Below are 359,506 nucleotides of genomic sequence, written 5' to 3' on the forward strand. Positions count from 1 at the left end.
AGCTGGTGGTCTGGGCTGTTTCCCTTTCGAACACGGACCTTATCACCCGCGTTCTGACTCCCAAGTTAAATTGATTGGCATTCGGAGTTTGTCTGAATTCGGTAACCCGAGAAGGGCCCCTCGTCCAAACAGTGCTCTACCTCCAATAATCATCACTTGAGGCTAGCCCTAAAGCTATTTCGGAGAGAACCAGCTATCTCCAGGTTCGATTGGAATTTCTCCGCTACCCACAACTCATCCGCTCACTTTTCAACGTAAGTCGGTTCGGCCCTCCATTCAGTGTTACCTGAACTTCAGCCTGGTCATGGGTAGATCACCTGGTTTCGGGTCTACGACCAAATACTCAACGCCCTATTCAGACTCGCTTTCGCTACGGCTCCACATTCACTGCTTAACCTTGCATCAAATCGTAACTCGCCGGTTCATTCTACAAAAGGCACGCCATCACCCATTAACGGGCTCTGACTACTTGTAAGCACACGGTTTCAAGTTCTATTTCACTCCCCTTCCGGGGTACTTTTCACCTTTCCCTCACGGTACTGGTTCACTATCGGTCACTAGAGAGTATTTAGCCTTAGGAGATGGTCCTCCCAGATTCCGACGGAATTTCACGTGCTCCGTCGTACTCAGGATCCACTCAAGAGAGAATAAACTTTCGACTACAGGATTATTACCTTCTATGATTCATCTTTCCAAATGATTCGTCTAATTTATTCCTTTGTAACTCCGTATAGAGTGTCCTACAACCCCAACAAGCAAGCTCGTTGGTTTGGGCTGTTCCCGTTTCGCTCGCCGCTACTCAGGGAATCGATTTTTCTTTCTCTTCCTGCGGGTACTAAGATGTTTCAGTTCTCCGCGTCTGCCTTCAGATATGCTATGTATTCACATATCGATAACACGACATAACTCGTGCTGGGTTTCCCCATTCGGAAATCTCTGGATCAAAGCTTACTTACAGCTCCCCAAAGCATATCGTCGTTAGTAACGTCCTTCATCGGCTTCTAGTGCCAAGGCATCCACCGTGCGCCCTTAATAACTTAATCTTTTTGTTTTCCAATACAACGTCGTTGTTTGAAAACCCAAAATGTTATTAATCTGTGAGTGTTCTTTCGAACACTAGCGCTTATTTCTTTTTGAATTCAAGCTTTTTTAAAACTCTAATTCACTCGGTTTTGCTTGGTAAAATCTATATATTTTACTTACTTATCTAGTTTTCAATGTACAATCAAAAAAATGGTGGGCCTAAGTGGACTCGAACCACCGACCTCACGCTTATCAGGCGTGCGCTCTAACCAGCTGAGCTATAGGCCCATTTTTTGTTGAATACTCTAATGAGCATTCAAAACTGAATACAATATGTCAATGTTATTCCTCTTATCATCTTCTAAAGAAGATGTTCCGAATATATCCTTAGAAAGGAGGTGATCCAGCCGCACCTTCCGATACGGCTACCTTGTTACGACTTCACCCCAATCATTTGTCCCACCTTCGACGGCTAGCTCCATAAATGGTTACTCCACCGGCTTCGGGTGTTACAAACTCTCGTGGTGTGACGGGCGGTGTGTACAAGACCCGGGAACGTATTCACCGTAGCATGCTGATCTACGATTACTAGCGATTCCAGCTTCATGTAGTCGAGTTGCAGACTACAATCCGAACTGAGAACAACTTTATGGGATTTGCATGACCTCGCGGTTTAGCTGCCCTTTGTATTGTCCATTGTAGCACGTGTGTAGCCCAAATCATAAGGGGCATGATGATTTGACGTCATCCCCACCTTCCTCCGGTTTGTCACCGGCAGTCAACCTAGAGTGCCCAACTTAATGATGGCAACTAAGCTTAAGGGTTGCGCTCGTTGCGGGACTTAACCCAACATCTCACGACACGAGCTGACGACAACCATGCACCACCTGTCACTTTGTCCCCCGAAGGGGAAAGCTCTATCTCTAGAGTGGTCAAAGGATGTCAAGATTTGGTAAGGTTCTTCGCGTTGCTTCGAATTAAACCACATGCTCCACCGCTTGTGCGGGTCCCCGTCAATTCCTTTGAGTTTCAACCTTGCGGTCGTACTCCCCAGGCGGAGTGCTTAATGCGTTAGCTGCAGCACTAAGGGGCGGAAACCCCCTAACACTTAGCACTCATCGTTTACGGCGTGGACTACCAGGGTATCTAATCCTGTTTGATCCCCACGCTTTCGCACATCAGCGTCAGTTACAGACCAGAAAGTCGCCTTCGCCACTGGTGTTCCTCCATATCTCTGCGCATTTCACCGCTACACATGGAATTCCACTTTCCTCTTCTGCACTCAAGTTTCCCAGTTTCCAATGACCCTCCACGGTTGAGCCGTGGGCTTTCACATCAGACTTAAGAAACCGCCTACGCGCGCTTTACGCCCAATAATTCCGGATAACGCTTGCCACCTACGTATTACCGCGGCTGCTGGCACGTAGTTAGCCGTGGCTTTCTGATTAGGTACCGTCAAGATGTGCACAGTTACTTACACATATGTTCTTCCCTAATAACAGAGTTTTACGAGCCGAAACCCTTCATCACTCACGCGGCGTTGCTCCGTCAGGCTTTCGCCCATTGCGGAAGATTCCCTACTGCTGCCTCCCGTAGGAGTCTGGACCGTGTCTCAGTTCCAGTGTGGCCGATCACCCTCTCAGGTCGGCTACGTATCGTCGCCTTGGTAAGCCATTACCTTACCAACTAGCTAATACGGCGCGGGTCCATCTATAAGTGATAGCAAAACCATCTTTCACTATAGAACCATGCGGTTCTATATGTTATCCGGCATTAGCCCCGGTTTCCCGGAGTTATTCCAGTCTTATAGGTAGGTTACCCACGTGTTACTCACCCGTCCGCCGCTAACGTCAAAGGAGCAAGCTCCTTATCTGTTCGCTCGACTTGCATGTATTAGGCACGCCGCCAGCGTTCATCCTGAGCCAGGATCAAACTCTCCATAAAAAATTATGATGTTTGATTAGCTCATAAAATACTAATTTGTGTTATCATTAACACGTTTTTTAAACCAACGATTATCGTTGTGTTCGGAATTAACGTTGACATATTGCGATTCAGTTTTCAATGTTCATTTGAATAATTAAAAAATATGGTGGAGACTAGCGGGATCGAACCGCTGACCTCCTGCGTGCAAAGCAGGCGCTCTCCCATCTGAGCTAAGCCCCCATTTTTTAAAAGAGTCGGGAAGACAGGATTCGAACCTGCGACCCCTTGGTCCCAAACCAAGTGCTCTACCAAGCTGAGCTACTTCCCGTATATTTAAGTGGTGATTAATTTTAAAATGGCGCGCCCGATAGGAGTCGAACCCATAACCTCTTGATCCGTAGTCAAGCACTCTATCCAGTTGAGCTACGGGCGCTATTTTAAAAAGATGGTGCCGAGGACCGGAATCGAACCGGTACGGTGATCTCTCACCGCAGGATTTTAAGTCCTGTGCGTCTGCCAGTTCCGCCACCCCGGCAAAAAATAATGGAGCAGAAGACGGGATTCGAACCCGCGACCCCAACCTTGGCAAGGTTGTATTCTACCGCTGAACTACTTCTGCAAAGTGAAACTGGATGAGCCATAGAGGATTCGAACCTCTGACCCTCTGATTAAAAGTCAGATGCTCTACCAACTGAGCTAATGGCTCATGAAATGGTGCCGGCCAGAGGACTTGAACCCCCAACCTACTGATTACAAGTCAGTTGCTCTACCAATTGAGCTAGGCCGGCTATTCATTTGAATGGTGGAGGATGACGGGTTCGAACCGCCGACCCTCTGCTTGTAAGGCAGATGCTCTCCCAGCTGAGCTAATCCTCCATTATGTTATAAAGCCTGGCAACGTCCTACTCTTGCGGAACGTAAGTCCGACTACCATCGGCGCTAAAGAGCTTAACTTCTGTGTTCGGCATGGGAACAGGTGTGACCTCTTTGCTATTGCCACCAGACAATTAACTTACTTAATCAATAATACATTGTTTATTTAATAAATGCAACGGTCAATTTTACACTGTGTTGATATTTTATTTACAAACGCTTTACAAAGCTTTCAATATCAACCAGTCGTTTTTGACGACTTTTTTATATTACTTCATTTCTGATTACAAGTCAATACTTTTTCGAAAAAAATTATTATAAAGAAAAAACATTGTATTTGCAACCGGTCATTACTATCTTCGTCATCTCAACTCGACTTGAATAAGTTTATCACAGGAATACACTATATGCCATACCTTTTTTGGTATAGTTTTCTATTTTATTAGTCTTATATTACCTATTTGTATCTTATTACGCAAATTATTACTGGATCAACTTGGAAATTTTCAAATGTAATGTTCTTATTTATCATATTTCTTAATTACTTTTTAAATAGTAAAAGGTTGACCGTGGTAAATATACTCCGGCCAACCTCTTTTAATTGTTTCTATAATTTTATTGTACTTTCTATTTCTGTCTCATATAAGGGAATAATAATACATCTCTGATAGATGCTGAGTCAGTTAATAGCATTACTAATCTATCAATACCAATACCTAGTCCACCTGTTGGAGGCATACCGTATTCTAATGCTTCGATGAAATCTTCATCCATTTCATGTGCTTCATCATTACCTTGTTCTTTCTCTACTAATTGAGCTTCAAAACGCGCTCTTTGATCTATTGGGTCATTCAATTCAGTGAATGCATTACCATGTTCTCTACCAACGATGAATAATTCAAATCTATCAGTAAATCTTGGATCTTCTGGATTTTTCTTCGCTAATGGCGAAATCTCGATTGGATGACCGTAGATGAATGTTGGTTGTATTAATGTTTCTTCTACTTTTTGTTCAAAGAATTCATTAAGAATGTGACCATATTTCATATTATCTGTGATTTCAACACCATGCTCTTTAGCTAAGTTTTTAGCCTCTTCGTCTGTTTTCACTGCGAAGAAATCTACGCCTGTTGCATCTTTAACTGCATCAGCCATATGCACGCGTCTCCATTTAGATTCTAAATCAATTGTTTCTTCTCCGTATTGAACTTTAGCAGTTCCCAACACTTTTTCAGAGATATGTCTAATCATATTTTCTGTTAAATCCATAATATCATGGTAATCAGCATATGCTTCATATAACTCAATCATTGTAAATTCTGGATTATGTCGAGTTGATACACCTTCATTACGGAACACACGTCCAATTTCATATACTTTTTCAAGGCCACCAACAATTAAACGTTTAAGATGCAATTCAATCGCAATTCGCATATATAATGTTGCATCTAGGGCGTTATGATGTGTTACGAATGGACGTGCAGCAGCACCACCAGCAATTTGATGCATCATTGGTGTTTCAACTTCTAAGAATCCTTCTTTATTTAAATAGTTACGCATTTCTTGCAAAATTTTACTACGATTAATAAAAGTTTGTGTACTATCTTGATTTGTAATTAAATCTAAATAGCGTTGACGATAACGTTGTTCTATGTCTTGTAAGCCATGGAATTTATCTGGCAATGGGCGTAGAGATTTAGTTAAAAGCGTAAATGATTTCGCTTTAACTGATAATTCCCCAGTGTTTGTTTTAAACATAACACCTTCAACACCGACGATATCTCCAAGGTCAGCAGCGTTCCATAATTCGAACTGTTCTTCTCCAACTTGGTCTTTTCTTACATAAATTTGAATTTGACCTGATAAATCTTGCACATGCGCAAATCCAGCTTTACCTTTACCACGTTTTGTCATTAAACGGCCTGCAATCGTAACATGACTATCGTCTTCTTTTTCTTGTAATTCTTCTTTAGAAAATTGATCCCAATCTGTATGCAATGGTTCTGCCATAGCAGTACGTTCAAATTTTTGGCCAAAGGGATCAATACCTAAATCGAATAATTCTTGTAATTTTTGGCGGCGGACCTGCATTTGGTCATTCATTTCTTCTGACATAACTGTCTCTCCTTTATGCTTCTTGTTCTACTTTTTATTGTTTTGCTTTCAATTTAAAATCCATGAAATGTATCAATTATCATTCACTTGTAGCTTGGTTGGGCATTTTACTTAATTTACCAAAAACGTAATCACTATTAAAATGCTATTAGATATTTTTGCGCATTTTATAACGCAACCTTTTCACCATTCAATTCTACTAGACGATGCGAATGTAATAAAGTAATTTCAACTTATTCCTCAATTGAAAACTGCTCAATTTTTATACAACTTAACCGAATCGTCTGTATGCACTAAATTCCCTATCTTCTCATTAGAATTTGGTTCGACAACATCTGACGCAATATCATTTAAAGGAATTAATACGAAAGCACGTTCGAGCATACGTGGGTGTGGGACGATTAAATCTGCTTCATCTATTATATGATTTCCGTATAATAAAATATCAACATCTAATGTTCTAGGTCCCCAATGGATTTCTCTAACCCGATGTAGTTGTTGTTCTGTTTCCATACATACTTGCAATAATGCTTGTGCAGTTAATGAAGTTTGAATCTCTAAACAAAGGTTTAAAAATTGCGGTTGCTCAACATAACCAACTGGCTCTGTTTCATATATTGGCGAGACTTTAGTAACGGTAATACCATTAGTCGCATTCAAAATACGAATTGCCTCATCTAATTGCGCTGCTCTGTCTCCTACATTACTACCTAAACCTAAATACGCGTTAATCATTAGTGATTCTCCCTCACTATTTCAATCCCGACACCATCATAATGACCAGGGATAGGTGGATTCTCTTTAGTGATTCTAACTTTCGTTTCCATTACACGATTATAGTGTGAATTTATACGTTTTGCAATACGTTCAGCTAGATGCTCTAATAAATTTACAGGCTCCCCTTCCATGATAGCCTTTACATCTTCAAATACTTCACCATAGTGCACTGTATCCGTTACTTGATCTGATTCACCAGCTGGTTTCAAGTCTACCTTTAGAGTAATATCTACAATAAAAATTTGTCCGATTTCATTTTCAGCAGGTAATGCACCATGATAACCATAAAATTTAAGACCGTTCAGAAATATTGTATCGCTCATCGTCATTCTCCTTTAAGTAATCCATACTGTGACTAATACGTGCATTCAACTGAACATTGTGCACTCTAACTGCTTTTACGCCTTTCATTATACCATAGGCTGTAGTTGCTGCTGTCGCCTCATCTCGTTCAGTTGGCGTCGTTTCTGTACCTATCATTTCCTTAATAAACCTTTTTCTACTTGTAGCAAGCAATACCGGATAATCTGTTGCTACCAGTTCATCTAAGCGCGACATTACTTCACGTTCTTCTATACGTGTTTTAGCAAAACCAATGCCCGGGTCAATCCATATTTTATGTTGAGGAATGCCTTTCAATTCTGCTTTATTAGCTTGTTTTAACAAATATAACAACATTTCTTCCATTACAGGTTCAGTTCGATTACCATCTCCATTATGCATCAACACAATCTCACCATGATACTTTGCCACAACATCAAATATACGCTCATCATAAATACCAGCCCATTGATCATTGATCATCTCAACGCCTAAATCCATTACTGCTTCCGCTACTTCACTACGGTATGTATCAACAGAGAGCTTCACATCAAGTTTAGTTAATGCTTTCACTACAGGAATTACGCGTTGCATTTCTTCATCAACAGTGATTTCTTCATAACCCGGACGTGTGGATATACCACCTATATCTATGATATCAACACCTTCTGCTATCATTTCTTCTGCTCTTTGTACCGCACTTTCTACAGTATTATATTTACCACCATCCGAGAAAGAGTCTGGAGTTACATTTAATATACCCATTATTTTTGTCCGTGTCATAGTTGATTACTTCCTTTCACTACTATTTGTTAAAAGTCGATATTTATCTTGTACGTTTCTATAATAACGTTTATTGTCTATTTTTTCAGTGTCGAATACTTAAGTATGGTGTCTTAAATATAATTTATATTCATTTTCTATTCTCTTATGCGCATTAACACACAAAAAAACCGGCACACACATCTCAATGTGGCCGGTAATTACACCTAAATTAATTCTAGTCTTCGAAAGAATATAAAGGTGTTGAAAGGTAACGTTCACCGTTACTAGGTAATACAGTAACAACTGTCTTACCTTTTCCTAATTCTTTGGCTTTTTGAATTGCTGCGTAAATCGCTGCCCCTGAAGAAATACCACCTAAAATACCTTCTTCTTTAGCAACTTTACGTGAAGTTTCCATAGCAATTTCATTACCTACTTTAATAATTTCGTCATAGATATTTGTGTTTAATGTGTCAGGTACGAAACCAGCGCCTAAACCTTGTAATTTATGTGGTCCAGGTTCTCCACCACTTAATACTGGTGAATCTTCTGGTTCAATAGCTACTAAATTGATATCTGGATATTTTTCTTTTAAGACTTTACCAGCACCACTTAATGTTCCGCCAGTACCTACACCCGCTAAGAATGCATCGATTGTTTTACCTTCAAATTGCTCAACTAATTCAGGACCAGTTGTTAATTCATGGACACGAGGATTTGCTGGGTTCTCGAATTGTTGTGGTTCAAAGTAACCAAACTCTTCTTTAAGTTCTTTGGCTTTCTTGATTGCACCTTTCATTGCTTCTGAACCTGGCGTTAACACTAATTCAGCGCCATATGCTTTTAATAAGTTGCGGCGTTCTTGACTCATTGTCTCAGGCATTGTAAAGACTGCTTTATAACCTTTTGCTGCACATACAAATGCTAAACCGATTCCTGTGTTACCACTTGTTGGTTCAACGATAGTGTCACCCGGTTTAATTTTGCCAGCTTTTTCAGCTTCTTCAATCATTGCTAATGCGATACGATCTTTTACTGATCCACCTGGATTTTGATATTCAAGTTTTACATAAACGTCTGCTGAATTCTCATCTACAACGTTGTTTAATTTAACTACCGGTGTATTACCGATAACTTCTACAATATTATTTACTGGTTTGTTGTTTGTCATTAGTAAAGCTCCTTTTCGTTAAAAAGTTCAAATGCATACTTTTTTTATCGGATATAGTATATATTTTATCAGATTTTTCTGTAAATACAACTATGAAACCTTAATTTTATTATTTCACTTTACTTTAAAAACCTACCAAGCCCTATATGACAGTAATTAATTTTTATTTTCTAGCAATGCTTCTAATTCATTTTCTGTAAAATTATACTTCGTTCTACAAAAATGACATTCTGCTTCTGCACCATGGTCTTCATTAATCATACTAATAATTTCTGCTTCACCTAAACCTTTAATTGCAGTTAAAAATTTATCATGACCGCAATTACATTCGAATTGAGCTGGTACATTCTCTAATATTTGTACATTTTCTTCACCTAAAATTTCAAAAAGTAATTCTTCAGGTGTGAGTCCTTGATCAATAAGTTTCGACACTGGTGTCATATTATTAATCGCGTCTTCTAATTTAGTTATAGTCGCATCTTCTGCACCAGGCATTACTTGTAATATAAAGCCGCCAGCAGCTTTAATTGAATTATCAGGATTAACGAGTACACCTAGACCAACAGAGGAAGGTGTTTGTTCACTCTTAGCAAAATAATAAGTGAAGTCCTCACCTAATTCTCCAGATACAATTGGACTAGATCCAGAAAAGTAATCTTTCATGCCGACATCTTTAACTACAGTTAACGCTCCTTCTGTCCCTACTGCTCTGCGTACATCTAGTTTACCGATATCATTTAGCGGAAAGTGAGTCTGTGGGTTTGTTACATAACCTCTTACATTTCCTTTGGCATCTGCATCAGCAATAATTTTACCAATTGGCCCTTGGCCATCTACTGTTACAGTAAGTTTTTGGTTCCCTTTTAACATTGCTCCCATCATTAATGTAGCTGTCATTGTTCTACCAAGTGCAGCTGAAGCTGTCGGCCAGGTATAATGTCGCGTTTGAGCTTCTTGCACACTTTCTGTTGTCAGCGCACTATACGCACGTATTTGTCCTCCAAAAGCTAATGCTTTCACAATATAATCTTTCGTCATTACATCATTTCTCCTTTTATTTGCTCATGTGTCATTGCGATATTGCACACATTGTGTTCATTTCATATTTTAGTTCAATTTATTTTACTGGTTCACCTTAAAAAATGCTAAATATTTGTTTACGCAAAATATTTTCTATTTCAAGTAATAATAAAACGCCTCTTTCTACTATCCACTATGATAGCAAAAAGAGACGTCTTTGTTCAGTCATTAATTTCTGTTACTTGGATCGTTAGGATCACTTGGATTGCTAGGTTTGTCGATATTTGGTGATTGTTCGTGTCCAGTTGTATCACGATCACCTTCATTATCGTCTTCTTCATCTTCTTGACGGTTATCTTTACTTACATCATTTAATGATTGCTCTTTACGAACATCCTCATATGATTTACCGTATTTTCCGTCTTTGAATTCAGAGTCTTCTTTATTAACTACCTCAGCACTGTCATAATCTACTTCAGGTAATACACCATCGTAGAATAATGAATGAATTTGTTCAGCGACTAAAGTTTCTTCAGTTAATAATGATTCAGCAATCAACTTCAATTGTGATTTGTGTTCTAGCAAGATATCTTTACAACGATCATATTGTTCTTTGATGATACGTTGTACCTCTTTATCAATTTCATAAGCAATTTGTCCAGAATATTCTGGTTCACCTTGCATATCTTTACCAAGGAATACTTGACCATTACTGCTACTAGAGAACTGAATTGGACCAAGTTTCTTACTCATACCATATTCAGTAACCATTTGACGTGCGATTTGCGTTGCACGTTCAAAGTCATTTGATGCACCTGTTGATACTTCATTAAAGTTAATATCCTCAGATACACGACCACCTAGCAGACCACAAATCTTATCTAATAATTCTGGTTCAGTCATCAAGAATCTATCTTGCTTAGGTAACATCATTGCATAACCACCAGCTTGACCACGTGGTACGATTGTAACTTTATGCACGACTTCTGCTTCGTCTAATACCATACCAATAATTGTGTGACCAGCTTCATGATGAGCTACAATATTACGTTCTTTCTTAGAAATAACACGTGATTTCTTAGCAGGACCAGCGATTACACGGTCTGTTGCTTCTTCAATATCACGCATGTCAATTTTCTTCTTACCTTCACGCACTGCAATTAATGACGCTTCATTAAGTAAGTTTTCTAAATCTGCACCAGAGAACCCTGGCGTTCTTTGAGAAATGGCTTTCAAGTCTACTGTCTCATCTAATGGTTTATTCTTAGAATGTACATGAAGAATTGCTTCACGACCTTTAACATCTGGACGTCCAACTTGAATTTGTCTGTCAAAACGACCTGGACGTAATAATGCAGGGTCAAGAATATCTGGTCGGTTAGTTGCAGCAATCATTATGATACCTTCATTCTCACCGAAACCATCCATTTCAACAAGTAATTGGTTAAGTGTTTGTTCACGTTCATCGTGACCCCCACCAACACCAGCACCACGTTGACGACCTACTGCATCAATCTCATCAATGAAAATGATACATGGTGCATTTTTCTTAGCATTTTCAAATAAATCACGTACACGGCTCGCACCGACACCGACAAACATCTCAACAAAGTCAGAACCACTAATTGAGAAGAACGGTGTGCCAGCTTCACCAGCTACTGCTCGCGCAAGTAATGTTTTACCTGTACCAGGAGGGCCAACTAATAACACACCTTTAGGTATGCGTGATCCCATTTGCTTAAATTGCTTATTATCTTTTAAGAAGTCTACAATTTCAACTAACTCTTGTTTTTCTTCATCTGCACCTGCTACATCAGAGAAGCGTACACGTTTTTTCTGACTGTCGTACATTTTAGCTTTGGATTTACCAAAGTTCATCATACGACCGCCACCGCCGCCGCCACCTTGAGCTTGGCTAAGGAAGAAAATAAATAAAAGAGCAATTATTAATACTGGAATGAGCGTTGTTAAAATACTAACAAACACGCTTTGTTTTTCTTCTTCTTTAACTGTAAATTTCAATCCATCTTGACTTTGTGCTTTATCAGTTATTTTTTCAAGTTCTTTATCATTGTTATATAAAATAGTTGAAGAATAATCTTCACCTTTTTTCGTTTTACCGCTTACCATATAGACATTTTGTTCTGGTTGGATTTCAAGTGTCTTAAGATCACCTTTATCTAACTGCTTTACAAATTGGTTATATGTAAGTTGCTTTGGCATATTTCCATTGCCGTTGAGCCACGAAAACAAGCCGAATATAATAACGCCAATGATTGCAATAACTAGCACATTACGAAAGGCCTTCTGCATGCGTCGTTTCCTCCTACTTCAATAATAAAACTAACAAAAATTGTAACATAACGCGTCTGCCAAAGGCTAGTATTTCAACTTTTGCGCGTCGTTTACAATCCATGCTGTTTTAGTTTAATTTTTAAATTATTTCCCCATAAACACCAACTAAAACTACTAACTTAAAATACTTATATTATATCGTATCAATTGTCGTAATATATTAACCAAAATCCGTTTTATATTAATAAATTTTCAATTGATTAATATTAGACAATTTTATTAGGTTAGAAATTATAGTATACAATAACTTTGTAATTGAATAAATTTAGTTGCTTATGCTTATGAGTAAACTTCAGGCTTTAGTGTACCAATATATGGCAAGTTTCTATAATGCTCAGCATAATCCAAACCATAACCAACAACAAATTCATCAGGAATTTTTTTACCGACATATTTAGCTTCGATATTTGCTTTACGGCGGTTAGGCTTATCTAACAGCGTCACGATTTCTAATGAATTTACGCGTCGTGACTGCAATAATTCTGTGATTGACTTTAATGTAGTACCTGTTTCTAAGATATCTTCGATAATTAATACATCTTTATTTTCTATTGAAGAACCTAAATCTTTTAAAATTTGAACTTCACCTGTCGATTCTGTACCACCGTGATAACTTGAAACATCCATAAAATCAATTGCCAAGTGTGTATCAATTCGTTTGATCAAGTCTGCCATAAACATGACTGACCCTTTCAATATTCCGATACAAACTAATGGCTTTCCTTGATAATCCTTTGTAATTTGTTCGCCCAAATCTTTACAAATTTGGTTAATATCTTCTTCACTTAATAATATTTCTTTCAAATCATCACGCATTGTTATTCCTCTCCCATATTACTTATTGATATTAATTCATTATATTTTTGCTTTAAAAACAAAGTCCCAACTGCAATTATTTCTTCATCGGCAGTAACTATTACAGGCATTTCTTCACGTTGTCGTTGTATTATTTTCTCATCAATAAATAACCTGCTCACCTTTTTATGCCCAGTGCTACCATTCAATTCATATTTATCGCCAACTTGTCTTGTTCTTATAGTTAATGGAAATTCATCTTGTGGTAAGTCAGCTTGAATTTCAATATTATAGCGACTAAAAGTATATGTGCCTGGTTGATTGACCTTTATCTGAGAAAGCGCTTGTTCATAATTAGCCATTAAGATAAATTTATCATAAGCGATATGAATTATCCATTTATCTGTAGTGTATAATGTGCATTGTGCATGGTTACTTGCTATTTGTGTTAGCCATGATTCATACATCTTTTCAGATATCGGTTGTTCTAACGCTAATTTATCAATTAATTTATCTAATACAACTATTTTAACAGTATGTCGCAATTTTAAAAATTCACTTCTAGAAAAATGGATTTCATGATTGTTTGTCTCTGCTTTAACCTTATTTAATATAAAGTGATCTGCTTCTTGATGTATTACATTCAATTGTTCATCATGCCAAGCTTTTAATTTCAGCAATTGTTGTGTCGACAATTGTCTGTTTTCATCTATTGCTGGCAATAAACGATTACGGATGTCGTTTCTGACATATTGATTATCTTGATTTGTTTCATCTTCAAAAAATGGTACGTGTTGTTCATGCTGATAAGTTCGGATTTCTGATTTAGATACCGCTAACAAGGGTTTAGCAAGTACATAATTCTTTCTAAGAATACATTCATCCATACCCAACTTACTTCTCGTAGAACGACCGGTCATAACCCGATAAAATATCGTTTCAATCTGATCATCTAAGTGATGTGCAGTAAGTAACACATCCGCTTCAAGTTCTTCCATCATTTGATCAAACCATGCATACCGCAATGTACGTGCCTCATTTTCTATACTATTACCTGCTGCAATGACATGGGATAAATCTAATTCATGCACAAATAAGTCAACGCCATGTTGCTTACAATAACGTTGCATAAATGCCTGTTCTGTTTTAGCAGCTGTTCTTATTCCGTGATTAACATGTAAACATGTAATTTGGCGATAGGTTTGACGATAGTTGGTCAACAGTTGATGTAATAACACCATACTATCCACGCCTGTGGAAATCGCTAGCACAATATGGCTATCACTATGCCATGCATTTGTATTCACTTCCACATTTTCCACCTCACTCACATAAATAATAAACTACGCCTACAGTACAATTAACTATACAATAAAAAAGAGACTGTTTCCTCAAATAAGAAAACAGTCTTTGATTGATAGCGACAAACTTATTTATATCTTACAAGCTTATTTCCAACAACCTTCTATATTTCCTTGAAACAGCCTTTATATTCTATAACGATTAGCGCTTAGCGCCTTTTCCACCACGTCTAGATTCTGTTTGACGTTTAATAGAAGTTAACTTATCTTCACTGTCTTTCAAAAAGTTAGTTAATTTCTTCTCAAAATCTTCTGCTTTTTGTTGTGGTTGTTTATAACTTGGTTTACTTTGAGGTTTACGAGGACGATCTTTTGCTTTTTTAATTGAAAGACTAATCTTTCCATCATCAGCGATTGACAATACTTTAACTTCAACTTCATCTCCGACAGTTAAATGATCTTCTACGTTTTCTACGTAATTATCCGCAACCTCACTTATGTGAACTAAGCCACTTTTCCCTTCAGGAAGTTCGACAAACGCGCCAAACTTTTTAATTCCAGTGACTTTACCTTTAAGCTTGTTTCCTACTTCGATTGACATAGTGTAAATAAATCCTCCCGATTCGTTTCGATTTTAACTTTATTATATGCCTGTTTACACAATTTAACAATGGTATTATGATTCAAAAAAATAAATTTTCTTATTTATCTTCTTTAGACGATTTTTCTTGGCCTGTGCTTTTATCCCCAGGCAACTTAAATACAACTTCGCCATCATTACTTAAATAATAATCATCGCGTGCAATTTTTTCTATATAACTTTTATCATTTAGATTATTTAATTTCTCTTTTAACGCTAATTCTTCATCTTGTTGCTTTTGGTATTTTTGTTCCTTTTGTTGACGTTCTACTGCATCGTCATTGTTACTCTGAATTTGAGTGACAAGCATTATGGACAAAATGATGATAATAGCTAACAATATGCCACCAAAGAATGTCACACGTTTACGCACAACGCGATTTCTCATTCTTTGTTGTTGTTTTTTTCTATTTTCTGCAGAGGTATACGTATTACCTATTTGTTCAACCTTTTTACTCATTCGCTTGTCACCACCTTTTTTAATTTTCACTGACTTTTTCTTCTTTAATAATTTCATACATGCCCTTTGCATTTTCTTTTGTAGCATGTTCACTAAGTCCTGTTACTTTGACAGTAACTATTTTTTGACCAAAACGAATCACTAATTCATCTGTTTCCTTTACGTCAGTACCTGCTTTGGCAACTGAACCGTTTACAGTTATGCGTCCTTGGTCACTGATTTCTTTCGCCAGTGTTCTACGTTTAACTAGTCTAGATACTTTGAGATATTTGTCTAATCTCATATTTCGTCTCCTCCTTGCTCTAAAATATTTTTTAAAGCTGCCTCATCAAGTGTCTTATTTTTGGTTTTATCATACATCTTCAAGAAATGCTCTGCAAATACTTTTTCAAACTTCACTCTATCAACTTTACCCTCTTTTGATTTCGCTGTTGACCAAATTTGCTTTAAATCTTCTATGTTATTGGCCTCTTCATCAGCAAAAATATGTGGGTGTCTGCGAATCATTTTAGCCGATAAACTCTCAACGATTTCGTTAATATCAAAATATCCATACTTCTTACCAATACTTGCATGTAGTAGTACTTGCAACAGAATGTCGCCCAATTCTTCGATCATATGCCAATCATCTTCATTATCGATTGCTTCAAACAACTCAAATGTTTCTTCCAATAAGTAACGCTTTAATGATTGATGCGTTTGTTCTTTATCCCAAGGACAACCGTGTTCATCATCTACTAATTGTTCAATAATTTCAGTAGCAAAGTAGAAGTCACTATAGTATTCGCTATCTTGCGTTAATCTAGGAAGAAAGACACTTGTAAGGTTTGTAAATCGTGCCTCTTCATGATCCAATTCGTAAAGCGGCACTGCAGTAACTTGCGCTTCATTCCCCTTTGCACCATCTACTATATATACGATATGTTCATCTTTATAACGTTCCATTAATGTCACTTTCAAATCGCCAGCAACCATTGCGCTATATACTTGCGTAATGAGTGTATGATTACGGCCATTTAATTGATTAGCCTTGATTGAAGTAGCATCAAGCATAGTAAAACCGTCGTTTGGATCTATTTTTACCGCTTCAAATATATCATCGATAAAACTTTTCCCACCTAAAATTTCTACTTCAATATTATCATGTGTTGCTGCATAGGCTTCTAATTTAGAAGTTGTCGTTTCCGCAACTCTAGGATGCCCTGGCACAGTATAAACAATCGTTTCATTTTTACTCGCTTCTAACAATTGATTCACAATTGTATCGTAAACATCATCGAAAGTTGTATTATTTTCATAAACAGCATCAAAACCTTGAAATTCGATACCTTCATCTTGTAAAGATGCAATAACTGGGTGTTCTAATGTTCTAGTAAATACTCGAGGCTGATTTTTCAAAAATTTATAAATACCTAAAGGCAAGTCATCTAAACCATAGTTTCCTAGACCTACAATCGTAATATGTTGTGTCATTAACGTTTCCCTCTCTTCATATGATAAAGCTTATCTCCAAATGGCAAATGTTTTAACTCTCTATAGCTCAACAATTGCATTTGCACAATTGCCAATATAATGACACCAATTCCTACCATCGCTGCAATTAGCAATTCGATGAGACCACCGATACGTGAATCAGTAGAAATGACAAATAATGTACATTGTACAGCTACAGTTAACAAGACCATTGTTGCAATTAACTTTAGTACAAATTGAGTCATTGATTGAAATTTATAATGCTTTAATACTTGGTAATGTAATAATATTACAAATACAATGAGTGAGAGTACAGTACTTACACTACCGCCTAACATCAATAATTGTGGAATTAATAGGATATTTAACAACACTTTGCATATAATCCCAATTATAAATGCGATAAACACTGGTTTCACCTTTTGTCTAACTTGTAATAACGCAATATCTATCATGATCAAAGATACACAGATTACCGTCAACATATATATAGCCAATGTTCCGGTTAAGCTGTCATATTTAAAAAACACACTATTCATTAATGGCAATAAATTTATCAAACCGATACCTGCAGCAACACTAATAAGGACTGTTATTTTTATCGATGCATTTGCATAGCGATTGATTAACACATGCTGTTGTTCCTTTATCGCTTCTGTCAATAATGGAATGAGTACAAAGCTAAACGTCGTAGTCACAATCAATCCCATTTGAATAAACGAGGCACCGCGATCATAGATTCCTTTTTGAGTAGCAGCATCCTGAAAGTCTAAACCAGTATGCATAAGTGCATGCAGCACAGTAAAACTATCCACCACTTGCCAAACAATAACGATTAACTGACTGACAGCAAAAACGACAATCGCAATAGTCAACTGTTTCCACGCTATATCAGCTTTGCGTTTCACAACTTTGAAAGGTCTTTTCTGCATTAAAAATAAACTCGATGCTAGAAAGCCAGCTGCCGAACCTGCGATTGCTAACATGCCTGACTGATAGATTGACCAATGTTGCAACAAGTATAGCAATACGGCAATCATAATAATACCGACCCGGACAACTTGCTCAATCACTTGTGACATCGCTGGTATATTCATCTCATGTTGCGCTTGATAATAACCTCTCAGCACGCCTAACACACCGACAAACAGATAACTAAAGCTTGCTGCTCTCAACATAGGTGCTAAATTTACATCTCCCATCAATATCGCTATCCATTTGGCACTGATTAATAACATAATAAAAAATATACCGCTGAAAATTTGCAAGACAAACAATACATTCGTGTATTGCTTATCCTTGCCTGATGAGCCAAACGTCTGAGTCACAGCACTAGGAATGGCATTCATTGTCAATATAACGCCTAATGCAACAATTGGATATATTTGTTGATATGCATATAAACCTTCATCACCTAATATATTTTGATAAGGTATGCGATAAATTGCACTCAACACTTTGACTATAATGAGTGCTACTGTTAGAACTACAACACCATTAAATGCAGAACGTTGCGTTTCATGTTGCTTATTCTGCTTCATCAGCAAATTCCATACTTTCTTCAATACATTTAGCTAAGAATTTTAAATTTTCGAGCCAAGTCTTAGTTTTATTTAGTGTCACCTTCATTTTACCATCTTGGACACCTACTTTCATCGCTCGTCCAAGTGGTTGTGTATGTTTAAATAGGCTCTCACCATTGATTTCAGTCGTTCCCTTTTCAGACATATACACTTCGACTTGCTTGCCAGTATCCTTGATCAATGTAACACCAGCATGTAGGGCATGAACCTTAATTTCCATCATATCTAATAAACGTTCCACTTCAACCGGATATTCATTAAAGCGATCTATTAATTCGTCTTTAACGTCCATTAATTGTGCTTCGGTCTCAATTTTACGTAATTTCTTATATATTTCTATCTTAGCTTGTTCATTTTGAATATATTCTGCCGGTAAATACGCATCGATATTCAATTCTATTTCAACTTCTGGTGCATCTGCTTGTTCTTCAGTAATTCCTCGTTTTTCATTTACTGCTTCTTCTAACATTTGTGAGTATAAGTCAAAGCCGACAGAATCAATAAAGCCGTGCTGTTGTTTACCTAGAAGATTACCCGCGCCTCGAATATTTAAATCGCGCATTGCAATTTTGAAACCAGAACCTAGTTCTGTAAACTCTTTAATTGCTTGCAAACGCTCTTCTGCTGACTCTGTCAAAACTTTATTCGTAGGATGTAAAAAGTACGCATAACCTATACGACTAGAACGTCCAACTCTACCTCTCAATTGATATAACTGGCTCAATCCAAAGCGATCAGCATCTTCTATGATTAATGTATTAGCATTTGGTACATCTACGCCTGTTTCAATAATCGTCGTCGTCACAAGAATGTCGTATTCATGATTAATGAATCCTAACATTGTTTCTTCTAAATCACGTTCACTCATCTGACCATGGGCCACTCCAATATTAGCGTCCGGCATAAGCATCTGTAATTGTTCGCGTTTCTCATATATAGACTGCACTTTATTGTATAAATAGAATACTTGTCCTTCTCTAGAAACCTCTCGTTCTAAAGCTTCTTTAATAAAGTTAGCATTTTGTTCTAAGACATATGTTTGCACAGGGAAGCGATTTTCAGGTGGTGTCTCAATTACCGATAAGTCTCTAACACCTAACATACTCATGTGTAAGGTTCTTGGAATTGGCGTTGCCGTTAAAGTTAAAACATCTACATTAGTCTTTAATGTCTTGATACGTTCTTTATGTCTAACGCCAAAGCGCTGTTCCTCATCGACAATTAACAAGCCTAAGTCTTTATAATGGATATCCTTACCTAGCAGTTTATGTGTACCTACTACGATATCTACAAAGCCAGACTTCAATCCCTCTTTCGTTTCTTTAATTTCCTTTGTAGTTCTAAATCTACTGATTAATTGAATTTCGACTGGAAAATCTTGCATACGCTCTATCAATGTTTCATAGTGTTGCTGCGCCAAAATAGTCGTAGGTACTAAAAATGCAACTTGCTTACCTTCCATTACTGCTTTAAACGCTGCACGAACTGCTACTTCTGTCTTACCATAACCTACGTCACCACAAAGTAATCTATCCATTGGCTTTTCAACTTCCATGTCACCTTTAATTTCATCGATTGATTTACTTTGATCGGGTGTTAACTCATAAGGGAAATCTAATTCAAAATCATTTTGTTCTGCTGTGTCTGGTCCGTATTTATAACCAACAGACATTTCACGTTCTTTATATAATTCGATAAGCTCATCAGCTATATCTTCAACACTTTGTTGTACTTTGGCTTTTGTTTTTTTCCATTCTGTTCCACCTAATTTATTTAACTTAGGTGATTTATCTTCTGAGGCAACATATTTCTGAACTTGATCCATTTGGTCTACAGGTACAAAGAGTTGATCCGTACCCTTATATTGCAATTTGATATAGTCCTTATGAACACCTGCAACTTCAAGTGTTTCTACACCCAAATAACGACCAACACCATGGTGTACATGGACAATATAGTCACCGACCTTTAGGTCTTGATATGATTTGATTTTTTCTGCATTCGTTAACGTTTTCTGTTGCTTCGGTTTCTTTTTTTGCTTGGATTTAAACAATTCTCGCTCTGTTACAACGACAAGTTGCATATATGGTAATTCAAAGCCTTCAGACAAGCTGCCTTCTGTAATGATTGCGCTTCCCGTTTGATGGTTATCACTCACAGTATCTACAAAAGTCGGAATATGCATTTCATTTAGCATTGACTGAATTCGCTCTTTTTTCACTTCTGTTTCTGCTAAAACCACTACAGTATAGTCATTTTTGATATAACGCTGGAATTCTGAACGCATAATATCGTACTGACCATAAAATTGTTGCACTGGTTTACACGAGAACTTAATAATACTTTGAATTGGCACTGACATCGTTGCAGTAAATAACGTAAAGTAAGTTACTGGATGACGCTTCAACAATGTTTCAAAACCATCATAAGCTAAGAAAGTTTGACCGATAAATCCTTTACCACTTTCAATTAAATTTTGAATAAATTCATCTACTTCTGTCGTTAATGTCGTCTCTGTTTCTTTGACTCTATTAAATTCATCAACTGCTATAATTGCATCAGATTTGAAGTAATCCATAATCGTAGCAGGAGACTCATACATAAACGCAACCAATCGTCGTAAGACTTGATGATCAAATAATGAGTCTTCAAATAATTTGAAACTTTCATATGTTTCTTTCAAATCATTACGTACTGCTTTGTCTATTTTAGGCCTTGTCATTTCATAGGCTTCTTTTAACTTTTGCTTTGTGTGACTAATCACTTCATCAGTAATGATATAGTCACTCGCAGTTGTGATTTCTACACTTTCTAAATTAGACTCTGAACGTTGTGTCTCAACGTCAAAATCACGAATTGAATCGATTTCAGTATCAAAGAGTTCTATTCTTACTGGGTCACCTATCAGTGGATAAATATCGATAATACCACCGCGTAATGAGAATTCTCCTATATGCGACACGACACTTTCCCTACGATAGCCCATGTTTACTAGTTTATTTAATAACGCATCAATATCAATGTCATCTCCTACAGAGAGCGACATTTGATGTGCTTGCCACATATCTACAGGCGTCAACCATTTTTTCAATCCGTTTAATGGTACGATAAATAAGCCTCTCTTTTCTTGAGCAAGTGCCGTTAATGTACGTACACGTTCACTCATAAATTGAGGGCTTTGTGTTGAGAATTCTTCGGTCATGATATCTTGCAATGGATATTTATAAATATGCTCTGCATCAACAAATTGTAACAAGTCATTTTCCAACTTATCTGCTTGATACAAGTTATTTGTAACAACTAATAACTGCTTAGAGCTATTCAAATATTTCTCAGATATAATTGTTGCTTTAGCAGCCGAAGATAAGCCGGTAACGAGGACATTTTCCTTACCGAACACTTCATTAAGTTCTTGATAACGTTTGTCTTCATTTATATATTCTGTAATTATCGATTTCAATTTACTTCACCATTATATTCATTCATCACGTTATCAAAGCGAGATGTTTCAATAAATGCTTCAACTGCACGTGCAGAATGTTCTATTACTTTATTCATTGTTTTCATTTCTTGGTCTGAAAATCTTTGTAATACATAATCAACAATTGCCATACCATTTGAAGGGCGATCCACACCGATACGAATACGTTTAAATTGATCAGTGCCTAAGGCTTGTATAATTGACTTCATGCCATTATGTCCACCTGCACTACCCTTTTGTCGTAAGCGTATCTCACCTTGTGGTAAATCCAGATCATCATATAACACAAGTAAGTCATCTATGTCGATATCATAATATTTCATTAATGGTCCTACCGCTTCACCAGATAAATTCATTAATGTTAAGGGTTCAATAAACATTACCTTTTCACCAGCGATGCGCTCAATTGTATACGCGCCTTTAAACTTTTGTTTATCTAGCGTAAATTGATTACGTTCTAAAAGATAATCTATAACTTCAAAGCCAATATTGTGTCTTGTTAATTCAAAACGTTTCCCAATATTACCTAAGCCTACAATACACTTCATCAAGTTACCTCCATTTTTACTATACCTTTGAAATACAAACAATTAAGTAGTCATTTGTAAAGCAAAGACTCTACATTTTTCTAGTATCAATCACTATAATAACATAAAAAAGCACCTGCTTAACGTATTAAGCATGGTGCTTTTCCATATTCAATATGATGTCTAGACGACAACGATTATTCAGAATATAAAAGTTCGAATTATTCTTCTTCTTTTTCTTCTGTTTCTTCGTCTTCTTCACCAACAACAGCTGGCTCTTCAGTTTCTGATTCGCCTTCCATTGCTTCGATTTCTTCTTCTGTTGGTTCTTCAGTTGGAGGAACAACAGTAACTACTGAATCAGTAGCTTCGTTTTCAATTGTGAAGTCACCAGAAACTTTGATATCTTCAACAGCTAAGCTGTCGTTGATTTCTAATTCTGTAATATCTACTTCGATAGCTTCAGGAATGTTATCTGGAGTAGCTGTTACTTCAAGGTTGAATAATGGTTGTTCAACAACGCCGCCTTCTTTAGCGCCAGCTGCTTCACCAACTAAGTGTACTGGTACTTCAACAGTACGTTCTTCGCTCATGTTGATAGCTAAGAAATCGATGTGAGTGATTTGGTTTTTAAGTGGGTCGAATTGGTAGTCTGAAACCATAACTTTGATAGTTTTAGAACCTACGCCTAATTCGATAACACCGTTACGACCAACTTCACGGATAACTTTGATGAATTCAACTTCATCAACTTTAACTGAAGTGTTTTTAGTACCGAAACCGTAAACAACAGCTGGTACTTTACCGATATTTCTTAATGCTTTAAGGTCTGCACGTGTTTGCTTACCTTGACGAATAATTGACTTTAATGAAGCCATATTCATTTTCCACCTTTCATCATCTGCTCTATCAAATAGAGCCCCTCACTTGCCCATCAACGCCATGTTGCTTGCAAGTGTTTATTTTGTTCGTCTAATCACGAACGGAACTATTATACCGTTATTGTAATATTTAGTCAAATAGCACACTAACTGATTCGCGTTCGTAAACTCTAATAATTGCTTGTGCTAATAAACCAGCTACAGATAATTCTTTTGTGTTACTTGGTTTGCGGCTATCTTCTAATTGAATAGAATTTGTAACAACTAATTCTTTAATTGCTGAATTTTCAATACGCTCTTTGGCAGGACCAGAAAGTACAGGGTGCGTACAACAAGCATAAACTTCCTTCGCACCTTTGTCTTTTAACGCTTGTGCAGCTAATGTAATTGTACCAGCAGTATCGATAATATCATCAATAATAATAGCTGTTCTGCCTTGAATATCACCAACTATATTCATCACTTCTGCTACGTTTGGCTTCGGTCTACGTTTATCGATAATAGCAATTGGTGTTTTCAAGATGTCTGCAAGTTTACGTGCTCTTGTTACACCACCATGGTCTGGAGATACAACAACACATTCCTCTAAATCAATATTTGTTTCATTCTTAAAGTGTTCTGCCAAAATTGGAACACCCATTAAGTGGTCGATTGGCATATCGAAGAAACCTTGAATTTGAGGTGCATGTAAATCAAGTGCGATCATTCTATCTGCACCAGCTGTTTCAATTAAGTTTGCAACTAACTTAGCAGTAATTGGCTCACGACTTCTTGCTTTTCTATCTTGTCTAGCGTAGCCATAGTATGGTACCACAATATTGATATTTGCAGCAGAAGCACGTTTACATGCATCTATCATAATAAGTAATTCCATTAAATGTAGGTTAACAGGATATGATGTTGGTTGAATGATAAACACATCGCAACCACGGATACTTTCTTCGATATTAATTTGAATTTCACCATCACTAAAGCGTTTCACTGAACATTTTCCTAGTTCGATTCCAACTTTATCTGCTACTTCTTGGGCTAACGGTTCATTACCTTTCAAAGAAAATATTTTCAAAGCAGAATTCTTATACTCATTGTTTAACATTTATAGTCCTCCAATTAATTCGTTCAATTAGTTTTATTTACGTATATGGCAAAATTTAAATTTTCTCTCAACATGAGTCTGCAAGTTTTGGTATTTTTACATTACGTTATCTTAAACTTAACAGATTACATCATTTTTTCTAAACAATGCACATTTATTTTTTTAGATAGCCTTCTTTTGTCGTTTGTTTAGATCTTGCAAGAGCCAAACTATCTTCCGGAACATTGTCCGTAATTGTGGAACCCGCCGCAATAAACGAGCGATCTCCTAATGTAACTGGTGCCACTAAGTTTGTATTACAGCCGATGAACGAATCATTGCCTATAATTGTTTTAAACTTGTTGACGCCGTCATAGTTCACAGTAATAGAACCACAACCGACATTGGTACGCGCACCAATTTCTGCGTCTCCGATATAGCTCAAGTGTGGCAGTTTTGCACCTTCTTTTACTACAGATTTCTTAACTTCTACAAAGTTGCCGACTTTAACTTTGTGCCCTAGGTCAGCACCTGGACGCAATTGCGCAAACGGACCGATCGTCACTTCGTCCGCAATCGTTGCTTCGTTAATTACTGATTGTTTAATAGTTACATTTGCTCCAACTTGACTATTCGTTATTTCAGAATATTGACCAATGCTTACATCGGAACCGATTACAGTCTTGCCAGCTAATTTTACACCTGGTTCAATAATTGTATCTTCTCCTATAATTACATCCGCGCCAATATAAGTCGTTGCAGGGTCGATGATTGTTACCCCATTACGCATGTGAAATGTATTGATACGTTTACGAAAAGCTTGCTCCGCTTCACTTAACATAACGCGATCATTCACACCCATAATTTCATCAAAGTCATTCGTATGATGGACTTCAACTACACCTTGATCATCTAAAATAAGCGACAATACATCAGGTAAATAGTATTCACCTTGTGCATTATCATTTTTTACTTTTGCTAGCTTGTCAAATAAAGTTTGATTATCAAAAGCAAAGATACCAGAACTAATCTCATTTATTTGCTGTTCTTCTATGGTAGCATCCTTTTGTTCTACGATTTTAACCAAATGATTATTTGCATCTCTAACTATACGCCCATAACCAAATGGATTTGATGCTGTAGCAGATAGAACTGTAGCTTGTGCTTGATTTGTCTCATGATGAGTTATGAGTGCTTCCAATGTTTGTTGTGTGATTAATGGCGTATCACCACAAACGACTAATGTTGTCCCTTGTTTATCTTCCAAATGCTCACTTGCCATTTTAACTGCATGTGCAGTACCTAATTGTTCTTCTTGAAAGCTATAAAGTGAATCATTACCTAACGTTGCTTTGACACTTTCTGCGCCATGACCAACGATTGTTACAAGTTGTTCGACTCCTGATTGTCTTACATTGTCAACAACATGTTCAATCATAGATTTACCTGCAACTTCATGTAATACTTTGTATTTCTTTGATTTCATACGTGTACCCTTACCGGCTGCGAGTACGATTGCATGTCTTTGCATGTATGTTAACCCTCCATTAAAATATACACTTCCTTATTATTATAATTTAACGCTAGTACCACTTTCAAGGCTCAAAGCATCGATATTAAATAATAGACACTTTTTCTTGCACTAAATTAAAAATATTTCACAGTTAAATTGTCATCTTTTATGATTTGGGAAAACGTTTTATCCAATTTATGAAAGCATGTTCATTTTCATGTTGATATGCATTCATTTATTTCTCAAAATTTCTACTACTAGCTATTTATGTCGCCTAATTATTCAAATTAGCTAAGTAAATACAGTAAAAATACATTCATTAATATATTTCTTGTTAATTTTTTATTTTTTGTCACCTTTACATTTTATAATTTATTTCAAAAATAATATTTATCTGTTGTAACAAAAAAGAAGGTGGAATTGTTCAATTAAGAACAATTCCACCTTCTTTTTTTATGATATTAATCACTATACCACATCTCAAATTGTTTTAAATATTAAGCTTCCTCATTTGAATCTTCAGACGAAGCTTGTGCATTCCTATCTGGAATGACTTCATCCGTTTCATCATATACTTTCATCACTGCATCTTGAATTTCTTGTCTCATTTCTGAGTTGATTGGATGCGCGATATCTCGGAATTCACCATCTGGTGTACGCTTACTTGGCATTGCGACGAAAAGACCTGTGTTGCCTTCAATTACACGTAAATCATGCACGACAAATGATTCATCTAAAGTAATTGATACAAGTGCTTTCATTCTTCCATCTGTTTGTATTTTTCTAAGTCTTACATCTGTCACTTTCATGTAGTGAGCCCCCCTAGTATCTCTTTGTTAGAAGCTTAACAATTGCATTAAAAATTATATTCCCTTATTTTACTTTTGCTATTAATTCAATTTCTACTTTAACATCTTTAGGTAATCTCGCTACCTCAACACAGCTTCTCGCTGGTTGATGTGTGTCAAAGTACTTGCCATAAACTTCATTTATATTTTGAAATTCATTCATATCAGCAATAAAAATTGTAGCTTTAATGACTGAATCTAAATCAGATCCAGCTTCATCTAATACAACTTTTAAATTTTCTAATACTTGTGTAGTCTGTTCTTTAACATCGTCACTGACAATTTCACCATTTAAATTTAATGGGATTTGTCCTGATGTAAATACCAAACCATTAATTTCAGTTGCATGTGAGTATGGCCCCAATGCTTCAGGCGCCTTTTGTGTATTAATTGTGTTCATGATGCCGTAACCGCTCCTTTAAGAAAATTTAGTTAAACTGTTGCCTGTTTCTACCTTAAATTCTTGATTGTATTCGTCTACATCAGATAGTCTAACTAAGGAAGTATAATCTTCAATCAATCTTTGTTTAACTTCTTTTGATTCTACTAGTACCGATACCCCTTTAACATGTGCTTTAAACTCATTCATTAAATTCATCACGCCATTAATAGAGCCACCCGCTCTCATGAAATCATCAACGACGAGTACATTAGAATTTTCAGGCAATGTGCGTTTCGACAATACCATTGTTTCAATTTTACGTGAAGATCCTGATACGTAATTAATCGATACCGTTGAGCCTTCTGTCACTTTATTATCTTTACGAATAACAACAACAGGTAGATTTAGTACATTGGCCACAGCGTTGGCTAACGATATACCTTTTGTCGCAATCGTAACAATAGCGTCCAATTCTTCATCCATATATAGCGTTGCAATTAATTTACCTACACGGTTTAATAATGACGGATTCCCCATGAGGTCAGATAAGAACAAGTATCCACCTGGTAATAAACGATCCTTCTCTTGAAGTCTTTCTATAATATCGTCAATGACTTCATTTGCTTCAGCTTTACTCATTTTAGGCTTATACGTTACTCCACCACTGGCACCTGCTGTTGTAATAACTGTTCCTAACTTTTCCTTTTGAAAAGTAGTCTTGATAATTTGCACGTCTTCACTGATTGAAGATTTTGCTTGTTTAAATTTTTGTACGAAATATGTTAATGGTATCAATTTATTGGGGTTGTTCATTAAATATTGAGTCATATAAACGATACGTTCACTTCTTTTATAACGCATTTAGCTCATCCCTTCTCCTATCCTAATAATCTTACTAAATACACTTCATTACAACAGCCATTCACTGCATTATACACATGTCTTGCTTGTCGTTCCTTTTGTGTCAGTCCATAAACTGTTGGTCCACTACCACTCATCACTGCACCATCTGCACCACTTTTCAGCATGTTGCGTTTTATTTTTAAAATTTCAGGACACACCTTGCTCGAAACAGGTTCCAGTTGATTTGAAAGGCTACTGCATAACAATTCATAATTCCCTGTGTTTAAAGCCGTTTTGCAGTCTTCCGTATTGATAGTTTGCAAATGACTTAAATCTAATTTCTTAAATATATCTGGTGACGATATTCCAATATTAGGTTTAGCAACAACGACCCATGCAGAAGGCGGCTTGTTTAGAAAGTTGATTTTCTCTCCTTTACCTTTGCATAGAGCGGTTTTACCATAAATACAAAATGGGATATCTGTTCCTATCGAAATACCAAGCTCACATAGTTCTTCTAATGGCCTATTTAATTTATAGAGGCGATTCATCCCTCTCATTGTTGCCGCAGCATCAGTTGATCCACCTGCTAATCCTGCCGAAACCGGTATATTTTTATCAATAGTTATTGTAATACCTTGTTGTAAATTATAGGTTTTCTTCATTAATTCTGCAGCTTTATATGCCAAATTTTTACTATTAGAGGGAACATAAGTTTGTTCAACATCGACAACAATCTTATTGTCTTGTCGCAGCTCAAATGACAAGCGATCATTTAAATCTATAGTCGTCATTATCATTTCAACTTCATGAAAACCATCATCTCGTTTAAAGAGTGTGTCTAGCGTCAAGTTTATCTTAGCTGGCGCTGTTTCATAGATCATATGTCCACCCTCTTTCAAATACGATATGGTAATACAACGATTTTAACATATTGTACGAATTGATTTGTCGGTTTTATTAAAACTTAGTGAAATATGTTGTACATCTCATAAAATCAGTATCATTTTTATGCTAAACATAGTCGCTAGTCAGCTCATTGAAAACCAATATCGCAATATCTGAAATTCATTCATAAAATTAGTTCTATTTTAGCATATTCAACGACAAACAAAAAAGGTATGCTAACGTCGATAACGTCAACATACCCTCTTCTATATCTCATTAAATTTAAAGTATAAATTAAAAAGTCCGACTATATAGTCAAACTCAACCTCATTATTACTTTTTAATTAGTGCGCAACTGCTTCTTGATGGTTATCTTCTTCAAATGAAACTTGTACGTTTTCTGTTAAAACGTCAGTGTATGTATAAGACACACGCTCAAAGTTATGTTTATCTTGATCAAGCTCAACGATAAAAACTGATGGGTATGTTTCTTTCAATACACCACTTCGTTCAATCGTCTTCTTACGACCACCATTCGCTTTTAGTACAATACGGTTTCCTAATTGACAATCAAGAGTATTTTTGATGTCTCCAATAGATTTTGACATATTGCTCCACCTCGCTACAAGTTGTATAATAACACAAAATGCGCTATTTTGTCAAATAAAATATCAATTTTAGCAAGGTGCAAGCTACTTGTCAATAATTTAAAATTCTAATTCTGAGAAATTTTTCAATTCATTATATAAATCTGCATATTCTTTAATTGAAAGTGTTTCTCCACGTCTTCTTGGATCTATTCCACCCGCTTCTAACCATTCAGCAATAAGCTGTTTGTGTTCTTTTCCATTTTTAAATAAACTTTGGTAGTTGTTATTTATTGTTTTTCGTCTTTGTCCAAACGCAGCCTTTGTCATTTGGAAGAATTTTTCTTCATTATCAATGGTAACAAGTGGTGCATCTCGTTTCATTAGCTTGACGACAATCGAATCGACATTAGGTGGCGGTAAAAATACTGACTTCGGCACTGTCAATACATTACTCGTCTCGGTGTAGTATTGAGCAACAATAGATAATGAGCCATAAGCTTTTGTACCAACCTTAGCATTTAAGCGTTCTCCGACTTCCTTTTGCATCATAACGACATAACCATCAATCGGTAATGATTGTTGCATCAAATTTAACAAGATTGGCGTGGTAATATAATATGGCAAGTTAGCTACTACCATGATTTTCTTGCAATCTGCCAAATGTGTCTCAACATAGCGCGCAATATCCGCTTTCAATATATCTTCATTTATAACAGTTACGTTGTCATATGGGGATAATGTATCTGCCAATACAGGTATCAATCGTTGATCAATTTCAAATGCCATTACACGCTTAGCATGCTTGGCTAGTTGCTCAGTTAATGAACCCATACCCGGTCCAATTTCAATAACCCCTGTTTCTTCGTCAATATCACTGGCATCAATGATATTGTGAATAATGTTGACATCGATTAAAAAGTTTTGTCCTAAGCTTTTCTTAAAGCTAAAACCATAATAATTCAATAATTCCTTTGTACGTGAAGGTGTTGCAATATCTTTATGATTCACCCATTACTCACTTCCTTTCTCATTGTTTAAAGCGTCTCGAACATCTTGTTCTGTATAACCAAATGCATTCAATTTATTGAGCAATTGCTTCCCATTTGAATGACCAATATGCAACCTTCTACCTAATATTTCACGCTTTCGCCTAGCGTCTGGTCCGATAATTAAACCTAAATCAATCAACACATGCTTATCAATCGATTCGTGACCTTCTTCAAAAGGCGTACTTACGTTCAATAAAGCCTCTTTAATATCTTCAATACGTGCATGCTCTACACCAATTTTGCCACGTTTGCTTTTAGCCTTTTCTCTATCTATATATGCATGTTTAACACCTGGAATATGCTTTTGAATCGTCGTTCTTATTTTATCTCCTGGGAAATCTGGATCAGTTAATACGATGACACCCCGTGTCTCATATGCTTGTGCTATAACATCTAATGTTTGCTGATTTATTGCACTGCCATTAGTTTCTATCGTATCACAATCAACCGCTCTTTTTACTCTTTCGGTATCATCTCTACCTTCTACTACGATAAATTCATTAATCTTCAATTATAGCTTCACCTTTCATCACTTTACTTGTCCATTTGCAAATAAAAAAGACGTCGGCAGAATTTATGGTAATTACTTAGTATTCTCAATCATAACTAAGCCCTAACTCAGACCGACATCTTTTGTAATATCTTTATGCTTTTAAGTTGAATAATCTTTCAGCATTTTCAGTTGTTTGACGGCAAACTTCATCATAACTCACACCACGTAATTCAGCAATTTGCTCAGCGACTAACGTTACACGTTCTGGCTCATTTCTTTTCCCTCTGTATGGATGTGGGGATAGGAAGGGCGCATCTGTTTCTACGAGTAATTTATCAAATGGTACATGCTTTGCAACTTCTTTAGGTTGTTTAGCATTCTTAAATGTCACCGGACCTCCGAGTGATACATAGAAATTCAACTTGTTAATCACTTCATCAGCAATTTCTGGAGAACCACTGAAACTGTGCATGATGCCACCTACTTCTTCGGCATGCTCTTCCTTTAAAATGTCTACACAGTCTTGTGTTGCTTCTCTATTGTGAATAATTATTGGTAACTGTACTCGTTTTGCCAAAGCGATTTGCTTTCTAAACAAATCCTGTTGTACATCTTTAGGAGATTTATCCCAATGATAATCTAATCCCATTTCTCCTATACCTATAATCTTCGGATGTTCTGACAATTTTTCTATCCATTCTAAACGTTCTTCTGTACAATCTATTGCGTCAACAGGATGCCAACCAATAATACCGTAAATAAAGTCATATTGATCAATTAATTCCATCGTACGTTCAATCGTTGGTGTATCAAAACCAACGACAAACATACGATCGACGCCATTATCTCTTGCGCGTTGAATAACTTCTTCTAAATCTTCATCGTATTGTTCTGCATTTAAATGAACATGTGTATCGATTAACATGATTTAACGACGCTCCTTAATTCATGATTACTTAATGACTGCACCATTAGGAATAGCGTTTGGCAAACTTACTAATGTTAATACGCCATCCTTTTCAGCTGATAATATCATACCTTCAGATGTTCTACCCATTAATTTTGCTGGCTTTAAGTTTGTAACAACCGCAACTTTTTTACCGATAATATCTTCTGGTTGGTAATATTGTGCAATTCCAGACACAATTTGACGTTGTTCGGTATCTAAATCCACTTGAATTTTCAAGAGTTTATCTGATTTTTTAACATTTTCAGCATCTATAATCGTTGCCGCTTTAATTTCAACTTTGTCGAAATCTTTAATATCTATTTGCGCTTTACTTGGTGCTGCTTCCACTTCTTCTGGTTCTTCTGATTTTGGTGGTTGCATAGATTGTTTAATATAATCTATTTCAACATCGCTCTCTAAACGTGGGAATATTGGTTGTGGTTTATCGATAACCACGATTGGTTGCTGTAGAGCACCATATTGTTCCACACTGCTAAGTTCATGTAATTCTGGAGAATTAATGTTTAATTGTTCAAAAATCTGTTTTGGCGCATGTGTTAAGAATGGTCTCAACAACACAGCTGCGATTCGAATGTTTTCCACTAAGTGTGCCATCACGTTGCCTAACATATCTTTTTGACTTTCGTCTTTAGCTAGTACCCATGGCGTTGTTTCATCAATATATTTATTCGTACGGCTAATTAATTTCCATACCGTTGAAAGTGCAACTGAGAATTGTAAATCATCCATATTATCATGGAATGTTTTAACTGTGTCTAAAGCCATTTGTTCCATTTCTTCATCTAATTCATGTTTGGCACCTTGATATGCAGGTAATTCACCATCAAAGTATTTATTAATCATTGATATAGTACGATTTACTAAATTACCTAAATCATTAGCTAAATCATAATTCGTACGTTCAACAAAACCTTCAGGTGTAAATACGCCATCAGAACCAAATGGTAATTCACGCATTAAATAATAACGTGTTGCATCTAAACCATATCTATCAATCAATACGTTTGGATCAACTACATTACCTTTAGACTTACTCATTTTACCGTCTTTCATTAAGATCCAACCATGTGCAAATACTTTTTTCGGTAATGGAATATCTAAAGCCATTAATAAAATAGGCCATATAATAGAATGGAAACGTACAATTTCCTTTGCCATAATATGAATATCAGCTGGCCAATATTTGTTAAATAGGCTATCGTCATCAGATAAATAACCTAAAGATGAGATATAGTTTACTAAGGCATCAATCCAAACATAAACGACATGTTTTGGGTTTGACTTAACTCGGATACCCCAATCAAATGACGTTCTAGAAACAGCTAAGTCTTCTAGACCTGGTTTGATAAAGTTATTAATCATTTCATTTTTTCGTGATGGTGGTTGAATGAAATCAGGGTTCTCGTCATAGAACGCTAATAAGCGATCTGTATATTTTGATAAATTAAAGAAGTAACTTTCTTCTTTGACTAATTCAACTTCATGACCTGAATCTGGGCTCTTACCGCCTACGATTTCTCCATTTTCGTATACAGGATCAACCAATTGTGTTTCCGTATAGTATGTTTCATCAGGAACTGAATACCAACCTTCATATTCACCTAAATAGATATCGCCTTGAGCTAATAATCGTTCGAAAATTTGTTGTACAACTTCCTTATGACGCGTTTCTGTTGTACGAATGAAATCATCGTTCGAAATTTCTAATTTATTCCATAAATCTTTAATTCCCGCTATCATTTCATCTAAATATTCTAATTCTGTTTTCCCAGCCTTTTGGGCTTTTTCTTGAATCTTTTGCCCATGTTCATCCGTACCTGTTAAATAACGAACATCATAGCCTTGCATTCTTTTATAACGTGCGATTACATCACCAGCAGTAGTAGTATATGCATGGCCGATATGCAAATTCCCACTTGGATAATATATTGGTGTAGTGATATAAAATGTTTCTTTCGCCATCAATGTTCCTCCTAGATTCTTATACTTTTAAATTATCTAAATTCATTTCTAATTTCAATGAAATTGACGTTAATTTTCAATACATTTATCATATCAGTTTCTTAAATTTCATCGGATAGAATACTCTTCATATCGTAGTTGTTTTCGTAGCTAATATTAGTGTTTCATTAAATATGATAAATAAACTCTATCTAATCTACATTACCATAAATCGTGCTATTTATGGGGATTTTCAACATATTTTTTCATGTTTTAATATGAAATTAAATCAACAATTTAACTTAAATTCTCATCATCTCAAGCTTTGTGTATTTTAATTTCTCAACGCTCCCTATGTCACACGCCATGATACGTATTATAGACATCACCTGTTTTCATATTTCTCGTTTCTGCCACTTGCTTGATCGCAGCTTTAGGCTTCATTCCTTGATTAACATAATAATCGACATGCTCAGTTATAGTCATTGTTTCATACCACGTATCATCATCTTTTGCCGTTTCACCTTCAATTAATAATACAAACTCACCTTTCACAGTGATTTCCTCTGCATTAAATTGCCTAATTAACTCATCTACACTTGCCGTAACAATTTGTTCGAATTTCTTAGTCAGTTCTCTCCCAATTGATACGCGTCGTTGCGCGTCAATTTTAGCTACTGCCTTTAACGTATCTTTAATTCTATGGGGCGATTCGTATATTATTAAGGTGCTATCTTCATACATACGTTGCTCTAAAATTTCAATTTTCTGTTTCTCTTTGCGTGGTAAAAATCCTAAAAATGTATAAGTAAAAGACGGCAATCCGCTAGCCATTAGAGCCGTTAAACCTGCATTGGGGCCCGGAACCGTTTCTACTCTCAATTGTTGTTGTCGCGCTTCTACTACTAATTCATAACCAGGATCACTGATTAATGGTAACCCCGCATCCGATACAAGTGCAATACTTAAACCTTGTTGTAATTGTTCAATTAAATAAGCTGTCTGTTGCTCTTTGTTATGATCATGATAAGATTTCAATGGGGTTTGAATATCATAATGTGCACACAATTTTTTAGTAACTCTTGTATCTTCACAAGCAATTAAATCTACATTTTTCAATGTATCAACGGCTCTATACGTAATATCTGCTAAATTCCCAATCGGAGTACCTACTAAATATAATGTCGCCATTTGTTATTCCTCACTTATTAGTTTTAATTTTTTAGCTCTGCTATAAGTTTTAATTTCATATTCTCGCTTTAAGGCATCGGATTTATTATCAAAGGTTTCTTGATAAACTAATTTTACTGGTCGCCTTATTTTTGTATATTTCGCGCCTTGTCCATTATTATGTTTCGCAACTCGTTGTTCAACATTTTTGGCATATCCTGTATATAAACTACCATCATTGCATTTAACAATATAAATATAATGTCTATCCATAATATATTTCTCTCATTTCTTCACTATATGTACCATTTTGTTGATAAATATAAAATGGGGGCTGTATTTCTAAACCTTGATTCCCACCTTTTCTGCCTTCTATTACTATCGTATGTGCAGACTTTCCTTCTTTACTATATATAAAATATAATTTCTTAGGTTCAATTTGAAATGCTCGCATCTGACTTAGTACATCCATCAACCTTTCAGCACGATGCACCATTACTAATCTACCACCTTGTTTCAATAAATGCCTCGCTGCAAAACAACAATCTTCAAGCGTACACATAATTTCATGCCTTGCTATTTTATGTGCATCCTTTTGATGTTGATGTTGTTGATTTACTTTAAAATAAGGCGGATTACACGTTACCAGACTATATTGTGCAGGTTTAAAAACTTTATGTGCATCCTTTAAATCCATATGATGCATGGTAATACGCTCATCAAGTTGATTCAACGCAATACTTCTATTCGCCATATCAACCAATTGTTCTTGAATTTCTATACCTGCTATTTGCTGATTGCCTTTATCAGATAGTAATAAAGGTATCACACCATTACCTGTGCAAATATCTAATATTTGATCATTTTTCTTAACCTTTGTAAAGTGTGCAAGTAACAAGGCATCTGTAGAAAATGAAAAAACATCATCATTTTGTATAATTTTTAAATTTTCTTTTATTAAACAATCTAACCGCTCTCCATCGTTCAACATCAAATTCTACCTCCCAAAAAAGAGGATAAGATGGCGATGCTCATTAAGCCTATCGCTACACCTCATCCTCAACACCATTTATGATTTACTCATAAGTACACTATAATTCACTATTCACTTAATACTTCTAAACAAAATAGACAATCGTCACCTTTTCTATGCTTTCCAAATAGTTCTCCATTACAAATGTGGAAACCTTCTTTATATAACATAGCTAAATTATCTTTACTTCTAAGCGGCTTTTTTAGTTGTCCTTTTTTATTATTTTCAACCTTTTTAGGCGCCTCTTCTTTATCAATTAATGTCTTTAAATTTTCATTTTCAACTTGCAGTGCCACATTTTCCTCAATTAATTCTACAGTCAAATGTTTCAAGTTAACCATATCATTATTAATTTGATTAATGTTCGACTCTAAATGCGCAAGTTTTTCAAATATTTCACTTCGGTTCAACTTGGTTAAAGCCTCCTAATTTAACGCTTCTAATTCTTCCATTTTATATTCTAAGGGTTGTTCCAAACCTTCTACTTTAATTTGCATTGAAATATCTAGAATATTTAGGCCTACAACCTTTCCATTCCCTTCAGGCGTTTCAATATGATCTCCTACATCAGGTAATTGCGCACGCGCTTCTTCATAATAATCATTTTCATATTTCAAACAACACATAAGACGACCACAAGCGCCAGAAATTTTTGTAGGATTTAAAGATAAATTTTGATCTTTAGCCATTTTAATAGAAACTGGTTCAAAATCACCTAAAAATGTAGAACAGCATAATGAACGCCCACATGGTCCTATGCCACCTAACAATTTCGCTTCATCTCTCACACCTATTTGTCTTAATTCAATACGTGTCTTTAATTTTTGAGCTAAAACTTTTACTAACTTTCTAAAATCTACTCTATCATCCGACGTAAAATTAAATATTACTTTCGATTTATCTAATGTATATTCACAGTTAACAAGCCTCATATCTAACGCTTGTTGCTGAATTGTATCTTTACATAATTCAAATGCTACTTCAGCATCACGCTCATTTTTTTCATATTTTTCAATATCTTCATCTGTAGCAAGACGGATGATTTCTTTTAATGGTAATGTTACATCCTCATCGGCAACATCAAGTGGCTCATATTTTACTCTGCCCATTTCTACGCCACGTTTTGATTCAACAACAACCCAATTACCTACTCGCAAATCGAATTGTTGAGGTGAATAATACTCCATTTTCCCTGACTTTTGAAATTCAATTCCCACTACATTTTGCATTATTTATTTCACCCCTTTTATTACTATCTGTTCAAAGACTAACGTTGGATTCACGTTTTGATTTAACTTCTTATGTGCTTCTGTAATTTGATCATACATTAAAATAATTTGATTATAAGTTAATTTACGCGCATAATTTTGAATGTCATCTTGTAAATCACGAAATATCAAATCATCAGTAATGCCCACTTTAGCATGCATGACGTCCTCAAAGAAACCATTAACAGCTGCTAATGTTACCAGCTGTAAACGTCTGGTCTTAGCTTGTTTCAACAAATCTACAATTGCAATAAGCGCCATTGGACGATTTGTTAACAACAGTTGACACCACTTCACTATACTTTTGCGCAGTGAAGCTAAATCTGACTCTTCATTCAATAAAACTGCCGTCTCAATTTGTGTCGTATATGTACTGATCAGTTCCGCAATAGGTCTAGAAATCTCTCGCTCAACTAATCTATCTATAAATTTCACCTTATCAATTGGTTTAAAATAAACATGCTGACACCTTGAATGGATGGTATCTAATATTTGTTCAGGCTTCGTAGATAATAAAATTGCGATGGTATTGTCAGGAGGCTCTTCTAAAAATTTTAATATACTGTTTTCACCTTGAACAGTTAACTTCTCAAAGGCTTCAATAATGTATACTTTGTAATTACCTTCAATAGGTAATTGATTCATATGATGTATTAATTGTTCGACTTGTTCTTTTTTTATCGTATTTTCCTCAGTGGAAATATACATAAAATCAGGATGATTAAACGTAGATACCTTTAACTGACATTGTTCATCTTGATCACATAAAATAAGTTTCGCAAAATCAATCGCCACTTGTTTCATCGTTTGGCCATCATCGCCCTCAAATAAATATGCATGTGACAACTTATTTGAATGATATGCCTTCGTCAGTTTTGCTTTTTCATCCATCTTTAAGTTACTCCTTTATATAAAAAGGCTGCTTATACACAGTGCCACTCAAAGTAAATGATTAATATAAAAAGGTTCTTTGATAGCAACACCTTTTCATTTCCACTCACTTAGAATGGTTACTATATATAGCAACCATATTGTTAAAATTGATGGAAAGATTCAACAGGCATTACAAATACTGTTGCTCCTCCAACTTCTACTTCTACTGGATACGGAATATAAGAATCCGCACTGCCACCCATAGGCGTAATTGGTGAAACGAGTTGTTCTCTGTTACCACAAGTGTCATCGATTACCTTTAACATTTCGTCTACACGGTCGTCCTCTACACCTGATAAGAATGTTGTATTACCAGCACGTAAAAATCCACCTGTCGTTGCTAATTTTGTTGCTCTAAAGTTATGTTTAACAAGCTTATCTGACAGCTCTTGACTATCTTGATCTTGTACGATTGCAATTATCATTTTCATAGTAAACACCTCTTCCCAATATTATATCATAATTTTTCTAAGTATTTGATGATAGAATTATAAGTATCGGTCACAACCTCATCAATACTTTTCTCGGCATCTATTATGATAAAACGTTCAGACTCATTATGAATAATTTTTTTATAACCTTCAACCACTTTTTCGTGAAAATTTACACTTTCTAAATCAAGTCTATTTTGAACACGCTGGTTTTCAACAATGCGCTGTCTCCCTACTTCCACGCTGACATCAAGGTAAATCGTTACATCAGGGTACATATTGTCGATAGCAAATTCATTAATGGATTTAACTTCTGATATACCTATACCCCTTGCATAACCTTGATATGCTAAAGAACTATCAATGTAGCGGTCACATAATACAATATTTCCATTTTCTAAAGCTGGCATAACCTTTCCAACGAGGTGTTCACGTCTTGAAGCAGCAAATAGCAATGCCTCTGTTCTTTCATCCATCGCATCACCATCCAACAATAATTCACGAATTTTCTCTCCTGTTTTTACACCACCGGGTTCGCGTGTCATCACAATTTTATAATCTTGTTGTAATTTATCTGCGACTGCTTGCATAATTGTGGTTTTCCCTGATCCTTCTGGACCTTCAAAAGTAATAAATGCTGACATCTTATTCATCCTTAACTTCAATTTTATGTTTTTTAATACCTTCAACCCTAACATGTTGAGCGTACCAATAATTCATTAATTTTATCATATTTTGTGTTACTGTTTCTCCCTTAAACATCACTGGTATACCAGGTGGATAAGGAACAATATCATTTCCTAGAATTTCATTTTCTGCTTTATCAATATCTATCCAGCGTGTCTTCTCAATAATTCCAGAATAATATTTACCACTTTGTAAACGAATATCTACCTTAGTTGTTTCAATAGGTTCACGTCGTTCTATCTTGATTTCATTTATTCTATTTAACAATGTATCAAATGGATATCTATCTTCACTATGCCATAGAGGTAATACTAATAATGTTTGAAACGCATCTGCTAATTCAACATAGATGCCTTTTTCCTCAAATAACTGTTGTAATTCATATCCTGTATAACCAGGACATCTGATTATTAATTTTAGGTTATCCTCTACTTCTAATACTTCAATATCTTTTGCTTTAATTTTTTTCACAAGTTGGGCTCTCTTACTGTAGAACTGATCACTATCATAATTTTCATAGAAACGCTGCGCTAATTCTAAACTAGACATTATTAAATATGAAGGACTTGATGTTTGAAAGTACGTCATATATTTAAGTACCATTTCCTTTAATGGTGCATTTTTATGTATAAAAATAACAGACCCCATAGTCAGTGACGGTAATGTCTTATGATAAGATTGTACGACATAATCTGCTCCCATATTTAAAGAAGAAGTTGGAAATCCGTTCAAATCAAAATGTGCACCATGTGCTTCATCAATTAATACTGGTATCTCCTTCTCTTTAAAGCGATTAATCATTGTTTGAACATCAAAACATTCACCATAATAATTAGGATATGTGAAAATACCTAGTTTGCCATCTTCAAAATCTTTAATTTCCGCTTTTACATTAGGACCTACATATTGATTCGTCATTTCACTTAACTTCATTTCTAATAAAGTTGCAGTTGCATTCGCCAAATCAAGACCATGAAATACAGATTTGTGCGCATCTCTTGCAACAATGTATTTCCCAGGCAATGTTGAAAACGCCTGAATTACCGATAATATACCAGATGTAGTACCATTAACTAAAAAATAAGCTGTATAATCCTTATGCTTATTTATCGTTTCCATACTTTTCAAAATGATTTCTTCTGGATGATGTAAGTCATCTAAACCAGTAATTTCAGTCATATCCTTTTTAAATGACAATTGTTGGTCCAAATTACCAATTGTCATATTTTTATGACCAGGAACATGTAATGAAATTGCTTCTTCATCCAAAAACGCATCTAATTTATCGCTCAATGGTTTAGACATAATATCTCCTTTCATAATCATATATATAACATGATTATTTCTTCGACAGTATCAACATGTATTTTAACATAAAAAAGAGATGCTATTAGGCACCTCTTTAAATATAGTCAGATTTAACACCTGTAAGTTCAAATCGTCGTTCGCTCAACTCGTCAGCTTCAAACGCTTTCTACTTGTCAAAGTATTCAGAAGTTAAGCTCCTTGGATATAAAAAAAAGAGACCTTACGGTCTCTACTTGCCTGTAAAGTACCACTTATTACAGTTGTTTTTATGACATCATATCTATTAATCTATGTATTAAAGATTTCTATTTTCTACCTTTTTAGTTTAGTGGTACTTATATAAGCGCTTTGGCTCTTATATTCCACTTACCCTACTCTTGCGGAACGTAAGTCTGCTACCATCGGCGCTATGGAGCTTTTCTGACATGTAGTCAAGCGCTCGCATCTTTCCTCATTTTCTCTTTCTCCTCTTTCACTTACCACGCGTAAGTTCAAGTCGTCGTTCGTTCAATTCGTCAGCTTCAAACGCTTTCTACTTGTCAGAATGATTCAGAAGTTAAGCTCTTTTAAAGCAAAAAAAAGAGACCTTACGGTCTCGGCTCATCGCATCTCTGCTTGCCTAGCAACGTCCTACTCTTGCGGAACGTAAGTCCGACTACCATCGGCGCTAAGGAGCTTAACTTCTGTGTTCGGCATGGGAACAGGTGTGACCTCCTTGCCATTGTCACCAGACAATGAAATGTATTAAATTATACATTCAAAACTAGATAGTAAGTAAAATATAATTACCAATCAAAACGGTTTATAAAATTGATTAAGTCTTCGATCGATTAGTATTCGTCAGCTCCACGTATCGCTACGCTTCCACCTCGAACCTATTAACCTCATCATCTTTGAGGGATCTTATAACCGAAGTTGGGAAATCTCATCTTGAGGGGGGCTTCATGCTTAGATGCTTTCAGCACTTATCCCGTCCATACATAGCTACCCAGCGATGCCGTTGGCACGACAACTGGTACACCAGAGGTATGTCCATCCCGGTCCTCTCGTACTAAGGACAGCTCCTCTCAAATTTCCTACGCCCACGACGGATAGGGACCGAACTGTCTCACGACGTTCTGAACCCAGCTCGCGTACCGCTTTAATGGGCGAACAGCCCAACCCTTGGGACCGACTACAGCCCCAGGATGCGATGAGCCGACATCGAGGTGCCAAACCTCCCCGTCGATGTGAACTCTTGGGGGAGATAAGCCTGTTATCCCCGGGGTAGCTTTTATCCGTTGAGCGATGGCCCTTCCATGCGGAACCACCGGATCACTAAGTCCGTCTTTCGACCCTGCTCGACTTGTAGGTCTCGCAGTCAAGCTTCCTTATGCCTTTACACTCTATGAATGATTTCCAACCATTCTGAGGAAACCTTTGAGCGCCTCCGTTACTCTTTAGGAGGCGACCGCCCCAGTCAAACTGCCCATCTGACACTGTCTCCCACCATGATAAATGGTGCGGGTTAGAAATCCAACACAGCGAGGGTAGTATCCCACCAACGCCTCCACGTAAGCTAGCGCTCACGTATCAACGGCTCCTACCTATCCTGTACAAGCTGTGACGAATTTCAATATCAGACTACAGTAAAGCTCCACGGGGTCTTTCCGTCCTGTCGCGGGTAACCTGCATCTTCACAGGTACTATGATTTCACCGAGTCTCTCGTTGAGACAGTGCCCAAATCGTTACGCCTTTCGTGCGGGTCGGAACTTACCCGACAAGGAATTTCGCTACCTTAGGACCGTTATAGTTACGGCCGCCGTTTACTGGGGCTTCGATTCGTAGCTTCGCAGAAGCTAACCACTCCTCTTAACCTTCCAGCACCGGGCAGGCGTCAGCCCCTATACATCACCTTACGGTTTAGCAGAGACCTGTGTTTTTGATAAACAGTCGCTTGGGCCTATTCACTGCGGCTCTCCTGGGCGTTAACCCTAAAGAGCACCCCTTCTCCCGAAGTTACGGGGTCATTTTGCCGAGTTCCTTAACGAGAGTTCGCTCGCTCACCTTAGAATTCTCATCTTGACTACCTGTGTCGGTTTGCGGTACGGGCACCACACTTCTAGCTAGAGGCTTTTCTTGGCAGTGTGAAATCAACGACTCGAGGAAACAATTTCCTCTCCCCATCACAACTTGACCTTAAGAGTACCGGATTTGCCTAATACTCAGTCTCATTGCTTGGACGTGCACTCCAACAGCACGCTTCGCCTATCCTACTGCGTCCCCCCATCGCTTAAAACGAATTATGGTGGTACAGGAATATCAACCTGTTATCCATCGCCTACGCCTGTCGGCCTCAGCTTAGGACCCGACTAACCCAGAGCGGACGAGCCTTCCTCTGGAAACCTTAGTCAATCGGTGGACGGGATTCTCACCCGTCTTTCGCTACTCACACCGGCATTCTCACTTCTAAGCGCTCCACATGTCCTTGCGATCATGCTTCAACGCCCTTAGAACGCTCTCCTACCATTGTCCTACGGACAATCCACAGCTTCGGTAATATGTTTAGCCCCGGTACATTTTCGGCGCAGTGTCACTCGACTAGTGAGCTATTACGCACTCTTTAAATGATGGCTGCTTCTAAGCCAACATCCTAGTTGTCTGGGCAACGCCACATCCTTTTCCACTTAACATATATTTTGGGACCTTAGCTGGTGGTCTGGGCTGTTTCCCTTTCGAACACGGACCTTATCACCCGCGTTCTGACTCCCAAGTTAAATTGATTGGCATTCGGAGTTTGTCTGAATTCGGTAACCCGAGAAGGGCCCCTCGTCCAAACAGTGCTCTACCTCCAATAATCATCACTTGAGGCTAGCCCTAAAGCTATTTCGGAGAGAACCAGCTATCTCCAGGTTCGATTGGAATTTCTCCGCTACCCACAACTCATCCGCTCACTTTTCAACGTAAGTCGGTTCGGCCCTCCATTCAGTGTTACCTGAACTTCAGCCTGGTCATGGGTAGATCACCTGGTTTCGGGTCTACGACCAAATACTCAACGCCCTATTCAGACTCGCTTTCGCTACGGCTCCACATTCACTGCTTAACCTTGCATCAAATCGTAACTCGCCGGTTCATTCTACAAAAGGCACGCCATCACCCATTAACGGGCTCTGACTACTTGTAAGCACACGGTTTCAAGTTCTATTTCACTCCCCTTCCGGGGTACTTTTCACCTTTCCCTCACGGTACTGGTTCACTATCGGTCACTAGAGAGTATTTAGCCTTAGGAGATGGTCCTCCCAGATTCCGACGGAATTTCACGTGCTCCGTCGTACTCAGGATCCACTCAAGAGAGAATAAACTTTCGACTACAGGATTATTACCTTCTATGATTCATCTTTCCAAATGATTCGTCTAATTTATTCCTTTGTAACTCCGTATAGAGTGTCCTACAACCCCAACAAGCAAGCTCGTTGGTTTGGGCTGTTCCCGTTTCGCTCGCCGCTACTCAGGGAATCGATTTTTCTTTCTCTTCCTGCGGGTACTAAGATGTTTCAGTTCTCCGCGTCTGCCTTCAGATATGCTATGTATTCACATATCGATAACACGACATAACTCGTGCTGGGTTTCCCCATTCGGAAATCTCTGGATCAAAGCTTACTTACAGCTCCCCAAAGCATATCGTCGTTAGTAACGTCCTTCATCGGCTTCTAGTGCCAAGGCATCCACCGTGCGCCCTTAATAACTTAATCTTTTTGTTTTCCAATACAACGTCGTTGTTTGAAAACCCAAAATGTTATTAATCTGTGAGTGTTCTTTCGAACACTAGCGATTATTTCTTTTTGAATTCAAGCTTTTTTAAAACTCTAATTCACTCGGTTTTGCTTGGTAAAATCTATATATTTTACTTACTTATCTAGTTTTCAATGTACAATCTTTGAATCCTCTAAATGAGCATTCAAAACTGAATACAATATGTCAATGTTATTCCTCTTATCATCTTCTAAAGAAGATGTTCCGAATATATCCTTAGAAAGGAGGTGATCCAGCCGCACCTTCCGATACGGCTACCTTGTTACGACTTCACCCCAATCATTTGTCCCACCTTCGACGGCTAGCTCCATAAATGGTTACTCCACCGGCTTCGGGTGTTACAAACTCTCGTGGTGTGACGGGCGGTGTGTACAAGACCCGGGAACGTATTCACCGTAGCATGCTGATCTACGATTACTAGCGATTCCAGCTTCATGTAGTCGAGTTGCAGACTACAATCCGAACTGAGAACAACTTTATGGGATTTGCATGACCTCGCGGTTTAGCTGCCCTTTGTATTGTCCATTGTAGCACGTGTGTAGCCCAAATCATAAGGGGCATGATGATTTGACGTCATCCCCACCTTCCTCCGGTTTGTCACCGGCAGTCAACCTAGAGTGCCCAACTTAATGATGGCAACTAAGCTTAAGGGTTGCGCTCGTTGCGGGACTTAACCCAACATCTCACGACACGAGCTGACGACAACCATGCACCACCTGTCACTTTGTCCCCCGAAGGGGAAAGCTCTATCTCTAGAGTGGTCAAAGGATGTCAAGATTTGGTAAGGTTCTTCGCGTTGCTTCGAATTAAACCACATGCTCCACCGCTTGTGCGGGTCCCCGTCAATTCCTTTGAGTTTCAACCTTGCGGTCGTACTCCCCAGGCGGAGTGCTTAATGCGTTAGCTGCAGCACTAAGGGGCGGAAACCCCCTAACACTTAGCACTCATCGTTTACGGCGTGGACTACCAGGGTATCTAATCCTGTTTGATCCCCACGCTTTCGCACATCAGCGTCAGTTACAGACCAGAAAGTCGCCTTCGCCACTGGTGTTCCTCCATATCTCTGCGCATTTCACCGCTACACATGGAATTCCACTTTCCTCTTCTGCACTCAAGTTTCCCAGTTTCCAATGACCCTCCACGGTTGAGCCGTGGGCTTTCACATCAGACTTAAGAAACCGCCTACGCGCGCTTTACGCCCAATAATTCCGGATAACGCTTGCCACCTACGTATTACCGCGGCTGCTGGCACGTAGTTAGCCGTGGCTTTCTGATTAGGTACCGTCAAGATGTGCACAGTTACTTACACATATGTTCTTCCCTAATAACAGAGTTTTACGAGCCGAAACCCTTCATCACTCACGCGGCGTTGCTCCGTCAGGCTTTCGCCCATTGCGGAAGATTCCCTACTGCTGCCTCCCGTAGGAGTCTGGACCGTGTCTCAGTTCCAGTGTGGCCGATCACCCTCTCAGGTCGGCTACGTATCGTCGCCTTGGTAAGCCATTACCTTACCAACTAGCTAATACGGCGCGGGTCCATCTATAAGTGATAGCAAAACCATCTTTCACTATAGAACCATGCGGTTCTATATGTTATCCGGCATTAGCCCCGGTTTCCCGGAGTTATTCCAGTCTTATAGGTAGGTTACCCACGTGTTACTCACCCGTCCGCCGCTAACGTCAAAGGAGCAAGCTCCTTATCTGTTCGCTCGACTTGCATGTATTAGGCACGCCGCCAGCGTTCATCCTGAGCCAGGATCAAACTCTCCATAAAAATTTATGATGTTTGATTAGCTCATAAAATACTAATTTGTGTTATCATTAACACGTTTTTTTGAACCAACGATTATCGTTGTGTTCGGAATTAACGTTGACATATTGCGATTCAGTTTTCAATGTTCATTTCTTCAACACAAGAATTAATTTTACAGGTTTTGACTTAGAAAGTCAATAACTTTTTGAAATTTAATTTTTGTTTTAGTTAAAACTTCCATAAAAAAACGACCCTAAGGTCAAAATGGAATTGCCTGGCAACGTCCTACTCTTGCGGAACGTAAGTCCGACTACCATCGGCGCTAAGGAGCTTAACTTCTGTGTTCGGCATGGGAACAGGTGTGACCTCCTTGCCATTGTCACCAGACAATGAAATGTATTAAATTATACATTCAAAACTAGATAGTAAGTAAAATATAATTACCAATCAAAACGGTTTATAAAATTGATTAAGTCTTCGATCGATTAGTATTCGTCAGCTCCACGTATCGCTACGCTTCCACCTCGAACCTATTAACCTCATCATCTTTGAGGGATCTTATAACCGAAGTTGGGAAATCTCATCTTGAGGGGGGCTTCATGCTTAGATGCTTTCAGCACTTATCCCGTCCATACATAGCTACCCAGCGATGCCGTTGGCACGACAACTGGTACACCAGAGGTATGTCCATCCCGGTCCTCTCGTACTAAGGACAGCTCCTCTCAAATTTCCTACGCCCACGACGGATAGGGACCGAACTGTCTCACGACGTTCTGAACCCAGCTCGCGTACCGCTTTAATGGGCGAACAGCCCAACCCTTGGGACCGACTACAGCCCCAGGATGCGATGAGCCGACATCGAGGTGCCAAACCTCCCCGTCGATGTGAACTCTTGGGGGAGATAAGCCTGTTATCCCCGGGGTAGCTTTTATCCGTTGAGCGATGGCCCTTCCATGCGGAACCACCGGATCACTAAGTCCGTCTTTCGACCCTGCTCGACTTGTAGGTCTCGCAGTCAAGCTTCCTTATGCCTTTACACTCTATGAATGATTTCCAACCATTCTGAGGAAACCTTTGAGCGCCTCCGTTACTCTTTAGGAGGCGACCGCCCCAGTCAAACTGCCCATCTGACACTGTCTCCCACCATGATAAATGGTGCGGGTTAGAAATCCAACACAGCGAGGGTAGTATCCCACCAACGCCTCCACGTAAGCTAGCGCTCACGTATCAACGGCTCCTACCTATCCTGTACAAGCTGTGACGAATTTCAATATCAGACTACAGTAAAGCTCCACGGGGTCTTTCCGTCCTGTCGCGGGTAACCTGCATCTTCACAGGTACTATGATTTCACCGAGTCTCTCGTTGAGACAGTGCCCAAATCGTTACGCCTTTCGTGCGGGTCGGAACTTACCCGACAAGGAATTTCGCTACCTTAGGACCGTTATAGTTACGGCCGCCGTTTACTGGGGCTTCGATTCGTAGCTTCGCAGAAGCTAACCACTCCTCTTAACCTTCCAGCACCGGGCAGGCGTCAGCCCCTATACATCACCTTACGGTTTAGCAGAGACCTGTGTTTTTGATAAACAGTCGCTTGGGCCTATTCACTGCGGCTCTCCTGGGCGTTAACCCTAAAGAGCACCCCTTCTCCCGAAGTTACGGGGTCATTTTGCCGAGTTCCTTAACGAGAGTTCGCTCGCTCACCTTAGAATTCTCATCTTGACTACCTGTGTCGGTTTGCGGTACGGGCACCACACTTCTAGCTAGAGGCTTTTCTTGGCAGTGTGAAATCAACGACTCGAGGAAACAATTTCCTCTCCCCATCACAACTTGACCTTAAGAGTACCGGATTTGCCTAATACTCAGTCTCATTGCTTGGACGTGCACTCCAACAGCACGCTTCGCCTATCCTACTGCGTCCCCCCATCGCTTAAAACGAATTATGGTGGTACAGGAATATCAACCTGTTATCCATCGCCTACGCCTGTCGGCCTCAGCTTAGGACCCGACTAACCCAGAGCGGACGAGCCTTCCTCTGGAAACCTTAGTCAATCGGTGGACGGGATTCTCACCCGTCTTTCGCTACTCACACCGGCATTCTCACTTCTAAGCGCTCCACATGTCCTTGCGATCATGCTTCAACGCCCTTAGAACGCTCTCCTACCATTGTCCTACGGACAATCCACAGCTTCGGTAATATGTTTAGCCCCGGTACATTTTCGGCGCAGTGTCACTCGACTAGTGAGCTATTACGCACTCTTTAAATGATGGCTGCTTCTAAGCCAACATCCTAGTTGTCTGGGCAACGCCACATCCTTTTCCACTTAACATATATTTTGGGACCTTAGCTGGTGGTCTGGGCTGTTTCCCTTTCGAACACGGACCTTATCACCCGCGTTCTGACTCCCAAGTTAAATTGATTGGCATTCGGAGTTTGTCTGAATTCGGTAACCCGAGAAGGGCCCCTCGTCCAAACAGTGCTCTACCTCCAATAATCATCACTTGAGGCTAGCCCTAAAGCTATTTCGGAGAGAACCAGCTATCTCCAGGTTCGATTGGAATTTCTCCGCTACCCACAACTCATCCGCTCACTTTTCAACGTAAGTCGGTTCGGCCCTCCATTCAGTGTTACCTGAACTTCAGCCTGGTCATGGGTAGATCACCTGGTTTCGGGTCTACGACCAAATACTCAACGCCCTATTCAGACTCGCTTTCGCTACGGCTCCACATTCACTGCTTAACCTTGCATCAAATCGTAACTCGCCGGTTCATTCTACAAAAGGCACGCCATCACCCATTAACGGGCTCTGACTACTTGTAAGCACACGGTTTCAAGTTCTATTTCACTCCCCTTCCGGGGTACTTTTCACCTTTCCCTCACGGTACTGGTTCACTATCGGTCACTAGAGAGTATTTAGCCTTAGGAGATGGTCCTCCCAGATTCCGACGGAATTTCACGTGCTCCGTCGTACTCAGGATCCACTCAAGAGAGAATAAACTTTCGACTACAGGATTATTACCTTCTATGATTCATCTTTCCAAATGATTCGTCTAATTTATTCCTTTGTAACTCCGTATAGAGTGTCCTACAACCCCAACAAGCAAGCTCGTTGGTTTGGGCTGTTCCCGTTTCGCTCGCCGCTACTCAGGGAATCGATTTTTCTTTCTCTTCCTGCGGGTACTAAGATGTTTCAGTTCTCCGCGTCTGCCTTCAGATATGCTATGTATTCACATATCGATAACACGACATAACTCGTGCTGGGTTTCCCCATTCGGAAATCTCTGGATCAAAGCTTACTTACAGCTCCCCAAAGCATATCGTCGTTAGTAACGTCCTTCATCGGCTTCTAGTGCCAAGGCATCCACCGTGCGCCCTTAATAACTTAATCTTTTTGTTTTCCAATACAACGTCGTTGTTTGAAAACCCAAAATGTTATTAATCTGTGAGTGTTCTTTCGAACACTAGCGATTATTTCTTTTTGAATTCAAGCTTTTTTAAAACTCTAATTCACTCGGTTTTGCTTGGTAAAATCTATATATTTTACTTACTTATCTAGTTTTCAATGTACAATCTTTGAATCCTCTAAATGAGCATTCAAAACTGAATACAATATGTCAATGTTATTCCTCTTATCATCTTCTAAAGAAGATGTTCCGAATATATCCTTAGAAAGGAGGTGATCCAGCCGCACCTTCCGATACGGCTACCTTGTTACGACTTCACCCCAATCATTTGTCCCACCTTCGACGGCTAGCTCCATAAATGGTTACTCCACCGGCTTCGGGTGTTACAAACTCTCGTGGTGTGACGGGCGGTGTGTACAAGACCCGGGAACGTATTCACCGTAGCATGCTGATCTACGATTACTAGCGATTCCAGCTTCATGTAGTCGAGTTGCAGACTACAATCCGAACTGAGAACAACTTTATGGGATTTGCATGACCTCGCGGTTTAGCTGCCCTTTGTATTGTCCATTGTAGCACGTGTGTAGCCCAAATCATAAGGGGCATGATGATTTGACGTCATCCCCACCTTCCTCCGGTTTGTCACCGGCAGTCAACCTAGAGTGCCCAACTTAATGATGGCAACTAAGCTTAAGGGTTGCGCTCGTTGCGGGACTTAACCCAACATCTCACGACACGAGCTGACGACAACCATGCACCACCTGTCACTTTGTCCCCCGAAGGGGAAAGCTCTATCTCTAGAGTGGTCAAAGGATGTCAAGATTTGGTAAGGTTCTTCGCGTTGCTTCGAATTAAACCACATGCTCCACCGCTTGTGCGGGTCCCCGTCAATTCCTTTGAGTTTCAACCTTGCGGTCGTACTCCCCAGGCGGAGTGCTTAATGCGTTAGCTGCAGCACTAAGGGGCGGAAACCCCCTAACACTTAGCACTCATCGTTTACGGCGTGGACTACCAGGGTATCTAATCCTGTTTGATCCCCACGCTTTCGCACATCAGCGTCAGTTACAGACCAGAAAGTCGCCTTCGCCACTGGTGTTCCTCCATATCTCTGCGCATTTCACCGCTACACATGGAATTCCACTTTCCTCTTCTGCACTCAAGTTTCCCAGTTTCCAATGACCCTCCACGGTTGAGCCGTGGGCTTTCACATCAGACTTAAGAAACCGCCTACGCGCGCTTTACGCCCAATAATTCCGGATAACGCTTGCCACCTACGTATTACCGCGGCTGCTGGCACGTAGTTAGCCGTGGCTTTCTGATTAGGTACCGTCAAGATGTGCACAGTTACTTACACATATGTTCTTCCCTAATAACAGAGTTTTACGAGCCGAAACCCTTCATCACTCACGCGGCGTTGCTCCGTCAGGCTTTCGCCCATTGCGGAAGATTCCCTACTGCTGCCTCCCGTAGGAGTCTGGACCGTGTCTCAGTTCCAGTGTGGCCGATCACCCTCTCAGGTCGGCTACGTATCGTCGCCTTGGTAAGCCATTACCTTACCAACTAGCTAATACGGCGCGGGTCCATCTATAAGTGATAGCAAAACCATCTTTCACTATAGAACCATGCGGTTCTATATGTTATCCGGCATTAGCCCCGGTTTCCCGGAGTTATTCCAGTCTTATAGGTAGGTTACCCACGTGTTACTCACCCGTCCGCCGCTAACGTCAAAGGAGCAAGCTCCTTATCTGTTCGCTCGACTTGCATGTATTAGGCACGCCGCCAGCGTTCATCCTGAGCCAGGATCAAACTCTCCATAAAAAATTATGATGTTTGATTAGCTCATAAAATACTAATTTGTGTTATCATTAACACGTTTTTTGAACCAACGATTATCGTTGTGTTCGGAATTAACGTTGACATATTGCGATTCAGTTTTCAATGTTCATTTCTTTAACACAAGAATTAATTTTACAGGTTTCAACTCGAAAAGTCAACAACTTTTTAAAATTAATTTTTTTGTTTGTTTAAAGCATTTTGTTTGTTTATGTCGTTTGCTTCGTCCGACAAGTAAATACTATACACGCTTATCAACACTTTAACAACGCTAAAAATTACACTATTTCTATTGTTAACAAATCTTTCCAACTCAATACACGAACTTTATAACCTTTTTGCACACCCAAGTTCTTATTATGATACATTAATCCCTCTAAATCTCACTACAATTATAGAAAACGCACTATAAAACAAACTTTAATTTATTTTACATTTTTTTAACTTTCTTAATAAAAAAATAGAACTACCTATAAAGGTAGTTCTATTTTAGTTTAGTAACCTTGTCTTAACACTATTACTTACATTTCAGTTCTTCCCATTATTGCTTTGGATAGTGTTACCTCATCTGCATATTCTAAATCTCCCCCAACTGAAAGACCTTGCGCCAATCTAGTAACAGTAATGCCAATCGGTTTAACTAGACGAGAGATATACATTGCTGTCGATTCACCTTCCAAGTTAGGATTCATTGCTAGAATCAATTCTTTTACTTCATCATTTTTTAAACGTTCTATTAATGATGGAATGTTAATATCTTCTGGACCAATGCCATCCATAGGTGATATCGAACCATGCAATACATGATATAGTCCTTTATACTCTCGCATTTTCTCCATTGCAATAACATCTTTATCATCTTCTACCACACAAATAACCGAACGATCTCTATGTTTATCTTCACATATATAACATGGATCATTTTCTGTAATGTGACCACAAACACTACAATAAGTAAGCTCTCGCTTTACATCAACTAAGGCTTTAGCAAATTGTACTACGTCATCTTCTTTCATATCTAATACATGAAACGCCAGACGTTGAGCCGTCTTCGGTCCAATGCCTGGCAGTTTCATGAAACTATCAATGAGTTTAGAAATTGGTTCTGGATAATGCATATTATCACATACCTGGAATGTTTAAGCCTTGCGTATGCTTACCTAAACGTTCTTGTGTAAGTTCATCAGCTTTATTCATCGCTTCATTAGTTGCAGCAATTACAAGATCTTGTAACATTTCGATATCATCTGGATCTACAGCTTCTTCTTTGATTTCTACATCTAATACTTCTTTATGACCAGAAACAGTTACTGTTACCATTCCGCCACCAGCTGTACCTTGTACTTTTTCTTCTTTTAATTTTTCTTGTTCTTCGCCCATTTTCTTTTGCATTTTTTGCATTTGTTTCATCATTTGTTGCATATTTCCGCCACCGCGCATAATATATCCTCCTTAAATCTTCTATATAAAGTCATTAATTATTTGCTTTTATTTTATTATACATACCTTTTTAATCATTGTCATGTATCACTCTTCATCTAATACATTCACTGTACTTTCACCGAAAAGGTCTTTCGCTTTTTGAACGACGTCTACAGTTTCACTTTCCTTCTGCTGCGATGTATTGTGTTCTTCGCTTCCTTCTTGAGTATTACCAACACTTGTACCTTTTCTATTTTGAATGTATTCCGTTCTCACTCTCATCCATTGATCGGCAGGTACGCCTACGACTTTTACCGTCTTATCTATTATCTTACATACTACATTTTCTATATTTGTACGTTTTTCATCATCTTTATTTACAATTTCACAATGAATTTCCTCTTCTAACTTAATTAGCACATGCGTTTCACTCGCAGCAACAGGTTCTGAGTTTTGCAATAAGCTAACTAATGATTTCATATCATTTGTTTTAGCGTGATCCACTACTTCATTCCAGTGATCTTTCAACAATTTAATATCGTCTTTATTAGCTTTGTCTAACACTTTGGCTATCTGTTGCATTGAAAAAGCATTCTTATTTTGGTTATTCCTGCTATTCGCTGATCTTTTAGTTTGCTGTTGTGGTGCTCCACTTACGGATACACCTTGCGCCTTTATTGCTTTAAGTTCATTTTCAAGTTGTTCCATTCTTTGCAGTAACACATCATTGTTGGGTTCTGCTGCCACACTTGTTGTAGCAATTGTTTGTACATGCTCTGGTTGTGCTTTTATCATTTCAGCAATTTTTACCAATAGTACTTCAAAGTGCACATTCTGGTTTACACTGAATCGAATTGATACAAGCGTGTCATTTATAACATCTATCATTTTATACAATGTATCTAAATCATAATGTAAAAGTGCGTCATGTGCGCCTTCTTGATTCGAAGTCTTATTCATAATTGTATCTCTCACAAAGTAAACCATATCATTAATCAACCTATTGACTTCTTTACCTTCTGAAACAAATTGATGGTATGTCGCAAATGCAGACTTCACATCTCCACTTGCTATTTCTTTAAACAAATCATTAAGTGCACTCGCATCTACGCTCCCAGTCACATTCAGTGCATCTTGCAATGTAAGGTGGTCGTCTCCGAATGCAATCGCTTGATCCATGATACTCAACGCATCCCTCATACCACCTTCAGAGGCTTTTGCAATAAATTCCAGCGCTGCATCATCATATTCTATAGATTGTGATTGTGCCACAAATCTTAGTCGTTCAACAATTTCATCATGCCCAATCGCTTTAAAATCAAATCGCTGTGCCCTAGAAATAATTGTTGGAGGTATCTTATGTGGTTCTGTTGTCGCTAAGATAAATATTGCATGTGCTGGTGGCTCTTCTAATGTTTTTAATAATGCATTAAATGCACCTGTAGTTAACATATGCACTTCATCAATAATATAAACTTTGAATTTTGATTCACTAGGGGCATATTTAACTTTATCTCTTATATTTCTTATTTCATCTACACCATTATTACTCGCAGCATCAATTTCAATAACATCTGAATTTGTACCTCGCGTAATACCTTTACAAATCGCACATTCATTGCAAGGCTCTCCATCAGAACGTTCTAAACAATTAATCGCTTTCGCAAATACTTTAGCGATACTCGTCTTTCCTGTTCCTCTCGGCCCACTAAAAATATAGGCATGCGATTGTTTGTTTTTTGATATCGCATTGCGCAACGTCTTTGTTACGTGTTCCTGTCCGACAACATCTTCAAAGCTTTGCGGACGAAACATTCTATATAATGCTTGATAATTCACTTTCGCACCTCCAATAGCGTTCAACAGTTATTATACATTTTATTTCGGCATTGTGAATATCAATTAAATGATTCAGGATAGACCACGGTACCTACAGGTCTATCTATAAGTTGATCCCACAAAAATTTCACCATAAAGTATTCGGATGGTACGTCAAAAGGACTATCAATGTCGTAATCTTTTGCTTCCTCATACCCAAATTTACCATAGTAATTTGGGTCGCCCAGCACAACAATCGTTGTATAGTCTAATGCTTTTACACGTTCCTCTACTGCTTGAATCAACGCTTTTCCCAAACCTTTGTTACGATATTCTGGCAATACAGACAATGGTGCAAGGGCTAAGGCAGTATATGTTGTATCATCACTTACAATCTTCACTTCTGACAACATTATATGTCCTACAACGTCTCCATTTTCATTTTTCGCGACAACTTCTAATTCATAATTATATTCTGGAGCTTCTCTTAATCTCACTACTAATTCTTGTTCGTCATGATTCGATTCAACCACATCTTCAAACGCTGCCTTTATCGCCTGTAAACTCGTGTCATAATCATTTTCTGTTAAAGAACTCAAATAAATTTGCATTGGCGCCTCCTCTTAGCTATACCATAAATAAATTGCTTCAATAACACCTTTAATCTTCATTCACAAACTATTCCTTATAATAACAAACTATTTATTATATTTTAATATAAAAAAAGAGCGACTGCTATCAAAAGACAAGTCACTCACTCTATATGTAAATCATTATATTAATAATTAAAGCCGTGCACCTTCGCTTCGAGTGTGTATCATAAACGTTACCGAAGTCGACAGCTAAATCTCGGCAACCCTACGGCACATATGATGATCCACTTAATGCTGCTTCCGTCAGGACCTGACATGATTCATGGGTTCATATTGCATAGGACCGAAATCTTCAAACACTACGTGCTTCGGGCTGCTTCACAAAAACACAGCCTCAGCAAAGGAATTAAGTCTCGCATAAAGCGGATTTCGAGTACAGGGAACCGCTACCTCCCCACCTAGCACGGCAAAATATATCATACTATAATCAGACACTGAAATGCAAGTATAAGCTTTCATTCATTATATTATTTTTATTTCAACTATTTTCTTATTTAATATGAAGTGCATTAAACACATCCATTACATCTTAATGCCTTCTCGAAAAGTCATTGAATTTAAAGTCAGTAGCTAAATGTCTAGAGATATTATACTGGAATTTAGTTGTATCCTCTAAATGAACTATCCCTCTCACTGTTGCAGTATAAGGTGCAACATCATCCCCGAATATATCGTATTCTAATGTTCCAAACGGCTCAAAAGTGATAGATTTATTCGAATAACTTATAACTAAATTCAACTCATTTTCAATATAAGCATATAATGATTGTTGTGCAATCGACTCAGTAATGCCCGGAATAATATCTTTAACAAAGTAATCTTCATCAATAATTTTCACTTGATTATTTATACTTCTTGTACGAATTAAATGCCACAACCTCGTCGTACCACTAATTTCTAAAGCTGACTTAACATAAGGAACCTCATTCGCTGTTATACTTTCCAGCACTTCAACAGTCGTTTCATGTTGTAAACCTAAACCCTGTTGCACTTCACTAAAACTAATAAGGTCAGAAAAAGGAAATTCAGTTAATCCTTGATATATCACTACAGATCCTTTGCCGCGAATTTTTTGTATCATCCCATCACGTACTAATAGATTCAGTGCTTTACGTACGGTTTCTCGTGATGATTGATACTGTTCTACCAATTCATTCTCTGACGGTAATTGAGCACCGTACACTAAATTTGATTCCAAGATGTCTTTACGAAGCGTTTCATATATCGTAATAAATTTTTTCTGTACCATTGTCGTCCACTCTCTTACCTTTTTTAATATTACTGTTGTATCACAATAGAACCAAACCCGGTAATCTGATTACCAGTTATTGTACCGTTAGTAATCATCACTTCTCCTTCTAAATTGATATCTGCAGGTATTTCACATGATTCTTTAGAAAAATTAGCAATAATTAACCACGTTTCTTCATTATAGTGACGTTTATAAATAAATAGTTTATCGTGCTCCATATGCAAAGGCTCAATACTGCCATAAGTCACAATGTCGTGTTCATGTCTTAATTGTATTAACTTTCTATACGTATGCAACACTGAATTCTCATCATTTATGGCAGTTTCTACATTAATGCTACGATAATTTTCAGGGATATCAATCCACGGTTGTCCAGTTGTAAATCCTGCATTTTCTAAATTTGACCATTGTACTGGCGTTCTAGAGTTATCTCGTGATTTTTGACCTAATATTTCAAGTATTTCACTTTCTTCAAATCCACGTTCTTTCATATTATCATATGCGTTTAGCGACTCAACATCTCTATATTGATTAATATCATTAAAATGAGGATCGGTCATACCAATTTCTTCACCTTGATAAATATATGGTGTTCCTTGTAACATATGCAAGACCGTTGCTAGCATCTTGGCACTTTTTTGATGATTGTGCGGTGTCGAGTCGTCACCAAATCTAGAAACAACTCTAGGTTGATCATGATTGCACCAGAATATAGCATTCCAACCATTCCCATCATATATACCAAGTTGCCACTCCATTAAAATTTCTTTCAATTTATGAAAGTTTAACTTTGCATTCGTCCATTTTTCACCATTTACATAATCTACTTTCAAGTGATGGAAGTTAAATACACTGCTCAATTCTTGACGTTCAGGGTTAGAGTACTTAATACAATCTTCAATAGTTGTAGAAGACATTTCCCCGACAGTCATCATCTCTCGATTACCGAAAGTATGCTGGTTCATTTCATGTAAATATTCATGTACACGCGGTCCATCAGTATAAAATTCCTTACCAATATATTGCGAATCTTTAAATTCACCTTTAGAAATTAAGTTTATGACATCAAATCTAAAGCCATCAACACCAAAGTCTATCCAATAATTTATAATGTCATATAGTGCCTTTCTTACTTCCGGATTATCCCAATTTAAATCTGCTTGCGTCACATCGAACAGATGTAAATAGTATGATTCTGTTTTAGGATCATATTTCCAGGCATTTCCCCCAAATTTAGATTCCCAGTTTGTCGGCGGTCTATTGTCTGCAGAGCGTCTAAAGAAATAATAATCTCTATATGGACTTTCTTGATCTTCATAGGCTTTTTTAAACCATTCGTGATCTGTAGAAGTATGATTGATTACAATATCCATCATGATTTTCAAGTTACGTTGATGCGCTTTTGCAATGAGTGACTTTAAATCTTCAATTGTCCCAAATCGCTCATTGATCTTATAGTAATTACTTATATCGTATCCGTTATCATTCATCGGAGACTCATACACTGGCGTTAGCCATAAATAATCGACCCCTAAATATTGTAAGTAGTCTAACTTTTCTATAATGCCTTGAATATCTCCTTCACCACTACCCGTTGTATCATTAAAAGACTTCGGATAAATTTGATAGACGACTGATTTTCTCCAATCATTTTGTTCCATATTTAAAACCACCTTAAGTTATTATTTGAAAAAAACTCGCTAATATCATTTAGCGAGTTTAATTGTTGGCTGTCACGCCCTATTCATCGACAAGTTCTTTCGTTTCTTCTTTACTAAATCTTGATAAAAAGACTGTAAGTATAAATGGTACACATATCGCTATAATGATACAAATACCATATACTAACCAATATTCTTTTTGTATAGAAATAATTGCCGGTACACCTCCGACACCTACATTACCTAGCACTCTATTAGCGCCTATAAACGCACCCAATACACCTGATGTAATGATAGATGCAATAAATGGATATTTTAATGGCAAGTTCACACCAAACATCGCTGGTTCTGTCACTCCTAAGAAACCAGATATACCTGAAGTCATTGCTAAACCTTGTTCCTTGCCCATTTTTCTTTTTTTATAAATATACCATGCACCAAATGCCGCAGAACCTTGACAGATATTCGAAATAGCAAGGATTGGCCATAAATACGTTCCTCCAAGTTCGCTTCCCATCAATTGGAAATCAACAGCCAAGAACATATGATGTAAACCAGTGATTACTAGCGGCGCGTAAAACAGACCATAAATCGCTCCGCCTAACCAACCTGCATGTTCAAAAACAAATGTCACACCGTTTGTGATTCCAGTTCCTAACCATAATGCAAGCGGCCCAATAATGATAAATGACAAGAACCCTGTTATTAATAATGCAACAGGCCCAACGACTAGCATTTTAATAGAATCATGCACTACTTTATTTAAGCCCTTTTCAATCTGCGCTAATACATAAGAAGCCAACAGTATCGGCAATACTTGTCCTTGATAATTCAATTGTTTAATTTCTAAACCGAAGATATGCCAAGTTGGTATATGACCTTTAGCGATATCATACTGTGACACAAGTTGCGGGTTCATCAATACTAATCCGAGTACCAAACCTAGAATTTGACTACCACCAAACACTCTCATACTACTCCACCCAATAAGTGCCGGTAGGAAGATAAATGCTGTGCTTGCAATCACATTTATAATATTAGAAAAGTCGCCAAGTTGCGGAAATTGTTCAACTAATGGTTTTGGACCAAACAAACCCTTCATCGTCAATAAGTTGTTTATTCCCATTAACAAACCTGCAGTAACGATTGCCGGCAAGATTGGTATAAAGATATCTCCCAACAATTTAATCAATCTTTGAACCGGGTTACCTTTTTTAGCTGCTGCTGACTTTGCGTCTTCCTTCGAAGCTTCAGTCGTACCTGTTACTTCAACAAACTGTTTATATACTTCATCAACAGTTCCCGGACCAATAACAATTTGGTATTGATTGTCCGCCTTAAACTGCCCTTTAACTAAATCGTTGTTACTCAATCTATCTTTATCCACTTTATCATCATCTTTTAAGACTAATCTTAAGCGTGTGACACAATGCGTTGCTGTGTCCAAATTTTCTTTGCCCCCAACCGCTTCGACTATATCTTCTACATCTTTCTTTTTCACAGCCATGATGATCCACTCCCTTACATTTTGTAATTAACCAAAGTATAACTTGTCTATACAAGTTTTGTAAAGGCTTTCATTTGAAAATGTTTTACTTCTTAAAGTAACCTATTGTAAAACGATAACAATTTATAATGTATAAGCACTTTTTAAGCGCAACTGGAACCATCAAGCTTACGACACTTAATAAAAAACTCAAATGTAAATAATATGATTAACGATATCTTCGACTATAGAATGTAATGGCTTTAACATGGATAGTTCGTTTCATAGCCACGTTCAACCTGTTATACATCTTTCACTGCAGACAAAAAAGACCACCACTTAATACATATTAAGTGGTGGTCAAATCTATTTATTAGTCTTGGTTTTAAAAAACAATGGCGGAGGAAGAGGGATTCGAACCCCCGCGAGCCGTTAAGCCCCTGTCGGTTTTCAAGACCGATCCCTTCAGCCGGACTTGGGTATTCCTCCAAACGAACACAATAATTATAATATTATAGCCCGTCATAAAAGTCAAACATTTTTTTGTGTTACACCAGTGTTTTTTCTTTCAAATATTCATCAACTGAATTCGCTACAGCTCTACCCTCTTGAATCGCCCATACGACAAGGCTTTGACCTCTTCTTGCGTCACCAGCAGCAAAGATATGAGGTTGATTCGTTCTAAAATCTTTATTATCAGCAACGATTTTATTACGTTCAGTTTGAATATCAAACGCATGAGGAACTGTTGTTTCTGTACCAATAAAGCCAATAGATAATAATACTAAGTCAGCAGGCCAATGGCGTTCTGTCCCATCAACAACGACCATGCCTTCATCCGTTTCTTCTAAAATTTGAGTATATACACCTTTAATATTTCCAATGTGATCCACATCATAACGCATTGTTTGTACACCGTATGCACGTGGTTCAAAACCAAAGCGTGATTGATATTCTTTATGTGCATAATCCATTTTAAATACCGGCATTGCCAATGGCCAATACGTATTTTCATCAAATTCTATTTCTTCTGGTTGTTTTGTGTATTTGTTAAATTGAACAATTGACTTGCAATTTTCACGTAATGCAGTTGCAACACAGTCTGCCCCTGTATCACCGGCACCGATAACAATAACATTTTTGCCTTCAGCTGTGATTGTAGGTTCACTCAATTCACCATTCAATACTTGCATTTGTTCAGTCAAATAATCCATAGCAAAGTGAATACCTTGACCCATACGTCCTTCTAATGGTAAATCTCTTGCATTTTGCGATCCTGTACAAAGAATAATAGCATCGTGACGTTCATTTAATTCCTCTCTACTGATGTCGACACCAATTTCCGTATCAGTTACAAACTCAATACCTGAATCTTGCATAATTTTAATTCTACGACGAATCACATCTTTATCCAATTTCATATTTGGTATACCATACATCAATAGACCACCTGCTTCATGCGCACGTTCATAAACAGTTACATTGTAACCTAATTTATTCAACTCATCTGCAGCAGTCAAACCAGCTGGACCACTCCCAACAATTGCGACCGTTTCATTTTTTCGTTCAGTCGGAATTGTCGGTTGTACCCATCCATTTTCATAAGCTTCATCAATAATTGTTCTCTCAATACCTTTAATAGCTACAGATTCACGATTAATCTTCATGACACATGACTGCTCGCATGGAGCTGGACAAACACGCCCTGTAAATTCCGGAAAATTATTTGTTTCGCTCAAACGTTCATATGCCGTTTTAAAATCGTGTCTATACACGAGATCATTCCATTCAGGAATATAGTTACCAATAGGACAACCTATCGTCTCTCTACCAAACGGTTCACCTGTCTGACAAAATGGTGTGCCACAATCCATACAGCGCGCCCCTTGTTCAGCCGCTTCCTCATTGGTAAATCTTTGTTGAAAAGCTTCGTGATTATTTAAACGATCAACTAGTGACAATTCATGTAGTTGTTGTTTTTCATAATTCATAAATCCTTTGAATTCACCCATGATAAATCCCCCCTCTACGATTAATAAACGGCACTCAATTGTTGTTCTGATTCAATATGTGTGCGTTTGTCATTAAATGCTTTTAATAAAGCTTCATCTAATTGACTTGAATTACGTTTTTGTAAATCTATTTTTTGCATCATTAATTTGTAATCTTTAGGTATCACTTTTACAACTTTATCAGCAATATTATCAAAATCTGCTAATATCTCTTTCGCTTTGGTACTATCGGTATATTTAACATGTGCTTCTAGCATCTCTTTTAATACTGAGCGTTCTTCCTTTACCGTAATAGCATCGAAATCAAGCGTATCTAACTTATGTTCTTTCTTAAACTGTTTAACGTCTGATGGGAAGATATAACTTACGCCTCCACTCATACCTTGGCCAAAGTTCTTACCAACATCACCAAGGATCACAATACGTCCACCAGTCATATACTCTAAACCATGATCTCCTATGCCTTCGACAACTGCTTGGACACCACTATTACGAATACAGAAACGTTCTCCTGCTTTACCATTGATAAATGCTTTACCTTCAGAAGCACCATAGAAACAAACATTTCCGGCTATAATTTCTTGTTCGCGTTGTTTATTAGGTGCATTGATAATAATTTTACCGCCAGATAAGCCTTTACCTACATAGTCATTGGCATCACCAGTATGATGCACTGTAAAGCCTTTTGGTGTATATGCCGCTAAACTTTGACCAGCATGGCCAGTTGTTTTAGCATAAATAGAATCCTCAGGTAATCCTGCTGTACCATGCACTCTTGTTATTGCACTGCCCGTAATTACACCAACGTCACGCTGTTCATTATTTAATACATATTCACCTGTAAATGTGCCACCTTGCTCAATTGCCTCTTGCGCTTCAGGATATAGTCTCGTCATGTCTAGACTGACATCAAGATGATGATCTTGTTCAATTTTCTTAAAGCGATCACCTTCATGCTGATACAATAATGCTTCAACATCCATCGCCGCAGCTTTAGGTCGACGCGAAGCCAAGTTGCCTGTACGTTGTAACAAATCTGTTCTACCAATTAATTCTTCTACTGATTTCAAACCTAATTCTGCTAATATTTCTCTTAGCTCTTCAGCGATAAAGTGCATAAAGTTAACGACATGATCTGCACGACCATTATACAAAGCACGCAAGTCTTGGTTTTGTGTTGCTATACCTACTGGACATGTATCCTTATGGCACACGCGCATCATAATACAACCTAACACCACAAGTGGTGCTGTTGCGAAACCAAATTCTTCTGCACCAAGCGCACAAGCATAAGCAACATCTTTACCAGTCAGTAATTTACCGTCTGTTTCCACTTTCACTCTAGATCTTAAATCATTCATCATTAAAGTCTGATGCGTTTCAGCAAGACCAATTTCCCATGGCACCCCAGCATGTTGAATACTTGTTTTAGGTGAAGCACCTGTACCACCGTCATAGCCACTGATAACAATTTTATCGGCGTAGGCTTTTGCAACACCTGCAGCTATTGTGCCGACACCCGTTTTAGAAACAAGTTTCACTGTGATATTCGCTTCTTTATTCGCATTTTTCAAATCATGAATCAACTGAGCCAAATCTTCTATTGAATAAATATCATGGTGTGGTGGTGGTGAAATCAAACCAATACCAGGTGTTGACCCTCTGACTTCAGCAATCCAAGGATATACCTTTGTACCTGGCAACTGTCCACCTTCACCTGGCTTCGCACCTTGAGCTACTTTGATTTGTATTTCTTTTGCATGTTGTAAATAATCACTTGTAACACCGAATCTACCTGATGCAACTTGCTTGATGGCACTTGAATGATCGCGACCTTCTTCATCTATAGTATAGCGTTCTGGGTTTTCCCCACCTTCACCACTATTACTCTTACCACCCATACGATTCATAGCTTCTGCTAATGTTTGGTGTGCTTCTTCCGAAATAGAACCATAACTCATCGCTCCAGTGTTGAAACGCTTAACAATCTCACTTGCCGGTTCTACTTGACTAATATCAATTGGTTCTTGTGTCTTAAATTCCATTAAATGTCGGATATGGTCTGTACGTTTATGATTTACTTCAGTTGAAAATTGCTTGAATTTTGCATAGTCATTCGAGCGACAAGCATGTTGTAATAAATGAATTGAAGTCGGATTAAACGCGTGATGTTGACCTTGCTGACGCCATTGGAATGTACTGCCTGATTCAATATATTCACTTTTCGGCGTTTGTCTCGCTTTATTCTCACGGTCTATCATATCTATTGAAATACCAGATAATTTAGATTGTGTTCCCGTAAAGTATTTATCGATTACTTCATCAGATAAACCAATAGCCTCAAAAATTTGAGCACCTTGGTAACTTTGCACTGTTGATATACCCATCTTAGCCATCACTTTAATGACACCTTCAGATAATGTATCGGTATAAGCTTGCACATTTTCAGCAACTTCACCATCGATACGTTTATTTAGCACTAATTGTTCTATCGTTCTTTGTGCTAAATAAGGTACGACTGCATTTGCCCCATAACCTAATAAGCAAGCAACATGATGCACTTCTCTTGTTTCACCTGATAAAGCAACCAAACTCGTACGCATACGTAAGCCTTCTCTTATTAACAACTGATGAATATGGCTAAGAGCTAACAGCATAGGCATTGCGTAGCCATCTTCAGATGCAAGTACTCTATCGTCTAGCACCAAGATTTCATTACCTTCTTGGACAGCATGAATTGCTTGTTCACCTAATTTTTCCAATGCTGTTTCAAGATCTTCACTATATATAGTAGATAAATGTTTCACATTAAATCTACTATTTTCAATCGTTGCTAATTGACTTTCAGTAATGACAGGTTTTTTCAGTTGAATTCTGTTCAAGACATCTTCATTTGGCTCTAATAAATTACCTTCACTACCAAGATAGCTCAACTCACTTGTTACTATTTTTTCACGATAAGCATCAATTGGCGGATTGGTAACCTGTGCAAAGAGTTGTTTAAAATAGTTAAACAACGTTTCGTCTTTTTCATTTAACACAGCTATCGGCACATCGTAGCCCATCGCACCGATTGGATCTTTCTTACTTTCTACCAATTCGGTCATGTATTTGTCCATTTCTTCCTTAGTGTAAACAAATTGCTTTTGTAATTTAGTTAATGTCTCTTCCGTCCAATCAGACGCTTCATATTTCACTTGATCTAATTTTAAATCAACTGAAAATTGCTCCAACCAACTTTCATACGGCAATTCATCTGCAATACGTGCCTTAAGTTCATTATTTTCAACGACTTTATTTTCTTTGAAGTCTACGAGTAATAACTTACCTGGATTTAATTGACCTTTAAAAGCAACATCTTCCTCCGGTACATCAATTACACCAACCTCTGATGAAAAGACGATATAGTTATCATTCGTAATTGTATAACGTCCTGGACGCAAACCATTTCGGTCAGTTAATGCACCAATTTTATCCCCGTTACAGAAAGAAATCATCGTCGGTCCATCCCAAGGCTCCATTAAATAACTATAGAACTCATAAAATGCACGTACATTCGCATCATTTGCCTTATTATATAACCATGGTTCTGGAATCATCAGCATAGCAGCACGTTCAGGTTCCATAGCTAATGATAAGAATTCTAATGCATTATCTACAATAGCAGAGTCACTACCATCTTCATCAACTATTTCTTTAACTTTATCTTTTTCAGCACCAAATACAGTTTCGATTAATTCGTTTTGTCTTGCTCTCATCCAATTGACGTTACCCTTAATCGTATTGATTTCACCATTGTGCATTAATAATCTATTTGGATGCGCACGTTTCCAACTTGGAAATGTATTAGTACTAAATCTAGAATGCACCAAACCTAACTTAGAAACATAAGCTTCATGATTTAAATCCAAGTATAATGCTTTAATTTGGTCTGAACGTAACCAACCTTTATAAACAATTGTTCTATTAGACAAACTAGTAAAATATAAATCCAAATCTTGTTGATTTGCATAATTTTCGATTTGTTTACGAGCTAAAAAAAGCATGCGTTCTACATGTGAAACATCATTTAAAGCAACGAATACTTGTTGAATATGCGGCATTGTTGCTGCAACGTGTGGTGCAATCGCCGTCACATCTACAGGCACATCTCTATAGCCAATTACTGATAAACCTTCCGCTTCAAAATGCGCATTAAATTGTGCTTCATGATTAGAACCGGCTATTTTTTCTTTAGCAAAAAACATACCTACTGCGTAATGACCTTCTGCTGGTAATTCTAAATCTGTATATTTTGAAAAGTAGTCATAAGGCACTTCAGTCATAATACCTGCCCCATCACCTGTAACGCCGTCAGCTCCAACACCGCCACGATGATCTAGTCTACGTAACATTTCTAATGATTTTTCAACGATATCATGATTTCTGTTATTATCCATATTGGCATAAAATCCTATACCACATGCATCATGTTCTTCACGACTATCATATAAGCCCAATTTTTTATTATATTCGAGCATGATGTTCACCTCTTTTACGAAAATTCTGAATATTAAATAAGTAAGTAAACTATATAGCAGTAAATTAATCTGTTCAATATATAAATTAGATGATATCATTCTAATTAATAGAACAATAGTTGATTAATGGGGGATTAAATATTGGAGATAAAGCAATTAAAGTACTTTATAGAAGTTGCCAAACGTGAACATTTATCTGAGGCAGCACTTGAATTAGATATCGCGCAATCAGCAATTAGTAGACAAATTACTCAGTTAGAAGAAGAATTGCAAGTTACATTATTTAAAAGAGAAGGTCGTAACATTTATCTCACAGATTCTGGCAAACAATTATTTTCAGAAGCCACGAAAATTATTGAACAATTAGATGAAACAAAACGCCTATTTCACGAACAGTCACGCTCAAACCACTATATAATTCGTATTGGCTATGTCGAAAGTTATATCTCTCAAGTATTAACTTTATTAATTCAATCATTTGAGAATAAAAGTGAATCCATTATCGAACCAATCTTAATGGAAGAAGGTGAAATCATTAGCTCCTTATTAACAGATCAAATCGATATTGGCTTTACGGATTTAACTAACGACGTCAAACAGAATCAACGCCTAAAGACTAATCCATTGTTCGAAGAGAACTATCATATCTACGCACCTAAAGATGACCCCATCACAATGGCAACCAATCCACCGTTAGTTCAATTCTCAACTAAATCAATTTACGAATTTTATCCATTACCAAACAATATTAGACAAACATTAAGCAATATAGTAGAAAAGCCAATCCGAACTGTAACACATCCGCAACTCGCTCAATATTTATTAAATCACGAACGTGGTTATATTATCACTGCGACGTATCATTTTTTAGAGCGTAACCCTAGCAAATGGGTTGATATACCATTGAATCACACCGAACTTAAACGTACAATTTGTAGCGTGATGCGTAAAGATAATCGAAAGAATGATATACAACTGATGCAATCGACGATCGAGCAATTGTTGAGTAGAAGTGCAACCTATCATTAAATTATTATAACGATTAATCAAACATATAAATCTTTGAATTCATTTTTTTACGGGCGTATAATCACATTGTCTATAGAGAGAGGATTGGAATACAACTATGAAGATGAATTCATTTTTTAAACACCCCTTCAACTGGGTTATCTTAGTGTTTTGTGTCATTTTCATCGGCTTATTTCTATTTACTTTTGTAAATGATAAATTCTACCACAATACAATTGGAGAAATTACGAAAGTGGAAAACAAATCAACTTCCAAAGTAACCGATGAACATCACAATCGTGATATCAAACACAAGCAATTATTGACGATTAAAATTTTAAACGGACAGTTCGAAGGTAAAACAGCAACCATTGAAAATACTTACATAGCTTCTCAAGCCGATAGCGAAGCATTTTCAAAACATAATAAAGTACTATTGCACATTGATAAACATCCAAACGATGCCTATATCACTGAGAAGAAACGCGACAGTCTCACAGTTGCAGTTACTGGCATCTTCTTGTTAACCGTATTGCTTGTTGGTAGAAAGATTGGTTTACAATCTTTAGTATCCTTAGTAATCAACTCTGGCGTAGTCATCTTAGCTATTATGATTCACAATCATTCACCTAATGTCAGTTTATTCTTATTAGTAAGCATCGGCATTATTATATCTACAACTTTGACATTACTACTGGTTACCGGATGGCAATGGCGAACCTTAATCACCATAGTCAGCACCTTGCTCGGTACTTTCATCTGTATTGGCATTACTCAGTTAGTTATCGAACTGACAGATGGCAAGGGCTTAAAATTTGAAACAATGAGCTTTTTAACCTTACCACCTAAAGAAGTATTTCTTTCTTCAGTTCTGATAGGTTCTCTAGGAGCAGTAATGGATGTCGCCATTACTATTGCAAGTGGCATGCATGAAATCTTGCGTCGAACACCTGATATCAGCATGACTAGATGGGCATTGGCTGGCCGAAATATAGGGCAAGATATTATGGGCACCATGACAAACATTCTATTATTTTCATATTTGTCAGGCAGCTTAGCAATGCTCCTCATTTATTTAAAAAATGGTAATACGATTACCTATACAATTTCTATGAACTGGTCATTAGAAATTTCGAGAGCGATCACAGGCGGAATTGGAATTGTCTTGACCATCCCAATAACCATTGTATTGATGCAATTATGGTTTAAACTGCGAGGTGCGAAGTAATGAGTGTCACTACAATTTTAGGTATTATATTATTGATTTTGATGTTGGTTTTCGGCGGTAAAAAAGGACTCGTATCTTATCTGACATTATTTTTAAATTTTGTCATTTTATTATTATCGATTATTATCATTATGTTTGGCGCACCCATTTATATCGTTACATTGGTTTTCTGTATCGTTATCGCTTGTTGTAATTTATTTGTACTCAATAGTTACAATACAAAAACAAAGGCTGCATTCTATGCCACGATCCTAACTACAGTGATATTAATCATCGGTATTTATCTTTCAGTTGCTATTGGCCATTTGCAAGGTTTCGCAACCGAACAACAAGATGAAACTTATATCTTTTCCATGAATATCGGTATTGATATGGTGAAATTTATGGTATTTACCATTGTGCTTGCCGTAATCGCAGTTGTTATCGACTTAGCCATAACTATTAGTTCTCCAATGTATGAGTTGAATAGAGCGAACCCTACACTCAGTCAAAGCGATTTATTCCATTCTGGTATGCGTGTAGGACGTGAAATATTAGCCACATCAGCAAATACAATTTATCTAGCATACTTTGGCGGACAACTGACATTGTTCTTTTGGTTCTTCAAACTAAATTATTCATTTGGACATATCATCAACTCAAAAATCTTTGTTCAAGAATTTATTTCAATCTTACTTGGTGGTATCGCTGTTGCAATCAGCATTCCTATCACTGCATGGTTATCTGCAATATTAATCAAGCAGCAACAACGCCATGAACAAGAAAGTGAATCTTAATTATAATAAAAAAATCGTCTCTCTAGCTTATTCCTTATGCTCGAGAGACGATTTTGTTCATGTTGTATTATTTTGTATTGTTCCGTCACCATACTCCCGTTATGATTCCCGTATTTATTTGAATGCGCTCGTTGTAATACTGTCCATTAGGTAGAATATTCCCTTTTTACATTTCATATATTTATGGTCGTCTATTAAACTTATTCAACTCTCCACTGAAATAATCCCGTTCTCCAAATTCACCACTAAAATATGCACGCTCTCCATGAACTACATAATCCAAGCCTTGAGCTTCTTCCACTTCATCTGTTCCTAAAGCACTAAATAGCCCGATTACTTTTGCAATAACAAATGTGAGTACACCACTAAATATAATCGTTACGACAACTGCAACAATTTGTACCCACACCGTTTCAATTCCCCCACCAAATGCCAAACCATTAGTCACACTTTCATTCACTTTATGTGATTGGAATACGCCCGTTAATATAGCGCCTACCACTCCGCCTATACCATGAATGCCAAATGCATCTAAAGCGTCATTATATTTCAATTTAACCTTTATATAATTAATTGCAAAGTAGCAACAAATTCCTCCAATAAGTGCGATAATAATTGCGCTCATATAGCCAACGAAGCCTGCAGCTGGCGTAATTGCTACCAAACCAGCTAACATTCCTGATAACATTCCAATTAAACTTGTTGTCTTTTTCATGATATGCTCCATTACAGACCAGCCAAGTGCACCTGCACTAGCAGCAATGACCGTATTCACAAACGATGTCATCGCAATACTATCAAATGTCAAAGCACTTCCTACATTAAATCCATACCAACCGACCCAAACAAGAATGGCACCTATCAGTGTAATGATTAGGTTATGTGGCGGACGTTTATCAAAGTTTTTCCCTGCACCTATCATAATCGCCAATACCAACCCAGATACACCTGATGTAATATGAACCACTGTACCACCTGCATAATCTATAGCACCTAATTCATCAATCCAACCGCCGCCCCAGACCCAATGAGCAACTGGACTATAAACTAAGATAACCCATAAAAATACAAATATTAAGTACGGAATAAACTTCATCTTTTCAGCAATAGACCCAGACAATATGGATACCGCAATCGTACAAAACATTAATTGAAATAACATAAATAATGCCAATGGTATATGCGGTGAAATATCTGCTTGTGTGTTAAAGCCAACATGTTGTAATCCTAAATATGTAACATCCCCTAGGATTCGATTTCCTGAACCAAACCCTAAACTAAAGCCAAGTATAATCCAAGCAAAAGTCACCACAACAATCGCCGACATACTTTGCATTACAGTATTCAAGACATTTTTCGATTGGACTAATCCACCATAAAACAAACTCAACCCAGGCGTCATCAACCAAACCAATAAAGTACATAAGAATAAAAACAGCGTATCATTTAGATTCAATTTACATCACTCCTTTGCAATGCATCATACCCCCAAATTAAAGCAATAGCAAAAATGCGTCATGTAAAATAACACTATGTGTTAGATTTCATGACGCACTTTAACGAATTATACTATTTTTTTCATCATATTATAGACTGGTCGCCCTTCTAATAAACTGTCACCTTCGTGTTCATAATTACAAGCAGCATATAATTTTCGAGCGATTTCATTATCATTATTAACAGTTAAATAAATAGATTTAACATGTGGGAAATAGCTACGTACATACCTTTCAAGTTCTTCTATTATGCATTTGGCATACCCCATACCTCGATATCTTACATCAATACTAAACGATCTAAAGAAGATGCTTTCAGCAACATTGCTTGAATACGGACGTACACCATCACCTTCGTGCAACGTAAAGAACCCCACACATTGCTGTTGCGCATTAAAAACCAAGGTTGGATGTCGCTCTGAATCTATTTGTGCAAGTCTAATATTTTCTATAGGCGTTTTTGTAAATTGATTGTCTTCAGCTTTTAATGTTATACCTTCAACCGCTTCATATAAATCTTCATTATACGGTATTAAAGCAATGCCACTTGGTGCCGCTGCAACATTGTTGCTTCCTCTAGAATAATCAATCCATTTCAATACTGCAGGTGCAATTTGATCTCGTGCCGAAACATCAATCCATTGCATATCAGTAATTTCTTGAGCAGGATTTAATTTCTCCCAATCTACATCTGCTATAAGTCTAAATAAGTTCAACTCTGTTTGCGTATTCGGCTGAGGATATGCATCACCTATAATCGTAGTCATATACTCTATATCAGTTTCTGCAAGCGTCATTTGTAATTCCTCTTGTATTTCTCTTTGCAATGCCTGAATATGTAATTCTCCAGGGTCGATCTTACCTCCCGGAAAATAATATTTTTCACGATGCCTAGCTTGCACTAGTAATAGTTGGTCATCCTGTTCTATGACTAAGCACACACATCTAATCATCACTTTACACTCCTTCATACATCCTAGGTTTATTAGACAAAGTATTTTTAAACAATTCTAGCTTATGTTATCATACTTCAATATTCACACGTAGCAAGTTTTTTAAAATAACCTTAATTATCAAACTTATTTTATAGCAAAAATGCTATAATATTGAGCGATACTTATTAATACAAACAATGGAGGCTTCTAGAATGGCTAAAAAAACTAAACTTAATCGTATTTCTAATACTGTCAATTTTGTTGGCGTAGCTGTCGAAGGATTTAATTGGTATGCATATCAATCTAAAAATAAAAAATTAATTTATGCGAGCATGGCAATTTCGAGCGTCAGTGCTGTACTTGATTTTTATACTGCCTTAAAATCACCGAAGAAATTCGCTAAACTATTTTCAGCATTTACTTTAACTAGCACATTATTCACAACTGCTAGACGTATTAAATCTCTACGTAAGCAAACATCTTAACTCTAAACAACTAAGTATTCGAGTGAGCATAACAATAAATAAGACTCCTAGCACTAAGTGAATACATCATTCACCTAGTAGTTAGGAGTCTTTCTTTAATATATAGTAATTAATGAATATACTTATAAGCGCTCACTTGTGAAGCAGGAATCGTTCTATACGTTTTAATACCTGGAGAAGCACTGTAATTCATTTCTGAAACTGTAATGCTGCCATCAGAATTTTTAGATTCTACAAAAGCAACATGACCATAATATCCAGCATCTGATTGTAATATTGAACCAACTGTCGCTTTATGATCTACTGTGTAACCATCAGCAGCAGAAGCAGTATCCCAATTATTTGCATTCCACCAATAAGTACTAATACCTTTACCAATTTCTGCTCTTCTGTTAAATACGTGCCAAGTACATTGACCCCAATCATACAAATTAGAATGGTTGAATATAGGGGTATTATAGCTAGTTGAACCTGATGTCGAACCTGAACTTGATGAACCGCTTGTAGCTGTACCCGAAACTTTCAATCTTTGTCCTGGATAAATATTATAATTCGATAAGTTATTTAAGCTCATTATTTTTTGATATGTTGTGCCATATTTTGCAGCAATTGCAGATAATGAGTCTCCTGATTTTACTGTATAATACGTTGTTGAACCACTTGTACTCGTTCCACCAGTGCTTCCTGTAGATGTTGACGTACTACCTGAAATCTTTAATGTCTGACCTGGGTATATGTTATAGTTTGATAAGTTGTTTAAACTCATTATTTTTTGATATGTTGTACCATACTTTGCAGCAATTGCAGATAATGAATCCCCTGATTTCACTGTATATGTAGTTCCTGATGAAGTACTTGTTGATGATGTACTTGAGCTTGTAGTCCCCGAAACTTTTAATGTTTGGTTAGGGAATATAACATTTGAAGATAAATTATTTAATGATTTCAATTTAGATACTGAAATATTAAACTTATTCGCTATTGACCAAAGTGAATCTCCGCTCTTCACCTTATAAGTTGTAGCAGCTTCTGCGTTTGACGTTGTAGCAACCGCAGCTAGCGCACTACTCCCAATTACCGTTGCAAGAATTTTTTTACGCACTAATTGTAAACCTCCCAATATATCTCTTTCATCTTGTGTACAATTTTTCACTACTTAATTATACAACTAGAAATTGTATTTTAGTATAAATTTTATATGACATTATTATTACAAAGATGAATTATTCTAAATTCACACTAAACATACACCACGATTAACTTTGTCTAAGTTTCATTTCAAAATATTACACTAATTTCATAGCATTTTGTAATATAATTCCGAATATCTTTATCACAATTTAATTTTTATCTTTAAATTCAATCATAAAAACCAATAATTTTACTATCGATTCTTTCATTTTCCTTTAATAAAAACAGATACGGGTAAAGAAATGTATAACATCAATAGAAAGAATAACAACTTGCATTATGTTTTTACTTATCTTAAAAATAATTAAACTTTTGCAGATATAACTCGAATCATTACTGGGGGGTAATTATTTGACTGAACAAAGTGCAAATAAAGATTTACGTATTAGAAGTAAAGCTATAAGTGAAGGTGTTAGTAGAACGCCAAATCGTTCATATTTACGGGCATTAGGCTTCGAAGATGAAGATTTCAATAAACCGATGATAGGTATTGCGAGTACATGGAGTGAAGTAACACCATGTAACATGCATATCGATAAGTTAGCACGCGCATCAAAGCAAGGTGTCAATGAATCGGATGCATCCGCACTTATTTTCAACACAATTACAGTGTCCGACGGTATCTCGATGGGTACAGATGGCATGCGTTTTTCATTACCAAGTCGTGAAATAATTGCAGATTCTATCGAAACGGTAATTAGCGCTGAAAACTTAGATGCTTTAGTTGCGATTGGTGGTTGCGATAAAAATATGCCTGGTTGTATGATAGGCATTGCGCGTTTGAATTTACCAGCCGTATTTGTTTACGGAGGCACCACTTTACCTGGAAAATTAGATGGCAAAGATGTAGATGCAGTATCCGCATTTGAAGGTGTGGGACAATATAATAACGGAGAAATTGACGACGCAGCACTGCATAAAGTAGAATGTGCAGCTTGTCCTGGTGCTGGATCTTGCGGCGGTATGTTCACTGCTAATACAATGGCATCTGCGATTGAAGCGATGGGTATGAGCTTACCTGGAAGTGCCTCGCATCCTGCTGTTTCTGCAAATAAAGCAAAGGACAGTCGCGCTGCAGGTAAAGCAGTTTACCGATTGTTAGAGCAAGGAATCTATCCAAAAGATATCATGACTAAAGAAGCATTCGAAAATGCTATAACAATTGTAATGGCGTTAGGAGGCTCAACCAACGCAATTCTACACTTACTTGCAATCGCACAATCAGCAGATGTTGATTTAACACTCGATGATTTCGAAAAGGTTCGTAAACGTGTGCCACATATTGCCGACTTACGTCCTAGCGGAAAGTATGTAATGGCGCATTTAGATGAAGTTGGCGGTATCCCAGCTGTAATGAAGTTACTTTACGACAAAGGCTTGATTCACGGTGATTGTATGACTGTTACAGGTAAAACAGTAGCAGAAAATTTAGCTGACCAAGAGCCATTAACGGACAATAAATCAATTATTGATTTCGACAATCCAAAATATCCAACCGGTCCACTTGTTATTTTAAAGGGTAACCTTGCTCCTGAAGGCGCTGTAGCAAAAATTTCTGGTTTAAGTGTCACATATATTAAAGGTCCTGCTCGTGTATTCGATTCTGAACCAGCTGCGACGAAAGCAATCTTAAATAATCAAATTAATGAAGGAGATGTTATCGTCATTCGTTATGCTGGTCCAAAAGGAGCACCTGGTATGCCTGAAATGTTATCTGCTTCATCAATATTAGTAGGAAAAGGATTAGGCGAATCTGTAGCATTGGTTACAGATGGTAGATTTTCTGGTGGTTCCCACGGCTTAGTTATCGGCCATGCCGCACCTGAGTCTCAAGTAGGTGGACCTATGGCATTACTTGAAGAAAATGACATCGTTACAATTGATGCCGAACGATTAGAAATCAGCTTTGATGTTAGCGAAGATGAACTCAAGCGCCGTCGCGAAAAATGGCAAGCACCACCACTGAAAGCAACTAAGGGCGCACTAGCAAAATATGCTAAACTTGTCTCTTCTGCATCCAAAGGTGCAACAACAGAATAATTACCTTTATAATCAATATACTTTCAACATCACACATTAACTATCGCCTTCCAACGGTTGTAGTTAATGTGTTTTTTTATTAAATAAATTTAGAACAATACAGTTTCGAATTCAAAACTGTAAAAAAATGTAAATTTTATTCAATTTCGCATAAAATATCACAACTTAAGAAGTATACAACACAATAAAACTCAATTATATTAGACTTAAGTTAACAAAGATAAAGAGGGGTGAAACAATAATGGAATTCATCATCGATATCATCAAAAAATTAATCGAAACTTTCTCTAAATAATTTATAGTTAATCATACTTAAATAGCTGAAACATTTTGTTTTTCGACTATGCAAGCGTCTGAGACATAAAGTTTTCGGACAAGTATAAGCAGGCAATTTCTATTGAAATAATATAGAAATTGCCTTTTTCAATATTTTTTTGAAATAATACGGATTAATACCACGAGTATGTTGGCGAGACTCCTGAGGCTCCTGATGGAACAAGACAAGCTGAAGACTACAGCCTGAAGCTCTCCCCTATGAAAGTGAGCCAACAATACTAGATATTGAATAAAATTGGTAGTAGATAATATTTCAAATATTTAATAATTGGTATGGCAACACTATAAAGTTAAATTTAGTAAGAAAATTTAAGCAGATGGTAATTAAACATCACAAATCATTTTAAAGTATGTTGGCGAGACTCCTGTGGGAACAGGACAAGCTGCTGCCCCCTAGGAAAGCGAGCCAACAATACGAAGATACCCAATAAAAATAGGGTAGCTGTGATTAGCTACCCTATTGATTATAATTATGAAAATAATGTCTTAAGTACATTAAATAATGAACCTAATAATTCGAAAATATCTCCAGTCATGTTAATCCCTCTTTCTTAATTTATACTTGTTATTTTAGGCGTCTAATTGTTCACTTCTTACTAATTCATCGGCGATACCGTGCCAGAATTGTTGTAATTCCACGCTATCGTGAGTTGGGTCAGTAGCATCTTGTCCAACAAAGTCAACGTGATCCCAACCATGTCTTACTGGTGTTACTTGCCAAACACCTTTTTGAATTTCATCAGTAGCATCAACATATGCTTGATTATTTGGATGTTGAGATGAAACAACAGATACAAGTCCATCATTTTCTCTCCATGACGTATTAGCTGTTTTACCAATGATATTACCAGTAAGCGTAAATGGTAAGAACATATTTAAATCAGATTTCTGACGGCCAAATAATGTCGGTCTTGTAGATTCACCTGTATATGTTTTATAGACAATATTTGGATTGAGAGAAGTATTAGCATTTAATTTTGCAGCACCTTCTGTACTTAAATCATATAAACCATTGTCTTGCGTTTTCCATAACTTACTATTTTGTACACGTTTAACGTAATCTAAATAAGATTCGCCCTCTTTTTGTTTTAATCCCCATTGGTTTAGACCAAAATCAGAATGTGAATCTGTGTTACCTTTAAATTTCACATAATCATAAACAACCTGTCTAATAAATGCTTCATTACCTAATTCATCTGACGCAACTGTTCCATTATGTGGTGTACCAAGCGTAGTAATCGAAGTAATCATATTATCATTGCCACCTTGATAAAGTGGTGAAATTTCACCACCGTGTTCTTTCTGGTAAGCAATTTCCTCTGGATTACCATTGCGCAGTAATTCTTCTAATTGTCTAACTGTTTGACCACCCATACTATGCGCTACCAAATGTACTTTTTGTCCTGGTTGCCAATCTTTGTAGACACCCTCATATGTTTTTCCGTAACGTTCGTGTCCATATTTTTCAGCGTGAGCAGCACCGTAATCTACTGTTCCACCTTTAATGTAATAATACAATTCAACAGCTCTGTCATAGTTACTACTCAACGCCCCAATACTTGCTTCATACGTTTCATAACCATTGTCTTGTAAATCTTGTCTAATGTTTAGTTTATCTCCACCCCAATAATGTGAAAGGATTGGTGGATTTATATCATCTGTGAAACCGTTGAAACCATGCACTAAAATAATTGGATCATCATTCTTATATTGACCTTGTTTTGCTGTTTTAGTAGGTTGTTCATTTGTTTGTTCACTTGTTTGTTGTGTTTGTTTTGGTACAGTAGCTACTGCACTGTCTTTGAGTGCTTTTAGTGTTGAAGTAGAATCTTCATCTTTACTATTATCCTGTGAGCTATCTGTAGATTGTAATTCACTTTGAAGTTGTTCAAGTGATACAGTATCATTTTGTTGACTGCTATCAACCTTTTCTGACACAACTTGTTGGTTATCTGCTTCCACGCCAGTATTATCTTGGGTCGCAACTATATCTTCATTAGCTACATTTGCATTATTTGTTTGAGTTAATTTATTATCTTGAATTACATTTTGTGGACGTTCTACTTTACTCTGTTGGTTAGTTGAAGTTTGCTCTTGTGTATCTTTCGTTGTTCCTTCTGCCTGTTGATCTTTTGTTGCTGTATCTACCTTATCTTGTTCGTTATATTCTGGATCCACTGGTGATTCTGTTGATTTTGTTTGATCCTCTTTCGTTGTTTCTTCTGCCTGTTGATCTTTTGTTGCTGTATCTACTTTATCTTGTTCGTTATATTCTGGATCCACTGGTGATTCTGTTGATTTTGTTTGGTCCTCTTTCGTTGTTCCTTCTGCCTGTTGATCTTTTGTTGCTGTATCTACTTTATCTTGTTCGTTGTATTCTGGATCTACTGGTGATTCTGTTGATTTTGTTTGATTCTCTTTTGATGTTCCTTCTGTCTGTTGATCTTTTGTTGCTGTATCTGCTTTATCTTGTTCGTTGTATTTTGGATTTACATCGTTAGTGGTTAAATCACTTTCTGCAGCCACATCTTGTGCATTATGTACATCCTTTTGTGACGATGACTCAGTAGTTGCATCTTTACTGTTTTCTTGGTTTATATCTTGCGTATTATTTTGATTCGATTCGTCTGATAAAGAAGTATTAGTATTCACTTCTTGCTTAGATTGTGTAGCGTCAACTTGTTGTTGCTCTTCTTCAGCAGCTTGTGCAGTTCCTGCCCCTAAAAATAATAAAGCTCCAATGAGGATTGACGATGCACCAACACTAAATTTTCTGATACTGTATTTATTTTGTTTTTTCTCCATCTTAGACACCTCTTAAAAATATTCAAAATTACACTCTTAAAACCCAACGCATTTTAAATAAATAAATTAACGATGAAGCGTGGTAATAATTCAAAAAACTTTCCGATGAGAGCTTCCATAATTTTACCTCCTTTAGAAAACGCTTACATTTACAAAGAAAAATTTTATTTATTAAAAGTATTAATCTATAATTTATATATTCGTATACTATAATTAACAATTAATTGCTTCTAATAAATAATTTATTAAAATTGTACTAAACTGATAGTTAAATGTCAATGAAATGACACAATTTAATTTTATACAACTATTACCAGTTTATTGCTGATTTAAACAACATATTTAGCTAATTTAATTTGCAACGATTGATTCAATATACTTCATACTCATTTTACTGAAGTAAATTCTTTATTAATAAACTACTACAAAGTTTTAGTCGAATTTAACCGTCATCAACTGCATATAAAAAAGTGCCAACAAAGCGCAATACTTTGTCGGCACCTACCTATAACTATTAATAAAATAGAGTGTTATCTTTAAATAAATTGAACAACAAATATCAAAATGATTACAATCGGCAATACAAATTTTATTAAGTAATACCACGGTGCAAACAATTTAAATTTATCTTTACCAAAGTGTTCAACTAAATCTTCTTTGCTAAGCACATGACCTACAACGAGCGTTGTCCCTAATGCACCTAATGGCATTAAAATATTTGATACTAAGAAATCCATATTATCGAAAATTGTACCCGCTGCAAAATGAATACCACTCAAACTACTGAAGGATAGTGTTGCTGGAATACTGATAATAAATACTAATAAACTAGCATAAAATGATACCGATTTTCTTTTACTGTTATCATTTTTAGTGAAGTTAGATACGTTCAACTCTAATAATGAAATAGAAGACGTTAACGCAGCAAACAAGAATAATATCAAGAAGATAAAATAGAATGTAGAACCAAGAGCCATTTGATCAAATACTTTTGGCAATACTTTAAACAATAAACCTGGGCCATCCGTTGGCTTGTAACCAAATGCTGCAATTGCTGGGAAAATAGCTAGCCCTGCAAGTACTGACACCAATATATTCATCGCTACAATAGATACTGCAGATGTTTTAATCGGCATCTCTTTTGAAGCATAGCTCGCATACGTAATCATACCTGTAGTTCCAAGTGAAAGTGTAAAGAATGATTGACCTAAAGCAAACAAGATACCTTCCATAGTGATATCTTCAACACGAGGTTGTAATATAAATTTCAACCCTTCCATTGAACCACCTAACGTCAATGATTTTATAACTATGACAATTAAGAAGATAAATAGTAAAGGCATCATAAATTTCGAAGCTTTTTCTAGTCCTTTTTCAACGCCCATCATGACTATAATCATAGTTAACAAGATAAACACACCTTGTCCTATTATCGTCAATAACGGACTTCCAATAATGGATTCAAATTGAATATCTCCAAGTTTACCACCTTGGAATGATAATAATTGCAGTGCTACATTAAATATATAAATGATAATCCATCCACCAATAACACTGTAAAAACCAAACAATACAAAAACAGCTAAATTACCGTTCCAACCAATGATATTCAACCATCTTTTTTGTGTTAATTTCTCATAAATTTTAGTGGTATATGTTTGTCCCATTTTACCAACAGTAAATTCCATAACTAATAATGGTAAACCTACAAAAATTGTAAATACTAAAAACATTAATAAAAAGGCGCCACCGCCATATATACCTGCCATATATGGGAATTTCCACATTGCGCCTAGTCCTATTGCAGAGCCTGCACTAGCTAATATAAAGCCAGTTGAAGACTTCCATTGTGATTGTTTACTCATAACCCTACATCCTTTATATTTTACAAAACTTTATTGCGTTAAAGCGTTTTAGCGATATAGATTATACTATATCATTTTTCTACTTTCGGCTCAATAGCGTTTTTATTAACACAAAAATGACATACCTTCATTTACTCTTTTATAGCCCTAATTCTCGCTGAAAATGTACAATTTGTGACTATATGTAGTTGTAATACTTTAAATATTAGAAATTGTCTGAAACTTCATTGAATTAAATGGTATTCTGTGTTAAAGTATTTTGTGTTTTGCGCAAGTAAATATCCTTGAAATTGAGGTAATCATAATGAATAAACTAATATTAATGTCTGGTCTCATGTTATTTTCATTTTTCTTTGGGGCTGGAAATTTAATTTTCCCACCGATGCTTGGCTATACTGCCCAAGATAATATGTGGATTGCGATGGGCGGCTTTGCAATAACTGGTATTTTATTACCTTATTTAACCGTCATTGTTGTCGCATATATGAATGGTGGCGTGGAGAGTATTGGTAATAAAGTACATCCAATATTCGGCACTATTTTTGCAGTATGTATATATTTATCAATAGGTGCACTTTACGGCATCCCAAGAGCTGCCAATGTAGCATATGAAATAGGTACGAACCATGTTTTACCTGTACATAACCATGCAACTTTAATCATATTCTCTGTTATATTTTTCTTTGTTGTATACTTTATCGCATTATATCCTAGCCGAATTATAGATAATTTAGGAAAATATCTAACACCTATATTAATTATTATAATTGCGATCCTGTGCATACTCGTTATTTTTAATCCAGAAGGATCAATCGGACAAGCAACTGGTGACTATGCGAAAACACCAGTCGTATCAGGAATCTTACAAGGTTATTTCACAATGGATCTCGTAGCCGCATTGGCATTTTCAGTTGTGATTGTACAAATGTTTAAAATGCATGGCATCGAAGATCATCGTACATTAGTAAAAAATGTAATTAAAGCAGGTCTTATTTCTGCTATCTTATTATTATTAATCTATTTTGCACTTGCTTATGTTGGAGCAACAACGAGTCACGCTGGTTTCAAAGATGGCACAGGCATTTTAACTTTTAACTCATTACGTGTATTTGGCTCACTAGGTAATTTAATTTTCGGTATCATTGTTATACTCGCATGTTTAACAACTTGCGTCGGTCTAGTCAATGCATGTGCGGCTTTCGCCATGAAAAAACTGCCTAAAATTTCATATAAAATGTTTGTACTTATCTTTTCATTATTAGGTTTCTTAGTTTCTACACTAGGTTTAGACTTAATTTTACAAATTGCAGTACCACTATTGACGTTCATCTACCCAACTTCTATCGTATTGGTAATTATTTCATTAGTGAGTATTTTCATACCATTTGATTTAAAATTTGCGTATATTTTACCAACTATAGTCACTTTAATTATTTCAGTATTACAAATTGTTAGTGACTTTAAGTTAAGTTCAGCCATCTCAAATTTATATCATGCATTACCATTAGCCGATATCCAACTCGCATGGTTATTGCCATTTATCCTATTACTTATTATCGGCTTAATTATTGATGCATTATTTCAACATAAAAAACGAAAAGTAACGGTGTAACCACCACAACAACACAATAACTTATCTAACTGTCTATTTCGGTAACAAGCTCAAACTAGTGCGCAAAACAAAGCACTTAACCGTGGCATTTAGAGCAACTCTTAAAGGTATCAAGATCCTTGAATTACTCATTTAACATATTCAAGACTTGATACCTTTTGTCTATCTATTATGAATTAATTTAAACAACATGATTACTATATATTATTTGAAATCACGCTATTTACCATAAGCGGTGTTACTAGCCCATTCTGTTATGCTATAATCAAAGAAATATTACACATTTACATGTAAAGATATAATTATTTCACTTTAAAAGGAGCTGACATTTACTTGGACTTATTTAAATCATTTCTCAATACTTTAGAAACAGATTCTCAAAAAGACACCATGATCCAAGTATTTCAATGGATGAATGACACATTTCCAAAACTAGAGACAACTGTGAAGTGGAACCAACCTATGTATACTGATCATGGCACATTTATCATAGCGTTTAGTAAGGCTAAACAACATTTCTCAATCGCACCTGAAGCGAAAACTATGTCCCATTTTTCTGAACGCATTACAAATGCAGGGTATTCACAAACCAATAATTTATTCAAAATAAAATGGACACAGGATATTGATTTTAATTTATTACAAGATATTATCCAATTTAATATTGATGATAAACAGAACTGTGATTCATTTTGGAGAAAGTAAAGCAGTATAGCGTCTTAAATGCTAAGTAATGCATAGTTCGCACTTAACATGCTAAAGACAAAAATATGCTACTAATTAATAAAAGACAATTACTACTTTATCTTCACCGATAATAGTAATTGTCTTTTTTGTTGAGCTTAGATTCAAACCAATAAGATCCATGATATTTACACTCATTTGTATTTTTTATTCATAATCTTCTAAGAAAGCAATAATATCCCGTTCTACATCTGGGCGCCCCTCTCCATGCGTCATAAGATGTTTCGAATGTGGATATCCAGAAATTTCCTTGTCATTATGTTTAATATGTTCATAAATGTAATTTGCACTCTTTGCATAGGACTGTTCGTCTTGTTCTCCATATTTAATTGCAATCGGTGCAGTAATATCTTCTAAATTTGCCATCACTTCATCTACGAGCAATTTAAATTTCTGTAACTGTGCATGATAACTTTCAATCATCGTCAATTGTCTGGTTACCTCTTCCTCAGATAACCCTACTAAATCACCCATGCGTTGGCAATAATATGTTAAGCGCGCTTCTAATCCTGCATCATCTTTACTAAATGGTGTCGACATGACAACTACTGAGTGCACATCAGTCGTTTCCGCTAATTTCAACGATAAGATACCACCTAATGACACACCACAAACACTGATTTGTTGATACCCTTGCTCTTGTAAAAAGCGATAGCCAGCTTGTGCCGTTTTCAACCAATCATCCGTATTGTACTCTAGTAAATCTTCTAATAACAAACCATGACCTTCATATGCTGGTACATAGCACGTATAGCCTACTTTATGTAATTTATTCGCTAATAACTTCACATCTCTTATCGTACCGGTAAAAGAATGTAACAGCAATATCGCGTGACTTGCCTCCTGCTGTTCTAAAAATAAAGAATTTGGTGCTTTTACATTTATCATCTTTTGTCACTCCAAATATTAATTTCATATACAAGTTTAAGCTAAAAAATTCAATCGCACAAAACAATTCACCTCATTTATTGATATGACAATAAATAAACGTTGCTTCAATTTGAATGTTCATACTAAATTAAAGCAACGCTATATTGAAATGTTTTAATACAAATTATTTTAAAGACTTAACAACTAGAAAAATTGTAGTTCATAAACAGATTTATCATTATACGTATTAAAGCTATCAATCTTCCCGTTCAAGTGTAAATATTGTTCCTTTCTACTCACATTATGTTTATATGTTATCTTGATATTTAAATTCGAATCATAGCCTTCATTTTTTATTGTATTTTCTATTTCAGAATATACATCCTTATTAATTGGCAATAAATATCCCTCTTTACTAGGTAATATATTAATATATTTACGTTGCAATACATCATCATCACCTAGGTAAATTTCAACTTTTATATTTTTAGCAGCCCCACCACCAAGATTATATAATTTCATATAATCTTGTTCAGACTCACTATCAATACCTGTATTGGTAAGTTGTAATTGACCCTTCTCACGTGTAACAAGAATCTGATTGAAGCTTAACGCCGGTATAAAACTAATCTTCATTTGATAAAGTTGTATACTTACTGATACAAAGTAAAACAAAGCCATGACAAAAGTTCCAATCGAGCCAATAGCCGATATAATATTAATCATTTATTATTACCTCCATGACATAAATTTTCTAATATTCATTATAAAATCAAGCGTTCCCCACTTTTTAGAACTTACTTTTTTAAAAACATGGTTAATTTGTACGTTACCATGCTACATACCATATATCATTATCAATTGTAGAAAAAACCAATATATCCCTTTAAAAATAAAAATAATTTATTAATTTAATAATAATATGTTAACATATTTAATGTGTAATTAAATTTTAAAATACAGGAGAATTCAATGGCAGAAAATACATATTTTTTCAAATGGTTTTTTAAAAAAGAATTATATATCATAACCTTCACTTGTATGTTTATTTACCTTTTATCAGTCTTTTCTAAACCTGTATATGCTGACAGTTATGCTTCAATGACCGAACTGATGAATGATACAGAACAGGGGATTGACTGGAATTTATCGTATGACAAGCGTTTTGGCAATACGATAATTGCAGCTGTACATGGTGGCAATATTGAACCTGGTACAACAGAGGTTTCTAAATTAATCGCCAACAATGGATTTTATAATTATTATAGTTTTGAAGGTATTAGAACGACAAATAATGGGGAATTGCACGTAACATCTACAAATTATGACGAACCAACTATTTTAGATATGCAACAACAAATGACTAAATCCGTTATGATACATGGCGCTAGTGGTTCAGACTCAGTTGTTTACATAGGAGGAAAGGACGAGCCGTTAAAGAGCTCAATCAAGAAGCAATTAGAACTCAGAGGATTTAATGTTCAACCTACCCCTCGATATTTAGAAGGAGATTCCGATGCCAATATTGCGAATCGTAATGCTAAAAATGCAGGCGTACAGTTAGAACTATCATTAGGTTTACGTGCTTCATTTTTTAATAATGGGGATTTAACACGCTTTTCAAGAGAAGATGAAACAAATTGGAGCCCTATCATGCATGAATTTGCTGACGCGATAACTGTAGCTATTTTGCAAAATTAATAATATTTATCATTCACTTCGTCATATATGTGTGTATATCATTTTTGTAATATTCAAACAAATAAACCTTATTAATTCATCAATTTTGACGAATAATGCTTGTTACCATTCATGTATAATATAAAATGACGGAATTTAAAGAAAATGAGGTTATAAATATGGATGATTTGAAGATTAATAAACGATTAATTATGACACCAGGTCCTGTAAGTGTAGACCCTCGTGTTTCTCAAGCAATGTCTAATTCTATATTAGGTCAGTTCGACTATGAGTTTGTTGGTATAATGAATGAAACAATGGAATTGATACGCCAATCTTTTTTGACTAACAATCAATGGTCATTCCCAATTGATGGTACAAGTCGTGCTGGACTAGAAGCTGTCATTTCTAGTGTTGTTAAACCTGGTGATGATGTACTCATCCCGATTATCGGACGTTTCGGTTATTTATTCACTGAACTTGTCACTAGAGCAGGTGGTATTGTACATAATATTCAAAAACCTATGGGCGAAGTATTTGAACAATCCGAAATAATAGCTGCATTAGATGAAATCAAACCAAAAGTATTGGCTATTGTACACGGCGAAACATCTACGGGACGTCTTCAACCTATTGATAAAATTGGTCGTGCATGTAAAGAACGTGGCATTTTATCGGTAGTAGACGCAGTAGCAACATATCAAGGTATGGTTATCCCTGTTGATGAATGGGAACTTGATGCAGTTGTTGGAGGCGCTCAAAAGTGTTTATCTATCCCTTCAGGCATAACACCAATTACCTTTAATGAGCGCTTTAGCGAAGCAATTAATCGTCGTAAACGTGTCGAACTTGGTATACGTTCTGATGAAGTAGTCGAACAAGAACCTTTCATCCGCAGTAACTATTTAGATTTAACCCAATTACAAGACTACTGGAGCCCTAAACGCTTAAATCATCACACAGAATCTACAACTTCAATTTATGCATTGAACACAGGATTGAAGCTTGCACTTAAAGAAGGCATCGAAGCTCGTGCACAACGTCACGCTTTCCATCAAACAGGCTTGAAAGCTGCACTTAAAGCACTCGGACTTGAGATTTATGGTGATGAGGAAAATGAAATGAAAATGGTAATCTGTATAAAGATACCAAATGGTGTAGATGATGCTACCTTTAGAGAAGGTTTATTAAAGCACTATGGTATTGAAATCGCTGGTTCATTCGGAGATCTACAAGGTAAGATTTGGCGAATTGGCATAATGGGTTATGCTGTAGAAAAGCAAAATATATTAACTTTCTTATCAGTATTTTCACTTTACTTAGCACAACAAGGTGTACCTAATTTAGAACCTGAAAAAGCACTTACTACATTATTACAACATTACGCAACACAAGATTAATCCTTTTTGATTTACATCACACATGTATGTCTCGTAGATTAATTGTATGAATTACACATTTTAAATTTAAAATAATACGCGCCCTTAAATGAAATTAATCGTTCATTTAAGGGCGCTTTTAGAGCTATAATACACATATCAACTGAACAATACTCAACAATGTCTAACCAAAAGCTAAACCAAACATGATTTTAATACTGATCATACTATTACCATTCACGGTAAAAAATCCTCACCAATAGCTACTGTAGTATTGTATAGTGATGCTTCTTGTGAATTAACATAATAAATAAGCCACCCACTTCCAAATATCCTTAGAAAGTGGGTGGCTTAATAAGTTGTACAGTAACTCTATCGAATCACAACAACCTTACTTCGACGTAATATCGCTATTACATTACAAACTAATTAATTTTTCAACTTGACTCTTTTGTTATAATGATTCATCTTCTATGACACGTCTCTTAGAAGCAGGATAACCAAATGCAAAGAATAGCACTGACATTACAAGCAAGGCAATGATTCCAGAAATCCAACTACCTGTTGCATCATGAAGATAGCCGATTAAAAATGGACCTACGGCAGCTATCAAGTAACCTACTGATTGACCAAAACCAGATAAAGAGATGCTGCCCTCACTTGTTTTCGCTCTAATTGAAAAGAATGTCATACATAAACTGAAACAAGCGCCCATCGCAAGACCAGCAATAACAATCCCTATAATAAGTAGTACTAAAGATTGTGTGAAGAATAAGCTAAATCCTACTATGAATAGTAACGTAATAATAATTACTAATATGCGTTGATCCTTTAACTTAGAAGCAATAATCGGAAAAGTAAAGGTCATTGGTACTTGTGCGAACTGATTTAACATGAGTAAATAACCCGCAGTTGATGGATCTAAACCTCTATCTACTAAAATTGATGGTACCCATGCAACAACGGTATAAAACACCATTGATTGGAAGCCCATAGTTAATGCCACCATCCACGCTAATTTAGAGCGAGTGATTTTAACTTTTTTTGGTTTAACCGTCTCATTAGAATCCATAGCTGCACGTTCTAATGTTGCCCCTTTTCGAGCTTTTGGCAACCATAATATAATGGCCATAATTGCCAAAACAATCCAAAATGCTAAAGACAATCTAAATCCTAAAGGTGATATTTGTGATAATGGAAAGCTCAATCCTCCGCCTAAACCTGCAGTAAAATTCATCGTCCCACTATAAATTCCCGTCGCCACACCAATTTGCAATGGAAAATACCATTTTACATAACTAGGCAACATCACATTCCCAAATGCTATGGCAATACCCAATACAACTGTACCAATAATAAACAGTGTAAAATCACCTGCAACACGAAGATAAAGGGCAAATATGAGTAAAATTGTTGAGTACAATATCGTTCGCGACATCGTCAGACGTGCTGTTACTTTAGAGACAACCGGTGATACAATAGCAAAAATAACAAGCGGTATCGTTGTGAGTATACCTGCAACACTATTATTTATCTCCATCACATGTTTTATCTCATCTACTACTGGACCTACGGAAGTAAGTGGTGCACGAAGCGTCGAAGCGATAAATACTATCGCTATAATCACGCCCCAATTCTTATTTATCTTATTCACATGAGAAGGATCAGTCATTTTATATCACCTTTCTTTGTAATCTTGTCATATAATAAGTTAACGAATCGACCAAATACATAAGCTTTGACCGATTCGTATCCAAATTAACTTTACTTAAGTTTAATTTACAACTTCAGTACTCGCTTCTAGCACGATGCGTGTACCTGCTTTTCCTTCTAATGCTTCAATTGCATCATCTAATGAACAAATGATGGCCTCTTTACCCATTTCTGCAAATTGAATCGCTGCTTCAACTTTAGGTAACATACTACCTGCTGGGAATTGCCCCTCACTTACATATTGTTTAGCCTGTTCTACTGAAATTGTCTCTAGCTTTTCTTCATTCGGTTTACCGTAATTCACATAGACGTTAGATACATCAGTCAGCATTACAAAGGTATCAGCATCAACTTGTTGTGCTAACTTTAAACCAGAGCGATCTTTATCAATGACAGCTTCGACACCATGTATCTTACCTTGGATATCACGATACACCGGTATACCTCCACCACCAGATGAAATAACAATCGCTTGATCAATAAGCGCCTTGATTTGATTCACACCATGAATCACTAGTGGCTCTGGTGATGGAACAACACGGCGATATCCTCTTCCTGCATCTTCTGCCATAACAAAGCCGTGCTTTTCTTCTAAACGTTTCGCTTCGGCCTCATCAAAGAATACTCCAATTGGTTTTGTTGGATTTTTAAATGCTGGATCATCTTTGTCAACTTCTACCATTGTCAATAACGTTACTACATTACTTTCTATATTTAAAGTCTCAAGATGATTCTTTAACGCTTCTTCCATCATATATCCAATAAACCCTTGTGATTCTGCGTTACAAGCATTGATCGGTAAAGGTTCTACAATATCTTTAGCCGCTTCATTTTGAGCGATGATATTACCTACTTGCGGTCCATTACCGTGAGTAACGACTACATTATGTCCTTGTTGCTTTAATTCTGCCATCTTTTTAGTAGCAGCACTGATATTATTATATTGATTTTCGTATGTCGCTTCTTGCTTTGGTTGTAAGATTGCATTTCCACCTAAAGCAAGTACTACTCGCTTACCCATACGTTCCACTCCTTAACGTTAATGCTACAAACACACCATACAATGTATCTTTCCCTGATGATGACCCTACTTGTATTAAGCGATCAATATTGTCTGGTGTTGGTTCTGTTTGTAACACTGATATTTTCGAACTAAATAGACCTTTTTGTGCACATTTTAAGAAAGTTTCACTGACAAGTGTCGTTAATGTTTCTCTCAGTAGTTGCTTTAAAATAATTAAATTATGATTTCTAATATACGGATTGATAAAATGAATGAACAACATACCTGTTAAAATATCGTCACCTGTTGGTGTTAACCCTTGTCCTCTACCGATAATAAAGCGATAGTAACGTTCCACTTCTTCAGAACTACCATGTGCTAAAGCGTAAATAAAGCGTCTTAAATATGAACTATTAAAATCACCTTGCTCATATTCAGAGAAATCATATTTAGCAACACATGAGCGTAGTTGTGTCACCTGATCGCTCATATGTGCTTCAAATGAAGCGAGTTGCTTCACTTTCCAAACAAGTTGACATTCAGCATCGATATAAATCGTATTCGCACTCACTTTAATCGTTTGCTGTTGATGTACTTTACCTAGTAATTGATCACGTGTTTGCGCGTCAATTTGAATACCAAATGGGAATGTGCCATTGTCATCTGTTCCAATAAATATAAGTTCCTGTCTATGATTAACGATATTAAATCCTTTTTTAAAAATACTATGCACATAAAATGTCTCACGTTCTTCTAGTATTTCCTGGGCAATACCCCCAATTGCAAGCGCTCTATAAATCACGCCTTAAAGCCTAATTTTTCTGCATAAGCAGTGATTGCTTTTTCAAAACATTCAATTGGTGGGTGTACTGTACCTGCTCCAATTTGACCGTATCCAGCAATTTTATGTGCGATACCTGTGTTGATAACAGGTGTGATGCCTGTTTCAACAACTTTACGAGCATCAATTCCAAGACAAGCGCCTTTAAAGTTCCATGTTGGAATAACGAAATTCGGATTTTCACCAATACAAATTTCAGTCATATCATTACTGATTTCTAAAGCATCTTCAAATCCACCAGTACCAACAAATCTTGTTACAGCAGGAGCTGCAATCATTGCCATACCACCTACACCAATAGTTTCAGTGATAGCTGAATCACCAATATCTGTATTAGCATCATCTGCAGAATAACCTGTAAAGTATAATCCTTGTGGTGTATTAACAGGTGCTGTAAACCATTCATCGCCCATTCCAGCAATACGAACACCAAAGTTTTCACCATTACGACACATTGCCGTAACAACCGTACCATGTTCAATTTGACGTGCTGCGTCCATCATAGCTTTACCTGTTGCCATTGCAATATTTAGGAAGAACTGATCCGTATCTGCTAAAAATTGCAGCACTTCAGTACGTTGTGCTGGCTCTACATCTTCCAACGAACTGATGATTGGTGTAACTTCCTTCAAGAATGCTAAAGAGGCAGCAATGTTTCGTTGATGGAATTCATCTCCCATTGCAATTGCTTTGGCAATTAACACATTTACGTTTAAACCTTCATCCATTTGTCTTAAAGCTTTACTCAATACTGGACCTAATACATCTTTCATCCAGTGCAAACGATTCACGACTGTTTCGTTATAAGCACCAAAACGTAAAACCGCACCAATACCTTCATTCATTTGGCAATATGCTTCATTTCCACTTTCTCTATTCTCAACGACTAGAACTGGCATATTCGCAGAAGTGATACCACCCATAGGCCCAACGGCATTTACATGGTGACATGGAATTAATGTAATCTTTCCACCTTCTAATAATTGTCTCGCTTCTTGCTCATTGTTAGCCCAACCTTCGAACAAAATAGCGCCTACACACGAACCTTGCATTGGATCCGTCATGTTTTCATATTTGATTGGCGGTCCAGCATGTAATAATACGTGATCAGTCAATTCTGGAATTTTTGATTTTGCAGGCACAACATCCACTAAGAAAGGTGCTGCTGAAATCATTTTATCTATTACAGCTTGGTTTGCTTCATCTATTGTTTTGTAACCCATCTTATACCGTCTCTCCTTCGAAGTTATTTAAGTATTGGAGTACTTTCATTAATTTTTCATTTCCACCAGCAATAGGTCTCCAATTAAATTGGACAACTTGTGCATCGCTTGATTGAATTGCTTCAGTAAAACTCTTCAATCCAATGTTAATCACACTAGGTTTAACATTGATTAAATTCATAATTTTATCGTCTACAGATAAATCAACTGGATCTGCATCAATTTGTTTCACTTCTAATTGTGGTTGCTCAACTGTACTACCAATTAAATTTAATGCTGTACGTACCATTTGATCATTTGTATCACAAACGATAGCGCCTGCAGCTTTTAATGTTTCAATTTGAGCTTGATATCCTTGATAATCATGTTCTGTACCCACTACAGTCGCTAATACTACAAGAGAACGACCGTCTGCTTTAACTTTGTTTAAGATCTTTTGAATTGTAGGTGCAAGTTCACTCGCCATATCATCATGACTACCATAACCAATCACGTTGTCTAACATAATAACTGCAGTAGCAGGATCATCTGAAGATGTTTCCAACATTTCAATACGTTTTGAAGGATCAATCATTGGATGTGGTTTGCCTTGAGTGTAGATGTCATCACCCAAGTCAATAATCTCGTGGTTACCGCCTTTATATGCGAATCCTTCCGGTGTTTCGCCACTAGACAAATCACCTAATGTATCTTTAACGAGCATTGCAGCTTCAGATGCTAATGTTCCACCAGAATAGAAACCTTTGATACCATCTTGCTTGGCTGTTAGATTAGCTGATATATTTTCAAATAATCTTGATTTAAAGTTTGGTGTCTCTCCATTTGAAAGTTGCACTGATACACGTGCTGCTTCTTCTAATGTATAAGCATGGTAAATATTTGTTTCCGTATAAGTTGGTTTTGCTCCAAGGAATAAAGTAACTACTGGTTTTTCTATATTTCGTAACACACTAAGTACTTGTTCCTCTACTTCTTTAGCTGGTGGTTTAGAAATTACTGTTATAACCTTTACAGTAGGATCTTGATTCAATGCTTTTATACTGTCTAACATAGTAATTGCCCCGACTTCAGATGATAAATCTCTTCCACCTGTACCGATAGCATTTGTAACACCTTTACCTTCGCGGTCAATGATTGTTGTCACTTCTTGAATACCAGTTCCAGAAGCACCGACAATACCAATATCACCTTCGTTAACAATATTCGTAAATGCGAGTGGTAAGCCATGGATAATACCTGTACCACAATCAGGACCCATAACGAGTAATCCTTTGTCATGTGCTAAATTTTTTAAACGTGTTTCATCTTCTTTTGCTACATTGTCACTAAACATAAAGACATTTAAATTATGATTTAACGCATTTTCAGCTTCCATAGCTGCATATTGACCTGGAATCGAAATCAACGCTAAGTTCGGATTATTAGCTAACTCTAATGCACGAGACCAATTCGAAGCTTCATTGTGCTTTTGCTCTTGATCATTACTTTCTGCCTTACCTTTTAGTTCTGCCTCAACTTCTTGATCGACTTCTTCAACTTTTGCAGCATCTTCAGTGTCAATGACGATTACAATATCGTTCGGCTTAGCATTTTCTAATTCTGCTGTTCCTAAACCTGATGATTTGAAAATATCTTTATTAGCAGGCGTTCCCATCATTATTGAAACTTTATTTACGCCTTCTATCGCAGATAATTTATTCGATAACAACATAAGCACAATCGAATCTTGGTACGTGTTTTCTTTAATAATTGTGTGTAACATTTTATTCCTCCATTATTATTCTGCAAATCTATTTTTGCCGTGATATCTATCGTAATGTACATCTTCTGAGACTAAATAATCATAAATGTCATCGACAATTTCGATGCCATCCTTATCATACTTGTCACTGCGCAATCTTCCTCTTTCGCCTGGATAGAAAATTTCTCCATATCCTTCAGCTGCAGGTTGCGCTTTAAGTTCATCTAACATTGTAGATATATTCTTTTTAAATTCATTTAAATCTGTGAAGAATGCTGGATTAATAACGATATGTAATTGCCCTAAGTCACGCCCTTTAGTCAAGTCCTTATACATGGATGACACGTGGACGCCATGTGGCACACCTAATAAACTACCTGACAAAATATCGACCATCATCATCAATCCATAACCCTTTGGTCCTGCTACAGGTAATAACGCGTGAACATCTCTCGAATCAGTAGTTGGTTCACCTTTAGCATTTACAGCCCATGTATCTGGTATAGATTGATGTTTCGCTCTCGCATCTAACACTTTGCCCCATGCTTGTACAGTCGTTGCCATATCGAACGTAATGATACGTTCGTCATTTGAAGGTGAACTAAACGCAATTGGATTCGTACCAAAATATGGCTCTGTTCCACCAAACGGCACTACCATAGGATCTGATTGACACATACTAATACCAACCATATCTTGCTTGGCAGCCATTTCGACAAAGTAACCTAATGCGCCACTATGAGAAATATGCTTAACACCAACCACCGCAACGCCATTTTCCTTGGCCATCTCAATGGCATGTTCCATCGCTTGCTTGGCAGCTTGATGTCCCGAACCATTATCGCCTTCAAATACTGCTGATGACGGTCCCGTCTGTTCAAATTGATAGTTTGGATTTGTCGTGATACCACCTTTTGCGATACGTTCGGCGTAGTATTCTACTCTGACTGCACCATGCGAATGAATGCCTCGATGATCTGCAAATGTTAGAACATCAGCAACATCACTAGCTGCATCCTCGTTTAAACCTGCCTTTTGCAATTTTTGTTTCATTAAATCAAATAAAGTTTCTTTAGTTAAACGCACATCTTTACCTCCTTCAATCATTTGGTTAATCATTAATCGTCATAAATTTCATTTTATGCAATACTAAACAAGTTCAGTTATTGCCACTTAACTTGCAATACTGATCGCTAATCTACATATGCTATAACGTTAATAGCTATCTCTAACACGCATGCAATAAAAAAGAAGTTACTCAGGATGTTCAATCATTTACTATCAAAAGATAAAATTCATTAAATCATCCTGGTCACTTCTATATGCTTTAAGTTAATAAATTTCATCCGAAATCAAGTATTCATAAATACTTTGTGCAATCGGTATGCCACTTTCAGCGTAACGCTGCTTTACTGTTTCTTGTATTTCACCTGGGTAATATACTTGATCGAACCCTTGCGCCGGATCGATAGCATGTAATTCATTTACCATTTCAGTAATTTGGTTCAAGAACTGTTGTTCATCACCAAAGAAAGCTGGATTAATCACAATGTGAAATTGTCCTAACCGTCTATATTGACTCAAATCTTCATACATTGAACTGACATGTTTGCCGAATGGTAAACCTAAGAGACTGCCTGCAAGGATATCAATCATCATCATTAAGCCGTAACCTTTCGGCCCTGCTACTGGCAGTAACGCGGATACTTTATATGGATCGGTCGTCGGCTGACCTTGCTCATCTACTGCCCATGTCTCAGGTATAGATTTATGTTTAGAACGCGCATCCAATATTTTCCCCCACGCTTGTACTGTTGTCGCCATATCAAATAGTAATGGTTCACCCGACTGACGTGGTGCCGCAAAGGCAATTGGATTGGTACCGAAGTATGGCTTGGTGCCACCAAAAGGCACAACCATTGGATCTGATTGACACACAGTCAACGCTACCATTCCCTCGTATGCAGCCTGTTGAGCATAGTAGCCTATTGCGCCACTATGACCAATTTCTCGAACACCTACGACACCAATACCATTTGATTTCGCAAGTGAAATTGCTTCTTTCATTGCTTCATACGCTACATAATGACCAACTGTATTATCACCGAAATACGTACCTGTTGAAGGTCCAGTTTGCGTGAATTTGAGCTCAGGTGACAAATTAATTCCTTGCTTCATAATACGCTCAGCATAATATTGCATTCTGACAGAGCCGTGAGAATGTATGCCCCGCTCATCTGCAAACAACATTAAATCTGCTGTCTTATTTGCATAAATCGCTGGCAAACCAGCTTTGGTCAATTTCTCTATAAATAACTGACGTAATTGCTCACGCTCAACGTATACTAATGACTCTTCATCCATCCTTAACAACCTTTCTTAAATTTCCATATCTCTATTAGCATCTTTTGAATAGATGTAAGCAAAAGGTTCATCTAACCCTACTGCGTATGTTGCTTGTGGTGAATAAGCCCCCATGAAAATATAATCACCTTTATCGACTGGCATCCATTCATTATCTAAGTTGTACATGCCACGTCCACTTAAAATATATGCGCCATGCTCTTGAACATGCGTTTCGATATAACCATGAGAAGCACCAGGTTCAAATGATAAAATATGAATATTCATGTCATAAGCAAGTTCTTTAGGAAGTAAATCTATAACTTTCACTTCAGCCATACCTTCATAAGGTTCTTGTTTCATTTCATTCACATTACCTGTCACGATTTCAGGCTCGAAACCTGCTAATGGCTGATAACGTTTTTTGTATAAAAATACACGACTATCATTATTTTGATTACTATTTTCAAATGTCATTACTAAATGTGGTGGAACATATAAATAGCCACCTGCACTTAATTCATACTTTTTATCTCCAGCATATGCTTTGATATTTCCGTATTCAACATAGATAAATGTTTGTACGCCATCGCCACCAAAACCTTGTTTATTACCGCCTTGATTTTTAAGTGTGACAATATAATCTACAAAACGCGCACCTAATCTTGGTGAACCCATAATTGTTACGTCACAATCTTCAAATCCGGGAACGACATTATTTACTAGCCCATCCGGTGTAATTACTGCATAATTATCTTTCTTAATTACTGAGCGCGTTTCTAATAAACCTTCTCTATATCCTTGATTATGATTGATATAACCCATAAATATTCATGCTCCTTTGTCTTTTTGATAAAACCTAGTTATTATTGTTGCGTGTTATTTACATTCTATTTCTTATATATCTTTTGAATTTCAATATATAAAGCGCTTATAAATTGAACTATAAACGCTTCATATATCGTTAAAATATTGAAAAGTGTGACTATTAATTATTCTTCATAAGCCAACTGATACAATACTTGCTTTAATACTTCTATACCTTTAACTAAATCGTCTAACTTTGTCTCTTCTTCTACGTTATGACTTACACCATTGATTGAAGGAACGAACATCATTGCAGTAGGGACATATTTTGCAAATATTTGAGAGTCGTGACCTGCACCTGACGGCATTACTTTACAGTCCGCTTGACCAACAACTTGTTCTGCTGCCTTAGTAATTTCTCCTACTAAACGTTCATCCATCAATGTCGGCGCTTCGTCCATCCATAAGTCTATGTCACACGCCACGCCTTGCTCTTTAGAAATCTGCTTAATACATGTATCAATTTCCGCTGCAAATTGATCAAGCTCAGCTTGATTAATATGTCTACAGTCAATAGAGAACGTTACTTCTCCTGGTACTACATTAACTGTATTAGGGACAGGATCAACACGACCAAAGGTAATCACCAACGGATCGCCTATCTCTTCGGCACGTTCTGTTAACGCAACGGCTATCTTGCTGAATGCAACTACAGCATCTCTTCTTAATCCCATAGGTGTAGTTCCTGCGTGGTTTGCTTCACCTTTTAAATTAATTGTGTAGCGCTTTTGACCTACAATGCCTTCTACGATACCAATCGTTTTCTGTTCAGTTTCAAGCACTTTCCCTTGTTCAATATGTACTTCTACGAATGACTTCACGTCACTATAATTATTGTCAGCCGTTCGATAATCGAACCCTGCTTGATGCATTGCGTCTTCGAATTTGACACCTTCTGCATCTGCAATAGATTCTACTTCTGACTTTTCTGCTAAATTGAAAAAGTTTTTACTTCCCCAAAATGCAAACGGGAAACGACTGCCTTCCTCTTCTGCTAATGCTAATATTTCTAATGAACGTAATGGTTGACCATGTGTTGCCTTCAATGATTCCATCGCAACTGTTGCTGCGAGGACACCGAATTGTCCATCGAGATGGCCACCTTCAACAACTGTATCGATGTGTGATCCAGACATAATTATTTCCTCTGGATATTTACTACCTTCGATACGACCAATTAAATTTCCAACACTATCAAAACGTGTGTCGAAACCTTTTTCATTTAGTGATTCTCTTAAACCATGTACAGCATTTGACCACTCTTTCGTATAGAGTAAGCGTGTGATGCCACCGCCTGCCAATCCACCATAACTAGTGATTTTTTTGTCTAAAGCTTCAAAAGAAGATCGGATGTCCATGTATTTCAACTCCTTTGCTATGTCATATTTAATTATAAGCGTTTACATTTTTGTTATCATTCACAATTCTTACAATAATAAGCACTACTTTTATTCGATTTATACAAATACTTCTACAATTTTCTTTGAGATACTATAATTAGCTAAATATATCTAAAATAGGGGGCTCATCACTTTGACTCAACAAACATCAAGCTGTCTAACGACAGATGGTTTTTCATTACCATACACTACTATTACTGCTAAGCAAGATGATGTTAAAGGGGTTATCGTTTATTATCATGGAGGTGGTCTGATTTTTGGACAACCAAATGATTTAGAACAGGCATATATTGATATACTCACTGAAAATTATCACTTAATACTTGTTTCTTATCGCTTAGCTCCGGAAAGTAATTTAGAAACCATTATCAGCGACGCGTTGCTCAACTTTGATCATATACAAGCAACTTATCCAGAACTACCGCTGTTCACTTTCGGTCGTTCAGCCGGAGCATACTTGGCGATGCTCGTCGCCTTAAACAAATCAGTCGCAGGTGTAATTGATTTTTATGGATATGCACGCATACATACACCTGCTTTTTTAACAGCTAATAAACAATTCCAAGCACTATCATCACAATTATCACCTAATATCATCAATCAGCTCATTCAAAAGGAGCCGTTAGTCACTGGACCAATTCAAGCGAGATATACAATTTATTTATATGCTAGAGGACAAGCTGAATGGATTAATTATTTGGGTATTCAATCTTCTTCACAACAGCAATTTAATATTTCACCACAACAATTAGAATCTTTTCCACCTACCTTTATCGTTCATTGTACTGGAGATCCAGATGTGCCGTATAGTGAAAGTGAACATATTCATCGCTTTATAGAAGAAAGTCATTTCGAATCCCTATCCTTAAATGAGCATGATTTTGATAGAACATTTAATGAAAAAGGCATCGCAATTTACCACAAAGTAGTTCAATTCCTTAATCAAGTTGTCCAACATTATGGAGGAGATAACCAATGAATATAGATAACGTAATTGATAATTTCCAAACATTTAATAACTTTGCACGTAATACGTCGAATGGTGGTATCAACCGGATTGCTTTTAGTCATCCTGAACGGTTAGCAGCACTTAAATTTTCAATGCTCTGTCAAAAGGCTGGATTAGATGTATATTTTGACTTTTTTGGAAATGTAATTGCTCGCAGAGAGGGTAAATATCCTCATTTAAAACCCATTGTATTAGGTTCGCATATCGATACGGTGAAAGATGGCGGACAATATGATGGATTATTGGGGGTTTTAGGTGCCCTTGAAGTAGTTGAACATTTAAATGAACATCAAATTGAAACAGACCACCCATTGATTATTATCGCTTTCGCTTGTGAAGAATCGACACGTTTCAATGAAGCTACTTTAGGTAGTAAATATTTAACTGGCAAAATGACTAAAGAAGACATGAAAGATATACATGATAATGATGGCAATATTTTGTACGATATTGTGGCACCCTTGGCACAAGATATGAATGGAAAAACAGCACTATTTGAACGCAATAAAATCAAAGCCTTTTTAGAATTACACATTGAACAAGGTCCTATTTTAGAAAATAATAACAAAGATATTGGTATTGTTACTGACATTGCCGCTCCGCACCGTTTCAAATTACAAATTCAAGGCGTGACAAGTCATTCAGGTTCCACACCAATGCCCATGCGACGTGATGCATTGACCACTGCTGCAGAAATCATTCTAACAATCGAATCCATTGGTAGGACTTATCATGCGCAAGGTATCGTTACAACGGTAGGATACACCCAAGTATATCCTAATACGATGAATGCCATTCCTGGTGAAGTTACATTACTTATAGATATTCGTGGTAAAAAGCAAGCTATCAGAGAACAAGTTGTAAATGAGGTTAAGCAAGCAATAGCAGAAATTACTGAACGTCGTTTACAAAGCTATCAATTAGACGATTTAGGGCAGGATCAGCCACGTAGCTTCAATCAACAAATCGCCCAAATTACTGAACACAGTTGTATAAATCAAGATTATAGTTATCGTTATATGTATAGTGGTGCTGGTCATGATGCAATGAATTTCGCTCCAATCTGTCCAACCAGTATGATTTTCATACCTTGTAAAGACGGAATCAGTCATTCTCCAAAGGAATCCGTGACATCTGAGCAAATAGCAAAAGGCATACAAGTACTTATCGATACAACGATTGAATTATCAAAGTTAGACATTACATTAGCCACAAATGAATCCTAATATAAAAAACCGAGTTCCATTATTGAGACTCGGTTTTTTATTTTTGAAAATATTACAAACTAGTGAGACACTATGAATCATAGAGTAACAGTTAGATAATCATATTACGAGGTTGATGATAATGACATATATTAGCTTTATAAGACATGGAGAAACTGCATGGAACACTGCAGGAAGACTACAAGGGCGCACAGATATCCCCTTAAACCAAAACGGCGAACTACAAGCAAAAGCATGCGGAACATTTCTAAATCCAAATGATTGGGATATCATTATTACAAGTCCTTTAAAAAGAGCACGTAAGACTGCTGAGATTATTCAAGACCATCTCAACATCCCTCTTATTGAAATGGAAGAATTTATAGAAGTTGGTTTCGGAGAAGCAGAAGGTTTAACATTTGCAGAGCGAGATCAATTATACCCTGAACGCAACTACCCTAAAAAAGAACACTCTAACATGGTAACTGCTCGCTTTTTAAAAGGATTAGATAGAGTAACTCAACAATACAAAGACCAACATATTTTGATTGTTTCACATGGTGCCTTTATCAATGCAATTGTTTACCACTATACGAACGGACAAATGGGGACTGGAGTGTCACGTTTAAATAATGGTGGTATCACAACATTACATCTAAGTGAGCGTTCAGGTGAAATTGTTAGCTATAATGAAATCAGTCATTTAAACCCTCAAACATTAACAAATAATAGCAAAATATAATAATTAAGAATCCGCTACGTATAAGCCAATTGCGTATTGTTAACCACAATGTAATAGACTAGCCTGTGATATCAAAAGATATGCTCTAGTTACATCATATCAACAGCAATGTAATGTATACAAAAAATCCTTTAATACCCACACATATTGTGTGTCATTAAAGGATTTTTCACTACATATTAATAATTAATGAAACGACCGCTTCTGATATCTGCGACACCTGTTTCTTGATTATAAATCTCTTGACCTCTTAATATTGTTCGAGTCACTTGTGCTCCAATTTCTCTACCAAGATATGGGCTCATTTTATTACGATATTCTAAATCTGCTTCTGTCAAAGTATAAGGTGAATCAGGTTTGATAAATACAAAGTCTGCATCTTTACCAATTTCGATACTACCCTTATCATACATTCCAAAGCGTTTTGCTGGTTCAGTGGCAATAATTTCTGCGAAACGTTTCAAAGTCATATTACGTTTTTGTACACCTTCATCATAGAGTACATCGACATTATTTTGTAAGCCTGCAATGCCACCCCATGCTTCAAAGGCATTATCAGTTGCTTTCAAGTCTGGTGTACACGGTGAATGATCTGATGTAACAAATCCGATATCACCATTTAATACACGATTCCACATACCTTCAAGACGTGATTTTTCACGGATTGGTGGAGAGCATTTTACTACAGGACCAATATCATCTAACTCCTCTTTATAGAAGTAAAGGTAATGTGTACATGTTTCACAGGTAATATCAACACCTTCTTGCTGTGCTTTAACAACCTCATCTACACCTTCTTCACATGCAACGTGAACAATATGCACACGACAACCTGTTTCTTTCGCAAATAAGATAATTTTACGGATTGGTTCAACTTCAGTAAATACTGGTCTTGTGTCTACATAAGCACTCAATGTTGTTTCGCCATTTTCTTTAGCAATTTGTCCTAAACGATCTGTAATGGCCGCATTCTCAGAATGAATTGATAAGATTTTTCCTGTCTTAGCAATTTGTTTCATTCCTTCATACAATGAATAATCATCTACATCTTGGAAGTCTCCTTCAATAGAACGGTCTCCACAAGTAGCAATAAACGCTTTATAACCAATGACACCTGCTTCGTCCAACTCTTGAATACCACCATTTAAATTGTATGGCACTAACCCACCATAACTTGCCACGTCTACTGCAAGTTCATCCTTACCTGCCTCAAATTTCACTTCAATAGAAGCTTTATCTGTTGTCGCTGGTACTTGGTTTAACGGCATTTCGATAAATGAAGTTACCCCACCTTTAGCAGCGGCTTTAGTTCCAGTTTCATAACCTTCCCAACCATCACGATATCCACCACCTGGTTCAGTAATATGCACATGTGCATCGACCATACCTGGAGATACTATTTGATTTTCGGCATCGATGACTTTCGTAGCCTCGCCTAAGTCATGTCCAATTGCAGCTATTTTTCCATCTTTAACTCCTACCTCGACATTTTGCTCTCCATTTTCTAAAATTACTAAACCATTTTTGATAATTAAATCAAACTTCATTATACTTCACTCCTTCTTTTTCTTTAGAAAATACCTTTAATAAATAGTGCAAAATAATATAAATCACACTAGAAATTATGAAACCGATAAACCATGAAAAATCAGAAATAACCTTAAATGCTGGTAAAAATCCTAATAATGAAATTACGACACCAACAATAGTTGCTATATATGCTGAAATGTTAATACGTTGAATATTGATTTCTTTATCAAACATATCAAAATACAATTCTTCTAAATTAATTTGACATCGTGTCACAAGGTAGAAGTGCACAATCATCACACCTGCTACCGGACCTAAAAATGCCCCGATTGCATTTAGAAATACTACAATACTGCCTTCATTTTCCATCATCTTCCAAGGCATAATAAGTACACTTGCTACACAAGCAATAATGACGCCTCTACGGTAATTCACAATCTTAGGCATCAATGCACTCAATTGATACGCTGCCGGAATAATATTACTTGTCGCATTAGTTGAAATCGTAGTCATCAACAATACACCCGTAGCAATAAGTATTGCCCAGAAATTGCTCCATTCATTGATGATAGTTAAAATATTCCATTCTTGATGTCCAAGATAAATAGAACCACCAATGATAATAAAGACACTCGCAAACGCAAAGAGAACATGCGCTACAACAATACCTGATATTTGACCGATCACTTGCGCTTTAGTAGATTTTGCATTTTGTGTAAAATCTGCAACGCTGGAACCAGGACCAGCCCATACACCTAACAACGAGTTAAATATCAAGAAGAATGATAAGATTGCTGGATAAAGTATGCCATCTGTCTTAGTCGAAATATCATAATTTAGGATATTGCTGACGCCACCCGAAACAGTGATGCCCCATATCGCCATGCCTCCAAACACGATGTATATTAATGGGTTTAAAATGGCTGTGAATTTATTAAGAATCTCACCACCACCAAAGCCAATTGCAAAGCTAATTGCCCAGAATATAAGGAAAGCGATCAATGCTGGAATTGTAATTCCTAAAATTGTCATCCCATGTCCAATATCATTAAAACCTGGAAAGATCTTATTTAATAAAATATGTAACGCTTGCGAACCAGCAAATGTTTGTAAGCCAAACCATGCAATACCAGCAATCACACCACGTAATACGCCTGGCAGTTTCGCACCGACATCACCATATGTAGAACGTAATTGCATAGAAAAAGGTATGCCATATTTAGAACCGGCATATCCATTTGCGACTAATAGTAATGCGATAAAGAAAGAACTAAAGATTAATGCAATGATGACTTGCAATGGCGATAAACCAATTAATAAAAACCCTCCAACCGCTGTATAATTCGGTATATTATGCACGGCACCCATCCACAAAGTAAAAAAGTTGAATGCGGAATTGTTTCTTTGTGCCGGCGTCTTCGGTATGATGTCTTTGTTGTAACCGCGCTTTTCGAAAAAGCTTTGGTCATGCGACGTAGCCTTCCCCACTGTTCCCATTATTTAAAACTCCTTTGCTATAATAAACTTATAACTTTTTTGTATAATGCTTTATTAATAGTTTATATCTAGTGTAAGCGTTTTTCTTTGTTGACTATGACATATCTTCTAACAAAAATTATATATTTCGAACAAAAAAGTGTATAATTCATAATATATAGAGTTATTTTTATCTCATTTACTAATGTTATTAATATGTGATATTTTCTTATAAATATACTATATTATTACTTTTTTCACAGAGAAACGCAATTATTTTTGCAAATTTTCTAAAAATTTTAACTACTATGGAGACGGAGGTAAGCACATTGACTACACTTAAAGAAATTCTATCCGTTCCTCAATTTAAAGGCTTAGAACTTATAAATAAAAATGGGGACTTGTCGTCTGAGGTTACCAATTTAGATATAACTGAGAACAACGATATTAAAAATTTCACGTCAGAAAATTCATTTATATTAACAACTGGCGTTTTATTCCAAGAGAGTCAAGCAGGCTTAAAGAGATTAATCAAAGATTTAAATGACATACACACGGCAGGACTGGGAATTAAAGTTTCTAGGTTTCTACACGAAATAGATCCAGAAGTTATTGCATATGCGGATGAACTCGGATTCCCATTAATTGAAATACCAGAGGGATGGAATTTAGGAGAAATTACACATGAAATTTCCTCATTTATTTCTGATTCAGAAACAGGAAAATTAAATTATGCTTTGCACATTCAACAAGAACTAAATCAATTGTTGATTAAAGGATTCAGTATCAAATCGATGATAGAACGTATGAGTAAATTATTAGGTGTTCCAATCATTTTATTTGATCCCTTCAAAGTACCAGAAGCGGTCAGTCATCATTACCAACAAAACAAAAAATTGACTCGCGCGCATATTAACTATTTTCATAATCATTATCACGAATACCTAGAACAAGATAAAAATAAGCAAGTATTCGAAAATAAAGATCATATTATCTTTAAAGTATTAGGCTATACTTATTTCCCTTATTACCTTATGGTCTCTCAAGTCGACAAATTGTCCTATCCGTTTAGTCTATTGACGATCGAACAGGTTGTAAGCGTGTTAAGTTTTGCTTTATATAAAAATACTAAAATTGAAGAAGCTGAACAAAATGACATTAATCGCTTTTTCGAGTCACTTGTCAATAATCGGTCGGATCAAGCATTATCTATCAAAAAACATGCGGACTTATTACAGCAATATCACATATATCGCTCTAATTATTATCAAATTATTATTTGTGCCATTGATTCGGAGAATACATTAGAGAATAGTTACTATATAAATGAGCGTCAACAACTCACACTGCATTGGCTTAAGCATAAACTGACAGACATCGATTCCTATACAAGTATTTATAGATTACCGAGTAACGATCGATTCGCAATATTATTACAAAGCAAGCATCAATATTATTATGATTATTTACAACAAATACAACAAGAATATCCTAAGCATTTTGACGGTAATATCTCCTTTGGTATCGGTAATGAGGTCACTGAATTCACCCAACTGGCATCTTCATTTTTCGAAGCAAATGAAGCTTACGAAAATGCCTTATTAAATAATCAACGCGAATTTATATCTGACTATCATTCAAAGGATATCAAAGAGTTACTTCAACTGATTCCTAAAGAGAAACTACAACCCTTTGTAAAACACACGCTTGGACCACTAAGTCATCCTTCAACTAAGAAGGATTCAGAACTTAAACAAACATTACAAGTCTACATGGATAGCCAATGCGACATTACAAAGACAGCAGAAAAAATTTATATCCATCGTAATACAGTGAAATACAGGATTAATAAATGTAGTAATATGATTGGTACCAATATCGAGGATCCAATTCATTCCTTAAATATCAGAATTGCATTATATGTTTCTGAAATCATGGACTTTGAATAGTGTAGCTAACACGGCGTTACTCTCAAAACTCGAAGTATGTAACTCGTTTAAATGTGCCTATGTTGCAATATTTAGACATCTCCCTACTTCAAATAACTTCATAATTAATATCCTGAAATCAATTAAAGCACCAGTAGTCGACCTGTAAATCTCGCTTTTACAAGTAGCTACTGGTGCTTGTTGTTATACCACTGTAACGCCATAGATTCTAAGCGTTTCATATACGCATCTTTACTTTGACAATAACCTTCGCTATCAAATCTGAATGACTTCGCCAATTTTCGCTTTAATTCACCATAATGTTCAGCCATATTGTCATGCGCCAATAAATAGTCTCTTACAGCCAAATGTCGTTCAATTTGCGCCCGTTCGGATTTAGGAAATACATGGACATGATGCGTTCTTTGGTCTCCACCCTTTATAAAGAATCTACGGTTTTTAATACCATTTTCACCTTTTGCAGCGTATCCCAATTCAAACATCCCTTGGTTATAATGATCTACCGCTTTAATATTATTAACTACAACCAATATATCAATGATGGGTTTTGCGTATAAATTGGGTACGGATGTACTACCAATATGATATATATCAACGACTTCATTGTTAAACAACTTTGCTAATTGCACCTGCTCCCTACTAAATGCTTCTTTCCAAGCAACATCATAAGGCATCACTTCTATTGTTCTCATGTTCCTTACTCCTTATCTACGCTCTATACAATATAACTACTGTACTTCGATTACTATATCCCCTGTTTTCATCACTATTACGCTTAATTTGTTTATATTTTTAAAAAGAATATATTCAAATGAATTTAGATTTTATAAACAAATGGTTTGCTTTGCTAACTTAAATTCGTTACTATTTATTGTTGGGATGTTATAAAAGGAGATGTATTTGTAATGTCGGAGATTGCTTTATCGAGTAAAAAGAGAAATACGATTATTTTAGTTATGCTGAGTAGTGCATTTGTAGCAATGCTTAACCAAACACTACTGAACACAGCTTTACCTGCAATTATTACAGGTTTAAAAATAACTGAAACAACTGCTCAATGGCTTATTACGGGATTTATGTTAGTTAATGGGATTATGATTCCGTTAACAGCATTTCTAATGGACCGATTCCATACTAGACCACTCTATATATTCTCTATGAGTGCTTTCTTGATTGGATCTATTATTGCTGCATTATCACCATCGTTTGGGTTACTCATGTTTGCACGTGTTATCCAAGCTATAGGTGCAGGTATACTATTACCACTGATGCAGTTTACCGTCTTCACGTTATTCCCAGCTGAAAAACGTGGATTCGCAATGGGGCTCACTGGTATCGTAGCCCAATCCGCACCAGCAATCGGACCAACTTTAACAGGATTTTTAATTGATTCATTTAGTTGGAGAGCGCCATTCCTTGTAGTCGCTACAATCGCTTTGATTGCATTTATCATTGGTGCTATTTTTGTCGAAAGTAATAATGAAACTAAATTAACGAAATTAGATAAAACTTCAGTTGTTTATTCAACATTTGGGTTTGGTTTAATGCTCTATGCATTTAGTAGTGCCGGTAACCTTGGATTTTCTTCTCCGATTGTCATCATTTCGTTAATTCTCGGTATAATTATTGTCGGTGTATTTGTATCTAGACAAATTCGTATCGACAATCCTTTATTGAATATGCGCGTGTTTGCTAATCGAACATTTTCATTATCTGCATTCTCGTCAATGGTATTATTTATCGGAATTGTGGGACCCGCTTTATTAATACCAATGTATATTCAAACTGGTTTAGGCTTATCAGCTATATTATCTGGACTAGTTATCTTACCTGGTGCTGTCGTAAATGCATTTATGTCAGTATACACCGGCAAGATATTTGATAAATATGGTTTGAAAGTACTTGCTATACCTGGTTTTATTTTATTAATTATTATGACTATCTTACATTGTTTCTTAACTGTAGATACACCATATTGGTATGTGGTAGTCATTTATGCCGTAAGAATGTTCGCAGTAGCATTGATTATTATGCCTTTAAATACAATCGGCATTAATGCTTTAGATACTAAAAATATTTCACACGGTACTGCTATCATGAATTCATTAAGAATTATCGCTGGCGCTATTGGTACTGCGATAATGATTACAATTATGGCTATCGTTAGAACAAATTATGCCAACCATGCTACACAACAATCCAAGACTGAAATCATGCAACATGCAACAGTACTCGGTGTAGATGCAGCCTTTGCATTCACTACAGTATTGTTGATTATTGGTTTTGTTTTAACTTTAATGATTCGTACTCAAAAAAGATAACATTGCGTCATAATACTAGCACCCTTACGCTATTACGGGCACGTAAGGGTGTTTTTTATATTAATATTTAATTATCTTTACAAACAGCAGTCGCTCTATCTAAGAACAATTGCGCCGCTTTGGAAAAGGTATGATCCTTACGCCATACAATATTATGTTTAGCCTCTAACACTGGATATAATGGAATAAAGCAAAGATCATTCTCCTCGGATGTATCGATTAAATTTTCCAATGAAATTGCATGACCAATGTTTGCCTTGACCATCAAACCAGCATTGAATGCCAAGTTGAACGTTGCTACAACATTCGCTTCATCGTAACTGTCACCAAGCCAATCTAAAAACTCATTATTAGGTATCGTTTGGTCAATCGCCTGTCTCGAACAAATAAGTGGTTCATTACTAAGTACTTTTCTTTCAATTTGTTTATAGTGCGCAAATTTACTATTCCTTTGCGTAATTAGTCCCCACCTATCCGAAGAAGGTAAATTCAATGCCTCATACTTATTTAAATTCGCAGGTTGAATTAAGATACCAAAGTCTAACAATCCCCTATCTAAACGATACTCAATGTCTTCTGCATTCCCACTATAAATATGAAAATACACATTAGGGTATTCCTGTTGAATCTCTTTAAATATCTCAGCAATAATTTGTATTCCAATCGTTTCACCACACCCAACATAAACATTACCTTCAATTTGTTTATCGATATATTTAAACTCGTCTTGCAACTTTTGCGACATATCCAACAACTCTTGAGCACGTTGCTTCAATAACACACCTGCTTCAGTTATATGAATATGATGGTTACTTCTGGTAAATAACTTAACGCCCAATTCTTCCTCTAAATCTTTAATCTGTCTAGAGAGTGTAGGTTGCGTTATATGCAATGAGTTTGCAGCTCTAGTAATACTTTCTTCCTTTGCTACTGTAACGAAATAGAATAAAGTTCTTAAATCCATTTTGAACCTCCTGTTATGTTAATTAAGCATATCTAGACATAGTTATTAAGTAATTGTTATAACTCATTATACACATTACACTACTGATAACAATTATTTTAGGAGTGACAATATTGAACAATAATAGACTAATTATCTTCATTCTGACTTTAGGTGTCTTTGGTATTTTAAATACTGAAATGGGTTTTATTGGACTGATCCCCAATATTGGAACACAATTTAATGTATCAACCTCTACTGCGGGATGGCTTGTATCAGCATTCGCAATTGGCATCGCTATTTCCGGTCCTATCATGCCATTAGTAATGTCAAAATTAGAACGTAAAAGTATTATGCTACTTGTCCTAGCTATTTTTGTTGTCAGTAATGTGATCTCTATATTTACTACAAGTTTCACCATACTACTGATTGCCAGAATTATTCCGGCCATATTCCATCCGGTTTATATAGCCTTAGCATTTTCTGTAGCTGCCGATTCTGTTGAAAGGAAAGATGCTCCAAAAGCTGTGTCACGTGTATTTATAGGCGTCTCTGCTGGTATGGTAATCGGCGTACCTATCGTCAATTTCTTGGCATCTCAATTTTCATTAGCAATCGCAATGTCCTTCTTTGCAGTCATCAACATTATAGTCTTGATTATGACTTTAAACTTTATTCCAAAAATGGCCAACAACAAAACTGCATCTTACGGTAGTCAATTACAAATGTTAAGGCGACCGTTAACTTGGATTTCCATCATCGTTTCATTGTTATTTAATGCTGGGATATTTGGTGTTTATAGCTATCTCACAGATTTCTTAAATAACGTAACAGGCGCAACACATTACATCGCATCTATCGCACTCTTTATATATGGTGCAGCAAATATAATTGGTAATATATTAAGTGGAAAATTATTAACTACCATTCCACAGAAAGCTATATTTGGCCTACCCTTTACCTTAATTATTATTTATAGCGCAATGTTTGTATTTGGTTCTCTACTCATTCCAATGTTCATATTGACATTAATATGGGGGATTGTTGCAGGCATATCCTCTAACATAACACAATATATTGTCACTAGCGCAGCACCTGACGCACCAGATTTATCAAATGGCATTTTCCTATCCGCAGTTAACCTTGGCACAACAGTTGGTACATTTATTGGAGGTGTGTTTATCAGTACGTTAGGTTCAAATTATGTATTACTTGTTGGAATTCTAGCAAGCATACTAAGTATTTACTTAGTTACCGTGAGAAACCAAAAATATACAGCCAGTGCTGATTCATTTACTGAACTTCAAACTTAAAAAAGTACAAAAAAAAGACGAGCAATGCTCGTCTTTTTTATCCGTTATTATAATTTAACAACGTTAGCTGCTTGAGGACCGCGGTCGCCATCAACGATTTCGAATTCAACAGCTTGTCCTTCTTCTAATGATTTGTAGCCTTCTTGAGCGATAGCTGAGAAGTGTACGAATACGTCGTTTCCACCTTCAACTTCGATAAAACCAAAACCTTTTTCTGCGTTAAACCATTTAACTGTACCGTTATTCATATTAAATTCCTCCATGTGCTTTTGCACGAATATTCGTAATCTGTCTTAAAAAATCAAAAGGAGTAAATTCAAAAGAATAAAACTACAAATCAATTTCACGAACTAAATTACTTAATTACTATTATAAAGATAGTAGTTCCATTTGTACACCTTTTTCGGATAATAAATTTTAAATTTTAATCAGTAGGTTTATTATATTGCATTAAACGATATAATTTTTAAAGTGACACTTATCGTTAGAAATTAATAATTCAATGCATAAAGCCTTGTTATATACAGTTTATTATTATTTGAAAGACTTAATTATCTGTTTCGTTTTGTAATACTTTACCATTTTTAGCATCTACTGTAATTTCATGTGTTTCTTGATCTTTACTTAAATCCATATCATAAACGAGCTGTCCATCATCTTTAGCGAGAGACCATTCTCTAATCTCACCATCAAATTCCTTTTGTCCTTTTTTAATAGCTTTTTTATAATCTATTACATCATCATAATGAAATGCTTCTCGTTTATCAATATCATTCTCTTTTTCGCTTTCTTTATGAAGCACTTTACCATTACTATCGGCGATCACCACTTCAGATTCTTCATTTTGCCCTTGTTGTTCCACCTTATAACTCCACTTGCCATTACTTTTTTCAAATGATATACCTTTTAAGTCTTGATTAGTATAAGTTTGCTGCGCCTTTTTAATGGCATCTGTAGGGTTGGTCTTTACCTTGTTAATAGTAATAACTTTGTCACTCGTTCCTTTATTGCCCCCTGTTGCTTCGTCCTTATCCTCTTTGCTTTCATCACTGTTACCACAAGCTACTAATAATACACTCGTTAAAACAATTCCAGATATATACTTCAACTTCATATCAAAACCTCCTTGAATTCATTAATTATTAAATTCCCGAAATATAAATTAGAAAACAATGCAAAAATATATTTTTCTTATTCAACCACAAAAACATATAAAACATACTTTTCAACAAAATAATTAAGTATAAGAATAAGTTATCAATATTCATCTAATAATAACTTAAATCAGTTATTATATTTTGCGCAATTTAGATATTATTATTTAAGTAGACAAAATACATAGATATTATCAAAAAATTGAATAGCGGAGGATATTTCATGGACGAAAAAAAGGCAGGAATCTTTGGCTGTCTTGGATGTTTAGGTTGCTTTGGGTTAATCATTTTAATCATCGTATTGTTTAGCGGTTGTGCAATGATTATTGATAAAACCCAAAATAATGATTCAGATACCGAAGATAAGAAAACACACAAAGTTGATAAAGATAAAAAGCACAAAGATAAGAAAAATGACGATGATCAGCAAGATGCAAATACGATGGAAAGCGAAAGTACAGAAAATACAGAAGCAAGTGATGAAAGTACCAACGAAAATGATAATGATACAGACAAAACGTCATCATCTCATAATAATGCTTCAAACCAATCTAATACACAAAAAGCTAACTCACAATCATCATCAACCAATGAATCTAATGCTGCATACGCTGATCCAGATGCAGATGTTGATGTCGATGCTCCAGAAAAAAATGATATACCTAGCACACCAAATGTTAATTCATCGAATAACAATTCAAACAATAATTCAAATAATAATTCTGGTGTCGATACGCCTAAACCAGGTGAGATTACTTCAGGAATGCCTGGTTACGATGCAAGTCGTGATCGAGACAAAGACGGTATTATTAATGAAAAATAATTTACACTTTTCAGAGACTACAACAAATGTGGTCTCTTTTTTATTACAATACAATAGAAAAATTAATAGTATTTTTAAAATTCAAATTGATAATGATTCCCAATTAATTCATAATTGATGTTAAGAAAAATATAGAATAAAAGGAATGATTATATGAAGAAGTACATCTTCTTATTTATAGCTGTATTACTCGTACTCACTGGATGCAGCCAAGACAAGTCAACATCCTCAAAGGACACAAAAACCTTTGAAACAAAATCGGGAGAAAAGGTTAAGATTCCTAAAAATCCAAAGCGTGTCGTCGTATTAACTTCAAATGGCGGAAACTTCAAAGATCTAGGTGTAACACCCGTTGGCATCGATGCAGATTTTCCCAAATCAAAGTATGTTAATGAAAAAGGGTCTAAACGTGTTGGTTCAGAAGATGTAGAAAGTGTCGCAAAACTCAAACCGGATTTAATTTTAACTTATGACGTTAATACTAAAATCAAGAAATATAAAAAGATAGCTCCGACCATTCCTATCAAATACACCGATTACTCTTATAAAGAAATGCACTTAGCAATTGGTAAGATTTTAAACAAAGAACAAAAAGCGAAAGATCAAATTAAAGATTTAGAAAATCAGTTACAGCAAGATGGACAAGATATCAAACAAAAAATTGGTAAAAACAAAACATTTACAGTTATGGAAATTCAGCCAAAACAACTATCCATTTTCGGTGAAAATTTCGGTAGAGGTACACCGATTATCTACCAAGAATATAAGTTTCCTTTCCCGAAAGGTGCCAAAGATGGCTTAGCTAAAAATGGCTTTAAAAAAATTCCTTATGAACAATACAATAAATATGCAGCTGATTACGTCTTGATTCCAACTGATTCTGGCAAAGCTGAAAGCAATGATTTCACAAAATCTGAACTATGGAAAAATCAAGAAGCATATAAAAACAAACATGTTTATTATTATTCAAAGGATGAAGCAACATATTCAAACCCAACTTCATTAGAAAAACTATCTAGTCACTTTAAAGATATGTTGACACACTAGCCTAAATATCTATCTTCAATTATATATAACTATATACTTTCGCAAAAAACGTCAATTTCTATTACAACAGAAATTGACGTTTTTTAGTTAGCGATATTTAATATGATTATTTTTCAATAAAAGCCTTATTTTTATAAACAAAATATCTTCTCACAAATTCAATAACCATCATCCAAACGATATGGCCGAATAACTCAGATAAGTGTTCATGCAAAGGCTGTTGTAATGCATTAGGCACCACACCCATCAAAGGCATAATAATCAAATGAAATGCAATCCAAACTATGATACCAAATACAGCACCATAACCCATTGCCACCTTTGTAGAATAATTCACGAGTATCGCATAAATGAGCGCAAATGCAATAGCAAAACTAAAATGTATAATAAAACTCACCCAAGGCATTGATTGCTCAGAGAATTGATATGTTGAATGTGTAAAATCAGAACTGAAACCAAAATGTTGCAACAATTCCTGTGGTGGATTTGTAGCATTACGTTCTGGTGTTCTTGGTGGAAACATAACTTCCCAACCAAACTTAACGATGCCAGATAATACCCCACCCACAAGTGCAACATACACAATTTGAATAAGGGATAATTTATTTTTTCCTTTCATAAATACATCCTCCTTATATTATTTCTACAACAAAATTTTACCAAAGCAAATTTATTCAATTCAATATGATTTAGATTGTGAATATTAATATTTTGTGAACATTTTCACATTAAAAGAGTAGATGTTTTTTTTTCGTGATACTTTCGCTAAAATTAAAAGTTCATATAATTACTGACATAGGAGACTGACCCAATTGCAGATGATTTAAATACTTTAATTTTAACCCCAACTTATAAAGTGAAATTGTACATTACTAAACTTAACTTAACTCATTTATTGATTACATCAATTTTTAGACTGAACGTATTCAAAACGTATTCAAGGCAAAATAAAAAGAGCTAGAAAGTGCATAACAGCAACATTTCTAACTCTTTTTAAATGCTTATCTATTATTCCCACTCGATTGTGCTTGGTGGCTTAGAAGTAATATCATAGACTACTCGGTTTACGTGGTCTACTTCGTTTACGATTCTGCTTGAAATCTTTTGTAAGACTTCCCAATCGATACGCGCAAAATCACTTGTCATACCATCAATAGAAGTTACGGCACGAATACCCACTGTGTGGTCATACGTACGGTAGTCTCCCATTACACCTACTGATTGGATACCCGGTAATACTGTAAAGTATTGCCAAATGTCACGTTCAAGACCTTCCTCACGAATGACTTGTCGTAAAATCGCATCTGATTCACGGACGATTTCTAGTTTATCCTCAGTAATTTCTCCAAGTACACGGATACCTAAACCTGGACCTGGGAACGGTTGTCTCCAAACTAAATGTTCTGGAATACCTAATTCAATACCTAATTCACGCACTTCGTCTTTAAACAATGTGTTGATTGGCTCGATTAATTGGAATTCCATATCTTCTGGTAATCCACCAACATTGTGGTGAGATTTAATTGTTTGTGCAGTCTTAGTTCCTGATTCAATTACATCTGTGTATAATGTACCTTGCGCTAAGAAATCAACACCTTGTAATTTAGATGCTTCATCATCAAAGACGTAGACAAATTCATTACCGATGATTTTACGTTTTTGTTCTGGATCAGAAACACCTTGCAATTTGCTCATGAAACGATCTTGTGCATTTACACGAATAATATTCATGTTGAAACCTTCACCGAATTGTTCCATAACCATGTCGCCTTCGCCCTTACGTAATAAACCGTGGTCAACGAAGATACATGTCAATTGATCACCAATTGCTTTGTGTAATAATACTGCAACTACTGATGAATCCACGCCACCGCTCATTGCACAAAGTACTTTACGGTCTCCTACTTGGGCACGAATCTTTTCAATTTCAATTTCAATAAAGTTTTCCATTGACCATTCACCAGTACAATCACAAACGCGACGCACAAAGTTACGTAATAAATCATTACCGTATTCTGTATGACGTACTTCAGGGTGGAATTGTACGCCGTAAATGCGACGTGATTTATCTTCGATAGCAGCATAATTTGTGCTAGGGCTATCAGCGATCACTTCGAATCCTTCAGGAATTTCGATTACTTTATCCGAATGACTCATCCAAACGTTTTGCTCTTCAGGTAAACCAAAGAATAACTCGTCTGTCTTAGCATTAATTACAGCTTTACCATATTCACGTTCATTGGCACGCTCAACTTTACCACCTAGTAATTTAGTAGTTAGCTGCATACCATAACAAATACCTAAAATAGGTACACCTAAATTATAAATTTCAGGATCGATTGTAAATGAATTTTCTTCATATACTGAATTTGGTCCACCAGAAAGGATAATACCTTTAGGATTTAAACGTTTTATTTCTTCAATACTAATTTCATGATCGTGTAACTCACTGTATACACCCATTTCACGAATACGTCGTGTAATCAATTGGTTGTATTGGCTACCAAAGTCTAAAACAAGTATCAATTCTTGCTCTTTCGCCATTTCCATAACTTTAAATCTCCTTTAACTTAGAATGAATAATTTGGTGATTCTTTTGTAATTTGAACGTCATGTGGATGACTTTCTGCTAAACCAGCAGGTCCCATGCGTGTAAATTGAGCTTCTTCTCTTAATGATTCTAAGTTTGCTGAACCAGTATAGCCCATACCAGATCTTACGCCACCCATTAATTGATAAACTGTATCTTGTAAAGGTCCTTTATATGCAATACGGCCTTCGATGCCTTCTGGAACGAATTTTTTAGGTGTTTTGTCTTCTTGGAAGTAACGGTCATTTGAACCACTTTCCATGGCACCTAATGAGCCCATGCCACGATATACTTTATATTGTCTACCTTGGAAAATTTCTGTTTCTCCTGGGCTTTCTTCTGTACCAGCCAATAAGCTTCCTAGCATAACAGCGTGTCCACCTGCAGCTAATGCTTTAATAATATCACCTGAGAATTTAATTCCACCATCTGCGATAATCGCTTTACCATGTTTACGTGCTTCTGTAGCACAATCATAGATTGCTGTAATTTGAGGTACACCAACACCAGCAACAACACGTGTTGTACAGATTGATCCAGGACCAATACCAACTTTAACCACGTCTGCACCAGCTTCGTATAACGCTTTAGTTCCTGCTGCAGTCGCTACGTTACCTGCTATTAATGTAACTTGTGGGAATTTTTCTTTAATGTGTTTTACTTGGTTTAATACGCCTTTAGAGTGACCATGTGCAGTATCGATAACAAGTGCGTCAACGCCTGCCTCTACTAATTTCTGTGCACGGATATCTGTATCTTTCGCAATACCAATTGCTGCTGCAACTAAGAGTCTACCGTGAGCATCTTTAGCTGAGTTAGGGAACTCGAGTACTTTCTCGATATCTTTAATTGTAATTAAACCTTCTAGGCGTCCATTTTCAACTAATGGTAACTTTTCAATTTTGTGTTGTTGTAGTAACTCTTCTGCTTCGTCCAATGTCGTACCAACTGGCGCAGTTACTAAATCTTCTTTAGTCATTACGTCAGAAATTTTAATTGAAAAATCTTCGATAAAGCGTAAGTCACGATTTGTGATAATACCTACGAATTGTCTATCCGTTGTATTATTAACGATAGGTACACCAGAGATGCGATATTTACCCATCAATGCCTCCGCTTCATAAACACTTTCCTCAGGAGTTAAATAAAATGGATTAGTGATGACACCATTTTCAGAACGCTTAACTTTTTGTACTTCGTCTGCTTGATCTTCGATATTCATATTTTTATGAATAACGCCTAAACCACCTTGACGCGCCATTGCTATAGCCATTTTTGATTCAGTTACCGTATCCATACCTGCAGATAATACGGGTATATTTAATTTTACACCTTCTGATAATTGCACACTTAAATCTACCTCTTTTGGTAACACATCAGATTCCGCTGGTAACAATAACACATCATCAAATGTTAGTGATTCTTTTTCAAATTTATTTTCCCACATACTCGTACAGCCTCCTAATATTTGTTTTATAGTTACATTATTCCATAACTTCTGACTTTTGTTGATACTTTATGCCATTAAAAAAGAAATTCAAAACAATCGCCGAAACTGCTCCAAGTACAATACCATTCTGGGTTAACCAAGCGAAGTTATCACCTAGTGCTTTAAATGCTTGTGGTACTGCACTTATACCCGTTCCTAGTCCAACTGATACAGCAATAATCAATAAATTATTTTGATTCTTAAAATTAATATTACCTAATATACTAACACCATATGCCATGACCATGCCAAACATAGCTATCATCGCACCGCCTAATACTGGAAGTGGAATCATATTAGCCATTGCGCCTATTTTGGGAATACATCCACAAACAAGCAACATAATGACCATGCCATAAATCACATTATTCTTCTTCGCCCCTGATAAAGATACGAGTCCGACGTTTTGTGAATAAGCCGTATAAGGAAATGCATTGAAGATAGAGCCTAAAATAATTGCAATACCTTCTGCTGTATAACCCTTTCTAAAATCTTTACGTTCTAACTGCTTACCAGTGATTTCACTCAAAGCGTGATATACACCAGTAGATTCAATTAAACTGACTAGTGCGACGATAAAGAATACTAATGTCGCACCAAAATCAAAACTAAATGTCGAAAATCTAAAGGGTTGTGGCAATGCAAACCAATGCGCATCACCCACTTGTTTCACATCTACGACACCAAAGAATGATGCGAGTACTGTCCCAACAATCAAACCAATTAATATGGCGATGGATTTCATAAATCCTGTCGTCAATCTTTGTACGACAAGTATAACGATTAATGTCGTCACTCCTAAGATGATGTTTTTAGCATCTCCATAATTTTTAGCACCTTCTCCACCTGCTAAATAGTTCATAGCAACTGGCATTAAATTAATACCAATAATCGTTACTACACTGCCCGTTACTACTGGTGGGAAGAATTTAACTAAATAAGAGAAAAACGGAGCAATAATGACTACTAATATCCCTGACAGGAATAATGAGCCATATAAATCGCCAATACCTTTCGTTTGTCCGATTAGGATCATTGGTGCCACTGCGGTGAAAGTACAACCTAATACAATCGGTAAGCCTGTCCCTGTACCTTTCCACACTTGTAAGAATGTTGCTAATCCACACATAAAGATGTCTACTGTGACTAGAAATGCGATTTGTTCTGGTGTAAAATCCAAACTCGTACCCACGATAATCGGAACTAATATCGCACCAGCATACATCGCTAATAAATGTTGAAGACTTAAGATAAATGTCTTCATGCCTCGTCACCTACGAATGTCACTTCGTTACCCTTTAATGACGCAACTTTACATAATGACGATACCGTTAATCCTGCTTGTTCTAAACGTTCTCTACCTGGTTGGAAACTCTTTTCAATGACAATACCAACACCAACTGTCTTAGCTTGCGCTTGTTCAACAATCTCATTTAGCCCTAGTGATGCATCACCATTTGCTAAGAAATCATCAATGATTAGCACTCGATCATCTTCATTTAAAAACTCATTAGACACAATGACCGTGCTTGTAGTGTTTTTAGTAAATGAATGAATTGAAGCTTGGTAAACATCTTGAGTCAATGTACTTGGCTTTGCTTTTTTAGCAAATAGACAAGGTACATCAAAATGTAAAGCTGCCATAATTGCTGGTGCTATACCAGATGCTTCAATCGTTAAAATTTTTGTGATACCTTCTTCTTTGAATTGTTCGTAAAAGGTCTGCCCCACACTATGCATTAACTTAGCGTCAATTTGATGATTTAAAAACCCATCTACTTTAAGGATTTTTTCATCAATGACTACGCCGTCATCTGCAACCTTCTGTTTTAACAAATCCACTCAAAAAACCTCCTCATTTTGTATACAAAAAAAATCCTAAACTAACTTAGTTTCAGGATCTATGAGTGAACGTGCAATACCAAAAGAAGCCATTCTCCATCTTATAACGATTACGCGCTAACTTGGTTCCTTACATCCATTTCCCTTTTCATAAAAATGTAAGGTCGTATTAATCGTAATGTCATTATTATTTTAGCTTTAGCAACCGCAAAGGCATAAAACAATATGAATTTTAGTCTCGTGTATTGTATAGGTTACTCATAGTCACATCGTTCATGGCGACATGGTAGAAACTTCTAAAGCCGTATCCTTTAGATTATATGAGTTAGATAAATTATTAACTGATAATAGCAAATTTCACGATTATTTTCAATATGTCATTTTATGTAATCGTTTTTATATAATTATCCTATTAAAACTACAACAGTATGTGAAAGCGTTTCATAATTCACCTAAATAGTAATTGTCAGTACTATCACGTAGTTATATAATAATAGTATATTCGTTTTATTAATTTTGTATGTGGGTAAATATTACTAATCACACAACATCGGATGGAGGGACTTTAAATGTCAGATTTCACAGTTGTACAAAGCAAGGAAGAAATTTTAAACGCAATTGAACAAAAGCTAAGTGAAGGATATAAAGCTTCAGAACTTTCTGTATTAAGCAAATCCAAACTTCACATTGATGAGTTACACGATTCAGAGGTGAATCTAACATCAACGAGCGGTACGTTCAGTGATAAGATGGCTAAGCTGTTAACTGGTGAAGACGGTGAAGAAATTGTCTTATCTTATTATCATATTTCAGATGAAGAAAAGACACGCTATAAAGACGCAATCCTAGATGGTAAGTATGTAGTAGTAGCGAAGAAAGATACTTCTACACACGAAGAGGTGGAGGATTATAATGCCGCTTACGACCCAAAGCCTAAACCAGGCGTAACACATTACGCCGAAGAAACGCATGGCCCTAAGTCGTAATTACTTACGCACACCTTAACAAATTAATATTTCAATGAAAGCACCAACCCTTGTGATATGTACTGTGGGTTGGTGCTTTCATTTCCGCAATAATTATGGCACCTAAAATGTTCTTTCATTTATATTGGCTATTTATCTACAATTTATTACAAACTCATCATCTATGTTATAATAAACGCAATAATTTTGGAGGTGTACCCATGGAGTTTAAGACTGTTACATCTATTGATGACCCTTTATTTGAAGCCGCATTGAAAATATATGATGAAAGGTTTGATATTGGTTTATCAGAAGACAAACAAATCTTCAAGCAATCATTAGAGAATGTCCATACTAAAGATGATTATTTATTCATCGTAGGTTTAGAAGACGGTCAACCAGTCAGTCTCGCTACCGCCCATTATGAAGCGACAACTAACTCAGCATTTTTAATCTATCTTATAGCCGTCAATCAGTCTAACCATAGTGAACTCATTACACAAACTTTGGATCAAGTCGAACTTGAAATCAATAAACTATCAAATCAATTACACGCACATGATGTTAATTTCATTATGCTTGAAGTAGAAAGGGAACCTGCTGAAGTCGAAGAAAAGGATATTCAAATTTTAGAAAACAGACGAGAATTCTTATTTGAACATGGTTTTGAGAAACAAACTGACATCGATTATTTAGCTCCAAGTATATATGGTTATGCCGATGGTGTACCAATGGATTTATTTATTAAATCAAACATCGAACTTACCAAAGATATCTATGGACCCAGTATCAAATCCAACTATATTCTTAAATATGTATTTGCCAATAAAATCTCTAGAAGTATAATTTACCCGTTATTAGAAGAGATGGATCTGCGCAAGCGATTGTGATAGGCACTTGAAATCACTGGTTAAACAGGTTAAAATGACGTAGAGGTAAGACTGACGTTTCACTAACCGGAGACAAACGTCAGTATACATATACTAATAATTAATTATGAAAGGACTTATTTCTATGTTAACCAAAGAATTTGCACAACGTGTGGAACTAAGTGAAAAACAAGTCCGCAAGATCGTTCAACATTTAGAAGAACGCGGTTACCAACTTAGTAAAACTGAATACCGAGGCCGTGAAGCAACTGATTTCCAAGAAGAAGATATCGAACTTTTCCAAGATATTGCAGATAAAGTTAAACAAACAAATAGTTATGATTTAGCATTTGATGAGTTAGAAAAAGAGAAAGACTTCTTACAAGTACTTGTAAAGGACGAAGGTAGCAATCTACCAACCGATCAAAATGTTTCACATTTAGTCGAAGATTTGCGTAATGAAATTCAAAAAATGCGTGACGAACGACAAATGTTAGGTCAAATGATCAATCAAGTACACCAACAACAACGTGAATTACATGAAATGCAAAATCAAATCACTACTCAATTAAACAATAATACCGAATCATTAAAGGCAATCCAAACATCTACGGATGAAATCAAGACAACACAAAGTGCGATTCAAGAAGCTCAAATCGAACAACAAACGATTGCTCAGTCTAACGTTGAATCAAAGCAAATACCCGCTAATCAAAGTACAACTACAAGCGATTCAGAAAGTAACTATACTGAAAGTTCGACTGAACAACGTACTGAACCTAGTAAACAAACAACAGAGACTAGCGCACAACAAGATGATAAAGCTGTCGATAAATTGATTGCTAATTCGAACAACTCAGCACAAGCAAAGACTGAGAAAGATGAGATCACTCAAGTTAGCAAACCTGCTGACACAACAACAACTAAATCTGATGATAAAGATGACGCTAACAAAGCAGCGACTACAACTACTTCCGACAGTACTAACGATACTAGCAAACAAGTAACAACTAACGATTCTACTGCTACACGCGATGAAAAAGTAGAACATTCTGTGGAAACTGACAAAGAAGCAACTATCTCAGATGATAATAAAGAGACAACTCAAACATATACTTCACAAGCAACGCATAGCGAACCTAAAGAAGAACGAAAAGGTTTCTTCGCTAGACTATTCAATTTATAAGATTCAAAGATTAGATTATAACGGAGCGACTCTAACAATTAGAGTCGCTATTTTTTTGTTAACTCCCTTTGATTTATACCCCATTCATTCCTCGTCCTATGCTACATTTTAAACTCTTGCATTGTACATTTATCATTAAGTAACACTCACCTTCCTTACTCACTCTGCCTCATATCATTATTTATCATTTATACAATTCAATTATTGTCAGAAAATAAAATCATTTCAATTTTATAAATTATTTTGAGTAATAGACTTGAATAATATTTCATTAGCTACTATCCTTAGTATGCGTATCGGATTATAAAACAAAATTTTTTATAGAAAGTGCAGGTCCTTTTATATGTTATTAACTATACTTAACATTATTATCTTTGTGGCCTTTCTCATTCTTTTATATGCAATGACAAGACGACATGTATCATTTCCTAAACGCGTATTCACTGCTTTAGGCATTGGGATTGTATATGGCGTTGTTTTACATTTAATTTATGGGATAGACTCAAGCGTTACGAAGCAAACAACAGATTGGTTTAGCATCGTAGGAGACGGCTACATTGCATTATTACAAATGATTGTTATGCCACTTATTTTCATTTCAATCGTTTCAGCATTCACTAAAATTAAGATTGGTGAAAAATTCGCGAAAATTGGGATGTATATTTTCATCTTCTTAATTGGTACAGTAGCAATTGCATCTATTATTGGTATCATTTCAGCATTGGTATTCAACTTGGATGCTTCTTCTATCGATTTAGGTCATGCAGAAAGTTCACGTGGTAGTGAAATTGCTAAAGAAGCTAAGGATATGACAGCAAATACGTTACCACAACAAATATTACAATTAATTCCAAGTAATCCATTCTTAGATTTCACAGGTCAACGTACTACTTCTACGATTGCAGTTGTTATATTTGCTGCATTTGTTGGTTTTGCATTTTTACGTGTAATGCGCAAGCAACCAGAAAGTGGTAGCGTCCTTAAACGTGGTATTGACGCACTTTACAACTTAGTTATGGCTATTGTAACTTTCGTATTACGTTTAACACCTTATGGTATTCTTGCAATTATGACTTCAACTATTGCTACAAGTGACTTTGGAGCTATTTGGACATTAGGAAAATTCGTTATTGCTTCTTATGTAGCATTAATCGCAATGTATATCATACATTTAATTATTATTTCATTATTAGGATTAAACCCAATTACCTTCATTAAAAAAACGGGCGAAGTATTACTATTCGCATTTACTTCTCGTTCAAGTGCAGGTACTTTGCCAATTAATGTTCAGACACAGAAAAATAGATTAGGCGTACCTGATGGTATTGCGAATTTCGCTGCATCATTTGGTTTATCTATCGGACAAAATGGTTGTGCTGGTATTTACCCAGCGATGTTAGCAATTATGGTCGCACCTGTAGCACATGTTGAAATCAATCTACAATTTATCTTAACTGTTATCGGAGTTGTAGTTATTAGTTCATTTGGTGTAGCTGGTGTAGGCGGTGGCGCAACATTCGCATCAATCTTAGTGCTTTCTACATTGAACTTGCCAGTCGCATTAGCAGGTGTACTCATCTCAGTAGAACCATTAATCGATATGGGAAGAACTGCATTAAACGTTAATGATTCTATGTTAGCAGGTACAGGTACAGCTAAATTAACAAATCATTTAGACAAAGATGTCTATGATTCAAACGAATATGCAGAAGTAACTGCAAGCAACTAAATGATTAAACATCTTATTTCAATGCAATAAATAAAGTTTATTTATAATACATGTCACATTTTCTCTACCATGCAGTATGATTGGTGGATGAGAATGTGGCATATTTTTTATATTTAATAAGTATTCTTTCGTGATAACGTGATAATGATTAAACCTCAACATTGATACAGTAAATATAGAGAGGCAGTAACGACATCATTCACAAAAAAAGCACACCTCCAATCTATATAAGGAGATGTGCGCTATATTATTTTTATGGTTCTCCATCAAAATTTGATTGCTGAGACAATATCCTCAACAGTCTAAATTTTTATAGAGCACATTATTTACTTTAAAATGATTAAACTACGTCATATTCACGTTAGTATTCTTCTGGCTTAAACGGCCCCCACGTCACCTTTGCCTTACTGTCTAATGGCAATGACTCTACAGATCTAGCCACATCATCGAACCACTTTAAAAATGCTGGTTCTTTATCTAACTGTGCTTCAACGCTATCCTCAGTAATATCATGTAAATACCAAGTCTTACTTTCAAATTCAAATTGAATCTGTGAATACGCGATTCGTGACATATTTACACTGTCATATAAACAGTTAACTTGCTTAACTAAATTGGGTGCCTGTGTAATTAAATTTTGTGAAATCGTACGTTTGTAATCTTCGTTATCTAAATCATTCCACATTCTTAACTGTCCATTCATTTGAAAGAAAATATCTATCGTTGATGCTTTATCATCAAAAGAGATTAGAATAAAGACCCTTTCAGCAGTATGTTCGACTGACTTAATTGTTCCAACAACTATTTTTTGTGCCATCTTGACCCAATACGCTTGAGCCTCGTTCGGAGTCAGTTTACTAGAAGAAGAGTAAATGTATCTATCGCTTGAATCTTTCTGCTTATCATCATCATTAGATTTCTTGTGAAATAGCTTTTCAAACATACTCATCTTCTTCAACTCCTTTTTTCCACTCAAGATAATTATTGAGCAAATTTAATACTTCTCTCAATTCACACTAAAATAGTTTGAGTTAGTATTACTTGCGTATAAAGCCTGAACTATTTAAATGATCCAACATATCTAGTCGTTGTTTCGAACTCATAAATTGTGCAATTTGTTCTGACCATGTTTCACTACGTTCACCATTCGTACGTGATTTATAGTAATCACTTACTTCTTGATCATATTTATCAAGAGCTTCTTGTTGCGTTTCTTTGTCTTGGTTATAACGATCTTTATGGAAGACATTTTCAAATGGTAAACGTGGTTTCGGGCTACCATTTTCCCCATCTTCAGGAATGCCTAATGCCATACCAAATAATGGGAAAGTGTGATCAGGTAAATTCAATATTTCTCTCACTCGTTCAATATCATTTCTTAATGATCCTAAGTATACGATGCCATAACCCATATCTTCAGCAGTTACTGCAATATTTTGTGCTACTAATGTCGCGTCTACAGTACCAACTAGGAGCCCTTCAGCTGATTCAAATGAAGTAGCCATATCAACCTTTGTATGTTCATCTATAATAGAATGTCTATAATAATCAATTACAAAGACAAACAAATAACCGTTTTCTACCACGTATGGTTGACCAGAAACTTCTTTTAATTCTTCTTTAATTTCAGGATCTTCTACACCAATAATTGAATATGTTTGTAAGTAACTTGACGTTGAAGCGCTTTGCCCTGCTTCAACAAGTTGTTTAATATGTTCTTCTGAAATACGTTCTTTCTTAAAGTTTCTTACTGAATGGTGCTGTTTCACTAAATTATAAACATGTTCAGACATGTCATCCGCTCCTCTTTTGTGTTTTTGTACACATAGCTTAACAGACATAAATATGGATTGCTTATATTCTGTTTACCCCATTTTCCTATGATTTAAAAGATAATAAATCAATTAATGAAATAATAAGTGATTTATTACCATTAAACGGAACGCTATATATTCGCTTTTCATAACATTTAACGTCTATCTCATTCTATAATGCACTTCCTCCTTTATTTTATATAGGTAATTTATAATACGAATACTTATATAAATTTTCATTTTTTGTTCACATTTTCAGTGACTTTCTTTCAACTATGCTGATGCTCTTAATTGAACATTATATAATCAGTAAATAAGTGCCTTTCTTTTAATAATCACTTTGGCAACTCATCATTACTCAAGAATAACAACTCAAATGACACAATAGCTTTAAAATGATAATAATCATTACCTTTAGTTCTCAATTTTATATGTTTAGTTGAGAATAACTTGGTTATTTATGAACTATAAGTCTAGTATTAGTAGTGTGAAACACACTGTAAAACGATCTAATCTGACTTAGCCATTTTATATTAAATTGTATTTATATGGCGTTATTTTACTCTTTTCACTTACGAGCTTACATTGTTGACGAAACATATAATAAATGCAATAATGTAAAACATAGAGATTAGAATTATTATAATTAAGTAATCATAACAATCTACTTTTCAGTAATTCTAATCAAATTTTAAGAAAATAATCAGGAGGATGTTTTTATGTCTTTAATCAATAAAGAAATTTTACCATTTACAGCAAATGCTTATGATCCAAAGAAAGATGAGTTCTTCGAAATCTCAGATGAAAACTTAAAAGGTTCATGGAGTGTTGTTTGCTTCTACCCAGCAGACTTCTCATTTGTATGTCCAACTGAATTAGAAGATTTACAAGGACAATATGATAAATTACAAGAATTAGGCGTTAATGTTTATTCAGTATCAACTGATACGCATTTCGTACACAAAGCATGGCATGACCATTCAGATGCAATCAGCAAAATCCAATATGCTATGATTGGTGACCCTTCTCAAACTATCACTCGTAACTTTGATGTATTAGATGAAGAAGCTGGTCTTGCTCAACGTGGTACATTCATCGTTGACCCTGATGGTGTCGTTCAAGCAGCAGAAATCAATGCTGACGGTATCGGTCGTGACGCTAGCACATTAGTACACAAAATTAAAGCAGCACAATACGTGCGTCAACATCCAGGTGAAGTTTGCCCAGCTAAATGGGAAGAAGGTTCAGAAACATTACAACCTGGTCTTGACTTAGTAGGTAAAATCTAAGGAGGCATTGATTTAAATGCTTGATGATCAACTTAAATCACAATTACAACAATTACTTCAATTAATGGAGGGTGACGTTGTACTCAATGCAAGCATTGGATCAGATGACAAATCTAAGGAATTAAAGCAATTATTAGAAGAAGTCGCTGAAATGTCACCCCGCATTTCAATACAAGAATCAACACTGAAACGTACACCTAGTTTCTCAGTAAATAAACCAACTGAAGAAACTGGCATTACGTTTGCAGGTCTTCCAATGGGACATGAATTTAATTCACTCGTATTAGCATTGTTACAAGTGAGTGGTCGTGCTCCTAAAGAAGAACAAGCAGTTATTGATCAAATCAAAGCATTAGACCGTCCACTACATTTTGAAACTTATATTAGTTTAACTTGTCAAAAATGTCCTGACGTTGTCCAAGCTTTAAACTTGATGAGTTTATTAAATCCTAATATTTCTCATACAATGATTGATGGTGCTATTTTCAGAGAAGAATCTGAAAATATCATGGCTGTACCAGCTATTTTCCTAGATGGTGAAGAATTCGGTAATGGTCGTATGACGATTCAAGATATCTTATCTAGTTTAGGTAGTAAGGCTGACCCAGCAGAGTTTAACGATAAAGATCCATACGATGTCTTAATCATCGGTGGTGGCCCTGCGAGTGGTAGTGCAGCGATTTATACTGCAAGAAAAGGATTGCGTACGGGCATCGTAGCTGACCGCATTGGTGGTCAAGTTAATGATACTGCCGCAATTGAAAACTTCATCACTGTTAAAGAAACAGATGGACCGAAGTTCTCATCTGCGCTACAAGACCATATCAATCAATATAATGTTGATGTGATGACTGGTATACGCGCAAGTGCAATAGAAAAGACAGACCACGGTATCGATGTTACGTTAGATAATGGCGCACAATTACAAAGTAAAACTGTAATTATTTCAACGGGTGCGCGTTGGCGTAAATTAGAGGTACCAGGTGAAGAAGCATTAATTAATAAAGGCGTTGCATTCTGCCCGCACTGTGATGGTCCTTTATTTGAAAACAAAGACGTAGCCGTTGTCGGCGGTGGTAACTCAGGCGTTGAAGCAGCAATCGATTTAGCAGGTATTGTTAAACACGTTACCTTACTAGAAAGAAATGCAAACTTAAAAGCCGATAAAGTCTTACAAGAACGTCTGACTTCTTTACCAAATGTAACAGTAATCAAGAACGCCCAAACAACAGAAGTTCTTGGAGATGGTGCTGTTACAGGTCTTAAGTACCAAGATAAGAATAGTGGCGAAGAACAAACACTTGAATTAGAAGGTATTTTTGTACAAATTGGCTTATTGCCTAACACTGAATGGCTCGACAATTACGTTGAGTTAAACCAAGCTAACGAAATTATGATTGATCGTAAAAATGCGACGAGCATCCCAGGTATCTTTGCCGCTGGTGATGTTACCGATGATCGAAATAAACAAATTATTATTTCAATGGGTGCCGGTGCCAATGCAGCATTAAACGCATTTGATTATATCATTCGACATTAATCATCACCCTATCAATTTTAAATATAAATAAATATAGGAACTAAATCCTATCACAAAAGAGTCGATGGAAATTATAAATTTAATTTTCACCGACTCTTCTTGTTATATACATAAATTATTTTATAAGACTACGCGTATACGTAATGAGTTATGCAGTTGTTGCACTTTAATATACCACTTTATTCATACTATTTCTTTAATGATAAATTCATTCTAGAATCTTCACTTTGTTATAAAAATGGCACATCTTCTTATTTGTTCAAGAGATTGTGCATTTATTATTTCATAGCATATTCAAATAAATAGCACTACATGATACGCTTAAGTTATAATTTTATAAAATGCGTTTAAACATTGAACTTCGTTGTTTATATACGTACCATTATTTTCAAAGGAGCAGTATTAATTTATGAAGAAAAGCATACTATTATCGTTAGTTTTAGTCTTAACTATGATGCTTGCGGCATGTTCAAATAGTGATTCAGAAGATAACGACCACCAACATAGCGAAAGACACGCGCCAAAAAATGTTAAAACACTAACTGAAAAAGATATTTTCCAAACAGATAAAAAGGGCCAAAAAATTAGCGAACAAGAAATGAATGCAGCAATCAAAAAGTATTTAGCTGTCAATTCAGATATTTTGGATAATAAATACTTAATTCAGTATAAATTAGATAAACAATCAAACTCAGATAAGAAAATTACAGATGCACAAGCAAAACGTTTGTCAAACTTATCACATTTAGCAGTTAAAAATGATGTACGTTTCGAGAAATTTATCAAGAACAACACACTACCTAAAGGTTATCAAGAAAATGTAGAGCGTATTCACAAATATTTCACTGCCTTAAACAGTACAATTAAAGATGCCGATGAAGCTATCGAAGAATTAGATTATCAACCTCAAAATGAACTCAATGTCGTCGATGTTTCAACAAAATTTGCTGGTGATGTAAACGGGAAACAACAAGATAAAATCAAAAAATTCCTAAAATCAAAAGATTTACCTACAAAAGCAATCGACAAATAATGGCTAAATAGTGACAATCAACTAAATAACATTGTAAGTTATTACTTAAAAAGTAACGATTAACAACGTTGTGTTGGCTAAAAAATGTTTATTGACAGATTAATTACAAAATGATGACAACGATGATTCCTAGATATACATTGCTTCAAGCCTAAAATATGTATATTTTAACAATCTTCGTTGTCTTATATTCGTAAAAAACCTTACATGATTGTAAGGTTTTTTAATACAATATCCCTTTTTTTCTCAAATAGTAATTTGTTATGATAATGGCAAGTTAGGCAATTAATTATTTAATGAGAAGCACAGCCGATCGTATTAAAAATTGGGAGGTTCCATAATTATGATTTTAACTATCTTATTTGGAGCAATGGCTGCTGTCTTCATAGCTTATTATCTCTTTGAGAAACAAGAAAAATATGGTGTTATATCATTTAAATCAATTGCACTAAGCATTACTTATGTCATACTTGCGGTAATAGTTGGTAGTTTTTTAGACAATATAAACACGATATTCCAAGGATTTCATGAAAGCTTAACAGCAGCTAAAAAATATTAAACACTCTGGCACATAAATTCCAGAAAAATAGCACTCAGATAATTCAATTTATCTGAGTGCTTCTTTTTATTCATATTACGAATTATTGGCTCGCTTTCCTATGGGACAACTCAGCTTATAATTGTCAGCCCATCCTATCCCCTAAGGAAACAGCTCATCAGAACAACCCCTTCCCTCATTTGGAAAATTAGAAAGGGATAATACCCATACTTTCTGTATAACATTATTTAATATCTAAGACATAAGGCACACAGTTCTCTACTTTTGTATCAACGGCACTCTCTTTAGATTCATAATCAAAATAAACAAGGATACAACGAATAACGACTTGATGTGCCACAATAGCAATATTATCATCTTGCGCTTGTACCTCATTTTTGAAAAACTGTTCCACTCTATATAAGACATCAGCATAACTTTCACCTTCTGGCGCCTTTTGACTAAAGCTATGGCGGAAATATTTATATGCTTCATCATTAAAATATTGCGCAAATTCTGTCGATTGTTCTAATTCATCAACCATTTCTCCTTCAAATTTTCCTAATGAACGCTCTCTCAATAAAGGCGTTTCCGTTTTAGGCACTTTATCACTAGGAAATATACCTTGAGCCGTTTGTTTAGTTCTCGTCAAATCAGAAAGGTATACATGATCAATCTCTTTATCTGCAAAATACGTTTGTAAATCAACAGCAGATTGTTCACCCTTTTCCGTTAATGGCACATCCATTTGACCACAAAAGTAATGATTACCGTTCTTCTTATCATAATTAGATTGTGATTCTCCATGTCTTATTAAATATATTTTCATATTTCTACTCCTCCATTTTCAATATATTATTCTATTGTCACATTTAACCGATTTAAAACTAACAGAATTGTAATATTACTTCCAAACACTATATTTAGTCTTATATTCTTGATAATCTTTAACACGAGGTGAAATTAAATGGAAAAAATTAACAGTAATCACTATAAATCTGCACCCCAAGGAAATCATGTCTTAGCATCTATCAGTTATTTTAGTTTATTTTTTGCTCCTATCATAGTTCCTATTATTGTTTGGATTTTTGCAGATAAGCCAACTTCACAACATGCATCTAAGTCTCTTGTTTATCATATCATTACGTATTTAGGCCCAATCATTGCATTATTAACTGGTTCATTTGGGATATCATTAATGCAAAATGCAACTAATAATTGGATCACTATTATTGTGATAATCATTGCGTGCCTACTGGCATTTGCGACAGTGTGGTATACCATTAAAAATGTATATAGAGGTGTAAGTGTACTAACTTCTGAATCAAGCTTTTTTAATCCTTAAATTGAAAATCATTTCAAATAAACTTTGTAATTAACTAAATTTGACAATATTTAAAACTTTAAAAATCTTTATATACGAATCCTTTAATATCTATTATGATGAACAAAAGGAGACAGATTATAATGAAAAATAAACTTACTTTAGCTTTAATAAGTGTACTCGTTATCATCGGAATTGTCGTGACGATTACTATGGTCGTTTCAAGTCAGAAAAGCACATACTACGGTTATATGAAAAATAGTAACACAGCTGAAAAGGTTGTAAGTGAAAAAGATGGCCTTGTAACACATAATGTAAAGCTAAAAACGAATAGCGATTTCAAACCTAAGAAAGGCGATTTTGTTAAACTCGTTTCAAAAGATGATGGCAAGACATTTTACAAAATGCAAGTCGTAAAGCACGATGATATTCCTCATGGTCTAATGATGAAGATTCACGAGATGGATATGAAAATGTAAATATTAAAAAGAACCAATAGCTCATAATACGTCTACAACACACTGTTGGAATCCCAACAATGTTCAGTTACGTTATGCTTAGATATTGGTTCTTTTTTTATTTAACTTATTAGTTTGTTGATTGCTTTTTCTTATCTTTCAAATACAATAACAATTCAATAATAAAGACAATAATAAGTGAAAAGCCAAATAATGGCATTAAAATGCCTAAAATAATTAATAATACAATTACTGGTAATGACATTGGCTTTTTAACTCTATGAGGTACTTTAACCGTCTTTCCTTTCAAACGCTTAATCCATGAAGTAAATCCAAAGCCAATAGCTACTAGTAATGCAAGACAAACCAATAGATTAATCACTTTATTAGCAACACCAAATAAGTGTCCTTCATGCAAAGGAATTCCCCAAGTAAACCATTTACCAATAATGCCATATTCTTGATATTTCACTTGTCCTAAGTCTTTGCCATTATATTGATCCATATATAATGTTTTTTCATCATATGGAGAAACATCTAGACCTGTAACACCTGTATTACTACCCTTAGAAATAGTGAATGTACCTTCTACGCTTGATGGATAAACGATTGAAAATGGTTTGTTAAAACCATCTTTTTCAGCATTTTTGATTACTTTATCTAAAGAAATTTGATGCTTCAAATCTGTTTGTGGCATAGCACCTCCACCATGATGTGCTGCATGCTCACCAGATGCTGGTTGTTTGTTACTTCTTGTCGCCCAAGGAATTTCGTTGACATCTGACTTAGGTGGATTAATTGCCAATTCAGATTGACCTAAACTACCCGAATTATTCATAACATCTGCAATTTTAGCTCCCATAAAGCCTGACCATGGCAAACCAGTCAGGACAAGTACAAATATAGGTATTGCAATGATTACGCCAATAAAGCCGTGCCATTTTTGAAACTTTAATTGTTTACTTTTATTGCTAATGAGTTTTTTCTTAATTAGTAAATAAGTCCCCGAAATAATCATAAAGATCGTCCAACATGCCGTTAATTCAACTAAATAATTAATAACAGTATTCTCTGTAAATAAAGAACTATGTATATTTCTAAGGACATTCGCGTATGTATGTTTGGCATTCTGATCAGCAACAATTTGATTATTATGATCTAGAAAGACATACCTTTGGTTACCTGCCATATCATCTAATGTAATTCTCTTATTATAAGGTTCGTCTAGTATACTAACCTTACTAACATAAAAACCATCGAATTTTTTCTCCACATCATCAATAGCTTGATTCATAGATTGATGTGTCTTATTCGAACTATCTCCGAAAAATTCAGTTTTATAAATATTATTTTCAACTTCTTGATAAAATAAATAACCAATGCCTGATATCGTCAAGGTAATCAGCAATGGTGTTATAAATAATGCCGCGTAAAAGTGCAATCTTTGTAGTGGATTAAATGTATTCTTCAACCTATTACCCCCTCTCTTTCAACATTATAAATAACTATGAAAATTAATATGTAGATAAATTGTGACTTTTTAATAATATAGTGTTTTATTTTTTATAATTAAATTATTTCATTTTCAGTTTACCACTAGCAAATATAAAAATAGACTAAGCGGTCCATACTTTGACTTACAAAGATCGACTACTTAGTCACATAATTAATAATATATAACAATGATTAACTACTTTTACTAAATAATAAATTGATTGATAACGTGATTAATATAGCACCTACCGCATAATCAAATATAGCTTTTACTTTTCTGTTGTTAAATAATAATTTAATATATTGAAAAATATATACACAGAAAATAAACCACACCAATATAACTGTAGTCACTATTGCTGATAAAATGGCAATTTGTGTAGAAACACCATCACCAGCCGTAATAAACTGCGGCAAAATACTTATGTAATATAATAAAGCTTTCGGATTTAATAATGTACTTAAAAATCCTTGTCGATAAGAGTTTAAATAGCTAATTTGTTTAGCTTGCATATGATCCTGGGAGAAGTCCATCCCTTGCCTTGCAGTAATAATACTTTTAATACCTAAATAAATTAAATAACATGCACCAAGTACCTTAATAACTAAAAATACATAATACATATTCGCTAAGATAAAAATAATTCCAAACACTGCTAATAAAGAATAACATACATGTGCACTCGTTATACCTAATGCTGCCATTGCGCCATTTCCTTTACCTGATGTAATAGAATTCTTCATTACTACAAAGAAATCAGGACCAGGAACAATAATGATCATTAGTGTGATGGTTATAAATGCTGCGAGTCCTTCCATCATATACACCTCCTATTCATTTATCCTATCAATCAACCCATACTGGTGCAATAGTATCTGAAAAATCATGCTGAAATCAATTACATTTTCAAAAAGTTGAATAAAATTAATTAAAAAAATTGTAGCGTTTACATTGTGTATTTGTTTAAAACTTGATATATTATAAGTGTAGTTGGGAACCGACTACTAGTCTTTTATATTCATGAACATATTACTCTAAAAGCGATGCCTTAAGGCGTCGCTTTTTCCTATTTTGACAGACTTTTTATATCTTATTAACTATCTTAACTTAATAATTTTAATCCTACAGTACTTGCAAGAATTACCACAATACATAATATTCGCTTTATATCCTTAGACTCTTTATAAAATATCATCCCCAACAAAGTTCCACCTACAGCACCTATTCCAGTCCATACAGCATATGCTGTACTCATAGGTAACTCACTCATCGCTACTGAAAGTAGAATAAAACTCAATATAAATGTTACACACATCATTAATAAGTTAACTTTCTTACGATAACTGACATAAGCATTCAAAAAATTAATACCTAACATTTCAAATATCCCAGCAAAAACTAAAATAATCCACATCATTATACTTCCTCTCCTTTATTTGTTGTAACCAACTTCAATCCAATTACACCAAGTAATAAAGTGAAAATTAGAATCACTTTTCCAATATTCAAACCATGTGCAAACACTAAAACGTCAAATATCGTAACACCTGTTGTTCCTAATCCCACAAATACTGCATATGCTGTACCAACAGGCAAACTTTTAGACGCATTGATTAATAGATAAAAACTCAGCACGATAGCAATTGCAGTCAATAACCACTCAATTGCTGACGATGCATGCGTCAAACCAACTACCCAACCTACCTCAAACATAGCTGCAATAACAATCTTAATCCAATTCATCTCAATTCCTCCTTAAATAAATAAAAAAGCCTGGGAAACAGTAAAAATTACTATCTCCCAGGCTTTTATCCTTCCGTGTCACATTTAAAATGTGGCTTTCTCTCGGACCAGACCAATTGTAATTACATTGCGGAACCCTAGAAAGCTATTATTAAATTTCATTATATCTTAGCAAATAGTTAATTATAATTCAACCTAGCATCATTCAATTTCATACATTATAATTATTTTAATTTAATGAAAGCGTTTCACCCGTTCTATATACTCTAGATTAAAATTATTTTAATTTATTTAAGCAAAACTCTCTACATTTTGTACTTTTTCATGTATAATAAGAGTTACATTATAATAATTCTAATTTAAGTAATGTTTGTATTAGTTTTCTACTTCAAATTCAATTTATCAATTAGAATTATAAAATTTAGAGAAAGAGGGAATTAATATGCAACTATTAAATTATAAAATGCACAATGACGAACTTGTCGCTACGGTATTATCAGATAAAAAACAACTTTTTAAATATAGTTTCGATGTGACTACACCTGAATATGAAATTTTGGATGTTTTAGAAGAAATAAATGAGCATGTAGATAACGGTCAACATCCATTAGGTTGCTCTTTATTGAAAACATTCACATATGAGGACGTGAGTCGTCACCATGCCTTATCATAATCATAAAGTTATTTATCCAAGATGAGTATTGCTGTAAATCTTACACAGTATACTCATCTTTTAATTTTTGATTTTGATAAATCGCCATGCCAGTTTTCAATTTTCTGAAGCCTATTTTCTCATATAAAGCTTCATTACCTGTAGTAGAAATTAAATGCACACATGATAATTCCCCTAGATGTTCAAGCATCAGATTAATCATTGCTTTACCTATCCCTTGCTGTTGATAATCTATATGAACCACTAAATCATATATCGCTGCATTGAACACACCATCTGACAATGCACGTATAAATCCAACTACTTTAGCATCTTTTTTTGCGATAATTACATGTGTACTAATATTAAATATTTTGATAATATCTTCTTGCGAATGCCCTTCCCAACCATTAGAATGGTATACCTCCATCATATCTTCCACATCATTTATATTAAATTGATATTCGTATTGCAATACCATATCAAACAACCACCTTATCCTTACATTTGAATCAAATACACATTTCACATTATTTAAAATTGACATTATAAATTTATTATTTAATGACTATGCATTGATTAATAACAGTTTAACATGGTTAATAAAAAATTCCTGTTAAAATCACTACAGTAAAACTGATTTAGAAACACTTTTTTATATGTAAACCTTTAATAAGTTATCTATATATTTTAACGGGTACATGTATAATAAATAGCCTTGCTCTCACCTATGCAGTAAGGAGGGATATCAATGTTATATTTTGCTATTCTATTGATCATTATTGGTGTCGTATTATTAATCATTAATAAATTAACACCTAAACGCAAAGATGTGAGTAAGAAACAAAGTTATATTAGTTTTGGCGTTATTTGTTTGATCGTCGGCGTATTCTGGCTTATTGGTGCTATCATCAAAATGAACCTCTAATAGGGTTAATTATTTACATTTAAAAAATCAGGAGTTTCTGTAGAATTATCTTTCGTATTTTCATACATTGATTAATTCCGCTCAACTCCTGATTCATATTTAACTATAACAGTGCCGCTCTAATTTTCACATTATACTCTAGATATGCCTTCAAACAACTTAACATATAGACCCAGCCCTCTTTTTGTCCTAACAGCTGTTCTACTTCATTTTTGTCAAAATCTTGTTCAATTGTAGTCACAATAACGCCATTGTCATTTTCCTCAAAATGTATGTCGACAGGATGATTTCCCCATGTAAACTGAATTAAGCGATTTTCTTCCATATGAACAATCTCAATATCTAATTCTGCATTATATTCAGCATATTTTAGTGTAATAGTTTTTCCTGTTTCCCATCTTTCAGAACTATGAGAAAACCAAAATCCTGAAATTTCCTCTGGATTAACAAATGCTTCATAAGCTTTATTGGCTGGAACATTGATTTGCATCTGAGTTTGAATATCCATATATCCACTATCCCTTCTTTATTTCTAACTATATTTAAGTTAAACTATTTTGCTTCTTTATAAAAGTGACAATATATTAATAAATCTACCCTCATAATATTTTGTAAAACTGAACTAATTTTATATACTAATTTGTAATTACAACTATACATTTTAGGAGATGATTTATATGTTAAAAAGATTAGATGAAGTAATGATTTATGTTTACGATCATGATAAAGTGATGCAGTTTTGGACTGAACACTTGAATTTCACCGTTTCAGAAGACACAGCAGAGATGGGCATACGTGTAGTTAAATTATTACCACAAGATCAAGCAGAAACTGCTATTGTCCTCCAAGACAAGAAAAAGGTTGATGAAATGGATATGGGCGTAAGTACTGCAACCCCATCACTGATATTTGCAACCACACAATTTGATGAACTGTATCAACACTTAAATGATAATGATATTACAGTCGGCGATATTATGACTTTACCAATGGGTAGAGTGTTTAACTTTGCCGATCCAGAAGATAATTATTTTGCGGTAAAAGAAGTTAAATAATACACTTTAGGATATCTATAAACTGTATTATTCTTAAACACATACTTCTCAATATAATAATCGATTTAACCTAACTGTAAACAAATAACAATATCTTATTATAATTGTATTTGTTATAATCTTGTAATCAATCATTCTAAATCGTTTGGAGCTTTAAATGAGAAGTATTATAAAGGATTACCTATATTATGTAATCATGTTAACTATTGTAATAATCATTTGTTTAGTATTATATATACTCTATATCTGGAAACAAGACCAACCAGCAAATAACGACTATTACAAAGATTTTGCAGCACTCAAAGCAGACACGAAAGCACATAAAGACTGGGAAATTAATACTAAAACAACGAATAATAAAGACATTCTTATCACCGCAATTCACGGTGGAGGGATTGAACCAGGCACATCAGAATTAGCCAAAATCATTTCTAAAAAAGGTGATTATAATTTATATAGTTTCGAAGGTTTATTACCATCAAACAATAAGAAACTCCACATCACCTCAACAAATTTTGATGACCCTAAGTTAACGGAAATGGTGTATAAATCAAACGAAGCCATTTCTATTCATGGTATTGAAGAAGACAACAAAGCCGTTTATATTGGTGGAAAAGATAAGAAAATGGCAAAATCTATTACTAAGCACCTTGAAAAGGAAGGCTTTAATGTTAAAAAAAGTCCACGCTACGTTAATGGCGATTCAGAACATAACATTATAAATAAAAATGATAGTGGTTCTGGTGTACAAATAGAAATATCGACTAAATACAGAAAGCAATTTTTTGAAGATGGTAAGTTAAATCGTTCAACACGTGAAAACACAAGTCACTACAGACACAATATTTATGATTTTGCCGAAGCTGTAACTAAAGGTATCAAGGAACAGACAAATAAAAAATAACAACTTTATAACATGAAACATTCATTACACAAAGCACGCTTTCGCGTAAAAAGACAATTTCTATTGTAATTATATAGAAATTGTCTTTTTCATTAATAACAATACGCAGTATATTAATTACATTTTTGTAAGGTATATTGTCACATTAAATTGTAGATATCATATATACAAATCTCTAGAATATAATTATAAATCTCTCTAAGGAGGAATTATTTTTGAGATTACTCTACAAGCTCATATTACCTATCTTATTATTGTTCGTTTTCATCTTTTTAGCATTATTTGGGTGGAAACTGTATGCAGAAAATCATCAAGATAATAATAAAGTACGCGATTACGCCAAGTTTAACCCTTTAATTCACAACGAATATTATTACGTCAAAATACAACAACCAATCAAAAAAAACGTTAATTATGCAGATAATGGGCAAAAATTTATTAGCTATACTTATAAACAAATTTCAGCCAATCATCAAGGTAACACAAAAGAAATTAAGTTCAACTCATTTAATGAGCATAAATTAAAACCAAATCATTACTTAAAACTTGAAATACGTTTAGGTGATACCCAAAGTTATAAAGAAGTACAGAAACAACAAGTACCAGAGGCTGCATTAGACAAGATAGACAACTAATTGAATCAATACACGAACATAGCAGATCCGCTCTAAAAACGAGTGAGCGAATCTGCTATGTATATTTCATTTATTAACGCGAATACAACTGGTTTCTACAAAAATGATTTATCCTTAAAGATGGTCTCTTGCTTTCAAAACATACTCTTAAAATCTTTCTACTATCAAAAATCCATTTCATTAAGACAAGACAACATGATACCCTTTAAATACATTACTTAAAATGAGATAATAATTATAAAGATTTTATAAATTAGTAACGAAAATAAAGTTTCTGATTTTAATAAAAAAGACTACGAAGCAGACCCACCTCTAATTTGGGGGTTTTAACTTCAGCAAAGCACTAACTACTCAATCTAATGAATAGTTAGTGCTTTTTGTTGAAACTAGTAATTTATATTTCACAGCTAGTTCAACATCATGATCATAAGTCAATTAGCAATTTTTTATTTAATCAACCCAGAAATTCAATAGATCTAATGTTAACTTCCCAGCATAACTCTAATTTCACAAACTCTAGAAACACAAAACAACCCCGTAAGCCTATGCCTACGGGGTTTTTTCAGATACAATAACTATTATTGTTCTTCTTTAACATATGGTAATAATGCCATATGACGAGCACGTTTAATAGCTAAAGTTAACATACGTTGATATTTAGCTGAAGTGCCTGTTACACGACGTGGTAAAATTTTACCGCGTTCTGAGATAAAACGTTTTAATAATTCTGTGTCTTTATAGTCGATGTGTGTAATTCCGTTTGCTGTGAAGTAACAAACTTTTTTACGACGACGTCCGCCTCTTCTTGGTCCACCTGCCATGGTTAACTGCCTCCCTTGTTGATTATTTTTTTATAACGTTCATATGCGTTCTTTATCAATCACTCTATGGCGATTCATGTTTATACGTTTCTATTATTAAAAGATTTATAATATGTGTGAAATATTGTATTAAATCTTTACGTGTGTGTATATGTGCACCACTAATAGTATAAAATTATATGACATTTGTCAATATGTTCTAAACTATAAATACACATTTCATAGTAATATTTTCATCTTTCAACAATTCAACGCATAAAATATCACATATCACTCAATCATCACAATTAGTGATTTAAGACGAGTTTGATTTTTTCACTGAATCCATCGTATTGGTTATTGATAAAGAAATGTCCGCCATCGAAAAATTGATAATCAACTTGGCCTCTCGTTAAATCTGACCACTTGTAGATATCTTGATCACAAATCTTATCTTGTTTTCCAACAAAGACAGAAATATTTGCTTTTACTTTTTCAGCTTTAGGCTTATTATCGTAGTAATCTATTGCTAAGAAGTCATTCTTTAGAGAAGGTTTTACAAGTTCCCATAGTTCTTCGTGAGCTAATACCTCTTCTGGTGTACCGCCTTTATCTTTAATAAATTGCTTAAATTCTTCGTCAGTCATATTGGCAATATTATTGTTGCGGTCTATGCAACCTATAGGTTCACTTGCGCAGAGAATCATATGCTCAGGTCTATAACCTAGTTCATCTAATTTGTAATATAATTCATAAGCTAAAATAGTTCCTAAACTATAACCAAGTAGGATAAATGTTTCTGGCTCTTCTTTAACAATTTGATTTGCTAAATCATCAACCATGTCTTCGATGCTATCTAGTGCATCTTCAATCAGTCTTTCACCACGACCAGGTAACTCTAATGGTTTAAATTGGATGTGGCTCGGTAATTTGTCTTTCAACGGATAATATAAGGTTTTGCTTCCCCCTGCAAACGGAATACAAAATAATGTTGTCTTTGCCATATTCTCGCCCCTTAACATATACATTCTGCATTAAATGTATGTGTGATGTCTGTGAAATTTACTTTTATATCTTGATTAGCAGTTTCTAAAATTATTGATAATGCATATTGATTAAATAATAATTTATGAAAACTGGATAAACGTTGTTCTTGATTATTTACTAATTCAATCATCTTATAAGTGTGTCCTTCTGGCGTAATTGAAAAGCTATCTAACGCTTTATATATTCCAGTTCCAAGCATCTTGATATAACATTCTTTCAATGTCCACACTTCAAAAAAACGGTTCAACTGTGCTTGTTCATTGTTATCTTTCATGATGTATTGATGTTCAGCCTGCGCAAAATAATTTTTGGCAATCGTTAAGTCGATAGGTTCTACTTTTTCTATATCAATACCTACATTCATGTCACTAACGATACAAACCGAAAAACCATCCGTATGCGAAATATTTAAGTGTTTGTTATATGGCCTATACAACAAAGGTTTCCCATAATCGCCTGTTTTAAACGCAATATCGTCAATTTCATGACCAGTTGCCGCTTTAACACAAAAACACTTGAACAATTCTGAGTATTTAGCATTACGTCGTTTATTTTGATAAATTGAATCACTGGTATCTAATAAATATACAGTAACTTCCACTGTATCACTTCCACATTTTGTATTAGCAAAGCAATTGAAGCAGCAAATAAGTATTTGCTGCCTCAGTTGTTGCTTAGAAATTATTTTTTGGATGACTGATCATTTTTGAAAGTATTTCATTATCTGTCGGTTTCCACTCGAAGTTTAGTTTTTCTAAGATGTAATTTGTCTTAAAGTCTAATACTTCAAAGTGAGATTTGTTAAACATATTGTTATCTAGGATGCCTGTGTGTAATAAGAAATCATTTATTTCATCACTCTTAATACCTTGTTCAATACATTCCATTAAGAAGTCCATAAAGTCATTCCATTGAATATTTTCGATGTGATAATCATGTTGATTATAAACATTCATCAATTGCGTTAATGTAAGATGATGTGTGTTGTAAATGTGATGAATCTCATTCGTCAACTGGTTGTTTTTAATCAATGTACTACAAGCTTCAGCGGCTTGGTCTACTGGTGTGAACTCTAAGCTATCATCTGGTAAGTCTGGGAATTTTTCCAGTTTCTTGAATGATTTAATAACGCTATAGAAGGCGTTATTTTCTTCATTTTTCTGGAATAAACCAGTTCGAGAATCACACTGTAAGTTACCCAGTCTGTAAATATTTGTTTCTACGCCTTGTTTACGGCTATCGATTAATATTTTTTCAGCTTCAATTTTACCATCTAAGTACACGTTGTTTGGTTTTTGACCAATATCTACATCGTATTCAGAGAATGTTAATTGTGCCTTGTCTTCAACTTTACCTGAAGCAATTGAAATGGTAGACATATGGTGAATTTCTTTTGCTTTACCATCTTGTGCAAATTGGATAATTTGTTCAATGCCACCAACGTTGGCACCATATGATGCATCTTTTGTTGCAAAGTGATTTACATTGGCTGCAGCATTAACAATTAAATCAATTTCTTCTGACAATGCTGCATATGTTGATTCACCCATACCTAATTGAGGTGATTCGATATTACCTTCAACAATGTGAATTCTATTTGCAAATGACTCATCAATTTGAGATTCAAAATAGTAAACCCAGTTGTTATGCAATTTCGTTTCTCCAGTAATCTCTTTATTACTTCGAACCATCACATAGATATCAAAGTCAGTATCTTCTAATAAGTTGTTTAGTAAATAAATACCAAAGAACCCAGTCGCACCTGTGAGTAATACATTTTTATTAGACTTAACCGCTTCAACATCAATAACCTCATAATTTGCTGCACTATTTTCTTTATAGCTTTCAATTTCTTGAATGAAATCATTGCTGAATTGATGTGGCTGTTCTAAGTTAAACTCTTTTAACGATGCTAACTTAGTCAATAAGTTCGTGTCAGCACTATCATCTAACGCTTCGCTGATGCGCTCTATCGTCTGTAGCTCAAACAAGTCTTTAATAGAAATATTATATGTCTTAGATAACTCTGAAGTTAACTTGATTGCTTTAATTGAATCGCCACCAATTTCAAAGAAGTTATCGTACACGCCAACTTGCTCTACATTCAAGACATGCTTAACCGCTTCAACTATTGTTGCTTCAGTTGCATTTCTAGGCTCAACATAAGTCTTGCTTTCTACCTCAATTTCAGGTAATGCGCGTTTATTCAATTTACCATTTGCAGTCAACGGTAATTGCTCGATTTGCATCATATATGCAGGAACCATGTAGTCAGGTACTTTCTTCCCTAATTCAGCTTTGATATCACTGAATGAGATTTCTTGATCTGAAACTAAGTAAGCGCAAATAGATAAATCATCTCCAACCATTTGTCTAACGATTACACCTACATCTGATATACCATCAATTCTACGTAAATGACTCGCAATTTCTCCAAGCTCAATACGGTAACCACGGATCTTAACTTGTTCATCGATACGTCCAATATATTCAAGTTCACCATCTGCTCTCCATTTTGCTAAGTCACCAGAACGATATAATTTACCTTCACCAAATGGATTGTCGATAAATTGTTGTTCTGTTAAGCCTGGACGGTTTAAATAACCATGTGTAACTGCAATGCCACCGATACAAAGCTCGCCAGGAACACCAATACCCATTAGATTATTCTTCTCATTTAAAATATAAATTTGAACATTTGAGATTGGTCTACCAATCGGAATAATATCGTATGTTTCACTTGGATATAGTGGATTACACACCACTTCAATCGATGCTTCTGTTGGTCCATATAAATCTATAAGTAGAGAATTATTTGGTCTACCCAGCAAGTCATTAAATCGATTAACTTGTTCTGGTTTCAACGCTTCACCACTTGATGGAATATAGTTTATTGACGCAATATCATCCATTCTATTTGTGGACTTAATGTAATCAATAAATACCCCTAGCATTGACGGTACAAAGTGAACCATTGTAATTTCATGTTCTTGAATCATTGTTGCTAGTTTATCTGGGTTACCTTCTTCTCCAGATGGTAGCAGTACTAATTGTGCACCTACCATAGCAAATCCAAAGATTTCCCAAACAGACACATCAAATGTATAAAGTGTCTTGAATAGTACCTTGTCTTCACTATTAATGTCGAATTCTTTAATCATCCAATTAATTCGGTTCATAACACCTTCGTATGATACGATTACGCCTTTTGGATTACCTGTAGTACCAGATGTGTAAATGATATACATTAAATCATCGGCAGTGACAACACTTGGTAAATTCTCAGTTGGCAGATGTTCTAATTCAGACTTGTCAGCTAAGTTAATGATGTGACCTTCATACTCAATCTGCTCATCTAGTGTCGCATCCGTCAATAATATCTTAGGTTGGCTGTCGTTTAGCATATAGTTAATACGATCCGTTGGATTGTGAGGATCAATTGGTACATATGCGCCGCCTGCTTTTAAGATACCGTAAATACCAATCATCATCTCTAAACTACGTTGAGTCAGCATTCCAACTACCATGTTTGGTTTTACGCCTTCAGCACGTAATTTATATGCAAGTTGATTTGCTTTATCGTTCAACTCTTGGTACGTCAAACTTTCTCCTTCATAAACGATGGCAGTACGATTCGGTGTTTGTTCAACTTGTGCTTCGAAATGATCCATAAATATACGTCTATTATCTAAAGTTTCACGCGTATTATTGAACTCACCAAGGATTAACGTTCGCTCATCGGCTGTTGCCATATTAATATCGCCAATATTATGTTCTGGTTGTTGTACGACATTAGCTAATAGTTCAATGTAATGTGCCAACATACGTTCAACTGTTTGATGTTCGAAAAGTTCCGCACCGTATTCAATAGAAACCTTATAATCGCCATCATCTTCAATCATCATGTTTAAGTCGAACTTAGCGTTGATATTTGTTGCTTCTTTCGGTTCAACAATCCAATCTTCGATATCTAGACTTTCTTTTTCATTATTTTGCAGTGTGAATAACACATCAAATAATGGATTTCTTGTTAGATCACGTTTTTCTACGATTTCGTCGACTAATTCTTCCAATGGATATTCTTGATGGTCATATGCCTTCAATGAAACATCTTTCACTTCATTTAACAATTGTTTAAATGATTTATTACTTTCAGGATATGCTCGCATTGGTAATGTATTTACAAACATGCCGACGATATTTTCAGTATCTTGGTGTGTACGACCAGCAATTGAACTGCCGACAACAACATCTTCTTGTCTGCTGTATTTATGCAATAACACCATAAATGAAGACAATAGAATCATGAAGTCTGTACAACCTGTTTTTTGTGTTAGACGATTGATTGCATGTCTAGTTTCTGCTGGTATTTGTGCACTTACTGTCTTACCAGTAAAGCTTTGTGATTTCGGTCTTGTGAAATCATACGGTAAGTCTAATACAGGTGCCTCTTCTTTAAATTGTGATAACCAGAACTCACGTTGTTCACTTAAATCACGTGTACTCATCCATTCGCTATAGTCTTTATATTGTACTTTCAACTCTTCTAATGTTTGATCGTGATATAAAGCCGTAAATTCTTTAATGATTAAATTAATTGAAAAACCATCTGAAATAACATGGTGAATATCAAATAATAATACATAACGTGACTCTGCTACTTTGACAATTTTAACTTTTAGCAATGGCGCTTGGCTTAAATCAAATGGTTGTACGAAATCATCTAATAATGTTTCGTAATGATCTGTACTAATTTCAGCATATTCTACATTGATTTCAGCTGAATCGTTAATCACTTGAACAGGTTCACCATCGATTGTTTCGAAGTGAGTACGCAATGTTTCATGACGTTCTATTAATGTTTGGAATACATTTTGCACACGTTCAGGATCAACTTCACCTTGAATTTCTAACATACTTGGCATATTATATGCGGTTTGACCTTTCACCATTTCATTAAGGACATAAAGTCGTTTTTGTGGTGATGAAGTTGTATAGTATGGCTGTTCTGCTGCTACTGGAATATGTTGTGCCGTTGTTTCATTCGCATGTTCATCAACAACTTTAGCTAGTTGAGCTATTGTTGGATTTTCAAACATAGCCTTCAATGGTAAACGCACACCGTTTGTAGCTTCAATCTTATTAATAATACCAATCGCTTTTAATGAATGACCACCAATTTCAAAGAAATTATCGTGAATACTTACTTGATCGATATTAAGATTAGCTTCATATATAGCTGCTAGCATTGCTTCTGTATCATTCGTAGGTGCTACGTATGCTTTACTTTCCACTTTGATTTCAGGTAATTTTTTCTTATCTAATTTACCGTTTGAAGTCACAGGTAACTGATCAATCTGCATCATATATGACGGTACCATATAGTCTGGTAATTTTTGACTTAATATAGCTTTTACATCATCATTATCGACTGCTTTATCAGATACGAGATATGCACAAATTGCTAACTCTTCTCCTGCCATTGGTTTAGCAACGACTGCTACATCTGAAATGTAATCAATTTGTCCTAGTAAGCTTTCAATTTCACCTAACTCAATACGGTAACCTCTAATCTTAACTTGCTCATCAATACGACCAAGATATTCTACGTTACCATTCGCACTCCATTTAGCTAAGTCGCCTGTACGGTATAACTTTCCTTCGCCGAATGGATTGTCGATAAATTTCTCTGCTGTTAAATCTGGTCTGTTGAGGTAACCTTTTGTCACACCAACACCGCCGATACAGAGTTCTCCAGGAACGCCAATACCCATTAGATTATTATCTTCATTCATGATATAAGCTTGAATATTAGCAATTGGTTTACCAATAGGAATCGTGTCATATGTTTGATCTGCAGTACATGGATAATAGATTACTTCAATAGAAGCTTCTGTTGGTCCATATAAGTCAATCAACAATGAATCATTTTGCTTACCAATGATTGCATTAAATTGATTTACTTGTTCTGGTTTCAATGCTTCTCCACTTGCCAATACATAATTAACTGTCGCAATGTTCTCTACTTTGTTAGTTGATTTTATAAAATCAATAAACACACCTAACATAGATGGCACAAAGTGTACCATTGAGATTTGATGTTGTTCTAATAGATCAGTAATTTTTTCTGGATTACTCTCTTCTCCAGATGGTAATAGCACGGCTTGACCGCCTATCATAGCGAATCCAAAGATTTCCCATACCGACACATCAAATGTAAATGGTGTCTTGAACAGAATCGTATCTTCACTACTAATATGATATTTATCAATCATCCAGTTCAGACGATTCATGACACCTTTATAAGGTACCATTACACCTTTAGGCTTACCTGTTGTACCTGATGTATAGATAATGTACATCAAGTTATCAACTGTAGTTACAGGTTCTAAATTGTCTGTTGCTTGTGTTGCAATCATCGTGTCTTCAGTCAAATCAACAACTTTATTATCAAATTCAATTGATTCATCTAATGCTTGATCTGTCAGCAGTACACTTGGTTGACTATCACCTAAGATATAGTTAATACGATCACTTGGATAATTAGGGTCAATCGGTACATAGGCACCACCCGCTTTTAAGATACCGTATATACCAATCATCATTTCTAAACTACGATTTGTCAGTAAACCGACTGGCGCATCAGGCACAATGCCTTCCACACGTAAATAATTAGCTAATTGATTTGCCTTCGCATTGAGTGCTTGATAAGTCAAGCTAACCCCTTCATATGTGATGGCTGTCTGTTTTGGTGTTTTAGCGACTTGTGCCTCAAATCTTTCTAAAAACGTTTTTGTATTATTTAATGGGACATCGGTATTATTGAATTCATTAAATATAATATCTTGTTCTTGTTGTGTAATCATTTCTAGATGACTGATGTTTTGTTCAGGTTGTTGTACGCTGTGCTCTAAGATTTCAACATAATGTGCCAACATACGTTCAACCGTGTCACGATCGAAGAGTTCTTGCGCGAATTCAAGAGCAATGCTATAACCATTATCATCAAATATTGTCATGCTCAAATCAAATTTAGCATTAGTCGTTGATGGTTCTTTGTGTTCTACTGACCAGTCATCAATTTGCAAGCTTTCTTTTTCATTATTTTGTAACGTGAATAGCACATCGAACAATGGATTACGTGTTAAATCACGTGTCTCAACAATTTCATCTACAAGTTCTTCTAATGGATATTCTTGATTATCAAATGCTTGTAATGATGTTGCTTTCACTTCTTCAAGCAATTGTTTAAATGATTTGTCACGCTCTGGGTAGGCACGCATTGCTAACGTGTTAACAAACATACCTAACATTTGCTCTGTTTCTTTATGTGTACGACCAGAGATCGGACTACCTACAACGATATCTTCTTGTCTACTATATTTATGCAATAGCACCATAAATGATGATAACAAGATCATATAATCCGTTGCACCGGTATCTTGCGCTAATTGTTGAATTGCATTTCTTGTTGCTTCAGAAATAGATACATTAACTGATTCACCTGTGTAACTTTGATGGTTTGTACGTGAATAATCATAAGGTAAATCAAGTACTGGTGCTTCATCTTTAAACTGAGACAACCAGAATTCACGTTGTTCATTTAAGTCACGTGTATGCATCCATTCACTGTAATCTTTATATTGTACATTTAATGGTTCTAAAGTTTGATTATGATACAACTCTGTAAATTCTTTAATAATAAGATTAATAGAGAATCCATCAGAGATAATATGATGCATATCAAATAAAAGTACATAACGTTGTTCTGCACATTTAACCACTTTCACTCTTAATAAAGGTGCTTGTTCTAAGTTAAATGGTCTGATGAACGCATTTAATAATGGTTCATAATCTTCTGTATAAGCAACCTCATATTCTACATTTATTTGAACTTTATCTTCGACAATTTGTACCGGTTCACCTTCAACTGTATCAAAGTGTGTACGTAATGCTTCATGACGGTTCACTAATTTTTGGAATGCATTTTGAACACGTTCAACATCAACAGTCCCTCTAATTTCTAACATACTTGGCATATTATAAGATGTTTGACCGTCCATCATTTCATTCAATACGTATAGACGTTTTTGTGGTGATGATGCTAGATAATGTGTCTTAGTTTCAGCCAATGGTATCTCTTGAGTTGATGATGCAGTCGCTTCATTTTCGATAGCTCTAGCTAATTGTGCCACTGTCGAATTTTCAAAAATCGTCTTCAACGGTACACGTACAGATAATTGGCTTTCTAGTTCGTTAATAACACTAATTGCTCTTAGTGAATGTCCGCCTATTTCAAAGAAGTTATCTGTTGCACCTACGCGTTCAATATTTAACACGTTGCCAAAGATTGTCGCAATTGTCTCTTCCATTTCATCACGTGGTTCAACATAGGCTTTTGCCTCTAATTCAATATCTGGAAGTCCTTTTTTATCTAATTTACCGTTAGCTGTAACTGGCAATTGTTCAATTTGCGTCATATATGTTGGAATCATATACTCAGGTAATTTCTTAGATAGGACCGCTCTTACTACGTCAAAATCTATCGTACGATCTGAAACAAGATATGCAGCGATCATTGCTTCGTCACTACCTTGTGGTGCTTTAGTGACTACAGCAGCTTCAGATACTGCATCGATTTGAGCAATCAAACTTTCAATTTCACCTAATTCAATACGGTAACCGCGTATCTTGACTTGTTCGTCAATTCTACCAAGATATTCTAATTGTCCATCTTTTCTCCATTTTACTAAATCGCCTGTGCGATACATTTTGCCAGAACCAAATGGATTATCAACGTACTTCTCAGCAGTTAAATCTGGTCTATTCAAGTAACCTTGTGTGACATTTGCACCACCGATACACAATTCACCAGGTACACCAATACCTAACAAGTTATTATCTTCATTTAAGACATAACCTTGTGAGTTGGCAATAGGTCTACCGATAGGAACCTCTGTATAAGTTTGACCTGCAAAGACAGGATAATATGTTACCTCAACAGTTGTTTCAGTAGGTCCATATAAGTTGTATAGCAATGTTTGATTTGGTCCACCTAACAAATGATTAAATTGATTTACATAGTCTACTTTTAGTGTTTCACCACTTGTAAATACATGATTTAACGAAACAATATCATCTTGACGGTGTGTTGTCTTAATGAAATCTATAAAGACGCTTAACATTGATGGTACAAAGTGTGCCATCGTAATATTATACGCATCGATTACGGAAGCTATCTTCTCTGGGTTACTTTCTTCTCCTGAGCGTAGCATGATAATTTCGCCACCCATAACTGCCCAACCAAAGACTTCCCAAATAGATACATCAAAGGTAAATGGTGTTTTGAATAATATTTTATCTGTAGAACCTAATTCGAAATAATCAACCATCCAATTAAGACGATTCATTACACTACTGTATGGAACCATAACACCTTTAGGTTTACCTGTTGTACCTGATGTATAGATAATATACATTAAGTTTGTTTCATCTGTAACATGTGCCAAATTATCTGTTGGTAAGCTATCAAGGAAGGAATTATTTGTTAACTTGATAATTTCCTTTTCGTATTTTATACCATAGCTTATATTTTCATCCGTGAGCAATACACGTGGATTACTATCTTCTAAAATGAAATTCGTACGCTCATGTGGATGATTTGGATCCAACGGTACATATGCGCCACCTGCTTTTAAAATGCCATAAATACCAATCATCATTTCTAAACGACGTTGTGACATTATACCTACTAGGTCATTAGGTTTAACGCCCTCATTACGTAATTGATACGCCACTTGGTTTGCACGTTCGTTCAGTGCTTTATACGTTAATGTTTCACCTTCAAATGTAATTGCTACTTTGTCTGGTGATTGTGCCGCATGTTGTTCGAAACGTTCAACAAGTGTCACAGTGTTATCCAATGGCTGATCCGTATCATTGAATTGGTTCAAGATAAGTTCAGTTTCTGCTGTTGTTATAATGTCGATATCACTAATAAGTTGTTCTGGTTGCTGCGTTGCATTCGCAATCACTTCGATAAAGTGGTTTAACATACGTTCAACCGTATCTTTATCAAATAATTCTTCCGCATATTCTAACGAAACTTTATAGCCATCATTCTCATGAATTGTCATACTTAAATCAAATTTAGCATTAGTATAAGAGGCTTCCTTTTCTTCAACTGACCAATCTGATATTTCCAGACTATTTTTCTCATTATTTTGTAATGTGAATAGCACATCGAATAATGGATTACGTGTTAAATCACGTGTTTCAACAATTTCATCGACAAGTGCTTCTAACGGATATTCTTGATTATCAAAGGCATTTAACGATTGGTCCTTCACTTCTGATAAGAATTGTGCAAATGATTTTTCACTTTCAGGGTAAGCACGCATTGGTAAAGTATTAACAAACATACCAATCATATTTTCTGTATCTCTATGTGTACGCCCAGATATTGGACTACCTACAACGATATCTTCCTGACGGCTATATTTATGCAACAGTACCATAAATGATGATAATAACACCATGTAATCCGTACTGCCTGTTGCTTGAGTCAATTGTTGAATATGATGCTGAACAGATGTAGGCATATCTACAGTTACCGTTTTACCTGTGAAACTTTGTTGGTTGGGTCTTGAATGATCATACGGTAAATCAAGTACTGGCGCTTCATGCTCAAATTGACTTAACCAGAACTGACGCTGACTATCCAAGTCTCTTGAGCGCATCCATTCACTATAATCTTTATATTGTACATCTAATGGCTCTACCGCTTGACCATGATATAGCGCTGTAAATTCTTTGATAATCAAATTAATAGAGAAGCCATCAGAAACGATATGGTGCATATCAAACAATAAGATAAAACGTTGTTCTGATACTTTAACTATACTAACTCTAATTAACGGTGCCTTACTTAAGTCAAAAGGTTGTACAAAGTCACTTAATATACGCTCATAATCATCTGTCGTTACCTCATCGTAATCAACGACTACCGATGCAGAATCATTTATCACCTGTACAGGCTCTCCATCTTTAGTTTCAAAATGCGTTCTTAATGCTTCATGACGATCTACGATTGTTTGAAAAGCATCTTGCACACGCGCAACATCTACATTACCTTTGATTTCTAACATACTTGGCATATTGTAAGCCGTTTGACCATCTACCATTTCATTTAACACATATAAACGTTTTTGAGGTGATGAAGTCAGATAATATGGCTGCTGTTCTGCTTGCGGAATACTTTGAGTGCTCGCATCTACCGCATATTGTTCAACCGTTTTAGCTAATTGTAGAATCGTTGGACTTTCAAAAATAATTTTTAGTGGCAAACGTGTGCCAATTCGACTTTCTATTTGGTTAATAATGCCAATTGCTCTTAATGAGTGTCCACCGATTTCAAAGAAATTGTCAGTGATACTAACTTGTTTTAAATTTAAGACATCTTCATAAATTGCGACTAGCATTGTTTCCATTTCTGTCGTTGGTGCAACGTACGCCTTGCTTTCTACTTTGATTTCAGGTAATGCCTTACGATTCAACTTACCACTTTGTGTTACTGGTATATCTTCAATTTGCATCATATAGCTTGGCACCATGTAGTCTGGCAATTTATGACTCAGCTCTAATTTGATTGCCTCTAAATCAACGTTTTGTTCAGATACTACATAAGCGCAAATCGATAACTCTCCATCTAACATAGGTTTAGTAACCACTGCTACATCTAATAAATCTGTATTTTGGCGTAATACACTATCAATTTCGCCTAATTCAATACGATAACCACGTATCTTCACCTGTTCATCAATACGTCCTAAATAAGCGATGTTTCCATCAGCATTCCAACGCGTTAAATCCCCTGTGCGGTACATTTTACCTTCACCAAATGGATTGTCGACAAACTTTTCTGCTGTCAATTCAGGTCGATTCAAATAACCATTCGTTACATTAGTACCAGCAATACATAATTCACCTGCAACACCGATACCCATTAAGTGATTGTCAGCATCTAAGATATACGCTTGTGTATTAGCAATCGGTTTACCAATTGGTATAGCATCATATTGTACATCCGCTACACAATCAAAGCTTGTTACATCAATAGTAGTTTCAGTAGGACCATAGAAATTCAATAACAATGTATTATTCTTAGTCCCAATATGTTCATTAAACTGGTTAACTAGTTCTGGTTTTAATGCTTCACCACTAGCCAACACATATCTCAAGCTTGAAATTAAATGCGCTTGATCTGTCGCTTTGATAAAGTTAATAAACACACTAAACATAGACGGCACGAAATGTACCATAGTCGCTTTATTATTATGAATAAGTGACATTATTTTTTCAGGATTACCTTCTTCACCAGATGGCAATAGTGCTGCTTGTGCACCAATCATCGCGAAACCAAACACTTCCCAAACAGACACATCAAACGTAAATGGTGTCTTAAAGGAAATTGTATCTTCGCTCGTAATACCATAGGTTTCAATAATCCAATTCAAGCGGTTCATAACACTTTCTCCAGGTACAAGTACACCTTTTGGTCTACCTGTCGTACCAGATGTATAAATAACATACATTAAGTTAGAAACATCTGTATTATGTTGCAAGTTGTCTGTTGACAATGACCAAATTGATTTATCCGCTGTTAAATCAATCACCTTATGATTAAACACAATATTTTCATCTAATGGTTTGTCTGTCAGCAATACTGGCGCTGCGCTATCTTCTAAAATGTAATTAATACGATCGACAGGATAATTTGGATCAACAGGTACGTATGCACCGCCTGCTTTTAAGATACCGAATATACCAACAATCATTTCGATACGTCGATTCGTCATGACTGCTACTAATGTGTCTGCACCGACACCTTCATCACGTAATTTATACGCAACTTGGTTTACACGTTCGTTCAATGCTTGATAAGTCAAACTTTCCCCTTCAAAGGTAAGTGCCACTTTATCAGGTGCTTTGGCCACTTGCTGTTCAAAACGCTCAACAAATGTTTGCGTGTTATTATAAGGCATCTCAGTATCGTTAAAGTCATTAAGAATTAACTGCTGCTCTTGTTCGGTAATTAATTCTAATTCACTAATTTTATACTCAGGATGCATAGTAATTTCAGCTACAAGTTCCATAAAGTGTTCCAACATACGTTCAATTGTTTCAGGTTCAAATAACTCTTCAGCATATTCTAACGCTACACTATAACCATCATTGTCATAAATTGTCATACTTAAATCGAATTTAGCATTTGTAACTGACGACTCTACTTGTCTTGTAGACCAGTCATCAATTTGGAAGCTTTCGTTTTCAGTGTTTTGTAATGTAAATAACACATCAAACAATGGATTACGTGTTAAATCACGCTTTTCTACGATTTCTTCAACTAGTGATTCTAATGGATATTCTTGATTATCAAAGGCTTCTAATGATGTTGTCTTTACTTCATCTAATAACTGCGTAAATGATTTATTTCGTTCAGGGTTTGAACGCATCGCCAATGTATTAACAAACATTCCGAGCATATTTTCAGTATCTTTATGCGTACGGCCAGAAATTGGGCTACCTACAACGATGTCTTCTTGACGACTATATTTATGCAATAGCACCATAAATGAAGAAAGTAAGATCATATAATCCGTACTACCAGTCTGTTGAGATAATGACTGAATAGCACGTTTAGTTTGTTCCGGCATTTCGAGACTTATCGTCTTACCAGTAAAACTTTGTTGGTTAGGTCGCCCGTGATCGTATGGTAAATCAAGTACTGGCGCTTCTTCTTCAAATTGTGATAACCAGAACTGACGCTGATCATCCAAGTCTCTTGAACGCATCCATTCACTGTAATCTTTATATTGAATAGCTAATTCATCTAATTCACGACCTTTATATAGCGCCGTAAATTCTTTAATAATGATATTGATAGATAAGCCATCCGAAATTATGTGATGCATATCAAATAGTAATACATAACGTTTTTCATCACATTTCACTACTTTAACTCTTAGTAATGGCGCGTTAGCTAAATCAAATGGTCTAACAAAATCACTTAATAATTGATCATAATCAGACGTTGCTATTTCTTCATAACCTACTGTAATCTCACCTTGTTTATCTATGATTTGAACCGGCTCACCATCAACAGTATCAAAGTGCGTTCTCAACGCTTCGTGACGTTCAACAAGTGCTTGGAATGCGCTTTGTACACGATTAACATCTACATCACCAATAATTTCTAACATACTTGCCATATTATAAGCAGTCTGACCTTCAACCATTTCATTCAACACATATAAGCGTTTTTGAGGAGAAGATGTTAGATAATATGGTTTAGTTTCTACTTGTGGAATCGTTTGACCTGCAATTTGTGTTTCACCATTCTCAAGTAAACTAGATAATTGTGATGCCGTTGGATTGTCGAAAATAGCTTTCAAAGGTAAACGTGTAGCTGTCTTACTTTCAATTTCATTGATAACACTAATTGCTTTTAAAGAGTGACCACCAATTTGGAAGAAATTGTCAAAAACACTGACACGTTCAACATTTAGCACACTACTAAAAATGTCCACAATCGTTTGTTCCATATCATTACGTGGCGCAACATAATCTTTACTGTCCACTTTAATGTCTGGCAATGCGCGTTTGTTTAACTTTCCGCTTTGAGATACTGGTAATGATTCAACTTGCATAATATATGCAGGAACCATATATTCAGGTAACTGTTTATTCAATTGTGCTTTGATAGCTTCTATATCAATAGACTCGTCGGATACAATATAAGCGCAAATTGACAATTCTTCATCAACTACTGGCTTTGCTACAACAGCTACATCTGCAACAATATTTTGTTGACGTAGCACATTTTCAACTTCTCCGAGCTCAATACGATATCCACGGATTTTAACTTGTTCATCAATACGACCTAAATAAGTAATATTACCATCATTTTCCCATTTGGCTAAATCACCTGTACGATACATCTTACCTTTGCCAAAAGGATTGTCGACAAATTTTTCTGCTGTTAAATCAGGACGATTCAAATAACCATTTGTCACATTGGTACCAGCAATACATAATTCACCAGCGACACCTATAGCCATCAAGTTGTTACTGTCATTTAAAATGTATGCCTGCGTATTTGCTACCGGTTTACCAATTGGAATCATGTCATATTGTGTACCAACCTCACAATCAAAGCTTGTCACATCAATGGTTGCTTCAGTTGGACCATATAAATTAATAAGTAGCGTATCATTTTTCTCAGCAATCAATTCATTAAATTGATTTACCAATTCTGGTTTTAATGCTTCGCCACTTGCTAAGACATATCTCAAACTTGAAACCGACGCAGCTTGATTCGATGCTTTAATATAATTAATAAATACACTAAACATTGATGGTACAAAGTGAACCATGGTAGGTTGTGACGATGCAATAACAGATACAATTTTTTCAGGATTACCTTCTTCTCCTGATGGTAAAAGTACCGCTTGTGCACCAATCATACCAAAACCGAAGACTTCCCAAACAGACACATCAAACGTAAACGGTGTCTTAAAGAACACTTTGTCTTCATCTGTAATGTCATATTTATCAATTAACCAGTTCAATCGGTTCATGACACTTTCTCCGGGTACAAGCACACCTTTAGGTTTACCTGTCGTACCAGATGTGTAAATGACATACATTAGGTTAGAAACATCTGTATTATGCTCTAAATTTTCTGCAGACAACGCTTCAAATGTTTGTGTTTGAGTAATATCAATTACATTATTGTTATAGACTATTTCAGAACTTAACGGTTGATCAGTTAGCAACACCTTAGCTGCACTATCTTCCAAAATATAGTTAATACGTTCTGTAGGATAATTAGGATCAATTGGTACATAGGCGCCACCAGCCTTCAGAATGGCATATATCCCTATAATCATTTCAATTCTTCTATTTGACATAACTGCCACAAGAGAATCGGGCGTTACACCCTCAGCACGTAATTGGCGAGCCATTTGGTTAACTTTGCCATTCAATGCTTCATACGTTAAACTTTCTCCTTCAAATGTAACTGCAGTCTTGTTAGGATGTTGAGCAACCTGTTGCTCAAATCGTTGAACAAACGTCGTATCATTATTTAATGCTAATGATGAATCATTAAAGTCATTTAAAATCGTCTCTCTTTCTTCACCATTAACCACTTCAATATCTTTAATTTGTGACTCTGGTTGTTCGATCATATGATTTAATACGTGGAAGATTGTTTCATGTAAATGATAGATACCTTCTTCATCTAAAGCATCTATTTGGAAATCATAATCGATATCCATACCTTCACCATTACTTCTGTTACTCAAGTTAACACTAAGTGGCGAATTGTTTGTTCCATTATCTAACCATTCATCCGTATAACCCTCTTCGATAAACTCAGCGTCATATTGTGTGTTTTGGAAAGAAACAAAACAGTCTACTAGACCTTTTTTATTACCACTGTTTTCTACAATATAGTCATATGGATATTTTCTATGCTTTAATAGATTCAAGCTTTCTCTACGAATTTTTTCAAGGTAATCTTGAACGGTTTGTTCTGGATCTGTATCAACAATCATTGGTAATACACGTGAGAATATTCCAGTTGATGATTTTTCCTTCTTCGTATTCCTGTTATGTATAAGTAGTCCGACAGAATTGGTTGTAGAAAGTGTGTTCTTGTGTTTGATGATTTGCATAATTGCAGAGAACAAATTACTAATACTAACTCCATGCGCCTCACAGTATTGGAAGATACGCTTAGTTTCAGCTTCAGATAATTTCACACTTATTCTCTTACCTATAGCGCTATCTAACGTGGATTTATCAAATAAAATGTTGTCTTCGAAATTTTCTAACTTTTCTAACCAGAAGGCCTTGTCTTTATTAAAACGGTTTGTCGTTTCGTATTTATCTTCTGATTCTATTGCCTCAAAATAAGTAGCCCCAATATCTTCTTCAGATACAGATTTACCTAATAACTTTTTAATTAAATTATTTACAACAATCGTTACACCCCATGCGTCACTGATTAAATGATGTTGCAATAGGAAGATACCATAATATCCTTCAGGATACTTAAATACTACTGTCTTATATAATTTATCATCAAGATTAAAGATATTAGTGCTAGCTGTTTCTTTAATCCACTTTTCGTAACCTTCTTGATCTTGATAAAAATCAACAAATTCAAAATCTTCGTGTTCATAGTCTACTACATATTGTTTGTAAACACCGTCTTCTTTCGTAATTCTAATACGCAACGTATCATGTTGCTTCACTATCTCGTTGAAGGCTTCATTAATCTCATCATATGATACGTCATTTTTCATATGTACTACACCAGCGATGTTACTAATACTTGTATTCTCATAATATTGTTCAATCTGTAATATTTCTTTTTGTGCATAAGATAATAATTTTGTTTCAGTCAATGCAGCGAACCTCCTATCAATCTACAGTAAAAAAATATAATAATATTATTCTATTTTATAACCAATCGTATAATATTTATTATAAGTTACAGTTACATAAATTAATTCCCATTTATACTCTTTCTAAACATTTTAAAGTTTATTTTTGTAATATTTTTATAGAGCAATTTTGTGCTTAAAATTTAAATACAAAAATATTTTATTAATATTTTACTTTTAATGTATCAAGGGCTTTTGTATAAGGTGAAACTTTATATAATTTTTATAGGAGTTCTATCAAATGATAATGACCGATTTATGATAGTGGTTAGAGTGCGTAAGGCATCGCAGTCCACTTGGCGATATAAAATTGCATAAAAAAATACACCCTCATCTCTGAAGGTGTACTTCTTTATTGCATTATTATTCACACATTTCACACACACATATTTAATGCAATTCACACATATTATGATTAATCTTTAAATCTACATTTCGTATTCACACAATACTTGTAGATTAGAACGGTAAATCATCATCACTAATGTCAATCGGACCATTTGCATTTGCAAATGGATTATCTGATTGTCCATTGTTATTTGATGGGTTGTTGTTATTTTGATAAGACGTGTTTTGTCCAGATTGTTGTCCACCAAAACCTTGGCCATAGTCTTGGAAATTGTTATTTCCATCCTGTTGTTGACGTTGGTTTTGTCCTTTAGGTTCAAGGAATTGAACGCTATCACAAACAACTTCTGTTACAAAAATACGACGTCCTTCTTGGTTTTCATAGCTACGTGATTGAATGCGACCGTCAACGCCAGCTAAACTACCTTTTGAAAGATAATTATTTACATTCTCTGCTTGCTTTCTGAAAACAACACAGTTAATGAAATCAGCTTCGCGTTCCCCTTGCGCATTTGTAAACGTACGATTTACCGCTAGGGTAAAAGTCGCAACACTCACGCCTGAGGGTGTTGTTCTATATTCTGGATCTTTAGTTAAACGACCGACTAAAACAACTCTATTTATCATTTAAGCGACCCCCATTAATTATTTTCTTGTTTTATCTTCGTCTTCACGAATAACGATAAAACGGATGATGTCATCATTGATTTTAGCTAAACGTTGGAATTCGTCAGTAGCTTCGTTATTTTCAGTTTGGATACGTACGATATTGTAGTAACCTTCTGTGAAATCATTGATTTCATAAGCTAAACGACGTTTGCCCCAATCTTTAGTTTCTAAAACCTCTGATCCGTTAGTTGCTAAAATTCCGTTGAAACGTTCAACGACAGCTTTCTTAGCATCTTCTTCAATGTTTGGACGAACGATATACATAACTTCATATGTTCTCATTTTATAATTGCACCTCCTTGTGGTCTATACGGCTCATCATACTATATGATAAGCAAGGAATAATTTTCATTACTCACAGTCAAGAATTATAGCACACGGTATTACTTTTTACAATGATAATCAGTACGTCAAATATATATTTCAAATTTCGATGTTTCATATGAAACAATTTATCGAAAATAACATAAATCCACGTTCTAGAACCACAATATTATGTTGCAACACAATAATAACAATAACAAATTATACAATTGGAATTTGTTTTTTATAAAGTTTTAATGTTTTTCGACATAAGGTTGCTAAATAAAACTAATTCTATTAGCATATCAACTACGCTACATAATTTGTTGTTTACCCCTATGCACTTAGATTATTTTTAGGTAATTTTAAGCACATTAAAGGAGAAGACTATGGTTTCTACAATCAAAAAAGGTTTAATCACAACCACTGTTATTTTGGCATCTACTTTAACTATCCATTCTACTAATGCTGCCGAAGCAAATACGAGTGAGCAAGGTACGATGGGGTATGGTTATCAAAAATATGTTTCGAAACATCCAGATGCACAATCCAAAGAGCAACAAACTAAACAAGTGCAACCTGAAGCTGCTACAAATGGTGAAAGAGTACTTGATATTTCAGAATGGCAAGGTGATTTAACAGAGCAACAAGTCAAATCACTGAAAGAAAACTATGATTTCATAATCATTCGTGCCCAATACGGTTCTGAAAAAATCGATGCTTCTCTAAGCCATAATTCAGCTATATTAGATAAATACAATTTGGACTTCGGGGTCTATTCTTACAGCATGTATGAAAATCCTGACGACGCCCGTTATGAAGCCCAAACACTATACAATCGCGCACCAAAAGCTAAATTTTACATCAATGATTTTGAACAAAATTCTGTAACATCTGGCACAACGGATCAAAGTACTAATGCATGGTATGACGAAATGAAGAGTCTTGCCGGAAACAAGAAAGTCTTATTTTATTCATATGAAAACTTTATGAAACAACATGCTACACAATCTGCTAATAATTATGATGGCGTATGGATTGCCAATTATAATGAGGCACAGCCTACTTCACCACACGTACTGTGGCAATATACAGACGGTTATAATTCACAAGAACTTAACCAAAAAGTAGATGCGAATTATTTAGGTCCAAATGTTAGCAGCAACTGGTTTACATCTTAAATGAATATAGTATTTACAAATACACCTAGATTGTTAAAGCATTAAAATAAACGTCAATTTCTATCATTTTTACAATTAAGGTAGGAATTGACGTTTTCTTGTTTTATGAAATTACAGTTTTACACTATGCTGAAGTTCATATTAAGACAACTATGTACTTTCAAAAGCATAAGCTAAATTAAAGTAAAAAGGAATAATCCATATATTGATAATACTCTGGATTATTCCTGTTATTTTGAGTATGGCCGCTATAACTCAAATTGATTTATATTTAAATATTCACTACGCTAGTTTAAACATTAAATCTAAAGTGCACGACGTCTCCGTCTTTCATGATATATTCTTTACCTTCAAGGCGTTGCTTACCAGCTTCTTTAGCGCCACTTTCTCCATTGTATTCAACGTAGTCATCGTAACCTGTAACTTCAGCACGAATAAATCCACGCTCAAAGTCAGTATGGATGATGCCTGCACATTGTGGTGCTGTCATACCTTTAATAAATGTCCATGCTCTAACTTCTTGCACACCTGCCGTAAAATATGTCGCTAAACCTAGTAAATCATAAGTTGTGCGAATCAAGCGATCTAGACCCGGTTCTTCAATGCCTAAATCTTCTAAGAACATCTCTCTATCCTCATCGTCCAATGTTGCAATTTCTTCTTCAATTTTAGCACTGATAACGATAACTTCAGAATCTTCTTGTTGTGCATATTCACGAATTGTTTTCACTTTTTCATTATCTTCATCACCAATTTCATCTTCTCCAACGTTGGCAATGTATAACATTTCTTTAGATGTTAACAATTGTGCATGTTTAACATATCTTTGATCTTCTTCTGTAAACTCTAAACTTCTAACTGGCTTACCATCTGCTAAAGCTTCTTTAATTCTTGATAAAATACGCACTTCATTTTCAGCATCTTTATCCTTTTGTCTTGCCATCTTTTCAATTTTTGGCAAACGCTTCTCAACAGATTCTAAGTCTGCAAGAACTAATTCCATGTTAATAACTTCAATGTCATCAATTGGATTTACTTTACCAGAAACATGCGTCACGTTGTCATCATCAAAAGCACGTACAACCTGACATATCGCATCAACTTCACGGATATGTGACAAGAATTTATTACCTAAACCTTCACCCTTTGAAGCGCCCTTAACGATTCCAGCAATATCTGTAAATTCAAATGTTGTCGGGATTGTCTTCTTCGGTTGAACCATTTCTTCTAAGACATTAAGTCGACTATCTGGCACTTCTACGATTCCTACATTGGGATCGATTGTCGCGAAAGGATAATTCGCTGCAAGCGCACCTGCTTTTGTTATTGCGTTAAATAGCGTTGATTTACCTACGTTGGGTAGCCCAACAATACCTGCTGTTAAAGCCATTTATTCATTCTCCTTATTTTCAGTATCTTGATTGGATACTAGTATTTTCTTCATTTTTTTATTAAACGTTTGTCTAGGAATCAAAATACTTCGCTGACAATTTTCACATTTTATTCGGATGTCTGCACCAACACGAATAATCTTGAAACGATTCGTCCCACATGCATGTTGCTTCTTCATCTCTACAATATCATTCAAACCGTAATCTGATGTCATGATGTCACACCTCCGAACTTTCTATGCTTTATTTTGTTGATTCGAATCATATTGTACCATAACTGGTTGAGGCACTTTAATACCATTGTCTTTAAATAATTTATGAATTTCTTTTCTTAATATTCGCGCCCCGGAAAATCCTTCTCCCGGAACTGTTTCTGCAGAAATACTTAAGACAATTTCATCTCGAGTTATTGAGTTAATACCTACTACCTTAGGATTTGATACAAATAAATAGTATTTAGATCTCATTGCTTCAAAATGCTTCGTCAATACTTCCTCGACTCTGTCGATATCTTCTTCAACAGAAACCGGAATTTCAACTATAGATTCTCCGTTTGTCACTGAGTAATTTGTTATTTCTCCCATACTACCATTTGGCAATGTAGTAAGCTCGCCACTAATTGTATTGATACGTGTAGATCTGAGACCTATCGCTTTAACTGTGCCTTCTGCAACGGTAGTTCCTGCGCTATTAATTTTAACATAGTCCCCTACATCAAATTGATTTTCAAAAATAATAAAGAAACCTGTAATAATATCTTTAACTACTGTTTGTGCACCAAAGCCCACTGCAAGACCAACTACACCAGCACTTGCAATAATGCCTTCAACACTAATCCCAAACTTACTTAAAATTGTCGTCAATACGATAAACCATACCACATAGGAAACCACATTTTGAATCAGTGAAATTAATGTATTGGAACGTTTTTTATTCGCTTTTTTACCTTTATTTTGAATTTTAAAGAATTGCTCAATACCCTTATTAATAAAACGTAAGACAATCCATGCCACTACAACATACACAACAATCATAATTAAATTAGACAGTAAACTTTGGTACGTTTCTGGCTTAGTTAGAGGTTCTATTAATGAATACAGAATATTTTTGAGTTGAGTCATACGTCCGTCCTCCTTATTACCTCACTATATACTTTTAATTATTATACTGAATATTATTATAAAACAAATCCTACTTCGGATTTAATTTCAACTTTAATAGTCAGCATTTTTCAATATCTTCACTTAATATATTAAAGCTAGACATAAGAAAAAGAACCATAATAAAAATTATGATTCTTTAACACCCAAGCAGTAATTTTACTACAAATCAAAGCGCTAAAACAAGTTATTCATATTATGTTATTAAGATAAAATACGGATTTTTGAATGACATCCATTATATAGCGATGATAAAAAATTATATACAATTAAAGTTAAATAACATATAAATAATAACGATTCGGCATTGAATTGGTACAACTAGGAAAATTTTACCAAAAGATATACAAATTATTATAATATTCTGATAAAGGAGGTGACACTTTACTTAAATAGCCGGTTCAAATTTCTCCCGAGCTAATTACTAAGCTTTCACATATTTCCTCGTGTGATAACTTTTCAAAATACAGTAGTATGACCTTGTAAATTTCATCTTAAAGTTACTGTCACCATTAGATAAAATTATAATTCTTTAACACCCAAACATTATTTATATGATGATAAAATTAATTAAACTAAAAAATCTTCCAAATTTCTAAAAGTATATCGCACTTACTGACCCTTACATCGGTAAGTGCATTTCTTATGTGTCCTTCCACCATGCAAGCATAATTCCAATCGTTAAATCGCCACAGTTCCAAATCTAAATGCTCTTAACGACTTTTATATAATGCGCAATGAACACACTCAATGAAATAATTAAAAAGACCAACCGAAGTGTTACCTCAGATTGACCTTTTTAATCTGTTCTATATTATCTACAAAACAGCTACAACAACCTTAAATAGTTATTTATGTTGTTCAATTAACTGCTTTTCCAAATCATTATACAATTTAAATATCATAACGCGTTCGCCGGTACGGGAACTTAAATCTGTGTGAAATCCTTTTACTGATTCACCAGTTATAGACAACACAATTTCATTTAAAGCGTCTATGCCGGACTCTACTAATTTAGAGCGCGTCTTCTTAATCGTTAGCAAGCCTTCATTGGTCTCACACACTTTGTATTCCGCTTGGGTAAGTACGCCTTGTAAACTCACGATGATCATATCTCGCAAAATATCTGTCTTTACTGAAAGTGAGCCACGTCCAAGAAAATCCTTCTCCCATTGTGTGATGGCTTTACTAATTTCAGACTCGTATGTGCCCTTCTTCGTCTTCATTACCTATACATCTCCTGTAGAACAAGTTTAAGAGGTTAAACTAGAATCGAACTTACCAAAATAACAGTATCATTTTTGATCTATTTTTTCTATAATAGCATAATTTACATTCAAAAATCATACCTATATTGTCACGGGAAAGTAGTCGACCTTACATGTTAATCTGTTGCCTATTATATCTATTACTTATTTCATTATATTTAATTAGACCATTCTTTCCAGTCACCAAAGTGATCTATACTAGCTAATCTTACCCAACCATTATTTACTTTTTGACGGAAATCAGGTAACGCATCTAGAAGGTTCACAATCACGTGTTGTGGTGCTTGAACGACGATTAACAACCGAATAGGAGAATGATACATCTTATTATCAGCTGACATTACTGATTGCCAAGGCAAACCTGTAAGCAAATCACTCGCGTTACCTTGCATTACACCGATTCCAGCAGTAACTGTTTGAGTGATTTTATTTCCACTACCATAATAATGTGGCGCTACAGTGGAAGCATAATACTGTAAATTTATCCATTGAGTGACCGTTGCAGGTCCCGAAATGATATTTGCAAGTATACTACCGTCCTCATCATCTTTCCAATTATAATTATGCAGAAATGCACGACCCTCTAAGTTTATATCCTTAGTTAAACTTCTCTCACCAATAATAAATGACGCATTTTTAGCTAGACCCCATTCTGGTCTAATTTCACTCCAGTCATTTGCTAATCGGTGTACTTCTTTAATTGGATCCTTTTTAGTTATGTGATTGTTTGGCAACTGTGACAAACGTTGTTGGTTAGCACGACGACTAATCTCAGGCATACTAGCTGTTAATGCTTCATATGCATCTTGAGCCGCTTCTGGTAATTCCGGAAGATATACCCATGCTAACTCATCAACAGATGTATGGTGTTCCGCTGAGGCAAACACTGTTGTCGAAGGAATAACTATGTCTGCATTAGCTAATCCAGCTCGTACTTCTGGCAAATTGCATAACTGTGCTAACACCTTGGCATTAAATCCACTGGCAGCTCCACCACAAGCACCACAATCTAACGAAGCTGCATACGGATTGTTTGCACTGTGACTACCATGACCACAGAATACGACCAATGGTGCAAAGCGCTTAGTTAAATTCATCAATGTTAATGCTTGCTTAGCATATGCAATCTTTTCTTCATCTGTAAAACCAATTGGCAAATGATCTTCATGCTCATGTTGATAATCTAAGGTTAATGTTGTATCTTGAGGTTTTTGCAACCATCTTCCGTAAAACTTTCTAATCAAATTTCCAGTTCGTCGTGGAATAAAACTACGCGTAATTGTTTGTAATGTAAGCCATGGACCACTTAATTCCGGCAGCAATAAACTTGGCAATGCGTTTTGTTTCATTTTCTTAAAAGTATAAGTCACAGACTGAAGGACATGCTTACGTTGTTGAAAAGCAGTAGGCTCACGTTCAGCTGTATATTCTTTAATCTTATGTTGTGGTTGATTCATAACAGGCAATGATGGGTGGCTATGCTTTTTGCCTAATTCACTTTTAGCAATCGGCAAGCCAAAGAATCCTGCAATCCCAATCGTTTCAAAGTGACCTGCCTTTTCAATCTGACGACGAAATGGTTCAGAACGCACATCTATACAGAAGGCCAACTGTGCTGTTGGCGTTATTGTTTCATCTTGTACTTTCGTAGCGGTCTGCTCTAAATGATCTTTCATCTGTTGCTGATACGTCTCTTCCCACGCTTCTAACCAAATCTTCCTACTCACTTGATGGTTAAAATGTAAGGCAAAATGAACATGTGCTAATTGACTTTCTGAAGTTAACTGACTCCATGCTTCAACACTATACCCTCCCCATTCTAACCATTGTAAAATAGCTTCCGTCCACTGTGATATATCAACACGTGGTTCAGCTTTAATAGGTAAATAAGGGTCTACTAAACACCATTCTAGCGCTAATCGAATAGCTAGATACGTACGTATTAAATGATCTTCGTGTTCGTCATTTTCTTCTTGCCAAAGCATCATACCTGCCCAACCAGGCAAGGCTAATAAGTGTTGTTCCAGATAAGATTGGATCTCTCCCTCATCAATACCTAAACGCTGAAGTGCAGTATTTAAGAGTAGTTCCGAATCATTCGGCAATGTTTTAATACGTTGTCGCTCTTGCTTAGTCAATGCCGGATCATGTTGAACCAATCGATACCATGATGCAAAGAAACCGCGTTCTCTGTCAGGCATTGTCCATCCAGCTTGTGCATCATCAACATACAACTTACACCATTTCATAACATAATAATCAACATAGTCACTTATTTTTGTGCCTTGGTCATCTATTATTGCGGCACTGATTAAGCGAGCATGTTTTGATTTATGACCACTTGTTGACCGCGCTAATGATGTTGCAAATTGCTTTGCTTGTGCATATTGTGCTTTGTCATTAGTCTTCTGCAAGGATTTCAACGTCATCACTTGCTTTACAAAGTGGGCTAAAGTTTCAGATGCACATGGAGCTGTAGTTTGTTGTAACCATTGTTCTAAGCCTTCATCTACTTTATCTTGAGCAATTTCACCGTTGTCCTTTGCCTCTAATATCGTTGAAACTGCTGGATACATATCGACTTCTCGCACTTCCCTTAACCATTGCGCCACATCATCGAAATTTTTATCTTCTAGGTTGGCCCAAGGACTACGGGCAGCAAACACTGAAATGGGTGACAAAGGTACAATGACTTTTTGCGCGTTTGCTATGAGTTGATTTAAGTCGTTATTGTCTATATTATGATACATCGTTGTTTTATCCATTTCCCCCATTTGAGTGTCCTCCTTTCGATAAATACTGTTTCAAATAATTCGGATGTCGTTCAACCGTAGTTATTTTAGCGTCTCCAATTCTCACTAGCCACATATACAGCATTGCAAAGGCAGTAGAATTACGGTGACGAGCCACCCAAGTACTCATCGCACTACCAAATAATAAGATTAGCGCTACAATAACAACAATAAACATTGGTGGTTGCGAACTTTGGAAGGCAATTGTATGTAATGCTTCATTTAAGTAATGATGTACTAAATAATAAACAATACCAACAGTAAGTAAGACTAATAGACCCATTATACGTCCGAATTTACCTTCACCAAATGCAACTAACTGTGCCCACGAAACAGATAACGACCATGCTAAAATTAGACCACTCACTAATCTATAACCTTGCCCAGGCTCACTCAACCAAAAACTCAATCCAATTAACAACGCCAGCAAACGCCCTACTAGAATCCACAAGTAAGACATACGTTCATTCGCTCGACTTGGAACATTAAAATGTCTGACTGCTGAGCCAGATCTCAAGAACAATGTTGCTTTAAACAAACCATGAAGCATTAAATGAATAATCGCTGGAATATATGCACCAAGTGCACATTGAATCAACATAAAGCCCATCTGACCAATTGTCGAACCAACTAATAATCGTTTGTAATCAACATGTACTAAACTAATACCGGCACCAATCAATACAGATGTACTCGCAAAGCATAACAATACGACAGTTGCTAAATCACCGTTAAATAGTGGAGAAAAGCGCGTTAACATAATACCACCCGCATTCACTATTCCAGCATGCATAATTGCTGAAACAGGTGTAGGTGCCGCCACAGATTCAATTAACCATCTTTGGAAAGGCCATTGAGCAGCAGGAATGATGACCGCAATAACGATTAAAATATTAATAATAAATCTTTGCCACACTGCGATTTGACTCACATGCTCTTGCGTAAAGATATTAATATAATGCCATTCACCAGTTAAAGTACCCATCCACAATACTGCTATTGCTAATGCAATCCAGCTCACTAAAAATAATTTGCCAGATACTTTAGCCGCCTCACGTGTAACACCCCATGCTTTCGTCAAACTTATTAATAACGTTAAACATATCAGTGTAAGTCCCCAACAAACAACCATAATACGTAAGTCTGCCGTCAACCAGGCACTCGCAGCAAAACTAGTCATTAATGTAAATAGAGTAAAATACTTTCTATAATTCAAATCTCCTGAGAGATAACGAATACAATAACGTTGTATTATCAATCCAATACCTAATACAAAGAAGGTCATCAACCATGCCAAGACATCTGAGTACCAAACACCTAGTTCAATATTCTTCTCAGCACCTAACAACCCTACAAATGCAACAATAACGGGTAGTGCGACGAGCCAAATATGGATACGCACATAGGCTAGCGGCAATTTATTCGATAAAAAGAACAAGCCACTTACTATAGCAACAGCTAAAGCTACAAAAAATACAATAAAATATACAGAAACATCTATCGATGCCAGCATGGCGATTCCTCCTTTACATTTTTTTAACTTGCTATATACGCTTGTTTCAAAAATATTTAAGTATAAATAAAAGCCGACAATATATAATAAATCATCATTGATTCATTAACATTGTCGGCTTCAATACGACTCATTACATGTGGATAAATGTAATGCTTCGCTTTGCTACCTCATATATAGTTAAAGTTTATAATTTAAAAGTTCATTAATAAGTCGCACAATCTCTGCCTAAACTAGCTTATTGTTCACCTTTTCACCAAACCAATTTAAGTTATTAGCATAATGCTAAGGTGTCAATCTTCTACGTCACACAGTTCTCAACAACTTGTTATTTTTAATTCAATAATATCACGATATACTGATTATTCGTGATTGTCAAGAATTTGCATTTATAATTAATATATAGAATGTTCAAATCAAACTATATTATAAATTTATTTAATTCCTATTTCGTCATCACTTTTACCTGAATAAAATATAAAGCACAACAGGAGAATGCCAATAATTTCTACGATAGTAACTAAATAAATATTAGTAATAATTAATCCAATTATCGTGGCGATTAAGATAATAGTTATAAATAAAGCACGTTGATCAATGACTGAGTTGTGTAACTGTGTATCTATATAAATTGCTAGTAGGAAAATACCAAAAGCCAGTGTATAAATATATAATTCCACTGTACTAATTTCGTGATTTGCTAGTACCTTGTTCATAATTAAAAAGATAAAGTCTAACGTAAAGATTAACGCTAAATGTAAATAGGCACTAGCAAAGCCTGTTGCATCATCTCTCTCATAATTCAAACTCTTCTTATAATGTAAGGTATAAACCATAAACAGACTTACAACTAACACAAAGTAAACCACGTCTAATACATTAATATGTGCAATCTCGACATTATTCACTATTTGTACGATACCTTCCCCAAATAATAAAATCATAAATAAACTTAAACGTTCTGAGAAATGTGAGAAAAATAGCGGATTCTCTTTGGAAACCTTTAAGAATAGTACTGGGAAAATAGCCATAATCACTATACCGATAAAGTAAATCCAAAAGTTAATTCCTGCTGGTAACGCTAACGAAACCAACGATACAATTATCATTAATAACAAGCCTGAAACATACACCTTAACGAGTTGTAACGTGACTACTTGCTTATTCAACTTATAATTAAGGATGTATTGTATAGCTATACTCAAGAATATCAAAATTGACATCGTTACAAACGGCTTAAACGTTTGTTGAAAGTCCGCATTCGTAGCTTTCGACAACAATAACACCAAGAACATATCAATAAATACAAATAAATATTGATACCATTTTTGCTCAAAGAACCTATTTACTAGCAATGTACGATATACCCATATCGCAAAGAAGATTAAAAACATTGTAAAGTTCTTGCCTAGGCTTTCTAATGAAGCCAAGTCTTCTGAAATGTGTTCGATTGTTTGATTAATCGTAGATAATACAAACACAAACACTAAGTCGAAAAATAATTCCGACATACTCACTTCTTTCTTTTTCACCAATACTCCCCCCAAACTTCATACGCAATCTTTCATTTGTTCTTATAATTTATCGCTATACCTTTCATATAATAGGTAAATAACATTGCTACTGATCAATTTAATTTAAACGCTGTGTTTTAAAAGGATGATCAATAGAAAAGTACGTAATTTCTTCTTTATTGAGTAAAGCTTCTGTTAACTTCACCTCAAAGACCTCACTACTATGATACGGTTTAATAAAATACGTCGGTTCATGGCATTGTAATACACATTGATATTGTGTGTAATGTGCCATCTCACCGTCTATCACTGCACCCCTAGGTATACTCACATTGTTCAATACCTTAAAGCAACTATTCACATTTTGTAATGTATCTTCAGAGTCCATTTCTAAATGGTGTCGTAAATATGCAGCACGAACAAAACGCTCTGCAGACGTAAAGCCCCCCGGTAAACCATATGTTCCACCCTCGACACCTAATGTAGCAAATTGCAATTCACCAAACTGCTTTTCTCTGCCATGTTCAGGCGTTAAATGAACATAATTTCTTAAATTTTCTAAGTGCCATTCTAATTTAGGATTATTCGTTAATACATGTACTGGATTATCCTTCATAATCAACAATCCATCATGAGGTTCAACAGAAACCGTAACACCTGATTGATCCGTAATTATAAAATGCAATGGTGGAATGTTATTGAGCGCTTTATTCTCAACTGCTACGATATTAATCTTATGTAGATTATGTTGCAAGTCAGTTAACGATTGATTGTTACCTAATGCCCATACGATAAATTCTTCTGGTCCTATATTAAAATAACCTTCACGTGGTTCAGTTGCATAACTTGCTTCGCCTGTAAAATAATGAGTCGAAATCGCTAAACCATGTTCATTTACACCGTCACCAAAACTATAACGACCTACCATGACACCTGTACCAATGAAACCATAGTTCATTTGTTTCGTCCCAGCAATATCAAACGTCCAAGTATATTGAGAAGGTACCGCTATCGGGATACCATTAAATTCAAAATCAAAATCCATAGTTCTTGCTAAATAATTAATATTTTGAGGTGATAATATTGAAAAACCTGTACACATCCTCAACCCTCCAATTCAAAATAAACTGCATATTCACTACAGTTACCACGCATTTTATCACATATTCAAAGGGAAAGAATCACAATTCATTTATTTAAAATAATAATATTTTATCAACCCTTATTTTCTAAAATTTTAATATCGCTTACATATATCAATACTATTTCGTTATAAAACAATGATAGAATAAAAATCAAATGAATGGAGGTAGTATTTAATTTGGAAAAAGAAATTAAACACAACTCATATGGATTCAGATTTAAAGGTGATTTTCAAAGTAAAGTTGCCGGGCTAAATGCGACAGGTTATGAACTCAGACAAACTCATGATTATCGTTGGCATGGTTTACATAGAGGGGAAGAAGATATTTACATATTTCAATACACGATAAATGGCGAAGGTGCTATAACTTTGGACAATGAAACTAGATACCTAGAGACTGGTGATGCTTTCTTTGTACATGTCCCGAGTGATCACTGTTATTTTCTACCTACACACTCTAAGCAGTGGGAATTTCTTTATTTTACAATTTATGGTGAAGAAATTGGGCGTTTATTCCAACAAATTATCAGTAGCTATGGTCATATATTCAAATTACCCATACACTCAGAACCAATCTGCCATATTATTGAAACGTTAGAACGTATAGAAACATTAGGTATTAAGCATGGTTATGATGCATCAGCTTGTGCCTATACATTTATGATGAAGTGTCTTGAATACTTTGAATATGGCCAACAACAAGTCAATCAATACCCGTTAGCCATTGCTAAAGCCATACATTTTATCGAAAATAATTATAAGCAAGATATTACATTAGACGATATTGTGTCAGTATCTCAATTATCAAAGTACCATTTCACACGCCAATTTAAAAAATCAGTCAAAGACACACCCATCAACTATCTATCTAAGACGCGTATTAAACAAGCTTTAGTGTTATTGTCTGCCAATGACTTTAATATTGAAACAATAGCTCTAGAAGTCGGCTATACATCAAGTAATTATTTTAGTAAAGTATTCAAAAAAATCGTTGGTGTATCACCGAATCGTTATAGACGTGACACATCCATTATGTCCGTCGACAAAATATTCATCGACTAATAACAGCAATATATTACCCTTTTCAAATTTATTTACGATTGTATATTACCTCTAAAGTAACTAAGCTATAACTAAGCTATAGCAAACTTAAAATATTTTATCGACTTATTTATCAGAATTTTCGAATAATATTTACAAAAATTATTGTGTTACTTTAGGAGGAAAATATATGAATAAAATAACGTTTTTAGGCGCTGGAAGTACTGTTTTCGCAAAGAATGTCTTAGGAGATTGTATGACAGTAGATGCTTTACAAGACTTTGAATTTGCACTATTTGATATTGATGAAGAGCGTTTACGTGATTCTGAACTCATGTTGAACAATTTAAAAAAGAATTTAAACTCAACAGTAAAAGTGACTGCTTACCATGATAGAAAAGCCGCTTTATCAGGAGCAAAATATGTCATAAATGCAATTCAAGTTGGTGGATATGACCCAGCAACAATCACCGATTTTGAAATACCTAAAAAATATGGCTTACGTCAAACAATTGCAGATACATTAGGTATTGGAGGTATTTTCCGAAACTTAAGAACTATTCCAGTAATGCAAGATTTCGCACGTGATATGAAAGAAGTTTGTCCGGATGCCTGGTTCTTAAACTATACAAATCCAATGGCAGTACTCACAAACGTGATGTTACAAGAAGGTATCAAAACAGTTGGCCTATGTCATAGTGTCCAAGTATGTGCAAGTCATTTACTCGAATCATTAGAAATGTCTCAGGATAATATCCAGTGGAAGATTGCTGGCATAAATCATATGGCTTGGTTACTTGAAATTACTCAAGATGGCAAAGATATTTACCCTGAAATTAAAAAAAGAGCTAAAGCGAAGCAACAAACAACACATGATGATATGGTCCGCTTCGAATTGCTAGATAAATTTGGTTATTATGTTACTGAATCTTCAGAACATAATGCGGAGTATCACCCCTACTTTATTAAAGATCAATATCCTGAGCTCATCGAGAAATATAATATCCCATTAGACGAATATCCACGTCGATGTGTAAATCAAATCGAAGAATGGAAACAAATGCGCGATGATATTGTAAACGATCAGAATTTAACTCACGAACGCTCACATGAATATGGTTCTTATATTATTGAAGCAATGGAGACAGATCAGCCATTTAAGATTGGTGGTAATGTATTAAACACTGGTGGTTTGATTAGCAATCTCCCTGAAAATGCCGTAGTAGAAGTTCCATGTTTAGTTGATGCAAGTGGTATTGCTCCAACATATGTCGGAGCACTGCCGGAACAATTGGCGGCGTTGAATCGTACCAATATTAATACACAATTATTAACCATCGAAGCAGCTTTAACTCAAAGTAAAGATAAGATTTATCAAGCTGCACTATTAGATCCACATACAGCTTCAGAACTTTCAATCGACGATATTATTGCACTGTGTGATGATTTAATTGAAGCCCATGGCGATTGGCTACCTGAATTTAAATAAATTTTTTTCAATTTTATTTCAAACCAGATACCAACTCTCAATAAAACTTGAGGGTGGACTGGTTTTTATTAAACAGGATTAACATACCATTGCACATTAGTAATGGTAAATGTAGTATACATTTTTTAAGTTGTAGTCAATAGCAAAGCATTGAAATAAGCTAAGCGTATTTTTTTATATCATGTTGTAAAAGCGCTTACATTTATTGCTTTATCAAGGGGTGGTATTATTGCAAAAGCAATTAACACGTAAAGAAAAATATTCATTTGGTTTCGGGGCATTTGGTAAAGATTTAGTCGTCAATCTTATCGGTATATATCTCATGTATTACCTCACCGATATCTTAGGCGTTGCAGCAAGTTTCGTCGGTACATTATATTTTGTAGCACGGATATGGGATGCTATCAATGACCCAATCATGGGAATGATCGTAGATAAAACTAAAACTAAATGGGGAAAGTTCAGGCCATGGTTAGTTATCGGGACGCTGGTCAATTCTGTGATTACAGTATTAATATTCACTAACTTTCACTTAGAAGGTACGGCGCTCTATGTATTTGTTTCAATCATGTATATTGTATGGGGGATGACTTATACTATGATGGATGTACCTTATTGGTCATGGTTACCCAACCTTACAAATAACCCTACTGAACGAGAAGAAGTTTCTGTTCTACCACGTATTTTTGCAAGTTTAGCTAATTTAATTTTAGGAGCATTAGGTTTAACTATTGTTATATTCTTAGATAATTTGTTTGGAAACGGGGATCAGTCAACAGGCTTTCTAATTGTTGCAGTAATCACTATTATCATCTTTAACATTACAATTGGTATTACAGTTAAGAACGTTCACGAAGCTCCAACAAATATCGACACTGGTATTACATTAAGATTTAAGGATATATGGCGCATTCTCTTTACTAACAAAGAATTATTGGCATATATTGGCATGATATTAACCTTTTTCCTATGTGGACAATTAATTGGTAATGTAATGATTTATTACTTTAGTTATGTCACTGAATCTAAGTTCTTATTCTCACTTTACAACGGGATGGGCTTTATGGAAATTATTGCTTTATTCTTATTCCCTAAAATTGCCAAATGGCTCTCTCGAGAGCGTGTATATCCAATCGCAACAATTAGTATTATCTTAGGTTTACTGGTAATATTAGTCGCTGGTTACGTAGCACCAAAGGCCTTTATTCCTGTTATTTTAGGTACTTCACTTATTAAAATTGGCTCTGGCCTTATCATGGGTATCATCACTGTTTCTATAGCAGATGTTATCGACTATAGTGAAATGAAATTTGGTCAAAGAAATGAAAGTGTAATCACTTCTACCCAAACCTTTTTAATGAAGACTGCAATGGCCTTCTCTGGTCTAGCAACAGGATGGAGTCTTACATTATTAGGATATCAACCTGGCCAAGAGCAAAGTGAATTAACTAAAAATGGCCTACGCGTCATCATGGTGGTACTACCAATCATCTGTGTAACCGCAAGCTTTGCTATCTATAAATGGAGTTATCATTTAAAAGGTACGTATATTAAAGATATTGTTAACGTACTCAACAATCGAAAAAGTCAAAAAGGATAATATACGAATTCACATCCTTAGCTCAATTTAAGTATTAGCAATATATACTGACACGACATTACGTTAGGATATATTGCTTTTTATATTTCTATAAATATGATGTTTATTGATTCATGTATACTTCTCTCACGTTACAATACAGTTATATCCACTTAACCACAATTATTGCCTATCCTATTATTATCACAGAGCAACACGATAAATTAATAAAATTAACTTGCCGTTTTCCATTTAACATATAATACATTTACATTTTTTGTGTTATTATTTCATTAACAGAATATTCAGTCACATTTACTATTTAAATGATATAGGGGGAATAATGCTTATGCCAAAGAAATTATTCAATATTGATTTAAGTAAGAAAATGGACCAACAAGATCATCCAGGTCACAACAGATGGCATCCAGACATACCTGCAGCATTTTCTGTTGATCCAGGTGAATCATTTAGAATGGAATGTTTAGATTGGACAGATGGACAAATTTCAAACAATGACGATGCGAGTGATATTAAGCAAGTTAATTTAAATCGTGTTCATGTACTGAGCGGGCCTGTCCATGTCAACGGTGTAAAGCCAGGAGACTTACTTGTTGTTGATATTTTAGATATCGGTATATTCGAAGAACATGCATGGGGATTCAATGGTATTTTCGATAAAACAAATGGCGGTAGCTTCCTTGTTGATCATTACCCAAATGCTCAAAAATCTATTTGGGATTTTAATGGTATTTATGCAACAAGTCGTCATGTACCAGGTGTTGAATTCGCAGGTATCATACATCCAGGATTAATTGGGGTTGCCCCTTCTCAAGAAATGTTAAACGAATGGAACCGCCGTGAACGTGAATTAGTTAATACAGATCCAAATAGAGAACCCGTATTAGCCAACTTACCTGAAACAGATGCGGCAGTGTTAGGCACGCTAAAAGGGAAAGACTTTGACCGTGTAGCTCAAGAAGGCGCACGTACAGTACCTCCTAGAGAAAATGGAGGAAACTGTGATATTAAAAATTTATCTAAAGGCTCACGTATATATTTTCCAGTCTTTGTAGATGGTGCTAAATTATCTGTTGGTGACTTACACTTCTCACAAGGCGATGGCGAAATTACCTTTTGTGGTGGTATCGAAATGCCTGGATGGATAGAGTTGCGTGTAAACGTAATTAAAAATGGTATGGAAACATATAATATTAAGAAAAATCCAGCATTTAAACCTGGTCCAGTTATGCCTAATTATACAGATTACATTGTGTTTGAAGGTATCTCAGTAAATGAATTTAGCGGAAAGCAGACTTACCTAGATGCAAACACTGCATATCGTAACGCTTGTTTAAATGCAATTGAATTCTTAAAAACACGTGGGTTCACAGGCGAACAAGCCTACATGCTACTTGGTTCTGCTCCAGTCCAAGGAACTGTTGCTGGTATTGTTGATGTGCCAAATGCTTGCTGTACGATAGCTATTCCTCGGGAAATATTTAAAGGGGATATCTTACCTTCATTGGAGCCAGATGAATAATGCCAAATTACACTTATAACTGTTTACAGTGCCATGAATTCACAATTAAACAATCAATTCATGATAATCACGACATTGCCACTTGCCCTACTTGTGGCAATACAGCCAAACGTGTATTCACTTCATTTCAAACTTATAATATGAACCCAAAGGTAAAAAAGAGAATCGAAGCAGGGCAACAACCTAGGCTCATTTCTGGAGATAAACTTAAAGTTAATACCTCATCAACACCACGATCACAAACAAATGCCCGACCATGGATGGCCGGACATTAACAAACGCGCTAACAATGACATTTGACTATCGCTTTGTCATTGTTAGCGCGAATTTTTTATTGATATCTAATTATTCACTACTTTGTAAATTATGCTTGTATACTTTCATTTTCTCTTCTTTATCAGTAACGTCTGGTATAAAGTACCAAATCCCATCACTTTCTATGAGGTTTTGACCTGAAATCGATAATTTATCGATAGCATTACCTGCACCTTTATATTTGGAATATAATGTCTTCAAGGATTTAAGATCAAAGCTTGTCTTAACATTTTGTTCACTCACTTGCAGTATCTTATTAAGTTTAAATAGATTATGTGTCTCAGACATTTTTTCAGATAATGCGGCTATGACTTGTCTTTGACGTTCTGTTCGACCTTCATCACCACCTGCGCCATCTTCTTTTCTACTTCGCACATAATCCAGTGCCTTTTTACTATTTAAGTGCATCGACTCACCTTGTTTAAACTGCGAGCCATTATACTCAAATGTCGCATTACTTTTAACGTCAACACCACCAAAGATATCAATAAGCTTTTCAAATCCATCCATATCTACGGTAACATAACCATCAATAGGAATATTGAAGTTATCCTCAATCGTCTTGATTGCTGTTTTTGGTCCACCGTAAGCATATGCATGCGCAATCTTTTCAGTTCTATCAAAACCAGAAATCTCAGCACGTGTATCCCTTGGAATTGAAATGAGTTTCGTCTTACCTTTCTCTGGATTAATCGATGCAATTAAAATGGTATCTGTTCGTTGTCCTAAATTGGCTTTAGCTCTTTTTGCATCTGAATCCACACCAAATATAGCAACAGAAATCGGCTGCTTATTTGCAACTTTCTTTTGACCATTTGTCAATGACTGCGTATGGTCCTTGGAATCATGAATCGCATGATTTAAGTGCACTACTTTAAATATTAAAAATGCAACAATCAATATGAAAATGACAAGTAATACGCCAACAATTTTACCTTTTTTAGAGAGTTTCATCTCCTACCTCCTTTTCACTACTACTTGGTGATTTGTTCTTGTTTAATTTTACGTATAACTGCAATCATTGCACCTAATGCCAAACTGACACTCATAATAGATGAACCTCCATAACTCAACATGGGCAATGTTACCCCTGTTAATGGAATTAGTCCTGATATACCAGCTAAATTAATGAACACTTGCATAAACAGATAACTAACGACGCCAACACATATCAGTTTATAGAAATGATTTTCCGTTCTATTCGCGTAAACCAGTCCTTTAAATAAAATAAATCCATAAATAGCCAAGACAAATAGTACACCTATCAAACCTGTTTCCTCGGAAATAACTGTAAAAATAAAATCAGTATGCGGTTCTGGTAAATAACCTCGCTTTAAAATACCATTACCTAACCCCTTACCAAACAGTCCACCATTGGCAATTGAAGTCAATGCACTTGTTAATTGATAACCGTCGCCATTTTCATATTTAAAAGGATCTAAGACTACTTGAATTCTTTTTAATCTATAAAGATTTTTAGAGTCAAAAATCAATGTGTAGCATATGTATAACAACATAGGTATTGCTGTAAAACTCAAGATTTGCAACTTTATTTTATTTTTTATCTCTGAATACAGTAATATGGAACCAATAATAGCTACTGTCAATAACGTACCGCCTAAATCCCCCTGCATAAGTACCAGTAATAAACCTAGCCCTAATACGCCCAGTGGTGGTATTAAATGTCTTAATTTGTAGTCTTTCTTTAATGCAAGAAATTTATCAATAATATAAGAAAGATAGAAAATAGAAGCGAGTTTTAAAAATTCTGAAGATTGAATACTAAAAATCCCTAAACTTATCCAGTTCTTTGAACCATTAACCTCTTTACCAACTAAAATTGTCAGTAGCAATAACGCCAATGTACTTAATACGATAAATTTTTGTATTTCTACATTTTTAATAGCATTGATATTTATAAACATACTAATCAATAGGATGACTAAAAATCCCATAATAAAAAATAAAAACTGCCTTTTCATAAAGTAATTTGCAGCTACTGGAACTCCATTTGTTAATGAACCTTTAGAAGCTGAAACCATACTGGCACTGTAGACCATGATGACACCAATAACTCCTAGCAACACATAACAAATAATTAAACTAACATCTAAATGTTTCATCCTCCTTTTTAGCGATTCAAAAATATTTTTTCATCGTTATACACCCCCATAAACTTAAGAACTCTAGTTAACCACACATAGTATTCACACACAATCATACTTTAGGCTTACCTAATTATTTTTTTGACTATTAAAAATTATTATTTTAGACACATTTAATTAATATAAAGGCAACTAGCTCATAATACTACGCTACAAGACATCATAATTGCTTACCTTGAGGCACCCAAAAGCAAAATCATTGATAAAATTAGCACTAACATTCATAAAATCTTTATTTCATCATCGAGGAACTTGCTATTTATATTTTATTAAAAATGATATTGATGTTATTGTTTTTATATAAAATGGAAATTTTATTGTATAAGGTTTAAAATAACCTATAGATAGATAAAAAATTGAGCTGTGGAGGTGAGTTAATTGAAAGGACTATTAGAATTATTATCACTCAATGAAGTAAGTTTAGGTATTTTCAGATTTGGTTATCATGGTAAAAAATGGCGATGGTAACATTAAATTGGTTGAATCAATACGATTCAACCAATTTATTATTCTAATGAAATGAGATCTATACTATGAATTTATTAAAACACCATTCCTATTCAAAAAGCGAATTGTTAATTTTAAGCCTTGGTTTAACAATTTTAGCAGGTATACTACTTAACCTCGGACAGTTTTTAATATTACTTTTACCATTCAAACAAATTTCAATCTTACATATGGTGTTCCTCGGTGCACTTATGATTGTTAGTTTTATTATTATTCCTTATTGTCTCATAAAAATTTTTATAGGATTTACTATTAATCCATTAAGTAGAATGAATTTTACTAAATTAATAATATATTTTTTTCTAATAATTATAATCGGTTCAATATTTTCATTTTCTCTAACAGATATTTTTCAATCTATTATTGTTTCTTTCTCAGAAGAAACTTTATTTCGACTTTTTATCTTTGCGGTACTAATGAGTAAATTTTCAAAGTGGCAAAGTATTATATTAGGCTCATTAATTTTTTCCTTACTTTTACATCTAAACGGCAGTTTTATCGAAAATTTATTAATAAAATTCCCATGTAGTATCTTGTTGTACTTAATTGCTCATTACAAAGGGTTAGAAAACTCAATTTTATTGCATTGTGTTTATAACATTTTAATTATAAAAATAACTATTTAAAGGAGGATTTATGTCTAAACTGCTCATTTTTTTAACATTAACAAATGTCATCATTTACGGAGTAGCGACATTTTTCAATACTCATTTGACTTTATTTTGGTTTGTATTGCTCGTTTATCTATTACCTTTGATACTAAACAGCCTGCTGGTCATTTTTACACATCAAAAATATAAATTAGGATCTAGTTGTCTCGCTGCTTTAACTACTACTGTTTGTTATTTAATGTTTAGCCTTTATTTTACAACTAGAGACACATTTCCTGATTTTTTAAAAAATAACACTAAATACTATGGCGAAATGCAACTTGATATTAATCCCAATTTAGCAAGTTTAAGTCAGCTCATTTTTATTTTTTTACTCAATTTCATCATCATTTGTTCGATTAACATCATAGTTAGAAAGAAGGTAAAGCATCGTGTTACGCGTTGAAAAATTATCAAAAAAATTTAAAAACAACGATTATTATTCATTAAAAGACGTATCGTTTGAAATATCTCAAGGAGAAATTGTTGGACTTATTGGCAAGAACGGTGCAGGTAAGACAACTTTAATGAAATTAATAGCTAAGGCCATTAGACCAACTTCAGGACAGGTCTACTTAAATGATATTAATATCTATAAGAAGCACAATTCTTTAAAGGATTTCGGTTTTATGATTGAAGGAACTCTATTTAATCATTTAACTGCTATTGAGCATTTAAAGTATTTTATCAAACTTAACGGTGAAAAAAAGCATGAAGCAAATATCGAGGAAATATTAAAATTTGTCGGTTTATGGGATAAGCGTAATAAAAATCCTCGTAATTATTCCTTTGGAATGAAACAACGTTTGTCTTTGGCACTTTGTCTTATTACAGACCCTAAGATATTAATCCTTGATGAACCATTTGTCGGTTTAGATCCAAATGGTGTAGCTAATTTGATTCATACTTTAAAAACGTGGGCTGAGAAAAAGGATTCGGCAATCATCATTTCAAGTCATCAATTAAGTGAATTAGAAGCCATTTGTCATCGATACTTATTTATAGATAATGGACAATTAAAGGAAGACTTTAATAGCGATCATGAAGTTGTGACTGTCATTGAAATAGATAAACCACTTAATCTTGATTCCGCTATTGCTATAAAATATGATTCAATAATCCATAAAACCAAACAGGCTAATATAATTGAAATCCCTGCAGAATCACCTGAATTTAATGAACTCATATCGGATTTAACAAAGGATTATAGAATAATTAGTATTAAAGAGAAAAAAGACTCCATCCAAGATAGATTTAAAGTGGGAAGTGATAAAAATGATTAAATTCACCGCAATATTCCAAAACTTACTAAAAATAAAAGCGACATGGTTATACCTAGCTTTCGGTTTATTACCTTTAGCGTTATTTCTTATTATGTATTTAAATCCAAATTTTATGAATATCTCAGGGGAAAAACATACCTTAGGTTGTCTTGAATTCTTCTCGATGGTCTTCTCCCTTCAAGATAGTACAATTATTTCGATGATTATTTTAATTTACGTGGTTAGTTTGAATTTTTATACTGAAAAAGAAAAAGGACAACTATATTTCTACAAAGATTTACCTAAAGGACGTTTGTTAAATAGTAAATTATGTGCCTTACTTTTACTTTATTTAATGTTTGTTTTAATTTTATTTTTAAGTTCAGTCACGATTTACTATACACAAATCACACATACGGATCTTGCTTCACATCATTTCTTGCCATTGTCTGACGATTCATGGAACTACATTGTCGTTGAGTTCCTAGGCACGTTATATGTCCAAATAATATGCATATTTCTAAGTGTAATATTATCTATTCATTTTCCTAATGGTTACACAATCTTTGGCGCTATTGGATTCATTATTATCACTTCCATAACACCATTATTTAAAGGAGTTAAGTATATTTTCCCTAATGGTTATTTAAAGTCATTAACGAACTCAAACTTTGCAGAAATCTTAACAGAGATATCACTCTTATTTATTTTATATATTGCAATTTTCTATATCATTTCAGTCATTAGTTATAAAAAATTAGAATACTAATTAGAATCTATAATCAAAAAAGCTGCGTGCCGATATTTATTTAATCGACACGCAGTTTTTTATTATAAATATTTTTCCTTTTCCGCTTCACGTAATTCTACACGACGTATTTTACCTGAATTTGTTTTTGGTAAATCTTCAACAAACTCAATCGCTCTCGGATATTTATATGGGGCTACATCTTGTTTAACAAAGTTTTGTAATGCTTTTACTGTATCTTCATCACCTGTTACACCATCTTGGAGTATTACAAATGCTTTTACAATATTACCTCTTATTTCATGCGGACTAGCGACAACAGCACATTCTTTGACTGATGGATGTTTAGTCAATGAATCTTCTACTTCGAATGGTCCGATTGTATAACCTGAACTTATAATTATGTCGTCTCTTCTACCTTCGAACCAGAAATAACCATCTTCATCTATTTTAGCTAAATCTCCTGTAATAAAGTAATCACCTACTACCGGTTCTTGCGTACGTTCGGGATCCTTATAATAACCTTTGAAAAGTGCCGGTAAGTCTACGGGCACAGCAATATTACCAATTTCTCCAACTGCCGCTAAGTTACCGTCATCATCTACGACAGTAGCATGACTACCAGGAATCGCTTTACCCATTGAACCCGGTCTAGCTTCTGTATCCTTTAAGAAACCAATTAGTAAGGTACTCTCTGTCTGTCCATAACCGTCTCGAACTTTAAGTTTAAAGTTTTCTTGGAACTTATCGACGACTTCTTTATTTAGTGGTTCACCAGCAGATACTGCACTGTGCAAGTGTTCTAAATTATAGTCTGTAAGGTTTGGTAATTTAGCCATTAATCTATATTCTGTTGGTGTACAGCATAATACATTGATTTGATAATCTTGTAATAATTGTAAGTATTTCTCCGCGTTAAATTTACCATTATAAACAAATGCTGTAGCGCCAGAACCCATAATAGATAAAAATGGACTCCAAACCCACTTTTGCCAACCTGGTGCAGCAGTCGCCCAAACAACATCATCTTCCGAAATACTTAACCAATGTTTTGGTGCCATCTGCATGTGTGCGTAACCCCAACCATGTGAGTGGACTACTGCTTTAGGGTTACCTGTAGTACCAGACGTATAAGATAGCAATGCGACATCATCACGTGTTGTTTCTGCCATCTCTAATTTAGTACTTGCACTTTCTTTCTCATTATCTAGTGAAGTCCAATCCGTTTCCTGACCGCCAACAATGAACTTAGTAAGTTGCTCATATATATCGATATCTTTAAATTCACCTATACGTTCTGCCATTACGACTACTGCTTTAACTTCACCATGCGTTATACGGTATTGTAAGTCTTTCGTACGTAACATTTCAGAACTAGGGATAATTATAATTCCTAATTTAAGTGCTGCTAAATAAATTTCGTAAGTTTCTATACAACGCGGCATCATTACAAGTACCTTGTCACCTTTTTCTAATCCATAACTTGAAAGTACATTACCTACCTGATTCGCATTATTGATTAGTTCATGATACGTAATCTCTTGCTTTTCTCCGGATGCATCTTCAAAAATAATCGCTCTCTTCGACTGATCTACTGCATATTTCTCTATCTCACTTACGATATTGTACCGCTCTGGTGCGATTAAATCATTTTTATTCATTGCCTACTCTCCTTAAATCTAACGCAAAATCATTCATGAAGTTCAACATAAATTTCACTATGCGTTATTAACAACATTAAAATATTTAAATCTATTCCTCATAATTTTAATTTTAAATCACCCATAAGTAAAAGGATACGATTTAATTTCAGAATTTTAACATAATATTTTTCATTAACATTATTTATAAATTTATAAACTACTGACAATTTTATTACACTCATACCGAAACAGATAACTTTGTTATTCAATATAACAGTGATATAATATTATAATGTTAATTTTTAAAAGAAAGAAGTGATCTTAGTGACAGAAGCAGGAACGTTTCATGTCGAAAAGCGAATTCCGTTGTTCATCGTACTGCTATCAGGTGCATTCATCACGATACTTAACCAAACTTTACTTGGTACCGCGTTACCTCCAATAATGAAAGACTTACAAGTATCTGAAAGCACGGTGCAATGGTTACAATCCATATTTATGTTAGTAAATGGTATTATGATACCTATTACAGCATTTTTAATTGAAAGATTCACCTCGCGACAATTATTTTTAACCGCTATGATTATATTTGCTGCCGGTACACTACTTTGTGCCGTGGGGCCTGAATTTACAACACTACTTATTGGCCGTGTATTACAAGCTGCTGGCGCAGGTATTATGATGCCATTAATGCAGACTATTTTATTTTTACTCTTCCCAGTTGAAAAGCGCGGTACTGCCATGGGATTATTTGGTTTAGTTATCGCATTCGCACCAGCGATTGGACCTACATTATCGGGTGTATTAGTAGAACATCTATCTTGGAGAAGTGTCTTCTATGTGGTACTTCCAATAGCCATTATTATTATCATCACATCTTATTTCCTATTAAAGAATGTAACAGAAACTACACATCCAAAATTAGATATCGCTTCAGTAATATTGTCGACCTTAGGCTTTGGCGGATTGCTTTATAGTTTCAGTTCTGTCGGAGAAGCAGGTTGGGCAAGTATCCAATTTTTATTACCACTCATCATCGGAATTATTGCATTAGTCATCTTTATTCGTAGACAACTAAAACTCAAAGAACCAATGCTCGAATTTAGAGTGTTTAATTATGGCATCTATACATTAGGTACTGTATTAAGTATGTTTGTATTTGGTGTATTAATTGCTACTAATATTATTTTGCCGTTATACATGCAAAACATGTTACAATTTTCAGCTTTAGAATCAGGTTTAGTACTATTACCTGGTGCGATTTTAATGGGAATTATGAACCCAGTAACAGGTTACCTGTTTGATAGATTTGGTGGAAAATGGCTCGCACGTCTAGGCTTAATTGTCTTAGTTGGTTCAACTATTCCATTCACACTATTAACAGCACATACAAGCTTTACTTATTTAGCAATTGGTAACGCCTTAAGAATGTTATCCATTTCTATGGTTATGATGCCAATGACTACATTAGCAATCAATCAATTACCTAATAACTTAATTGCTCATGGTACGGCAATGAATAATACCTTTAGACAGATGGCTGGTGCTATTGGTACAGCTGTATTTGTTACATTAATGTCTGTCACAGCTATACCTAAATCGGGCATCACAGGCATTATTCATGGTGTTAATGTAACATTCACTGTTGCTGCTGCAATTTCAGTAGTGGCATTGCTATTATCATTCAAACTTACAGATAAGACAAAGCCAACACGCAGAACGATTTAAGTTATGAATATATATGACTGATCTTCTGAATATAGTTTGTTACATTAAATAAATAATGGTAAAGCATTATTCTTTTTCAGAGTTGATTCACATTTTAACCCTACATCGTGAATCACACATATTAAAAACACAGGTTGAACCACGATGAGTGGCTCAACCTGTGTTTTTTTACTTCATTAATAACTGCTTTTCACTCCAGCACATGTAAATATGAGCTAATATAATCCTTTCAATGCATCACTCGTATCAATATAAATATTTTTAACTTGTTGATAATTTTTAATTGCCTCTTTATAAGTTTCTCTACCGATACCTGATTTTTTATATCCTCCAAATGGTGCGCCTTCTGGTACTTGGTTGTAGGTATTTATCCATACTCGGCCAGTTCTAACCGCTTTCGCTATATTAAGCGCACGAGTAATATCTTGTGAAAATACCCCACCTGCTAAACCATATTCAGAGTCATTTGCAACTTTGATAGCTTCTTCATCATCTTTCACTTTAATAACTGTTAATACCGGACCAAAAATTTCTTCTTGTGCTAACTTATTATTATTATCAGGAACCGAAATCAACGTTGGTTCGAAGAAATAACCTTTATCTAGACCATTGTTTACAATGCGCTGTCCTCCTACAAGTATTTCAGCGTCTGATTGCTTAGCATAATCGATATAGGATTGAATTTTTTCTATTTGTTCTTCACCAGTTTGACTACCCATTTGTGTGTTTTCATCTAATGGATCTCCAACCTTAATATTGCTAAACGCAGTTTTCAACTTATCAATTAATTGATCATAAATTTTTTCATGAACTAATAAGCGAGAGCCTGCACTACATACTTCACCTTGGTTAAACAGTATGCCTAATTGAATACCTTCTAATGCCAAATCTAAATTTGCATCATCTAAAATAATATTGGCACTTTTACCTCCTAATTCTAACGTTGCTGGAACGATGCGTTTTGCTCCTGCTTCCGCAACAGTGTAACCAACATCCGTTGATCCAGTAAACGATAGTTTATCTACACCTTCATGATTAAAAATGGCATTTCCAGATTCTGACCCTTTACCTGTAATAATATTAACCACGCCTTTAGGTAAGACTTCTTGGAATATTTTCGCTAATTCAATCAAACTTAATGGTGTTGAAGAAGACGGTTGAATAACAATAGTATTACCGGCAGCTATGGCTGGCGCTATCTTCCAAGCTTCTAATAAGATAGGAAAGTTCCATGCTACAACAGCACCTACCACACCTATTGGTTCGTGTCGTATTAAGCTCATCGTATCTTTATCTATATCATTTAATGACCCTTCATCTGTTTCAATCACACTACCGAAATATTTGTAATGTCTCGCGGCAAATGGTACGTCAATATTTAGTGTTTCTCTAATTGGCTTACCGTTATTGAGTGATTCTATAGTTGCTAGCTTCTCTTTATTTGCCTCAATTTTATTTCCTATTTCTCTCAAGTATTCTGCACGTTCAGTATTTGAGGTTTGACTCCAGCTGACAAATGCTTCTTGGGCGGCTTTAACCGCTTTATCAACATCACTGTCGCTCGCTTTGGCAACAGTAGCCAAGAATTCACCATTCGCTGGATTGTTAACCTCTAATGTTTCACCTCGTTCACTTGCGACAAATGTTCCATTGATAAATAACCCATAATTCTCGTCAATATAATCTCTTACATTTATACTCACAATCAATCTCTCCTTCACTTAAATGTGTTTATACAATTAAAATTTAGAAGTTCTTGCTGCTTAATATTTTTAAAGTAAGTTATATGTTGAAATAATTATTTATCCACTCTTGGTAATGGATAAAATTGTGCATTTAATTGTTCCCATAATTTAGGTGGCAAATGATGTTTATCAGTTCTATTAGGATCAAATTCAGATATTATTTCATCTTCATTACCACTTTTAATTTTATTGATAAAGTTATAGTCGAGTAATATACCTCTACCAATGGCAATTAAATCAACATTAGGTGAGTTTATTGCTTCTAAAGCTTCACCAGCTGTAAACACTGAACCAATACCAATTAGTGGCATACGTCCGCCAATCCATTCATGCAATAAAGCTACTTTTTCTTGCCCTTTATATTTTCCTTCTTTCGTATCTGCAAAAACATGCATCAACGACACATGTAGATAATCTAAAGGTTTTTCAATTATTGTTTTAACTAACGTTTCTGTTAATTCCATTTTCAATCCATCTTCTTCTGGGTCTTCAGGTGATAGACGGTAACCAACAATAAAGTCATCATTTCCATACGCTTTAACAACTTTTAATACTTCATCAATAACTGCTAATGGGAATTTCAATCTGTCTTTACCCCATTCATCCGTACGTTTATTATAATGTGGTGATACGAATTGATGAATTAAGTAGTGATTGGCACCATGTATTTCTACGCCATCGAAACCAGCATCAATTGCTCTTTTCGTTGCTTCACCAAAGGCAGTTATTGTTTCTGCTATTTCTGTTTGTGTTATTTCGCGTGCATCATGAGGTTCTGATTCATCAAAACTTTGCATAGTAATTGGACTCGGTCCTGCTACATCTCCTCCAGGTGTTAAATATGGAAGCGATTGTGCACCACCATGATGTATTTGAACTACAGCTTTCGCACCGTTCTGCTTCATTGTTGTTGCTAACTGTTTCAATCCATCTAGGTCCGAATCATGGGCAATTGATGGTTGTCCTGGAAACGCCTTTCCAAGATCAGTAACATTACTCGCCGCAGTTAGTGCTAAACCAACATCTTTAGATCTCTTGTCAAAATGTTCTAACTCTGCTGTTGAGGTCGTCCCATCGTCATTTGATGATGAATGTGTCAATGGTGCTAAGACAAATCTATTTTTCAACTTTACACCATTAGGTAATTCTAATGGTTCAAACAGTGGTTCAAATTGTTTTTTCATCATAAAAACCTCCCGAAATTTATATGCATGCTGCATACATATAAATTAACGCTATAATAAAAAAATGTCAAGACGAGACTATTTAAATCTCATCATGACATTATAATGATTTAACCAATTGTTGCATCAATGCATTTGCGTCGGTGTCACCTAAGTATTTAGACATGACTTCATGAATGATATCCAAACTACCTTGTAGTTTTTCTTCTCCCCATTCAGTAATTTGTGTGTAGGTTCCTCTTCTATCCACCGCACACACACATTTCTCCAATGCACCGCATTTTTCAGATTCCATATTAGAAACAATTCTAGACAGTGCACTTTGACTCAAGTCTAATAGATTTTGTAATTCTTGTAGTCTTAGCTTTTTCTCAGGAGAAACCGAAATATAATATAATACATAAAATTCTTTTAATGATAATTGATATCTCGCTCTAATAATTGCTTCAACTTCTTTACGGATTTTATTTTGTAAGCGATCAAGCTCTAGCCAAGGGCTCATAAAATCATATTTTTTATCCATTATTTTCCCACCTATTATTGTGATAGATAAGTCCTTTAAAGTTTCTATATGCTTTAAATCTAACTTAATCTTATTGGAGAGCATCCCTTAAATCTCTCCAAACAAAATATTATAACCATGTTATAACTGATTAATACTAAACTACATCCCTACTATAATGTCCACCTTATAGCGAATCCCATTAAAAATTTTAATATAAATATTATAACACTACGATTTATTGAAATACACCGTTCAAGCTTGCTTCTACAACCGTTTATTTTGAAATTATTAATAATAGCGCAATATAAATCAATAATACTGTGATTTAATTCACAAAATATACAAAATGCATAACACCTAAACACCGAATTACATTTTATAATATATAAATAAAATATAATATGCGGAGGTTTAAATGTGGACATTGTAAATATTGTTGTAAATACATTTACCGACAAAGGATTTTTAAGTGCAATAGCCTCAACTGTTTTAATCATTTTACTAGGTTATTTTTGTAGAAAGAAAAATATCTTCAATAATCAAGCAGCTAAAATTTTATCTAAAGTAGTGTTGACTGTTGCATTGCCAGCATTAGCATTTTCTGCCTTTATGACTGACTTGAACCAAAAACATTTAGCTCAAGGAATTAATGTTTTAATTTGGGGCATCTTAATGTATATTGTTTTGATTATTTTAATCAAGCCTTTTTATGCTAAATATAAAGGAGATAAGAAGACTACTTTAGAAATACTTTCTATATTTAGCTCTACGACATTTTTTGGTATCCCTATTATAAGTGCAATGTTAGGTCCAATTGGTGTTATCTATGCAAATATATTTAATATTGGTTATCGTATTTTCTTATATTCCTATGCATATATCAAGATGAGCGGACTAAAAATGGAAATAAAAAACCTCAAGACTATGTTTTTAAATCCAATTGTTATTGCTACATTTTTAGGTTTATTTATTTGGCTCATTCAAGATTTAACACCACACATTACAGTCTTACATAGTCAAAAGGGAAACGAGATTTCAGTTTCAATATTGCGTATTGATCAGACTTTACCTTGGCTTTATGCACCAATCATGTTTTTATCTAAACTTGCTTCACCATTAGCATGGTTATCTATTGGTGCAACTTTAGCAGAAATCAATTTTAAAGATGCTGCTAAAAATACTACGACTTGGTATTATGCCGGTGTGAAAACAGTGATGGTGCCATTAATCAACTTAGTAATTTTTATTATAACTACATTAACTGGCATTTTGATATTTGATATGAATGCTGTCACTACAATGATTGTAATGATGGCAACACCATCTGCAACTGTGGCAGTAGCTTATGCAATTAACTTTGATAAAGAAGCTGTCTTAGCATCCAATGCATCATTACTCTCGACCATCGTAGCCGTATTTATTATCCCAAGTTGGCTAGTCATATTAAAAATTATTGGTAATCTAGGCATTTTTTAACACAACATCTTAGAAAGTAGGTTATCTTATGTTTAAAATTATTTGTTTTGGAGTAAGACCTCATGAGGTCGAAATTTTCCACCAATTTAATACTTATGCTTTCGAATTAACGCTCGTAGAATCATTGCTTACCGCAGATAATATCACGTTAGTTGATGGACATCATGCCGTATTATTACGCGCAAATTGTCATGCAACAATGACCAATTTAAAATATATGAAGGCACAAGGTATTGAGTATGTGTTCACTAGAACTGTCGGCACTTCACATATCGACTTGGAAGCCGCAGCATCGCTTGGCATCAAAGTGGCAAATGTGCCTAGCTATTCACCAAATGCTATTGCCGAACTCTCTTTAACATTAGCACTCAACTTATTACGTAATATTCCTTTTACAACAAATAGAACACAACAGTTTGACTTTAGAGTAGATAGTAAGATGTTTAGTAAGGAAGTACGAAACTGTACAGTGGGTATTATAGGTACAGGTAAGATTGGTTATACTGAAGCCCAATTATTCAAAGGATTAGGTGCAAAGGTAATTGGTTATGATTTATATCCTAATGATTTATGTACTGACACTTTAGATTATGTCTCTTTGGACGAATTACTTAGCCAAAGCGATATCGTTAGTATTCATGTACCACATATCCCAGGTGAAAATGATGGCATGATTGATCGGGCATTTTTAACTAAAATGAAAAACGACGCCATCTTAATTAATACGGCACGAGGCGAATTACAAAATAATCACGACATCGTTACCGCTTTAGAGCATAATGTCATCGCCGGTTTCGCTACAGACGTGTTACCGCATGAACAAGATGTATTCTTCAAACAGTTTGATGCATGGGGCCCATTACCTGACACCGATATTCAATCCTTAATTAACATGTATCCAAGAGTATTAATCACACCACATATTGGCTCAAATACAGATGAAGCTGTTGCAAATATGGTAGAAACAAGCTTTAAAAACTTTAATGAAATACTCACAACAGGTACATCATCCAACTTATTAAAGACACCCAATTAAATAATAATATTCAAAAAACCCTCACTATTCTTGTCTTAAACAGATATTGTGAGGGTTTTACTATCTTTATGATATAGCTTTGTCTATGGTCTTATATATTATTTTTCTGATAAACGTTGAATCGCTATTTCTCCTAATGATTTTGCAGCTACAATCAATGCATCTTCATTCACTTCAAATTTAGGATGATGATTCATATAAGGTGTTTCCACTGCTTCAGGTTTACATCCTACAATATAGAACGTACCTGGAATTTCCTTCAGATAATAAGCAAAATCTTCTGAACCGGTAACAGGTGGAATTTCAACTAAATGTTCATAATAGTCACCTTTACTCTTTTCTAAAATATCAGCCACACTTTGTGTATGCTCCGGATGATTGTAAAGTACAGGATAACCAAATTGATAATCTAAGTCATAAGTGACATCGAATCCTACCGCTACACTTTGGGCCACTTTATCAATTTCTTCGTACATAAATTGTTCTAATTCATCATTTAGATAACGTGCAGTCCCTTTAATCGTCACAGTATCTTGAATGATATTCGCTCCACCTGGTGCTTCAAATGCACCAATAGTTATAACACCCATTTCTAATGGATCAATTCTTCTTGATACAATCGTTTGAATTGTATTTACAAAGTTTGTTCCAGCAACTAAAGCATCATGTGTTTTATGCGGGCTTGCAGCATGACCACCAAGCCCTTTAATTTTTAATGTAAATGTGGAACTACCAGAGAAAGCATTGCCTTTATTGTATGCTATTACATTTGGACCAATAATTGGCGCTACATGGATACCGTAAATTTCATCAACATCTTTTAAAGCACCAGATGCTACAATTTGTTGCGCTCCACCCGGCGGCTTTTCCTCAGCATGTTGATGAATAATTTTTATTGTTCCAGAAAGCTCATCTTTGATTTCAAGTAATGCATCTGCTAAGCCTAGTAAATATGCAGTGTGCGCATCATGACCACATGCATGCATCACACCTTCATTTAATGACTTAAATTCAACTTCTGCTTCTTCCTTGATTGGTAATGCATCAAAGTCAGCACGTAGACCAATCGTTTTTCCAGGTTTACTCCCCTTGATTTCAACGATGACCGCATGACTTTCTGTTACGGGTTGCGTTACTGTAACGTCCTTCCCTTTATAAAAATCTTTAATATATTGAGCTGTTTGCTCTTCTTGGAAAGACAACTCTGGATGTTGATGTAAATGACGTCTATGCTTTATCATTTCACTTTCTTTTTTCTCTAACTTCTCAAACAGTGTATCTTTTAAATTCATAAACATTCACTTCTCTCAATTATTTTTAAAATTATATGTCCGAATACAATTTTAAGATGTTTTCAACACTAATTCAAAGAATATAAATTTATTGATGTGAATTGACTTTTTTAAAATAAAATTACTGTCTCTATAATGTGCATTTCTTATAAAAAATAAACATATAACACTTTATTCAGTACAAGCTTGTGCAAGTGTTGATTGTGTAGCTGTTTCTTTCTTATAAGTAACATACATCATTACGCTAGCAAGTATGACCATAATAAATCCAAAATACGGCGTCATAGTTAATGAGAAATGATTTAATACAAATCCACCAATTACCGAACCTAAGGTAATACCAATATTAAATGATGCGATATTTAAACTTGATGCAAAATTAACCGTCGCTTTGTGCTTTCTTTCTGCAAATAATACGACAATAAGTTGTAATCCAGGTACATTCATAAAGGCAAACAATCCCATCAATAACACTGCAATTGTACCGATGAATTGATGCGTTACTGTAATACCGACAAACAATAATACCATTGCTTGAATAGTAAATATAGCAACCAATACCTTTGTAGGTTGATGGTTGGTTAACTTTCCACCTAATGTGTTACCAATAGCTACCATTACACCATAAATAATTAATAGAATGACTACCGCATTATCACTATAGTGCATGACATCCGTCAAGATTGTTGTAAGGTAAGTATAAACAACAAATGTACCACCATAACCTAATGCTGTAATTAAATAAATCATCATTAACGATTTATTCTTAAATACTTTCAACTGCTCTACCATTGGCGCTTGATCATATTCATTTAAATCATTTGGTACTACTAACCAGTTACCAATGAAGCTAATTAATCCTATTATCGCAATAGCCACAAAAGACATTTCCCAACCAAATTGTTGACCTATCCAAGTCCCTAATGGTACTCCTGTAATCGTAGCAACTGTCAATCCAGTAAACATCATTGCAATTGCACTTGAACGTTTATCCGGTGTTACTAAATCACTGGCGATTGCAGTCGCAATAGACATAAATACACCATGCATTAATGCTGAAAGTATACGCATTGCTAACAGCATACTAAATGTTACAGATACTGCAGCTAAAGCATTGGCTACAATAAATATCAACATAATACCCAGTAATAAGTGCTTACGTTTCATTTTATTCGTTAATGGCGTAAGTACTGGTGCCCCTACTGTAACTCCTATCGCATATAATGAAACTGTTAATCCTGCCATAGATATACTTGTGTTAAATGAATCTTTAATTAGTGGTAATAATCCCACACTAATAAACTCTGTCATGCCAATCGCAAATGCTGACATTGCTAATGCAAAAATAGCAAATTTATTGTTTTTCATGATATATTTGACTCCTTCTTTTTTATTATATGTGTTAATATAAACTAAACAATATAAAAGAGGAAGTACGCACTTTAAAGTGCTATAGGTACTTTTAAGTACCTATAAGGAGGTCAAATTATGAGTAAAAATTACAATATCGGTGTAGAAGCTACAATCGATGTCATCGGTGGTAAATGGAAACCTGTCATTTTATGTCACTTGCAAAATAATGGTCTCATGCGTACGTCTGCATTAAAGCGTGCCATTCCTTCAATCACTCAAAAAATGTTAACACAACAGCTACGTGAATTAGAAAACGATGGTATTATCAATCGTATTGTATATGATCAAGTACCACCAAAGGTTGAATATGAACTTTCTGAATACGGCGAAACACTTGGCAAGATATTATCATCACTTTGCTATTGGGGAGAACTACATGCAGAAAAAATGTACAATCGTGGAGAATCGGTAAAATTAGAGCGTCAAGATTTCGTCAACATCCCTAGCTAACCTTTGTTATTGTTTACACCTCAATAATAAAAAGCAGTAATTTCCTCAACGAAAATTGCTGCTTTTTCTATTACAATTAAACTTCTGATATGAATCATTTAATCAATATATAATTCACTGATTGCAAACAATGTTGCTTTGCCTGCTAATGTCAATGCCCCATCTTTATATGTAGCATAAATACTCCCACCACGTGCCGATGCTTGATAAGCGTTAATCGTTTCTTTATTTAATTTTTCAGACCAATAAGGAATAATATGACAATGACCTGAACCACAAACTGGGTCTTCGTCCACATTTAACTTAGGTGCAAAGCTTCTAGATACACAATCATAATCAGTACCTTCAGCTGTTACTTGTAGTAACAATCCATCTAATTCAGCTACTTTCTTTAAATCTGGTTTTAAGTCAATAACAGACTTTTCATCATCTAGTACACATAGCAGGTCTCTGCCCTTAAACACTTCACGAGGTCTCACACCTATTGACGCTTCAATTTCGTCTAATTGATTTACGCTTTTTAAATCATACGGAGGAAAGCTCATCTCATATAGTTCATCATTTCTATTTACTATCAAATCACCACTCATCGTTGTAAACGTTACTGTAGATAATGAATCATCATAATAATTCATTAATACATAGGCTGTAGCTAAGGTAGCATGTCCACATAAATCAATTTCTCCACCGGGTGTGAACCATCTCAAATGATATTTATCGCCCTTTCTAACTGCAAATGCCGTTTCTGATAAATTATTCTCTTTAGTAATTGCTAACATAAGTTCGTCATTTAAACTTTTCTCTACTATACATACGGCAGCAGGATTTCCACCAAATATACTATCACTAAATGCATCTACTATATATTGTCTCATACACACCCTCCTTTGAATTATCCACTATTTTAGAACAACTCATTTAAAAAATAAAGCATCACTTAGATTCACCGTAAACTGAACGGTTTATCAAGTTTCAACATTTTTAAATGTAAACTAATTTTATTTTTAAGTTTACAATTAGGTTGGAATCGTTTTATGATACCCATAAGACACAAATTAAAAAGAGGTACAACATGAATATTTTTATTACAGGAACAAATACAGATATAGGTAAAACTTATATCACAACGCAACTATTTAATTTATTACAAAATGCAGGCAAGTCAGTAGTAATTTTCAAACCCTTTCAGACTGAAGAAATTGGATTAGGATGTTATCCAGATTTAGAGGTCTATAAAAATATATGCGGCCTTGAATATGAAGAGACATCGCTTTATACATTCAGAGATCCAGTATCTCCACACCTTGCCTTCAAGCTAGAGCCAAATCAACGATTCAGTCGAGATAGTATAGTCACTAAATTAGCCTATTTAGAACAGCGGTATGACTATATTTTGATTGAGGGGGCTGGAGGAATCGCTGTGCCCATTTACGAAAATAATGATTACTGTTATATGACCAGTGATTTAATACGCGACACCGCAGATTTCATCGTTAGCGTAGTACCTTCAAAACTTGGTGCCATTAGTGATGTAATTGTCCATCAATCTTATTTGGAACAGTGTTCACTACCCACTAACGTAATAATCATGAACCATTTTAGTAATACAGCAATTGAACAAGACAATAAACATACACTTGAAAAATTACTTTCTAAAGCTGTATTCACTTGTGAAAGTCATAAGCAGAATCTGGAATCTTCAAAACAATTATTAGCAATATTAGAAGGAGCGATTAATGATGAACAATGAACAACTTGTAGCTAAAGATTTGAATTATGTATGGCATCCCTTTACTCAGATGGGTGTTTACAGAGAATCAAAGCCTATTATTATAAAGAAAGGTCGTGGAAGTTATCTATACGATACAAATGGTAATAAATATTTAGATGGTTATGCCTCACTGTGGGTAAATGTTCATGGACACAATAATAAGCAACTCAACCGTGCCCTACAACGACAACTAAAACAAATTGCACATTCTACTTTATTGGGTTCCTCAAACATTCCATCAATTGAATTGGCCGAGCAACTCGTTGACATTACCCCCCAATCTTTACAGAAAGTGTTCTATTCAGATACGGGTAGCGCTGCTGTTGAAATCGCAATTAAAATGGCATACCAATATTGGAAAAATTTAGATACCATACAATATGCCAAAAAGCGAAAGTTCTTAACATTACATAATGGCTACCATGGCGATACATTGGGAGCAGTTAGTGTTGGCGGTATCGATACTTTCCACCAAATATTTGAGGATTTAATTTTTGAAAATATTCAAATAAGCAGTCCATCATTGTATCAAAGTACTTACGAAACGGAAGAAACAATGACCAAAGCTATTCTCGAAGAAATAGAAGCTATACTGCAACAACAAGCTGATGAAATTGTTGGTTTTGTTATCGAACCACTTATTCAAGGTGCTACTGGCCTTTTCGTGCATCCTCATGGATTTCTCAAAGCCGTAGAACAGTTATGTAAACAATATAATGTATTACTAATTTGTGATGAAGTCGCAGTTGGCTTTGGTAGAACCGGAACAATGTTTGCTTGTGAGCATGAACAAGTTGAACCAGATATTATGTGTTTAGGTAAAGCTATTACTGGCGGTTATTTACCATTAGCAGCAACACTTACCTCTCAACGAATATATGATGCGTTCTTAAGTGATGCACACGGTGTTAATACCTTTTTCCATGGTCATACATACACGGGGAATCAACTTGTTTGTGCAGTCGCTTTAGAAAGCCTCAAATTGTATAAACAGAATCATGTTATACAGCACGTTCAAAAGACTTCAAAAATATTGCATAATTACTTGCATAAACTTGCAAACCATCCACACGTGGGAGACATTCGTGGCAGAGGATTAATGTATGGCGTTGAATTAGTAGCTGACAAAGCAACAAGACAACCTTTATCTATAGAGAAAGTAGAAAGCATAATTGCTGAATGTAAGGCATGTGGTCTGATGATTCGTAACTTAGAACATGTCATTACTTTTGTTCCTATTCTCACTATGTCTAAAAAGGAAATTAAAAAAATGGTACGCATCTTTACCAAAGCATTAACCACAATACTTGATTAAATGATGATCATTACACAATTGTTTACAAAGAAGGTGAGTAGAATTTATTTTGAATCACAACTAAACACACTAAAGCAATACAAAACCTTTAGACACTTAAACAATGTCGAGTACGTATCCAAAAAACACATCACAATCAATGCAAAAACCTATATCAATTTCACCTCAAACGACTATCTAGGATTGGCACAATTACCAATCAACGTCAATCAACTCAATTATTATTTGTCGTACTATGGCATTAACTATGCAAGTTCTAGATTAGTAAGTGGTAATTCACAACTTTACCACAATATTGAACGATTATTCTGTTCACATTATCCGTTTGAAGATGCTTTGATTACAAATAGTGGTTATGAGGCAAATTTAGCTATATTCAATATATTCAAAGATCAGGATGTCATAGTATTTTCGGATGCTAGAAATCATGCCAGCATTATCGATGGCATTAAATTAAGTGGCTTATCCAAGCGCATTTATCCTCATTTGGACTATAATGGGTTAGATCAACAGCTCAGTCTGCATCCGACCACTACAAAGCTCATTGTTACTGATAGCATCTTTTCGACGCACGGAACTATGGCTGACTTGCAACAAATCATAACACTAAAAAAACGTCACCCTAACACATATATTGTGGTAGATCATGCACACGGTCTAGGCTTAAATCTTTACGATACATTAGAGGGTATTGATATTTTAACAGCCAGTTTATCTAAAGCACTAGGTACACAAGGTGGCATTATTCTGTGTTCTAACACAGTTAAACAACTCCTTGTAAATTTAGCAAGACCCCTCATTTATTCAAGTGCACTTCCGATATTTAACCTATACCAAATTGAGCGTAACTTACATTACTTATGCGCCCAATCATACAGAGCAACTAAATTAGTTCACTTGAGTAAATATTTCAATCGTTTAGCCAAAGATAAAATGAATACGCAGAATTGTCATACACTTTCACCTATAAAGCACATTGAATTTGACAGTTATAAAGACGCAGAAACCATTTATGAACTGTTACTAACAGAGGGTATATTGGTCAGTTATTTCCGTTATCCAACCGTTGATAGGCCCATGCTACGGATTTCATTATCTTATTTTCATAATGAAGATGACATCAAGCTATTATTACAACTATGCCATAATCTAACCAAAGGAGACTAAATCATGTACAGCATTAAGATGCGTTCAAGCCAACAAAGTAAACATATTAGTGGTGCCGAAACGATTTGTGATGAACCTGCGATTGCCGATGTACTCCTTCGTTTTTTTAACAAGGGCTTTTATCACGAAAATGGCGCTATTGATTTCCTTAATTTAAAAATTGAAAAAGTAACACGTCCTTTAACAACTATTCAAAGTTTACCTATATACGACAACAATGACACTATTACAAATCTAGCTTCACAAGTTCATATTAACGCAGAAATTTTGCAAAAGGCATGGTCTTATATTGAAGACGCTAACAATTACAGTGGTGCAATCATCTTATCAGTTCATAATGGGCAACGTCTTGATGATACTGGCCTACGTGGCATCCGTGTAACGCGTTTTATGTTTGAAACACAACATAATTATAACGATCGAATACAAGATGCTATCACAATTGCATCTTGTATTAATCAATTTCCAGGTGTTATTGCAGAACTTTGTGTCTCCGACGATTTAACATATACGACAGGTTACTTTGCTAGCACATCAACTGGCTACCAGCGTATTAAAAATATAAAGCAAAAAGGTTCTAGAAATGGTGGTAGAATCATCTTCGTCGACAATACAATCAACTTAGAAGCATACCGTAATTATTTAGAGATTTTACCTAAAAAAGTAATTGATACCAAAGCTTAATAATCTAACTTTTATCACTTTATCTGATACAGAACTTACATTGTGTTTGAATAGACAAAGCCGTTTGGGAGATTAGTCTTTCAGACTAAAATAAAGTCACTAATTTTTACTGATAAATGATTTGTAATTTTACTTAAATCTTCATTACTTAACTCATTTTTCATTTCTTGTTTTATCTCAAGGATGATTTCTGTCTCAATTAATTCATTATAAAGCGTCTTAGTTTTTGTAGTAATAACATATAAGAGCTGTGTATTATATGCGCGACACTTGAGGGAGTACGATGCGTGTCGAGACCGAGACTCGACCCAGACCCTTGGTAAGCGAGTGATAATAATACGCAGTATTGATATCAATAACAAGCCCATCAAAGAATTTTGATCTTTGATGGGCTCAATGCTGGGTATTTATGTCCCAGACGCCTTTTGTGCTTTTATTCAATCTTAGAAATCATTCGACTTTAATTTGGGATCTTCTTGTTTCTTTGTGCAGGATGTGAATATTTAATATGTTGCTGTCCTTTGCCATATAAATTTTCACGCAATGTAGTCCCTTCATATTCCGTTCTATATAGTCCCCGCTCCTGTAAAATGGGAATAACTTCATCGATTAACTCTTCAAACGTACCAGGATTATATGCTTGAGTAATATTAAATCCCGCTGCACTACCTTCTATGGCCCATGTCTCAAATTGATCAGCCACTTGTTCCTTCGTTCCTATAAATATAGCTGCACCATTACCAATACAATGATGTTTCAATGCTTCTTTAAACGTCCATTTTCGTGTGGTGTCCTTAGCATAATAATCTAAGTCAACTTGAATCGCGTCTGTTTGAATATCTTCTACATAATCATCAGGATCAATATGTGAGAGATCGATACCTGTATGCCCGCTTAATAACGTAGCGACACCTTCATGACTCACATACGACTCTAACATCTTAAGCTTTTCATAGGCCTCCGCTTCCGTCTTACCCACAATTGGTAACACCATCGGAAAGACTCTAATATCACCTCGCTCTCTACCATATATTTCAGCTTTTTCTTCCATTTCAGCTACAAATCGTTTCAAATCTTCCAATGAGTTGTGCTTCGAAAATACAGCTTCTGCATGTTTTGCAGCAAAATGCTTCCCCTTTGTTGAGGCACCAGCTTGAAATAACACCGGTGTACGTTGAACAGAAGGCTCAACAAGATGAGGGCCATCAATATCAAAGTATTGACCATGAAACTTTACTGTATGCACTTTTTGCGGATTAGCATACGTATCTGTTGCAGCATCTTGAACCACTGCTCCATCTTCCCAACTCTCTTCCCACAATTTATATGCTACCTCTAAAAATTCATCTGCACGATTGTATCGTTCATCCTTTGATAAACGCTCAGGCAAACCCAAGTTCACCGCTTCACTTTTCAAATAAGATGTCACAACATTCCATCCTATCCGCCCCTGTGTTAGATGATCTAAAGTAGATAGCTGACGCGTCAAACTATAAGGTTGACTATATGTGGTAGAAATTGTGGGTACGAAACCAATATGCTTAGTGGCCGCTGCCATTGCAGATACCAATACTGTCGGCTCATGAGATGGTAATTGTACAGCGTATTTCGCTGACGTATCAAATGAATTATTATAAGTATTATACGTTCCTAATACATCTGCAATAAAGACAGAATCAAATTTACCTTTCTCTAATGTTTGAGCCAAATTAATCCAAAAATCCAAGCGATTGTGCTTTGTGCCATGATCTTTTTCATGCTTCCATAAACCAGATGAATATGGCGATGGTGAATTTTGTACAAAAGCATTAAAATGTATTTTTTTGTTAGCCATCATGTACCGCCCCTTTTATACTTTAATTTTTAAATAACATTTTATTATTTGAATATTCAGTCTTTTGATGTCGTACTTCGTCTCTCCTAGCCCCAATCATTCAGTTTCAACTTCTTGTGTAATATCCAGCTTCTGCTCAGAATGGTGTGTTTCAATCGTGGTACTGCGTTGAGCAGAATGATCTGTCCTAAGTACTTTAAAAAATGAAATAATCATAAGTATTATAATGAGTGAAAATGGCAATGCTGTAATAATCATGAGATTTTGTATCGATTGCATCCCACCAGTATAGAACATAATAATTGCAAAAAATGCCAATATGACACCCCAACTCACCTTTATGAATCCCGTTGGATTAAGCGAACCTCTTGATGTCAACATACCTAATACATATGTGGCTGAATCTGCTGAAGTAATAAAAAAGATTGCTACCACAATAATCGTTAAAATACTTAACGTAAATCCAAATGGAAAGTGCTCTAACACTGCAAATGTTGCTGTTTCAGTATTAAATGATGATATTTTAGCAATATGATTGGATTGTAAGTATAGTGAGGCACCTCCAAATACTGCAAAAAATACAAAGCATATCAATGCAGGCACAAACAACACACCTAATATAAATTCTTTAATCGTACGCCCTCTTGAAATACGTGCGATAAATATACCAACAAATGGCGACCAGGCAATCCACCACGCCCAATAAAACAACGTCCAATTTTTCATCCAAGAAAATCGTTTATCCTGTGAATCTAGTGGTAAAGTTAAACTCATTTTCAAGAAATCCGCCATATAATTTCCTAATGTATTGGTAAACATATTAAGTATGTATAAGGTAGGTCCAACGATAAATACAGCAATCAAGATAACAACAGCAAGAATCATATTGATATTGCTCAAATGTTTTATACCTTTACTAATGCCAGACCAAGCCGAAATAGTGAAAATCACTGTAGCCATAATGATAATAAAGGTCTGGACAAAGAGGTTAGACGGTACATCAAAGAGAAAATTTAGCCCATCATTGATTTGTGCAGTACCAAAACCTAATGTTGCTGCCACACCTGTAACCGTTGCAATGACTGCCAATATATCACTCACGTTACCGACATAACGTTGTATACGCCCCTCACCTAACAACGGTCTTAACATCGTACTAACTAATCCAGGGTAACCTTTATAGAAACTAAAGTACGCAAATACGAGCGCCACGATGCAATAAACTGCCCAGGCATGTATACCCCAATGAAAAAATGAGTATTGTAATGCAGATGCTATAGCCCCTTTCGAACCTTCTTTGTGTTCTGGAGAAAGAATAAACGCATCACTGATTGGTTCAGACGTCGTCCAAAATACTAACCCCATGCCCATACCTGCACAAAATAACATTGAAAACCAAGATACTAACGAAAATTCTGGTTGTTCATCTGCCTTGCCCAATTTAATATCCCTATATTTTGAAAATAATAAATATAAACACAACGCTAGAAAAATAACGATCAAAATAAGATAATACCAACTAAATTGAACCGCAATATATTGAGTCAAAGCAGTGGTAAACGTTTCAAATTGTTTCGTAAAAATTGCTCCATATAAAATAAATGCCGCACATATCGTAATAGAGCTAAGAAAAACAATGTTATATTTTACTTTCATAATACCTCCTTCGGCCTTTTAAACCTAAATCTAAATTATTAAGTTCAGCTATATAACAACATAATAAATCCACCCTTTTATTCCGATTGGTTTACTATGTTTTAATGTACGATACACTACTCCCAATAGGCTGTCAATCGAATTTATGCTTTTTATATAATTAATAAGATATGATTCCCCATTGATAATTAGCGGCACACACCCACATTTCAAGCTTTCTCAGCACCTATCTCTACATAATAATAATCTTTATTAGCTTTTAATTATTATTAATTGATAATAAATTAAAATTATATTATTTAATTAGTTAAAATTTGCAATAAAGTTATTTTTGAAATATTATAGATGATAATTACTTACGTCTTTGAACACAAAGGAGTCATGTTAATGTCAGATCACCTTCAAAGGGGTTTAAGTAATAGACACATTCAGTTAATTGCAATTGGTGGTGCAATCGGCACCGGTCTATTCTTAGGATCAGGTCAGACTATATCATTAACTGGATCATCTATTATTTTTACATATTTAATAATCGGTGTAGTTCTATTCATGTTTATGCGGGGACTGGGAGAATTATTACTGAGCAATTCAAGATATAAATCATTCGTAGATATTGCCAATGATCAGTTAGGTCCATACGCTGGTTTCCTAATTGGTTGGACTTACTGGATGAGTTGGATTACTTCAAGTATGTCAGATTTAACTGCTATGGGTTCCTATGTCAGTTATTGGTCTTCTAATATACCAAACTGGCTTACTATTTTATTTATTGTGCTGTTATTAATGGCTTTCAACTCTTTAGGCTCTAATTTATTTGGAGAAATCGAATTTTGGTTCTCTATGATTAAAATAATTACGATTATTGTATTAATCGTCGTCGGATTATCTTTTATTATCTTAGGATTTAAAACAAACCATTCAACTGCAAGCTTTACGAACTTATATGACAACGGTGTCTTTACACATGGCGCATACGGTTTCTTGATGTCATTCCAAATGGCGGTTTATTCATTCATTGGTATTGAATTAATTGGGGTTACAGCTGGAGAAACGAAGAATCCTAACGTCTCTATACCACGTGCCGTCAATAGCGTGCCTATTAGAATCTTATTATTTTATATTGGATCTCTGATTGTTATCATGTCTATTACACCTTGGGACCATATTTCAGCTGATAAAAGTCCATTCGTACAAGTATTTGCACTCATCGGTATACCATTTGCAGCAAGTGCGATTAACTTTGTAGTATTAACTGCTGCTGCATCTGCTACAAACAGTGGTATCTTTTCTGATAGTAGAATGTTATTCGGTTTAGCCCAAGATAAACAAGCACCTGCAATTATGGGTAAGACAAATAAACACGGCGTACCTCATATTGCAATGTTTATTTCAACATCAATATTGCTTGTTGCAGTGATGTTAAACTATATTTTCCCAAATACGATACAACTGTTCATTTATATTACAACGATTTCGACAGTGTTGTATTTACTCGTATGGATTCTCATTATTGTTTCTTATATAAAGTACGCTTATACGCATAAAGAAGAACATAAACAGAATGTTTTTAAATTAAAAGGCGGCTTTTTATCGGGTTATGCCGTACTTGCATTTTTCTTTTTTGTATTCGTATTATTATTCTTTTCTGATGATACTAGACGCGCTGTATACTTCTTGCCTATATGGCTACTCGCAACAGCACTAATGTACCTGAAAATTAAACGTAAAAAAGAACAAAGCAACCAAGAAAACTTAAATAAAGAAACAGCTTTAACAGATAAATAGTATTTAAAAATAACATCTACACTCAATATAAACAGAGTCATGTTATAACCTTTATACATAAGGCACCTCGTTCATTTACTAAACTAAAAGAACGAGGTGCCTTATTTTTTGGTATTTCAATACAATTATCATTACTTTTGCACAGTATTTTGGCGAGACTCCTGAGAGAACAGGACGAGCTGAAGCTGTCCCCTAGGAAAGCGAGCCAACAATACCATATATTTGAATACAAAGAATAGATAAGTTATCTGTCCATTTGATGATTTATGTCTCAACACAAACACTATACATTTAATATGTGCGTCCTAAAGTATTTCAATATGAAATCATAATTTCTTACAACGTATTTTGGCGAGACTCCTGAGGGAACAGGACGAGCGGAAGACTACAGGCTGAAGCTGGCCCCTAGGAAAGCGAGCCAACAATACCATATATTTGAATACAAAGAAGCACTCAGATCAATTGAATTCAATCAGTCTGAGTGCTATTTTTCTAGAGTTTAGCCAATAGGCTCTCTAAAACTATAAAAAATAACTATGGAACAAATACCTTATTTATCAAATTTCTGAAGGATTAGCTCCTGAAGTCTTTTTACGTAAATCATATTCAATTTCTTCTAAACTACGTCCACGTGTTTCCGGTAAGTATTTAATTACAAAGATCATTGCTAACACACCAATAATTGCAAAAATCAAGAATACCCATTCTGTACTTAATGCTCCATTTAATACTGGGAAAAGTTGTGCAACTAATAATGTACCAAAGTTAAGCACTAAAGCAGCCATACCTGTCGCTGCACCTCGCGCTCGCATTGGGAACATTTCTGGTAACATAACCCAAAGAATAGGTCCCCAAGTTAATCCAAAGAATACGATAAACAGTGATAAACAAATAATAATGATAATTGCAGACGATTCAATCCCAATCGTCCATATTAAGATGGCCATTATTAATAATGAAGCAATCATTCCTATATTACCTGTAACTAATAATTTCTTACGGTCAATTTTATCAGCGATAAATACAGCTATAATCGTCACAATCACATTGACTGTACCAATACCGACAGTTCCTAGAATAGACGTTGCTTCACCTAATCCTGCCTTACTAAATATTGTAGGTGCATAGAAGATAATCGCATTGATACCGACAATTTGTTGAAATAGTGCAAATACACAACCAATAATTAACGTCGGTCTAAGCCATGGCGATTTTAAAATTGCCCATGTTGACTCAGATACTGCTGAAATTTCTCTCATCTCTTTAATTTCTGTATTGATTTCTTCTTCATCATTAAACGTAATCTTCATCACATCACGCGCTGCTTGTTCGCTACGATGTTCCAATAACCATCTCGGACTCTCTGGCATAAATGCAATTCCTACCAATAAGATGACAGAAGGTACTACAGCTAAACCAAGCATCCATCTCCACCCTTCCATATCTGAAAAAGCAAAATTAACGAGATAAGCTGCTAATATACCAATCGTAATCATTAACTGGTTTAATGATCCTAATGAACCACGGTATTCCGTTGGCGCCATCTCCGATAGATATACAGGTACTGTTGCCATTGAACCACCAACAGCCAAACCAATAATTAATCTACCCAATACTAAGATAGGCATATTAGGCGTAAATGCCATAATTAAAGAACCAACAATATAAACGATAGCAATCATTAACACCAGTCGTCGTCTACCAATTTTATCTGATAGCGGTCCACTGCTCCCTGCACCAATAATTGCACCTACTAACATAGATGCTACAACGAGCCCCTCAGTAAAGCTATTCAATGGAATATCATCATGTATAAATAATAACGCCCCAGATATGACACCGTTATCATAACCGTATAACAAGCCACCTAGCGCTCCCAAAATAAATATTAAACTTTTATTTACTTTCACTTTATTACAACCCCTTCAAATTTATTATTTTATTATAATCTTATTTTGAAAGCGTTTCAAATAGAAATTTACTTTTCTTTCATTTTAATTCGATTTTTAACTATATATACATTAGTAACTAATATGATTTAATGTAATTGTTCCTATTTGCATTAGTTACTATTAAAAAATATCTAACAATTAAATTTAGATTAGCCTTCTGAAGAATTTGAAGAAACATTGACAGCCAAAGACTGCGTTAAAGATGTATCACGAAAACACACTCAAATAATATGAATCCTTGTAAAAATAAAGAATCTGAGCCATAAATACCCAGCATTAAGCCCATCAAAGATTTTTAATCTTTGATGGGCTTGTTATTGATATCAATACTGCGTATTGTTATTACTCGTTTACCTAGGCGGCTGAGGCGAGACTCGGTATCGACACTCATCCTACCCTCTCAAGTGTCTCAGAAACAACACGCAGTTCTTATATGTTATTACTACGAACTAATAAATGTTATGTGTTTGTGCTGATTTATTTAGAAATGACTGGTTAAAACGTTCATCGCTCTGACGCGCAATTTGTAAAGCTTGGATCATCGCCCATAATACAAACAAACTGCCAATCGTATCCGTAAAATAATGCGCTTGTAAATAAATTCTAGAAATCATGATTGAGATAATAAGAACTATGCCGATGACATATAAAATGCTATTACGTTTCAACAATAGAACCAATGTCACTAACAAGCAAACACTTAACACATGCATACTTGGAAAGCTATAGCCATCTATCGAAACGCTCGGTCTCGGACGTTGGATGATATTTTTTAAGAATGTGCCAATTAACAAGACACAGAAGCACCAAAATCCATACCACCAAAATTTAAATTTATTTACAAAAAACAACACAGCTAAAATCAATAATATGAGTATCAAACAATTTAATGGTGAAAAAACATCCGAAATAATGTGTAAGTAACGTTCCACAACATCATTAGTGAATGTGTGATGTAACGAACGATACACAAATCCATCTAAATTATTCGTTAAATTGAGATGAATACAAATCATTAATACTAATAAACATAAGCTAGGCGGTAGTATCTTCCAATAATTTTGCATGTATTTCTAATTCCTTTCCTACTCTTAAGTTGTCATTTTAGAGATACGCTACACCTTTGCATAGCAAACGTTAAAATGAAACAGTACACTGCTTATCCTTAGATAACATGAATATGATTCATAAGATAAAACAGCTTATATAATATTGCACTTAAATTCTAGTAAAACAGAATATTACTACAACCTCAATCGTACTTTAGGACTACCTAAATAAATAGTGCATATCTATGCATAGAACGCATATACATACAAAATTTATACACTGTCAAATCGTTGTCTTTTTGTATTATTATTCTGTCTACTGTATATAAAACGCCCCCTTCTTTACGCTACAACAGCGAAACAAGGGGGCATTTATATCAGATTAACTTACGTACGATTAGCTCATTAATTTACTTTTTATATGTTGACGTTCATTTTCAGGTAAAAAGGCAAAATTAATTGCGTTTTGATTAATTGTTTCGATTTGATCTAACGTAATCAAATGATGCTCCAACAATAATTGGTATTCTTCATTTAAACTCGTCTGCGTCACGGTACGATTATCTGTATTGATCAAGAATGGGATTTCCTCTTGTAATAAGTAAGGCAAATTCAAGTCACTTAAGTCTTGTATCGCTTTGGTTTGAATATTACTTTTGGGACACATTTCTAAAAGAATATTTTGCGCTTTTACTTCTTGTAATGCTACCTCATCTTGATTTATTGCTACACCATGGCCAATACGTTTTGCGCCTAATCTAATCGATTCCATCACATTATGCATACAACCACATTCACCTGCATGTAAAGTTAAATTAAAGCCTTTATTCACACCGTATTCAATCTGTGTTTCAATTGTATTTGGTGGAAATGGTGCTTCTGGCCCTGCAAAGTCAATCCCACAGACAAATTGACTATTTCGTTGTTGTAAATAATCAAATAGCACTGTATTTACTGTTGCGTCTTGCTGGCGCATCGCACAAACCAGCAGATTCACTTTGATACCCGTCGAGGCAACAGCCGTCTCTACACCTGCTTCTACCGCTTCAAATATCTCTGGCAATCCAAGTCCTTTTTCCATATGTAACATTGGTGCAAAGCGAATCTCTATATATTTTACATTGTCACGATCAGCTTGGTTTACAACATCAACTACTGCTCGTTTCAAGCTATCTGTCGTTTGCAATACTTTTAATATTTCATCAAAACATTGCAGATACTCATCTAGACTTTCACATGCTTCACTAACTATCAAATTGTCCTCGATTAGTGGTATTTGCTGTTCAGCAGCTAATTGTTTAATCAAGCCACTACTTACCGACCCATCTAAATGGCAATGCAATTCTACTTTAGAAATGTCTTGAATGCACTTTTTCATCGTCATAACCTTCCTTACTTGAAAGTCATCATCTATAATCATTTATCACAAATGGTATAACTTATTCAAAATTTATTGATATACTATAACATTTTGAATAAATTATTTCTATACAAATGATAATTCATTATAATTTTGTGCAAATTTAACCTCATCCTAAAGCTTGCGTAGTCGCAATTAGCACACAAAGTGCTACCAATGCGCTTATGCATAATACGACGCTTATCTTTAACTCTTTTAAAAAGTGTTTACGGTGTTGTCCTTTATTCACAAGGACTATACCCACTGTCGCACTGACAACCAAAATCACAAGAAAAATAACTGCGACAAGATTTAACATTGCCATATCAGTCAACGCTCCATTCACGATTCAAATCATTTTTTATGTCATACATTGATTTCTTATTATCATCACATTTATTTATTTTTAATATAAGCATGTGATTTTAAGTAAGAAATGATATAACGTACAGATTCCTCAACACTATTTTGTTCCGTATCAATAACAATTTCAGGATCAATCGGTTCTTCATACGGTGCATTGATACCAGTAAAGCCTTGAATTTCACCATTTCGTGCTTTTTGATAAAGGCCTTTCGGGTCTCTCGCTTCACACTCATCTAAACTACATTTTGTGTAAACTTCAATAAATTCATCATCTTCTAGCAAGTCACGTACAGCATCTCTATCTTCTCTGTATGGAGAAATAAATGCCGTCACTGTAACTAATCCTGCATCTACCATAAGTTTGCCAACTTCACCAATACGGCGAATATTTTCCTTACGATCTTCTGGACTAAAGCCAAGATTATTATTTAAACCATGACGAATATTGTCACCGTCTAAACGATAAGTTTGTACTTGTTGTTTAAACAGTTCTTGTTCAAGTGCCACAGAAACTGTAGATTTACCAGACCCGGATAAACCTGTAAACCAAATCACTACGCTTTTGTGTTTGTTTCTATGTTGTCTTTCTACTTTTTTCACTTCTGAATCGTGCCATGTAATATTTTTAGATGTACTCATCATTAAACTCCTTTGACTGTTATTTCTCTTGTAAACCTCTAATTAATACTTCAGCTACTTCCGGTCTTGAGAATTCTTTAGGTAATGATTCGCCATTTCTCAATTTTTCTCTTACTTTTGTTCCACTTAAATGTAAGTGATCAGATGCATCGTGTGGGCATGTTTTTGCAGTTGCCATGTTTTCACATTTTTTACAGTAAAAAGCATGTTCAAATTTTAAGATGTGAATCCCTAATTCAGCTTCATATTGCGAGATAAGTTCTTGCGCTTCATATGTGCCATAGTAATCACCGACTCCAGCATGATCACGACCGACAATAAAGTGTGTACAGCCATAGTTTTTACGTACTGTCGCATGTAAAATTGCTTCTCGTGGTCCTGCATATCTCATTGCAGCTGGATAGATAACTAAACGCGTGCGGTCAGCAGGATAATAATGTTTTAATATCGCCTGATAACTTTCCATTCTAACTGCCGCAGGTATATCGTCAGATTTAGTCTCTCCCACTAAAGGATTTAATAGTAAACCATCAACTGATTCTAGCGCTGCTTTTTGAATATATTCATGTGCTCTATGCACTGGATTTCTAGTCTGAAAACCAACAACCGTCTTCCATCCTAAGTCACTAAATAATTGTCTTGTTTCAACAGGATCTAGATGAAAATCTACAAATTCGTCATGCTTTGGTCTATCCACTAAATGAACTGGACCGGCTAAGTATACGCTGCCTTTTTCGTAGACTTTTTTCACACCTGGGTGGTCAACATCTGTTGTACCATATACTAATTTCGCTTCTTTTTCTTTATCATAAGTGTATTTTTCTTCTAAATCTAATACACCATAAAGATGATTATCCTCACCATATAAAGCAACTCTATCTCCAATATTTAATTCGTTTGCTTGAGCTTCATCCACTGGTAATGTAATAGGAATACTCCATACCAATCCATTACTTAAATGCACATTCTCGACTACTTCTGTATAATCTGCCTCGCCCATAAAGCCTTCTAACGGACTGAAACCACCAATCGAAATAAGTTCTAAATCAGATAAACTCCACGGATTTAGTGTTATAGCAGGAAAATTTTGCGCTTCTTGAATTAATTGCTCTCTTTCTACACCTTCTACTTGTCTATTAATTAATGTGCCACCATGTGGTTGTATTGTATTATTTACAGGTTTATTTGTTACTGTCATTGTCATACACTCCCTTTAATTATTAATCTAGTTCATTTACGTTGGCCTTTTTTTTAGATACTGAAAAAGGTAATTTTTTATTTTGTGATAATGCAAAAATAACCATTCCTATCCAAACGACAATTAGTGCTATTTTTATAGTCAATGCTACTGTCGTTCCTGGGTTAAATACACTTAATAGCGAACTACTATTTGTAAAGATAATTAATCCACTAACACAAACTGCCAATATATTCATAGGTAGAATTTTGACAAACCATGCTGCGATAGGTGCTGCTAACATACCACCGACACTTAATGAAATTACAAGTGCCCAATTAATTTGATCCCAACCAAGGAATATAATAAAACCTAACGATGCTGAAATAGTTACAAAAAATTCACTTGCAGATACCGTACCGATTGCATAGCGCGGCTCTAATTTTTTCGAAGCTAGTAATAATGGCGTATTGACCGGACCCCAGCCACCACCGCCTACTGCATCTAGAAAGCCTGCTACTAAGCCTTGTGGTATCATAGAAAAACGACTGCCTTTGTCGGGATTTATTTCGTCAGAAAGCTGTTGATTTCTTTTAAATAGAAACTGGTATAAGATGTATAACCCCATACTTAGTAAGAACACGGCGATAAACGGCTTAATTAAGTCGCTATGAATATTACTTAGGAATGCGGCGCCTATAAATGCAGTAATTGCACCTGGAATCGCCAACTTAATTAATGTAGGTTTATGCACGTTCTCGAATTTCAAGTGTGATGTACCAGATGCTGCTGTTGTCGCAATCTCTGAAAAATGAATCGTTGCGGAAGCAATAGCTGGCGCCACACCAAATGTTAATAATATAGATGATGAGGATGCACCGAAGCCCATTCCTAATGACCCATCTATCAATTGTGCAAGAAAACCAGCAAGTGCAAAGATAAATAATTTATGCATGCGTCGTACCCCTTTCGATTTATTAGGTTATTGAATCTAACCATGTTCTAACTTCATATTGTTTATGTTTGTTTAAATAGTCTGAAGACAGAATGTCCTTAAGAAATTGCTTTCTTTCAGATGCTGTCAATTGGCTCTGTTTAATACGTTGTCTACACTCATATAAAAAATCCACATAGGCTTCATAGTGTTCATCATAACGATTACGAAATTCTTGTAGTATTTGAGAAGTGAGTCCGGGACTAGCACCTTGTGTTGATACACTTAGCGTCAATTTCCCTCTTTGCAGTATACTTGGAAATGCAATATCCCCAGCAGTAACATCTTCTGCATAATTCACTAATGCATGATGGGGTTTCGCCTCCAACACCTGTTTATTTGTAGCAGAATCATTTGTTGCCACTATAATCAACGATGCTGTTTGAACATCTGCTACTTGAAATTCTCTTTTACACCATTTAATTACAGAATTTTCAAATAACTTTTGCAATACATCCGTAAGTGTTGGACTGATGACAAGTATATGCTTAGTATATTGTGCTAATGTTTGCACTCTACGTTCAGCCACCTTGCCACCACCAATCACTACAACTTGTTTATCTGATATATCAAACATAAGTGGAATCAAAGGCATGTCCTCACTTCTCTCTATACATTTCATTATCTACTGATTCACTAATTCAAATGTTTCTAACACTCTATCTCTTAATGCATGCTGTAAATACTTATGATGCCCTAGTCTATGACAGAGTATAATGTCGCTATCTACATCATAACTATTCACAGTACTATCAATGTGTTGTTCCAATATGCCTGTAAACCATAGATAAGGCACAACAAATATTTGAGAATGTTTAGCTTCAACTGCTTGCTGCAGTGCTTCCTCAAATTTAGGGCCACAAGCTGCTAAATAACAAACATCAATATCGTTCAATTCTGTGAGATCATATAATTGATCTCGTATAGCTGTAATGTCTTTTTGTGTCTGTGGATTATAACTACCTCTTCCTATAACCAACACTTTTGCATCATCATTAGGTTTAATACCTGTCTCAGCAATTCGCTCTTTCAACACTGACGTTAATCGTCTTTGTACCCCTAAAGGTTGGCCATATGACACTTCTACATTAGGAAATTTCAACTGATTTTCTTCAATTTCTGCCGGAATATCTTTAAAGTAATGCCCAGCACTTAACAATAACACCGGTACAATTGAAATATTAGTCGCACCTTGTGCAACTAACTTTTCAAATCCTTGAGATAAGTTAGGGCTTGTTAATTCTAAAAAGCAAATTTCCTGTAGCGGGATATCTATTTGTACTTTTACTTTTTCGACAAATGATTTCGCTTCTTCAACAGCCTCAGCAACTCTACTGCCATGACTGACATATAAGACACCTCGCACACTAACCCCTCCTATTACTGATAAGTCAACTTAGCTACCGCTTCATCCACAGGTAATGTCTCAAACCAACTTATCTGATCTCTTAAACGAACTACTTCACCGACAACAATCATCGCTGGATTTTCAATATCTTTAGCTATCTCAACAATATTGTCCAATGTACCGACAACCGTTTTTTGATGTTCAGATGTACCTAGATGTACGAGTGCGACCGGTGTGTCTACTGAACGACCATTTGTCGTTAGTAATTCACAAATTTCCGGTAATTTTTTCACACCCATATAAATACATAATGTTTCTGGTCCTAATGCTAAATGTTTCCAATATTCATCTTTATCAATGCCTTTATTGATAACACCTGTAACAAACGCTACAGACGAACTATAATCACGGTGTGTCACAGGTATACCAGCATAAGCTGGGGCAGCTATTCCTGAAGTTATACCAGGTACAACTTCAAATGGAATATGCTGCTCTGCTAATACCTCTGCTTCTTCTCCCCCTCTACCAAAAATAAAGGGGTCTCCACCTTTTAAGCGAGTGACAGTAAGCCCTTTTTTGGCCAAACTCACTAACATTTTATTAGTATCTTCTTGTGGCAATGAATGATGGTTTGGATCTTTACCACAATACATAAATTTGGCTAAAGGTGAAGCATGATTTAATAGTTCTTTATTTACCAAACGATCATATAAAATAACATCCGCTTGTTCTATTGCTTTTAAACCTTTTACTGTTATCAAATCAGGATCTCCTGGACCTGCGCCTACTAAATATACTTTGCCCATCCTGTCACCACTTTCTCTATTTTTTAACTGTGGAACACTTGACCATCATTTACTGCGTCTACAATACCCGCACGTACAACGAAGTCTCCAAAATGTTCTCCCTCAGTTCTTTCTTTTGCATATTGCAATAATATTGGTCTTAAACTTTCTAATATTTCTGCTTCTCCAATATTTTCTTTATACATTTTATTTAAGCGATCACCCGTAAAGCTAGCTCCTAAATACATATTGTATTTACCTGGCGCTTTACCTATAAAGGCTATTTCTGCCAATGCTGGTCTCGCACAACCATTTGGGCAACCTGTCATACGAATTGTAATTTCTTCTTCACTCAAGCCTGCTTCATCCAATAAATCTTCAATTTTAGTAATTAAAGAAGGTAGGTATCTCTCAGACTCTGCCATTGCTAAACCACAAGTTGGGAATGCAACACATGCCATTGAATTGCGTCGTAAACCTGTGTAATGTTTACCATCAGTTAATCCATACTCATCAATTAAAGCTTCAATTTCTGGTTTTTTCTGTGCGTCTACATTAGCAATTACCAAGTTTTGGTTTGGTGTTAATCTGAAATCACCTGTATGAATTTCAGCGATTTTACGTAACGCTGTTTTCAATTTGTAATCTTCTGTATCTTTAACACGACCATTTTGTATAAATAACGTGAAATGCCACTTGCCACTACCTTCAGTCCAACCATATCTGTCACCATTATGATCAAAGTGGAATTCACGAGGTGATTCTAAACTCCAACCTAAACGGTTATTCAACTCACTAAGTACCCAATCAGCACCGTAACGGTCTACTGTATATTTGAAACGCGCATTTTTACGTTCTTGTCTATTACCATAATCACGTTGAATCGTTAAGATCTTTTCACAAACATCTAAAGCATGTTCTTTAGGGAAATAACCTATTAAACGCCCAAGTTGTGGATATGTTTTGGTATTACCATGTGTCATACCCATACCGCCACCAACTGTGACATTAAATCCAACAAGTTTGCCATCTTCAATAATAGAAATTAAACCAATATCTTGCGAGTATACGTCGATATCGTTTGATGGTGGAACAGCAATACCAATTTTAAATTTACGTGGTAAATATGTTTTACCGTAAAGTGGTTCTTCCTCAACACTTGTGTCCATCACTTTTTCACCATCTAACCAAATCTCATGATAGGCTTGTGTTCTTGGTGATAGATGTGCACTGATATCACTAGCAATTTGGTTAACTTCTGCATGGACATCTGATTGATAAGGGTTCGGGTTGCTCATAACGTTTCGGTTAACATCACCACATGCCGCTAACGTATCTAGTAATGATTGGTTTATATCAAACATTGTTTGTTTAAGATTTCTCTTTAAGATACCGTGAAATTGGAATGCTTGGCGTGTTGTCAATTTAATCGTGTGATTTGCATATTCATTTGCAATATCATCCATTGCAATCCACTGCTCTGGTGTTGACGCACCGCCTGGCGCACGAACTCTAATCATGAAACTATAAGCAGGTTCTAATTTTTGTTTACGACGTTCATCTCGAAGATCTCTGTCGTCTTGCATGTAACTACCATGGAATTTTAAAAGTTTAGTATCTTCTTCAGCTATTGCACCTGTAATTCTATCTGCTAAACCTTCCTCAATCGTACCGCGAAGATAGTTACTTTCTGTTTTGATTCGTTCCATTTCATCAAGTTTCTCTGAAAAGTTTAAATTCGAATCAGCCATACTATCATCCCTTTCTCTTAATAAACGTCACGTTGATAACGTTTTTCTTTTTTCATTTCCGTTAGATAAGCTTCAGCTTCCGTTTCTGACATACCGCCTTCTTGCTCTAATACGTAGCGAATAGTTTGATGAACATCCTTCGCCATTTGTTTCTCATCTCCACAAACGTACAATGCAGCGCCATTCATTAACCATTCATAGAAAGTAGCACTATGCTCCGCAATTCTATGTTGAACATAAACTTTCTCATCTGTGTCTCTTGAGAATGCTAAATCTAACTTAGTTAATACATCATCCTTAAGCCATTCTTGCCATTCAGTTTGATATAGGAAGTCCGTTGTAAAATGTTGTTCTCCAAAGAATAACCACGTCTTACTTTCTAACCCTAATTCTTCACGTTCTTGCATGTATGCTCTAAATGGTGCAACACCCGTTCCCGGACCAATCATAATCACAGGCGTTTCATCTGTTGGGAATTTGAAATTTGGATTCTTCTTCAAATAAATTGGAATCGTATCACCTGGTTGAACTCTTTCTGCGAGTTGTACAGAACAAACGCCTGAACGATCTCGACCATGTGCGTGGTATCTCACTGCGCCAACCGTAATGTGTACTTCATCTGGATTCGCTTTATAACTACTTGCAATAGAGTATTCTCTTGGTGGTAATTTTCTTAATAATTGATGTAGATTCTCAGCTTTAAATGTCTCAGATGGGAAATCAGTAAACAAATCGACTAAATCTCTACCATCTATGTATGTGTGTACCCAATCTGCATCTTGCACCTTTTCTGATAATTGTGTATTACCAATCAGATCAGCTGCTTTTTGTAATAATGGCTTCGTCAATTTAGTAATTTCAAAATGCTCAGTCAATGCTTTACGCAATGGTAGTGTATCGCCATCTTCATTAATTGCAATTTCTTCTGTCTCATCAAATTTCAAGGTATCAATTAATAGTGTTACGATTTCCGGATCATTTTCTGGGATGACTACTAAACAATCACCTGGCTCGTATTCTTCACCATAATTATCAAGCAATAACTCGACATGTCTTACTTCTTTGTTTGAGCCTCTACCATTTAAATTGATATTTTCTAATACTTCTGCGCGATATGGATTTGCTTTTGAATAGCGTTTCTCTTTTGCAGAAGCTACTGTTTCTGTAGATGTTACCGTCTGCTGTTGAATACCAGAACTACTATTAAGCTTTTCAATATTAGCGTTCATCCATTTTTCAGCTAGATCATCATAGTCTATATCACAGTCTTGACGGTCAATGATACGTTCGCCGCCTAATTCTTCTAAGCGTTTATCGAAATCTTTACCCGTTTGGCAAAAGAATTCATAAGATTCATCACCTAAAGCTAATACAGAGAATCTAACTCCTTCTAATTTTGGTGCCTTTCTACCATGTAAAAACTCATGGAAACTTAACGCATTATCAGGTGGATCTCCTTCACCATGAGTAGATGAAATAACAAATAAATCCTCTACTTTTTTCAAATCTTTAGGTTTAAAATCATCCATCGAACTTAATTTAACTGTATAGTTATGTTCTACTAAACGATCAGCAAAGATTTCACCTAACCCTTGTGCATTTCCAGTCTCAGAACCATATAAAATCGTAATATGTCGATCACTGTTTGCTTGGGGTTCATTGTTTAGGACGTATTCTGCCACTTGTGGCGTTGGTGCCGAACCATTTGCTACAGCTTGTTGATTAGCAGTCAAGTAACCACTTAACCATGTCTGTTGCTCAGGCGTAAGGTTTTGAATGATTTGATTCAGTTGTGTTGCTTGTTCTTCGTTGAATGGACTGTTTGTTACAGATAAATTCACAGCAAGTTCACCTCATATAGTCTATTTTCATTTCTCTTGTTTTAAAATACTTTCATTTCATACACATTTGATTAAGTTACAGGATAACCAACCTTATATTGCGTGCAAAATGCACACAATATAATACTCGATTGATTATATAACTGATTAGTTTACTAAGGTTTAAAAGTAAAAAAATATGTGTATATAGTCGTTAAGGTCGTGTTGTATGCAAACCACATTCAGTCTTAGTTGAATTCGTCCATCTTCCTGCTCTTGAATCACCTGAACCACTGACAGCTGATGTACAAGGAATGCAACCAATACTAGGATAGTTAAAATCATGTAATTCGTTATAATGTAAATCGTATTTCTTGATGTAATCCCATACATCGTCCCAAGTCCAATGAATTAAAGGACATACCTTAACAGATTGGAAGCGTTCATCTTTGTTGATAAAATTCGTGTTCGCTCTTGAAGGTCCCTGTGATCGACGCAAACCTGAAACCCATGCTGTCGCACCTGATAATACTTCTTCTAAAGGTTTAATCTTGCGAATATAACAACACATATTAGGGTCACTCTTCCATAATGCTGGTTTATATTCCGCAGATTGCTCTTCTAATGTTAAATCTGGTTTCTTTAGTTTTATATTGAGTTCTGGATAACGTGCTTTAACTCTGTCTATCAAATCATAAGTTTCTTGGAAATGGAGGTCAGTATCTAAAAAGACAATCTCAGCATCTTTTTTCACGCTATAGATCAAGTCAATTAGAATCATGCCTTCTGCACCAAAACTACATGAATAAATAATAGAGTCACCATACGTTTCATAAGCCCAAGAGATTACTTCACGTGCACCTTTTGTCTCGTCTGTAATATCAACATTGTCAAACGCGTCATCATAAAAGTTATCATAAGTAATTTTTTCTACTGACATTAATGGGTTCATCCCCTTTTTTCTTTAATGTGCTCCGTAAAACTCCGCGCTACATTTTCGTATTTAGAATTATTCGAAAATAATTTATGTTAATCACTTTACTCACTGTCATTTTTTATGTCAAGTCTATTTCACCAGTATAATCAAGCGTTCAATTCAATTGATAATAACGCTACAAACCCTTTAAAATCAACGTTTATAAACCGATTTTATAATTATTTTAAAAAGATAATTACAATAATCTGAAATCCCTACAAACCTTGTCAGTATTGACTTTATTAATGATTTTAGTTTTTTGAAAATTTTTATTTTTTATAATGATTCTAATTTGTAAACCAACTCTATTTACATTGATAATACAAAAATACACTTTGGATGTCGGGATATATCGGCAACATTCAAAGTGTATTTATAAATGATAATTTCTTATAGCGCACTCATATTGATTAAGGCGCGCCCAATTTTACATATTTGGAATTAAACGGCAGCGTATATCACATTATTAATCAAGATTGTATTTATCATTTAATTGTCGTATTAAGTTTCTAAATTCTTCTTCTGACTTAAATTCAAATGTGATATGTCCCTTTCTATTACGCGTAGAAATGGCTACTTTGGCACCATATTGTTCCTGTAATTGACGTTCTTGTTGTCGAATAAATTTCGGTTTCGTAATTGAGTCACTTTGTGTAGGTTCTGCTATTTGATTATTAGTCGTTAACGTTTGTACATAGGATTCTAATTCACGGACACTCCATGATTCTTTGATTGCTTGGTTGGCAATTTGTTTCATCCTTGTTGGTTCTTTCACGATTAACAACGTTCTACCATGTGCACCTGAAAGCTTTCCTGCTTTAACCATTTGAGCTATTTCATTAGGTAAGTGTAGTAAACGTAGCATATTAGCAATATATGGGCGCGATTTACTCAAACGGGCTGCCACTTGTTGTTGTGTTAATTTCAAATCAGTCATTAATTTCTTATAACTTTCTGCCTCTTCTATTGCATTTAAGTCTTCTCGTTGCAAATTTTCTATTATGGCAAGTTCCATCATATCTTCATCAGTTAAAGATTTAACGATTGCAGGTATATGAGACATCCCCGCTCGTTGAGAAGCACGAAAACGTCTTTCCCCAACTACAATTGTATAACCGGTTATCGCCTTCCTAACTACGATAGGCTGCAAGACACCATGATTCTTAATCGAACCAGCTAAGTCATCTAGCTTCTCCTCATCAAAGGTCTTTCTCGGTTGATAAGGGTTGGCTTTAATTTCATCAAGCTTTATCTCTTGTATTTCAGCATCCCCCACTAACTGTAATCGTTGATCTTCTACATTCATAATTGCTACACCTCTCCCTCTATAATAACCAGTCTAAAATAAAGTGCCCTATACTTTGTTAATATATTTTCTAGTATAGCATTGCTAATTTATTACTGAATAGAATCACATTATTTTTAGTTAAATCAAAATTTTCTGATAAGTTGTTGACAAATTGAATTCGAGTGTGTAATCTTAGGTATATCAAATTTACAACAGAAACAAACCAAACACAGTAATAAGGAAAGTAAAACTTACACTGCTGACACAGAGAGTCTTTGATACGCTGAAAGAAGACACAGAAAGAAAGTTCGAAAATGGCCTTTGAGTGTTGTTGCCAATATGAGGTTTCAACGGGATCGCCCGTTACAGCGATACAGTATTAACATTTTGTTGAATGGCGTACTGGATTTATCCACACGTCGTATACGTCGTTAATACTCATTTTAATTATTATATATTAAGGTGAGTTTTTTAATGCACTATATGATGACACAATTCAGACGTTAAGTTAAATTAACAAGATGGCGTACTGGATAAGGTTACGTTAGTGATAACGTGACAAATTAAGGTGGTACCGCGAGCTAAGCTTTCGTCCTTTACATCCGATTTATTCGGGTTTAAAGGACGGAGGCTTTTTTTATTTCAAACAAGGAGGTTATCGATTATGAAAAATACTGAACTAGCACAAATTGCATTATCTGAAGATCAAACAGGCGCAATCGCCAATCCAATATATTTATCAACGGCATATCAACATCCACATTTAGGGGCGTCTACAGGTTACGATTACACTCGTACCAAGAACCCAACACGCTCTGCCTTTGAAGAAGCTTTTGCAAAATTAGAACGCGGAACAGCTTCCTTCGCAACTTCAAGTGGTATGGCAGCCATTCAACTGGTTTGTAATTTATTTAAATCAGGTGATGAAATACTAGTCTCATTCGATTTATATGGTGGCACATTTAGACTATTTGATTTTTATGAGAAACAATACGGTATTCGTTTCAAATACGTAGATTTCCTAAATTACGAAGAAGTAAAAGGCCAAATCACTGACAATACTAAAGCCTTATTCATTGAACCAATCTCAAATCCTCAAATGATTAAGATTGACTTAGACCCTTATTACATTTTAGGCAAAGAATATAATCTGTTAACAATTGTAGATAATACATTTTTAACACCTTATCTCTCTACACCTCTCGAAGATGGTGCAGACATCGTATTACATTCAGCCACTAAATATATCGGTGGTCACAATGATGTACTAGCTGGTGTAGTAACAGTTAAAGATGACGCGTTAGCAGAACAATTTGCTGATTTTCACAACATGATTGGCGCTACGCTTGCTCCAATCGATAGCTACTTACTACAGCGCGGATTGAAGACTTTGCACCTCAGAATGGATCGTTCAGAATATAACGCCAAATTACTCGCTGAACGATGTAGTAACTTAGAAGCAATTGACGAAGTGCTTTATAGCGGTCAGACGGGTATGCTGAGCTTACGATTAAATAAGAACTTTAAAGCAAATAAATTTTTGGAAAATTTAGAAATTTGTATCTTTGCAGAAAGTCTTGGTGGAACGGAAACCTTTATTACATTCCCTTACACACAAACCCATGTCGATATGCCTGATGAAGAAAAGGATAAACGTGGCATTGATGAGCATCTACTTAGACTATCTATTGGGATTGAAGACTATGACGATATCGAAAGCGATATTATACAAGCATTAGAAAAATCTAAAGAAGGAGTGATTTCATGAGTTTATCAAAAGAAACTGAAGTGATATTCGACGCACATAGAGGGACTGATTATGATTCTGCTAATCCTCCTTTATATGATTCATCAACTTTTCATCAAAAAGTATTAGGTGGCAATGCTACTTATGACTATGCAAGAAGTGGTAATCCTAACAGAGCATTACTCGAAGAAAAGTTAGCCAAACTTGAAGGTGGAGACTATGCCTTTGCTTATGCTTCAGGTATTGCAGCAATTTCTGCAGTGTTATTAACACTCAGCGCAGGTGATCATGTTATTCTACCAGACGATGTATACGGTGGCACATTCCGATTAACTGAACAGATATTAACACGTTATAACATTCAATTTACAACAGTTGACACTACAGAGTTAGAAAGTGTTGAAGCAGCGATTCAAGATAATACCAAATTAATTTATATCGAAACACCGTCTAACCCTTTATTCAAAGTTACAGACATCAAGGGTATTGTTCAAATCGCTCAACAACATGAATTATTAGTCGCAGTAGACAATACGTTTATGACACCACTTGGACAATCACCTCTCTCTTTGGGAGCTGATATTGTGGTACATAGTGCTACTAAATTTTTAGGAGGTCATAGCGACATTATTGCAGGTGTAGCTATCACTAGTAACAAAGAAGTAGCTGATGCTTTATACCTATTACAAAATGGTACAGGAACTGCTCTATCTGCTCAGGATAGTTGGACACTGGCTAAACATTTAAAAACATTACCTGTTCGCTTTAATCAATCTGTATCAAATGCTCAAAAATTATATGACTTTTTAATAGAAAGAACTGAAATCGCAGAAGTCTATTACCCAGGTAATGATTCATTACATTTGGCACAAGCGAGCCATGGTGGCGCAGTACTCGGATTTAGATTAAAAGACGAATCCAAAGCACAAGCATTTGTAGACGCATTAACATTGCCACTCGTTTCAGTTAGTTTGGGCGGTGTCGAAACAATCTTGTCACATCCAGCTACAATGTCACATGCAGCGGTACCACAAGAAGTGCGCGAAGCACGTAATATCACATTTGGCTTGTTTAGATTAAGTGTTGGTTTAGAACAACCAGAAGAATTAATTGCAGATTTAAACTATGCATTTAAGGAGGCTTTCAATGAGTCAATTACTCAAGGCATTACAGAACAATATTCTAGTCGCTGACGGTGCAATAGGAACTATATTTTACTCTGAAGGCCTGGATACTTGCCCAGAAGCGTACAACTTAACATATCCTGAAAAGGTACAACGTATACATCAAAGTTATATTGATGCAGGTGCAGATATCATCCAAACCAATACGTATGGTGCAAACTTTGAAAAGTTAAAGGTCTTTGGGTTAGAGCACAAAGTTAAAGAAATACACCAAGCTGCTGTGCGCATTGCTAAAAATGCAGCAAACGAAGATACATTTATTCTCGGTACTGTAGGTGGATTTAGAGGTATTAAACAAGAGGATTTAGAACTGACCGCAATTCAGTATCACACAGAAATACAAGTAGATACTTTAATAGAAGAAGGTGTCGATGGCTTACTCTTCGAAACCTATTACGATTTAGATGAATTAACTAACATTATTACCGCTACTAAACGTAAATACAATATCCCTATTATCGCTCAACTCACAGCGCTAAATACTAATTATTTGCGAGATGGAACTGAAATTAATGAAGCTTTAAAGACATTGATAGCTAGCGGTGCAGATATTGTCGGCTTAAATTGTCATCACGGCCCACATCATATGAAGGAATCATTTTCTCATATAGAATTACCTGATGATGCTTATCTATCATGCTATCCCAATGCTAGCCTATTAGACATAGATAACAGTGAATTTAAGTATAGTGATAATGCAGTATATTTCGGCAAAGTAGCACAACAACTCATCAGTGAAGGTGTTCGTTTAATTGGTGGATGTTGTGGCACAACACCAGAACATATCAAATTTATTAAATCATCTGTAGCTGAACTGTCACCCATTACAGACAAAAATGTAATTCCAATCACTAAAAAAGTAAAAAAACAAAGTAATCAATCGACAATTAAACAAAATCTTACAGATAAAGTCAAAGCACGACCTACTGTTATTGTTGAATTAGATACACCAAAGCATTTAGACACAGATAAATTTTTCAGAAATATCAAAAAACTTGATGAGGCTGATATTGATGCAGTCACACTTGCCGACAATTCACTCGCTACCGTTCGTGTTAGTAATATTGCGGCAGCAAGTATTATCAAGCAACAATATGATATCGAGCCACTCGTTCATATCACATGTCGAGATAGAAACCTTATCGGTTTACAGTCACATTTACTCGGACTATCACTCATTGGCGTTAATGAAATTTTAACGATTACTGGTGATCCATCAAAGATTGGGCACTTGCCAGGTGCGTCCAATGTATATGATGTAAACTCCAAAGGTTTAACTGAAATTGCATTACGCTTTAACCAAGGTATCAATACTGATGGTGATGCGCTGAAGGTCAATACTAACTTCAACATCGCCGGTGCGTTTGATCCGAATGTAAGAAAGTTAGATGGTGCAGTACGACGGTTAGAAAGAAAGTTAGAAAGTGGGATGAATTACTTCATCACCCAACCCGTCTACAGTGCTGAAAAAATCAAAGAAGTATATGAAGCAACTAAACATTTAGACGCTCCGTTTTTTATCGGCATCATGCCTGTAACAAGTTATAAGAATGCCTTGTTTTTACATAATGAGGTGCCAGGTATCAAATTATCTGAAGAAATACTCAGTCAATTTGAAGCCGTAAAAGACGATAAAGAAAAAACAAAAGCTTTAAGCTTGAAACTTTCAAAGGAATTAATCGATACCGTTCATCAATATTTTAATGGTCTATATTTAATCACACCATTCCAAAGCGTCGATTATACACTTGAACTTGCATCATATTCAAAAACGATTACTTCAAATAAACAGGAGGCAATATTATGACAATTCAAACATCAAATTTAGGTTTTCCAAGATTAGGTAGAAAGAGAGAATGGAAAAAAGCGATCGAAGGATACTGGTCAAAGAAAGTAGACTTAGACACATTACACCAACAATTAACTGATTTACACAAAGAAAACTTATTACTACAAAAGAACTATAATTTATCAAGTATTCCAGTTGGTGACTTCTCACTTTACGACCACATTCTTGATACATCTTTATTATTTAACATTATTCCTGAGCGTTTCCAAGGTAGAGATGTTAATGATGATTTATTATTCGATATTGCTCGTGGTAACAAAGAACATGTTGCAAGCGCATTGATTAAATGGTTTAACACAAACTATCACTATATCGTACCTGAATGGGATAATGTAGAACCAAAATTAAACAATAACGTTTTGTTAGAACGCTTTAAATATGCACAATCTTTAAATGTTAATGCACACCCAGTTATCGTTGGCCCAATCACTTTTGTAAAATTATCAAAAGGCGGCAACCAAACTTTTGAAGAAAAAGTAAACACATTACTTCCATTATATAAAGAAGTATTGCAATCACTTGCTGATGCAGGTGCTGAATACATCCAAGTTGATGAACCAGCATTAGTTGAAGATGATAGTGCCGATTATGAAGACATCACTGCTGCAGCGTATAAGTATTTTGCTGATGCAGGACTAGAAGATAAACTAGTCATCCAAACATACTTCGAACGCGTAAATTTAAAATTCTTAAACAGTCTACCGGTTAAAGGTTTAGGTTTAGACTTCGTTCACGATCGTAACTTCAACCTTGAGCAAATTAAAGCTGGCGATTTAGATCGTTCTAAGACACTTTATGCTGGTATCATCGATGGCCGTAATGTTTGGGCAACTGATATCGAAGCAAAGAAAGAATTAATCGAAACATTACAATCATATACAGATGATCTTGTCATTCAACCATCATCTTCTTTATTACACGTTCCAGTATCATTAGATGATGAAACATTAGACGATTCAATCGCTGAAGGCTTAAGCTTTGCAACTGAAAAGTTAGACGAACTTGATGCATTACGAAGATTGTTTAATGATAACGATGATGCTAAATATAATGAGTTAAAAGCAAGCTATGAACGTTTCCAAAACCAATCATTCAAAAACCTTGAATATGACTTTGATAGTGTACCAACATCTCGTAAATCAGTATTTGCTGAGCGTAAAAAAGCACAAGATGCACGCTTAAACTTACCAGATTTACCAACAACAACAATTGGTTCATTCCCTCAATCACAAGAAGTACGTAAACAACGTGCAGATTGGAAAAATAACCGTATCACAGACGAAGCATACAAAACATTCTTAGATAATGAGATTGCTCGTTGGATTAAGATTCAAGAAGATATCGGTTTAGATGTATTAGTACACGGTGAGTTCGAACGTAATGACATGGTAGAATTCTTCGGTGAGAAATTACAAGGTTTCTTAGTTACTAAATTCGGTTGGGTTCAATCATACGGTTCACGTGCTGTTAAGCCACCAATCATCTATGGAGATGTTAAATGGACTGAACCATTAACTGTGAAAGAAACTTTATACGCACAAAGTTTAACAGACAAACCTGTCAAAGGTATGTTAACTGGTCCAGTTACAATCTTAAACTGGTCATTCGAACGTGTAGATTTACCTCGTGAAGAAGTTCAAGACCAAATCGCACTTGCGATCAATGAAGAAGTACTTGCTTTAGAAGAAGCTGGTATCCAAATCATCCAAGTAGATGAGCCGGCATTACGTGAAGGTTTACCATTACGTTCAGAATATCATGCAGACTATTTAGATAAAGCTGTACGTTCATTCAAACTTTCAACTTCTTCAGTGGCTGATGAAACACAAATTCATACGCATATGTGTTATTCTCAATTTGGACAAATCATTCACGCAATCTATGATTTAGATGCAGATGTAATCTCAATCGAGACTTCACGTAGCCATGGTGATTTAATTCAAGACTTTGAAGACATTACGTATGACTTAGGTATTGGCCTTGGTGTCTACGATATTCACAGTCCACGTATTCCAACTGAAGAAGAAATCACGACTGCGATCGACCGTGCTTTACAAGAAATCGACCGTTCACTGTTCTGGGTTAACCCTGACTGTGGTCTAAAAACACGTAAAGAAGACGAAGTTGTCGAAGCATTAACTGTATTAGTTAATTCAGTTGATAAATTACGTAAAACAACAAATTCAGCAACAGTTTAATAAATCTTATTGTAGGTGATTCTTATGAGCTATCCTTTGTGGAAACAGTTAGAACAACTTAAGGCATTAACGTGGGTCGACTTGACCCACGCCTTTGATGAAACAATCCCATGTTTCAGTGAATTTGAACGTGCTAAAGTATCTACTTTGTTCAATGTACAAGACGATGGATTTTACGTTCAAAATTGGAACCTCGTTACACAGTATGGTACACATATTGATGCGCCAATACATTTTGTAGAAAATACCAGATATTTACATGAAATTGAACTTACAGAACTCGCACTTCCACTGATTGTGTTAGACTTCTCGGATGAAGTTGCGAAAGACGCTGATTTCATTTTAACGCAAAATCATATCGCACAGTGGGAAGCTGAACATGGCAAAATTGAGCCTGGCACATTCGTTGCTTTACGTAGCGATTGGTCAAAACGTTGGCCAGACATTGAACGTTTCGAAAATAGAGATACTGAAGGAAATCTCCATTTACCCGGTTGGGGGTTGGACGCCTTACAATTCTTATTTGAAGCAAGGCATATCAAAGCGATTGGTCATGAAACCTTTGACACTGACGCCTCAGTAGATGTAGCCAAAAATGGTGATATTGTCGGCGAACGTTACGTCTTATCTCAAGACACCTACCAAATTGAGCTGTTAACAAATTTAGATCAATTACCAACACGCGGCGCAATCATTTATACGATTAGCCCGAAACCAAATGACGCACCAGGATTTCCTGTTCGTGCATTTGCAATCAAACCTTAAATTAATCAATTAACACTAAAATCTAGCCATTATAAATGATAGTTATAAAAAATTGAGCCCTTTTTATAACTATCATTCTCCTTTCTATAAATATAAACAATAACCCCAAATCGATTCTATCCCTTGGAATGATTTGGGGTTAACTTGTATCATAAGAATGTAAGATATTATTGACGATATCTACTAAGGTTACAGTTTCGCAACAAAAATCAAACTTTTAGTATTTATTGATAATACAAAATAACAAAAGTCTCTACAAATAATTAATAAAACTATAAAATAATGTTATAATTTTTATAAATTTCATATAAAAATAGTATGTATGTGGAATTTTTGTACTTTATACATTTAAGAACGAGGTGACATTTTTGCAACTCAATCAATCAAATACTCCTTTTGATACGAATCAATTGGATCTCATAAATCAGTTACTGCCCATGCTCTCTTCCGAACAAAAGCATTGGTTAAGTGGCTATCTTATCAACTCATCCGTAGAGGATTACACTTCAGAAACTGACACTACGTCTACGGCATCTTCTGCATCTACTACGTCTTCAACTTCTAGCGCATCACCAGTTGAACCAGTAGCTACCGAAGACACTCAAACTGTAACAGAGCCTTTAGATGTTCATATTCTATTTGGTACTGAAACAGGTAATGCCGAAGAGGTTTCAGAACAGTTTGAAACAACATTAAAATCTCATAACTTTAATGTACATTTGTGGGATATGGATGACTTTCCAAAGGATAAACTTACAACCGTAGGCTATGTATTTATAATTTGTTCGACCCAAGGTGTTGGTGAACCACCAATAAATGCCATTGATTTATATGAGTATTTACACGGTGATACAGCACCACGTTTAGAATCATTAAATTATTCAGTATTAGCATTGGGGGATCAAGATTTCCCTGACTTTTGCCAAGCTGGAAAAGACTTTGATCATATACTCGAACAATTAGGTGCCAACCGTATCGCAGAACGAGTGGATTGCGACTTCGATTTTGAAGAAACATCAGAACAATGGATGGCAGATATGGTCGAACTATTATCTGCTCGTGCACCCGATAAAGTTAAAGAAACAGCTACTGCTGAAGAAGTAACGCTAGAGACACATGAGGAGGGTTATTCTAAGGACCAACCTTATGAAGCTAAAGTTATTGATAATACTGTATTGACTGCACCAGAGGCAACGAGAGAAGTAAGACATTTATCTTTATCTTTAGCAGGTTATGGCGAATCTTATGAACCAGGCGACAGTTTAGTAATTATTCCTGAAAATGCACCATCATTAGTCAACAAACTGATACACGTCTTAGGATGGGAAGCAGATACGACAGTTCAAATAGGCAAAGACGCTGAAACCATTACTGTCAAAGAAGCATTCACAAAGCATTTTGAAATTTCAAAACTAAGTCCGTCACTCATTAAACAAGCAGCAGATGTATTTAAAAACCCAATGCTGAGAGCAAATGCTCAAAAAGATACTTGGATAACTAACTATATTTATGGTAGAGATTTAATAGATCTGGTCACAGATTTCTCACCTTATAGCATAGAACCTCAAACATTGATTGATATTTTGAGAAAGTTACCGCCAAGAGAGTATTCTATTGCAAGCAGCAATAAAGTAAATGCAGATAGCGTGCATCTTACAGTACGCGTCGTACGTTATGATGCCTATCACCGTGAACGTCTTGGCGTATGCTCAGGACAACTTGCAGAACGTACCCCAATTGGGGATAGCTTACCTGTATATTTAAAGAAAAATCCAAACTTTAAATTCTCATATGACAATAACACGGCAACAATTATGATTGGTGCCGGCACTGGTATTGCTCCATATCGTGCTTATTTACAAGAATGCGAATACTTAGGATTAGCTGGCAATCAATGGTTAATCTTTGGAAATCAAAATTATAGTACTGATTACCTCTATCAAACAGACCTAGAACGCTGGTTAAATGATGGCGTATTGAGTAAATTAGATTTAGCATTTTCTAGAGATACAGAAAATAAAATCTACGTACAACATCGAATTGAAGAAAATGGTGCTGAATTTTATCGTTGGCTTGAAGACGGCGCAACAATCTATCTTTGTGGTGATAAAGAGGATATGGCTAAAGGCGTACATCAATCACTTGTTAATGTAGTAATGCAACACGGTGGCTATGATGAAACTGCAGCAGAACATTATTTAACAGAACTTATCAAAGCTCAACGTTACCAACGTGATGTATATTAATAAAGATTAAAAAGCAGTGTAAAATATACACTGCTTTTTAATATGACTCATTATTTCCGCTCATATCAAAGATTTAATTACATTATCAAAATTTAGCTACGTTTACCTACATATTCAAATATACCTGCTGCGCCCATACCAACACCGATACACATTGTTACCATACCGTATTGAGTATCTGGACGTTTCTTCATTTCTGATAATAGTCGCCCTACTAACATGGCACCTGTTGCACCTAACGGATGGCCTAAAGCAATCGCCCCGCCATTTACATTTGTCTTCTCAATATCTAATCCAACCTCACGGATAGATGCTAATGTTTGTGAGGCAAAGGCTTCATTGAGTTCCACTAAATCAATATCTCCCACTTCAAGATTCGTTAACTTCAAGACTTCTGGAATTGCATATGCTGGACCTATGCCCATCAATTTAGGATCGACACCTACCGCTTTAAATCCTACGAAGCGTGCAATCGGCTCGACACCTAATTCTTTTACTTTATCACCAGACATCACAACTACGAATCCTGTACCATCTGTCAATGGTGCAGATGAACCTGCCGTCACTGTGCCGTCAGCTTTAAATACGGTTGGCAATTTAGCTAAAGATTCAGCATTTGTGTCTGGTCTAATCAATTCATCTTCTTTTAGCACAGCCTTGGAAACTACTGGACCATTCACATCATATGTCACCTTATTTACTTCTATCGGAATAATTTCATCATCAAATTTGCCTGCATCTTGCGCTTGTTTGGCACGCTGATGACTTTGTACTGCGTAGGCATCTTGATCTTCACGAGAGACTTTATAAGTTTCTGCTACATTTTCAGCCGTTAATCCCATCGGATGAGATACTCCTGAATCTTGATCTTGTAAAATAGGGTTATTCGTCGGTTCATTACCTCCCATTGGCACTGCACTCATCAATTCGACACCACCTGCAACAATGACATCGGCTTGTTCCGCAATAATTTGATTAGCTGCAAGTGCCACTGTTTGCAATCCTGAAGAACAGTATCGATTGACCGTTTGTCCAGGTACCTCTTGTGGTAAGCCGGCTAATAGTGCAATCGTTCTTGCAATATTTTGTCCTTGTAGACCTTCTGGGAACGAGTTACCTACGATAACGTCTTCCACCATGCCTGGCTCAAACTTACCTCCAACACGTTCTAATACACCTTTCAATACCTTTGCTGCTACTTCATCAGGTCTTTCGTGTGCCATCGCACCGCCTAACTTTGCTTTACCTGCTGCCGAACGTCCATACGCTACAATATATGCATCTCGCATTTAAGATCATCCTTTCTGTTATCTATAAAATGACTTCTAAATTAATTACGTAACGGTTTACCTTTTTTCAACATATGTGAAATTCTGTCATACGTTTTTTGATTCTTGAGTAATGTTAAAAAGCGTTCTTTTTCCAATTTTTGTAGATAACGTTGATTGATATATGTGTTTCTTGGAACATCCCCACCAGCTAACACCTCTGCCACTTTAAGCGTAATCTCATAATCATAATCACTGATAAAATGACCCAAACGCTGTGCATCTAACTGTCCTTCTGCCAATGCTTTAAAGTCTCTGCCAAGTGCAATATATTGTCCTTTTGTCTTAGGTACATAATTTGTTTCCGCTTCATATTGTGCTCTTTTCAAAGCAATTTCAACACACTTTTCAGTGTTAAATATGACTGTATCTGTTTCTCTTAAATAACCATAGCGAATCGCTTCATATGCATTTGTGGATACTTTAGCTAAACCAATATTCATTAATACCTTGGTAATAGCTTGTTGTTTGTCATCATGTTTATGGTTTCCACGTAAGATTCTATCTGACAATTCTGCAAGTCCACCACCAGCCGGCAATAAACCTACACCTGTCTCAACCAAGCCGATATATGATTCGCTAGAAGCTACTACTATTGGTGAATGTAGCACTAATTCACAACCACCGCCTAGCGCTCTACCTTGAACAGCTGTAACAACAGGTTTCAAAGCGTATTTCAATCTACTGAAACTATAGTGTAAATTATCGACACCTTCGCCTATATCTCGATCGACTGTGCCTTCTTCATGGGCTTTCATCATTAATTTCAAGTTAGCACCTACACTAAAGTTATTGCCATCTGCATAAATTACCATGCTTGAATAGTCTTCATTTTCAAGTAAATCTATCGCTGCAGCTAAATCTTTAACGAAATCATCAGACACTACATTATTGACACTTTGTAATTTTAATAATAATTGATTACCATGAACTACGGATAATTTAGAATCAGAGTGGTCCCATATATCCTTATCTATATACTCTGTTACCGAAGTTGTACGTTGAATTGTCTCTCCTTCTTCATAAAATGGCTCATTACGTTGCTCTACCCAATCAGGTAATTTACCCAATTCTTGTTTCATTCTAGATTTCACACGTTCAAAGCCAATCATATCCCATAATTGGAATGGACCTTGCTTCCAGTTAAATCCCCAGACAATTGCACGATCAACATCTTTATAATCGGCTGCAGCTTTCGGCACATTTAATGCAGCATAGTAGAAGTTATTTCTTAATGTTTCCCATAAAAACACACCTGCATCGTCCTGTGCATTAAAGATAATATCTAAATTGTGCGCTAAATCTTTACCAAACTCATTTAAGATAGGTTGTTGTGGTGGCGCAGGCTCAACATACGTACCACTTTCATAGTCGTACACTAAGCGTCGTTTGCCTTCCTTTTTATAAAAGCCTTGTTTCGTCTTATTACCAAGCGCACCATTTTCATATAATTTATCAGCAATTTTTGTATCATGGAAATACGGTTGTTCTTCTGGGACTTTTTGCAAGCCACCGATGACTGCTTTAGCAATATCTAGACCTACTAAGTCTGACAAACCGTATGTCCCCATCTTAGGACGACCAATACTCTTGCCAGTCAACGCATCGACTTCAGTAATTGATAAGCCACTAGATTCTGCTCTATACATAATATCGTTCATCGTTTGTGTACCCACACGGTTCGCAACAAATCCAGGTACATCATTTGCGACCACGACACCCTTACCTAATACATCCTCAGCAAATTCTTGTACTTGATCAATATATTCTTGTGCAGTATTTGCGTTCGGAATAATTTCTACCAATTTCATAATGCGTGGTGGATTGAAGAAATGCATACCAAAGAATCTTTGCTTATCTTCTTGATCAAAAGCTTGTGCAATAGCTTCAATTGGAATACCCGAAGTATTTGTAGCAAACAAAGCATCCGATTGTGCTACTGATTTCACTTTAGCCCATATCTGATGTTTGATTTCTAATTCTTCTTTTACCGCTTCAATATAAATATCCGCATCTTCATCTTCCGTTAAATCATCGTTGAAATTTCCATATGATAGATTAGATGCAAAATCCAAGTCAAACAACAATGGACGTTTCGGATTGGTAATTGTTTCATATGCTTTTTTAGAAATTTTATTTGGTTCTTGTTCATCAATCACGATATCTAGTATCTTTACTTTCAGACCTGCATTTACAAGTAATGCAGCGATTTGACTTCCCATCGTGCCTGCACCTAATACGACTGCTTTTCTTATCGTCATACTAAACCCTCCAAATATATTAATTTTGCATTTTCGTGACCATACACTTACTTATATAAAAGCTGAATCTCCAGTAATAGCACGACCTATAACAAGCGCATTGACTTCATGCGTACCTTCATATGTGTATATCGCTTCTGCATCAGCAAAGAAACGTGCAATATCATACTCACCTGCTAAGATACCATTACCACCATGAACACCTCTGCCCATAGCAACTGTTTCTCGTAATCTCAATGAATTCATCATCTTAGCAGTAGAAGTCGCTACTTCATCATATTCACCATTCGCTTGCATACGTGCAAGTTGGGCGCATGTCGCCATTGCTTGTGCAAGATTACCTTGCATCATTGCTAACTTCTCTTGAATCAATTGAAACTTGCTAATTTCTTTACCAAACTGTTTACGTTTTGTCACATAATCTGTCGTTGCCTTTAATGCACCAGCCATTGCCCCCGTCGCCATATATGCTACACCAGCACGCGTTGAATATAATACTTTCGCAATATCTTTAAATCCGTTGATGTTCTGTAATCTATTCTCCTCTTTAACTACAACATTTTTAAAGCGAATTCGCGCATTGGGAACGATGCGAAGCGCAATTTTATGCTCGAGTATTTCCATTTCCACACCATCTTGCTTTGGTTCTATAATAAATCCTTTAGGTTTCCCTGTATCAACATCTACAGCATAGACTGGCATCACATCAGCAACATTCGCACCACCGATCCATTTCTTCTCACCATTGATAATCCATTCATCACCTTGGCGTTTAGCGGTCGTTTCGAGACCACCAGCAACGTCTGAACCATGTTCAGGTTCAGTGAGTGCAAAGCAAGTTCGCAATTCATGTGATTGTAATTTAGGTAAATAATAAGCTTGTTGTTCTTTACTGCCACCAAACCAAAATGAATTATGCCCTAAACCTTGATGCACGCCGAGTAATGTCGCTAATGACACATCAAATCTAGCGATTGTATATGACATAAAGAATTGGAATAACTGACTTGGTGTGTGAGCACCCTCACGTCCTTCAAACAATAGCGGATTGTTAAAGTAATTTAATTTCCCTAATTCTTCAAAGTAGCCCTCAGGCTCGGTTGCATTTAACCAATGCTCATTTACTGAATCACGATACTTTTCTTCTAACATGTCATTGAGTTGCTTTAATAATTTAACTTCTCCTTCTGTTAAATCTTTCGCCACACTTAATATATCTTCTGGATATAACGCTTTAATTACTTCTTCTTTTGTAGTCATAATTAGGACCCCCATCCTTATTGTTTAAATGATGATAGCGCTTACATAATTGCACAAAATTTTTTATTTAATATTGTTAGTATGATGTAATGGTTAAATCTCGTCTGCATGTGCTTTACCATCTTGTGCTTTTTGATTCATTAGCTTTTGTAATTCTAACTTATCTGGTTTAGAAGTTGAATTCAGTGGCATGTGTGTTACTTTTAAATACATACGTGGTACTTTATAGCCAGCTAACTTTTCACGCATGTGCTCATCTAATTTCTGTTCAAAGTCTGGATCATCCTCTGTTAATACAACTGCTGCTGCCACAGATTCGCCATATTTTGGACTATCAAAGCTTAACACAACACCTTGTGCTACTAATGGATGCGTCGTGAGAACCGCTTCTACTTCTGAAGGTAGAACATTTTCTCCACCTGTTATAATCATTTCTTTACGACGGTCTACTATAAAAACATCGCCATCCTCATCTACTCTAGCTAAATCCCCTGTTAAAAAATACCCATCAACAAATGCTTTTTCAGTCTCCTCGGGTTTATTCCAATAACCTGGCGTTACATTTTTACCTCTTACTGCCAATTCTCCAATTTCACCTGCTAATACATCCTCATGATTATCATCTAAGACACGGATATCAACAAACATAATTGGTTTACCTATACTACCAGGTTTATTAATGCTATTTTCAGGTGTATTAACCATTACTAATGGGGCCTCTGTCAGACCATAACCATTAATAATATGATGACCCATTCCCGTGAATTTTTGTTGAACTCCGGCAAGAGGTGCGGATCCACCCTGCACTAAGAACTCAACCTCTTTAAAGTTGTCTATGTTAAAGTTTTTCGAAACGAGCATAGCATAATACATAGTCGGTATTAAAATTAAATAATTCGGCTTATGTTCAGTCATCAAATCATTTAAATCTTCACCATTAAAGTAACGCTGCAGTACTGCCGTTCCCCCTGCCATCAACAATGGCAATATCAAATCATTGAAACCTAATACATGGAACATTGGCGTGGCGATAATCGTTTTATATGTCGCATTAATCTTATAAGTTAGAACTGTGTTAATCAGATTATTGACCAGTGAATCATATGAGAACATCACACCTTTTGGCAATCCAGTCGTACCACTTGTATACATCAATATAGCTAATGTATCACCATCAATAGCTACTGACTCAAATGGTTTATGATTCGTTGGATCGACAATCTCATCATATTCAGCAGAGTCAACATCCATATATAACAAATCATCTGCCATACCTTGTAATGTTGATAAATGCTTTGCTGCATAAAATATGTGTTTCACATTAGAATCTGAAATGACACTTTCTATTTCCTTTGGCTTAAGTCTCCAATTTATCGGTAAATATACAGCACCTAATTTTGTTGTAGCAAATAACAAGTCGAGCAATGAAACATCATTTGGTGCGAAAATACCGACGACATCCCCTTGTTGGACCCCTGCTTCTTGTAAATGTGTCGCTAAATTTTCTGCTCGTTTATTCAAATCTTGATAAGACCACGATGTGCCTTTAAACGGATCGATCACTGCTGGTTTGACTTCATCATATGCTGCTCTCGTTTTAATCCAGTCGTAATTCATATTCTTCTCCCCCTTTAAATACGATCTTCCGACCTAATGACTTGAGCTAAACCTCCCCATTTGTCATGATAAATCGCCGGATTAGTCACCTTTATATCCTCTGCAACCATTGGTTTGAAATCCATATGTGCCAGAATATCTTTCTCGATGTCTAGACCTGGTGCGATTTCAATTAATTTCAAGCCGTTATTCATGAGTTCAAATACACCCCGTTCAGTGACAAAGTAAACTTCCTGACCAAGTTCCTGTGCATATTGTGCATTAAAGTCTACACTGCCCACATGTTGCACAAATTTATGCGTGTGTCCTTGTTTATTTATATCAATCTGTCCATCCTTGAAATCAAGTTGACCCCCGGCAACCATTGTTCCTGAAAAAACAATGCGCTTTACCGTCTGACTAATATCAATAAAGCCACCACAACCATTCATTTTGTCACCAAATTTTGAAACATTGACATTACCTACCGCATCAACCTCTGCAAAACTTAAATAAGCAACATCTACTCCGCCGTTATAAATAAAATCCCAAGTTTGATCATGCCTCATTTGCGCACTAACATTGTAATTCATTCCAAAGTTTTGTCCGCTACTAATCATGCCTCCAAACACACCTGTATCAATATTCAATTGCACAAGATGATTCGCATTCTCTTCAATTAATACATTCGACAAGTCATTATTGATACCAAAGCCTATACTCACTACATCTTCTGCCTTTAAAAATTGAGCAGCTCGACGTAATATTACTTTGCGAATGCTTAATGGTAAGAAAGGTTCTCGAATTTCTGGAATACGATATTCACCAGCAAGTGCAGGATCATAATAATGCTGCATTACTTGTCTATGGTATTTTGGATTTTCATTTACAACGATATAATCAACTAATTTTCCAGGAATAAAGACATCTCGCGGATTAAATTTTCCATTCTCAATAACCGCTTTAACTTGCACGATGACTTTACCACCATTATTATGTGCCTTTAGTGCTACACTATAACCCTCACCAAGATGGGCTTCATGCGTCATATAAATATTCCCATCTTGATCTGCATAAGTTCCTCTTAACAAAGCAATATCAATATTTGGAAAATCATATTTCAAATATTGTCGATGATCAACTTCTACTAGGCTCACCAAATCTTTTGTAGTTCGTTGATTCACTTTACCTCCTCGATATCTAGGATCAACATTCGTATGCAAACCAATTCGTGTTAAATAGTCAGGTGAAGCAGCTGTATGATTACGATAATGTGTCGTCAGTACACCTTGAGGTATATAGTATGCCTCAATTTCATTGTCTTTCATCGCACGAATTGTTTCTGGTGATGCTGTTATAATGCTCGTAATCAACCTTTTTATCATATTTCTTGTTACAAATGAATCTAAATCAACACCATCCCCCCGATAGTCGCTGATATCATTGGCTAACATAAACGTTAAATTCTTAGGTGTCTGCAACTCATCATAGTGATCAACCAATGCCTTTAGTAAGGCTACCGGCAAGTTAGCTGATGACAAAGCAGCTATAGCAATTGTATTATCGTCCTTTATAATGTCTGTTACTTCAGATAATGGAATAATCTTCATACCAATAATCTCCTATCATTCATTAAATGCAACACAACAATTCGACGCTAAGTTTAACCATCATCCCCCTTTAAATATGTAAGCCCTTTCATGTAATATACCATTAATTTTGAGAAATATGCAAAAATTTAAAATTTTATAACTATTATAGAAACGATACACTTATGAAACGATACGTAACTTTGCGTGTAAATAGAAACCACAAGAGGCAAGGTTATTTACTTATTCATAATATAAATTTGGATTTTGCTATTTTTGTGGTTGTTAAAAGATATCAGACAGAATGTATCTGATTCAAAACAAGGATAGAGAGATGGTTAAAAGAATTAATCAATTATTAAAAAGTATCTCTAGAGATGGTGCTTTAGAGGGTATAGGCAAACCAGAAAAGCTAGTTGGCAATTTTTCTGGGTATTATAGTAGACGAATTAATCAAGAACATAGACTAGTATATACGGTAAATGACAGTGCTACATTAGTGGCATCTCGTAGATATCACTACAAATAAAGATTCTCAGATATAAAGTTCTAGGACAAACATCAGAAGCCTGTAGATGCATTATTGTATATTGAATGATTTATGCTCAAATACAAATAAGACACATTTAACTCGAGAATCTCAAGGTATTTAATGTAAAACCTTAATATCTAGATAGTATTTTAGCAAGACTCCTGAGGGAACAGGGCAAGCTGAAGCTGTACCCTAGGAAAGCGAGCTAACAATACGCAGTAATGAATAAAAATAATAGATGAGTTATTTGTATATTTGATGATTTATATCACAACACAAATAGTATACATTTAATATGGGAACCCTAAAGTATTTTAATGTAAAGCCTTAATTTCTGGACAGTATTTTAGCGAGACTCCTGAGGGAACAGGACAAGCGGAAGACTACAGGCTGAAGCTGTCCCCTAGGAAAGCGAGCTAACAATACGAAGTAATAAAAAAAGACGGCTATTAACCGTCTTTTTTGCACTGTGTATAATCAATATTGCCAATAAATATTACGTAAATACCATAACTAACATAGCAATACCTGCCATAGCATTGTTCAACATATGTACCATCATGCTATCTTTCAAGTTTTTACGTCTGTTGTAAACTAAGTAAAAAAACATACCCAAAGTCATATACATCAAAAAGCTAATCCAGTTTGTAGAGCCATGGAGTGATGAGAATATTGCTGAAGATATAATCAATGGTAAAAGAAACGCCGACTTTTTAAATATAGTTTCCTTAAAAATACCTCTAAACAGTAATTCTTCTAAAAATGGGGCTACAAAAATAATGACAATTAAGAAAAATAGCAATCCTATTACTGATCCAACACTTAAATCGTTCAATTGTTCCATTTGATTTAGCAAGATTTTATCATTTTCCGAAATGTTATCGCCAAATACCGATTGCATAATAAGAGTAAAAACACCAATCGTAATACGTAAAACAATAAACCACAAAATGTTAATCAAAATATCTTTTAATCCAAATCGATGTTGAAGTGTTTCATAGCTTTTTTTATGGTAATACCATCTAAATAACCACATTATAAATATAGTCCAAATAATACCCAATACCGTTATGCCTATAACAATCCATAAACTTGCATGATTGACGACAGAATAAATAATTGATCCCGCAATCATCGTAGGTGATGACACTAGGAACATTAATCCTATAAATATTAATATATTAATAATGCGATTCCCTTTTGGTTTAACACTATTTGAGTAGTCCATGTTCCCCATCCTTTTTAACTCTTTTTATACTATACATTAGATAATAGCATAGTATCACTGACTGCCACATTATTGTTTACACTTTTATATCTATTATTTTCTGTCTTTTTCATATAAAATTGTAAATTTCGTGATTAAATAACCATGTTACTTATGAGTCGTTATCAACTTACCATTCTTATATTTCACATGTGCACCCTTTTGAATTGCATCGTAATCCTTTTTAGGGACAACAATTAAATGTTCTTTATCTCGTTTATCTTTAATTGTAATCGTATATAGCTTATCTTTTGCAGTCATATTATTCTGTAATATATGATGTTGCTGCTTGATGTTGAGATTATGATGTTGCATTACAATCCAAAAAAACAAAGTATTGTTGAAATACATTGATGCCAATCGCTGATCATTATAAGGTGCAGTAGGCGTAATAAAGGAATGATAAGGTCTTGATAAAGGTTTCGTACTACTTGTTTTACTATTCGCTTTTTGTGACGTCGCATTTCTCGAACTATTGATATTAGTAGACATATTACTTTGTACAGCACGTGATGCTACATTCGCACGAGCACTTGAAGACGTACTCGTCGTACTACTTGTTGACGAACTGCTACTTGAACTACTTGAACTGCTCGTACTGCTTGAGCTACTTGAACCACTACTACCAATAGCTTCTGTCACAGGTGAAAAGACAAGTCCCAACATGGCAAGCGTACAAACCCAAACGCTGACCTTATTTATCATCTTTACTTACCTCTCCTTTATCTTTAACTTCACCTTCAATTTCATTATTATCGTATGTCATATATGGCAGTCGATAGACGTGATACTTCTTGCCATCTTTTACAACGTATGGTTTTTGCTTACTATCTTTCAAGATATGTTCATAAACATTTTTACTTTCCGTTGTATATGTATGCGTTTTGCCTTTTTTGTCTTTATATCCAATTTCTGCTCTTGGATAATCTTCATCACCGTTGGCTAACTGTTCAAAATATACGAGCTCTTGCTTATGTTTGTTAACCGTTTCTTGCTTTGGCTTTTTTTCTTCACCATCATCACATCCGACAATTAAGACGGCAATTATTGCAATACCAATTAAACTTATAATATTTTTTATTTTCATATTGTATACCTCCCATACTACATATTAACAAATATAAAACCATTTGTTATTAATTAAATTTAATTTATATGTTAATAAAATATAAAGTAGCACCAATACAAAAGTGTTATTTTACAGTAAAAATGTTTATTTTCTAATATTAGTGGAAAATATGGAAATATATTCAATTCTAAAATTATTAAAATTTTGTTTGAAAATGGTTTTGTACATATTATAACAAGTGATTAATAATTTAGATGACTATGAATATGCATGATGACGTCACACGTTTTTGCCTGCTCAACAAATAATGACATCAACTGTTCCTACGCTTTGTTTTCCATTTTGTTAGATATTCACTGTTTTAAGTATAGCTTTTCAAAGATTATGATTAGGCGGTGGTATGATGAAAATAGAACAATGTATTGAAGATTTTATGAATAGTATTGTTAAAAGGGACGCCGAACTATTTTGTAGTTTATTATGTCCAAATTCTCTTTCTCGCATTCGTAAACGAATGTATACGAATAAAAAATATAAAAGTATTAATCGCTTTGTTAAAGAACAATACTTAGATAAACTGACACGTCTTGTTGCGCCAACTTATAAATATGATTATTTCAAAGATGGTAATAAATATATCGTCAGTTATCGTTTTCCGCAAAATAATACTTATTTAAAAACTGTATTCATTATTTATGCGAGCGACCCTACGTTATTAATAAATTTAGATATCAATAAAGTTCAAGTAAAGGTGCATTATAATACACAGATATGACTAACATTCATTTAAAGTTAAATTGTATAGTAATAGTAAGCATTAACGCCAAACACAAAAAGAGGTAACATTCATTATTCACCTGTAGCACAATAAACTGCACAGTTATTAATGATGTTACCTCTTTATTTAATCTACTTAATTCACTTTATCCATACTAGTACTTAAGCTTTTGTATGCTTAGGAATAATCAATTGTGTCATAATAACACCTGTCGCCATAATGCACAATGTGATTAGAAACGTACCCATAGCAGCCATTTCTATTGTCGTATGTGTTTGTAATATTGCATAAACTGTAGTACTTACTGCAATACCAAAGGCTCCACCAAGTGTCGCACACATTTTATATAAACCTGTGGCTAGCCCTACCTTTTCATCTGGCACAGTTAATAAGGCAACCGTTAGTCCTGGGGTTGCGCATAAGCCATTACCGATAGCACAAATAACAAAGCCAATTGTCGCAGCCATGATGTACCACTGGGCTGGTAACATAGTCAAACTAATCAGTACGAGACCCATTGTTGGGAACAGTGGCCCTACTAACAACATCGGTTTACCACCATATCTCACTGATAATCGTTCTCCTATGCGCACCATAAAGATCGCCATTAACACATAAGGTACTGTAACCAGGCCAGCTTGAAAGGCATTTAAGCCAATTGCGGTTTGTACATACATATTAAATACGGTCATCATGCCAATACCTGAATTCAAGATAACATTACTTAACGAAGATCCTACAAATGCACGGTGTTTAAATAATGAAAAATCAATAAACGGCATTGCCTTTTTACGTTCAAATATTACAAATACTATACCTGAAATTAAAAATACAACGAGGCAGCTTACTGAAAATACACTTAACCAACCACGTTCGAAACCTTGCGTCATAAACAAAGTAACACTGCCTATCATAACGGCAAACAAACACATGCCGATATAGTCAAAAGGTTGACGATCAATGATTTCCTTCTCTACTTCTTTAGTTCCTATCAACAATACAAATGCAATCAGTGCGATTACTATTGAAATGACAAAGTTAACTTGCCAAGTCATATAAGTCGCTACAAAACCGCCGACCATCGATGCAAAGCCAACGCCTCCTACACTTGCAATCATTAAATAACTAAAGGCTTTACGCAGATCCTGTCCTTTAAATTGATCATTTAATACGCCGACCGTTGCTGGTAATAGTATTGCTGCTGATAATCCTTGTAGGATCCTACCCACAATAAGTAGCGCAGTGACACTAGAAATAATGATGAGCAATGAGCCAATCACACTTAAGATAATACCGATATACGTCATTTTCAACTTACCAATTTTATCTGCGACGTCTCCAGCTCCCACCATAAAAATGCCTGTAGCAAACGATGCCAGGCTCACTGATAAATTAACGACACCAGTCATCGTGTGATATGTTGCTTGTACTTCCGTAGATATATTTATAAACGATTGTGCAAATAGCCAATACGTTAACACACTAAATACTATAGCTAAAATCAATTTGTTTCCCGATTTTTGCTTGGTAACCATGATGTGTTTGACCTCCTAATCTATATTGATGTATATATTTCAATTACAATATTGCTTGTCGAGCACTTATATGATTAGACTTCCCCACACATCAAGTCATTACTGGTCATACTTTTCTAGTGATAACACGTTTAACGTCTTATCTATCTATAAATATTCGTTGCTATTACTCGAATATTGTAATCTTAGAAAAATATACACAAGTATGATGGTACCACAAATTTATATTAATGGAGTCCTATTTTTTCAGTAATTTTTCAAAGCAAGTGCAAGTCAGTATTAATTCAATTACCATCCGCAACATTATTCAATATTTCAACAAAAAAAGGTAACGTTGCGCCTCATGTACGTATGTGGTATACCTACTTAACGTTTAACTTTAAGTCGTTAACCGTTCAACCACTACTCAAGACACATTGTTACCTGTTTCGATAGTAATATAATTTAATTTACCGATGAAAATAAGCCACTATCATCTGGTTTGTTTTCCAAATAAGTAATTTGATGGTGCTCATTTAACCTCGCAATATCTATACCTTCTTGCGTATAAACACCTGTTTCATAACGTTTACCACAAACCGCCCATCGCGTTTGAAAGCTGCCGTCCTCATTTTCTATCCAACCATCATACATATGCTTTAAATCTGCATTGATTTCAAACACTTTACGTACAAACTGTTTCCAAGCCTCAATGCCGTGGTAAGATTGACCATTCAATACAAAGGTAATATCTTCACTAAATAGTGCCACTAAACGATTGAAGCTATCTTCACTCACACGCGAGTCATCAAATAATTTAAAATATGCATCCAATGTTTCCATAACATTCACCTACAATTTCTTAGCTAATTTCAACCTATTCGGTTATTTCCCGGGAATTAAGCCACTACACAACAATGTAGCGGCTTTTCTAAACCTCACAAATATAATTTAAAAGAACAATGAGATTAATGTAATAATTGGCAAACCACCTTGTTTCAATATAATACTCTTATCACTAGATAGCCCACCATAAATCGCAACGATAATGATATAAACCAATATCACTGCAACCATTTCTTTGGGGTGACTTGCAAATGCAACGGCGTACAATAGTACAAGACCAATTACACCATTATACACACCTTGATTCTTAAGTAGTACGTTGACATTAGCATCTTGTAACTTCTCTTTTGAAATCTTAAATACTCTACTCGTACTAGCAGATGTGGTAGCAAATGTTTCTAAATACATAATATAAAAGAACTCCAAAGCCACTAATACAGTTAAAATGACTGAAACAATATTCATTAAGGTCATCTCCATTTAAATAAATTTTGTCATTAAATCTTTTAATATGCTAATTACCTACAATTATTAGTATAAATAAGTTGATTCCTACATTCTACTGTACTTAATCGTGGACTACCAGAATTTTTTCTTTCACTATAGTTATGATCATGATTCAGTGTTTCTATAACAACGAATTTCTTATTTCGAGCGTCCTTGTTCTTTCGCCATTGCTTCGGCAACTGCACGGTCTAAATGATTGTCAGAATGATCCAGTGTATCAATAATATTATCTTTGTCTGTCGTACTACGACTTTGACTTAATTTATACGCCGCAAAAATTTCTGTTACTTTTATACGGAAACCCTTAACACCTTTCATCTGACGCTTTGTTCTTTCAGACATATTGTTCCAAGTAGCACCTTGATCTCGCTGCCCTTCATATTTATCCAATAGCATCGTCAAATCAGATACCAGTTCCTCTTCCGTTAACAACCTACTCTTACCATATACTTGTACACTTTGATAATTCCAGGTCGGAACATCTTCATCTTCGTACCAAGTAGAAGAAATATACGCATGAGGTCCTTGAAAAATAACTAAGATATTCCCTCCATGATCTAATGTTTGCCATTGCTGGTTCCCCTTCGCAACGTGTCCTGTAATATATAATGTTTCCTCATCTTCCTGAACATTTACAGGAACATGTGTCGCTATTGGTCTGCCTTCCACAGTCGAAATAACAGTAACAAAGTTATGACGTTGCATAAATGCTTTGATCTCTTGATAATCCTCTTTAGTATATTGTTTTGGAATGTACATTGCTATGCTAATCCTCCTTTATAGGACGAGACATAATATAATCAATTTGCCTTTCATCCCCCATGTAAAATGCATGCTCATCAATTTTGGTAAATCCTAAACGTTTATAAAATTGTATAGCATTATCATTCTTCTCCCATACACCGAGCCATATACGATTACAGTTATTTTCAGTTGCCACAGTTAAAGCATGCTCAAATAACTGCTTTCCTAAGCCAAACTTTTGATAATCCTTTGCTATATAAATACGTTCAATTTCTAAATTATTTCCTGGGTACTGTTCCGTTTGTGCATCTAAAATATTTACTTTCAAATAACCAGCCAATTGTTGATGATAATAAATCACATAAAAATATGAATGTGGATGTTCAATTTCACTTAATAATTTAGCTGTCGTAAAAGCATTTGCTAAATATTGATTAATATTCTCTGGTTTATTCTGTGATCTAAACGTTTCATCAAATGTTTGAATACTTAAATCCTTCAAAATGTCGATATCTGCTTTAGTACATGCTTGTATCAATTTTTCACCCCATCTTTAATAATCACGCTTATTACCTTTTTTGACATACAACCAATCATCTGAAATATTATCTTTAACTCTTTGAAGCATAGAGGCTAATTCTGTAATTTCTGTTTCTGAAAAATGATTAAGTGCGACCTTATTAGAATGTTCATTTTCTCTAATAATCAATGGATATAAAGCTTGGCCTTTGTCAGTCGCATACAATAATTTATTCTTCTTATTATCATCATCTGCTATTTTCTCAACAAATCCATTCTTAACCAAATTGCTCACAGCGCGTGATGCCGTAGTTCTATCAATTTTCAACATTTCAGCTAATTTTTCTTGAATAATTCCAGGATGCTCACAAATTCTAACTAAATAAACAAATTGCCCTTTAGCTAAATTCAATTCTTTAAATTCAATATTACTGATTGAATCAAGTGCCCTGGCAATAACACCTATATCTCTCAATATATCTTTCATTTTCAAACTCCTTTTTGTTGCATTTGCAACATAATTACAATATACCATACTTTTTGAAAATTAAAACCCTCTGATACTTTAAATATTTACAAATAAAAAAGCTGCAACAGATGTTAACCATCTATCACAGCTTGATATTCCATAAATTACTGTACTTTCTTTTCTTTTATCATGCTTTTTGTAACGTAAAATAGGTAATAGGCAATCCCTATGACAAACCACATCAACGTATAGAATTTAGCTTGACCACTCAATCCCCAAAATACCGCAAAGATACAAATAAAAATAATTAATGGCATTACTGGATAAAGTGGTAATTTAAATCCAGGCTCTGGTAAATCTTTACCTTCTCTTCTACGTAGTCCATACATACCAACTGTCACAAACATAAATGCAACAAGTGTACCTGCAGATATGAGCTGTGCTAAGAATGCAAATGGGAAGACCGATCCTACTAATACTGCAACAACTGTTAAGACTAATAAAGCTCTATTCGGTAAATGTTTATTGTTTAATCGTCCAATCCAAGCTGGCAAGATACCATCTCTACCAAATGAATACAACAAACGGGAACCAGCTAACATCATACCAATTAATGCCGTAAACATACCGATTACCGACACTGCTTGAACAATAATAGCTACCGTTTCATGACCGCTCGTACGTAATGCCCAACCTACAGGTTCAGCGTTGTCTTTATACTGAGAATAGTCAAACATACCTACGAGTACTAAAGACACAGCTACAAACAATGTCACCGCAATGACCAATGACCCAAGAATACCACGTGGCATTGTCTTATGTGGATTAATGGCTTCACCCGAGTTCGCAGCAATCGAATCAAAACCGATATACGAAATAAATATGACTGAACTTCCGGCATAGATACCTTGCCAACCACCAAAGGCACCATCAGCAGTCATCTTATATTCAGGAATAAATGGCACATAGTGTCCTATATCTACTACACTTAAACCAACAATTAAAAATAGTAATATTGCCAATACTTTTAGCACCACTAATATATTTTGTACACGTGCGGTTTCTGATGCCCCACGAGATAATAACAAAGCAGTAATAATAATTACGATAGCCGCAATTAAATCAATGATACCGCCATTTGTCCCTAATGAATTAGATAGTGCATCCGGTAACTTCACATGGAAAGGTTCAAACAATCCCCTTAAATTCGCAGAAAATCCAGACGCAACAAATGCGACGGCAATAATATATTCAGCAATTAATGCCCAACCTACTAACCAGCCAAAAAATTCACCATACAATATACTAATCCAAGTATATGCCGAACCTGCAACTGGCATGGCTGATGACATCTCTGCATAAACAAAGGCAACCAGTGCCGCTACAATAGCAGAAACAAGAAATGACAAACTTACAGAAGGGCCTGTATGGTCAGCAGCAACAACACCCGGTAAGGTGAATATTGCCGTAGAAACGATTGTCCCTACACCTAATGCAAGAAAGTCTCTAACCCTAAGCGTACGCTCTAAATGCGCATCTTTATTTTGATAAAGTGAAAAATCCTCTTTTTTCAATATTCTTTTAATAAAATTCATTCTAAATTACTCCTTGATGTATTAAAAACAAACACGTTTTTAAGTATAATCATTTTTGAATATAATGTATATATGAATTTTTGAGGAATTATTAACATTTTTGGATATTCTTTATAACTTTTGCTTATAATTTCATTTATTATAGAACTTAACGTTAATTTGCACTTATTGTTACAAACATTATTCTTATTATTTCTATACTATAATGTATTAGTCACTTCTTTTAATAATTTGAGCGAATTTTTTCTCGCTTCAAAGTCATAAATAGGACTCAACGTCATCACTTCATCTATAGCTAACTCAAATTTTAACGACTTCAATTGCTGTGTAACAGTAGCTTTATCACCTATAACATACGTGTCCTTAATCATTTCTATTTCTGCCCATTCTTTGTCAGTTTGTACTTCACTTAACGCTTTATCAGGTGCTATAAGCCTTGATAACACACCTCTATGCAGATAAAATTGCGCATGTAATGCACTTTTAGCAAGTGTTTGTGCATGTTCATTTGTATCTGCCATAATTGTTTTAATTGCTACGATTACCTTGGGTTCTGAAAGTATAGCTGACGGCTGAAATTGTTCACGATACAGTGTAATCGCTTCTTCCATCGCACCTGTTTCATAATTAATAAAATGCGCAAAAACATAAGGTAAACCTTGTTCTGCAGCTAACTTTGCCGAATCATTACTCGATCCTAGCAACCATAATTCTGCTGGTTCCATAACTTTAGGTGTCGTCTGCAATCCTTTGACTACAGAACCTTCGGGCACTGTATTCTTAAAGTAATGTGCAATTTCATTCAATTTTTGTGGAAATTGATCTACATTGCGTTTAGCAATGACACCGCTTTGTAATGCAATGTTGGACAGGTGATGGCCACCAGGTGCTCGACCCACTCCTAAATCTACTCTACCAGGTGCCAATGCACTCATAACATTAAACATTTCCGCTACCTTATAAGAGCTGTAATGAGTAAGCATCACCCCACCAGTACCAACACGAATGTTTGCCGTCTTAGCAAGTAGATATGAAGCCAATACCTCAGGGGCAGACCCCGCAAGTGCATCTGTACTATGATGTTCGGATAACCAATAGCGTGTATAGCCCAGTTCATCTAAATATTGTGCCAATGCCACAGTATTACTAAATTCTCGCTCACTCGACTCCCCTTCAATCAATTGTGTTTGATCTAAAATACTGACATCCATCATACTCACTCCTCGTTCAATTTAACCTCTAAATCCAGGTTGATATTGTGTTGGTACAATCTCTTCTTTAGCAATCTTTCTCAATTGTTCATTAGCAGTCAATGGCCAATACGGATTACGCAATAATCCTCTACCAATCGCTACCATATCCGCTTCATTATTACCAATAACGGCATTAGCTAAAATTGGATCATCCAAACGGCCAACAGCAATAACTGGTATGTTTAATGCTTCCTTTACCTTTCTGGCATATGGTAGTTGATATCCAGCATGTGTGCCAGGTCTACCATGCGGCGATATAGGTCCTTCTCCACCAGCAGAAACATCAATTACATCAGCACCCGCTTCATAATATGTACGAGCAATATCAATTCCTGTTTCAATACCATATCCATCATCAACAAATTCTGTTGCAGAAATACGTACGATAAGTGGCATTTCGTTTGGCATTTCTGCTCTAGCAGCAGCAATAACTTTTTCACCAAATAATGTAAGTCTTTCACCAAATTCATCTCCGCGTTGATTAGAACGTGGCGAATGAAATTGATGTATTAAATACCCATGTGCGCCATGTATTTCAATTGCATCAAATCCTGCATCTACTGCAGCTCTTACAGAATAGCGATATTTCTCAATCATTTGATACACTTCCGCATTCTCCAATGCACGAGGTGTCTTAAATGTTTCATCAAATGGAATCGCAGAAGGACCCACTGGTGTTTCTGCATGCTCTGCCTTTCTACCTGCATGCCCTATTTGAATCGCCGCTTTAGCACCATATTGATGAATGCCATCAACAATATCCTGTAATTTTGTTTTCTGAGTTTCATTCCATAATCCCAAACAAAAATCTGTAATTCTACCATCTGGTTCAATGTTAGTCATTTCAACCATGACTAATCCTGACCCACCAATTGCTCTACTAATATAATGATGATGATGCCAATCTGTAGCTATCCCATCCTTTTCTATAACACTATATTGACACATCGGTGACATCATAATGCGATTCTTTAATGTTAAACCTTTTAAATCGACTGGTGTAAATAGGTGATTATCTTTCATTTTTAACGACCTCACTTTATAATTTGTATGCACACGCATATAATCACACACGAAATGCCTATAGTCAAATAATTAATTTTTAATAGTTACTTAAAAGTGCGTACTTTTATTTTTTAAAATAAATGTTTACAATGAGAATCATAAATCTTATATATGCACAAGCATATAATTTAAAGGAGCGTTATTATGCAACATATTGAATTTTATAATGGCAACACAATGCCACAATTAGGTTTAGGTGTATTCAGAGTAGAAAATGATGACACAGCCAAAGACGCAGTAAAACATGCAATTGTTAATGGCTATCGTAGTATTGACACAGCATTAATTTATGGTAATGAAGAACATGTTGGCTTAGGTATTAAAGAAGGTATTGCAGAAGCTGGAATTACTAGAGAAGATTTATTCATTACTTCAAAATTATGGTTAACTGACTACGGTCAAGACAATGTAGCTGCTGGTTATCAGAAGTCGTTAGATAGTCTTGGTTTAGATTATTTAGACTTATACTTAATCCACTGGCCAGGTACTGATGAAGCAGTCATGATTGATACTTGGAAAGGTATGGAAGCATTGTATGAAGCTGGCAAAGTGAAGAACATCGGCGTAAGTAACTTTACAGAAGATAATTTGGAAACATTAAAGGCACATACTTCAATCAAACCAGTAATCAACCAAGTTGAATTTCATCCTTATTTAACTCAACGTAATTTAAGAAATTATTTGGCGAGTGAAAATATTCAAGCAGAATCATGGTCACCATTAATGAACGCTGAAATTTTAACAGACGAAACTGTAAATGATATTGCACAAGAATTAGGGAAATCACCTGCCCAAGTCGTAATCAGATGGAATATTGATCATGGTGTTGTCACTATACCTAAATCTATTACACCTCATAGAATAGACGAAAATTTAAATGTCTTTGACTTCTCACTATCAACAGAACAAATTGAACGTATTGATGCATTAAATCAAGATAGAAGAATTGGTCCAAACCCTGTTGAATTTAACGGATAAGAATAGCATATTACATGATATAACAAAGCAGTAGATACAGAATATAGACTAAAGTGAATCCTTATGAAAGCAGTCATATAATCTATAAAAGCCCTTAAATGAATCTAATTTCATTTAAGGGCTTTCGTTATAGGTATACCTTATCCTTATAATAACTTACTATATCATTCAACTATTCTGAAATTCGAATAACAATTTTACCAAAATTTTCACCATTCGATAATGCTTCCAATGCCTTTGGTGTTTCATCTAGATTATAACGTGCACCTATGACAGGTTTAATTTGGTGTTGTTCAACAAGGTCAATCATATCTTTAAAGTCATCAGGACTGCCCATTGTTGAACCCAATAAAGTCATTTCTTTTAATGTCATTGTCGGCAATAATAAATTGGGTACAGGGCCACGTGTTGCCCCAAAGCTAACGATTCGGCTACCTAATTTACCAATATTGATAAAGGATTTAAATGACTCTCCACCAATACTATCTATAGTTAAATCTATACCTTGTGATTGATTTAGTAATTCATTTTCCCAATCCGCATCCTTATAGTTCACACCGGCTTGTGCTCCAAGTTTAAGTGCAAAATCAAGTTTCTCTTGTTGGCTTGAAGATACATACACATTCGCTCCTAAGGCTTTAGCAAATTGAATTAAGTACGTTGCAACACCGCCACCAGCACCAGGAATAAACACATTTTCGTTTGCTTGCACCTTACCTTTTGTAATGAGTGCGCGATATCCTGTTAATCCTGATAATGGTAGTGCAGCAGCTTCTTCCCATGTTAAATGTTGGGGTTTAGGATAAACATTTTCGACTGGGATTTTAACAAATTCTGCAAATGTGCCATCATAAGGCATTCCTAAAATGGTAAAGTCTGCACTTTTAACTTTAGGATTATCTCCCCAATTCAAGCCAGGGTTAATAATTATTTCATCACCTACAGAAACATCTGCTACACCATCACCAACTGCAACAACTTCTCCAGCACCATCAGAACCAATGATTTTTGGCACTTCTGTTCCTGGATAACTGCCACTTGCTATCATCACGTCACGTCTATTTAAGGCAGCAGCCTTTAACTTAACAACAACATCGCCTTCACCAGCAACTGGTGTTGGCACTTCTTCTACAGCTAAACGATAATTATCTTCTATATTGTTTAATACGATAGCTTTCATCTATTTACATTATCTCCCTTCAAAAATCCTCTCAATTAGTCATGTATCTTCCAATTATTAAACATCTCTACTGTCTCAACAGTCTGTCGGTCAATATATAAACTTTTCTCTTGATCTAGTGTTTTAATCTTATTCATTTCTTCTTCTGTTAATTCAAAATCCCACACATCAAGATTTTCTTCTATTCTATTTCTATGCGTGGATTTCGGAATAACTGAGATACCACGTTGGATATGCCAACGTAACATAATTTGAGGTACTGTTTTTTGATGTACTTTAGCAATATCACTTAAGATACTATTGTTTAATACTTCTTCTGAAGTTTTAGCTAATGGTGACCACGCTTGTGGTTGAATATCATATGCTTTCATCACATCAATTGCTGCTTGCTGTTGGAAGAAAGGATGCATTTCAATTTGTAATACTGCTGGAACAATTTTATTATTCATAATCAAATCTACCAAAGGTGCATTATCAAAGTTACTTAAACCTATTGCTCTAATTTTTCCTTCTTCATAAAGCTCTTCCATAGCACGCCAAGAACCATAATAATCATTAAATGGCTGGTGAATTAGATACAAATCAATATACTCTAATCCTAATTTCTCTAATGAGGTTTCAAAAGCTTGTTTTGCTGCTTCATATCCTGCATCTTGCACCCATAACTTTGTCGTAATAAATAATTCTTCTCTTGGCACATTAGACTTTCGAATTGCAGCTCCTACAGCCTCTTCATTCATATATGCTGAAGCCGTATCAATTAATCTATAGCCTGCATCTAATGCATCTAACACGGCTTGTTCACAAACGTCTAAATCTTCTATTGTAAATACGCCAAATCCTTCAGTTGGCATTTCAACACCATTATTTAATGTTACGTATTCCATATGTGTAATTCCTCCAATTTAATTGTTTAATCATAATGCATAAGTTGGATCAAATCTTACGTCATCATCGTTACTCCATATCTTGTAACTTAGCGATATCTTTATCTGTACGATTTCCATATATTTGTATCTTTGACAGTTCATGCTCTAACGCTAAATATGCTTCATCAGTTAATTTAACATCTGCCGCTCCTAAATTTTCATCTACTCTATTTTCCTTTCTCATACCTGGAATAGGTACAATAAATGGTTCTTTATACAGCATCCATGCTAATGAAATTTGAGCAGGTGTTGCTTGTTGTTCGTCAGCATACTTTTGTATCAAATCGATGAGTGGTTGATTTTTATTTACATTTTCTTTGTTGAATCGTGTAATTACACGTCGGACATCATCACCTTGATATTGATCTTCATTACTATATTTTCCAGATAAAAAACCACTTGCCAAAGGTGAGAATGGTACAAATCCAATGTTCAATTCCTTACAAGTAGGAATAACATCTTGTTCAAATTGACGTTCCATCATTGAATATTCACTTTGAACTGCAGTAAGTGGTGTAATCTCATGCGCTCTTCTGATTTGTTCAGCAGTTGGTTGTGACTGACCCCAACCACGAATTTTACCTTCAACAATTAGTTTCCCCATAACTCTTGCTACATCTTCGACAGGGATATCATCATTCACGCGATGTTGGTAATAAATATCTAAATAATCCGTGCGTAATTTCTCAAGAGAGGCATCTAAATGTGCTCTAATATGCGCTTCTAATGACTCAAATGAATCCCCAACAGCCTCACTATCAATAAATAACTTAGACGCTAGAATAATATGCTCCCTAAATGATTCTATAGCTTTCCCTACTAATCTTTCATTATGTCCATCTCCGTATACCTCAGCAGTGTCAAAGAATGTACATCCTTTGTCATAAGCCAATCGCATTAGTCTAATTGCTTCTTCTTCACTAGGTATCTCGCCATATCCATGACTAAAGCCCATACAGCCATAACCGATACTAGAAACCTCGATATTTCTAAGTTTTCTATAATTCATTGTCAGACCCCCTATTTTTCTACAACACGATATTTCATATTTTTGAATACAATCACAGTATAAAAAAAGAACACCTTATGTAGAAGATGTTCTTTAGACCAACGCTATAACCAAATGGTTATAACTAACTATTAAATTTTATTTGTTAATACTTGTTGTAGTTGCTGTATAACATCGACAACATGCGCCGGTAGCAAATCAGAATAAAAGACACCAAAGGTAAATTCACAGTCCCATGCTAATGGCTGTAGTTGTACTAATGGATGCACATTATCCCATTCATCCGATGTCAGTACCAAACAGTCCTTACGTACTGCATCATTAAACGTATGTGTATTGTAGATAGTTGTATCTTCAATTTGAATATCAGGGAGTTTTTGTAATTGTTGACGTACAACATCAAAGGCATCACTAATACCCTCTTCTAACATAATAATCTTTTGATGGTTCAAATCTTGAACAGTCAATGTACCACTTTGATTAAACAATTTATTTTGAGGTGGGACACCGATTCGAACCGGCGTTTGATACAATTCTACGCCTTCACATTGAAAGTAATTAAGCAATGCGCGATCTAAAAAGCCGATGACAATATCAATCGATTCGCCTATATTTTGTAATATATGATTAATTTTGTCTTCCGAATTTTCAAATGGTACGATATTCAACTGCAAATGATCACGATTCTCCTTGATAGTAGGCCAATGTTTTACTAACACATCACCAGGGGTCATTGGTGATACACCCAAATTGATAACTTGTTGGTTCTGTTCTTCTATCTTTTTCGCTTTAGACAATGCATCATCCGCGTAGTTAATTAAATTTTTACTTGCTTCATAAATAATCTTTCCAGATTCTGTCAATGTCACACCTTGGGCATTTCTATTCAATAAAGTTAAACCCAAATTTTTCTCTAATGCATTGATTTGTTTAATAACGGCAGATGCTGAAATATATAACTCTATAGACGCTTTATTAAAGCTACCTAAATCTACTACCTTTAAAAAGGTTTTAATCTGTAAATTATACATTTTTACTCCTTACTATAATCATAATATATGAATTACTGCTGTTAACCCCTTTCCGATATGAAATTCAGCCATATATGAATACGTTAAGTATAGCAAATTAAATTTTGAATGCTGTACGCTTAAACTTAAAAACATTCAACCACCTATTAAATTAGATAGTTGAATGTTTTGATATTATTTACCCAATAGTTTGTTTTTTAACTCTTTTCGTTCATAATCTAATGAATAAGGGTCGTTAAACCAATAAGTTTCAGCCTTCACATTAATCACTCGTCCCTGCTTAACTGCTGGAATGTTTTTCCACATTTCTGTTTTTTCAAATTCAGGTTGAGCTTTACCTTCACTCATCGTGATAATATAATCTCCTGAATACTGCGGTAATTTTTCTTGGGATAACTCTTTCCATCCCTCTTTCTTCACAGCTTTCTGCAACGCGGTTGGCATATTTAAATCAAACGCTTGATAAACAACTTCGCCACCACGGCCCCATGATTCACCAAAGGCATAAATTGTCTTGCTAAAATCATCAAATATAGAAACTGTAGCATCTTCACCTATATGCTGTTTAATTTCATGTGCATCTTTTTTCGTCTGCTTATTCCAACTATTTACCCATTGTTTTGCTTCTGTTTCTTTACCTAAAATCTTCCCTAATTCAATTTGTGTAGCTAAGTAGTCTTTTTTACCATAGGTTATAGGTATTGTTGTCGCTATTTTATTATACTTTTTAATATTTTTATCAGTTGAATCCACAATAATTAAATCTGGTTTCAATTTAGCCACTTTTTCGACATCGTTTTCATTTAACTTATGCGTATCTTTGAACTTTTCTTTTAATACTGCACTTTTTTCTATATCTTTCGTCACACCAACAATATTGCCGCCTAAATATTTTAATCCACCGGCATATGTATTTGCTACAACAACAATTCGCTTAGGATCTTTGGGTACTTGTACCTTTTTACCACTATCCAATGTATAATCCCTTGTTTCTACTTTCTTAGTCGCTTTAGACTGTGCACTACATGAAGCTAATAACAGTACGGCTAACAATACTATGACACTATACTTTCTCATCACTACACTCCCTTTTATTGAAAACGATTATCATTATCAATTTTATGGGTTTTACAATCAATAATCAATGACTTTAATAAATTTTTACATAATTAAATAACGCAATAATTTAAGTTTTAATAACAATTTGCCCCTTACAATGATATATTCTGTGTACTCTGAATTCATTTCACACAAAAAGCTGTTATAAATAAAGTTAATCACTTCACTCATAACAGCTAATATCTCGTCTGCATCATATTCAATTATAAATTCCCTTCCTTATTCAAGTCTGTGCAATAGCTCTGCTTTAATAACCTTTATCGCTTCGTTATAATCCTTGTTACTACTTTCTTGTGCATTGACAATCAACAAATCAATTAAGAATTCATTTGTTTTCTCGCTAACTTCATGTTCAAACTGATGTAAATGGGCTTCGGATGTGTTCGTATTCTCTTTAATAATTTGATAATATTGGTCAGCACCTAGTCCACCTTCATCAATCATGACAGAAATGTCATTAGAGCGTGTTTCGTTTATACGTTTGACTTTAATACGTTTATTCTCGCGTACGACCATTTGAACTCCCTCCTTAATATACATGTTCATCCGTATATAAAAGATTCATAGCTAATAAATGATGTACTTCTGTGATTATCTTGCATCTTGGCTATGTAACATTCCCTTGTGATTACAGTAGGTTACCTCTATTTATTACAGTGTAATATTACAACCAAGAAAACACAACCCTTTTGCTCACTTTTTAATTTATTACTATATTTATTTTATATAATTTTTAATGCAGATAAATTCCCATGCTATATTCAAATCTGTTTAACAGAATATTCACAATTATTATAATAATTTTATACAATTTCTTTTGTCGCAGTAGTATAATTGATAACGATTATTATTTGTATTTAAGAAAGAGTGATCAATATGTTGAATATTAAGACTGGAAGCTTAAATAAGCGCTACACAGTAAAGCACATGAACATTAAAAATGATAGCATGGTACAGCGTTTAAACGCCTTAGGTTTAAACCACGGAACCGATTTGAAGATCAAACAAAGATGTTTATTTAAAGGACCTTGTATCTTAGAGGTAAACGGACAACATTTGAGTATTCGCGGTTGTGATGCATGTCAGATCTTTCTAGAGGAAGCTCATGGCTAATAGTTATTGTATCTTAGGAAACCCCAATGTAGGAAAGACATCTTTATTTAACGCACTTACTGGCACATACGAATATGTAGGCAACTGGAGCGGAGTTACCGTTGAAAAGAAAGTTGGCCGATTAAAGGATAATTTAGGGGATCTTGTAGATTTACCTGGTATTTACGAAGTATCACCTATTTCCAAAGACGAAACTGTTGTTACGGATTATCTATTAAACGATTCTTACACAGGCATGCTTAATATTGTCGATGCAAGTCAGCTGAAACGTAATTTACAACTTACAGTACAACTGATGGAACTTGGTGCACCTCTAATTATTGGGCTCAATATGGTGGATGTAGCTGCTAAACGTGGAATACATATCGATCATCAAGCCCTCATGCGCAAGTTAAAGACGCCACTTATGCCTATTATTGCACGTAAGGGTAAAGGCACACAGAAAGTGTTGGACGCGCTGAAAGATGATTGCCTCACACGTCGCTCTCCTTTAAAAATAAACTATGGTGACGACATAGAAGAAACACTTATGAAGATTCAACACCTTATCGGTCAACATTCTGCCATTAACAAGCATCATTTGCGTTTTGTTGCGATACAATTTTTACTCAATAATCCTAAAATATATGACCAACTCGATGCCACTGTAATCGCTCAAATCGAACCTTTAAGAGTCGCACTAGCAAATACCTTGTCACAATCTATTCGTACATGTATTCACGATGCTCGAGCTACATACATAGATACATTATTAGAGGGTGTTGTTGAATATCCAGATGAAGAAAAGCAATATTTCTCAAATCGCTTAGATAAGTTATTAACACATCGAATTCTTGGTATTCCAATATTTCTTGGCATCATGTGGTTAATTTTCCAAATTACATTCACCTGGGTTGGGACACCGATATCCGATCAACTCGATGATTTCTTTGGTGGTACCCTTACTGATTCGGTAAAAGCAAGCATGGATTATTTGCATATTTTCCCATTTTTACAGGACCTAGTTACTGATGGCATCATCGCAGGTGTAGGCGCTGTATTAGTATTCGTACCACAAATTCTCGTCCTATTCTTCTTTATATCATTATTAGAAGATTCAGGATACATGGCCCGTATTGCTATTCTGATGGACAGAATAATGGAGGTCTTTGGTTTAAGTGGTAAATCATTTATTCCAATGATTATTGGGTTTGGTTGTAACGTACCAAGTATTATGGCTGCACGTAGTATCGAGAGTGAAAAAGAACGATTAACTACTATATTAATTGCACCATTCATGTCTTGTTCTGCGAGATTACCAGTCTACGCCTTATTTGTAGGTATATTCTTTAAATCGCATCAAGCACTTATTGTACTAAGCTTATACGTCTTAGGTATCGTCGTCGCTTTATTGACGAGTGTATTACTTACCAAGACAGTGCTAAAAAATGATGATTCTGTATTTATTATTGAATTGCCTACATATCGCTTACCTTCAATCAAGACTTTATGGAGAAGTACTTGGGAAAAGGCCAAAGGATTTGTTAAAAAAGCTGGAACATTTATATTCGGTGGTTCCGTTGTCATTTGGTTATTAAACTACACAGGTCCAGGTGGCTTTGATGTAGAAATTAATCAAAGTTTCTTGCACATGATTGGTAGCTTCTTTGCTGTATTAGTTACACCATTGGGATTTGGTACATGGCAAGCCGGTGCTACTTTGATACCTGGATTCTTAGCAAAAGAAGTCATTGTCAGTTCAATGGCAATCATTTATTCATCGGATGAAGCGGGACTTGTCAATGTAGTCCAAAGTCACTTCACACCATTGACAGCATATTCATTTATGGTATTCATCCTTTTATATATTCCATGTTTATCTACCGTCGCTACCATTCGTAAGGAGACATATTCCGTAAAATGGACTGTTTTAGCAGTCGTTTATCCTATCGCTGTAGCTTATGTATTATCTTTAGCACTTTACCAAATCGGACAATTATTTATCTAAGGAAGTGAACACATGACTATCATTTTTAACATCATATTATTTGCAGCCATATTTGGATATGCTGCTTATACTTTAACAAAATTCATAAAAAAATCTAAAGCAGGAAAATGTTCTTCATGTGGGTCTAGCAAGCATTGTAATACACCTAAGCCACCAAGCCACATTTTCTCATCTAATGACCATAATTCTAATTAAATCGACAAAATTTCATCTTATAATTTAAAACATGACTAAACCTTCAAAGTATGATTGATTAACCATAACTTTGAAGGTTTTTTTATAACTATTCTTGCGTCGTCAGTTAAGAGATGGGATCAATTACATTTCACAATGATTTCTCTATCACATTATATTTATACTTACACGTACTGCATACGAAACACCCTGCTTGAACTAAACTAATATAATGATAAGGCCCCCTTACATATTCATCTATTTATTATATAACCTCATCCATAATATACAGAAATTGAATAAACAATACGTCACATACATCATTTAGCCTTGTTATGTAATCTAGTCATACTTACTTACGATAAAGTCATTTTCAAAAGTAATAAAAGTTATTAATATTAGAGGCATTAATAAAAACAATAATATATAAAATTTAAATAAATATTTATATTATATAACCAACTTATGTGTTATCATAAAAATCTGATAATTAATATTTGTTTTTATATAATTAATTTTTTTACATAGCGAAATACGCCTTAATTATCAATTGACTTCTAGAATATACACTACACTCAAATTAAATCATATTCTGTTACTACAGATACTAATTCATAACCGTTTAGACATTAAACGAATGGAAGGATGACCAATACATGACTAACAATGTTTTAGACATTAGCTATTTAGAAATGGATTATGCAGAAGTGGGCGACACAAAGATTTATATTGTACCTGTCGTAGCACCTAATTTAATCTTAGGAAAATCTAAAGGTGAAGCCGTTGATAATTTCAAACAAATCTTATGCTCTACAAAACTTGTCCAATCATTTGATGTAACCATTAATCCTAAAGACGACAACGAGCCTTTCAAAATTTTTGCCGATCATGAGTACTGTGTTACAGATTTCGCTTCACTACAAAATATTAAAGAAGAAAAGTATGACGACTGTAATTTTGGTTTAAGACTCTATATACCATCAGAGAATGCATACCAATTAAAGGTGATTAACAACGATATTTTAAATGCATCAAATATGCCTGATTTTGGCACGGCAAATATGAGTAAAGACTTAAATTTCGAAACACTTGTACCGTTAAGAGATGCAATCATCGAGCAAATTCAACAGAAGAACCATAACAACCATGCAGTAAATGATGAAGAAGCACAAGCAACTACAATACCTCATAATGTCGAACATTCTGACATTAAACTATTAAAAAACAATTTATATAATACATTAAACGGTTTAATAGATAAAATTTATTTAGATGACGAAAAACTAAAATTTAATAGTATTATCAAAGATAAAGATTATGATGAGAAGGTTTTACCTACATATCAAAAATTAGAGCAATTAACTGAAGATGACTTTAACCAAGCTAAAAGTGACAAATTAAACACTTTGCAAAAAAAGCGTGAAGATATCATCAATAGTATATATAACCAACTTGTTGCCGATTTATGGAGTAAAAATATCGAAGCTGATACGCTGAAAAACTACAAATCTGCTGATTCCACTTACCACAATGACTATATAGCAATTGAGCAGAAATTAGCAGATGCATTAAGCGTAATTCCATCAACGGTAGCAACACATGCTCAACAATTAGAAGAACAATTCGAACAAGATAAACAATCTCGTGCTGACAAAGCACGTAGAGACATGGAAGATAAGATTGAACGTGAAGAGCGCCCATTATTAAATAATAAAATACAAGAACTTGAAACGACACTTACTACTAAAGCAAATCAATCTTATAATAATCAAATTAAAGTACTCCATGCCGAAGTACAAAATAATTACGAATTACAAATTTCAAAAATTGTCGACGATGTTATACATCGACACCAACAAACAATAGATGACAAAAAAGCAGAGCTACAACAGCTAATGGACCATGATGTAGCAAGCCTAATTCAAAAGCGTAGCGATGATGTAGATCATTTGCGCCAAGAAATAAGCAAATTAGAACAAGATATCATTCATAACGAAACAACATTTAATGAACGTCTAGAACTAGCCGTTGAAAAAAGAATGAATGATTATGAACTGAAAGATGCGCAAATGACTGATGAAATCAACTTTCTACGTGTTGAAATTGAAAAGATTAAACGCGAAAACTCAGATAAGAACGAAGCCATTCGCGCAAAAGAAATGGAACTTAAAAATAACCGCGCGCAATTGGACCGATTAAATCAACAACTCGAACAAAGTAATCAAACGAGTTTGAGCATCTCAGCTCAAGCCTTAGAGATTAAACAACAAGCACTTAGCTTTGCCCAAAAGGAAAACAGCCAGCCCGTCCTTAGCAGAGTTGTTTCAACACAGAATGGTGACTTAAATCATTTACTAGGTGATGATGCTGAGTTGGCTAAACGCTACGAGCGAAGTAAGAAACCTTCATTCTTCACTTGGTTAGGTGGTCTATTCTTATGCGCTGTCCTAGGAACTGGAACATTATTTGGCAGTCACGTAGCAAACGCTAAAGACACAGCACACCAAGAACAACCAAAAGTAGAACAATCAGCAAAAAAAGAAATAGATAAGAAAAAATAATGCATCGTAGAATACACTACTATAGTGCTATAGAGACACTATTAGGTGTTATAAGATAACTACCTTAATTTGATTCAAATAATCCTTATACAAACAATGTGGGAGTGAGCACATGAACCAAAATAAACTAGACGAACTCAATCGACTTGCACGAGGTACAGTTAAAGAGAAAAAGATTGCATTAACTTATGGTTATCAACCCATTATCGACAAATTAAAAAAGGACAGAAATACAGACGTTGCTCACTTTGCCGGCGCAATAGATGCAAATGTAGACTTAAAATTACATCAAAATAATTTACACTACGACAAAGAAAAAGCATCTTTCCAAAAAGTATTAAAGCAAGCGATGCAATATATGTATGCAACATTAATCGCCATTGCTATCGCAGTTATATCAATCATTATAGCTGTGATTACTTTCTTTATAGATTCTACTGCGACAATCGTACCTTATATCATTATTTCAATTATAGCTGCTATTGGTTCGATTGTTCTATTCGTATTATCAAAGCAAACCGAAGCAACATACTATAGATGTAAGCAGTCGTTATCTAAAGCAAAGTATTTACTCAGTGTCGCACAAGCTAATTCTCAATCCTTGCAAGCTCAAATTAACAATGAACACATGTAATATAGGAATTAGTTACTATATCAACATCAAGCAGTACGTAAAAAGACGAAGACATCAACTATGTCTTCGTCTTTTTAATATAAAATTCCTTTTTGTAATCTAGCATCTCTCATTACAAAACCTTAAACTATTACTTGCTTTAGGGCAGCTATAGAAGCATCCACACCCGCTTCCGGTGACATCGTCAAATCTTCCATTTCTAAAGATACGAAGCCTTCGTAACCAACCATACGCACCACTGAGAAGAATGTCTTCCACCATTGCAAATCTTGCCCATAACCGACAGCAACATAATTCCATGCACGATGTTTAACATCATCAATCTCTCTCGTTTCAAGTAGCGTTGTCACATCAGCAACACCATCTTCAATACGCACATCTTTGCCATGTACATGGTGAATTGCCCCTTCTAATCGACGTGCACATTGTATTGGGTCAGCCCCCATCCATAATAGATGACTCGGATCCAAATTCATGCCTATGATTGGATCAACTGCATTTCTTAAATGGAGCAATGTTTCTGGATTATAGACCAGTTGAGCACTAAAGTTCTCAAGTGCAATCTTCTCTATACCATGTGATTTAGCTACTTCTACCAATTGTTTCCAGTAGGGTATCGCTACATCATTCCATTGATAATCAAGTGCATCCTTTAACTCTGGTGGCCAACTTACGGTCGTCGTTATCCAATTCGGCATCGTATCTTTTGGAGAAGCAGCAGGTAAACCACTCATCATAACAATTTTCTTAACCCCTAACTTTTCAGCCAGTTTAAAGGTATCCGTTGTTACTTTACGATGTTCCTTCCCCAGTTCACCTGGCGCTAATGGATTACCTGAACAGTTCAGTGCAACAACATCAACTTGATAACGTTCCAACAACTGTTTGAACTCAGTGAAACTTTGCTCATCATTCAACAATTGCTGTAAATTAACATGTGGCGCTGGTGACCAACCACCTGTAGCAAGTTCAATGTGGTACACATCCTGCTTTGTGATATATGTTAATACTTCTTCTAATGATAAATGCGCTAAACTATCTGTTACGTATGATAATTTCACCGATCATCACTCCGCTTCTTATTGGTATAAGCTTGGCTTTTCATCAAATTTAATCTCTACTTTATAACCATTGTCTCTAGATTCAGAACATGCGTTAGTCGTGACAGAAGCCATATAACCATCCCAAGCAGATGGCCCAGTAATTTCATCATGCTTAATTCCGTCTACCCATAATTGTAACTCTTTATCATACGCTGAGATAAAACGCTCTTTCCAATCACTAGGTACACGCGTATAATCTTTTTGCTCTGTTTTAACATTGAAATAAGTTGGATTTGTTAAGCCGATTTCACCTTTTTCGCAAACCACTTTACAATTAATATCATAACCAAATTGACAATTCACAAATACTTCTAAATCAATACAGACACCTGATTCAGTCTGTAATAAGATTAACTGTGGATCGTGTAACTTAGGATGTGTATATTGCGTTTGCTTTTTAGGCAGAATAACTTGCGCCGATACAAAATCTTCTTGTAATAACCATCTTAAAGCATCCACTTCATGTACTGCCGTATTTTCAACAGCCATTGGTGTATCGTATTTCGAATCGACCGTTTCATTTCTGTGCGTACAATGTAATAACAATGGTTCACCTAATACGCCAGTGTCTAATTCACGTTTCATTTCTTCATAACCTCTATCATAACGACGCATAAATCCAACCTGCACTAAGCGCTTTTGCTTCGCTGTTTCTGCATTCACAATGTTTGTACAGCCTGAAGCTTCTAAGGCTAATGGCTTTTCACAGAATACATACTTGTCATGTTTAATTGCTTCTAATACATAACCTTCATGTGTTGGATCCCAAGATGTAACGACAATTCCATCTATTTCATCTGCAGCAATAAGTGCCTCAGCATCTTCGTAAAATGTCGCTCCAATTTCCTTTGCATAAGCCGTAGCTACTTCAACATTAATATCACTAATTGCCGAAACCTTTGCGCCATTGACTCTATTGTTGATTCTATCTACGTGATCTCTACCCATTGCACCAATACCGATTACACCAATTCTTAATTCCATACCTTATTCAGCTCCGATCATCTATTTTTTATAAATGCTGTATTTTTATTTTCCGAACCACATGTTTGAATTATCTTTTCAGCTATCGTAATAATAGCTTGTATACTAGGCTTCAATATTTCTTGTGGGTTGAATAGCTCTGTTGATTCATTGAGTGTCTTGCGCAATTGATTTGACCAAGAGATATTAATTTCAGTATTAAAATTAATCTTAGCATGGCCCAATTGAATCGCACGTTGTAAATCTGCATTCGGAATACCTGATGCACCATGCAAGACGAGTGGTACATCTACTTTAGACCCAATTGCCTCCATCTCTGCAAATCCTAAGTTAGGTTCACCCTTGTACTTGCCATGTACAGAGCCCAATGCAGGTGCTAATGTATCTAAATGCGTTTGTTGTACTAATGCCACGCATTCATCAATATCTGCGTATTTAACTTGTCCTACCAAACCATCTTCTACGCCACCTACAGCACCTACTTCACCTTCCACAATGACACCATGGGCATGCGCATATTCGACAACTTCCTTCGTTTGCCTAATATTCTCTTCAATCGGTAACTTTGAACCATCAAACATAACAGAATCATAGCCTGCATCAACTGCTTGCTTACAACCCTCTACCGTTAAACCATGATCTAAATGGATCGATACAGGGACCGTTATACCCATCGCTGTAATTTTATTTTTTATCGTCTGTAGGATAAATTTGTAGCCACCAAGATAGGCAATATTCTTATCCGTCGTGCCGATAATAATTGGAGATTGCATATTTTCTGCAGCTTGCAAGACACCTTCAATCCAAATTAAGCCGTTGATATTCATTTGTGGAATTGCAAATCCTTGTGACTTCGCATAACGAATCATATGTTTTTCCAAAGAATTCCCCCTTTACGAAATATATTTTTTCTCTTGCTTACGTTGTATTTGATTCAAATAATTTTTCGCATTTTTTGCATAAATAAAGGGGTTGGCTTTAGCAGGATCTTGTTCTGCTTCTACAACAATCCATCCTTTATAATCAGCAGCTTCTATTGCTTGTAGTATGGGTTCAAAGTCAATATAACCATCGCCCGGCACTGTAAATATGCCTTGCTTGATACTGTCAAGAAAGCTACTGTCTTGTATCTGTGCTCTTTGTTGCACATCCGGACGAATATCCTTGAAATGGATATGGTGAATTCTTGATTTATATTGTTCGAACACAGCTAATGGCAGTTCACCTGATAATGCTAAATGACCAGTATCAAATAATAATGAGACTGTTTCGGGATCTGTGTTATCCATTAAACGTTGAATTTCAGCAGTTGTTTGAACCCCTGTCCCCATATGATGGTGATATACAATTCTCATATCTTTCTCGCGCGCCAACCTACCAAGATGCTCTAACCCTTGCGTGAGCTTTAACCATTCTTCATCTGTAAAGTGCGGTTTTTCCGTGAAAACTGACATATCTTCTCGTTGTTGAATGCTCTTACCTTGTTCACAAACAACAATGACCTTTGCACCTAATTCATATAAGAAATCTCTGTGGTTGATAAACGCACTTTCTGTTTCTTCATATGGCTTTGTCGTTAAAAATAAACTCAACCACGCACTCGCAACACTCAAGTTTCTAGGCTTTAAATAATCCAGCAATTGAGTGGCTACTTTAGGATACTTGTTACCAATTTCTGTCCCTTCATATCCAGCTAATGCCATTTCACTAATACATTGTTCAAAGGTATTTTCCTTACCTAACTCAGGCAAGTCATCATTCGTCCATGCAATTGGTGCACATCCAAAACGTATATTTTCAGTCATAACATCATCCGCCTTTTAAGAAATCGCTTACATTTAATACTAAATTGTCTGATTCTCTTGCGCTTCGATAAAGCTTTCTAACTTTTCACTTGTCGGCATTGCTTCCGATGAACTATGGCTGCTTACGACAATAGCGGCAGAAGCTGCACCGTATTTTAATGCTTCATCAATAGCTTTACCTTTAACCAATGCATATAAGAAAGCTGCAGCATATGAATCACCGGCACCAAATGTTTTAATGACCTGTGCCTTAAATGCTTTACCTTCATAATACGCACCATCTCTGGTATAAGCTTTAGAACCTTGGACACCGTGTTTAATAATGACAAGTTCTGGCTGGTAACTAAACAAAATTTGACTAATTGATTCATCTGTCTCATTAACGTAACGGTGAATCATATCGTATTCATCTCGGGTACCAATAACAATGTCAGCTTGTTGTGCAACCAATTCATAATAAATTGAAGTTTCTTCTAAACTCTTCCACGTGTAAGGACGATAATCTATTTCAAAGACAACCTTTACATTATTCGCTTTAGCAATAGACAACGCTTTTAATACCGCTTCTCTAGAAGGAGATTGAGCCAACGCTGTACCTGAAATCAGCAAATATTTACTTTCTTTAATATACGCTGCATCAACATGCTCAGGTGCTAAGTATAAATCGGCTACTTCTTCTCGATACATCAGAATATTAGATTCAGTAGGACTTTTTATTTCTGTAAAGGTAAGACCTGTCTTGTGACCATGTTCATCAACATGGATTTGGGATGTATCTACACCTAATTGATTTAAATAATCTGTGATATAACGGCCATGTTGATCATCTGAAACATTAGCAATTAATCCTACATTCAAACCTAATTTAGATGCTCCAATACTGATATTTACCGGAGAACCACCGACATATTTGCGAAATGTTTCTGTCTCTTCCATCGGTCTATTGATCTCTACTGCGTTTAAATCAATTGCTGCTCTACCAATCGCTACGATATCTTTCTGATTTGCCATTCCTATCCCTACTTTCTATCTATAATCCATTCATGATCTTTTTGATTATGGAACTTCCATACCTTTTGAGGACCTGCCATTACATTTAAATAATAACCATTGTAACCGTCTGGAACTGCAACTGGGTGATATCCCTTAGGGACGATGACTACATCACTATGTTCAACAGCCATTGTTTCGTCTAAAGATTTATCGTCTGTATAAACACGTTGAAAGACAAACCCCTGTGGTGGATCCATTTCATGGTAATAGATTTCTTCAAGAAATGACTCATGTGGCAGATTATCTACATCATGCTTATGTGGTGGATAACTAGACCAGTTTCCTTGATCTGTATACACTTCTACGACTAATAATTTTTCACTAGCAGTATGTGAATCAGGCAATATATTATGCACATGTCGCTTATTAGAATATTTACCTCTATCTTCGACAGAATTTTCTGCTGCCGGAATAAGTTGTGTTGCACGTTCCTGTTCACAAGGTGAATAACAAATGACAACACGTGCATCTCTCTGTGCTGTAATCACGATTTCATGTGCTTTAGATATATAAATACTATCTGTAGGGACCTTTTCAAATACTGAATCTCTCGTACCTAAACCTTCATATTTATCGTTGCCATCTGAAACATCAATTTGCCCCGTCAAGGCAACAACACAAGCTTCATAGTCATTTGTCGACTCACTAAATGTTGCTGCAGCTTTAAGGTCAATCACTTTAATACCGGTATATTCTAAATCTACATCTGATGGTTTAAAGTCTTGTATTATTTCAACACCCTCTGCCAATGGATGATGTACGGGTTTCTTTAATAATTCAGCCATATCTTTATACACTCCTTAATATTGAGGTTCGCCGTGACGAGCTGTTACTACTTTACGATGTGTAAAGAAATCAATACTATCTTTACCATTCGCATGTAATGAGCCAAAGAACGATGATTTCCAACCAGAGAATGGGAATACTGCCATTGGAGCTGGCACACCAAGGTTAATACCTAACATGCCGGCATCGATGAATTCTCTAAAGTATCTTATAGATGAAGCACTATCTGTAAATAAGCAAGCGCCATTAGCAAATTCTGATTTATTAGCTAGTGCAATACCTTCTTTAAGATCTGTTACTTTTACTAACGATAATACAGGTGCAAATATTTCATCTTGCCATAACTTCATATCTGTTGTGACATCTTCAAAAATAGTTGGCTTAACAAAGTAACCTTCATCTTTATTATCTTCACGACCATCTAATACAAGCGTCGCACCTTCTTCGACACCTTGATCTACATAGTTTAATGTGCGTTCTTTATTCTCTTCTCTGATAACTGGACCTAGGAATACGTTATCTTCTAAACCATTACCGATGACAATATCCTTAGCTGCTTGTACTAATTTTTCTTTAAATTCATCATACACACCCTCTTGAACCGCAACTACCGCTGCTGCCATACAACGCTCACCAGCCGAGCCAAAGGCTGCACCGATAACGTCTTTCACAGCTGAATCAATGTTGGCATCATTTAAGATAATCGTATGATTTTTAGCACCTGTTAAACACTGAGCTCGTTTTAAATTTTCTGTTGCCTTTTTATATACATATTCACCAACTGGTTTAGAACCTACAAATGAAACCGCTTTTATTTTTTCGTTTTCACAAATACCATTTACAATGTCATGTGCACCATGCACTACATTGAATACACCTTTAGGGAACCCAGCTTGCTCAACCAATTCAGCCAATTTATTTACAAGTAACGGTGTTTTCTCTGAAGGTTTAATAATAAATGTGTTACCTAGCGCAATTGCCATTGGGAACATCCAACAAGGTACCATCATCGGGAAGTTGAAAGGTGTGATACCGCCTACAACGCCAACAGGGTATCGATAACTTGTACCTTCAATATTTGTAGCAATACTTGATAAGGAATCTCCCATCATTAGTGATGGTGCGCCTGCAGCAAATTCTACATTTTCAATACCGCGTTGTACCTCACCTAAAGCTTCCCCAACACTTTTACCATTTTCTTTCGTAATAATTTCTGCTAACTCTTGTTTATTTTCTTGTAAAATTTGTTGTAAGTTGAATAATAAGCGTGCTCTTTTTGGAACTGCAACCTGACTCCACTCTTCAAATGCACTTTGAGCAATTTCTGCTACTTCGTCTAATTCTGCTCTAGTTGATAATGGTACTTCTGCGATAACTTCCTTTGTTGCCGGGTTATAAACTTCAATTGTTTCCTGTGATTTTGAATTCACCCATTCACCATTAATATAATTTTTTAAGATTTCTGCCATTTCTTGTTCCTCCTCTTTGGAAAACGCTTCCATTTTTTAGTATAATTTTGGTTAAATATTGATTACTTATTGGTTATTTTATAAAAAGGAGTGATTATTGTCAACTTTTTGTCATTTTTTTATTAAGTGTTGAGTAATACAGAAATGTTGTGTATTATATAAATTATTGGGGGTAACAAATATGAAAACGAAAAGGATACACGCGATTGAATCCTATATTAACGAAAATCAAGCTGCGTCTATTGATGAATTAAGTGATTACTTCAACGTTTCAATTAATACAATACGTCGCGATATCACAGTATTAGCCGATATGAATAAAGTTAAAAAGGTTTACGGTGGTGTAAAGGCGGTTGATAGTTCTATTACACAAGCTGTCGACTACTCGAAGCGAAATATTGAACACTATGAAGAGAAAATTCACATTGCCAAAAAGGCAGCCAAACGTATAAAGGCACATGATGTCGTATATCTTGATACTGGAACTACAACAGTCCATATTTTAGATTACGTCGATACAGAACTACCTTTTACTATTATCTCAAATAGTTTAGACATTATTAATAAAGCTTCCGTCTTTAAAAATGTGTCACTATTTATTATCGGTGAACAATTTAAATTCCGTACACGTTCATTTATCGGTATCGAATCAAATAATCTTATTGAAAAATTCAACATCGACAAAGCATTTATGGCCGCGACAGGTGTCGATATAAAAAACGGCCTCTCAAATGCCGAATTAGAAGAAAATATTATTAAAAAATTAATCGTCTCTCGTTCAAAGTATGTTTATGCACTGGCGGATCACACAAAAATGGGCCGTTCTACACTTCTTACATTTATGGAATGCGCAGAACTCGACACATTAATTACCGACAAGACACCGTCTCAAGAATTTGTAGATTTTCTTAAATCTGCAAATGTCACAATTGAAACATAACCATTTATACAAAAGTTCATCAATATTAACATTAGAGGTAACACCTGTTCATTCAGGTGTTACCTCTTTTGGTTCACCGACCGATCAACGGTTGCAACTATGACTAAATTCAACGTCATACGTATCGATACATGATCATAACGCTACAAATAATTTACTTAGACTTAACTATGTATTACTTACCATGTTTCAATTTTGCTTAACTGGACTTAACTTAACTCGTGCATGCCATAATAACAATCTCGCTTATATAGGCCACTTAAGAACGCTATCAGTTTGTAATCCATCTTCAGCTTTAGTAATTTAGCTTAATAATGCGCACATTATCACACAAAAAGGCTGAGACGATGGTTGGTCTGAACTCTTTAACGTAAAAATTGTAAAGATAACAAACCACATACTGTCTCAACCTGATTACAGTTTAAATTTTAAATTAAATTGGATAGAACGGTTGCACACTTTCCTTAACCGTTTCCTTAGATTTCACAATGACATCTTCAGCTGGCAATCGATAATATTCCGGACGAAAGAGCTCAATCGAAATAAACTCACCTTGAAATCCAATCTCACGAAGCGTATTAAATATACCTTTAATATCAATGACACCATGACCTGGGAAACATCTATCTTCATCCGTTAATATACCAATCGGGTAGTCATCTACATCATTAATATGTAACAAAAATATATTTTCTGCCTTAGCCTTGCGCAAATCTGCTAAATTAGATCCCATTGCATGAAAATGAAAGAAATCTAATACCAATCCTACATTCGGTTTCGCCACGTCCTCGACGATATCATACGCTTGTTGGAATGTGTTAACCGTTGCATATGGTGCCCCTAAAAACTCTAACGCAATCTTAATATGATATGCTTCGGCTAACGTTGCAAATTCTGTCATAACCTTAACACAACTATCATGAATCGCCTTATTGAGTATTTTAGTTTCCGTAACCAATGGCACGAGAACGATATATTTTGCTCCTAGATAATGCGCAATCTCTAGCCATTCTTTAAATTCATCTAATACAACTCTATAATCCGCATCATTCCTATTATTAAAGAACTGCAATGCATTGAGACTTAACGGCTTAATATGATGTGTATCGAAAAATGCTTTCATATCTTCAAGCGTATGTGTTTTTAAATACTCCGGCATCTTATCCATTTGTATTTCAATAAAGTCATAACCATGTTTATCACATAATTCTAATTCCTGTTGCAATGTTGCATTTTCCTTTGTAGTCGCCACATTATACCCTAATTTCATAGCACACCTCATCCATTATCTAGACTTAAAATAACTCCTTCTTCAATCGCTCCAACATAAATTGTGCAGATTCATCCGCTCTATCAACCCATGCAAATACAGAATTTGTAGCAATACCATCAAATTTCATTTCTTTTAACTTTCTAAATATCGTTTCAAAGTCCACTTCACCTTCACCAATATTCAAATGTTGGTGCACAGTTACTTCCGCTCCTGGTGGATTCACAATATAACGTAATCCATTCGCAGCTGTGTGGTTAAATGTATCAGAGAACAATACATGTTGTAACTTGTCGCCCGCATCATCGAACATTGTTTCAATATCGCCTATACCATCATCATGGAAGAATGTATGCGCAGTCGAGAACACTAAGTTAATCCACTCTCTATCCAAAGCACGAATCATGCGCAATGCTTCATCATTACGTTCTATAAAATCATAGGGATGCGCTTGTAAATTTAATTTCATACCTTCCTTTTCAAAAATCGGCAATAATTCATCCATTGATTTGATAAACTTCTCTTCACATCTTTGTTGTTCATATTTACTACCATTAAATTCTGTATTCATCACATCCACGTTCAAATCACTCGCAATTTCAATCGCACGTTTCCAATTACGCACTGCACCTTGTCGTTGCTCTTCATCAGGCCCTGACCACGCCATTACAGGTAATATCGAAGACAATTGTACACCCGCATCACTACACCATTTTTTTACATTTTTAATCATTGCTTTATCCACTTTTGGATACTTATAAAAAGGAATAAAGTCTTCTCTTGGAGACAATTCAATATAATCATAACCAAGCCTAGCTGCCTTATCGATAACTTCCTTCATTGATAAATCTGTATACATTGCTGGATCTAATGCTAATTTCATATTATTACACGCCCCTTGTTTAATATTGTTTACCTTGTGCTAGCTTTCCCGCTTTTAAATCAAAAGCAGCTTGTGTTTTTTCAGAATTAGAAACCTCCGGAACACCAACATGCCACCAACTCTCATAACCGTCCGTCATTGTTTTTGGCAAAACTTTAATCTCAATTAACGTACTAATGTCTTGTTGTTCAGCATCTTTAATAGCAGCTTCTAACTCCTCTAATGAATACACTTTATAAACCTTAGCTCCATAACCTTCAGCTACTTTGGCATAATCAATATTCAGAATTTCATTATCTGCTGTTCGAAATTCAGTGTGATAACTATTCACTCCGTTTTCCATTTGTAAATTATTGATACAACCGTATCCCGAGTTATCAAATAACAATAGATTAATCTTCTTGTTATATTGTAGTGATGTTATAAATTCAGAATGTAACATTAAGAAACTACCGTCACCTACGAACGAATATACTTCATGCTCTGGTTCTGCTAATCTGACACCAAGTGCACCAGATATTTCGTATCCCATACAAGAATAACCATATTCAACATGGTAAGTGTTCGGTACAGAAGCATTCCATAATCTCTGTAAGTCCCCCGGAAGAGACCCCGCAGATGTGATAACATTACTGTCAGGTGATACCACTTCGTTTAACTTCAAGACAACTGAACTTTGTGTTAACTCTGTACCTAACGCATCTGCATACTCATTTAAGATATTTTGATCAAATTGTTCCTTAATCTCCGGATCAAAATGCTCACGATTAAATTGAATTTGACTCAAACGCGAACGTTCATTCAGCCACTCAGTCTTAACCTCATTTATCGATTCACCATAACCCGTTTGATAGTCATCTCCAAGGCGTTTCAAGAGGTGTTGCAATGTAACCTTAGCATCAGCAACAACTTGTACTGCATCTAATTTATAAGCTTGCATGCGATTAACATTTATATTTAAAAACTTAGTCTTATCAAAATCAAACGCAGTCTTAGAAGAAGTCGCAAAATCTGTATAACGTGTACCAATACCAATGACTAAGTCAGCCGCATATGCTACTTTGTTTGCAGCCAATGTACCTGTAATTCCCATGCCACCTAAATTATGCTTAAACGTTGCTTCTACTGTTGATTTACCTGCTTGTGTTTCAACTAATGGAATATTATATTTATCTGAAATTTCAATTAATTCATCGCGTGCACCTGAATATTTCGCGCCACCACCAACAAGTATGATTGGCTTTTCACTATTTTTAATTGTTTCAATCATTAAATCTATTTCTCTTGCTACCGGTTCTGGACGATCAATATAATGTACACGTTTCTCAAAGAAAGACTCATCAAAGTCAAAGGCTTCACCTTGCACATCTTGTGAAATACATACCGTTGCTGGTCCTGCCTGAGCTGGGTTCGTCAATACCTCAAATGCTCTTATTAAGCTAGACATTAATTGTTCTGGACGAGTAACTCTATCCCAATAACGAGATACAGCTTTAAGTGCGTCGTTAGTAGTTGTTGTTAAATTCGATTCATGTTCAACTTGTTGTAACACTGGATCAGGTTGTCTCGTTGCAAAGGTATCACTTGGTAACAGCAATACAGGAATATTATTTGCGAGTGCTGTTCCTGCTGCAGCTGTTAAATTGGCAGATCCTGGTCCAACTGAAGTGGTTACTGCATAGATTTGGCGACGTAAACGTTGTTTCGCAAATGCAATCGCTGCATGCGCCATACCTTGTTCATTTTTACCTTGTATAATGTTTAAGTCACCTGGACTTTCCTCCAAAGCTTGACCAATACCCACGACATTACCATGCCCAAATATATCGAGTACCCCTTCTACAAATGGTGATTCTTCACCATCAACACTGATATACTGCTGTTTTAAAAACTTCACTACCGCTTGACCTGTTGTTAATCTTATTTTCTTTGCCATAAAACCACCCTCTCTTAACCTATTCAAAGATACCAAAACTTAATCAACTTATGACCATCATATATTTGTTACCGCTTTCAGTCAATCATAATTACTTTAATTTATAAATTATTTCGCTTCCTTAACCACGTTCTTTCCAATTACTTCGTCCTTTTTTACCGTTGCTTTAAAGTATTCTTCAATTTCTTCTAGTGATTTATCCTTCGTTTCCGGCAAGAATTTTTTAACGAATATAACTGCTACTAAATTCAAGACTACGAATATCGTAAACGTGGATGCTAAACCTAAATGTCCCAGTAAGATAGGGAACAACAAACTTACTAAGAAATTCGTCATCCAACAAAAGAACACACTCGCTCCCATTCCTAATCCTCTAACCTTTAATGGGAATATTTCAGATAACATTAGCCAAGTGACTGGTGATACACACCCTTGTTGAAACGCTAAAAATGTTACCGTTAATAACAATATAATAAATGGTAATACGACTGTTCCCTTTAAAAATAATGGAACAATACTTAACAATATCAATGTTGCTACAATACCTAATTGACCCGTAATTAACATCGTTCGTCTACCAATCTTGCCTAATAGCCAAATACCAACAAACGTTGCTATAACCGATATCACACCATTCGCAATATTTCCAACTAGAGCTGCCTTCGTACCAAAGCCTGCATTACGCAGTATTTCAGTACCGTAATACATAATAGAGTTAACACCCGTTATTTGTTGTACAACACCTAAACCTATACCAATTAACAAAATCTTACGAATCCATGGTTTAGTAAATTCATTTTTCGACTTCTCTTTAATTAATTTCTCTTTATCTATCACTGTTTTAATTTCTTTTATTTCTTCTGCTGCCGTCTGTTCATCTCTTAGTGTTCTTAAAATCGTATAAGCAGGCCAATATTTACTCTTACTCGCGTGCCATCTCGGACTTTCAGGTACACGCAACATACCAAACCACAAGATAACCGCTGGTAATGTAGCAACTAATAACATCACTCTCCAAATACCTGGATTATCTACTAAATTTCCTAAAACACCATTGATAACATAAGCCATCAACTGACCAGAAACAATCATCAATTCATTTTGTGTGACCATTCGTCCCCGATCCTCTTTAGAAGACATTTCAGAAAGGAAAGTCGGTACGATTACTGAAGCGCCACCGACAGCTAAACCTAATATCAATCTAAAAATAACCATCGAGAATACATTAGGTGATAACCCACAACCTAACGTTGCAAAAAAGAAAATAATTGCTAATACCATAATCATTTTCTTTCTTCCTAAAGTATCGGATAACCTTCCACCTGTAATTGCACCAAATGCAGCTCCAAATACAAGCGAACTCGATACCAAACCTTCAGTAGCAGGTGATAAATCTAACTGATTCGATAAAGACATATACGGTAAAGCACCATTAATAACCCCTGTATCAAACCCAAATAGCAATCCACCAAACGTCGCAATCAATGTAATCCTTTTCATTTTGCGTCGTTTTATGTCACATTCTGATTTTTTCATGAAAACACCCCTTGTTTTTGGTGATAAAATCCAAAATTACACTAAAACATAACCAATATTTAATAATTATAGTAATACTGATAGCGCTTTCAGTCAATTATTTTTATAATCTTTACACTTTATATGTATGCTTTCCACAATAAAAAATACGCCTAACTCGTGATATTTCACTTAGTTAGACGCAGCGACCTTTCATATTCACTTCATGCCCTTAATGATTTAAAATAGCATGCTTTCTCGAATATACAAAATAAACTACAAAACCTATAATCAGCCAAACCAAAAATCTTAGCCATGTTATTGGATCTAAATTCAAAATTAAAAACAAGCAAAATATAATTGCAAAAATGGGGATAATTGGTACCGCCGGACATTTAAATTTCCGAGGAATATGTGGAGCAGTTTTTCTTAACACAATAATTGAAATAGCTACTAATATAAATGCCGATAATGTACCAATATTTACCATTTCTGATAAAGCATCAATCGATACAAAACCACCTAACAATGCAGAAACCATACCAAATAACCAAGTAGCAATGAATGGCGTATCTGTCTTTCCATTTACTTTAGAAAAGAATTTCGGCATTAAACCATCTTTCGACATTGCATATGTCACACGCGTTTGACCATATAGCATAACCAGCATAACTGTAGTCATACCTAAGATAGCACCAATATCAATGATTCCAGATATCCAATTCTGACCAGAATATTTCAATACTGCAGAAACTGGGTGATCTTCATATTGACCAAATAATTTAAATGGAACTACACCAGTCATTATGAGCGATACAATGACATATAACACCGTGCAAATTAATAATGAAAGAATAATGCCACGTGGCATTGTCTTCGCTGGGTTAATCGTTTCTTCTGTACTAGATGATACTGCATCAAAACCAATAAATGCGAAAAACACTGTTGCTGCTGCAGCAAACACCCCTGAAAACCCAAACGGCATTACGGGAGATAAATTCGCTGGTTTGACGTAAAAAATCGCTACGCAAATGAAGAGCATGACAACAACAATTTTAATTAATACCATAATGTTATTTACACGTTTAGTTTCTTTTATACCCATCGCTATTAAAAAGGTAATGATTAACACAATCAAAAATGCCGGCAAATTGAATACCCCTGTAACTTTATCACTTGTTATCACTCCAGGAGCTGCAGTAAGTTGTGATGGTATCGTAATACCAAATCCTTCAATAAAAGACCTAAAGTAACCCGACCATCCTACCGATACTGTACTTACACCAAGCATATATTCTAGCGCAAGATCCCATCCAATAATAAATGCAAAAATTTCACCAATCGTTGTATAAGTATATGTGTATGCAGACCCCGCTATAGGGACCATGGAAGCAAATTCAGCATAGCATAGTGCGGCAAACAAACAAGCTAGTGCTGCTATAATAAATGCAAACATCAAACCCGGTCCCACCTTTAAGGCTCCTGTACCTGTTAATACAAAAATACCCGTTCCAATAATGGCACCTATACCTAACATTGTTAAATCAAATGAATTTAAACATTTACTTAACTGTGTATCATTATCTCTTATAACCAAATTAATATCTTTCTTACTCATTAACCCCATACAACCACCCCATTCTGAATTTATTTTGAATCAAACCAATAGTACACCCATAACAAAATATTAAAAAATATAGGTCATGAAAACTAACTTATTACGTTAGTTTTCATGACCTATATACTTAATTCATATTATTTAAATCACTTTGGTTAACTTTGATTCAATCTTTCCACTGAGGTTTATCAGAACCTCGAACCATCAAGACGGTGTCATATTCCCCTGGTGTTTCTGACATATAAACTTGGTCTGTCACGCCTTTATACGTTCCTAAAGGGGTCTCCGCTTCAAATTGATCTGGTGCGACGATTTGATGTTCTTCGTTACTATTCGACATGGTTTTTGCGTAGTCTTTATCAAAGATACCTAACGACATTAAATAAGCTGATACTTTACTTAAAGATACACTCACACTATAGCTACCACCTTCTTTAGCTCGACGTTCTAAAGCTTTAATAACTCCTAACTCTAACAACCACGAGATTACATAATCATTAACCACAACGATAGGTGGTAATTTAGGTTTATCAACTGAACCTTCAAGTGTCATGACTCCCGTCACACTGCCGGCAGTTTGATCAAAGCCGTTACGGTTCTTCCAAGGTCCCGTATGCCCGTGTAAATTAACCGATGCATGAATGATACCGGGTCTTTTTTGGGCTAAGTCATTTGGCGTCAGACCATATTTTTCCATAAAGCCATATCTTTTATTTATAAAGAATATATCTGCACCTTGAAGTAATGCATCAAATCGACTTCTATGCTCTTGATTATGATCTATATCCAAATATGTTGAACGCATACCAACATTAGAAGTGAGATACATTGTTTCAACTTCTAATTCTGACGGTCGCCACACATTTAATACATCTGCACCATGCAAGGCTAATCCTCTTCCTAATCCAGCACCTGCGATGACGTGTCCCATTCCAAGCGCCCTCACACCACTTAAAGGTTGTTCGGGTTCCTCTGAAAATGCTTCCGGCTTAGAATCAGCTATTTTTTTAATTTCGATTAATTCCGTCTCCGCAATATGTTGAAATTGTTCCTCTTCTACAAATTCTTCTAGCGAACGTACCATTGGCATAACGACACCTTTTTCAGCACCTGCAATTTCTAAATCCTGACCATTCCAACCCTTAATAGCTTCCGCAACAGCCTCTTTCGTTGAACGACAATTTAATAGTTCCATCACATGTGCCTTAGCATTTGGATAAGGATTTAGTGGCATTACCCAGCGCTTATCTTTAGTTTGGTAAAAATCAAATCGAAATGGTGTATGAGGATCCTCTTGACCCTTTGCAGGAAAACCATTCAAAGTTTCCCATTTTCTTTCATAAAAAGGTGACAGACGTTTCACTGCCTTACGAATATCTATGTGAATATCTTGACCTTTGCCACCTCTGACTTGCCATAAATGTGCTAATGCCACCGATTTAGCTGCTAACCCTAATCCAGCTAACGATGCTAACCTTAACGTACTAGGCATAACTGGGTCCTTACCATAAAACGTAACCTTGCCACCACTATCAGCAGTTGAATAACCAACTGAATTTAAAATATCTTCCAACGCAGCATGCATATCAAATTGATCACTTTGCAATCGATTTTTATTTTGTTGCAAAAGATGCGCCTTTAACTCATTAGCATTATTAATCATCGTTTATTCATTCCTCCTAATACTTACACTTGCTTCGTTTATTTTTTAACATTTAAAATACTTAACCATCTCTAATACTCGTTACAAATATAGCAACTCATTTTAAATAATTTACAAATACAAACGTTTAAATTACTGTATAAATACATTATAAAAACGATATGCTAAACAAAACAATCATGCATAAAGTAAAAAAGCAACACATATATAACATGTGTTGCAATAAAGGGTGAGAAAACATATGACACCAAAAAATAAAAAATCACAAATTAAAATTCAAAACGCGTTTATCGAACTACTCGAATACCTACCATTAGCAAAAATCACTGTCCGCGCACTATGCAATCATGCAGAAATTAATCGCTCCACCTTTTATAGGCATTTCCGTTCTATATCACAACTCACGACAGCCACCATTGAGCGTCATTTCGGACTACTATTTGGAGAAACTTACAAATTTTACCTAAAACATCAAAGTATAGAAGAATCACAATTTTATATTGCTAATAATATTTTTAGCCACATCAGACATGATTACGATTTCTACCATATCATGTTTAAACGCTACCCCAATTTTTATATAACTTTAAAAGATTTCATTACTGTACGTTATATGCAACTTTTTGAAGATACAGGTGTCGCCAATCATATGGTACTTGATAAAAATGTCGTTGCTGAATATATTGCATCTGCTTACACAGGCATGATACAAGGGTGGATCAATCGCCAACTACAAGAATCGCCCAATACAATGGCAGAGAGGTTAATTACCCTTAATTCCAATGGTCCTATCAGATTGCTAACTGAAGCAGAAAAAAGAATAAAATGAAAGATATATGTAATAGATATGTCATTCGTAGTATATGTTTAGGCACGTTATTATCCTTAAATGTAATTCACCTTGTTAATTCAATAGTGTTTATTACATTATATGAAATACGCATATTTTTAATGTAAAATCACTATTCATTATGAAGTATCTTGGCGAGACTCCTGTGGGAACAGGACAAGCTGAAGACTACAGTCTGAAGCTGTCCCCTAGGAAAGCGAGCCAACAATACGAAATATGAATAATAAAGAAGCACTCAGATAAATTGAATCATCTGAGTGCTATTTTTCTGAAATTTGTGTCCAGACTCATTTTTGAATCATGTATCTATTATCCACCTGCAATTAATCATCAAGCGTGTAAAATGGATATTCATCCTCTCCACTTTGACCTTTGAAAATAGCTCTATTCAAACTGTACGCTTCATTTTTATACTTAAAAGTAAAGTTTCCTTTAATATAAATTTCGTTATTTTCGCCCACACTTATTACATTTTGGTTGTGGCACTCATTAGAGTGCCCGTCTTTTCTATCATATTCTAAAGCACCACTAGGGCACATTTCTACAACGCGAACTATTGAATCTACGTCAGCATTACTCGTATTTATCCATGGTCTCTTCTTCGTATCGAACACTTTTGGTAAGTTTTTTACACATTCTGCAGCATGAATACATCTCTTTGCATCAAATGACACATCAATCTTTTTACCATTATAAGTTTTACGCATATAAATCCCCTCCACTATTTATATTTAACTCAATATAACATTTTTACTAACATTTAAAAAACACAAACATATGGCTATAAATTTATTTGATTTATATTTATCTTCAACGTATCATGTAATTAATTTAAAAAAGAAGGAGTCAATTAAATGAAAAAAATAGGATTTATATGTGGTAGCTTACGTACGGGATCATATAATAAAGTCTTGTTAAATGAAATGATTCGTTTAGCACCTAAAGATTGGGATACATCTGTTATTAGCTTCAAAGACTTACCTTTATATAACTATGATGAAGAAGGGGAAAGTGAAGCTGACAGCGTTACTTTATTTAGAGAGTCGATACACAATGTAGACGGTATAATTATTGTTAGTCCTGAATATAATTCTGGGATACCTGGGCCTTTAAAAAATGCTATTGATTGGGCATCTAGAACAAAACACAAAGATGATAAATCACCGTTAATTAATAAACCTTTTGCAGTTGCAGGAGGATCACCTGGTAACATTGGTACAGCATTAGGACAAATGCAAATTCGCCAAAGTTTACTTGCAATGAATGCACAAGTTATGGCTGGTCCTAAATTAATTGTCGGTAGAGTACATGAAAAAATTAATGAAGACACACATAACTTGGATGATGAACGGACACAAAAACATATCAACTCATTTTTAAGTAGTTTTAATAATTGGGTAGAAAAGTTTTAGAATATCTTTATCAAAAAAACGTTATAGATAACTCACTAGTTTAAAAATCGTTCCAGAAATCAAAACCACCCGTATAACAGGTGGTTTGCTTTGCGACTGAAACCCTTATTACTGACTAGTCCTGATAAGGTCACCGAGAAGATTAACCAATTGCACTACTTTCCTAGAACACCTTAAAAGTGTTGTTTATTTTAGTGCAAAGACTATATGGTACTTACAATTCCATTTTGTATGTGCTAAGCTTTTTGTGTCTGATGACATATATTGCATCTCTTTGTGTATATATTTTGGTTGGCTGACCAAAGATAGTTTTAGCACTAGAGATGCCATTTTTAATATAATGGTAAAACCATACTGTACCATACGCATAGTGTATGCTTTTTTCTGCAGTCATGGTAATAAACAGGAGATAGCCCATTTGTTAGTTAATCATTTAATCGATTCCCTTTACTTGGTAATGGCGTTCTTTTCAATATAGAAGCCATATACATTGTATTATAGGCTAACCATTTGATATGTTTTTTCGTAAAGTCATTTTCATGCTTGATATCCATATATGAAGGTCCAGGTCCTGCCTCTCCAACCCAATAAGCATCTACATTAGGCGGAATTGTAAATCCAATATGTGAAAGTCCATAAAGTATAGAAGCTGATGCATGCTTAGCTCCGTCTTCATTACCAGTTACAATGACACCTCCAACTTTATTATAGAAAATGGATTGCCCTTCATTATTTTCCAATTTACTAGATCCATAAAGCCTTTCAATAATTAACGTTGCTACGCTACTCTTTTCTCCTAGCCACAGTGGTGTACCAATAATAACAATATCCGAATCTATTATCTTATTTAATAGTTTTGGCCATTCGTCTCCATCCCCCATATCATCACTAATACCATAAGCAATTTTATAATCGTTCACTCTAACCATTTCAACATCTATTCCTTCAGTTTGATAGATTGACATTGCTTCTCTTGCTAAAGCCTCAGTATGCGATAATTCATCTCCATTTTTTAGTGTTGCGTTTAAAATAACTGCTTTCATAAAGACACCCCATTCTTGTTTTTAATACACTTACCATAAATTAAAATTGAATAAACATGCATTCACTGGGTATATGTTGTGTAAAGCATATCTGAAAAGGAGAGAGCGTCATGTTATTAAAAGAATGGCAAAAAGAAAAAGAAACGCTTCATATACTTTCACAAATCCTTGGAAAATATAAATTAGAATCCATGTATCAAGAGCCACAATGGGCACATGTAGCACTTGATATCACCATTCAAGGATTTAGTACTGGGATGTTACATTATGCAGATAAGGACTTTTTAATCGAAGTAAATTTAATAGATAATATCATAGAAGTACGTATAAACAATAACAAAGAAAGTATTGAATTAGAAAATGGTACAACCATTCAAACTTATTATAATAAGATTAAACAAATCTTAACTTCTCATGGTATACATTTAGAAATAAACACAAAACCTCAAGAAGTTGCTGATACAACTCCAATAGATCAAGATACACATCACCATCATTATAAATCAGATGTCGCAAATAATGTCCTAGATCTTATGAAATTTGCCTATCATGCGGAAACAAAATTTATATCCTCATTAAGAGTACGCAAATTTAAACCCGCACTATTTTGGGGTACATTTGATATATCTTGTGCAATGATTAATAGTGAACATCGACCATTTAGTGATGATAATAAAGTTATAGAACGTGCAGCCTTCGATGAAGAACTTATCGAATTTGGTTTTTGGTTTGGTGATGACAATTATGAAGGACCTACATTCTTTGTCTTACCCTATCCATTTACAGACAAGCAATTTGAATGCCACCAGAAATTTCCAGATAATAGCAAATTCGATCCGAATTTAGGGGAGTTTATTTTAGAAATAAATTCCGATCAACAGCCAAGTCACGATACGGTAAGTCAATTCTTTTATGAATCATATAATATACTTAAAGATGATTTAAACTGGGGCGATTGTAGCCACTTCCACTTACCTTTAAAAATGAAAAATAACCATCTCACCAAATAATAGTTGAACTAATCACAACTCAAACAAAAGAAATCGACAACCTCCCAATTATTCCGTTAGAAGTTGTCGATTTTTTTATTTATTAAATTTAATTTTTCAAAACATCTTTATATTCAGGCGTCTTGTCAAATACACTTTTGGCAAAAGGACAAAGTGGAACAATCTTCAAATTATTTTCACGAGCATAAGTCACACCAGCTTCAACCAAATCCTTACCAACATGTTGCCCCCTCAATTCATCAGAAACTTCGGTATGATCAATAATTATCATACCCTCTCCACTAGGAACATAAGTCATTTGTGCTAAAAAGTTATTTTCATCTTCACCAACATAAAACTTGTTCGTTCCTTTTTTAATTTGCATAATAACACCTTCTTTCAAAACTACTATCTAATAAATAATAAAAATACCTTATGGAATCACGGTATACAAATTATCAATTGTTTATTACCCTACATTACAGTTGTAAAACGAAGCACAATTTTCATAAAAGTTATAGTATTTTTAATTCTGTTCCAATTTCGATATTAGGCACTTCCGCCTCTTCTAAATATAATGTTCCAGATTGTTCAGCTTCGTGACTACCGTCAAACTTTAAGGTAATGTGACCTAAGACACTAATCATAACCTAGTAGTTTCGAAATTTTAAATGCACAATCCTTTAGTTCCTTTACATAATAATCTTTTTTCTCTAATTTTTGAATAGAGAAAGATAAACTAATAGCCCCTTGAACTTCGTTCCTATAGTTCACAAAATACGTACTAACACAGTATATACCTTTTTCATTCTCTTCATTATCTACTGAATAACCTTGTTCTCTTATTTCATTGATTTCTTCCATTAATGTATCGAATTCAGTAATTGTATTTTCAGTTAACTTTTTTATTTCAGTTTGATCCCATATTTCTTTGATTTTCTCATTTGTGTAAGTAGACAATATAGATTTACCTACCGCAGTACAATACATAGGTGCTCTCTTCCCAATTTTAGATGCCATTGCATGGGAATTGTTACTAGGTACGAATTTATCAATATACAAAACTTCATTGTTATCTTCTACTACCAAATGACATGTTTCTTCTAATGTATTTGTTAATTGGCTAATCATAGATTTAGCAACATTTAAAAAATCTATATTTTGAACCCGTTTATTACCTAACTGAAACATTTTAAATGTTATTTCATATTTAGCAGTATTTTCATCTTGTCTAACATACCCATTTACAATTAATGAATTTACAATTCTATGGATTGTCGATTTAGATAAACCGGTAAATTCTACTAATTCTTTTAAACTGACAGTTTCTTCATTAGATATAATTTCTAAAATAGTTAAAGCACGATCAACCGATTGTACGTTTGATCCCATTATCAACACCTCACAAGTATTAATTTACTCTATCATAATATTAAAGCAGCAAAAAACAAACATATTTATTGTTGACAGCGCTTACATAATGAGTATAATGATTTGTAAGTTCATTATATGAAATATTGTATCACATTATGGAACAGAAGGTGAAAATTTGAAGAAATATGAAATATTAAACCGACTACACGATAACTATTTAATTGCGATTGTCCGAGGTGATAATAATGATCAAGTTATTAAATTCATTGATCAAATAATTGAAGGTGGTATTAAAAGTATTGAAATCACATATACAGTGCCAAATGCTAGTGAAATTATTCAAAAAGCATCAGTAAAATACGATAAAAATATTTTAATTGGTGCTGGCACCGTTTTAGATTCTACAACTGCGAGAATAGCAATCGAAAGTGGTGCAAAATTCATTGTTAGCCCACATCTAGATATAGAAATTTCTAAATTATGTAACACTTACTCAATTCCTTACTTACCTGGTTGTAATAATGCTAGTGAAATCATTACAGCTTTAAAATATGGATCTGATTTGATTAAACTATTCCCTGGCGGACATCTTGGACCTAAATTTATCAAAGATATAAAAGGCCCAATCCCAAATGTAGAATTAATGCCTTCAGGAGGAGTGAATTTACAAAATATCACAGACTGGATACAACAAGGTAGCTTTGCAATTGGTATAGGCAGTGATTTGACTAAATCATTTACTGGAAATAATTATGAATCCATACAATTCAAAGCTAAATCCTATGTAGATGCCTTTAAAAAATACAAAAGTAGGTGACATTTATGACAAAAAGTTTATTTACTATAGGTGATTCTATGATTGTTATGAATCCAGTAAATACTGGACCATTACGTTTCAACCATACTTTTGAGAGAACATTAGGTGGTGCAGAATTAAATGTTGCAATAGCAGCATCACGGCTCGGTTTAAATACCACATTTTATTCAAAAATCGGATCTGATGAGTTTGGGAAGTTTGTCATTAATACTCTACGAGGTGAAGGGATAAATACAGATCATATTGAATTATGTAGCGGCAACAATACTTCAGTTTATTTTAAACAAATAAACGCCGATGGAACTGGTAAATCATTTTACTATAGAGATAATGCACCAATCAAAAAACTAAACACTAAAGATGTTTTAAACATAGATTTATCCAATATTGATTATTTGCATATAAGTGGTGTTTTTGTAGCCTTATTAAACGAAAAAATAGATGTTATTCAACAATTGCTTTCAAATGCAAAGAAATTAAATATACAAATTTCATTAGACACAAACATCCGTTTAAAAACATGGAACATAGAACTAGCCACAAAATGCTTAACGTCTTTATTTCCCTATATAGACACATTAATTGCAAGCGATGACGAACTTGAACAGCTAAATTTGTCTGAACATTCTGAAGAATTCAATGATTTATTCGAACAATATAATATAAACGAAATTATCATTAAACGTGGTGCTTCTGCTACGAGGTATTATGGACAAAATCAATACTACGAAATAGATACATTTGAAATGAATGTAATCGATACTGTAGGTGCTGGCGATGGATTTTCAGCAGCCTATATTTTTGCAAAAAGTAAAAATTATTCTATACCAGATAGATTAAGATTTGCTAATGCTGTAGGAGGTATGGTTACCCAAGTTAAAGGTGATAATGAAGGCCTTCCCTATCTCGAAGAGGTAGAAGACTTTCTTTCTTATAAAAAAACTATTGAAAGGTAAAGGTGAAGTTATGAAAAAGGTAAAAGTTTTAAGCAAAAATAATATGGTATTTGAAGAAACTGAAATACCTAAACCAAATGAAACAAGAAATATATTAGTAAAAACAAAACGTGTTGGAATTTGTGGATCAGATAGGCATATATTGCATGGACAAAATCCCTTAGCAACATTGCCTAGAGTGGTTGGGCACGAAGTTGTAGGTGTAGTAGAAGAGATATATGGTGAAAGCACATTAAAAGTTGGACAACATGTAGTAATAGAGCCAATATCTTCTTGCGGTGAATGCTATGCTTGCAAACAAAATAGACCTAATGTTTGTAAGAAATTAGTCGTTTTTGGTGTACATGAAGATGGAGGTCTACAAGAATATTTTACGATTAACGAGAAACAATTACATCCTGTGAATAATGATATCCCTTTTGAAAAATCAGTATTAATTGAACCTTTAACAATTGGTGCACAAGCAACTTATAGAGCTAATATACAAGTTGGCGATACTATTCTAATTCAAGGTGCAGGTCCTATTGGTTTATGTATTTTGAAACACGCGAAATTAACCGAATGTACTGTAATTATCTCGGATTTAGACCAAACCCGTTTAGATTATGCAAAACAGCAAGGAGCAGATATAACAATTAACATAAAAAATTCAGACTTAATAAGTGAAATAAATAAAATAACCAATGACGAAGGTGTAAATGTTTCTATAGATGCTGTTTGTACGCCTAAAACTTTTGAGTTAGGTACACAAGTAACTTCTCCGGCAGGTAGAGTCGTTGTTCTAGGATTTGCTGAACAGCCAGCTCAAATTTCACAATTGCCTATTACAAAAAATGAACTTACTATACTCGGTTCTAGATTACAAACGCATCAATTCAAAGGAGTTATTAAACATTTAGAAAGTGGTGCATTTGATAATTTTGATTTAGTAACACAACAATTTGAACTCAATGATGTAATTGATGCTTTCAAATTTATAGATGAAAACCCGACTGAAGTAAGAAAAGCGATAATTAAATTTTAATAATTGGAGTTGAACATAATGGAAATGACTTTTCGTTGGTATGGCAAAGATAATGACACTATCTCACTTAGTGATGTAAAACAAATACCAAATACCACAGGAATTGTTTGGGCACTTCATGAAAAACCAGTTGGCGAAATATGGGAAAAAGAAGAGATTGCTAAGGAAATAGAATATATAACTGATAATGGATTTAATGCCAAAGTAGTAGAAAGTGTAAATGTTCACGAATCTATTAAATTAGGCGATGAAAGCAGAGATTATTATATCGAGAATTATAAAAAAACTATTGAAAACCTATCAGAGTTCGGTGTTGAGGTTATTTGTTATAATTTCATGCCTGTTTTTGACTGGACAAGAACAGAAATGTTTCATCCCTTAGAAGATGGATCAACTGCACTTTATTTTGATTATGAAAAAGTTAAAAATTTAGACCCAAAAGAACTTATAGAAACTGTTTCTAAATCAAGTAATAACCTTACTATGCCTGGATGGGAACAAGAAAAATTAGATCGAATAAGCGAATTATTCGAGGCTTACAAAGATATCGACGAAGAAAAATTGTGGGAACATTTTAGCTACTTTATCAATTCTATTATACCCACCGCAGAACGTTGTGGTATAAAAATGGCAATTCATCCTGATGATCCACCTTATTCAATTTTTAATTTACCGAGAATTATTACAGGTCCAGATAGTTACGATAGAATGTTTTCGATTAACGATAGTCCTAGCAATGCTCTTACACTCTGTACTGGATCGATGGGAGCATCTAAGAAAAATAATATGACAGAAATAGTTAAAAATTATCATCATAAGGCACCATTCATCCATTTAAGAAATGTTCACATATATGAAGATCATAGTTTTGTAGAAACTTCTCACTATGACAATGATGGGGATATAGAATTAGCGGAAATAATGAAAATACTTGCAGCTTCAAACTATCAAGGTTACATCAGACCCGACCATGGAAGACATCTATGGAACGAAAATTGTAGACCTGGATACGGGTTGTATGATCGCGCACTAGGTATTATGTACTTAAATGGTTTATGGACCGCATTTCAATTAAACAAAGAAGGTGCCAAAAATGTTCAGTAAACACGAAAGTTTAAATCAAAAAGTTGTTGTTATTACCGGTGGTAGCGGCGTACTCTGTCGTACTATAGCCAAAGAATTAGCAAGACAAAATATGAAAATTGCCATTTTAAATAGAAACTTTGAAAAAGGTAAGGAAATTGTTGACTCAATTAAGAATGACGGTGGCGTAGCTTCTAATTATGCAGTTGATGTAACAAATGAAGAAGATTTAATTAAAGCAAAATTAGATATACTTTCTGATTACGGACAAATTGACCATCTAATTAATGGGGCAGGAGGTAATAATCCTGCTGCTATAACAAATGAAGAGTCATATAGTACTTCAGATAGCAAAAGTTTTTTCAAATTAGAAAAAAGCGGATTTGAAAATGTATTCAATAATAATTTTATAGGTTCTTTTCTGTCGTCAAAAATATTTGGTGAAGAACTTCTAAAATCCCAGCATTCTACAATTATTAACTTTTCATCAATGAGTAGTTATTCACCTATGACTAAAGTTCCTGCATATAGCGCCGCAAAAGCTGCTATTAACAATTTCACTCAATGGTTATCTGTTTATTTTGCAGAAGAAGATATACGTGTAAATGCTATCGCTCCAGGCTTCTTTCTAACAGAGCAAAACAAAGACTTATTATTAAATTCAGATGGTAGTTTAACTAATCGCTCACAAAAAATTCTGGAACATACACCTGTAAATGAATTTGGTAAACCTGAAGCATTAGTAGGAACAATATTATGGCTATTAGATTATCAATATTCATCGTTTGTAAATGGCACAACCATTCCTATAGATGGTGGTTTCATGGCTTATTCAGGAGTTTAATAAGGAGTGACAAAACATGGGAAAAATAGGGAGTAATGGAAGAATTATATTAGTTTTTCTTTTTTTAGCTGGTGTGATTAATTACTTAGATCGGTCAGCATTATCAGTGGCAGCCCCATTTATTCAAGAGGATTTAAAATTATCTCCTGGACAAATGGGCATAATATTCAGTAGTTTTTCAATCGGTTATGCCATTTTTAATTTTGTAGGTGGCATAGCTTCAGATAAATTTGGTGCTAAAATAACATTGTTTGTCGCAATGATTGTTTGGTCATTGTTTAGTGGCGCAATTGTATTAGTAGTCGGTTTCGTTAGTTTATTTATTGTTCGTATTTTATTCGGAATGGGAGAAGGACCTATAAGTTCAACAATAAATAAAATGGTAAACAATTGGTACCCTCCTTCAAAAAGAGCTTCTGTCGTTGGACTGGCAAATAGTGGAACACCATTAGGTGGCGCAATTTCCGGACCAATTGTAGGTTATATTGCACTTCACCTTGGCTGGAGATTTTCATTTATTGTTTTAATGATAATAGGATTAGTTTGGGCTATTGCTTGGTGGTTTTTTGCTAAAGAAAAACCCAAAGCAATCGATAAAACTGAAATCGATAGATATGCAGAAATAGCACCACAAACAAATAACAATTTATCATATTATTTAAAACAACCCACTGTTTTAATTACTGCATTCGCATTTTTCACATACAATTATATTTTATTCTTTTTCTTAACATGGTTCCCTAGTTATTTAGTTGATGCAAGAAATATGAGCCTAGAAAATATGAGTATTATTACTGTCATACCATGGGTATTGGGCTTTTTAGGCTTAGCATTCAGTGGCATTGTTTCCGACTTTGTCCACAGACATACTGTTGAAAAAGGTGTGTTATTTTCTCGAAAATTAGTACTTGTCGTTTGTTTATTTATTTCAGCTGTTTGTATCGGATTATCAGGAATTGTAGATACAACCGTTAGCGCTATTACTTTAGTAGCACTCTCTGTTTTATTTCTATATTTAACAGGCGCTATTTATTGGGCAATTGCTCAAGATGTAGTAGATAGCAATAACATCGGTTCTGTAGGTGGTTTCATGCATTTTCTAGCAAATACAGCTGGAATAATAGGTCCAACCGTTACAGGTTATATCGTTCAAACTACGGGAACATATACTGCTGCCTTTTTGTTGGCGGGTTCACTTGCAATAATCGCATCTGTAACAGTTATATTCTTTGTAAAACCTATTCAAAGCAAATCGAATAATGCATAATATTTTGCATAATAATTCATGAAAGGGTTGTTTAAATGAATAGTTTGAATGAATTGATACCATATTTAAAAAAGGGTGTCATACCAATATCAGAGACAATTCATGTATACGAAAAATCATTATTTAAATATGAAGATAGCTATATTGTAATGATTAAAGACAAAAACAAAAAATATCTAATTTGCACAGGACAAAGTAACTTGTTACATGATTTAGAGGGAAAAAATATAGACAATGTATCAAAGTTATGTGATTTAACACACGAGAATCGTTTAATTTTAAATAATTACTTCCCTTTTACAGTTCCAAGAGCATTTGGAAGAAATGAAATTACTGTTGGACTAGGTGATCGTATTGGAATGGCAACTCCTGGACATATTAAATCTATACAAGAAAGTAATGCCAAACCAATATTTGCTCAACAAAGTATACGAGAATTAAATTTAACAAACCGAACAATGGAAGATGTTATTGATTGTGCTGCATTCTCTGTCTTTCAAGAAGGTTATATTCTAGGATATGGTGCTGATGGAGACCATTTAAAAGATGAATTAGATATCTCACGCGAAATTAACTTGGGCATTTCAATGTTGACCCTTGATTGTTCTGATTATATAAAAAACAACCTAGATTTAGAAAATGAATATTCAATCAACTTGCTATATGATGAGCTTGATGAAAAATTCAAAAGACATTATGAAGCAACTTATTTAAATCAAGTATTTCAATTAAAAAACACAATATTGACTTACACAGAAAAGGATCTTAAAAAAGCAGCAATCATTTACAGCGCTGCTATTCAATATATGATATACATCTACCAAAATTATATACAACCACTTGATAGATCAATTGATTTTGAGATATCAATAGACGAAACCCAAACTGTAACTACTCCACATGATCATTTTTTTGTCGCTAATGAACTTAATACTCACAATATAATGATAACCAGTATGGCCCCTAGGTTTTGCGGCGAATTTCAAAAAGGTATCGATTATATTGGAGACATAGATTTATTTAACAAGGAATTACACATTCATTCGCAAATTGCAGATTATTTTAAATATAAATTAAGCATACATTCTGGAAGCGATAAATTTTCAATTTATAATTCTATAAGTCAAATAACAAATCAGAGATTTCATTTAAAAACAGCAGGTACAAATTGGTTAGAAGCATTAAGATTAATAGCTAAAGTCAAACCAGATTTATATGAAGAAATTTTTAATTATTCATACAATCACTTTAATGAAACTCAAAAATTTTATCACATAACTCCAAACTTAAATAATATAACACCCTTACAAAACATTGAATACAAAGACTACTACACACATCTTAATAACGACAATGTACGTCAATTATTACATGTATCTTTTGGAATATTACTTACAGCTAAAGACAATAAAGGAAACTTTTTATTCAAGAATCGATTACAAACAATTTGGAATGAACATGAGGAAGATTACCATGAGATTATTAGAAAACATATAAACAAGCACTTAAAATTATTGAATTTAATTAAACCCTCAGCCTAATTAAAAGCTGAGGGTTTTATTTCAGTATTTTCCAGGAAATAATTTTTGAAATTGTGCTATGTTGAATTATTTTGATTTAGAGCTTGGGAATTTATTGATCAAAATAAAAATAAAGTCGACTAAATAATGAATTAATGTACCTGCCACGATAGCAAGTAACATAAGAAACCATAAGTTAAAATGTTCATATAAATTTGTCACACTGTAAACAATACAACATAAAACTACTAAAACCCATTTGGTTTGTTGCTTTTTATCGTTCATATTACAAAATTTTCCTTTCATTATGTATTGTTTACTAATGTGATTTATCTTTAGATAAATTTTTAGCAAAATATTGGAATCCTGTCATAATAACTGCAAATATCGAAGTGCTTAATAACACATTCATAAATTCAAATCCACCTAAGAATAGAACATTACTAATGTTAGATAATACAAAGAAGATAATGAAATTTAGTAGAAAGAATTTCAAGGTATGCATGTGCCTTCCCAACCTTTTTCTTCTAATTTATCAATATTTTAAAATACAAGCAATGTACTTTTTTGCTTAAATATTTATTTTCATCATTATAAAATGTTATTTTCTTCCAATTTTCGCTCTGAATCTATTACCAATTCGTTAAGCATCTTCAAAATATTATCATGCAATTGCTCTATTTCATATGCACTTAGTACTTCAGTTTGATAATCATAATGTAATAAATAACCACTTTCACTATTCTTATTAAAAATTTGAATTTCGAGCGGTCCACCGATGGCATCAACTTCAAGTTTCTTTTCTGAAAATCCATTTTCAATAAACTCGGAACTATAACTAGCTGTTTGGAAGGAAATTAAGCAATCTATAATATTATTCCCCATATTAAGTTCTGATAATAAATCATCAATTGGGTATTTTCTATGCTTTAAAATATTAAAAGATTCTCTTTTCACTTTTTGTATATACTCATTTAGCAAGAGATCCTGTTCTGATTCTATTATGATTGGCAAAGATTTGGCATAATTACCTGTAGTGAATTTTTCGTTTTTATTTGCCCTATTATGAATTGATATCCCAATGTTATTAATTTTAGTTACTGCTTTTTTATCAATTAGTGCAAACATAATGCTAGTGAATAAATTACTAACACTTATTTCGTTTTTCAAACAAAACTCATTAATTTTTTCAGTTATTACTGTACTTAATTTTATAGTACGCCTTTGACCATTAACATGTTCTAACTGATGTGGTTTATCACTGATTTGTTGTTTTTGTCGATTCAGTTTTTCTCTCCAATAAATCTCATCTTTTTCAAGCTTTTTAGACTGTAGGTACTTCACTTCATCTTCTATAGCATTTACGAATGATAATTTGGGTATTTCTGTAGTGTCTTGATTAGTCAAATAAGTTATAAAATAATTGATTGATAATGGCATACTCCAACCATCGCCTATTAGATGGTTTTGTATAGCCAACAAACCTAATTGACCATCTGGCAATTTCAAAATATAAAATCGATACAATTTATCATTATAGTCAAATATATTAGTATTCGCTTTTTTATTTATCCAAGTATCAAAATTCAATTGATCTTGATAAAAATCTAAATAAGGATATGCTATTTCTTCAAATGCTTTAATATACTGCTTAGCATTTCCACTTTTAAATGTTACTTGTATTCTATAGCTATCATGATTAAATATTAATTGGTTAACAGCTTTATTAATTTGCTCATAATTAAATTTTGTACCTAATTTCAATAGTCCTGCAATATTATTAATACTCGAATCTTCTATTATTTTTTCACGTTTTAAAAAGTTTTGTTGCGCTATTGTTAGTGGGTACATCTTCAATTTTATACGCTCCTTAATTTTATAAGTATATTTAAAATTTTAAAAACATCAATTAACTTAATTCGTTTATTCATTTTTTATAATTAATGTTTCATTAACTTTTACCCTAGGATAACTAAAAAAATCTCACTCTTATAAAAAAAGTGAGATTTATTATTAAAATCAATTTCTTGCTAATCACTCACACTCATTGTTTGTTGATACAATGAGTCCAAATTGGTAGTTGAAATAGCTGTATTGTTACTTAATTTTTTAAAATCCAAATATAAAGCATCTAATTCTTTTGTAGATACTTTGGCTTGATCTAACACCCCTGATTTAAACAATAATTTAATCATCATAGCTGAACTGCGTATTGTTTGCGAGACATCTGAGGGAGTAAGATGCGTGTCGAGGCCGAGGCTCGACCCCATCCCCCTAGGTAAGCGAGCAATAACAATACGAAGTATTGAAACAAATAACAAGCCCATCAAAGATCAAAATCTTTGATGGGCTTAATGCTGGGTATTTATGTCCCCGACTCTTTATTCATTATTATTTAACGTCTTAGTATATTTTTATTTAATATAACATTAATATGAAACAATTAACTGTTTAAATCATATCTGATTTTTTAATTCCCTGAGGAAATGTCTCTTCAAATTTCCCTTTTGTAGTATATAAATCATACCAAGCCTTTGCAATTGTATCTGGATCGCCTAAAGTCCCGGATTCAATCGCTGTTCCTATTGAAAGATGTCTTACAAAAATCCCCTTATTTTCTACTGCATTGTAGAGATTTTCAGCATAACTTCTCAATCCAGAGCCTATAATGCCAGCATTTCCAGCAAATGGGAGTGGAAATATTGTAGCTACACCTGTCGTAAATAAGATTGAACCTGTTCCTTTATTTATCATATCAGGTAACACCTCGTTAACTAATTGAATAGCTGGATAGAGATAACTATTTAATATTTCTGAAACACTTTCTGGTGTAGTTTCCAATATATTGGTAAATTGCTGTTCCTTGGCATTAGGACTAAATTCTATAACGTCAATAGAACCAAAATCCGCTTTAATTGATTGGATCGTTTGCTTCAATGATTCTAAATCCACAATATCGGATACATATGTTTTTACTTCTATATTTAAGTTACTCAAATCTTCATGAATCACTTTTAATTTTTCTGCATTTCTTGATATAGCTGCTACTTTAAATCCTTCAGCTCCAAATTTCTTTGCTAGTGATAAACCTAAACCTGTACCTGCACCCACAATTGCTATTGTTTTCATTTTAAATCTCTCCTTTTCTATGATACCTTAAAGCAATATTGTGTTGCTTTTAATCACAGGATAAAGCTATTAAAATAATATAACAATCAACAATGTATACTAAATTGTTGCTATAGCAACAGATAACTTAAATTATTGGGGGTAGATTCATATGGCAGATAAAGTGAAAAATATTAGAATGACACATACTAAACAATCCATAATTAACGCCTTTTTTGCATTAGTTAGTAAAAAGGATTTTGAGAAAATAACTATCGCCGACATTACAAACGGGGCTCAAGTGAACAGAGCAACATTTTATGCACATTTTGAAGATAAATATGATTTAGTCGATTATATTGTAGAGGATTTTGCTACAGTATCTTTTGAGGACCACATTTCAGATCCTATGATTTTTAATCAAGAAAATGTAAGCAACTTAATCTTAGCAGTTCATGATTTCTATCAAAAACCAAATATGGAGTGCCGTAGCAGCTATGCTGGATTGGCATTGCCTCAAATGAAAGAGAAAATACTAGAGCAACTCACTATAGTTTTAGAAAATAGTTTGAAAAATACTTACACAAACAAGGACCAAGACATATTCATCCCAATCATCGCACAAATGATTCACGAAGGAGCTTTACAGATAGCTCATAATAATATGGAACAAGACGTATTGGCTAACAAAATCGCACTATTTATAATTGGAAGGTATTAATATTTTGGTCTGTAAAAACTAAATACATTTTTCCACCTTTTCTACATCTGATATGCTTTTTTTAATTTAATAACAATTAAATATAAATAAAATACTATTGATTATATACTTAAAGTGTCGCCTACCTCAGGCGTCAATTTGACGTAGAGAGGTGGTGTTTACAAGATGTTTAAACCACTGGTCGACATCATAACCACAACATTAAGTGGTTGTCTCGTTGCGCTATTTGTTTATTGGTTAGGCAAGCGTAATGATAAATAGGCGACTAACCACACCAAAAATCCCCTTACTATGACCCTAGTAAGGGGATTCGGTGTTTACATGATTAAACCACTTGGCAAGTGTATTATAACACTATTATGAACGATGTGCAATATAATTATACTTAATGAAATGAGTTAAAAGAGTACATTGATGGTTTTGAGTGTCATCATTCTTAGTTTATTGTTATTACTTTTTTGAAGTTGATTTTCATTACACCCTACTCGAACAAGTTTAATGCTTCACGAATATGATAACTTTTCTATCGGATATTCATAGTAATCACACAAAAGTTCTAAATCTTTCTGAGGAATTTGTTCATGTCCATTTTCCCAATTAATTATTTGATAGATCTTATAATTCTTTTCATACTTATCATTAAGTAAAATAACTAATTTCGAGATACTTAAATGCTTCTCTTCACGTAAGTCAGTTAAAATTTCCATATCCATTCCTACTTTCTATCAATATTTCAATTTATGAAATATATTTTTGTAGAAGATAACATGGGATAGATACAAGCACGAATTTCCGTAAATTAACCTAACATTTATTTGTGAAGTTTTCTTACATTACAACAAAAAACAGGTGCAACCTCACTCTTTTGTGAAGTTGCACCTGCTTTACTAAACTGGGAATTTTATTATTATTTAACTTTTAATTAGACATATAATTTACTTTTTAAATTGTGATTTGGATGGATCTTACCACCAACCGTTAGCCTCACGGAATTCGATGGCAGCTTCGATTGAACCATAGCGTTCTTTGGCATAATTGATCATACCTTTGGTTTGAGTAGCGACTGATCCTGTACCCCATGATTCTTTCGTTTGGCCTAATCCTCTATAACCTGCTGAATTCACTGCATCTGGATCTCCACCTGATTCAGGTAATACAATGCTTTCCCACAATTCTTTCGTACCACCAGCAGCTAAAAATTGTTGATAAACTGAGCTTGTACTGTCACTGCTTGTTGTAGATGAATCCGATGAGCTAGATGAGTCTGAATCATCTGATGAGTTTGTTGACGTATTAGATGATGATTGGTTTGACGTTGTCGTTGAAGTGTTGTCATCATTTGAATTGTCGTTTTGTTGATTTTGTGTCGTTGAAACTTGTTGAGTATTATATGATTTATTATTGTCGTTATTAAATTTAACTTGCTTTGGTTGATTAAATTTATGCTCACTTTGGCTGTGTTGTTGCGACATTTGTTGACCATGTTGTGACGCTTGTGGTTGACCATTTGGTCCACAGTTGTTATTTTGTTCTGCCGCATGTGCGCTTGTTCCTAATCCTGTAGCTCCCAATGAGATTGCTGCTATTGTAGTTAATAATGTTTTTCTCATAATTAAAATCCTCCCAATGCCTATCAGTTTTAAAAACTGTTAAGCAACAAAATTTCTAATCTTTTAATTAGATTACACAAAATACTATAGCGCATAATTTGATTTCATAGGTTACAGCCTATTAATAAAATGGTTGCATAAGTTGTATAAATAAAGACATTTATTGCATTTAGATGTTGTCACAGAGATGTTTTTGAAATATTTTCTACGACTTTGTACTTATAAAAATCGTTAAAATTAAGATGGTTCTAAGCGCGATCCTATGTCTTTAAATTGCAATAAATTGGTTACAATGGCAATTTAATTGATACACAACAGTATAATAATACACTCAACATACAACATCCCCTCCATCATTGGCACACTTCCAATACAGCCAACATTAATTCACTTGCTATGTTATTAACATTTAAACACTGTAACTCTCATGAACAAAATAGACTCAACTTTCCATCTTGTAATCTTTCAATTGCAATATTTTTGCCATTAATAATCAATATAGTGTTGTTAACGCTTACATCTTCATATAAAATTAACACTAAATTAATAAAATTTTTACATTATTTTATAGGAGGTCCATCTATGTTGAATTTTTTAAAGCCAGCTCAGCACATCGAGCCTTTACCTAATGATGAAATCGATGAAACTTATAAGCGATTAAGGCTACAAGTTTTTATTGGTATCTTTTTAGGCTATGCGGGTTATTATCTCTTACGTAAGAACTTTTCACTTGCTATGCCCTATTTAATTGATGAGGGTTTTAGTAAATCTGGTCTTGGAATCGCCTTATCTGCGGTGTCCATTGCTTATGGTATTAGTAAATTTGTGATGGGAACTGTGAGCGATAGAAGTAATGCACGCACATTTTTAACACTTGGTTTAATTTTAACTGCAGGAGTGAACTTACTATTAGGATTTATTCCTGCTCTAACTTCTAGTATCTTCATTATATTTATCATGATGTTTCTTAATGGTTGGTTCCAAGGTATGGGATGGCCGCCGTCTGGTCGTGTCTTAGTTCATTGGTATAGCGTTAGTGAACGTGGAGGTAAGACTGCCATTTGGAATGTGGCGCATAATGTCGGTGGTGGATTAATGGCTCCCCTAGCTTTATTTGGTGTGACATTAGTTGGTACATTTTCGTTTGGTTATTTAAAAGGGTTTGAAGGTACCTTTATATTACCAGCACTTGTAGCAGTTATAATTGCTATTATTGCCTACACTTTAATTAGAGATACACCACAATCTCAAGGTTTACCACCTATAGAGGCATATAAGGATGATTATGATACAAAGTCTAAGCAAACATTAGAAACTGAATTAACTACTAAAGAAATATTGTTCAAATATGTTTTAAATAATAAATGGGTATGGGCAATTGCTATCGCTAATATTTTTGTCTATTTCGTGCGTTATGGTGTATTAGACTGGGCGCCTACCTATTTAAGTGAAGAGAAAGATTTTAACCTAGAGGCATCTGGTTGGGCTTATTTCTTATATGAATGGGCAGGTATCCCAGGTACATTATTATGTGGTTATATTTCAGACAAAGTCTTTAAAGGGCGCCGTGGTCCAGCAGGATTTATCTTTATGTTAGGTGTCACAATAGCTGTGGTAGTTTATTGGTTAAACCCACCAGGTAATCCTCTAATTGATAATATTGCGCTTATCGCTATCGGTTTCTTAATTTATGGTCCGGTAATGTTAATCGGTTTACAAGCACTAGACTATGTTCCAAAGAAAGCAGCTGGAACGGCAGCTGGACTTACAGGTTTATTCGGTTACTTAGGCGGTGCAGTAATGGCTAATATTATCATGGGATTGTTAGTAGACCACCTTGGCTGGGATGCCGGGTTCATGTTATTGACTGGAATTAGTATCTTAGCGATGATTAGCTTTACATTTACTTGGAATAAGCGCGGTCAAGAAACGGTTAAACACTAATTATTTTTATCGACAAGGCCTTTTCCTTGTTAATTTAACTATTCAATTTACAATACACAGTATAATCTATAAATAAAAGCAGGTTATTCTTATGAATATTGAACAATTAGAACAACATTTAAATATTGATGCTAACGCTTATACCGAAACTTCGCTTGCAGCATTAAATTATTACATGCAACGTTTCATGTTTACAGTACCTTTTGAAAATATTGATGTTCAAAATGGTGTAGCAATATCCGTTAATCTTGAAACGATTTACAATAAGGTAGTTAATCACAAATGTGGCGGTTTTTGTTATGAACTTAACAGTCTGTTCAAATCATATCTTGAAGCTAAAGGGTTTGTCGTACACATGGTTTCTGCAACGATTCATATCCCTGGGGGCGGAAAAAGTTTAGACGGCTCACACGTTTCACTCATTGTAACAATTGACGAACAACGTTATATGACAGATGTAGGTTTTGGTGATTTACCTGTTCAAGCTCTCCCTATTACTAATGTAGAAGATGCACAGACCATTATTGATATCAATGGTCAATATCGTGCTATTACTAATAACAATCACCTCGTTTATAGCCAAAAATTGATCGAAGGTGCTTGGGTAACTCAATATGAAGCTGTATTAATTCCAAAGTCTATTGAAGCATTTGGCTATAACATTGAGTATAATCAATATCATCCAGACTCTATTTTTGTACAGAGATTATTAATTACACAACCACAATCCTTTGGTCGAGCAACCATGTCACACGAACAACTTACATTGACCAAAGGGCCACAGAAAGAAAAATATCCGGTAACTTCAAACAACTATAGACAACTGCTACAAAAATATTTTAATTTAGATGTAACGATCAATAGATTAGAAAAATAATATTAAAACAAGTCACTCAAATCGAAAAATTTGAGTGACTTGTTTCTTAATTTTGCGAGTATTATAAAGCACCTTACTTGTAATTTAGTATTCACTTTTAATAATCGCGAAAATCAATGTATCTCTAAACCCATCTTCAACTGCCTTGTCCTCACGTAACACCGCTTCATGTTTCATATTTGCATTCTGTAATACGATACGTGCAGCGACGTTTCTAGCATCTAATGAGCCCCAAATTCTGTTTAATTTTAGAACTTTAAAGCCATATTTAACCATCGTAGCAGCAATGTCTGAAGCAATACCTTGCTCCCAAAAATCAGGGTGTACAATAAATCCAATTTCTGCACTTTTATTGTCGTTATCAACAATAAGTTGTACAATTCCGATGATTTTATCTGTATCTGCATTGATAATCACATTATAAATCCAATGTTCTTCCTTTTCTAATACTGAATTAATAAATTGTTCTGTTTCTTCATACGTAGCAACATCCCATAATTGATACTTTGCGACTTCTGGATGCGCGTATAGTTCATACACTCCTTGAATATCACTTGCTTGTAAATCTCTAGTATAAAAATCCATAATGTGCCACTCCTCAATTTTTCTGTACTTACCTACTTTTATAAAGTGTTAAACACACACGTGCCACAACTTAACTATGATTAAGTCTTTAGCGTGTTACACCTCATTTATAAAATCTATTACATAGATGTATTTGACTTTCATTCATAATAATAGTAATTATATTTTTCAGATTAACACACTATTACCAAAATTTAATACCTTGAATTAATCTATAAAATAAAAATTAATAAAATACTATTATAAAAGATTGTTTATTCTTATTATCTTATAATAATTTGTTATGCTACATTATTACTAAAAGAGGTAATATATATGTTCTTGTTCATCATACTAGAGGTCCTTGTACCTATCTTATTACTCATCCTTCTAGGTGTTGTACTTCAAATTAAATTTGAATTTGATTTACGTCAGTTTTCAGCTTTAATCACTTATTGTTTAATGCCTGCTTCCGTATTCGTCAATATTCTAAATGTTAATATCAAGGCAGATGTGTTACTACAAATTATTTATTATGTAGTGCTATATAGCATCATATTAATTATTTTTAGCCACATTATCTGTAAATTTTTAAAATTAAATCCTGGACAAGATGCTGCTCTAAAAAATAGTATTTCACTCATGAACTCGGGCAACTATGGTTTACCAGTAAGCAATTTAATCTTTAGCCATAACCCAATCGGTGTCTCCATCCAAGTATTTATCCTCATCTTTCAAAATTTACTAACTTATACCTATGGCATTTACAATATTCTTTCAACAACAAAGACATTTAAAGAAATTATTATTTCATTTTTACGATTACCTGTATTCCATGCCTTAATATTAGGAATAATATTCAACTATTTTAAATTATCTCTTCCTAAACCTATATTATTACCATTAAACCATTTAGCAGATGCATTTATTGCTATAGCTTTAATCGTGTTAGGAGCACAACTTGCCAAAATTAAAATAAATTTCTTTCAACGTGTTATCACATGGTCTCTTGTTGGCCGTCTCATAGTAGGTCCGGCGTTATCACTTGCTCTCATCTACTTATTGCATATAGATGGTATTGTCGCACAATCACTATTTATTGCTAGTTCATTCCCAACTTCAAGAAATACCTCAACAATTGCAATGGAGTATCAAGTTGAACCTGAATTACATGCTCAGATCGTACTCTTTTCAACATTACTCAGTGCTATAACTGTAACAACTGTAATTTACCTCTCATATATACTGTTCTAACGTGGTTTGTGTTAGAGCAGTTTATTTTTAGCAGAAACTTACTAATATTCAACAGGTGCTAAATTTTTAAAATCCATAATCATCTGGATAAATCTATCAATAGCAGGTGTTACATACGCTTCGTCATTCCAAATAAAGTCGGTAGAAATCGTACTATAGTACTCAGGCAATCGATAAGCATAAAGTTGTTGGGATGTAACATCGTTTGTAACAGTAGATTCTGGAACAAGGCTTACTCCTAGACCAGATTTCACACTGCCTACAATCGTTTCTAATGTACCAAACTCTAACATATTAGAGTAATCAATGTTCTCTGAATCTAACCACATTTCCAATTTCTTTCTATAATTACACCCTTCTGTAAAGACTAACATCGACTTAGATTTTAGTTGGTCAATTGAGTCTAGTGGTTGATTAGCAATTAAGATTAATTGTTCATGAAATAATTCGACTTTATTGATGCCTACTTGTTTCGTAAATCCTGTAACAAACGCACAATCCAACTTACGGTCACGCACTTTAGTGATAATACTTTCAGTCACACCACTATACAAAGCGAGTGATACATCAGAACATAACTGCTGATATTTAGACAATATTTCTGGTAGTCTTGTTATTGTCTCAACTGTGCCTATATTTAATTTACCCGTAGGCATCTCATTATCATGAAAGGCTCTATCAATTTCACACATTACCTTACGAATTTGTTCAGCATATATTTGCAATTTCAATCCTTCCGAAGTTAAAGTTGTGCCATTACGCCGCCTAATAAATAATTGTGCATTCAACTCTTGTTCTAACATCTTAATTCGCGAGGTCACATATGATTGTACATAACATAGAGATGTTGCGGCTTTACTAATACTTTGATGTTCTGCTACACTTTGGAAAATTTTCAAATCTTTAAACTCCATTGAAATCCCCCCACATAAATATTAATTGCTATTATACAGAATTTTCAGTTAAATATACTAAAAAAAGACTGCCAAACGATTTGGCAATCTTCTTATATTTATCCTGCATATTGAATAATCAGGGATTTATAGAACGCAATGCTGCGCTCGAAAGCAGCCACCTCAACATATTCATCTGGTTGATGCGCCAATGTTTCAATACCTGGTCCATATATTAGTGTTGGAATATCACTGCTACTATTTAATACAGAGGCATCTGTGTAATAGGATACGCCACCTACTTGCTGTTGTTGTGTAATAGTCAGTGCATCCTGGATAATTTGACTTTGTTCATTCGTTAATACTGCCTCGCGATTTAGTATAATCTTCGCTTCCACATTAGGAAGCGTTGCACCTTCAAATAGAGATTGTAATGCCTGATTAAAATCATGATATAGCTTGTCATGACAATTGGGTATCACTGACCTAATATCTACATACAATATGCATTCATCAGGTATCACATTAGTTTGAATACCGCCTTGAATCATGTTTACAGAAATACTGCTCGTACCTAATGGATCGTGTCTAACTTTCCATTCAGTTTTTAATCGCTCTACTAAATGTATAATTTCACTCGCCGCTTCAATTGCATTTACACCTTGCTCAGGCATTGCCCCGTGAGCGGTTTTACCTGTCACTTTAACCTCAATCCATAATGCCCCTTTATGTCCAACAACTACTCGTTCATGAGTTGGTTCGGCTATAACAATAGCTTCCACATCTGACATACCTTGTGTATTGACATAATGTGTTGCACCAATCGAATCTACTTCTTCTCCTGCCGTTGCTAAAAACTCAACATCCTTCGTCAAAGGATAATTTTCCAAATATAATGATTCTAACGCTAAATACAATGCAGCGAGACCACTCTTCATATCTGTCGTTCCTCTGCCATATAACTTACCGTCTTCTATATGCGCATCAAATGGATTATATTGCCATTTCTGGCTACCAATTTTTACTGTATCCGTATGCCCATTCAACAATAACTTTCCTTTGTCAGTGTTTGAACCCTTAATTCTGACTGAAAAGTTACTTCTATTATTATCAACAGTCATAACCTGATATGGAAGCCCGGTTGCCTCACTTCTATTAATAAATTGTTGAATAATTGCTTGTTCATTACCTGGAGGATTGGTGCTATCAATTTGAATTAACGATTGTAAAAAGGCTAAATAACTTTGCATACATTATTTCCCCCTTGCCTTGAAGTATACTTCGTCTTTATTTTCTGGTTGTAAACTATCACGTGTAATCTTAAAGGGCGAGATGTCTTGAGTCGTTTCACCATGGATAATGAGTTCTCCTAAAGCTTCTCCTACTGCACTGGAAAATTTATAGCCATGCCCCGAAAAACCAGCTGCAATAGCAACATGATTATAATCAGGATGTGTATCTATGATAAAGTTTTCATCTGGCGTATTAGTAAACATACATGTCTTACCTACATTGATATTGCCATGTGCTGCTTGCATATAATTAGATAAAAATCCTCGAATATCTTTCTCATCTTTTTCATAGGCACCAAAGAGCTTGTTATAATAACTTGGATCTATATCATCTCCATTATCATAGCGCCCTATTTTTAACCCCGTACCATCGATTGAAGGAAATCCATAATAAACGCCAGAAGGCACATCCGCAAAAAATCCTGGAAAGCCATCAGATTTATATAAAATGTCATCGGAATCAAACCACGCAATCGTTTGTCTCGACGGTTGGATGTTAATATTAATATTTAACTCATTTAGTAATTTCTTATTCCAAGCACCTCCTGAAATGATCAGTTTATTAGCCTCAAACGTATCATCTGGGGTATGCACCTTTACAGAGTCATCAAATATTTCAATATCCATTACAGGTGAATTGACCTTTAACTCTGCACCTACTGATAAGGCAAGTCGTTTCAATGTTCTAATACAAGCACTAGAAAACAATACACCTGCTTCAGGCTCATAGCACCCAATTTCACCTTGAGGCATAGTTATTCCAGGCCATCTTGCATTTACATCGTCTGCAGTTAGTGTCTCAATATTCAGACCATATTTCTGACCACCTTCAATTGCCGTTTGAACAAAACCAGATGTTGCAGGACCAAACGTTAAGACACCTGTCTGTGTAAATATTCGTTCATTCGTCTTTGCTTGCAGTGCATGCCATAACTCTTGTGCGCGTATGGCTAATGGAACATATGCATAACCCTCTCCACATGCATGCCTGATTAAACGTGTGTCGCCACTATGACTTCCATTTTCATGTGGTGGATCAAATGCATCAATGAGTAAAGTCTTTTTGCCTTGCTCAGCTAAATAATAGCCTGCTGCCATGCCCATAGAACCAGCGCCTACTACGATAACGTCATATTTATTTGTCATAACTATCTCCCCCCATTTTCTATAATTAAGTATAATTGGAGCACTTTCCCCTCGTAAAATAGGTATCAGAGATAGCTACTATCTCAATATGAGATATTAAATATAAATTCAATACATAAAAAAGCCAGAACAATAAATGCACTGAGCATCTTGTTCTGACCTCATTCATTATTTATGATCTGTCGTTCCTAACGTCATACCACCGTCTACTACAATTTCCGTTCCCGTACAATATGCACTTTCATCAGAAGCTAAAAATGCAACTGCTTGAGCAATATCCATCGGTTGCCCAATACGCTTTAATGGTATTTGCTCATAAAATTCATTTCCTTCATTACTATCGGAGAACATACCTGTATTCACGCCACCTGGATGTACCATATTCACGCGTATGCCATAGTCTCCTAGCTCCATTGCCGCTGCTTTTGACATTGTTGTCACTGCAGCTTTAGTTGAAGCATATAATGATGATTCATGAATAGGTGAAAATGAAGAAACAGAGACCGTGTTGATTATAGATCCTGATAGCTGTACTTTCATCTGTTTAGCTACATATTGCATACCTAAAAATGTCCCGATTTGATTCGTTTGGATTAACTTTTTGTATGAAGCTAAGGTCGTTTCTAAAAATGGTTTATTCAAGTAAATTCCCGCATTGTTCACAAGAATATCAATTTTACCAAACGTCTTTACCGTTTTCTGTATAGCATATTTCCAATCATCTTCGTCAGTCACGTTTAATTGAATTGATAACGCATCATTTTCCAATGTTTCTTCAACGTCTATCGCATCTCTTAAATTACGCGCTCCTACTACAACATTGGCTCCTAATGCATCAAAGTGTTGTGCAATCACCTTACCTTGTCCACGATTTGCTCCCGTAATTAACGCAACTTTCTTAGTTAAATCCGGCATAAACATCCCCCTTGAACGTACTTTTAATTATCAAAATTATAACAAACAACAATTATATTTACTCGTATTTATAATTATGTATAGAATTAATCTTTTTAGAAATCTAAATATAATAAGTATGATAAATAGTCCTACTGAGTCACATGTTCACGTATCATCATTCGTATTTAATACGCATTATAAAACGCAAAAAATCCATCGATTTAAATAAACCGATAGATTTCATGATTCAATAACGCTTTGGCGGATGAGTTTATCCAATCGTTTCACTCTGCTATATTAATATACACCTCTAATGTGTTCTGCTACCTCATTTTGATAAAACTGTCTCAATTGTTCATACTCTGCTTCAGAAAATGATTGTGTATTTAATGTTTCTAAATTACCTTTAACTTGCTCTAAATTTTTAAAGCCTGGTATCACGGCAGTAACAGCTTCATGGTCAAGAATCCAACGCAGTGCTGCATTTGTCATTGATGGTCGATCATCAGCAATCCATCTTAATTGATCTGCTAACTCAACACCTTTTCTTAATCCAAGACCAGCAAACGTCTCTCCCACATTAAATGATTCACCATTTTCATTAAAATTACGATGATCATCCGCTTCAAATGTACTATCGACAGTAAATTTACCTGTTAACAATCCACTTGCTAATGGTAAGCGCGTAAGTATACCAACACCTTGTTGATGCGCTTCAGAAAGCAAGCGCTCCAATGGTTTTTGTCGGAATATATTAAAGATGATTTGTAGACTTTCTACATTAGGATACTGTAAACAAATCAGTCCTTCCTCAACTGATTCTACACTCACACCATAATGTTTAATTTTCCCTTCTGCTTTCAATTGATCTAGAACTTTAAAGACACTACCTTCTCTTAAAATTTCAGTGGCAGGACAGTGAATTTGAAATAAATCAATAGACTTTCTATTTAAACGGCGTAAGCTATCCTCACAATATGCATTAACCATTTCATAAGTGTAATTATTTGGATCTGCAATATCTCCTTGTCTACAAAACTTTGTGGCTATATAGATTTCGTCTTCTTTTCCTTTTGTCGCTTGTGCTAATAACTCCTCACTATGACCATCGCCATAGACATCTGCAGTGTCAAAGAAATTCACCCCTTGCTCAATGGCATACTCAAGTGACGCTAAAGCAGCTTCATCATTTGTTTTTCCCCATGCACCACCGATGGCCCAAGTTCCAAAACTTACCTCACTAATTTTCATGCCTGTCTTTCCTAGTTCACGATATTGCATTATATTTAACCCCTTTTCCTTTGAAAGTCAATTTATGAAATAGATGTTGAAAATATCTAGTAACTGAATACCTACTGCAGATTACAGCCCACACATAAAGTGTTTTTTGTCCGTACAACCCATAAATTTAATCCGATTATATCAATAAATATTACAATGACAAACGAAATTGCTTTGAGTACTGAATATAAAAAAATAACCTATTGGACTGAACCAATAGGTTATTAATACAGTTGAAACATATCAACAATGCTTTGTTTAATCTTTACTAATTATCTTCTCTTTATGCTTTTTAGGTTGTTTTTCAGGAACAAGGTTTTGCGCAACTGCCAATTTGTGCGCAATCTTCGGAGCCGTCCATACCACAGGTAACATAATAATAGATATTGGTACTGCGGTGACAATGATAAACGACTGAATCGCATCAATACTACCTTCTCCTATATTAATCAAGATAATTGAAATAACTGCCATAATTGCTACCCAGAATACTCGAACCATCTTAGGTGGATCTCCCTCACCAGTAACAGACATCGAAATTGAAAACGACATTGTATCTGCTGTAGTAATGACAAAGATAAGCGTTAATATTAACAATACAATCACTAACACTGTACCTAATGGTAAATGGTTCGCAATTGAGATAACTGCTGCTGGCAAGCCCTTTTCAGATAATGGATTACTAATCGCACCACTATCCTTAGTTTCATAAAATAAACCACTGCCACCCAAAATTGTAAACCAAACATGAGATACGACACTTGCAACAATAGATACTAAAATAAATATCTCACGAATCGTACGTCCTTTTGAAACACGAGCGACTAGCATGCCCATTAGTGGACCATAACCAATAAACCAACCAAAGAAGAATAACATCCATGACCCAGCCCATTTGTTATCTCCTCTAAATGTACTAATTTCTAGAAACTTCGTTAAGTACACACCGTAAGATGAAATCAGTGTATCAATAATAAATCTACCAGGACCAATTAATACGATAAATACCGCTACACCAATTGCCAACCAAACATTTAATTTACTCAGAAACTGAATTCCCTTTTCAATACCTGTAGTAGCTGAAATTGTAACGATAATCATTAAACCTACCACAGACAATACTTGAGTCGTTAAATTATCTGGTATACCTAGAATACTATGCAACCAATAACTAAATTGGAAACCGAAGAAACCTATCGTCCCTATCGTTCCAGCTACTGCGCCTAGAATACAGAATACATCGATAACTGATCCTGTATAATTTCGTTCTATTTTGTCTCCAAATACTGGATAAAGCAAAGTTCTCGGTCTTAATTTCATACCTTTATTGTAATGTGCATACATAATGACGATACCACTCACTGCACCATAAATTGCCCATGCCGTGAAGCCCCACGAAGTAAAACTCTGTGCCATTGCAGCAGGTACTGCAGCCATACTCTTATCTTTAATACCACTTCCCATAGTTGGTGGCACATCAATAAAGTAATACATCGGTTCAGCAGCCGCCCAGAATATAGCCCCGGCACCTAACCCAGATGTAATAACAATGGCAGCCCATTTAAAATAACTCATTTCCGGTTCAGTAGCATTCCCTAAACGGACGTTTCCATATTTTGAAAATGCTAGGAACAATCCAACCGCAAAAGTGGCTAATAATAACACCTGCCAAAAAGCACCAAAATAAGTAATCGATAATTGAAATCCTGTCTTAACTACGTGCGACGTTGCTTGAGTAAACAGTGATGACATAATTACAAATAATACGAGTATGCCACCACTAACGGAAAAAACTGGCCAATCTATTTTATCTTTCCAATTTGAAAATTTAATGTGAAGTTACCTCTCTTTTTATACGTTCTCTTAATGTTTGTTCAGTGTATTCAGTTCTAAATAATCCTCTTTCTTGCAAGATGGGAATCACTTTATCGATAAATGCTTCAAACATGTCAGGATATGTCGGCGGCATTAAAATAAAGCCGTCACAACTTCCGCTCTCAAACCATGTTTGCATCATATCGGCAACCATTATTGGATCACCGACAATCGTCTTATGTCCCATCCAAGTATCTACGCGTGCAATTAAATCTCTAAATGTTAATCGTTCAACCTCCACTGCTCGTTGTATCGCTTGATAACGTGCTTTCGACCCAACCTTCACGGTTAATGATTCATAAGGAGGTAATTGAGGTACCGGGTCATCTAAATGCCAGTCAGTTGTATCTTGACCGATACTTTGCTCGATTTGCTGAATCTTCTTTTCAATATCTGTATAGACATTTAACGCAGCAACCTTTTGCTCTGCTTCTGCAAGAGTATCTGCCACATAAACAGATAACCCAGGCAACACCAATGGTCCCGCTGCATTATCGTCAAGTTGTGCTACTCGCGATTCAATATCTGCTTTAAATTGCTTAGCATCAGCTTGATTCCAAGCAATAGAAAAGATCATATCCACATGTTTCGCCGCTAACTTACGTCCAGGAATGGATGTGCCAGCCTGACATAATACCGGATATACCTGTGGGCTTGATGGTAAGTTAATCGGTCCTTTGACTTGGAAATACTTACCTTTATGGTTGATTTCCTTCACAAGTGAAAAATCAATACCTTTCCCCGATTGTCTATTATGAATGAGCGCCCTATAGTCAAACGATTGCCACAGTTTCTTTAATACAGTTACAAATTCATCCGCGCGTTCATATCGCTGTTCTAAAGGTGGCAAGGCTTCCATCGAATGGTTCTGTCCTTCAATATCAAGTTGTGAAGTGACGATATTAAGTCCTGCTCTACCATTACTAATATGATCCAAACTACCTAGTAGTCTTGCTACATTATATGGATCATAGAACGTCGTAGATATTGTACCGATTAAACCAATATGTTTGGTGACTTGAGATATCGCTGTTAAAGCTGTTATAGGTTCAAGAAAATAAGATAAATGACCTGTATGTTCACCTGATATGTATTGTCCATCTGCTAAAAATATTGCATCAAGACATCCACGCTCAGCTATTTGAGCTAATTCTTGCTGATAAGCGATAGAACCAATTTGCTCAATCTTAGAATCCTCTAATCTCCAAGATGACGGATGCAAACCCGTACTATAAACAAGTGAAGCCAAATGCATTTGCTTCTTCATAATAACCTCCTGATTGGGTCACAAATTAAAAAACTTATGTATTAGTGTAACAAACTTACACAGACTATTGATGTGTTATTTGAAAATAAATTAATTTTTTTAAAGATAAAAATAATTTGTAAACAAAGTAAGTATAATCATTAAAATAGTTCTATATTTATACGAAATTTTTTGAAATACAAGACACCCGGATGTCTTAATTATTTTTAATGTAGGACTACAGTCTCCCTATAAATACAAAACCTCCAATGCAGCTAAAAACACAGCGCACTGGAGGTTATTTACTTCGCCTATTTATTCATATGTATGATTTGTAGTCGATACAGTTGATGATTTTTTATAATGATGTTCGATAATACCTAAATAAATACCATTAATCAGGGCAAATAGACTCCACAATATCCATTTATCCATGATTTCATCCACATTAAAGTATAGTATCAGTCCAACTATTATAATATTGAGAAACGCCAAAGCTTGAAAATTGAAAATAAAATTACGTATCTGTCTATTTCTAAACTTTCCCCATGTATATAATATGCCGTTCAATATCAACAGTACACTGTATATACACATAATTATGAATTGGTTTTCGGCATAGTCCCCAAGGCCCATCGCATCACTACCAATAATATTTATCATCGACACAATAAAAAAGAGTATTACTAAACTAATTCTGATCTTTCGCTCCCATTTCAATATCTTTGGAGCTTCCATACGTTAACCCGCCTTTGAATTTGATTATTTGTGCTTTTGATTTAACATTAACTACAAATTTTTGAATTAAATATTTTATTACAACAGATAAAACTACAAATATAATGAATGCCCCTATCTGTTGAACTACCTTAATATCAAATACAGTCATAATAGCAAGTATGCCCCATACACCGACACACCAAATAGCAAATATGATATTACCTAGATATGTTCTATTCATTTTGTCCTACCTTCATTCAAATTAAATTCATTCCCAATACAAATTACAAATTAAGTGACTATTAGTTATGTATATTTTGGATTTTCACCATATTGATTCGGTTCTTTTTGTCCACTTGTCGCACAAAGTGCAATTGAAATAATACATAGTACTACAAAAATAACCATTAAGATGCCCCCTATTGCCATAATAATACTCTCTGGTATCGGTAGATTATTAATGCCTTGATAAACTGGACCAAATTCTAAAATACTAAATAGTATCGTTAGTCCATAAAGGACCGTTGCAAATTTCATAGTCATACCGATGTCATGATTACGTCTAACTGTTACAGTATACATTCCAATTGTCGTTGCTATATTAAAAATAATTGCTATAGTTAAAGCAAACCAATTGGGTATAGGTAACACGCTATTTAGTAATGAACCTACTATTGATATGATAATATTCATCAAAACTGGGTACCAAAACGCTTTACGTCTTGCTCTGTCATTAATATTAAACATATTAAGCCAAAACAACTTGTAATAATGAAACATAATTCTAATCCTTTCCTTATATAATAATGTTTCCTTCAGTTCATAATGATATAACAACAATTTACACAATACAATAAAATATAATAATTATATTTATCAAAAAATTATAAATGTTTATATATAGACTCTACACATTTTTAATAGTAGACTTTTCTTATAAATACAAGTAATAAAATTGATGAAAATAGGGTGGAATAGTTGATGAAAAATATTATTGAATGGATTGTTTCTATTGCAATAGGTGTAGCGGTTGCTTGGATTGTAACTGCATTTTTATTAACAGGTTACACGGTAAGCGGAAGTTCTATGGCACCTACGTTCGAAGATGGCGATAAACTTGTCGTCAATAAACTATCAACACGTATGAACACGATTGATAGAGGCGATGTCATTATTTTCCATGCAACGAAGAAAGATGATTATATTAAACGCTTAATTGGTAAACCTGGAGACACCGTAGAAAGTAAAAAAGACAAACTTTATATTAATGGTAAACTAGTAAAAGAACCATATTTAACATTAAACAAGAAAAATAAAATCGAGAAATACCTCACTGAAAACTTTGATGTATCAGATACAAAGCACTCCGGTGGTAAAAAGAAAATTCCAAAAGGTAAATACTTAGTCCTAGGAGACAATAGATTCGTAAGTAATGATAGTCGCAAGGACTTAGGCCTAATTTCAAAAGATTCTGTTGTAGGTAAAGTGTGGTTCAGATGGTTACCAATGAGTGAAATGAAATTTAGTTTTTATCCAAAATCATTCGACAAAGTAAATGAATAACACTTTCTATACGCGATATTATAGAGTTTAAAGTATCCTTCCATAAATAATGGAAGGATTTTTTATGCCTCCTTTCTTTATTCTCTAATAATGCGGCCATTTCAAATTATAAATAATTTTAACCTATTGTTATTTTAGAATAAGTATAATATAATCTATTAAATCGTAACGATTACGATTTAATAGATTAGGAGGATTTTTATGACTGAAATACCAGTAACAGTACTTAGTGGCTATTTAGGGGCAGGTAAAACAACTGTTTTAAATAATATTTTAAATAATCGCCAAGGCCTTAAAATTGCAGTTATCGTCAATGATATGAGTGAAGTAAATATCGATAAGGACTTGATTGCAGATGGTGGAGGTATTTCTAGAACGGATGAGAAATTGGTAGAACTATCAAATGGGTGTATCTGCTGTACATTACGCGAAGACTTACTTCAAGAAGTTGAACAGTTATGTAAAAAGGGTGACATAGAACAAATTATTATTGAGTCTACAGGTATTTCTGAACCTGTACCTGTTGCTCAAACATTTTCCTATATGGATGAAGAAATGGGTATTGATTTATCAAAATTATGTCGCTTAGACACAATGGTCACTGTTGTAGATGCAAATCGATTTATCAATGATCTCCAATCACAAGACCTATTAAATGATAGAGGACAAGGCGTTAGCGATGATGATGAACGTACAATTGCTGATTTATTAATTGATCAAATCGAATTTTGCAATGTTCTAATCTTAAACAAGACAGATTTAGTCAGTGCTGAACAGCTAGATGAATTAGAACAAATATTGCGCAAACTACAACCTGAAGCTAAATTGATTCGTACAATTCGTGGAAGGGTTAAACTATCAGATGTTTTAAATACGCAAAGATTTGATTTTGAAACTGCAAGTAGTTCAGCTGGTTGGATTAGAGAATTGACACATGGCGGTCACGAAACGCATACACCAGAAACTGAAGAATATGGTATTTCCTCGTTTGTATATCGACGAAGATTACCATTTCATGCAGAACGTTTTAATCATTGGATTGAAACAATGGGTAAGCATATTGTCAGAGCCAAAGGTATTGTCTGGTTAGCACAGTATAACAATGTTGCTTGCTTGTTCTCACAGGCTGGTTCAGCAGTAGAACTTCATCCTGTTACATATTGGGTAGCATCCATGGACGAATCTGCGCAACGTACAATTTTAAACGAACGTGAAGATGTACGCGAAATGTGGGATCCTGAATATGGAGACCGTAATACACAATTCGTCATTATCGGTACCCATTTGGATGTTGCACAAATTGAACAAGAACTAGATCAATGCTTATTACAGCATGATGAAATTGACATGAACTGGCACACATTGAAAGACCCATTTGGATGGGTATTACAATAAAGTACAATAACCTATAGAGTAATAAATGTTTAAATTATACAGCATTAATTGTTATTACTTTCAAATTAAAGAAACAGCCCTCTATTCTATGAATTAGATTAGAGGGCTATTTTTGATAGTAGCTTTATAAAACATTTTTGAATTTTAAAGTTAAATCTCTGAATTATATTTTTATTAATCTAACATATACTCTTATTAATAAAGCTTAATTAGTATTGACCGGTGTAAATTGTAATTATATTCTTGCCTTAGAAATACCATTATTAATTAAATTAAATATCATAAATCAGCGATCTCTTGAAATTTATTTATCTTTGAAAGGATGGTGCTTATGATTAAACTAACAAAGTATCAGGTTGTTTTAACTGTTTTATTTGTCATTATTTATACTGCGACTATTCAAATATCAGCTAAATCAATTTTAGAAAATAAAGTAGAACATATGCCAATAGATATACATATAAATTCCGCATTAGCCTTATTTTGGTTAAATATTTTAACAGTCCTTTGTGGACTCATTCTCATTATTTTTCAGTCTTTAATTTATAAAATCATCGTTGGCGTATTAGGTACGAAGCAAAAATTCTCTATTGGTTTAAATGTTTTTCTCTTTATAACTTCAATTTTACCAGGGGCAGTGATAACTGCTGTATTAACACTGCTAAACAATGGAGTTAGCGTTTCTCAAAATTTCTTAATCATAATCTTCACAATACTATTATCTGCAGGTTTATATAGTGTGATTTTGTGGTGTTTTTCAATTATTGATAAATCTAAAATTAAATTAGTATTTTTAATTATTACTATATTAAACGCTCTCGTTAGTTTATTTAAATTACTGTAAAAAATTCAACAACAATCTATTTTTTTCAACGCTTAAGAACCCCAAAAGCTAGATTCCATCTAACCTCTGGGGTTTAATTTGTATTTCAGTATACTAATAAATTATTTATTCACTTTTTTAACTACAGAAGATTTTAAACCAACTTGTCCAATACCTGGAACTTTGCAATCAATATCGTGACCATCTTCTGGATCTACTAAGCGAATACCTTTTACTTTAGTACCTTGCTTGATTACAGAAGACACACCTTTAACTTTCAAGTCTTTAATTACAGTGACATCATCACCATCATTTAACACTTGACCATTAACATCTTTAATTTCATTTTCCTCAACAGCAGTATCGTCTTCAGCAGACCATTCATGATTACACATTGGACAAACCAATAAATTCCCATCCTCATATGTGTATTCTGAACCACATTCAGGACAATTCGGTAATGTTGATTCCATCATCCAACCTCCAAAATATATTTTCTAACTTAATTTACCACAATTCATCTACTAAAAGATGAATTAATTTCATATATTTTCTTATTCTTTATTCATCGTTAACAAAAATGTCGAAATCCCAATATATCCATGTTTCATCCAGTCAATTTTCATTATTTTATACCTAACTAAAATTGTTATTTCTGGAAAAACATATGTCAACCGGTTGACATATGCCGGGAAACACTCTAAACTCCTAAGAAAGCGTTTACAATTATAGTTTCGAAAGGGGTAATGTGATTTGAAGTTTTCTAAATATGTTCAGCCTTTGAAAAATGTGTCGTATATACAAAGTTCATTAACGATGTTTTTATATTTTGCATCTTGGTCAATATGGTGGTCTTTATTTCAAATTTGGCTCGCTTCAAAAGACAGTGGCTTAGGCTTATCTGGTACTGAAATTGGTACAATTTATTCGGTAAACTCATTATTTACAATCGTCTTACTTTTCGTTTACGGTCTAATTCAAGATAAATTAGTAATTAAAAGAACATTAGTTATCTTTTGTGCCTCGGCATCAATTCTTGTTGGCCCTTTTTTTACATTAATTTATAAAAATTTAATTCAACAACATTTTATTTTAGGTGTCATCGTTGGTTCTATTTTTTTATCAGCTGGTTTTCTCTCCGCATCTGGTGTTTATGAAACTATTTCTGAAAAGCTAAGCCGCTTCTTTAATTTTAAATATGGACAAGCTAGAGCTTGGGGGTCTGTAGGGTTTGCTGTATCTGCACTTATTGCTGGCCATCTATTTGTCATTAATCCTGATTTTAATTTCTGGCTCGGTTCTGTACTAGGGTTACTTTTATTAATCAATTTATTATTACTCAAACCAAAAAAAGAAAAGGAAATGATTAATAATTTACGTAATAACCCTAAAGATGACTCAATACCTACAGCTAAAGATATGATTGCTACTTTGAAAATGAAACATCTATGGATTGTCATGCTCTTTATAATGTTTACAGGTACTTTTTATGGTATTTATGATGGACAAATGTTTCCAGATTTCTATACAAAGCTATTCGATAATGAAAAAACAGGACAAACTATGTATGGTAATCTCAACTCTCTGCAAGTGTTCTGCGAAGCAATTATGATGGGCATCGTACCAATCATTATGATGAAAATAGGCGTAAAACCCACGTTAATGTTAGGTGTAACAGTTATGTTCACAAGAATTGGCTTAAGTGCTGCAACCGATAGTCCTATATTAATGTCAATGATAAAAATGATGCATGCATTAGAAGTGCCATTATTTATGTTACCGACATTTAGATATATCACATTACATTTTGATCCTAAATTATCTGCTACTTTATATTTAGTTGGATTACAAATTTCAGGGCAAATTGGTTCCGTTTTACTCTCTACTCCATTAGGTATGTTACGAGATGCTATTGGTTATAATTATACCTTCATTATCATCTCCATTATTGTCATGATTGCTGGCGCTTTCGGATATTTATTATTAAAAAATGATAATGAAATGGTCGATGGAGATCCTTTTCTAAAAAACGCGCAAATAACTAATTAATATATAGAAAGAAGGTTTTTATATTATGCAAAAAGTTCACATTACTTCAGAAAAATTTCGCTTAGGATATCATGTTATGGCACCATCAGGATGGATTAATGATCCAAATGGCTTCTGTTATTTTAAAGGCTATTACCATATTTTTTATCAATATTTTCCTTATAGTGAGCATGTAGGTAGTCCAATGCATTGGGGACATGCTCGAAGTAAAGATTTAGTTCATTGGGAGACATTACCTATAGCATTAACACCTGGTGATTCTGAAGATCAAGATGGCTGTTTTTCAGGTAGTGCTATCGTTAAAGACGATACTTTATATCTAATTTATACGGGTCATCATCTTAACGATAGTGATGACCCAGAGGATTTTTGGGAAAATCAGAATATGGCCTATAGTACGGATGGTATTCATTTTACGAAATATGAACTAAATCCAATCGTTGCCACACCACCTGCTGATAATACTCAACACTTTAGAGACCCTAAAGTTTGGCACTATAAAGATGCATATTATATGATTTTGGGAAGTCAAAGTAAAGACGGTCTTGGACGTGTCATTTTATATAAATCAGCAGATTTAAAACAGTGGTCCTATTTAGGGGAAATTGAAAAATCAAAAGACTTAACTAAAGAAGGCTTTATGTGGGAATGTCCCGATTTATTTAAATTGGATCATCAGCATGTATTGTTAATATCACCACAAGGAATTGAAGCAAATGATCAACAATTCCTAAATTTATTTCAAACTGGATACTTTGTAGGTCAACTCGATTATGCTCAACATCACTTTAGCAGAGAAACGTCCTTTGTTGAGTTAGATAACGGACATGATTTCTATGCAGCTCAAACAACTACAACACCAGATGGTCAAACTGTAGTGATTGGTTGGATGAATATGTGGGAAAACGACATGATTGAACAAGAAGATGGGTGGTCAGGCGCCCTAACACTATCAAGAACTTTAGAAATCAAAAACAATCATATTTATATGAATCCTATAGACACCGTCAAAAGCTTAAGAATTGATGATGGACAAACACTCAATTTGAAAAAGAATCAAGCAATAATATCAACTGAAAATAGAGTGTTTGAAACAGAATTATTACTCGATATCAAAGACAAAGATAATATCAAATTATCACTGTTAACACAGGACAAAACTGAACTGATTACCTTAAGATTTTCAGCTAATAATAATCTATTAACATTATATAGAAAAGACTATGATGACTATCGATATGCCCATGTAACACCTTCAAATCAACTCAAGTTGCGTATATTTGTCGATAAAAGTTCATTAGAAATATTCATTAATGATGGTGAAAGATGCTTTACTGAGCGCTATTATTATCCAAACAATCCACAATTGGTTCTAGAAAGTATAAATAATCAAACACTATCAGGACATGCAACAATTTATAAACTCAAGGATGATGCAGTTCAATTTTAATAGCATTGAGTATAATAATTAATAAAATACGCAATTCCGAAAATTTATCATTATACAAATGTTGTGTAATTTAGAAACATTATTACATTAAAAAATCCCCTCTCTATTAAAAATAGTGTAGGGGTTTTATGATTCAAAGTTTGGTCTTTTTGTTTATTTATGTTTTGACATCTATCTTGTTTACATATGTAAACATCTAGCCATTATTTAAATAAAATTATAAGAACTTAACAAACATATACTTTCCAATATAAAGCTAGTTCAGACTAACTCGTACTACCTTCCCATAATTCAACTGGTAGTACATACTCCTTTTCTGTAGGTTCATTTTCTAGACGCTTTTTTAATATATCTAAAGCTGTATCAGCCATAAGGTCAATAGGTTGAATAATGGTCGTTAAATCAGGCTGAATGTGACGCATAATCTGAGTACCATCATATCCAACTACCTTAAAGTCTTTAGGAACCTGTTTCCCCATTTCGTAAGCAAGCTGTAAAATGATTGCAGCATCAACATCATTTGACGCAAATACCCCTTCTATCTCTGGATATTCACTTAAAATCTCTTTGAAATAGGCCTTTTTATTTGTTTCTGTTAAACTAAAGTCTACTTCATAACAAATTGGCACTAACTTATGTGACTTCATTGTTTCAATATAGGCAGTCTTTCTTCTGTGAGCTGGTGTTTCTAAATCTATAGGTCCATGAATATGTAAAATTTTCGTTATACCCTGCTCTATTAATCTTTCCGTTGCTAGCTTTCCACCATTGTAATTATCCGATTCAACTATTGGAATATCTTCATTCATGATTCTATCAATCGCTACAATAGGTAGCTGTGTATGCTCATATTGTTCAATATTTTGATTATGAGTACCGACAATCATGCCATCAATTTGATTAGATAATAATTGATCTAAATAATGCCTTTCCTTTTCAGGGTCATTCATAGAGTTACCAATAATCACCTTGTAACCTTGCTTATATAATTTGATTTCTAAAGCTTCTACAAGTTCACCAAAAAAAGGATTCGCTACCGTAGGAAATAAGAGTCCAATAATTTTAGTCTGCTTATTATATAATTGGCGCGCCACAGAATTAGGTTTATAGTTTAGAGCTTTCATAGCATCATTTACCTTATCAATCGTTTCTTGACTAAGATATCCTCTCTTATTAAGCACTCTTGATACTGTTGTTTTAGATACATTTGCCAACTTAGCTACATCTTCTAATTTAGGTTTCATATAAGCCTCCTCAATCAATCTTCGTTAATTAATAGTGTAATCCATAATTTTAGAAAGTAAAATAAAAGTCCATATTACAAACCTTGATTGAACATTAAAAAATAAACAGTAAGAGGGATAACCCTTAATATAGTATTGCACTTGTAAAACTCATATTTAGTAAAAATTATTTACATTTTGAATAAACTGCAGACCTCTGCAAATCTACGGCTTTATAAATCTTTTTTATATCTAATCTGCAAAATTTTATATATTGACCACATTGGTCATTAGTTGTATATTATAAATGACCAAAGTAGTCATTTATATTTTAAGGGAGGTCTTTTTATTAATAGTTTGTTTAATAATCTAAAACCAGCTAAGCAAAGAACTATTGTAAATGCTGCTATTAAGGAATTTGTGAAAAGTGGCTATGACAAGGCATCAACAAATGAAATTGTGAAGAATGCTCAAATATCTAAAGGATCACTGTTTAATTATTTTAATAATAAAAAGGACCTTTATCGCTATTTAATTAGCTATAGTGTTCAAATTATAGAAAATATGTATGCGGAAATTGATTTAAGTGAAACAGATGTATTCAATCGACTCGAGAATATCGGTATGCAAAAACTATATATACAACAGAATCATCCAGAAATTTTTGATTTTCTAAAATCTATAAATAAGGAATCAGCAGAAGAAGTAAAACCTTATATTGAGGAAAATATCAATCTTATCTATAAGCATGGAAATGAAAAAATATATATTGGCATAGACTATTCAAAGTTTCGTGATGATATAGATATTAACAAGGCAATAGAAATTCTTAATTGGACAATGTATGGTTTTGGAGAAAAAGCGATTCATCAAATCAATTCGTTTGAAAATTTTTCTGAATTTGGAAATCAGTACTTTAATGAATGGAAACTATACGCTCAAATATTAAAGCGAAGTTTCTATAATGAAGGCGAGCTATGATTAATCAAATCATTTTATAAGGGGAGAATTATTATGGAGGAAGTTGTAAAGATAAGTCATTTACAAAAAAGTTTTGGAAATTTCAAAGCTTTAAACAACGTTTCTTTTACAGTAAATAAAGGAGAAGTCTTAGGCTTTATTGGTCCTAATGGTGCAGGGAAATCTACCACGTTACGTATATTGTTAGGAACTATTAAACGTGACGCAGGAAGTGCAGAAATTTTCGGAAAAGATGTGTGGAAAGAGAGCTTAAAAATTCATAAACATATATCTTATGTGCCTGGAGACGTTGCATTATGGGGTAATATGACTGGCGGAGAAATCATCGATTTATTTATGAAATTACATGGTAATGGTGATACGGATAAACGTGATGAACTCATAAAACGTTTCGAGCTAGATCCTAAGAAAAAAGCAAAGGGCTATTCAAAAGGTAATCGTCAAAAGGTAGGTTTGATATCAGCATTATCTGTAGATTCAGATTTATATATTTTTGATGAACCTACTTCTGGATTAGATCCATTAATGGAAGTCGTATTTCAAGAAGAAGTGGAAAAAATTAAAAATAATGGGAAATCCATTTTATTATCGTCACATATTTTAAGTGAAGTGGAACGTTTAGCAGATAGAGTGGCTATTATTCGACAAGGAGAAATTGTAGAAAGTGGAACACTCGATGAATTAAGACATTTAACATCTTCAACGATAACACTAGAAACAGAAACAGATGTCACTAAGTTATCAAATGTTGAGGGCGTATTTGACTTTAAGCAACACCTTAATCAAGCAACATTTTCTGCAGATAATAAGCAGCTAAGTCATATTTTGAATGAAGCCGCAAAATTAGGTGTTAAGAAATTGGAATCTACACCACCAACTTTGGAAGAGTTGTTTATGCGCCATTATGAAAATAAAAATAGTTAGGAGGTGCATTTGAGATGAGTGAAAAATTTGCTCTTTGGCACATGCTTTTTTTACAGTATTTAAAGCGCGACTGGAAAAAATTAATGATTTGGGTGCTATCTGTTGCTATATTTTCTGCAGGATTTGTTCCTTCTTTTAAAGAAATGTCCAAAGGAAATGGGCTCATTGGTATGTTTGAAACATTACAAAACCCTGCGATGATCTCTATCATTGGCCCTACTCCTATAGAAACAGCGAAAGACTACACTTTGGGCGCGATGTACGCACATGAAATGCTACTGTTTTGCGGACTATGTTCAATGATTGTGTCCATGTTACATGTGATTAGTCATACACGTAAAGAAGAGGAATTGGGACTTACTGAACTAGTACGTTCATTTCATGTTGGGCGACAAGCAAATTCTCTTGCTGCTTTTATAGAAATCTTATTAGTTAACGTGTTAATATCGTTGCTTATATTTGGGATTATGATGAGCTTTAATGTAGATACAATTACCATGCAAGGCTCATTGCTCTTTGGCATCTCAATAGGTATGACTGGGATTATGGGAGGTAGCATTGCACTCATAATGTCTCAAATCATGCCATCCGCTTCATCTGCTACTGGTGCATCTCTTGGTATTGTAGGTTTATTATATATCCTTCGTGCCGGTACAGACGTTTCTAATATTGATTTGTCTTATGCTAACCCGCTTGGTTGGAGCTATCTTGGATATCCTTTTACAGATAATCATTGGTATCCAATCATCATGGCAACCCTATTTAATATGGTAGTCGTTATTATCGCTATGATACTTGAAGGCAAACGCGATATGGGTGCGAGTTATATACCTGAGCTAAAAGGAAAAGCACATGCTAAAAAATCATTATTGTCTATCCATGGCTTATTATTTAAAATTAATAAAACAGCAATTATCAGCTGGATTATTGCCTTTATAACTATGGGTATAGCTTACGGTTCAATTTATGGCGATATGCAGAATTTCATAGAAGGTAATGCAATGATTAAACAAATGTTTGCTAATTCTAACGCTTCCCTAGAATCTTCATTCACTAGTACGATAATGATCATTATGGTGAGTCTCGTAACGATATTACCAATTGCAATTGTTAATAAATTATTCTCTGAAGAAAGTAAATTTCGTTTTAGTCAAATCTTCCCTACTAAAGTAACGCGCGGTAGACTTTATTGGACCACGATTGGATTAGCATTATTGTTTATCATTATAGGTATTTTAGCGGTTACCCTTAGCCTAGGTGGAACTGCATTAACTGTAATGGATGGACATGTTGAGTTAAAGCTTATAGATTTTCTTGCCGCTGGGTGCAACTATTTTCCAGCAATATTATTTTTCACAGGGCTAGCTACTTTGGCGCTTGGCTGGGCACCGAGACTTGGCAAATTAACTTATGCTTATCTTGGCTATAATTTTGCTATCAATTATTTTGGTGGTATTTTAGATTTACCTGACTGGTTTTCAAAAACAGCACTATTTAATTGGCTTCCTCAAATGCCAAAAGAAAGCTTTGAAATCATGCCATTTACGATTATGACTTTAATTAGTATCATCTTGATTATTCTAGGTTATGTTGGCTATAGAAATCGAGATTTAATTGGATAAACAATTTATTTGAAAAAAAACGAACTAAACAATACGTTTCATTATAAATTACCAATCCTCCTATTTATAACAAAAACAATACACATAGAACTAAAATACTTTTAAACGCGGTTTTATAGGTAGTCATACCAGTCAAAGATGACTTCTAGGATAGTGTAATTAAATAAGTGAACTAAGCAGATAAATGATTGTAAATATAAAGGCAGTAAATGAATGTATAAACTCATTTACTGCCTTGTTCATAGATTATATCTGTGCTTCCTTTTTCCATCTCCTAAGTGTCAGTTTATTTTAACTAATATAATATCAACGCTCACTTATTCAATGACTGAAGTTTGTCGTTTGTTTTTATAATCTAATAATATCAATAGAATAATAGTTGATCCTATAATCACACTACCAATCATCATAATAATGGAAAATGACTGATCAAATGCAAGTTTCCCTGCTGCAATCAATGGTTTGCTGATAGACTCTGGTTGCTGTTCAGCTTGAATCAATGTTTCATCAAGACTTCCTTTAGCCTTAGCCAAATCTATTCCACTATCTTTAAAGTTAAATGATAAGCTATAAAACATTGAAAACAAACCTCCAAGTACTGCGATGCCTAATGATCCACCAAACTCAAATGACACTTCCTCTATAGATGCTGCCATACCTGAATTTTCATCGGATGTATTTGTCATTATAGCTGTAGATGCCAATGTCATGGCACCACCGAGTCCTAAACCTACTATCATCAATGTAATAATTTGAATCACTAAAGAGCCATCAAGTATCCAATAGAACAAGATGATTCCAACCCAAGCAATCATCAATGTTACCCACTGTAACTTTATTGTGCCATACTTCGTTAAAATCATGCCGATACCTATTGCCCCAACTAATGAAGCTACTGCCATTGTCATCACTATTAATCCTGCTTGAAATGCTGTTAAATCTAATACAAGTTGTAGTCTCTGAGACAAGATATATTCAAATCCCATCATCGTAAATGCTGTAACAATCGCAACTAACGTCCCCACCGTAAAGTGGATATTCTTAAAGATTTTCAAATTAATTAATGGTTGTTGAACCTTACGTTGTCTCATAACAAATAAAGTAATCGCTATTAAACCAATCACCAAAGTCGTCCCTGCTATTATGAAATTCGGTCCTTGTTTAGTAACTTCTTTAATCGCGTAAACAACACTAATCAGCCCAACCATAATCTGTATAGAACTGATAACATCCCAACGTCCCGTCTTCTGAACAGGATAATTCGGTACAAATAAATAAGATAATATTAAGACAATAACCACAATTGGTATATTTATTATAAATACTGAATGCCAAGAAAAGTAGGCCAACAAACCACCACCAATTACAGGTCCTAAACCTGCTCCTGCAGCTGTGATTGCAGACCATACGCCTAACGCAAATGCACGCTCTTGTTCATCGACAAATGTACGTTTAATTATAGATAATGTGGGTGGCATCATTGCTGCTGCGCCTATCGCTAGTATCACTCTTGCAATAATTAACATCTCTGGTGATGTTGCACTAGCAGCTAGCACAGAGGCAGCTCCAAATATCATTAATCCTGTTAAGAACATACGCTTATGCCCCACATAGTCACCCAATGTACCTAAACCTGGTAATAACCCTGCCACGACGAGTGCGTATGCATTAACAATCCATAGTTTTTCCGTTGCTGTAGCATGTAAATCATGCGTTAGTATCGGTAGCGCTGTATATAATACAGTCATATCAATGACGATTAAGAATAGTGCACTAGATACTAATGCTAAAACTGTTGCTTTTTTAAATGTCATGTATACTCACCTGCTTTCTCTACAATAAAAAATATAAACTATACGGTTACCGTATAGTCAACAAGTGAGATTTATTTTTTTACAACTACTATGATAATGGTTTTTCAGAAATGTCATTCTGTTTTACTGGTATACATATTTTTGTGACATATTTATCCGGTCCGTCTGTACTTACCTCATCTACAACATACTCTTCGTAACTATCACCATCAATTTGATAACCCTTCAGCTTTAAAAATGCCTTAATTCTCTTATGTGTCTTATATATCGTATCATCGTGACCTTCATGATAGGCAACAACGAACTGCCCTGCTGCCCGCATATGATGCGCCTGCTCAATACCATAATCTATCTTTATATAGAAATATTGATAGTCATCATAAAGCCCATTCATAATATGGTCTTGAGAGAGCAGTGCGCCGATAGGGTGGCCGAAGTCTAACCGATTGTCTCGAATAAAGCGCATTAAAGCATGAGATGTCTCCTTCATCGAGTTGCCTGTAACACTTTCGCTAAGCAAATAATAACTTTCAGGCAGTGTAACGATTTCGATATTCGTGAAATCCGCTTCATTAGATTCTATTAAATGCTGTCTACGATTTTGAATTGATAATTTAAGTTGCTCCATCTCCTTTATCTGTCGGTCGATTTCATACGCTTTATGCTCTAACAACTTAATCGTTTCTGTAACTGACCTATCATCTAAAAATGTCTTGATTTCAGTCAACGATAGCTGTAAGTCCTTTAATATCTCAATCACACTAAATATTTCAAGCTGCTTTAAGGAATAATAGCGATAGCCTTTGTCATTTCTATACTCTGGTTGTAAAATACCGATTTCATCATAATGGAACAGCGTTTGCTTTTTCACTCCACATAATGTTGCAAATTCGCCTGTTGTAAATATCGCCTCTGATACACTCATTATTTATCTCCTCAATCTTTCACAGATTCTATTCAATGTTTGAGAAAACCATTTTTCTCTCACAAAATAACATCACTACACTATCACAATAACTGCATTGTATTATTTTTATTTTAACTGATTTTTCAATGATAATAAAAAACTAACCTTTATAGTGACAATCTCTTTTAGTTTAATTAACTCGTCTCTATTGTAGTATTTCAAACCCTTAAATATCTTAATTTCCCATTTAAAGGTTGTAAAATTATAATTTTGAGATATTCTTATTTAGAAGAAATAAGTATATATTTAGTAACAATTTATGTAATAAATCAAATTTTTAAGAACTGATGCGATTTGACTTATATATTGTTTAAACATGGTTAGGATGGGAATTATTTTGCAAAAACGACAACTTAAACTTAGCACAATCATCATTATATACGTCTGTTTAGTAGTAATCTTTTCACTGTTAATCACCAGTCTACTAATCAGCAATACGGTACGAAATGCTGTGCATAAAACAGCCGAAGAAAAATCTGAAGTTATTTCACGCACCGTTGCACAATCAGATATCGTCAAGACTGGTTTAAAAAATAAACAAGACACACCTTCGATTCAAAAATATACTTCTGAAATACAAAAGGCTACAGGTGTCCAATTTATTGTAGTTATGGATATGCATGGTATCCGTAAATCACACCCGAATCCAAAACTAATCGGTGAGCGATTCCAAGGTGGCGATGAGACTAAAGCTTTACACGGTCACAGTACGTCTTCGATTTCGGAAGGAACGCTTGGTAAATCATTACGTTCATTTACTCCTATATACGACAGTCATGACAAGCAGATTGGTGTCGTCGCTGTTGGTGTACCAATGAAACACGTTAATGAGGCATTTGCCGATGGAAATAAGAAAATTTTAATCGGTACGGTATTAGGTATCTTGGTAGGTATTATAGGTGCCTTTCTAGTATCTCGTTATATTAAAAAAACACTGCTCGGTTTAGAACCTTCTGCTATAGCTAAATTACTAGAAGAACGTAATACAATGCTACAATCTGTGCACGAAGGTATTGTGGCTGTTGACCACGAAGGTAAGATTAATTTAGTTAATCGTTCAGCGAAAGATATTTTCCGTAAGGCAGGTCTTCCAGACAAAGCGATTGGCGTCAAAATTAATGACTATATGCAGTCTACCCAACTTCCGAAAGTATTAGAAAATGGTCGTCCAGAAGTCGATGAAGAACAAAATATCAATGGCATTAAAATATTAGTAAATCGTGTACCACTCTATGTGAATAACGAAATTGTCGGTGCAATTTCAACATTTAGAGACAAAACAGAAATCAGCCAATTATCTGAGCAATTAGTTGGTGTAAAGACTTATGCAGAAACTTTGCGCGCACAGTCACACGAATTTAGCAATCGCCTACATGTTATCTTAGGCATGATTCAAATGGAAAATTATAATGACTTAAAGCAATATATTTATGAAATAGTTGAACACGGTACCCAAGAAAATGAGAATATCGCAGTCAATATCAAAGATGCAGCCTTGGCTGGTTTTTTAATCGGAAAATTAAGCCTTGCAAGAGAACATAATATTGAACTTGAAATCATCAATCAAACCGTCATTCCAGAACCACAACATTCATATTTAACACACGATACGATTACAATTATTGGAAATCTGATTGACAACAGTCTAGAAGCCTTAACTACTGCTGAACTTAAGCACAAATCGATCGAAGTTTATTTACAATATAATAATGATATATTAACAATAGATGTGATCGATTCAGGTCATGGTTTATCTGAATCATCTGAGGCAGATATTTTCAAAAAAGGCTATTCTACCAAAGGAGATCATAGGGGGTATGGATTGTACCTTGTTAAACAAAGTATCGACAACCTTGAAGGCCAAATCACCCTCCAGACAAATACTCGAGGAAATACACACTTTACAGTAGTAGTGCCATATGCAGAAAAGAGGAATCAATAATGATACGAGTACTTATAGTGGAAGACGATCCAATGGTAGCTCAACTAAACAAACAATTTATAGAAAAAGTTGAAGGATACGATTTAGTCGACATTACACATAATGTAAAAGACGCTACTTCAGTCATCGAAACTCAACCCATCGACTTAGTATTATTAGATGTCTATATGCCAGACGAAAACGGTCTAACATTATTAACTTATATAAGAGAACATCACTATAAGATAGACGCAATTTTAATAACTGCCGCTTCTGATGCAGATAAAATACAAACAGCAATGCGTTATGGTGCAATCGATTATCTCATAAAACCATTTGAATTTGAGCGCTTTAAACAGTCGTTATTACAATATAAACACAAGCACCAATTTTTCAATGAAAATCAAAACTTTGACCAATCAACGTTAGACAGTAGATTATTTAATAAATCTGAAACAAAAAGCGATGGAACAGCTACCTTACCTAAAGGTTTAACAAAAGGTACACTTCAAGCTATTATCGATAAGGTAAACCACTCTGGCAAACAAACCTTTTCAACAGATGAAATAGCAGAAATTGCAGATGTTTCTAGAGTTTCAGTTAGAAAATATCTGAAATTCCTTGCAGATATTAATGTGTTAGAAGAATCACTAACATACGGCATTGGTCGTCCCGTATATCAATATAAATTCAGGCAAGATAATCTACATTATTTAACGCCCTATTTAAATTAAGATATTCGAATATATACCGTATGGGTTAAATTTTTATTAACCATAATTAAAAGCAGCAGTACCCTTGCAGACTATACAGCACCTTTATCAGTTGTGTACAAATGTAAGGTATTGTTGCTCTTTTTTTAATTACAAAAAGATTATTAAACTTTCATAAACTGTGCAATTCCCTTATTTAATCCTATGATATGCATATGATAATTAAGGGGGATTAATATGATTTCAAAAAGCGAAATGAAAGCGCTTACTGTTGATGGCGAAGAACAGGCGAAATATGACGTTCAAGAAGGTAAGTCAAAGGGGATTTGGGCTAAGCTCATGCAGATAAAGATTGGCGTCGTTCCTTTACCACTCTATGTTACATTGGCAGCCATTATCTTTGCTGCATCAGTTTACAATACATTGCCACCAGATATGATTGGCGGATTCGCAGTCATCATGATCTTAGGTATTTTATTAGGTGACTTAGGTAACCGTATACCCATATTAAAGGACATTGGCGGTCCTGCAATTTTGGCATTACTCATACCGTCCATTTTAGTATTTTTAAACTTGATTAACCCGGCATCAATGAAAGCTGTAACAACATTAATGAAAACTTCCAACTTCCTATATTTCTACATTTCTTGCTTAGTCGTTGGTAGTATCTTAGGCATGAATGGAAAAGTATTGATTCAAGGCTTTACACGTATGTTTGTGCCATTAGTTGTCGGCACACTATCCGCTGTAGGTATGGGTATCTTGGTTGGTCTTTTATTTGGATATGATGTTAAACATACATTATTCTTTATCATTGTACCAATCATTGGTGGTGGAATTGGTGAAGGTATCTTACCACTATCCATCGCTTACTCATCTATCTTAGGCCAATCCGCAGAAACATTTGTAGGACAAATGATTCCGGCAGCCGTTATCGGTAATATACTTGCAGTAGTTTGTGCTGGTTTAATGATGCGCTTAGGTGAAAAGAAAACACACCTATCTGGTAATGGTTCACTAGTAAAAGCAGATAAAGGTGATGATTTATTACAAGAAAAAGATGCGAGCGATAAACCTGTAGATTTTTCACTAATGGGAGCTGGCTTATTAATTGCATGTACATTCTTTATTGTAGGTACACTTGGACATAAATTTATTGGTATTCCTGGACCAGTTATTATGATTTTATTTGCAACATTCATTAAATGCTTAAGCTGGATGCCTAATAAAATGGAAGAAGGCGCACACCATTTATATAAATTTATCTCAACTAGCTTAACATGGCCACTCATGGTTGGTTTAGGGATGTTATATATTCCACTAGGTGATGTCGTTAAAATCGTAACACCAGCCTATGTCGTTATCTGTGCATCTGTTGTATTAACGATGATTGCTTCAGGTTATTTCGTAGGAAAACTTATGAAAATGTACCCAGTCGATGCAGCTATTGTTACAGGTTGTCATAGTGGTTTAGGTGGAACTGGAGATGTAGCTATTCTATCTGCCTCTAAACGTATGGCGTTAATGCCTTTCGCACAAGTCGCTACAAGAATTGGTGGCGTATCAACAGTCATATTAGCCACTTTATTATTAAAGTTATTCAGTTAACACAGCACAATGAATATAAAAGACTAAATAAGGATTAAGGAGTAATAATAATGTCAGTAGAAGAAGAAAAGTTAGACCCAGTTAAATTTCACGAACAACATGCAGGTAAAATCACAATCAATAGTAAAGTTGATGTCTCTTCAGAAGAAGATTTAAGTGTCGTTTATACACCGGGTGTTTCACAAGTATGTACAGCTATCGCAAATGATGAAACTAAGGCAAACACACTTACATCTCGTGGTAATATGATTGGTGTCATCACCGATGGCACAGCAGTTCTTGGCCTAGGAGACATTGGACCTAAAGCTGCCATTCCAGTTATGGAAGGTAAAAGTATTCTATTCAAGCAATTAGCAGGTGTAGATGCTTTCCCTATTTCGCTGGATACTAAAGACACTGAAGAAATTATCTCAATTGTCAAAGCATTGCAGCCTAATTTTGCAGGAATCAATTTAGAAGATATTTCCGCACCACGTTGCTTTGAAATTGAAAAAAGACTCATCGAAGAACTAGATATTCCTGTATTCCATGATGATCAACACGGTACAGCAATCGTTGTCTTAGCCGCATTAATTAATGCCATTAAAGTAGTTGAAAAGGAACACTATGACATTAAAATAATCATTAATGGTGCCGGTTCAGCTGGTATTGCAATTGCTAAATTACTGCTCGAAGCTGGTTATACAGATATAACACTTGTCAGTCTAGAAGGTGTAGTTTGTGAAGGTGAAACTTGGATGAACACTGCGCAACAAGACATTGCACAGCGCACTAATCGTACACATCAGCGTGGTAACTTAACTCAAGTCATTGATGGTGCCGATGTATTTATCGGTGTATCTGCTCCAAAAGTGCTTACCCAAGCACATATTAAATCTATGAATGACCAACCTATCATCTTTGCACTAGCGAATCCAGTACCTGAAATCTACCCAGAAGAAGCATTAGCTGCAGGTGCTGCAGTAGTAGGTACCGGTCGCTCTGATTTCGCTAACCAAATTAACAATCTACTTGCATTCCCTGGCATATTCAGAGGAATTTTAGATGCAAAAACTAAATATATCTCAATGGATACAAAAGTTGCTGCAGCGACAGCAATCGCCAGTGTCATCACGGAAGATGAACTAAACCCCGAGTTCGTTATTCCAAATGCCTTAGATCCTCGCGTTATCTCAGAAGTAGCCAAAGCCGTTCAAGAAAATGCATTAAAAGAAATCGCAATACCGACAAAATAATTTTTATATCATTAGCCAACGATTGAGTGACGTACTTCAATCGTTGGCTTTTTCACATCTAAATAAGCCCCTAACTCTTTATCTAGAGATTAGGGGCCTTTGCCGAATAATTTACGAATTAAATAGTTTCAACTATACTAGTTGAAAATCTTAATAATGAAGGTGATTATTTGAACATATCTGCAACAAACTCAGAGTCGGATGTCAGGACTATTCATGAAATAATGCTACAATCCTTTTCTGAGTATCAATATGATAACGTACCATCAAGTGCATTAAAGGAGACCATAAATACAATAAAAAATGCATTTAATAAAGGGGAATGTGCCTTAATAGCATATCAAGATGACAAAGCAATCGGTATGTTACGCTTTCAAATAGAAGAAACAGAATTATATTTCTATCGCCTTTCTGTACTCCCTATTTATCAAAGACAAGGAGTTGCAAAATCTTTATTAAATCATTTAGAAAATTACTGTATGAAGCATCAAATTTCTAAAATTAAATGTAAAGTTCGTGCTAACATTTGGAAAAATATTAATCTCTATAAACAAAGTGGTTACCATATTTATAAGCAAGAACAAATCTATAAAGATACCTCACATCCGTTAACCATTGTTTCCATGTTTAAACCATTAGATAATTTCAAATAAATATGCCCCTAACTCTTTATCTAGAGATTAGGGGCCTTTTGTTTTATCCTTTTTTCAATTTTGCAAATTTCAACATTTTATTATAGCGTTCAAGTTGCCAGTCAGAAATGACATACTGAGACTTTCTACTTTTCAACTTCTCAAATGGCAAAGTAATAGTTAAAAAGACCGCTATGAAATAGACTAAAATCGCTAAAATCCATGTAACAAAATTGACTAGATGAAAATGATGAACGTAATAGACATAATAAATACTTATTGGTAAAAAGAATACCACACTAGACACAAGCCCAGGATTATACCAAGTGCCTAGTGCCCTATTTATTGAATAACCATGTCCAAAAAACTGCATTAAATTAAATATCATAGTCGCTAATCCTAACCAAATAAGTTGAGGAAATATTAAAGCGCATATATAAAGAACATATACACTCATATTGACGACAAATGTCGACAAAGTATTTCCTGGGTAATGGCTAAAATCAACTTCTTCTCTGAAACTTGCTTTATTAACTACAATAGGTGCCCCGCCAGGATAAACAAATTCTTCAAATTGATGTATAGCTAACGCAATTATGCTAAACATCAATATCATTTGCAGTCCATCTAAACGTTGATAACCCCAAAAAACCATATATAAACTAAGTATAATCACAACGAACACAGTAAGGTATTGCCAATAATTGCTGATAAATTTCATGTTCTCTCTCCAAGCACCAAGTATATTTAACTAATTTTTTAAATACATAAAGAAATTAATACTTTATGTAATTTATAATTTCAAATTAAGTTATCTATACCACTTTTGTAATAAAAGAAAACAATATTTGCTTATAGTTCGTGCTTTAACAATGAAAAACAATCTTCAGCTATTTATCAGTAATTTTTTATTAAAATCAGAATACTCACCTAATTCAAGGTAATTTCCATAGTATCAACATACACTGCTGTTCCAGTAATTTGAACATTATAATGATTATCAGAAATTTTTATATTTACGAGGACACGACCATCTTTATCTATTTCTTGCCCTTGTTCGACCACAAATTGATAGGTATCTTGAGACTCCTGGTCAACAAATTTTGCATAATACACACCCATCACACCCGAAGCAGTCCCAGTAACTGGATCTTCCACTGTACCAGAATACGGAGATGAAAAATGTCTACCATGCATATCTGCCTTTGCATCATAAGTTTCAAAGCATAAGGGATGAATCGATACTTTAGGCATTTCTGTTACAACATCTGGAAATTTAGCAGTTTGAGGTTTCATTTGTTGCATCACTGATAATGACTTAACAGGTACAATTAGCGTCCACAAGCCGGTGCTCCCATATACAATAGGTAAGTCATCAATGACATCCGCTTCAGTTATATTTAACAAAGTCACTAAGTCAGTAGTTGAGCCAGTGAATGGTTTAAATTCTGGGGTAGCTTGTTGCATTGTAATATCTATATTCTGCGCAGCATTGACTTCAAGCTGAATAGTTAATATTCCTGCTTTTGTTTCAATACTAACTTCCTTTTTATCCACTAATTGTCTTGCTGTTTTTAAAGCATACAATGTTGCCATCGTAGCATGACCACATAAGTTCATTTCTTGACCAGGTGTAAAGTAACGTAATTTAAAATCTGCAAAATCAGAATTTTGTACAAACGCCGTTTCATTAAATCCTACTTGTTGAGCGATATCTTGCATTTCTAGTTCAGTTAAGTCATTAGCATCAAGTACTACACCTGCTGGATTACCTTTATTTGGTGTATTACTGAATGCATCATAATGGTGTACTTTAATTTTAGTAATGTGCCAAACACTCCTCTCAAAATAAATCATTATTAGACCAACTATTCATCTTCGATTACTTTATTTTCAGCAGCGAAGTAACCAAATACTGCAAACAGAAGTGACATCACTATTAATGAGATAATACCTATTTGCCAACCGCCACTTGCATCATAAGTAAATCCTACACAAATAGGTCCCATAGCACCAATAAAGTAACCTAATGATTGACCAAACCCTGATAAAGACACGCTACCACCGCTTGTACGAGCTCTTATTGAAAAGAATGTCATACATAAACTAAAGCATGCCCCCATTGCCAAACCGGATATGATAACACCAATAACTAGTAATATAAACGTATGACTAAATAGCAGACTAAATCCGATTAAAAATAGGAATGAAACGATAAAAACTAAAATACGCTGATCTTTCAATTTGTCTGCAATGATAGGGAAGGTAAATGTCATAGGTACTTGTGCAAATTGATTTATCATAAATAAATAACCTGCAGTCGACGGATCAATACCTCTGTCCATTAAGATAGAAGGTACCCATGCAACAACTGTGTATACAATCATTGATTGGAAGCCCATAGTGATGGCGATCATCCATGATAACTTTGATTTAAAGACATTTTTATTACAATGAGTAGTCGTTCGATTTTGTTGTTTCGTAGCTTTTTCTAAGTGGAAGACATGTACGGCTTTGGGCAGCCATAGGATAATAGCAATAATCGCTAATATAAACCAAACAGAAAGTGAGATTCTAAAACTTAGTGGTGAAATGGTTGATAAAGGGAAGCTCAAACCACCACCAATTCCAGCAGTAAAATGCATAGTGGCACTATATATACCCGTGGCAACTCCGATTTGTGTAGGAAAGTACCATTTAACAAAGCTTGGCAACAAGACATTACCAAAGGCAATACCAATGCCTAAAAGTACGGTTCCTAATAAAAAAATGTTAATGTCGCCAATCACTCGAATAATGAGTGCAACACTTAATAATAAAGTAGATAGTAAAATTGTCCTGGATACGCTCAAATGAGCTGTAACCTTTGATACTAATGGTGATACTATAGCAAATATTAGCAAAGGGATTGTAATTAATGATCCTGCCACGCTATCACTTACTTGCAACACTTTAGTTATTTCACTAACCACTGGACCTACAGAGGTTAATGGTGCACGTAAAGTAGAAGCAATAAATATAATTGCTATGATAATACCCCAATTTTCTTTTATCCTGTGTATACGATAAGTTTCGCTCATTTCATGCAACCTTTCTACGTTAAGTTTGAATTTAATAACATAAATATACATATCACTGGTGCCAGTTAATCGCTCGTCTATTTTTAATTGAATCAACTAACGTAGCAAATTATCAGCGAAATTATATTTTTTATGATATAAAATTGTTAAAAAATATATTAACGTAGTAAAAAAACGTTTTCAAACAATAGATTGTTTTGTAATTATTTAAATTAAAAAAAGTAATGGTTGTTTATTTCTCTTTCTCCTCTAGTATTTATGAATTAAAGTTCGTCTTATCTATCTCATCATCAACATTACTATATACAAAAAGGTAGCTTCCTATATTTTAGGAAACTACCTTTTTATCGATAATATATTCTGCTGGTTGAAGTAAATTTACTTAACCAAACTAAGCCTGGCCTTTCAAATATTCTTCTCCTCGTTTTTTATCATATACGCCTTCTGATTTTGCAATTACAACACTTGCCACTGAGTTACCTAATACGTTAACACATGTTCTCAACATTTCTAAGATTCTGTCCACACCAATAATTAATGCAAGTCCTTGTGGATTTAATCCGACTGATCCTAATGTTGTTAACAATACTACGATAGAGGCACCAGGCACACCTGCCATACCTTTTGAAGTTAACATCAAAGTAATCATTAAGATAATTTGTTCGCCAATACTTAAATGTACGCCGTAGAGTTGTGCAACGAATAATGCTGCAATAGATTGGTACATAGCTGCACCATCAAGGTTGAATGAGTAACCCGTTGGTAATACGAAAGATGCAATATCTCTCGGTACACCAAAGCGTTCCATTTTTCTCATAACAGTTGGCAATACCGCTTCTGAACTTGCCGTAGAAAATGCAAGCATTAGCTCGTTTTTCAATAATTTCATGATACTGACAATCTTTACACCACATAAACGTGATACGATGCCCAGTACGATGAAGATAAAGAAGAACATCGCAATAACAACTGTTAAACATAATTTAAATAATGGTATTAACGCTGAAATACCAAAAGTAATAATCGTTGTACTAATAAAAGCAAAAACAGCGATTGGTGCTAATAATAAGACCTTACCAATCATCCAGAATACAGCTTCTAATGCGCCACCTAAAAAGTCTTTAACTGGTTTCGCTTTTTCGCCAATTGCTGCCAAAGCAAGACCAAAGAACACAGAGAAAAAGATAATTGGCAATAACTCACCTGAAGATAATGCCTCAAATATATTGGTTGGAACGATATTTACTACCGTATCTATTAAATGGTTTCCATATGTACTACCTTCTGCACTTTTTGCAGTACTTTCATATTTTGAAATATCACCTTTAGGTAATAAATCTGCATTCAAACCACTACCTGGTTTAAATAAGTTCCCAAAGATTAAACCTAAAGCGATTGCAAAAGTTGTCATAAAAATAAAGTATAGTAATGTTTTACCACCATAACGTCCAATTGTCTTTGTATCACCAACGTTTGAAATAGATATTGCTAATGAACAAAATACAATCGGTACAACTATCATTTTAATTAAATTTAAAAATATATCCCCGAATGGTTGAATATAATTAATAACATCTTTGTTGCCATGTAGAATACTTCCTACAATTACCCCTAAAATTAAAGCGATGACTATTTGCATAGGCAAACTAACTTTTTTAAAAAATTTCACACTCTTCCTCCTCACAAATATTAAAAAGGAGCGCCCTTTAAAAATTCACTTCCTCAGTCATGCACATAGCTATTTGTCCTAAAAATAATAATTATGTGTTAACTCTAAAATATATAACATAAGCATACGATATGTATTTATAAAGCTTAAAAGGCGTTGCTTTTTAATAATGAAAACGTTTTTAATAAAAAGGATATACTCCCATCAAAGACTAAGTATCATTGTTAATCTTTGAAAAAAGTATATCTACAGTTTATAACTATTCAATATATTAAATTTTTCTCTACGCTTTGACTATTATATCTTGAATTTTCAATAATTCAAAGTACTTTTTATATTAAAAAGTTTTGCGAAACATATATTCATTTTCTACAAATCACTATATCTTTTAAATTAATAAATCTACATTAATGTTTATATTTACTCAAAAAACTGTTACAAAAGGATTTATCCCCCTTTTGAAATGAATTTTGACTTACATACTTCTTTGAATAATCCAGTTATATAATTTACTTGGTAAAATTTTGTTCACAAAAACTAAACATTTTGCAAATTTCCCAACAATAAATCGTTGACGTATATGTTGATGCTCAACTGTCTTAACTATACGTTTTGCTACAACAGATGGTTGTGGCAATTGGTTAGAGTTAAATTGCGTGCGCAACATGTCTGCTATAACTGCAGATTTCTTTTGATATGCGCTACCTTGCGATACTTTTGTTAAGTTATCCGCAGCAATTAACCCCCAATTTGTGTTAATACTTCCCGGTTGAATTACAACAACTTTGATACCAAACTCTTCAAGCTCTAAACGTAAGCTTGAGCTATAACCTTCTAAAGCATGTTTAGAGGCGTTATACCATGCCCCAAAATAGCTAGGCAAACGACCACTTATTGATGAGACATTAACGATTGTACCACTACGTTGTGCACGCATCGTCGGTAAAACTGCCTTAATCATTTCAGATAAACCAAATAAATTTACCTCAAACTGCTTTCTCGCTTCATCTAATTCAATATCTTCAACTGCCCCTAATGAACCATATCCTGCACTATTCACTAGGACATCTATTTTACCTTCTTTTTTTACAATTTCATTTACTACTGCATTAATTTGTTGTTGATCCGTAACATCTAATTCTACAATATGTGCATGATATGCCTTTAAGGACTGCATTTTTTCTACAGTTCTAGATCCAGCATAAACAATATAATCTTTTTTCGCTAAATACTTAGCAGTTTCATAACCAATACCACTACTCGCGCCTGTTACTAAAGCTACTTTCATTTTTCCCATTCTCCTGTTCATAATGACTTCCTGTCGTTGTGCAAACATATCATAAATTCGCATTTTTTTAAAAAGTTATATTAATCCGTCATTAAATATTTTTATTCCAGTCGTTACATAATATAAATGATTATCTCTACACTTTAATAAAATTTAAATATGCTTAACACATTCTGCTAAATTTATAAAAACTGATTATTAGAAATTCAACGTTAAACATAATATACTTTTCACACTTAATTTTTAAATAGAGGTGTTTATATTGAATATAAAAGGTAACACAATTTTAGTTACAGGTGGCGCATCAGGCATTGGTTATCAATTTTCTAAGAAATTTTACAATAATGACAATCAAATCATCGTGTGTGGTCGTAATACTGAAAAACTGACTACATTAGAAGCTGAATTTCCTGAAATCATTACCAAGCAATGTGATGTTACACATGCTGATGAAAGAGTTGCATTGTTTGAGTGGGTAACGACGCATTATCCAGATGTCAACGTTATCGTCAATAATGCAGGAATTCAAAATCGTTTCAACCTTTTAACTGCAGATGCCAAAAATGACTGGGAATCACTAAAGACGGAAATAGATATTAACTTTGATGCTACAGTCCAGTTTTCAATATTATTTGGTCAATATTTCGCTAAAAGTAATAATGAAGCTAGTATTATTAATGTTTCGTCTGGGTTAGCCTTTTCACCGATGGCAATTGCACCTATTTATTCTGCAACGAAAGCAGCGGTTAGTTCATTTTCCACTAGTTTAAGACATCAACTCTCTGAAACAAACACTAATGTTTATGAAGTCATTCCTCCAGCTGTGAATACAGACTTAGGTGGTAAAGGTATCCATACATTTGGCGCAGATCCGACAGACTTTATCAATGAAATCTTTGAAGGTTTAGTTCAAGATAAACATCATATTGGATATGGGTCGTCTAAGGAACGTCTAACAATGACGAAAGAGGAATTAGACCAAGTTACTTCAGATATGTATCAACAACTCAAAGATACGATTTAATATACTAAGTAACTACAATTATTAATGTCTGATTTATATTATTAAATTTTATGTTTGACATTTCGAAAATTATCGAATAGTATAATTCACATGGAAAATATAGTAGATGTTTTTAAAGTATTGAGTAACCGCACACGCGTAGATATTTTAATTTGGCTAAAGAACCCACTAGAACATTTTGATAAGCCTACTGCTCATCTCAATAAGAACATGAGTGAAAAAGGTGGCGTTTGTGTTGGTGACATTCAGGAAAAGGCTAATATGTCCCCATCAACCGTCTCTCATTATTTGAAAATGATGCAACAAGTGGGATTATTGGAATCAGAACGACATGGTCAATGGACATACTATAGAAGAAATGAAGCCAATATTAATCAATTAGTCAATATTATGAAAAAGGATCTTTAATATAGAGATTCTTTTTTTACGATAACAATTCGTTAATTCGCGAAATAAAGAAAAGAGGGAAGTTAATGAAGAAGTTTGTTTTTTATATCATCGCGATTGTCGCTGGTATATTTTTAAGTATTGAAGGTTCTATTTATGCTGTTTTAGGTGATCATATTGGAAAGTTGGAAAGTAGTTTATATAACTTTGCTGTTGGTTCAATCATTTTAGCAATCGCCTTATTATTTTTAGGGAAAGGGTCACTGTCTTATACCGTTAGAGCACCCAAATGGGAACTAACTGGAGGATTACTTGGGGTAGTCTACCTTACCGTCTTAGTATTTGCAATTCCTGTAATTGGTGTTGGACTTGCGATGGGTAGTGTCGTAGTTGGTCAAATGATAATGAGCGCCATTATTGAACATTACGGCTTGCTCGGCAGTGAGAAAAAGCCCCTGCGCATCGAAAAAATTATCGCGATTATATTAATGATAATCGCCTTAACATTAATATATTAGGAGGTTTATGATGCAAATATTTATAGTAATTAGCACACTCATTGCAGGTATTACGTTAAGTACACAATCAGCAGTTAATGGTTCTTTTAGTAAGAAGGCTGGCACATTAGAGAGTGCATTTCTAACATTTATTACTGGTGGCTTTATTTTATTTATTATCACTTTATTCTTTGGGCATGGTAGCTTTTTAGAATTCTTTCACGCACCTAAATGGCAACTTGCTGCAGTTTGGTTTGGTGTTGGTTATTTATTCTTAACTATTGTAGCCATACCGAAAATTGGTGTTATATCTGCCAATATATCTGCCGTTATTGGACAGTTAACAATGGGGATGGTCATTGATCATTTTGGTTGGTTTGAAGGCTTAACCATTCACTTTGATGTGAAAAGAGTTGCCGCTCTAATTATTATGTTAATCGCGTTAAGATTAATATATAAAGCTGAAATTAAAAATAGTGTATATGGTGCTAAATCATAATTATTAGTGCTTTTTCTATATTAAAAATGGAATGCTATGATTAATAAAAGAACTATAACTTTCGTATGAATTACTCCCCTTATATAAGCAGTAAAAACAAATATTTATGGTTACCTTATATTTATAATATGAGCGTAGCCATTTTTTAATGTAATTCTTTAATATTCAAATATTTAAACTGCTTTTTTTATTCTAAAACTATATCTATAAATAATTAACAATTTTTTAATAAAAATTATATTGATATTCTTTAATTTTAATTTTATTATTATCTTAAATATAGATTTAGGAGATATAGGATATGAAAAAAATAATAATAACTTTTGTTTTAAGTGTCTTACTTACATTTTCAGCGTTAACTAGCTTTACCCCTAATACTGAAGCAGCTACAACAAAGCATAACCCTGTCGTCTTTGTACACGGTATTGGTGGCAGTGCATCAAATTTCTATGGCATTAAAAATTATTTGGCTTCTCAAGGGTGGGACCGAAATCAATTCTATGCGGTGGAATTCTACAATAAACAAGGATCTAATTCTACAAATGGGCCTCAACTAAAAAGATATATCGATAGTGTGTTACAAAAAACTGGTGCTAAAAAAGTTGATATCGTCGCACACAGCATGGGTGGCGCAAATACAATGTATTTCATCAAAAACTTAGGTGGAGAAACTAAAGTATCTAATGTCGTAACTTTAGCAGGTGCAAATGGTTTAACTACAAATCAAGCAATTAATGGTCCTGGAGAAGACAATAAGATTAAATATACTTCTATTTATAGCCTTTCAGATGGTGTGGTTGCTGCAAACCTTTCATACTTAAACGGTGGTAAGAATATTCGTCTTCCAGGCATTACACACCTTCAATTTTTATATAATAATCAAGTCAATCAATATATTAAAGATGGATTAAACGGTGGCGGCACAAGTTTAAATTAATCTATAAACTATTTATTGTGCAATACAGTACAACACTTTCGTCGATTATTCACTTAGCAGTGATGATCCTCGAAGGTGTTTTTTATTATTAAGCTACATTAGAAAATACTATTTTAAAATAAAGTTGAAATAATACTTGCTATAAATAAATTATAGGCGTACTATCCTATATATCTATTAAAACAAGGTGATTAAAGTTGAAAAATGTTACTCAATTAACTTATTTATATTTATCACTATTTTTAACGACTACAGTAATTGGTTCCCTACTGTTATATTTACCTGTAACCGGTAAGAAGCCAATATCATTAATCGATGCTTTTTTTGTCGCTAGTAGCGCGTTCACGGTAACTGGACTCTCTACCGTTGATGTACCGAAACAATTTAATGCCTTAGGAGAAACCATCATTATGCTCCTCATACAAATCGGAGGAATAGGAATTGTAACGCTATCGATATTTGTACTGATCTTAAGTCGTAAAAAAATCACATATAATGAACGTAGTTTATTAATGATTACATGGAACAGTGATAAAAATGCTAGTTTATTAAAGTTAACGATCCAAATGATCGCATTTGCATTTGGCGTAGAGTTCTTAGGATTCTTAATGTTAAATTTAGTATTTATACCAGATTACGGTTTAGCCCGTGGTAGTTTCATCAGTTTATTCACATCCGTTTCTGCATTTAATAATGCTGGATTTTCACTGTTTTCAGATAATCTTATGTCCTATAGTGGTAATCCAATGATTAACATCATTGTACCCGCACTTATTATTTTCGGTGGAATAGGTTATATCGTTATCTTAGATGTTGTTAAAACTCGTAAAATCACCAAGCTAAAATTACACACTAAAATTGTACTCGTGTCGACATTTACATTGATTGTTGGTGGTACTATTGCATTTTGGTTATTAGAGTATCATCATGTACTCAAAGGCTCTAGCGTTCATGAACAGTTATTCAAATCATTCTTCCAGTCGGTCTCTACACGTACTGCTGGATTTAACTCTGTCGATATGAGTAAGATTACGAATCCGACTATTCTCGTGTTTATCGTACTGATGTTTATCGGGGCTGCACCAATGAGTTCTGCTGGTGGTATCAAAGTGACAACTTTCACAGTTATTCTCGTTTACATTTATTCACGAATGATGGGCATTGAACATCCACAAATTTTCAAACGGTCTTTACTCAAACATCAAGTAAACAATGCCATATTAATATTTGTTTTAGGTATGTTTTCAATTGGTATCGCAACATTTATTATTACCATTGCCGAACCCCATATTCCCTTTATAAAATTGTTATTTGAAGTGGTTTCAGCATTTGGTACAGTTGGATTATCGACAGGTATCACTGCCGATCTTTCTACGATTTCTAAAATTGTAATTATTTGCGTAATGATTCTTGGAAAGGTTGGATTGTTCATTTTATTATCAATTTTCCAAGCACCAAAAGTAGAATCATCATACTATTATGCTAAAGAAGAAATACAAATGTAATTATAAGGTGACGTGCTAGCTAACTACCGGCAATTTAAAAAAGGCTAATCGAGGAAATTAATCTCTCGATTAGCCTTTTTACTAATGATGTTAGTTTATCAGTCATAAACCTTTGTGTAACCTGATATCGTTAATATTTATGCTTTATGCTTTAAATAGCTATATACTGCAATTACAATAGCAGCCGTTGATAAAGCGAATAATGGAATCACATAGAAAATCTTACCTTTAGCTTGATTTTGTTCAAGCTCTTGTATACGTAAAGCATGAATTTCTAATTCTTCTCTAGAATCCATATAATCGTCTTTGATATTATATTGTTGGTTTTTCTTTTTCATAACTTTCATCCCCTTTAATCCTCGTTCTTAAATTATATAGATTAAATGAAAATTTGCAAGTTTATATTAAATAAGAACTTATTCTGAAAAAAGGTTAAATTCCACCTATAATACCTCTCATATTGTGCCTCTTTAAGTAAATCCACTATTTTTTATTTACTTTTTTAACCCAATTAATAAAGTTTGTCTCAGGGTCTCCTGAAGTTTCAGCCATTGTGTGTTGTTTATCCCAAATTGTTTTAAAATCAACATGCCCTTTTCCAACTATTTGTTTTAAAGCTAAAGCTAAGTTCGTTTCTACATTAAGTGATGTATCACCTTGTTGAATACCTGTTCTAATTCTCCAATTTTTAGCTACATTGGATTTTCCATAGCCACTATACGCATCTGATAAATAATACATTGGATTATACATATTTTGTCTTGTCGCAATAGATGATCCCAATGCATCCTTTTTCGTTAAATCATCTTTATATGCTTTAGCGTATTTAGCTTTCCAACCACTTAATTTACTATATTCTGTTTTGTTGTTTGTTAGGAGTTGAGCAACAGTCTTATCGAAATGTAACTTACTATTATTTCCAGACGTACCAAATACTTCGTTCTCAGCTTGACTCTTATTTAAATCGTCAAATGCAGGTACATTTTTTGTTGGTTTTTTATAATATTTAGCGAAATCCTTCAAGCTAGTAATATGTGCTTGCTTGGTTTTCTTATTATAAGTAATCCATTTTCCTTTTTTATTCAAGGATTTTAAATAGTCATCCATTGTTTTATAGGTCTTACTTGTTTGTTGACCCATCATTTGTGGCATTTTTTTATTTTGCTTTTGGCCTTCACTTGGCATTGTCATACCAGCTTGCTGACTATTACTTTGTTTATATGGGAATTTCGTATTATTTAAAAATTCTGTCGCCGATTTTTCTATTTCTTTTTTCATATATTTTACATATGAACCGTTAGTATATTCACCATTTTTAGATTTTTTCAATGTTAATTGCTTATTGCCATCTTTTAGATTTAATTTATTTAAATATTTACCATAACTTGCTGCTAAATCAGTAGATAATTGACCAGTAAATGTATTATCTTTTCTTTTACCTGAATTAGAATATTGGCCCATATTCCATTCATATGCTGCATCTGCTTGATCTAAACTTGTTATTGGACACCAAGCCATTGCGCCATCTATTTTATCACTGATGTATTTACCATCTTTATCTGTCATAGCAGCACCGATTTTTTTCAGATATTTGTAATATAATTTACTGTCTCCGGAAGCACCCATAATTGAACTTTGTGCTCCTCCTCCACTATGGCCAAATGTATAAACTTTAGTACTATTACCAGGTAAAGCATTACTATTAAATCGATAGTAACGTACCGCTGCTTTCAAATCTGTCACACCCCAAGGCGCGCCAATTTCATAATCCACTTTTTGTTTACTAGATTGCTGGTCACCCATAGACATGCTACGACCTCTTAATCCTGCTTGAACATAGATAAAGCCAGATTTCATATATTTTGAAATCGTACTATAACTATATGATTCTGGAGCACTTTGCGCGGCATAACCTGGTGTGTTTACTGGATAAACGATCGGTGCCGTCTTTGCTGTATAACCTTTAACTTTATTAGTCTTATTAACCGTGACTGTATAGTTACCCTTATTATTCTTCTTACCATTAAAGTAAGCTGCAGGAACATAAATACCCATCTTTTCGACATCTTTAGCTTGTGGCTTAGTGACGTAACTCACATTCAATTGATAGTATACTTTATGTTTACTATCATACTTCCACTTCGTATTATCTATTTTTAATTTCGATGTTGCTTGATTGTAGTTTTTTATTTTCACTTTTGAAGTATCGACACTATTATTAGACTGCTTTTTAGATTGTTGTCCATCATGAGAACTACATCCTGCTAACAACAGAGTCGCACTTAAAACAGAAATAATTATTTTTTTCATTTGTTGCCTCCTTAAACATTTTGAAATTAAAATTAATCATAAAATATTTATGGAAGCATTATCAATTCAACTTTGCATGCAAATTCATTCTATATTGGAATTAACAGACCATTCTCTATGGCATTATTATACAGTTATTCATTTTCAGAAGTAGCTGTACTCTCTAATTTAGCTAAATTAATAAACGCTGCAATCCCATCATTTATAGTGACATGGTCATGCACAGTCATATTGATATATGTCGTGATATTGGGTTCAAAAGGTATAATCTTAATACAATCATCTGCAAAGTAACGTGCCTGTTGCTCCATGATTAACGCCACGCCTTCACCAATATGTGCCATTTCTAATAAATTTTCTATACGTGGTGCAGTAAAGGAAATCATTGGATAAAATTGCTCGCGCTTACACAGTGAAAGAAACAATTCATGTTCTAAAGTAAAATCCGGTGTCATGTATAATTCAATATCTTTAAGCATATTTAACGATATTTCAGATTCTGCAGCAAATGCATGTGATTTATCTACTACAGCACATAGACGTTCTTGTACATAAGTATAACTGTATTCTCCAATTGCAGGTGTCCGCTCTCTTAGAAAGCTAATATCAATACGTCCCTCTTCAATCATTTGATGTAAGTCTGGTTCAAATCCTTCATGTACCTTAAATCTTAAATTTGGATGTGCTTTCATTGTTTCAGAGACGATTTCAGTAATTCCATATTCAATCATTACACGCGACGTTCCTAAATTAATTGAAGTAATTTCCGATGCTGTCTGTTGCTGTAAATGTTCTTGCATTTCCTGATGATTTTGTACAATTAACTGCGCATAATGTAAAAATAATTCTCCCGCTTCAGTCAATTTAATCTGCTTGTTGCTACGATCTATGAGTTGATAGCCGCATTCATTTTCTAAAGCAACAATATGTTTCGATAACGTAGATTGCGCAATGTAAAGTGATTGTGAAGCTTTAAAGTAATTCTTGTACTGAGCTAATATTATAAATTCATTAAGATGTGCAATTTCCATAGTCTATTCACCTTACCAATCTGTTTATAATTTTATTCTATTTTATATGTAATATAGGCAATTCGCCAACGTACTCCCAATTAACTTAAAAAAGTATTGTTGCAGCATTATAAATTCGAATTCAAATAGTAAGAGAGCTAGCCCGTTATTACAGACTAGCTCTCGTATATTGAGCATAGGCTTTTACGACCAAAGCTCACGAATTTATATTATTCATTTGTTAAAATGTGATTTTTCGCTTCTTTAGAATCTAACAGACTTAAATTTTCAGTGGCTGTTTTTAAAGTATCGAGTGAATCTTCAAAGTAGACAAATGTTGCTTGATAAATATCATTACCTGCATCAGTTAATGTAGCTCTTGTATTCGCTTCTCCTAATTGAGCCATCACTGATTTCGCTGATTTAACGTAAGTTGACAGTGCTGATAATGTTAATTTTTCACTTTGTGCTATACAAAAATAACGTTCTGCTTTATTACTTTTTTCAATACGTTTCAAATAATGCGCGTTAATTGCCTGCACTTCATATTTATCATTTTCTATAATACTTGTTGTAGCTTTTAACATATTTAAACCTCTGCTTTCATAATTAAGGTATTAAGTCTGATATAGTATGAGCAGTACATTGAATGATATATTCATGAATATTTAAGGAATGACTGATATACCAGTTTGAATTTTTGTATCTTGATTTTACGTTATTTGATTAAATTACACTTCTATTTGTTTTATAAAAGACGTTATTTGAACATTTCATTTTAAATCATATATATTAAATTTTATTTTCTAGTTAAATTATTCCTTTAAATATTTACTATTTCCACTTAATCACTTACGATTCAACATCATAACAAGTTTTATAATAAAAATCACGAATTTTCCCTCATAAAAATAATATACAATGAAATTGTAATTTTTTAGAAATTACTACGTAATACATCTGTAAAAAACTTTAATAATATACTTTCAGTAACTGATTACACAATTATATTTTTTGATTATCACTTAAAATTTGATCCATCATCTCTTAAGCTACAGCTCAACAAAAGCGAATACGAATGACGTTATAACCATTCTAGTCATCGTATAACTACTCCTAAAATAGGCTGATGTTTTTCGTGAAACATCAACCTTGTTACTTCATTACTATAAAAATCCTCAATATATTGCAGCTATAAATCATGCTTTGTCGCATTTGATTTGGCTAAACATAACAGTTAATAGTTGGTAGTTTTAACTTTTCCTATACATCTTGTTCTATTTGCATCTATCTTTAACTATAAAGATATGTATTTATCGGTGCTTTAACTAAAACATCGTTTCACAAGACAAAAGACAACTGCTTTGCAATTAGCAATTGTCCTTCATCTTTCGATAATATTATTTATGCCACACAAATATTAATTTATGAGACAATTTGTTGTTGTGTTTGAATCGGATGATCAAGTTCAAATTGGCCTACTGAAGCTGTCATTTTTCTATATTGGTAAATGAAATACGCAATCCAAATTGCAGTTAGTACAAAACCTATAACATAACTCATGTTAAGATCTAAGCCTAGACCTATTTTTTGGCTCAAAATATATACAAATATATTCCAAGTCATAAATACAGCAGGAATCGCTGCAACCCAGAAGTTCTTCTTAGCTATAAGTAAATACATTGCTCCTACCCATAAGGCAATGACAGCAGTCGTCTGATTAGCCCAAGAGAAATATCGCCATAAGATTGTGAAATCAACTTGTGTTAATGCAAAGCTAATTATAAATAATGGTGTAGAAATTATAATACGTTTTAGTAAACTACTCTGACTATAATTCAAATAATCTGCAATAATCATACGTGCACTTCTAAAGGAAGTGTCTCCACTCGTAATTGGTAAAATGATAACACCTAATACAGCAATCGTGCCAAGCACTGAGCCTAATAACAGATGCGAAGCCTTACTTACGACTAAAGCTGCCTCACCTTTAGCTAACACTTCATTCAATCCATCATAACCATTGAATAAACTCATACCTGCTGCAGCCCAAATCATCGCAATAATACCTTCTGCAATCATCATCCCATAGAATATAAAGCGACCATTCTTTTCTTTATTCGTAGTTCTCGAAATAATAGGTGTTTGCGTAGCATGAAATCCTGATAATGCACCACAAGTAATTGTAAAGAATAACAATGGGAAGATTGGTGCACCATCTGGATGCATATTTTGTAAATTAAGTTCTGGTATTGGCGCTCCTGTTTGAATTAGACGGAAACCAACACCCACTGCACTAATTAATAAAAGTGCACCAAATATTGGATAAATACGCCCTATAATTTTATCAATTGGTAAAATTGTAGATAGAATATAATAAACAAATATTGCAAAAATGATTATACCTAATGCAATACGTCCATCCATTAAATTATGTAATAATAATGCTGGACTCGTAACAAATACAGTACCCGTTAACAATAATAATAAAATAGAAAAGATATTAACAAAGTGTTTCATCACTTGACCTAGAAATTTCCCAGCCAATTCAGGAAGATGTGCACCTTTATTTCTAATAGATATCATGCCTGTTAAATAATCATGCACAGCACCAGCGAATATACAACCTACAACAATCCAGATAAATGCGACTGGTCCATACAATGCCCCCATAATTGGGCCAAATATTGGCCCTACACCCGCAATATTTAATAATTGTATCAATGAATTAGAAGAAGTTTTCATTGGTACATAATCCACATTATCCCTTTGGTCATATGCTGGCGTCGGCCGGTACTCTTTAGGTCCAAACATTTTGTCAATATATTTACCATAAGTAAAATAACCTACAACCAGTAAAATGATAGCTACGATAAACGTAATCATTAAACTCCCCCTTTAATATGTAAGCGTTTTCTTAATTTAATCATAGTTTGTATTATTACACAATAGTCTTATTTTATTTTCCAGGGAATAATTAAATTTGTAGTATTTTGATTATTTAAATGCTTATTTTACCAATAAAATGTGCAATGATATTACTAGTTAAAATTACTATGAAAGAATAATGGTTAATGAGTATGTCCTGGAATCACATCATGCTTTAGCTATAAACAATTTGATTCAAAGTGTTTTTAATATGCATTTAGATATTGATACGAAGAATGTTGGTAAGACTACTGAGGGAACAGGACAAGCTGAAGTCTATAAGCAGAAGCTGCCCCCTAGGAATGCGAACCAAATACGAATTAATTAAAACCAACAGATGAAGTATTAACAATTTAATGATTTAATGATTTATATCCCAATACGAACAAGACAAATTTAATGCACAGATTTAAACGTATGTTACTGTGAAAATCATTTATGAATACAACGTATTTTGGTGAGACTCCTGAGGGAACAGGACGAGCTGAAGACTACAGGCTGAAGCTGTCCCCTAGGAAAGCGAACCAAATACGAATTAATAAAAAAAGAAGCCCTCAGATAAATTGAATTCATCTGAGGGCTATTTTTCTGGAATTTGTATCCCAAACTTTTTACTAACATTTTACTATTTGAATTGTACTAACGCTTATATAACTTAATCTTGATTTCGTAATAATCTTCATGATCTTTTGTTTGATGTTCAACTTGAATACCACTTTGTTCAATAGACTCGATACTCTTGCCAACAGTCTCACGTGCGTCAGTTAAATCTTTAGCAAACTCAAAGCGTTGCGCTTTCACCTTTTCTGGACCAACCTTTTGTTTCACACGTGCTTCAGTTTGTTTAACATTTAATTTTTGGCTAATAATTGTCTCTACTAAGATTTCTTGATCTTCCTCTGATAAACTTAGTAATGCACGGGCATGACGTTCCGTAATTTTTCCTTCTCTTAAACGTTCAATTACCTTTGGCGCAAGCTTTAACAAACGTAATTTATTAGCAATAAAGCTCTGACTTTTACCAACACTTTTAGCTAATTCACTTTGTGTTGTATCGCCAATTTCTAGCAGCTTTTTATATGCTTCCGCTTCTTCAATAACTGATAAATTTTCACGTTGAATATTTTCAATCAATGCAACAACTGCTGTTTCTTCATCATCTAAAAATCTAATGATTACGTCAGCATGTGTCTTGCCAATGCTTTGTAAAGCTCTAAATCGACGCTCGCCTGCAATAATTTCAAACATTTCTTCCTCAATTGGACGTACGACAATCGGTTGCAACAAACCATGTTCTTCTATAGATTCTGCGAGTTCTTTAATCTTATTTGGCTCAAATACTTGTCTTGGTTGATAACGGTTTGGCACAATGCGCTCAATATGAATAGATTCAACGTTATTATTATAATCTTCTTCAATATAACCAACTATGTCATCTTTATTTTTTAAACCAAATAATTTAGAAAAAGGTTTCTTCATAATTTATGCGCTCCCTCTAAATTAATTGTTATTAACTGTTATTACTTTTCTAGTAATGGTGACTTATTTGGCGTACCAGGTTTTCTTGGATATTTTTTTGGCGTTTGACTTCTTTTTTCAATGATCATCATCTGTCTATCACCAGCATCCTCAGGTAATTCATATGAAATTGTGTCTATGACCTTTCCACCGAACACACCGATTCCAAAAGCAGCTTCTTCTAACTCTTCGTCACCTTTAGCTGATTTCAATGCGATGAATTGACCACCCTTTTTCACTAACGGTATACATAATTCACTTAATACTGAAAGTCTAGCAACCGCTCTTGCTGTTACGATATCATAAGACTCCCTGTAGACTCCTTTACCAAATGTTTCCGCCCTATCATGTACAAAACTAACATCTTGTAATCCTAAGGCATCTGCTAATTGATTAAGAAATTGAATACGTTTATTGAGTGAATCTACTATTGTTACCTTTAAGTTTGGAAAAATAATTTTTAACGGGATACTTGGGAAACCAGCGCCAGCACCTACATCACATAATGACATTGATTGCGAAAAATCCGCATAAAAACTCGGTGCAATCGAATCATAAAAGTGCTTTAAATATACTTCGTGTTCCTCTGTAATGCTCGTTAAATTCATTTTTTCGTTCCATTCGACAAGCATTTGATAGTACGTTTGAAACTGTTGCTGTTGTTGTTCCGAAAGTTCTATCCCATGTGTACTCAGTTGCTTAGTTAACCACTCTACGCCCATGTTAATTGTTCACCCTTTGAATTTTACCTTGTTCTAAGAAGACAAGTAAAATTGAAATATCAGCAGGATTCACACCAGAAATTCGTGATGCTTGCGCGATATTCAACGGTTTAACTTCTGCTAATTTTTCTCTAGCTTCTGTAGCTAAACTATCTACTTTACTATAATCTAAGTCTTCTGGAATTTTCTTTTCTTCCATGCGTTTTACTTTTTCAACTTGTTGTAATGACTTATTGATATAGCCTTCGTATTTAGTTTGAATTTCAACTTGTTCTTCAACATCTGCAGGTAGTTGATGTGATTCTTCAAGGATATCAAGAATTAAATCATATGTCATTTCAGGACGACGTAATAATTCTAAGGCTAAGATACCATCTTTCAGACGTGAACCACCTTGTGCTTCAATAATTGATTGTACATGTTCACTAGGTTTAACACGAATACCTTTAAGTCGTTCTTGTTCATTACGAATCATTTCTCTCTTTTCATTAAAGCGTGCATAACGTTCTTCTGAAATCATACCAATTTCGTAACCTAAATCCGTCAATCTTAAGTCTGCATTATCATGTCTTAATAATAAACGATATTCTGCTCTAGATGTTAATAAACGATATGGTTCATTTGTACCTTTTGTAACAAGGTCATCGATAAGTACGCCAATATAGGCATCCGAACGGCTTAATATCACTTCTTCTTTTTGTTGAACTCGAGCAGCAGCATTAATGCCAGCCATTAAACCTTGGCCTGCCGCTTCTTCATATCCTGATGTACCATTAATTTGACCAGCTGTGTATAAGTTTTTAATTTTTTTAGTTTCTAAAGTCGGCCATAATTGTGTAGGCACTAATGCATCATATTCAATTGCATAACCTGCACGCATCATATCTGCTTTCTCTAGGCCTGGAATTGTTTCCAACATTTGACGTTGAACATGTTCTGGTAAACTTGTTGATAAGCCTTGTACATATACCTCATTTGTATTACGTCCTTCAGGCTCTAAGAATAATTGATGACGTGGTTTATCATTGAAACGTACAAATTTATCTTCAATTGATGGACAGTATCTTGGACCTGTACCTTTAATCATACCTGAATACATAGCTGATAAATGTAAATTGTCATCAATCACTTGGTGTGTTTCACCATTAGTATATGTTAACCAACATGGTAATTGATCTAATATATATTCAGTAGTTTCAAAGCTAAATGCTCTTCCTACATCATCGCCTGGTTGGATTTCTGTTTTTGAGTAGTCGATCGTTTTTGCATTAACACGTGGAGGGGTACCTGTTTTAAAACGTACAACTTCAAACCCTAATGATCTTAAGTTATCTGCAAGAGAAATAGAAGGTAATTGATGGTTTGGACCACTTGAATATTTCATATTACCTAAGATAATTTCACCACGTAAGAATGTACCTGTAGTAATAATTACAGCTTCCGCCCAATATTCAGTACCGATATTCGTACGTACACCTTTGATTACATCGTCTTCAATAATCAAATCATCAACCATGCCTTGCATAATATCTAGGTTTTCTTCATCTTCAATTACTTTTTTCATTTCTTGTTGATATAATACTTTATCCGCTTGAGCACGTAATGCTCTTACCGCTGGACCTTTACCTGTATTCAGCATACGCATTTGGATGTGCGTTTTATCGATTGTTTTTGCCATTTGACCACCTAGCGCATCGATTTCACGTACAACGATACCTTTTGCTGGTCCACCTACAGATGGGTTACATGGCATAAATGCAATATTATCTAAGTTAATTGTTAACATTAATGTTTTTGCACCGCGACGTGCTGAAGCAAGTCCAGCTTCTATTCCCGCATGTCCAGCTCCAATTACTATTACGTCATATTTTTGAGCCATAATTGTTCCTCCTTAATTATTTTCCTAAACAGAATTGGCTAAACAGTTGGTCGATTAATTCATCGCTTGCTGACTCACCAATAATTTCACCTAATAATTCCCATGTTCTTGTCAAATCAATTTGTACCATATCCATTGGTACTCCAGATTCCGCAGCATCTATAGCATCTTGAATTGAATTTCTAGCTTGCTTTAATAATGAGATATGTCTGGAATTTGAAACGTATGTCATATCTTGATTTTGAACATCTCCACCAAAGAATAAATCTCTAATTTGTAATTCTAATTGATCGATACCTTCTTGTTTCAACATTGAAGTTTGAATAAGTGGTGTATCTCCAATCATTGCTTTAACTTCTTCCATATCTAAACGTTGTTCCAAATCCATCTTATTAACGATGACAATTGCATCTTCATTCTTAATTACTTCATATAACTGTCGATCTTCTTCCGACAATGTTTCATTATAATTTAAGACAAATAAGATTAAATCCGCTTCACTCAGTGCCTTTCTAGAACGTTCGACACCGATACGCTCAACGATATCTTCTGTGTCACGAATCCCTGCCGTATCAACTAATCTTAATGGAACTCCTCTGACATTTACATACTCTTCTAACGTATCTCGTGTAGTTCCTGCAACTTCTGTCACAATCGCTTTGTTATCTTGTATCAGGTTATTAAGCATTGAAGACTTACCAACATTCGGTTTACCAACAATGACTGTAGACAAACCTTCTCTCATAATCTTACCTTGCGCACCAGTTTCTAATAGTTTATTAATCTCTTGTTTAATTTGCGTTGATTGCTCTAGTAAAAATTCTGTCGTCGCATCTTCTACGTCATCGTATTCTGGATAATCTATATTGACTTCGACTTGAGCAAGGATTTCGAGAATGGATTGACGCTGTCGCTTAATCATATCACTTAAACGACCCTCAATTTGATTCATTGCAACTTTAGATGCTCGATCGGTTTTAGAACGAATAAAGTCCATTACCGCTTCTGCTTGTGATAAATCAATGCGGCCATTTAAAAATGCACGTTTCGTATATTCACCAGGTTCAGCAATGCGTGCACCATATGTCATAGTTAATTCCAACACTCTATTAATTGTTAAAATACCGCCATGACAATTTATCTCTACGATATCTTCTCGTGTAAAGGTCTTTGGTCCCCTTAACACCGATACCATTACTTCCTCAACTACTTCATTTGATTCTGGATCTACGATATGACCATAATTTATCGTATGAGTAGCTACATCTTTAAGTGATTTCTGACCTTTATATAACTTATCTGCAATTGTTAATGCATCTGAACCAGATAAACGCACAATCCCTATTGCACCTTCACCCATTGGTGTTGAAATACTCGTAATCGTGTCTAAATCCATCATCCATCTCGCCTCCCTTACCAGTCTAGTTAAGTAAAAAATTTCATTATAATATTGTAATGATTTTCATGAAAAAAAGCGAACATATTGCTTAGTGATATACAGTTAGTTAGTCTTACGTTTGTCTGAACGAAGTCTTACTTCCGTCTAAAATAATCACTTTCTCTATATGCTCCCCTACCCTATCATGAAATTATATCTTTTTGTTAAAAACTTTAGCTATCTTTAAAACATGTTCCAAGCTTGATTGTATTTGTAATGTATCCATATCTTTTGCTGGGTGTCTCGCTATAACAATAATTTCAATTGGTATAAGATCTTCTTTATGCACTTTGAAATTTTCACGTATTGCTCGCTTGATTCTATTTCTAACAACGGCATTGCCAATCTTCTTCGAAACGCTAATACCCAGCCTAAAATGTGATAACTCTTTATTTACTTTGGTATAAACTACAAATTGTCTATTGGCTACTGATTTTCCCTTTTTATAAATAGCTTGAAAATCACTGTTTTTTTTAATTCTATATGCTTTTTCCACCAATGCATCACTCGCTTATCTTCTTCTGTAACATTTTGAACTAACTCAAATCAAACATTCCATTTAATATATTGACTAGCTACAGATATTAATGCGTATCTTACTTTATTTAAAACCTAAAAAAAAGACCACTGATGAGTCAGTGATCTTATGCTGATAAAACTTTACGGCCTTTACGACGACGACGCGCTAAAACTTTACGGCCATTTTTTGTGCTCATGCGCTTTCTGAAACCATGAACTTTACTATGTTTACGTTTATTTGGTTGATAAGTACGTTTTACCATGTAAAAACACCTCCATATTTATTCGGTTATCTAACAGTTATTATAGATAAATTGATATACGCTTCTGCTTTAAGTCTTGATTTAACTTTATAAATTCCTAGTCATAATTCAAGCAACTACTACAATATAACAAAATATATTTTATAAAGCAAGCACGAATTTAATTGCAGTATGAGCAGTTATTGTTCTGTTTCTCCTATTATATGGAAGTTTTTTATCACGCTTATAGATGCAGCTTACATAAAAATACCGACATTACAGTAATTTATCCTTAATAAATCACTCCGCAAACGATTAGTTTGACCATTATACATTTTTCATACAGTATTTATAAATTATTTCCCAAGCCCACAAGATGCTTATTTTCTGTTATACTATTTCTTTCGCAAAGTTATCCACTTATACACAGTACAAATCGTTCTTACTGTGGATAATTTATAGGTCATTCACAAGTTTTTAGATAGTTTAATAACAAATTCACAGCTATTTGACAGAGGTTGATGTTAAAAAGTATAATTATGTGGATAAGTCATGTAGTTATTGATACATCAAGGGTTTGATTTATTAAATTATATACAAAATGTTGTGGATATATTTATCAGCATACATAGTTATCCACTGATTGTGATTAACTTGTGGATAATTATCAACACCTTGTGATTTAGTTTATCCACTGCACTGATTTTTGTGTATAACTTTTAAAATTTACTATATATGGAGTTTGTTAATT

295 protein-coding genes, 10 tRNA genes, 9 rRNA genes, 1 other RNA gene, 3 pseudogenes and 2 riboswitches (1 of these 320 cut by a window edge) are annotated in these 359,506 nt (G+C 34.9%); of the genes and pseudogenes, 100 read left to right on the top strand and 218 right to left on the bottom strand.

Annotated features, from left to right (window positions below; all coding sequences use genetic code 11):
- The 66 genes from JN168_RS12110 to gltB form a co-directional block, all read right to left on the bottom strand.
- Positions 1-1,043: ribosomal RNA gene (locus JN168_RS12110) — 23S ribosomal RNA — on the bottom strand; it reaches 1,879 nt to the left of the window's first position.
- Between the two features lie 191 nt (positions 1,044-1,234).
- Positions 1,235-1,311: transfer RNA gene (locus tag JN168_RS12115), tRNA-Ile, on the bottom strand.
- Positions 1,312-1,414: 103 nt separating this feature from the next.
- Positions 1,415-2,967, bottom strand: a 16S ribosomal RNA gene (locus JN168_RS12120).
- Positions 2,968-3,113: 146 nt separating this feature from the next.
- Positions 3,114-3,189, bottom strand: a tRNA-Ala gene (locus JN168_RS12125).
- Positions 3,190-3,203: 14 nt separating this feature from the next.
- Positions 3,204-3,277 (bottom strand) — tRNA-Pro (locus JN168_RS12130).
- A gap of 28 nt (positions 3,278-3,305) precedes the next feature.
- Positions 3,306-3,382: transfer RNA gene (locus JN168_RS12135), tRNA-Arg, on the bottom strand.
- 13 nt (positions 3,383-3,395) lie between these two features.
- A tRNA-Leu gene (locus tag JN168_RS12140) sits at positions 3,396-3,484 on the bottom strand.
- 9 nt (positions 3,485-3,493) lie between these two features.
- A tRNA-Gly gene (locus JN168_RS12145) sits at positions 3,494-3,568 on the bottom strand.
- Positions 3,569-3,582: 14 nt separating this feature from the next.
- Positions 3,583-3,655: transfer RNA gene (locus JN168_RS12150), tRNA-Lys, on the bottom strand.
- A 6-nt stretch (positions 3,656-3,661) separates the two neighbouring features.
- Positions 3,662-3,737 (bottom strand) — tRNA-Thr (locus JN168_RS12155).
- A gap of 12 nt (positions 3,738-3,749) precedes the next feature.
- Positions 3,750-3,825 (bottom strand) — tRNA-Val (locus tag JN168_RS12160).
- A gap of 13 nt (positions 3,826-3,838) precedes the next feature.
- A 5S ribosomal RNA gene (rrf, locus tag JN168_RS12165) occupies positions 3,839-3,953 on the bottom strand.
- The 16S, 23S and 5S rRNA genes sit together here with 9 tRNA genes alongside, the layout of an rRNA operon.
- A 496-nt stretch (positions 3,954-4,449) precedes the next feature.
- A complete protein-coding gene (gene lysS / locus JN168_RS12170; protein WP_042739999.1) occupies positions 4,450-5,937 on the bottom strand; it encodes a lysine--tRNA ligase in 1,488 nt (495 codons plus the stop codon).
- Positions 5,938-6,192: 255 nt separating this feature from the next.
- Positions 6,193-6,672: a 2-amino-4-hydroxy-6-hydroxymethyldihydropteridine diphosphokinase gene (folK, locus tag JN168_RS12175; protein ID WP_042739998.1), complete on the bottom strand. Its 480-nt coding sequence runs from the start codon at positions 6,670-6,672 to the stop codon at positions 6,193-6,195.
- Positions 6,672-7,037: a dihydroneopterin aldolase gene (gene folB, locus JN168_RS12180; protein ID WP_229366909.1), complete on the bottom strand. Its 366-nt coding sequence runs from the start codon at positions 7,035-7,037 to the stop codon at positions 6,672-6,674. Before folB ends, folK begins: the two co-directional genes overlap by 1 nt.
- Positions 7,006-7,818, bottom strand: a complete 813-nt coding sequence (gene folP, locus JN168_RS12185) for a dihydropteroate synthase (protein WP_042739996.1) — start codon at positions 7,816-7,818, stop codon at positions 7,006-7,008. The genes folB and folP overlap by 32 nt, the downstream gene beginning before the upstream one ends.
- A 217-nt stretch (positions 7,819-8,035) precedes the next feature.
- Positions 8,036-8,971, bottom strand: coding sequence for a cysteine synthase A (gene cysK / locus JN168_RS12190; protein WP_042739995.1), 936 nt, complete (start codon positions 8,969-8,971; stop codon positions 8,036-8,038).
- Positions 8,972-9,127: 156 nt separating this feature from the next.
- On the bottom strand, positions 9,128-10,009 hold the full coding sequence (gene hslO / locus JN168_RS12195) for an Hsp33 family molecular chaperone HslO (protein ID WP_042739994.1): 882 nt from the start codon (positions 10,007-10,009) through the stop codon (positions 9,128-9,130).
- A gap of 210 nt (positions 10,010-10,219) precedes the next feature.
- Positions 10,220-12,304, bottom strand: a complete 2,085-nt coding sequence (gene ftsH / locus JN168_RS12200; RefSeq protein WP_042739993.1) for an ATP-dependent zinc metalloprotease FtsH — start codon at positions 12,302-12,304, stop codon at positions 10,220-10,222.
- 321 nt (positions 12,305-12,625) lie between these two features.
- Positions 12,626-13,162, bottom strand: a complete 537-nt coding sequence (hpt, locus tag JN168_RS12205) for a hypoxanthine phosphoribosyltransferase (RefSeq protein WP_042739992.1) — start codon at positions 13,160-13,162, stop codon at positions 12,626-12,628.
- Positions 13,163-13,164: 2 nt separating this feature from the next.
- Positions 13,165-14,454, bottom strand: a complete 1,290-nt coding sequence (tilS, locus tag JN168_RS12210) for a tRNA lysidine(34) synthetase TilS (protein WP_042739991.1) — start codon at positions 14,452-14,454, stop codon at positions 13,165-13,167.
- A 190-nt stretch (positions 14,455-14,644) separates the two neighbouring features.
- Positions 14,645-15,043 carry a S1 domain-containing RNA-binding protein gene (locus tag JN168_RS12215; RefSeq protein WP_042739990.1) on the bottom strand — a complete coding sequence of 133 codons (399 nt, stop codon included), beginning with the start codon at positions 15,041-15,043 and terminating at the stop codon, positions 14,645-14,647.
- Positions 15,044-15,143: 100 nt separating this feature from the next.
- Positions 15,144-15,542, bottom strand: coding sequence for an FtsB family cell division protein (locus JN168_RS12220; RefSeq protein ID WP_042740000.1), 399 nt, complete (start codon positions 15,540-15,542; stop codon positions 15,144-15,146).
- Between the two features lie 19 nt (positions 15,543-15,561).
- Positions 15,562-15,825: an RNA-binding S4 domain-containing protein gene (locus JN168_RS12225; protein ID WP_042739989.1), complete on the bottom strand. Its 264-nt coding sequence runs from the start codon at positions 15,823-15,825 to the stop codon at positions 15,562-15,564.
- Positions 15,822-17,015 carry a MazG nucleotide pyrophosphohydrolase domain-containing protein gene (locus JN168_RS12230; RefSeq protein WP_042739988.1) on the bottom strand — a complete coding sequence of 398 codons (1,194 nt, stop codon included), beginning with the start codon at positions 17,013-17,015 and terminating at the stop codon, positions 15,822-15,824. Before JN168_RS12230 ends, JN168_RS12225 begins: the two co-directional genes overlap by 4 nt.
- Entirely contained in the window at positions 17,015-18,556 is a 1,542-nt protein-coding gene (locus tag JN168_RS12235) for a polysaccharide biosynthesis protein (protein WP_042739987.1), read from the bottom strand. The genes JN168_RS12230 and JN168_RS12235 overlap by 1 nt, the downstream gene beginning before the upstream one ends.
- The gene (mfd, locus tag JN168_RS12240) at positions 18,543-22,058 is read right to left on the bottom strand and encodes a transcription-repair coupling factor (RefSeq protein ID WP_107511985.1); all 3,516 of its coding nucleotides are present in this window, start codon (positions 22,056-22,058) and stop codon (positions 18,543-18,545) included. Before mfd ends, JN168_RS12235 begins: the two co-directional genes overlap by 14 nt.
- The gene (gene pth / locus JN168_RS12245) at positions 22,055-22,627 is read right to left on the bottom strand and encodes an aminoacyl-tRNA hydrolase (protein WP_042739985.1); all 573 of its coding nucleotides are present in this window, start codon (positions 22,625-22,627) and stop codon (positions 22,055-22,057) included. Before pth ends, mfd begins: the two co-directional genes overlap by 4 nt.
- Positions 22,628-22,827: 200 nt before the next feature.
- Entirely contained in the window at positions 22,828-23,484 is a 657-nt protein-coding gene (locus JN168_RS12250) for a 50S ribosomal protein L25/general stress protein Ctc (RefSeq protein ID WP_042739984.1), read from the bottom strand.
- Between the two features lie 133 nt (positions 23,485-23,617).
- Positions 23,618-24,583: a ribose-phosphate diphosphokinase gene (locus tag JN168_RS12255; RefSeq protein WP_042739983.1), complete on the bottom strand. Its 966-nt coding sequence runs from the start codon at positions 24,581-24,583 to the stop codon at positions 23,618-23,620.
- Positions 24,584-24,737: 154 nt separating this feature from the next.
- Positions 24,738-26,093 (bottom strand): bifunctional UDP-N-acetylglucosamine diphosphorylase/glucosamine-1-phosphate N-acetyltransferase GlmU, encoded by a 1,356-nt coding sequence (gene glmU / locus JN168_RS12260; protein WP_042739982.1) that lies wholly within the window; start codon positions 26,091-26,093, stop codon positions 24,738-24,740.
- A 479-nt stretch (positions 26,094-26,572) separates the two neighbouring features.
- Entirely contained in the window at positions 26,573-26,884 is a 312-nt protein-coding gene (gene spoVG / locus JN168_RS12265) for a septation regulator SpoVG (RefSeq protein WP_042739981.1), read from the bottom strand.
- A 64-nt stretch (positions 26,885-26,948) separates the two neighbouring features.
- Positions 26,949-27,323, bottom strand: a complete 375-nt coding sequence (locus JN168_RS12270) for a RidA family protein (RefSeq protein WP_042739980.1) — start codon at positions 27,321-27,323, stop codon at positions 26,949-26,951.
- An 18-nt stretch (positions 27,324-27,341) separates the two neighbouring features.
- Positions 27,342-28,166, bottom strand: a complete 825-nt coding sequence (purR, locus tag JN168_RS12275; RefSeq protein ID WP_042739979.1) for a pur operon repressor — start codon at positions 28,164-28,166, stop codon at positions 27,342-27,344.
- A gap of 17 nt (positions 28,167-28,183) precedes the next feature.
- Positions 28,184-29,032 carry a 4-(cytidine 5'-diphospho)-2-C-methyl-D-erythritol kinase gene (gene ispE / locus JN168_RS12280; RefSeq protein WP_042739978.1) on the bottom strand — a complete coding sequence of 283 codons (849 nt, stop codon included), beginning with the start codon at positions 29,030-29,032 and terminating at the stop codon, positions 28,184-28,186.
- A 348-nt stretch (positions 29,033-29,380) separates the two neighbouring features.
- The gene (veg, locus tag JN168_RS12285) at positions 29,381-29,644 is read right to left on the bottom strand and encodes a biofilm formation stimulator Veg (protein WP_042739977.1); all 264 of its coding nucleotides are present in this window, start codon (positions 29,642-29,644) and stop codon (positions 29,381-29,383) included.
- A gap of 99 nt (positions 29,645-29,743) precedes the next feature.
- Positions 29,744-30,634, bottom strand: a complete 891-nt coding sequence (gene rsmA, locus JN168_RS12290) for a 16S rRNA (adenine(1518)-N(6)/adenine(1519)-N(6))-dimethyltransferase RsmA (protein ID WP_042739976.1) — start codon at positions 30,632-30,634, stop codon at positions 29,744-29,746.
- A 3-nt stretch (positions 30,635-30,637) separates the two neighbouring features.
- Entirely contained in the window at positions 30,638-31,186 is a 549-nt protein-coding gene (rnmV, locus tag JN168_RS12295; RefSeq protein WP_042739975.1) for a ribonuclease M5, read from the bottom strand.
- Positions 31,187-31,319: 133 nt separating this feature from the next.
- Complete coding sequence (locus tag JN168_RS12300; RefSeq protein WP_042739974.1) at positions 31,320-32,093, bottom strand: TatD family hydrolase; 774 nt, start codon at positions 32,091-32,093, stop codon at positions 31,320-31,322.
- A 27-nt stretch (positions 32,094-32,120) separates the two neighbouring features.
- On the bottom strand, positions 32,121-34,100 hold the full coding sequence (metG, locus tag JN168_RS12305) for a methionine--tRNA ligase (RefSeq protein ID WP_107511978.1): 1,980 nt from the start codon (positions 34,098-34,100) through the stop codon (positions 32,121-32,123).
- A 336-nt stretch (positions 34,101-34,436) separates the two neighbouring features.
- On the bottom strand, positions 34,437-35,270 hold the full coding sequence (gene rsmI / locus JN168_RS12310) for a 16S rRNA (cytidine(1402)-2'-O)-methyltransferase (protein WP_042739972.1): 834 nt from the start codon (positions 35,268-35,270) through the stop codon (positions 34,437-34,439).
- A gap of 3 nt (positions 35,271-35,273) precedes the next feature.
- A complete protein-coding gene (locus JN168_RS12315) occupies positions 35,274-35,522 on the bottom strand; it encodes a GIY-YIG nuclease family protein (RefSeq protein WP_042739971.1) in 249 nt (82 codons plus the stop codon).
- A complete protein-coding gene (locus JN168_RS12320; protein WP_042739970.1) occupies positions 35,515-36,240 on the bottom strand; it encodes a tRNA1(Val) (adenine(37)-N6)-methyltransferase in 726 nt (241 codons plus the stop codon). Before JN168_RS12320 ends, JN168_RS12315 begins: the two co-directional genes overlap by 8 nt.
- A 110-nt stretch (positions 36,241-36,350) precedes the next feature.
- The gene (yabA, locus tag JN168_RS12325) at positions 36,351-36,692 is read right to left on the bottom strand and encodes a DNA replication initiation control protein YabA (RefSeq protein ID WP_042739969.1); all 342 of its coding nucleotides are present in this window, start codon (positions 36,690-36,692) and stop codon (positions 36,351-36,353) included.
- A gap of 15 nt (positions 36,693-36,707) precedes the next feature.
- Positions 36,708-37,511: a PSP1 domain-containing protein gene (locus tag JN168_RS12330; protein ID WP_042739968.1), complete on the bottom strand. Its 804-nt coding sequence runs from the start codon at positions 37,509-37,511 to the stop codon at positions 36,708-36,710.
- 3 nt (positions 37,512-37,514) lie between these two features.
- Positions 37,515-38,441: a DNA polymerase III subunit delta' C-terminal domain-containing protein gene (locus JN168_RS12335; RefSeq protein WP_042739967.1), complete on the bottom strand. Its 927-nt coding sequence runs from the start codon at positions 38,439-38,441 to the stop codon at positions 37,515-37,517.
- 143 nt (positions 38,442-38,584) lie between these two features.
- Positions 38,585-38,914: a cyclic di-AMP receptor DarA gene (locus JN168_RS12340; protein WP_042739966.1), complete on the bottom strand. Its 330-nt coding sequence runs from the start codon at positions 38,912-38,914 to the stop codon at positions 38,585-38,587.
- A gap of 26 nt (positions 38,915-38,940) precedes the next feature.
- On the bottom strand, positions 38,941-39,558 hold the full coding sequence (gene tmk / locus JN168_RS12345) for a dTMP kinase (protein ID WP_229366914.1): 618 nt from the start codon (positions 39,556-39,558) through the stop codon (positions 38,941-38,943).
- A 1-nt stretch (position 39,559) separates the two neighbouring features.
- Positions 39,560-40,906, bottom strand: a complete 1,347-nt coding sequence (locus JN168_RS12350) for an aminotransferase class I/II-fold pyridoxal phosphate-dependent enzyme (RefSeq protein WP_279525930.1) — start codon at positions 40,904-40,906, stop codon at positions 39,560-39,562.
- A 620-nt stretch (positions 40,907-41,526) separates the two neighbouring features.
- Positions 41,527-41,641 (bottom strand): 5S ribosomal RNA (gene rrf / locus JN168_RS12355).
- A gap of 78 nt (positions 41,642-41,719) precedes the next feature.
- A 23S ribosomal RNA gene (locus JN168_RS12360) occupies positions 41,720-44,641 on the bottom strand.
- A gap of 281 nt (positions 44,642-44,922) precedes the next feature.
- Positions 44,923-46,475 (bottom strand): 16S ribosomal RNA (locus JN168_RS12365).
- Positions 46,476-46,726: 251 nt separating this feature from the next.
- A 5S ribosomal RNA gene (gene rrf, locus JN168_RS12370) occupies positions 46,727-46,841 on the bottom strand.
- A 78-nt stretch (positions 46,842-46,919) separates the two neighbouring features.
- A 23S ribosomal RNA gene (locus tag JN168_RS12375) occupies positions 46,920-49,841 on the bottom strand.
- Between the two features lie 281 nt (positions 49,842-50,122).
- Positions 50,123-51,675, bottom strand: a 16S ribosomal RNA gene (locus tag JN168_RS12380).
- Between the two features lie 536 nt (positions 51,676-52,211).
- Positions 52,212-52,808 (bottom strand): recombination mediator RecR, encoded by a 597-nt coding sequence (recR, locus tag JN168_RS12385; protein WP_107512541.1) that lies wholly within the window; start codon positions 52,806-52,808, stop codon positions 52,212-52,214.
- A 4-nt stretch (positions 52,809-52,812) separates the two neighbouring features.
- Positions 52,813-53,130, bottom strand: coding sequence for a YbaB/EbfC family nucleoid-associated protein (locus JN168_RS12390; RefSeq protein ID WP_002484224.1), 318 nt, complete (start codon positions 53,128-53,130; stop codon positions 52,813-52,815).
- 87 nt (positions 53,131-53,217) lie between these two features.
- On the bottom strand, positions 53,218-54,951 hold the full coding sequence (gene dnaX, locus JN168_RS12395; RefSeq protein ID WP_279525931.1) for a DNA polymerase III subunit gamma/tau: 1,734 nt from the start codon (positions 54,949-54,951) through the stop codon (positions 53,218-53,220).
- A 59-nt stretch (positions 54,952-55,010) separates the two neighbouring features.
- Complete coding sequence (locus JN168_RS12400) at positions 55,011-55,541, bottom strand: GNAT family N-acetyltransferase (RefSeq protein WP_042739940.1); 531 nt, start codon at positions 55,539-55,541, stop codon at positions 55,011-55,013.
- A gap of 180 nt (positions 55,542-55,721) precedes the next feature.
- An RNA gene (ffs, locus tag JN168_RS12405) (signal recognition particle sRNA large type) lies at positions 55,722-55,990 on the bottom strand.
- A gap of 122 nt (positions 55,991-56,112) precedes the next feature.
- Positions 56,113-56,832: a trehalose operon repressor gene (gene treR / locus JN168_RS12410; protein ID WP_042739939.1), complete on the bottom strand. Its 720-nt coding sequence runs from the start codon at positions 56,830-56,832 to the stop codon at positions 56,113-56,115.
- A gap of 29 nt (positions 56,833-56,861) precedes the next feature.
- The gene (gene treC, locus JN168_RS12415) at positions 56,862-58,496 is read right to left on the bottom strand and encodes an alpha,alpha-phosphotrehalase (RefSeq protein WP_279525932.1); all 1,635 of its coding nucleotides are present in this window, start codon (positions 58,494-58,496) and stop codon (positions 56,862-56,864) included.
- Between the two features lie 79 nt (positions 58,497-58,575).
- A complete protein-coding gene (gene treP / locus JN168_RS12420) occupies positions 58,576-60,003 on the bottom strand; it encodes a PTS system trehalose-specific EIIBC component (protein ID WP_107579430.1) in 1,428 nt (475 codons plus the stop codon).
- A 375-nt stretch (positions 60,004-60,378) separates the two neighbouring features.
- A tRNA-Ser gene (locus JN168_RS12425) sits at positions 60,379-60,471 on the bottom strand.
- A 59-nt stretch (positions 60,472-60,530) separates the two neighbouring features.
- On the bottom strand, positions 60,531-61,994 hold the full coding sequence (locus JN168_RS12430) for a glutamate synthase subunit beta (protein WP_042739937.1): 1,464 nt from the start codon (positions 61,992-61,994) through the stop codon (positions 60,531-60,533).
- A gap of 20 nt (positions 61,995-62,014) precedes the next feature.
- The gene (gltB, locus tag JN168_RS12435; RefSeq protein WP_229366852.1) at positions 62,015-66,514 is read right to left on the bottom strand and encodes a glutamate synthase large subunit; all 4,500 of its coding nucleotides are present in this window, start codon (positions 66,512-66,514) and stop codon (positions 62,015-62,017) included.
- Positions 66,515-66,655: 141 nt separating this feature from the next.
- Here gltB and gltC point away from each other — a divergent pair, with 141 nt between their 5' ends.
- From gltC to JN168_RS12450, 3 genes are all read left to right on the top strand, one after another.
- A complete protein-coding gene (gene gltC / locus JN168_RS12440; protein ID WP_042739935.1) occupies positions 66,656-67,543 on the top strand; it encodes a glutamate biosynthesis transcriptional regulator GltC in 888 nt (295 codons plus the stop codon).
- 97 nt (positions 67,544-67,640) lie between these two features.
- The gene (locus JN168_RS12445) at positions 67,641-68,750 is read left to right on the top strand and encodes a YibE/F family protein (protein ID WP_042739934.1); all 1,110 of its coding nucleotides are present in this window, start codon (positions 67,641-67,643) and stop codon (positions 68,748-68,750) included.
- Positions 68,750-69,526, top strand: a complete 777-nt coding sequence (locus tag JN168_RS12450) for a YibE/F family protein (protein WP_042739933.1) — start codon at positions 68,750-68,752, stop codon at positions 69,524-69,526. The genes JN168_RS12445 and JN168_RS12450 overlap by 1 nt, the downstream gene beginning before the upstream one ends.
- A gap of 181 nt (positions 69,527-69,707) precedes the next feature.
- On the opposite strand, the gene JN168_RS12455 is transcribed toward JN168_RS12450, so the two are convergent.
- The 3 genes and pseudogenes from JN168_RS12455 to JN168_RS13990 form a co-directional block, all read right to left on the bottom strand.
- On the bottom strand, positions 69,708-70,982 hold the full coding sequence (locus JN168_RS12455; protein WP_042739932.1) for an ammonium transporter: 1,275 nt from the start codon (positions 70,980-70,982) through the stop codon (positions 69,708-69,710).
- 108 nt (positions 70,983-71,090) lie between these two features.
- Complete coding sequence (locus JN168_RS13985; RefSeq protein ID WP_306669275.1) at positions 71,091-71,621, bottom strand: GNAT family N-acetyltransferase; 531 nt, start codon at positions 71,619-71,621, stop codon at positions 71,091-71,093.
- Positions 71,610-71,975: pseudogene (locus JN168_RS13990) on the bottom strand (NUDIX hydrolase); the annotation flags it as partial. The pseudogene JN168_RS13990 and the gene JN168_RS13985, both read right to left, overlap by 12 nt.
- Positions 71,976-72,169: 194 nt before the next feature.
- Between JN168_RS13990 and JN168_RS12465 the strand changes: the two are divergent.
- A complete protein-coding gene (locus JN168_RS12465) occupies positions 72,170-72,442 on the top strand; it encodes a hypothetical protein (protein ID WP_042739930.1) in 273 nt (90 codons plus the stop codon).
- Positions 72,443-72,551: 109 nt separating this feature from the next.
- On the opposite strand, the gene JN168_RS12470 is transcribed toward JN168_RS12465, so the two are convergent.
- Positions 72,552-73,544 (bottom strand): LysM peptidoglycan-binding domain-containing protein, encoded by a 993-nt coding sequence (locus tag JN168_RS12470; protein ID WP_042739929.1) that lies wholly within the window; start codon positions 73,542-73,544, stop codon positions 72,552-72,554.
- Positions 73,545-73,984: 440 nt separating this feature from the next.
- On the opposite strand from JN168_RS12470, the gene ilvD reads away from it, so the two are divergent.
- Positions 73,985-75,673: a dihydroxy-acid dehydratase gene (gene ilvD / locus JN168_RS12475; protein ID WP_042739928.1), complete on the top strand. Its 1,689-nt coding sequence runs from the start codon at positions 73,985-73,987 to the stop codon at positions 75,671-75,673.
- A gap of 906 nt (positions 75,674-76,579) precedes the next feature.
- Here ilvD and lip read toward each other — a convergent pair.
- On the bottom strand, positions 76,580-78,814 hold the full coding sequence (gene lip, locus JN168_RS12480) for a YSIRK-targeted triacylglycerol lipase (protein WP_279525934.1): 2,235 nt from the start codon (positions 78,812-78,814) through the stop codon (positions 76,580-76,582).
- Positions 78,815-79,350: 536 nt separating this feature from the next.
- Complete coding sequence (locus JN168_RS12485) at positions 79,351-80,679, bottom strand: sodium-dependent transporter (RefSeq protein ID WP_042737561.1); 1,329 nt, start codon at positions 80,677-80,679, stop codon at positions 79,351-79,353.
- Between the two features lie 304 nt (positions 80,680-80,983).
- Here JN168_RS12485 and brnQ point away from each other — a divergent pair, with 304 nt between their 5' ends.
- Together brnQ and JN168_RS12495 are read left to right on the top strand one after the other, a co-directional pair.
- Positions 80,984-82,291, top strand: coding sequence for a branched-chain amino acid transport system II carrier protein (gene brnQ / locus JN168_RS12490; RefSeq protein WP_042737562.1), 1,308 nt, complete (start codon positions 80,984-80,986; stop codon positions 82,289-82,291).
- 333 nt (positions 82,292-82,624) lie between these two features.
- Positions 82,625-82,996 carry an iron chaperone gene (locus tag JN168_RS12495; protein ID WP_042737563.1) on the top strand — a complete coding sequence of 124 codons (372 nt, stop codon included), beginning with the start codon at positions 82,625-82,627 and terminating at the stop codon, positions 82,994-82,996.
- Between the two features lie 186 nt (positions 82,997-83,182).
- Here JN168_RS12495 and JN168_RS12500 read toward each other — a convergent pair whose 3' ends face one another.
- Positions 83,183-83,923 (bottom strand): alpha/beta hydrolase, encoded by a 741-nt coding sequence (locus tag JN168_RS12500; RefSeq protein ID WP_042737564.1) that lies wholly within the window; start codon positions 83,921-83,923, stop codon positions 83,183-83,185.
- Between the two features lie 186 nt (positions 83,924-84,109).
- On the bottom strand, positions 84,110-84,631 hold the full coding sequence (locus tag JN168_RS12505; RefSeq protein ID WP_229366847.1) for a hypothetical protein: 522 nt from the start codon (positions 84,629-84,631) through the stop codon (positions 84,110-84,112).
- Between the two features lie 246 nt (positions 84,632-84,877).
- On the opposite strand from JN168_RS12505, the gene JN168_RS12510 reads away from it, so the two are divergent.
- Both JN168_RS12510 and JN168_RS12515 read left to right on the top strand, forming a co-directional pair.
- Positions 84,878-85,606 carry a poly-gamma-glutamate hydrolase family protein gene (locus tag JN168_RS12510; protein ID WP_042737566.1) on the top strand — a complete coding sequence of 243 codons (729 nt, stop codon included), beginning with the start codon at positions 84,878-84,880 and terminating at the stop codon, positions 85,604-85,606.
- 158 nt (positions 85,607-85,764) lie between these two features.
- A complete protein-coding gene (locus tag JN168_RS12515; protein WP_042737567.1) occupies positions 85,765-86,985 on the top strand; it encodes a pyridoxal-phosphate-dependent aminotransferase family protein in 1,221 nt (406 codons plus the stop codon).
- A gap of 433 nt (positions 86,986-87,418) precedes the next feature.
- On the opposite strand, the gene JN168_RS12520 is transcribed toward JN168_RS12515, so the two are convergent.
- The 9 genes from JN168_RS12520 to allC all read right to left on the bottom strand — a co-directional run bounded on the left by JN168_RS12520 (position 87,419) and on the right by allC (position 98,053).
- Positions 87,419-88,636 (bottom strand): CynX/NimT family MFS transporter, encoded by a 1,218-nt coding sequence (locus JN168_RS12520; RefSeq protein ID WP_042737568.1) that lies wholly within the window; start codon positions 88,634-88,636, stop codon positions 87,419-87,421.
- Positions 88,637-88,738: 102 nt separating this feature from the next.
- Positions 88,739-89,698, bottom strand: a complete 960-nt coding sequence (gene arcC, locus JN168_RS12525) for a carbamate kinase (RefSeq protein WP_107511750.1) — start codon at positions 89,696-89,698, stop codon at positions 88,739-88,741.
- A complete protein-coding gene (locus JN168_RS12530) occupies positions 89,691-90,482 on the bottom strand; it encodes an oxamate carbamoyltransferase subunit AllH family protein (RefSeq protein ID WP_042737570.1) in 792 nt (263 codons plus the stop codon). The genes arcC and JN168_RS12530 overlap by 8 nt, the downstream gene beginning before the upstream one ends.
- Positions 90,479-91,744: a YlbE family protein gene (locus JN168_RS12535; protein ID WP_107579356.1), complete on the bottom strand. Its 1,266-nt coding sequence runs from the start codon at positions 91,742-91,744 to the stop codon at positions 90,479-90,481. The genes JN168_RS12530 and JN168_RS12535 overlap by 4 nt, the downstream gene beginning before the upstream one ends.
- Position 91,745: 1 nt before the next feature.
- On the bottom strand, positions 91,746-93,506 hold the full coding sequence (locus tag JN168_RS12540; RefSeq protein WP_279525935.1) for an acyl-CoA synthetase FdrA: 1,761 nt from the start codon (positions 93,504-93,506) through the stop codon (positions 91,746-91,748).
- Between the two features lie 15 nt (positions 93,507-93,521).
- Positions 93,522-94,571, bottom strand: a complete 1,050-nt coding sequence (allD, locus tag JN168_RS12545; protein WP_279525936.1) for an ureidoglycolate dehydrogenase — start codon at positions 94,569-94,571, stop codon at positions 93,522-93,524.
- 246 nt (positions 94,572-94,817) lie between these two features.
- Positions 94,818-95,849, bottom strand: a complete 1,032-nt coding sequence (gene allD, locus JN168_RS12550) for an ureidoglycolate dehydrogenase (RefSeq protein WP_279525937.1) — start codon at positions 95,847-95,849, stop codon at positions 94,818-94,820.
- Between the two features lie 15 nt (positions 95,850-95,864).
- The gene (gene allE / locus JN168_RS12555; RefSeq protein WP_279525938.1) at positions 95,865-96,653 is read right to left on the bottom strand and encodes a (S)-ureidoglycine aminohydrolase; all 789 of its coding nucleotides are present in this window, start codon (positions 96,651-96,653) and stop codon (positions 95,865-95,867) included.
- A gap of 167 nt (positions 96,654-96,820) precedes the next feature.
- Complete coding sequence (gene allC, locus JN168_RS12560) at positions 96,821-98,053, bottom strand: allantoate deiminase (protein ID WP_042737576.1); 1,233 nt, start codon at positions 98,051-98,053, stop codon at positions 96,821-96,823.
- Between the two features lie 175 nt (positions 98,054-98,228).
- Here allC and JN168_RS12565 point away from each other — a divergent pair, with 175 nt between their 5' ends.
- The 3 genes from JN168_RS12565 to JN168_RS12575 all read left to right on the top strand — a co-directional run bounded on the left by JN168_RS12565 (position 98,229) and on the right by JN168_RS12575 (position 101,051).
- Positions 98,229-99,074: an alpha/beta hydrolase gene (locus JN168_RS12565; protein WP_232138722.1), complete on the top strand. Its 846-nt coding sequence runs from the start codon at positions 98,229-98,231 to the stop codon at positions 99,072-99,074.
- Positions 99,071-100,330 (top strand): Zn-dependent hydrolase, encoded by a 1,260-nt coding sequence (locus JN168_RS12570; protein WP_042737578.1) that lies wholly within the window; start codon positions 99,071-99,073, stop codon positions 100,328-100,330. Before JN168_RS12565 ends, JN168_RS12570 begins: the two co-directional genes overlap by 4 nt.
- Positions 100,331-100,451: 121 nt before the next feature.
- Positions 100,452-101,051, top strand: a complete 600-nt coding sequence (locus JN168_RS12575; protein ID WP_042737579.1) for a histidine phosphatase family protein — start codon at positions 100,452-100,454, stop codon at positions 101,049-101,051.
- Between the two features lie 179 nt (positions 101,052-101,230).
- Here JN168_RS12575 and allB read toward each other — a convergent pair whose 3' ends face one another.
- Positions 101,231-102,598, bottom strand: a complete 1,368-nt coding sequence (gene allB, locus JN168_RS12580; RefSeq protein ID WP_229366840.1) for an allantoinase AllB — start codon at positions 102,596-102,598, stop codon at positions 101,231-101,233.
- A complete protein-coding gene (gene allW / locus JN168_RS12585; protein ID WP_229366839.1) occupies positions 102,588-104,078 on the bottom strand; it encodes an allantoin permease in 1,491 nt (496 codons plus the stop codon). The genes allB and allW overlap by 11 nt, the downstream gene beginning before the upstream one ends.
- Positions 104,079-104,386: 308 nt before the next feature.
- Here allW and JN168_RS12590 point away from each other — a divergent pair, with 308 nt between their 5' ends.
- Complete coding sequence (locus JN168_RS12590; RefSeq protein ID WP_042737582.1) at positions 104,387-106,006, top strand: PucR family transcriptional regulator; 1,620 nt, start codon at positions 104,387-104,389, stop codon at positions 106,004-106,006.
- Between the two features lie 167 nt (positions 106,007-106,173).
- Here the strand turns inward: JN168_RS12590 and JN168_RS12595 are convergent, their stop codons facing one another.
- Positions 106,174-106,698 carry a GrpB family protein gene (locus tag JN168_RS12595; RefSeq protein ID WP_042737583.1) on the bottom strand — a complete coding sequence of 175 codons (525 nt, stop codon included), beginning with the start codon at positions 106,696-106,698 and terminating at the stop codon, positions 106,174-106,176.
- 213 nt (positions 106,699-106,911) lie between these two features.
- Between JN168_RS12595 and JN168_RS12600 the strand changes: the two genes are divergently transcribed.
- Positions 106,912-108,327, top strand: coding sequence for an MDR family MFS transporter (locus JN168_RS12600; protein WP_042737584.1), 1,416 nt, complete (start codon positions 106,912-106,914; stop codon positions 108,325-108,327).
- Between the two features lie 67 nt (positions 108,328-108,394).
- Here the strand turns inward: JN168_RS12600 and JN168_RS12605 are convergent, their stop codons facing one another.
- Positions 108,395-109,291, bottom strand: a complete 897-nt coding sequence (locus JN168_RS12605; protein ID WP_042737585.1) for a LysR family transcriptional regulator — start codon at positions 109,289-109,291, stop codon at positions 108,395-108,397.
- Between the two features lie 113 nt (positions 109,292-109,404).
- Between JN168_RS12605 and JN168_RS12610 the strand changes: the two genes are divergently transcribed.
- The gene (locus tag JN168_RS12610) at positions 109,405-110,583 is read left to right on the top strand and encodes an MFS transporter (RefSeq protein WP_042737586.1); all 1,179 of its coding nucleotides are present in this window, start codon (positions 109,405-109,407) and stop codon (positions 110,581-110,583) included.
- Between the two features lie 47 nt (positions 110,584-110,630).
- Here JN168_RS12610 and cspD read toward each other — a convergent pair whose 3' ends face one another.
- Positions 110,631-110,831 carry a cold-shock protein CspD gene (gene cspD / locus JN168_RS12615; protein ID WP_042737587.1) on the bottom strand — a complete coding sequence of 67 codons (201 nt, stop codon included), beginning with the start codon at positions 110,829-110,831 and terminating at the stop codon, positions 110,631-110,633.
- Positions 110,832-111,130: 299 nt separating this feature from the next.
- A complete protein-coding gene (locus tag JN168_RS12620) occupies positions 111,131-111,697 on the bottom strand; it encodes a PepSY domain-containing protein (RefSeq protein WP_279525939.1) in 567 nt (188 codons plus the stop codon).
- Between the two features lie 263 nt (positions 111,698-111,960).
- Here JN168_RS12620 and JN168_RS12625 point away from each other — a divergent pair, with 263 nt between their 5' ends.
- Together JN168_RS12625 and JN168_RS12630 are read left to right on the top strand one after the other, a co-directional pair.
- Positions 111,961-112,560, top strand: coding sequence for a hypothetical protein (locus JN168_RS12625; protein WP_042737589.1), 600 nt, complete (start codon positions 111,961-111,963; stop codon positions 112,558-112,560).
- 153 nt (positions 112,561-112,713) lie between these two features.
- Entirely contained in the window at positions 112,714-113,607 is an 894-nt protein-coding gene (locus tag JN168_RS12630; protein WP_042737590.1) for an ABC transporter substrate-binding protein, read from the top strand.
- 106 nt (positions 113,608-113,713) lie between these two features.
- Here JN168_RS12630 and JN168_RS12635 read toward each other — a convergent pair whose 3' ends face one another.
- The 5 genes from JN168_RS12635 to xpt all read right to left on the bottom strand — a co-directional run bounded on the left by JN168_RS12635 (position 113,714) and on the right by xpt (position 119,528).
- Positions 113,714-114,226 (bottom strand): YagU family protein, encoded by a 513-nt coding sequence (locus JN168_RS12635; RefSeq protein ID WP_232155327.1) that lies wholly within the window; start codon positions 114,224-114,226, stop codon positions 113,714-113,716.
- 389 nt (positions 114,227-114,615) lie between these two features.
- Positions 114,616-116,157: a glutamine-hydrolyzing GMP synthase gene (gene guaA / locus JN168_RS12640; RefSeq protein ID WP_042737592.1), complete on the bottom strand. Its 1,542-nt coding sequence runs from the start codon at positions 116,155-116,157 to the stop codon at positions 114,616-114,618.
- A gap of 20 nt (positions 116,158-116,177) precedes the next feature.
- The gene (guaB, locus tag JN168_RS12645) at positions 116,178-117,644 is read right to left on the bottom strand and encodes an IMP dehydrogenase (protein WP_042737593.1); all 1,467 of its coding nucleotides are present in this window, start codon (positions 117,642-117,644) and stop codon (positions 116,178-116,180) included.
- A gap of 37 nt (positions 117,645-117,681) precedes the next feature.
- On the bottom strand, positions 117,682-118,950 hold the full coding sequence (pbuX, locus tag JN168_RS12650; RefSeq protein ID WP_042737594.1) for a xanthine permease PbuX: 1,269 nt from the start codon (positions 118,948-118,950) through the stop codon (positions 117,682-117,684).
- The gene (gene xpt / locus JN168_RS12655; RefSeq protein WP_042737595.1) at positions 118,947-119,528 is read right to left on the bottom strand and encodes a xanthine phosphoribosyltransferase; all 582 of its coding nucleotides are present in this window, start codon (positions 119,526-119,528) and stop codon (positions 118,947-118,949) included. The genes pbuX and xpt overlap by 4 nt, the downstream gene beginning before the upstream one ends.
- Before the next feature lie 241 nt (positions 119,529-119,769).
- Positions 119,770-119,872, bottom strand: a riboswitch (purine riboswitch).
- Positions 119,873-120,097: 225 nt separating this feature from the next.
- Between xpt and JN168_RS12660 the strand changes: the two genes are divergently transcribed.
- The 4 genes from JN168_RS12660 (at position 120,098) to JN168_RS12675 (ending at position 124,277) form a co-directional block, all read left to right on the top strand.
- Positions 120,098-120,514 (top strand): general stress protein, encoded by a 417-nt coding sequence (locus JN168_RS12660; protein ID WP_042737596.1) that lies wholly within the window; start codon positions 120,098-120,100, stop codon positions 120,512-120,514.
- A 200-nt stretch (positions 120,515-120,714) separates the two neighbouring features.
- The gene (locus tag JN168_RS12665; protein ID WP_042737597.1) at positions 120,715-121,383 is read left to right on the top strand and encodes a hypothetical protein; all 669 of its coding nucleotides are present in this window, start codon (positions 120,715-120,717) and stop codon (positions 121,381-121,383) included.
- Between the two features lie 124 nt (positions 121,384-121,507).
- On the top strand, positions 121,508-122,548 hold the full coding sequence (locus JN168_RS12670) for a hypothetical protein (RefSeq protein ID WP_042737598.1): 1,041 nt from the start codon (positions 121,508-121,510) through the stop codon (positions 122,546-122,548).
- Positions 122,549-122,891: 343 nt separating this feature from the next.
- On the top strand, positions 122,892-124,277 hold the full coding sequence (locus JN168_RS12675; RefSeq protein WP_042737599.1) for an L-cystine transporter: 1,386 nt from the start codon (positions 122,892-122,894) through the stop codon (positions 124,275-124,277).
- A 361-nt stretch (positions 124,278-124,638) separates the two neighbouring features.
- Here the strand turns inward: JN168_RS12675 and JN168_RS12680 are convergent, their stop codons facing one another.
- Both JN168_RS12680 and nfsA read right to left on the bottom strand, forming a co-directional pair.
- Positions 124,639-125,226, bottom strand: a complete 588-nt coding sequence (locus JN168_RS12680) for a hypothetical protein (protein ID WP_042737600.1) — start codon at positions 125,224-125,226, stop codon at positions 124,639-124,641.
- An 88-nt stretch (positions 125,227-125,314) separates the two neighbouring features.
- A complete protein-coding gene (nfsA, locus tag JN168_RS12685; protein ID WP_107589720.1) occupies positions 125,315-126,070 on the bottom strand; it encodes an oxygen-insensitive NADPH nitroreductase in 756 nt (251 codons plus the stop codon).
- 740 nt (positions 126,071-126,810) lie between these two features.
- On the opposite strand from nfsA, the gene ahpC reads away from it, so the two are divergent.
- The 4 genes from ahpC to JN168_RS12705 all read left to right on the top strand — a co-directional run bounded on the left by ahpC (position 126,811) and on the right by JN168_RS12705 (position 130,512).
- Positions 126,811-127,380 (top strand): alkyl hydroperoxide reductase subunit C, encoded by a 570-nt coding sequence (gene ahpC, locus JN168_RS12690; RefSeq protein ID WP_042737601.1) that lies wholly within the window; start codon positions 126,811-126,813, stop codon positions 127,378-127,380.
- A gap of 16 nt (positions 127,381-127,396) precedes the next feature.
- A complete protein-coding gene (gene ahpF / locus JN168_RS12695; protein WP_229366833.1) occupies positions 127,397-128,920 on the top strand; it encodes an alkyl hydroperoxide reductase subunit F in 1,524 nt (507 codons plus the stop codon).
- Positions 128,921-129,329: 409 nt separating this feature from the next.
- Positions 129,330-129,953, top strand: a complete 624-nt coding sequence (locus JN168_RS12700) for an NDxxF motif lipoprotein (RefSeq protein ID WP_042737603.1) — start codon at positions 129,330-129,332, stop codon at positions 129,951-129,953.
- 343 nt (positions 129,954-130,296) lie between these two features.
- Positions 130,297-130,512, top strand: a complete 216-nt coding sequence (locus JN168_RS12705; RefSeq protein WP_042737604.1) for a hypothetical protein — start codon at positions 130,297-130,299, stop codon at positions 130,510-130,512.
- Between the two features lie 223 nt (positions 130,513-130,735).
- Here the strand turns inward: JN168_RS12705 and JN168_RS12710 are convergent, their stop codons facing one another.
- The gene (locus tag JN168_RS12710) at positions 130,736-131,320 is read right to left on the bottom strand and encodes a histidine phosphatase family protein (RefSeq protein ID WP_279525940.1); all 585 of its coding nucleotides are present in this window, start codon (positions 131,318-131,320) and stop codon (positions 130,736-130,738) included.
- Positions 131,321-131,458: 138 nt separating this feature from the next.
- Here JN168_RS12710 and JN168_RS12715 point away from each other — a divergent pair, with 138 nt between their 5' ends.
- Both JN168_RS12715 and JN168_RS12720 read left to right on the top strand, forming a co-directional pair.
- Positions 131,459-131,836 carry a DUF4870 domain-containing protein gene (locus JN168_RS12715; protein ID WP_042737606.1) on the top strand — a complete coding sequence of 126 codons (378 nt, stop codon included), beginning with the start codon at positions 131,459-131,461 and terminating at the stop codon, positions 131,834-131,836.
- 122 nt (positions 131,837-131,958) lie between these two features.
- The gene (locus tag JN168_RS12720; RefSeq protein WP_042737607.1) at positions 131,959-132,294 is read left to right on the top strand and encodes a DUF4889 domain-containing protein; all 336 of its coding nucleotides are present in this window, start codon (positions 131,959-131,961) and stop codon (positions 132,292-132,294) included.
- Positions 132,295-132,403: 109 nt separating this feature from the next.
- On the opposite strand, the gene JN168_RS12725 is transcribed toward JN168_RS12720, so the two are convergent.
- From JN168_RS12725 to JN168_RS12740, 4 genes are all read right to left on the bottom strand, one after another.
- Positions 132,404-133,744, bottom strand: coding sequence for a PepSY-associated TM helix domain-containing protein (locus JN168_RS12725; RefSeq protein WP_279525941.1), 1,341 nt, complete (start codon positions 133,742-133,744; stop codon positions 132,404-132,406).
- Positions 133,745-133,959: 215 nt separating this feature from the next.
- Positions 133,960-134,586, bottom strand: a complete 627-nt coding sequence (locus JN168_RS12730) for a LysE family translocator (RefSeq protein ID WP_042737609.1) — start codon at positions 134,584-134,586, stop codon at positions 133,960-133,962.
- Positions 134,587-134,870: 284 nt separating this feature from the next.
- Entirely contained in the window at positions 134,871-135,185 is a 315-nt protein-coding gene (locus JN168_RS12735) for a DMT family transporter (protein WP_042737610.1), read from the bottom strand.
- Positions 135,185-135,511, bottom strand: a complete 327-nt coding sequence (locus JN168_RS12740) for a DMT family transporter (protein ID WP_107589723.1) — start codon at positions 135,509-135,511, stop codon at positions 135,185-135,187. Before JN168_RS12740 ends, JN168_RS12735 begins: the two co-directional genes overlap by 1 nt.
- A 52-nt stretch (positions 135,512-135,563) precedes the next feature.
- Positions 135,564-135,663: riboswitch (guanidine-I (ykkC/yxkD leader) on the bottom strand.
- 290 nt (positions 135,664-135,953) lie between these two features.
- Between JN168_RS12740 and JN168_RS12745 the strand changes: the two genes are divergently transcribed.
- Positions 135,954-136,184 (top strand): hypothetical protein, encoded by a 231-nt coding sequence (locus JN168_RS12745; RefSeq protein ID WP_042737612.1) that lies wholly within the window; start codon positions 135,954-135,956, stop codon positions 136,182-136,184.
- A 40-nt stretch (positions 136,185-136,224) separates the two neighbouring features.
- On the opposite strand, the gene JN168_RS12750 is transcribed toward JN168_RS12745, so the two are convergent.
- Entirely contained in the window at positions 136,225-136,644 is a 420-nt protein-coding gene (locus JN168_RS12750) for a GNAT family N-acetyltransferase (RefSeq protein ID WP_279525942.1), read from the bottom strand.
- A gap of 270 nt (positions 136,645-136,914) precedes the next feature.
- Between JN168_RS12750 and JN168_RS12755 the strand changes: the two genes are divergently transcribed.
- The gene (locus tag JN168_RS12755) at positions 136,915-137,091 is read left to right on the top strand and encodes a hypothetical protein (protein ID WP_182475059.1); all 177 of its coding nucleotides are present in this window, start codon (positions 136,915-136,917) and stop codon (positions 137,089-137,091) included.
- A gap of 103 nt (positions 137,092-137,194) precedes the next feature.
- Here JN168_RS12755 and JN168_RS12760 read toward each other — a convergent pair whose 3' ends face one another.
- A complete protein-coding gene (locus JN168_RS12760; RefSeq protein WP_279525943.1) occupies positions 137,195-137,599 on the bottom strand; it encodes an SRPBCC domain-containing protein in 405 nt (134 codons plus the stop codon).
- Positions 137,600-137,768: 169 nt separating this feature from the next.
- On the opposite strand from JN168_RS12760, the gene JN168_RS12765 reads away from it, so the two are divergent.
- The 3 genes from JN168_RS12765 to JN168_RS12775 all read left to right on the top strand — a co-directional run bounded on the left by JN168_RS12765 (position 137,769) and on the right by JN168_RS12775 (position 139,685).
- Positions 137,769-138,146 (top strand): VOC family protein, encoded by a 378-nt coding sequence (locus tag JN168_RS12765; protein WP_279525944.1) that lies wholly within the window; start codon positions 137,769-137,771, stop codon positions 138,144-138,146.
- A gap of 157 nt (positions 138,147-138,303) precedes the next feature.
- Positions 138,304-139,050, top strand: a complete 747-nt coding sequence (locus JN168_RS12770; RefSeq protein ID WP_279525945.1) for a poly-gamma-glutamate hydrolase family protein — start codon at positions 138,304-138,306, stop codon at positions 139,048-139,050.
- Between the two features lie 215 nt (positions 139,051-139,265).
- Entirely contained in the window at positions 139,266-139,685 is a 420-nt protein-coding gene (locus JN168_RS12775) for a YxeA family protein (RefSeq protein ID WP_042737617.1), read from the top strand.
- Between the two features lie 578 nt (positions 139,686-140,263).
- Here the strand turns inward: JN168_RS12775 and rpsR are convergent.
- The 6 genes from rpsR to rpsF all read right to left on the bottom strand — a co-directional run bounded on the left by rpsR (position 140,264) and on the right by rpsF (position 160,344).
- Positions 140,264-140,506 carry a 30S ribosomal protein S18 gene (rpsR, locus tag JN168_RS12780; RefSeq protein ID WP_042737618.1) on the bottom strand — a complete coding sequence of 81 codons (243 nt, stop codon included), beginning with the start codon at positions 140,504-140,506 and terminating at the stop codon, positions 140,264-140,266.
- A gap of 287 nt (positions 140,507-140,793) precedes the next feature.
- Positions 140,794-141,489: a thioesterase II family protein gene (locus tag JN168_RS12785; RefSeq protein ID WP_042737619.1), complete on the bottom strand. Its 696-nt coding sequence runs from the start codon at positions 141,487-141,489 to the stop codon at positions 140,794-140,796.
- A gap of 11 nt (positions 141,490-141,500) precedes the next feature.
- Positions 141,501-142,133: a 4'-phosphopantetheinyl transferase family protein gene (locus tag JN168_RS12790; RefSeq protein WP_229366828.1), complete on the bottom strand. Its 633-nt coding sequence runs from the start codon at positions 142,131-142,133 to the stop codon at positions 141,501-141,503.
- 73 nt (positions 142,134-142,206) lie between these two features.
- The gene (locus JN168_RS12795) at positions 142,207-159,006 is read right to left on the bottom strand and encodes a non-ribosomal peptide synthetase (RefSeq protein WP_279525946.1); all 16,800 of its coding nucleotides are present in this window, start codon (positions 159,004-159,006) and stop codon (positions 142,207-142,209) included.
- Positions 159,007-159,504: 498 nt separating this feature from the next.
- Positions 159,505-160,020, bottom strand: coding sequence for a single-stranded DNA-binding protein (ssb, locus tag JN168_RS12800; RefSeq protein WP_042737620.1), 516 nt, complete (start codon positions 160,018-160,020; stop codon positions 159,505-159,507).
- Between the two features lie 18 nt (positions 160,021-160,038).
- Complete coding sequence (gene rpsF, locus JN168_RS12805; RefSeq protein WP_107511898.1) at positions 160,039-160,344, bottom strand: 30S ribosomal protein S6; 306 nt, start codon at positions 160,342-160,344, stop codon at positions 160,039-160,041.
- 410 nt (positions 160,345-160,754) lie between these two features.
- On the opposite strand from rpsF, the gene JN168_RS12810 reads away from it, so the two are divergent.
- Positions 160,755-161,546 (top strand): GH25 family lysozyme, encoded by a 792-nt coding sequence (locus tag JN168_RS12810; protein WP_042737622.1) that lies wholly within the window; start codon positions 160,755-160,757, stop codon positions 161,544-161,546.
- Between the two features lie 292 nt (positions 161,547-161,838).
- Here JN168_RS12810 and ychF read toward each other — a convergent pair whose 3' ends face one another.
- The 8 genes from ychF to JN168_RS12850 all read right to left on the bottom strand — a co-directional run bounded on the left by ychF (position 161,839) and on the right by JN168_RS12850 (position 172,286).
- Positions 161,839-162,936 carry a redox-regulated ATPase YchF gene (gene ychF / locus JN168_RS12815; RefSeq protein ID WP_042737623.1) on the bottom strand — a complete coding sequence of 366 codons (1,098 nt, stop codon included), beginning with the start codon at positions 162,934-162,936 and terminating at the stop codon, positions 161,839-161,841.
- Positions 162,937-163,152, bottom strand: a complete 216-nt coding sequence (locus JN168_RS12820; RefSeq protein WP_042737624.1) for a DUF951 domain-containing protein — start codon at positions 163,150-163,152, stop codon at positions 162,937-162,939.
- A gap of 21 nt (positions 163,153-163,173) precedes the next feature.
- Entirely contained in the window at positions 163,174-164,058 is an 885-nt protein-coding gene (locus tag JN168_RS12825; RefSeq protein ID WP_042737625.1) for a mechanosensitive ion channel family protein, read from the bottom strand.
- Positions 164,059-164,945: 887 nt separating this feature from the next.
- Complete coding sequence (locus JN168_RS12830) at positions 164,946-165,323, bottom strand: Na-translocating system protein MpsC family protein (protein ID WP_042737626.1); 378 nt, start codon at positions 165,321-165,323, stop codon at positions 164,946-164,948.
- 200 nt (positions 165,324-165,523) lie between these two features.
- Positions 165,524-168,139, bottom strand: a complete 2,616-nt coding sequence (locus tag JN168_RS12835) for a DUF2309 domain-containing protein (protein ID WP_279525947.1) — start codon at positions 168,137-168,139, stop codon at positions 165,524-165,526.
- Positions 168,123-169,670 (bottom strand): NADH dehydrogenase subunit 5, encoded by a 1,548-nt coding sequence (locus JN168_RS12840; protein WP_279525948.1) that lies wholly within the window; start codon positions 169,668-169,670, stop codon positions 168,123-168,125. Before JN168_RS12840 ends, JN168_RS12835 begins: the two co-directional genes overlap by 17 nt.
- Positions 169,671-170,104: 434 nt before the next feature.
- Positions 170,105-171,202: a low temperature requirement protein A gene (locus tag JN168_RS12845; RefSeq protein ID WP_042737629.1), complete on the bottom strand. Its 1,098-nt coding sequence runs from the start codon at positions 171,200-171,202 to the stop codon at positions 170,105-170,107.
- Between the two features lie 100 nt (positions 171,203-171,302).
- Positions 171,303-172,286 carry a choloylglycine hydrolase family protein gene (locus JN168_RS12850; RefSeq protein ID WP_042737630.1) on the bottom strand — a complete coding sequence of 328 codons (984 nt, stop codon included), beginning with the start codon at positions 172,284-172,286 and terminating at the stop codon, positions 171,303-171,305.
- Positions 172,287-172,505: 219 nt separating this feature from the next.
- Here JN168_RS12850 and JN168_RS12855 point away from each other — a divergent pair, with 219 nt between their 5' ends.
- From JN168_RS12855 to JN168_RS12875, 5 genes are all read left to right on the top strand, one after another.
- Positions 172,506-173,390: an AraC family transcriptional regulator gene (locus tag JN168_RS12855; protein WP_107511892.1), complete on the top strand. Its 885-nt coding sequence runs from the start codon at positions 172,506-172,508 to the stop codon at positions 173,388-173,390.
- Between the two features lie 169 nt (positions 173,391-173,559).
- Positions 173,560-174,858, top strand: a complete 1,299-nt coding sequence (gene melA / locus JN168_RS12860; protein WP_042737632.1) for an alpha-glucosidase/alpha-galactosidase — start codon at positions 173,560-173,562, stop codon at positions 174,856-174,858.
- Positions 174,859-175,087: 229 nt separating this feature from the next.
- Complete coding sequence (melB, locus tag JN168_RS12865; RefSeq protein ID WP_042737633.1) at positions 175,088-176,458, top strand: melibiose:sodium transporter MelB; 1,371 nt, start codon at positions 175,088-175,090, stop codon at positions 176,456-176,458.
- Positions 176,459-176,786: 328 nt separating this feature from the next.
- Positions 176,787-177,980, top strand: a complete 1,194-nt coding sequence (gene fmdA / locus JN168_RS12870; RefSeq protein WP_042737634.1) for a formamidase — start codon at positions 176,787-176,789, stop codon at positions 177,978-177,980.
- Complete coding sequence (locus tag JN168_RS12875) at positions 177,980-178,255, top strand: FmdB family zinc ribbon protein (protein ID WP_279525949.1); 276 nt, start codon at positions 177,980-177,982, stop codon at positions 178,253-178,255. Before fmdA ends, JN168_RS12875 begins: the two co-directional genes overlap by 1 nt.
- A gap of 70 nt (positions 178,256-178,325) precedes the next feature.
- On the opposite strand, the gene JN168_RS12880 is transcribed toward JN168_RS12875, so the two are convergent.
- A complete protein-coding gene (locus JN168_RS12880; protein WP_107511888.1) occupies positions 178,326-179,249 on the bottom strand; it encodes an LCP family protein in 924 nt (307 codons plus the stop codon).
- A 20-nt stretch (positions 179,250-179,269) separates the two neighbouring features.
- The gene (locus JN168_RS12885) at positions 179,270-180,418 is read right to left on the bottom strand and encodes an FtsW/RodA/SpoVE family cell cycle protein (protein ID WP_107641447.1); all 1,149 of its coding nucleotides are present in this window, start codon (positions 180,416-180,418) and stop codon (positions 179,270-179,272) included.
- A 575-nt stretch (positions 180,419-180,993) separates the two neighbouring features.
- Here JN168_RS12885 and JN168_RS12890 point away from each other — a divergent pair.
- From JN168_RS12890 to JN168_RS12905, 4 genes are read left to right on the top strand one after another with little or no spacing between them, the layout of a single operon-like run.
- Entirely contained in the window at positions 180,994-181,593 is a 600-nt protein-coding gene (locus JN168_RS12890) for a CPBP family intramembrane glutamic endopeptidase (protein ID WP_232162737.1), read from the top strand.
- A gap of 10 nt (positions 181,594-181,603) precedes the next feature.
- On the top strand, positions 181,604-182,023 hold the full coding sequence (locus JN168_RS12895) for an Msa family membrane protein (protein ID WP_229366824.1): 420 nt from the start codon (positions 181,604-181,606) through the stop codon (positions 182,021-182,023).
- Positions 182,010-182,900, top strand: a complete 891-nt coding sequence (locus JN168_RS12900; protein ID WP_107527363.1) for an ABC transporter ATP-binding protein — start codon at positions 182,010-182,012, stop codon at positions 182,898-182,900. The genes JN168_RS12895 and JN168_RS12900 overlap by 14 nt, the downstream gene beginning before the upstream one ends.
- The gene (locus tag JN168_RS12905) at positions 182,893-183,648 is read left to right on the top strand and encodes a hypothetical protein (protein WP_042737640.1); all 756 of its coding nucleotides are present in this window, start codon (positions 182,893-182,895) and stop codon (positions 183,646-183,648) included. Before JN168_RS12900 ends, JN168_RS12905 begins: the two co-directional genes overlap by 8 nt.
- Positions 183,649-183,710: 62 nt before the next feature.
- On the opposite strand, the gene mbcS is transcribed toward JN168_RS12905, so the two are convergent.
- On the bottom strand, positions 183,711-185,288 hold the full coding sequence (gene mbcS, locus JN168_RS12910) for an acyl-CoA synthetase MbcS (RefSeq protein ID WP_232138745.1): 1,578 nt from the start codon (positions 185,286-185,288) through the stop codon (positions 183,711-183,713).
- 306 nt (positions 185,289-185,594) lie between these two features.
- Here mbcS and JN168_RS12915 point away from each other — a divergent pair, with 306 nt between their 5' ends.
- The gene (locus tag JN168_RS12915) at positions 185,595-186,998 is read left to right on the top strand and encodes an MDR family MFS transporter (protein WP_042737642.1); all 1,404 of its coding nucleotides are present in this window, start codon (positions 185,595-185,597) and stop codon (positions 186,996-186,998) included.
- Between the two features lie 215 nt (positions 186,999-187,213).
- On the opposite strand, the gene JN168_RS12920 is transcribed toward JN168_RS12915, so the two are convergent.
- From JN168_RS12920 to JN168_RS12930, 3 genes are all read right to left on the bottom strand, one after another.
- Entirely contained in the window at positions 187,214-188,701 is a 1,488-nt protein-coding gene (locus tag JN168_RS12920; protein ID WP_279525950.1) for an aldehyde dehydrogenase family protein, read from the bottom strand.
- A gap of 95 nt (positions 188,702-188,796) precedes the next feature.
- Positions 188,797-189,927 carry an NADH-dependent flavin oxidoreductase gene (locus JN168_RS12925; protein ID WP_279525951.1) on the bottom strand — a complete coding sequence of 377 codons (1,131 nt, stop codon included), beginning with the start codon at positions 189,925-189,927 and terminating at the stop codon, positions 188,797-188,799.
- Positions 189,928-190,027: 100 nt separating this feature from the next.
- Positions 190,028-190,450 carry a MarR family winged helix-turn-helix transcriptional regulator gene (locus JN168_RS12930; protein WP_042737645.1) on the bottom strand — a complete coding sequence of 141 codons (423 nt, stop codon included), beginning with the start codon at positions 190,448-190,450 and terminating at the stop codon, positions 190,028-190,030.
- Between the two features lie 399 nt (positions 190,451-190,849).
- Between JN168_RS12930 and JN168_RS12935 the strand changes: the two genes are divergently transcribed.
- The gene (locus tag JN168_RS12935) at positions 190,850-191,908 is read left to right on the top strand and encodes an AEC family transporter (protein WP_042737646.1); all 1,059 of its coding nucleotides are present in this window, start codon (positions 190,850-190,852) and stop codon (positions 191,906-191,908) included.
- Positions 191,909-191,936: 28 nt separating this feature from the next.
- A complete protein-coding gene (locus JN168_RS12940) occupies positions 191,937-192,944 on the top strand; it encodes an NAD(P)-dependent oxidoreductase (RefSeq protein ID WP_279525952.1) in 1,008 nt (335 codons plus the stop codon).
- A gap of 98 nt (positions 192,945-193,042) precedes the next feature.
- On the opposite strand, the gene JN168_RS12945 is transcribed toward JN168_RS12940, so the two are convergent.
- Positions 193,043-194,236, bottom strand: coding sequence for an amidohydrolase (locus tag JN168_RS12945; RefSeq protein ID WP_042737648.1), 1,194 nt, complete (start codon positions 194,234-194,236; stop codon positions 193,043-193,045).
- Positions 194,237-194,407: 171 nt separating this feature from the next.
- Positions 194,408-195,604 (bottom strand): MFS transporter, encoded by a 1,197-nt coding sequence (locus JN168_RS12950; protein WP_107526520.1) that lies wholly within the window; start codon positions 195,602-195,604, stop codon positions 194,408-194,410.
- A gap of 120 nt (positions 195,605-195,724) precedes the next feature.
- On the opposite strand from JN168_RS12950, the gene JN168_RS12955 reads away from it, so the two are divergent.
- Complete coding sequence (locus JN168_RS12955; RefSeq protein ID WP_042737650.1) at positions 195,725-196,099, top strand: winged helix-turn-helix transcriptional regulator; 375 nt, start codon at positions 195,725-195,727, stop codon at positions 196,097-196,099.
- Positions 196,100-196,197: 98 nt separating this feature from the next.
- On the opposite strand, the gene JN168_RS12960 is transcribed toward JN168_RS12955, so the two are convergent.
- A complete protein-coding gene (locus JN168_RS12960; RefSeq protein WP_279525953.1) occupies positions 196,198-196,974 on the bottom strand; it encodes a PhzF family phenazine biosynthesis protein in 777 nt (258 codons plus the stop codon).
- Positions 196,975-197,171: 197 nt separating this feature from the next.
- Here JN168_RS12960 and bioD point away from each other — a divergent pair, with 197 nt between their 5' ends.
- Genes bioD through JN168_RS12980 form a run of 4 tightly spaced genes read left to right on the top strand, consistent with a single transcriptional unit; the run spans position 197,172 to position 201,036 of the window.
- A complete protein-coding gene (gene bioD, locus JN168_RS12965) occupies positions 197,172-197,849 on the top strand; it encodes a dethiobiotin synthase (RefSeq protein WP_325972386.1) in 678 nt (225 codons plus the stop codon).
- On the top strand, positions 197,836-199,185 hold the full coding sequence (bioA, locus tag JN168_RS12970; protein ID WP_279525954.1) for an adenosylmethionine--8-amino-7-oxononanoate transaminase: 1,350 nt from the start codon (positions 197,836-197,838) through the stop codon (positions 199,183-199,185). Before bioD ends, bioA begins: the two co-directional genes overlap by 14 nt.
- A gap of 33 nt (positions 199,186-199,218) precedes the next feature.
- The gene (locus JN168_RS12975; protein WP_279525955.1) at positions 199,219-200,352 is read left to right on the top strand and encodes an aminotransferase class I/II-fold pyridoxal phosphate-dependent enzyme; all 1,134 of its coding nucleotides are present in this window, start codon (positions 199,219-199,221) and stop codon (positions 200,350-200,352) included.
- A 3-nt stretch (positions 200,353-200,355) separates the two neighbouring features.
- Positions 200,356-201,036 (top strand): 6-carboxyhexanoate--CoA ligase, encoded by a 681-nt coding sequence (locus tag JN168_RS12980; protein WP_042737655.1) that lies wholly within the window; start codon positions 200,356-200,358, stop codon positions 201,034-201,036.
- A gap of 460 nt (positions 201,037-201,496) precedes the next feature.
- Here the strand turns inward: JN168_RS12980 and JN168_RS12985 are convergent, their stop codons facing one another.
- Both JN168_RS12985 and JN168_RS12990 read right to left on the bottom strand, forming a co-directional pair.
- On the bottom strand, positions 201,497-202,870 hold the full coding sequence (locus JN168_RS12985) for an LLM class flavin-dependent oxidoreductase (RefSeq protein ID WP_279525956.1): 1,374 nt from the start codon (positions 202,868-202,870) through the stop codon (positions 201,497-201,499).
- Between the two features lie 96 nt (positions 202,871-202,966).
- The gene (locus tag JN168_RS12990) at positions 202,967-204,526 is read right to left on the bottom strand and encodes a BCCT family transporter (protein ID WP_279525957.1); all 1,560 of its coding nucleotides are present in this window, start codon (positions 204,524-204,526) and stop codon (positions 202,967-202,969) included.
- Positions 204,527-204,913: 387 nt separating this feature from the next.
- Here JN168_RS12990 and JN168_RS12995 point away from each other — a divergent pair, with 387 nt between their 5' ends.
- Positions 204,914-206,311, top strand: a complete 1,398-nt coding sequence (locus JN168_RS12995) for an amino acid permease (RefSeq protein ID WP_279525958.1) — start codon at positions 204,914-204,916, stop codon at positions 206,309-206,311.
- A gap of 557 nt (positions 206,312-206,868) precedes the next feature.
- On the opposite strand, the gene glcP is transcribed toward JN168_RS12995, so the two are convergent.
- The 13 genes from glcP to JN168_RS13060 all read right to left on the bottom strand — a co-directional run bounded on the left by glcP (position 206,869) and on the right by JN168_RS13060 (position 221,873).
- A complete protein-coding gene (gene glcP, locus JN168_RS13000) occupies positions 206,869-208,221 on the bottom strand; it encodes a glucose transporter GlcP (protein WP_042737659.1) in 1,353 nt (450 codons plus the stop codon).
- Positions 208,222-208,712: 491 nt separating this feature from the next.
- The gene (locus JN168_RS13005; protein ID WP_232155290.1) at positions 208,713-209,330 is read right to left on the bottom strand and encodes a phosphatase PAP2 family protein; all 618 of its coding nucleotides are present in this window, start codon (positions 209,328-209,330) and stop codon (positions 208,713-208,715) included.
- 379 nt (positions 209,331-209,709) lie between these two features.
- Positions 209,710-210,690 (bottom strand): adenosine deaminase, encoded by a 981-nt coding sequence (gene add / locus JN168_RS13010; RefSeq protein ID WP_232155289.1) that lies wholly within the window; start codon positions 210,688-210,690, stop codon positions 209,710-209,712.
- Between the two features lie 417 nt (positions 210,691-211,107).
- Positions 211,108-211,716 carry an adenylyl-sulfate kinase gene (gene cysC, locus JN168_RS13015; protein ID WP_042737663.1) on the bottom strand — a complete coding sequence of 203 codons (609 nt, stop codon included), beginning with the start codon at positions 211,714-211,716 and terminating at the stop codon, positions 211,108-211,110.
- Positions 211,717-211,735: 19 nt separating this feature from the next.
- Positions 211,736-212,914 carry a sulfate adenylyltransferase gene (gene sat, locus JN168_RS13020; protein WP_279525959.1) on the bottom strand — a complete coding sequence of 393 codons (1,179 nt, stop codon included), beginning with the start codon at positions 212,912-212,914 and terminating at the stop codon, positions 211,736-211,738.
- 22 nt (positions 212,915-212,936) lie between these two features.
- The gene (locus tag JN168_RS13025; protein WP_279525960.1) at positions 212,937-213,848 is read right to left on the bottom strand and encodes a sulfite exporter TauE/SafE family protein; all 912 of its coding nucleotides are present in this window, start codon (positions 213,846-213,848) and stop codon (positions 212,937-212,939) included.
- Between the two features lie 22 nt (positions 213,849-213,870).
- On the bottom strand, positions 213,871-214,482 hold the full coding sequence (locus JN168_RS13030; protein ID WP_279525961.1) for an NAD(P)-binding protein: 612 nt from the start codon (positions 214,480-214,482) through the stop codon (positions 213,871-213,873).
- 30 nt (positions 214,483-214,512) lie between these two features.
- Positions 214,513-215,253 carry a sirohydrochlorin chelatase gene (locus JN168_RS13035; protein WP_279525962.1) on the bottom strand — a complete coding sequence of 247 codons (741 nt, stop codon included), beginning with the start codon at positions 215,251-215,253 and terminating at the stop codon, positions 214,513-214,515.
- 14 nt (positions 215,254-215,267) lie between these two features.
- A complete protein-coding gene (gene cobA / locus JN168_RS13040) occupies positions 215,268-216,041 on the bottom strand; it encodes a uroporphyrinogen-III C-methyltransferase (protein WP_042737668.1) in 774 nt (257 codons plus the stop codon).
- A gap of 23 nt (positions 216,042-216,064) precedes the next feature.
- Positions 216,065-217,771: an NADPH-dependent assimilatory sulfite reductase hemoprotein subunit gene (locus JN168_RS13045; protein ID WP_042737669.1), complete on the bottom strand. Its 1,707-nt coding sequence runs from the start codon at positions 217,769-217,771 to the stop codon at positions 216,065-216,067.
- A 17-nt stretch (positions 217,772-217,788) separates the two neighbouring features.
- Complete coding sequence (locus JN168_RS13050) at positions 217,789-219,612, bottom strand: assimilatory sulfite reductase (NADPH) flavoprotein subunit (protein ID WP_042737670.1); 1,824 nt, start codon at positions 219,610-219,612, stop codon at positions 217,789-217,791.
- A 193-nt stretch (positions 219,613-219,805) separates the two neighbouring features.
- Positions 219,806-220,531 carry a phosphoadenylyl-sulfate reductase gene (locus tag JN168_RS13055; RefSeq protein ID WP_107511883.1) on the bottom strand — a complete coding sequence of 242 codons (726 nt, stop codon included), beginning with the start codon at positions 220,529-220,531 and terminating at the stop codon, positions 219,806-219,808.
- A 502-nt stretch (positions 220,532-221,033) separates the two neighbouring features.
- Positions 221,034-221,873: a ParB/RepB/Spo0J family partition protein gene (locus JN168_RS13060; protein WP_082039153.1), complete on the bottom strand. Its 840-nt coding sequence runs from the start codon at positions 221,871-221,873 to the stop codon at positions 221,034-221,036.
- A 646-nt stretch (positions 221,874-222,519) separates the two neighbouring features.
- On the opposite strand from JN168_RS13060, the gene JN168_RS13065 reads away from it, so the two are divergent.
- The 6 genes from JN168_RS13065 (at position 222,520) to JN168_RS13090 (ending at position 231,844) form a co-directional block, all read left to right on the top strand.
- Entirely contained in the window at positions 222,520-223,623 is a 1,104-nt protein-coding gene (locus JN168_RS13065; RefSeq protein ID WP_042737673.1) for a PLP-dependent transferase, read from the top strand.
- Complete coding sequence (metC, locus tag JN168_RS13070; RefSeq protein WP_042737674.1) at positions 223,620-224,795, top strand: cystathionine beta-lyase MetC; 1,176 nt, start codon at positions 223,620-223,622, stop codon at positions 224,793-224,795. The genes JN168_RS13065 and metC overlap by 4 nt, the downstream gene beginning before the upstream one ends.
- Positions 224,749-226,593 (top strand): bifunctional homocysteine S-methyltransferase/methylenetetrahydrofolate reductase, encoded by a 1,845-nt coding sequence (locus tag JN168_RS13075; RefSeq protein ID WP_042737675.1) that lies wholly within the window; start codon positions 224,749-224,751, stop codon positions 226,591-226,593. The genes metC and JN168_RS13075 overlap by 47 nt, the downstream gene beginning before the upstream one ends.
- Entirely contained in the window at positions 226,587-228,833 is a 2,247-nt protein-coding gene (metE, locus tag JN168_RS13080; protein WP_229367408.1) for a 5-methyltetrahydropteroyltriglutamate--homocysteine S-methyltransferase, read from the top strand. The genes JN168_RS13075 and metE overlap by 7 nt, the downstream gene beginning before the upstream one ends.
- A 24-nt stretch (positions 228,834-228,857) precedes the next feature.
- Positions 228,858-229,598, top strand: a complete 741-nt coding sequence (locus JN168_RS13085) for a cyclase family protein (RefSeq protein WP_279525963.1) — start codon at positions 228,858-228,860, stop codon at positions 229,596-229,598.
- Between the two features lie 359 nt (positions 229,599-229,957).
- Positions 229,958-231,844 carry a diflavin oxidoreductase gene (locus JN168_RS13090; protein ID WP_279525964.1) on the top strand — a complete coding sequence of 629 codons (1,887 nt, stop codon included), beginning with the start codon at positions 229,958-229,960 and terminating at the stop codon, positions 231,842-231,844.
- Positions 231,845-231,936: 92 nt separating this feature from the next.
- On the opposite strand, the gene JN168_RS13095 is transcribed toward JN168_RS13090, so the two are convergent.
- The 5 genes from JN168_RS13095 to fadX form a co-directional block, all read right to left on the bottom strand.
- Positions 231,937-233,133, bottom strand: coding sequence for a thiolase family protein (locus JN168_RS13095; RefSeq protein ID WP_042737679.1), 1,197 nt, complete (start codon positions 233,131-233,133; stop codon positions 231,937-231,939).
- Positions 233,134-233,174: 41 nt separating this feature from the next.
- On the bottom strand, positions 233,175-235,433 hold the full coding sequence (gene fadB, locus JN168_RS13100; protein ID WP_279525965.1) for a 3-hydroxyacyl-CoA dehydrogenase/crotonase FadB: 2,259 nt from the start codon (positions 235,431-235,433) through the stop codon (positions 233,175-233,177).
- A 51-nt stretch (positions 235,434-235,484) separates the two neighbouring features.
- A complete protein-coding gene (gene fadE / locus JN168_RS13105; RefSeq protein WP_279525966.1) occupies positions 235,485-236,693 on the bottom strand; it encodes an acyl-CoA dehydrogenase FadE in 1,209 nt (402 codons plus the stop codon).
- A gap of 93 nt (positions 236,694-236,786) precedes the next feature.
- A complete protein-coding gene (gene fadD, locus JN168_RS13110) occupies positions 236,787-238,310 on the bottom strand; it encodes a long-chain-fatty-acid--CoA ligase FadD (RefSeq protein ID WP_229366807.1) in 1,524 nt (507 codons plus the stop codon).
- 14 nt (positions 238,311-238,324) lie between these two features.
- Positions 238,325-239,899: a fatty acid degradation protein FadX gene (gene fadX, locus JN168_RS13115; protein WP_042737683.1), complete on the bottom strand. Its 1,575-nt coding sequence runs from the start codon at positions 239,897-239,899 to the stop codon at positions 238,325-238,327.
- A gap of 283 nt (positions 239,900-240,182) precedes the next feature.
- Between fadX and JN168_RS13120 the strand changes: the two genes are divergently transcribed.
- Positions 240,183-240,407: a Txe/YoeB family addiction module toxin gene (locus JN168_RS13120; protein ID WP_279525967.1), complete on the top strand. Its 225-nt coding sequence runs from the start codon at positions 240,183-240,185 to the stop codon at positions 240,405-240,407.
- Between the two features lie 499 nt (positions 240,408-240,906).
- Here JN168_RS13120 and JN168_RS13125 read toward each other — a convergent pair whose 3' ends face one another.
- The 3 genes from JN168_RS13125 to JN168_RS13135 all read right to left on the bottom strand — a co-directional run bounded on the left by JN168_RS13125 (position 240,907) and on the right by JN168_RS13135 (position 242,764).
- Entirely contained in the window at positions 240,907-241,638 is a 732-nt protein-coding gene (locus tag JN168_RS13125; protein WP_157947227.1) for a CPBP family intramembrane glutamic endopeptidase, read from the bottom strand.
- A gap of 147 nt (positions 241,639-241,785) precedes the next feature.
- Entirely contained in the window at positions 241,786-242,382 is a 597-nt protein-coding gene (locus tag JN168_RS13130; protein WP_279525968.1) for a proteophosphoglycan 5, read from the bottom strand.
- Complete coding sequence (locus tag JN168_RS13135) at positions 242,372-242,764, bottom strand: hypothetical protein (protein WP_052495389.1); 393 nt, start codon at positions 242,762-242,764, stop codon at positions 242,372-242,374. The genes JN168_RS13130 and JN168_RS13135 overlap by 11 nt, the downstream gene beginning before the upstream one ends.
- A gap of 385 nt (positions 242,765-243,149) precedes the next feature.
- On the opposite strand from JN168_RS13135, the gene JN168_RS13140 reads away from it, so the two are divergent.
- Positions 243,150-243,521 carry a hypothetical protein gene (locus JN168_RS13140; RefSeq protein WP_042737689.1) on the top strand — a complete coding sequence of 124 codons (372 nt, stop codon included), beginning with the start codon at positions 243,150-243,152 and terminating at the stop codon, positions 243,519-243,521.
- Positions 243,522-243,685: 164 nt separating this feature from the next.
- On the opposite strand, the gene JN168_RS13145 is transcribed toward JN168_RS13140, so the two are convergent.
- The 9 genes from JN168_RS13145 to JN168_RS13185 all read right to left on the bottom strand — a co-directional run bounded on the left by JN168_RS13145 (position 243,686) and on the right by JN168_RS13185 (position 251,994).
- Positions 243,686-245,059, bottom strand: a complete 1,374-nt coding sequence (locus JN168_RS13145; RefSeq protein ID WP_279525969.1) for an MFS transporter — start codon at positions 245,057-245,059, stop codon at positions 243,686-243,688.
- A gap of 444 nt (positions 245,060-245,503) precedes the next feature.
- Positions 245,504-245,881 (bottom strand): nuclear transport factor 2 family protein, encoded by a 378-nt coding sequence (locus JN168_RS13150; RefSeq protein WP_279525970.1) that lies wholly within the window; start codon positions 245,879-245,881, stop codon positions 245,504-245,506.
- Positions 245,882-245,989: 108 nt separating this feature from the next.
- Complete coding sequence (locus tag JN168_RS13155) at positions 245,990-246,349, bottom strand: DUF1304 domain-containing protein (protein ID WP_042737692.1); 360 nt, start codon at positions 246,347-246,349, stop codon at positions 245,990-245,992.
- A gap of 180 nt (positions 246,350-246,529) precedes the next feature.
- The gene (locus tag JN168_RS13160) at positions 246,530-247,150 is read right to left on the bottom strand and encodes an FMN-binding negative transcriptional regulator (RefSeq protein WP_229366804.1); all 621 of its coding nucleotides are present in this window, start codon (positions 247,148-247,150) and stop codon (positions 246,530-246,532) included.
- A gap of 7 nt (positions 247,151-247,157) precedes the next feature.
- Positions 247,158-247,673 (bottom strand): GNAT family N-acetyltransferase, encoded by a 516-nt coding sequence (locus JN168_RS13165; RefSeq protein ID WP_229366803.1) that lies wholly within the window; start codon positions 247,671-247,673, stop codon positions 247,158-247,160.
- Positions 247,674-247,688: 15 nt separating this feature from the next.
- Positions 247,689-248,141, bottom strand: coding sequence for a MarR family winged helix-turn-helix transcriptional regulator (locus JN168_RS13170; RefSeq protein ID WP_042737695.1), 453 nt, complete (start codon positions 248,139-248,141; stop codon positions 247,689-247,691).
- A gap of 146 nt (positions 248,142-248,287) precedes the next feature.
- Complete coding sequence (locus JN168_RS13175) at positions 248,288-249,718, bottom strand: APC family permease (protein ID WP_042737696.1); 1,431 nt, start codon at positions 249,716-249,718, stop codon at positions 248,288-248,290.
- Between the two features lie 200 nt (positions 249,719-249,918).
- Positions 249,919-250,929 (bottom strand): LLM class flavin-dependent oxidoreductase, encoded by a 1,011-nt coding sequence (locus JN168_RS13180; protein WP_229366802.1) that lies wholly within the window; start codon positions 250,927-250,929, stop codon positions 249,919-249,921.
- 21 nt (positions 250,930-250,950) lie between these two features.
- Complete coding sequence (locus JN168_RS13185) at positions 250,951-251,994, bottom strand: NADH:flavin oxidoreductase/NADH oxidase (protein ID WP_232138761.1); 1,044 nt, start codon at positions 251,992-251,994, stop codon at positions 250,951-250,953.
- 186 nt (positions 251,995-252,180) lie between these two features.
- Here JN168_RS13185 and JN168_RS13190 point away from each other — a divergent pair, with 186 nt between their 5' ends.
- Positions 252,181-253,014, top strand: coding sequence for an aldo/keto reductase (locus JN168_RS13190; RefSeq protein ID WP_042737699.1), 834 nt, complete (start codon positions 252,181-252,183; stop codon positions 253,012-253,014).
- A 172-nt stretch (positions 253,015-253,186) separates the two neighbouring features.
- On the opposite strand, the gene JN168_RS13195 is transcribed toward JN168_RS13190, so the two are convergent.
- The 6 genes from JN168_RS13195 to JN168_RS13220 form a co-directional block, all read right to left on the bottom strand.
- Positions 253,187-254,194, bottom strand: a complete 1,008-nt coding sequence (locus tag JN168_RS13195) for a quinone oxidoreductase family protein (RefSeq protein WP_279525971.1) — start codon at positions 254,192-254,194, stop codon at positions 253,187-253,189.
- Positions 254,195-254,229: 35 nt separating this feature from the next.
- Positions 254,230-255,081, bottom strand: coding sequence for an aldo/keto reductase (locus tag JN168_RS13200; RefSeq protein ID WP_279525972.1), 852 nt, complete (start codon positions 255,079-255,081; stop codon positions 254,230-254,232).
- Between the two features lie 70 nt (positions 255,082-255,151).
- Positions 255,152-256,132 (bottom strand): aldo/keto reductase, encoded by a 981-nt coding sequence (locus tag JN168_RS13205; RefSeq protein ID WP_279525973.1) that lies wholly within the window; start codon positions 256,130-256,132, stop codon positions 255,152-255,154.
- A 131-nt stretch (positions 256,133-256,263) separates the two neighbouring features.
- Positions 256,264-257,163: a LysR family transcriptional regulator gene (locus JN168_RS13210; RefSeq protein WP_279525974.1), complete on the bottom strand. Its 900-nt coding sequence runs from the start codon at positions 257,161-257,163 to the stop codon at positions 256,264-256,266.
- 174 nt (positions 257,164-257,337) lie between these two features.
- Complete coding sequence (locus JN168_RS13215) at positions 257,338-258,240, bottom strand: ABC transporter substrate-binding protein (protein WP_042737704.1); 903 nt, start codon at positions 258,238-258,240, stop codon at positions 257,338-257,340.
- 261 nt (positions 258,241-258,501) lie between these two features.
- Entirely contained in the window at positions 258,502-258,798 is a 297-nt protein-coding gene (locus JN168_RS13220) for a hypothetical protein (RefSeq protein WP_042737705.1), read from the bottom strand.
- A gap of 360 nt (positions 258,799-259,158) precedes the next feature.
- On the opposite strand from JN168_RS13220, the gene JN168_RS13225 reads away from it, so the two are divergent.
- From JN168_RS13225 to JN168_RS13245, 5 genes are all read left to right on the top strand, one after another.
- Positions 259,159-259,395 carry a FeoA family protein gene (locus tag JN168_RS13225; RefSeq protein WP_042737706.1) on the top strand — a complete coding sequence of 79 codons (237 nt, stop codon included), beginning with the start codon at positions 259,159-259,161 and terminating at the stop codon, positions 259,393-259,395.
- The gene (gene feoB / locus JN168_RS13230; protein WP_232138765.1) at positions 259,388-261,382 is read left to right on the top strand and encodes a ferrous iron transport protein B; all 1,995 of its coding nucleotides are present in this window, start codon (positions 259,388-259,390) and stop codon (positions 261,380-261,382) included. The genes JN168_RS13225 and feoB overlap by 8 nt, the downstream gene beginning before the upstream one ends.
- A 12-nt stretch (positions 261,383-261,394) precedes the next feature.
- A complete protein-coding gene (locus JN168_RS13235; RefSeq protein WP_080364233.1) occupies positions 261,395-261,577 on the top strand; it encodes a FeoB-associated Cys-rich membrane protein in 183 nt (60 codons plus the stop codon).
- Positions 261,578-262,212: 635 nt separating this feature from the next.
- On the top strand, positions 262,213-264,117 hold the full coding sequence (locus JN168_RS13240) for a coiled-coil domain-containing protein (RefSeq protein WP_279525975.1): 1,905 nt from the start codon (positions 262,213-262,215) through the stop codon (positions 264,115-264,117).
- 112 nt (positions 264,118-264,229) lie between these two features.
- Positions 264,230-264,751: a hypothetical protein gene (locus JN168_RS13245; RefSeq protein WP_042737709.1), complete on the top strand. Its 522-nt coding sequence runs from the start codon at positions 264,230-264,232 to the stop codon at positions 264,749-264,751.
- A gap of 122 nt (positions 264,752-264,873) precedes the next feature.
- Here JN168_RS13245 and JN168_RS13250 read toward each other — a convergent pair whose 3' ends face one another.
- Genes JN168_RS13250 through JN168_RS13280 form a run of 7 tightly spaced genes read right to left on the bottom strand, consistent with a single transcriptional unit; the run spans position 264,874 to position 271,951 of the window.
- Entirely contained in the window at positions 264,874-265,812 is a 939-nt protein-coding gene (locus JN168_RS13250; protein WP_279525976.1) for a sugar phosphate isomerase/epimerase family protein, read from the bottom strand.
- Between the two features lie 18 nt (positions 265,813-265,830).
- A complete protein-coding gene (locus JN168_RS13255; protein ID WP_042737711.1) occupies positions 265,831-266,838 on the bottom strand; it encodes a Gfo/Idh/MocA family protein in 1,008 nt (335 codons plus the stop codon).
- Between the two features lie 17 nt (positions 266,839-266,855).
- Positions 266,856-267,719: a class II fructose-bisphosphate aldolase gene (locus JN168_RS13260; RefSeq protein WP_229366792.1), complete on the bottom strand. Its 864-nt coding sequence runs from the start codon at positions 267,717-267,719 to the stop codon at positions 266,856-266,858.
- 12 nt (positions 267,720-267,731) lie between these two features.
- Positions 267,732-268,643: a myo-inosose-2 dehydratase gene (gene iolE / locus JN168_RS13265; protein ID WP_279525977.1), complete on the bottom strand. Its 912-nt coding sequence runs from the start codon at positions 268,641-268,643 to the stop codon at positions 267,732-267,734.
- 39 nt (positions 268,644-268,682) lie between these two features.
- The gene (iolC, locus tag JN168_RS13270; protein ID WP_229366791.1) at positions 268,683-269,654 is read right to left on the bottom strand and encodes a 5-dehydro-2-deoxygluconokinase; all 972 of its coding nucleotides are present in this window, start codon (positions 269,652-269,654) and stop codon (positions 268,683-268,685) included.
- Between the two features lie 8 nt (positions 269,655-269,662).
- Complete coding sequence (iolB, locus tag JN168_RS13275) at positions 269,663-270,481, bottom strand: 5-deoxy-glucuronate isomerase (protein WP_042737714.1); 819 nt, start codon at positions 270,479-270,481, stop codon at positions 269,663-269,665.
- Positions 270,482-270,496: 15 nt separating this feature from the next.
- Positions 270,497-271,951, bottom strand: coding sequence for a CoA-acylating methylmalonate-semialdehyde dehydrogenase (locus JN168_RS13280; protein WP_042737715.1), 1,455 nt, complete (start codon positions 271,949-271,951; stop codon positions 270,497-270,499).
- Between the two features lie 181 nt (positions 271,952-272,132).
- Here JN168_RS13280 and JN168_RS13285 point away from each other — a divergent pair, with 181 nt between their 5' ends.
- Positions 272,133-272,891 (top strand): DeoR/GlpR family DNA-binding transcription regulator, encoded by a 759-nt coding sequence (locus JN168_RS13285; protein WP_042737716.1) that lies wholly within the window; start codon positions 272,133-272,135, stop codon positions 272,889-272,891.
- A 433-nt stretch (positions 272,892-273,324) separates the two neighbouring features.
- On the opposite strand, the gene JN168_RS13290 is transcribed toward JN168_RS13285, so the two are convergent.
- The 6 genes from JN168_RS13290 to JN168_RS13315 all read right to left on the bottom strand — a co-directional run bounded on the left by JN168_RS13290 (position 273,325) and on the right by JN168_RS13315 (position 281,776).
- On the bottom strand, positions 273,325-274,161 hold the full coding sequence (locus JN168_RS13290; protein WP_042737717.1) for a sugar phosphate isomerase/epimerase family protein: 837 nt from the start codon (positions 274,159-274,161) through the stop codon (positions 273,325-273,327).
- Between the two features lie 25 nt (positions 274,162-274,186).
- The gene (locus JN168_RS13295; RefSeq protein WP_279525978.1) at positions 274,187-275,044 is read right to left on the bottom strand and encodes a sugar phosphate isomerase/epimerase family protein; all 858 of its coding nucleotides are present in this window, start codon (positions 275,042-275,044) and stop codon (positions 274,187-274,189) included.
- A 19-nt stretch (positions 275,045-275,063) separates the two neighbouring features.
- Positions 275,064-276,980 (bottom strand): 3D-(3,5/4)-trihydroxycyclohexane-1,2-dione acylhydrolase (decyclizing), encoded by a 1,917-nt coding sequence (gene iolD, locus JN168_RS13300; protein WP_107579228.1) that lies wholly within the window; start codon positions 276,978-276,980, stop codon positions 275,064-275,066.
- Between the two features lie 108 nt (positions 276,981-277,088).
- On the bottom strand, positions 277,089-278,516 hold the full coding sequence (locus JN168_RS13305) for a sugar porter family MFS transporter (RefSeq protein ID WP_042737720.1): 1,428 nt from the start codon (positions 278,514-278,516) through the stop codon (positions 277,089-277,091).
- Positions 278,517-278,727: 211 nt separating this feature from the next.
- On the bottom strand, positions 278,728-280,122 hold the full coding sequence (gene bcaP / locus JN168_RS13310) for a branched-chain amino acid transporter BcaP (RefSeq protein WP_279525979.1): 1,395 nt from the start codon (positions 280,120-280,122) through the stop codon (positions 278,728-278,730).
- A gap of 157 nt (positions 280,123-280,279) precedes the next feature.
- Complete coding sequence (locus JN168_RS13315; protein ID WP_279525980.1) at positions 280,280-281,776, bottom strand: CoA transferase; 1,497 nt, start codon at positions 281,774-281,776, stop codon at positions 280,280-280,282.
- A gap of 241 nt (positions 281,777-282,017) precedes the next feature.
- Between JN168_RS13315 and JN168_RS13320 the strand changes: the two genes are divergently transcribed.
- A complete protein-coding gene (locus JN168_RS13320) occupies positions 282,018-282,605 on the top strand; it encodes a TetR/AcrR family transcriptional regulator (RefSeq protein WP_107579231.1) in 588 nt (195 codons plus the stop codon).
- Between the two features lie 344 nt (positions 282,606-282,949).
- Here the strand turns inward: JN168_RS13320 and JN168_RS13325 are convergent, their stop codons facing one another.
- Complete coding sequence (locus JN168_RS13325) at positions 282,950-283,333, bottom strand: (4Fe-4S)-binding protein (RefSeq protein ID WP_042737724.1); 384 nt, start codon at positions 283,331-283,333, stop codon at positions 282,950-282,952.
- A gap of 147 nt (positions 283,334-283,480) precedes the next feature.
- Between JN168_RS13325 and JN168_RS13330 the strand changes: the two genes are divergently transcribed.
- The gene (locus JN168_RS13330) at positions 283,481-284,038 is read left to right on the top strand and encodes an NADPH-dependent FMN reductase (RefSeq protein WP_042737725.1); all 558 of its coding nucleotides are present in this window, start codon (positions 283,481-283,483) and stop codon (positions 284,036-284,038) included.
- 189 nt (positions 284,039-284,227) lie between these two features.
- On the opposite strand, the pseudogene JN168_RS13335 reads toward JN168_RS13330, so the two are convergent.
- Together JN168_RS13335 and JN168_RS13340 are read right to left on the bottom strand one after the other, a co-directional pair.
- A pseudogene (locus JN168_RS13335) lies at positions 284,228-284,299 on the bottom strand (IS200/IS605 family transposase); the annotation flags it as partial.
- Positions 284,300-284,463: 164 nt separating this feature from the next.
- On the bottom strand, positions 284,464-285,081 hold the full coding sequence (locus tag JN168_RS13340; protein ID WP_042737726.1) for a flavodoxin family protein: 618 nt from the start codon (positions 285,079-285,081) through the stop codon (positions 284,464-284,466).
- 110 nt (positions 285,082-285,191) lie between these two features.
- Here JN168_RS13340 and JN168_RS13345 point away from each other — a divergent pair, with 110 nt between their 5' ends.
- The gene (locus JN168_RS13345; protein WP_279525981.1) at positions 285,192-286,091 is read left to right on the top strand and encodes a DUF5996 family protein; all 900 of its coding nucleotides are present in this window, start codon (positions 285,192-285,194) and stop codon (positions 286,089-286,091) included.
- Between the two features lie 88 nt (positions 286,092-286,179).
- On the opposite strand, the gene JN168_RS13350 is transcribed toward JN168_RS13345, so the two are convergent.
- From JN168_RS13350 to JN168_RS13360, 3 genes and pseudogenes are all read right to left on the bottom strand, one after another.
- On the bottom strand, positions 286,180-286,455 hold the full coding sequence (locus JN168_RS13350; protein WP_269668188.1) for a GNAT family N-acetyltransferase: 276 nt from the start codon (positions 286,453-286,455) through the stop codon (positions 286,180-286,182).
- Between the two features lie 130 nt (positions 286,456-286,585).
- A pseudogene (locus JN168_RS13355) lies at positions 286,586-286,705 on the bottom strand (PTS glucitol/sorbitol transporter subunit IIA); the annotation flags it as partial.
- A 4-nt stretch (positions 286,706-286,709) separates the two neighbouring features.
- Complete coding sequence (locus tag JN168_RS13360; protein WP_107511801.1) at positions 286,710-287,462, bottom strand: IclR family transcriptional regulator; 753 nt, start codon at positions 287,460-287,462, stop codon at positions 286,710-286,712.
- A gap of 157 nt (positions 287,463-287,619) precedes the next feature.
- Here JN168_RS13360 and JN168_RS13365 point away from each other — a divergent pair, with 157 nt between their 5' ends.
- The 7 genes from JN168_RS13365 to JN168_RS13395 are packed head-to-tail and all read left to right on the top strand — an operon-like array spanning position 287,620 to position 294,976.
- Positions 287,620-288,261 carry a bifunctional 2-keto-4-hydroxyglutarate aldolase/2-keto-3-deoxy-6-phosphogluconate aldolase gene (locus JN168_RS13365; protein ID WP_107511800.1) on the top strand — a complete coding sequence of 214 codons (642 nt, stop codon included), beginning with the start codon at positions 287,620-287,622 and terminating at the stop codon, positions 288,259-288,261.
- 5 nt (positions 288,262-288,266) lie between these two features.
- A complete protein-coding gene (locus tag JN168_RS13370; protein ID WP_279525982.1) occupies positions 288,267-289,217 on the top strand; it encodes a sugar kinase in 951 nt (316 codons plus the stop codon).
- A gap of 10 nt (positions 289,218-289,227) precedes the next feature.
- Complete coding sequence (locus JN168_RS13375) at positions 289,228-290,241, top strand: zinc-binding alcohol dehydrogenase family protein (protein WP_279525983.1); 1,014 nt, start codon at positions 289,228-289,230, stop codon at positions 290,239-290,241.
- Positions 290,242-290,259: 18 nt separating this feature from the next.
- On the top strand, positions 290,260-291,345 hold the full coding sequence (gene uxuA, locus JN168_RS13380) for a mannonate dehydratase (RefSeq protein WP_107511798.1): 1,086 nt from the start codon (positions 290,260-290,262) through the stop codon (positions 291,343-291,345).
- Entirely contained in the window at positions 291,335-292,168 is an 834-nt protein-coding gene (locus JN168_RS13385; RefSeq protein ID WP_107526733.1) for an SDR family oxidoreductase, read from the top strand. Before uxuA ends, JN168_RS13385 begins: the two co-directional genes overlap by 11 nt.
- A gap of 16 nt (positions 292,169-292,184) precedes the next feature.
- Complete coding sequence (locus JN168_RS13390; protein WP_107526734.1) at positions 292,185-293,435, top strand: MFS transporter; 1,251 nt, start codon at positions 292,185-292,187, stop codon at positions 293,433-293,435.
- 35 nt (positions 293,436-293,470) lie between these two features.
- On the top strand, positions 293,471-294,976 hold the full coding sequence (locus JN168_RS13395; RefSeq protein WP_279525984.1) for a tagaturonate epimerase family protein: 1,506 nt from the start codon (positions 293,471-293,473) through the stop codon (positions 294,974-294,976).
- Positions 294,977-295,546: 570 nt separating this feature from the next.
- Here JN168_RS13395 and JN168_RS13400 read toward each other — a convergent pair.
- The 3 genes from JN168_RS13400 to JN168_RS13410 form a co-directional block, all read right to left on the bottom strand.
- A complete protein-coding gene (locus JN168_RS13400; RefSeq protein ID WP_229367407.1) occupies positions 295,547-296,806 on the bottom strand; it encodes a condensation domain-containing protein in 1,260 nt (419 codons plus the stop codon).
- 179 nt (positions 296,807-296,985) lie between these two features.
- Positions 296,986-297,225, bottom strand: coding sequence for a hypothetical protein (locus JN168_RS13405; protein WP_279525985.1), 240 nt, complete (start codon positions 297,223-297,225; stop codon positions 296,986-296,988).
- A gap of 181 nt (positions 297,226-297,406) precedes the next feature.
- Entirely contained in the window at positions 297,407-298,084 is a 678-nt protein-coding gene (locus JN168_RS13410) for an SDR family NAD(P)-dependent oxidoreductase (RefSeq protein ID WP_229366783.1), read from the bottom strand.
- A 151-nt stretch (positions 298,085-298,235) separates the two neighbouring features.
- Here JN168_RS13410 and JN168_RS13415 point away from each other — a divergent pair, with 151 nt between their 5' ends.
- A complete protein-coding gene (locus JN168_RS13415; protein ID WP_279525986.1) occupies positions 298,236-298,784 on the top strand; it encodes a TetR/AcrR family transcriptional regulator in 549 nt (182 codons plus the stop codon).
- 165 nt (positions 298,785-298,949) lie between these two features.
- Complete coding sequence (locus JN168_RS13420; RefSeq protein ID WP_107512500.1) at positions 298,950-299,045, top strand: type I toxin-antitoxin system Fst family toxin; 96 nt, start codon at positions 298,950-298,952, stop codon at positions 299,043-299,045.
- 242 nt (positions 299,046-299,287) lie between these two features.
- Here JN168_RS13420 and JN168_RS13425 read toward each other — a convergent pair whose 3' ends face one another.
- Together JN168_RS13425 and JN168_RS13430 are read right to left on the bottom strand one after the other, a co-directional pair.
- Entirely contained in the window at positions 299,288-299,491 is a 204-nt protein-coding gene (locus JN168_RS13425; RefSeq protein ID WP_042737739.1) for a helix-turn-helix transcriptional regulator, read from the bottom strand.
- Positions 299,492-299,749: 258 nt separating this feature from the next.
- Entirely contained in the window at positions 299,750-300,394 is a 645-nt protein-coding gene (locus JN168_RS13430) for an aggregation-promoting factor C-terminal-like domain-containing protein (RefSeq protein WP_042737740.1), read from the bottom strand.
- Positions 300,395-300,979: 585 nt separating this feature from the next.
- On the opposite strand from JN168_RS13430, the gene glpT reads away from it, so the two are divergent.
- Both glpT and JN168_RS13440 read left to right on the top strand, forming a co-directional pair.
- On the top strand, positions 300,980-302,338 hold the full coding sequence (gene glpT, locus JN168_RS13435) for a glycerol-3-phosphate transporter (RefSeq protein ID WP_279526279.1): 1,359 nt from the start codon (positions 300,980-300,982) through the stop codon (positions 302,336-302,338).
- 91 nt (positions 302,339-302,429) lie between these two features.
- Positions 302,430-303,215, top strand: a complete 786-nt coding sequence (locus JN168_RS13440) for an arylamine N-acetyltransferase (protein ID WP_279525987.1) — start codon at positions 302,430-302,432, stop codon at positions 303,213-303,215.
- A gap of 84 nt (positions 303,216-303,299) precedes the next feature.
- On the opposite strand, the gene JN168_RS13445 is transcribed toward JN168_RS13440, so the two are convergent.
- Positions 303,300-303,800 (bottom strand): GNAT family N-acetyltransferase, encoded by a 501-nt coding sequence (locus JN168_RS13445; protein ID WP_042737743.1) that lies wholly within the window; start codon positions 303,798-303,800, stop codon positions 303,300-303,302.
- Positions 303,801-304,115: 315 nt separating this feature from the next.
- Between JN168_RS13445 and JN168_RS13450 the strand changes: the two genes are divergently transcribed.
- On the top strand, positions 304,116-305,033 hold the full coding sequence (locus tag JN168_RS13450) for an AEC family transporter (RefSeq protein ID WP_107526881.1): 918 nt from the start codon (positions 304,116-304,118) through the stop codon (positions 305,031-305,033).
- Between the two features lie 41 nt (positions 305,034-305,074).
- Here JN168_RS13450 and JN168_RS13455 read toward each other — a convergent pair whose 3' ends face one another.
- From JN168_RS13455 to JN168_RS13495, 9 genes are all read right to left on the bottom strand, one after another.
- Positions 305,075-305,947, bottom strand: coding sequence for a LysR family transcriptional regulator (locus JN168_RS13455; RefSeq protein ID WP_042737745.1), 873 nt, complete (start codon positions 305,945-305,947; stop codon positions 305,075-305,077).
- Positions 305,948-306,045: 98 nt separating this feature from the next.
- Entirely contained in the window at positions 306,046-307,176 is a 1,131-nt protein-coding gene (locus tag JN168_RS13460) for a M20 family metallopeptidase (RefSeq protein WP_232155260.1), read from the bottom strand.
- A 3-nt stretch (positions 307,177-307,179) separates the two neighbouring features.
- Positions 307,180-308,364, bottom strand: coding sequence for an N-methyl-L-tryptophan oxidase (solA, locus tag JN168_RS13465; protein ID WP_232138785.1), 1,185 nt, complete (start codon positions 308,362-308,364; stop codon positions 307,180-307,182).
- Positions 308,365-308,532: 168 nt separating this feature from the next.
- The gene (locus tag JN168_RS13470; RefSeq protein WP_042737748.1) at positions 308,533-309,279 is read right to left on the bottom strand and encodes an SDR family NAD(P)-dependent oxidoreductase; all 747 of its coding nucleotides are present in this window, start codon (positions 309,277-309,279) and stop codon (positions 308,533-308,535) included.
- A gap of 279 nt (positions 309,280-309,558) precedes the next feature.
- Positions 309,559-310,542, bottom strand: coding sequence for an aldo/keto reductase (locus JN168_RS13475; protein ID WP_279525988.1), 984 nt, complete (start codon positions 310,540-310,542; stop codon positions 309,559-309,561).
- A 258-nt stretch (positions 310,543-310,800) separates the two neighbouring features.
- Entirely contained in the window at positions 310,801-312,375 is a 1,575-nt protein-coding gene (locus JN168_RS13480) for a BCCT family transporter (RefSeq protein WP_082039155.1), read from the bottom strand.
- Positions 312,371-313,684 carry an NtaA/DmoA family FMN-dependent monooxygenase gene (locus tag JN168_RS13485; RefSeq protein WP_279525989.1) on the bottom strand — a complete coding sequence of 438 codons (1,314 nt, stop codon included), beginning with the start codon at positions 313,682-313,684 and terminating at the stop codon, positions 312,371-312,373. The genes JN168_RS13480 and JN168_RS13485 overlap by 5 nt, the downstream gene beginning before the upstream one ends.
- A gap of 670 nt (positions 313,685-314,354) precedes the next feature.
- Positions 314,355-314,624: a hypothetical protein gene (locus JN168_RS13490; protein ID WP_107512490.1), complete on the bottom strand. Its 270-nt coding sequence runs from the start codon at positions 314,622-314,624 to the stop codon at positions 314,355-314,357.
- Positions 314,625-314,689: 65 nt separating this feature from the next.
- On the bottom strand, positions 314,690-315,130 hold the full coding sequence (locus JN168_RS13495) for a DUF805 domain-containing protein (protein ID WP_279525990.1): 441 nt from the start codon (positions 315,128-315,130) through the stop codon (positions 314,690-314,692).
- A gap of 231 nt (positions 315,131-315,361) precedes the next feature.
- On the opposite strand from JN168_RS13495, the gene lepB reads away from it, so the two are divergent.
- From lepB to JN168_RS13510, 3 genes are all read left to right on the top strand, one after another.
- Entirely contained in the window at positions 315,362-315,946 is a 585-nt protein-coding gene (gene lepB / locus JN168_RS13500; protein ID WP_042737755.1) for a signal peptidase I, read from the top strand.
- A 201-nt stretch (positions 315,947-316,147) separates the two neighbouring features.
- A complete protein-coding gene (locus JN168_RS13505) occupies positions 316,148-317,341 on the top strand; it encodes a GTP-binding protein (protein WP_107579526.1) in 1,194 nt (397 codons plus the stop codon).
- 331 nt (positions 317,342-317,672) lie between these two features.
- Positions 317,673-318,185, top strand: a complete 513-nt coding sequence (locus JN168_RS13510) for a hypothetical protein (RefSeq protein WP_042737757.1) — start codon at positions 317,673-317,675, stop codon at positions 318,183-318,185.
- A 101-nt stretch (positions 318,186-318,286) separates the two neighbouring features.
- On the opposite strand, the gene JN168_RS13515 is transcribed toward JN168_RS13510, so the two are convergent.
- Positions 318,287-318,637, bottom strand: a complete 351-nt coding sequence (locus JN168_RS13515) for a zinc ribbon domain-containing protein YjdM (RefSeq protein ID WP_042737758.1) — start codon at positions 318,635-318,637, stop codon at positions 318,287-318,289.
- A gap of 280 nt (positions 318,638-318,917) precedes the next feature.
- Between JN168_RS13515 and JN168_RS13520 the strand changes: the two genes are divergently transcribed.
- Together JN168_RS13520 and JN168_RS13525 are read left to right on the top strand one after the other, a co-directional pair.
- Positions 318,918-320,213, top strand: a complete 1,296-nt coding sequence (locus JN168_RS13520) for an oligosaccharide MFS transporter (RefSeq protein WP_279525991.1) — start codon at positions 318,918-318,920, stop codon at positions 320,211-320,213.
- 25 nt (positions 320,214-320,238) lie between these two features.
- Positions 320,239-321,663, top strand: coding sequence for a glycoside hydrolase family 32 protein (locus tag JN168_RS13525; RefSeq protein ID WP_279525992.1), 1,425 nt, complete (start codon positions 320,239-320,241; stop codon positions 321,661-321,663).
- 266 nt (positions 321,664-321,929) lie between these two features.
- Here the strand turns inward: JN168_RS13525 and JN168_RS13530 are convergent, their stop codons facing one another.
- On the bottom strand, positions 321,930-322,907 hold the full coding sequence (locus tag JN168_RS13530) for a LacI family DNA-binding transcriptional regulator (RefSeq protein WP_279525993.1): 978 nt from the start codon (positions 322,905-322,907) through the stop codon (positions 321,930-321,932).
- A 336-nt stretch (positions 322,908-323,243) separates the two neighbouring features.
- On the opposite strand from JN168_RS13530, the gene JN168_RS13535 reads away from it, so the two are divergent.
- The 3 genes from JN168_RS13535 to JN168_RS13545 all read left to right on the top strand — a co-directional run bounded on the left by JN168_RS13535 (position 323,244) and on the right by JN168_RS13545 (position 326,413).
- A complete protein-coding gene (locus JN168_RS13535) occupies positions 323,244-323,867 on the top strand; it encodes a TetR/AcrR family transcriptional regulator (protein WP_279525994.1) in 624 nt (207 codons plus the stop codon).
- Positions 323,868-323,900: 33 nt separating this feature from the next.
- A complete protein-coding gene (locus JN168_RS13540) occupies positions 323,901-324,791 on the top strand; it encodes an ABC transporter ATP-binding protein (protein ID WP_229366761.1) in 891 nt (296 codons plus the stop codon).
- 83 nt (positions 324,792-324,874) lie between these two features.
- Complete coding sequence (locus JN168_RS13545; RefSeq protein ID WP_279525995.1) at positions 324,875-326,413, top strand: ABC transporter permease; 1,539 nt, start codon at positions 324,875-324,877, stop codon at positions 326,411-326,413.
- 317 nt (positions 326,414-326,730) lie between these two features.
- Here the strand turns inward: JN168_RS13545 and JN168_RS13550 are convergent, their stop codons facing one another.
- A complete protein-coding gene (locus tag JN168_RS13550) occupies positions 326,731-328,227 on the bottom strand; it encodes an MFS transporter (protein ID WP_279525996.1) in 1,497 nt (498 codons plus the stop codon).
- Between the two features lie 88 nt (positions 328,228-328,315).
- Complete coding sequence (locus JN168_RS13555) at positions 328,316-329,152, bottom strand: MerR family transcriptional regulator (RefSeq protein WP_279525997.1); 837 nt, start codon at positions 329,150-329,152, stop codon at positions 328,316-328,318.
- A gap of 379 nt (positions 329,153-329,531) precedes the next feature.
- Here JN168_RS13555 and dcuS point away from each other — a divergent pair, with 379 nt between their 5' ends.
- From dcuS to JN168_RS13580, 5 genes are all read left to right on the top strand, one after another.
- Positions 329,532-331,136, top strand: a complete 1,605-nt coding sequence (gene dcuS / locus JN168_RS13560; RefSeq protein WP_229366757.1) for a DcuS/MalK family sensor histidine kinase — start codon at positions 329,532-329,534, stop codon at positions 331,134-331,136.
- Complete coding sequence (locus JN168_RS13565) at positions 331,136-331,849, top strand: response regulator (protein WP_229366756.1); 714 nt, start codon at positions 331,136-331,138, stop codon at positions 331,847-331,849. The genes dcuS and JN168_RS13565 overlap by 1 nt, the downstream gene beginning before the upstream one ends.
- 216 nt (positions 331,850-332,065) lie before the next feature.
- On the top strand, positions 332,066-333,436 hold the full coding sequence (locus JN168_RS13570; protein ID WP_042737768.1) for a 2-hydroxycarboxylate transporter family protein: 1,371 nt from the start codon (positions 332,066-332,068) through the stop codon (positions 333,434-333,436).
- A gap of 50 nt (positions 333,437-333,486) precedes the next feature.
- On the top strand, positions 333,487-334,671 hold the full coding sequence (locus JN168_RS13575; protein ID WP_232138790.1) for an NAD(P)-dependent malic enzyme: 1,185 nt from the start codon (positions 333,487-333,489) through the stop codon (positions 334,669-334,671).
- 170 nt (positions 334,672-334,841) lie between these two features.
- On the top strand, positions 334,842-335,324 hold the full coding sequence (locus JN168_RS13580) for a GNAT family N-acetyltransferase (RefSeq protein ID WP_325960965.1): 483 nt from the start codon (positions 334,842-334,844) through the stop codon (positions 335,322-335,324).
- A 43-nt stretch (positions 335,325-335,367) separates the two neighbouring features.
- Here JN168_RS13580 and JN168_RS13585 read toward each other — a convergent pair whose 3' ends face one another.
- The 5 genes from JN168_RS13585 to JN168_RS13605 form a co-directional block, all read right to left on the bottom strand.
- Complete coding sequence (locus JN168_RS13585; RefSeq protein WP_279525999.1) at positions 335,368-336,024, bottom strand: HXXEE domain-containing protein; 657 nt, start codon at positions 336,022-336,024, stop codon at positions 335,368-335,370.
- 209 nt (positions 336,025-336,233) lie between these two features.
- Positions 336,234-337,130 (bottom strand): PhzF family phenazine biosynthesis protein, encoded by an 897-nt coding sequence (locus tag JN168_RS13590; RefSeq protein ID WP_232139081.1) that lies wholly within the window; start codon positions 337,128-337,130, stop codon positions 336,234-336,236.
- A gap of 41 nt (positions 337,131-337,171) precedes the next feature.
- Positions 337,172-338,383, bottom strand: coding sequence for a CynX/NimT family MFS transporter (locus JN168_RS13595; RefSeq protein ID WP_232161952.1), 1,212 nt, complete (start codon positions 338,381-338,383; stop codon positions 337,172-337,174).
- Between the two features lie 391 nt (positions 338,384-338,774).
- The gene (locus JN168_RS13600) at positions 338,775-340,022 is read right to left on the bottom strand and encodes a dicarboxylate/amino acid:cation symporter (protein WP_042737924.1); all 1,248 of its coding nucleotides are present in this window, start codon (positions 340,020-340,022) and stop codon (positions 338,775-338,777) included.
- Between the two features lie 505 nt (positions 340,023-340,527).
- On the bottom strand, positions 340,528-341,340 hold the full coding sequence (locus JN168_RS13605; protein ID WP_107513462.1) for an oxidoreductase: 813 nt from the start codon (positions 341,338-341,340) through the stop codon (positions 340,528-340,530).
- Positions 341,341-341,602: 262 nt separating this feature from the next.
- Here JN168_RS13605 and JN168_RS13610 point away from each other — a divergent pair, with 262 nt between their 5' ends.
- From JN168_RS13610 to JN168_RS13635, 6 genes are all read left to right on the top strand, one after another.
- Positions 341,603-342,364, top strand: coding sequence for an SDR family oxidoreductase (locus JN168_RS13610; RefSeq protein WP_042737775.1), 762 nt, complete (start codon positions 341,603-341,605; stop codon positions 342,362-342,364).
- 90 nt (positions 342,365-342,454) lie between these two features.
- Entirely contained in the window at positions 342,455-342,772 is a 318-nt protein-coding gene (locus tag JN168_RS13615) for an ArsR/SmtB family transcription factor (RefSeq protein ID WP_042737776.1), read from the top strand.
- Positions 342,773-342,837: 65 nt separating this feature from the next.
- Complete coding sequence (locus JN168_RS13620; RefSeq protein ID WP_042737777.1) at positions 342,838-343,269, top strand: DMT family transporter; 432 nt, start codon at positions 342,838-342,840, stop codon at positions 343,267-343,269.
- Positions 343,270-343,279: 10 nt separating this feature from the next.
- On the top strand, positions 343,280-343,747 hold the full coding sequence (locus JN168_RS13625; protein ID WP_107513419.1) for a DMT family transporter: 468 nt from the start codon (positions 343,280-343,282) through the stop codon (positions 343,745-343,747).
- Between the two features lie 301 nt (positions 343,748-344,048).
- Complete coding sequence (locus JN168_RS13630) at positions 344,049-344,684, top strand: esterase/lipase family protein (RefSeq protein WP_042737779.1); 636 nt, start codon at positions 344,049-344,051, stop codon at positions 344,682-344,684.
- A gap of 197 nt (positions 344,685-344,881) precedes the next feature.
- On the top strand, positions 344,882-346,189 hold the full coding sequence (locus tag JN168_RS13635; RefSeq protein ID WP_042737780.1) for a TrkH family potassium uptake protein: 1,308 nt from the start codon (positions 344,882-344,884) through the stop codon (positions 346,187-346,189).
- Positions 346,190-346,326: 137 nt separating this feature from the next.
- On the opposite strand, the gene JN168_RS13640 is transcribed toward JN168_RS13635, so the two are convergent.
- The 11 genes from JN168_RS13640 to rpmH form a co-directional block, all read right to left on the bottom strand.
- The gene (locus JN168_RS13640) at positions 346,327-346,527 is read right to left on the bottom strand and encodes a hypothetical protein (protein WP_042737781.1); all 201 of its coding nucleotides are present in this window, start codon (positions 346,525-346,527) and stop codon (positions 346,327-346,329) included.
- Positions 346,528-346,672: 145 nt separating this feature from the next.
- Positions 346,673-348,499 carry a subtype A tannase gene (locus JN168_RS13645; RefSeq protein ID WP_279526000.1) on the bottom strand — a complete coding sequence of 609 codons (1,827 nt, stop codon included), beginning with the start codon at positions 348,497-348,499 and terminating at the stop codon, positions 346,673-346,675.
- Between the two features lie 134 nt (positions 348,500-348,633).
- The gene (locus tag JN168_RS13650) at positions 348,634-349,530 is read right to left on the bottom strand and encodes a LysR family transcriptional regulator (RefSeq protein ID WP_042737783.1); all 897 of its coding nucleotides are present in this window, start codon (positions 349,528-349,530) and stop codon (positions 348,634-348,636) included.
- A 209-nt stretch (positions 349,531-349,739) separates the two neighbouring features.
- Positions 349,740-350,096 (bottom strand): hypothetical protein, encoded by a 357-nt coding sequence (locus JN168_RS13655; RefSeq protein WP_107513369.1) that lies wholly within the window; start codon positions 350,094-350,096, stop codon positions 349,740-349,742.
- A gap of 838 nt (positions 350,097-350,934) precedes the next feature.
- On the bottom strand, positions 350,935-352,395 hold the full coding sequence (locus JN168_RS13660; protein WP_279526001.1) for a carbon starvation CstA family protein: 1,461 nt from the start codon (positions 352,393-352,395) through the stop codon (positions 350,935-350,937).
- A gap of 681 nt (positions 352,396-353,076) precedes the next feature.
- On the bottom strand, positions 353,077-353,916 hold the full coding sequence (gene noc, locus JN168_RS13665) for a nucleoid occlusion protein (protein ID WP_107512976.1): 840 nt from the start codon (positions 353,914-353,916) through the stop codon (positions 353,077-353,079).
- A 41-nt stretch (positions 353,917-353,957) separates the two neighbouring features.
- Positions 353,958-354,677, bottom strand: a complete 720-nt coding sequence (rsmG, locus tag JN168_RS13670; RefSeq protein WP_042737788.1) for a 16S rRNA (guanine(527)-N(7))-methyltransferase RsmG — start codon at positions 354,675-354,677, stop codon at positions 353,958-353,960.
- A 1-nt stretch (position 354,678) separates the two neighbouring features.
- Positions 354,679-356,556, bottom strand: coding sequence for a tRNA uridine-5-carboxymethylaminomethyl(34) synthesis enzyme MnmG (gene mnmG, locus JN168_RS13675; RefSeq protein WP_042737789.1), 1,878 nt, complete (start codon positions 356,554-356,556; stop codon positions 354,679-354,681).
- A 16-nt stretch (positions 356,557-356,572) separates the two neighbouring features.
- On the bottom strand, positions 356,573-357,952 hold the full coding sequence (gene mnmE / locus JN168_RS13680; protein WP_107527087.1) for a tRNA uridine-5-carboxymethylaminomethyl(34) synthesis GTPase MnmE: 1,380 nt from the start codon (positions 357,950-357,952) through the stop codon (positions 356,573-356,575).
- 193 nt (positions 357,953-358,145) lie between these two features.
- On the bottom strand, positions 358,146-358,490 hold the full coding sequence (rnpA, locus tag JN168_RS13685) for a ribonuclease P protein component (protein WP_042737790.1): 345 nt from the start codon (positions 358,488-358,490) through the stop codon (positions 358,146-358,148).
- A 148-nt stretch (positions 358,491-358,638) separates the two neighbouring features.
- The gene (rpmH, locus tag JN168_RS13690) at positions 358,639-358,776 is read right to left on the bottom strand and encodes a 50S ribosomal protein L34 (RefSeq protein WP_000240855.1); all 138 of its coding nucleotides are present in this window, start codon (positions 358,774-358,776) and stop codon (positions 358,639-358,641) included.
- Positions 358,777-359,506 lie beyond the last annotated feature (730 nt).

The sequence above is a fragment of the Staphylococcus gallinarum genome (assembly GCF_029774255.1).
Taxonomy (GTDB): Bacteria; Bacillota; Bacilli; order Staphylococcales; family Staphylococcaceae; genus Staphylococcus; species Staphylococcus gallinarum.

Excerpts from the sequence above, each read along its gene's own strand:
- JN168_RS13530 (WP_279525993.1), bottom strand. The coding sequence starts at position 322,907 with ATGAAACCTAAATTAGAAGATGTAGCTAAGTTGGCAAATGTATCTAAA.
- JN168_RS12670 (WP_042737598.1), top strand. The coding sequence starts at position 121,508 with ATGTTAACCAAAGAATTTGCACAACGTGTGGAACTAAGTGAAAAACAA.
- JN168_RS12540 (WP_279525935.1), bottom strand. The coding sequence starts at position 93,506 with ATGTTACACACAATTATTAAAGAAAACACGTACCAAGATTCGATTGTG.
- add (WP_232155289.1), bottom strand. The coding sequence starts at position 210,690 with ATGAAAAAGTGCATTCAAGACATTTCTAAAGTAGAATTGCATTGCCAT.
- JN168_RS12225 (WP_042739989.1), bottom strand. The coding sequence starts at position 15,825 with ATGAGATTAGACAAATATCTCAAAGTATCTAGACTAGTTAAACGTAGA.
- rpsF (WP_107511898.1), bottom strand. The coding sequence starts at position 160,344 with ATGAGAACATATGAAGTTATGTATATCGTTCGTCCAAACATTGAAGAA.
- JN168_RS13135 (WP_052495389.1), bottom strand. The coding sequence starts at position 242,764 with ATGAAAATAAAAAATATTATAAGTTTAATTGGTATTGCAATAATTGCC.
- JN168_RS12885 (WP_107641447.1), bottom strand. The coding sequence starts at position 180,418 with ATGAAACATTTAGATGTTAGTTTAATTATTTGTTATGTGTTGCTAGGA.
- JN168_RS13525 (WP_279525992.1), top strand. The coding sequence starts at position 320,239 with ATGCAAAAAGTTCACATTACTTCAGAAAAATTTCGCTTAGGATATCAT.
- mnmG (WP_042737789.1), bottom strand. The coding sequence starts at position 356,556 with ATGGCTCAAAAATATGACGTAATAGTAATTGGAGCTGGACATGCGGGA.
- pth (WP_042739985.1), bottom strand. The coding sequence starts at position 22,627 with ATGAAGTGTATTGTAGGCTTAGGTAATATTGGGAAACGTTTTGAATTA.
- JN168_RS12850 (WP_042737630.1), bottom strand. The coding sequence starts at position 172,286 with ATGTGTACAGGTTTTTCAATATTATCACCTCAAAATATTAATTATTTA.
- pbuX (WP_042737594.1), bottom strand. The coding sequence starts at position 118,950 with ATGAAGACATTTATCTTAAGTCTTCAACATTTATTAGCGATGTATGCT.
- gltB (WP_229366852.1), bottom strand. The coding sequence starts at position 66,514 with ATGCTCGAATATAATAAAAAATTGGGCTTATATGATAGTCGTGAAGAA.
- JN168_RS13375 (WP_279525983.1), top strand. The coding sequence starts at position 289,228 with ATGAAAAAGGTAAAAGTTTTAAGCAAAAATAATATGGTATTTGAAGAA.
- JN168_RS13205 (WP_279525973.1), bottom strand. The coding sequence starts at position 256,132 with ATGAATTATAGAAAACTTAGAAATATCGAGGTTTCTAGTATCGGTTAT.
- fadX (WP_042737683.1), bottom strand. The coding sequence starts at position 239,899 with ATGAAGATTATTCCATTATCTGAAGTAACAGACATTATAAAGGACGAT.
- JN168_RS13175 (WP_042737696.1), bottom strand. The coding sequence starts at position 249,718 with ATGAATTTTATTAAAAGAATATTGAAAAAAGAGGATTTTTCACTTTAT.
- JN168_RS13565 (WP_229366756.1), top strand. The coding sequence starts at position 331,136 with ATGATACGAGTACTTATAGTGGAAGACGATCCAATGGTAGCTCAACTA.
- JN168_RS12665 (WP_042737597.1), top strand. The coding sequence starts at position 120,715 with ATGGAGTTTAAGACTGTTACATCTATTGATGACCCTTTATTTGAAGCC.
- JN168_RS13225 (WP_042737706.1), top strand. The coding sequence starts at position 259,159 with ATGTTGAATATTAAGACTGGAAGCTTAAATAAGCGCTACACAGTAAAG.
- JN168_RS13515 (WP_042737758.1), bottom strand. The coding sequence starts at position 318,637 with ATGGAATCAACATTACCGAATTGTCCTGAATGTGGTTCAGAATACACA.
- JN168_RS13600 (WP_042737924.1), bottom strand. The coding sequence starts at position 340,022 with ATGCAAATAGTCATCGCTTTAATTTTAGGGGTAATTGTAGGAAGTATT.
- JN168_RS13655 (WP_107513369.1), bottom strand. The coding sequence starts at position 350,096 with ATGTTAAAAGCTACAACAAGTATTATAGAAAATGATAAATATGAAGTG.
- folK (WP_042739998.1), bottom strand. The coding sequence starts at position 6,672 with ATGATTAACGCGTATTTAGGTTTAGGTAGTAATGTAGGAGACAGAGCA.
- JN168_RS13200 (WP_279525972.1), bottom strand. The coding sequence starts at position 255,081 with ATGGAATACGTAACATTAAATAATGGTGTTGAAATGCCAACTGAAGGA.
- melA (WP_042737632.1), top strand. The coding sequence starts at position 173,560 with ATGAATAAAATAACGTTTTTAGGCGCTGGAAGTACTGTTTTCGCAAAG.
- JN168_RS12505 (WP_229366847.1), bottom strand. The coding sequence starts at position 84,631 with ATGATTAATATTATATCGGCTATTGGCTCGATTGGAACTTTTGTCATG.
- JN168_RS12765 (WP_279525944.1), top strand. The coding sequence starts at position 137,769 with ATGTTAAAAAGATTAGATGAAGTAATGATTTATGTTTACGATCATGAT.
- iolB (WP_042737714.1), bottom strand. The coding sequence starts at position 270,481 with ATGGCTGAATTATTAAAGAAACCCGTACATCATCCATTGGCAGAGGGT.
- purR (WP_042739979.1), bottom strand. The coding sequence starts at position 28,166 with ATGCGTTATAAAAGAAGTGAACGTATCGTTTATATGACTCAATATTTA.
- iolD (WP_107579228.1), bottom strand. The coding sequence starts at position 276,980 with ATGGCAAAGAAAATAAGATTAACAACAGGTCAAGCGGTAGTGAAGTTT.
- JN168_RS12755 (WP_182475059.1), top strand. The coding sequence starts at position 136,915 with ATGTTATATTTTGCTATTCTATTGATCATTATTGGTGTCGTATTATTA.
- metC (WP_042737674.1), top strand. The coding sequence starts at position 223,620 with ATGAGTTTATCAAAAGAAACTGAAGTGATATTCGACGCACATAGAGGG.
- JN168_RS13615 (WP_042737776.1), top strand. The coding sequence starts at position 342,455 with ATGGAAAATATAGTAGATGTTTTTAAAGTATTGAGTAACCGCACACGC.
- lysS (WP_042739999.1), bottom strand. The coding sequence starts at position 5,937 with ATGTCAGAAGAAATGAATGACCAAATGCAGGTCCGCCGCCAAAAATTA.
- treC (WP_279525932.1), bottom strand. The coding sequence starts at position 58,496 with ATGGAACAAAATGATTGGAGAAAATCAGTCGTCTATCAAATTTATCCG.
- JN168_RS12390 (WP_002484224.1), bottom strand. The coding sequence starts at position 53,130 with ATGCGCGGTGGCGGAAATATGCAACAAATGATGAAACAAATGCAAAAA.
- JN168_RS13385 (WP_107526733.1), top strand. The coding sequence starts at position 291,335 with ATGTTCAGTAAACACGAAAGTTTAAATCAAAAAGTTGTTGTTATTACC.
- JN168_RS13320 (WP_107579231.1), top strand. The coding sequence starts at position 282,018 with ATGACACCAAAAAATAAAAAATCACAAATTAAAATTCAAAACGCGTTT.
- JN168_RS13495 (WP_279525990.1), bottom strand. The coding sequence starts at position 315,130 with ATGTTTAATATTAATGACAGAGCAAGACGTAAAGCGTTTTGGTACCCA.
- JN168_RS12605 (WP_042737585.1), bottom strand. The coding sequence starts at position 109,291 with ATGGATTTAAGAACTTTATTCTATTTCGTTACAGTAGCAAAGGAAGAA.
- JN168_RS12450 (WP_042739933.1), top strand. The coding sequence starts at position 68,750 with ATGAGTGTCACTACAATTTTAGGTATTATATTATTGATTTTGATGTTG.
- JN168_RS12255 (WP_042739983.1), bottom strand. The coding sequence starts at position 24,583 with ATGTTAAACAATGAGTATAAGAATTCTGCTTTGAAAATATTTTCTTTG.
- JN168_RS13190 (WP_042737699.1), top strand. The coding sequence starts at position 252,181 with ATGCAACATATTGAATTTTATAATGGCAACACAATGCCACAATTAGGT.
- rpsR (WP_042737618.1), bottom strand. The coding sequence starts at position 140,506 with ATGGCAGGTGGACCAAGAAGAGGCGGACGTCGTCGTAAAAAAGTTTGT.
- JN168_RS12485 (WP_042737561.1), bottom strand. The coding sequence starts at position 80,679 with ATGAGTAAACAATCACAATGGAAGTCTTCAACTGGCTTTATATTAGCT.
- JN168_RS12300 (WP_042739974.1), bottom strand. The coding sequence starts at position 32,093 with ATGTTAATCGATACACATGTTCATTTAAATGCAGAACAATACGATGAA.
- JN168_RS12995 (WP_279525958.1), top strand. The coding sequence starts at position 204,914 with ATGTCAGATCACCTTCAAAGGGGTTTAAGTAATAGACACATTCAGTTA.
- JN168_RS13475 (WP_279525988.1), bottom strand. The coding sequence starts at position 310,542 with ATGCAATATCGTGAACTAGGAAAGACAGGCATGAAAATTAGTGAGGTA.
- JN168_RS12675 (WP_042737599.1), top strand. The coding sequence starts at position 122,892 with ATGTTATTAACTATACTTAACATTATTATCTTTGTGGCCTTTCTCATT.
- JN168_RS13410 (WP_229366783.1), bottom strand. The coding sequence starts at position 298,084 with ATGAAAACAATAGCAATTGTGGGTGCAGGTACAGGTTTAGGTTTATCA.
- JN168_RS13085 (WP_279525963.1), top strand. The coding sequence starts at position 228,858 with ATGAGCTATCCTTTGTGGAAACAGTTAGAACAACTTAAGGCATTAACG.
- ispE (WP_042739978.1), bottom strand. The coding sequence starts at position 29,032 with ATGATCTATGAAACAGCGCCAGCTAAGATAAACTTGACGCTAGACACA.
- JN168_RS13330 (WP_042737725.1), top strand. The coding sequence starts at position 283,481 with ATGAAAAAAATAGGATTTATATGTGGTAGCTTACGTACGGGATCATAT.
- rsmI (WP_042739972.1), bottom strand. The coding sequence starts at position 35,270 with ATGGCGACATTATATTTAGTAGGTACTCCGATTGGGAATTTAGCAGAT.
- JN168_RS12960 (WP_279525953.1), bottom strand. The coding sequence starts at position 196,974 with ATGAGACAATATATAGTAGATGCATTTAGTGATAGTATATTTGGTGGA.
- JN168_RS12515 (WP_042737567.1), top strand. The coding sequence starts at position 85,765 with ATGGATGATTTGAAGATTAATAAACGATTAATTATGACACCAGGTCCT.
- JN168_RS13370 (WP_279525982.1), top strand. The coding sequence starts at position 288,267 with ATGACAAAAAGTTTATTTACTATAGGTGATTCTATGATTGTTATGAAT.
- JN168_RS13450 (WP_107526881.1), top strand. The coding sequence starts at position 304,116 with ATGTTCTTGTTCATCATACTAGAGGTCCTTGTACCTATCTTATTACTC.
- JN168_RS13340 (WP_042737726.1), bottom strand. The coding sequence starts at position 285,081 with ATGAAAGCAGTTATTTTAAACGCAACACTAAAAAATGGAGATGAATTA.
- JN168_RS12320 (WP_042739970.1), bottom strand. The coding sequence starts at position 36,240 with ATGTTGAACGATGGAGAGCGGTTAGATTGTTTAATAAAAGAAAATTTA.
- glmU (WP_042739982.1), bottom strand. The coding sequence starts at position 26,093 with ATGCAAAGACATGCAATCGTACTCGCAGCCGGTAAGGGTACACGTATG.
- JN168_RS12950 (WP_107526520.1), bottom strand. The coding sequence starts at position 195,604 with ATGAAAAACAATAAATTTGCTATTTTTGCATTAGCAATGTCAGCATTT.
- recR (WP_107512541.1), bottom strand. The coding sequence starts at position 52,808 with ATGCATTATCCAGAACCAATTTCTAAACTCATTGATAGTTTCATGAAA.
- JN168_RS12520 (WP_042737568.1), bottom strand. The coding sequence starts at position 88,636 with ATGACTGATCCTTCTCATGTGAATAAGATAAATAAGAATTGGGGCGTG.
- JN168_RS12820 (WP_042737624.1), bottom strand. The coding sequence starts at position 163,152 with ATGACATCAGATTACGGTTTGAATGATATTGTAGAGATGAAGAAGCAA.
- JN168_RS12700 (WP_042737603.1), top strand. The coding sequence starts at position 129,330 with ATGAAGAAAAGCATACTATTATCGTTAGTTTTAGTCTTAACTATGATG.
- allW (WP_229366839.1), bottom strand. The coding sequence starts at position 104,078 with ATGGGAACAGTGGGGAAGGCTACGTCGCATGACCAAAGCTTTTTCGAA.
- folP (WP_042739996.1), bottom strand. The coding sequence starts at position 7,818 with ATGACACGGACAAAAATAATGGGTATATTAAATGTAACTCCAGACTCT.
- guaA (WP_042737592.1), bottom strand. The coding sequence starts at position 116,157 with ATGGAAATGGCGAAAGAGCAAGAATTGATACTTGTTTTAGACTTTGGT.
- JN168_RS13395 (WP_279525984.1), top strand. The coding sequence starts at position 293,471 with ATGAATAGTTTGAATGAATTGATACCATATTTAAAAAAGGGTGTCATA.
- JN168_RS13195 (WP_279525971.1), bottom strand. The coding sequence starts at position 254,194 with ATGAAAGCTATCGTATTAAACAATATAGAAGATAATTATCGTTTAGCT.
- JN168_RS13285 (WP_042737716.1), top strand. The coding sequence starts at position 272,133 with ATGAAAACGAAAAGGATACACGCGATTGAATCCTATATTAACGAAAAT.
- JN168_RS13425 (WP_042737739.1), bottom strand. The coding sequence starts at position 299,491 with ATGGAAATTTTAACTGACTTACGTGAAGAGAAGCATTTAAGTATCTCG.
- JN168_RS12710 (WP_279525940.1), bottom strand. The coding sequence starts at position 131,320 with ATGAAAATATATTTAATAAGACATGGAGAATCACAATCTAATTATGAT.
- JN168_RS13245 (WP_042737709.1), top strand. The coding sequence starts at position 264,230 with ATGAACCAAAATAAACTAGACGAACTCAATCGACTTGCACGAGGTACA.
- JN168_RS13025 (WP_279525960.1), bottom strand. The coding sequence starts at position 213,848 with ATGCATAAATTATTTATCTTTGCACTTGCTGGTTTTCTTGCACAATTG.
- JN168_RS12905 (WP_042737640.1), top strand. The coding sequence starts at position 182,893 with ATGATTAAATTCACCGCAATATTCCAAAACTTACTAAAAATAAAAGCG.
- JN168_RS12930 (WP_042737645.1), bottom strand. The coding sequence starts at position 190,450 with ATGGATAAAAAATATGATTTTATGAGCCCTTGGCTAGAGCTTGATCGC.
- JN168_RS13625 (WP_107513419.1), top strand. The coding sequence starts at position 343,280 with ATGCAAATATTTATAGTAATTAGCACACTCATTGCAGGTATTACGTTA.
- JN168_RS13170 (WP_042737695.1), bottom strand. The coding sequence starts at position 248,141 with ATGAAAGATATATTGAGAGATATAGGTGTTATTGCCAGGGCACTTGAT.
- JN168_RS13585 (WP_279525999.1), bottom strand. The coding sequence starts at position 336,024 with ATGAAATTTATCAGCAATTATTGGCAATACCTTACTGTGTTCGTTGTG.
- mbcS (WP_232138745.1), bottom strand. The coding sequence starts at position 185,288 with ATGAATAAAAATGATTTAATCGCACCAGAGCGGTACAATATCGTAAGT.
- fadD (WP_229366807.1), bottom strand. The coding sequence starts at position 238,310 with ATGAATTACGACTGGATTAAAACGAGAGCAGCATATGATGAAGTCAAA.
- JN168_RS12620 (WP_279525939.1), bottom strand. The coding sequence starts at position 111,697 with ATGAAGTTGAAGTATATATCTGGAATTGTTTTAACGAGTGTATTATTA.
- JN168_RS12875 (WP_279525949.1), top strand. The coding sequence starts at position 177,980 with ATGCCAAATTACACTTATAACTGTTTACAGTGCCATGAATTCACAATT.
- JN168_RS12575 (WP_042737579.1), top strand. The coding sequence starts at position 100,452 with ATGACATATATTAGCTTTATAAGACATGGAGAAACTGCATGGAACACT.
- JN168_RS12985 (WP_279525956.1), bottom strand. The coding sequence starts at position 202,870 with ATGGCTAACAAAAAAATACATTTTAATGCTTTTGTACAAAATTCACCA.
- JN168_RS13605 (WP_107513462.1), bottom strand. The coding sequence starts at position 341,340 with ATGAAAGTAGCTTTAGTAACAGGCGCGAGTAGTGGTATTGGTTATGAA.
- JN168_RS12660 (WP_042737596.1), top strand. The coding sequence starts at position 120,098 with ATGTCAGATTTCACAGTTGTACAAAGCAAGGAAGAAATTTTAAACGCA.
- JN168_RS13210 (WP_279525974.1), bottom strand. The coding sequence starts at position 257,163 with ATGTATAATTTACAGATTAAAACCTTTTTAAAGGTAGTAGATTTAGGT.
- rpmH (WP_000240855.1), bottom strand. The coding sequence starts at position 358,776 with ATGGTAAAACGTACTTATCAACCAAATAAACGTAAACATAGTAAAGTT.
- allC (WP_042737576.1), bottom strand. The coding sequence starts at position 98,053 with ATGGACATCCGATCTTCTTTTGAAGCTTTAGACAAAAAAATCACTAGT.
- sat (WP_279525959.1), bottom strand. The coding sequence starts at position 212,914 with ATGACAGTAACAAATAAACCTGTAAATAATACAATACAACCACATGGT.
- JN168_RS13055 (WP_107511883.1), bottom strand. The coding sequence starts at position 220,531 with ATGTCAGTAGAAAAAATTACTTATGATAACTTTTATGATGACGCGTTT.
- JN168_RS13640 (WP_042737781.1), bottom strand. The coding sequence starts at position 346,527 with ATGAAAAAGAAAAACCAACAATATAATATCAAAGACGATTATATGGAT.
- JN168_RS12600 (WP_042737584.1), top strand. The coding sequence starts at position 106,912 with ATGTCGGAGATTGCTTTATCGAGTAAAAAGAGAAATACGATTATTTTA.
- JN168_RS12945 (WP_042737648.1), bottom strand. The coding sequence starts at position 194,236 with ATGAATTTAAAAGATACACTGTTTGAGAAGTTAGAGAAAAAAGAAAGT.
- JN168_RS13140 (WP_042737689.1), top strand. The coding sequence starts at position 243,150 with ATGAAAATAGAACAATGTATTGAAGATTTTATGAATAGTATTGTTAAA.
- JN168_RS12990 (WP_279525957.1), bottom strand. The coding sequence starts at position 204,526 with ATGAAAGTAAAATATAACATTGTTTTTCTTAGCTCTATTACGATATGT.
- metG (WP_107511978.1), bottom strand. The coding sequence starts at position 34,100 with ATGGCGAAAGAAACATTTTATATCACTACACCAATATATTATCCAAGT.
- JN168_RS13650 (WP_042737783.1), bottom strand. The coding sequence starts at position 349,530 with ATGGAAATTGCACATCTTAATGAATTTATAATATTAGCTCAGTACAAG.
- JN168_RS13240 (WP_279525975.1), top strand. The coding sequence starts at position 262,213 with ATGACTAACAATGTTTTAGACATTAGCTATTTAGAAATGGATTATGCA.
- JN168_RS13305 (WP_042737720.1), bottom strand. The coding sequence starts at position 278,516 with ATGAAAAAATCAGAATGTGACATAAAACGACGCAAAATGAAAAGGATT.
- JN168_RS12730 (WP_042737609.1), bottom strand. The coding sequence starts at position 134,586 with ATGGAAGGACTCGCAGCATTTATAACCATCACACTAATGATCATTATT.
- JN168_RS12715 (WP_042737606.1), top strand. The coding sequence starts at position 131,459 with ATGGAAAAAATTAACAGTAATCACTATAAATCTGCACCCCAAGGAAAT.
- JN168_RS13400 (WP_229367407.1), bottom strand. The coding sequence starts at position 296,806 with ATGTACCCACTAACAATAGCGCAACAAAACTTTTTAAAACGTGAAAAA.
- JN168_RS13660 (WP_279526001.1), bottom strand. The coding sequence starts at position 352,395 with ATGATTACGTTTATCGTAGCTATCATTTTACTGGTTGTAGGTTATTTT.
- JN168_RS12890 (WP_232162737.1), top strand. The coding sequence starts at position 180,994 with ATGAATTTATTAAAACACCATTCCTATTCAAAAAGCGAATTGTTAATT.
- folB (WP_229366909.1), bottom strand. The coding sequence starts at position 7,037 with ATGAGCGATACAATATTTCTGAACGGTCTTAAATTTTATGGTTATCAT.
- JN168_RS13295 (WP_279525978.1), bottom strand. The coding sequence starts at position 275,044 with ATGAAATTAGCATTAGATCCAGCAATGTATACAGATTTATCAATGAAG.
- JN168_RS13075 (WP_042737675.1), top strand. The coding sequence starts at position 224,749 with ATGAGTCAATTACTCAAGGCATTACAGAACAATATTCTAGTCGCTGAC.
- JN168_RS13145 (WP_279525969.1), bottom strand. The coding sequence starts at position 245,059 with ATGGTTACCAAGCAAAAATCGGGAAACAAATTGATTTTAGCTATAGTA.
- brnQ (WP_042737562.1), top strand. The coding sequence starts at position 80,984 with ATGAATAAACTAATATTAATGTCTGGTCTCATGTTATTTTCATTTTTC.
- JN168_RS13345 (WP_279525981.1), top strand. The coding sequence starts at position 285,192 with ATGTTATTAAAAGAATGGCAAAAAGAAAAAGAAACGCTTCATATACTT.
- fadE (WP_279525966.1), bottom strand. The coding sequence starts at position 236,693 with ATGACTACAAAAGAAGAAGTAATTAAAGCGTTATATCCAGAAGATATA.
- treR (WP_042739939.1), bottom strand. The coding sequence starts at position 56,832 with ATGGTACAGAAAAAATTTATTACGATATATGAAACGCTTCGTAAAGAC.
- JN168_RS12940 (WP_279525952.1), top strand. The coding sequence starts at position 191,937 with ATGTTTAAAATTATTTGTTTTGGAGTAAGACCTCATGAGGTCGAAATT.
- JN168_RS12570 (WP_042737578.1), top strand. The coding sequence starts at position 99,071 with ATGAATATAGATAACGTAATTGATAATTTCCAAACATTTAATAACTTT.
- JN168_RS12745 (WP_042737612.1), top strand. The coding sequence starts at position 135,954 with ATGCAACTATTAAATTATAAAATGCACAATGACGAACTTGTCGCTACG.
- JN168_RS12595 (WP_042737583.1), bottom strand. The coding sequence starts at position 106,698 with ATGAGAACAATAGAAGTGATGCCTTATGATGTTGCTTGGAAAGAAGCA.
- JN168_RS12830 (WP_042737626.1), bottom strand. The coding sequence starts at position 165,323 with ATGAAGACGAAGAAGGGCACATACGAGTCTGAAATTAGTAAAGCCATC.
- JN168_RS13065 (WP_042737673.1), top strand. The coding sequence starts at position 222,520 with ATGAAAAATACTGAACTAGCACAAATTGCATTATCTGAAGATCAAACA.
- JN168_RS13030 (WP_279525961.1), bottom strand. The coding sequence starts at position 214,482 with ATGCCTTTGATTCCACTTATGTTTGATATATCAGATAAACAAGTTGTA.
- JN168_RS13540 (WP_229366761.1), top strand. The coding sequence starts at position 323,901 with ATGGAGGAAGTTGTAAAGATAAGTCATTTACAAAAAAGTTTTGGAAAT.
- JN168_RS13390 (WP_107526734.1), top strand. The coding sequence starts at position 292,185 with ATGGGAAAAATAGGGAGTAATGGAAGAATTATATTAGTTTTTCTTTTT.
- JN168_RS13005 (WP_232155290.1), bottom strand. The coding sequence starts at position 209,330 with ATGCAAAATTATTGGAAGATACTACCGCCTAGCTTATGTTTATTAGTA.
- JN168_RS12445 (WP_042739934.1), top strand. The coding sequence starts at position 67,641 with ATGAAGATGAATTCATTTTTTAAACACCCCTTCAACTGGGTTATCTTA.
- ahpC (WP_042737601.1), top strand. The coding sequence starts at position 126,811 with ATGTCTTTAATCAATAAAGAAATTTTACCATTTACAGCAAATGCTTAT.
- JN168_RS13490 (WP_107512490.1), bottom strand. The coding sequence starts at position 314,624 with ATGAATAGAACATATCTAGGTAATATCATATTTGCTATTTGGTGTGTC.
- JN168_RS13430 (WP_042737740.1), bottom strand. The coding sequence starts at position 300,394 with ATGAGAAAAACATTATTAACTACAATAGCAGCAATCTCATTGGGAGCT.
- JN168_RS12500 (WP_042737564.1), bottom strand. The coding sequence starts at position 83,923 with ATGATAAATGTAAAAGCACCAAATTCTTTATTTTTAGAACAGCAGGAG.
- JN168_RS13630 (WP_042737779.1), top strand. The coding sequence starts at position 344,049 with ATGAAAAAAATAATAATAACTTTTGTTTTAAGTGTCTTACTTACATTT.
- hpt (WP_042739992.1), bottom strand. The coding sequence starts at position 13,162 with ATGCGTGATGATTTGAAAGAAATATTATTAAGTGAAGAAGATATTAAC.
- JN168_RS12340 (WP_042739966.1), bottom strand. The coding sequence starts at position 38,914 with ATGAAAATGATAATTGCAATCGTACAAGATCAAGATAGTCAAGAGCTG.
- JN168_RS13045 (WP_042737669.1), bottom strand. The coding sequence starts at position 217,771 with ATGGCTGATTCGAATTTAAACTTTTCAGAGAAACTTGATGAAATGGAA.
- mnmE (WP_107527087.1), bottom strand. The coding sequence starts at position 357,952 with ATGGATTTAGACACGATTACGAGTATTTCAACACCAATGGGTGAAGGT.
- guaB (WP_042737593.1), bottom strand. The coding sequence starts at position 117,644 with ATGTGGGAAAATAAATTTGAAAAAGAATCACTAACATTTGATGATGTG.
- JN168_RS12680 (WP_042737600.1), bottom strand. The coding sequence starts at position 125,226 with ATGAGTATGTTTGAAAAGCTATTTCACAAGAAATCTAATGATGATGAT.
- JN168_RS12215 (WP_042739990.1), bottom strand. The coding sequence starts at position 15,043 with ATGTCAATCGAAGTAGGAAACAAGCTTAAAGGTAAAGTCACTGGAATT.
- JN168_RS13155 (WP_042737692.1), bottom strand. The coding sequence starts at position 246,349 with ATGAATATTGTTTCAGTCATTTTAACTGTATTAGTGGCTTTGGAGTTC.
- feoB (WP_232138765.1), top strand. The coding sequence starts at position 259,388 with ATGGCTAATAGTTATTGTATCTTAGGAAACCCCAATGTAGGAAAGACA.
- spoVG (WP_042739981.1), bottom strand. The coding sequence starts at position 26,884 with ATGAAAGTGACAGATGTAAGACTTAGAAAAATACAAACAGATGGAAGA.
- JN168_RS13620 (WP_042737777.1), top strand. The coding sequence starts at position 342,838 with ATGAAGAAGTTTGTTTTTTATATCATCGCGATTGTCGCTGGTATATTT.
- JN168_RS13150 (WP_279525970.1), bottom strand. The coding sequence starts at position 245,881 with ATGGAAACATTGGATGCATATTTTAAATTATTTGATGACTCGCGTGTG.
- JN168_RS13235 (WP_080364233.1), top strand. The coding sequence starts at position 261,395 with ATGACTATCATTTTTAACATCATATTATTTGCAGCCATATTTGGATAT.
- nfsA (WP_107589720.1), bottom strand. The coding sequence starts at position 126,070 with ATGTCTGAACATGTTTATAATTTAGTGAAACAGCACCATTCAGTAAGA.
- JN168_RS12895 (WP_229366824.1), top strand. The coding sequence starts at position 181,604 with ATGTCTAAACTGCTCATTTTTTTAACATTAACAAATGTCATCATTTAC.
- JN168_RS12330 (WP_042739968.1), bottom strand. The coding sequence starts at position 37,511 with ATGCAAAATGTAGTGGGAATTGAATTTCAAAAGTCAGGGAAAATGGAG.
- JN168_RS13160 (WP_229366804.1), bottom strand. The coding sequence starts at position 247,150 with ATGTACATTCCAAAACAATATACTAAAGAGGATTATCAAGAGATCAAA.
- JN168_RS13570 (WP_042737768.1), top strand. The coding sequence starts at position 332,066 with ATGATTTCAAAAAGCGAAATGAAAGCGCTTACTGTTGATGGCGAAGAA.
- cobA (WP_042737668.1), bottom strand. The coding sequence starts at position 216,041 with ATGGGCAAAGTATATTTAGTAGGCGCAGGTCCAGGAGATCCTGATTTG.
- tmk (WP_229366914.1), bottom strand. The coding sequence starts at position 39,558 with ATGTCAGCATTTATTACTTTTGAAGGTCCAGAAGGATCAGGGAAAACC.
- cysC (WP_042737663.1), bottom strand. The coding sequence starts at position 211,716 with ATGAGTACATCTAAAAATATTACATGGCACGATTCAGAAGTGAAAAAA.
- JN168_RS12785 (WP_042737619.1), bottom strand. The coding sequence starts at position 141,489 with ATGGCAAAGACAACATTATTTTGTATTCCGTTTGCAGGGGGAAGCAAA.
- JN168_RS13130 (WP_279525968.1), bottom strand. The coding sequence starts at position 242,382 with ATGATAAATAAGGTCAGCGTTTGGGTTTGTACGCTTGCCATGTTGGGA.
- JN168_RS13485 (WP_279525989.1), bottom strand. The coding sequence starts at position 313,684 with ATGAAGAAGCAAATGCATTTGGCTTCACTTGTTTATAGTACGGGTTTG.
- treP (WP_107579430.1), bottom strand. The coding sequence starts at position 60,003 with ATGGCTGTGAAAAAGAAAGATGTAGAAGATATAGTCGAAGCGGTTGGG.
- JN168_RS12220 (WP_042740000.1), bottom strand. The coding sequence starts at position 15,542 with ATGAGTAAAAAGGTTGAACAAATAGGTAATACGTATACCTCTGCAGAA.
- JN168_RS13645 (WP_279526000.1), bottom strand. The coding sequence starts at position 348,499 with ATGAAAAAAATAATTATTTCTGTTTTAAGTGCGACTCTGTTGTTAGCA.
- JN168_RS12315 (WP_042739971.1), bottom strand. The coding sequence starts at position 35,522 with ATGGATAGACATTATATTTATATTGTTAAATGCAATGATGGTAGTTTA.
- JN168_RS13445 (WP_042737743.1), bottom strand. The coding sequence starts at position 303,800 with ATGGATTTTTATACTAGAGATTTACAAGCAAGTGATATTCAAGGAGTG.
- JN168_RS13545 (WP_279525995.1), top strand. The coding sequence starts at position 324,875 with ATGATTTGGGTGCTATCTGTTGCTATATTTTCTGCAGGATTTGTTCCT.
- rsmG (WP_042737788.1), bottom strand. The coding sequence starts at position 354,677 with ATGGGCGTAGAGTGGTTAACTAAGCAACTGAGTACACATGGGATAGAA.
- JN168_RS12335 (WP_042739967.1), bottom strand. The coding sequence starts at position 38,441 with ATGGATGAAAAAGCAAAACTGACGAAGGCATATCATTCAAATAAGTTG.
- JN168_RS12250 (WP_042739984.1), bottom strand. The coding sequence starts at position 23,484 with ATGGCTTCATTAAAGTCAATTATTCGTCAAGGTAAGCAAACACGTGCA.
- allD (WP_279525937.1), bottom strand. The coding sequence starts at position 95,849 with ATGGATGAAGAGTCATTAGTATACGTTGAGCGTGAGCAATTACGTCAG.
- ahpF (WP_229366833.1), top strand. The coding sequence starts at position 127,397 with ATGCTTGATGATCAACTTAAATCACAATTACAACAATTACTTCAATTA.
- JN168_RS13415 (WP_279525986.1), top strand. The coding sequence starts at position 298,236 with ATGGCAGATAAAGTGAAAAATATTAGAATGACACATACTAAACAATCC.
- uxuA (WP_107511798.1), top strand. The coding sequence starts at position 290,260 with ATGGAAATGACTTTTCGTTGGTATGGCAAAGATAATGACACTATCTCA.
- noc (WP_107512976.1), bottom strand. The coding sequence starts at position 353,916 with ATGAAGAAACCTTTTTCTAAATTATTTGGTTTAAAAAATAAAGATGAC.
- JN168_RS13440 (WP_279525987.1), top strand. The coding sequence starts at position 302,430 with ATGAATATTGAACAATTAGAACAACATTTAAATATTGATGCTAACGCT.
- iolE (WP_279525977.1), bottom strand. The coding sequence starts at position 268,643 with ATGACTGAAAATATACGTTTTGGATGTGCACCAATTGCATGGACGAAT.
- JN168_RS12630 (WP_042737590.1), top strand. The coding sequence starts at position 112,714 with ATGAAGAAGTACATCTTCTTATTTATAGCTGTATTACTCGTACTCACT.
- JN168_RS13315 (WP_279525980.1), bottom strand. The coding sequence starts at position 281,776 with ATGATTAATAATGCTAATGAGTTAAAGGCGCATCTTTTGCAACAAAAT.
- JN168_RS13125 (WP_157947227.1), bottom strand. The coding sequence starts at position 241,638 with ATGGACTACTCAAATAGTGTTAAACCAAAAGGGAATCGCATTATTAAT.
- allB (WP_229366840.1), bottom strand. The coding sequence starts at position 102,598 with ATGAAGTTTGATTTAATTATCAAAAATGGTTTAGTAATTTTAGAAAAT.
- JN168_RS13290 (WP_042737717.1), bottom strand. The coding sequence starts at position 274,161 with ATGAAATTAGGGTATAATGTGGCGACTACAAAGGAAAATGCAACATTG.
- iolC (WP_229366791.1), bottom strand. The coding sequence starts at position 269,654 with ATGGCAAATCAGAAAGATATCGTAGCGATTGGTAGAGCAGCAATTGAT.
- JN168_RS13215 (WP_042737704.1), bottom strand. The coding sequence starts at position 258,240 with ATGAGAAAGTATAGTGTCATAGTATTGTTAGCCGTACTGTTATTAGCT.
- JN168_RS13095 (WP_042737679.1), bottom strand. The coding sequence starts at position 233,133 with ATGCGAGATGCATATATTGTAGCGTATGGACGTTCGGCAGCAGGTAAA.
- JN168_RS12535 (WP_107579356.1), bottom strand. The coding sequence starts at position 91,744 with ATGGGTTACAAAACAATAGATGAAGCAAACCAAGCTGTAATAGATAAA.
- veg (WP_042739977.1), bottom strand. The coding sequence starts at position 29,644 with ATGTCAAAATCTATTGGAGACATCAAAAATACTCTTGATTGTCAATTA.
- bioA (WP_279525954.1), top strand. The coding sequence starts at position 197,836 with ATGATGAACAATGAACAACTTGTAGCTAAAGATTTGAATTATGTATGG.
- JN168_RS13505 (WP_107579526.1), top strand. The coding sequence starts at position 316,148 with ATGACTGAAATACCAGTAACAGTACTTAGTGGCTATTTAGGGGCAGGT.
- JN168_RS13470 (WP_042737748.1), bottom strand. The coding sequence starts at position 309,279 with ATGCCGGATTTAACTAAGAAAGTTGCGTTAATTACGGGAGCAAATCGT.
- JN168_RS13555 (WP_279525997.1), bottom strand. The coding sequence starts at position 329,152 with ATGAGTGTATCAGAGGCGATATTTACAACAGGCGAATTTGCAACATTA.
- cysK (WP_042739995.1), bottom strand. The coding sequence starts at position 8,971 with ATGACAAACAACAAACCAGTAAATAATATTGTAGAAGTTATCGGTAAT.
- JN168_RS13220 (WP_042737705.1), bottom strand. The coding sequence starts at position 258,798 with ATGGTCGTACGCGAGAATAAACGTATTAAAGTCAAACGTATAAACGAA.
- JN168_RS13360 (WP_107511801.1), bottom strand. The coding sequence starts at position 287,462 with ATGGGATCAAACGTACAATCGGTTGATCGTGCTTTAACTATTTTAGAA.
- ychF (WP_042737623.1), bottom strand. The coding sequence starts at position 162,936 with ATGGCTTTAACAGCAGGTATTGTTGGGCTACCCAACGTAGGTAAATCA.
- JN168_RS13325 (WP_042737724.1), bottom strand. The coding sequence starts at position 283,333 with ATGCGTAAAACTTATAATGGTAAAAAGATTGATGTGTCATTTGATGCA.
- JN168_RS12840 (WP_279525948.1), bottom strand. The coding sequence starts at position 169,670 with ATGCTGGCATCGATAGATGTTTCTGTATATTTTATTGTATTTTTTGTA.
- JN168_RS13550 (WP_279525996.1), bottom strand. The coding sequence starts at position 328,227 with ATGACATTTAAAAAAGCAACAGTTTTAGCATTAGTATCTAGTGCACTA.
- JN168_RS12760 (WP_279525943.1), bottom strand. The coding sequence starts at position 137,599 with ATGGATATTCAAACTCAGATGCAAATCAATGTTCCAGCCAATAAAGCT.
- JN168_RS13595 (WP_232161952.1), bottom strand. The coding sequence starts at position 338,383 with ATGAGCGAAACTTATCGTATACACAGGATAAAAGAAAATTGGGGTATT.
- JN168_RS13255 (WP_042737711.1), bottom strand. The coding sequence starts at position 266,838 with ATGGAATTAAGAATTGGTGTAATCGGTATTGGTGCAATGGGTAGAGAT.
- JN168_RS13120 (WP_279525967.1), top strand. The coding sequence starts at position 240,183 with ATGTATCTGATTCAAAACAAGGATAGAGAGATGGTTAAAAGAATTAAT.
- JN168_RS12510 (WP_042737566.1), top strand. The coding sequence starts at position 84,878 with ATGGCAGAAAATACATATTTTTTCAAATGGTTTTTTAAAAAAGAATTA.
- lip (WP_279525934.1), bottom strand. The coding sequence starts at position 78,814 with ATGGAGAAAAAACAAAATAAATACAGTATCAGAAAATTTAGTGTTGGT.
- JN168_RS12835 (WP_279525947.1), bottom strand. The coding sequence starts at position 168,139 with ATGGGGGAAATGGATAAAACAACGATGTATCATAATATAGACAATAAC.
- JN168_RS12980 (WP_042737655.1), top strand. The coding sequence starts at position 200,356 with ATGTACAGCATTAAGATGCGTTCAAGCCAACAAAGTAAACATATTAGT.
- JN168_RS13280 (WP_042737715.1), bottom strand. The coding sequence starts at position 271,951 with ATGGCAGAAATCTTAAAAAATTATATTAATGGTGAATGGGTGAATTCA.
- JN168_RS12750 (WP_279525942.1), bottom strand. The coding sequence starts at position 136,644 with ATGGTATTGCAATACGAATATCAATTTAATATAAATGATGTGGAAGAT.
- JN168_RS12625 (WP_042737589.1), top strand. The coding sequence starts at position 111,961 with ATGGACGAAAAAAAGGCAGGAATCTTTGGCTGTCTTGGATGTTTAGGT.
- JN168_RS12735 (WP_042737610.1), bottom strand. The coding sequence starts at position 135,185 with ATGATGTGGATTATTTTAGTTTTTGCTGGGATATTTGAAATGTTAGGT.
- JN168_RS13350 (WP_269668188.1), bottom strand. The coding sequence starts at position 286,455 with ATGCAAATTAAAAAAGGAACGAACAAGTTTTATGTTGGTGAAGATGAA.
- solA (WP_232138785.1), bottom strand. The coding sequence starts at position 308,364 with ATGACAAATAAATATGACGTTATCGTAGTAGGCGCTGGTTCTATGGGC.
- fadB (WP_279525965.1), bottom strand. The coding sequence starts at position 235,433 with ATGACGATAAGAAAAGCAGTCGTATTAGGTGCAGGCACGATGGGAAGT.
- JN168_RS12235 (WP_042739987.1), bottom strand. The coding sequence starts at position 18,556 with ATGAAGCAGAATAAGCAACATGAAACGCAACGTTCTGCATTTAATGGT.
- fmdA (WP_042737634.1), top strand. The coding sequence starts at position 176,787 with ATGCCAAAGAAATTATTCAATATTGATTTAAGTAAGAAAATGGACCAA.
- JN168_RS12955 (WP_042737650.1), top strand. The coding sequence starts at position 195,725 with ATGAGTAAAAATTACAATATCGGTGTAGAAGCTACAATCGATGTCATC.
- JN168_RS13420 (WP_107512500.1), top strand. The coding sequence starts at position 298,950 with ATGTTTAAACCACTGGTCGACATCATAACCACAACATTAAGTGGTTGT.
- JN168_RS12720 (WP_042737607.1), top strand. The coding sequence starts at position 131,959 with ATGAAAAATAAACTTACTTTAGCTTTAATAAGTGTACTCGTTATCATC.
- JN168_RS12705 (WP_042737604.1), top strand. The coding sequence starts at position 130,297 with ATGATTTTAACTATCTTATTTGGAGCAATGGCTGCTGTCTTCATAGCT.
- hslO (WP_042739994.1), bottom strand. The coding sequence starts at position 10,009 with ATGACGAAAGATTATATTGTGAAAGCATTAGCTTTTGGAGGACAAATA.
- JN168_RS12230 (WP_042739988.1), bottom strand. The coding sequence starts at position 17,015 with ATGACACAACATATTACGATTGTAGGTCTAGGAAACTATGGTTTAGAT.
- JN168_RS13060 (WP_082039153.1), bottom strand. The coding sequence starts at position 221,873 with ATGAATGTAGAAGATCAACGATTACAGTTAGTGGGGGATGCTGAAATA.
- cspD (WP_042737587.1), bottom strand. The coding sequence starts at position 110,831 with ATGAATAACGGTACAGTTAAATGGTTTAACGCAGAAAAAGGTTTTGGT.
- JN168_RS13180 (WP_229366802.1), bottom strand. The coding sequence starts at position 250,929 with ATGGATGTCAGTATTTTAGATCAAACACAATTGATTGAAGGGGAGTCG.
- JN168_RS12810 (WP_042737622.1), top strand. The coding sequence starts at position 160,755 with ATGGTTTCTACAATCAAAAAAGGTTTAATCACAACCACTGTTATTTTG.
- bcaP (WP_279525979.1), bottom strand. The coding sequence starts at position 280,122 with ATGGGGTTAATGAGTAAGAAAGATATTAATTTGGTTATAAGAGATAAT.
- JN168_RS12400 (WP_042739940.1), bottom strand. The coding sequence starts at position 55,541 with ATGCAAATTTATTTGAGTTCTTTAACAGAAAATGATTATGACACGAGT.
- JN168_RS12430 (WP_042739937.1), bottom strand. The coding sequence starts at position 61,994 with ATGGGTGAATTCAAAGGATTTATGAATTATGAAAAACAACAACTACAT.
- JN168_RS13405 (WP_279525985.1), bottom strand. The coding sequence starts at position 297,225 with ATGGGGTCGAGCCTCGGCCTCGACACGCATCTTACTCCCTCAGATGTC.
- JN168_RS12350 (WP_279525930.1), bottom strand. The coding sequence starts at position 40,906 with ATGTCTAAACCATTGAGCGATAAATTAGATGCGTTTTTGGATGAAGAA.
- JN168_RS12925 (WP_279525951.1), bottom strand. The coding sequence starts at position 189,927 with ATGAAAAAACAATTTGAACCACTGTTTGAACCATTAGAATTACCTAAT.
- JN168_RS12270 (WP_042739980.1), bottom strand. The coding sequence starts at position 27,323 with ATGAACACAATTAATACACAAAAGGCGCCTGAAGCATTGGGGCCATAC.
- JN168_RS12465 (WP_042739930.1), top strand. The coding sequence starts at position 72,170 with ATGGCTAAAAAAACTAAACTTAATCGTATTTCTAATACTGTCAATTTT.
- JN168_RS12770 (WP_279525945.1), top strand. The coding sequence starts at position 138,304 with ATGAGAAGTATTATAAAGGATTACCTATATTATGTAATCATGTTAACT.
- JN168_RS13575 (WP_232138790.1), top strand. The coding sequence starts at position 333,487 with ATGTCAGTAGAAGAAGAAAAGTTAGACCCAGTTAAATTTCACGAACAA.
- allE (WP_279525938.1), bottom strand. The coding sequence starts at position 96,653 with ATGGGTTATATCAATCATAATCAAGGATATAGAGAAGGTTTATTAGAA.
- JN168_RS12635 (WP_232155327.1), bottom strand. The coding sequence starts at position 114,226 with ATGAAAGGAAAAAATAAATTATCCCTTATTCAAATTGTGTATGTTGCA.
- JN168_RS13185 (WP_232138761.1), bottom strand. The coding sequence starts at position 251,994 with ATGAAAGATAATCACCTATTTACACCAGTCGATTTAAAAGGTTTAACA.
- bioD (WP_325972386.1), top strand. The coding sequence starts at position 197,172 with ATGAATATTTTTATTACAGGAACAAATACAGATATAGGTAAAACTTAT.
- ssb (WP_042737620.1), bottom strand. The coding sequence starts at position 160,020 with ATGATAAATAGAGTTGTTTTAGTCGGTCGTTTAACTAAAGATCCAGAA.
- JN168_RS13460 (WP_232155260.1), bottom strand. The coding sequence starts at position 307,176 with ATGCAAAGTTATTTAGCCTTTTTACAATCGTTAATTCAAATTGATAGC.
- JN168_RS12880 (WP_107511888.1), bottom strand. The coding sequence starts at position 179,249 with ATGAAACTCTCTAAAAAAGGTAAAATTGTTGGCGTATTACTTGTCATT.
- arcC (WP_107511750.1), bottom strand. The coding sequence starts at position 89,698 with ATGGGTAAGCGAGTAGTACTTGCTTTAGGTGGAAATGCAATCTTACAA.
- JN168_RS13510 (WP_042737757.1), top strand. The coding sequence starts at position 317,673 with ATGATTAAACTAACAAAGTATCAGGTTGTTTTAACTGTTTTATTTGTC.
- JN168_RS12825 (WP_042737625.1), bottom strand. The coding sequence starts at position 164,058 with ATGACTCAACTCAAAAATATTCTGTATTCATTAATAGAACCTCTAACT.
- ftsH (WP_042739993.1), bottom strand. The coding sequence starts at position 12,304 with ATGCAGAAGGCCTTTCGTAATGTGCTAGTTATTGCAATCATTGGCGTT.
- JN168_RS13455 (WP_042737745.1), bottom strand. The coding sequence starts at position 305,947 with ATGGAGTTTAAAGATTTGAAAATTTTCCAAAGTGTAGCAGAACATCAA.
- JN168_RS12740 (WP_107589723.1), bottom strand. The coding sequence starts at position 135,511 with ATGAATTGGATTAAGATTGTTATTGCAGCTATGTTTGAGGTAGGTTGG.